The following is a 461373-nucleotide window of genomic DNA, read 5'->3' as shown; positions in this document are numbered from 1 at the left end:
CGGCCGCATCTACGACCACGAGGAGCAGCTCGCCTCCAACCGCAAGCTCTCCTACGAGACGCTCGCCAGCGTGAGCGGCACCTCCGGGGACACCCGCTACTACGCCTCGGCCATGGTGAAGGATGATGAGGGCATCATCACCAACACCGGCTACGAGAAGCAGAGCTTCCGCCTCAACCTGGGGCAGAAGTTCGGCAGCGACGTGGAGGTGAACACCGCCACCACCTTCATCCACTCGCTGGGTGCGCGCGGCCTCACCAACAACGACAACAACAACGTGTCGTACCACATGGTGCTGCCCTCCACGCCCAACTTCGTGGACCTGCAGGCCAGCCGCGACGGCACCTACCCCGTCAACCCCTTCCTGCCCAACGGCTCCAACCCGCTGCAGACCGCGGCCCTCATGCGCAACAACGAGGACGTGTGGCGTCTGATGGGCGCGGCCGACGCGACGTGGAACGCCTACAAGAGCGACACCCAGAACCTCAAGTTCAAGGCCAACCTGGGCGTGGACCGCTTCCAGCAGAAGAACGAGCTGCTCTTCCCCAACGAGCTCCACTTCGAGCCGGTGGATGATGGCAAGGCGGGCACCTCGCTCTTCGCCACCAGCGAGGTCCTCAACCTCAACACCAGCGTCAACGTCATCCACTCCTACAAGCCTGCTTCCGGGGCGCTGAGCGCCAACACCTCGGCCGGCTTCCAGTTCGAGCAGCGCAGCCTGGACTCCACGTACATCACCAGCCGGGATCTCACGGCCGGCCAGCCCAACGTGGACTCCGGCACCCAGGTGGGCGTGCGCCAGAACCGCCAGCTCGTGCGCGACCGCAGCTTCTTCCTCCAGGAGGAGATGCTGCTGATGGACGAGCGCCTCACCCTCGTGGGCTCGGTGCTCGGCGAGCAGAGCAGCAACAACAGCAACGCGGACCAGGTCTTCTTCTACCCGAAGATCGCCACGGCCTACCGCCTGCCCAACCTGCACCCCGCCGTCAACGAGCTGAAGGTCCGCCTCGCCTACGGTGAGACGGGCAACCAGCCGCAGTACGGCATGCGCTACAACGCCTGGAGCGCCAGCAACAACATCGGCGGCAACTCCGGCATCATCGGCACGGGTGTCGCGGCCGCCGCGGACCTCCGTCCCGAGCGCCAGGGTGAAATCGAAGCCGGTGTGGACGCGCTGCTCTTCAACGGCAACGCCGTGGTGGAGCTCACCGTCTACCAGCGCACCATCAACGACATGCTGCTGCAGCGCGCGGTGGCCCCGTCCACCGGCTACACCACCGAAATCTTCAACGGTGGCGAGCTGCAGAACCGCGGCGTGGAGGCGATGCTCCAGCTCACCCCGGTGAAGACGGACAAGTGGGAGTGGGTGTCCAACACCACCTTCGCCCTCAACCGCAGCACGGTCACCAGCATGCCCGTGCCGGCCTTCACCGTCGGCGGCTTCGGCACCAGCCTGGGCGCCTTCCGCATCGAGGAGGGCGCGAGCGCCACGCAGATCATCGGCCGCGTTCCCCGCGCGGACGGCACCTGCTGCGACATCCAGAAGATTGGCGACACCGAGCCGGACTTCCGCATGGCCTTCGCCAACACGGTGAAGTACGGCAACTTCGCCCTCTCCTTCCTGCTCGACTGGCAGCAGGGCAGCGACGTCATCAACCTGACGCGCTTCCTGTACGACGCCTCCGCCAACACGCGCGACTACGAGGCCAACGGCGCCAAGCGCCAGAAGGACTGGGCGACCAACGCCGCCGTGTACGTGGAGGACGCCTCCTTCCTCAAGGTGCGTGAGGTCTCCCTCACCTACAACCTGCCCGAGAGCTACGCCACGCGTATCCCCGGGGTGAAGTCGGCCCGGCTGACCGTCAGCGGCCGCAACCTCTTCACGTTCACCAACTACTCGGGTCTGGATCCCGAGGTGAGCAACTTCGGCAACCAGGCCATCGCCCGCAACATCGACGTGGCCCCCTTCCCGCCCAGCCGTAGCTTCTGGACGTCCATCGACCTGGGGTTCTGAGGACCATGAAAATCCGCAACATGAAGAAGATGACCACGATGGCCCTGGCGCTGTGCGCCACCATGGGCCTGGGCGGCTGCGACATGACGGTCCCGGACCTCAACAATCCGGGCGTCGAGTCCATCCGCGACAACCCCACGCGCTCCAGCGTCCTGAGCGCCACCACGGGCCTGCTCATCGGGCACCGCAACGGCAAGGGCGCGCAGAACGGGCTCATCTCCCAGCTCGGCGTGCTCGGCCGCGAGAGCTACATCCTCGACACGGCGGATCCCCGCTACGTGAGCGAGCTGCTCTCCGGTGAGCACCTGGATCCGGGCAGCCCGGCCTTCGGCGGCAACTTCTGGGCCGGCCCCTACCTCAACATCCGCAACGCCCACACGGTGCTGGATGCCACGGAGAAGGTGACCGGCATCACCGAGGCCGAGAAGAACGCCATCCAGGGTTTCGCCAAGACGATCCAGGCCCTGGACTTCCTCACCCTCATCCTCACCCGGGACGTCGAGGGCGCGCCCATCGACGTGAACCGCAAGCTGGGGGACGACCTGGCCCCCATCGCGAGCAAGGCGGAGGTGTACAACCACATCGCCACGCTGCTGGATGACGCCAAGACGGACCTGCTGGGCGGCGGGGACAAGTTCCCCTTCAAGGTGAGCGCTGGCTTCACCGGCTTCGACAAGCCCGCCAGCTTCCTGAAGTTCAACCGCGCGGTGCGCGCCCGGGTGGCCGTCTACATGGAGCAGTGGGCCACGGCGCAGACCGCCCTGGACGAGTCGTTCCTCGACGAGACCGGCGATCTCGACACGGGCGTGTACCTCGTGTTCAGCGGGGCCTCGGGTGACACGGCCAACGGCCTCAACAGCGCCAACATCTACGCCAACCCGGCGCTGCTGAAGAACACGGACGGCTCCACGCGTGAGGACGCCCGTCTGGCTCGCAAGACCACCCTGGCGGACGAGGAGCGCAAGTGGCAGGGCATCACCACGAACGTGCTCTTCACCGTCTACCCGGACAACGAGGCCTCGCTGCCCCTCATCCGCAATGAGGAGCTCATCCTCCTGCGGGCCGAGGCCTACATGAAGCAGGAGAACTACACGGAGGCCACGCGCCTGCTCGACATCATCCGGACCGAGTCGGGCAACCTGCCCCCGCTTCCGGAAGTGCTGAGCGACCCGAAGCTCATGGAGGACGAGCTGCTCGAGCAGCGCCGCTTCTCCCTGCTCTTCGAGGGCCACCGGTGGATCGACATGCGCCGCTACAACCGCCTGGAGGAGCTGCGCCTGGAGGATCCCGCGGGCGTGAGCTTCAAGGTGCACCACCACTTCCCGCACCCGGTCTCCGAGACCGACGCGCGGAAGTAATCCTCCCTCTTCAGGGCAATGAGTTGAGGGAATGAGCGGGCGGGCATCCACGCGATGCCCGCCCGCTTCGTTTTATGATGGGGGCTCCAATGAGTGCCCCTACGAGTGGTCCCATCCTCGGCATCGACTTCGGCACGACCAACACGGCGGCGGCGTTCTTCGACCGGCAGGGCAAGCTGAAGCTGGTGCCCGTGTCGGACAAGAACTTCATCCTCCCGTCGGTGGCCTGGTACCACGCCGCGGACAAGGCGATTGTCGGCCCCGCCGCGCGCCGGCAGATCATCGACGACCCGCGCCACACCATCTTCGGCAGCAAGCGCTTCCTCGGGCGGCGCTACCAGTCCGAGTACGTGCAGAAGCACCGCGAGCGCTTCGCCTTCCACCTGGTGGAGGGCACGGACGGCTACTGCGCGGTGAAGGTGTACAACCGGGTGACGCCGCTCAACGAGGTGGCGTACTTCATCCTCCGGCACATCCTCACGCTGGCCAACCACGCCGCGGGAGAGCCCTTCTCCGAGTGCGTCCTGACGGTGCCGGCCCACGCGAGCATCCGCCAGCGCGAGGCGGTGCGCCACGCGGCCGAGCGCGCGGGCCTGAAGGTGCGGGCCATCATCAACGAGCCCACCGCCGCGGCGCTCTACTACGCCAACCTGCGCAGCCCGGAGCAGACGGTGATGGTGTTCGACCTGGGCGGCGGCACCTTCGACGCCACGCTCATGTCCGTGCAGAACCGGGTGGTGAAGGTGCTGGCCACCGGCGGTGATGCCTTCCTCGGCGGCGCCAACTTCGACGAGTGCATCGTCGAGCACCTGGCCGAGGAGTTCCACCGGCAGCACGGCGTGGATCTGCGCGGCAACAAGATCGTCATGCAGCGGCTCGTCTTCGCCGCCGAGTCCGTGAAGATTCAGCTCTCCCGGGCCGAGGTGGCGGAGCTGCGCGTGCCCTGCATCACCCAGGGGCCGGACGGCGGCTTCCTGGACTTCCAGTTCCGCCTCACCCGCAAGCGGCTGGAGGAGATGACGTCCCGGCTCATCGAGCGCACCGTGTCCGCCTGCGACGAAGTGCTGGAGCGCGCGGGCCTGAAGCCGCAGCAGGTGGACGAGCTGGTGCTGGTGGGCGGCCAGACGCGCATGCCCGCCATCCGCGAGCGCCTCTCGCACTTCCGCCGCTTCTCCTCGGAGAAGGACGTGCACCCGGAACTGGGCGTGGCGGTGGGCGCCGCCATCCTGGGCCGCAACCTGTCCCGGCCCGGCGGCACCGGCCTCATGGACGTGGTGCCCATGCCCGTGAGCGTCATGCTCCCCGGCGGCGCCACCCACGAGGTCATCTCCGCCAACACCCCGGTGCCCTGCCGCAAGTCCGTGTCCCTGGAGTCCCTGCCGCCCGGCCCCACGCCCCTGCCCGTGCTCGTCTTCGAGTCCCTGGACACCACCAGCGTGGACCGGGAGGTGCTCGGCACCCTCCAGGTGGGCCCCGAGTGGCGCTGCGGCGGCGCGCCCCGGCTCGAGCTGCACATGGGACAGGACTTCGTCCTCCGGGCCTACCTCGCCGCGGGCGACGGCAAGCCCGTCCCCGCGCCCATCATCGACGCGACGCCTCAAATGAGAGCGCCCCGGGCCGCGGCTTCTTGAGCCACGGCACCGGGGCGGGATTCAAACCGGGGTGAGCGGAACCCTCACCCGGGGATGGTGACGCGTCACTGCACCGCGAAGACCAGGTCGTCGTGGTCGTCGTACCCGCCCGGGCTGCACGAGGACGCGGTGCCGTTGTAGCGGAAGTTCGCACGCACCGCCTGCAGGGTGGTTCCTCCGGCGGGCAGCGTGTAGTTGGCGGTGATGGTGCGCGCCCCGCTACCGGCCGGCTTGTACGAGCCGATGAGCGTCCACACCGGGCTGCTGGCGTTCGCCGCGTAGTACAGGTCCAGCGTGTCCGCCGTGCTGGAGTAGGCCCACACCGTGGCCGTCACCGTCACCTGCTTGCCGCGCGCCATGGTCGTCCCGTCCGTCGTGGCCACCTTGAGGCGGTCGTTGGACTCGTCCGAGTGGTAGGTGCCGGAGGTGCCATCCACGCACGTGCCGCCGATGGTGTTGGGGCGGTTCACCTCGGGGCCCAGGCCGCCGCGGCCGTTGAGCAGCGTACCCGAGTCGCAGCCCGCGCCCACCGCCGCGCACTTGGGCGCCTTGAGCGTCGCGTCGAAGGTCGCCGTGTTGACGGTGCCGCCGCCACCACCGCTGTCCACCGGCGGAGGCGTGTTGCCCGTGGTCGCGCCCTTGGCCAGCTCACCCATGAAGGACACCGCCAGCCTGGCGAACTTCACCGAGTTGCTCGCGTTGCCCTGGGTCGCATTCGTCAGCGTGTCGTTCGCCGTGTGGATGTACGGGCTGGACGTGCTCATCGTCGCCTCGAAGGGCATCGACGTGGGGAATCCCCTGGCGTGCCACGAGGCGTGGTCCGAGCAGCCGTAGCCGCACGTGATGTTGGTGTACATCATCCCCGGCTGGTACGTGGAGATGAGGCTGGTGACGAAGGAGTTCTGCGCCGCGTTGGTGTTGTCCGTCACCATCGCGAAGTCGTAGGCGGAGCCCTTGTAGTTGGTCATGTCGAGCTGCAACACGCCCACCACGTTCACCGCGTTGTTCACGTGCCACGTGGCGATGTCGGCCGAGCCCCTCAGGCCGATCTCCTCGGCGGCATAGGCCATGAACTTCACCGTGCGCGCCGGCTTGTAGCCGTTGGCCACCGCCACCCGGAAGGCCTCGGTGAGCGAGGCCACGCCCGAGGCGTCGTCATCCGCGCCCGGCGCGGCGCCGGTGGAGCTGCCGCCGTTGATGGAGTCCAGGTGCCCGCCGATCACCACCACCTCGTTGGGGTGCGTGGTGCCGGTGATGGTGGCGATGACGGACGGCTGCGGCGAGGTGGTGCTCGCGTGCGTGAAGAGCGCCACCGAGATGTCGGCGCGGCCGTTCGCGATGGTGGTCCACTGGGTCTTCAGCCAGTTGGCCGCGTCGATGCCCGACTGCACGTTGTAGCGGCGCGTGGTCCAGTTGGTGGACAGCGAGTTGATGGTGTTGCGGATGTTGAGCTCCTGCACGCCGCTCATCATCGCGTTCACCGACGCGCTGTTGTTGAGGCTGTAGCTCACGAGCGACGCCAGCGGCTGCGGAGCGGTGCTGCCCTCCAGCGCCGCGCGCGCCTCCGCCTCGGTGTCATGGGAGATGAAACCCGCGCACCGGTTGAGCTTGTCGTGCATCGCCTCGGACAGCTTCTCGAGCTGCGACTCGGGCACGCGCAGCACCGCCACCCCGCCCTTCTCGAGCGCCGGAGCGGGCAGCGTCAGGCCCTTCTCCTTGAACGAAGCGCGCGCGGGCTCCAGCGCGTCCGACCCGATGGTGATCCACACCTGCTTCTCCTGCGGGGCGGCCTCCGCGAACGCGGGGGCTGCACACGCAAGCAATGCGACGATCGGTCCGAACTTCTTGATAGCCATTCACTTCTCCTGGCGCTGGTGCTTCCGCGGGGGGGGAAATTCCGCGAACCGGAAGGATCCGTTTCGCGAGAAAGGCGGACTTATCCACCAACACGAGAACTTATTGTACCCCAGGCACGTCCGGAAATAACCTGGAGTGTAGGGTCGAGAACCCACTCGGGAAGAGACGCGCGAAGCGATGTCGCCGTGCGGCAATGCTTTCAAGGTCAACGAATTCATCCCCGTGGCACAGGCGTCCAGGAGGCACGGTGGAGCCGTTCCTCGTGAGCATCGGCTGGTACAACGTCGCCGCGGGGCTCGCGCTCTTCGCCCTGCTCTCCCCTCGCATCGGCCAGAAGGTGCTCGGCGAGTGGTGCCGGCTCACGGCGGCGCCCTACTCCCTGGGAGACCATGGCGCGCTCTGGTTGTGGTGGGCCGCGCTCACCAACCTCTTCTTCGGCGCGGTGAACGTGCTGGCGGCCGGCTGGGAGCCCGCGGCGCAACGCGCGATCGCCTGGCTCGATCTGGCCGTCTACGTCCCCTTCCTCGTGCTCGCGCTGGGGGCGCTGCGCTCGCCCCGCTACGGCCGGGGAGTCTGGGTGGCCGTCCCCCTGTTCGGTGGGTGGATCGCCTGGAACCTCCACGCGCTCCTCGGCTGAGCGGGCAGGCGGGGCTGAAGTGAACGCCGGGCCCCAGGCGTTACCCATTCGTGGTACCACGCGGCCACGGCGGGGTGGGATTCGCCTTCCCCAGCGCCGTGACAAGGGTTTCAAGGATGCAGCCAGGAGAGGCACTCTTCGTCCACCCGGCCTTGAAGATCAGACCGTGCGAGTGGGGCTATGGCGTCTTCACGGACGAGGCCATCCCCGAGGGCACCATCCTCGAGGAGTGCCATTACCTCAAGGTGCCCTTCCGCTCCGTGCGCAACTCCGACCTGTCGGACTACGTCTTCAACATCGAGTGGGGCCCGCACGAGGAGGACCGGGGCGGCGAGTGGGTGGCGATCGTCATGGGGTCCGGGATGATCTTCAACCACGCGCAGGAGCCCAACGTGTCCTACTACCGGGGCTTCCAGAAGGGCCATTCGCCCAAGGACGTCTTCACCTTCTACGCCCTGCGGGACATCGAGGCCGGCGAGCAGCTCTGCATCAGCTACGGGGAGAACTGGTGGAAGACGCGCGGCCAGAACATGCCCTGAGCCGGGGAGGGCCCGGCTTGTCGCTCCCCGAGGGCCCATGACATAAACTCCGCATGCGCATTGGTCGTCTTGGACTCCTGGGTCTGGCCACGCTGGTGGCCGCGTGCGAGAAGCAGCCCCCCACTCCCCCCGCGACGTACCGGGTGGGAGGAACGATCGCCGGACTCTCCGGCGGCAACCTCACCCTCCAGCTCAACGGGCAGCAGAGCCTCACCCGGGGCGCGGATGGGCCGTTCTCGTTCGAGACCCCGCTGGCGGACCGGAGCGACTACGCGGTGACGGTGGCCGCCACGCCCCCGGAGCAGGACTGCTCCGTCGAGGGCGGGACGGGCAAGGTGGCCGGCGCGGACGTGAATTCCGTCCAGGTGCGCTGCGCGACGCGGACGTACACGCTCGGGGGCACGGTGGAGGGCCTGCGTGGAACGCTCGGGCTGAGCCTCGGAGGCGAGACGCTCCAGGTCACCACGAACGGGGCCTTCACCTTCGCGACGAAGCTGCCGCGCGGCGGCGCGTACACGGTGGGCGTGGCCACCCAGCCCGCGAACCAGCGCTGCACCGTGTCCAACGGGAGCGGGACGGTGGCCGGCAACGTGGCGGACCTCTCCGTCCGGTGCGCCGACTGGTACACGCTGGACACCTTCCAGGCCGCCACCGTCGTCCTCGGCCAGGGCGACTTCACCAGCAAGGCGCCGGACCGGGGCGGCGGCACCGGCGCCGGCACCCTGAGAAATCCCCTGGGCAACCCGGCGTTCGCCCAGGGCCGGCTCTACGTCCCGGACACGGGCTCCAACCGGGTGCTCGGCTTCAACGGCATTCCCACGGCCAACGGCGCGAGCGCGGGCTTCGTCCTCGGCCAGGCGGACCTGGGGGACTTCGAGACCGGCAGTGGAGAGCAGGGCCTCGGCGCCCCGGAGGGCCTCTCCATTGACGCGGACCGGCTGGCGGTGGCGGACACGCGCAACAGCCGCGTCCTGCTCCACGCCACGCTCCCCGCCAGCACCGGGGCCACTCCCTCGCTCGTCGTCGGACAGCAGAGCCTCGCCCCCGAGGCCCGGCTTCCCGGGTGCGGGCGGACGTCGCTCTCCTTCCCGGAGGACGTGTTCCTCGGCCGCGGCAAGTTGCTCGTGGCCGACAGCGCCAACAACCGCGTCCTGGTGTGGAACACCGTGCCCACCACGAACGCGGCGCCGGCGGACCTCGTCCTCGGCCAGGGCTCGTTCATCACCTGCGTCGAGAACGACGCGAACGGCGATGGGGTGAGGGACGCCACCTCCGGCGCCACCACGCTCTGGAACCCCACCGGGGTGTGGACGGATGGCACCCGCCTCGTGGTGGCCGACAGCTACAACAACCGCGTGCTCCTCTGGAACCAGTTCCCCACCACCGACGGGCAGCCCGCGGACGTGGTCCTGGGCCAGGCGGACTTCACCTCGCGCGCCCCGGCCCTCACCGCCTCCGGGATGAACACGCCCTACACCGTCACCTCCACCGGGCTGCAGCTCTTCGTGACCGACAGCCAGCACCACCGCGTGCTGGTGTGGAACGCCCTCCCCACCTCCAACGGGACCCCGGCGGACTCCGTCCTCGGCCAGGCCGACTTCACCCACGCCAACCTCAACGATCCCACCACGGGCACCACCCCGAGCGGGCGCACCCTCAACCAGCCTGGAGGAGTGCTCCTCACCTGGCCCCACGTGGTGGTGTCGGACTACGGCAACCACCGGCTCCTCGTGTTCCAGAGCCGCTGAGCCCCCCGCCTGCCCCGGTTTCCCGCCTGCCCGGACGCTCCCCTGACGGGGGGCCTCCGCTTCCTGAGGAACCGGTACTTCCCCGGGGTCACGGACTATCCGAATTTCATCCTCCATGTATGATTACGCACATTCATGGGGAGAGGAGGGGATGACGTCGGAAGCTCCCTGAGCCGGAGCAACTGGCGAAGTCTCCTCGGCAGCGCTCCCCGAGCCTGAGTGCTTCGGTAGGGGACGTCGCCGGATGAAGAAGAACGAAGCTGCAGCCGTGAGTTGGTCCTCCTCCCCCTCCGTGGTGGTGGAGGAGGATCTGGACGAACGGACAATGGCCGCGGACATGGAGTCGCTCTTCGCGCCCGTCCCGCCACAGCCCCATACCTGGGATGGGCCCTCGAGCTCGGGGCACTCCAGCTCGGGCCACTCCAGCTCGGGCCACTCCAGCTCGGGGCTGTCGAACTCGGGGCTCTCGGGCTCGGGCTACTCCGGCTCCAACCCCTCGGGCTCCGGCTTCACGGGCCAAGGGGAGCAGGACGGCCACGCGCTCAAGCCGGGCACGCGCATCCAGCACTACGAGCTCATCCGCGAGCTGGGCAGCGGCGGCATGGGCACCGTCTTCCTGGCGCGAGACACGCGGCTGGGGCGGCGCGTGGCCATCAAGTTCCTGCACACCCAGGACGCGGACGTCACCAAGCGCTTCATCCTCGAGGCGCGCACCACGGCGCGCTGCAGCCACGAGAACATCGTCATCATCTACGAGGTCGGCGAGTCACAGGCCGGCCCGTTCATGGTGCTGGAGTTCCTCGAGGGCCAGCCGCTGATGAAGGTGATGGGCAAGCAGCGCCTGCCGCCCGCGCGCGCGGTGGAGCTGATGGTGCCGGTGGTGCGCGCGCTGGCGTGCGCCCACGAGCAGGGCATCGTCCACCGCGACCTCAAGCCGGAGAACATCGTGGTGACGAACGGGGGCGCCATCAAGGTGCTCGACTTCGGCATCGCCAAGGTGCTCCAGGGGGACGAGCCCAACGAGGGGCTGCTGGCCCAGGGCCAGAATGGCAAGCCCCAGCTTCCCTCCGCCGCGGAGCTGGGCGAGGACGTCTCCAACCTCACCCGCCGCGGCGCCATCATGGGCACCATGGCGTACATGGCCCCGGAGCAGTGGGGCATCGGCGTCCCCATCGACCACCGCGCCGACATCTGGGCCGTGGGCATCATGCTGTTCCGGATGATCGCCGGAAAGCACCCGTTGGATCCGCTGCGCGGGCCGCAGCTCATGGTCACGGCGATGATGGACGAGCTGATGCCGCGCCTGCAGAGCGTGGTGCCGGACGTGCCGCCGGACCTCGCCGCCGTCATCGACCGGTGTCTGCTCAAGCCCAAGGACGAGCGCTTCCCGGACGCCAACGCGCTGCTCAAGGCCCTGGAGCCCTTCCTGCCGGGGCGCTACAGCCGGGAGCTGCGCATCGACGAGAGCCCCTACGCGGGCCTCAGCTCCTTCCAGGAAGCGGACGCGGACCGCTTCTTCGGCCGCACGCGGGAAATCGCCGCCCTGGTCAACCGCATCAGCGACCGGCCGCTGCTGGCCATCGTGGGCCCGTCCGGCACGGGCAAGTCCTCCTTCGTGCGCGCGGGCCTGGTGCCCGTGCTCAAGCGCTCCGGCACGGCCTGGGAGTCGCTCGTCATCCGCCCCGGCCGCAACCCGCTGGCGGCCCTGGCCAACATCGTGGCGCCGCTGGTGAGCTCCTCCACCACCGTCGAGGAGGACATCGCCGAGCAGCAGCGGCTCGTCGAGCGCCTGTACGCGGAGCCCGGTTACGTGGGCAGCCTGCTGCGCAGCCGCGCCCGCCGCGAGCGCCGCAAGATTCTCCTCTTCATCGACCAGTTCGAGGAGCTCTACACGCTGGTGCCGGACGCGCGGGAGCGCCTGGCCTTCACCGCGTGCCTGTCGGGCATCGCGGACGACGCCACCTCGCCCATCCGCGTCATCCTCTCCATCCGCTCGGACTTCCTGGACCGGGTGCCGGAGGACGAGCAATTCATGGGCGAGTTGAGCCAGGGGCTCTACTTCCTCACCGCGCCCAACCGGGACGGTCTGCGGGACGCGCTGGTGCAGCCGGCGGAGATGGCCGGCTACCAGTTCGAGACGCCGGCCATGGTGGACAACATGCTGGAGCACCTGGACGCGAGCCAGGGCGCGCTGCCGCTGCTGCAGTTCGCGGCCACCCAGCTGTGGGAGTCGCGCGACACCAAGAACAAGCTGCTCACCGAGAGCGCCTACCAGTCCATCGGCGGCATCGCGGGCGCGCTCGCCACCCACGCCGACAGCGTGCTGGCGAGCATGACCAACGCGGAGCGCACGCTGGTGCGCGCCGTCTTCCTGCGCCTCGTCACCCCGGAGCGCACGCGCGCCATCGTCTCGGTGGACGAGCTGCGCGAGCTGACGAAGGACTCGGGGGAGATGCAGCGGCTCATCGACCACCTCGTCCAGGCGCGTCTGCTGGTGGTGCAGACGGGAGGCGGGGCCACGGGCGCGACGGTGGAAATCGTCCACGAGTCGCTGCTGCATAGCTGGCCCACGCTCAAGCGCTGGCTGGACGAGGGCCAGGAGGACGCGGGCTTCCTGGAGCAGCTGCGCAACGCGGCCCGGCAGTGGCAGGCCAAGAACTTCGACAGCAACCTGCTGTGGCGCGGAGAGATGGTGGAGGAGGCGCTGCGCTTCCAGCGGCGCTTCCGCGGGGAGCTGCCGCGGTTGCACCAGGACTACCTGGAGTCCGTCTTCGCGCAGGCGAAGAAGGGCCGGCGGCTGAGGAAGGCGCTGCTCTTCGGCGGTACCGCCTTCCTGGGAATGCTGGTCATCGCCGCGGCGGTGGCGCTGGTGGTCATCAGCAACGCGCAGCGGGAGGCCGAGCGCCAGGCGGAGGTGGCCCTCAAGGCGGAGGCCTCGGCACGCATCGCCGAGCAGACGGCGCGCAGTGCCGAGACGGAGGCCAAGCAGCGTCTGGCCGAGGTGCAGGCCAAGGAGTTGGAGCGCCAGAAGGCGCAGCAGGCGGCGGAGGCGGCCAACGCCCAGGTGGCGCTCGCCAACGAGGAGCTGCTCAGCAAGAACGACGAGTTGCTGCTGGCGCTCGAGCGGGCCCAGGAGGCCCAGTTGCGCGCCAAGGGCGCCAAGCGGCGCGCCGAGTCCAGTGCGCGCGAGGCGCGCCAGGCCAAGGAAGAAGCCATCAAGGCGGCGCAGAGTCTCGCCACGCTGTTGCGCCGCGAGCAGGAGCGCGCCCAGCGCCTGCAGTCCCAGCTCGGAAGTCCGGTCATCGAGGTCCTGAAGTGAGAACGGTGATGAACAGGTCCAGGTTCGCGCTCACCCTGTCCGCGGCGCTGCTCACGGTGTGGACGGCGCCCGCGCAGGCCCAGGCGTCCCGCGGCAAGCAGAAGGCCGCCGCGGTGCGCAAGCCCGTGAAGAAGCTGCCCGGTGCCAGCAAGGCCGGCACGAAGCTGTCCGGCGCCAGGAAGCCCGGCTCCAAGAAGCCCGGCGCCAGGCAGCGGCCCGGCGCCGTGGAGCAACCCGCCGACACGTCCCTGTCCGAGCTCCCCACCGCGTCCGACGCGCCCCTGGACGAGGCGCTCCCCGCGCCGGATCTGGCGCCTCCGCCCCCCTCGACGCAGCAGGCGGGCATCTCCTCCGAGGTCCTCGCGGACCGGCCCTGGGCCAAGGGCGTGTCGCCGGAGCAGCAGCAGGCCGCGATGGCGCTCTTCCAGTCCGCCAACGCGCTGCTCAAGGAGTCCGTCTTCGTCCAGGCCGTGGAGAAGTACCGCGCGGCGCTCGAGGCCTGGAAGCACCCGGCCATCCACTACAACCTGGCGCTGGCGCTGATGAACCTGGACCAGCCCGTCGAGGTCCACGAGCAGCTCGTGGAAGCGCTGCGCTACGGCCCCGCCCCCCTGGAGAACGAGAAGTACGAGTACGCCCGCAACTACAAGACGCTCATGGAGCGGCAGTTGGCCCGGGTGGACATCTCCTGTGACACGCCCGGCGCCACCGTGACGCTGGATGGCCAGACGCTGTTCGTCGCCCCCGGAAGGTACTCGGGGCTGGTGCGTCCCGGCGCCCACAGCATCGTCGCCACCAAGCAGGGCTTCCTCCCCACCGACCAGAGCCGCACGCTGCTGCCCGGTGAGACGGCGGCCCTCCAGTTGAAGATGTTCACCTCGGACGACCTCATCGAGTACCGCCGCAAGTGGGCCGCGTGGATGCCCTGGGTGGTGGCGGGCGCGGGCGTGGCCGTGGGCGCGGGCAGTGGCTGGCTCCACCTCCAGGCCCGCGACAGCCTGCGCGTCCTCGATGCCGGCGTCACGCAGTGCGGTGGCTGCTTCCTGACCCCCACCCTCGACTCCACCCTCACCCGGGGCAACACCTACCAGGCCCTGGCCATTGGCGGGTACGCCGTCGGCGGCGCCGCGCTCCTCACCGGCGCCGTGCTCGTCTATCTCAACCAACCCCAGCCGTTCCAGGTCGACCCCAACCAGAAGAAGGTGGAGGTCGTGGGTGTCGCGCCCCTCATCGGCGGCGGCACGGGCGGCATCCTCACCACCTTCCGTTTCTGAGCATTCCCCGAGAGCCTCCCCATGAGACGAGAGCAGCCTCTCCAGATGACCGGCCGCATCGCCGCGCTCGCACTGGCGCTCCTGACCCTTCCCTTCCTCTCCTCCTGCTTCGAGCCCACCAGCGTCCAGTGCCCCTCCGGCCTGTTCTGCCCCGCCGGCCAGCAGTGCGCCGCCAGGCAGGACGTGTGCCTCAAGACGGACTGTGGCGACGGCATCGTCCAGCAGGGCGAGGCCTGTGACGACGGCAACATCGTCGACGGCGATGGCTGCAACCGGACCTGTACCTCCATCGAGATCTGCGGCAACCAGATCGTCGACGTGGCCCGCGAGGAGGTCTGCGACGACGGCAACATCCTCGACAAGGACGGCTGCAGCGCCAACTGCAAGTCCAGCGAGCTGTGCGGCAACGGCACCGTGGACCGGTCCGTGGGCGAGGTCTGCGACGACTTCAACACCCGCTCGGGTGACGGCTGCAGCGCGGACTGTCTGTCCCTGGAGCTGTGCGGCAACGGCTACACGGACACCGCCAAGAACGAGAAGTGCGACGACGGCAACAACGAGAGCGGCGACGGCTGCAGCTCCGACTGCAGGTCCCAGGAGAGCTGCGGCAACGGCTACAAGGACACCGCCAAGGGCGAGGTCTGCGACGACGGCAACAACGTCAACACCGACGGCTGCAGCTCCGACTGCAAGTCCAACGAGACGTGCGGCAACGGCATCAAGGACGTCTCCGTCGGCGAGTTCTGCGACGACGGCAACAACGTGAGCGGCGACGGCTGCAGCTCCGACTGTCTGTCCGGCGAGGGCTGTGGCAACGGCGTGCGGGACCCGGAGGAGCAGTGCGACGACGCGGGCGAGTCCGCCACCTGCAACGCCAACTGCACGCTGCGCATCTGCGGCGACGGCGTCCTCAACCGCACCTCCGGTGAGCAGTGCGACACCCGGGGCGAGTCGGCCACCTGCAACGCCAATTGCACGCTGCGCAGGTGCGGCGATGGCATCGTGAACTCCACCGCCGGGGAGCAGTGCGACAACGGCACCACCGCCAACACCGCCTCCTGCGACAACGACTGCACCATCCCCTACTGCGGTGACAGCCACGTCAACGGGGCGCTGGGAGAGATCTGCGACACGGGCGGAAACAGCCCGACGTGCAACGCCAACTGCAAGCCCCACATCTGCGGCGACAAGTACCTCAACACGGTGGCGGGCGAGCAGTGCGACGATGGCCCGAACTCCCCCTTCTGCGACAACGACTGCACGCCGCCCCAGTGCGGTGACAGGACGCTCAACACCGCGGCGGGCGAGCAGTGCGACGACGGCAACACCCTCAACGACGACGACTGCCTCGGTACGTGCCAGCCCAACGTCTGCGGCGATAGCCGGGTCAACGTCAACGGCCCCGCGCGCACCGAGGCCTGCGACGACGGCAACACCACCAACGAGACCGAGTGCGCCTACGGCATCCGCGACTGCACCTACTGCAACGCCACCTGCACGGCCCCCCTCCCCCTCACGGGCCGCTACTGCGGTGACAACTTGAAGAACGACCCGAGCGAGAAGTGCGACGACGGCAACAACGTCACCGAGGCCGAGTGCCCCTACGGCCAGGCGAGCTGCACGGCCTGTGACGCGGCATGCTCGGCGTCCCTCTCCCTCACGGGCCGCTACTGCGGCGACGGCGCGATGAACGACCCGAGCGAGGTGTGCGACGACGGCAACAAGGTCACCGAGTCCGAGTGCAAGTACGGCGAGCCGACCTGCAACGTGTGCAACAACGACTGCTCGGCCTCCCTGGCCCGCACGGGCCGCTACTGCGGTGACGGCGCGAGGAACGACGCGAGCGAGTCCTGTGACGACGGCAACACGATCAACGAGACGAGCTGCGCCTACGGACAGGAGAGCTGCACCACGTGCAACGCCACCTGCTCGGCCTCCCTCTCCCTCACCGGCCCCCACTGCGGTGACGGCACGAGGAACGGCCCCGAGACGTGCGACGACGGCAACAAGACCGACGAGACGACGTGCCCCTACGGCCAGGCGAGCTGCACCACGTGCAACTCCACCTGCACGGCTCCCCTCAACCTCACCGGCCCCGTCTGCGGTGACGGCATCCGCAACGGCCCCGAGGCCTGCGACGACAGCAACACGGTCAGCGAGACGAGCTGCGCCTACGGCCAGGAGAGCTGCACCGCGTGCAACGCCACCTGCACGGCCGTCCTCAGCCTCACCGGCCCCCACTGCGGTGACGGCATCCGCAACGGCACCGAGGTCTGCGACGACAACAACAAGACCGACGAGACGTCATGCCCCTACGGCCAGGCGAGCTGCACCACGTGCAACTCCACCTGCACGGCTCCCCTCGACCTCACCGGCCCCGTCTGCGGTGACGGCATCCGCAACGGCCCCGAGTCCTGCGACGACAACAACACGGTCAGCGAGACGGCGTGCCCCTACGGTCAGGAGAGCTGCACCACGTGCAACGCCACCTGCACGGCGCCCCTCAACCTCACCGGCCCCCACTGCGGTGACGGCATCCGCAACGGCACCGAGGTCTGCGACGACAACAACAAGACCGACGAGACGGCGTGCCCCTACGGCCAGGCGACCTGCACCACGTGCAACTCCACCTGCTCGGCCGTCCTCAGCCTCACCGGCGCCTACTGCGGTGACGGCATCAAGAACGGTACCGAGACCTGCGACGACAGGAACACCAGTAGCTGCGGCACCTGCGACAACACGTGCACGAAGTTCCAGCTCTCGAAGGCCACCGGCACCATCACCATCCGGAGCGGCTCGGGAGGCTGGGACATGCGGGATGGCGATACCTTCTCCATCAACGACGGCCTGAGCATCCCGGCGATCTTCGAGTTCGACAAGAACGGGAACACCGCGGCCTCGCGCATCCCCATCTCCATCACGGGCACGTCCTCCGCGAACCAGGTGGCCTCGGCCATCTCGACGGCCATCACCGGTGTCTCGGGGACCTCGCTCGAGATCACCACGACGGTCTCCGCGAACGTCGTGACCCTGACGCACAAGCAGGCCGGCTCGTTCGGCAACCAGCTCATCATCAAGACGTCCTCGAACAACTCCTCCACGAACAACAACCTGCTGGTGACCGGGATGTCCGGCGGCGGCGGCTTCGACTGCCCGGAGAACACCCGGTGCCTGACCAGCCAGGACTGCGACCCGAGCCTGGTGTGCGGACTCAGCAACACCTGCGTCGCGCCGTAGCCTCACCGCCGAGGTGAGAACCGCCGGCCCGGCCTGGCGCTCGTCACGAGAGCGCGCCAGGACGTGGCCGGCGGTTCCGTTTCCAGCTCACCCGCCAGGCCCGTGGAAGCAGGTTCTTTCAGGGGTGTTCCGGCCGCGCGGCGTGCCGGGTGGTCCAACAATCGGACCAGTTGCTCCCCATCGCGGCCGGAACCTCCCCCCTGACCGGACCTCCCCCTCCTGGCCTGGTCCATCGCGGGCCTTCCCGGGCACGTTTCAGGTGCTCCGGCCACCGGGGATGCCAGTCCGTGAGCAGCTCGCCTTCACCCGGCGGCCTTCGCGAAGGCCCGCACACAAAGACAGCGGGCGGCCCTCCTCGTGGAGAGCCGCCCGCCTTTCAACCCATCCTGTTCACCGGGACTACGGCTTGGTGTAGCTGATGCTCAGGTTGTAGCTGCCCGAGCTGTAGCCGCGCACCATGATGAACGCGCTGGTCTGGCCCGCGGGCACCGTCACATCGCACGTCTCGGCGGCGCCGGAGAGGTACGGACGGCAGGCGTAGCTGGAGGTGGTCGGCTGGGCGCCGAAGCGGACGTAGAGGTCCGGGTCACCCGAGCCCGTCATCACCACCTTGAACTTCGTGCCGGGCACCACGCTGTACCCACCGAAGTAGTCGTTCTCGCCCGAGACCACGGAGCCGCTGGCCGTCTCGGTCACCGGACCGCCGCCACCGCCGGTGCCCGCGGTGAACGAGCCCTTGAGGCTCATGCCCGAGGCGGCCGAGTAGCCGTTGATCTTCACGTAGTAGGTGCCCACCTGCGGAGCGGCGATGGTGCAGGTCTCCGTGTTGCCACCCGCGTACGGACGGCAGTCGTACGTGGTGCTGGTCGGCTCGGAGCCGAACCGCACGTACATGTCGCCGTCACCCGTGCCACCGCTCAGGTTGAACACCAGGTTGGAGGAGCCCGCGGGCACCGCCAGCGTGTAGGTGCAGCTCCAGGCGCCAGCGGCCGCGGAGATGCCGGTCACGGTCACGCCGTTGGAGAGCGCCACGGACGACGTGCAGGGCGGCGGCGGCGGGGGAATGTTCCCGCCCACGCCCACGGCCTCCCACGCCTGGGTGACGGAATCCTTCTCCGCGGCGCCAGTGCCGTAGAGCACCTCGGCGGCCTGCTGCGTGTACGCCTTCGCCTGGGCGAAGTTGGTGGAGGCCGTCATGTAGTCCACGTTGGCCTTGTAGAAGATGGCGCCGGCCTTCTGGATGCCGATGCCCGTCACGTTCACGGTCGTCTTGTTGCGCGGGTGCGTGCCGCCCGTGGACAGCAGCTTGAACGCCAGGTTGGCGATGCCCGAGTTCCAGTGCACGCCGCCGTTGTCGGAGCTGCCCGTGTAGCGCTCGGGGTAGTAGTCCGTGGAGGAGCCATCCTGCGTGGGGTTGCCCATGTAGCGCAGGGCGTCGCCCGGGGTGTTGGGCGTCCACACGTCGTCGCCCACCATCCAGATGGGCGCGTCCATCACCCAGTTCTTGGTCCACGACTCGCAGTAGGCGCCGAAGATGTCGCTCATGCCCTCGTTGAGCGCGCCGGACTCACCCGAGTAGGTGAGGTTGGACTCGGAGCTGGTCACCGCGTGCGTCAGCTCGTGCACCGTCACGTCCAGCGACTTGCCCAGCGGCGCGGCGTCCACGCCGTTGCTGTCGCCGTACACCATCTGGGTGCCGTTCCAGAAGGCGTTGGTGTAGCTGTTGCTGTAGTGCACCGTGCTGCGAAGCTGCGCGCCCGCGTTGTTGTACGAGTCGCGGCCGAAGTTCACGTTGTAGCAGTCGTACGTGGTGCCCAGGTGGGTGTAGTTCTCATCCACGTGGGAGTCGCCGGTGGCGGCGGCGCCCTCGGAGCGCTTGAGGGTACCGGGCAGCGAGGTGCCGTTGTTGGCCGAGTACACCGCGCGGTTCTTCGCGGAGTGGATCTCCGAGTGCGTGGCCTCGACAGCGCCGCTCAGCGCGTTGACGAACACGAGGTCGCGGATGGGCAGGTCCGCGCCCTCACCCGTCACCATCACCTCCCAGGCCAGCTTCAGGCGGCTGTCCTTCTCGGAGCGGACGTACACCAGGCGGGCGTCGCCCTCGGAGGCGAGGCGGCGGCCCACGGTGTTCTCCAGGGCGGCGATCCGGGCGGCGTCACCGGAGATGCGCGCCACGGCCGGAACGACCAGGCCGTCGCGGGCCGAGCCGTTGGCGGCGTAGACGCGGCCGTCCTGATCCACGTGCACGACGAGCTCACCGCCCACCACCGGCAGCCCGTTCTTCGTCTGGGCATAGCGGATGTGGGTGTGGCCCTGCTCGTCCACGCGGGAGCTCCTCACCAGCAGATCCGAGGCCTGCAGGCGGAAGATGGGGGCGATGCGGGTGAGCGCGTCGCTCACGCTGGCGCTCGCGTCGCGGGCCGAGAGGCCCTGCAGCGGCTGGCCGGCCGAGCCGAAGTCACCGCGCACCATGAAGGGCACCACGCCATCCTCGTGCGTGCCGAGCACCTGCGCGCCGGGGATGACGCTCAGCGCGGCCTTCACGTCCGAGGACGAGAGGGTGTCGACGTCGCCGGTGTTCTCCTTCACCGACTCGTCCGAGCCTTCCACCGCGCAAGCCGCGAGGGGCAGCGCGAGAAGTGCAGCCAGAATGCGATTTCGAACCAAGGGGGGACCTCCTGCTGGCCGATGGCGAAGATGCCACCGCAGCCGAGGCTCCTCCTCAGCACGAGTCGTGCCGTTCCCTGAAACCACGCGCTCCCCGTCTCACGCTCATTTCCCGAGAGAACGCACTGGAGCATGCATGTCCCAGCTCCCGCGCCCCGTCGTGTAACCGCCCTTGACAGGAAATGGCCCAAGGGCGCGAAATGATTGCCGTTGCAAGCATTCCACTCGCTGTCCTGATTCCGGTCACTTGCGGGGCAAGCGGGTCCTGTTGCACCCCTGCCTCCCCGGGGGACGAGGCCCGCGTGGCCGCCTCAACATCCGGCCCTCCCAGTGATTCCCGGGCCGCCCCCCGAGCAGGCGTGACACGCCCGGGTGACAGAGGGAGGCCCACGCGCCAAGGTGGCTGATTCATTTGACTTTCGAGGCGATGCGGAAGAATTGAAGCGTCGCTTCACCCCCCTCAGCCTTCACAGGTCTCCATGACGTCCTTCGTCCTCCTGGCCCAGATGGGCCACAACGAGCAGCTCGGTTGGCTCAGCCGCAAGCTGCTCGGCGTGACGCTCACCAGCGCCGAGTGGGTGCTCTGGGTGCTGGTCATCCTCTCGGTGCTGTCCATCGCGCTGATGCTGGAGCGGGCCGTGTACTTCGCCACGCACCGGCTGCCCAACTCCGAGGAGCTGGCCGTGCGGCTGGCGCGGGGTGAGCTGGACGCCGTGCGCACCGCGGTGGGCAAGCACAAGGGCATGGAGGCCGCCGTGCTGCGCGAGGCGCTGGCGTCGGTGGATCAGGGCGCGGACACGGTGGAGCAGGTCATCGCCTCCACGGTGGCCCGTGAGCGCCCCCAGTACGAGCGCTACCTGTCCTTCCTGGGCACGCTGGGCAACAACGCGCCCTTCATCGGCCTGTTCGGCACGGTGCTCGGCATCATCAAGGCCTTCAACGACCTGGGCAGCATGGGCGCCAAGGGGGCCTCCATGCAGCAGACGGTGATGGCCGGCATCTCCGAGGCGCTGGTGGCCACGGCGGTGGGCCTGGCGGTGGCCATCCCCGCGGTGGTGGCCTTCAACGTCTTCAACCGTCAGCTCAAGACGCTCACCTCGCGCACCAACGCGCTGGGCCATGCGCTGGTGGGCAGCCTGCGCGCCCAGCGCGGCGGAAGCGCCCCGCGCGCCGTGGCTTCGGAGGCTCGCTAGCCATGGCCGGCGGCGCGCAGGACAACGACGAGGAGATCACGGGCATCAACGTCACGCCGCTGGTGGACGTGGTGCTGGTGCTGCTCATCATCTTCATGGTGACGGCCAACTTCATCGTCCGCGAGACGGTGGAGGTGGACCTGCCCCGGGCCGCCAACGGTGGCGAGACGGTGCAGGGGCTCGTCAACGTGGTGCTGGACAAGCAGGGCAAGCTCTTCTTCGACGGCGCGGAGGTCAGCGAGGACGAGCTGCGGCGCAAGGTGGTCGAGTCGCTGGCGAAGGACAAGGAGACGCGCGCCATCATCAGCGCCGACCAGACCCTGCCGTACGGCCGGGTGATGCGGCTCATCGACGTGGTGAAGGGTGAGGGCATCGCGAAGTTCGCGCTCAACATCGAGAAGGACGTGGCGCCCGCGGCTGCACCCGCGGCGCCCTGAAGGGTGTCCCAAGGCCATGAGCCAGGCCGCGCTCGACACACCCGTGCCCGCCCGCCGCGACTCGTCGCGGGCGGTGCTGCTCTTCCTGCTGGTATCCCTCGGGGTGCACGGCGGAGGCTTCTTCCTGCTGTCGCGGATGCAGGAGCGCACGCTGCCTCCGGTGCAGCGCCCGGTGGAGCTGGTGATGGTGGAGGTGGCCCGGCCGCATCCGCCGCCCCCGCCCAAGGAAGAGCCCAAGGAGGAGCCCAAGCCGCCTCCGCCCAAGCCGAAGGTGGCGCCCAAGCCGCCGCCGGTGAAGGTGGCCCAGGCCGAGAAGCCTCCCCCTCCCCCGCCGCCCGACGCGGCGCCTCCGCCTCCCAACGACGCGCCTCCGCCCGAGCAGCCCTCCAAGCCGGTACCCCTGGTGGTCGGCATCTCCATGTCCTCCACCACGAGCGCGGGCGGCTTCGCCGCTGCGGTGGGAAACACCGTCTATGGCAAGACGGGGGACAAGGCCGCGGACCCCAAGGACGTGAAGGCCTACGCGGCGCCCAAGTACGTGCCGGTGTACCAGGTGGACTCGGAGCCCAGCGTGGCCTCCGAGGTGAAGATTCCCTACCCCGACGAGGCCCGGCGCGCGGGCGTCGAGGGCACGGTGACGCTGTCCATCACCATCGACCATGAGGGCCGCGTGGTGAAGGCCACCATCGTCAGGGGACTCGGCTATGGGCTGGACGAGGCGGCGCGCACCGCGCTGATGCGCTTCCGCTTCAAGCCGGCCATGAAGAACGGCGAGGCCGTCTCCACGGAGATGAAGTACTCGTACACGTTCGTGCTGGACTGACAGGCGGCCCCGGGACGAGGCGTCCACCCCTGGACGCCCCCTGGGGCCCCCCTGCCTGGACGCTCCGGCCTCCGGTGTAGAGTCGCCCCACCTACCGCCAAGGATGACGGATGACGCTCTCCGCCGAGGACCGTTTCAACATCGAGGTCATCAAACTGCTGCTCCAGGCCGCCTGGGTCGACCGGGAGATCACCAAGACCGAGCGCATGGTCGTCCTGGGCCTGGGCCGGAGCTGGAGCGTGCCCGAGGCCGAGTTGCACGCGCTGATGGACCGGCTGGACATTGGCGGCACCATGCCCGAGCCCGACCTGGAGGTGCTGCGCACCCGCCCGGATGAGGTGCTGGAGGCCGCACGGGCCCTGTGCGTCTCCGACGGCAAGCTCGCCGAGGGAGAGAAGTCCATGCTCGAGCGCATCACCGCCCGGCTGGGCGTGACGCCGTAGGCCACACCCGGAGTACGCACGGCTCAGGCCACCGCGGGCTTCTCGGCGGGGGCCAGGTGCACGTCGATGCTCTGCGTGCCCTTCACGCCCAGGAACGTCTCCACGTTGCCCTTGCCGCCCGGCTCGAAGGTGATGAGCTGCGTATTCGAGCCGAGCTTCGCCTCGATGGTCAGCTTGCTGCCGCTGGCGGTGTACGTGGCCTGCGAGGCGCGGGAGCCGTTGAGGGTGACCTTGGCCTTGCCGTCCTCGTGCAGCTTCAGCGTGAGCGAGAGGTCGCCCTTGTAGAAGACCGTGTCGATCTTCCCCTTGAAGGCCGCCTGGGAGGCCGTGAGGTCGATGAACTCGCCGCTGCCCACGTTCACGAAGAACATCACCTTCGCGAAGATGTGCAGCTTGCTGCCCGCCGCGGTGCCGCGTCCGATGAAATTGCGGAAATCGACCATGGTCTCCCTGTCCGGTGCCGACGTGTGAGGCGGAGCGGATGCCCCGGTTCCCCGCATCGTAACAGCGTGAGCCCCTTCTCCCCGCTGGGCTTTCGCATGAGCCGGACGGACAGAACGTGGACTGGCCGACAAGGGAGCGGCCACGCTGACGGCTACTGGGCCGGGACGAGGAAGTCCTTGATGACGGCCATGTGCTGCATGTTGGTGGCGCCGCTGTCCGCCGCCAGCGCGGGGGAGATGTCCGAGAGCGGCGAGTACACGCGCGTGTCCAACACGAGGCCCGCGCTGAAGGAGCTGGAGCCGATGACGGTGGCCGTCTGGTAGGCGCGCAGGTCCGCGTCCACGAGCACGTGGTCGTACGGTTTGGCTCGGCTGGCGTTGGTGTTGGTGTTGCCGTTCCTGTCCGCCGGGTACGGGCTGCCGGTGGTCACCACCTGGGAGAAGGTGCTGAAGGCGCTCTCGGTGCGGGTGCCGGTGTTGAAGTCACCGCCGATGGCCAGGTAGTCGCCCGCGGGGACGAGCGACTTGATGCGCGACACCAGGTTGGTGGCCTCGTTGTTGCGCGTGGTGGCATCCGAGGTGAGCAGGTGCACGCTCACCACCCAGAGATCCCGGGGGCCGGGGATGTCGATGCGCGCATAGGCGAAGTCGCGGTTGGAGACGTACGGGTCATCCCACTCGCCCGAGGCGACGATGGGCCAGCGGCTGATGATGCCGTTGGGGATCTGCGCTCCGGCCTCGCGGTAGTAGGAGAAGCTGGAGCCGAAGGCGGTGTTGACGAAGTTCCGGATGGCGGTGGCCGAGTTGTCGCCGTAGTTGAACTCCTGGATCATCACCACGTCCGGCTTCGTGCCCTGGAAGATGCGGGTGCCGTGGCCCGGGTCGTAGCTCTGGTAGTTGCCGCTGGAGATGTTGGCGGCCATCAACCGCACCCGCGCGGAGACGAGCAGGGAGGGGTCGGGGTCGGTCCCGGTCTCCGGCTGGGGCTCGGCCCGCGGGGCCTCCTGCTGCGGAATCTCCGGCTGGGGCTCGTCCTGGGTTCCCTCCGTGCCGGCGCCGCACGCGGAGAGCGAGAGGGTGAACAGCGACAGCAGAAGCCTGGACCCGAAACGGGCCATCTTCGAGGGGGGGAAGCTCTGGAGCATGGGTTCCATCCTGTCCGCGGGAGCGCGGCGCGATGGGAACCCCAAGCTGCCCGCCCGGCAAGCAACAGCCCGGTGACATGGGACGAGGGCCACACGGTTCCCGGGTGGTCCCTCCCCCATGCCGCGTTGCGCTACGCCTCAGTTGGACTCAGCCGGTTCGGGCTCCGGCGCCAGGGACGAGCAACTGACGCGCACCGCGTCGAGGCGCCCGTACAGGCCATGCGTCTCGGCCTCCGGGCCCGCGGTGAAGAACAACGTATCGGTGGGCTGGTTCGCCACGCCGCTGCCGAAGCTCAGGCCCCACAGGCCGTCGATCTTGATCGTCCTGCCATCGGGCCGCTCCAGCCGCCCCTCGCAGTGGCCGGTCTGGGGGTCGTAGACGTTGATGATGCCGTCACCGAAGTTGCCCACCAGGAGCTTGCTGCCGAACTTGCCGAAGCTGGCGGGAGCCAGTGCCAGGCCCCAGGGCGCGTTCAGCTTGCCGCGCGAGATGAGCCGCCGGACGAGGCGGCCATTCGCATCGAAGATGTTGACGTAGCCCAGCCCCTTGCCGGTGACCGCCTCCTCGCGGGCCGAGTCCTGCCGCGCGTAGGTGACGTAGAGATTGCCGTTGATGTTCTGGATGCCGAAGGGCGCGAAGCCCGGCGGGAGGAACGGGTCGGAGAACGACCCCGGCAGCGTCGCGGGCGCGAAGGAGCTGTCGAAGACGTCGATCTTCCCGTTGTGGAAGTCCGTCGCGTACAGGAAGAAACCCGTGCCATTGGCCGCGAGGGCGAGGCCCTTGTAGTTGGCGCCGGAGCCGGAGTTGTCCACGACGGTGAAGGAGTGGGTGAGGTCCACGGCCGGAGCCCAGGCGGTGATCGTCCCCTGCTCCGTGGCGAAGATGAAGAAGCTGGTCCCCGAGGACTCGCCCCGGGTGACGACGAACTGGCCGGAGCCGTTGAAGACGATGCCAGTCGGCCTGCCGGGGCCGGGCTCCCCCTCGGGAGGCGGAACGGTCACGACGAGGGCGTTGGGAACGCCATCCCCGTTGTAGAGCGTGGAGACGCCGGTCCCATTGTCGTTGACCCAGACGAGGCCGAAGGGGTTGAACGCGATGCCCCACGCGTTGACCAGGTTCGGGTCGACGTTCTCGGCGAACCCCGCCCTGTCGGCGACGAGGTTGCGTTGCACGTAGGCATTGGGCTGCTTGCAGGAGTTGGAGTTGTCGGCGGAACTGGCCGCGGGCACCAGGGAAGCCGCGAGCGCCAACGCCAACGCAGGGCTCCGCCAGGAGCCCGATAGGAATGAAGCCTTCATGTGTGTCCCCCCCTCGCGAGGCCACCAGGGCGGCGGCCTCGTCGGACGGGAACGTGGGGGTAGACAGGATGGGCAACAACCCACCCCGGCGGCCGTGACCGCCGAGCACTGCCCATCGCCCCCAGCGCCCCCGGGAGCCCCCCACGCCGCGCCTGACCGCACGCCTGGAGCCCGGACGGGCGAACGAAGGCCCGTGCTTGTTCCCCTGTCCCCGAGTGCACATCTCGGATTCGTTGACGGCTGCGTGGGAGCGGCGGGTCTTGGACCGCCCGCGGCCCGACAGGGGAGCGACGAGCGATGCGACGAGCAATCGTGGGCGTGGGACTGCTGTGGGGGCTGGCTGGCTGCGCGGGGGTGCAGCAGGTACCGCCCACCGAGGAGTTGGTGGACTCACAGGTCTCCATCCGCCAGGCGGAAGAAGCCGGGGCCGCGACGGTGCCGGATGCGGCGCAGCACCTGCAGTGGGCCCGGGAGCAGACGAGCGAGGCCCGCCGGCTGCTCGAGCACAACGAGCGGGACAAGGCGGCGCTCTTCCTGAGGCGCGCCGCGGCGGACGCGGAGCTGGCCCTGGCCCTGGCGCGCGAGGCGCCGGCCCGGGCGGAGGCCGATCGGATCCTCCAGCAGGTGCAGCAGCTCCAACAGGGCACGGTGCAGTGACAGCCACACGCGACGGCGCGTCGAGGAATCGATAGCCGTGAGGAGAAGGTCATGCGGGGATGGAAGCTTCTGACGTGGGGCGTGCTCGGGGCCGCCGTGTTCGCGGGGTGCGCGGCCACCACGCCGCGAGAGCTGCTGGATGCGCGGTATGCCTATCAACGGGCCTCCAGCGGGCCGGCGGCGCAGTTCAGCCCGGATGCGCTCGTCGAGGCGCGCGATGCCCTCAACGAGGCCAACCGCGCCTTTGAACGGGAGCGGGACTCGGAGAACACGCGCACGCTGGCATACGTGGCGCTGCGCAAGGCGCAGATCGCCGAGTCGCGCGCCCGGGCCATCGTGGCCGAGCAGGAACGGGCGGCGGCACAGCAGCAGCTCGCCATGGCCCAGACCTCCGATGCCATGCGGACGCGGCAGGAGCTGGACCGGGCCCGCGCCGAGCTCGCCGAGGCCCAGCGCCTGCGCGCGGAGGCGGAGCAGCGGCAGACGCAGCTCCAGCAACAGCAGCAGCAGGAGGCCCAGCGGATCGCCGAGAAGCAGAAGCTGGACCAGGCCCGGCAAGAGGAGGAGGAGCGTCAGGCCCGGCTCGCCGAGGCCCAGGCGAAGATGGATCAGCTCAACGCCCAGCTCGAGCAGGAGCGCCAGGCCCGGCTCCAGGCCGAGCAGCGCGCCGCCCAGGCCGAGGCCGAGGCACGCGCCCAGGCGCAGGTGGCCAGCGAGCTGCGCAACATCCGGCAGGTGCAGGTGAAGGAGGAGGCGCGAGGGCTGGTGCTCACGCTCTCCGGCAGCGTGCTCTTCCGCTCGGGGAGCGCGGATCTGCTGCCAGCGGCCAAACGCCGGCTGGACGAGGTGGCCGAGGCGCTGAAGAAGACGCAGAGCCCGCTCGTCATCGAGGGCCACACCGACAGCCAGGGCCCCACGGAGCTCAACCAGGAGCTCTCCTACGAGCGCGCCGGGGCGGTGCGGGACTACCTGGTGGAACGCGGCGTGGACAGCGCGCGCGTCCGCACCGAGGGACGGGGCGAGGAGCAACCCGTCGCGTCCAACAAGAACGCCGAGGGCCGCGCGAACAACCGCCGGGTGGAGATCGTCATCGAGCGCGGTATCGGCGGCGCCGGTGAGCAGCAGCAGCAGCCCCAGCGGTAGCAACTACGAGCAACACCGGCGGAAGACGGGCCTCGCGACGCCTCGCGGCCCTGCTTCCGCCGGTTCGTCCGCCGGGGCTACGGCTTGAGTTTGGCGAGCCATCCCGCGAACCACTCCACGGGCAGCCGCACCTTGCTGAAATCCAGCCGCTGGAGCTCGGCGCCCGAGTAGGTGTTGATCAGGAACAGCTCCCACTGCGCATCCACGTCATCCGCGATCCGGAGTGCCGAGGACTTGTCCCCGCTCCGCTCGAGTTCCTCCTCGTGCACCTGGCAGTACCGGGAGCACCACTCGGCGATCTCTTGATGCGTGTGGGGAGCGGAGTCGGGGTGGAGGCCCCACTGGAGGACTTCGCGCAGCGACTGGGCGGTGAAGGGCTTCTGGATCATGCGCCTCCGGGTGCCAGCCTCTTGGAGAATCCAGTGCTGGGGCCTGCAATGAAAAGGCCCCGCCGCCTGGGAGGCAACGGGGCCTGACACTTCCGGCCAGAGGCCGCGTTACTTCTTGGCCGGAGCGGCGGTCAGCTCCGAGGGGTTGGTGGGCACCTGGAGCTCGCCGGAGACGATCTTCGCGCGCAGCTCCTCGACCTTCTGGAGGGCCTCGGCCTTGCCCGGGAAGTCCACGCGCACGGGGGCGTAGGTGACGCCGCCCTCCTTGAGGCCCAGCGTCACGTCACCGCCCTCGAGCTTGCCCTGGGACAGGTCACGCACGGCCTCGTAGACGCCCAGGTCCACGCGCTTGAGCATGGAGGTCAGCACCGCCTCCGGGGCCAGGTGCGACTGGTCCGAGTCCACGCCGATGACGAACACCTGCTTGCCGGCGGCGCGCGCCTCCTTCACCGCCTGGATGACGCCCAGGCCGTCCGAGCCGGCCGCGTGGTAGACGACGTCCGCGCCCTTGTTCACCAGGTCCTGGCCCACCTGCTTGCCGGCGGCCACGTTGTCGAAGCTGCCCGTGTAGTTCACCAGCACGGTGGCCTTCGGGTTGACGGCGGCCACGCCCGCGCGGAAGCCCGCCTCGAACTTCTTGATGAGGGGCACCTCCATGCCGCCCACGAAGCCCACCTTGTTGTTCTTCGAGGCCAGGCCCGCCAGCGCGCCCACCAGGAAGCTGCCCTGCTCCTCGCGGTACATCACCGTGCGCACGTTGGGCAGCGTGTAGAGCTTGCCGTCGGCGGACACCAGCGGGCTGTCGATGAGCAGGAACTTCGCGTCCGGGTTGCGCTTCGCCACCGTCTCCACGGCGTTCTCGAGCATGAAGCCCACGCCAATGGCCAGGGACACGCCCTCGTCCACCAGCGTCTGCAGGTTGGGCTCATAGTCCTCGGGCACCTTGCTCTGCAGCACCACCGGGGTGACACCCACCACCGGGGCGATGCCGCGCGTGGCCAGGTCCTGCTGGAGCGTCTCCTTCAGCTCCCCCGGGGAGGCGTCCTTGTAGCTGCCGCCCTCCATCTTCTTGCCCGCCCCCCACAGCTCCAGGCCGCGCAGCGCCGAGTCGTTGAAGGAGTGGTCACCGCGGCCTCCCACGTCCGTCACCAGGCCGATCTTCAGCGTCTTCTGCTTCGGCTCGGCGGCGGCGTTGGCGGGAGCGGTCTCCTGCTTCGTCTCCTCCTGCTTCTTGCAGGCGGACACGAGCACCAGGGCGGACAGCAGGGACAGTCGCAGGAAGGAACGGGAAGGAGCCATGGCGCGGCCTCTAGCAGAGCCGCGCCCTCCCCTCAAGCCTGGGACCCGGGGATGTCAGGCCAGGAGGGCCGCGCCGATCAGCCCGCTGTCGTCCCCCAGCTCGGCGTCGGCGATGAGCAGCCCCTCGCGCGAGGTGGTGGAGGCGAACGCCTGCACCCCCTCCACCACGCGCCGCCGAATGCCCGGGCAGTGCGTCAGCACGCCGCCGCCCAGGATGAGCCGCGCCGGGTTGAGCACCGTCACCTGGTTGGCCACGGCCACGGCCAGCATGAGGCTGGCCCGCTCGTAGATTTCACGCGCCTCGGTGTCACCCGCCTCCGCCGCCTGCTCCAGCGTCACCGGCGTCACCCGGGCCGGGTCCCCGCCCGTCAGCTCCAGCAGCACGTGCGAGCGTCCCGTAGCCAACAACTCCCGCGTCTGCGCGATGAGGTTGTGGCCACCCGCGTAGGCCTCCAGGCAGCCCAGCTCGCCGCAGCCGCACCGGCGCCCGTTGGGCACCACCTTGATGTGGCCCAGCTCGCCGGCCACCCCACCGCCGCCGTTCACCAGCCGGCCCCCGGCGATGATGGCGCTGCCCACGCCCGAGCCCACGAACACCGTGTACATGTCCTGGGACCCGCGCCCCGCTCCGGCGTTGAGCTCGCCCCAGGCGGCGGCCGACAGGTCATTCACCACCCGGACGGAGTAGCCCAGCCGCGTGCGGAGCATCTCCCCCAGCGGCACGTTGCGCCAGCCGAGGTTGGGCGCCACCGCCAGCACACCGGAATCTCCGTGGATCTGCCCGGCCGCGCCCACGCCGCACCCCTGCACGGGCGTGCCCGCGGTGTCCACCGCGGCCTTGGCCGCATGGGCAATGGACTCCACCACCGCCGACGGGCTGCGCTCCGTGAGCGCCATCTTGGCGGAGGCGATGATGTTGCCCTTCGCATCCACCACCGCCGCACGGGCGAAGGTGCCTCCCAGGTCGATTCCCAGCGTGGGCATTCTTGGTCCTCCGGTCGGGCAATCAGCCCTTGAGCTTGGAGACGAGAGACGAGACGAGCGCCGCCACTTCCTTGCGCCGTGCCTCGTCCTTGAGGCTCCCATCCGCGTTGAAGGCCTCCATGGCGCGCGGCATGTGCACCTGGGCGGGTAGCACGTGCACGCCCATCGAGGCCATCACCTGGCGCAGGTGCGGCTGCATGCGCGAGGTGCCGAACACGCCCGGCGAGGCGCCCATCAATCCCGCCCACTTCTCCTGGAAGAGGCGCTCGGGCGGACGCGACACCCAGTCGATGGCGTTCTTCAGGCCGCCCGGGATGGAGGAGTTGTACTCGGGGCTGGCGATGAGCAGCCCGTTGGCGCGGGCCAGCCGCTCCCTCAGCTCCTTCACCAGCGGCGGCCAGCCCTTGGCCTCCACATCCAGGTCATAGATGGGAAGCTGCGCGAACACCTTGGGGTCCACGACGTCGACCTCGGCGCCCTGCGCGCGGGCCTCCGCCACGGCGAGGTCCAGCAGCTTCTTGTTGAAACCCCCCGTGCGCAGGCTGCCGCACAGGGCCAGGATGTGAGGAGTCGCCATGGGGCCCTTTCCTAGCTCAGGCGCCGACCTCGCGCTGCATCTTCTCCACCGTGCCCTCGATGAGCTGGCGGATCTCCTCCAGCCGCTCGGCGGTCTTGGCCTCGAAGCGCAGCACCAGGATGGGCTGGGTGTTGGAGGCGCGGATGAGGCCCCACCCGTCCGGGAAGGTCACCCGCACTCCGTCCACGTCCACCAGCGAGTGGCCCGCCTTGCGCAGCGTCTCGGTGGCGCGCTTGACGATCTCGAACTTCTTCTCCTCCACCGTGTCCACGCGCAGCTCGGGCGAGGCGAACGTCTTGGGCACGTCGCCGAGCAGCCCGGACAGCTTCGCCTTCTCGTGGGTGAGAATCTCGAGCAGGCGCGCCGAGGAGTAGATGGCGTCGTCGAAGCCGAAGTAGCGGTTCTTGAAGAAGATGTGGCCGCTCATCTCGCCGGCCAGCTCCGCGTGCTCCTCCTTCATCTTCGCCTTGATGAGCGAGTGGCCCGCCTTCCACATCACCGGCTTGCCGCCGTGCTTCGCGATGTCGTCGTACATGGTGTACGAGCACTTCACCTCGCCGACGATGGCGGCGCCCGGGCTCTCCTTCAGCACGTAGCGGCTGAAGAGGATCATGATCTGATCGCCCCAGAGGATGTTGCCCTGGTCATCCACCACGCCGATGCGGTCGCTGTCGCCGTCATAGGCGATGCCCACCTCGGCCTTCTCGCGCTTCACCGCGGCGATGAGGTCCTGCATGTTCTCCACCACCGTGGGGTCCGGGTGGTGGTTGGGGAAGGTGGCGTCCATGTCGCAGAAGAGCGGAACCACCTCGAAGCCCATGCTCTCGAAGAGCGGCACGGCCACGGCGCCGCCGGTGCCGTTGCCCGCGTCGATGACGATCTTCATCCCCTTGCGGCCCACCTTCACCGTCTGACGGACGAAGTGGTAGTAGGGCGTGTGGATGTCGAACGGGCTGACGGCGCCCGGGGTGGGGGCCGTCTCGAAGTCGCGCGCCTCGATGAGCTTGCGCAGGGCCTGGATCTCATGGCCGTGGAAGGTCGTCTTGCCGGCGCCAATCTTGAAGCCGTTGTACTCGGGCGGGTTGTGGCTGCCGGTGATCATCGCCAGGCCGTCCACCGGCAGGGTGTTGGCGGCAAAGTAGGTGAGCGGCGTGGGGACCACGCCCACGTCGAGCACGTTCAACCCGGTGGAGGTGAGGCCACGGCAGAGGGCGTCGCGGAAGCGCGTGGAGGACTCGCGGCAGTCGCGGCCCACCACGATGGAGCGTCCACCCTTGCGCCGCACCACGGTGCCGAGTCCCTTGCCCAGCAGTTCCACCACCTCGACGGTGAGGTCCTTGTCCACCAGGCCACGGATGTCGTACTCGCGGAAGATATGCGCGTTCATGAGGCTGTTTCCCGAAGCCCTCGAAGGGGAGGCTGGGTCGAGGGCGGCGCTCTTATACACAAGCGCGGGGCGGGGGGGTACCCACGCGGCACCGGCCGTGTAACCCCCTGAGACTCCTGGTGGGCCGGGGACACGGACCGGCCCACCCGAGCGCGGCTACGGGGTGCTCTTCGGGTCCGCCGGATTGCTCCCGGCCTCGCGCTCGTCACCGTCCAGGAAGCCATCCTCGTCCCGGTCGATGCCCATCCGCGTGCCCGAGCCCGGCGGCGTGCAGGTGTACGTCAGCTCCACCCGGCCCGAGCCCGCCATCTGCCGGAGCACCGCCTCCGGGAGCACGGGAAAGTCCTTCCGGTCGGACACGAACCGGCGCGCGCCCGTGTAGAGGAAGCCCTGCTCGTGCCGGCCCTGCTGCGTCTTGGTGATCAGCTCGCACTCCCCCGCGTCCGCCCGGGCCATGAGGAGCTCGAGCCGGGGACCCACCGCCGCGGCGTTGGCGCGGGTGAGCGTCACCTGCTGCCCGACGATGGGCGCCAGGTTGGTGTCGAACGCGAGCATGAAGCTCTCCAGCTTGCGGCGCATGGCATCGCCCTCGGCGTTGGCCGGAAGGCCCGTGACGTTGTCCGGCCCCTGCGTGAAGGCCATGACGCGGTTGAAGCGGAACATGGTGTCCACGCTGCCGTCATGGATGAAGCCAAAGCCTCGCACCTGGTCGCCCATGAACTCGTTGTCACCCGGGTTGAAGATGGGCGTGCGCGGCATGCCGAACATGCCGACCTTCTGGTACATGTTGCGCAGGTGCGGCACCTTGAGCACCTGGGCCGCGAAGGGGAACGCGCTCCGGCCGTCCGAGCCGAAGAAGCCGGGAATCACCGCGTCCGGGTTGGCGTCGGGCTCGATGACGTGGCACGTCCCGCACGAGATGTGGAAGACGATGTTGGAGGGCACGTTGAAGAAGAAGTCGTGCGCCTCCTGCTGCTCGGGCGTCAGGGAGTTGTCGAGCGCCCGGACCGGATTGGGCGGATACATCACCCGCAGCATGAAGTCCGTGAAGGCCTGCATGTCGGCCTCGGGGAGGGGCTGGTCGCGCCCGAGCAGGTCCACGAAGGCCCCGTTGAACATCTTGAACGCGGCATCCTCGTCGAAGGCGCCGCTGTCCGGCTGAGCGCTGGGCTCCTCGTTGCCCTTGGTCCGGTCGCCGCGCCAGTGCATGGGCCCGTGGTTGGCCATGCCGCGCAGACTCTGGGTGGCCATCGGCCCCTTGAGGGGATGGAAGTCCGGGTTGATGATCGGGCTGCCGATGAAGGGGCCGGGGTTGGTCTCCGTCCCGTTGTCCGGGTTGCCCAGGTCCCACGCCAGGCTGTCGAAGTCACCGAAGACGTGGCACGTCGCGCACGACGAGTCACCGTGGCTGGAGCTCAGGGACGCGTCGTACAGGAAGCGCCGCCCCTTCACGATGACCGGAGGCTCGGGGTTGTACATGGCCACGTGGCCGAGCTCCTTACGGCTACGGGTATCGACAATGGAGATGGAGTTGTCGAACCGCGTCAGCACATACAGCCGCTTCCAGCGCTCATCGAGCACCAGTCCCGTGGGCCCACCGCCGGTGAGCGGGACATGGTTGGACGCGCTGGGAACGAAGGTGTCGTTCTCGAGCTCCGCCGTGTTGAAGATGCCCACCTTGTTGGAGCCCAGCGCGGCGACATAGAGCGTCGAGCCATCCCCGCTGACGGCCATTCCCGTGGGCAGTGCCAGGCTCTTCTGGTTCTCCGCGTTGGGAAGCGGCGCGCAGCAGGCGTCGTAATCGATGTGCTTGTTCAGGTGGCGCGGCGTGACCCCGGCGCTGCTCAGCACGGTGATGCGGTTCTCGTGGAAGCGGCCCTGCACCGAGTGGCCCGAGAACTCACCGGCGCCCTCGAAGCGCTTCTCGTTGAAGGCCTCGGTGTTGGAGACGTAGACCTTCCCGCTCACCGGGTTGACGGCCATGTTGTAGAGGATGGTGCCCACCCCGGCGAAGAACCCGGACGGACCCGGGAGCTGCGCCGGAGGGTTGGCCATCGCGTCGATGACGAAGACATCCTTGTCCGGCAGCGAGAAGCGCACGGAGCTGTCCCAGATGCGCTCCAGCTCATCCACCCAGTGGGTGCCGTTGTACTTCACGATGAGCCCCACCTCGGGCTGCGGCAGTCCCTCCACGCTGGTGTTGGGCGCGGGCAGGCCGCCCTTGGCCTCTCCCCCATCCGGCACGAGGATGTGCGAGAGCGTCGTCGTCCGGTTGCCGGAGTGGAAACCCGCGGCGTAGACGCGCGAGCCGTCCGGCGTCACCGCCAGCGAGCGCGGCGTATCGCTGAAGAGGGTCAGGATGGTGCTCGGCATGCCGCTGGCCGGATTCGCGTTGAAAACCCAGACATCCGCACGGCCGATGCCGGGCGTGGTGAGCTGCGGATCGAACGGGATGTTCTGGCCCCGGTGCGCCGTCGTGATGAAGGCGCGGCTGCGTCCCGGCCCCGCGAAGACGATGTCGCGCGGCTCGTCCCCCACGAGCAGGGTGCGGGTGACGCGCCCGCCGTTTCCATTGCCGCTCAGCTCGACGACGCTCACGCTGTCCGAGAGGTGGTTCACCACCCAGACCTCGGTGTTGCTGCGCGCCGCCACGGCGACGGGCTCCAGCCCCACGGGCACCGAGGCACGGTGCGTGAGGCCACCGCCATGAACCCGGAAGATCTCCAGACGGTTGTCCGGGGTGTTGACGGCGAAGAGCAGCTTGCCGTCCGGTGACAGCTCCAGGGGGCGGACCTGCCCACTCTCGAAGAGGGCGAACGAGGACTCCGCGTGCGCGGGAGTCCCCGCGAACAGGCAGACGGCCATGGCCGCGGCGGAAAGCCAGGAGGTCACTGGGAAATACGTGTCGTGGGGTCGGTCCATGAGTCTCCGCAATATACGCAATTCCCTACCCAGACATACCCCGAGGAGGAGGCCTCTCCGCGGCCTTGGGATTGGCCCCCGCCGCAGGGAGCCTGAAGGTGGCGGTGGCGCCCCGTCCCAGCCCCTCGCTCTCCAGCGTCAGCTTGCCGCCCATGAGTTGGGCCGCGAGCGCGCTGGAGTGCAGGCCAATGCCATGGCCTTCCTTGCGGGTGGTGAAGCCCTGGGTGAAGAGCCGCCCGTGCACCTCGGGGGCGATGCCCCTGCCATTGTCCACGACCTGGAAGAGGACCCACTCCCCTTCCGCATACAGCCGGATGAGGATCCGGCGCTGCCCCGGGACCACCGCCTCCAGGGCCTGCCGGGCATTGCTGAGCAGGTTGAGGAGGATCTGCAGCAGCCGGTGCCTGTCCACCTTCATCCTGGGCAGCGGAGACAATTCCTTCGTCACCTGCACGCTCCACTGTTGCAAGGCGCCCGCCTGCAGCCGCAGGACTTCGTCCAGCACCTCGGCCAGGTCACACTCCTCCACCAGCAGCGTGGACTTCGCGTAGGCCTGCTGCATCTGGATGATGGTGCGCACCCGGTCGACGTTCTTCGACAAGTCATCCATGCCTTGCCGCAGGGAGACGCGCTCCTGCGCCAGCTCGCCCGCGAGGCTGGAAAGGTAGGTGAAGAGCTGGTGGCCGCGGGGATCATTCGTGAGGAAGCCCGCGAGATCCGAGCGGTGCTGCTCCAGGAGCTGGACCACCTGCTCGACACGGCCCATGCGCGAGGCCACCACCGTGCGGCGCAGGGCCTCGCTGTCCACCACGAGGCTCGTCAGGGCGTTGCCCACGTCATGCAGCACGCTGGAGGCGACCTCGGCCTTGCCCACCATGCGGGCCGTCTCCACCAGGCTCGCCTGGGCCTGTTTCAGCTCACGCGTGCGCTCCTCCACGCGCGACTCCAGCTCCTCGTTGGCCCGGCGCAGGGCGGCCTCGGCCTGCCGCACCTCGGAGTAGAGCCTCGCGTTCTCCATGGAGATGACGGCCTGGGAGGACAGGTGCTGCAACAGGGTGATGCGGCTGGGGTTGAAGGCCTCCGAGGTGAGGGCATTCTCCAGGTACAGCACCCCGTAGAACTCCTCCTTGCGCTTCAATGGCAGACACAGCACGGAACCGGCCCGGCTGGTGGTGCCGGCCGGACCGGAGAAGGCATGGGGCTCGGAGGTATCCGCGATGAGCACGTGCTCGCCCGTGCGCCGCACATAGGACACCAGCGCCCCCGGCGGCTCCCAGGTGGCCAGCTCCGGCGCGACCGCCCGCACCTCTTCGTCGGCGGACTCCACCCGAGCCACCACCGTCAGCGTCTCCCCTCGCAACAGCATGAGGGCGCCCCGCTGAGCCCCCGCGTTCTCCATGGCCACCCGCACGAGGATGCCCACCAGCCGCTCCAGATCCATCTCACTGGAGATGGCCTGCTGCGCCTTGACGAGGCTGAGCGCGTCCAACAGCTTGGAGGCCGTGTCGTAGCTGGTGGTGCCCTGGCCACTGAGGACCAGCCGGGAGATGTCCGGCCACTGCTCGTCCAGGTGCCGCACCTTGCCCTCGGCGCCCCACTGGAGATAGGCCTCGCGCGCCTGGCGGGCATAGGCCAGGGCGATGAGCGGTATCCCCGCCTCCTTCCAGAAGCGCGCGGCCAGCTCGCTCGCCACGGCGACGTTGTGGATGAGGCCATGCTCACGGGCGGCCTGGATGGCCTCCTCATAGCCGTGGACGGTCGCCTCGAGTCTGCCGTGCAGGCGGTGCAGCTCCGCCGCCACCATCCGCTCGGCCGCGCGGAACGTCTCCGGACTGCTCGTGGCCCACGCCTCCAACTGCCGCCGGTGCTGCTGGATGTCCTTCAGGTACTGCTCCCGCAGGGGCGCCGGGGCCTCCCGGCAGCACGCCGCCAGGGCCAGGGCCCTGTAGAGGTGGTGGTCGAGCAACTGGATGCGGCCGATCACCGCCCAGAGCATCCCCTGGGCCTTCTCCGCCGCCTGGCGCGCCTCCTCGAAGGCACCCGCCATGAAGCGGGAGCGGGTCTTGATGACGGGATACGAGCACTTCAGCGGGGCCATGCCGCTGCTCAAGAGCCCCTCGAGCTCCTCCTCGTTGAACCCCTCCCCGTTGAGCGAGCCGAACGACACGGTGAGCCCTCGCAACTGCCGCACGAAGGCCCCCAGCAGCCCGGTGATGTTTCCCGCGTCCCGGAAGCCGCTTCTGCGCGCGAACCCGGCATACGTGGCCGCCTCGCGCTCCACCTCGCCCAGCTCGGCGCCCAGGGAGAGCTGAAGCCAGGCGATGAAGATGCAGCAGTAGCCGGCGATCTGCAGATCCCCCGACAGGAGCGCCTGCTGAAAGGCCTTCTCGTAGAGCTCCCTCGCCTCCCGCAGCGGCCTCACCCAGAGGCTCACGTGCCCCTGGGTGAAGAGGACCCGGGCCCGGTAGGCGGAGATGTCATTGCGCTCGACGAACTCACACGCCAGCCGGCCAAAGGCATATCCCCGGTGGGGATCCTTGAAGAGGCAGCTCGTCACGAACCCATACCAGACATAGGCGGACGCGGACTCGTCGGTGCTGCCATGGCGGAGCGTCAGCGCCACCATGCGGCACAGGTGCAGGGCCAGGAGCGTCTCGCTGGTGAAGAAGGCCGGCGCGAACAGGGCCCCGAGCAGCCCCATGACCGTCTTCATCTCCGGGTCCGTCATGGAGGGCAGCTCGACGAGGCTCTCGATGGAACGGCCGCCCAGCAGGGACTCCACCTCCAGGTGGGCGGCGGTCACCTCGTCCCAGGTGGGCCTCGCGGGGATGCGCACCCCGAAGCGCTCCAGACACTCCAGCAGGCAGGCGGCGGCGGCCTCGGGCTGATTGGCGGTGAGGAAGATGCTGCTCTCGAGCCGGTAGGCCGCCGCCAGCTCCTGGTGCGAGAGCGGCCTCGCGCGAAGCTCCGTGACGATGCGGCGGGCCTCGGGGCCATTGCCGCTCATCAGCTCACTCTGGGCCTGTCCCAGGCGCAGCTTGAAGGCCAGCTCGGGCACCGCCTCCCACAGGTCCCCGGGCATCAGGCGCACGGCCATGGAGAAGTACCCGATGGCCGAGCGGTGGGCGGTGGAGGACTGGGCGCGAAAGCCCGCCTCGGCATTCAGCCGCGCCAGCCGGGTGCGCTCCTCCGTATCGCCCATCAACTCCACGCCCGCGTTGAGCTGCCCCACCACGTCGAAGAGGCGCTCGCGCAGCGCCTCGGGCGAGAGGCGCGTCCACAGCAACCTGCCAATCCGCAGGTGGGTGGCCTTGCGCTCCTGCTCGGACAGCATGCCGTAGGCAGCCTGCTGGATGCGGTCGTGCAGGAAGCGGTAGTGCTGAGCGCCGGCCTGCATCACCAGGTCTTCCTGAAGGGCCGGCTCGAGACCGAGCTCCACCTCGGAGGCTTCCTGTCCGGAGAGGAGGGCCAGCTTCTCCAACGGGAAGGTGTTGCCCACGCACGCGCCCAGACACAGCAGCCGCACGGCCGGAGCGGGCAGCTTGCGCAGCCGCCCGGCCATGAAGTCCACCACGTTGTCCGAGTAGCCCATGGCCCGCACGGCGTCCGCGTTCCAGAGCCACCCGCCCTGGGGCACCCGCTCCACCAGGCCGTCCTGGTAGAGCGTCTGCAGGAACTGGAGGAGGAAGAAGGGGTTGCCGCCCGTCTTGGCCTGGAGGAGCTCCGCCAGCGGCTCGAGCATCTGCCGGTCCGCGCCGGGCAGGGCATCCGCCACCAACTGCCGCGTCTGCGGGGGCGAGAGCGGCCCCAAGTGGATGTGCGCGAGCCGGGCCCCTTCCTTGCGCGCCTCCTCCAGCACCAGCGCCAGCGGATGCGAGGTGCCCACCTCATTGTCCCGGTACGCGCCAATCAGCAGCAGCGGCGGCGTGTCCGGATGGGTGATGAGGTACTTCAGCAGCTTGAGGCTCGCGAAGTCCGCCCACTGCAGGTCGTCCAGGAAGAGCACCAACGGCCGCTGGGGAGAGGCGAACACGCCCAGGAAGCGCTGGAAGAGGCGGTTGAAACGGTTCTGCGTCTCGGTGGGCGGCAACTGCGGCGCCGGGGGTTGCTTGCCCACCACCCGCTCCAACTGGGGCACCAGGTCCACCAGCACCTGCCCATTTCCCTCGAAGGCCTCTCCCAGACGCTGACGCCAGGCCGCCACCTCCTCGTCGCTGCCCGCCAGCACCTGCTGCACGAGCGCCCGGATGGACTGGGCCAGGGTGGCGTAGGGCACGTCGCGCTGCAGGGGGTTGAACTTGCCACCCAGGAAGAAGCCCCGGCGCTCCAGCACCGGCTTGTGCAGCTCCTGGATGAGGGAGGTCTTGCCAATGCCCGAGTAGCCACGCACCAGCACCCACTCGGGCCGTCCCTCCCGCGCCACCTCTTCGAAGGCCCCCAGCAGCGTCTCGACTTCCGCGTCACGGCCGTAGAGGTGTTGGGGAAGCTGGAAGCGGGCGGGGAAGTCCTGGAGGCCCGGCGTGAAGTCCTCCTGCACGCCCCGCCGCAGCGCCTCCCGGCACCGCTCCAGATCGGCCTTCAGCCCCTCGGCGCTCTGGTAGCGCTCGTCCGCGGCCTTGGCCAGCAGCTTGAGCACCACCGCCGAGAGCATGGGGGGAATCGACGGCACCACCTGGTGGGGCGGCACGGGCATCTGCGAGATGTGCGCGTGCAGCCACTCCAACGGATCCTTGCCCCGGAAGGGCAGGCGCCCCGTGAGCAACTGATAGAGCGTCACGCCCAGCGAATAGAAGTCCGTGCGGTAGTCCACCACGCGGTTGATGCGCCCGGACTGCTCCGGGGACATGTACGGCAGCGTGCCTTCCACGAGCGAGGCGGTGGCGCCCTCCACGTGCTCCACCTGCCGCAGGGAGGCCAGCCCGAAGTCGATGAGCCACACCTGCCCGCCCGGCGAGAGGAGGATGTTGGCGGGTTTGATGTCCTTGTGGATGACGCCCCGGCGGTGCACCTCCGCCAGCGTGGCGGCCAGGGGAATCGCGAGGGAGAGGACGTCGGAGAGCGCGAGGGGCTGGCCCAACTGCTCCGAGAGGGCATCGCCGCCCACGTCCTCCAACAGCAGCACGGGCCGCTCCTTGAGCACCTCACAGCCTCGGGTGGCGAGCACCCCGGGCGTGCCTCGCAGGCGCTGCAACACGCTGTACTCCCGCTGGTAGCGCGCGCGCTCGCGTGGACCGAGATGGTCGTTGCGCGGAGTCTTGACGATGACGGGCAGCTCGTCGGCCTCACGCAGCGCCTGGAACAGCAGGCTGCTGCTCGTCATCTGAAAGAGCCCGAGGAGCTTGTACCCAGGGATGTCCATCATGTTGGTACGGCAAGTTCTTAACACTTCGCCCTTGCTGCCCCAACGATGGACAAACCCTCACGCCTCTCGCGAAACCGCGTGGCCTACTCGGGGTGAGAGTCCTTCCCGCGCACCGTGTGGCCCGCTACGGGAAAACCTCTAGCGGGCGCGCTCCCGGGCCTCCTGCTCGCGATCGAAGTCCACGAGGGCCTGGAGGATGCGCTCGCGCGAGTCGGTGAGCAGCAGGTAGCGCGCGTAGTCCTGGCCCCGCGCGAGGTGCTCCAGCAGCGGGTAGACGGGCCGCGTCCGCGTCCAGAAGTCCTGGCCCAGGAAGATCATCGGGCTGACCACGCCCACGGTGTTGTAGTGGTTCTGGCAGGCGTCCTGGAAGACCTCCTGGATGGTGCCGGCGCTGCCCGGGGAGTAGATGATGCCGCCCCGGGCGATGGTGAGCAGGCCATCCTCGCGGACGCTGTTGGCGAAGTACTTGGCGATGTGCGTCGCGAAGGGATTGGGCGGCTCGTGGCCGTAGTGCCAGGTGGGGATGCCCAGGCTCTCGCCGATGATGCGGTCCGCGTCCCTCAGGGGCCAGGTGGCGCGCACCTCGAAGGCCCGCGAGAGCCACTCCCGGTCCTTGTAGCTCGGCGCCTTCGCGAGGACCTCAAGGGCGGCGGACAGTTCGGCCTCGGTGCGTCCGGCGAACCAGGCGCCCACGTGCGTGGCCTCCATGGCGCCCGGCCCGCCGCCACTCACCAGGAAGAAGCCGAGGCGCGCCAGCTCACGGGCCAGCTCCGCCACCGCGCGGTAGTCGGGCTGCCCGCGGAGCATGGAATGGCCGCCCATGATGGCCACCACCCTGCGCGGCCGGCCCTGGCTGTGCTGCGCGAGCACCTCCTCCATGGCATCGGTGACGGCATGGTCGTGGAGCCGCTGCGCCAGTGTCTCCAGCAGCGAGGGCGAGTTGGCCGCGCCCCGCGAGTTCCAGTGGGCGTAGATGCGGGCGTCGGGCGTGTCCGCGTAGCTCTCGGGGCGCGTGGGATCGAAACCCGCGTACAGCTCCTCGGGCGAGTAGAGGCCGCCCCGGTACGGGGAATAGGGCAGCCCCGAGAAGGGCGGGAAGACCATGGCCCCGTGCGCGACCACGGTCTGCAGCGCCTGCGTCTCGAGCTGGCAGCCCAGGAAGACGGTGCCCGAGAGGTCCGCGCTCAGCAGCACCCGCGTCTGCCCCGTCAGATCCAACCCCTGGAGGATGACGTTGGCGAGGCTCTTGCCCCCCGCCAGGTGCTGCTCGAATGCCACGAGGGTTTCAATCTCGACCAAGAGGACCTCCAGAAGGCGAAGAGCCTCCGAAGGTAGCAGGAGGCCCTCGCCGCCGGGATGATTCCTCGACTGCTCACGGCCCGGACTGGGGGCCGAAGGACTCGGCGCCACGCGGCTGCCGTCCGTAGGCCTCGCCCGGCTTCAGCGGCGCCAGCCACAGCAGGTCCATGGCCGTCTTCCCGTCCGCCGCGAAGAGGGACACCTCGGGCCGCTCCGGGTCGAGCGTCGCGCCCAGGTGCGCCGTCCCCACCGCCCCCTGCCGGAAGGTGACGGTCTGTCCGGGCTCGACGGTGAGGGCGGGCAGCGTCCACTGCCCGGGCACCCGGGTGAAGCCCGAGAGGTGCAGGCCGCCCACGGACACCGGCACGGAGCCCCGGTTGTAGAGCTGCACCCAGAAGGCGCCCGAGGCCTCCCGGCCCACCCGGTCGATGACGAGCGCCCCGTTGCCGTGCGCCTCGACGTCCTGGATGTGCTCGAGCAGCCACTTGCGGCGCTCGCGCACGAAGCGCTTCAGGTGCTCCGTGCTGCGCGCGACGTGAGGGGGGCTGACGTATGGATCCACCGTCTTGCCGTCAGGGCCCGGCACGATGAACGGGGCGAGCAACTTGTGCATGGCCTCCACGCGCGGGGCGATGTTCTCCTCGGTGAACCACGTGTCGAGCAGCTTGCGCAGCCGCTCCACGTACCGGGCGCGCAGGCCCGGGTCGTCGTAGATGCGCGTGGAGAGCGTGCTCCAGGCGGGCTTCATGTCCTGCATGTCCGGGAAGGTCCGGCGGAAATCGGCCAGCTCGTACGCGCCCGGGTCGTACGCCGTGAAGCTGAAGAGCGGATGCTTCTCCTTCACGCCCTGGATGACCGGGTTGGTGCGGTTGTAGAGCGACAGCGCGTTGTTCAGGTCCCACGGCACGTACGACCACTTCCCCGTCTCGCGGTCGTAGATGAGATAGCTGCGCGAGTCGCCCTGCAGGTCGTTGTTGATGAACGTCTCCAACGCCAGCCAGGTGAGGTAGTCCTCCAGCTCCAGCCGCTCCTGGACGAAGGCCGGGAAGCGGTGCGGCGGCGTGCGGTTGACGCCCTCGACGAAGCTCCACAGCCGGTCCCAGGGCTCCTTCTCGTTCGTCTTCTTGTCCCAACGCTCCTGGTACGCCTCCTGGGGCGGCTGGCGCATCTCGCAGTCGTGCATGCCGCAGCGGTAGAGATCCCCGTCCTCATCGAAGTCGTGGGCCTCGAGGAAGTCCTTGTTGACGGACTCCAGCTCGGTGAAGACGCCCTCGTACTTCGTGATGACGCTGCCGTCGTCCTGGACGAGGTGGAGCTTCACGTGGACATAGCGGGCGTTGGGCACGCGCAGGCCCACGCTCGCCGCCAGGTCGTACCAGAGCTTCTCGGTGAGGTAGCCGCTGTCCTTCCACGTCGCCAGCAGCTCGATGTTCTTCTTCCCCTCGAAGCGCCCCTCCTTCTTGTCGAAGCGCACATCCCAGGACTTCTTCACGACGCGCGGGTCCGTCTTGGTGGAGCGCCCGCGGAAGCTCAGCAGCGCCGGGTACGAGCGGCCCCCGGTGGTGAAGCGGCCCTCCACCTGGAACTTCTGAGAGGCGGGATCCGGGATGTGGGCCCAGAGCTGCTGGTAGTCCCGCTGCGTCAGCGTCAGCTCATAGGTGGAGATGGACGTCTGGAGCGCCGGCCACCGGGGCTTCGCGGGCGAGGGCCTCGAACCCGTCTGGTTGCCACCATCCGGCGTGCCCGCGTCCGGGGGCGTTCCGGCATCCGGAGAGCCCGCGTCCGGTGAGGTGCCCGCATCGGGGCGGCCCGCGTCTGGCGTCCCGGCGTCGGGAGCCACTCCGGCGTCGGGCTGCCCGGAGTCAGAGATGTCCGTGGGATCCCTCCGGGTGTCCGGTGGAGGCTCGCTCGAGCCACAGGCACCCAGGAGGAGGAGAAGTCCGGTGAGCAGCGCGATTCTCATGCGCTCCACCCGGGAGCAAGGGCTGCGCCAGGGCCGGAGTGTTGTCCGCGGGAGGAATCAGGGCAACCCGCGGGTGGTACATGAGAAGCGGGCTACCCAGGGCGGGTGGAACGCGGGCCCTGGAGAGCACTCAGTGCGTCGCCGAGGGGCGCGCCGGTTCCCTGGCCTCCACACGCATCCGCTGGATGAGCGACTGGTAGTAGCGGTGCAACGAGATGTTGAGCGGATCCACGCTGAGCGCCTCGGCGTAGCGCGCCAGTGCACCATCGAGCACGTTCTGGGCCTCCAGGAGGATGCCCTCGTCGAAGATCGCACGCGCGCGGGACTCGGCGTCCGGACGGGCGGCGAGGAAGGCCTGGCGCAGGCGCTCCACGGCGTTGAGCTGCACCCCGGCGGCGAGGCAGCGGGCCACGCCGCGGAAGTTGCCCCGCGAGGCATCGAAGCGCGCACGGGCCAGGGGCTCCGCGAGGGTCTTCCGGGCGGTGTCCACCTTCTCCCGGAGGGCCGCGAGGGCCTGACGCTGCGCGGCCGGCAGGGGCCGCTGCCAGAAGGGCTCCAGCCGGCGCTCGGCCTGGACCACGCGCCGCATCACCTCCGCGAAGTCCGCGTGCGGGTGGACGGCCAGCAGGGTGTACGGATCCTGGCTGCACGCGGCGGCGCGCGACAGGAGCTGGGCGAAGCTCCGTGTCCGGCAGGGGCTCCGCGGGGGGCGGGGCCAGCGCCTGGGCGATCAGCCGGCGCACGTCGTCGGAGGGCTCGGAGAAGTGGAGGATGTAGCCCTGACGGCCGCCCCAGGTGCGCGCCTCCTCCGCCGGCAGCAGGCGCACCACGTCGCAGGTGCAGGCGAGACTCCAGCCGTTGAGCGAGAGCTCCACCTCGATGCGGGCCCCGAGCCTCGGCAGCGTCCCGTCACAGGCGATGCGCAGCCCCTCCTGGCTCACGTCGTTGACGAACACCGGCTGCAGCCCCTTGCCCTCCGGGTCCTCGACGCGGACGTGGAAGGCCGGGGGCGCCAGGCAGCCGAAGGCGGGCCGCCGCATGGCCTCGTGCAGGGCCGAGCGGAAGGCGCGGGCGGTGGCGAAGCGCTCATCCGGACGCAGGGACATGGCCTGCATCAACACCGCGGACAGGGCCTGCGGCACGCGCGACTCGAGGATGTGCGGCGGCAGCGGCTTCGTGGGCTTGTGCACGAGGAGCATCTCGCCCATGCGCCCGCCGCCGCCGAAGGGCAGCCGCCCGGTGAGGAGCCGGTAGCCCAGCACCGCGAGCGCGTACAGGTCCGCGCGGCCATCCGGCTCGGCACGCACCCACAGCTCGGGCGCGAGATAGCCCGGACTGCCCACCACCATGCCCGCGGCGAGTTCCTCCTCGGAGAAGCCCGCGGCCAGGGTGGCGGACATGCCGAAGTCGAGCAGCTTCACGCGCCGCTCGCCATCGCGGCCGGTGGTGAGGATGAGGTTCTCCGGCTTGATGTCGCGGTGGACGGCGCCGCACGCGTGCGCGGCCTCCAGGCCCTCGAGCACCTGCGAGAGGAGGAAGACGACTTCCGCGGAGGGCAGCGGCAACGGCAGATGAGACAGGGCCGTGCCGTTGACGTACTCCATGAGGAGGCAGTGGTGCCCGCTGGGCGCCTGGCGCACGTCGAGCACCCGGGCGACGCTCGGGTGGATGATGTGCTGGGCGGCGCGGGCCTCCGCGTAGAAGCGGCCGAGCACCGCCGGATTGCTGGCCAGGTGCGGGTGGAGCACCTTCACCGCGAAGTGCGCACCGCTGGACGGGTGCTCGGCGAGGTACACGCTCCCGAGCGCCCCCGCGCCCAGCTTGCGCACGAGGACCAGCGGCCCATGGCCCATTCCGGACAGCGCCTCGCTGTCACACGGAGGACTCTCGGGCCGGATGCAAGGAACCGTGGTTGGATGATCATTGAAGCAGTGGTTGCAACCCATCGCCGCCCCCCAGCAGCGCTTGCCTGGAAGGCAGCGCAACCGTGGAGCTTTGCAACCTGCATGCACCCTTGCTTCGTTACGAAACCAACGCGGCAAGCGCCGGAAGTGCCGTTGCGCGCCGTTGGAAAGACGGAGTCGTCCGGTAATTCCTGCAAACACAGCCCTGAAAGAACGGATGTCCCTCTCTTCTCTTGAGAGAGAAGAATGGGGTGCGGATGCCCACCGCACAACGTCTCAATGGAGGACTTTGGAGAGGTCCGCGAGGGACGGAAGGCGGGTGGGCGGGGTGTGGTGAGCGTGGTCGTAGAAACACCCGGGCCCGAGCTGCTCGATGAGCGCGTGCTCCCGCACATCTCCCTGCTCAGTGCCAGCATCGGTGGGCAGCTCGTAGGGCTGGACGAGGACGATCTCCTCACCGAGCGGCCTACGGCAATCCTCGGGCAGTGAAGTGAGACGTTCGCCGAACATGCGTACGAACGGAGGACCGAAGAAGTTACGCCAGAAGAGGCCGGAGAGACCCGCGCTGTAGTTGCGCAGGGTGAAGGTCTCGATCGAACCGAGGCCGTCCTCGGCGGGGACCAGACGCCGGGTCTTGCGCTCGACGTCCTCGCCCAGGGCGGACTGCGCCAGCGGGGAGCTCACGAGGCGCATGATTTCGGCCACTTGCTCGGCATGCGCGGCACACCATGCGGGGTTGGACGCTAATTTGGCGGAGGCCCTCCACGCGATGTCTCCGTTGTAGCAATAGGGCCGGGAATCATAGCGGGCGGGAGAGATACAGATGAAATCACTGTCCGTCCGCGCCGCGATGCAGAGGGACTGATGTTCCTCGTAGGTGGCGATGAGCGCACCGTAGTCGATGGGGCCAGGAGCGAGCTGTTTTTCAAACGAAGGGCCGTGCTCATATCGTCTGGGCACGAACCACCGGTACTTCTCGAAAACGAGCCGAAGAAGCTCCCGAACCACGGCACTGGACGGTCTGCCCGGCGGAAGAGCGATGTCCGACTTGAGATAGCGAAAGCGCGGCATGAGCGGGGCTCAAGGTGAATACCTCACGCTCGCCTTCCCGTCATTCTCCAGCTTCTTGAGGGCATAAAGTAGTGGCTCGGTCAGATGTGTCTTCCCCAAGGGGTGTTTCGCGGAACGAACCCACAGCTCGATATGCCCGCCGTATTTCGCCACGTAATCGAGCATGGCCTGGAGATTCCCCGTGTGAGCCAACTCCTGGCGGCCCTTCGCCTCGATGAATCGATAGGGCTCACCCCACACCAGTTCGCTGGGGTTGCCGCGCACGGAGTCCGGGATGAACCCCATGCCTCCCCTGCCCGGCGGGGGCATCATCACCGCCGTGTTCTTCGCGTAGCCACCGGTCTTGAGAATGCCGTCCTCGAAGACGTTACCCGCCTGCCTGTTGGCGAGGATGGAGCGGTAGAGCCGCTCCCACTCCGGATCCACGGCGGAGGAGAAGCTCCGGTACTTGCGCGGGTGGCGGAACTGGTAGTCCACCCAGCACTGGGCCATGTGCTGGGGAGTCCCGGGGAAGAGTCGCGTCCCGTCGGGCAGCGTGCGCATCCCCAGCACGGGCAGCACCTGCCCATGACCCAGGGCATTGGCGGCCAGGCGCAGCGGCTGCTCCAGCGTCCCGGCCATCCGCTGGAGGAAGGCCAGTTCCGCGTCGGTCAGCGTTCCGCCCCTGTCCGCGGCCCGCTGGAGGATGCGCTCAATCTCCTTCACGTCGTCGGGGTTCAGGTGGGAGGCGACACGGGAGAGCACCCGCACCTCGTCCAGGCTCCTGCCGGTGACGAGCGCCATCCGCTGGAGTGCTGCCTCCCCGCCCTGCTTCAGCAGCTTGCCGTTGACGAACGGCAGCAACGCGCCAAGCAGATGGATGAAGCGCTCGGGATTGCTCAGCGAATGCCCGGTGAAGCTGTAGCCGGACATGGCCGCCGTCAGGTCCGTCGCCTCTCCAATGAGGGGCGTGAGGCCGAAAAGCAGCTCCACCACCAGCTCTTCCGCCGTGTACTCGTCCCCAGGTTGCGGCGTGTAGTCGAGGTGAGGCGGAGCCTTCTTTCCCAGCTCGACGGCGGTGGCCAGGGCCGAGCGGCTGGCCAGCAGGTAGAGCGCGACTTCGGAGGGACTGCGCCGCAAGAAGTCCGGATCCTGGGTATGTCCGTAGGCCCAGGCGAGCGTTGCGCGAACGAGCGCATCCAGGGACTTCTCGCGCAGTGGGTGCTCGGTGAGGAGGTGGCCGGGAGCGATGCGCCGCAGGTGCGCGGCATGTGTCTCCATCAGACGCATGCCCCACTGCAGGTACTCCTCCAGCTTCTCCTCCACCGCCTTCCAGCGGGCTTCCTCCTCCTCGGGGCTCGGAAAGCCAGGGGAGGAGGCTCGCGGCACGGGCAACGGCTCCGGGTGTCCCCAATCACCGCCAGCGGTGTACCCAGCACCAGAGGACAGGGCCCACGCACGGGCGCGCGGGGCCCGCCCGGACTCCGGCCCCGCGCAGGCCAGCAGCAGGAGCAGCAGGACGCTTCCGATTCTCCACCCGGGTGGGCCCTGCCTCCCGCGCATGGCGTCCTACAGGTACTTCTCGCGCTTACGGGCCTTGAGGGCCTCCACCACCTTGCGCACGTCCTGGCTCTTGTCCTTGGGCACCACCAGCACCGCGTCGCCCGAGTCCACCACCACCATGTCGGTGAGGCCCACCACCGTCAGCGGACGCTTCTCGGCCAGCACCACGCAGCCCTTGCAGTCCACCACCACCGCCTCGGCCCCCGAGATGACGTTGCCGTGCTCGTCCGCGGGGCGCACCTCGGGGATGGCGGCGAAGGAGCCCACGTCGCTCCAGCCGAAGTCTCCCGGCAGCACCGCGATGTTGCTCGCCTTCTCCATCACGCCGTAGTCGATGGAGATGGAGGGCAGCTTCGGGAACACGCGCTTGAGCACCGACGCGAAGGTGCGCTTGCCGGCCGCCTTGCGCAGCGCGTCCAGCCCCTTCTGCATCTCCGGCATGTGCTTCGCGAAGGCCTCCAGGATGACGTCCGCCCGGAAGACGAAGATGCCCGCGTTCCACAGGTACTCGCCCGACTCCACGTAGCGCCGCGCCGTCTCCGTGTCCGGCTTCTCGCGGAAGGCCTTCACCCGCCGGGCCCCGCCCTCCAGGCCGTCACCCACCTGGATGTAGCCGTAGCCCGTCTCCGGACGGTGCGGCTTGATGCCCAGCGTCACCAGGTGGCCCTTGGCCGCCACCTGCGCCGCCTCGGCGATGGTCTTCTTGAAGCCCGCCACGTCCGCCACGTGGTGGTCCGAGGGCAGCACCACCAGGATGCCCTCCGGATCCTTCGCCGCCACCTGCACCGCGGCCAGCGCGATGGCCGGCGCGGTGTTGCGCGCCACCGGCTCCACCAGGAGGTTCTTCCTGGGCAGGCCCTTCACCAGCTTCGCCGCCTGCTTCGCGTGCAGGGGACCGCAGACGATGAGGGTGTCCTTCACCGAGGCCAGGCCCTTGAGCCGGATGGCGGTGTCGGTGATGAGCGGGTTCTTCGAGGCCAGCGGGAGGAACTGCTTGGGACGCGCCTTGCGCGACAGGGGCCAGAAGCGCGTGCCAGAGCCGCCGGCCATGATGACGGGATGGAGGGTCATGGGCGGCGCACCATAGCGCCTTGCCCGCCGCCCGCCAGGGGCTCGCTCGCCCGGTTACCCCACGAACGTCGGCAGGAGTTTTGACCCCGCCCCCAAAAGCCAGTCTCATGCCGGGCGCGTTGGAGTCCAAGCACACATCGGCAGGTTTGACGCTCGCCCTCACCCTCGCGCTCGCGGTGGGGTTGTCGCTCGCCCCTCTCCCCGAGGCCTGGCGGCCCATCCCCAGCCTCGCCCAGGGGCCGGTGGGGCCGCGGCTCCTCGCGCTCGTCACCACCTCCAGCGCCGCCGCCAAGCGCAAGGCCATCGGCGTCGAGCCCGACACGGGGCACGCCCCCGAGGTGCCCGTCCTCCCCGAGGAGGAAGAGGAGCCCGAGCTCGTCGAGGCCGACACCTCCTCCGACGCTGGCACCGCGCCGCCGCCTCCCGCCGTCGCCGGCTCCTCCGACACGCTGGGGCTGGCGAACCTCGGCCCCGCCACGCTCACCAAGGCCCTGCGCATGGAGACGCTGCGCGAGAAGATGGGCTCCAAGCACGTGGACCTCGAGCCGGGCTGCCGCCGCATGGGCGCCTCCGGGTGCGAGGAGGGCGGGTTGGAGCCCTTCTTCAAGGCCCTGCGGGCACTGCGCAACGGCGGCCGCACCCTCCCCGTGCGCGTGGAGCACCTGGGCGACTCGCTCATCGCCTCGGACCACATCAACGACGTGGTGCGCGACCGGCTGCAGGAGCGTCACGGCTCGGGCGGCAAGGGCTTCCTCTACATCGATCGCCCCACCCGCTCCGGCCGCGGCGTGCGCGCCGGCCAGGCCTCCGAGGGCTGGGAGTTCATCCGCATCATCGATCGCTCCCCGCCGAGGGACCGGCTCCCCTTCACCGGCGTGGCCTTCACCGCGAACGCCAAGGCCTCCCAGGACGTGCGCTTCGACATCGGGGATGCGCGCACGGCGGAGATCTTCTTCCTCGCCCAGCCGGGTGGCGGCTCCGTGCAGGTGCTCGTCGACGGCAAGCAGTTGCAGCGCGTGCAGACGCGGTGGACGCCGGCCGAGGTGGCCAACGCCCGGGTGAAGCTGCCCGAGGGCGCGAAGACGCTGATGCTCAAGACGCGCGGCAAGGTGGAGCTGCACGGCGTCTCGCTGGAGAACGGCAACCCGGGCGTGGTGTACGACACCCTCGGCCTGCCGGGCGCCTACGCGGGCGTGTTCCTGCGCACCCACCAGCCCTACTTCCGCGCGCAGATGCGCCAGCGCAAGCCCTCGCTGGTGGTGCTCATGTTCGGCGGCAACGAGGCCTTCCGCCTCTCGCGCGACTGGACGAAGCCGGAGGAGATCAAACAGGAGGCCGAGCAGCTCGTGAAGCTCGTGCGCGAGTCCGTACCGGACGCCGCGTGCCTCGTCTGGTCTCCCATCGACGCGGCCGTGCGCACCATGGGCGGCGACCTGGTGCCGCGCCGGAGCTCGCGCATGGTGGCCGACATCTTCCGCGACGCGGCCAGGGAAGGCGGCTGCGCCTACTGGGATGCGCTCGAGGCCATGGGCGGTGAGGGCTCGGCCATCCGCTGGCTGTCCGCGGGCCTGCTCAACGAGGACCTCATCCACCCGCGCGCCCGGGGCTCGGACCTGCTGGGCCACCTCTTCGACCTGGCCATCCAGCGCGCCTATGCCGCGAGCAGCCCGCCCCGCGTGGCCGCGGAGCCCTCGGGCCTCCAGAACACCGAGAAGTCCCTCACCGCCACCTTCAAGCGTCTGAGCAAGCTGGAGAAGGGCGAGGACGCGCGGCTGGGCATCCTCCAGATTGGCGCCTCGCACACGGCCGCGCACTCCTTCACGGACGCGATGCGCAACGCGCTGGCGACGCGCTTCGGCGATGCCGGGCGCGGCTTCATCTCCGCGGGCAAGCCGTCGGACCGGCTCAAGCCCGCGGGCGTCTCGCGCGAGCTGACGGGTGAGTGGACGGTGGAGGACGCGCTCCAGGCCACCACGCCCGGACAGGCCTGGGGCCTCGGCGGCACCCGTGCCGTGGGTGCCCCGGGCGCCTCGCTGCGCATCCGCTTCTGCGAGGGCTGCACCGCCGCCACCACGCCGCCCGCGCGGCTCTCCCTGTACTGGCTGGACGGTCCCGGCAGCGGGCGCATGGAGGTGAAGGTGGATGGCAGCGCCATGCCTCCCGAGCCCGCGCCGCCCGAGCCCTTCACCACGCCCACGGTGCGCATCCGCTCCTTCCCCGTCACCGGGCCCGCCCACGACATCGAAGTGCTCAACCAGGGCGGAGGTCCCCTCACCGTGCTCGGCGCGGCGTTGGACCTGGAGCAGAAGGGCATCGCCTATGACGCCGTGGGCCTGCCGGGCTCCACCGCCTCCACGCTGGCCAGCGTGGACCCGCAGGCGCTCTCCGCGCAGCTCTCCTCGCGCAAGCCCCAGTTGCTCGTCTTCTGGTACGGCACCAACGAGAGCGGCCAGCCGGACCTGGACGCGGAGAAGCTCCGCACCGAGTACGGCGCCCTCATCTCCCGGCTGCGCAAGGACGCGGGCGGCGCCGAGTGTCTCGTCATCGGCACCACCGACCGGCTGCAGAAGAGCGCGGACGGTGGCTGGGAGGACGCACCGGCTCTGGCCCGCGTGGTGACGGCGCTGCCCGAGATGGCGCGCGCGCAGGGCTGCGCGTACTGGTCCCCCCGGGCGGCCATGGGTGGGGACCTGAGCATGCTGCGCTGGCAGCGCGACGGCCTGGGCCATGCCGACGGCATCCACCTGACTCCCGAGGGCTACGAGAAGCTCGCGGGCTCGTTCCTCTCCGACCTGCTCGCGGCCTACGAGGTCTTCAAGACCCAGCCGCCAGCGCTCGCCGCGGAGGGCGGCTGACGTGTATTTCCACAGCCTCCAGTTCGTCTTCTTCCTCACCGTCACCTTCACGCTCTACTGGGCGCTGCGCCACCACAAGTGGCCGCGCCTGGCCGTGCTCATGGTGGCGAGCGTCTTCTTCTATTCGATGTGGACGCCGTGGCCCCTGGTGCTCTTCCTCGGGGCCACCGCCATCAACCACCTGTGCATCAAGGGCTTCCGGCGCTCGCAGTCGCCCGGCGTGCGCAAGGCCCTGCTGACGGTGTCCATCGTCAGCACCCTCGGCGTGCTGTGCACCTTCAAGTACGCGGACCTGTTCCGCGACACGGCGGTGGCGCTGCTCGGCCCGCTGGGCATCCACGTGCGCACCGAGCCCTACGGACTGCTGCTGCCCGTGGGCCTCTCCTTCTTCACCTTCCAGGCCATCAGCTACGTGGTGGACCAGTACCGGGGTGAAATCCAGAAGGAGCACTCGTTCTTCGAGCACCTGCTCTACCTGCTCTTCTTCCCGCACCTGGTGGCGGGCCCCATCGTGCGCGCCTCGCACCTCATCGAGCGCTTCGATGACACGCCGTCGCTGACGGCCGACGAGGGCGGCCGCGGCCTGTACCGCATCGCGGTGGGCCTGGCCAAGAAGCTCATCATCGCGGACGTGCTGGGCAGCGGCCTGGTGGACCCCGTCTTCGCCTCGCCCGAGGCCTACACCTCGGCCGAGTGCTTCGTCGCGGCGGTGGCCTACAGCTTCGAGCTCTACTTCGACTTCTCGGCGTATTCGGACATCGCCATCGGCACGGCGGCGCTCTTCGGCTTCAAGTTCGCGGAGAACTTCAACCGCCCCTACCTGGCGACGAACCTCTTCGACTTCTGGGGCCGCTGGCACATCAGCCTCTCCAACTGGCTGCGCGACTACCTCTACCGGCCCCTGGGCGGCAACCGCGTCTCCAAGCCGCGCGCGCTGCTCAACCTGATGATCACCATGGGCCTGGGCGGCCTGTGGCACGGCGCGGACTGGCGCTTCGCCATCTGGGGCCTGGCGCACGGCGCCATGGAGTGCGTCATCCGCGTGTGGTGGTGGCTGACGGGCAAGCCTCCGAAGGAAGGCCGCATGGCCGTGGTGCGCGCGGGCCTCGGCTGGGTGGCCACCTTCACCGTGGTGGTGCTCACGCGCATCGTCTTCCGCTCGCCCAACCTGACGCACGCGGGCGAGATGTACCTGCGCCTCTTCGAAGGCAGCATGGGCCTGGCCAACGTGAGCACGCTCGTGTGGACGATGCTGGCGGTGGCCGCGGTGAGCCACGTGACGCCGCTGAGCTTCTTCCACAAGGCCGGAGACCTGTTCGTGCGGATGCCGGTGCCCGTGCGCGCGGTGGTCCTGGTCCTCGTGGGCCTGGGCGTGCGCCACCTGACGTCCGTCGAGACGCGCCCCTACGTCTACTTCCAGTTCTGAGCTACGCCGCCCAGCGGCGCACGATGCGGTCCGTGGCCTCGGCCTGGGCCGCATCCGCCAGCAGCTCCATGCCGACACCCCGGGCTCCCAGCCGGACACGTCCACGCTCCGCGGCCGGGCCCGAGCGCAGCTCATCCGCGTGCCACAGCTCGCCCCCGCTGGCGAGCACGGCCTGCCGCATGCGCACGTCGAACTCCGGCTCGGACAGCAGCCGCATGTGCTCCACGAGCAGCTCCACCGTCACGTCCGCCTCGGGCTTGCGGGCCCCCGGGCCGGTGAGGCCCCGGAAGACCTCGGCATAGCGCTCGGCCGGAAGGAAGGCGGCATAACCGGGCCGGAGTACCGCCACCCCGGGCTCCGCGGGCGGCGCGGACCGCGAGGACTCCGGAGCGCGCCAGGCCGGGAGCACCGACACCTCGTGCACCCGCGGCGTGCCATCCACCGCACCGGCGAAGGGCGACTGGCGGTGCAAATCCACCAGCGAGGCGAGCAGGCCCGCGTGGCACGCGTGGCGCACGGTGAGACTGCGATCGCCCTCGACGCGCACCTCGCCCCAGGCCGGCAGCGCGGAGATGCCACGGGCGCCGATGGACGCCAGCGACACCTGCACCGGCTCGCCGAAGCGCGGCTGCCACATCAACCGCTTCGAGGTGAGCCAGAACCGGCCCGTGCACCGCAGGTAGTAATAGAGGACGAGTGCACCGCCCGCGAAGAGCATGGGCGCGGGCCTGCCGAACCGCTCCAGTCCGTAGCGGTTGGTGATGGCCAGCAGCGCGAAGACCCACGTGCCGGGCCAGGAGAGCACGTGGCGCAACCCCTGCCGGCCCTCGAGCAGCACGGGCTCGTCACCGCCGGGCGGCTGGGGCCGGGGCTCGCTCAGCACGGACTCCAGGCGGCCGAGCACCTCGTCCAGTGACGCCCCACCCCGCCGGGTGAAGTGGGCGAGCCGCTTGCGCGCGAGCACCTCCAGCCGCTGGCGCTGCCGCAGCAGCCCCGGGGAGCCGCCCTCGCCATGGGCCAGCCGCTCACGCAAGGGCGCCTCGAGCAGCCGGGCCTCCCGCAGCGGCTCCGTGTTCGCGCGCAGCAGCCGCTTCCAACGCGGCGAGCGCATCATCCGCAGCAGTCCGGTGTAGCAGGTGGCGGACTGGGCCACGACATCCAGGGCCTGGCGTACGCCTGCCTCGGGACCGTTCTCGGAGGAAGAGCCGGTACCGGAGTGGGGGGCGACGCGGGGAGAAACCTGGAGCATGCCGTGAGTCCTCTCGACAGTTCCCCCACCAAACTGCCTGGACCTGGGGTTTCAATCCAGGTCATGCGCCACTGACACCGGTGCGATGACGCCTGGGGGGCGAACGGCCAAGCATAACGTCCCTTCCTGACTCTTCGCCAACCCCGAGCGGAGCGCCTCCGGAGCGGCGCGCCCCAGCCGCCTGACGCATCGCGGCAACCGCGCTCAGACCTTGCGCCGCCGCATGCCTCCGTCCGTGGACGGCTCGTACTGGAGGAGCGGCGGCACCAGGGGCAGGCGGAGCTTGAAACAGGTGCCCTTGCCCTCCTCGCTCTCCACCTCGATGCGGCCCCCGTGCGACTTCACGATGCCGTGCACCACGGAGAGCCCCAGCCCCGTGCCCTCGCCGGAGGGCTTGGTGGTGAAGAACGGCTCGAAGAGGTGGCGCTTCGTCTCCTCGGACATCCCCGTGCCGGTGTCGCGCACCTCCACGAGGATGTGATGGGCGTCGCGGCGCGTGCTGATGCGCACCAGCCCCCCGGACGCCGTGGCCTGCCCGGCGTTCACCAGCAGGTTCACCAGCACCTGCACCAACTGCCGCGGGCGGCCCACGGATCTGCCCACCCCACCCAGTTCCTTCTCCACCCGCACATGGCTCAACTGGCCTTGCGCGATGCGCAGCGCCGTCTCCACCTCGGCGTCCAGGTCGTACGAGGTGTGGGCCTCCGGGTCCCCCCGCGCGAAGCGGCGCAGGTCCCCCACGATGGTGTTCACCCGCTTGATGCCGTCCAGCGTCGCCGGGAGCACGTCGTCCACGTACTCCTTCATCAGCTCGGACAGGTTCGGCTCGTCGCGCAGGTCCCGGAGCATCGAGTTGACGTTGCTCGTCACGAAGCTCATCGGGTTGTTGATTTCATGCGCCACGCCCGCCGCCAGCATGCCCAGGCTGGAGAGCCGCTCCTGCTCGAGCGCCCGCTGGTGCATCTGCGTCAGCTCCTGGTGCGCGGCCTCCAGCTCGCCGTGGGTGTGCTCCAGCGCCCGGTGGGCCTTTTCCAACTCCCGGTGGGCCTTCTCCAGCTCCTCGCGCTGGCTCAGCACCTGCCCCAGCACCCCGCGCAGCGCCGTGATCCGCTTCTCCGACACCAGGAAGCCGAAGACACCGAGCAGCAGGAACGCCAGGGCCATGCCCGCCTCGGCTCCCGACAGCATCGCCGCCAGGGCCACCAGCCCCAGGTACACGGCCGTGCGGTAGCGGACCCACCGGTCCATCCCGGAAAACAAGAGCAGGCTGTAGGGCACGAACACCCACGCCAACGGATGCCAGTGGGTCGCCATCCCCCCCACCACGCTCCCCACCAGATTGGCGAGCATCCGCACCGTCTCCGCCATGGCGCGGCCACCGCGACGGGTCACCCACTCGACGAGCAGCACGTTGACGAAGGCGAGCGCCACCCACACGCCCGCCAGCGCGAACAGCACGGACCACTGGCCCCAGAACCAGATGAACAACGCCGTGTTGAACACGACCGGGCCCAGGCCCGCGACGAGCTGGAAGCCCCGGTGGAACTGCTCCGGATCCGCCTCCAGCACGGCCTGCTTCGCTTGGGCTTCCATGGCCGCGGCGGACCGCTCAGGGTCCCGAGGTGACCGGGCCCTGACCGCCCAGGAGGGCACGCACGTCGGCCACCAGGCGGTCATCGTCCCAGGGCTTGCTGATGAAGTGGGAGATGACTCCGGACTGGGAGCCGCCCGACAGGTCCGCGTGGCCGGAGATGAGGATGCGCGCGGCCCGGGGGGCGACTTGCAGCACCTGCCCGAGCAACTCCAGGCCGTTCATCCCCCGCATGCGGAAGTCGGAAATGACGACGTCCGCCTCGAAGGTGGCCAGCTTCTCGAGGGCCTCCTGGCCGTTGAGCGCCACCTCGATGGAGAAGCCCTCGCGCCGCAGCAGGCGGCGCAGGGCTCCAACGACATGTACTTCATCATCGACGATGAGAATCCTGGCCATGGGGGCTCCGAGCCACACCGGCACGCGCATCTACCCTACACCAGATGAGGGAACTGCTCGCGCCGGGACACTGCGTGGACAGGACGGCGGACGCTCGAGCGGCGTGCGGCCACACGAGCGGCCGAGCGGGCGAATTCACGAGGACACCAGGCACTGCATGGGTGGGGGAAGGGGCGGGCATGGGAACAGCGGTCATGAAGACAGGGAAACCCTGACGTCAGCAATTCCTCCGGGTCCCATTGATTCCTGGCCCGGCCATGAAATTCGGAGACTCCGGAAAGAATAACAGAGACCGCCCCGTGCGGCGCCAGATCAGAGTGATTTGGGCGCCGGGGGAGCGGACAGGTGGGAGGCCATGCGCAGGACGTCCCGGAGGATGCGGCCGGTGGCGCCCCAGATGACGTGGGTGCCGTAGGTATAGAAGTCCACGTCGTACTCCACGCCACGTACATGGCGGCGCTCGGTGCGGCGGATGGCCGGGTCCAACAGGGCCTCCAGGGGCACCTCGAGGATGAACTCCACCTCGTCCGGGTTGGGCCGGTACTCCAGGCCGTGGGGGATGACGCCGACGAAGGGCTGGATGCGGAACTCGGTGAGGGTGGGCACCTCGTCCAGGGCGCCGAGCACGCGCACGCCGGACACGTCGATGCCCAGCTCCTCGCGCGTCTCGCGCAGCGCGGTGTGCAGGGGGGTGGCGTCCTCGGGGTCCCTGGAGCCGCCGGGGAAGGAGTACTGGCCGGCGTGGTGGCGCAGCGTGGTGGGCCGCTTGGTGAAGAGGACGTGGGGAGCACCGTCGCGCACGAGGAGGGGCACCAGCACCGCGGCCTCGCGCAGCACGAAGCCGGGCAGGTGGACGGCCCGGGGCCGCCGGGTGGCCAGATGATTTTCCAGGGCGTCGAAGAGTGCGTCCACGGCTAGTCCGTTCCCTGCCTCTCCACGGGCACCGTCAGAGGCTTGTTGGCGGCATCCACGTTCTCCACCCCGGACATGGGGCGGAGGATGCCCAGGTTGAGCAGCACCAGCAGCACCACGCCGAGCACCACCCGGTAGACGATGAAGATGAGGGTGGAGCGCTTGCGCAGGTAGCTCAACAGCCAGGAGATGGCGGCCCATCCCGAGGCGAAGGCCACCACGGTGCCCGTCACCAGGGCCATCGTCGAGGGCCGCTCGGTGGCCTCCAGCAGGTGCTTGAGCTCGAAGATGCCGGCCAGCGAGGTGGCGGGAATGGAGAGCAGGAAGGAGTAACGCGCCGCGTCCTCGCGCCGCAGGCCCAGCGACAGGGCCCCGGTGATGGTGGTGCCCGAGCGCGAGGCGCCGGGGATGAGGGCCAGCGCCTGCCACAGCCCGACGATGAGGCCGTCGCGCCAGCGCATGTCGTCCAGGGTGCGCTTGTGCGAGGCCATGCGCTCCACGACGAAGAGGATGAGGGCCAGGACGATGAGGCTGCCGGAGATGACGTAGAGCGAGCGGAGGGAGCCCTCGATGGTCTTCTTGAAGGCGAGCCCGCAGATGCCGATGGGCAGGGTGCCGATGAGGACGAACCAGGCCAGCCGGGAGTCGGTGGTGGCGAAGGGCTGGCGCCGCGCGAGGCCCTGGAAGAAGGCCTTGGTGAGGGTGACGAGGTCCTTGCGGAAGTAGATGAGGACGGCGGCCACCGTGCCGAGCTGGATGACGGCGGAGTAGGCGGCGCCCGGATCGGGCCAGCCGAGCAGCTCCGGGACGATGCGCAGGTGCGCGGTGGAGCTGATGGGGAGGAACTCGGTCAGACCCTGAACGAGCCCGAGGACGATGGCTTGAAGAAGACTCATACGTGTGGGGAAGTGGATGTATGCGCTACCCTGCGGGGCAGCAAGGGCCTTTGCATCGCCCTGTCGTCCGGGAACGTCCATGCCCCCTGCCCCACCCTGTCCCTGCACCTCCGGCCTGCGCTACCGCGAGTGTTGTGCCCGCTACCATCGAGGCGAAGCGGAAGCGCCGGACGCCGAGGCGCTGATGCGCTCGCGGTACAGCGCCTTCGCGCTGCGCGAGGTGGAGTACCTGTGGCGCACGCTGCACCCGGAGCACCCGGACCGGGCGAGGCCGAAGGAGGAGCTGCTGCGCGAGCTGCGGGCGGTGTGCAGCGCACACAAGTACCCGCGGTTGCACGTGCTGGACCGGCAGCCGCCGGACGAGACGGGCAAGGCGGTGGTGCTCTTCTACGCGCGCATCTTCGAGAAGGGGAAGGACCGCTCGTTCGTGGAGCGCTCGGAGTTCCGTCACGATGGAACGGGCTGGCGCTACCTGTCGGGAGACGGATTCCCCGCGAGCGAGAGCCCCCGTCCGCCCGAGACCCTCACCCTGGCCCATTTCCCCTCGCCCTCCGGGAGAGGGACGGGGTGAGGGTGCCACGCGCCCCGGGTTGCTCCCGGGTCAACTCCCTCTCCCTCTGGGAGAGGGTTGGGGTGAGGGTCATCACTCCGCGGGAATCGTGAGCGCACGCAGCAGACGATTCTCCCCCACCTGGATGCGCAGGAGCAGCACGGCGCCGGGCTTCTGAGCGCGGACGACCTGGGCGAACTCGCGTGGGTTGCGCACCTGCTTGCCGCCAGCCTCGACGACGACCATTCCGGGCTGCAGACCCGCGCGGTCGGCGGGAGAGCCGGGGTCCACGGCGACGATCATCGCGCCCTGCCGGACGCCCGGGGCCATGCGCGGGTCCACGTCCTGGAGGCGCAGACCCAGCTTGCGGCCGGTGTCCTCCTCGCGGCCCTCCTCGGTGCCGGCGGCGATGCCCTCGAGGTCGGGACGCTCGCCGAGCTTCACCTGCACCTCCTGCTGCTTGCCGTTGCGGAAGACGGTGAGCTTCACGGTCTCGTCGGGGGGGCGGAAGCCGATGTCGCGGGTGAGGCCGCGCGAGGACTCGACGGGCGTGCCGTTGATGGCGGTGATGACGTCATCCTGCTTGAGCCCGGCCCGGGCGGAGGGAGTGTCCTCCTGCACGCCGGTGACGATGGCGCCCTTGCGCGCCGACACGTTGAGCGCCTGGGCGAGCTCCGGCGTCAGATCCTGCACCGACACGCCCAGCCAGCCGCGGCGGATCTTCCCCTTCTGCAACTGCGGCAGGAGCGCCTTGGCCATGTTGGAGGGCACGGCGAAGCCGATGCCCGTGCCGCCGCCGACGATGGCGGTGTTGATGCCGATGACCTCGCCCCGCATGTTGAAGAGGGGGCCGCCCGAGTTGCCCGGGTTGATGGCGGCATCCGTCTGCAGGAAGTTGTCGTAGGGGCCGGCCTGGATGTCGCGCGCCCGGGCCGAGAGGATGCCGGCGCTGACGCTGGAGGTGAGACCGAACGGGTTGCCGATGGCCACCACGCCGTCTCCCACGCGGATGTCGTCCGAGTTGCCGAGCCGGGCCACCGGCAGGTCGCGGACGTTGCCCTGGAGCTTGAGGAGGGCGAGGTCGGTGAGCGGATCCCTCCCGAGCACCTTGGCATCGAACTCGCGGCCATCGTTGAGGCGGATGCGGATGTCGACGGCGTTCTCCACCACGTGGTTGTTGGTGAGGATGAGCCCGCTGGGGTCGATGATGAAGCCGGAGCCCTCGCCCTGCTGGATGCGCTCCTCGGGAACGCCACCGGGGGGCATGCCGGGCCCCCCAGGACCGCCGGGTCCGCCAGGACCTCCGAAGAAGCGCTCGAAGAGATCGCCCGGCATGCCCTCCATGGAGGGGGCGCGCGCCTGCACCTGCACGTTGACGACCGTGTCGTTCACGGCCTCGACGAGGTCCGCGATGGACTGCGTGGGACCCGAACCGCCCACGGCGGCCTGCGGCTGTGGGGCCGGCGGGGGCTGTTGCGCCTGCTGTGCCTGGCCGGTGCCTTCCTTGCCCGGTGCGGCGTCCTCGGAAGGAGCGGCGGGAGCGCGGGCCTCGGGTTGCTGTGGGGCGGGCCGCGCGGGCGCGGGCTCCCGGGTGCGGGCCTCACACCCGGTGGCGGCTACCAGCATGAGGGCATTGAACAGGATGAACTGCGGCCAGAAAGCCGAGCGGGCGTGCTTCATCGAGGGACATCCTCCCTTCGAGGGAAGATGAGGACCCCCCGCCGACTGACAACCACACCTCCCCCAGGAGCGGACGGGACGGAGAACCCTCGCCCGCCTCCTCCCCCTGCAGCGAGACCCGAGGCCCTACAGCCCCTGCATGTCGTAGCTGGAGGGCACGTCCACGTGGAAGGAGAGGTCCACGGCGCGCTGCTCGGCGGGGGCGAGCGTCAGCCGCCAGGTGACGATGCCATCCATGGCCTCCACGGCATGGCCGGGGGTCGTCTTCTTGGCGTCCAGCTCCACCGTCACGTCGTCGAGCTCGGAGACGGGGATGTGCTCGGCCAGCTCCACCACCTCGGGGCGCTGGCGGTAGTTGGCGAGGTGGAAGCGGTAGGCATAGTGGAAGCGGCGCCGGCCGCCGAAGAGGCCCTCGTCGCGGGCGATCTCCTGCACCACCACGCGCTCCACGCGCAGCGACTCCTCGACGCCGAAGGTGAGCTGGAAGGCGCCGCCCTGGGGCACGGGCTCCAGCGCCTGGCGGCCGATGAAGCCCGAGGCGCGGAACAAGTCCACGGGGCCCGGCAGCAGCGGGAAGGGCGCGCCATTGACGAGACGGGCCACGCGGAACACCACTGGGTGCAGCTTGGGCACGGCGCGCCAGACGAAGGAGGACTTCAGCTTCGTGCGCGCCACGCGCAGCCGCACCGCCGAGCCCTCCCCGGGCACCTGGGCCAGCTCGGGCACCAGGAGCTGCACGGAGAGGCCCTGCGAGGCCGTCCGCAGCGAGCCCTCCGTCTCTCCCGGCGTCTGCCCTCCGGCCTGAACGTGCTGCTGCACCTCGTCGCGGCGGACGAGCACCTTGCGCTCGGCCCGGCGCTCCCAGGCCTTCAGCAGCAGGGGCTTCTGCTCCGGCGGCGTCGCGTTGTCGCGGGGCCGGGCGGTGGAGAGCGCCAGCCGCACCCCGCTCCAGTCCTCGCCGGTGGATTGGCGCACGGTGGCGAAGGCGGAGAGCTCCACCTGGCCGCCGCTCTCGTCGGCGCGCGCCTCATAAGAGGGAGTCCAGCCCGCGCCCCCCACCACGTACTGCAGCTCCACGCGGGCACGGCCCTCGGAGGGGCAGGCCAACCGCACCTCCACCCGGCGCTCCATGCGCTGGGCCGAGGCGGCGAGGAACAACTCCCGGGCGCGCAGCGAGTCCAGCTCCCGCTGCACCTCGCGCACGCGGGCGGCCCGGGCCAACACCTCGGAGGCGGCGCGCAGCCGGGCGTCCAGCGCGGCGTCGAAGGCCTGCGTCCACGCGCGGGTGTCCGGCTTGGGCTCGGAGAGCTCGCGCGTCACCCGCTCCACCGTCACCCCGGTGAGGCTCTCCCCGAGCTGAGCCAGCGCCTGGCCACGCGCGCGGGCATCCTCCAGTTCCGCCAGCTCGCGCTCCAGCGTCTCGCGCTTCTTGCGCAGCGTTTCGAGCCTCCGGGCTGAACTCCTCCTGGCGCGTGCGTTCCTCGGCCACGAGGCTCTCCACGGTGGCGTCCTCGGAGCGGGCCCGGAAGCTGGAGGGGTCGGCGGCGGGTGGCACGGACTCGAAGACGGCGAGCGGGCGGCCGGTGCAGGCCACCGTCTCCACCCGCGTCACCAGGGCGCGGTCCGGGTAGACGACGACGGAGGACACCTTCGCGGGGGCGGCGAGCGCCAGCATCATCAAGGGCAGGGTGTGCATGGCGGCTCCTCGTTACTGCGACTGCTCCAGGCGCCAGCCCTTCGGGTGGCGGACGGTATAAAGGAAGGACACCCCCTTCTTCTCCGAGGGCGGCACCGACAGGCGCCACACCAGCGTCCCCTTGGCCGGGTCCTGCTCGGCATAGGGCTCGGTGCGCATCAGCTTCACCTCCACGTCCTCGCTGCGCGACAGCGGCCACTGGTCGTGGATGCGCACCGGGAGGGCGAAGGGGTACGGGTTGGCCACCTCGATGGTGACGAGGTACTCGGTGACGTCGTGCTTGCCGATGAGGCCCTTCTCGCTCGTCATGAGCTTCACGTTGCGCACCGGGCGCACCGCGGAGTCGATGCCGAGCGGCAGGGTGAAGGGCTCCTCCGGCGACACCAGCGAGAGCCGGGCCTCGCCCGCGGGGTCGGCCCCGACGAAGAGCTGCGCCTCGCCACCGGGCATCACCTGCTTGGACGGGCTGCGCAGCTCGGCCACGAGGAAGGCATGGGGGGTGAGGGCGGGGTACAGCTTGCGCTCCACCTGCACGGGCCACGTCTCGGTGAAGAGGGGCACGCGCCGCTCGCCCTTGCCGCTGCGCACCGTCTCGCGGCGCTGCGAGGGGAAGGCCAGGGCGTAGCCGCCCGCGAGCGAGGCCGGCAGGCGCGGATCCACCACCGGCCGCTGCCAGCTTTGCGGCGGCGCGAGGCCCACGGGGACATCCTCCACCGGCGAGGCGCCAGGAGCCACCTCGGCGAGGCTCTCGAAGGATCGCGACGCACCGCCCCTGGCTCCGGGCCGGTTCACCTCGACGCGCTTGATGTAGTCCTGGTCCACGTTGACGCCCGCGCTGGTGGAGCCCACGTCGACGGAGGGAGGCGTGGGGGCGAACTCGCGCATTTCGAAGCCCTCGGGCATCAGCTCGATGTTCACCCGGATGGTGCGGTCCAGCCGCAACTGGATCTCCGAGCGGGCGAGCGTCCTGAAGCCCTCGCGCTCGAACTGCAGGGTGTAGACGCCCGGCGGGAGCTGGGGGATGCGGTACTGGCCCTGGGCGTCCGTCACCACGGCCTGCTCGCCCTGGAGGTTGGGCGAGACGGCCGTGATGACCACGTCCGACACGGGCTTCTTCGTATCCGCGGCGACGACGGTGCCGATGATGACGCTGTTGCTCATGCCCGCGGGCGTCTGGACCTGATCGCGCTTCCGGGCGTCCGCGGTGGGCGATGGGGCCGGGGCGGGAGCCGTGCCGGGCTGGCCGGTGAGCGAGAGGAGGCGGGTGCGCATCCGCAGGTTCTCGTCGGGCGGCGCGGGCGGCTTGGGGGGCGCGGGCGGCGGAGCACGCCAGGAGTCGGTGACGGGGGCGGGCGTGGGGATGAAGCGCTCGCGCTGGCCGATCTTCCAGGTGGCGAGCTCCGGCGCGGTGGTGGCGGTGGCGGGGATGGCGGTGCTGAGCGTGAGCGCCGCGTCCTCCCAGTCCTCGCCGGTCTGCTGGCTGACGCGCCCGGAGAAGGCCACCTGCACGCGGTTGGCCTCGGGCTCGAGCCGCAGCTCATAGGCGGGGAACCAGCGCGCCCCGGTGGTGACATAGGTGAGCGTGACCGTCGCGGAGCCCTGGCCCGAGAGGGTGGGGGCGACCTCCAGGCCCTGGCGCCGGGGCGCACCGCCGAGCTGCCGGGCCTCGGTGACGCGCCGCGAGAGCTTCGCGCTCGAGCGCCTCCTCGCGCTGGGCCACCTCGCGCAGCTTCGCCTGGAGGCGGGCGGTGTTCTCCACCACGAAGTCCGTGGCGGCGCGCCAGCCGGAGGCATCCAGCCGGGAGGAGCCCTGCCGCGCGCCCTTCGTGGAGAGAGGAGGCTCGGTGGACAGCTCCTCGTCCGTGACAGAGGGCCGCACCTTGCCGAGCGCGTTGAGCTGGGCGGAGTAGGCCTCGCGCTCGGCGCGCACCTGGGAGAGCTGGTCATCGAGCCGCTCCAGCTCGGTGACGAGCCTGCGGGCCTCGGTGGCGGGAAGGGCCTCGGGCTCGACGGTGCGGAGGTCCACCCGGGTGACGTCGGCCCCCTGGGCCTCCACGCGGATGCTGGCGGGATCCACCGCGCCATACAGCAGGGGCAGCTCCACGCGCTGCGTGCCGGAGAGGCCCACCCGGGCCGTGCGGACCACCCGGGCCCGGTCGCTATAGACGGTGACGGAGGTGACGGGAGCATCCACCGCCGTGAGCCACAGCGCGCTCAGGGCGGAAAGTCCGAAGACGGGCATTCACCCGTTGTAGCGCTCCCGCCTCGGTGCCGTCACCTGCCCGCGGCCCTGCTCACTGGGAGTGCGAGCCGTCCCCGGCTAGAAGGCGGCGGTGGACGGGGCCACGGCCGGCATGCGCTCCACGGACTCGGCCGGCTCGAGCACCCGCCCCGGCTCCACGAGCACGCCGCTCTGGGCCACGCGGCGGAAGTAGTGGCAGGCCGGAGTGGGCCGCCGCTCGAGGGTCTCGAAGTCCACCGAGTAGAGGCCGAAGCGGGGCCCCCAGCCCTCGAGCCACTCGAAGTTGTCCATGAGGGACCAGTAGAGGTAGCCGCGCACGTCGGCGCCCTGGCGGACGGCGCTGAGCATCTGGCTCCAGTGGTTGTAGAGGTACTGGGGCCGCCGGTCGCCCTGGCGGTCGTCGATGCCGTTCTCGGTGACCCAGATGGGCTTGCCGTACTTGTGGTGCAGCTCGACGAGGAGGTGGGAGAAGCCCTCGGAGTAGTCCTCCCAGCCGATGTCGGTCAGGCCGCGGTTGTGGATGTCGCGGTACTGGAACTGGAGGAAGGGCGGCTTGGGAATGAAGCGCAGGTGGGCACGCGTGTAGTAGTTGATGCCCATGAAGTCCACGCTGTCGCGGCCACCCTCGATGCGCTGGCGCGTGGAGGCCAGGCCCGGCATCTGGATGCGCAGCTCGCCATCGGTGAGGGCGCGGTGGAAGGCGTGGTTGTAGTTGTCGAAGGCGAGCCGGGTGAGGGCACGGTCCAGCGGGTGCCACCAGCGGTCCGGCCGGAAGGCGAGCATGTTCTGCGAGATGCCGATCTCACACCGGCCGCACTCGCGCAGAATCTCCTCGCGGGCGGCGACGTGCGAGCGCGCGATGTTGCCGAGCGCGAGCATGGCCTTGGAGCCATCCGCGATGCCGGGGGGAATGACGCCCTGGAGGTAGCCGCCGAGCAGCAGCACCATGGGCTCATTGAAGGTGATGACGAGCGCATCGAGGCCCTTGAGGATGCTCGCGCAGATGCGGGCATAGCGGCGGAACTCGACGACGGAGGAGGGCTCGTGCCAGGGGGTTTCCCGGTGGAACCACTGGGGATGGGTGAAGTGGTGGAGGGTGACGACGGGCCGGATGCCGGCGGCCTTCATGCGGAGCAGGCGCTGGCGGTACTGATCGACGGCGGACTCATCCACCTGACCACGGACGGGCTCGATGCGGGCCCATTCGAGCGAGATGCGGAACGCCCCGCTGCCCACCTCCTTGGCGAGCTGGACGTCATGGTCGAAGAGGTTCCAGTGGTCCACGCCGCGGCCGCAGCGGTGGTTGGGGTCCTTGCACTTCCCCTGGCGCTCCCACTCGGACCAGTCGTTCTCGATGTGCCCTTCGACCTGATAGGCGGCGGTGGCCACCCCGAAGGTGAACCCGCGCGGAAATTCATTGGTGCCCATGAAACACAAACTAGGGGCCCGTCTGACGAGCGGGAAGTGAGGGCCCCGCCGAGGATTCACAACAAGCCGCGGGTCCGGACGGTTATCCAACAATTCCAGCCCCTGAGAGGCCGCGCGGGCGGAGAACCACGGATCCGAGGCCACGAAGCCGCGCCCCCCGAACCCCACCCGCGCTTCTCCCCGCTGTGCCCCGAAGAGCGACCCTGGCCCACACCTTGCTCCAGGGCGGCGCACCCCCTTTCACACTGGAGCCCTCATGACCCGAGCCCTGCTGACCGCCCTCCTCCTCCTGGCCACCCCTGCCCTGGCCCAACCACCCGCGCCCGCGAAGAAACACCCGGGCTGCTTCGTGCTGCTGGACCTGAAGACCGGACAGCTGAAGCGAAATGACGCGAAGCGCTGCGAGAAGCGGATGCCCCCGGTGTCGACCTTCAAGGTGCCGCACGCGCTCATCGCCCTGGAGACGGGAGTGGTGAAGGACCCGGCGGCGGAGCGCAAGTGGGACGGCCAGAAGCGCTCCATCGCGGTCTGGAACCGGGACCACTCATTGGAGTCGGCCATCCGCTACTCGGCGGTGTGGTTCTTCCAGGGGACGGCGAAGGAGATCGGCCGTGAGCGGATGAAGGACTGGCTGCACCGCTTCAACTACGGCAACGAGGACATTTCCGGCGAGCTCACGACCTTCTGGCTGGGCAGCCCGCTGCGCATCTCGCCGGAGGAGCAGGTGCGCTTCCTGGCGCGGCTGTACCGGAACGAGCTGCCGGTGAGCGAGCGGACGCGGGAAGCAGTGAAACGGATGCTGCTGTACACGCCGGAGACGGTGACGGAGAGGACGAAGCGGCTGGCGGGGCCATGGAGCGCGGGGGCGGTGGTGAGTGGGAAGACGGGCACGACGAACACGAAGGAGGACGGGGAGGTGAGCTGGCTGGTGGGGCACGTGCGCTCGGCGAAGGGGGAGTACGTCTTCGCGAGCCTGGTGACGGGCGAGCGCCGCGAGGGCCCGGTGGCGCTGCACGCGGCGGTGGACGAGCTTCCAGTCACTCGGAGTGCTCGACTGAAGGACCGGGCGGCGAACACCACCCATTCAGGGCCCTTCCTCCCTACCGGACGGCTCGCGTAGCGTCCGGCCATGGCGCATTACGACCTCGTGGTGATCGGCTCCGGCCCCGCTGGCGAAAAGGGCGCGGTGCACGCGGCACTGCACGGCAAGCGGGTGGCGGTGGTGGAGCGGGAGCCGGTGCCCGGCGGCACGGCGGCCAACACGGGCACCATTCCCTCCAAGACGCTGCGCGAGACGTCGCTGTACCTCTCGGGCTTCCGGCAGCGGGGCCTGTACGGGGTGGAGGCCAGACTGTCCCACGAGACCACCGTCTCGGACTTCCTCTACCGGGAGCGGCGGGTGAAGGGCAGTGAGCGCGAGCGCATCCTCGAGGACCTGAAGCGCCACGGGGTGGAGCTGGTGTACGGCCGGGGCACGCTGGCGGACGCGCACACGGTGGTGGTGAGCCGCGAGGGCCAGCCGGAGCGGAAGCTGACGGCGGACGTCATCCTGGTGGCCACGGGCTCCTCGCCCTACCGCCCGCCGCTCTACCCCTTTGGCGACCCACGGGTGCACGACTCGGACGAGCTGCTCGACATCCAGCAGTTGCCGCGTGCGCTGGTGGTGGTGGGCGCGGGCGTCATCGGCTCCGAGTACGCGTGCATGTTCGCCGCGCTGGGGATTCCGGTGACGCTGGTGGACCCCAAGCCCGAGCTGCTGCCCTTCCTGGACGATGAGCTTCTCCGCGCTGCTGAAGCGGCGGATGGAGGCGCTCGGAGTCCGGATGCGGCTGGGGCAGACGGTGGAGGCGGTGGAGGTGCCGTCGGACCGCAATGCCCCCATCCGGCTGACGCTGAAGGATGGCGAGCGGCTGGAGGTGGACCAGGTGCTGGTGGCCTCGGGGCGCTCGGCGAACACGGCGGGGCTGGGGCTGGAGGCGGCGGGGGTGAAGCTGGGCGCGCGAGGCCAGGTGGAGGTGGGGCCCGAGTACCAGACGGCGGTGCCCGGCATCTACGCGGTGGGGGATGTCATCGGCTTCCCGGCGCTGGCGTCCACGTCCATGGAGCAGGCGCGCATCGCGGTGATGCACGCATTCGGGCTGGAGGCGAACAAGATGGCGCCGGTGCTGCCCTACGGCATCTACACCATCCCCGAGGTGTCCATGGCGGGCGAGACGGAGGAGTCGCTCGCGTCCAAGGACATCCCGTACGTGGTGGGCCGGGCCCACTTCTCCACCAACGCGCGCGGGCAGATCATCGGCGAGAGCTACGGCCTGTTGAAGCTGCTCTTCCGCCGCGAGGACTTGAGGCTGCTGGGCGTGCACGTGCTGGGCGAGCAGGCCTCGGAGCTGGTGCACGTGGGGCTGCTGGCGCTGATGACGGGCGCCAGCGCCCGGCTCTTCGTGGAGACGTGCTTCAACTACCCCACGCTCTCCGAGGCCTACAAGACGGCCACCTACGACGCGCTGGAGAAGGTCAGGTCCCTTCCTGCCAGGACCCCAGGTACTTGAGCTGCCCGGGGGTGAGCTTGTCGATCTTCACCCCCATGGCGCGCAGCTTCAGCCGGGCGATCTCCTGGTCCAGGTGCTCCGGCACCGCGTAGACCTTCTTCTCCAGCTTGCGGTGGTTCTTCACCATGAACTCGCTGGAGAGCGCCTGGTTGGCGAAGGACATGTCCATCACGCTGGAGGGGTGGCCCTCGGCGGAGGCGAGGTTGATGAGGCGGCCCTCGCCCAGGATGATGATGCGCTTGCCGCTCTTGAGGGTGAACTCCTCCACGAACTCGCGGAGCACGGCGCGGCCCTTGGACAGCTTGTGCAGCGTCTTCAGGTCGATCTCCACGTTGAAGTGGCCCGAGTTGGAGACGATGGCGCCGTCCTTCATCTTCTCGAAGTGCTCCTGGCGGATGACGTCGATGTTGCCCGTCACCGTGCAGAAGAAGTCGCCAATGCGGCACGCCTCGCTCATGGGCATGACGCGGAAGCCGTCCATGACCGCCTCGAGCGCGGTGGTGGGGTCCACCTCGGTGACGACCACGTCGGCGCCCATGCCGCGGGCGCGCATCGCGAGGCCCCGGCCGCACCAGCCGTAGCCGGCCACCACGAAGACGCTGCCGGCCAGCAGCCGGTTGGTGGCGCGGATGATGCCGTCGATGGTGGACTGGCCCGTGCCGTAGCGGTTGTCGAAGAGGTGCTTCGTCTTCGCGTCGTTGACGGCGATGATGGGGTACTTGAGCACGCCCTCCTTCGCCATGGCGCGCAGGCGCACCACGCCCGTGGTGGTCTCCTCGGTGCCGCCGATGACGTGCTCCAGCAGCTCCGTGCGCTCGTTGTGCAGCACGCCCACCACGTCCGCCCCGTCATCCATGGTGAGCTGGGGCCGGGTGTTCAGCGCCTCGTGGATGTGGCGGTAGTAGGTGTCGTTGTCCTCGCCTTTGATGGCGAAGACGGAGATGGCGTGGTCCACCACCAGCGCGGCCGCCACGTCGTCCTGGGTGGACAGCGGGTTGGAGGCGCACAGGGCCACTTCCGCGCCGCCCTCCTTCAGGGCAATCACCAGGTTGGCCGTCTCCGCCGTCACGTGCAGGCACGCCGCCAGCCGCACGCCCTTCAGCGGCTTCTGCCGGGCGAAGCGCTCGCGAATCTGGTTCAGCACCGGCATCGTGCGGCCCGCCCACTCGATGCGGCCGCGGCCCTTCTCGGCCTGGAGGGGATCCTTGATGTCCGCGTGCACCGGCGCGAAATTGACCTTCGCTCGCTTCTTGAGGCTCACGACCTTCGCCATGGGGGGCATCCTTCGAGAGAGTGGAGAAAAAGAAAACGCGCGTGAGCCTTACCGGGGCTCACGCGCGTTTCAACAATCCGGGCGGATCAGCGTTGACGGTCCGCCAAGGGACTTCAGACGGCCTTCAGCCGGGAGGTGCCGGCGGGGCCCGCGACGGCCTCGCGCAGGGCGTCCTTCTTGTCGGTGCGCTCCCAGGAGAACTCCTTCTCGGAGCGGCCGAAGTGACCGTACGCGGCGGTCTTCTGGTAGATGGGCCGCAGCAGATCCAGGTACTCGGTGATCTCACGCGGCTTGAGGCCGAACGTGCGCTTGATGGCCTGCTGGATCTTCTCCTCGGGCACGGTGGCCGTGCCGAAGGTCTCCACCAGCACGCTCACGGGGTCGGCCACGCCGATGGCGTAGGAGACCTGCACCTCGCAGCGGCTCGCGAGGCCCGCGGCCACCACCGTCTTGGCGATGTGACGGCCCATGTAGGCCGCCGAGCGGTCCACCTTGGACGGGTCCTTGCCCGAGAAGGCGCCGCCACCGTGACGGCCCATGCCGCCGTAGGTGTCCACGATGATCTTCCGGCCCGTCACGCCGGAGTCGCCCATGGGGCCGCCGATGACGAAGCGGCCGGTGGGGTTGATGTAGATCTTCGTCTTGGCGTCGATGAGCTTCTTGGGCAGCGCCTTGGCGATGACGTCCTCGCGGATGGCCTCGTGGATGCGCTTGTTGGAGACGTCATCCGAGTGCTGCGTGGAGACCACCACCGCGTCGATGCGGGCCGGGCGGCCGTTGCGGTACTCGACGGTGACCTGGCTCTTGCCGTCCGGGCGCAGCCAGTCGTGCGTCTTGCGGCGCACGTCGGACAGGCGGCGGGTGAGCGCGTGGGCGTAGTGGATGGGGGCCGGCATCAGCTCCGGCGTCTCGTCGCAGGCGAAGCCGAACATCATGCCCTGGTCGCCGGCGCCCTGCTCCTTCTTGTTGTCCACGCCCCGGGCGATGTCCTGGCTCTGGCCCTCGATGGCCACCATGACGCCGCAGGTGTTGCCGTCGTAGCCCATGGAGCTGTCGGTGTAGCCGATCTTGCAGATCGTGCTGCGGACGATCTTCGGGATGTCGACGTAACAGTTGGTGGTCACCTCGCCGGCGACGATGGCCAGGCCCGTCTTCACCAGGGTCTCCACGGCCACGCGGCCCTGGGGATCCTTGGAGAGGATGGCATCCAGCACGCCGTCGGAGATCTGGTCGGCGATCTTGTCCGGGTGCCCTTCAGTGACGGATTCGGAGGTGAACAGGTAGTCGGTCGGCATGTCGTCTTCGGCTTCGGAGGGAATACTGCTCACGTCAACGGCGTGAAGAGCGGGGACACTAAACGTTGGGCTCCAGGGGAGTCAAACACGGAGGCAGGTAGAAAATTCGCCGGCGAGTCGTGAGGCGGGCCCACCTGGCAGGCAGCCCACCCCCCGGGCCCCGCGCCGGATGGCGCGTGAATTTCGCGCGCCCCCAGCCGTTCCATTGCGCTACAGAGACAGCCCTCTGAAGGAAGGACTTGAATGAACGCCCGTCTCCGCTCCCTGACCCTGCTGGCCACCCTCGCCTTTGCCCTCCCGGCGCTCGCCGCGCCCAATGAGCCCGTGGCCAAGCCGGTGAAGACCGTCGTGCAGTCCGTGCGCTACAACAAGGACGACATCGCCCTCAAGCAGCTCGCCAACGAGGAGCAGGGCCGCTTCCTGCTCGGCGAGGACTGGGACAAGGGCACCGAGGCCCAGCGCAAGGAGTTCACCAGGCTCTTCAACAGCCTCTTCGCGAAGATCGCCTTCCCCAAGGTGCGCGAGAACTTCAAGAACCTCGCGTCCATCACCTACGACGACCCGGCGGTGGAGGGCGACAAGGCGCAGGTGAAGTCCACCGTCGTCATCGAGCACCCGCTGAAGAAGCAGGAGATGAAGCTCCAGTACTCCGTGGTGAAGAGCCAGGGCGGCTGGAAGGTGCTGGACGTGGCGGTGCTCGGCGACTCGATGCTCACCGGCATCCGCGACGACCAGGTTCGCCCCATCATGAAGCAGGGCGGCTGGGAGCACCTGCTGCAGCTCATGCGCACGAAGGAAGCCGAGCTGACCAAGAAGTAGCCGTGCCTTCCGCTCCAGGAGCCGGGTAACCGGGCGCCCGGAGGAGAAGCAGGTTGTACGCGGGGACAGGTGAAGTAGAGAGGAGGGGCCGATGTCCCGTCCCCTCCTCCAGCCCGACCCCGTGCGCGAAGGGCGCTCCTCCCGCGAGGTGGACGCCTTCTGCGTGCAGTTCGCCCCGCGAGCCCCGGGGCACCCCGCGGTGAGGGACCTCCAGCACCTGCTGGCCGAAGTCCCCTCGGAGGGCCTGGAAGCCCGCCTGGAGTGGGTGGAGCGCTTCGTCGCCTGGCTGCGGGATCCCACGCCCGCCCTCGGCTTGATGGAGCCCGTGGAACCCGAGGCCCCCGCGGCGGTGACACGCCTGGCCCTGCTGGTGCGTGTGCTGGAGACGCGGGCCTCGGCCCGTGAGCCCGTGGCCGTCCTGGTGCGCGAGGTGATGGCCGCGACGAGCGGACTGAAGCTCTTCTCCCAGGTGGGCCTGCCCGCCGGGCTGGGCTTCTTCGGCGAGGTGTCGGACCGGCTCGCACGCCGCCTGCTGCCCTCGCCGCCCGAGAACCACCAGCTCTCGGAGTTGCTGCTGCGGCTCTTCCCGGTGCCCGAGGACGCGGCCTGGTTGGAGGGCCTGCCCCCGGAGCTGCTGGCGCGGCTCTCCGCCCTGTTGCAGGGGGGGACCCAGCCTCCGGTGAGGGGGCCCGCGCAGGTGGTGCGGGCCTCGCTGGTGGATGCCCTGTGCCTGCTCGCCGTGCAGGCGGCGGCCCTGGGGCTGACCGAGGACGTGAGGGACCGCTGTCCGGAGGTGTCCTTCCGCGCCTCGCCCTTCCTGAAGCTGCGCCGGGTGTGCGAGGGCGTGCAGGCCCGTGACGCCGCGCCGGACTCGCTGCGGGAGCTGGGCGATGTGGTGGAGGAGTGCCGGCAGGTGGTGGCCATCGTCACCAGCCACCTCGAGCAGTACGGGGTGAGCGTGGACCTGGTGTACCGGCTGGAGCGCATCCGCCGGAGCCTGGAGCGGATGGAGGCCATTGCCCGGGTGCTGGGCGCGGCGCCGGGCGAGGCCCACTGGCGCGAGGGGCTCGTGCTGGTGGCGGACCTGCTGCGCCGGGCCCACACGGACCGCTCGGTGCGCGCGGTGGTGGCGGGCAACGCGCGGCTGCTGGCCCGCAAGGTCATCGAGCGCGCGGGCCACTCGGGCGAGCACTACATCACCACCACGCGGGCCGAGTACCACCACATGGTGCACTCGGCGGCGGGAGGCGGGCTCATCACCGCCGTCACCGCCATCCTCAAGCTGTACGCGGCCACGCTCGCGCTGGCGCCCTTCTTCTACGGGCTGACGTTGGCGGGCACCTACGTGGGCAGCTTCCTGATGATGCAGGTGACGGGCTCCACGCTGGCCACCAAGCAGCCGTCCATGACGGCGGCCACGTTGGGGAGCGCCATCGGCCAGGGCGGCACGGGCGGGCGGCTGTCGCACCTGATGGAGCTCATCCCCCGCATCACCCGCTCGCAGATCGCCACGGCGCTGGGGAACATGGGCACCGTGCTGCCGGCGGCGGTGGGCCTGTCCATGGCCTTCGCGTGGTGGAAGGGGCACCCGCTGCTCAACGCGGCCCAGGCCCACTACGTGGTGGACGCGCTCCACCCCTGGCGCAGCGGCACCATCTTCTACGCGGCGTTGACGGGCGTGCTGCTGTGGCTGTCCAGCCTCGTGGCCGGCTGGCTGGAGAACTGGGCGGTGTACCGGCGCATCCCCGAGGCCCTCGCGCACCACCGGGTGCTGCGGCGGGCGCTGGGCGAGGCGGGAGCGAAGAAGCTGGCGGGCCTCTTCTCGCGCAACATCGCCGGGCTGGGGGGCAACGTGAGCATCGGCGTGCTGCTGGCGCTGCCACCGGTGGTGGGCCACTTCTTCGGGCTGCCGCTGGACGTGCGGCACGTGACGCTGTCCTTCGGGCAGTTGTGCCTGGCCGGGTACGCCCTGGGGGCCACGGCGGTGCTTCAGCCCGGCTTCCTCGCGGCGTTGGGAGGCATCGGGATCACCCTGGCCATCAACTTCGGGGTGTCCTTCTCGCTCGCCCTGGCCGTGGCCCTGCGGGCGCGGGACGTGCCGGTGCGGGACATGCTGCGGCTGGTGCGGCTGATGAGCGCGCGCTTCCTGAGAGATCCCCGGGCCTTCCTGTTGCCGCCTCGGGCCTGAGGTAGGGGTCTTCCAAGTCCACCCTGGTTGTAATCCCAGGCTCGGAGACCGCGGGAATATTCTTCCCCGTCATCCAAGCCCCTCTGAGAGGGAGAAAGCAGGCAGCGGCCGGGCAGCCGAGGCATCTCGCCGTGCTTCTGAAGAGGGCGGTTCTCCGGTAGGGTCCGCGCCGCATGAGTGACTCGACCCACAAGACGCCCCGCTTTGCTCTCGCCTACGCCAAGTTGATGGTGCGCAGGCCCGGGCTCGTCATCCTCGCGATCCTCGCCCTCACCGGCGCGTCATTGTGGGGAACCTCGAAGCTGACCATCAACTCCAACCAGCTCGACCTCATCTCGCAGGATCTGCCCGAGGTTCAGGACGTCAAGCGCGTCATCGACATGGTCGGTGGCAGCGGCTACCTGATGCTGGCGCTGCGCGGCGAGGACGAGCCCACGCTCAAGAAGGCCGCCGACGACATCGCGGCCGGACTGCTGGCGGACAAGGAGAACGTCCGCTTCATCACCTACAAGGTGCCCGTCGAGTTCGTGCAGCAGCAGATGGGCCTCTTCATCAAGACGGAGGACCTGGCCGAGGGCAAGCGCCGCATCATGGCGTACCTCAAGGATCAGCTTCGCCGGAACAACCCCTTCTTCATCGAGATCCAGAAGACCGAGCCGGTGAAGCTCGAGATGCAGGACCTCGTCGACAAGTACAGCAGCGTCGGCAAGAAGAGCATCCGGGATGACTACTACATCTCCAAGGACCGGAAGATGTTGCTCATCCTCATCAAGCCGATGTGGGACTCCAACCAGCTCGCCAAGACGAAGGTCTACGTCGAGAAGCTGCGCAAGGACATCGCGGCCTACTCCAAGAGCGCGAAGGCCAACGGCGTGGAGGTCGTCGAGGACTACGGCAAGATGGGCGACAAGTCGCTGGTCGCCTACGGCTTCACCGGCTCCTACAAGACGGCGGTGGACGACTCGTACGCCATCGAGGAGTCGCTCGAGCCGGTGTCGCTGCTGGCGTTCGCGGCCATCTTCCTCATCACCATCCTGGCCTTCCGCAAGTTCGTGCCCACCCTCATCGTGTCCATCGGCACGGTGATCGGCACCGTCATCACCATGGGCTTCACCTACATCACCGTGGGCGAGCTCAACATGATCACCAGCATCCTCGGCGCGCTGCTGCTGGGGTTCGGCATCGACTACGGCATCCACTTCATCTTCCGCACGCGGCTGGAGCTGGGCCAGGGCAAGCCCTATGACCAGGCCATCCAGGACGCGGTGGTGAACGCGGGCCGGCCGGCGCTGGTGTCCGCGGTGGTGACGGCGGGCTCGTTCTTCGTGCTGATGGTCAGCGAGTTCCGCGGCTTCAGCCAGTTCGGCTTCCTGGCCGGCTGCGGCACCTTCATCATCGGCGTGCTGCTGTTCGCCTGGAGCCCGGCGCTGCTGGCGCTGGCGGGCCGCATCAACCCCGAGCTGCCCAAGAAGCTCATCGGCGAGATGAAGCCGCCGGCCACGCAGAACGCCAGCACGGGCAAGGAGCTGCGCGTTCCCAAGCCCGGCCTGATGCTCGCCATCAGCACCGTCGTCGTGGCCATCCTGTGCGCCATCGCCATCCCCTGGAGCGATGTGGACGTGCCCACGGACAAGCCCGCCTCCTTCATGGACCGCGTCAAGGCCGGCATCCGCTTCAACTACAACAGCCGCGCCCTCATCCCCGAGGGTCAGACGTCGGTGCGCCTGCAGGATGAGATCAGCGAGCGCTTCGACATGTCCGCCGATCCCATCGCCGTCTACACCCGGACGCTGGAGGAGGCGAAGGCCGTCTACGACGAGCTCGAGGATCCGGAGAAGCGCAAGACGAAGTACTCCGCCATCGATCAGGTGGTGAGCATCTACACCTTCGTGCCTCCCCCGGAGACGGCCGCGGCCAACGCGAAGATCCTCCAGGAGTGGCAGGAGGAGCTCAAGGACATCGACGTGGAGTCGCTGCCCCCGGACGTGCAGGAGATGGCGGCCCTCGGCAAGAAGATGCTGGAGGCGCGGCCCTACGACGTGAACGGGGTGCCGGAGATCTACGCCTCGCAGTTCCGCCACCTGCCGGAGACGAAGCCGGAGAACCACGGCTACCTCACGTTCATCTACCCGAGCGTGGACCTGTGGGACGGCAAGAAGATGCTCACGTTCGTGGACCAGACGAACAACATCCCCACCCCCGAGGTGAAGGATGCGCAGGGCAACGTCATCGCCGAGGCCCAGGTGCGCCGGGCGGCCGGCGCGGCCCAGCTCTTCGCGCGGCTGGCGCGCATCGTGCTCGGCGACGGCCAGCTCACCGTGCTCCTGGTGACGCTGTGGATCCTGGTGATGCACTTCCTGGACTTCCGCAACGTGAAGCTGGCGCTGGCCTCCGTCATCCCGCTCACGGTGGGTCTGGCGATGATGCTGGGCTTGATGACGGCGTTCGACCTGCACCTGAACTTCATGAACATCATCATCCTGCCCATCCTCCTGGGCTTCGGGGTGAGCCACGGCCTGTACCTGCTGCACCGCTTCCTGGAGGGCACCTCGCCCGTGGTGGCGCTGCGCAGCGTGGGTGCCGCGGTGGCCTCGTCCACGCTGACGACGGCCGCGGGCTTCGCCGCCCTGATGGCGGCCAGCCACAACGGCCTGAAGTCCATGGGCATCGTCGCGTGCATCGGCCTCATCACCACGCTGGTGGTGTCCTTCACGGTGCTCGCCGCCGTGATGCAGGTGATGTGGGACCGGCTGCCGCGCAAGGTGCAGGACGGCGTGGCGCACACGCCCCCCGCGTCGCCCTCCAGCAAGGACAAGTCCGAGGCGGCCTGACGCACTCCCGCTGAGACAGCGGCCAGGTCTCGCCGGATGAGAAAGAGCCCGGGCCGTGGAAGGTGACACGAATAGTCACTTCCCGGCCCGGGCTCGTTACATTACCGGGGTGCCCACTTCCGGTAACCCTTCCATCCTGGCCATCGACCTCGGGACCTCGGCCGTGAAGCTGGCGGCCGTCACCCTCCGGGGCACCATCCTCGGCGGTGAGGTGGAGCCGCAAGAGCTCCACCTGCTGCCCGACGGCGGCGCCGAGCAGGACCCCGAGGCCTGGTGGTCCGCCATCATCCGCGGCACCCGGCGCCTGCTGGACAAGGGTGTCGTCTCCGCGGACGACATCGTCGGCATCAACATCAGCTCCCAGTGGTCCGGCACCGTCGCCGTCGACGAGCGCGGCAAGCCCCTGCGTCCCGCCATCATCTGGATGGACTCGCGCGGCGAGACCCACGTGCGGCGTGTCGCCCACGGCTTCATGCCCGTGGAGGGCTTCGGCATCGCCCGCCTGCTCACCTGGGTGCGGAGGACCGGTGGCGCGCCTACCCTCTCGGGGAAGGACCCGCTCGGCCACATCCTCTACCTGAAGCACGAGCACCCCGCGCTCTACCGCGACACCTACAAGTTCCTGGAGCCCAAGGACTGGCTCAACCTGCGGCTGAGCGGCCGCTTCGCGTCCTCCTACGACACCATCACCCTGCACTGGGTCACCGACAACCGCGACCTCCAGCGCATCCGCTACGACGAGGGCCTGCTCAAGATGACGGGCCTGCCGCGCGAGAAGCTGCCCGACCTGGTGCCGGCCGCCAGCGTGCTCGGCCCGCTCCAGCCCGAGGCCGCCCGTGCCCTGGGCCTCAGTGAGAAGGTCCAGGTCATTACCGGAGCTCCGGACATCCTCGCCGCCGCCGTGGGCTCGGGCGCGGTGCGCGACCACGAGGCCCACCTGTGCATCGGCACGTCCTCCTGGCTCAGTTGCCACCTGCCCTACAAGAAGACGGACGTCTTCCACCAGATGGGCACCCTGCCCTCCGCGCTGCCGGGCCGCTACCTCCTCACCAACGAGCAGGAGTCCGCCGGCATCTGCCTGTCCTTCCTCAAGGACAACATCCTCTTCGGCCACGAGGAGCTCGCCCGCGACGGCAACACCGATGACCAGGGCCAGGCCTCGGCCAACCTCTACAAGGTCCTCGAGAAGGAGGCCGAGCGCATCCCCGCGGGCAGCGACAAGCTCATCTTCATGCCCTGGCTCAACGGCGAGCGCAGCCCCGTGGACGACCAGCGCCTGCGCGGCGGCTTCTTCAACCAGTCCCTCAAGACGACCCGCGGGCACATGGTGCGCGCCGTGCTCGAGGGCGTGGCCTACAACTCGCGCTGGCTCTTCACCTACGTGGAGAAGTTCGTCGGCCGCAGGCTGGACTCCATCCGCATCATCGGCGGCGGGGCCCGCTCCAAGCTGTGGTGTCAGATCATCGCGGACGTGTTGGACCGGCGCATCCAACAGGTGGACGAGCCCGTGCTCGCCAACGCCCGCGGCGCGGCCTTCCAGGCGGCCCTGGCGCTCGGGCACCTCACCGTGGACGAGATTCCCTCGCTCGTCCCCGTGGCCCACACCTTCGAACCCAACCCCCAGAACCGCGGGCTCTATGACGAGCTCTTCCGCGAATTCGTGAACCTCTACAAGTCCAACAAGGCCATCTTCGCGCGGCTCAATCGGGTGCGGAGCGCCTGAGACGGCCACGGGAGCACAGGAACACCATGGATCTGCCCGAGCTCGGAACGAACCTCCTCAACCGCATGCCGCCCCGGTTGCTGTCGGCGGCGGAGCGCTACCTCAAGAACGTCCCCCTGCTGCGAGACCGGCTGTCGAAGGAGACGGACTCGATGCTGGCCGGGCTGGAGGGCGGACTGAAGCCCTACCGCGGCCAGACGCCCACCTTCAGCACGCTCCCCGCCAAGGGCCTCTCGCACGAGGAGGTGCTGAAGCAGATGGAGGACATGCGCGAGAAGGAGGAGGACCGCTGGAAGGAGGGCTACGTGTCGGGCGCCGTGTACCACGGTGACTCCGGGCACATCGACTTCCTCAACCGCGTGTACGCCCTCAACTCGCAGAGCAACCCGCTGCACGCGGACCTCTGGCCGAGCGCCACCAAGTTCGAGGCCGAGGTGGTGGCCATGACGGCCCACATGCTCGGCGCCACCGAGGCCAACGCGGGCAGGGCCCCGGAGGAGCACATCTGCGGCGCGCTCTCCTCGGGCGGCACCGAGAGCATCATGCTCGCGATGAAGACGTACCGGGATTGGGCGCACGAGACGAAGGGCATCACCCGCCCGGAGATGGTGGCCCCCTCCAGCGCGCACCCGGCCTTCGACAAGGCCGCGCACTACTTCGGCATCAAGATGGTCCGCGTGCCCGTGGGGCCGGACTACCGCGCGGACGTGAAGGCCACGCGCAAGGCCATCAACCGCAACACCATCGTGCTCATCGGCTCGGCGCCGGGCTTCCCGCACGGAGTCATCGATCCCATCGAGGAGCTGTCGGAGCTGGCGCGCAAGCGGGGCATCGGCTTCCACACCGACGCGTGCCTGGGCGGCTTCGTGCTGCCCTGGGCGAAGAAGCTGGGCTACCCGGTGCCGGCCTTCGACTTCCGGCTGCCCGGCGTCACGTCCATGTCCGCGGACACACACAAGTTCGGCTACGCGGCCAAGGGCACGTCCGTGGTGCTGTACCGAGGCACCGCGCTGCGCTCGTACCAGTACTTCACCGCCACCGAGTGGCCCGGCGGCATCTACTTCTCCCCCACCTTCTCCGGCAGCCGCCCCGGCGCCCTCATCGCGGCGGCCTGGGCCTCGCTCGTGGCCACCGGCGAGGCGGGCTACCTGGACGCCACCCGCCGCATCCTGGAGACGGCGGACACCCTCAAGCGCGGCATCCGCTCCATCCCCGGCCTGCACGTGCTCGGCGAGCCGCTCTTCGTCATCGCGTTTGGCTCGGACAATGTGGACATCTACAAGGTGATGGAGCACATGGGCGAGAAGGGCTGGAGCCTCAACGGGCTGCACAAGCCGGCCGCGGTGCACCTGTGCGTCACCCAGCGGCACACGCAGCCCGGCGTGGCCGAGCGTTTCCTCGAGGACCTGAAGGCCGCCGTCGAGCACGTGCGCGCCCACCCGGAGGAGAAGGGCACCATGGCGCCCGTCTACGGCATGGCGGGCACGGTGCCCTTCCGGGGGCTCTTGAGCGACCTGCTCAAGAAGTACATGGACCTCATCTACAAAGTCTGAGGGTAACGTCCATCGGAGGGGGAGCGCATGCGCAACCAAGGTGTGTCCGTCGTGGGCCCGTGGCTGTTGAGTCTGCTCCTCCTCGGGCTCGCGAGCCCCGCCTTCGCGGCCTCCCCTCCTCCCAGTGATGCCGGGCTGCGCGGGCTCCTCCGGAAGTTTGGGAAGCTGGAGGAGCCCCCGGATTTCGAGGCGGAGTGGCGCTTCAAGCGCCTGGACCTGGAGGACCCCTACCGGGTCATCGTGCAGGCCGCGCTCGAGCGCCCCGAGCCCGCCCACGCCATCGCGAAGCTGAGGGAGCGGTACGCGTTGAACGCGGCCGCGGCGCGAGCGCTGCTCCTCGGCCAGCTCGTGGCCTTACCGCCGGGCGACCCCTTCGCGACGCTCACTCCCGAGCAGGTCCGGCGCGCGCTGGACTCCTACGTGGAAGCCGCGCGCGAGGCCCCTGGCAGTCTCGCCGTGCTCACGGCCATCCTCACCCTGCCCCAGAGCTACCTGTTGCCGGCACAGGAGTATGAGGCGCGCTTCCTCGAGGCCCTGAACGCCGCACCCGCTCCCGTCGAGTCCGCCCTCCAACTCTCCCGCCTGGGCGAAGGGCTCGGCGGATGGAACGTCTCACTCGCCGCCCTCGCGGTCAGCCGTCAGCCCGAGGCGCTGCCGCGCGCGCTCGAGGCGCTCGGACTGGGAGAGAGCAGCGGGGAGTCCACCCTCTTCTACTTCGCCGCCTTCCAGACCCTGCGCGCCCGTCAAGACGGGGACTTCCCCACCGCACTGGCCGAGCGGCTCCTCCGCAATCTCCTGATGAGAGAGCAGCCCGCGCTCGCGGTGGAGCTGGCCCGGCAACTCCCGGCCACGGCGCGGGAGGGGCTTCTCGCGGGGAGATGGAGCGTCCAGGACGCCCGTTACCGCTACAGCTCCAATCGAGGTGAGCGCGTGGAGGAGCAAACCCCGGGAGACCTCCGCCCCGGCCTCGCCGCGGCCCTGCTCCACGGTGGTGACACCCGGGCGGCGGCGGACTGGTTCGCCCACGCGGCTCCGGCCCCCTCGGGGCTCCGGAAACGGGGAGAGGACTGCTCGCCCGAGGTCCATCACGCCCTCCTCTCCGTCCTCTTGAAGCCAGAGCCCGAAAAGCCGGAGCCCGGGGCCGACCCGTTTCCGCTCCTCGTCGCGGATGCGCGCTGCAGCCGGGTCCTCACGTACCCGTGGAACGTCCTGCTCGCTCAGGCCCTCCAGTCCCGCTACCCCGAGGAGGTGCGCTCGCACCTGAGCGACGCGGTGGAGGCCGAGCGGGAGGACCCTGACCCCGTGCCGCTGCGGACCCACCTCTCCTTCCTCGACGGCGCGCGGGCCACCTTCGAGGCCGCCGGCAAGGCCCGGCTCGCGCGGCTCGAGTCCGCCCTCGCGGCCCTTCCGAAGCAGCCCGGGGACAGTACGCCCGCCGCGGAGCCCGACCCGCTCGCCGCCCGCATCCGCGAGCTGCTCGCCGCACCGTCCGCCTCGCCCTTCACCGAGCATCCCCTGGCCAAGGCGCCCAGAAACAAGGCGGCTTTGCGCTGGAGGCCCATCCAGAGCGGATTCCAGCCGCCCCTGGGCTTCCGTCCCCTGCGCGCCGAGCGCTCCGGCGAGCGCATCCTGCTCCTCGCCCTCTCGCAGCGGCTCGACCCGGCGGGCGAGGTCTCCGGCGGCGGCTACTGGCTCCTCGACTCCCGGGATGGGGGCAAGACGTGGGGCTCGATCCTCTACACGGGCCTGCGGCAATACAGGCCCTACGAGCTCGCGAAGAAGTCCTCGCTCCCCATGCTCGACGGAGACACGCTCCGGCTCGAGGCCTCCGTGCGCGAGCTGGAGGAGAAGAGCATCACCTTCCCGCCCCTCGGCCTGAAGACGAAGCGGGAGAAGAAGAACCTCTTCCTCCAGGCCAGCCTCCCCGAGCTTCCAGAAGGACTCCGACGCGGATGGGCTGCCGGACCTCGTCGAGGAGCGCTTCCTCACCGACCCGGCCGCCGCGGACACCGATGCCGATGGCGTCTCCGACGGGGAGGATCCCCTCCCGCACGTGCCCGCCGTCCAACGCGGCGCGGAGAGCCCCGGGGCCCGGCTGCTGCCGGCCTTCCTCGCCAGAGTGAAGGGCGGGGAGGACGTCCCGAAGGCCCTGCTGGTGGGCCTGCCCGACGAGGAGGGCGCCCCGGAGCCCTTGCGGCTGCCGAAGGGCACCACGCCGGAGTCCCGCTACGACGCGACCTTCCTTGAGATGGACCGTGGCGGCCTGCGCGGCGTGCAGATGACCTCGCGCACCCTCGTGCTCACGTCCGAGGAGGCTGCACGAAGGCCCAGGAGCGCTTCGGCCGCTTCTTCGGCCTGAGCGTCGAGCTCCTCTTCAACGCGGCGGGAGACCAGGCCCTCATCACCTGGGACGAGCGCTGGCGCGGGGGGAGATACCTGGCGCGGCTGGAGAACGGCCAGTGGGTGTTCGAGTCGCTCGGCCAGTGGATTACCTGAGCGGCGAGTGCGGCTCCGGCCCACGTGTCACGAAAGTGTCACGAGGGCCGGGAGGGGACGGCCCTACAGTCCGCGCATGCCGCACATCCTGATCGTCGATGACGAGCCGGACCTGGCGGGGCTGTTGGCGTACAACCTGGGGCGGGCGGGATTCACGACCACCCAGGCGCATACAGGAGCGGAGGCCCTGGAGCGGGTGCGCGAGGCCCTGCCGGACCTCGTCTTGCTGGACCTGATGCTGCCCGACATGGACGGGGCGGAGTTGTACCGCCAGTTGCGAGCGGACCCGGCCACGAGCCCACTGCGCGTCCTGGTGATCTCCGCCCGTCCGGACGCCCACTCCCGGGTGCAAGGGGTTGAGGTGATTCTCAAGCCTTTCAAGGTTCAGGAGGTGGTGGCGCGGGTGACCGCGCTGCTGGGGACCCCTTGAAATACCCACGCATCTTTCATGCTGGTACTTATCCACAGGTGTTGTAGTCACCCCCTCGCAACGGATGGGTGACGGGACGCATCGCGTCCGGCCCAGGAGAAGCGCGATGCTCGAGAAGTTGATGCCCAAGTCGGACGAGTTCTTCGACGACTTCGATGCCCAGTGTGCTGTCACGGTGGAAGGCGCCCGCATGCTGCATGCGCTGCTGAGCGACTTCCAGGACGTGGCCACCAAGGTGCAGGCCCTGAAGGACATAGAGCACAAGGGCGATGAAGTGACGCACACCGCCTTCAACCGGCTGCACAAGCAGTTCATCACCCCGTTCGACCGGGGGCAGATCCACACCCTGCTGTCGCGCATCGACGACGTGCTGGATCTGGCCAACGCCGCGGCGTCGCGGATCCACTACTACGAGATTCAATCGAGCCTGCCGGACGCCACCGAGCTGGCGCGGCTGCTGGTGCTCAGCGCCGAGAAGGTGAAGGAGGTGGTGGCGGCGCTGCGGCTCATCAAGAAGCCCGAGCAGATCCTCGCCGGCTGCAAGGAGATCAAGCGGCTGGAGACGCAGGCGGACGAGGCGCTGCGCGCGGGGCTGGGCCGGCTCTTCAAGAGCGGGGCGGACACGCTGACGATCATCAAGTGGAAGGAGATCTACGACCTCATCGAGACCGCCACGGACAAGTGTCAGGGTGTGGCGAACGTCATCGAAGGCGTGGTCCTGGAGCACTCGTAATATGCTGCTCACCGCCGTCATCCTCATCGTCGCGGTCGCGCTCATCTTCGATTTCATCAACGGCTTCCACGACGCGGCCAACTCCATCGCCACGGTGGTGTCCACGCGCGTGTTGTCGCCGAACCTGGCCGTCGCATGGGCCGCCTTCTTCAACTTCATCGCCGCCTTCGGCGGTGGGGTGAAGGTGGCCAACACCATGGGCAAGGGCATCATCAACTTCGAGATGCTGCGCGCCGCGGGCTCTCAAGCGGTGCTGCTGGTCATCTTCTCCGCGCTGATGGGCGCCATCGCGTGGAACCTGCTGACCTGGTGGTGGGGCCTGCCGTCCTCGTCCTCGCACGCGCTGGCGGGCGGGATGATTGGCGCCACGCTGCCGGTGCTGGGCTTCCAGGGCCTGGTGGGCGCGGGCATCGCGAAGATCGCCCTCTTCATCGTGCTCTCGCCGCTCATCGGCATGGTGCTCGGCACGGCGCTGATGGTGGTGAGCACGTGGACGGTGCACAAGCAGACGCCGTTGAAGGTGGACTCGTGGTTCCGGCGCCTGCAGCTCGTGTCCTCGGCCATCTTCTCCTACAGCCACGGCACCAATGACGCGCAGAAGGTGATGGGCATCATCGCGGTGGTGCTCTTCGGCACCATCTGGAAGGACCGGCCCTTCCAGATCGACTGGTGGGTGATCATCTCGTGCCACGCGGCCATCGCGCTGGGCACCTTCTTCGGCGGCTGGCGCATCGTGAAGACGATGGGTCACAGCCTCACGAAGCTGGCGCCCATCGGCGGCTTCGCCGCGGAGACGGGCGGAGGCGTCACCATCATCGCGCTGGCGAAGCTGGGCATCCCCGTGTCCACCACGCACACCATCACCGGTGCCATCACCGGCGTGGGCTCCACCAAGGGCTGGCGCGCGGTGAAGTGGGGCGTGGCCGGCCGCATCATCTGGGCCTGGGTGTTCACCATCCCCGCCTCGGCGCTCATGGCAGTGCTGGTCTATGGACTGTCCAAGCTCGTCGTCATGGCCGTGGGGTGAGAGTGGTGTAGAAACGGGCGCCCCTCTCCCGCGCCGGGAGCAGGGCCGGGAGAGGAAACCGACGATGAACCGACTCGCGCTCGTGCTGGGACTCGTGCTGCTCGCCGGCTGTGCCACCGTGAGGAGCAGCCGCGTCCGCCCCGACTACGAGGCCGTGGACAAGACGCAGGTGAAGCGGCTGGCCGTGGTCACCCAGCCGCTCCCCGAGGGCAAGCAGGAGGTGGGCGAGCTGTGGAGCCTCATCGCCCGCCGCTACGTCAACCAGAACCGCGACTTCATCGCCAAGGCCAACCTCGCCATCGCCGGCAACCCCGAGGACACCTCCCACAAGGGCCTGTGCGTCGAGGGCATCGAGGGCATCCTCTGGCTCTCCCCCGACGTGAAGCGCTCCGGCAAGGGCGTCGAGGCCGCCGTGAAGGCCCAGTTGCTGCGCTGCCGCGATGGCCAGGAAGTCTGGGCCGCCGAGGCCGCCGGAAGCTGGCCCTCCGAGGATGAGCGCTACAAGGAGCTCACCGTCCAGTACACCCGCGAGCTCGGCGACGGCGTCGCCCCCTACGTGGGCCCCACCTTCCGCCTCCTCAGCGCCACCCTCGACACCCTCCCGCGCCCCCAGCTGAATGACGCGGACGTCGAGGAGAAGATCGAGCCTCGGGGAGTAGCCGCCCATGGTGGACCAGAGCACCGCCCTCATCCGGCTCGGCATCTCCTTCGGACTCGGCTTCGCGCTCGGCTTCGAGCGAGAGGTCCGCGGGCAGAGCGCTGGTCTGCGCACCCATATCCTCGTCTGCCTCGGCTCCTGCCTCTTCACCCTCACCAGCCTCTTCGCCGAGCAGCCCCTGGATGCCGACACGCACCACGAGGTCCGCGCCGACATCACCCGCATCGCCAGCCAGGTCGTCGTCGGCATCGGCTTCCTCGGCGGCGGCGCCATCCTCCGCCACGGCGCCAGCATCCGCGGCCTCACCACCGCCGCCAACCTCTGGCTCACCGCCTCCGTCGGCCTCGCCGTGGGCATGGGCGTCCCCGTGCTCGCCCTCGCCACCGTGGGGCTCGCCCTCTTCGCCCTCGCCGGCCTGCGCTTCCTCGAGCGTGCCATCCGCCGCTTCCGCAAGAAGCACGGGCTCATCGCGGACCGGGATTTGTCTTCACGGGAGCCCGTGAACAATGACGAGGGCACGGTGAAACCGCGGGAGTAGGCAGACCCCCACCCCGGGGGGCTTGCCCCCCTTTGAACGACGGGGGGCTCCTCTCCCGAGGGAGAGGGGGCGCTCACCGTTTTACGGCTGCTCTCCCATGCGCCGGTCCATCTCCGTGCGGATGAAGCGCTCGATCTCCTCCGCCGTCGTCAGGTCCATCGCCGTCTCGAGCAGTTGCTGCGCATCCGCCCGGCTCGCCTCCCGGATGATGCCCTTCACCGTCGGAATCTGCCCCGCCGTCATCGACAGCTCGTCGAAGCCCATGGCCAGCAGCACCAGCGCGTAGAGGGGGTCGCCCGCCATCTCCCCGCACATCGCCACCGGGATTCCCGCCCCCTTGGCCGCCGTCACGATGTTCTGCAGCGAGCGCAGCACCGACAGGTGCAACGGCTTGTAGAGGTACGCCACGTCCCGGTTCTGCCGGTCGATCGCCAGCGAGTACTGGATGAGATCGTTCGTCCCCACCGAGAAGAAGTCCGCCTCCTGCGCCAGCCGGTCGGCAATCAGGGCCGCGCTCGGCGTCTCCACCATGATGCCCACCTGGAAGCGCTTGCCGATCGGAACGCCCGCGCGCCCCAGCTCCGTGCGGCAGGCCTCCAGCTCGCTCCGGGCCTCGCGCAGCTCGCTCATGCCGCAGATGAGCGGGAACATCATCCGCATGTGCCCGTGCACGCTCGCGCGCAGCAGCGCCCTCAGTTGCACCCGGAAGAGCTCCCGGTTCGCCAGGCAATAGCGGATGGCCCGCAGCCCCATCGCCGGATTGGGCTCCTTCTCGTGCTTGCCCTTGCCGGGCACCTTGTCTCCACCGAGGTCCAGCGTGCGGATGGTCACGGGCCTGCCGCCCATCGCCTCCAGCACCTGCCGGTAGGCCCGGTACTGCTCCTCCTCCGTCGGAGGGCTCTTGCGGTCCAGGAACATGAACTCGGTGCGGTACAGGCCGATGCCCTCCGCGCCGTGCTCCAGCAAGGACTGGATCTCCTCCGGGAACTCGATGTTTCCCACCAGCCTCATGCGGAAGCCGTCCGTGCTCTGCGCCGGAAGGTCCTTGGCTTCCAGCGCCCGGGCCTCGATCTCCTGGTGGCGGCGCATCGTCTCGTGGAAGTGCTTGAGCTGATCCTCCGTGGGGTTGACCAAGACGAGGCCCCGCGTGCCATCCAGCGCCACCAGGTCTCCCGGCGAAATCTGCTCACTGGCCCGGCCCGCGCCCACCACCGCGGGCGTCGAGCGGGCGCGCGCGACAATGGCCGTGTGGCTCGTCTGACCGCCCAGGTCCGTGACGAAGCCCGCCACCCGCCCGCTGCGCGCCATCATCGCCGTGTCGGCGGGAGACAGGTCGTGCGCCACCACCACCGCGTGGTCCGGCAGCGTCACCTCCTCGTCCACCACCTGCCCCATCAGGTTGCGCACCACCCGGTCCGCCACGTACTCCACGTCCGAGCGCCGCTCCCGGAAGTACTCGTCCGGGATGTTGTCGAAGAGGTGCTTGAGCTTGCGCGCCACCCGCCGCACCGCCCACTCCGCGTTGATGCGGTCCTCCACGATCAGCCGGTTCACCTCGTCCACGAACATCGGGTCGTGGAGCATCAACCGGTGCGCCTCGATGATGAGGCCGTGCTCGGGCCCTTCCGAGCGGGTGATCTGTTCCTTGAGCCTCGGAGAGCTGGCGGTCGGACAGGTCCAACGCCGTCTTCATCCGCATCCGCTCGGGGTCGACCTCGGCCTCGGCCAGCCGCAGCTTGGGCGTGCGCACCCGCTTGCGGTCTAGGATGTAGGCGTGGCCCACCGCCACGCCTGGCGAGGCGCCGATGCCCTTGAGACTCAACGTGGGGGTGGCCTGGCTGCTCACGGTCCCTTCTTCGTCTGCGGCGGCTCGCCGCGTAACTGGCTTCACTTCGACTCGCCGAACCTGTTGGCGATGAGCTTCTGGATGTCCTGGAGACACGCCTCGGCGTCGTCCCCCTTGCACGTCACGGTTACTTCCATGCCCTGGGCCGCCGCCAGCATCAGCACACCCATGATGGACTTGGCATTGGCTTTCTGGCCCTCGCACAGGAGCGTCACTTCGCTCTTGTAGCGGTTGGCCACCTGGACCAGCTGCGCCGCCGCCCGGGCATGCAGCCCCAGCGCGTTGATGATCTCGAATGTCCCTTCGGCCACGCTCGACATTGCCAGTCCCTGTTCTCCACTCTTTCTACAAGAAGGCCCCCGCCACACAGGCCAGTCCCGCGGCGAGATAGAGCACCACGTAGTTCGGAACCCGACGGGCGACCAGGAGGTAGGACACCACCCCCAGGGCCAGGCAGCCCGCGGACAACAGGGGCGCGAACCGGCCGCCCGCGTTGGCCCCGAAGGCGACCGCCAGCCAGGTGGCCAGCCCGCCCGCGCACGCCGCCGCCACCGCCCGCAGCTTCGCTCCCCGGGTGGGAAGGTTGGCCCGGGCCACCGCTTCCACCAGCCTGTCCCCCAACGCCAATCCCAGCAAGTACAACCGGGCCCGGAGCGTCAGGTGGACGAGGTTGTAGAGGAAGAGGAAGAGCACCGCCGCCCACGCCGCCAGCAGCGGCACCAGCGCCGCGCACACCGCCCCGGTGGCCGGCTTGAGCGACAGCCAGAAGAAGCCGTCGCCCAGCGCCGCCAGGGGGCCCATGAGGGCCGCCTTGAAGGCCACCACCCGGTCCGGCGGCTCCTCGCCCCGGGCAATCCGCTGCTCGTGGTACAGCACGCCGCCCACGATGGCCGCCGCCACGTAGGGGTGGGTGTTGAAGAAGACGAGGTGCCGGCGCACCGCCGCCTCGAGCGCCTGCTTCTCCGGGTAGAGCCGCTCCAGCGCGGGGTAGATGGCGTAGGCCAGCCCCAGGTTCTGCATGCCCTGCGGGTTCCACGAGGCCTGCAGGAAGAGCGAGCGCAGGAAGACGCGCAGCAGCACTCCGCGGGAGAGGGGCGGGTTGGCCACGCTCACAGGCCCTCCCGGAGCAGGACGAGCAGCACGGCCAGGGCGACGACCCCGGCCCCGAGGCCCGCGAAGAGGGGGGCTCGCCGGGCATGGCTGCCGCGCGCGGCGATGGCGGCCGCCACCGAGGCCATGGCCGGGTAGGCCCACGCCAGGCCCCGCAGCACCGGCAGCGGCAGCCGCTCCAGCAGCGGCCCGAGGAAGAAGCCCGACAGCGCGCACGCGGAGGTGATGGCCCCGAAGAGGACGAAGTGCGGCCACATGCCCCAGAGATTCTGCTGCATGGCCCGGGTGAGCTGGCCCGCCTCGGCCGAGGCCATGGCCTTGCGCGCCAGGCGCGACGAGTAGCGCTCCAGCACCCGGTCCACCTGCAGGCCCAGCCGCGCCAGCCCGATGAAGAGGAGGATGGCGATGGACCAGAGGGCCGGGGTGGAGCCCGCGCCGGTGGCCGCCGCCATGGTGGCCGCCGCCGCCGAGGTGCCCGTGGCCGACAGCGTGTCGTTGTCCGGCAGCGAGGCACCCAGGTTGGCCGTGCCCAGGTGGAAGAGCTTCCAGCAACATGCCGATGAAGAGGCCCGAGGGCACGTCGTTGAGCAGCAGGCCCATGGCGGTGGCCGCCACCAGCGGCCGGGAGAACATGGCCTGCAGGAAGGCCTTTCGCTCCACCGCGACGAGGCCCCCCCAGATGCCGGCGAGCGCCACCTGGGTCCAGCCCACGCTCACGGGCTCATCCCGCCTTCCCCCACCGCTCTTGCAGGTCCGCCAGCTCCACCGGCTTCTCCGCCGGCACCGCCCGCGCCTCCACCTTCACGCCCTCCTCCGCCAGCCGCTGCAGCGCCTGCAGCTCCGACTCGGCCAGGAAGACGGACGGCGACACCTGCCGCCGGCCCGTGCCGAAGTGCACGTTGCCCAGGTTGAGCTGCTCCACCTTCAGCCCGTGTGCCTGGGCGAAGGGCACCGCCGCCACGTCCCGCAGCAGCACCAGCGTCTTGATGGAGTCCTGGGAGATGCCGGCGAAGTCCACCTGCGCCAGCGGGAAGATTTGAACCTCGATGGCGCTCTGCACCGCCAGGGCCATGGCGGCGCGCACCAGCGGGCTGCTCGCCGCCTCGTCGTCAGCGACGACGACGCGCGAGACCTTCAAATGCGGGAGCCAGGCCTCGACGACCTGTCCATGAATGAGGCGGTTGTCGACGCGGACCAGGGAGATCACAGCAGTCTCGAATCGCCCACCCTCGGGGGGCCGTCAAGTTCGCGGCACGGCCGGCTGCGGCTGCTGACGCTGCTGGGCCTCGCGCAACAGGGCTGAAGCACAGGTGATGTTCCGCTGTCCATAGGACGCGAGCTGGCTGGCCATCTCGGAGAGCGGCAGATCCTCGGAGCGCAGCGAGTTGGCCTTCAGGAGCATGGGGAGGTTCACACCCGCGAGCACCTCCAGCTTGCCCGACTGACAGCGCTCCGAGCACATCATCAGCGACTCCTTGCAGGGAGTGCCGCCGAAGAGGTCGGCCATGACGATGACGCCATCGCCCTGGTCCAGATCGGCCACCGCCTGCCGCATCTTCGCCCGGAGGTCCTCGACGGAGGTTCCAGGCTCGATGTTGCAGGTCGCCACCGAGGGCAGCTTGCCCACGATCTGCTCAGCGGTCGCTACCAGCTCGTCCGCCAGACGTCCGTGCGATGCCACTACGAGGCCGACCATGATCACCTCTCACCAGCCCCCCCAGGGCTGTGCCTGACTACGCCTGAATGGTGCGATGCGCAACCCCCACCGAAAGTTTCCGTTGGCACCCAATCCACCACCCCACCCGAACCCACCTTGCCTTCCTGACGGAAGGTAAGTCAGGTTCCGGCCCCACGCCCGCAATTTCACCGTCCGTCGGACGATGCGCTGTCGGCTGCCAGACGAGGAGGCAGGGACAGGCGGGAGAGGAGCACCACCACTTCCGCATCTTGCCACTCATTTGGATGAGGCGCGCGGGAGGGCGGTGTGAGGGCGCAGGGGCTCCCCCCGCACCCGGCCCTCTCCTGGCCGGAGAGCGAGGAGTCAGCCAGCGGGAAACCACCAGCTCAGCTTGAGGGCGAAGGTGTGCCCACCGGGGGAAGTGAGCGCATCCCCGAGGAAACGGGGCGCCAGGGGGTTGCCCCGGGCCGAGGGGGTGGAGCGGTCCTGCTGCCACACCAGGAAGAGCGTGCTGCCCGGCCGCCACTCCCAGCGCAGCACCACGTTGCTGCGGAAGGAGCGCAGGTTGAAGTCCGGGTCGTCCAGGCGGAGCGTGGAGCCGCCGTCCACCAGCTCCAGGCTTCCATCGGCCGAGCGCGAGAAGGAGCCGTAGCGGCGCAGGGTGCGGCCCCCGGCCCGCTCCAGCTCGCCGAAGCCGCTGAAGGAGCCGCTGGAGGCGAAGGGCTCGGCGTAGGCCTCGAGGCTCAGGTCCGGGGAGAGGAAGAGGTTGGCGCGCAGCCGCAGGGCCACCTCGCGGCGCTGCACGGCGCCGAAGACGTAGCGCTTGCCGAACGTCTCCGCGCGGCCGCCCTCCAGCGTGTCCACGTACTGCACGCCCTCGGTGTAGAGCGAGACGGAGGGCTCGAGTCCCAGGCGCAGGCGCCGGTGGGGCTGCAGGGTGAGCGCGGCCGACGCGTAGCCGCCGCGGGTGCCCAGCTCGTACGCCCAGGCGCCGCCGCCCACGGCCCAACGCGTGGTGTCATTGAAGCTGTTCTCGAGGAGGATCTCCCCGTCCACCCCCTGCCCCGTCTGCATGAGCGGCCCGCCCCGGGTGAGGGAGTCGGAGAGGGCGCGCGGCAGGTACGTCACGCGGAAGTTGCCCGCCCAGAAATTGGGGAAGGTGGCCGAGCCCGTCAGCGCGAGGCTGCTGGCCTGGCGTGTGAGCCCGTAATTCCAACTGGAGTCGGCGGCCAGGCCCAGCTCCCAGTTGCGCAGCAGGCGGCCCGGGTTCGTCTCGCGGTACGTCAGGCCCACGGCGGCGCCGAGGTCGTCCGCGGTGTTGAGCCGGCCCACGTCGTTGAGCTCGAAGCCGGGGGACACCACGTTGGCGCTGGCGTTCCACAGCCAGTGCTCGCCACTCACCCGCTCCACCCTGGCGCCCAGCGTGTAGCCGGACAGCGCGGTGGCCTCGGGGTCCACGCGCACGTACGCCTGGTCCGGCCGCTGGAAGTAGCGGGCGCTGGACTCCTGGAGGCGGGTGATGGCCTCGGGGGCTCCGCGCACGAGGCTGCCGCCCGCGTAGCCGGAGACGAAGTAGTCGCTGCCCAGGCGCAGCCGGAAGTCCGCGCCGCCCGAGTACGCCTCGCGGGTGAGCTGCCGTGTGAGGCCCTCGCCGCCGCCGATGTGCCGGTACATCGAGGTGAAGGTGGCGCCCACCACCGAGCCGCCAGGGCCGAGCTCCTGCTGCGCGCGCAGCACGCCAAAGCCGGTGCGCGAGTCCAGCTTCACCCGGTCCTGCGTCCGGGAGGCGAAGTCGTAGGTGTCCGCGAAGGCGTCACCGGTGAAGGCGCCCAGCGCGCCCAGCGACAGGCCCGAGGACAGGCGCCCGGTGAGCTTCGCCGCGCCCCAGATGGTGCTGGCCCGGGGAGACTCGACGAAGTCCGCGGACGCGGAGAGCCGGGGCGCGCCTCCGACGCGGCGCGAGTAGAAGTAGGCGGGCCCGTAGCCGCTGCTGTTGTTGAGGAGCTGGCTGCCCTCGGTGAAGAAGGGGCGGCGCTCATCGAGGAAGTTCTCGAAGGCGGTGAGGTTCACCTGGGCCGGATCCGCGTCGACCTGCCCGAAGTCCGGGTTCACCGTGGCGTCCAGGGTGAGGTTGGGCCCCAGGCCAATCTTCGCATCCAGGCCCGCGCGGCCCGAGTACGGGCGCCGGCTCTCGAAGGGCGTGCCCGCGCGCGGGTTGGCGCCCGAGGCGGCCCGGAGGTCGCCCGCGAGGTAGGGCACCACCTCGATGCGGTGCGAGGGCGCCACGCCGCGGATGCCGGTGAGCTCGCCGAAGTGGGAGGACCAGCCGGTGACGTCGCGCGGCACCACCACCCAGAAGGCGTCCTCGTTGCGGCGGGGGATGTAGCGGTTGATGTTGAGGCCCCACACCTGCTCCTCGGCGGCGTTGAAGCGGAGCTGCGAGAAGGGGATGCGCAGCTCGGCCACCCACCCCTCGGACGTCTGCGTGGTGCGGGCCTCCCAGACGGGGCTGTAGGAGGAGTCGCGGACGTACTCGTGGTCCTGCGGGTGGTACCAGTCCACGCGCACGCCCGCGGCGGTGACGGCGAAGCTGTAGGCGGTGCGCCGGTCCCGGTACGTGTCCAGCGAGATGATGAGGCGCTCGGCCGAGCCGCTCTCATCGCGCCGGGTCATCACCGTCTCGATGTCCTCGGGCTTGTCGCTGGCCATGCGCGCGCCCACGTAGAGGGCCTCGGCGTCGTAGACGAAGGCCACCTCGGTGCGCAGCGAGGAGGGTTTGCCCTGCTCGGGCTCCTTCTGCAGGAAGTCACTGGTGAAGGGGATGCGGCGCCAGATGCCGTCATCGAGCACACCGTCCACGCGCGGGCCCTGCTCCACGCGCACGGCCTCCAGGCGCCGCTCCCCCACGGCAAGGGAGGATTGGGCACGGGCGGAGAAGCTCCCAAGGAGCAGGACGAAGAGTGCGGCGAGCGCGAGGACGGAGCGCGACATGGCGGGGCGAAGAACCACATCCCAGCCCCGGAGGCGAGCCAGAACGAGAGTGCCCGCCTGGGGGGCGCGCCTCGCCGGTTCGCGGAGCGAGCCGCCTCAGAACCCGCGGAATAGAAGGTAGAGGAGCGCGGAGAGGGCGAGGGAGACGAGGACGGAGCCCAGACACCCGAGCTTGTTGGAGAAGAAGACGAACATCCCGCCAAGGTGAGCGGCACCCTGGAGGAATGCAGGCCCGAGGAAGCGGGCGGGCCCACGCCTGCCTCCTCCCCTGCCCGCTATTCCTTCTCGACGTCGCGGTCCCAGAGCTGCACGCGCTGGTGGTCCCCGACGAGACGCTTGCGCAGCTCCTCGGCGATGGCCACCGAGCGGTGCTTGCCGCCGGTGCACCCCAGCGCCACCGTCAGGTAGGCCTTGCCCTCCTTCTGGTAGCGCGGGAAGAGGAACTGGCAGAGGTCCACCACCTTCTCCACGAACTGCTGCGTCTCCTCGCGGTCCAGCACGTACGAGGCCACCCGCGGATCCTTGCCCGTGAGCCCCTTGAGCCTCCGGGACGAAGTACGGGTTGGGCAGGAAGCGCACGTCGAACACCAGGTCCGCCTGCGGCGGCACCCCGTGCCGGAAGCCGAAGGACATGACGGACAGCGACGGCCCGCTCGCCGGCTCCGGGTTGAAGCGCGCCTGCACCATGCGCTTCAGGTCGTGCACGTTGAGCACGGAGGAGTCGATGACCTGGTCGGCCAGCTCCCGCAGGTCCCTGAGCGCCTCGCGCTCGGCTTGAATCCCCTCGGACACGCTGCCGGTGGGCGCCAGCGGGTGGCGGCGGCGCGTCTCGCTGAAGCGGCGGATGAGGCTCTCGTCGCTCGCATCCAGGAAGAGCACCTCCACCTGGTGCCCCGCCCGGCGCACCTCGTCCAGCACGCGCGGCGCGTCGTGCAGGAAGATGCCCTCGCGGGCGTCCACCACCAGCGCCAGGTGCGAGAACTGGCCGCCGCCGGCCAGCTCCGTCAGCTTGGGCAGCAGCAGCACCGGCAGGTTGTCGATGCAGAAGAAGCCGACATCCTCCAGCGCGCGGATGGCGGTGGACTTGCCCGAGCCGGACATGCCCGTGATGATGACGACGTGCTTGGCGGGGGCCGTTTTCACTCGACTTCCTCACCCATGGAGCGGCGCATCGCCCCTTGGGCGATGGCGCGGTTGAGCTGCTCGGCGAACTCCCTCGCCGAGTGGTGACCCTGCTGCTTGAGCAACTGGTTGCGGGCGGCCACCTCGATGATGGTGGTCATGTTCCGGCCGGGGCGCACGGGCACCACCGACAGCGGGATGTCCACGCCCACGATGTTCATGAACCGGTCCTCCACGCCCAGCCGGTCATACTCCTGTTGTGGATCCCACTCGTGCAACTCGATCACGAGCTCGATCTTCTTGCGCTCGCGCACCGAGGCCACGCCGAACAGATCCTTGATGTTGATGATGCCCAGGCCGCGGATCTCCATGTGGTGGCGGATGACGGGGTTGCCCGCGCCATACACCACGCCGGGCCGGCGCCGCGTCACGTCCACGATGTCGTCCGCCACCAGCCGGTGGCCGCGCATCACCAGGTCCAGGGCGATCTCACTCTTGCCGATGCCGCTCTTGCCCAGCAGCAGGATGCCCACGCCGAACACGTCCATCAATACGCCGTGCAGGCTGCTGGCCTCGGTGAGGGCCTCCTCCAGGAAGGCCTGCACCTGCTGGATGAACTGGCTGGAGAGCAGCGGGGTGCGCATCAGCGTCAACCCGGCCCGCTCACAGGCCTCCAGCAGGGCGGGGGGCGGCTCGATGTCCTTCGTCACCACCACGCAGGCCAGCTCTTCCTGGAAGAGCGAATCCAGCACCTCGCGCTGCCGCTCCTCGGGGAGCGTGCGCAGGTAGGAGACCTCGGTATTGCCGAACACCTGGACCCGGTGCGGGTGGAGGTGCTCGGTGAAGCCCGTGAGGGCCAGCCCCGGCTTCTGGATGCGCGAGGAGTTGACGCGGCGCTGCAGCCCGCGCTCGCCCGCCACCAGGGTAAGCCGGAGGTCGTACTCGCGATCCTCGAGGAGCTGTGAGACCCGGATTGAGTTCATCGGCAAGGGTGGAATATCACCCGCCGGAGTTTTTGCGTGGTGAACCCTCATGTCCGCCTCCCCCCCCACCGCCGAAGCACCCGCCGAGTGGCTCCTCGCCCGAGCCGTCCTCGTCCTGATCCTCGGATGGGGAGCCGCACTCCGAGTGTGGCTGGCGCTCACGGACGACGGACTGTCCTGGCCGGATGAAATCTACCAGAGCCTGGAGCCGGCCCACCGGCTCGTCTTCGGCTATGGAATGCAGTCCTGGGAGTTCCTCGAGGGGGCGCGCAACTGGACGCTGCCGGGACTGGTGGCGGCCCTGTTCAAGCTGTCCAGCCTGATGGGGCTGGAGGAGCCCCGGGGGTACCTGGGCGTGACGCGGAGCGTCTTCGGACTGCTGGGGGCCGCGACGGCCTGGGGGAGCTGGAGGCTGGCGCGGGCGTACGGGGCCTCGCCGCTGGCCGCGGGGGCGGGGGCGTCGCTCTTCGCGCTCGCGGCGGTGCCGCTCTACTTCGCACCCCGGGCCATGAGCGAGAACGCCTCGGCGCTGCCGGTGGTGCTGGGACTGGCGCTGGCGCTGGCGCCGGGGGCCTCGCGCCGCGCGGGGGTGGCCGGGGCCTCGCTGCTGGGGCTCGCCGTGCTGCTGCGCCTGCAGAATGGCGTCTTCTGCGTGGGCCTGCTCGCGGTGCTGGCGGCACGGCGCGACTGGCGGGCCGCGCGTGACGCGCTGGCCGTGCTCGCCGGGTGGGCCTTCCTCTTCGGACTGCTCGACAAGCTCACCTGGGGCCGCTGGTTCCACTCGGCCCTGGTGTACCTGGACTTCAACCTGGTGAAGAACGGGGCCGCCACCACCTTCGGCACCGAGCCCTTCGGCTACTACAACCGCGTCCTCTTCCAGGCCATGGGGGGCGTCACCCTGGTGACGGCGGTGCTGACGCTGTTCGCGGCGCGGCGGGCCCCGGGCCTGCTCGGGGTGGCGGCCGCCTTCTACCTCCTCCACGCGCTGCAGCCCCACAAGGAGCTGCGCTTCCTCTTGCCCTCCCTGCCCCTGTTCGCCGCGCTCGCCGGCGTGGGGTTGGACACGCTGCTGCGCCACCTGCCGCCCTCCCCCCTCCGGCTCGCCCTGCCGCTGGTGGTGGTGGCGGTGGCGGGCTTCTCCGGCCTGCGCATGGGGGGGCTCACCTTCGGGGACCTCGGGCAGTACCCGGGGGCGAAGTCCCTCCAGAATGCCTGGGACGACTTCGGCCCCGCCAACCGCCTGCTCATCACCGCGGGCCGGCTCCCGGACGTGTGCGGCCTGAAGGTGGAGGCAATCCATCTGGCCTGGACGGGCGGCTACAGCTACTTCCACCGCGACGTGCCCCTCTACGCGCACCACGGTCCCGGGCGCGAGTCCGGCCTCTACAACCACGTGCTCACCCTGTCGGGCGCCGTGGCCAACGGCGAGGTGGTGGCCTCCGAGGGCCCCTTCGTCCTGGTGCGCCTGCCGCACGGCCGCTGCACTCCGGATCCGGCCTGGTCCTCGCGCCTTCCGTGAGCCAACGTTTTCCCACGCGAGCCATTTCCCCCTGGGCACGGCGCTGCTAAGCCGGGCCGCCTATGTCCGATTGCATCTTCTGCAAGATTCGCGACGGCCATGTCCCCGCCCGGCTCGTCCACCGGGATGACCACTGCCTGGCCATCGAGGACATCAACCCCCAGGCCCCCACGCACCTGCTCGTCATCCCGCTCGAGCACATCCCCACGATGAACGACGTCACCGTGGGGCATCGCGAGCTGGTGGGCCACCTGCACCTCACCGCCGCGAAGCTGGCCCGCCAGCGAGGCCTCGCCGACAGCGGCTACCGGCTCGTCTTCAACACCCACCGCGATGCCGGGCAGACGGTGTTCCACATCCACCTGCACCTGCTCGGGGGACGCCCCATGGATTGGCCTCCAGGGTAGTGGCGCCCGCCCGGCCACTGCCCGGGCCTGCGGCCTGGAAGTGCCCGCGCCTCGGTTTCACGGGGTGCGGCGTGTTACACATGGACGTCCCCATCCTCTCTCCGGGGTGAGTCGCAAGCCATGTTCAGCGCAGCGACGTCGCGTCGCAGCCGCCTCGCCTACTCCACGCTCGCCCTGCTGTTGGCCGGAGCCGCTGGGATCATCAACGCCACCAGCTTCTTCGCCTTCGGCCAGCACCTCACGCACATGACGGGGCACGTCACCGCCGTGGGCGAGGCCGTCGCCCGGGGGCAGTGGGCCGGTGGCCTGCTGGCCGGCCAGGTGGTGCTCGCCTTCGTGGTGGGTGCCATCACCGCCTCGGCGCTCCTGGATGCCTCGCGCCACCGGCAGCGCGGCCGCCATGCCGGGGCGCTGCTCGTGGAGTTGATGACGCTCGGCGGGGTGGGCCTGTGGGTCCACGAGCACCCCGGCAGCAACGAGCCCACGCTCATGTGGGGACTGGCCTTCGCCATGGGCCTGCAGAACGCGCTCGTCACCCGCGTCTCCGGCGCCGTGGTGCGCACCACCCACCTCACCGGCGTGCTCACGGACATCGGCATCCAACTGGTGCGCATGGCCGTCTGGGTGCGCGACGGGGCTCGGGAGCGGGGCCTGAGGGGCTTCTGGCGCAAGGTGGGGGAGCTGCCCTCCGCCGAGCAGTTCGAGCGCACCCGGCTGCACCTGGGCCTGGTCCTCGCGTTCCTGCTGGGCAGCATCGCCGGCTCGGCGCTCTACCTGCGCTACGGCGCGCCCGCCATGGCCATGCCCTGCGTGGTGCTGCTGCTGGTGATGGCGCTCGACATCAGCCCCGCCGGAAGCCACACGCCCGCCACGAGTCTCTGAGGGACAGCGTCAGCCTCTGATGAAGGGCCGCGAGCCTCACAGGGCCGGCTCGCAGGCCCAGGCGTATTTCTCGGAGTAGCGGTGACACTTGTAATGGGGACCGCAGGCCTCGGGGACGGCCGGGTCACAGACCTTCCTGCACGCGCCTATCTCGCAGACGTAACCCTCGGGACAGGCAGAGGGGCTCGCCTCATCACAGTAGAGGATGCAAGTCCCCCAGGCTTCGCGAGGGTGGCTGAAGGGATTCCGCATAAAACACTCCTGCCCCCCCGGACAGGGCGTCCGCTGGCAGTTCTGGCCATGCACCTGCGCGCACACCGACACGCCTTCCTCGAGCCGGACGCAGTCCTGGCCCTCGGGACATGCACGGCCCTCACACGTGGGCAGGCAGGAAGGCCCATCGAGGCCATTGCGGCAGAAGAAGCCCCCCGGACAGCTCCCGGGCTCTTCCACCCGGCATGGCCGGCCGCATCGGCGGCCCTGGCACAACAGGCCACGTTCGCATGCCGCTTCACGCAATGACGACATGGCCGAGCAGGGCTCACCCTCCTTGCGCACACCCACCAGCGAGCACTGGCGGAGTTGAGGCCCTCCTCTCACCGTCTCCATCGTGCGGCACACCATGTCCTCCGCACATTGCTGATCCGTCATGCACCGGCTGTCGGTGCAGTACGTCCATCTCGACCGCGCATTGAAGAAGCACGCGAGCGGTGGCTCGCAATCCTTGCGGCCCGAGCAGGGGCGCTCGTAGGTCATCAAGCGCTGGCGCTCCCCGGGCGACAACATCGGGATGACCTTCGTTTCTGGAGCCGGACGCAACCCTCCCAGCATGACCGTATGGATGGCCCAGGCCAACGGTACGAGCAGGAGGAGACCCAGCAGAACGGCAAGAGGAGTGCGCCAACGCATCACGGGGCGGCCCTGAACCGGCACTGATGAGGACACTTGAGCTTCACCCACAGAGCAGGAACTTCACATTTCTCCTCCCACTCCTCCTTGCTCAAGAAACAGTCGTGCCGGTGCAACTCCTCTTCAATGTCCTGCGCCATCGCCCGGTCGATGGTGCCGCCTTCCCTCCAGGTCTCCGGGCACCCCGTCGCCACCACCAGCCACACCATGAACGTGAACACCCGTCGCCAGCGCATGTGTTCTTCTCCGGAGAGCAACACCCGTCCCACGCGCCGGCAGCATAGCCCTTCACTTCACCCCTACCGCGGAATCTCCGTCGCGGAGACGGCGGGCTCGGTCTGGAGCTTGCGCTGCTCCCTCCGCAGGAAGCGCTCGAGCCCCACGCGCGTCACCACCCCCACCTGCCCGTCTCCCTGCACCGGCAGCGCGTCCACGAGTTGTATGTCCATGGCCGCGAGCGCCTCGCCCACCGGAGTGTCCGTGGACACCGGAGGCACCATGTCCGCCAGCGCCGCCACCGTGGACTCACCTCCCAATTGCCGCCAGCGCTCGCCCAGCATGCTCGCGGTCACCACGCCCACCAACTGCCCCTCCGCGCCCCGCACCGGCAATGCCGCCACCGGCGCGGTGAGCAGCCGCTCGCGCAGCGCCGAAGCCGGCAGTTCCGGCCCCACCGGCTCCATCCACACCACCAGCGCCCGCACCGGCGTGCGCCGCAGCGTGTGCGGCTCCCCTCCCGCCCGGCGCTCCACCAGTGTGTGGCACAACGCCGAGGCCAGCGTGCACGTCACCATCAACGGCAGGATGATGGCGTAGTTGCCGCTCAGCTCGTACACCATCATCAGCCCCGTGAGCGGCCCTCGCGTGAGCGCCGCCACCGCCCCGCCCATCCCCACCATCGCGTAGGCCCCGCTCGGCGCCGTGATGCCCGGCATGGCCGCGTGCAGCACCTCCCCGAAGGCTCCTCCCGCCAGCGCTCCCATCACCGTCATGGGGAAGAACGTCCCTCCCGACCCGCCCGAGCCCAGCGTGAGCGCCGTGGCCACCAGCTTCAGCACGAACCCCGAGGCCAGCAGCACCAGCGGCAGCGCCCGCAGCGCCGCCTCGTTGATGGACTCGTGGCCCGTGCCCCACACCACCGGGTGCACCAGCGCCAGGCACCCCACCAGCAGTCCGCCCAGCGCGGCCCGCAGCGGCAGCGGCTGCCGTCCCAGGAAGGCGCTCAGCCTCCCCGGCTTCTTCCCCTGGAAGAACTCCTCCACCCCGTGCATCAACCGGATGAAGACGTACGCCAACACTCCCGTCACCAGCCCCAGCACCGCGTAGAAGACGATCTCCCAGCCGCTCACCATGCTGTAGGACACGCGCTGAATCATCGCCGCGTTGCCCATGACGCCCCGGCCCACCATGGTGGCCGTGACGCTCGCGAGGATGATGGGAGAGAAGACGCGCAGTTGGAACTCGCGCAGGATGATCTCCATCGCGAAGATGGCGCCGGCGATGGGTGCATTGAAGGAGGCGGCGATGCCCGCGCCCGCGCCACTCGCCAGGAGGATGGCCAGCTCGCGCCGGGTGAAGCCCAGCGTGCGCCCCACCGCCGAGCCGAACGCCGCGCCTCCGAAGACGATGGGCCCCTCGCGCCCCGCCGAGCCGCCCGTGCCAATGGTGATGGCGCTCGCCACCAGCTTCAGCACCCCGTCCCGCCCGGAGAGCCAGCCCTCGCGCTCCACCGCCTTCACCACCTCGGGCACGCCGTGGCCGTGCGTCTCGGGCCGGTTGCGCAGCACGTGCCCCACCAGCAGGCCGCCCACCATGGGCAGCAGCGGCACCAGCCAGGGCTGCAGGTGTTGGATGCTCCGCCCCATGTCGTGCATGTGGCCCAGCACTGAGTTCATCGCCGCCAGCGCCACCAGCGGGTAGTAGAGCGACAGCCCTCCCAGCACCAGCAGCCCCAGCACCTTCAACCGCCGCTTCACCTGGTCCCGAGGCCCCCCGGGCAGGATGAAGTGCGCGAGCATCAACGCGCCCACGCTCAGGGGGACGCCGACGATGAGGTACTCGAAGTGCCAGCGCGCCTCGGAGAAGGCCCGGGCCAGCGCCTCGCGCGTGCCGGACTCTGGCAACAGCGCGTCCACCACCCGGGGAAAGCCCAGGGCCAGTCCGCTGACGAGCGCGATGAGGTTGGCGAAGAGACCCGCGGCCAGCCCGCTGTAGAGCCCCACCACCGCGCCCGCCACGGGCAGCACCGAGGGCCCTGGCAACCGGAGCCGGTTGGTGGCCGCCAGCAGCCTCAGCACCAGGCGCTCCAGCCTGCCGAGTAGCGCCTTGCCCGACTGGGAAGAAGAGTCCATCTCCGCGACGCCCGCCTTCGAGTCAAAGCCGCCAGCGTCGCACGCCCCCCCGCCTCGGACACCTGCTCCGCGCGGGGCCTTCCTCCATCGGACACTGTTCAGGTGGAGGACGGGCGGCCGGGCGGGCGCTCCCGCCTGGTGTGGTCGCTCCCCTCTCCATCCCTACCTTCAAGGGACGTCAGGACCCGGATTTCGGTCAGGAGAGAGACGATGAAGCGCTGGTTGGGATGGACGATGGTTCTGGGGTTGGGCGGGGCGCTCGCCACGGGGTGCGTCTCCCGTCAGGAGGAGGGTGCGCAGCAGGTGAGCAAGCCCTACGAGCCCATCAACCAGAAGTACAAGAGCCCCGCGGCGTCGGAGGCCCAGGACAGCTCGGTGGGAACCGGCGGCGGTGGCGACCAGGGAGTCGCCATGCCCGAGGACTGGAAGAAACGCCCGGACCACTCGGCCCAGGAGGACCAGGGGCCCTACATGCTCAGCACCCCGCAGGCGATCCCCCGTGAGCGCAGGCCCGCCCCCCTGGGTGTGGGACCGGGCCCGGACAACGCCCGGAAGCTGGCCCAGGAGCAGCTCAAGACCCACTAGAGCGCGCGCGAGGGGCGAACAGGCGCGCTCCCGAGGGCGCGCTCGCCATCTCCATGGGCACGCCATAGAGGGCCTCGAGCCGCTCGCGCTGGAGCACTTCCGGCGCGGGCCCCTGGGCCAGCACGTTCCCATCGCGCAGCAGCAGCACGTGGGTGGCGAAGGCCGCCGCGAGGTTGACGTCGTGGAGCACCGCCACCGCGCCCAGGCCCTCGTCCACCCGCGCGCGCACCCGCTCCAGCGCGCCCACCTGGTGGGCCACGTCCAGGAACGCCGTGGGCTCGTCCAGCAGCAACAGCTTCGGTTGCTGCACCAGCCCGCGCGCCAGCAGCAGCATCCGGCGCTCGCCTCCCGACATGGCCTCGCAGGAGCGCTCCGCCAGGTAGGCCACCCCGAGCTCCTCCAACACCTCGCGCGCCACCGCCTCGTCGCTCGCCGAGGTGAGGCCCCACAGGCCCAGGTGCGGGCTGCGCCCCATCAACACCAGCTCCAGCCCGCTGAAGCCCTCGGCGGGCTCGAACGTCTGCGGCACCCACGCCACGTTCCGGGCGAGCTCCCGCGCCTCCCACTCCTTCCGCTCGCGCCCCAACAACCGGAGGTGGCCGCGCGTCCACGGCATGGCCCCGAGCACACTCTTCAGCAGCGTGCTCTTGCCGGTGCCGTTGGGGCCGAGCACCGCCCACAGCTCTCCGGCCCGCACCGCGCAGTCCACGCCGTGCAGCACCGGGGCCGGCCCATAACCGGCGCTCAGGCCCTGGAGCTCGAGGAGATTCAGGAGCCCTTCTTCCTCTTCTGGATGTCCCGCTGCAGCGCCCGCACCTTGCCGAGCAGCTCGGCGCTCTCGGCATCCCCCACGTCCAACACCTCGGCCTCGAGGTTCTCGTAGCGGCTGCACAGGAAGTCGAGGTTCTCACACGCGTAGATGCGGGTGAGCGCCTTGTAGGCCACGCGCGTGCGGGTCCACTCCTTCTGCAACATCGACTGGTTGCGCGAGTTCCCACGCTTGCGCGAGGCCTGACGCTTGCTCGGAGCGGACGCCGTGGCGCCAGACGGAGCCGCGAGCGGGGCGAGCAGGGTGTCCTCCCGAGACGGCTCGCCCTCGGGAGAGCCCGTGTCCCCGGAGGGAGCCGCCTCGGGCGCCGCGGCGAGCGCCTCCGCCGGAACAGCGGCTGTCTCCGAGCCGGCCGGCACGGGGATGGGGACGGGATCCGTCGGCCCGGGATTCTCCGTGTCCGCGGAGGCCATCTGCGTGGGCTCGGCCGCGGGCGCCGGAGCGGACGGCTCCGCCTGGGCCTCCTTCTTCCCCGGGAAGAGAGGACGCGCGGGTGGAGGCTCCACCGGCCCCGGTTCGGGAGGCATGAAGTAGGCGGCGGCGCCCACGCCACCGCCCACCAAGAACAGGGCGAGCGCCACGGCAACCCACTTCCACGGAAGGGGCCGTGCCGGGACGGACGTGCGGCGGGTGATCTCCTGCGGACCCCGCGGCTCCGCCTCATCCCGCCGGTGGTTCGCGGCCTCGCGCTCCTCGTTGCTCCGGGCGGTGGTGGCCGCCACCCTCGGACTGGAGGACGCCGGACGCGGGGACACCACGGGCGTGCCCGTCGACGTCACGCGGCGGCGAGGCCGTCTCGTCTTGCCACCCTGGGACACCTCCTCATCCGAGTCGCGGGCCGCCTGCTCCTCGAGCACCACGCGCGGCTGGGTGTCCTGGCGATACACATCCTGCAGGACCACGCGCGGCTGGGTGTCGTCGTGAGCCGGACGCGGCATCTGGATGCGCGGGTTCGTGTCCGCCAGCCCCACGTCCACCTCGTCCTCCTCGAGGGTCCCCTGGACCGTGGGGGCGAAGTCCGCGTCGGGGTCCTGCCCGGAGGCATCCCACCCGGGCTGGGAGTCCCACGCCTCATCGCCGGGCGCACCTGCCTCCACGGGCAACGGAGGCGCCGGGCGAGACGCCGGCGGCTCGATGGCGCTCAGGTCCTCATCCGAGCGGAGCGGCTCCGACCAGATGGGCGTGTCCTCGATGCGCACCGGCCCGAAATCCTCGGGGATCGCCTGCTCCAGCAGGGTCACGGCGGGCGGGGAGTCCGGAGCGGAGGACGCCTGCACCTCGCGCGTCGGGGCCGACGACGAGCCGGGGACCGGCACGGCCGGGGTGAGCGGGACACGCGGCGCGGGGGGAGCCATCGCACCAGGCGGCATGGACGCCCGGGGCATGGAGGCAGAGCCCGGCTCCGGGGGCAGCGGAGAAGCAGCGGGAGCACGCGGAGCCGCGGGAGCGGGAGTCCTGGGCGCCACGGGGGCCGAGAGCCCCGAGATGTCCACCGTGGGCGAGCCCCCCGGTGGCGACAACCGCTCCTTCCGGGACTCCTCGATGGCCTCCACGGCGACGGCGGGCCGCGTGGGCTCATCCATCGCCGAGGCGGGCACGGCGGGCCGCGTCTCGCCGTCATCGCGGACGGGGCCCCCCTCGCGCGTGCGCGGCGTGGGCTTGAAGGAGAGCGGCTCGAAGGAGCCCTCCTGCCGGCCCGACTTGGACCCCGGCTCCGGCGCGAGCCTCGGCACGGCGCCCTCCGGCGTGCCTTGCACCCCGGACTCCGGCTCGGGCAGGCGCCCCACCTCGCGGAGGCTCGCGAGCAGCCGCCGCTCGCCCTGGTACTCCGGGCCGAACAGCTCGCTCATGTACCGGCTGACGCTCTCCGGCCCCGAGGAAGGGTCCAACTCCAACAGGCACGCGTTCAACCTGCCGCGCAGCTCCTCCGCCGTCTGGAAGCGCTGGGACGGCTCCACCGCCAGCGCCTTCATCACCAACTGCGTCACCGCGGGCGGCACGGACGGCACCACCTCGCCCAGCGGCTGCACGTACGGCTGGGCCACCGCGGACATCAGCTCGCCCGGCGGCAGCATATCGAAGGGGTTCCGCCCGGAGATGAGCTCGTACAGACACAGGCCCACCGCGTACAGATCGCTTCGGCGGTCCACCGGCTGGTGCCGGGCCTGCTCCGGCGACATGTAGAGGAACTTGCCGAGGATGATGCTCGGGTTCGTCTTCGCCGCGCTCAGCCGGCTCTTGGCCAGGCCGAAGTCGATGACCTTCACCTCCCCCTCGTAGGAGATGAGGATGTTCTGCGGCGAGATGTCCCGGTGCACGAGGTGGAGCTCCCCCTCGTCATCGCCCTTCTTGCGGTGCGCGTAGGCGAGCGCGTCCAGCACCCGGCCCATCACGAACAGGACGAAGGTGAGCGGCAACGGCTTCTGCCTGTCCCGCGCCCGCGCCGCCACCTTGCGCAGATCCTTGCCGTCCACGTACTCGAGGGCCATGTACGCATCGCCCTCGTGCAGCCCCATGTCCAGCACCTGCGCGATGGAGCCGTGCGACAGCTTCACCAGCGTGCGCGCCTCGCCCACGAAGCGCTCGACGAACTCCGGGTCCGCCGCGAGCTGCGGCAATATCTTCTTGATGACGCACAGCTTCTCGAAGCCTTGTGCGCCCTCCAGCCGTGCGAGGAAGATCTCTCCCATGCCGCCGGTGGCGAGCTGGGTCAGCAGCGTGTAGCGGCCGAACGGCACGGGCCGGAACGGACGCAGTCGAGCGTTCGAGGACGACGGGTTCATGCCGGACGCTGGGCGCTCATGCTCGCAAGGGGGGCACCCATGCTCGCATTGTTCCGGGTCCGAGTGCGAGTCTCCGCCCTACTTTTCCACCACACCATCCCACCTCAGCGCACACCGGGATTGGTGACCTGGGGGATGTCCTCGTCCATGACCTCGAAGGCGGCGACCCTGTCGCGAGGGGCACGGATGAGGCGCTCGCCGAGGGGGACGACGTCGAAGCGGGCGCCGATCACCGCGAGCGTCTTGCCGGTGATGAGCACCTGGCCGGGCATGGCGGTGGCGGCGAGCCACGAGGCCACGTTCACGCCCTCGCCCACGGCGGAGTAGGAGGGGCGCGACTCGGGGCCCACCAGGCCGGCCAGGACGCGGGCGGTGTTGATGCCGATGCGCAGCTCGCACCGCTCCTCCGCGGGGCGGCGGGCCATGGTGCGATCCCAGTCGGCGCGCAGGGCGAGCGCGGCCCGCACGGCGCGCACGGCATCGTCCGGCTTGGAGGAGGGAGCGCCGAAGAGGGCGCGCAACGAGTCGCCGAAGAAGGCCTCCAGGGTGCCCTCGAAGCTGAAGACGAGCCCGCCCAGGTGCGCGTGGAAGTCGTTGAGCAGCGCGGTGGCGCGCGCGGCACCGAGCCGGGTGCTCAGCGCGCCAAAGTTGGCGAAGCTCGGCGTGGACGATGGTGAGGTTGCGCTCCTCCAGCCCGGGCAGCTTGCCGCCGGTGCGCTGGGCCTCGGCCGCGCCCCGCTCGGCCAGCTCGGAGCCGAGGAACCGCTCCAGGTGGTGGCGCAGGGGAGAGGCGGAGGGCCCGGACGAGGGGGCGGAGAACTTCTGCACGCCGGTGGCCACCAGGTGCGCCACGGCGGTGCAGGTATCGAGCATGACCTCCAGCTCGGTCTCGTTCTTCGCGGAGGTGTTGACGTAGAGGACGCCGGAGAAGGGGGCCTCCAGCCCGATGGGGATGCAGAGCACCCGGTCCACCCCATAGAGGATGACGCTCTCGCGGCCGGCGAAGCGGCGGTCATCGCGCACGTCGCCCACCAGGAGCGCGCGGCCCTGGCTCAGCGCCTGCTCGATGATGCCATCGGAGACGGGCACCTCGCCCTTGGCGAGCTTGCCGCGGTGGCGCACGGCGGCGGGCACCATGACGCCGGTGGGGTGGCGCAGCAGCACCACGGCGGTGGTGGCGTCGATGCGCTCGAGCACCCGGTCCATGGTGGACTCGAGGAAGGCCGTCAGGGTGCTGGCGGTGGCGAGCGCCTCCGCGGTGTGGAAGAGGAGGAGGAGCGTCTCGTAGGCGCCGCGGGGAGCCTGGGCGGCCACGGGCGCGATGGGGGCGGCGGTGGCGGGGGAGCTGTCGAAGGGGCTGGAGAAGTTGTCGAGCGCCCGCAGCAGGTCCACGTTCTTGATGTTCTTGGCGAGGATGACGGAGGGCCCCACGTCCTCGCCGTGGCCGAAGCGGCGCACGCCTCCGGCGCCCAGGTCCACCATCTCGGTGGCGGCGTTCTCCACCTGGTTGGGCTGGCGCACCGAGAGGGTGTTCTCGCCCAGGGAGATGGTGTCGCCGGGGTGCAGGGCGATGGTGCCCTGCAGGGGCGCGCCGTTGACGCGGCTGCCGTTGCGGCTGCCGAGGTCCTCGAGGCGCAGCTTGTCCCCCTCGGCCACGAGGCGGGCGTGCCGGCGTGAGACGAGATCGCCACCGAGGACGATGTCGTTCTCATCCGCGCGCCCGAGGTGCGTGACGCCCTCGGGAAGCTCGTAGGCAGTGTCGAAGTAACCCGGGCCGTTGATGATGATCTGCCACATCGCGCCGGGGAGATTACACGACCCGGCCGCTCCCATCGCATGGAGGCGGTGCATTGACACGCGGAGTCAAATCCGCCCGGGCTGTATCCACCCGTCAGCGAGGCCGGTGGATCCACACCGAGTCGTCCACCCGGGCCACCTTGAAGGACTGGAGGGGACGGGTGGCGGGACCGAGCAGCACCCGGCCATCCTCGCCGAAGCGGGAGCCGTGGCAGGGGCACTCCAGGAGCGCCTGCCCGGGCACGTGGGCGACGTGGCAGTCGCCGTGCGTGCAGATGTGCCAGACGGCGGAGAAGCAGCCCGACGCGGTGTGAATCACCACCACGTCGAGCAGGGCCTCCGGGACGCGCACCACGGCGGAGCCCCCCCGTACCCGCAGCGCCGGGTACTCGGTGAGCTTCACCTCCACCCAGCCCTCCTCGGGACGGCCGGGGGTGACGCCACAGGCCTCGGCATCGGAGAACGGGAGGACGGTGGCCTCCCGCCACTCGGGGCCGCAGCCGGCACAGAGCGCGGCGAGGGCACAGGTGCCGTGCAGCAGCGAGCCGAGCACGGCGCGCCGGCCCTGCATCACTTCCACTCGCAGATGGGCGAGCCGTTCACCACCGCGACGGCGTCCAGGTCGAAGCCGCCGGAGCTGAAGCCGTAGCCGTTCTGGCCGCTGTCCCGGATGCGGATGAAGCGCGCCCGGGCCACACCGAGAGTGGACAGGTCGAAGCCGTCCCCCCCCGCCACGGACGGGTCCGTGGGGCTGATGCCGTTCTCCGGCGTGGAGAAGACGGGCTTCACGCCCGCGCAGCCGGGGTAGCCGTGGGTCGCGTCCGCGGGGTCGCAAGGAAACTTGTGCCACGACTGGCCGTCCTCGCTCACCTCGACGAAGGCCGTCTCCGCGTAGCCGCCGAAGGCGTTCTCGAAGACGAGCAGGTCCACGCCGGGCCCGTCCACCACGCCGATGTCGGTGAGCTCGAGGACGATCTCCCCCCGCTCGCCGAGCGAGAGCACGTCCAGCGAGCCCATGCCGGAGCCGCCACCGCGGGGCGGTCCGAGCACGATGAAGGGGTAGCCGTCCTGGCCGAAGCCGGCAGAGTCGCCGGGCACGAAGGAGGCCACCTTGTCGGCGAAGGGGTTGTTCTCGCTCGCGCAGGCCACCGGGGCCGTGGGGTCCTCCTTCTCCTCGGAGGGACCCCCGCAGCCCGCGGCGAACAGGGACACGACGAGACAGGCGCTCGAGCGCGCCAGGGTGCCGTGCGTCTTCATGGCCATTAGCGCTGCTGGAGGCGAACGAGCCGGCGGCCGTTCTTGTCCGACACACTGACGAGCAGATCCGCGCCCATGGGAGTCATCCCCACCACGTGGGTGCAGGTGTTGCTGGTGGTGAGCACGGACGTGAGGTCACCCACGGTCACGGTGCTGGGGGTGATGCCGCCCACCGTCAGCTCGACGCGCGAGACGTCCGTCGTGGCCGTGAAGGTACCGCGGTGCAGCGCCACACCCGTGCCGAAGCCCGCGACGCCCTGGAGGTCGCCCTTCGCGTAGATCTCGATCGCATTGGGGTTGGTGAGCGCGAAGGTCGTCCCGCCCGAGATGGCCGGCGTGTACACGGCGGGAGCCACGGCGGTCAGGTGGTTGATGGTGTCGAACGGATCGCTGGTCGAGGTATCGGAGGCCGCGTATCCGAGCACGGCGATGTTGTCGCTCGTGACGGCCGTGTAACCACTGAAGACGCCCGCGACCGGGAAGGTCGCCAGCTTCGTGCCCTGGAAGGGCTTGGCGTCGGTCTTCAGGGCGTAGATGGCGCTGCCGCCCTCGGCCACACCCTCGATGCCCACACCGTTGATGAGGAAGGCACCGGGAACGGCGGCGGCGGAGAAGTTGCCCGCGGCGGAGACATAGGTGGTGTTGGCCGGGGTGGCCGAGTCGTAGACGAGCACCTTACCGGGGACGTTCTCGCCGAGCATGGTGTAGCCCGTCAGCAACCGGGTTCCATCGTTGGTGAGATACCCGCTGGGGAACGTGTTGGCGCCCTGATCCGCCTCGAGAACGACAGGCTGGAGGGGCGTCGTGCTGGCGGCGATGGCCGGCCAGGTGCCGAGCGCGTAGAGGCTGCTGTCGGAGCCACCCGTCAAACCGTACAGCTTGAAGTCGCTGCCACTCGGCACGGCGGACACCGCGCCGATGCCCGCGGGGAGCGCCACGGACTCGGCGGCGGCGAAGCCCGTCTGGAGCTGCAACGTACCGAGCTTCTCGTCATGCGGCAGGTCCGCGCACGTGACACCCGCATCGGTGCCGGCATCGGTCCCCGCGTCGGTGCCCGCGTCCGTCCCGGCATCCGTGCCCGGGGCGGCGATGTCCCGCACCTCGCAGCGGCTGTCCACGCACAGGTACTGCTTGCCCTCGGGGGGAGCGCCCCGCTTGTTCGCGCAGTCGATCCGATCGACGCACTCCTCTCCACAGCCCGTGACCAGCAGCCCCAGCGCCAGGGCACTCAGCGCCACCACGAAGCGGCCGAACCGCCCCGAACCCATCGTTCCCGTCTTCATTCGCGTCCTGCTCCTCGCCCCCTCGGGCGGAATGCCTTCGAGAGGAGCGGCAGCGGGATGCGAATCGGGCACGGCCTGACAGAGGACGCACACGGCGGCGCACCCGCTGCCTCCCCTCGGAGGCCTCGGTGTTGTCCGTGCCACCGGCACGGGTCCTCGGCAGGTTTTCGGACTCACGGGCCCCGTGGCCTCGCGAGGAGGCCACCTTCCCTACTGGCCGTCGCTTCCCAGTCCTCGGGAGAGGACCAGTGCATCCTGACGGTTTTCGTTCCCGTTCACCGCTGCGGGGCAGTCCCGGACTCGCACCGGGTTCCCTCGAGTCTCCACCCACAGGCGGAGAACCGAAGACGGGGCGCGGGATATGGCGGCGGGGAATCTTTGTCAACTGCGAGTACCGCGGGCGGGATTCGAACCCGCAACCTCTGCGTTCTGAGCGCAGCACCTCTACCAGGTTGGGCTACCGCGGCATGTGCTTCCACTGCTGGACTGCGAGTGCCGGAAGCGGGAGTCGAACCCGCAACCTCCAGACTCTCGATCTGGCGCCTCTACCGAGTTGGGCTACTCCGGCGATGGGACTGCTGGACTGCGAAGAGCGGCCGGCGGGATTCGAACCCGCGTACACCTGAGTGGCGCTCAGGGGCCTCGTGCCTCTCGGCCACGGCCGCATTTGGGTGGAGCGCTCCTGCAGGGAATCGAACCCTGTTCACACGGTAGACGGCCGTGCTGCGATCCAATCGCATCCAAGAGCTTGTGCTGCGAGTACCCCGTACGGGTGTCGAACCCGTCTTTCCGCATGGAGAGTGCGGTGTCCTTGCCGATAGACGAACGGGGCAGGAGATCAGGACCCGGAAAAGCAAGAGGCCGGGTCCCTTTCTGGGAGCCCGGCCTCTGAGTCCCGTGCCTCGTCTGGGACGAGGACGCGGAAGCTTCAGAGTCCGGGCGGTAGACCACCCATCAGCTCGAGGCCGAGCAGGAGGTCCAGAGCGGTATCCAGACCGGGACGCGAGAGCGCGTCGATGCCAGCTTCAGTGTCGTTGAGGTGCTTGAGGTTCATCGGGCTCTGCGTCGTCACCGTCGTCATGGTCACCGCTCCTTTCATCGAGAAAAGACGCGGCATAAATCCGTTCCTGACAACGCCCGTTCACGGGGGACCACGGCGGGAGCCGCCTGCTCCTCAGCCCGCCGTGAGCCGCCCACTGCGATACAGAAGCACCAGGAACAACGGTCCGCCGAGCAGCGCAGTGACGACGCCCACGGGAATGCCCTCGCCGAACAGCGGATAGAGCAGCCGCGCCAGCAGGTCCGAGAGCACGAGGAACACCGCTCCCCCGAGCGCCGAGAGCGGCACGAGCAGCCGCTGGTCCGGCCCGAGGATGAGCCGAAGCAGGTGGGGCACCACGAGCCCCACGAAGCCGACGAGCCCCGAGAGCGTCACGGCTCCCGCCACGCTGGCGCTCGCGGCGAGCAGCAACCATTGCCGCGTCCGGGCCACGGTCACCCCGAGCGAGCCCGCGTCCTCATCCCCCAGCGTCAGCAGGTTGAGCTGCCCCGAGAGCGCCACCATCACGCCAATGACCACGGCCTGGAGGAGCGCGGACAGGACGAGCGTACCGGGCTCCTCCGGGCCCAGATTTCCCGCGAGCCACGAGAGGATGACCTCCAGCCGCTCCCGGCCGGAGACGGTCTTGATGAGGGTGATGGCCGCCGCGGCGAAGGTGTTGAAGATGACCCCCGTGAGGAGCGCGGCATAAGGAGCACGGCTCCCGTGACCACGGCTGACGGCGAGCACGAAGAGCATGGCCGCCACGGCGCCGATGAAGGCGAACAGGGCGGGGGCGGAGATGCGCGCCAGCCCGCCGCCAAGGCCTGGAGCCACCTCGTCCACACGGGCCAGTCCCAGGGCGATGGCGAGGGTGGCTCCGAGCGCCGCGCCCCCCGAGACGCCGAGGATGAAGGGGTCCGCCAGGGGATTGCGCAGCACGCCCTGCAGTGTGGAGCCGGAAGCGGCGAGCCCCGCCCCGACGATGGACGCCAGCAGCACATGCGGCAGCCGGACCTCCCAGAAGACGCGGCTGTTCGTGGACCCGGGACGGGTGAAGGCCTCGGAGAGGGGGAGGACCCACTCTCCGAAGGTGGCGGCCAGCAGCACCGCGGCGAGCAGCAGGAGGAGGAACGCTCCGCACAGCCCGAGCACCCGGGCGGGCGTGAGCGATCGTCTTCCAAGGTCACGCGGGCTCATGCCTCGTGCTCCACGCTCAGCGGGGGGTGCCCGCATCGGGCTTCGCCGCCGGATGCAGCAGCTCGAACAGCTCTTCCAGTCCGCGCCCCAGCGAGGGCCCCGGCTGCAGCAGCGCCATGGAGGGCACCTCGACCCAGCGGGCTTCCGAGAGCACCGGAAGCGAGGCCACCTTGTCCTTGCCCACGTCCACGTCCGCGGCATCCACCACCACCTCCGGCCCCACCATCACCGCACGCTCGAGCGACCAGTTGGCATACGCCGAGCCCGCGCCGGCGGCGACGTTGATGGCTCCCGCATCGCGCAACAGCTCGTCCGCGAAGGAGCCCGGCCCGGCGACGATGAGCGGCTCGAAGCCGTAGACGAACAGGACGCGTGGCGCCCGGGAGCCCTTGGCGCGCTCGCGGATGCGGGCCCGGGTGGACTCGATGCCCTGGACGAGGGCCTCGGCCTCCTTCTGCTTGCCAAGCGCCTTGCCCACCGCACGCATCGCCTCCAGGGTATCCGCGACACGATGCAACGGCAGCAGCAGCACGGGCACCCCCAGCTCGGCCATCTTCTCCACGGCGCGCTGGTTTCCAGGCCCGGGCTGGACGAGCAGGAGGTCCGGCTCGAGCCCCACCACCCTCTCGATGGAGGGGTTCACGAAGCCCCCCACCCGGGGCAGACCGGCCACCTCCTTCGCCTCGTCGAAGCGGGAGACGCCCACGAGCGTGCTCCCCGCGCCCAGGGCGATCACCGTCTCCGTGAGCGACGGAACGAGCGTCACCACGCGCTTCACCTTCTCGGGAGGCTTGGGGCCCAGGAAGCGAGGACCTCCCTGGGGAGGAGCCGCATGCGCGGCGGTGGCGAGGCACAGCGCGGCGAGCAGGACGAACGGAGCGAGACGGGTCTTCATGGGGAGGCTCAGGGAATCGCGACGACATCACCGACGAGAGAGGGCCCACGGCTACGTGGACAGGCGAGGATGGGAGGCTCGGCACCGGGCCCCAGCCCGCGCCGCTCCACGAGCGAGTCACCCACCACCTCGAGGACGAAGACGCGGCCCGCGTTGTTGTCGCCCACATAGGCGCGGCTGCCCACCACGGAGAACCGGCCAGCCGAGGGGAGCGGGCACGAGGTTCCCTCCGGGCAGCGCAGCGCATGCGAGGCCACCACGCGACCGTCCGTGCCGAGCAACACCAGGCCCGTGCCCTGCACGTCGATGAGGTTGAAGTTGCGGTCGTAGGTCGCCGAGCCGCCACAGCTCACGAGCAGCCGCTCTCCTACGGGGACGACCCAGAAGGGATTGAGGCAGCCCGTGCCGAGCTCGAGCAACTCCACCGCGCGGGAGGCGGGGTCGAGGCGGGCCAGCAACCCGGGGCCTCCGACGGAGAAGTCCCGGGGATCCAGGTTGCCGAGCGCGGCGTACACGCGGCCCTGGAGCACGGCGATGCCCGCGGGCGTGGGCTCGGTGGTGTGGCCCGGGAAGGGCTTCAGGGCCTCGCCCGTGGGCAGCGGGAAGGTGTCCGTGACGGTGGGCGTGCTGGGGTCCGCCACCGAGACCCGGACCACCTTGCCGCCCGCGGACGCGTCCGTTTGCAGGTTGCCCAGCAACGTGACGTACACGTCCGAGCCGTCCAGCACGAAGCCATACGGATTGGTGTTCGCGCCGAAGTTCACGCTGCCCACGTCGGTGAGCGTGATGCCATCGGGGAAGCGCGGGCCGCTGCCTCCCGAGGGCTCCTCGTCGCGCCGGAGCACCTGCAGCGTGTTGCTCGTGGAGTTGAGGATGAAGACGTAGGGGTCCCGGGCGAGGAGGTGGTTGGGAACCAGGCCGGTGGTGTTCCGGGCGGGCAGCTCGCCATAGTCGGAGAGCCGGGCCTGGAGCAGCCGCATGGACGCATCCAGCACCAGCGCGACGTCCTGCATGCGCGCGACGGTCTGCGGACTGGTCCCCACCGCCACCGAGGGCCCCTTCACATCCGGCCCCGCCTGGATGCCCACCACCTGCCCGGTGTTGAAGCACGCGGCAACGAGGTCATAGGTGCAGCTCCCCCCACGGCAGCTCCGCGAATCCGCGCACACGTTGCCGCACGCGCTACAGTGGAAGGCATCCGTGTCCAGGTCCACGCACGAGCGGTCACAGCGCTCGGAGGACGCGAGGGCGCAAGCCGCCTTGCACTGCCCCTGTTCGCACACCTGGTCCGGAGCGCAGGCCGTGCCACCCTCGCCCGCGCAGCCGCCACAATGAGCCGGGTCCGACGCCGTCACGACGCACTCCCCCCCGCACAGCGTGGAGCCCGAGCGGCACTGACAACCGCCCTCGACACAGACCTCCGTGGCGGAGCAGGCCACACCACAGGCCCCACAGTGGGACGACGTGCTGGAGAGGTCCACGCACGCCTCGCCGCAGCGGGTCTGCCCCTCGGAGCAGAGAGGGCCCTCGTCCGGGCACCCCGCCAGCAGCAGGGAAAACGTCACCAGGAGCAGCACCGTGAATGCCCCCTCTCCCTTTGGGAGAGGGCTGGGGTGAGGGTCTTTCCGAATCATGGAGAATCCGTTCCGGGGAAGGCCCCCGATACCGACAGGTACACGGCGCGGCCGGGGAGCGGGTAGCCGACGAAGTCCTCGGCGCGAGCATCGAAGAGGTTCTTCACCTCGCAGGAGACCGTGAGCCTCCGGGCGAGCACCGAAGGTGCTGGCCACTCCGGCATGGACGAAGGCGCGTCCGGGCAGCGACATCGAGCCATCCCGGGTGAGCGCGTGGGCCGACTGGGCCACCACCTCCATGCGCCCCGTGAGCCACCGGGGGCCGCCCATCACCCGCGCCGCCACCTTGTGCCGGGGCCGGTAGGGCAGCTCGCGCAGGTAGAAACGCTCATCCCGCTGCAGGTCGCTCGACACGGTGAGCGTGTAGCTGAAGGCCCCGGAGAGCAGCGGATGCGGCCGCCACTCGCCCTCGGCCTCGAGTCCCAGCACCCGCGCGTTGGCGAAGTTGTACGGCCTGGCCGCGCCGGGCGGATAGGCCTCGTAGGAGATGAGATCCTCATAGAGGCTGGCGAAGCCGCCCACCGAGGCGAAGGACTCCTCCGAGCGGTGCACCACCGCCGCGTCCGCATACAGGGCGCTCTCGGGGCGCAGGTCCGGGTTGGGCAGCAGCGTGCCCTGGCGCACGTACAGCTCCAGGAAGGAGGGCGCGCGGTGGGCCCGGCCCGCGTTGGCGCGCAGCTCGAAGTCCCAGGGCAGCTCCACGGTGACGCCCACCTTCGGAGACAGCAGCGTGTACGGGCCCGCCCGCTCCACACGCAGCGAGGGCGCGACGGTGAGCTGCCCGTCCCACAGCAGCACTTCGTCCATCGCCATGACACTCGCGCGCAGCCACGACGGGTCTCCACCGGAGGCCTCGTTCGTGTCCGCGGCGGTCACGGACTCACCGCCCACGCTCACCAGCGCGGACAGCGCGTGCCACCCGCCCAGCCGCACGTTCCCTTCCAGCTCCACCCCGCCGAGCTGCTGCACCTGCGGCTCCGACTGGCTCCAGAGGCCGCCCGACAGCGCCACCCGGTCCCGGCGGAAGTACGCGCGCGCGTTCGTCCGCACGCCTCCCGGCAGCGTGCCCGTCACCCGCAGGCTCGCCGAGCCGCGTCCTCCCGACTGCCGCGCGTCCCCGCTCGGGTTCTGCGCGGTGCCCGCGAGGCCCCGCTCATCGAAGGAGAGCTCGCCCAGCAGGTCCGCGGAGAAACCCCGGCCCAGCGCGCGCCGCAGCCGCAGCAGGCCCCCTGCCCCGCGTGCATCATTATTGGTGCGCCGCTGCTCGAGGAGCGCGTCCCCGGGCAGCGTGGGGCTCGGATCGAAGAGGTACGGGAAGCGCCCGCTGGAGGTGCCTCCATGGACGAGCACCAGCGCCTCGCCGCCCGCGAGCGGCCCCGAGGCGGACAGCCACCCCTGCGCAGTGTTCCAGCTCCCATAGGAGAGCTCGCCCGCCACGCGCGCGTCCTTGCCGGGACGGCGGGTGATGATGTTGACGGCGCCGCCCAGTCCCCCGGTGCCGTAGCGTGCGCCCGCGCCGCCACGCAGCACCTCGAAGCGCTCGGCCATCGCCACGGGCACGCGCGACAGGTCCGCGATGCCTCCGGGGCCGTTGAGGGGAATGCCATCGAGCAGCACCAGCGTCGCGTTGGAGGACGCGCCCCGCACCACGAGGCTCTTGCTCTGCCCGTAGCCGCCCACGTCCTGCAGCGTGACGCCGGGAGCGGTGGACAGCATTGCCGCGGTGTCCCGGGCCGCGCCGCCGAACTCGTCCACCTGGATGACGGTGAGGGCGCCGCTCGGATCCCTCCGCGACGCCGAGTCGGGCGGCTCGGGAGTGCTGGCCTTCCCCACCACCTCCAACGTGGGGACGCGAAAGGGCTCGCCCTCGGGCGCGTCCTCGGAGGGCGGAGCCGGAGTCTCCGGGGGAGGCGACGCCGCCTGCTGCGCAAGCGCGGTACTGCTCGTGCTGAGCGCCAGGCGGAGCAACCGCCCGGCGAGGTACGACCGCCGCATGAACCCGCCTTCCGCTCTCTCCGACGAAGAGAGAAGGCAAACGCGGGCAACTCGCGCCCACACCCCTGGGCAGGTCTCCTGGCTGTCGGACTCCGGCCGAGACGCACACCGCGTCTCCCAGAAGGGCTCCTCCACCTTCCCCCGGCAACCGAGCCGGAGTGGCGACTACCGAGGACCCCTGCCCTGACCTCAGGGCTGCCCGATCACAGTGGCGGGACCGCGCCGGACTCGCACCGGCTTCCCTCTTGAAAGCCCGGTATGGGCACCCAAGGGCAGGCCCTTCCTAGGGGCTCAACCCCCGCGCGTCAAGCCACCCTCGGTGACGTGCGCTGCCCGGGGGCCGCGGGAGTGGCGATCCAGCCAGTCGAGGATGAACTGGTTGAAGGCGGAGAAGTCGACGAAGGTGGCCAGCACGTCCCCGAAGCGCAGCGAGGCCCGGTCGAACAGCGGCGTGGGCCGGCCGGGGATCAGCAGCGTGCCGTTGTGCCAGGTGCCGTTGTGGCTGCCGTCGTCGGCGACGTACCAGACGCCAGTGTGCTTCTCCTCGCTGAAGGTGGCGTGCACCCGCGAGACGGTGGGGTCCTCGACGATGATGTCGTTGTCCGGTGTACGCCCCAGGGTGATGCCGGGAACCGGCGTGGTGATGCCCTGGGGACGCTTGCGCACCTCGAGCACGAGCGGCTCGGCGAGCGTGGGCCGGCGCAGCGACAGGCCCGTCATCGTGCTTCGGGTGAAGAGGGGGCGCACTCCCATGGGAGGTGCCTCCCACACCAGCACCGGCCACCGCACCGCGTGCCGCACCGAATGAGGATCATCGAGGAACTGAGAGGCGAGGGCGGAGAACTTCAGATGCACGGGACTGCCCTCCAGCACACGAGGGGGTAACGGTCAGGGTGTGCATGGAGGGTGATCCGGGCCAGTCCCCCTCGGCGGGTGAGGGCGGGGAGGACAGCGGCGCTGGAAGTACCCAGTGGGAGCATCCATGCCCGTCCCGTGCCCCGGACACATGAGACGCCGCTGTACGCCGCACGCCCGTGCGCTCCGAGGGAAACCCCGCTGGCATGACACCTGCTCTGTGCGGTGGACAACCGCGCCATGGAGGCGCGAAGGAGAGGGACAAAGGTGGTCGAGATGCTGACGGCGGGGAAGCGGTTGGCGGTGTTCTCCATCCGCGAGGGCAAGGGCGGGAGCATCTGGGTGCGGGCGGGGAGCGCCTTCGTGAACAAGGATGGCTCGCTCAACGTGCTGCTGGATGTGCTGCCGCTGGATGGGAAGCTGCACGTGCGCGAGGCGGGGGACAAGAAGGACACGGTGCAGGCGGGTGGCGGCGGGCGCTACGGGCTGGACGGCGGGCTGGACTCGCTGCCGGTGGGAGGCCACTCGTGAGCGGACGGGTGATGGGAGTGGCCGTGGTGCTGGGGCTGCTGTGGCTCGGGCCCGGGAGCGCGCAAGCCGCCCAGGTGAAGACGCGCACGCAATACACGGGGGTGGTGAACCTGAACGAGGCGACGGTGGCGCAGTTGGATCTGCTGCCGGGCGTGGGTGAGAAGGCCGCTCAGCGCATCATCACCTGGCGGGAGAAGCGGGCCTTCAAGCGCCTCGAGGAGCTGGTGCGGGTGAAGGGCTTCGGCAAGAAGCAGTTCCTGAAGCTCAAGCCGTACCTGACGCTGCAGGGCCCGACGACGCTGAAGGCGGAGAAGGTGCCCGTGAAGCCGGACGGCGTCCGCGTCACCGTCCCGGTGGCGACGCGCTGAGTGCGCGGGAGAGCGGGTGCCCGTCCCCCGGGCATCCTCTCTCTCCGGTATGTCCCTCACTGGCCGGCGGCGCGGGTCCGCGGGACGGCGTCGGCCTGCTCGGTGAGGGCCATGTCGGGCGTGAGCTGCAGGGGTTTGACGGGCGCGGAGGTCAGCGTGGTGGCCTCGCGCAGGGCCTCGATGAGCTGCTGCCGTCCATGGGGATAGGGCGCCTCCGCACCGGTGAGCGCCAGGAGCTGGCGCTGCAGCGCCTCGGCCGAGGGCGTGCGCAGTGACAGGTCGCGCTGGAGCAGTCCCATGACGATGGCGTCCAGCGCGGGCGAGATGCCGGGCACGGAGTGGGAGGGCGGCGGCAGCGGCTGCTCGGTGGAGGCGAGCATCAGCGCCGCCTCGTTCTCGCCCCGCAGCAGGCGCTGGCCGGTGAGGGTCTCGTGGAGGGTGAGGCCGAGGGCGAAGAGGTCCGCCCGGCCATCCAGGGGCTTGCCGTAGGCCTGCTCCGGCGCCATGTAGCCCGCCTTGCCGCGCACCGTCTGCGCCTGGGTGAGGGCGAGCTGGTTGGCCGCGCGCGCGATGCCGAAGTCCGACAGCTTCACCTCGCCGATGCGCGAGAGCAGGACGTTGGGCGGGTTGAGGTCGCGGTGCACCAGGCCGAGCGGCTCGCCCTTGGGGCCCCTGCGGCCGTGCATGTAGTTCAGCGCGGCGGCGATCTCCACGCCGAGGTAGGCCACCGCCGCCGGAGACAGCCGCTTCCAGTACACGCGCCGCAGCAACGAGCTCAGCGGCATGCCGTCCACGAATTCCATGGCGAGGAAGACCGTGCCCTGGTGCCGTCCCAGGTCGAGCACCTGGACGATGTTGGGGTGGATGAGCAGCGAGCCCAGCTCCGCCTCGCGGCGGAACAGGCCGAGGAACTCCTCGTTGTCCGCGTACGCCGGGAGGATGCGTTTGATGGCCACCTGCTTCTCGAAGCCGCCTTCGGGGCTGTAGGTGGCGCGGAACACCTCGGCCATACCGCCCACGCCGAGGCGCTCGTGGAGGAAGTACTTCCCCATCACGTCCTTCTCACGGATGGCGCGCAGCGCGTCCTCGGCCTTCTTCACGATGACGCTGGCCAGCGTCGCCGCCAGCGGCCCGTAGCAGAAGAGGAACACGCAGCGCATCAGCACCATGGGGAACGTCAGGGTGCTCAGGGACTCGGGCGGGAGCCGGGGCTGGGCCACCAGCAGGTACAGGCCCATGTACTCCAGCGCCGCGAGCGCCGCCGCCGCGTACGCCAGCTTCTTGCCCGCCCGGAGCGCGCACACCACGATGAGCGCGCCCCAGGCCACCAGGGGGGGCGTGGTGAGCGCATACACCGCGCCCTGGGAGTACACGTCCATGATGAACACCGCCGCCGGGATGGACACGGTGATGGCGCTGTCCATCCACTGCATCGCGGGGTGGAAGCCGCCCCGTCGCAGCTCCCGCAGCATGAGCGTGTAGTAGATGCTCAGTCCGCCCGTCAGCCCCGCGATGGCCACCGAGAGCCGCCAGCCAATCACCCCGGCGAGCAGCAGCGCGGCCGTACAGCTCAGCAGGTTCATCCCGCGCATGAAGCGCGCGATGGACATCTCGCGCGGGACGACGTCCTGATCCAGGTAGTCCTGCAGCAGGCGGGCGGAGTGCGGCACTGGGGGGGCAGCGGCTTCCATGGAAGGCCAGTCTATCCGACTTCCTGGGCCGGCATCGACGCCCCCCCCAGGAGGGACCCCCCTCCCCTAGCCGAACGTCATGTTCATCAGCTTCACGATGGGCTCGTCCCCATAGAAGTCGATGATGTTCACCGAGGCGTACCCCTGCTCCATCCGGAACAGGTTGGCGTTCGGCATGCCCAGCGCCTCGGCCAGCAGCGTCCGGTTCACCCCGCCGTGCGATACCAGCACGAACGTTTCGCCCGCGTGCCGCGTCCGCAGCACCCGGCCCGCCGACAGCACCCGCTCGCGCATCTCCGGGTAGCTCTCCCCCTCCGGGAAACGCACCCGCGTCGGATGCGCCATCCACTCGGCGTACACCTCCGGGTAGCGCTGCTCCGCCTCCTCGTAGCTGAGCCCCTCGAAGAGACCGAAGTCGATCTCCCGGAACGCCGCCTCCGTGTCCACCGCCATCCCCTTCAACTCCGCCAGGGGAGCCGCGCTCTCCATCGCCCGCTGGCGGGGGCTCGTGTAGATGCGCAGCAGGGGCGCCTCGGCCAGGAAACGCGCGGCGCGCTCGGCCTGCAACCGGCCCGCGGAGGACAACCCCACGTCCAGCCGCCCGTAGCACCGGCCCCGCATCTCCTCCACGGGCTGCCCGTGCCGCACCAGCACCATGCGCGTCACACCCTTCGGAAGCCGCCAATCCATCACGCCTCCTCCAGTCCGAGCAGCCCCACGAACACCCACGTTTCACTGACTTCCGTGTTCGCTCCCATCGTGTCTCCCGTTCATCCCCCCATCCTTTGCATGCACCAGGCGCACCCAGCCAGCGCGCCTCTTGCCACGTTTTCAGGCGGATGGCACCAGCCCTCGGCGTCAGGGGGCTGAACCTACCCGGGCCGACACGTGCGCCCAGGCGGCATTGGCCCCCCGGACCACGGCCATCATCGCCGAGTCCACCCCCGTCCAGGGCACCAGCCGCCCCGCCACCAGCCCCAGCGCGAACGTCAGCACCAGCATCCGGCTCCCCCACCCACGCCGCCCCCTGGCCCGCGGCGCCGGGCCCTCTGCCGCCCGGGCCTGCTTCAGCGCGACGCCCTCCTCGTCCAGCACGAGCACCCGGACCTTGATGCCGCCGGAGATCAGCGCCTCCACCAGGGTCTCCAGGAAGCGCTCGTAGTGCTCCGGCGAGAGGTCCAGCTCCATGCCATGGTGGGACGCGTAGCGAAGGGCCACCGACTCGTAGCACCGCAGGTGCGCCTCCTCCTTCGCGGTGTCCACCCAGCCGCAGACGATCGAGGGCGCCGGCCCCTCCCGCGCGACGAGCGAGATGGACTGCCGCGCCAGCAGCCCTCCCGCCGTGCTGGGGCCCTCGGGCTCGTCCACCCGGAGGACCCGGTAGGGCGAGCGCCCGAAGAACCGCCGGGAGAACGTGTCCCGCAGCAGGTCCGCGATGAGGACGGCCCGCGTCGAGAACGCCGTGCGCAGGGGCTCCGGCTCCTCGTCGAGCGGTGCGATCAGCTTGCCCGTCGTGTCCTCATCGGGCACGCGCGGCGCCGTGCGCGTGGCCCCCGTCAGCTCCAGATCCGGGTAGTGCCAGGAGACGTCCCCCGTCTCCTCCAGGGCGGAGAAGTCGAGCTTCCGCTCTCGCCCGAGGTTCAGCTTCCTGTCCGCCATGCGTTGCTCCCTTCCAGGCCCTGGAGTCCGGGCGTGGCACCATAAAAGGGAAGGCGTACCTTTGGATACCCACCGGAGGTCCATCCGTTATAGCGGATACACTGCTTGACAAACGGAGGGGCCGCGGGCACTTTGTGAATCGTCCATGTCCGCCCTTCGACCCCTGCACATGAAGGTGTGTTGCCGCCGGTCCACGGGGGTGGGCGCTCGCCCGCCGGAAGCCTGAAGGCTGACGGCCGCGATCTCTTGGAGAGCCCACCACCCCGCGGGGGACGGTGGGCTTTCGAGTTTCATGGGTCGCCGCCCTCGCCTGCACCGAGGTATTTCGATGAAGTCGCCGTCCACCCGCAAGCTCACCGCCGCGCTGCTCTCGCTGCTGCTGTCCGCCGTGCCCGCGCTGGGGGGCTGCGCGAAGCCGGGGGCCGCGCAGGGCGAGCCCATCACCCTGCTCAACGTGTCGTATGACCCCACGCGCGAGCTCTACACGGAGCTCAACGCCGCCTTCGCGAAGCAGTGGGAGGCGAAGCAGGGGACGAAGGTCGTCATCAAGCAGTCCCACGGCGGCTCGGGCAAGCAGGCGCGCGCCGTCATCGACGGGCTGGACGCGGACGTGGTGACGCTGGCGCTCGCGTACGACATCGACATGCTCCACGAGAAGGGCCAGCTCATCCCCCAGGGCTGGCAGGCGCGGCTGCCGGACAACAGCTCGCCGTACACGTCCACCATCGTCTTCGTGGTGCGCAAGGGCAACCCCAAGGCCATCCGGGACTGGGAGGATCTGCTGCGCGAGGGCGTGTCCGTCATCACCCCCAACCCGAAGACGTCCGGCGGGGCGCGCTGGAACTACCTGGCCGCCTGGGGCTACGCGCTGCGCAAGGCGGGCGGTGACGAGGCGAAGGCGCGCGAGTTCATCTCCGCCCTCTTCAAGAACGTGCCGGTGCTGGACTCGGGGGCGCGCGGCGCCACCACCACCTTCGCCGAGCGCGGACTGGGTGACGTGCTCATCGCCTGGGAGAACGAGGCGTTCCTGCTCACCGAGGAGGTGGGCAAGGACAAGTTCGAGATCATCCTCCCCTCGGTGAGCATCCTCGCCGAGCCGCCGGTGGCGCTGGTGGACCGCAACGTGGACCGCAAGGGCACGCGCGCCGCGGCCGAGGCCTGGCTGCAATTCCTCTACTCGGAGGAGGGCCAGGAGCTCGCCGCGAAGCACCACTTCCGGCCCCGCTCGCGGACGGTGGCCGGGAAGCACGCCAGCCGCTTCCCCGCGGTGAGCCTCTTCACCCTCGACGAGGTGTCCGGCGGCTGGAAGCAGGCGCAGAAGAAGCACTTCGACGACGGCGGGGCCTTCGACCAGCTCTACCTCCCGCAGGCGAAGTAGGCCGGAGCCACGCACGCCATGCACAGCAGCGCACGACGCCGCGTCCTGCCGGGCTTCGGGCTGACCCTGGGGCTCAGTTGGTTCTACCTGGGCCTCATCGTCCTCCTCCCGCTGTCCGGACTCTTCCTCAAGACGTTCACCCTCTCCTGGGCGCAGTTCTTCGAGACGGTGGCCTCACCCCGCGTGCTGGCCGCGTACCGGCTCAGCTTCGGGGCGGCCTTCCTCGCCGCGCTGCTCAACGCCGTCTTCGGCCTGCTGGTGGCGTGGGTGCTGGTGCGCTACCGCTTCCCGGGCAAGGCGCTCGTGGACGCATTGGTGGACCTGCCCTTCGCCCTGCCCACCGCCGTGGCCGGGCTGACGCTCACCACGCTCTACTCGCGCAATGGCTGGTACGGGCAGCACCTGGAGGCTCTCGGCTTCCAGGTGGCCTTCACGCCCGTGGGCATCGTCATCGCGCTCACCTTCATCGGGCTGCCCTTCGTGGTGCGCACCGTGCAGCCGGTGCTGGAGGACATCGACGCCGACGTGGAGGAGGCCGCCGCCACGCTCGGCGCCACGCCCTGGCAGGTGTTCACCCGCGTCCTCTTCCCCAGCGTGCTGCCCGCCCTGCTCAGCGGCTTCACCCTCTCCTTCGCCCGCGCCATCGGCGAGTACGGCTCCGTCGTCTTCATCTCCGGCAACATGCCCATGAAGACGGAGATCGCCCCGCTGCTCATCATCACCCGGCTCGAGCAGTACGACTACGCCGGTGCCACGGCCATCGCCGGGGTGATGCTCGCGGCCTCGTTCTCGCTGCTGCTCGCCGTCAACCTGCTGCAGCGCTGGACCCACCGCCGTTTCGAGGCCCGGCCCGGATAGAGACCGCCATGCACCCCACCCCGCACGCTCCGCGCCGCGACCGGCGCACCGTTTCAGGGTCCGCGCCCGTGCGCTGGCTGCTCATCGCCGTGGCGCTCGCCTTCCTCGGCGTCTTCCTCGTCGTGCCGCTGGTGGCCGTCTTCGCCTATGCCCTGCAGAAGGGCGTGGGCGCCTACTTCGCCGCCATCCTGGAGCCCGAGGCCTGGAGCGCCATCCGCCTCACACTGCTGGCCGCCGCCATCGCCGTGCCGCTCAACCTGGTCTTCGGGCTCGCCGCCGCGTGGCTCATCGCCCGCTTCCGCTTCCCCGGCCGGGACGTGCTCCTCACGCTCATCGATCTGCCCTTCAGCGTCTCGCCCGTCATCGCGGGGCTCGTCTTCGTGCTGCTCTTCGGCAGGCAGGGGTGGCTGGGCTCATGGCTGCTGGATCACGGCATCCACATCATCTTCGCCGTGCCGGGCATCGTGCTGGCCACCGTCTTCGTGACGTTCCCCTTCGTCGTGCGCGAGGTGCTGCCCGTCATGCAGGCCCAGGGGCACGAGGAGGAGGAGGCCGCCCTGTCGCTGGGCGCGAGCGGCTGGCGCACCTTCTTTCAAATCACCCTGCCCAAGGTGAAGTGGGGCGTGCTCTACGGCGTGCTGCTGTGCAACGCGCGGGCGATGGGCGAGTTCGGCGCCGTGTCCGTCGTCTCCGGGCACGTGCGCGGAGTCACGAACACCCTGCCGCTGCACGCGGAGATTCTCTACAACGAGTACAACCTCGCCGGTGCCTTCGCCGTGGCCTCGCTGCTCACGGTGCTCGCGCTGGTGACCCTGGCCGTCAAGAAGTACGTCGAGTGGAAGGCGGAGGCCCCATGAGCGTCATCGTCGAGCAACTCACCAAACGCTTCACCGCCGGGGGTACGCCCGCCGTCTCGGACGTGTCCTTCCACGCCCCGTCCGCGGCCATCACCACCCTGCTCGGGCCCTCGGGCGCGGGCAAGTCCACCCTGCTGCGCCTCATCGCCGGGCTGGAGCTGCCGGACTCGGGCTCCGTGCGCATCGAGGGCGTGGACTGCACCCACCTGCCCGTGCAGAAGCGCGGCATCGGCGTCGTCTTCCAGAGCTACGCGCTCTTCAAGCACATGACGGTGCGCCAGAACATCGCCTTCGGGCTGGAGACGCGCCGGCTGCCCCGCTCGGACATCGAAGCGCGCGTGGACGAGATGCTGAAGCTCGTGCAGTTGGAGGAGCTGGGCAAGCGCTACCCCGGGCAGCTCTCCGGCGGACAGCGGCAGCGCGTGGCCTTCGCGCGGGCGCTCGCCATCCAACCCAAGCTGCTGCTGCTGGACGAGCCCTTCGGCGCGCTCGACAGCCGCGTGCGCATCGAGCTGCGCGAGTGGCTCCAGTCCCTGCACGAGCAGACGGGCGTCACCACCCTGCTCGTCACCCACGACCAGGAGGAGGCGCTCGAAATCTCCCAGCACGTGGTGGTGCTCTCCGATGGGCGCGTGGCCCAGGCCGGGCCGCCGGAGGAAATCTATGACCGGCCCGCCACGCCGTTCGTCGCCTCCTTCGTGGGGGGCACCAGCATCCTGCGCGGGCACGTCCACTCGGGCCGGGCCCGGGTGGGTACGCTCGTGGTGGCGGCCCCCCAGAGTGCCCGTGAGGGCGAGGCGGTCCAGGCCTTCGTCCGCCCGCATGACATCAAGCTCGCCAGGGCCGCGAACGGGGGCAACGAGCTGCACCACGAGCCGGGTCGAGCGGCTGAAGTCCGTGGGCGGTTACGTGAAGGTGCTGCTGAAGCTGCCCTCGGGAGAGACGGTCGCCGTCGAGGTCCCCCGCGCCGAGTTCGACGACCTGGGTGTCGTCGAGGGCGACCACGTCCACGCGGACGTGCGCATGGCCAAGGTGTTCCTCGGCGACTTCGCCATCTAACCCGGCCAGGCGCCGAGGACCTCCAGGGCCCGCCGGTAATAGGCATCCCGGTGGACCTTGCCGTTGTAGCCCCCGTTGATGATGCGGGTGATGTCGTCGAACCTGCCCGCGTCCGCGATCTCATTGAGACGGCGGCTCTTCCAGAACCAGCCCGCCACGCGGAAGCCCACTTCGCGGGTCGCGGCCTGCTGGGGGTTTCCCTCCAGGTCGAGGCCCAGCGCCTGCCCGGCGAGCTGGTAGTTCTTGCGGCCGGTGAGCTGGATGGGGCCCCGGCCCTTGTAGCGCACGCCATCGCCCGGCTGCGTGTTGCCCAGATCGCGGCGGCGCTCGTAGGCCTCACCGGAGGCGAGCTCCTCGAAGTAGCGGAACTCGCCGCTCTCGTGCGCCAACTGGGCCAGGAAGGCCGCCTGGCGCCGCGGGGTGTTGATCTCCACCTCGGCCATCGCCGCGTTGAGGAAGGGCAGGTACGGCTCCGCCTCCTTGACGCGCGGCATGATGGCGCGGAGCTGGGCCACCGACACCCCGCCCGTGCCCTCCGCCACCGGGGCTGGCACCGGTGGAGTGGCCTGGCCCGTGCGCCGCTCGAGTGCCTCGCGCGTGCGCGGGCCGTAGACGCCATCGGGGGACATCCTCTCGGCGGATTGGAAGGCCTTGAGGGCAGCCTCCGTCTTGGGCCCGAAGAGGCCCTCCGCCCCTTGCAGCTCCTGGGGAGACAGGTGCCCGAGCCGCACCAATATCTGCTGCAACACCGTCACCGCGGCGCTTCGTTCGCCGCGCCGCAAGCTCTCGCGCGGTACGGAGATCCGCTCCGTCGTCATCGCTCTCTGCCTTTGAATGGGGAGTTCGCGCGTGAAGACGGTGCAGCGCCGCGATTGTGAATGCGGCTCGCGGTCACTTGACCTCGGCCGACCTCAAGGGAACGTGATGCCGCGCACGGTGAGGGGGCGCGCGCCGCCCGCCTCGCCCAACTTCAGGAGGAAGGCGCCCCGCGACTGCTCCACCGTGGCCTCCGCCTCCACCACGAGCCGCGCCTGCTCTCCCGGCCCGAGGGGCCCGGACTGCCACACCCGCACCACCCGCAGCCGCACGCCGTCCGTGCTCACCAGCTCCGCCGCCTCCAGGCCCTGCGCCGTCCAGGGCAGTGCACCCTTGTTCTCCACGTCCAGCTCCACCGCCACGAGGCCCCGCATCTCGGCCCGGTAGCTGTGTGCTCCGCTTATCTGGAGCGTCCCGCCAGGGCGGTGGGTGATGTCTTTCTTGATGTCCCGCCCCAAGACGCCCATGCCCTGCCCCACCAGCCCGGCGGCGAGCACGTCCGTGAGGCCCGTGGGGCGCGGCCCCTCCGGGCGGGCGCGCGCCCGGGCCAGCTCGTCCTCGCACCGCTCGGCCCGCTCCCGCTGCTGCCCGGTCTCCTGCCAATGGGACTCGCACGAGCGCGCGTGGCGGAACACCCGCACGTGGTGCTCGGCCCGGGTGGCGTGCGGCACCAGCCGGAAGGTGACGCTGCCGGGTACCTGGGCGTCCGCGAAGCGCACCGTCAGCGTCAGCTTCCCGTCCTCGGGCAGCGCGTTGTCTGGCAGCAGTGTCACCATGCCCAGCTCCGCGTTCACCGCCACCCCCACCCGGCCTCCCTCCACCGAGACGCCCTCCGGGTGCAGGGGCGCGTCGGCGAACACCAGCGTGGTGGGCTGGCCGGGGCTGATGCGCACCGGGGGCCGCGCCCCGGCGTTCTCCGCCACCAGCTCCAGGTAGCGCGCGCCCGAGGTGTCCCAGGCCTCGGAGCGGGGCGTGGCGGGCGTGGGCGTGAGCAGCGCGAGCAGCAGGGGGGCGGTGAGCAGGGTGCACATGGGGACAACCTCCAGAGTGGCCCAGCCTGGCAGGGCCTCCGAAGTCATACCCTACCGTTTCTCCCGGCTCTCGTACCGCCAGGCCTCGCCGAAGCGCTCCACCGGGAAGATCCAGCCGCCGTTATATGTCCGGGCGGTGTCCTGGCCACTGCCCGGCTCCTTCTCCCAGCCCCAGTGCGGCCCGGACATGACCTCCAGGCACACCGGATAGGACTTGCCCTCGGGCGTGTGCGCCTGGGTGAAGCGGCCCTGCACCCGCTCGCCGAAGACCCGCTCGCCGGAGAACAGCGTGCCTCGTGGCAACTTGCCCCAGTAGTCGGCCCCCGTCAGCCGCAACGTCACCGGGCCCGGGCGTACGGTGATGATCAGGTCGGCACCTCGAATGTGCACCATGGCCCGGGAGCCGCCGTAGAGCAGGCCCAGCTCCTCCATGGCCTGCCGCGCACCGGGGGGGCACTCGGCGGGAGGAGGCAGCGGGGACGGAGGCAGCACCTGAGCGGTGGTGGCGGGGCTGGGACACCCGCTGGCCAGGGCGCAGCCGAGCACGGCCGCGCCCACCTTCTTCGAGGCCGTGGAGCCCTTCTGCTTCGGCGGGTGCGGGACAGGGGGGGCTTTGGCTGGAGTCTTCACGCGCGTCTCTTGTTGGAGCGTCGCACGGGCGACGGGCGCGGAGGTTGCCGCCGCTTCGGGCGCCGCGCCGCCGTCACCTTCTGGCCGCTTCCACGGGGAAGCCACTTCCTGGCCACCCGGCTCCAGGGTGATAGGAAAGAACTCCAGCGGTAGGCTGGCGTGGGGTGTCCGCGGCGGTGGGTTGGCGCGCACGGAGGCGTCCGGCGAGGGCCGCACGGCGAGACACACGCCAAGGCCCAGCACCAGCACGGCCCCCGCGGCTCGCGGCACCCGGCGTGGGCGTGTGGTGGGCGGCGCGGCCTCGTGCCCGGGTGGAGCCGGTGGTGTCTCCGCTGGGGCCTCGGCCTCCCGGGTTGCCTCTTCGACGGGCAGCGCGGACCGCCGTGAGGCCACCTGGGACATGCCCGCCTCGGCTGTCGTCACCTCGGGCCCCACCTCCGGCGGCTCCCACGAGACCAGGGTGGACACCTCCTCGGGCGCACGCGGCCGGCCACGCACCGGCCCCCGGGGGTAGGTGGCCAGCCGCGCATAGAGGGCCAGCAGGTCCGCCCCCTGCCACATGTCACGCTCGAGCACGGTGGTGGCGTGGTGCGGCCCCCACGCCTCGCACAGCGGCACCCGCCACGTCTCGTCCGCCTGCCGCAGTGCCTGCGTGAGGGCGGCGTCCACCGCGAGCGCGTCCGCGTACCCCTCCCCGGGCTGCTTGCGCAGCATGCGCCAGCACACCTCGCCCAACGCCCGCGGCACCCGGGGGTTGTACTCGTGCGGCACCGGCGGCTCCTGGCGCAGGATGGCGTGCACCAGCTCGCCCTCGCTGCCCAGGAAGGGCAGCCGGCCCGTGAGCACCAGGTAGAGCTCCACCCCGAGCGCCCACACGTCATCGCCCGGGCAGGCGCGCGACGCCTCCTCGCCGCGCCAGGAGCGCCACACCCGGGGGCTGAGGTAGGGCCGGGTGCCGGGGGGAAGGGCCCCCGTCACCGGTGGGGCCCCCTCGTAGGTGGCCACCCCGAAGTCCACCAGCACCAGCCGCTGCTCGCCGTACACCAGCAGGTTGGCGCCCTTCACGTCTCGGTGGACGACTCCGGCCGCGTGCACCACCGAGAGCTGGCGCGCGCCCTGGGCGAAGAGGGGCGCCACCTGGAGGGCACAGGGGTTGTTGACGCGCGTCCACACGTCCAGCGGCAGCCCGCGCACCAGGGGCATGACGAGGAAGAGGTAGAGCGGCGCGTGCTCGGGCCACACGCCCTCGTCCACCAGGGGCAGGCCGCCCGCGTGGCTGAGCTTCACCATGACGTCGCGCTCGCGCCACCCCCAGGGCGCCGAGCGCGGCAGGAAGAGGAACTTCACCGCGTACTGCTGTCCCCCGCGCGTGGCGCGGAACACCGTGCCCTGGCCCCCGGTGCCCAGCCTCGCCTCCAGCCGGTAGCCGGCCACTTCCAGCCCCGGCCCCGGCCGCCACTGCGCCAACTCGTGCGCAGGAGGCTCCACCATCTCCCCTGGCCGCCGCTGCTGCCCGCCACCGCTGTCCGTCCCGGCCTCGCTCATGCGCACCACCTCCGAGGTGGGCCAGCCTACATGACGGCGGAAGGCGTGCGAGCGCACATGCCACAGGAGAGGTCAGGCCCCCGTCCACGTCGTGGATGCGCTCCTGCCGAGTGCCTGGATCTGGCCGGCTCGGGCCAACTCCTCCCGGCATCCTCCATGACCGCCTCCACCCTGGCGTCCGGCTCCGGAATGGAAGAAGGTATGCCGTCAAACGAAGGCATGGCTCCTCCCCTGGTGGGAGCGCGCGCGCCCGAGCCCACCCAGACTCGCCGACAACGCATTTTCCGGGCCGGTAAGGCCGGCATGGACTACCTGTCCTGGATGGAGCACGCGACAGGAAGGTAGAATTTAGGGGACACTGTAGAAATGAAGCCCATTGATGAGGCCTCGGAGCCGTCCACCTCGGACAAGTCCAAAGGCCCCCCACTTGGTGAAGTGTTGGAATTCATGCGCCTGCTGTGGGCGGTGGATCACGGCCTGCAGTCCACCTCGAAGCGCATGGAGGCCACGCTCGGGCTGACCGGTCCCCAGCGGCTGGTGCTCCGGCTCGTGGGCCGCTTCCCCGGCATCACCGCGGGACGGCTCGCGCAGATCATGCACGTGCACCCCAGCACGCTGACGGGTGTGCTCAAGCGGATGGAGAAGCGCGGCCTGCTCGAGCGCAGGTCGGATCCGCTCGACGGGCGCAAGGCGCTCTTCTCCCTCACCGAGACGGGCCGCGCACTGGACGTGCCCTCCGAGGGCACCGTGGAGAACGCCGTGCAGCGCGCCATCTCCCGCATGCCCCGCCCCCGGCTGACGAGCGCCCAGGAGGTGCTGATGGCGCTCGCCCAGGAGCTGGGCGCCGGAGAGCCCCAGCCGGACAACCCCAACGGCCCCGCCGCCAGCAAGGACGACGAGCAGGTGCCGGTGGCGGAAGGTGGTGCGGCGGCGTCGAAGAGCGCCAGCCGCTGAACCTCCTCGCCTCCTGGTCAGCCGTCAAGCTTCCACCGGCGGACACCCGGGACCGGAAGCAATCCCCCTGGAAGCCGGGGGGACGCGCCGCGCGCTCGGGCCTGCTACAGAATTGGGAAATAGGCGGCCCGGCCATGGGTTGCCACGCGACCCGAGCGGACCTCACAGCGTGAACCTCGAATCCCCGCAGACCCCAGGCACGGAGCACCCGCCTCCGCCTCCCCCGCAGCCACCCGCTCTGCCGCCCGAGCCCGGAGCGGAGCCGCGCTCGCCGGGCGTGGAGCGCCTGCTCGCCGCGGTACGGGCCCGCCAGCGCCGCCAGCTCTGGTTGCAGGGCGCCTTGCTGGGCACCGCCACCCTGCTCCTCCTCGCCGTGGCGGGCGGTTTCCTGGCGCTCGCCGCCCCGGCCGCCGGCCGGTGGATGATGATGCTCTCCCCGGTGGCGGGCGCGCTCGTGGCGTGTGCCTTCGGGGTGTGGCTCTCCCTGCGCACCGTGGGCGATGACCAGCGCACCGCGCGCCTCATCGGCGAGCGCCAGCCCCAGCTCTCCCTGGACGTGCTCGCCGCGGTGGAGCTGGCGCGCGAGCGCGGCCCCCAGCCCCAGCACTCGTCGGAGCTCGCCCAGGCCTTCCTGCGGCAGATGGACCTGCGCGCCGACGAAGTGGACCCGGGCACGGTGGTGGACGCCACCCGCCTCAAGCACACGGGCCTCGCGGTGGGCGGCGTGGCGCTCGTGCTGATGGTGGTGCTGGGCCTGGCCGGCTCGTCCTGGCGCGCCGGGTTGGCCAAGGCGCTCGAGTCCGCGCGGCAGATGACGAAGCCCGAGCAGCGCGAGCCCATCACCGGCGACATCGAGCTGACGTACCGCTACCCGGCCTATACGGGACTGGCCCCGCGCACCGTGCCGGGCACCAATGGGGAGATCAGCGCACCGGCCGGCACCGAGGTGCAGCTCAAGACGCGCTCGGACCGCGAGGTGGAGCGCGCGGAGCTCGTCGTCAATGGCGAGACGCTCCCGCTCACCGTCAACGGCAAGCGCGAGCTCACCGGCACCTTCGTGACGAAGAAGAGCGGCAACTACCACTTCGTCTTCTACGCCGCGGGCCGCAAGGCCATCGCCACCGGCCCGGACATCCCGCTCAACGTGGAGGCGGACGCCCCGCCCCAGGTGAGCCTGCTCACGCCCGCGGCGGAAATCGAGATCGACCCGGGCCAGAAGGTGACGCTGAAGTACGAGGCCACGGACGACTACGGCCTCAACGGGCTGGCGCTCGTCTTCCGCACGCCGGGCGCGAAGGAGGAGACGCGCATTCCCCTGCCCCGCGAGGATGGCCGGCGCGACAAGGGCACCTATACGTGGGACCTGGGCTCGCTGAAGGTGGAGGCGGGAGACCGCATCTCCTACTACGTGGAGGCGAGGGACAACGACACGGTGGAGGGCCCCAAGCGGGGCGTGAGCCGCACGCAGGTGCTGCGCGTCTACAGCGCCGCCGAGCACCGCCGCGCCGCCCTGCAGAAGGCCGAGGCGCTCTGGGACCGCATGGTGGATCACCTGGCGGACCGGATGGAGGGCCCGGACCGGGACAAGACGAAGGACACGCAGAAGGTGACGGCGGCGCAGACGGTGGACACCAATGGCCTGACGCTGGTGGCGGACATGCGCGCGCTCGCCCAGGAGCTGAACCGCGAGCGGGACAACCCCGCCGAGCTCGTCGCCGCGCTCGTCAACGTGGCGCAGACGCTGGGCCAGAAGGTGCGCGCCACGGCGGACCTGCGGCGCATCTACCTGCGCACGCAGCACCGCCGGGTGGGCGATGACTTCGGCACCGGCGCCCGCCTGGGCGTGCTGGTGGAGGAGGAGATCGCCGAGCTGGAGAAGGACATCCTCTACCTGGAGTCGCTGCTGGACCGGCAGAAGCTGGAGGCCTTGCAGGAGCTGGCCAAACAGCTCGCCTCCGAGCGGCGCGAGCTCGCCAACCTCATCGAGCAGTACAAGCAGAACCCGGACGAGCAGGTGCGCGAGCAGGTGATGCAGCAGATTCAGGAGGTGCGCAAGCGCATCGACGAGCTGATGCAGCGCATGGCGGAGATGCGCCAGGGCATCCGGGACGAGCACCTCAACGCCGAGGCCCTTCAGGAGATGATGAAGGACCAGGACATGCAGAGCGCGCTCGACGAGGTGGAGCGGCTCATGCGCGAGGGCAAGACGGACGAGGCGCTCGCGAAGCTGCAGGAGCTGTCCATGCAGATGGACGAGATGCTCAACGGCCTGAACGAGGCGCAGGACGAGTTCGGCAACGAGCAGTACCCGGAGCTGGCGCAGAAGTTCGGCGAGTTCATGGGCGAGCTGCAGAAGACGGCGCAGGAGCAGCAGCGCGTGGCGGACGCCACCAAGGCGCTGCGCGACCAGGCGCGGCAGCAGAACAAGGACCGGCTGGCCGACAAGGGCCGGGCGATGAAGGACGAGCTGCAGCGGCAGATCGAACAGGTGCAGAAGCACTATGAGGAGCTGCGGCCCGACGAGCTCAACAGCCGGGCGTCACGTCCGCTGGAGGAGGCGCAGGCGGAGCTGGAGAACGCGAAGAACGCGCTGAAGGTGGACGACTTCGACCTGGCGGCGGAGGCGGCGCAGCGGGCCTCGGAGGCCTCGCAGCAGCTCGCCAGCTACGGCGAGCAGCAGCGCGCGCTGGACGAGCTGTACGGCAACCCGGACGAGGTGCGCCAGCAGTCGGCGGAGCTGGCCGAGCGGTTGGAGAAGGACGCGAAGTCGGTGGAGGACGTGAACCGCAAGCTGCAGTCGCTCTTCCCGCCGCCGGGCTCGCAGATGGGGCCGCAGGAGAAGCAGCAGTTGCAGCAGCTCGCGCAGGAGCAGCAGTCGCTGGAGCAGAAGGCGAGGGAGCTGCGGCAGCAGATGCAGGACATGGAGCAGATGGCGCCCATCTTCGGTCAGGAGGCGGGAGATCAGATGGATGAGATTGGCCGGCGGATGGGCGAGGCGGCGCAGCGGATGCAGGGCAAGGACGCGAACCGGGGCTACGGCGAGCAGCAGGCGGCGCTGGAGGGGCTGAAGCAATTCCAGCAGCAGATGAAGGAAAGCCAGCAGCGGGGCAAGGGCAAGGGGCGCGGGCTGCCGTTGCCGATGGGGATGGGGCGGCAGGAGGGCAACGGGAGGGATCCGCGCGAGAAGGTGGAGATTCCGGACGAGGAGGCCTACCAGGCGCCGAAGGAGTTCCGGAAGGATCTGCTGGACGCGATGAAGGAAGGGACGCCGGAGAAGTACCAGGACCAGGTGAAGCGCTACTACGAGGAGCTGGTCAAGTGATGAACCGGGTTGCGAGCACCCTCTCCCTCGTCCTGTCCCTGTTCCTCGTCACGAGCGCCCAGGCCCAGGACGCGCAGAAGGCGGAGGCGAAGGAGCGGCTGCGGAAGGTGGAAGCGGCGCTGGATGCCTGGGACGTGCCGGCGGCGCGCCGGGAGCTGCAGGCGCTGGAGGGAATCGTCCCGCAGGACGTGGAGCCGCTCAAATACTTCCAGGGCCGGGTGGCCTTCGAGGAGGGCCGCTACGACGAGGCCATCGAGCTGTTGAAGGCGGCCAACATCGAGGACAAGCCGGGCAGCTACCTGCGCCTGGCCAAGGACACGCGCGCCATCGTGAAGGACTACGCGCGCGCGGAGAGCGAGCACTTCATCTTCTACTACCCGAAGGGGAAGGACGATGTGCTGGTGCCGTACGCGCTGGAGACGCTGGAGTCCATCCACCGCGCGCTCGCCGAGGACCTGGGGCACCGGCCGCCGGGCGGCAAGATTCGCGTCGAGGTGGTGAACAACGCGCGCGAGCTGTCGAAGGTGAGCACGCTCACCTACCAGCAGATCCAGACGACGGGCACCATCGCCATCTGCAAGTTCAACAAGCTGATGGTGACGAGCCCCAAGGCGGTGGCGCGGGGCTACGACTGGCAGGACACGCTGGCGCACGAGTACATCCATCTGGTGGTGAGCCAGATGAGCCACAACACGGTGCCCATCTGGCTGCACGAGGGACTGGCGAAGTTCCTGGAGTCGCGCTGGAGGGGCAAGCCGGGGCTGGCGATGACGCCCTCGACGCAGGCGCTGCTGGGGCGGCGGGTGAAGGAGGACAAGCTCATCCCCTTCGAGAAGATGCACCCGTCCATCGCGATGCTGCCCACGGCGGAGGACGCGGCCACGGCCTTCGCCGAGGTCTACTACGCCATCGACTACGTGTACGAGACGCAGGGCAACAAGGGCCTGCGGGAGATCATCCTCGGCCTGCGCGATGGGAAGCCGGACCGCAAGGCGGTGGAGGCGGCCACGGGGATGCCCTTCGCGCTGTTCGAGAAGAACTGGCTGGCGCACATCAAGAAGCAGCCCTTCCCCAAGGAGCTGCTGCCGCCCGAGAAGGTGGTGCTGAAGGAGAACGCGAAGGACCAGGACGAGAAGAAGAAGGGGCGGGAAATCTCCTTCGGGGACTTCGCGGAGGTGACGGAGGTGCCGGCGCGCAAGTTCGCGCACCTGGGCGAGCTGATGCGCGAGCGCAACCGCATCAAGGCGGCGGCGGAGGAGTACGCCAAGGCGCACAAGCTGGTGGGCGACAAGTACGAGTCCGTGTCCAACAAGTACGCGCTGGCGCTGCTGGAGCTGCGGCGGCTGGACGAGGCGGAGAAGGTGCTGCGCGGCTCGCTGCGCGTGCACCCGGGCTCGCCGAGCACCAGCGTGCACCTGGGCCGCATCCTGCTGTTCCGCCAGGACTACCCGAAGGCCAAACAGGCCTACCTGGAGGCGCTGGCGGCGGATCCGTTCAACCCGGAGATCCACATCGCGCTCATGCGCATCCACGGGGCGCTGGGGGAGACGGCGCTCGTCACGCGGACCCGGGCGGCGAGCGTGGTGCTCACCGGCCTGAATCCCGAGGACGTGGAGGAGGTGTCCCGCGAGTTCATGCGCGAGGACAAGGAGCTCGTCGAGACCGGGGACATGGGCACACCCGCCGGCAAGGACGCCGCGCCCGCGGCTCCCGCGAAGGACGGAGGCAAATAGCCAACGGGGGGACACGAAGCCGGTTCCTCCATGCGTGCGGGTCCTCTAGTGTCCCGCCGCATGACTGTCCGGCTCCCGATCTTCGTTCTCGTTGCCGCCGTGTCCCTGCTCGCGCCCTCCGCGTGGGCCAAACCCTACCGGGCCATGGTGACCCGCACCGCGGAGACGACGCGGAGCGGGAACATGGAGCTCGGCCTGCGCTACCAGGGCTTCTTCGCCCTCGAGTCCGAGCGCTCCCTGCCCTACCAGCAGCTCTCCCCGAGCATCCGCTGGGGCATCCTCGACAACCTGGAGGCCAACGTCTATTTCGAGCTCCTCGGGCTCGGCCTGCCCGGCGACAGCGACTTCCGGCTCGCCTTCGGTGACATCCCCCTCGGCCTGCAGTGGACGTTCCTGGAGACGCGCCCCTTCGCCCTCGCGGCCTACGCGCGCGTCACCTTCCCCACCGGGCCGGACGATCAGGACGCCATTCCCCCCAACCTGTCCGACGGCACGTGGGACTACGAGGGAACGCTCGTCGGCGAGCTGCGGGTGAGCAAGGACCTGCGCTTCATGATCAACACGAGCTACCTGCACCACGGAACGCGTGACCGCGGAGCCCTCGCGGACTTCGACGTGCCGGATGCCGTGCAGGTGGGCCTCGCGGGCACGTACAACCTCGACAACTTCACCCTGGTGGGCCTGGAAGTCATCGGCCGCATCTACTTCGAGCCCGCCATCACCCCGGTGTGGACGAACAACGCCAACCAGGTGGAGATCATCCCCGTGGTGCGCCGCGAGGTGTTCCCCGGCCTGGTGCTGGAAGCGGTCGCCGGCATCGCGGTGACGCCGGACCTCTCGAACATCTACCGCTTCCGCGCCCTGGTGGGCGGCACCTACGAGTTCGACCTCGCCTCGGGCCCGCGCCTGCCCCAGGACAAGGACGACAAGCCCGCGCCGAAGAAGAAGAAGCCCTCGACCCGGAAGCGCTGATTCAGGCCTCGGCGCCCACACCCACCACCAGCGAGCCGGGCTCGGGCGAGGCCGGCTGGGGGGCCCGGGGACGGCGGGCCTCCGGGACGTGCCGGGGACGCTCGCGCCAGTCGAAGCGGTCCTTGAGCTTGAGGAACTGGCTCTCGAAGTAGCGGTGGCTCAGCGTGGCGGCCACCACGCTCACCGCCAGCGTCAGCACGAAGTAGAGCGCCACGCTCTGCCCCGGCAGCGCCTTGCGCACCACGTTGAGGGCGAGCATGTGCAGCAGGTAGACGCCGTAGCTGACCGTGCCCACGTAGCGCACCCAGGCGTGGCCCAGCACCGGCGCCAGCGGATGCGCCTCGCGGATGCAGGTGGCCACCACCAGCGCCGTCATCACCAGGGAGATGAGCCAGGTGGGCGCCTCGTGCCACACCACGACACCGGCCATCAGCACCGCCATGAGCGGCACGCTCCACGCCTGGCCCAGCACCCGGGCCACCCAGGTGAAGCCCTTGGGCGAGTGCGTCAGGTGCGCGGCCAGGCACCCCATGCAGATGGACGCCGAGATGCTGGTGAGCACGCGCCCGCCGAGCTGGTTCGCGTCCAGGTACCCCGCGGACACGGCCCAGGGCGCGCCCACCGACACCACGAGCAGCCCGCCCATGAAGAGCACCGGCACCCAGGTGCGCCGCGACAGGGCCATCACCAGGGGCCACACCAGGTAGAACTGCTCCTCGGTGGCCAGCGACCAGGCGAAGTAGAAGATGACGCGCTTGTCCGAGGCCGGCGGGACGAACCAGTTGGACGTGTAGGTGAGGAAGGCCGGCAGGTTGGAGAAGAAGTCCCCGCGCACCACCGGATCCTTCTCGGAGAGGAACACCAGCGCCGCGTACAGGCCGAGCACCGCGTAGTAGAGCGGGAAGATGCGCAGCGAGCGCCGGGCGAAGAAGCCGCGCAGCGAGATGTGCCCCGCCTTGTCGCGCTCGCGCAGCAGCAGCGTGGTGATGAGGAAGCCGCTGATCGCGAAGAAGAGCGACACGCCCAGGTAGCCCCGGCCAATCAACCCCTGGTGACTCCCCGCTACGTGGTAGGCCACCACCGCCACGATGCTCAAGCACCGCAGTCCGTCCAGTCCGGCGAAGAAGCGGGCGTTCAGGAATTGGTTGTGGGCGTTTGGCATGGAGTTCCCGGTTTGTTGGGACTCCACGTTTATCAGCGATGAAGAATTCCGGAAGAAGGAAACTTCAGTTCCAGGTGCGAAATTTTAATTACCGTACACCCGGGTCCACAAAGCCCTTGCCATGTCGGACAGCATGCGACGCCGCCCCCCATCCGTTCGTTACGGCCCCCACCCGCGCAGCGGTGCGTCTCTGCCCAAGGCGATGAAGGGTGCCCAGTAGTGCGGGTGGGGCCTGGTGGCTCGCAGCGAGAGCATGGCCTCACGCAGGGCCGTGGCCCGGCCCCGTCCGGCCAGCAAGTTGCGGTAGTAGGCCTCCATCAGCTGAGCAGTGGTGTCGTCTTTCACCTGCCACAGGCTCATCACGACGGTCTCGGCGCCTGCCACCATGAAGGCACGCCGCAGCCCGTAGACCCCCTGGCCGAGCTTGACGTCGCCTCGTCCGGTGTCGCAGGCGGAGAGGACGACCAGCTGGGTGCCCCACAGGTCGAGACCGGCCAACTCCAGGGCTGTCACCAGCGTGCTGTCGGGTGGAGGCTGGGAGGGGCTGGAGCCGGAGGACGTCAGCGCGCGCGCCCCAGCCAGGAGCAGGCCGGAGCGCAGCAGGGGCTCCGGTGGGCGCGAAGCGCGAGGATCATCGCCCAGGGCGCCGAAGTGACCGACACCGCGGGAGTGGGGTGAAGCGGGTGCGTCATCCAAGAAGAAGCCGTGGGTGGCCAGATGAAGGATGCCGGGGGTAGACAGGTGGAGCAACCGCTCCTTGTTGGCCTCGGGGCCCAGGAAGAGCTGGGCTTGGGGAAACAGGCCCTGGATGGCCTCGGCCTCCAGGCGGGTGCCAGGCAGTGGGAGGGTGGACCAGGTCCGGTGCCCCGGCTCGCGCAGAGAGGAGAAGAAGCGCTCGACGGAGGCGGAGCGCCCGGCGGGAGCTGAAGCTTCCGCGCTGTAGAGCGCGGGAGCGGGGAGCGGGGAGCTGAAGTCCGGGTCGGCCAGGACGACGACGGAGGCCGCGGGGGCACTCTCCTGGGGGCGAGGCAGCAGCTCCTTGCCGGAGGTGAGGTAGGTGAAGTCGAAGGTATCGGCGAGGAATCGCTGGCCGTCGTGGAGTGCCGCGAAGGGCACCAGGGTCAGCTGGCCGTCGGGTGAGAGAAAGAGACGGTGGGCCTTTCCCAGCAGCGGGAGCAGGGGGCGGAAGGCGAGGGTGTAGAGCGCCTGGGCGTGGGTCTGGAAGGCGGCGTCCCGGTTGGCCAGTGCGGTGCGCAGGTGCGAGGCGGCGGAGGTGATGGGCTCGGCGGGGCCCAGGTCGAGGGCGCGCGTGGTGGCATCCGGGAAGAGCACCAGCGCCAGGTAGCGCAGCTGTGCCTTGGGGGTGCCGGGTCTGGGCAGGAGCGGGCGGTCCTCATAGGTGATGAACTCGACGAGAGCGCCCCCCTTGGGAAGGGCCTGGGCGACACGGTCGACGATGTCCGCGGGAGAGGGCAGTGCGGCCAGCGCGCGCAGGGGGGCGGAGCGTCTGGCGAGGTCGGCTTCGAGGACATCCCCCTGCTCGGCGAGCTCCTGGAGCCGTTGCTGGTAGGTGGCCGGTGGGAGCGAGCCCGGGCCTTCGAGCGAGAGTTGGGCCAGCTGGGTGCGGAGTCCGCGCAAGCGCTCGAAGGTGTCGTGCTCCTGGGCACCCAGGCTTCGGTAGACAGCGCGGGAGATATCGGCGGTTTCCTCGACCGAGCGGCCCTTGAGGAGCAGGGCCGCGCTCAAGGCCAGGCGTCTGACGCGGGCGTTGTCCGGGTGGGCGCGCAGCAGCGCATAGAGGCGCTCCTCGTCGGTGCGCAGGAACTGGAGGAAGCTGGCCAGGCGCGCCTCGGAGAAGTCGAGTGCCTCCTGGCGCAGGCGCTGCTCGGACACGGAGAAGGCGCGCGTGAACAGCGGAACGGCCGCCTCGAGGCGATGCTGGGCCAGCCGGAGTGAAGCGAGGCTGTTGAGCGATTGGGCGACGGAGGGATGGTTCTTGCCGAGCGCCGCTTCCAGGATGGAGCGCGCGCGCTGGTAGAGCGGCTCGGCCCGGCCGTACAGCCCCTGCATGGCGTAGAGGCCGGCGAGGCCGTTGAGCGATTGGGCGACGTCGGGATGATTCTTGCCGACAGCCCCCTCCGAGATGGCGAGCGCGCGCTGGTAGAGCGGCTCGGCCCGGCCGTACAGCCTCTGCTTCGCGTAGAGGTCGGCGAGGTTGCTGAGGGATTGGCCGACGAGGGGATGGCTCTTGCCAAGGGCCTCTTCCCGGATGGCCAGCGCACGCTGGTAGAGCGGCTCGGCCCGGCCATACCTCCCCTGCGCCGAGGAGATGACGGCGAGGTTGTTGAGCGAGATGGCCACGCTGGGGTGGTTCTTGCCGTGGGCGGCTTCCTTGATGGCGAGGGCACGATGGTAGAGCGGCTCGGCCCGGCCATACATTCCCTGCTCATGGTAGATGTTGGCGAGGGTGGAGAGCGCGCCGGCGACGTCGGGATGATGGGCACCGAGGGCGGTTTCCCGGATGGCGAGTGCGCGCTGGGAGAGCGGCTCGGCCCGGCCGTACATCCCCTGCTCCGAGTAGAGGACGGCGAGGTTGCTGAGCGAAGTGGCCACGAGGGGATGGTTCTCGCCGAGGGCCGCTTCCCGGATGGCGAGCGCGCGCTGGGAGAGCGGCCCGGCCCGGCCGTACATCCCCTGCTGGTCGTAGAGGATGGCGAGGTTGTTGAGCGAGGTGGCGACGAGGAGATGGTCCTTGCCGAGGGCCGCTTCCCGGATGGCGAGGGCGCGCTGGTGGAGTGACTCGGCCCGGCCGTACACGCCCTGCTCCACGTAGATGTTGGCGAGGTTGTTGAGGGATTGGGCGACGTCGGGATGGTTCTTGCCGAGCGCCTCTTCCCGAACGGCGAGCCCGCGCTGAAGCAGTGGCTCGGCCCGGTCCAGGTCCCCCTGAAGCCGGTGCAACCGGCCGATCAAGTCCAGACAACTGGCGACTTCCGGATGCGAGCCCCCGAGCACCGCTTCCCGCAGCGCGAGAGCATGTTCGCCCCGCGCTACGGCCTCGGCGTACCGGCCTGCTTCGTCGAGCTTTCTTGCCTCGTCATACGCCGTCCGCGCCTCCTGCAGCCGCGCGTCCGGTTGCGGCTCACCGGCCGCCGGTCCCGCTGCACAGCATAGGGCCACCACCGCGATCCACTCGAGAATCCGCCGCATGTCACCCCCGTGAACCCGAAGCGTGCCATTTCCGGGAAACGGTGAGTGGGTAAAACCGCCGAGGAGCGTCTCTTCCAGACGGGTTGGAGGCGAAAGGGAAGCTCGCCTGTCAAGCCATGCAGGCAGGCGCACGATGCGCGCGCTGGAGTCCACCCATGGCGCCGTCATATAGGGTCCGTTGACTCATCCCCCCTGCAGCTTCCTTCTCTGGAGAGACCCATGCTGACCACCCATGCCTATGCAGCCCAGAGCGCCAAGGCCCCGCTCGCGCCCTTCTCGCTGGAGCGCCGGGAGCCCGGCCCCCAGGACGTGCTCATCGACATCCTCTACTGCGGCGTGTGCCACTCGGACATCCACCAGGCGCGTGATGAGTGGGGCGGCGCCATCTTCCCGCTCGTGCCGGGCCACGAGATCGTCGGCCGGGTGTCCAAGGCCGGCAGCGCCGTCACCCGCTTCAAGACGGGTGACGCGGTCGGCGTGGGCTGCTTCGTGGACTCCTGCCGCGACTGTGCCTCCTGCCGCAAGGGCGAGGAGCAGTACTGCGACAAGGGCATGGTGGGCACCTACAGCGACCGCGAGCGCTACAAGGACGGCGCCCCCACCTACGGCGGCTACTCCACCCGCATCACGGTGGACGAGAACTACGTGCTGCGCATCCCGGACTCGATTCCCCTGGACCGCGCCGCGCCCCTGCTGTGCGCGGGCATCACCACCTACTCGCCGCTGCGCCACTACGGAGTGAAGGCGGGCGACAAGCTCGCCGTGGTGGGCCTCGGTGGCCTCGGCCACATGGGCGTGAAGCTGGCCAAGGCCATGGGCGCGGAGGTCACCGTCCTCAGCACCTCGCCCTCCAAGCGCGAGGACGCGCTGGCCCTGGGCGCGACGCACTTCGCCGCCACGTCCGACAAGACCACCTTCAAGACCCTCGCCGGCAGGTTCGACTTCATCCTCGACACCGTCTCCGCCCCCCACGACTACAACGCCTACCTCCACCTGTTGAAGGTGGACGGCACGATGATCCTCGTCGGCGCGCCGGAGGCCCCGGCCCCGCTGGCGGCCTTCCCGCTCATCCTGCGCCGGCGCAAGCTCGGCGGCTCGCTCATCGGCGGCATCCGCGAGACGCAGGAGATGCTCGACTTCTGCGCGAAGCACAACGTGGCCTCCGACATCGAGCTCATCCCCATCCAGAAGATCAACGAGGCCTACGAGCGCATGATCAAGGGCGATGTGCGCTACCGCTTCGTGATCGACACCGCCAGCCTGCGCTAAGCGCCAGGCGCGAGCACTCGGAGGGGGCCCGGCATGCCCGCCACACCGGGCCCTCCCGACACACTTCTTGCGTACGGAGCCTGACGGTGGCGCCAGTGCGCACCAGGGACCGCTCGCGGCTCGTGTACAGTGCGCGGCCATGCGCTCCGCACCACTTCCCACCGACCTGATCGGCCTCATCGGCAACACCCCCATGGTGAGGGTGACCCAGCTCGACACCGGCCCGTGTGAGCTCTACCTCAAGCTCGAGAGCCACAACCCGGGCGGCTCCATCAAGGACCGCATCGGCCTGTCGATGATTTCGGCCGCCGAGCAGGCCGGGCAGCTCGGACCCCACCAGAAGCACCTCGTCGAGGCCACCGCCGGCAACACCGGCCTGGGCCTCGCGCTCGTCGCCGCCCAGAAGGGCTACCGGCTCACCCTGGTGATTCCGGACAAGATGAGCCAGGAGAAGGTGCTCCACCTCAAGGCGCTCGGCGCCGAGGTGGTCATGACGCGCTCGGACGTGGAGAAGGGCCACCCCGACTACTACCAGGACATGGCCGAGCGCATCGCCCGGGAGCTGGGCGGCTTCTACGTCAACCAGTTCGCCAACCCCGCCAACCCCCTGGCCCATGAGACGGGCACGGGCCCGGAGATCGCCGCCCAGCTCGGCAACCGCCTGGATGCCCTGGTGTGCGGCGTCGGCTCCGGCGGCACCCTGGCCGGCCTCTCGCGCTACTTCGCCAAGGCCATCCCCGAGTGCGAGATGGTGCTCGCCGACCCCGAGGGCTCCGTGCTCACCGAGTACGTGCGGACGGGCAAGATGGGCAAGGCCGGCTCCTGGGTCGTCGAGGGCATTGGCGAGGACTTCATCCCGCCCGTCGCGGACCTCTCCCGGGTGAAGAAGGCCTACACCATCCCCGACAAGGAGAGCCTCGAGACGGCGCGCCTGCTGCTCAAGAAGGATGGCATCCTCGCGGGCTCGTCCTCCGGCACGCTCATCGCCGCGGCGCTGCGCTACTGCCGCGAGCAGACCACGCCCAAGCGCGTGTGCACCTTCGTCTGCGACAGCGGCAACAAGTACCTGTCGAAGATGTTCAACGACTTCTGGATGGCGGACCAGGGCTTCCTGCCGCGCCAGGCCCACGGCGATCTGCGCGACGTCATCACCCGCCGCTACGCGGAGCGGGCCGTCGTCACCCTGTCGCCCAACGACACGCTGCTCGTCGCTTATGGGCGGATGAAGCTCTACGAGGTCTCCCAGCTCCCGGTGCTCGAGGGCACCCAGGTGGTGGGGATGATCGACGAGTCGGACCTGCTGCTCGCGGCCATCGACGACGAGACGCGCCTGCGCCTGCCGGTGCGCGACATCATGACCACGCGCCTGCAGACCGTGGACGTGCGCACCCCGGTGCGCGAGCTGCTCCCCCTGCTCGACAAGGGCTTCGTGCCCATCGTCATGAATGGCGAGGAGTTCATCGGCCTCATCACCCGCATCGATCTGCTCAACCACCTGCGGCGCAAGCTGCGCTGAGCGGACCGGCGCTGTTCGGGCCGTACGCGGTCCCCCATACGCGGCGTAAACCCCGCCGGGAAGAGGCCCCGCTCCTGCTGGAGCGGGTGGTCCTCCCCCAGGCGTGGATGGTATGTGCCCCTCCCTTTTCTGGAGGAGATACCCCATGCGTACCCTGAGCATCGCCCTGCTGGCCCTGGCCGTGACCGGCTGCGAGACGACGTCTGGCACGGGCCGGAAGACCGCCGCCGAGCGCGCCGCCGAGATCGAGCGTTACCGCGAGCAGAAGGCCGCCGAGGAGGCGGCTCGCAAGCAGGCCATCGCCGAGGGCCGAGACCCGGACCAGGCCGCGGCGGCGGTCACGGCCGAGACGGCGCCCGCGACCCCGGAGACCCCGGCCACGCCCGAGACCCCGGCCACTCCGGCCACGCCCGCGACCCCGGCCGCCCCCGCCGCCGTGGCTCCCGCGGCCCCCGCGCTCCCGGTGGGGCCGAGAGCGGGCCTGTTCGGCCTCCGGGCCTCGCTGCTCGGCAGCAGCCTGGGCACGGGTGAGTCCGCGGGCAGCACCTCCACCGTGGGCCTGCGGTACTTCTTCACGGAGGCGGTGGCCGTCGACGCGGACGCCGGCTTCGTCTTCGCCTCGGTGGGGGAGACGTCCATCTCCGGCCTGGCGCTGGGCCTCGGGCTGAACGCCTATGGCGGCGCCTCGGGCAAGGCGCTCCGGCCCTTCTTCAGGCTGGAGGGCGCGATGAACCAGGTGGGCGCCGCGAACGCGAGCACCACCGTGGTGAGCCTCTCGGCCGGTGGCGGCCTGGAGTACTGGGTGGCGCCGCAGCTCTCGGTGAGCACCTCCCTGCTGCTGGGGCTGGCCACGGTGCCCAACGCGGACACCCTCGCCATCGGCACCGTCCGGCCCGGACTCGGCGTGACGCTGTATACCGAGTAAGGCGTGCCATACTGGCCGTCCCGCCATGCTCTCCCGGTCGCTCGCGAATGGAACCAGGACGTGGACTTCCCCCAACGGGGAGCTGCGTCTCTGGAAGCCCGCCCCCCACGTCCTCGTGTTGAGGTTCCGGGGGGCGTTGTTCGAGGCCGAGTTCTCCCGGACCGCGGTGGCGGTCATCAACGACTTCGCCGCCAGCAACCTGGGGAAGATGGACATCTTCCACGACTGGCAGGACATGGCGCTCTACACCACCGAGGCGCGGACGGAGCTGACGGAGCTGGGCCTGCGCCTCATGGCGCGGCTCAACTCGCTCAACGTCCTGTTCAGCTCGAACGTCGTCGAGATGGGCGTGACGATGGCCAGCATCACGTTGGGGGGCATCCGCATGTTCAACCAACGCGAGGCGTTCGAGCAGGCCATCCGCCAGGCCGTGGAGGCGCGGGGAGGCACGTACACCCCGCTGCCTCCGGAGTGACCTATCCGCGGCCGATGCCGAAGTAGGTGAAGCCCTCCTCCCGCGCGCACCGCGGGTCGAACACGTTGCGGCCGTCGAAGATGACCGGGCTCTTCATCAACGACTTGAGCCGCTGCATGTCCGGGTGGCGGAACTCGTTCCACTCCGTCACCAGGAAGAGCCCGTCGGCGCCCTCCGCCGCGTCGTAGCAGGTGGGGGCGTAGAGGACGCGGTCACCGAAGAGGCGGTGCGCCACCTCCGTCGCCACCGGATCATGGCACTGCACGCGCGCGCCCTTGCCCAGCAGCCCCTCGATGAGCTCCACCGAGGGGGCCTCGCGCATGTCGTCCGTCTTCGGCTTGAAGGCCAGGCCCCACACCGCGAAGGTGCGGTTGGACACGTCGCCGTAGTGCCTCAAGGCCTTGGAGAGCAGGCAGCGCTTCTGCCGCGCGTTGGTGTTCTCCACGGCGCGCAGCAGATCGAACTCCAGCCCCACGTCCCGGGCGGTGGCCATCAACGCCTTCACGTCCTTGGGGAAGCAGCTTCCGCCATAGCCGATGCCCGGGTGGAGGAACGAGTAGCCGATGCGCTTGTCCGAGCCCATGCCCTTGCGGACCATCTCCGCGTCCGCGCCCACGCGCTCGCACAGCGCGGCGACGTCGTTCATGAAGGAGATGCGCGTGGCAAGCATCGCGTTGGCCGCGTACTTCGTCAGCTCGGCCGAGCGCGGGTCCATGAAGAGGATGGGATTGCCCGTGCGCACGAAGGGCGCGTACAGCTCGCCCATGAGCTTGCGCGCCCGCTCCGAGTTGGTGCCGATGACGACCCGGTCCGGCTTGAGGAAGTCCTCCAGCGCCGCGCCCTCCTTGAGGAACTCGGGGTTGGAGACGACGTCGAACTCGTACTGGGTGTTGCGGGCCACGGCGGCGGCCACCAGATCCGCGGTGCCCACCGGCACGGTGCTCTTGTCCACGATGACGGTGTAGTGGCGCAGCGCCTTGCCCACCTGCTCGGCGGCGGTGAGGACGTACTGGAGGTCCGCGCGTCCCGTCTCGCCCTCGGGCGTGCCCACGGCGATGAACACCACCTGCGCGGGACCCACGGCGTCCTTCAGCTCATCGGTGAAGTGCAACCGCCGCGCGGCGATGTTGCGGTGGACCAGCTCCTCCAGGCCCGGCTCGTAGATGGGAATCCGCCCGCCGCGCAGGGCCTGGACCTTCTTCAGGTCCACGTCGATGCACGTGACGTCATGCCCCGATTCAGCGAAACAGGTGCCCGCCACCAACCCCACGTACCCCGTTCCAATGACCGCGATCTTCATGGGTCCCGCCTCTCGTCCTCAACGCCCGGGCGCCGCCGCCGCGCGGCAGGCGCGCCTCTGATGACCGTCTCGAAGCCCTACGGTTTCCGTCCCGGCTCACCGCCCGGGTGTACTGCTCCAGGGTCTCCGCGCGATGGGCCGCGGTGTGCTCGGCCAGGACCCGCTCGCGCGCCTTCATTCCCATGGCCTGGCGCTCCGTCTCCGAGACCTCCCGGAGGTAGCGCAGCGTCTCCTCGCCGGAGTGGGAGATGAGGATCTCCTTCCCCGGGACGAAGAGCGTGTCGAGCCCCGCCCAGTCATCGCTGATGATGGGCACGCCGCACGCGGCTGCCTCGAAGAGCCTCACGCTCGGCGAGTAGCCTGCCCGCACCATGTCCGCTCGGGTGACGTTCAGCGTGAAGCGCTGGGAGTTGTAGAAGGCCGGGTGCTCGGGAGGCGCCAGGTGCTCCACGCGCGACACGTTGGCGGGCCACTGGATGCTGGCCGGGTACTGGGGCCCTGCGACCACGAAGCGGCCGGAGGGCATGGCGCGCGCGGCCTCGAGCATCAACCGGTCCAACACCGGCTGCCGGTCATCGCTGTACGTGCCGAGGTACCCGAGGTCCCAGAGGGGCTGGCGCTGCTGCGGGGTGTAGAGCTCGGGATCGCAGCTGCAGTAGAGCGGCCGGGCCGCGGGCGAGCCGAGCTCGTGCTCGATGAACTGGAGCGTGGGCCCGCCGGTGAAGGACAGGTAGAGCTGGTAGCCCGGAACGAGCTCGGGCGAGAGGTACTCGAAGTCCTTGCGCGCCAGCTTGGCCAGCGTCACGGGCGTGTCGATGTCGTAGAAGGCCGGGACGCCGCGGGCGGTGCGCTGCACCCAGGCGCCCACCTCCACGCCCTGGGGAACGTAGGAGCCCACCACGACCAGGTCCGCGCGGCGCACCTCGCCCGAGAAGCGGTCGCGCAGGTCCTCCAGGCTCGCATACAGCTCGGTGCGGCCGTAGGGCGGGCGCGGCAGGTCCCGGTTGGAGGCGTACCAGGGCACGTCACGCTCGAGGAACAAGACATCATGCCCACGCCGCACGAGCTCGCGGACCAGGCCCCGGTAGGTGGTGGCGTGCCCGTTTCCCCAACTGGACGTGATGGACAACCCGAGAATGACGATCCGCATCCGCTCCGTCTCCGTCTCCATGAATCAAGCCACCCGCTCGCGAGTACCGCTCTTGGTGAAGCCGAGCACTTCCTCCACCTTCGACGCCCGATGCGCGTAGGTGTGCTCGGCCAGCACGCGCTTGAGCGCCGCCTGGCCGATGCGCCGCGCCTCGGGCTCGTTCAGCCTGGCCAGGTGCCCGGCGACCTCCTCGCCCGAGTGGGCCACGAGGATTTCACTGCCCGGCTCCAGGAAGAGCTCCACGCCCTTGAAGGCGTCGGTGATGATGCAGGCGCCCGCGCCCGCGGCCTCGAACACGCGCGTGGCCGGCGAGAAGCCGAAGCGGGCCATGCTGTCGCGGTTGATGTTGAGCACCGCCCGCGCCGAGCAGTTCAGCGCGTTGTGGTCCTGCGTGTAGACGTGGCCGAGGTACTTCACGTTGTTGGGCAGCGAGCGGTCCCCCCAGCCGCTGCCTCCGAGCAGGAAGCGCGACTGCGGCAGCAGCTCCGCGGCCTTGAGGAAGAAGGCCTCCACGCGCGCCTCGCGGTCCGGCAGCCGGTTGCCCAGGAAGGCCAGGTCGCCCGCGAACCGGGCGTCCGCCGCCACCGGGTGGTGGGTGCTCGGGTCCAGCGCGTTGTAGATGGGCACGCACTCCTTCGCGCCGAGCGCCCGGTACGCGGACACCACCGGCTCGCCACCGCCGTAGGTGAGGATGTGGTCGTAGCGGGGAATGAGGGCCCGGAAAGGGTCGTTCGGGTTCTGCTCCACGCGCTCGAGCGTGGCCGGCGCATCCACGTCCCAGAACACCACCTGGGTGCCGGGACGCTGCAGCTCCAGCACGCGGGCTTCCAGCAGCTCGTCGAACACGCCGACGCCACTGGCCTTCACCACCACGTCCGAGTCACTCGCCTCCTTCAGGCAGCGATCCAGCTCTTCGGTGCCCTGCGCGGAGTAGACGACCGAGCGCGCCCAGTCCGGGTCCGGCATGTCGCGGTGCTGCTGGCGTTCGTAGGCGTCCGGCTCGTAGAAGGTGACGCGGTGCCCGCGCTCGTGCAGCGCGCGGATGATGCCCCGGTAGTAGGTGGCCGCCCCATTCCAGTAGGCCGAGACCAGGCTGGAGCCGAAGAAGGCGATGCGAAGACCCTTGCTCATGCGATGACCCTTTCCTGCCCCATCGGGCTCAGTTCCGTCGTGCCAAGACCCAACTGCCGGCAGACGCGCAGCAGCTCGTCCACCCGGTGCGCGCACGTGTGGCGCGCGAGCACCGTGCGCCGCCCGTGCTCGGCCAGCTCACGCCGCAGACCCTCGTCGGAGAGCAGCGCGCGCAGGTGGCGCTGCATCTCCTGGCCATTATTCGCGACGAGGAAGTCCTGGCCCGGGGTGAAGAGCCCCTCGGCGTCCGACCACGGCGCCGTCACCAGGGGAATGCCGCAGGCGAGCGCCTCGAAAGGACGGATGGTGGGGATGCCGGGCAGCGCCTGGGTGTAGGGCCGGCGCGGCACGTGCACCGTCAGAAGGGCCTGGGCGAAGGCCACCGGCACGCGGTGGTTGGGCAGCCACCCGGCGTACTCGATGCCGGACTCGGCGAGGGCCGCCTTCGCGGTGTCCGGGTAGCGCACGCCATGGACGCGGGCCTTCAGGCCGAGCGCCTTCACGGGATCCAACAGGAACTCGTGGAGCTCCGCGGTGCGCTCCTCGTCGCCCCAGTTGCCCACCCAGACGAGCTTCCCGCTCGGGAGCCACGTGCGGCTGCGGGCGGAACACGCGCGCGTCGGCGGCCTCGTGCCACGTCCACGCCTGACGCGTCCACCCCGCGTCGAGGTAGATGCGCCGGATGACCTCACCGAAGGCGAGCACCCCGTCATAGTGGGTGAGCTCGTAGCGGGCCATCTCCTCCCGGGCGCTCACGCTCCGGTGGTGGGTGTCATGGAAGAGCAGCCGGAAGGTGCCGCCCGCCGCGCGCCGCTCGCCCAGACGCTTCACCAGCTCCGGGGCGCTCCACTCGTGGACGATGACGAGGTGGGCGCCCTCGAGCGCGCGATCCAGGTCCAGCGTGTCGAGCGCATAGCGCTCGGGGACCACGTGCGGGTAGAGGGTCCGCACCTCCTCCAGCGCCTCGCGCCCGAGCGGCTCGGCCAGGAGGTTCTGCATGCTCCAGGCATCCGCGGGCTCGAAGACGCGCACCTCGTGGCCCCGCAGGGAGAGCTCCGTCACCACACCGCGCAGGAAGTGCGCGTTGCCGTGGTTCCAGTCGGACAGAAGGGAGTGACAGAAGAAGACGATACGCATCGGCGGTTGGACTCCGGTCGTCAGGAAGCGTGGAGCGCGGCTTGGACCCGCGGCTCCGAGGGCCGTGCTCGCAGCGCGGCGTAGAGCTCGAGATAGGCCTCCGCCATGCGGCGGGGCGTGAAGGTGAGGGCACGCGCACGGGCCCGGGCGGCGAGGCGCTCGCGCTCGGCGGGCTCCGCCATCAGCTCCGTCAGCGTCCGGGCCAGGCCGTCCCCGTCGTCCGGGTGCACGAAGCGCGCGGCGTCGCCCCACACCTCGCGCAGGCTCGGAATGTCCCCGAGCACCAGCGCGCAGCCGGCGAGCGCGGCCTCCAATACGGACAGGCCGAAAGGTTCATACCGCGCGGGCAGCGCATAGAGGGCGGCCCGGGCCATCCAACCGGCCAGCTCCTCCGGGGTGAGCCGCCCGAGCGGTTGCACCTGGTGGGCCCGCGCGTCCGAGCCTCCTCCCGGGTGCTGCGTCTCCCCCGCCACCCGGACCGGGAACGGGAGCCGCGGAGCCACCGCGTCCAGCGCGGCGAGGTTCTTGGCCTCGTCCCACAACCGGCCCGCCGCGAGCACGAAGGGCTCCTTGGGACCGGGAAGGAAGGACTCCGCCCGCCTCGCGTTGGCAATGACAGACGTCGAGCGGAAGGGGCCGTAATGCCGCTCGGCGGCGGCGAGCATCGCCTCGCTGGGTGCCACCACCCGCGCCGCGGCGCGCAGCCCCCGCGCCACCTCCTGCTGATAGCGCGCGTAGCGCCCGGGAGCGGACTCTCCCTTCACGGCCTCCCACCACGAGAGGACGCACGAGTGCGCCACCATCAGCACCGGCGCCCGCCAGGGAAGCGCGCCGTGGCAATACCCATTGAGGTGGATGATGTCGGGAGCCAGCCGCGCCTCCAGCCCGAGGAGCCACTCCCCGGAGGCGCGCACGTCCTCCCACGGCTCATCCATCCACTCGAGCTGGTAGCTGCTCTCGTGGATGGTGAGTCCCGGAACCGCCCGCGCTTCCACCCACTGCGCGGGAGACAGCGGTGCACCCAGGGTCGCCAGCTCCACCCGCACGCCATCCTCGGCGAGTGCCTGGCAGAGCCTCGAGCGCATACGTCCACACGCCGCCCACCGTGTCGGCGGTCATCAAGACCCGCCGGACGGGCGGGGGCGTGCTCATCCCTGGGCTACGCGAAGGCTTCAAGCGCCTCTCCTGCCGTGGCGGGTTTGCTCGTGCGCTCCCCGGCCAGCTCCTCCAGCCACGTGTGCAGCCGGATCACCCCCTGCTCGACGCCCACCTGCGGCGCCCAGCCGGTGGCCTCCTGGAACTTCCGGGTGTCGGACACGTAGTAGCGCTGATCTCCCGTGCGCCAGTCCTCGAAACGGACCTCGGGCGCCCGTCCGGTGCGCTGGGCGATCAGCTCGAGCAACTCCAGCAGGCTCACGGTGCGCTCCGGGCCACCGCCGATGTTGAAGGCCTGTCCCCGGAGCTTGTCGATGTTCGCCTGCGCCAGGCGGAAGGCACGCACCAGATCCTCGATGAAGAGGATGTCGCGCACCTGCTTGCCATCCCCGTAGAGGGTGATGGGCTGGCCCTGGAGCGCGCGGATGAGGAAGTGCGCCACCCAGCCCTGATCCTCGGTGCCGAACTGCCGCGGGCCGTAGATGCAGCTCATCCGGAACACCGCGGTCCTCAGCCCGAAGGAGCGCCCATAGTCGAGCACGTACTGGTCCGCCGCGCCCTTGGAGCAGCCGTAGGGGCTCTCGAAGTCGAGCGGGCAGCGCTCGCTGATGCCGTGGGCACGTGTCGTCTCGTCCCGGGGCCCGTAGCGGCGGCCGTCCTGGACGAGCTCCAGCCCTGGCAGTCCACCGTAGACCTTGTTGGTCGAGGTGAAGAGGAGCGGAGCCGGCTCGTCCATGGCCCGCAGGGCCTCCAGGACGTTGAGCGTGCCGCGCGCGTTCACCTCGAAATCGTGCACCGGGCCCTCGAGGCTGGTGGTCACCGCCACCTGGGCCGCGAAGTGGAAGACCTCCTCGGCGTTGCGCACCGCCCGCCGCACCGCCTTCTCGTCCCGGATGTCCGCCACCTCGACGCCGAGCCGCTCGCCATGGCGCGACTTGAGCCAACGCAGGTTCCGCTCCACGCCGGCGCGCGACACGTTGTCGAACACCAGCACCCGGCGGCCCTCGCTCAGGTAGTGGTCCGCCACGTTGGAGCCGATGAACCCGGCGCCACCGAAGATGACCACCCGTTTCTCGTGACCGTTCTTCTGACCCGCGCGTGTCTTGCTCATACGGTCAGCCCTCGCGCCTCGAGCTCCGCCCTCGCCTCGGCCACCCTGTCCGTGGCCACCTGCCCCTCGAGCCAATGCGCCAGCTCGGCCAGTCCGGCCTGGAACTCCACCTGGGGCTCGTAACCCAATACCTTGCGGGCCTGGGTGATGTCGGCGAAGCAGTGGCGGATGTCGCCCATCCGGTACTTGCCCGTCACCGCCGGCCGGATGTGTGGCTTGCCCATCACTTCGCCGATGGCCTTGGCCACGTCGCGCACGGTGACCGCGCGCCCGCTGCCGATGTTGAGCACGTGCCCGGCCGCGTCCGGAACCTCGAGCGCCAGCCGGCAGCCGCGGGCCACGTCATGCACGTTGACGAAGTCGCGCTGCTGCATGCCGTCCTCGAAGATGAGCGGCGCGTTCCCGTTCATCAGCCGCGAGGCGAAGATGGCGAGCACCCCTGTATAGGGATTGGAGAGCGCCTGGCGCGGGCCGTACACGTTGAAGAAGCGCAGCGCCACCGTGGGGATGTTGTAGGCGCGGCCGGTGATGAGACACAGCCGCTCCTGGTCGTACTTCGACAGAGCATAGACAGACGAGAGCGCCGGGGACTTCGTCTCGGGCGTGGGCAGCGGCGCGAGCGCCTCGCCGTGCGTGCCCCGCAGCTCCCAGTCGCCGGACTGCAACTGCTCCAGGGTACGATCCGTGCCCGGCACCAGGCGGCCATCCGGCGTACGGAAGAGTCCCTCGCCGTAGACGCTCATGCTGGAGGCCACCACGAGCCGCTCCACCGGACGCTCGATGAGTGCTTCCATCAACACGGCGGTGCCCAGGTTGTTCACCGACGTGTAGTGCGCCACCTCGTACATGCTCTGGCCCACGCCCACGGCCGCGGCGAAGTGGTACACCGCATCCACGCCATCCAACGCGCGCCGCACCGCCTCGCGGTCGCGCACGTCACCGACGACGAGCTCCACTTCCGGGTTCAGATACGCCGGACGTGAGCGGCTCTCGCCGTGGACCTGCGGGAGCAGTGCATCCAATGCCCTGACGCGATACCCGTGAGCGATGAGCTCATCGGCGAGATGCGAACCGATGAAGCCCGCGCCTCCGGTGATGAGTACCTGCTTGCGCCTCATGTGCCCTCCCCACTACCGCGCGCCCCGTGTCCGTGCGCGTCCGCAGTTCAGAGTTCCAGGAACCAACCCGATGTGTGATGGCTCCTTCGTTCGTGGGAAGAGTAAGCACCGCGGCGTCGCGCGGTACCCCGCGTCCCTCGGAACCATCGCTCTGTCGCGAAGCCTTCAGGAGGCCTGAACCGCGGACGTAGCCCCGAGGGTACAGTCCGGATCGAAGCAGACACTTCCAACGTCCGCCGTTGGCTGCTCCATCCTACTTTCCACGTCGCTGAAAAAGGATTTCGGCGCATGCAACGCGAAGGCCCCGGACAGAGCGCCGTGAGTCTCGAAAACGAGACGCCACGAGCGCCCCGAACGGGGCCTGACACACGGGAGGAAACAGCGAGCGCTATGCCACCGCGTGCTCCGGATGTTGCGGCTCGGGGAGCGAAGGCAGCTCGGGCAGCAGCCCGCGCGTCTGCCGGCGCACGAGCGATGCGTAGTAGCCGTCCAGACGCATGAGTTGGGAGTGATTGCCCTGCTCGATGATCTGCCCGCCCTTGAGGACGAGGATTCTGTCCGCATCCACCACCGTCGAGAGCCGGTGCGCGATGGCGAACGTGGTGCGGCCCTTCATCAGCTTGCCCAGGGCCTCCTGCACGAGCGCCTCGCTCTCCGCGTCGAGCGCGCTGGTGGGCTCGTCCAGGATGAGGATGGGCGGATTCTTGAGGAGCGAGCGCGCGATGGAGATGCGCTGGCGCTCGCCCGCGGAGAGCCGGTTGCCGCGCTCACCCACCAGGGTGTCGTAGCCCTGCGGCAGGCGCATGATGAAGTCGTGCGCGTGCGCGGCCCTGGCCACCGCCTCGATTTCCTCCTGAGAGGCATTGGGCCGCCCGTAGGCGATGTTGCTGCGCACGCTCTCGTTGAAGAGCAGCGAGTCCTGCAGCACCACGCCGATGTGGCGCCGCAGCGACATCTGCTTGAGCGAGCGGATGTCCTTGCCGTCGATGCGCACCACGCCCTCCTGGGGGTCGTAGAAGCGGCACAGCAGGCTCATCAGCGTCGTCTTCCCCGCGCCGCTCGGGCCCACCAGCGCAATCGTCTCGCCCTGCTTCACCTGGAGGTCGATGCCGCTGATGAGCGGCCGGTTGGGTCCCGACGAGGACGGATAGGCGAAGTGGATGTTCTCGAACGCCACCTCTCCGCGCACGCCGGTGACTTCCTCGGCGTCCGGTGCGTCACCCAGATGGTCCTGGGCATCGAGGATGGAGAAGACCTGGTTGATGGCCACCGAGGCGGTCCGCATCGTCTTGTACACGCCGCTCAGGCCCTGGACCGGTCCGAAGAGGCCGCCCACGTAGCCGAGGAACGCCACCAGCGTACCGGCGGTGATCTCCCCGCGCAGCACGAGCACGCCGCCAAAGCCGATGGAGGCCACGCGCGCGACGAGCACGGTGAGGTTCTGGCCGGCGCCCACGGTCGCGTCGAACGCCACCCCGCGCGTCACCACCTCGTTGGCCTCGCGCACGTCATGCAGGAAGCGCTGCTTCTCGCGCTCCTCCATGGCGAAGCTCTTCACCGTGACAATGCCCGAGAGCACCTCGTTGAAGCGGGCGTAGATCTTCGTCCAGCGCTCCATGAGCGTCTGCTCCCGCTGCGTCTGCACGGGCGCCGCCCTGCGGGCGATCAGCACCGGGATGGGCGCGAACGCCAACGCGAGCAGCGCCAGGCGCCAGTCGAGCCGGAACATGATGACCACGGAGATGATGAGGTAGGTGGCCGCCGGGATGACGTTGAAGGCCAGCTCGGTGATGGCGCCCACGAAGCCCTGCATGCCGCGATCGAGCTTCGTCATGATGGCGCCGACGCCCTCCTCGCGGTGGAAGCTCAGGGGCAGCCGGTGCAGGCGCGTCACGGTGGCCTCGTTGAGCGAGAAGTGCACCGCGATGCGCGTGCGCCAGGTGAGCCAGTTGGACGTGGAGCCGAGCAGCTCGCGCATCAGGCCGATGGCCACCAGCCCCCCCACCGAGAGGAGCACCGTCTTCAGGGCGCCACCCGAGCCGAGCTGATCGAAGATGTGCTTGAGCACCAGGGGCTCGAACGCGCTCAGGCCGGCGGAGGTCAGGACGAGCAGCAGGATGGTGATGACCGAGCGCTGGTGGGGGCGCAGGTAGCTCAACGCACGCCACAGCGAACCGCGGGACACGGAAGGGGTCTGCATGGACGCGACCTGAACGCCCACGGCTTTTCTTCCCTTCCAGCCACGACGCACGGCGCCAGAAAAGAAGCCGCCTGCCCGCGGGTGAGCAGGCAGGCGGCGGTGGCCCGGGTGGCCCGGAAGGCTCAGCCGTAGATGCGGTCGAGCGCGCCAGCCACCTGGATGAGCCGCTCGGACTCGGGATCGAAGCGCGCGCCATGCGCCAGACGGGTGGCCCAATCCACGGCGGCCCGGCCGCCCCACGCATCCGGCGGCTCGGCGAGGCGCTCGCGCGAGGTGCCCCAGAAGAGGTCCGCGGTGAAGTCGTAGAACGAGCCATTCACGTTGCGGAACGCCGCGCCGCCCTTCGTGCCATAGAAGGAGGCCTCGATGACGGCATCGCACCCGGCGGGCAGCTTCCAGGAGCAGGCGAGCTGCACGGCGGTGCCGGTGGCCAGCTCCAACTGCGCGGCGGCGAAGTCCTCCACCGCCTCCCCCCGCTTGCTGAGCGGGCGGCCCTGCGTGAAGAGCTGGCTCGAGACGCGCCGCACGTCGGGGAAGCCGAGCACCCAGAGCGCCAGGTCGACCAGATGGATGCCCAGGTCCATCACGCACCCGCCGCCCGCGAGCTTCGGGTCATAGAACCACGCCTTGTCCGGACCGTAGGCGTTGTGGAAGACGAGGTTCACCGCGTAGATGTCGCCCAGGGCGCCGCCGTGGATGCGCTCGCGGAGCTGGCGCATGCCGGTGGTGAAGCGGTAGCTGAGGTCCACGCCCAGGAGCCGGTCCGCCGCGCGCGCGGCATCCACCACGCGCTTCGTCTCCTCCGCCGAGCGGCCGAGCGGCTTCTGGCAGAACACCGCCACCCCGCGCTCCAGCGCCCGCACGGACTGCTCGGCGTGGAGCGAGCTGGGCGTCGCGATGACGATGCCGTCCAGCCCCATGTCGAGCAGCGCGTCGAGTGAGTCCGCCCGCTCGCAGCCCGGCGCGAGCTTGCGGGCCTCGTCGGCCGCCGCCGGCACCGGATCCGACACGGCCGATACCTCGACCGTTCCGCTCCGCGCGATGGCCTCCATGCGGTTGCGGCCAATCCAGCCCACGCCGAGGAAGCCGATCCGGGGACGGGGCGCCGCCTTCTGAAGGGTCGTGTTCATAGGGTGATGACCGCCTTGAGGAAGCCGTCGGGACGCGAGCGCATCGCCTCGAAGGCCCGGTTGAGCTCGTCCAGCCCGAAGCGGTGCGTGATGAGCGGGAAGGGGTTCAGCTTGCCGGCGGCCACCGCGTCCACCGCGAGCCGGATGCCCTCCACGTAGACCTTGGGGTCGCGCTCGTGCGCGTTGATGACGTCCAGCCCGCGCCAGTTCCACAGCCACATGTTCACCTGGCGCGGCCCATCCTGGTGGTAGCCCGCGACGATGAGCTTGCCGCGCTCGCGCGTGAGCTCGCCGGCCAGGTCCAACGGCCATTGCTCGCCGACCACCTCGATGACGCGATCGCAGAAGGTGCCATTCGTGAGCGACTTCACGCGCTCGATGATCTTGTGGTGGTCATCCATGGGGATGCACTCGGAGGCGCCGTACGCGCGGGCCAGCTCGAGCGCATAGGGCCTGCGGGTGATGGCGATGACGCGCGCCCCGGCGTTCGCCGCGAGCTGCGTCAGCAACGCGCCGAGGAAGCCGATGCCGATGATGGCCACCGTCTGTCCCGGCTGGATGTCGCTGCGGCGGAAGATGTTCATCACGCAGCCCAGCGGCTCCCCCGGGAACGGCTTCCCGGCGAGCGAGGGCGGCAGCAGCACCGTCGAGCCCGTCTCCACCACGTCGTACTCGGCATAGGCGGCCGAGGACAGGGTGGCCACGCGGTCCCCCACCTTGAAGCCGGTAACGCCGCTGCCCACCGCGTCCACCACGCCCCAGCCCTCGTGGCCGGGCGCTCCGGGCTGCAGCGGGTACTTGAACCAGTCGCGGCCCTCCCAGACGGGGAGGTTGGAGCCGCACAGCCCGCAGCCCTCGAGCTTCACCCGGACGGTCCCCGGTCCCGGGTCGGGCCGGGCCACGCGCTCGACCCGCGCGCCCTTCGGGCCCCCGATGACCGCCGCCTGCATCATCGCGCTCGACACCGCCGCGCCGCCTCCAGCACCATCCGCTCGCGCATCCATCGTTCGTCGCCTCCGCTGCTCTTGGGGATGTGTGAGGACGCGAGGTGACATGCGGCCCGCGCGGGAACAATCGTCCCGTGGGACAGCCTCCACGTGCCGTGCAAAGGAGAACGCTACCGCTGACGTCTGCCATACGCAGCCGCCCTGGCATGTCGGACAATCAACCCCCACGTCCCTGGCATGATCGGCCGCCGCTCCCTCGCGGCCACCCGCGGCCCCAGCCTCCCGCGCATGAATCGAATCCACGGGAAACGGGCCGTTGTCCTGGGCGGGGCGGGATTCCTCGGATCGCACCTGTGCGAGCGGTTGCTCGCGGATGGGGCCTCCGAGGTCATCAGTCTCGACAACTTCGTCACCGGCGATGAGCGCAACCTCGCCGGGTTGCGGATGAACAAGCGCTTCGTCTCGCTGCACCACGATGTCACCGAGCCGTTCAGTTTCGAGGGGCCGGTGCACTACGTCTTCAACATGGCCTCGCCGGCCTCGCCCATCGACTACGCGCAGTTGCCCATCGAGACGCTGCGCGTGGGCGCGCTCGGCACCGAGAACGGCCTCCGGCTGGCGCACCAGAAGGACGCGGTGTTCCTCCAGGCCTCGACATCGGAGATCTACGGGGACCCGCTGGTGCACCCGCAGCGCGAGGAGTACTGGGGCAATGTGAATCCCATCGGCCCGCGCTCCTGCTACGACGAGGCCAAGCGCTACGGGGAGGCCATCGTGGCGGCGTACCGGCGCGCGCACGGGGTGAGCACCCGCATCGTGCGCATCTTCAACACGTATGGGCCGCGCATGCGGCTCAATGATGGGCGCGTGGTGCCCGCCTTCGTGGGACAGGCGCTCCGGGGCGAGGACTTCACCGTCTTCGGAGATGGAAGCCAGACGCGCTCGTTCTGCTACGTGTCGGATCTCATCGACGGCATCGTGCGGCTGGCGATGTCGGATGTGGAGGAGCCGGTCAACATCGGCAACCCGCGCGAGATGACCATCCTCCAGTTCGCGGAGGCGGTGCGCGATGCCATGGGCGGAGGCAGCCGCATCACCTTCAAACCGCTGCCCAAGGACGATCCCAAGCAGCGCCAGCCGGACATCACCCGGGCGCGCACGCTGCTCGGCTGGGAGCCCCGCGTGAGGCTCGAGGACGGCCTCCGGGAGACGATCGCGTACTTCCGCAGCGTGGCCGAGCGTCCGGGCGCCGTGCCCTCGTCCCATTCCCTGTCGGACGCGGGGCCGGCGATCTGACGCGGAACTAGAGGGACTCCAGGACTCCCGCGACGTGCCGCTCGAAGACGGGCACCCGTAGCAGGAGTCCCTCTTGCTGCGCCGCCACCTCCTCCGTCCGGAGCTGCTCGCCCGTCACGTCGTTCCACCAGGTGACGCGGTACTTCCCGGAGGGCACCCCCATCCGCACGGTGGCGCCCTCCACCGGAGAGCCGTAGCCCTTGCGTGCGCCCATCACCCAGAGCGCCCAATAGCCGGTACGCCCGAGCACCCAGGCACGGGTGCCCTCCGGCATCGCCAACGGCGCGAGTTGCGGAGAGAGCGGAGGCGACAGCGACAGCCTCGACAGGAAGTCCGACAGCACCTTGAAGTGGCGGCCCCGCTCGGGCGTCATCAACACGTCCGAGTCCGGAGTGAACGGCGGTGCGCTGTGCGCCAGCACTCCCGCCCCCGAGAACGTCGCGCTCCAGATGCCCACGTGCGTGTGATCGAACGTCTTGGGATCATCGCCGCCGTAGCCGAACTCGCCACACAGCACGGGTTTGCCGTAGCCCCAGCTCTCGGCGATCTTCCGCGTGAACTCGGCCGCCAGCTCGTGCACCTCGTAATACTCCTTGCCGTAGAGGTGCCACTGCAGGATGTCGTTCTCCGGGTGGGCGTACCAGGGACGCTCGTCCCCATCCTCGTTCCAGTGCAGCCCCACCGAGCCCACCGTGACGGGGTGGCCGTACGGGTCCGCCGCATGCCAGACCTTCGCCATGTGCTCGACCCACGGAATCCACGTCTCCTCGCCGTTCTTGCCGTCCCACTCCGGCTCGTTGAGCAGATCCACCGCGAGCAGGTGCGGTGAGTAGCCGTACCGGTCGAGCACGTAGCGCAGCTTGCGCTCCGCCGCCTTCCGGATGTCCGGCTCCTCGAAGAACTCCGTGGGCGTCTGGGCGGGGCCGCCTCGCGCGGTGCTGTAGGGATTGTCCTCCCAGCTCTTCCACGTCTCGCCGGGCGTGAAGCCCACGGCGAAGAGCGTGAGGATGACGTAGATGCCGTGCTTCTCGGCGGACTCCAGGATGGCGTCGTACTGCGCCGCCACCTCCGGATCGAAGCGCCCCACCTGCGTCTCCAGACAGCCCGGCTGCGGCCCCGGTTGCGGCTCCTCCCGCTCGCAGTCGGTGAAGATGAAGATGCGCAGGGTGTTCATCCCGTGGCTGGCCATGTAGGCCACGTACTCGGGCCCCGAGAGCTTGTTGTAGTTCCACTCCGGGTCGTACACGTTGAAGCGGTTCTCCCCGAGCGGAAGGAAGGGCCTGCCGTCCTCCCACGCGAGCTGGTGCACGGACTCCTTGCTGCGGCGCACGAAGCCCCGCCGCTCGCCCGGCCGCACGCGGAAGCCCCCCGAGGCCACCTCGCGCATGCCGACGCCCCCATCCGCCTGGATGACGTAGCGGTACTCCCCCGTCTCGCGCGGCGTGAAGCGCACGCGGAAGCCGCCTCCGGCGACGGCGAAGCCCCCCACCGTCACGGCCTCGCCCGAGGGCGCGGTGAAGCGGGCCTCGATGGTCACATCGTCCGGATGGCGCGTGCGCTCCGGCAGCTCGAAACCCACCTCGAAACGCGCGAGGCGCTCTACCTCGGGAAGCGCCGCGGCCTGGGAAGAAGATACCGCGCGAGGCGTGGCGCAGGACGCCAGGGCCACGAGCACGAGCGGCACCAGCCAGCGGTTCGGGCGAGGGAACATGACTTCTCCCGGGGGCATGGGGTTCGGCGGCGGTCTGCGCCCATCCCTACTTCGCGTAGCGGCGTGTCATGCGCGCGCAGAAGTCGGCGAACTCCTCGACACGGTGGGGCGGGCTGGTGTGGTGGTCGTTGACGCCGCACGAGCCCGGCGTGAAGCAGTACGTCAGCGTCAAGTCGAAGTCCTCGAGCGCGCTCATCTGCCGGTCGAACCAGGCCTCGTAACCCGGCCGGTGGCTGTCCGCCCAGCTCAAGCCGGTGCGCAGCTTCTTGACGCCCAGCTTCTTGAGCCACTTCACCGCGTCATCCAGCCGGTGGTCCTCATAGTGGAACCACTGGCAGATGCCCATCTGCGGCGTGTAGTCCGCGAAGTGGCGCATCGCCTTCTTGGGCGTGCCGTCCTCCCTGAGCAGGCCCATGTAGAAGTGCCGGTAGTACGACGAGCCCTCCACCTCGCGGTGGCGCGTGGTCGCCGGCCAGGCCTTGGGCAGGTCATAGAGGCTGTACCAGTGGATGCGGTCCACCTGGCCCAGCAGCAGCTCCGCGGTGCGGCGCAGGCCGAACTCCTGCACCTCCTCGGCGCCGAAGGTGGAGACCCCCACCTCCGTCACCCACACGGGGTGGCGCGACGCGGCGCGGATCTCGGCGATGCGCTCGGGCCACTCGTGGATCTGCCAGTGGTTCCAGTCGAGCGGGAAGCCGTGCACCGCCACGACGTCCACCTCGTCCAGGGCGCCCTGGTCGCTCATGCGGCGCACGAAGGCGGGGTCGATGGGAGAGATGCCGCCGAGGACGCGGGTGAGCTTCGGGTTCTCCGCGCGCACCGCCTCACCGGCCAGCCGCACCATGCGCGAGAAGATGAGCCAGTCCTTGTCGATCCCAAAGTCCCAGTGGGACATGTTGTTGGGCTCATTCCACAGCTTCACCGCTTCGATCATTGAATCGCCTCCGGTTGCGCAATGGTGCTGATGCTCACGGTCTGACGCGGCCAGACCTGTCCCCACTTCCCCGGGCGCTTGCCGCGCCGGCAGATGTAGACCTCGTTGGAGGGACGCTCGAGGATGTCGAAGCCCGCCGAGCGCAGCATCGCCTCGGTGCAGGCCCGGTTGGGCGCCCACCAGTTGGTCCAGTCCCCCGCGTACTCGTGCTCGATGAAGTGCATCTTCGGGTAGTCCGGCTGGTCGAAGATGGCGCGCTCGGTGATGGGGTAGTCCGGGGCGAACTGGCCCACCTGCTCGCTGCCGCGCTCCAGCGTCTGGAAGATGAGCTGGTCCTTCACCACGTGCTCGTAGAGCAGGTCCAACGCCAGCAGCGGGTGGCGCAGGTGGTAGAGCACGCCCATGAACAGCACGACGTCGAACCGCTCGCGCAGCGAGCCCACGTCGTAGATGTCCATCTTGTGGAACTCCACCTCCAGGCCTGTCACCTCGGTGGCGAAGCGAGCCTGGGCCAGGTAGCGCTCGTCGCAGTCGATACCGACCACCCGCGACGCACCCCGGCGCTTCATCTCGATGCTGTAGAAGCCCCCGTTGCAACCGATGTCCAACACCGACTTGCCCTTCAGGTCAGTGGGGAAGGCGTGTTGGAAGCTCTTCCAGAAGACGGAGGGAAAGTCGCCCAGGAAATGCTCGGGCGCCGTGCGCACCCCCTTCAGGTCCAGGTTGTGAAACCACTGCCCCAACGAGCGCACGCGCTGCTCGATCTGTTCCGCCGTCATCTCGCCTGGAGACATTGGCACCTCGGAGGTTCTGGGTCCGCGCCAACGGTGTGCAGCGTGTACAGGCTTTCAAGATTGGGAGCCAGAGACCCAACCCGGCTCGCGTCGCGCGGCGGACATCGCGCTGATCGGGATATCTCCTCGCCAATACCAGGACGGATCACGTCCATCGCCATTGGCCAGAGGTCCCAGTGGTTGCACAGACTGTAAGTGCTTAAGCCTTAGACGAGCACATGAGGGTGGGGGATGCCTCCGGCCCGGAAGGGCAACCCGGGGTGTCGGCACAACAACCGAGGGACAGATGAAACGACCAGACTCAATCCGCCCGCCGGAGGGAAAGCTCGGCATCCTGCTGCCCGGCATGGGGGCGGTCTCCAGTACGTTCATCGCGGGCGTTCTCCTCGCCCGCCGGGGCCTGGGTGTGCCGGTGGGTTCACTCACGCAGCTCGGCAGCCTGCGTGTGGAGGGGAAGCAGGTCCGCATGAACGAGTTCCTCCCGCTCGCGAGGCTGGACCAGCTCGTCTTCGGCGGCTGGGACATCTTCCCGGACAGCGTCTATGAGGCGGCCGCCCACGCCAAGGTGCTCGAAACGGAGCAGCTCGAGCCCATACGCGCGGAGCTGGAGGCGATCCGCCCGATGAAGGGCGTCTTCTATCCGCAGTACGTCAAGCGCCTGCACGGCACGCACGTGAAGCAGGGCGCCACGAAGGCGGACATGGTGGAGCAGGTGCGCGAGGACATCCGCACCTTCATGCGCGACAACGGCTGCTCGCGCGCGGTGGCCGTCTGGTGCGGCTCCACCGAGACCTATGTGGCTCCCGGCAAGGTGCACGCCTCCCGCCGGGCCTTCGAGGCCGGCCTGCTCAAGAACGACCCGGCCATCACCAACTCGCAGCTCTACGCCTGGGCCTGCATCCAGGAGGGCGTGGCCTTCGCGAATGGTTCGCCCAACCTCGCGGTGGACTTCCCCGCCGCCGCCGAGCTCGCCCGCCGTCACGAGGTGGCGCTCGCCGGCAAGGACTTCAAGACGGGCCAGACGCTGGTGAAGACCGTCATCGGGCCCGCGCTCAAGGCCCGCATGCTCGGCGTCAACGGCTGGTTCTCCACCAACATCCTCGGCAACCGCGACGGCGAGGTGCTCGACGATCCCGAGTCGTTCCGCTCCAAGGAGATCACCAAGCGCAGCGTGCTCGATGACATCCTCGACGCGGAGGCCAACCCGGAACTCTACGGGGACATCTTCCACAAGGTCCGCATCGAGTACTACCCGCCCCGAGGTGATGCCAAGGAGGGCTGGGACAACATCGATCTCTTCGGCTGGATGGGCCGCCCCATGCAGATGAAGATCGACTTCCTGTGCCGCGACTCCATCCTCGCGGCCCCCATCGTGCTGGACCTGGCGCTGCTGCTCGACCTCGCCCAGCGGGGTGGCTGCATTGGCACGCAGGACTGGCTCAGCTTCTACTTCAAGTGCCCCATGACGGACCCGGGCCGCTCGCCCGAGCATGATCTCTTCGTGCAGAGCATGAAGCTCAAGAACATGCTGCGCTCGCTCATGGGATACGAGCCGAACTGCCCTCCAGGCACCGAGAGCTACGACTGAAAGGCCGGCATGGACTTCACGGCGTGGGTGGCGCTCGCGGCGCTCCTCTTCGAGGGCGCGGGCGTGGCGGTCATGGTGGTGGGCACGCTCGTGTCGATCGTGCTGGTGCTCGCCCACTACCGCCGCGGGGGCGGTGAGCACGCCTTCCGCAGCTTCCGGGAGAAGGTTGGCCGCTCCATCCTGCTCGGGCTGGAGCTGCTCGTCGCCGCCGACATCATCCGCACCGTCAGCGAGGAGCCCACGTTGCGCGGCGTCATCGTGCTCGGGCTCATCGTGCTCATCCGCACCTTCCTGAGCTTCACCCTCGCCGTGGAGCTCGAGGGGCACTGGCCCTGGCAGCGCGCGGAGCTCCGCGGGGAGGAGGGCCGGACTTCCAAGCCGCAAACTCCCCGGGAGCCCTGAAGCGCACTCCGGGAAGCTCAGGCCGCGTGGAGCCGGGAGGTAGCGGCCGAGGCGCGGGCAGCGGCCACGGCGGCGTCGAGGTCCAGCTTGCCGCCGGTGCTCACCTTCCCCTTCAGGTCGGGGTCCAGCTCCACCGTCTTCACCAGCAGGTCGCGCACCTGGGCGGCCGTCAGGTCCGGGTTCTCCGCGAACATCAGCGCCGCGGTGGCCGCCACGCGAGGGGTGGCCATGGAGGTGCCGCTCATCTCCTCCCAGCGGTTGCCGGGCATGGTGCTCAGCACGTCCTCGCCCACCGCCGCCAGCTCCACCACCTTGTCGCCATGGGACGAGAAGCCCGCGAGCTTGTCATTGCGCTTGTCCATGGACGCCACGGTGAGGACGTTCGGCAGATCCAGGTTGGCCGGGAAGTCCGCCACCTTGTTCATGTTGCTGCCATTGCCATTGGCGGTGGCCGCCACCAGCAGGATGTCCGCGTCCGCCAGCTTCTGCACCGAGGCCTTCCAGCGCGCCTGCGAGGCCGCGTCCCGGTACTCGTCGCCGAAGCTCGCGTTCACAGCGCGGATGTTGGCGCCCTTGGACTTCATGTCCACCACGTAGTCCACCGCGCGCTCGAAGTTCGTCAGCAGGTCCTTCCCGTCGTACAGGCCGCCCACCGAGAGGATTTGCGCCTTGCCCGCGGCCACGCCGGTATTGCCCTGGCCGTTGTCCTCGGCGGCGATGATGCCCGCCACGTGCGTGCCGTGGTCCGTGCCCGCGCCCTCCATCGGCTCGCCCGAGTTGAAGCCCACGTTGAAGCCGTGGAGGTCGTCCTTGATGCCGTTGCCATCGTTGTCGAGGCCGTCGCCCGCCACCTCGCCCGGGTTCGTCCACATGGCCCCGTCCAGGTCCGTGTGCCGGGTGTCCACGCCGCCGTCGAACACGGCGATGACGGGCACGCCCGTGGGCGTGGGCTTGGGGTCCACCGGACCGGTGGGCTCCGTCCTGCGCGCGGTGGAGATGGACAACGGCGCCACGGACGGGTTGGACAGCAGGCCCAGCGGCTGCGCGCCCGGGCGCAGGCCCGTGGGACGGTCCACGAACTTCGAGCGCGTGGGCGCCGGGTCGAATCCATCCACCGGACGGTGCACCTCCGCGTGCGCGGCGGCGGGAGCGGCCGGGGCCTTGGGAGACGCCACCTCGGAAGCACGCTGGGTCTTGGTCTGGAAGGACGGGCTGGAGAGCTTGGAGAGGGTCGTCATGGCGTGTGGGCCTTTCTGCTGAATTATCGGCCCAGGACGCAGATGGTTGCTTCGGACGCCTCAAGGAAAACCAGGGGGGGTTGTTTCCCAATAGTTGGGAGTTCGAAGACGGCATTCCCTGACAGAGCGCGTCCCGGGCTGATATCACCCCGGATGCGAGGCTTGTGACCGCGGCGGAAAGTGCAGGGGGGACACTTTCCGCGGCCAGGCTCGGCGCTCCACAGCATCCCCACGCATACGCCTCTCGCTCTCATCGAATCGGAGCCCGCATGGCCGACGACACCGTCGTGGACTTCAACCGCCTTCCGCGCACCACCCGCGAGCGAATCGTTGACAGCCTGGGCTCCACACCCCGGCTGGCACCGCTCTTCGCCGACCCCCAGTCCAAGACAAAGCCTCTCTTCTGGTGGTCGGTGTTGGGCCTCTACTGCCTGTACTCCTTCCTCAAATGGACCCTGTGGGATTTCGGAGAGGTCGGCCCCATGGCCAATGCGGTCCATAACCTCTGGGCCCTCCCCATCTACTTCGGCTCCGCCTTCTTCCTCACCGCCGCGGTCCTCGCCATCGCCTTCCACGTCATGCGGAGCAAGGCCCTGCCCTTCCCTCCCGGGCGCTACCTCTTTCCGCTCGACTTCATCGACGCCCGTTCCCAGAACCTGCGCATCGTCTCCTTGAGCGAGCTCGACGACTTCAAGGCGGTCCATGAGCACACGAATGGCGCCTATACGCACACCACCTTCACCTTCGACTTCGGAGGCGGTCACCGCGAGCCGTTCGTCGTCCGCAACAAGGACGAAGCCGAGAAACGGATGCGGAAGTTGCAGCGTGCACGCGCGACGTTCGGCAAGGCGCTGGAGAACAAGGACGCCAACGCCGTGCACTTCTTCGATCTCTTCCATGAAGTGCGCGTGCGGGGCGGCTTCGCGTCGTTCCAGAGCAACACCTCCCCCGTTCCCCAGGAAGGCGTGCTCGCCGGAGAGCTGCCGCGGCTGCTCGAGCGGCGCTGGCTGGCCGCGCTCGCGGTGAGCCTGGTGCTGGCCTGCGGCACCTGGCTGGTCCGCAACCTCCTCAGCGACTACGTCGCCTTCAGCAGCGCGAGGACCGCGGGGTTGGAGAGCGGTTTCCGGGACTACCTCCGGACGGGCTGGCTCCACGTGGACAAGGCGAAGGAGCTCGGCGAGAAGGCGGGCTTCAGCGAGTGCGAGCAGAAGGACACCGAGGCGTGCTGGCGGGCGTTCACGGTGAACTGGAGCGAGTCGCCCCGGCTCCAGGAGGCGCGCGTGGAGCGCATGCCGCGAGCCGCGCTCAAGCATGCGCCGGCCACCATCTCCGCGCTCCGCCGGTTCCGCGTGAAGTACCCCAACTCCGTGGTGGATGCGGAAGCCAAGGAGCGCATCCACCAGCTGTTCGTCCAGGCCCTCACCGACTTCCAGTCGCAGGCCTCCACCCAGAACCCCGGGCTCGTCCCCTTCGTGGGCAAGCTGCTGGCCCACCTCGAGGCCACTGAAAATCCCAAGGTGCTCGTGCGCTTCCGCCGGGTGGCCTCCCCCTCGCTCGAGGAGGCCGACAAGCTCCTGGTGAGGGCCGGGAGGGAAGCAGGCAGAGCCACCGCCGAGGTCTCCCCCCACTTCGCCGATGAGCGCTTCCTTCCAATCGAGAACGACATCGTCCAGGTGATGGGAAACGCCTTCAAGCAGATCTTCCCCACCGACCTGCTCGTGCTGGAGAAGGGAGCGGCGCTCGACTCGCTGCCGGGCACCGTCAAAGCGGGCGTCCCCGTGCTCGGCATCGTCTACACGGTGGGCTGGTCCGGTGCGTCCTACAGCTCGTCCAAGGACAACCGGATGTTCGTGGGCATCGCCTTCGATTTCGACGTGGACATGAGCCTCCCCAACGAGAAGCCCCTGCGCTTCAGCCTGACCGTCAAGCCGCCGGATCACTTCACGGTCGAGTACAGCCGTTACGTCGGGCGCGGGGGACTCGACCTGGACCCGTCCGGCGGCCCCACCGGCGAGACCGTCTACAGGATCATGGCCCTGCGCGCCTTCGACGAGCTGGGTGACAAGCTCCGCCACACCTTCTTCCGCTCCGACAGCAAGGCCTTCATGGCGGGCGGCACCGCCTCCAACGCCTCGCCTTGAGCGGCGGGTAGCCCAGACACATGGGGTTGGAGCCCGGGTGGCTCCAGCCCCGCTTCTCAAGCCTTGCCCACGACCTTCTTCAGGAAGCCCCAGAAGCGGCCCGCGCGCTCCTTCAAGTCCTGGCCCCGCCGCTCCTCCGCTGCTCGCGCCGCGTCCGAAGCCACGCCCAGCCGCTGCCGCAACTCCTCCGGCGTGTAGCGCGTCGCCAACGTCGCCTTCATCTCCTTGCGCGTCGAGTACTCCTGCGCGTTCACGTGCAGCACGCACTCGGAATCCAGCCGCAGCGTCACCGCCACCCGCACCGAGCCCTTCGGACCCTTCGGCAGGCCCTCCAGCCGCACCGTCCCCAGGTACTCGTTCGCCGAGATGTGCGTGTCCTCTCCCTGGAAGATGGACAGCTCCATCACCTCTTCGTTGTCCCGCGTCGTGGAGATCGCGAACGAGCGCTGCGCCGGCAACGGCGTGTTGCGCTCGATGACCCGCGTGAACGCGCCTCCGGGCATCGCCACGCCAATCGTCATCGGCAGCACGTCGATGAGCACCACGCTGCTCACCTTGTCCACCGCGTTCGAGTACAGCGCCGCTCCCAACGCCACCGCCTCGTCCGTGTTCACCCCCGCGTGCGGCGGCTTGCCGAAGACTTCCTTCAGCTTCTCGCGCACCAACGGCATGCGCGCCTGCCCGCCCACCATGAGGATGTCGTCGATCTCCCCCGGCCTCATCTTCGCGTCCAGCAGCACGTCCCGCACCACGTCCAGCGTGCGCATCACCATCGGCAGGCACGCCCGCTCCATCTCCGCCCGCGTCAGCGTGACGTGCAAGTCCCTCGGCTGCCCCGCCTCGTCCATCATCAACATCGGGATGTGGACCTCGTAGGTGTTGGACTCCGAGAGCGCCACCTTCGCCCGCTCGGCCGCGTCCGTCACCCGTGACAGCGCGATCCGGTCTCCCTGGAAGCTCACCTTCTCCTGCTGCTGGAAGCGCTCCAGCAACAGGTCCACCAGCACGTTGTCGAAGTCCATGCCGCCCAGGAAGATGTCGCCTCCCGTCGCCATCACCTCGAACACGTTCCGGTCGATGCGGAGGATGGTCGCGTCGAAGGTGCCGCCGCCCAGGTCATAGACGAGCACCTTCTTCGTCACCTCGCGGTTGAGCCCGTACGCCAGCGCCGCCGACGTGGGCTCGTTGAGAATCCGCTCCACCTTCAGCCCCCCCATCCACCCCGCCCGGCGCACCGCCTCGCGCTGCGGCTCCGAGTAGTACGCCGGCACCGTCACCACCGCGCGCTCCACCTTCTGCCCCAGGTGCTGCTCCGCCAACTCCTTGCACTCGCGCAGGATGATGCCCTGCACCTCTTCCAGCGACAGCACGTGCTCGCCCATCCGCACCGCCGCCCGGCCCCGCGCGTCGGCGAGGATCTCGTAATGGAAGCGCTCGCGCACCTGGTTCACCACCGCGCTGTCGAAGGGACGTCCCACCAGGCGCTTGGCGCCGTAGATGGTCTGCTCGGGACGCAGCAACACCTGGCTCTTCGCGCGGTGGCTCACCAGCAGCTTGCCCTGCGACGAGAGCGACACCACCGAGGGGATGGTGTTGTAGCCCTCGCGCGAGCGCAGCACCACGGGCTTGTTGTTCGTCACCACCGCCACGCACGAGTTGGAGGTGCCCAGGTCGATGCCGATGACCGGGCCCTTGCTCTCGATGTTCGCCGGGGGCGTGAGGAAGACGGTGCGCACCTGCGCCGGTGAGCTCTTCGGCTCGGGAGGCAGCGGGGCCGCCGGTTTCGCCACCGGAGCGAGCCGCGGTGCCGCTGGCTGCGCCGGAGCCCGGGCGGGAGCGGGCGCCGCCGCTGGAGCCGCGGGGCGCGCCGCGGGCGGGGGCGGCGCGGGCTTCCTCGCCGGAGGCCTGAAGGGCTGCCCCGCGACGGGCCGTGCGAACTCGAGCGGCTCATCGTCGTCGGACGACTCCAGCTCCAGCTCCACCGCGCTGCTGGCCTGGCCGGCGCGCGCGGCGGGTGGCGGAGCGGCGGGCCCCGGTGTGGCCGCCGCCGAGAGATCCGCCAGGTCGAACTCCTGCATGCTGCTGCTCTGGCGCGCGGGCGGCCTCGCGGCGGGCGGCGGGGCCTCGGCTCTCTCGGGCGGCAGCGTGGCGGCGACGAGCTCGTCGATCGGAATGTCGACGGCGGTGATGGGCGGCGGTGGAGGCGGAGCGAGCGGTTCAGCCGGACGCGCACCGGGAGCGGGCCGCGTGCCGGGGGCAACGGGCGCCACGGACGGAATCCCCTGTGCCACCCCCGGAGCCGCCGGTGGCCTCGCGGGCGCGGCGGGCGGGGCGGCCACCGGAGGAGCACTCACGGGCGCCTCGCCCTTGCGCTGCAACATCCTGTCGACGAGCGACTGGGAGGGCGAGTCCAACTCCGTGAACTGGATGCCCATGCCCGGGGGCCCGGACAGGTCCTCGGGCGGGCGCACCCAGCGCACCACCGCCGAGCCCTTCATCACCCGGAGGCCGTCCGCGATGCGCACCTCGAACTTCACCGGGGTGCCCACCGGCTGCGGCTCGCGCGAACGGATGAACATGCCCCCGGGGCTGATGTTGACGGCGAACTCCTCGACGAAGCTGCCGATGTCCGTGTGCTTGAGCTTTACCAGCAGACCCACGGCCTTGCGGTCCGCGGCGCGCCGTCCCTGATCCATAGCGTCTGACTGTCGCGGGTAAGACCGGCCCGCTCAAGTCTTTCTCTCCTCCTCCGCTCCCCTGCCTGCCTCTCTCCCACTCCGGGTGCGCCCATGGACGACCCAGGCCCACGACTCCTACCCGCACAGGACGTGCCCGGATGGTTTCCAGGAGGAAGACCCCCCAGGTTCTTTCCGCTTTCTGGGGAAATAGGGACGGGCCGGAGCGGACTCACGGAGCGAGCAGCCGCAGGAAGGCCTCCTGGTCCCACGCGTCCCCCGCTCGCGCGCCGTGGCGCTGGTAGCCCGCGAGGGTGAAGCCCTGCCCCGGGACGAAGTCCAGCGTGGTCCCCGCCACCGCGCAGTCGCCCTCGGGGCACTCGCCGGGAGGCAGCGTGCGCTGGTCCCGCTGCGCTCCCTCCGGCGCGTACGCGCTCAGCATGCCGCCACAGACGGCCACCACCTGGCCCTTCTCATCCAACGCCACTGCGGGCGCGGCCGGACGGGCATCGCAGGCGAGCGGTTGGGCCCAGCGCTCGGCACCCTCCGGGCCCGCCGCGAGGACGAAGGCCTCGGAGCCGGAGAGCCGCGTGCCGCCCCAGGACAGCGGGCCGCGCAGCTCGCCCACCAGCACCACGCCTCCGTCCCGCTCCGGCCTCAGCCCGGTGACGTGGCCGTCCACCCCGCGCAGCTCCTTCCCCCACGCGAGCCGTCCATCCCGCTCGAAGGCGAGCAGCAACAGTCCCCGTCCCCCCGCGCTGCCGAAGGTCCGGCCATCCACCGTGAGCGCGCCCACGAGGCGTCCGGCGAGCAGCATCTGGCCCGAGGGCGCGAGCGCCAGCGCGTGCAGCCGGGTCCCCTCGGCGACCCGGTCGAGCTGCCGCGTCCACACGAAAGCCCCTTGCGCGTCATGGTGGGCGAGCACCGGCACGGGGCCCTCCGGCGTCCACTCCTCGGCCGTGACGAGCACCCCGCCCTCGCCATCCGCCACCACCCCGTACACCTTCTGTCCCGCGCGCAGCTGCCAGAGGGGCTGGCCCTCGCCGGAGAACTTCACGAGGAAACCATCGGTGGCCGCGCCCAGGCCGAAGTCCAACGGGTACAGGAAGGCATTGCCGGCGAGGAAGACGTCCCCCGCGGGCGCGGCCGCCACGCGCGGCGAGGCCACGCGCATCCGCGAGAAGTCCCGGACCCAGCGCCGCGCACCATCCGGGCCGTACTTCGCCAGGGTGAGGCCCCGCCGCTGGCCGGGCACGGACTCGCGCTCCTCGTCCTCGCGCGGCGTGGAGAGCCACACCATGGAGATGTCTCCCGCCCCATCCACGGCGAGCCCCGTCCCGGTGTCGTCCTGCGGCCCGCCGAGCCGGTGGAACCAGGCCCGGGGTCCTTCGGAGGCCGCTTCGGCGCCCGCTTCCGGAGCAGGCACACCCAGTTCCGGCCGGGGCGCGACAGGAGGCTCGGAGGGCGTCGCGGCCACCGGATTGGTACCGGTCCCCTCCTCACCGGGCGGGGCCTCGTCAGGGGAGGACGTCCCCGAGGGGTCCGCTTCCGCTCCTCCGCAGCCGGTGGCCAACGCCACCAGCGCCGCGGGAACGAGCCACGTCCAAGGACGGTGGGTGTGTACTCCTGACGCTCGGTGCATGTGCTTCTCCCCCATTCCTCACAGGCCCCAGGGGCCCGGAGAGACGAACCGGGGGAAGGTAATGGGGTCATTCCCTCCGGCATCCCCCCGGCCTCGGGTCCGGCCGAACCCCCCTGGGGGGTAGGGAACCGGCCACAGGGTGTCCTGGAGCGGACGAACGTCCTGTGGCAGGAATAGGCGCCCCCTGGAACGGTTGGCATCCCACGTTCGAGCCGTGGTCTCCGTGCGAACCCCTTGGACCCCGCGCCGCCCGAGATTAAGAGAATCCTCCTCATGGAAAACGCCGCCCCCATCGCCCCGACACCGGTACCGGAAGCCACCAGCGAGGACCTTCAGGCCGTCGAGGAGCTCGCCCGGGCCAAAGCCCAGATTCTCGGGCAGATCGAAAAGCGCGTCGTGGGGCAGCGCGACGTGGTGGAGCACCTGCTCATCGCGCTCTTCGCCCGCGGCCACTGCCTCTTCGTGGGCGTGCCCGGCCTGGCCAAGACGCTGCTCATCTCCACCCTGGCCGACGTCCTCAACCTGTCCTTCAACCGCATCCAGTTCACCCCGGACCTGATGCCCTCGGACATCACCGGCACGGACATCCTGGAGGAGGACAAGGCCACCGGGCACCGCGCCTTCCGGTTCCTCAAGGGGCCGCTGTTCGCCAACATCATCCTCGCGGACGAGGTGAACCGCACCCCGCCCAAGACGCAGGCCGCCCTGCTGCAGGCCATGCAGGAGTACCGCGTCACCGCCGGCGGCCGCACCTACCCGCTGGAGCTGCCCTTCCTCGTCTTCGCCACGCAGAACCCCATCGAGCAGGAGGGCACCTACCCGCTGCCCGAGGCGCAGCTCGACCGCTTCATGTTCCTGGTGGACGTGGGCTACCCCACCGCCGAGGAGGAGGTGGAGATCGTCAAGTCCACCACCGGCGGCTCGCAGCCCAAGCTGGAGAAGATCCTCTCGCCCGAGCGGATTCTGGCGCTGCAGGACCTGGTGCGCCGGGTGCCCGTACCCGACCACGTGGTGCGGTACGCGGTGGAGCTGGTGCGCCACACGCGGCCCAAGGAGCCGGGCGTGCCCGAGTTCATCGCGAAGAACGTCTCGTGGGGCGCGGGCCCTCGCGCGAGCCAGTACCTGGTGCTGGCGGCCAAGGCGCGCGCCATTCTCAACGGACGCTTCGTGGCCTCGGTGGAGGACGTGAAGGCGGTGGCCCGCCCGGTGCTGCGCCACCGCGTGCTGCCCAACTTCACCGCCGAGAGCGAGGGCACCACCTCGGTGAAGCTGGTGGATCAGCTCGTCGCGCTGGTGAAGGGATAGCGCCGGGGCATGGTGCTCGACTCCCAGACGCTGGCCCGGCTGCAGGGCGTGAAGCTGCGCGCCCGCGCGGTGATGGAGGGGGTGCTGTCCGGCCTCCACAAGAGCCCCCACCAGGGCCAGAGCGTCGAGTTCGCCGAGCACAAGGAGTACGCGCCCGGCGATGAGCTGCGCCACCTGGACTGGAAGGCCTACGGCAAGTTCGACAAGTACTACGTCAAGCGCTACGAGCACGAGACGAACCTGCGCGCGGTGATGGTGGTGGATGCGTCCGCCTCCATGGGCTACCGCAGCGGCGCGCTCTCCAAGCTGGAGGCCGCCACCACCCTGGCCGGGGCGCTGTGCTACCTCCTGGTGCGCCAGCAGGACGCCGCGGGCCTCGCGGTGATGACCCATGGCCGCTTCCAGGACGTGCCCCCACGCGCCTCGGCCGGCCACCTCAACGTGCTGCTGGATGCGCTCGAGCACACCGCGCCCAACGGCACCACGAATCTCATCTCCGCCGCGGACCACCTCGCCGAGGTGCTCCCGCGCCGCTCCTCCGTCGTCGTGCTGTCGGACTTCCTCGACGAGAACCAGGACGCGCTCAAGCGGATATTGGCGCTGCGGCAGCGCAAGAACGACGTGTCGGTGTTCCACCTGGTGGACCCGGCCGAGCTGACCTTTCCCTTCGATGACCCCACGCTCTTCCTGGACATGGAGGGCGAGGGCCGCATCGAGGTGAATCCGCGTGAAATCAAGGAGAGCTACCTGGAGGAATTCGGAGCCTTCCTGGCGAACGTGAAGTCGGCCTGCGCGGAGGCGGACGTGGACTACGAGCTGGTGCGCACCGACGAGCGGTTGGACGAGGTGCTGTTGCGCTACCTGGGCAAGCGCGGGAGGCGCCGGTGACCTTCGCACACCCGTGGATGCTGCTGGGCGCGCTGGCGGCGTTCATCCCGCTGCTCATCCATCTCTTCGACCGGCGGCGGCCGAGGCCCCACCCCTTCGGGCCCCTGGCCTTCGTGCTGCGCAGCCAGAAGCGCACCGCGAGCCGGCTCAAGCTCAAGCGGCTGTTGCTGTACACGCTGCGCACGTTGATCCTGATCGCGCTGCCGGTGGCGCTGGCGCGGCCGGAGCTGCGGCAGGACACGGCGACGGCCACGGTGGTGAAGGGCCCGGCGGCCACGGCCATCGTGCTGGACGCCTCGCTGTCCATGCGCTGGTCGGACGGCACCCCGCTCTTCGAGCGCGGCCGGGACGAGGCACGCGACGCACTGGCGGACCTGCGGCCCGAGGAGCCGGCGACGGTGCTCGTGTGCACGGGCTCGCCCCTGCCGCCCGCGGCGCCGGGCTTCGATCGCTCGAAGCTGCGCCAGGTGATTGATGAGGCGCAGCCCACGTACGGAGCGGCGGACCTGTCACGCTGTCTGGACCTGGCGGCGCGCTCGCTGGAGGAGAACCCCATGGCGGGCAAGCGCCTGGTGGTGGTGTCGGACCTGACGGCCGGCTCCATGCGCCTGGAGGCGCCGACGCCCACGGTGAAGGGACCCACGGGCGAGGCGGTGCGGCCCGAGGTGGTGCTGCGCGACGCGGCCAACGGCCAGGATGCCCTGCCCAACCACGCGCTGGTGGACCTGAAGGTGGAGCCCGCGCTGCAGGCTGGCCCGCGTGCCTTCCTCTTCACCTTCACGGTGAAGAACTTCTCGGAGACGCCGCTGAAGGACCTGGAGGCGGCGGTGCGCGTGGGCGAGAGCACGGTGGGCAAGGGCTTCGTGGACGTGCCGGCCAACGGGACGTCGCAGAAGTCGCTGACGGTGCGCTTCCAGCAGGGAGGCACCGTGGCGGGCCAGGTGGTGCTCACGCCGGACGGGCTGGCCGAGGATGACCGGCGGGCCTTCGTGCTGGCGGTGCCGAGGCCCTTGAAGGCGCTGGTGGTGAACGGCTCGCCGCATGCGACACGCTACCGGGACGAGGCCTTCTTCATGGAGGCGGCCCTGTCGGCGCCGGGCTCGCCGGTGCAGGTGGCGGTGCGGGACGCGGCGGCCGGGTGGCGCGAGGATCTCACGGGCTATGACCTGGTGTACCTGCTGAACGTGACGGCGCCGGACGAGGCGGACGCGGCGAAGCTGCGGACCTTCGTGGAGAACGGTGGCGGCCTCTTCGTCAGCGTGGGCGACCACGTGGATCCGGAGGCGTACAACACGCGGCTGGGCACACTGCTGCCGCGCAACCTGCGGCTGGTGCGCACCAGCGTGGAGCGCGACGACCCGGACGCGGAGAGCCGGGCGGCGAAGCTGGCGCAGGTGAAGGTGGAGCATCCGCTCTTCGCGCCCTTCACGGGCCGCGCCGAGGAGGGCCTCGTGGGGGCCCGCTTCTACCGGTACATGCTGCTGGAGGCCGACGGGAGCGGGGCCACCCAGGGCGCGAGCCAGGTGCTGGCCACGTACGAGGACGGCGCTCCGGCGGTGGCGGTGGCTCGCCGGGGCAAGGGCCGGGTGGCGCTCTTCACCAGCACGGTGGACCGTGACTGGAGCGACTTCCCCATCCGCACGAGTTTCCTGCCGCTGATGCAGCGCTTCGCGGCGTACCTCGCGGGCTCGCTGGAGGAGCGCGAGGAGCAGAAGGTGCGCGTGGGCGAGACGCTCGCGCTGCGGCCCGAGGGCTCGCAGAAGGTGTCGGCGGTGAAGGCGCCGGACGGCACGGAGGTGCCGCAGAAGGCGCAGCCGGACGGCACGGTGCTGGTGGGTCCGGTGGAGCAGCCGGGCACGTTCTCGGTGCTGGGCGCGGATGGCAACGCGGTGCCCGCGCTGGCCTTCGCGGCGACGCTCGACCCGGCCGAGAGTGATTTGAGCCGGCTGCCGCAGGACGCGCTCTCGGCGCACTTCGGCGAGGAAACGGTGAAGGCGTCGAGCTCGGACGCGGAGCGCCCGCCCGTGCCGCTGTGGACGTGGCTCATCGTGGCCGCGGCACTCGCCTTCTTCTTCGAGGGAACGCTGCTGCGCAAGTAGCGTCGCTCACCACCGGTCGGTCCTTCAGTGGTGGGGGTCCGCGGAGATCTCCAGGGAGGTCTCCAGGGACGTGGGGGCGGGAAGCTGCTCCAGGTGAGCCTCGTCGATCACCTGCGCCACGGCGTCCTCGAACTCCTCCAGCGGGCTGCTCTTGGAGAGCACCATGCGGACGCCGGGGATGCGGGGAGCCCGCCGCGAACTGTGCAGGATGATGGGGATGCCCTCGAGCCCCGGCTCGTGGAGCAGGCGTCCGCAGAGCTCGACCCCATCCAAGCGGGGCATCATCCAGTCCGTCACGACCAGGTCCGGCCGCTGCTGGCGGGCCTTCTCCAGGGCTTCCACGCCATCGTGCGCCTGGACGACCTGGTAACCCATGACCTCCAACACGTCGGTGTAGAGCTCCATCAGGTCCTGCTCGTCATCGACCAGCAGAATCGTGCTCACGGTGGCATCCTCACTTTCCGGAGCGCCTGACCGGGATGGCAACCTCGCGCCCCTCACCTAGAGATGAGTCGCCTTCGTTTAAGGTGTGATGCCTGCGTGGCCGTGGTGCCATCATGAGCGGCCATGACCCTCGCCAGCCGCTTCCTCGCGCGTCTCCTGGAGCTGCCCCCCGCGGACACCTACGACGTCCTCGTGGAGCGGGACCTGGAGATCCCCTTGCCCGGTGGCATCAAGCTGCTCGCGGACCGCTACGCCCCCCGCCAGGGCGGCAAGCTTCCGACCATTCTCGTGCGCTCGCCCTATGGCAGGCGGGGCTTCTTCGGCCTCCAGTACGGGAGGCTCTTCGCCGAGCGCGGCTTCCAGGTGCTCGTCCAGAGCGTGCGCGGCACCTTCGGCTCGGGCGGTCAGTTCGATCCCTTCCGGGACGAGCGGGACGATGGGCTGGCCACCGTCGAGTGGATGAAGCGGCAGGACTGGTTCTCGGGCGAATTCGCCACCCATGGCGCCAGCTACCTGGGACTCGTGCAGTGGGCGGTGGCCCGTGAGGCGGGCCCCGGCTTGAAGGCCATGGTGGCCCACGAGACCGCGTCCGAGTTCCGTGGCCAGACCTACGCGGGCGGCGCCTACTCGCTCGACACCGCGCTGTCCTGGGTCCATCTCGTCCGCAACCAGGAGACGCCCGGGTTGGGGGGGCTGATGACCCGGCTCGGCGCGCCCCGCAAGCTCAAGCCCCTCTTCCAGCACCTGCCGTTGAACGAGGTGGACGCGCTCGCCACGGGCGCGCGGGTGCCCTTCTTCCAGGACTGGCTCGAGCACAACGCGCCGGACGACCCGTGGTGGAACCGCGCGGACTTCAGCGGCTCGCTCTCGGAGATCACCGCACCGGTCCATCTCGTCGGCGGCTGGTACGACATCCTCCTGCCCTGGCAGGTGAGGGATTACGCCGCGCTCCACCGGGCCGGACGCGCGCCCTACCTCACCATCGGGCCCTGGACCCACGTCTCCGTCGAGGGTATGGCGGTCGCCGCGCGCGAGTCACTGATCTGGCTCAAGGCCCACCTCAAGGGAGACCGCAGCCAGTTGCGCGAGGCCCCCGTCCGCGTCTTCGTCATGGGGGCCAACACCTGGCGCGACTTCTCCGAGTGGCCTCCGCCCGGCCTCCAGACGCGGCGCTGGCACCTGCAAGCGGACCGGGGACTCTCTCCCGCTACGCCCGCGGCCTCGGAGCCCGATCGCTACCGGTATGACCCCGCCCACCCCACACCCTCCCTCGGAGGCGCGCTGCTGACGCGGGAGGCGGGACCCCGGGACAACCGCGCGCTGGAGTCGAGGCCGGACGTCCTCACGTACACCAGCGCGCCCCTGGAGAAGGAGCTGGAGGTCATCGGCCCCGTCCAGGCCGAGCTCTTCGTCCGCTCCAGCCTCCCGCACACCGACTTCTTCGCCCGCCTGTGCGACGTGGAGCCCTCGGGCAAATCCGTCAACCTCTGCGACGGACTGCTGCGCCTCGTGCCCGGCCAACCCGCTCCCGAGCCTGATGGCACCCTGCGCATCACCCTCGACCTGTGGCCCACCGCCCACCGTTTCCTCGCGGGCCACCGCATCCGGCTTCAGGTCTCCAGCGGGGCGCATCCCCGGTTCGCCCGAAACCCCGGCACCGGCGAGCCGCTCGGCACCGCGAAGACACTCGCCGCCGCCGACCAGGCCGTCTTCCACGACCCGGCCCATCCCTCTGCCCTGCTGCTTCCCGTCATGGGCTAGCTCTCCCGGCTCCTCCCCGTCCCAGTGCGGCATTCCCGACGAATGGGCAGGCCGCCACGTGTGGAGGCGAGCATCCGTCATGCTCTTCCCTCCCCGTGGCATGGACGGCGTGAGAAGGTACGGCCCATGAGCAACGCTCTCTACCGGGATTGTGCCCGGCTCTTCATGGTCGGTTTCCCCGGCCCCCGCATCGACGACGACTTCGCCGCGCTGATGAAGGACGGCATCTTCGGCGCCATCCTCTTCAAGCGGAACGTGGGCACCGCGCAGGAGACGGCCGCCCTGTGCCGCGACATCAAGTCCCGCGCGGGCCGGCCCTTCATCCTCTCGGTGGACCAGGAGGGCGGACGGGTGGCGCGGCTGCGCGGCGCGCCCTTCACCGCCCTGCCCCCCATGCGCGAGCTCGGCCAGCGCGGCGACCTGGCCCTCGTGGAGCGCGTGGGCCGGCTGCTCGCGCACGAGCTGCGCGCCATCGGCTTCGACTGGGACTTCGCGCCCGTGCTGGACGTGGACACCAACCCCACCAACCCCGTCATCGGCGACCGCAGCTTCAGCCGGGACCCGGACGAGGTGGCCCGCATGGGCGTGGCGCTGGGACGCGGCCTGGAGGCCGGCGGCGTGGCCTCGTGCGGCAAGCACTTCCCCGGACATGGTGACACCACCTCGGACAGCCACCTGACGCTGCCGCGGCTGCCTCACGACATGGAGCGCCTGCGCCGCGTGGAGCTGGTGCCCTTCCGCGCCTTCGCCCAGGCCGGGCTCGCCTCGCTCATGACGGCGCACGTGCTCTTCGACGCGCTCGACCCCAAGGTGCCCGCCACCATGAGCCATCGCGTGCTCGACGGCGTGCTGCGCCAGGAGATGGGCTTCGACGGCGTGCTGGTGAGCGATGACCTGGAGATGAAAGCCATCGCGGACCACTACTCGGTGGAAGAGGCCACGGTGCAGGGCACCCTGGCCGGCGTGGATCTCTTCCTCGTCTGCCACCAGGCGGACGTGCAGCGCCGGTGCATCGAGGCGCTGGTGCGCGCGGTGGAGTCCGGCCGCGTGCCCCGCGCGCGCATCGAGGAGGCCCACCGCCGTCTGGCCCGCCTCGAGGCGCGCTTCGCTCACGGCCCCGAGGACCGGTTGGCCACGCTCGGCGACGCCGAGCACCGCACGCTCGCCGAGGGGCTCGCCAGCGGCTTCAGTGGGAAGGATCCCACCGAGGTCATGCTGGCGTCCCGGTAGTTCCCGTCCGAGGCGTCCCGCCTACTTCGTGGGGGCGCCTCCGGACTGCTCCTCGTCGCCGCCGCTGACGCCCTGGCCCGGAGTGCCCACGTCCTGGCCCTCCATGCCCGCGCCGCCCGTGCCCGCGTCCGCCGGCGTCCCCGCGTCCCGGGCCATGGTTCCGCCGCCGGTACCGGAGCCGCCGGTGCCTTCCTGGCCCTCCATGCCCGCGCCGCCCGCGCCACCGGTGCCCATCTGGTCCTGCACGTCCATGTCCGCGCCCTGGTTCGTGTCCGCACAACCCGGGAACAGCAGCGACGCCGAGGCCAGAGCCCCCACCACCACCCACTTGCGAATGCTTCCGCGCATGTACGTTCCTCCATCATCCCGCTCCTCGCGTGAAGGGCGGGGAGGGGCGCCTCATGAATGCGTGTGAACGGTGACGGCCCGCGGAGAGACGGCCTACTTGCCGCGCGCGTCGCGCCGGGCCGGAGCGCCACCCGGAGCATTGGGGTTCGTGGGACGGTCATTGCCCACGTTGCCCTGCGCGGCGGGAACCTCCCGCGTGGGCGCGATGATGCTGCCCGCCGCCCCCAGCTCGTCGTAGAGCGGGCCGCCCTCGGGCCCCGGCGCGGGCGGGGTGGAGCCACTGCCGCCCATGGCGCCGCCCTGCGCCTCGAGCAGGGCCCGCTCTCCGGGGTCCAGCAGCAGGGAGCGGCCCGGAGTGCCCTGGGCCTCGGGAGTCCGGGGATCGATGCTGCTCCGGACGTCCTGGATGGTGCCGTTGTAGCCGGTCAGCTCCGGGGGCCGCTTGAAGCCGGGTGCGACCTCGAAAGAGTTCCCCGGCTGCTGAGCGCTCTGGCACGCCGGGAACAGCAACGAGGCCGAGGCCAGCGCCCCCAACACCACCCACCGCTTGAAACCTCTGTCGTGCATGTCCGTCTCCAGGGACCACGTCTGGCGCTCTCGCTGCTCGCGGGGTGCGAGGGCGGAGCACGCCGCGCATTGAGGGATGGGCACCCGGAGGCTTCCGGGCTACCGAGCGGGTCTCTGTCGAGCGCCCGCCCGCCCGGCTGGCCTCCAGCAGGCGAACCAGGCCCGTGCTACTGGTCGTCCGCGGCCGGAGGCTGCCCGATCTGGCCCTTCGTCGACTGATCGCCTTCGCCCGCGGGAGCCGTGGGGGGCGGCGTGCCCGTCGGCTGCTCACGTGGCTCGTAGGAGCTGCCGGTGGTGCGGACCGGGGAGGCGAGACCGGAGCCAATCTCGACACCGCGGGTGCCCTGGACCCAGGCCCCGTTGGCCCCCACGCGCAGCGGCTTGCCCGTCCCGAGCTTCCCGGGCGGCATCGATCTCGGGCGGTGGGAACGGGACGCGCATGTCCTGCTGCAACCAGAGGTTCTCCTGGGCCACCTTGCTGCCCTGGATGCGCGGCATGTCGTTGTCCGCGGTCCGCCCATCCGACTCACCGGCGCCGCCCGTGCCCCGCTGCTGCTCGTCGGTCTGGTACAGCGTGGTGCTGCTGCCGATGTTGGAGCTCGCCCGAGCGGCCGGGTCCTGGTTCTGGGCCTCCTCGGAGTAGTAGTCCTCCTGGGCCGTCAACGCCCACTTGCGCCCGTAGTCATAGGGGTTGTTCCCGCATCCGGCGAGCAGCGCCGCTCCAGCGAATCCGCCGAGCAGCGCCAGCTTCATCCCCGTCTTCCGCATGACCGCCTCCCTGTCGTCGTGCCTTGCTTAGGACAGGGGTGGGCATGCAGCGGAAAGACGGGTAGGCGCGAGCGAGCGGGCGAGGGCTGCTTGCTCGCGTGCAGACGGACGGAGGCACCGGCTCGAAACAGGGAACCGAGGCACCCTCACCCCGACCCTCTCCCGGAGGGCGAGGGGAGGGATGCTCGCTCCGTGGCCAGGGGACTACCGGCGCGCGGAGGTCTTCTTCACGGCGGCCTTCTTCGTCACGGCCTTGCCCGCGGGAGCCGCCTTCTTCGCCAGGACCTTCTTCGCCACGGTCTTGACCGCCGAGGCCGCCTTCTTCACCGGCGTCTTCTTCGGGGCCGGTTCGCTCGCCTCGGTGCGGGTGTCCTGCCCCGCGGACTCGCCGCCCTCGAGCAATTGGAGGATCTCCTGCACATGGCCCTTCACCTTCACCTTGGGCCACACCCGGGCCACCTTGCCCTGGGGGTCGATGAGGAAGGTGGCGCGCGTCACGCCCAGGAACTTGCGGCCGTACAACGACTTCTCGCCCCACACGCCGTAGGCGTCACACACCTGGCGTGCGGTGTCCGCGAGCAGCGGAAAGGGCAGCGAGAACTTCGTGGCGAACTTCTGGTGGCTCTTCGTGTCGTCCGGCGACACGCCCAGCACCACCGCCCCGGCGGCCTGCAGCGCCGAGTGCTCGTCACGGAAGTCGCACGCCTCCTGCGTGCAGCCCGGGGTGTCATCCTTCGGGTAGAAGTACAGCACGACGTTCTTGCCCCGCAGCCGCGAGAGCTTCACGTCGTTGCCGTTCTGGTCCTGCAATTGGAAGTCGGGAGCCGGGTGGCCTGTCTGGGGAATGGGCATGGGCGCACGCTCATAGCCCAACTGACTTTTCCGGTCACCTTCCGGCGTCGGTCTCCCCGGGGTGGGCGTGCGGGGGGTGCCCATGCTCGTCCAGCGAGGGAGACCCGCCCTCCGGTACGCCGGGCCTCGACAGCGGCCGGCGCGGCAGCGGGGTGCTCCGCAACTCCTTGAGCCGGGTGAGCCGCCGCTGGGCCTCGGCGTAGGCCCTGGAGTCCGCCGGCACCTTCTCCAGCTCGCCGATGACGGCGTCCCAGGCCGGGTCTCTCGGAGAGACACCGCGCTCGACCAACTCGGCGTGCTTCGCCTCGGCGCGCGCGAGTTGCTCCGGGCCCGCGTCGCGCTTGCAGGCCCCCACGGTCACCAGGAGGCCCAACAGGAGTGGCACCACGGTCCGGCGGCTTCGGTAGATGAGAGACACGCACAACCCTCCTGCTGGCCTCGGACACGAAGGGCGGATAGGGTGCTCTCCGTGTCGCCCCTCTTCTTCGCATTCCTGTTCGGTCTCGGCCAGGGCCTGCTCCACGCGGTAGGTCCGGACCACTGCGCCGCCATGGCCACGCTCGGCACCCTGGGCCCCTCCCGGCGCCGTGCCACCCTCCTCGTCGCGCTGCGCTTCGCCATCGGGCATGCCGCGGTGCTCGGCGGCGTGGCCACCTTCTGCCTCCTGGCGGGCGTGGGCCTCTCCGAGACCTTCGAGCGCTGGGCGGAGATCTTCGGGGGCGCGGTGCTGGTGGCGCTCGCCGTCACCGCCTTCCTCTTCCCCAACGTGCTGCGCCACGGCCACCCCCACCTGCCCGGCCACACGCATGAGCCGCACTCCCACAGGCACGACCAGGTGAGCACCGCCGCCGGGGCCCTCATGGCCGTCAGCGGCGTGCGCTCGCTGTTGCTCGCCCTGCCTCCCCTGCTCGTGGGTGGCAGCATGCAGTCCTCGGGTTGGACGTACCTGCCCGGCTTCGCCTTCGGCATCCTCGTGGGCATGGGCGCGGTGGGCCTCCTCTTCGCCGAGGGCCTCTCCCGCGTGGGCACCACCCTCGCCGAGCGGCTCCAGCGTCTCGTCGCCGGCGCCTCCGCCGTGCTCGGCGTGTTCTGGATCGTCAGCCGCCTCTAGGCGGGCACTCGGCGACGCGACGACCCTCACCCCCCGCCCTCTCCCAGGGGGAGAGGGGGCATGCGCAACCCGGCTGTCTGCTCTCAGGTGCGCTGCTCGAGGATGCCCAGCGACATCATCGACACCAGGAAGCCGTAGACGACCTGGTCGGGGCGGTTGGCGTACGCGAGCAGCTCCCCCACGGTGCGGTTGCCGTCGATCTTCGGCAACAGCTCCGCCTCCCACCGCTCCAGTTCCACCTCGTGGAGCTGGTAGGCCGGGGCCACGGCGGGGATGAGCCGGTCCTCGGGCCGCAGCATCCGCCGCAGGCGCTCGGCCTTGTAGAGCTTCTTGATGCCGCGGACGATGAGGTTCGCCGGGTGCACGTCCAGCTTGATGGACTCGGCGGCGGCCTTCTCCTTGAAGCTCATCACGTAGGTGCCGTCCTCCCACGCGAAGAGCGAGTAGATGATCGCCTTCACCTGCTGGCCCACGTAGTACAGGCGCTCGGTGTCCTTGAGCAGGCCGCGCTCCACCAGCACGTCGCCGGTGCGCCGGTTGCTCGCGGTGGCCACCGCCGAGGCGTCATCGAGCTGCTCGGGCTTGATCTTCCCCACGCGCACGAGGAACTGGCCGAAGCGGTCCGCCAGCAGGTTGGAGAGGGCGAACACCGGGGTGCCGCGCTCGAAGTAGACGACCTTGCGCACCTTGCCGCGCTGCACGCCCAGCTCGCCCGTCTCGCGTGACAGGTAGAAGGCGGTGAGGAGCGAGGGCAGGTTGTCCTTGAGCTCGCCGCGGCGCTGGCCGGGACCTCCGGCGCCCACGGGCAGCGGATCCGGCGGACGGCCCGGCACGGGCGGGCGCACCAGGGTGGCCGCCACCTTGTGCAGCGGGGTGGCCGTGAGGTTGGCGCCGCGGATCTCCGCGGTGAGGTTGTCGCCACCCGTCACCTTGATGCGGCCCGTCAGCTCCATCGAATCCTGGGGCCCCTCCTCCTCGACGTCGATGTCGAGCTCCACATCGAAGGAGTCCTGCAGGGAGGCGGCAGTGGGGGCCTGCTTCTGGGTGGGCACCAGCTTCTGCACCGCCTCCAGCAGCTTGGCGGCCTCGAAGGGCTTCTCGAAGTAGCCGGCGGCCGCGTACTTCTGCCGGGCCTCCATGGCGTGCTTGCCGCCCTTGAAGACGCCGGTGATGAAGATGAGCGGGAGCTGGGGCTGATCCTTCCGGAGCGCGTCCGCCAGGTGGTAGCCCATCATGTCGGGCAGCAGGATATCGAGCACCGCCACCGCGGGAGGCTGGGCGCGCGAGACCTCGACCGCCTGCTTGCCCTTGGTCGCACCCACCACCTCGTAGCCCGCATCTTCGAAGAGCTGGGTGAGGAGCGTGAGGAGCTCCTGATTGTCATCGACGACGAGGATTCGGGGAGCCATCGCGGGCCACCCTAGCCAAAAGCCCGTCAGTTCGTAAGAGCTTGATGAACCGGAGGATGCATCCCGGCGGCTGGACGGATAGGTTGGAGCACCCCCTGCGCTTCGAGATTCGCCCCATGAAGTTCCCCCACCTGACCCGTTGCATCGTGTCGCGCCTCGTCTTGCCCCTGGCCCTGCTGCTCCCCCTGGCGGTGCTCGCCCAGGAGGACGCGGGCACCCGGGACGCGGGCAGTGTGTATGACGTCCCGGACGCCTCGGTGGGGAGCGGAGGCGCGGACCGGGACAACGAGGAGAACGAGGACGGCCGGCCCGGAGGCGCCTGCCGCAGCGGCAATGACTGCCCGGCGCGGTTCAGCTGCACTCAGGGTATGTGCCGTTACACCGGCATCCGCCAGGCCGACCGGGTGGGCTGCCTGTTGGGGCCGGAGGACACCCTGGCGGTGGTGGGGCTGGGACTGGCGTTGGCGGCATGGCGGCGCGGCCGGGAGGGACAATGAGGCTCGGACTCAAGGCGGACAACCTGCTGGAGCGGGTGGCGGACTGGCTCAACCTGGCCCCCCAGCCGTTGGCGCACGCCTTCTTCGGGATGATGGCCTCGCGCACGCTGATGGCCGGCGAGCGGCTGGGCGTGTTCGCGGCGCTGGCGGACGGCTCGGCCACGGTGGAGGAGCTGGCGGCGCGGCTGAAGCTGTCCCCCGAGGGCACGCGCGCGCTGATGGAGGCGCTGGAGGCGTGCGACGCGGTGGAGCGCAAGAAGGGCCGCTACCGGATGGCGGACCGGGCCCGGCGCTGGTTGGACCCGCGCTCGCCGCAGTACGTGGGCGGCTTCCTGGACTTCAACTACACCCAGTGGGAGTGGTGGAGCCACATGGAGGAGGCAGTGCGCACGGGCGAGTCGGTGGACATCCACCGCTTCGCCCCGGATGACCCGCGCTGGCGCTCCTACATCCACGCCATGCACCAGATGGCGCGGCTGTCGGCGCCCGAGGTGGTGCGCTCCATTCCGTTGCCCCGGGGAGCGAGGCACGTGTTGGACCTCGGGGGCGCGCACGGCTGGTTCGCCGCGGAGCTGTGCCGCCACAACAAGGGGCTGAAGGCCACGGTGCTGGACCTGGAGGGCAGCGTGCGGGTGGGCCGGGAGATCATCGCCCAGGCCGGCCTGTCGCACCTGGTGACGCACAAGGACGGGGACATCCTCACCTCGGAGCTGGGAGGCCCCTATGACGGGCTGCTCCTCTTCCAGGTGATGCACCACCTGTCGCCCGCGCAGAACGTGGCGCTGCTGCGCCGGGTGCGCACCTCGCTGACGCACAAGGGAACCCTGGCGGTGCTGGAGTACCTGCGCGAGGACGTGGAGAAGCCCGCGAGCGCCGCCCCGCTCATCGGCCTGCACTACTTCCTCACCTCGAAGGCGGCGGCCTACACGCCCGCGGAGATGGAGGGCTTCCTGGACGACGCGGGCTTCCGCATCGAGAGTATGAAGCCCGTGCGCCACCTGCCCTTGCAGACGCTCATCATCGCCCGGCCCGAGTGAGATGCTGCCCACCGCCTCCAACGCTCCCACGTCCCAGGACACGCCCCCGCTCGCCGTCGAGCTGGACGGGGTGCTGGCGCGCACGGACACGTTGCACGAAGGCCTGCTGAGGCTGCTCAAACGCCAGCCGTACCTGGTCCCGGCGGTGCTGGGGTGGAGCCTGCGCGGCCCGGCCTTCCTCCGGGCCGAGGTGGCGCGGCGGGCGGAGCTGGACGTGACGCGGCTGCCCTATGACGAGGTGCTGCTGTCGCGCCTCGCCGAGGAGCGGGCACGGGGCCGCCGGGTGGTGCTGAGCACGGCCGCGGACCGGCGGGTGGCGGAGGCGGTGGCCGCGCACCTGGGCCTCTTCGACGCCGTCCACGCCCGGGGCGAGGCGCTCGACGGCCCCCACGAGGAAGCGCGCCGCACCGCGCCCTCCAAGCCGCTCGTGCGCACGCTGCTCAAGGCGCTGCGGGTGCACCAGTGGGCCAAGAACATCCTCCTCTTCGTCCCGCTGATGGCCGCGCACAAGGCCCTCAACGTCCCCCTGCTGCTCCAGACGGTGCTGGCCTTCATCTCCTTCAGCCTGTGCGCCTCGAGCGTGTACGTGCTGAACGACCTGCTCGACCTGGACGCGGACCGCCAGCACCCCACCAAGCGGCGGCGGCCCTTCGCCTCGGGGGACCTGCCGGTGAGCGCGGGCCTGTGGATGGCGCCCCTGCTGCTGGGCGCTGGCGCGGCGGTGGCGCTGCTGCTGCCGGGCGCCTTCCTGGCCCTGCTGGGCACCTACTACGCGGTGACGCTCGCGTACTCGTTCTACCTCAAGCAGGTGATGATGCTGGACGTGCTGGTGCTCGCCGGGCTGTACACGGTGCGCATCTTCGGCGGCTCCCTCGCGGTGGGCGTGCCCACGTCGAGCTGGCTCTTCACCTTCTCCATGTTCCTCTTCCTCTCGCTCGCGCTCGTCAAACGGCTGAGCGAGGTGCGGCGGCTGCGGCAGGCCAACGAGTCGGCCGCCCCGGGCCGCGGGTATGTGGCCGGGGACTACGAGCAGCTCGCCATCCTCGGCGTCTCCAGCGGCTACCTGTCCGTGCTGGTGCTCGCGCTCTACATCACCAGCAAGGAAGTCACGGCGCTCTACCTGTACCCGGAGCGGCTGTGGCTGCTGTGCCCGGTGATGCTGTATTGGGTGGGCCGGGTGTGGCTGCTCGCGCACCGCGGCCAGGTGAACGAGGATCCTTTGGTCTTCGCGTTGAAGGACAAGGTGAGCTACGTGGTGGGGCTCATCGCCATGGGCGTGCTGCTGGCCGCGACATGAGGGAGTCCATGAAGAAGGTCATCGTCCTCGGCGCCACGAGCGCCATTGCGCAGTCCACGGTGCAACTGCTGTCGGCCCGGGGTGCGTCGCTGTACCTGGTGGGCCGCAACCCCGAGCGGCTGGAAGCCGTCGCCAACGAGGCGCGCGCCAAGGGCGCCGCCAGCGTCCACACCGAGGCGTTGGACCTGGACGACCTCGCCCAGCACGAGGCGCTGGTGGAGCGCGCGGCCACGGCGCTCGGGGGCCTGGATGGGGCGCTGCTCGCCCATGGGATTCTCGGCAACCAGGAGGCCGCCCAGCGCTCCTACTCGGAGGCCGAGAAGGTGCTGCGCACCAACTTCCTCAGCGCGGTGTCCCTGCTGACGCCGCTGGCCAACCTCTTCGAGGCGCAGAAGGCGGGCACGCTGGTGGTCATCTCCTCGGTGGCGGGAGACCGGGGGCGGCAGAGCAACTACGTGTACGGCGCCTCCAAGGGCGCGCTGAGCGTGTTCCTCCAGGGGCTGCGCAACCGGCTGGCGCGCTCGGGCGTGGCGGTGGTGACGGTGAAGCCGGGCTTCGTGGACACGCCGATGACGGCCGACGTGAAGAAGAACGCCCTCTTCGCCACCCCGGACAAGGTGGCCCGGGGCATCGTCCGGGCGGCGGACGCGCGCAAGGACGAGGTGTACCTGCCCGGCTTCTGGGGTCCCATCATGTTCGCCATCCGCGGCATCCCCGAGCGCGTCTTCAAGCGCATGAAGCTGTGACGCCCGGGAGGGCTTCCAGGCCCGGGTGACGGGCGGGCGGCCGGACAACCCCTCGGGGCGGGCCGGCCCCTCCTCTCCCCTCCCTCCTCCCGGGCCCTGGCGCCAGGGGGGATGAAAAAGGTGATAGCGTCCGGTCCGGGGCCCCGCCCCTCCGCTCCGCCCCGGGCCTCGAACATGGTGCTCCACAAGAAATCGTCGAGCAACACTCCCCGCTCCCTGCCCAGCCGCATCGATGCGCTCATGCGCGCCTGCGCGCTGCCCCTGGCCCCCTTCGTGGCCTACCTGCTGGGCATGGTGCTGGGACTCGAGGGCGATCAGGTCTCCCGCGCGCTCTTCTGGCTCCTGCCACCGACGCTGCTCCTGTTCGCCGTCCTCTTCCCGCTGCTCATCATCCACTCCTTCGTCGGCACCGCGCTGCGCGTCAACCCGGGGGAGCAGCCCGGGCTCCGGCTGGTGCGCATCCTCAAGCTGCCCTGGCGCCTGGCCTTCTACAACCTGGTGGGCACCTACGCCGCCGGCGCCGCCTTCTTCTCCACCGGCGTCTGCCTGTGGTTCGGCAAGGAGCTCAAGCTGGCCGTGTGGGGCGGCCTCGTCGGGCTGGCCGTCGGGCTCCTGCTCGCGTTCCCCGCGGGCATCGTCATGGAGCGGTGGATGCAGCCGCTCGCCCTCGAGGAGCAGCAGCGCCACCCCCACCTGCGCGTCATCAGCGGCGGCTTCTTCTGGGTGCGCCAGTCCTGGTTCCTCCCCTACGCCTTCGCCGTCTGCGTGCTCTCGCTCATCCTCCTGGGCGGCGTCGCCGTGGCCGTGCAGTCCAACAACGTCCAGCGCTCCTACATCGAGCAGCTCCAGGCCGCCGGCCAGCTCGACGCCGCCCGCATGATGGAGGGCATGTCCTCCTCGCTCCTCTCGGAGCTGAGCATCCCCGTGGCGGTGCTCGCCTTCCTCCTGCTCACCATCCCCACCATCACCGCGTGGATGCTCGCTCGCCGCCAGGAGCGCGGCTCGCTCTCCGTGCTCGAGGCCATCGAGGGCCTCTCCATCGGCAAGGTGCGTCCGCCCCAGTGGATCTCCACCGATGAGATCGGCGACCTGGCCTTCGGCCTCAACTCCATCGTCATCCAGTTGAGCGCCCTGCCCCGCACCCTCCAGCAGTCCGCCAACCAGCTCGTCGAGGCCGGGGCCACCCTGCGCAACGCCAACGACGCCCAGCGCAGCGCCCTCACCATCCAGGCCCAGGCCCTCGAGGACACCAACTTCACCGCCCAGGGAATCAAACACACCTCCGACCTCACCGCCCAGCGCGCCCAGGAGGTGCTCAACGTGGTGCGCCACGCCGAGGAGCTCAGCCGCGCCGGCACCATGGCCATCGAGCAGACCATCGCCGGCTTCAGTGCCATCCGCGACTCGGTGTTCGCCATCCGCGGCAAGATGGAGCGCCTGCAGTCCAGCGCCGTGCAGATCGGTGAAATCACCCAGACGGTGAAGGACCTGGCCGACCAGTCCAACATGCTCGCCCTCAACGCCGCCATCGAGGCCGTCCGCTCCGGCGAGCACGGCAAGGGCTTCAGCGTGGTGGCCCGCGAAATCCGCAACCTCGCCGACCAGTCCATCCGCTCCACCACCCGCATCAGCAACATCCTGGACGAGGTGGGCAACGCCATCGGCGACGCCGTCGCCATGACGGACGTGAGCGCCGCCCAGGTGGAGGGCGGCCTGGGCAAGGTCCAAACCTCCGGCGACAGCCTGCGCCAGCTCTCCCTCATGGTGAACGAGAGCTCCTCGGCCGTGACTCAAATCACCGCCGCCGTGAGACAGCAGAACGCCGGCTTCGAGCAGATCTTCCACGCCATCGCCGACCTGTCGCGCAGCATGGATCAGGCCATGGAGCGGCTGGAGTCCACCCAGGAGGCCGCGCAGACCCTCCAGAAGGTCTCCGCCCAGGTCACCCAGGTGGCCGGCCAGTACCACGTCGAATAGCCCCGCTCCGTCTCGTCCCCAGGACCGAGGCCTGCCGGGCTTTTCCTTTTTTCCCGTGATGGCCAGGATGGATGGCGGTTCCGGTGGGACTTGACCCTCGGGGTACGGTCATGTATTTGCCGCGCCGCGTCAACCCTACTTTACAGGTCTACGCGATAATTCTAGCTTGACCGCACGTCCCTCGTATTTGTAATATTCCACAATCGTTGCACGGGGGGGCCACGCGCTGACTCGCCCTGAGCGGGAGGTCCACATGCACCGGCAGGAGATTCTCGACAACGTCCGCAACATCATCCTGGCCATCAACAATGGCCTGTTCCCGGACGACGTGAGCGAGTTCGCCTCGATGACGTATGATCTGGGCATGGATTCCTTCCATCTCGAGTCGATGATCTCCCGGCTCAAGGACGAAGTGGCCGACATCGAGTTCACCCCCTGGTACATCAAGGCCTCGCGCCGCGGTCACGATACCGTGGGCAGCCTGGTGGACTTCATCGATGAGCGGCTGGTGCGCAGCGTCCCCGCGGAGCTGCCCGAGGGCCGGGCCACCCACCTCTCCAACGCCGAGCCGCGTGAGCTCGACGTGGAGGTTGCATGACGCAGGCAGCAGCACCCCGCCGCCCCACGCTGCTGTCCATCGCGTCGGCCACGCCCCCGCTCTCGCTCACCCAGGACGAGCTGTACGAGGGGCTGCTCAAGCACTGGTACAAGGATCTGCCCAACGCCGAGCGGATGATCAAGAACACGGGCGTGCGTCGGCGCCACTTCGCGTGGGACCCCCGCGTGGAGCTCAAGGACGGCAACAAGGGCCTGAGCGAGCGCGTGCGCGTCTTCGAGCGCGTGGGCCTGGAAGTCACCAGCCAGTCGGTGGAGAAGGCCCTGGGCACCCTGGAGCGCTCCAAGGTGGGCGCCTTCACCATGACCACCAACTCGGGCTACTCGGGCCCGGGCCTGGACTTGTTCACGGCGAAGAAGCTGGGGCTCAAGTCGGACATCCGCCGCACCTTCGTGGGCCACATGGGCTGCTTCGCGGCCTTCCCGGTGCTGCGCACGGCCATGGACAGCATCGCCGCGCGCCCGGACGAGTACGTCATCGCCAACGCCTCGGAGTACAGCTCGCTGCAGTTCCGCGCTGACGCGGACCCGGAGCAGGCCGTCATCATGGGCCTCTTCGGAGACGCGGCGTGCACGCTGGTGATGGGCAGCGCCCCGGATGGGGAGGGCGTCCAGTTCATCCGCTCCCACACCGAGCAGCTCTACGAGACGAACGAGCTGATGGGCTGGCACATGTACACCGACGGGTTCAAGATGACCCTGTCGCCCTACGTGCCCTTCGTGCTGGCCGAGCACATCGACGCCTTCCTGGAGAAGCTGCTGGGCCCGGAGAAGCTGGGCAAGGCGGACATCAAGCACTGGCTCATCCACCCGGGCGGACCGAAGATTCTCGAGGCGATTGCCCGGCAGCTCAAGCTGGACAAGTCGGCCATGCGCGCGAGCTGGCACGTGCTGAGCGAGTACGGCAACTGCGGCTGCGTCACCGCCCTGCTGGTGTTGGAAGAGGCGTTGAAGACGGACAAGCCCAAGCGCGGCGAGTACGGGGTGATGATGGGCTTTGGCCCCGGCCTCACCGTCGAGGGCATGCTGGTCCGTTTCTGAGTCCCTGCCGGTTCTTCACCGAGGTCACACAGCGATGAGCCAGGAACCGCTGCGCCGCCAGACGGCGTCCGTGCAACTGGGCCCCGGCGTGGGGCGCCACTCCAGCCGGGAGATTGCCCAGCGCGGGCCCACCCGGGCCCACGTGGCGCCCGTGCACACGCTCGCCGAGGCCGTGGCGCACTGGGCGCGCACCCGCCCCTCGCAGCCGCTCTTCTACTTCGCGGACCTGGAGGAGAAGCTCACCGTCCTCACCGCGGGAGACCTGCACCACAACGCGCTGCGCATCGCCGCCAACCTGCACGCGCGCGGCGTGCGGCAGGGCGACAAGGTGGTGCTCTCCTTCGACACCAGCCCCGAGTTCCTCGAGAGCTTCTTCGCCTGCGGCCTGGCGGGGGCCACGCCCTGTCTCATCGAGCTGCCCTCCTCCAAGGTGTCCGTGCGCGCCTGGGGCGAGCGGCTGCGGGTGAAGCTGCGCCTGCTGGACGCCCGGGCCATGCTCATCGACCCGGACTTCGTGGACCTGGCGAACGAGGCCCTGCTGGACCACGCCCCCGACGAGGCCCCCTTCGTCGCCACCGTGAAGGAGCTGTCGGGCGAGGCCGCCGCCTTCGAGCCGCCCACCGCCAACCCCGACGACATCGCCTTCATCCAGTTCACCTCGGGCACCACGGACGCGCCCAAGGGCGTGCTCATCTCCCACCGCGCGCTGTTCGCCAACTGCGCGGCCATGGGGGAGATCAGCCAGTGGGACTCGGATGACCTGATGGTGTGCTGGCTGCCCTTGTTCCACGACATGGGACTGGTGGCCTCCACCCTGGCCTCCTTCGTCCACGGGATTCCCACGGCGCTGCTGCCGCCCTTCGGCTTCCTGCTCAAGCCGGCGCGCTGGCTGTGGGCCATCCACTACTTCCGCGCCACCTCGTCCTTCGCGCCCAACTTCGCCTACCAGCTGTGCGTCAAGCGCATCAAGGACGCCGAGGTGGAGGGCCTGGACCTGAGCGCGTGGGAGCGGGCCTACAACGCCGCCGAGTTCATCCACGCCGACACCGTGCGCCACTTCACCGAGCGCTTCCAGCCCCACGGCTTCGAGCCGGACACCTGGCGGCCCGCCTACGGCATGGCGGAGATGGTGGTGGGCATCTCCATCCGCGACCGGAATGATCCCGTGCGCATGGAGACCATCTCCCGCTCGGCGCTGGCCTCGAAGCGGCAGGCCATTCCGCTGCAGGAGAGCGGCCCGGACGCGCTCACCGTGCTCAGCGTGGGCCGGGTGCTGCGCGGCATCGACCTCCGCATCGTCGACGAGGAGGGCCGCGCGCTGGGCGAGCGCCAGGAGGGCGAAATCCTCCTGCGCGGCACGTCCCTCTTCGGCGGCTACTTCAAGAACCCCGAGGCCACCGGCGCCGTGCTGCGCGACGGCTGGCTGCACACCGGGGACCTGGGCTACCTCGCAAACGGCGAGCTCTTCATCTGCGGGCGCAGCAAGGATCTCATCATCAAGGCGGGCGAGAACCACCACCCGTACACCATGGAGAGCGCCGCCGCCCAGGTGACCGGGGTGCGCGCCGGCTGCGTGGCCGCGGTGGGCGTCAACAACCTCCAGACGGGCACCGAGGACATCGTCATCGTGTGCGAGACCACCGAGACGAAGCCCGACCTGCTGCGCCAGCAGTGCAAGCACGTGGAGGAGATGGTCTACCAGGGCTCCGGCGTGCGCCCCAACCGCGTCATCCCCGTCGCCCCGCACACCGTCCCCAAGACGACCAGCGGGAAAATCAAGCGCGCCTACATCCGGCAGAACATCGAGGCCTTCGACAACCTCTCCCTGCTGGTGACGCCTCCGGCCCGCCAATCCATCGTCCACTGAGGGCCGGGCCGCGCGGGTCCGCGCCAGCTCCCCCTGAAGTCCCGACGCCGGAGCGCCTCGTGGCCTCCGGCGTTTCGCTTTTCGTGCGGCCTGCTTCACGCCGCGTCCCGCTCCTTCCCCGAATTACCCGCTCTACCCCGCTCGCGGAGCTTTCCCCACATCCATGTAACTAGAATATTTCAGGAAAGTCGCTCGCTCCCTTGCTCGCCTTGAATTCTTGGGATATAAGACTGAACAACTTTTCCCGAGGAGTTGGAAATGTCCCGTAGCGTCGTCTCGAAGGGTGGAAAGTTCGCGGTCGTCGTGGGCGCCGTCCTCGCCCTGGGTGGTTGCACCAGCGCCGAGCAGCAGCAGCCGGCCGAGGAGCAGCCGCCCACGCAGCAGGCCACCAAGAGCGGCTGCGCCACGGTGGATCTGACCGAGGCCGAGAAGGCCACGGTGGAGCAGGCCATCGCCGGCCGCGTTCAGGGCCAGGCCCGCGCCAACGGCTCGGTGAACTTCAAGGTCTACTGGCACGTCATCAACAACGGCACGGGCATCGCCAACGGGGACATCCCCCAGACGCAGATCGACAACTCGATCGCCGTGCTGAACGCCGCGTACAAGAACACCCCGTTCACCTTCACCCTGGCGGGCGTGACGCGCACCACCAACTCCACCTGGTACGGCTGCGCCGGCGGCGGCTGCGAGACCAAGATGAAGAACGCGCTGCGCGTGGGCGGCGCGGGTGACCTCAACGTCTACTCCAACAACATGGGCCGCGGTCTGCTCGGCTGGGCGACCTTCCCCTCCAGCTACGCCTCCAGCCCCAAGATGGACGGAGTGGTCATCCTCTTCAGCTCCGTGCCCGGCGGCACCGCGGCCCCGTACAACCAGGGCGACACCCTCACCCACGAGGTCGGTCACTGGGTGGGCCTGTACCACACCTTCCAGGGTGGCTGCGCCGAGCCGGGTGACTACGTGAGCGACACCCCGGCCGAGGGCTCCGCCGCCTACGGCTGCCCCACCGGCCGCGACTCCTGCGCCGCCGCCGGTCTGGATCCCGTCACCAACTTCATGGACTACACCGACGACGCGTGCATGAACACGTTCTCGGCGGGCCAGGCCAACCGCGCCGACTCGCTCGTCGCCCAGTACCGCGGCCTGTGATTCGCGCCTGAAGTCCCGAGCCGCTGAAGTCCGACGCCGGAGCGCCCCACGCGCTCCGGCGTTTTGCTTTTCGTGCGGCCCGCTTCACGGAGAGTCCCGGGGCTCCCCGGGATTACGGGGCCAGCCCGGTTCACCCGCACTTCTACGCATCCGTGTAGCTATAATTTTTCAGAAAAAGCGCTGGGCCCCTTGCTCGGCGCTTATTCTTGAGATAGAAGACGTACCAACTATTTCCGAGGAGTTGGAAATGTCCCGCAGCGTTGCTTCGAAGGGTGGAAAGTTCGCGGTTGTCCTGGGTGCCGTCCTCGCCCTGGGTGGTTGCACCAGCGCCGAGCAGAAGCCGGCCGAGGAGCAGCAGCCCACGCAGCAGGCCACCAAGACGGGCTGTGCCACGCCGACCCCGTCCGAGGTCGAGACCGAGTCCGTGCAGGCGATGCTGAGCCAGTACCGCGGCTCGATGGCGGCCATCGGCTCCATCAACATCAACACCTACGCCCACGTCATCAACAAGGGCACGGGCATCTCCAACGGCGACATCCCGGACACGATGATCGCCAATCAGATGGCGGTCCTCAACGCGGCCTACGCCAACACCCCGTTCCGCTTCACCCTGGTGGGCACGACCCGCACCACCAACAGCACCTGGTACACCGCCGGCCCGGACACCACGGCCGAGGCGCAGATGAAGAACGCGCTGCGCCAGGGCTCCGCGGACGACCTGAACATGTACTTCAGCAGCCCCGGTGGCGGCCTGCTCGGCTGGGCGACCTTCCCCAACTGGTACGCGGGCAACCCCAAGGATGACGGCGTGGTCATCCTGAACAGCTCGCTCCCCGGCGGCTCCGCGGCTCCGTACAACCTGGGCGACACGGGCACCCACGAGGTGGGTCACTGGCTGGGCCTGTACCACACGTTCCAGGGCGGCTGCCAGAAGACCAACGACTACGTGGATGACACGCCGGCGGAGAAGTCCGCCGCCTACGGCTGCCCCACGGGCCGCAACACCTGCCCCGCCACCGGTGTGGACCCCATCACCAACTTCATGGACTACACCGACGACGCCTGCATGAACACGTTCAGCGCCGGCCAGATCGCCCGCATGGACTCGTTCTGGGCGACCTACCGCGCTGGCAAGTAGTCCGCGCCTGAAGTCCTGAAGTCTTGAAGTCCCGACGCCGGAGCGCCCCAAGCGCTCCGGCGTCTTGCTTTTGTGGCGTGACGCCCGCTCCGCGCGACCGCCTGCTCCCGGGCTTCCGCTCCACACCGGGGCCCGAGCCGGGAGGGTCAGCTCCTGTCGGGGGGAGGTTCCGGCCGCGAAGGGGAGCAACTGGTCCGATGGTCGGACCACCCGGCATGCCGCGCGGTCGGAAGGCGCCCCGTGCCTTCCCGCGCGAGTTCCCCTGAAAGAACCTGGTTCCTGCGGGCCTGGCAGTCCCGGAAGCGTGCAAAGGCTCGGGGCCGGGCGGTGCCCGGTGAGCCATGCCGCACCGGAACTCCTCCGCGTCCGCCAGCGCGGGCCTGTCGCTCCGCGCCACTCCGAGGAGCCAGGGCCGAAGCCGCCAGGACGGAGCCTCCACACACGAGGCCGCTCGGACAAAGCCGCGCCGCTCGGACGAGCCGCCACGCTCGAAGCCGCCACGCTCCAGAACGGAACCTCCACACGCGAGGCCGCTCGGGCAAAGCCGCGCCGCTCGGACGGAGCCGCCACGCTCGAGGCCGCTCAGCAGGAGCCAGGAGACGCTCGCGTCCCGCCCGGGGCGCGCATGGGGGTGCCCGCAAAGACAAACAGCGGGCCCCCACACTCGTGGGAGGCCCGCTGCTCATGTCCGGGACGAAAGGTGTCTCGGAGCGGGGCGGCTTACTTGCCCGCGCGGTACGAGGTCCACATGCTGTTCATGCGGCTGTTCTGGCCGGCGCTGAACGTGTTCATGCAGGAGTCGTAGCTGTAGTCCATGAAGTTGGTGATGGGGTCCAGGCCGGCCGTGGTGCAGGTGTCGCGGCCGGTGGGGCAGCCGGAAGCCGGCGAGGCCTCGGGCGGCGTGTCGCTCACGCTGTCACCGGGGCTGGCGCAGCCGCCCTGGAACGTGTGGTACAGGCCGAGCCAGTGGCCGACCTCGTGGGTGCCCGTGTCGCCCTGGTTGTAGTTGGTGGCCGAGCCGCCGGGCAGCGACGTGTTCAGCACCACCACGCCGTCGTCCTTCGGGTTGCCCGCGTAGCTCCAGGGGAAGGTCGCGTAGCCGAGCAGGCCGCCACCGGGGCTGTTGGTGTAGAAGTTCAGGGCCGTCGCCGTGCCCTTGCGCAGCGTCTGCTTCATCTGGTTCTGGGCGGCGGTGCCGGGGCCAGCGGTGTACCAGGTGCTGTTGTTGGTGGTGTCCGTGCCCGCCAGGTAGAAGCTGAAGCCGGCCGCCGCGTACGCGTTGTTGAGGACGTTGATCTGGTTGTTGATCTGCGTGGTGGTCACGCCGCCCGTGCCCGTCGAGGTGCGGATGACGTGGAAGTACACGGGGATGGAGACGGCCATGGCGTGCACGTCGCCGCCCATCGCCTGGCGAGCCTTCAGGGCCTCGAAGCGGGCCTCGATCTGCGCGACCTGCTCCGCGTCGAACTCCTCGGCGCCGCAGTTGCGGGCGTCGGCCACCTGAGCGTCCACACCCTCAGCGACCATCTGCTCCGCCTCGTCCACGGGGCCGCAGCCCGTCATCGCCGCGATCGCACCGCAAGCCAGAACCGTCTTGAACATCCGCATGTGAATCCACCTTTCCCAATTGGGAGGGCCAACTGAAGGGGACCCGACTTTTAAACTCTTCCGAGAAAATATTCAAACCGTTCAATCTTTTTTAAGCACGTTTTCCTTGACTCCGCGCGGCAATCATTGCAGGCGCAACGACTACCTTCCGCGTCAATTCTTGCAGGCGCAACAGACTGGTCCGCACGTCAATTGTTGCAGTCGCAACCACTTTCATTCCGCCCGGAGGTCCCGGTGGAAGCGCCCCGGCGAGCCCGTGCGCGAAGGACTCTGGCGTAGCATCCGGGGCCACCGCGGGCGCCGAGGCCCGTGCGGGTGCGAGGAGACGAAGTGAAGGCGCGATGCTCATGGATGGTGATGGCCGTGCTGCTGCTGATGCCCCTGGGGGCCCAGGCGGAGCCCAAGCGGCTGGTGCTGCTCTTCACGGGAGACAACCGGGGAGAGATAGCCCCCTGTGGTTGCAAGGCGGAGCCGCAGGGCGGGCTGGCACGGAGGAAGACGGCCCTCGAGGCGGAGCGGGCCCGGGGCCTGCCCACGGTGTTGATGGACGCGGGCAACGCGCTGTTCCGCGACACCACCCGCCGGGAGGAGGCCCTGGTCCAGCAGAAGGCGGAGCTGGTGCTCGAGCAGATGGAGGCGCAGGGCACGGTGGCCATGGCGGTGGGCGAGCGCGACCTGTCGCACGGCCTGCCCTACCTCCAGAAGGCCACGCGGGCGCGCAAGAAGATGAAGCTGCTGTCCGCCAACCTGGTGGACAAGGCCGGCAAGGCGCCCTTCGCGGCGTCCATGGTGGTGGAGGCCGGAGGACTGAAGGTGGGCGTGGTGGGCGTGTCCCCCGAGGGCGCGCCGGCCGGAGAGCCCGGGTTGAAGGGCAAGCCCCCCGTGGAAACCGCGCTGGCCGAGGCCCGCAAGCTGCGCCAGACGAAGAAGGTGGACGTGGTGGTGGTGCTGGCGGCGGTGCCCTACCAGCAGGCGGTGAAGCTGGCCCTGCTGGCCGAGGACGCGGTGGACTTCGTGGTGCAGTCCCACGACGCCAAGGGCATCGGCATTGGCGAGCTGGTGGGCAGCCACACCGCCGTCTTCCCCGCGGGGGAGCTCGGGCGGCAGCTCACCCGGCTGGAGCTGAGCGTGGACGGGCCGGGGCCCTCGAAGGACCTGGGCTCGGGGACTCGGGCCCGCCAGCAGCTCCGCGTGGTGGAGGACAACATCCTGAAGGCGCAGGAGCGGTTCGCCAGCGCCAAGGACGAGCAGACGCGCGGCGAGCTCGGCCGCACCATCGTGGAGCTGGAGGGCCGCCTGCGGCAGCTCGAGACCGAGGTGGACGTGAAGCCCCCCGCGGGCGGGCGCGCGCACCAGCTCTCCTATTTCACCCTGGGTCCGGCGGTGGCGGATGACCCGGCCCTGAAGCAGCGGGTGGATCAGCTCGAGCCGGTCGGCGCGGCCAACGCGAAGAACTGAGCTACACGATGGCGTGGGCGAGAATCCGCTCGAAGACGCGCGGATTCGTGCCCAGCCAGCGCACCAGGGGCCGGCGCAGCGCCGGCCTGCGCGCCAGCATCAGCATCGCCCCCGTCAGCCACGCGTACTTGCGGAAGGCCCGCTGGAACACCCGCTCGTAGGGCAGCAGTGAATCGCGCGCCCCCCCCTTCGCCAGCGCGTCCGGCAGCAGGTGTCCCAGCGCCTCGGCGCACGTGAAGGCCAGGGACAGCCCCTCCCCCGTCACCGCGTCCACGTACCCCGCCGCGTCTCCCACCAGCGCGAAGCGGTCCGCCACCCGCGCCCGCGCCGCCCGCGCCAGCGGCCCCGCGCCCCTCGCCTTCGAGTCCGGCTCCGCTCCCCCCACCCGCTCCGCCAGCGAGGGAAAGCGCGTGAGCAGCGAATCGAAGCCGATGCGCCCCGGCAGCCCGTCCGTCCACAGGAAGGCCACGCCCACCCGCTCCTCTCCGGCCGGCGTCACGTACGCCTCCACGCCGTCGGACAGGTGCACCTCCACGAAGGGCGCCCACGGCTTCATCCGGAAGTGCCGCCGCAGCCCGAAGCGTCTCGGGCCCGCCACCTCCAGCTCCAGCCCCTCGGCGCGCCGCAGCGGCGAGGCCAGCCCGTCCGCCGCCACCAGCATCCTCGCCCGCAGCGGCCCGGCCGCCGTCTCCACCTCCCACCCGTCCACCGTGCGCCGCTGGCCCACCACCGCGCAGTGCTCGCGCAGCTCCACGCCGAGCGCCCGCGCCCTCGCGGCCATCGCCGTCACCAGCGCCACCCGCCGCACGCCCAGTCCCCCGGGCGCCGGCAACCGGCCCTCCGCGCCGCTCCCGTCCTCCTGCACGTAGCGGATGCCCACGAAGGGGGCGCAATCGCGCGGCTGCAACAGCGCGAGCGCCCCGAAGCGCTCCAGCGCCGCCACGCCCGAGGGCATCAAGCCCTCACCACACGCCTTGTCCGGGGGCACGGCGGCACGCTCCAGCACCACCGTGTTCAGGCCCCGCTTCGCCGTGGTGAGCGCCACCGCCAGCCCCGCGGGCCCTCCCCCCACCACCGCGACATCCCAGGCACTCACCCGTCGCGTCCCGAGCGGGCGAAGGCCAGGGCGCTCTTCGCCATCTCCACCACCAGCCCCACCGTCCCCACCTTCTTCGGCGCCGTCAGCTCGCCCGCCAGGTAGCGCCGCAACGCCTCGCTCCGGCGCAGCTTCCCGCTCGAGGTGCGCGGCAACGTCCCCGGCTCCAGCACCCGCACCGTGTGCGCCTTCACCCCCGTGCTCGCCAGCACCGCCTCGCGAATCCGCTCCTCCAGGCCCTCCACCCCCGCGCCCGGGGCGTGCTCGGCGAGCAGCAACAGCGCCTCGTCATTCTCCCCCTCGGGCGTGAAGCCCAGCGCCACCGCGCAGCCCGTGCGCAGGCCCTCCACCGCCTCCAGGCACTCCTCGAACTCCTGGGGCGCGTGGTTGGCGCCGCGGATGATGACCAGGTCCTTCGCGCGGCCCGTGAGGAACAGCTCGCCGTCCGCCTGGAAACCCAGGTCTCCCGTGTCCAGCCAGCCCGCGGCGTCCAGCGCGCGCGCCGTCGCCTCCGGGTGGCCCACGTACCCCGCCATCACCGAGGGCCCTCGCGCGAACACCCGCCCCACCCGCCGCTCCTCCAGCACGTGGCCCAGCTCGTCGCGCACCTCCACCTCGAAGCCCGGCACCGGACGCCCCACGGACACCACCTCGCGCGAGCCGTCCACCACGCGCCGCTCCGTGGCCAGCACCCGCGCGTCCACGTTCAGCGCGCGCGGCCCCCGTCCCGCCGGCGGGAAGGTGACGGCCAGCGAGGCCTCGCTCAACCCGTACACCGGCCGCAGGGAGCCCGCCTGGAAGCCCCACCGGGCGAAGCGCTCGGAGAAGAGGCGCAGCGTCTCCACCGACACCGGCTCCGCGCCGTTGAGCGCGTGCGTCCAGCCCGAGAGGTCCACCCCCTCCATGTCCGCGTCCTTCACCCGCTTGAGGCACAGCCCATAGGCGAAGTTGGGCGCGGGCGAGACGAAGCCCCGGTGCCGCGACAGCGCGCGCAGCCACAGCGCGGGGCGCGCGAGGAATACCTCGGGGGGAATCAGCACCATGCTGCCCGGGTAGTACACCGCCGACAGCAGACAGCCGATGAGGCCCATGTCGTGGTACAGCGGCAGCCAGGACACGCCCACCGGCGCCCGGTCCCGCGGCGGGGGCAGCTCCGCCTCCAGCGCCGCGAGCTGCGCCACCAGGTGGCTCTGCCGCAGCGCCACCGGCTTCGGGTCCACCGTCGAGCCCGAGGAGAACTGGATGAGCGCGAGCGACTCGGGCGAGGCGCGCACCGCCAGGTCTCCCTCCTCGCGGGCCACCTCCTCCACCGTGTGGCAGCCGAGCCGCGGGCGCGCCGCCGCCACGGACTCGCCCAGCAGCAGCCGCACCTTCGCGTCCGTGAGCACCACCGCCGCGGCCGACACCTCCAGCATGCGCGCGGTGGAGCGGTGGTACTCCTCCAGCCGTCCCAGCCGCACCGGCGGGTAGAGCGGCACCGGCACCGCGCCCGCCAGCAGCGCGCCGAAGAAGGCATCCATGAAGCCCGGCGAGGTGGGCAGCAGCAGCGCCACGCGCTCGCCGGGAGCCACCCCCAGGCGCTTCAGGCCCGCGGCGAAACGGCGGGCCCGCCCATACACCTGCGCCCAGGACAGCGGCGTCTCGCGCTCGCCGGCGTCCACGAAGACGAGCCCCAGCGGAGTCCTCGCCGCGGCGGCGAGCGCCTCGTTGAGGGTGGCGTGCTTCAGCGGCGGCAGCGCCGGCCCCTTCATGGAGCACCTCCCGCGGCGCATGCCACCTCGGGCGCCTCGGCGGCCCTCGCGGCCACCAGCCGCATCAGGTCCCCCACGGTGGTCACCCCCACCGAGTCCTCCATGGACAGGCGGATGCGGAAGCGGTTCTCCAGCTCCACCGCCAGCACCGTCAGCCCCAGGCTGTCGAGCTGCAGGTCCCGCATCAGGTGGTGCGCGGGCTCCACCGCGCCCTGCCAGTCCAGCTCCTGGGAGACGATGCGGCGTATCTCGTGAAGGACGGCGAGCTCGTTCTCAACCACGGGGCACCTCCGGAATGAAGCGGGGCCTGTCAGCGAAAGCCTGGGCATAGGCCGCGCCCAGCGCCTCCTCCTCGGCGCGGATGCGCACGCGGAGCAGCAGGGCATTGCCCACCGTGAAGACGAGGGCCGTCACCCAGGCCCCGTGGATGAGCGGCACCGCGGCCAGCTCCAGCACCACCGCCACATAGTTGGGGTGGCGCAGGAAGCGGTACGGCCCCCGCGTCACGGGCTCCAGGCCCGGCACCACGATGATGCGCGTGTTCCAGCGGTCTCCCAGCGAGGCGATGGCCCAGTAGCGCAGCGCCTGCGCCACGAGCGCCACGCCCAGCGCCCCGAAGCCGAGCGCCCCCGGGAAGGGCCGGGCGAGCCCCAGCACCTCGGCCCCACACGCCACGAGGAAGAGCGAGTGGAACACCACCATCACCCGGTAGTGGCCCTGTCCCGTCTCCACCCCGCCACGCGCGAAGGCCCGCGCCGCGTTGCGCTTGGAGAGAAAGAGCTCCACCAGCCGCTCGGCGGCGAGCAGCCCCAGGAAGCCGAGATACCCGCCGAGCGCGCTCACCATCTCAGCAGCACCAGTTCCGCGCAGAAGCCCGGTCCCATCGCCATCATCACGCCCCAGTCGCCGGGCTGGGCCTTGCCGGACTCCAGCATGTCCCCCAGCACGAAGAGCACCGAGGCCGAGGACAGGTTGCCCACCTCGCGCAACGAGGCCCAGGAGTCCGCCAGCGAGTCCGGCGCCAGCTCCAGCGACTCCTCGAAGGCCTGCAACACCTTGGGGCCGCCGGTGTGCGCCACCCAGTGCTTCACGTCCTTGCGCGTGAGCCCGTGCTCGGCGAGGAAGCCATCCACGTCCCGGCGGATGAACTCGCGCACGAGCTGCGGCACCTTCGCCGACAGCACCACCTTGAAGCCCGAGTCCACCACGTCCCAGCCCATGATGCGCTCGGTGTGGGGGTAGAGCACCGAGCGCGTGGCCACGACGCGAGGGCCGGCGCCCGCCCGCTCCCCGCCCTGGAGCACCACGCACGCCGCTCCGTCTCCGAAGAGCCCCGAGGCGATGATGTTGGGGATGGACAGGTCCTCGCGCTGCAGCGTCAGCGAGCACAGCTCCACGGCGACGAGCAGCGCCGTCTGCCCCTTCCACCCCCGCAGGTAGTCCGAGGCACGGGCCGTGCCCGCCGCACCCGCCACGCAGCCGAGCCCGAAGATGGGCGTGCGCTTCATGTCCGGGCGCATGCCCAGCCGGTTCATCAGCCGCGCGTCGATGCTCGGGGTGGCGATGCCCGTCACGGTGACGAAGAAGACGTGGTCCACGTCCCGGGGGGTGAGCCCCGTGCGCTCCAACGCCTTGCGCACCACCTGCTCGCCCAGGTCCGTGGCGGCCTGGATCCACGCGTCATTGCGTTGCTGGAACGTGATGAGCGAGGGGTACTGCTCGATGGGCAGCGCGAGGAAGCGCCCGTCCACCCGCACCGAGCGGTGCAGCTCCTCCAGCCGCTCGATGTTGAAATGGCGCGTGGCCCACATGTCCCGCAGGGCGCCGATGATCTGGTCCTGGGAGGCATAGTGGGATGGAAGCAGACGTTCCACCGCGCGAATGACGGGGAGAGAGTCCTGGCCTGGAGTGGAATTCATCGGCGCCGTCCCTGTAGGGGTAAGGAGCGACGGTTAATCACCCACCCATCAGGGTGCGACCGATGGAGAAAAGATAGAACACGGCGGACGGCCTTCATGTCGCGTACATGCTGGCTGGCGGACACCTCCTGTCACCACTTCACGATGAGGGGAGCGCACCTGTCGTCTGGTTCACAACACCCCGCCACCAGCGCGGAGAAGCCCGGAGGTGCCCGGGGAAGCACGGGCCGCGCCTCTTCGTGACATGCGGAGCACACGGTGGGCAGCGCGATTCACACGTGCAGGACACACGGGCGCCCCGGCCGTCACCGGGTGGACAGCCCACCCGGGAAACAGCGAAGGCACGCCGGTTGCTGAAGGGTCTCGGGCATGCACCGTGCCTTCCTGCTGTGTGCCTTGATGGGTGTCATGCTCTGGGGACCCGAAGCCGAGGCCGCTCGCCGCGCCTCCTCGAGCCCGCGCACCCGGAACACCTCCGGCACGCTCGCGCACCGCGCCGCCTCCCGAGCCTCCCTCTGGGTGGGGCTTCCCTCGCTCAGAAGGGTGAGCCACTCGGTGAACGATGACTGCTCCGGCCTGGTCAACCTCGCCTACCGCAAGCGGGGCTTGAGCCTGCTGCCCGAGCGCACCCTCCCGGGCGAGAACGGCGTGGCCGCCATCTACCGCAAGGCCAAGAGCCTCGGCTCGCTCCACGGCACCCCACGCGCGGGGGACCTCGTCTTCTTCCGCGAGACGTATGACCGCAACCGCGACGGGCGGCGCAATGACGGGCTCACACACATCGGCGTGGTCGAGCGCGTGGACCGCGACGGCACGGTGACCTTCGTGCACCGCGCGGGCGGAGGCGTGAAGCGCGCGAAGCTGCACCTGCGCCAGCCCGCCCTGCGCCGGGACGCCAAGGGCCGGGTGCTCAACGACTACCTGCGCCGCTCCGAGAAGACGGTGCGCCCGCGGCTCGCGGGGGAGCTGCTCGCGGGCTTCGCCACCGTGGACCAGCGCTGGTTCACATCGCCTTGACGAGCGCCGCGCGCTCCCGCAGCGAGTCGTCGCTGTCCAGGGAGAAGCTGTGCGCGCGGCCCACGTCATCACGCAGGAAGGCGGCGACGTCCCCGGCGAGCGCCTCGACGGCCTTGCGGCGCTTGGGCGCCAACGGGTCGAAGGTGCCGAACACCACGGCCCCCGCGTCCACGTCGTACTCCCAGAAGCCCACCAGCCTGTCCCCGTCCAGCAGCGGGCGCATGAAGAGGTAGCGCGCGTCGCCGAGCGTGCTGCCCTTCGTGTTGCCCCACACGGGCACCTGCCGCGCGTGGTGCTTCGGATCCGTGAAGAGCGCGGGGCCGCCGTGGAAGGCGAGATAGCTGTCCTCGAACGCGAGCATGGCGAGCGACGAGGGAGCGGGCACCTTCTCGCGCAGCACGGCGAGCTCCTCCTCCATCACCCACAGCTCGCCGGTGAGTCCTTCCACGGCCACCGGCACCAGCGGCAGCGTCTCCATGGCCGCGCGGGCCTCGCGCTGGGAGAGCGCCGCCCAGGTGGTGAAGCTCTCCAGGGTGGTGGGCCCGGCCTGCCGGAAGAAGATGCCGGCGATGCGCGCATGCCGCGCCACGGCCTCGGCGGGTACCTTCGCCCCGGTGAAGGGATTCTTCGCCGGCCCCCGCCAGAGGTAGCGCTCGGTGTCCAGCCGCCCGCCCTCCAGCGTGCGCTCCAGCTTGCCCTCGAACTCGAGGTGACGCAGGGCCGGGGGCAGCGTCGACGAGATGCCCACCTTCTTGCCCTTGTCCCCCAGGCTCCGCACGGTGCCCTCGGGAAGCGCCTTGCGCAGCGCGTCCGTGGACAGCGGCCCCTTGCGCAGGGCCTTCAACACGGCCTCGCCCACGTCCGCCAGCTCCGTGAGGGCGATGCCCACCTTCTCGTATTCACGCTCCGCGCGCTTGCGGTGCTGCTCCTCGGCGATGCGCAGCACGAGCGGCACCTCCGGACGCGGCACGAGGTAGATGCAGCCGCGCACGGCGGGAATCACCTGCAACCGGGACCGAGCCACGGCCTCGTCGAGCTGCTGGCGCTTCAGCCCGGGAACGCGGGCCCTCGCCGCCAGGTAGGCGTCCACGCCCCCGAGCGTCCGCAGCCAGCCCGTGGCCGCCACCACCTCTTCGATAGCCACCGGGAGGGGCTCGGCGAGTCCCTGCTTGCGGTGCCAGTGCGCGCGAACGCGCTCGAGGGTGAGGGTGAGTGCGGGGGTGATGGTACTCCGGGCCATGGTCGTCCTCCGGCGCGCACTCTATGCGAGCGGCCCCGGCATGACGACGCACGCCCCGTGGAGTCCTCGTGGGAGGCGCTCCCGGGGCGTGCGGCCCGGCATTGGAAGCTACGCCAGCGGCGCGGCCTCGTCCGTCTCGCGGGGGACCTGCATGCGCGGCTCGGTCTGGATGAGCTCGTCGAACATGGCCTCCATCTGCTCACCGATGACGGCCAGCTCCTCCTTGCGCATCAACTTCTTCACGTCCTTGAAGAGCTGCTTCTCCTCCTCCTCGACGTGGTGCTCCACCAGCTCCTGGAGCACCTTCATCTTGGCCTTGAACTGCGTGTCCATCGGGTCCATGTCGAGCAGGTCCGCGATCACCCGCTTCACCGACAGGTGCTCCTCCACGGCTTCCTGGAGCTTGTCCGCCGTGGGGCCCACGTAGACGCTGGGATAGAAGAGCTTCTCCTCGATGGTCGCGTGCGCCGCGAGGTTGTCGGCGATGCGGGCGAACAGGTCCATCATCACCTCCTGCTTGCCCTCACCGGCCTTCTCGAACTTCTCGAACAGCTCCTCGACCTCGCGGTGCTGCTGCTTCAGGAGTTCAATGGCGTCCATGGTGCCTCCAGTCCTGCGTGGGTCAACGTAGGATTCCCCTGTACCGGCCTAACTTCGGCACGCTCCCCGGTGGCGCCAACTGGAGGCTCCCTCCCCGCCGGGTCTCCCGCCCACCTGACCCGCCACGTCCCGCGCGCAACCCGACTTCTCACGTGGTGCACGCATGCACGCTCGCCCTCCTGCGTGCCGGGCCCGGGCCGCGTCCCTTGACGTCCGAGGGTGGCTTTCCATCCCCGCGCGGGGAGCCAACCTTTCTGGCGCGGCAGGGCGGGTCCGCCATCGAACGACCCGGACCGGGACGAGGAAGCTCCGTGTCACGGAACAGCGCCACGGCGGAAGAAGCCTTCACGGATGTCGACCGGTTGCGCCGGCTCCTGTTCTCCTTGGGCCGGCTGCACTCGCTCCGGGACCCGCTCGCCAGCAGTTGCGAGCGGATGGAGGCAGCTCACCGCGCCTCAAATCCACGCCCTGGTGTGGTTGGGACAGGACGGGACGCTCACCATGGGCGAGCTGGCCCGGCGGCTCGGCATCACCGAGAAGACCGTCACCGGCGTGGTGGACCGGCTCGAGCGCGAGGGCCACGTGCAACGCGAGCGCAGCCCCGAGGATCGCCGCGTCATCCGCTGCCGGCTGACGGCCTCCGGCGCGCGGCTCCACCGCAAGCTGGACCGCACCGTCCTCCAGGGGCTGGGGCGGATGCTGGAGCACCTGGACGCCACCGACCGCCGCGCCCTCTTCCGCATCCTGGAGAAGCTCATCGCCTCGGCCAGGCCCAAGGCCCGGCCGGGCGGGTGAGCCCGCCACCCGGTGCCCCGCTGGCTCCCCTGCCGGACGGAAGCACCCCAAGGCCGTGGACGGGTGCACCCGGCTGCGCTTCACTGCGGGAGATGACTCCTCACGACGCAGAGAAGGCCCTGGCGGAAGCGGAAGTGGTGCCGTGCGTGGAGGCGTCCCTCGCGGACGCCCGCAGGCTGGTGGAGGCGTGTCTGGCCGAGGGCGTGCCCGCGCTCGTCCACCGCGAGGCGTGCAGCAAGCCCTCGTGCTCGCCGAAGTTCCAGGTGCTCGTGCGCCCCGAGGACGCGCCCCGCGTCGCCGGCCTGCTCCAGCAGCGGTGGAGGGACAGCCTCCAGCGCGAGGGGCTCGTCCCCGAGGGGCAGGCGATGCCGGCGGTGCCCGAGGAGGGCGAGCTGCCCTGCCCCGCGTGTGGCACGGCCGCGCCCCTGGTGCGGGGCGCGTGCAGCGACTGCGGCCTGCAGCTCGAGTGAGGCGGCCGCCTTCGCCGGGGGTTACTGCGGGCTGCCGGCGGGAGGCGTCTGCCGCTCGCGCTCCACCACCTCGGCGGAGGGCGCCTTCATCGGCTCGAGCAGCGTGAGGTCGGCCACCACCGGGTAGTGGTCGGACGCCTTCACGCGCAGCACCTTGCTGCTCCGGGGCATGAAGCCACTGCTCGCCAGCACATAGTCGATGCGCAGGTTGGGGATGACGGGCAGCGGGTAGGTGTCCGCGCGCCCCTCTCCGCGCAGCTCGAACACATCCGCCAGCTCGCGCTTGAAGAGCCGCAGCGAGCCCGCGTCGGGCGTGTCGTTCATGTCGCCCATGAGCAGCTTGGGCCGGGGATCCGCCGCCATCAGCTTCATGATGGCCGCGCTCTGGCGCACGCGGATGCCGCCGTTGAAGGGACGCCGGGTGAGGTGGGTGACGTAGACGCTCACGTCCTGCCCGTGCACCTTCATGGCCACGCGGGCCACGGTGCGCGGCTCGGTGCCCGTCTGCACGGGCAGCGGGTGCTGCTCCACGGACTCCAGGGGGTAGCGCGAGAGGATCGCCACGCCGTAGTCCCCACCGAACAGGGAGGTGGTGCGGAAGTGGGCGTAGTAGCGCAGCCCGGTGCGCCGGGCCAGCTCGGCGGGCTGATCCAACCCGTTGGCGCGCCGCGAGCCCACATCCACTTCCTGGAGCGCGACGATGTCGGGCGAGGCGGAGCGGATGACCTCGGCCACCTTGTCCAGGCCGTGAACGGCGGACTGGATGTTGAAGGTCATCACCCGCAGGTCGCCCTCGCCCTGGACCGGAGAGGACGCGGCAACCGCCAGGGCCCCGGGGGCCGAGAGCGTCACCGGCGCCGCGTCACCGCGGAGGGAGGACGGGGAGGAGGCACACGCGAGAGAGCTCGCAAGGAACAGGCCGGCAAGGAGTCGGTCGATTCGCATTGAAGGGGGGCGATGATGGCAGCAATCCGCGCCACCGTCTTCCCACCCCTCCGAGTCAGGCCGGAGGGCAGCCGAGCGGCTCAGCCCACCCACCCGAAGGCTTCGCGCATTGCCTCCTTGCCCCCCTTCTCGAGCACCTCGCCGTGGCACGGCACCACGCGCTCGAAGTCCCACCCGAGCACGCGCTCCCTCCAGGCGCGCAGCGCCGCCTTGTCCTTCGTCATGGACTTCACCACCCAGGTGGCGCCCAGCTTCCCGTACACGCCGTTCAGCTTCAGGTAGGTGCGCGTCAGCCACGAGGGCGACTCGTGGATGTTGAAGGCCAGGTCGGTGAGCAGCAGCGTGCGGCTGGGACGGTGGAAGAAGACGAACTCCTCCAGCCTGGACAGGCCCTGCGCCAGGAGCAGCTCGATGGCCGGTGACTGGCCCACGTCCATCACGTCCGACAGCTCCACGCCGATGCGCAGGTCCGGCCGCTTCTCGCGCAGCCCCGCGGGCGCGAGCACCTTCGCCGAGGGGTACGCGGCGGCCCAGTCCCCGAGCGACAGGTGGTGCATGGTGTTGGGCGCCACCAGGAAGCGCACCGGCCCCAGCGCCTCCACGGCGCCGCGCACGGCCGCGTCCAGCTTCACGGGCGAGTGCAGCCACAGCCCGCCGTCCGGCAGGCGGATCACCGTCATGCGCCCGCCCAGTGCCATGGGTCCAATCCGGAAGGGTACATCCAGGACGAAGAGGTCATCGGACAGCGGGCGCATCATGGCGTGGCTCCTTTTCTCGACCGGCACAACCTAGACCAACCCACCAGCGCCACCCACGGCCGGAAAACGCGCCCGCCTTCCTTCCGGGGTCCACCGTGGCTCGGAAAGAAGGCATCCCCCCGGGTGTTTGACGGCATGATGCACCCCATGTCGCGACCGCCCCCCCTGCCGGGCTCCTCCCCGTCCTCCGCCCTCGGAGAGGCTCGCGCGTGCCCAGCAGCGTGCCGGCCGCTCCGCCACGGTGGGACTGGCCCTGCTCGGCGTGGTGGCACTGGCCAGCCCCCTGCTCGCCTACCGGGAGGATCTCCAGAACGCCCGCGAGGAGGTGCTCGGCAACCTCTCCAGCCAGGCCCAGGTGCAGGCCGAGGCGCTGGGCGTGCACCTGGGGCTGCTGGAGGCGGAGCTGCGCCGGCTGGCCGAGCACCCCGAGCTCATCCCCGAGGATGGCCCCTCCGCTCCCGAGGAGGCCATGCTGGACAGCGCCTTCCACCACTCGCCCCTCTTCTCCGAGGGCGTGGCCCTGCTCACCCCCACGGGGCGCCGCGTGTGGAGTGATCCACCCGACATGTCGCTGGGGGCCACGCCGCTGACGTCCCGCCCCTGGTTCCGCCGGGTGCTGGTCGAGGGCGCCTCGGACATCGCCCTGCTGGAGGGGACGGATGGGCCCTTGGTGGTGGCGGTGCCCATCCTGCATGAGAAGAGGGTGACGGGCCTGCTGGTGGGCGAGCTGCGCGCGGGGGCGCGGCCCCTTCCGGGCGTCCACACGGGGGGCGCGGACATGTCGCTGCTGATGGATGAGGCCGGCCAGTTCCTGCTCCCCGTTCCCATGGCGGGCTTCGCGTGGACGGCGGAAGTGGCCGCGCGCCTGCGCACCCTCGCCGAGGCCCCCCGCCCCTTCGTGCTGGACGGCAGGCGCATGCTGGGCGCGGCGGCCCCGGTCCGGGTCCCGGGCATCAACGGCATGCTGCTGGCCGTGCTGGAGGACGAGGAGCGGGACATCGCGCGGCTGCAACGCCGCTTCCTCGGACAGCTTCTCTTCCACGTGGCGCTGCTGGGCAGCACCCTGCTGCTCTTCACCTTCCTGCTGCGGCGCTCGTACTACTCGCTGCTGGCGGCCGAGGAGCGGCTGCGGCACCAGGAGACGATGGCCGCGCTGGGCGCCGCCAGCCAGCTCATCGCCCACGAGGTGAAGAACGCCCTCAATGGCATCCAGGCGGCCCTCTCGCTGCTGAGGCCCGCCGCCACCGCGGGAGAGGTGGCCCTGCCCGCCCTGCGGGCCCAGGTGCGGCGGCTGGGGCACCTGGCGCGCTCGCTGCTGTCCTTCGGCGCGCCGCGGGCCGCCCTGCGCCGCGCCTGCGAGCTGCGCCTGCTGGTGGAGGAGGCCCTGCAGTCGGTGCGCCTGCTGCCGGAAGCCGAGGACGTGCCCCTGGAGGTGTCGTTGGAGGAGGGCCTCACCGTGCAGGCGGACCCGGCGCTGCTGGTGTCCGCCATCGACAACCTGGTGCGCAACGCGGTGGAGGCCGGCGCGGTGGCGCGCGACACGGGCCTGCGCCCCTCGCCCTGGGTGCGGGTGAGCCTCGCGCGCGAGGACGGCGAGGCCGTCCTGCGGGTGGAGGACAACGCCGGCGGGGTGGACCCGGACCTGGAGCCGCGCCTGTGGGAGCCCTTCGCCACCGCGCGCGCCAAGGGCGTGGGCCTGGGACTGCCCATGGCCCGCACCGCCGTGGAAACCCACGGAGGACGGCTCACCTATACCCGGTTGCCCGAGGGCAGCCGCTTCACCCTGCGCCTGCCCCTGGAGAGCGTTTCCGTATGAGTACCTCCCTGCTCCTGGTGGATGACGACCGCACCTTCTCCTCGCTCGCCGCCTCCGTGCTCTCCCAGGAGGGCTTCCGCGTCCGCACCGCGCGCTCCCTGCACGAGACGCGCGCGGCCCTCGCCCGCGAGGCCCCGGACCTGGTCATCCTCGACCGCCGGTTGCCGGACGGAGACGGGCTGACCTTCCTGCCCGAGCTGCGCTCCCAGCTTCCCGGCGCCGTGGTGCTGATGGTGACGGCGCACGGGGACATCGCCAGCGCGGTGGAGGCCATCCGCGCGGGGGCGCGCGACTACCTGTCCAAGCCGGTGGAGCTGGATGACCTGGTGCTGCGCGCGCGCCGGGCCGCCGAGGACGTGCGGTTGCAGGAGCGGTTGCGCCGGGCCGAGAGCGCGCTGGAAGGCCGGCACCGAATGCTGGTGCCGCGCTCGCCCGCCATGCGCCACACCCTGCAGATGCTCGAGCGCATCGCGAAGTCGCCCCGCAGCCCCGTGCTGCTGCTGGGGGAGACGGGCGTGGGCAAGGAGGTCATCGCCCGCCACCTGCACGTGCTGCGCGAGGAGCAGGGGCCCTTCGTCCACATCAACTGCGCCGCCCTGCCGGACGCCATGGTGGAGAGCGAGCTGTTCGGCCACGAGCGCGGCGCCTTCACCGACGCGCGCACCGCCCGGCGCGGCCTGGTGGAGGTGGCCAACGGCGGCCTGCTCTTCCTCGACGAGGTGGGCGAGCTGCCCCTGGCCCTGCAGGCCAAGCTGCTCACCTTCCTGGACAAGGGCGCCTTCCGGCGGCTGGGCGGCAGCACCGAGCTGAGCAGCACCGCGCGCGTGGTGGCCGCCACCAACCGCAACCTCACCGAGGAGGTGGCCGCCGGCCGCTTCCGCGAGGACCTCTACTTCCGGCTGAGCGTCTTCAAGGTGGACATCCCCCCGCTGCGCGAGCGGCGCGAGGACGTGCTGCCGCTGGCCGAGTCGCTGGTGGCCGAGCTGTGCGCGGAGCTGGGCCGCCGCCCGGTGGGCTTCTCCGCCTCCGCGCGCGAGCGGCTCGAGCGCTACTCCTTCCCCGGCAACGTGCGCGAGCTGCGCAACCTGCTCGAGCGCGCCCTGGTGCTCGAGAGCGGCTCCACCCTGGAGCTGGAGGCGCTCGCGCCGCGCCTTGGAGACGCCTCCCAGCCCGCCGACCCCAACGCCTTCGTCCTGGCCGGCCCCCCGCTCCCCCTGGAAGAGGTGGAGCGCCGGTATGTCCGCCATGTGTTGGATCGCCTGGAGGGGCGGCGAATGGATGCCGCCCGCCTGCTCGGCATCTCCTACCCCACCTTCCTGCGCCGCCTGGGCGAGGAGTGATTCAAGGTTCTTTCATCGCTTTCCGGGGCACTTAAAGTTTTTTGAAGTCCCCCCGGTGCTCTCTCGGGGCCCTTCAGAGGGGAAACCCCTTCCACACGAATGGCACGGCGCTTGCCCTGTAGGGGCGGACATGCGCCGTGCCCCCCAGCGAGGAGGCACGCCGCCTTCTTCTGTGTGGAGGCTGAGAGAAATGAAGTCCAACGAGCAGAAAGCCGGCACCTCCGGCTCGCTCCGGGAAGTGCTGGCCAGTGACGTGCCCGCCTCCCTGGTGGTCTTCCTGGTGGCCCTGCCGCTGTGTATGGGCATTGCCCTGGCCTCGGGCGCCCCCATCATGTCCGGCCTCATCGCCGGAATCGTGGGCGGCCTGGTGGTCGGATTGTTTGGCGGGGCGCCGCTGCTGGTGAGCGGCCCGGCCGCGGGCCTGGCGGTGATGGTGTTCGGCTTCATCCAGGAGCTGGGCTTCGCGGCCACCTGCGCCGCGGTGGCCGCCGCGGGGCTCATCCAGATGGCGCTGGGCGGCCTGAAGGTGGCGCGCGCCGCGCTGGGCATTTCCCCCGCCGTCATCCACGGCATGCTCGCGGGCATCGGCATCCTCATCGTGCTGGGCCAGCTCCACATCGTGCTGGGTGGCGCGCCCCAGTCCAACGCCTGGGCGAACCTGCGGGAGCTGCCGGGGCAGATCGCCGAGCTGCACGGCCCCGCGACGATTCTCGGCCTCGCCACCATCGGCATCCTGGTGCTGTGGCAGGTGATGCCCAACAGCCGCCTCAAGAAGGTGCCCGGACCGCTGGTGGCGGTGGTGGGCGCTTCCGTGGCGGCGGCCGTCTGGGGCGGTGACGTGAAGCGGGTGGAGCTGGCCGGCAGCCTCTTCCAGAGCCTCCAGCTTCCCGCGCTGCCCGCCAACTGGGGCGCCTTCGTGGTCGCGGTGCTCTCCCTGGCCCTGGTGGCCAGCGCCGAGTCGCTGCTGAGCGCGGTGGCCACCGACAAGCTGCACACCGGCCCGCGCGCCAACCTGGACAAGGAGCTGCTCGCGCAGGGCCTGGCCAATACGCTCTCCGGCCTGGCCGGTGGCCTGCCCATCACCGGCGTCATCGTGCGCAGCGCCGCCAACATCGCCGCGGGCGGAAAGACGCGCGCCTCCGCCTTCCTGCACGGCGTGTGGATGCTGCTCTTCGTCGCGCTGCTGGGCTCGTACCTGGGACTGGTGCCCCTCACCGTGCTGGCCGGCCTGCTCGTCTACGTGGGCGCCAAGCTGGTCAACATGCACCACATCCAGGAGCTGCGGAAGCGCGGCGAGCTCGTCGTGTACGTGGTGACGGTGGCCGGCGTGGTGGGCATCAACCTGCTGGCCGGCATCGGGCTGGGCTTCGCCGTGGCCGTGGCGCGGCTGCTGTGGCGCCTGGGCCGGGTGCAGGTGAACGTGAAGCAGGAGGGTGAGATCCACCAGGTGCGCGTGGGCGGCGCCCTCACCTTCGTGGGCGTGCCCCAGCTCTCCATCGCACTCGCCGCGGTGCCCAATGGCGCCCAGGTGGAGCTGGACCTCGCGGTGGAGACGCTGGACCACTCCGGCTACGAGGCCCTGGAGAGCTGGTGCCAGAACCATCGCAAGACGGGCGGCAAGGTGTGGATGGAGCCGCTCGAGGAGGTGTGGACGCGCAAGGGCTCCACCCCGTCCAAGTCCGTTGCCCCGATTTCCGCTTCGACCACTCTTTCCTCGGAAGGTGCATGACCATGAAGAAGCTCGTGCAGGGTCTCCTCGATTTCCAGCGTCACAGCCTCCCCGCCTACCGCTCGACCTTCGCGCGGCTGGCCCATGGACAGGCTCCCGACTGTCTCTTCATCGCCTGCGCGGACAGCCGCGTGGTGCCCAACCTCTTCGCGTCCACCAACCCTGGCGATCTCTTCGTCATGCGCAACGTGGGCAACATGGTGCCGCCCTCCGACTCGGCGGGCCTGTCCCTGAGCGACCGCTCCGAGGCGGCGGCCCTGGAGTTCTCCCTGCTCACCCTGCCGGTGAAGGACATCGTGGTGTGCGGGCACTCGAGCTGCGGCGCCATGAAGGCGATCCTCTCGGGGTACAACGACCAGAAGACGCCCAACCTCAGCAGCTGGCTGGACGTGGGCCGCCCCGCCCTGGCCGCCTTCGAGCGCGGTGGCAAGGTGGGCGAGGGGCTGGCCCCGTATGACCGGCTCAGCCAGTACAGCGTGCTGCAGCAGCTCGAGAACCTGAAGACCTACCCCCTGGTGCGCGATCGTCTGGCGGCCGGCACGCTGCGGCTGCACGGCTGGTGGTTCGACATCGCCCACGCGCGGGTGCACGCCTATCGCCCGGACCTCGAGCGCTTCACCCCCATCGACGAGCTCGAGGGAGAGCGGCTGCTCAAGGATCTGGAGGCGGGCAGCGAGCAGGCGTCCAGCTCGGCCGCCTGAGCGGACCCGTCCCAGGGCGTAGACTGAAAGAAGCCGGATGCGCCGCCCACCGCGGCGCTCCGGCTTCTGCCTTTTCGCGCCCAAAAGCCGCCGCGCTCCCTAGGATGGGGGCATGGATGCCCAGCGGCTCGCCCAAGAGGACTCCTTCGAGAACGAGACGTTCACCGACCTGGACCTCCAGCGGGCGGACCTCGGCCAGAAGGAGTTCTACCGGTGCACCTTCCAGCGGTGCCAGCTCCAGGAGAGCCGCTGGAAGGGGACCAGGCTCGAGGCCTGCGTCTTCACCGACTGCGACCTGAGCCGCGCCCTCCTCCAGCACACGGCCCTGCGCGAGGTGCGCTTCGAGGGCTCGAAGCTGATGGGCATCGACTGGACGAACGTCTCGCCCAACCCCGAGGTGGCGTTCGACAACTGCGTCCTGCGCTACACGTCCTTCGTCGGCCTGAGCCTGCGGCGCACCGCCTTCCTGCGCTGCACGGCCCTGGAGGCGAACTTCTTCGATCTCGACCTGACGGAGGCGGACTTCTCCGGGACGGACCTCACGGGCAGCAACTTCCGGGGGTGCACCCTCACCAAGACGGACTTCTCCACCGCGGTGGGCGCCTTCCTGGATCCCTCCACCAACCGCATCAAGGCCACCCACGTGCCCGTCGAGACGGCCGTGCTCCTGGCCCAGTCCCTCGGGATGCGCGTCGCGGGCGTCTCCGGCGATGCGGGCGAACGCCCCAGCCGCAAGAAGTCCCGCTCCTGAGCCCGGCCGAGAAACCCATGAGCCCGACGAAGAAAGCCGCGACGAAGAAGGCGAAGACGCCCGCGAAGGCCAAGACACCCGCGAAGGCCAAGACACCCGCGAAGGCCAAGACACCCGCGGAGGAGATTCCGATCATCGCCTTCGCGAAGCCACGCGACTGGGCGGATTGGCTCGCCTCGCACCACGCGTCGTCGCGCGGCGTGTGGATGAAGCTCGCCAAGAAGGACTCCGGCATCGCGTCGGTCACCTACGCGGAGGCGCTCGAGGTGGCGCTCGCGTGGGGGTGGATCGACGGCCAGAAGGACAAATACGACGCCACGGCGTGGCTCCAGAAGTTCACGCCGCGCGGCCCCAAGAGCATCTGGTCCAAGATCAATCGCGACAAGGCGCTCGCGCTCATCGCCGCGGGCGAGATGAAGCCTTCAGGGCTCGAGCAGATCGAACGCGCGAAGCAGGACGGACGCTGGGACGCGGCCTACGACTCGCCGAGCCGAGCCACCGTGCCCGAGGACCTCTTGGCCGCCCTCGCCGCCAACCCCCGCGCCGCCGCGTTCTTCTCCACGCTCAACGCGACCAACCGCTACGCCGTGCTGTTTCGCATCCACACCGCGAAGAAGGCCGAGACCCGCGCCAGGCGCATCGCCCAGTTCGTCGAGATGCTCGGCCGGCACGAGAAGCTGTATCCCTGAATGAGACCGAGGGACGAGGGCATCGTCTTCCTGGGCTCCACGTGCGCGCGCCTCGAGCGCACCACCACGGCCGGCTCCGGGCCTTCGAAGCGGACGCCCCGGAGCCCTCGCTGTTGACAGGCCAGGGCCCGGCCCACATACCAGGGCGGCCTTACCCTTCCCCTGCCGGAGCCACCCCATGCCCCTGTCCATGTATCAGGCCTCCATCCCCGTCTTCATCCGCATGATGGGCAACCTGTCGGCGATCCTCGACAAGGCCGCCGCCTATGCCGAGGCGAAGAAGATCGACCCGTCCGTGCTCATCAACGCCCGGCTCGCGCCCGACATGCGCCCGCTGTCCTTCCAGGTGCAGACCGCCAGCGACATGGCCAAGGGCTGTGCCGCCCGTCTGGCGGGAATCGACGCCCCCAGCTTCCCGGACACGGAGAGCACCTTCCCCCAGTTGCAGGAGCGCATCGCGAAGACGATCGCCTTCCTGCGGACCGTGACCGCGGAACAGGTCGACGGCAGCGAGGAGCGCGACGTCGTCCTCAAGCTGCGCGGCCAGGAGACGCGCTTCAAGGGCCAGCCCTACCTGCTCACCTTCGTGCTGCCCAACTTCTACTTCCACCTCACCACCGCCTACGCCATCCTCCGCCACAACGGGCTGGACATCGGCAAGGCCGACTTCACCGGCGGGCGCGGGTAAGGTGTCAGACAGTTCGAACGAACCCCGGTCTGACAGGGCCACCGCTTCGCGCTCCCTGAGAAAGTCCGAAGCCCGTCAGAACCACCGCATGACCTGCTCGAGTCCGCGGGCGGTACGCCGCCCCGGCGCCGAGAGCAGGCGGGCGTGCAATGGTTACAAGGTGGGAAATTCCGTTCCAGTAGAAAGGCCAGGGTGAAGTAACTCCTCCGGTCACCCGAGGTAGCGGACTTCCCTCTCGTTCCAAGGGCTTGCACAGGGAGTCCCTGCCCTGGGGGGTGGGTGGGCCACGCTTTGCACAAGCAGCCGGGCGGAAGGAGTTCTCCGCGTGTCCGCCCGTTCCCGCTCCGCTGGTTTCACCCTCGTCGAAACACTCGTCGTCGCCGCCATCATTGGCGTCCTGGCGACACTCGCGAGTCTCGCGGTGTTCCACGGCACCACCCGCGTGCGGGTGAGCAATGCCGCCTTCGAGGTGGGGGCGCTGTACACCGCCGCACAGATGCGGGCCACCAGCATGGGCGTGCCCCACTACGTCGTCTTCCATGACGACGGCTCCGAGTTCGGCGTGTACCTGCTCGAGCGCGCGGACTCCGTCGGCGTCTTCAACTGGGCCAGCGAGGACGTGCTGAACGCCGCCGGCGTGGGCGGCGTCCGCCACGAGCAACTGCGGCTCTCCAACGAGGGCGGCCTGGGCTTCCTGAACATCGGCGCACCGCGCACGGAGCTGCGCACGCTGCCCGCTCCCTTCTCCGCCATCCCCCTCACCCCGTCCGGCCCGGACCGGCTGCTGGGCGGCTGCACCTTCTGCACCGAGGGCACGGGCGGCGCCCGGGGCGTCATCCGCTTCTCCCCCGATGGCACCGTCCGCTTGATGACCGGCGGCACGGACGCCGGGGGCGTCATCGCCTTCGCCCCCGAGTCGGGCAGCGGCCAGTCCAGTCCGCCCCGCTGGGTCGTCATCGCCGCTCCCGCCGGCGCCATCCGTGTCTACTAGGAGGAACTCGTCACCATGTCTCCGACTCCCCGCGCGAAAAGCGCACGTGGGTTCAGCCTCATCGAGGCCATGGCGGCACTCGCCATCTTCTCCATCGGCCTGCTCGGCGTGCTGCACATGAACGTGCTGGCCAGCCAGCAGAACGGGCTCGCCCGGCGCCAGTCCACCGCCAGCAAGGTGGCCCGCGACCTGGTGGATGCCTTCGAGCGGCTGCCCTATGAGCACACGCTGCTCTCCTCCGAGAGCACCATCGACCCGGCGGACCCGCGCTTCGCGAGCTTCGACGAGACCGATGGCCGGGTGAAGCTGGCGGACGCGCTGGCGCTCGTCGGCGAGCGGCCGCTGCGCGGCGCACGCCGCCGTGAGCACCGGGAGCGGCACCGGGCCCATCTACGAAGTGGCCTGGCGGGTGGCTCCCGTGAAGGGCGCGGACGGGGACACCGAGGCCCGCCGCATCCTCGTCATGGTGCGCTTCCCCACCACGGCGGGCGCCTTCAAGCAGGTCAACGTCTGGGCGGTGAAGGCCAACCCCCAGGCCATGGGCCGGGGCGCCGCGGCCATTCCGGAGATCTGACCATGCGCGCGCCTCGCCGTCCTCACGGTTTCACCCTCATCGAGCTGCTCGTCGGCACCGCCATCGGCGCCCTGGTGCTCACCGGCATCGGCCTCGTCTTCGTCTCGCAGGCCTCGCAGTACCAGGCCCATGCGAGCCGCCGCGCGGTGCAGTCCAGCGTGCGCCAGGCCATGGGCTTCGTGGAGCGGCACGTGCGCCACGCGGGCTACGGCGTGGACCCGGACCGGGCCATCCTCGCCTATGACTCCTTCGACGCGCACAGCAACACGCGGGGAGTGGGCTACCCGGACGGCATCACCGTCCACGCGCGCGACCTGTACTTCCGCCGCCGCGCCACCACGGTGGGCACGGACTTCCTGCGCTTCGACGCCGAGCTCCAGCGGCCGCTGCGCAAGGGGGAGATCCTCCTCGTCCTCTGCCCCGGTGCCGTGCGCTATGCCTACGTGACGGTGGGCGAGACGGCCCCCGCCAGGGCCACCTCCGTCCGGCTGGACACCACGCCCGCGCCGGTGGATTCGCCCGCGGGGCCTCCGGGCGCGCTCTTCCGTGAGCAGGCCACGCTGGGCGAGGCCTGCTTCCACGACTCGGAGTCTCCGGTGGTGGTGCGGGTGGAGCGCTCCAGCTTCTACGTCACGTCCTTCGACGATGACGGCGACCCGGCCACCCCCGGCGCCACGCCCTACCTCATGCTGCACCGAGGGGCGGACACCAACGGCGACGGCACCATCGACGGCGCCGATGCCACGCCCCTCGCCGTGGGCATCGAGCAGCTCCAGGTGGCCTACATCCTCAACACCCTGGGCGACACGCCGCCGCCGCTGGTGGGCGTGGACGACGACGTGCCCTGGGGCGAGACGTGGCACATCGCCACGCCCGAGCTGGAGCGGCCGCGCCTGGCGGACGCCTATTCCTCGCCCCGGCGCCTCGGCTCGCACCCGGCCAACATCCGCCAGGTGCGCCTCACCCTCGTGGCGCGCAGCACCCGGGCCGACACGCAGCGCCGGGGGGATGACGTCCTCCTGCCCGGGACCCTGGGCACCGAGGGCCCCGCCCTCCCCTCCGGCACGCCCACCTGGCGGCAGCTCGAGAACCTGGGCACCACGCCCGCCAGCGGCTTCGACCCGCGCGGCGGCGGCTTCTCCCGCGCCGTCATGCGCGGCTCCATCGCTCCCAAGAACCTGTTGATGCGCTCCCAGTTCACTCCCGTTCACCTGGGAGGAGGTTGAGCCCATGCATTCCCGTCCCACCGGCCCCCGCGGCATGGCCCTCGTGATGGCGCTCCTCGTCGTCGTCCTCGTCACCCTGCTGGTGGCGGGCGCCATCTCCTTCACCGGCACCGAGCGCAATGCCTCCGTGCTGCAGACGCGCGAGGACTCGCTCTCGGCCTGCACCCAGGCGGCGCGCAACCTCTTCCTCGCCCGCCTCCGGGTGCTCACCCCCGCCAGCACCGCCCAGGTGCGGCTCGACGACGCGCACGGCCAGGGCCTCATCCGCGCGGGCCACTTCACCGGCTCGACGCCCGCGCCCACGCTGACGCATGTGGAGCGGCTGCCCGCCAACGCCGTGGGCGCCTCGCGCGACGCGGCCCGCGACATCAGCAACACGCTCGGCGACGCCGCCGAGGGCGCCTATTGGTACTCCGTGACGGCCCTCTGCCAGGAGTACCCCGGCGGCCCCGAGCGCGAGGTCGAGTTCGTCATCCGTGTCGGCCTTCAGTAGCCCCTCCCCGAGGACTCATTCCATGAACGCCCGGAGCCATCTCCGCCGCCTGTCCGCCACCGCGCTCCTGCTCACCTCCGCGCTGGCCGCCGCCGCCACGCCGGGGGACTCCACCGGCAAGGCCGCCTGCTGCCAGCTCACCACCTCGCTCGCCGCCGAGGCCCTGCGCGGCCAGGACATCACCGGTGACGAGCGCTTCTTCATGAGCGAGGGCACGCCGCCCAACGTCCACTTCCTCATCGACACCTCGGCGTCCATGCGCGAGCTGCCCCAGGTGCAGGAGGGCAACCACGAGGCCTTCTTCGCCGCCGGGGACGGCTGCTCCAATCCGGACCTGCTCGCGATGCAGGCCGCCAACGGGTGGAACCCGGCCGTCGCCTACCCGGTGCCGGACGCGGACCACCCCGGCCTCTTCAAGGACGACAAGTTCTACGCGTACATGTTCTGGGAGGACCTCAACACGCCCACCTCCCAGTGGAACACCAAGGAAGAGGTCTGCGCCTACCAGCACCCGGCGAGCGCGGACCCCACGCGGGCGCTCTACAACGCGTGCCTCTCGTGCATGCAGACGAAGGGCTTCTACAAGCGCCCCGGGGCCACGGGCTCGCGGCCGGGCACGGATCCGCGGCGCTACACGTATGCCTTCTCGGGCCGCTTCCTCAACTTCAACCCGCCCAAGTACGTGACGGCGAAGGCGGTGCTCAAGGGCATCCTCCGGGACATGCGCCAGGTGCGCGTGGGCATCAGCTACTTCGACGCGGACAACTCGGTGCACGGCGCGCTCATGTCCATGCCGCAGGGCCCCACGTGCGAGCAGCTCAACGCGGACCCGCGCGCCTTCGACACCGTGCGCCCCAGCTACCTGGCGGCCGTGGACGCGCTGCGCTTCAAGGCCGCCACCCCGCTGGCCGAATCGCTCCTCAACGTCGGGCAGTACTTCTCCTCCAGCAACGCCGTCTACACGGACGTCTTCGGCTTCGACTCCAGCTTCCTCAAGAGCGGCTTCCAGAACGCGCTCCTCTCGGCCCCGGAGCGGAGCTGGTGCTGGGGCTGCCAGGCCACCTCCATCGTCATCGTCACGGACGGCGAGCCGAGCGCGGATGAGCACGTGCCGGCCGGTACCCTCGAGGAACTCAATGGCGGTGCGGTGGAGTGCCCCGCCTCGGAGCCCTGCCCGGAGGACGCGCTGCACAAGCTGGATGACGTGGCGAAGCTGCTGGCCACGAAGGACCTGCAGACCGGCGCCACGGTGGGGGACTTCGACACGGGCGGCCGGCAGAGCCTCACCGTTCACGCCATCGGCTTCGGCATCAACGCCAACATCCTCAAGAACGCCGCCCGCGTGGGTGGCGGCCTCTACTACCAGGCCAACGACGGCGCGGGGCTGAAGCAGGCCCTGGAGGACATCATCGCCAACGTGAACCGGCGCTCCACCTCCTTCTCCGCGGCGTCCACCTCCGGCGCGCAGCTCGGCTCGGCGAGCGGCACGCTGGTGCCCCGCCTGCGCCCCGGCCGCGACCGGGACGAGCCGTGGCGCGGCTACCTCTACCGCTACAAGCTCGCCTCGGAGCTGCTGCTCGGCTGCAAGGCGGCGCTCGCTTCCGCGGGCGGAGACCCGGCGGATCTCAACGGGGACAAGGACTGCGAGGACGTCCACCTCATCGACATGGACGGGGACGCCGTCGTGGAGAACGAGGTGGGAGACTTCGTGAAGCTGAAGGACCGGCTGGTGCCCGCCAAGCCCTTCTGGGAGGCGGGCCAGAAGCTCAAGCCCTCGGCGGTGGCCTCGCAGCGGTGGAAGACGCGTGACATCTACACCCTCGTGGACAACGGCGGCGCCTCGGGCGGGCCGGACGGGAAGCTGGACTCGCACGACACGCCGGTGGCCTTCACCGAGGCCAATGCCTCGGCGCTGCGCGAGTACCTCGGCATCGGCGCCAGCGGCTGCACCGTGGCGGGCGAGAAGCTGGGCCCGGACGACTGCGCCCGCGCCGTCATCCGCTACTACCGGGGCGCCGACGTGCTCAACACGGACAAGACGCGGCGCGACTTCGACCGGCCCTTCCTGCTGCATGACATCTTCCACTCGGCGCCGCAGACCGTGGAGCCGCCCATGCCCCGGGAGTTCTGCGGCTTCTCGCCGCAGTGCCTGCAGACGCTCTACGCCGGCCGCACGGAGCAGAAGAGCTACACGGAGGCGAGCACGGGCCGCACGCGTGACGCCTATGACGAGTACGTGGCGCGCCACGAGCAGCGAGACCGGGTGGTGCTGGTGGGCTCCAACGGCGGCATGCTGCACGCCTTCCACAACGGCGCCCGCACGGGGAAGGATCCGCTCACCGGCCTGCCGCGCCACGACGAGGGCACGGGCGAGGAGCTGTGGGCCTTCATCCCCCCGGACATGCTGCCCAAGCTGCTGCCCAAGCTGGGCCAGCACGGCTGGTTCGTGGACGGCACCCCCATGGTGCGCGAGGTGTGGCTGGACGGGGTGGGCACCGGCGGAGACGCGGTGGCCGACGGGAAGAAGCAGGCCAGCGAGTTCCGCACCGTGGCGGTGGTGGGCTCGGGCACGGGCGGGGTGCACCGCTTCGCGCTGGACGTGACGGCGCTGCTGCGCAGCCCGGGAGCGGGACAGCCGGGCCGCGCTCCCAGCCAGCAGGGGGACTTCCTGTGGATGTGGCCGCAGCCGTGTGACGCGCTCGCGCTCCAGCTCGGCGAGAGCGATGGGCACTTCGCGCCCCGGCCTCCGCCCATCGGCCCGGTGGCCATGGCGGACCCGGACGGCCCGTGGCGCGTGGCGGGCAAGCCGGCCCGCGAGGAGTGGGTCGCCTTCTTCAATGGCGGGTATGACCGCTCGCTCAGCCGGGGCCGGGGCCTCGCCATGGTGGACATGAAGACGGGCGAGACGCTGTGGAGCTTCTTCCACGGCGACGGCAGCGCCCGCTCCGAGCACCTGCGCCACCCCTTCGCGGCCAGCGTGGCGATGATGGACATCGGCGGCGAGCTCAGCTCCAAGCCGGATGGAGACCTGCTCTTCGACACCGCGACGGTGGCGGACTACGGCGGCCAGGTGTGGACGGTGCGCTTCTGGCAGCCCGGGGAGCGGCCCGCGGCCGGAGGCCCGGTGAACAACTGGTTCGCCGCCCGCGCCTTTCAGGTGAAGGCCCCCGGCCCGGACGCCGTGCGGCCCGCCTTCAGCTACATGACCTCCAACACGGTGCAGCCGGACACGGGCTACCTGCGCACCTTCGTGGGCACGGGGGACCGCTACAACCTCGCGGAGAGCGCCGGGACGACGTGCCGGCTCTCCAACCCGCTGGGGTGCGCGCAGCTCGGCTGCCGCGCGAGCCAGACCGTCACCGTGGAGCGCGGCGGCTCGACGCTCTGGAGCGCCAACACCACCTACGACAACTACACCTACACCCCGAGTACGCCCACCACCGGGGCGGCGGGGGCCACCTGTGGCTCGACGAAGGTGTCCCTGGCCTGGGATTACGACGCGGCCAACGGCTGCTCGGCGAGTACCTCGGGGCGGCTGGAGTACACCTGTGACGGCACCGGGTGCCGGGCGACGAAGGACGACTGGGTACCCGTGGCCGCGACGAAGCCGCTGCCGGCCACCAGCACGAACCGCTTCTACGGCTTCTGGAGCTACGGGGTGAAGAAGGCGCGCACCTTCGACACCGCGGCCGCGGCCGCCACGTACGAGACCGGCCTGCTCACGGAGGACTCGCTGGTGGACGTGTCCCAGTTCGAGTCCGACGGGCGGGTGAAGGCGGGGGCCCGGGAGGCCGGCTCGCTGGAGGCGGGCTGGTATGTGCGCTACAGCGCGCCCCGGGAGCAGACGGGCAGCGGCACGGCCATCGTCAACGGGTGCGTGTTGTGGAACAGCTTCGAGCCCGGGGCCGGCGGGGGCATGTGCGCCGCCTCGGGGGGCCACAGCGCGCGCGTCTACCAGGCGGGCTTCGTGGGGGGCACGGCCGACTGCGCCGAGGGCTTCGCCACCGTCGCGGGCAGCACGACGGGCAGCCGGAGCTGGAAGCGCTTCGAGCAGCGGGACGTGGTGGCGGCCCCGGCGGATCCGGTGCCCCAGCGCGGCCTGGAGACGGTGGACATCCTCCTCAACGAGCCGGGCACGGGCCCCCGCCGGGTGGGGGTGTCCCTGGAGAACGAGGCCCTCCAGTCCCTCTACCAGCTCGAGCTGGACCGTTCCGGCCATGACTGCCGGCACGAGGCCACACGCTGCGAGTAGCCCGCAACCATTGATTCCGGGCGGGGGCTGGCGTAGGCAACGGCCCTCACTCATTTTCGAAGGATTTCAAGCAGATGGCCGAGAAGCTGGCACCGCGCGAGAAGGGCTTTTCCGAGTGGTATGTGGACCTGGTCCAGAAGGCGAAGCTCGCCGACTACTCGGACGTGAAGGGCTGCATGGTCATCCGTCCCAATGGCTATGCCATCTGGGAGAACATGCAGCGGGTCCTCGACAAGATGTTCAAGGACCTGGGCCACAAGAACGCCTACTTCCCGCTGCTCATCCCCGAGAGCTACCTGAAGAAGGAGGCCGAGCACGTCGAGGGCTTCAACCCCCAGCTCGCCGTGGTGACGCACGCGGGCGGCTCCAAGCTGGACGAGCCCTACGTCATCCGCCCCACCTCCGAGACGATCATCAACCGCAGCTTCTCCAAGTGGATCCAGAGCTACCGGGACCTGCCGCTGCTCATCAACCAGTGGGCGAACGTGATGCGCTGGGAGATGCGCACGCGCCTGTTCCTGCGCACCACCGAGTTCCTCTGGCAGGAGGGCCACACCTGCCATGAGACGGAGGACGACGCGGAGAAGGAGACGCTGCAGATGCTGGAGGTGTACCGGAAGTTCGCCGAGGACTACATGGCGATGCCGGTGATGACGGGGCGCAAGACGGAGTCGGAGAAGTTCGCCGGCGCGCTGCGCACGTACAGCATCGAGGCGATGATGCAGGACAAGAAGGCGCTGCAGGCGGGCACCAGCCACAACCTGGGGCAGAACTTCGCCAAGGCCTTCGACACGATGTTCCAGGGCCGTGACGGCAAGCAGCACCACGTGTGGCAGACGTCGTGGGGCGTGTCCACGCGCCTCATCGGCGGCCTCATCATGACGCACTCGGACGACACGGGGCTCATCGTCCCGCCGCGGCTGGCGCCCACGCACGTGGTCATCATCCCCATCGCCGGCAAGGCGACGGACGCGGAGAAGACGCAGGTGATGGAGAAGTCGCACGCGCTGGCCGCGGACCTGAAGAAGGCCGGCCTGAGCGTGGTGGTGGACGACGACGACACCAAGAGCCCGGGCTGGAAGTACAGCGAGCACGAGCTGATTGGCACCTGCCTCCGGGTGGAGCTGGGTCCCAAGGATCTGGCCAAGGGCTCGTGCGTGATGGTGCGCCGCGACGTGAAGCAGAAGGAGTTCATCCCGCTGGACCAGGCGGTGGCGAAGGCCCAGGACATGCTCGAGCAGATGCAGAAGGACCTGTTCGAGAAGGCGAAGAGCTTCCGGGACTCGCACACCTTCGAGGTGAACAGCTACGAGGAGATGAAGGAGAAGGCGGACACGGGCTTCCTGCTGGCGCACTGGAACGGGGACCCGAAGGTGGAGGCGCGCATCAAGGACGAGACGGGCCTGACCACGCGCAACCGGCCGTTCGCGCTGCAGCAGGAGCCGGGCAAGTGCGTGGTGACGGGCGAGCCGTCTCCGGGCCGCATCGTCTTCTCCAAGGCCTACTGAGGCCCACGGGAGGAAGGCGCCCCCATTTCCCCTCTCCCGCCGGGAGAGGGACGGGGTGAGGGTGCCACTCCTCCCGGGTTGAACCCCGCGGGCCCCCTCTGTCTCCAGGAGGGTAACGGCTTGCCGCGGGGAGTACGTCCTCCCGTGCTCGCCGGCATGAGCCCTTCCACTCTCATCACCGGCCAGCGCGTCAGGCGGATGCTGGTGCTGTCCCTCGTCGTGGCAACCGCCTGCTCGAATCGCGGACCAGGTCTGCACCCCGGGCTCCATGCTCCACCGGTTGGCGACCACGCCATGAATTCCCGTCGAGGAGGGCGGCTTGAGATATTTCAACCTGTCGGACGACATGCGCATCCTGGATCAATGGACGCTGGACAATCCGATGGAAGGGAACGGACAGGAACTCTGGCATGGACTGATGACCGACGGGCTGCCCATCTCGGTGCAGCAGCCAGCCCGCATCGGGGTGTATGCCCCCGGGCGCGCGCTGGAGTTCTCGACCACCGCGCTCAGCATCCCCATCATCCACGGCAGACTCAAAGCGATCTTCGAGCAGCTCGGGTTGGACGGCCAGATGCAGCTGTTCCCCATCACCGTCGAAGGGCAGGCAGATCCTCATTACGTGATGAACCTGCTCCGGGTCGTTCGCTGCATCGACGATGCGCGATGTGAGGAGGTCGCGTATCGAACCGTCGAGGACGGCTACGAGGACAGGATCGGCGAGTACTGCAACGTGGTCGGCATGCGCATCGACCCGAGCAAGGTGGGGGACGCCGAAATCTTCCGTCCATGGGGCTGGCAGATCGTCATCATCGTCTCCGAGCGGGTCAAGCGGGCCATGGAGCGGTCCGGCATCACGGGGGCGCGCTTCACGGAGGTCTGAACCAGGGGCCCCCGCTACCGCTGCGCGGCCCGGGCAAGACGCTCGGACAGACGGCGAAGGTGCTCGATGAGCTCCCTCGGCTCGTGCACCTCGAATTCGAACCCCAGCCACGCGAGATAGAACGCGAGCGCCTCGAGGCTGTCGGCGCCCGCGTGGACGAGGCAGCGCTCCGCATCCAACTCCTCGATGCGTCCCGCCACTCCGGACAGCTTCTCCGAGACCACACGCGCTGGGGCATGCACCGTCACGCGCGCGCGGAACCGGTACGCGTCCGTCGAAACCGATTGTGAGACGTAGGCGGCCACGTCCTCGGACGGCAGCGGGCGGGCATTGAAGGAACGCCCGGTTCTCGGCTTCGGTCCGATGCGGTCGACACGGAAGGTCCGCCACCCCTCCCGGTCGAGGTCGTAGGCGAGCAGGTACCAACGGTAGCTGGTGTGCACGAGGCGGTAGGGCTCGACGGAACGCTCGCTCGCCGCACCCTCCCGGCTGCTGTAGTCGAACCGGAGGAGCTCGGAGTCGCGGCATGCATTGGCGATCACCGCCAGCGCCTCCGCGTCGACCCTGGGCGCCGCGTCGCCGAGCCGCACGCTCACCGCCTGGAGCGCGTTCACCCTCCGCCGGAGCCTCTTCGGTAGCACCTGCTCCAGCTTCGCGAGCGCCCGCACCGCGGCCTCCTCCAACCCCTTCACCGGCCCGCTCGCCGCCACGCGCAGCCCCACCGCGACGGCCACCGCCTCCTCGTCCTCCAACGGAAGCGGGGGCAACTCCTTCCCGGCGCCCAACTGGTATCCCCCGCCGACCCCCCCGGCCGCATGCACCGGGTACCCGAGGCTCCTCAACCGGTCCACGTCGCGGCGGACGCTGCGCTCGGTCACCCCGAGCTCGCGCGCCAGGTCCCCGCCTCCCCAGAAGCGCCGGGACTGCAACAAGGACAGGACCTTCAGCAGCCGGGCGGACGTCTGGACCACGGGAGGCCTCCTCTCATCGCGGACCGAATCTGTCCGCGACCCTTCCTACCTTCTCTTCATCAACGGGGCGAGCCGCCGAGGCCCGCCCAGAACCCTGGAGCATCCCGCCATGAGCCACTCCGCCTCCGTGCAGCCCCCCACCTCCCCTGGCCTCCGGACGTACAAGGGAAGCTGCCAGTGCGGCGCCGTGCGCTTCGAAGTGGACTTCGACCCGGGCGAGGGGACGACCCGGTGCAACTGCACCGTCTGCACCAAGACCGCCTGGTGGGGCCTCAACGTGAAGCCGGGCGCCTTCCGGCTGCTCTCCGGCCGGGAGGTGCTGGGCGACTACTCGAAGTCCGAGGCCTCCCATGCCCGGTTCTGCAAGGTGTGCGGACTCCGCGCCTTCGGTCACGGCAACATCCCGGAGCTGGGCGGGGAGTACTACGCCGTGAACGCGAACTGCCTCGATGGCGCCAACCTCTCCGGCGTCCAGGTCACGTACCTCGACGGGCTCCACGACACCTGGGCGCAGCTCGCCGCCACGCCGTATGTGGATCCGTTCTCCGCCGCGATGCGGGCCTGAGCCCCATCTCCCTCACCCCGCGGCGCGAAGCACCTTGCCGACCGGGACGAAGGTGGCCACCGGCTCCTTCTTGCCCGCCACCGGCAGCGGCGCCGCGGCTTCGAAGTGGAACTCGCCACCGCAGCGCGACAGCGTCGCCTCGGACACGAGCATGGGCACGCCGGCCTTCTTCGTCAGCCCCTCGATGCGGCTGGCCAGGTTCACCGCGTCCCCAATCACCGTGTACTCGCGCCGCTGCTCGGGGCCCACGTCCCCCACGACGACCCGGCCCGTGTGGATGCCGATGCCAATGCGCAAGGGCTCCTCGCCCCGGGCATGGCGCTCGGCGTTGAGCGCTTCCAGTGCCTCCAGCATGGCCAGCCCGCACGACACCGCCGCCTGCGGGTGCCCGGCCATCTCCAGCGGCGCACCGAAGTAGGCCAGAATCCCGTCGCCGATGAACTTGTCGAGCGTCCCCCCGTGGCGGAACACCACCTCCACCATGCACGCCAGGTACTCGTTGAGCAGCCGCACCACCTGGGGGCTCTCCATCCGCTCGGACATGGAGGTGAAGCCCCGGATGTCGGCGAACAGCAGCGTCACCTCGCGGTGCTCCCCCCAGGACTCATTGGTGCCGCGCTCGGCGATGCGCCGGGCCACCTCGGGCGAGAAATAGCGGCCCAGACGGTTGCGCCGGGTTTCCTCCCGGCTCACCTCGCGGACGAGCCCGCGCACCTGCCGGCTGGCCATGGAGGAGATGGCCGCGACGATGAGCAGCACCATCACCACCCCCGAGGCCCTGTTCACCGTGAGGAACCCCAGGCGGGACATCAACACCAGTTGCAGGACGCACGCGAGCACGGTGGCGGCGCCCACGCTCTCGTACGAGTCGCTCAGGGTCGCGACCCCCATCACCATGCAGCCGGCGACGCAGACCGTCAGTCCGACCGCGAACGCACTGTCGGGCGAGGAGTCCATCCCCAGGTACTGGATGAAGAAGAAGAGCGGCATGTCCACCAGCAGCAGGCCGAGCTCGGGCCGCCGGAGCAGCACCGGGAGGAACCCGCTCCCCAGCCAGAGGCCCACCGCCAGCAGCAGGTGGAAGGACACCGCCGCCAGGGGCACGCTCCAGTCGAACAGGAAGGCCACGAGCCACCAGGCCAGCACCGCCTGGACGCGCAGGCGGTGCGTCCAGCGCCCCACCCTGGCGTGCTGCGCATCGAACCGTTGCTGGATGAGCTCGTCGAGACTGGATGAATCCGAGGACACGCTGGGTCCAGGGTAGACCACCCGCCGCGCGCCCGCCACCCACTGGGGGCCCAACCCTCCCCCGCCCCGTCTCACCCCGCGGCGCGAAGCGGCTTGCGAGACGGGACGAAGGTGGCCACGGGCTCCTTCTTGCCCGCCACCGGCAGCGGCACCGCGGCCTCGAAGTGGAACGCGTCGCTACACCGCACGCGCGTGGCATCGGACACGAGCAGGGACACGCCGACCTTCTTCGTCAGCCCCTCGATGCGGCTGGCCAGGTTCACCGCGTCGCCGATCACCGTGTACTCGCGCCGCTGCTCGGGGCCCACGTCTCCGACGACGACGCTGCCCGTGTGGAGGCCGATACCAATGTGCAAGGGCTCCTCGCCCCGGGCGCGGCGCTCGGCGTTGAGCGCGTCCAGGGCCTCCAGCATCGCCAGCCCGCACGACACGGCCGCCTGCGGGTGCCCGGTCAGCTCCAGCGGCGCGCCGAAGTAGGCCAGAATCCCATCGCCGATGAACTTGTCGAGCGTGCCCCCATGGCGGAACACCACCTCCACCATGCGCGCCAGGTACTCGTTGAGCAGCCGCACCACCTGGGGACTCTCCATCCGCTCGGACATGGAGGTGAAGCCCCGGATGTCGGCGAACAGCAGCGTCACCTCGCGGTGCTCCCCCGAGGACTCATTGGCGCCGCGCTCGGCGATGCGCCGGGCCACCTCGGGCGAGAAGTAGCGGCCCAGGCGCGTGCGGTGCGTCTGCTCCTGGGACACCTCGAGCACCAGCTTGTACATCTGCCTGCGGGTGTACGCCGCCGCCACGGCCGCCATGACGAGCACCAGGGCCACGCCCGGGAGGTTGTCCGCCACGCTCCGGCCCGTGCGCTGCACCAGCGCCGTCTCCAGGCCGATGCCCAGCAGGGTGGCCAGGGCCAGGCTCACGCGCGAGCCGCCCAGCAGCGCCGTCATCATCACCAGGATGATGTAGATGCCCACCGAGACGCCGGCGATGACCTCGCCGTTGGAGGAGAGGGCCACCGCCGGAGCCTGGATGGCGAAGACGGCAGGCATGTCGAGCAGCGGCACGGCGAGGTGCGGCCTGTGGCGGAGCAGCGGGACGAAGCGGGCGCCCGCCCACAACGCCGCCGCGAGCAGCACGTAGGCGGCCACGCTCGTGAGGGGCACGGTCCAGTCGAAGACGTACGCACAGGCGAGCCAGCCCAGGGCACCCAGCGCGCGGAAGCGGTACACCCAGCGGCCCATCCGCACCCGCTGTGCGTCGAGCCGCTGGCGGAGGATGTCGTCGAGAACGGACTCGGTGAGCACGGACCTGGGAGGCTAGTCCAGCCTCCGCGCGTTCTCCAGATGGCGGCCGGGTGGACTATTCTTGGAGGTCCAATGGCGAGCTTCGGTCACGTAGCGGTGGGCATGGCACTCGGACGGCTGGGGGCCGGGGAGGCGTCCTCGAGGCGCCTGGGCGCCGCCATGGTGGGGATGTCCGCGCTGGCCATGCTGCCGGACGCGGACGTCATCGCCTTCGTGCTGCGGATTCCCTACGCGGCGACATGGGGACACCGGGGGGCCTCGCACTCGCTCTTCCTCGCGGCGGTGGTGGCGCTGGGAGTGGCGGCCGGGACGCGGCTGGCGCGGGGGCCGGCCCTGAAGGCGGGGCTGCTCACCCTCGTCGCCGTGGGCAGCCACGGCCTGCTGGACGCGATGACCACGGGGGGACTGGGCGCGGCGCTCCTCTGGCCACTGGACGACACCCGCTACTTCCTCCCGCTGCGGCCCATTCCCGTGGCCCCCATCGGCGCGGGCATGCTCTCCCAGCGCGGCCTGTACGTCGTCACCGTGGAGCTGCTCCTCTTCCTGCCCTTCTGGGCCTATGCACTCTGGCCGCGCCGCCGGGCCGCCCGGCCGGCCCAAGGATGACGCCATGCGCCTCTTCGTCGCCGTCACACTGGGGGAAGGCATCGAGTCCCAGGCCGCGGCCGCCCTCCCGGGCCTCAAGGCCCTGGCGCCGCATGCGCGCTGGGTGCCCACGGCCAACCTGCACCTCACCCTGAGCTTCCTCGGGCAGGTGGAGGCCGAGCGGCTGCAACCCGTGAAGGACGTCCTCACCCGCGTGGGCCCCGCGCACGCGCCGCTGGTGCTGACCGTCGAGGGCGGGGGCGGCTTCGGCTCGCCGGCCCACCCCCGGGTCCTCTGGGCGGGCGTGGGCGGGGACACGAAGGCCCTGGGAGCCCTGCAGGCGGACGTGGCGGAGGGATTGAGGCCGCTGGGCTTCGAGCCCGAGCACCGCGAGTACGCCGCGCACCTCACGCTGGCGCGGGCCAAGGTGCCCCGGGGAGACCGGCAGCTCGCCGAGTGCGTGCGCGCGCTCCAGGGGGCGAAGTGGGGCGAGGCCCGGGTGGACCGGCTCGTCCTCTTCGAGAGCCTGGGCGGCAAGTACCACCCCCGCGCCGAGGTCCCCCTGCGCCGCTGAGCCCCTGGCATCCACCGTGCACGGAGAGCCGGCGAGGCGCGGCGTTCGCGCCCGAAAGGACCGGGTTTCCATGCGTTGGCTGAAACTGTCGCTGCTGTCGCTGTCGCTCCTGGCCCACACCGCGGCCGCCGCACCACGCCCCCTGGAGGGGACGCTGCGGACGGGGGATCTCGTCTTCCACACCTCGCGCTCGCAGCAGTCGGCGGCCATCCAGGCGGCGACGGACAGCCCCCTGTCGCACGTGGGGCTGGTGGAGGTGACGCCCGCCGGAGTCTTCGTGGTGGAGGCGGTGCAGCCGGTGAAGCGGGTGCCTTTCGCGAAGTGGAAGGCCCGCGGAGTCAATGGCCGCATCCTGGTGCTGCGGCCCGAGCAGCTCCCCGAGGACAAGCGGGAGGCGGCGGTGCGGGAGGCGAAGCGGCACCTGGGCAAGCCGTACGACTGGCACTTCGGGTGGGATGACCGGGCCATGTACTGCTCGGAGCTGGCGCGCAAGGCCTACTCGGCCGCCGCGGGCGTGGACTACGGGAAGCTGGAGCGCCTGGGCACACTGAATGTGAAGAAGCTGGGGCCCGCGCTCCGGCAACGCTATGGCGGAAAGGTGCCCGTGGACCTGGAGCTCATCACCCCGGCGAGCCTCGCCGCCGACGAGCGCCTCACGGTGGTGCATACGGACTTCCCTGGAGTCCGCTGAAGGCCCAAATGGAGGCATAATGGGCGGCAATGCCCCCGCGTCTCCCGTTCCTCTTCACCCTCCTGGCCCTCCTCGTCACCGGCTGCCGCGGCAATGACGGGGCGGTGAAGCTCACCGTCTCGTACTCGGGCTTCAAACCCGGCTGCATCCGGGTGGGCGTGAAGGACGCACAAGGCCCGGGCGAGCCGCGCACCATGGAGCTCTCGGGCAAGGGCGCACCCACCGGAGGCATGGTGACGGTGGCCGCCTTCCGCGAGGCCGGCTGGGGCACCACCCTGACGGTGACGGCCGAGGCCTTCGAGACGGACTGCTCGGCCACCGCGGTGGCCGCCACCTCCGGGACGGTGACCGTCAACCCAGGCGACGTGGCCGAGAAGGAGCTGAAGCTGGAGGCCACCGACAACGACCAGGACGGGTACGTGTCCAATGCCAACCCCGGCGGCACCGACTGTGACGACAGCAACACCGGCGCCGGGCGCCACCCGGGCGCGCAGGAGGCTCTGCAACGGCCGGGACGACAACTGCGACGGCACGGCGGATGACGGGCTGGCCCTGAACACCGACTGCACGGGCGCGGGTGGCTGCGCGGGCAAGCGCGTCTGCGGCACGGATGGAGGCGTGGTGTGCAACAGCCCCACGCCCACCGTGCTGTACGCCGACAGCGACCTGGACACCTTCGGCGCGGCGGACGCGAGCGTGATGAACTGCGGGCCCACCCGCCCCGGCTACGTGGCCAACTCGACGGACTGCGACGACACCCAGGCCAAGGTCTACCCCGGTGCCCCGGAGCTCTGCGACACGCTGGACAACAACTGCAACGGCACCAGGGACGAGGGGTTCACCCTGGGCACCAGTTGCAGTCCGGGCCAGAACTGCCCGGGCATCACCGCGTGCGCGGCGGACGGCGGCACGCAGTGCACCTACGTCACCGAGCCCATCACCTACTACCCGGACGAGGATCTCGATCTGCGCGGCAAGGCGGACGCGGGGGTGCTGACCTGCACGCCGGACGCCGGCTACATCGACGCGGGCGGCGACTGCGACGACGGCAACCCCTACACGTACGCGGGCGCTCCCGAGCTGTGCGATCAGACGGACAACAACTGCGATGGCACCTCGGACGAGGGCGACGTGTGCCCGGGGAGCGGCCCGGGATGGGTGAACCAGTCGACGGGGAATTCGGACACGTGGCGCTCGGTGTCCCTGTGGGGTGATGGTGGCGTCTGGGTGGCCGGCAGCGGCAATCGCCTGCGGCTGCGTGCCCCCGGGCAGACCAGCTTCCAGGACCTCAACGGGCAATGCTCGGGTGACTGGTACGCGGCCTGGGCCCACCCGGTCTCGGGAAGCGTCACCCTCGGCGGAACCAACCGCGCCATCAGCATCCGCACCGCGGCCGGTCCGGGCTGTGCCTACAGCGGAACCGAAGCCACGGATACCGATGTGCGAGGGCTCGTTGGCATCCCCCTGCCCGATGGAGGCCTCGAACTGCACGCCGTGGGCCAGTCCCGGAGCGAGTCCTTCGACGGGAAGCTGCTCTGGTGGAATGGCGCCGCCATCACCTTCGACCCTCCCCCCGCCGTGGCGCCCATCTGGGACGTGCATGGCGTCTCGCGCGACGCGCTCTTCGCGGTCGGTGGCTATGACACCACCCTCGGTGCATCCGTAGGCGCTCGCATCTACCGCTTCAAGAGCAACAACGATTGGGAGACCGAGTCCGTCCAGAGCATCACGGACGTGGATGACAAGCTGCGCGGCATCTGGGTGGTGAACCCCACGCTCGCCTACGCCGTCGGGGAGAGCAGCTCCGTCCTCATGTGGTCGAAGGGGACCTGGAGCAAGCACCCGGCGCCTCCGGGCGAGGATCTGCTCTCGGTGGTCGCCTTCGGGAAGAGCGCCATCTACGCCACCACGGCGAGCGGGAAGGTCTACCGGTACAACGGAAGCACCTGGAGCGCGCTGCCCGGCCTGAGCACGGGCAACCCCCTCAACGACATCGCGGGCACTGGCCCCGATGACCTCTGGGTGGTGGGTAACAACGGGCAGATCTACCACTGGCCGCGGTGAGCGCGGGGCCTCAGGAGGGGCGCACGGCCACGACGAAGCGCCGGTGGAACAGGAAGGGCGTGCCGTGCGGAGCCGCCGGGTAGTCCTGGCGCAGCAGCGGCCGGAGGGTCTCGAGGAAGGCCTGGTCCTCCCCCGGGCCGAGCGCCGCGAGCACCGGCCGCAGCGTCGTGCCGAGCAGCCACTGCAGCACGGCGTCCTCGCCGGGGAGCACGTGGAGGTACGCCGTCTCCCAGGCATCCACGGAGAGGCCGAGCCCGGCGAGGTGGGACTCGTAGAAGGCGAGTGACTCCGCGTGCCCGCGGCGCACGGAGGCGAGCGCGGGGGCGAAGCGGGGCAGCGCGCGCACCTCGTCGATGCGCCGGTGCGAGGGCTCCTCGAAATTGGCGGGCACCTGGAAGGCGAGCACGCCGCCTGGAGCGAGCAGCCCCACCAGCCGCGAGAGCAGCGCGCCATGGTGCGGCAGCCAGTGCAGGGCGGCATTGGAGACGAGCACGTCGAGGGGCGCGGCGGGCTGCCAGCGCGCGAGGTCGGCGAGCTCGAAACGGACGCGCTCGGGAGCGGGGCGGCGGAGGGCCTCGGAGATCATCGGCTCGGACGAGTCGACGCCGGACAGGCGGGCCGAGGGCCAGCGCTCTGAGAGGGTGAGGGTGAGGTCCCCCGTGCCACAACCGAGGTCGGCGACGAGCCGGGGCGAGGACACCGGCACCCGGGCGAGCAGCTCGAAGAAGGGGCGCTTGCGCGCGTCGCGGAAGTGCTCGTACTGCTGAGGATCCCACATGGCGTGCCTCCGCGAGGTCCGGGAGCGGGTGGCCCGGCGGAGGACGGCATCATGCCGGGCGGCCAGGACACGCGGGCACCGAAGCCACGCGTGTCCTGGTGAGGAGGGACTACCGGCGCGGCGTGGGGGTGCCGGCGTCGGTGGCGGGGGTGCCCGTGCCGGCGTCGGTGGCGGGAGTACCCGTGCCGGCGTCGGTGGCGGGGGTGCCCGTGCCGGCGTCGGTGGCGGGGGTGCCGCCGTCCGTGGTGGCGGAGGTGGCCGGGGTGGCCGGGGTGATGGCCGGCGGCGGGTTGATCAGCGCGAGCGAGGTGAGGAACTGATCGGCCTCGGGAGCGCCGATGCTCGGGTTGTAGAGGACGAGCAGGGTGTAGAGCCGCGGCCCGACGAGGAAGTTGCGGGCGCGCACCTCACCGGCGTCGGAGGAGACGGTGAAGGCCTTGCCGGCATAGCCCTGGAGGGTGATGTCCTCCTCGGCCTTGACGGTGCCCTTGAGCTGGTTGACGAGGCCGTTCTTGCCCTCGTTGAGGAAGGCGGCGGCGGGGTTGGCGGCGACCACCTTCTCCGGGTAGTCGGCGGTGCTGATGGAGTAGAGGACGCCGCTCGGGTGGCTGACGGTCCAGGCGGCCGTCGTCACCTTGCCGCCGGGGATGGCGACCTCACCGCGCTGGGGCTCGGGAGTACCGGGGAACATCACGGTGAAGCCCTCGGGAGCCTCCAGCTTCTGGAACTGCACGGGGGGCCGGGCCTCGTCGCCGGAAGTGGCGCCACCCTCGTTGGGGACTTCCTCGACGGAGGAGGAACCACCGGCGGTGGTGGCGGCATCCTTGGTGGCGCAGGCGGCGCCAAGCAGGGAGATGGTGACAAGGGCGGCGAACAGTCGGGACAGCGATGACATATGTGCGAGTCCTGAAGGTTGGGGGTGGAAAAGGGATGGCGGCGGACCCTACGACGAGTCCACCGCCGGTCGCTACGGCGGAGTATTGGGAGTGACGGCTTTCGCGAGGTTCAATCCGTCCTCCATCAAGGGCACGACGTGATGGGCGTAGCCGGGTTGCCGGTATTGCGCGAGTCGTGCTGGTACTTGGGCCACGGGGCCGAAGTGTCCAGGCCACGGCTATCGACGACGAAGGCGTACAGCTTGCCACCCGCGGGCACGTAGAGGACGCCAAGATTCTCGGCACGCGCAACCCCCGCTCCATCGCGGGCACAGTCGAGCGCAGGCGAAATCGAAGTGGGTCCAATACCACTGGCCAGCGTCCAGTGATTGCTGAAGTCGTCCGTGGACCACTCTCCGACCAAGCCCGTTCCCTCAGTCGCAGCATAGAGCACGCCACCACGTCCAATTACAGGGGCCCCCTTGAAGCTGCCAACTCCAGCCTGAAGGGTGTTGAGCGTATTCCCACCCAACGGGACAGCAGCCAGTCCTGCCGAGCCAGGCGGATTCGGCAGGTTCTCCGAACCGAAGAAGACGACATTCGCCGATCCGACAGAAAGCTGGTTGATGAACATGTCCGTCGTAGAGGGATAGCGCCAGGGAGGTGACGCTACGCCGCCAATCTTCGGAATCGAGAACAGCTGCCCCTGATCAGAGAACGAGCCACCGTTCGCCCCAACGACATCGCTTCCGACCAGTGCCAATGCGTTGATGGGGAAATTCGTCGATACGGGCCAACCCGATCGCGCGGTTGTTGAGCCAAGCTGGTAGCTCGTCATCCGCCCCGATGCGTCAGCGAAAAAGACCGTATCTCCCTCGATCACCAGGGGCCCTACGCCACTGCTGTTCACCTGGCTGCGGGCGATGGGATCGGTCGAATTGCAGACCGTTGCAGCGCCCTCTGGCCGGATTGCAAGCAGGGCTCCTACAATCCCGGTAGGACCTCCTACGTTCACATTCACGACCCCCAGTGCGGTTTCGACCGAGGTGCCCCCAGTTGAAATCTGCGTCAGGACGAGACTGCTTGCGATCTGCCCCTTATTGACATCACAGCGGACAACCTCAGCACCAGTGCTCCCATTGAATGCAACCAACGAGGCCAAAGTACTGCTGGGATTGACACCAACGTAGACATTTTCCACGCCTGAATTCGAAGCGCCTACCGTTGGGCCACTGACGACAACCCCCGTGACTGTCTCCCACTGCTTAGGACCATCAGGATTGAGGGCAAACAACTTACCGTCCGTTCCTGTCGTCGTCCCAAAATAGATGAGTCCCTGCTGGCTGATGGCTGGCGTGGACTTGATAACTCCTGTTTGTACATCAAACGCCCACTTCCAGCGCGTGACATTGACGGTTGCGGCGCCACTACCTGCATTGCCGACCGTGTCCTCGCCCTGCACATTGACGGTCATCGTGCTGCGGAAGGCATCAAAGGGAGGCTCCCGCAGATTCAACTGAGCCACGCCGCAGAAGCCCGCGTCACAGGCTCCGCTCAAAGGAGTGACCGCAACCGCCGGTGCGCTTCCTCCGTCCGTGCCCACCAACGTGACCGTCACGGAGCCCACGTCCAAGTGCGGCTCGTTCGTCCGAATCTCCACCGGCACGACCTGATCGCGGCGCCACGCCGTAGCGAACCCCGGTTCTGGATCCGCGTACGTCGTCCCCCCATCGGCCACGCCCGCATCCGCAGGGGGCACGAACACCGCGAAGGAAGGCCCCGTCGTGTCCACCGACAGGCGCACCATGGCGCTCGGAACTCCAACCTCCGGGTATGCCGCCGTCAGGAGGAACTCGCCCTCCCCGGGCGGCCTCCACTGCGTGGTGTATACTCCCCCGCTCCCCGTCACCGTGCCCAGCGAGCCACCCGGCCCACCGTCGCTCGCCTCCACACTGAAGGTCAGCGTTTCAGGGAAGATCTCCGCGAACCCGGTGCCCACGCTCAACCGGGCCTGCACTGCCACCGGACCCGCCCCCAACACCGAGCCACCCAACGGCGTCAGCTCCAGGCCCGTGTACCGTGGCACGCAGACGTTCGATAGCGTGCACGCCTCGACCGCCGAGCAGGCGGGCTCGCACGCGCCGCCCTCCGCACTCGCCGAGAAACACAACTTCCGCTCCAGATCGCAGACGCCACCACCCGAACAATCCGCGTCCGACTCACACACGCGAAGCGGTGCGGTGCAGCCCGCGAGCGCTCCCAACAGCAGCACCGTTCCGAGGACCTTGCGAAGCATCACGGTCATCTCTCCAAACCCATTTGACGGCCCACCTGTGGTGGATAGCATGGTGCCCCTACTCGCGGAAGTTGCACTCCCCTGGCCATCTCCACCCGATGACCGTTCCGCGACCGACCTGTCCCTTCTCGAGGGGTCCACCGTGACATCTCCTTCCACCCCGCGGCCCCTCCTCCTCGCGCTCGGTCTCCTGCTCGCTCCCGCCGCCTCGGCCCAGACGGACTTCGTCGCCCTTCACCCGTGCGCCATCGTCGGGGAGAAGGACAAGAACAAGGTCCAGGACCACCAGACCACCTGCGCCACGGAGATCGCCCGCGGCGACGTCCAGCTCGTGCCGTCCGACCAGGTCCGCGCCTTCCTCGACAAGGAGCCCAAGAAGTCCTGCGCGCTGGCCAAGAAGCCCTCCGAGTGTCTCGGCAGGCTCGCCACCGCCACCCAGGCCAGCCGCGCCGTCCTCATCACCCTCGACCCCGGCCAGCTCACGCGCGTCTCCGGCCTCGTGGTGAACCCCCGCGGCGAGGTCGTCGACCAGAAGAGCATTCAAATCCGCAGCCGCGGCCAGCCCCAGTCCGAGCTCGTCCGCACCGCCATCACCCGCCTGCGGGAGCAGCTCAACCTCGTTCCCCTCAAGGTCACGCCCCTCGTCGAGCAGCCGGCGCCCCCGCCGCTCGTGGCGGCGGCGCCCCCGCCCGCCCAGGAGCCCACTCCGGGCACGCCGCGGGCCGAGGCGCCTCCCGTGACCTCCGCCCCGCCGGAAGCCCTCGGCGTGAGCCAGCGGGCCCCCAGCGGCGGGCGCACCTGGAAGACCCCCGTGGCCTATGCCTCCGCGGGCGTGGGTGTCGCGGCGCTCGGCCTCGCCGGTTTCTTCGCCATCAGCGGCAACAACGCCATGGTCGATTCCAACAGGCCCTACGCGGACAACCGGTACCCGCCCCAGAGCGAGCTGGCCAACATCAGCCGGCTGCGCGGCGAGGCCACCACCCAGCGCATCCTCGCGGGCGTGAGCACCACCGTGGGGGCCGCGCTCGTCGGCACCGGCGTCTACCTCTGGCTCAATGACCGGCCGGCCTCGCCCGCTCCGGGTGTCTCCGCCCTCTCGGTGGGTCCCGGCGGCGTGAGCATCCTCGGCGTCCTGCCCTGAAGCGAGGGCCCTCGGCTCGAAGCGGAGGACCCTCACCCCCGCCCGCTCCCAGGGGAGAGGGCGTGGCTACTCGCCCAGGTAGGCCTTGCGGATCTCCGGGCTGTCCAGCAGCGCCTTGCCCGGGCCCGCCATCACCACCTCGCCCGTCTCCAGCACATAGCCGTAGTGGGCGAAGTTCAACGCCAGGTGCGCGTTCTGCTCCACCAGCAGGATGCTCACGCCCGCGGCGTTCACGTCCTTCAGGTTGCGGAAGATGGTTTCCGTCACCTGCGGCGCCAGCCCCAGCGAGGGCTCGTCCAGCAGCAGCAGCTTGGGCCGGCTCAACAGCGCGCGGGCAATCGCCAGCATCTGCTGCTCGCCGCCCGACAGCGTCCCCGCCAACTGCTTGCGCCGCTCCTTGAGCTTCGGGAAGAGCCCGTAGCTCTTCTCCATGTCCGCCGCGATGGCGTCCGTGTCGTTGCGCAGGTAGGCGCCCAGCTCCAGGTTCTCCAGCACCGTCAGGTTGGGGAAGATGCCCCGGCCCTCGGGCGCGTGCGCCATGCCGCGCGGCACCAGGGTGTGCGCCTTGGCTCCCGTGGTGTCGTGCCCCTCGAAGGAGATGCGCCCGCCCACCGGCTTGAGCATCCCGCTCACCGCACGCAGCGTGCTCGTCTTCCCCGCTCCGTTGGCGCCGATGAGCGCCACCACCTCGCCCTTGCCCACCTTCAGCGTCACACCCTTGAGCGCCTGGATGGCCCCATAGGACACCTTCACCCCGTCCACCGTCAGCAGCGGCGCGAACTCCTGGCGCTCGCCCAGCACCTTCACCTGCGCCTCGCTCACGCCGCGCCTCCGTGCGACTCCAGGTAGCTGTCTCCCAGGTACGCCTCGATGACCTTGCGGTCGTTGCGCACCTCGGCCGGCGCGCCCCGGGCGATCGTCTCGCCATGGTCCAGCACCGTGATCTTCTCGCAGATGCCCATCACGAGCTTCATGTCGTGCTCGATGACGAGAATCCCCAGATCGAACTCGTCCCGGAGCTTGCGGATGAGCACCATCAGGTCCGCCTTCTCGCGGGTGTTCATGCCCGCCGCCGGCTCGTCCAGCAGCAGCACCTTGGGGCGCGTGCCCAGCGCCCGGGCGATCTCCAGCCGCCGCTGCTCGCCGTAGGGCAGGTTGCGCGCCTCCTCGTCGCGCCGGTGCGCCAGCCCCATCACCTCCAGCAGGTGCTCGGCCTGCCGCGTCAGCTCCCGCTCCTCGGCCTGGAAGCCCGGCGTCAGCAGCAGCGCCCGCCACCAGTCGCCGTAGTTGCGCACCGCCGCGCGGAACTTCGCGCCCGGGCCCACGCCGTCCGGGTGCAGCGCGCCCTGGCCCCGGCACGCCACCTTCACGTTGTCCAACGCCGTCAGCGCCCGGAACAGGCGGATGTTCTGGAAGGTGCGCGCCAGTCCCTGGTGGTTGATTTGATGCGGCAGCAGCCCGTTCACCCGCTGGCCGGACACGCGCACCTCGCCCTGGGTGGGCTGGTACACCCCCGTCAGCACGTTGAACGCGGTCGTCTTGCCCGCGCCGTTGGGGCCGATGAGGCCCTGCAGGTCTCCCTTGTGGATGGCGAGGTTGAAGTCCGAGAGCGCCTTGAGGCCTCCGAACTGGATGCTCACCCCCACGGCTTCGAGCAGCGGGCCGCTCATCACATCCCCTTCCGGCGGCGAGGAATCCACCGAGGCACGACCTCCCACAACTCCCTCGTGCCGAACAGGCCCTGCGGGCGCGACAGCATCAGCACCACCAGCAGCATGCCGTACACGGGCATGCGGATCTGATCCACCTGCTGCGCCAGGTTGCTCCCGGAGCCGAAGGCGGCGAAGGCCGAGCGCAGTGCCTCGGGCAGCAGCGTGAGGAACACCGCCGCCACGATGGCGCCCGTGGTCGAGCCCAGCCCGCCCAGCACCACCATGACGACGATCTCCATCGACTTCACGAAGGTGAAGGAGCCCGGGTTGATGATGGGGACGAAGTGGGCGAACAGCCCGCCGGCGATGCCCGCGAAGAAGGAGGAGACGACGAAGGCGCGCACCTTGTAGCCCGTGGTGTTCACGCCCATGGCCTCGGCGGCCACCTCGTCCTCGCGGATGGCCCAGAGGCTGCGGCCATGGCTGGAGCCCGCGATGCGCCGCGCCACCAGCACCACCAGGAACACCCAGAAGCCCACCATGGCCACCGAGGACGTCTGGGGGATGCCGCTCAACCCCAGCGCCCGCCCGAAGGCCTGGGTGTTCGTCACCGCCACGCGGATGATCTCCCCGAAGCCCAGCGTCACGATGGCCAGGTAGTCCCCGCGCAGGCGCAGGCTGGGCAGGCCCACCAGGAAGCCGGCCAGCGCCGCGGCGGTACCGCCCACCAGCAGCGCCAACACGAGGAACACCTGATCACTCACCGCCACCGGCAGGAAGGAGAGGGCCACGTCCTTGAGCGCCAGCGACGTCACGCCGGCCAGGTAGGCCCCCACCGCCATGAAGCCCGCGTGGCCGATGGAGAACTGGCCCGTCATCCCGTTCACGATGTTGAGGCTCACCGCGAGGATGACGTTCACCGCCATGATGGACAGCAGGTAGCTGGCGAACGGCGAGTTGCTCAGCAGCCACTCCAGCACGAGCAGCACCGGCAGGGCCATCAGCACGGGGAGGATGCCCCGGAGGGAGGCGGGAACCCCGGACGGGTTCCCGGAACCAGAAGAAACGGCGGATGCGGTTTGCATGCGCGGCGTCAGACCTTCTCCGCCGCGACCCGGCCGAACAGACCACCGGGCCGGACGAGCAGCACGAGGATGAGGAAGCCGAAGGCCACCGCGTCACGCCAGGTGCTGGCCGCGTAGCCCACCACGAACTCTTCCACCAGGCCCAGCAGCAGCCCGCCCACCATGGCTCCCGGCACGTTGCCGATGCCGCCGATGACCGCCGCCACGAAGGCCTTCAGGCCCACGTACAGCCCCATCAGCGGGCTCACCGAGGTGTCCTTGATGGCGTAGAGCAGGCCCGCCCCCGCCGCCAGCGCGCTGCCGATCATGAACGTCACCGAGATGACCCGGTCCGTGGGGATGCCCATCAGCGCCGCCACGCGGTGATCGAAGGACACGGCCCGCATCGCCCGCCCGAAGCGGGTGCCGTAGACGAGGTACTGCAGGCCCGCCATCAACCCCACCGCCAGCACCAGGGAGATGACCTGCCAGTTCCACAGCACCACGTCCGGGAACTCGGGGTCGCCCCAGGTGAACCACTGCGCGGGCTTGATGATCTGCGGGAAGGCGCGCGGCGCCGAGCCCGGCAGGAAGCCGATGTCCAACTGGAAGCCGTACGAGAGCGTGAACGAGATGCCGATGGCGGTGATGAGCGCGGTGAGCCGCGGCTTCTCCCGCAGCGGCCGGTAGGCGAAGCGCTCGATGAGGAAGCCCATGAGCGCGCAGCCGCCCATGGCCACCACGAACACGAGCAGCACCCCCCAGGGCGAGCTCTGCGCCTGACGGCCCAGTCCGAAGGCCGTGGCGTAGCCCATGTAGACGCCAACCATCATCACGTCGCCATGGGCGAAGTTGATGAGCTTGAGCACGCCGTACACCATCGTGTACCCCAGCGCGACGAGCGCATAGATGGTACCCGCGGCGATGCCGTTGATGAGGTGCTGGAAGAGTTCGGACATTTACGGGGAGATGGTGGTGACGAACTCGGTCTTGCCGTTGGCGATCTTCAGGATCGCCGCCGACTTCACCGCATTTCGGTTCTTGTCCAGGGTGATGTTACCCGCCACGCCCGGGAAGTCCTTGGTCTGCGCGATGGCATCACGCACGGAGGGGCCGCTCAGGTCCTTGGCGCGCTCGAGCGCGGCGATGGCGACCTTGGCCGCGTCGTAGCCGAGCGCCGCCAGCGCGTCCGGCACGGCGCCGTACGCCGCCTTGTAGTCCGCGATGAACTTCTGCACCTTCGGGTCCGGATTCTCCGGCGAGTAGTGGTTGGAGAAGAAGCTCCCGTCCAGCGCGTTGCCGGCCAGCTCGAACAGCTTCTCGGAGTCCCACCCATCGCCGCCCATCAGCGGCACCATCAGGCCCAGCTCACGCGCCTGGCGGGCGATGATGCCCACGTCGTTGTAGTAGCCCGGCACGTAGATGGCCTGCGGCTTCGTCTTCTTGATGGCGGTGAGCTGCGCGCGGAAGTCCGTGTCGCCCTGGGAGTAGCTCTCCGTGGTGACGATCTTCCCGCCCATCTCCGCGAACTTCTGCGTGAACACGTCCGTGAGGCCGATGGAGTAGGCGCTCTTGTTGTCCTGGAGGATGGCCACCTGCGTCGCCTTCAGGTTCTCGCGGGCGAACTTCGCCATCACGAAGCCCTGGAAGGGATCGATGAAGCACACGCGGAAGATGTACTCGCCCTTCTCCGTCACGGAGGGGTTGGTGGAGGACGGGGTGATCATCGGCACGCCGGCCGCCTGGGCCTTCTCGGCCATGGCCAGCGAGTTGGACGAGGCCACCTCGCCCAGGATGAGCACCACCTTGTCCTGGGTGATGAGGCGGGTGACGGCCTGGGCGGCCTCCTCGGGCTTGCCCTGGTCGTCATAGACGCGCACCGCCACCTTCTTGCCCTTCACGCCCCCGGCCGCGTTGACCTCCTTGAGGGCCAGGTCGATGCCGTTGCGGGTGGACACCCCGAAGGTGGCCTGGGCGCCGGTGAGGCTTCCCACCTCGCCGAGCAGGATGGTGTTCGTATCCGCGGGGGTGGGCGGAGGGGTCTCCACCTTGGCCGCCTGGCCGTCCTGTCCTCCCTGCGCGGGCTGGGTCTTTTTCTCGCAGCCGGCCGCGAACAGCGCGAACGCGGCGAGGAGCATCGGAGCGAAATGGCGCATGTGGGGCATCTCCTGGGTAGAGGCCACGGAAAAGTCCCGGTTTTCTATGGGGATGCGAAAGGGGGGTCAAGCTCGCAACGGCCCGCCAGGACGCCCCCCTGGGGATTTTCCACCCGGAGTCTCAGCCCGCCTCGCTCCTCCTTGAAGAGCCAACGAGCCGCCGAGGCCCCCTCCTCCCCCCTGCCGGAGGATGTCCTCTCCGTGTCCGGGTCTCCACCTTTGGGGAGGACGAACATTTCCAGGAGGCGGACATGTACCAGCGCGGAGACATCAAGGAAGGCATGACGGTCCGCAGCGTCGACGGCCACAAGCTCGGCAAGGTCTACGCCGTCGGCGACATGGAGTTCCACATCGAGAAGGGGCTCTTCTTCCCCAAGGACTACTCGGTCCGGTACGCGGAGATCAGCGACCTGCGCAACGGGGAGGTCATCCTGGCCCATGGCAAGGACAGCCTCCGGTCGTTCTCCGACGAGGTGCCCTACGGCTCGGACACCATCGCCCAGCGCGAGGGAATCGGAAACAGCCGGATCACCCACACGGAGGGGACGGACACCGCGTGGCTCAACCAGGGCGAGCGCACGGGACTGCCCTTCAACGCACGCCCCGAGGAGCTGCGCACGCAGGACCTGGGTACCCAGGAGATCGGCCCGTACAACACGGAGGGTGCCCGGGCCAGCCCCATCCTCACGGAGGAGGACCGGGCGCGGGGCATCCGCTACACCGGCACCCGCGCGGACCTCGCCTCGGAGGACCCGGGCGTGGGCATCCCCATCCACCGCGAGACGGTGGACCGGCCCGTCATGCGTGCCGCCGTCCACGAGGAGACGGTGGTGACGGCGACGCCCCTGCGCGCCGAGGAGGAGTCGGCCCGGAGCCGCGTGATGACGGACGAGGAGCTGCTGCGCGCCCACGACGAGCTCTACGGGGACGGCCACATGAGGACGCCGGTGCGCCGTGACGACACCGAGGGCCCGCGCAAGCTGGACCTCAGCGGCGAGACCGACCCGAAGAACAAGCGCGGCTTCTAACCGCCCGAGCGCCCCGGCACGGCGGGACGCAACCGCGTCTCGCCCGCCGCGGGCATGTTCCCCGAGAGGTGGACGCGCTCCAGCCGCTCGAAGCCGCGCAGACGCTCGGGGAAGTGCGTGGACATGAGCCGGCCCACGTCCGCCTCGCGCGCCGGGGCACACGCCTCCGCCAACGCCTCCGCCATCTGGAGCGCGCTGGCGAAGCGGTTGCCCGGCTGCTTCGCGAGCGCCACCTCCAGCACCTCCCACAGCGGCAGGGCCAGCCCGGACGGCCGGCTCAGCCGGTCGTCGCAGATGGCGTGCATGGACTCCAGCTCGTCCCCCTTGTCGAAGGCGCGCTTGCCGGTGAAGGCCTCGTAGAGGATGAGGCCCATGGCGAACAAGTCGCTGCGCGCATCCAGACGATCGCCCCGCGCCTGCTCCGGCGACATGTAGAGGGGCTTGCCCTTCACGATGCCCGGCAGCGTCACGGTGCGCTGGGCGCGCGCCTTGGCCACGCCGAAGTCCAGCACCTTCACCCGCCCGTCGAAGCCCACCATCAGGTTGTGCGGCGACAAGTCCCGGTGCACCAGCCGCAGCGGCGCGCCGTCCTCGCCCCGCGCCTGGTGCGCCGCGTGCAGCCCGTGCAGCGCCTGCAGCACGATGGCCACCGTCACGTCCGGCACGGGCCGCGTCGTCTTCAGCAGCCGGTCGAAGTCCACCCCGCGCAACAGCTCCATCACCAGGAAGTAGGCCCCCTGGGCTTCGCCGAAGTCGTGGAAGGTGACGAGGTTGGCGTGCGACAGCCGCAGCCCGATGCGGGCCTCGTCCAGGAATTGCTTCACGATGTCCGGGTCCGAGGCCAGGTGCGGCAGAATCCGTTTGAGCGCCACCAGGCGGCCGAGCCCCTCGGGGCCCCGCGTGCGCGCCACCAGCACCTGCGCCATGCCCCCGGTGCCCAGCGGCGTCACCAGCTCGTAGCGGCCGATGCGCCCGCGGCCCCGTCAGCGGATCCTCCTCGGGGGCCAGCTCGTCCAGCCGCTCCAGCACGCCCCGGCCGTCGGTGAGCGACAGGAAGGCCAGCACCGCGTTGTCCAACTGGTCGGCGATGGCCTCCACCAGCTTCATCACCAGCCAGCCGCCGTCGTCGAAGCGCCCCTCCACCACCAGCCCCAGGGTGCCCAGCTCCAGCCGGCCGAGCGCCAACGGAGCGCAGAACAGCATCCGCCCCTGGGACACGGGGTGGGCGCCCTTCCAGCTCGCGGCCTCGAAGACGTCCACGCCGGGCTGACCGAGCACCCGGGTGAGCACGGGGCCCGCGGTGCCCCGGAGGCAGACGAAGCCCGCCGAGGCATGCACCAGCCGCGCGCACTGGGTGAGGAAGACATCCACCGCCGCGTCGAGGCTCAGGCCCCGCTCCAGGCAGTCCTCGAGGATGTCGTCCGCCATCCGCACCACGGCGTTGAGGCCGCGAAGAAAGGCGACTTCGGCTTCGAGCGAAGGAAATTCCACGATGCTCATTGGGAAGGACCGCGAACACCGCGAGGGCGGGCCCCGGGAAGGGGCCCGCGGTGAGACTCAGGAGCCGGACTTCGACTGGTCCGCGTAGAGCGCGTCCGCGATGCGGTAGGCGCTGGTCTCCAGGCGCTGGTAGGCCTCCTTGATGGCGGCGGCATCCGTGCCCTTGAACAGCTCCTTGAGGTGCTCCACGTCGGCCTTGATTTCGTTGCGGTCCTTCTCCTGCAGGACGTTGCCGTACTCCTCCAGGCTCTTCTCGGTGGTGTAGATGAGCGAGTCGGCGTTGTTGCGCAGCTCGGCCAGCTCCTTCTTCAGCTTGTCGCTGGACTGGTTGGCCTGGGCGTCGGAGATCATCGCCTGGATCTCCGCCTCGGACAGGCCCGAGTTGCCCACCACGCGCACCTGCTGGACCTTGCCGGTGCCCAGGTCCTTGGCGCTCACGTGCACGATGCCGTTGGCGTCGATGTCGAAGGAGACTTCAATCTGCGGCACGCCGCGCGGCGCCGGGGGGATGCCCACCAGCTCGAAGCGCGCCAGCGTCTTGTTGTCCGACGCCATCTCGCGCTCACCCTGCAGCACGTGCACGGACACCAGCGGCTGGTTGTCCACCGCGGTGGAGAACACCTGGCCCTTCTTGCAGGGGATGGTGGTGTTCTTGTCGATGATCTTGGTGAAGACGCCGCCGGCCGTCTCCACGCCCAGCGACAGCGGCGTCACGTCCAGCAGGAGGACGTCCTTCACCTCGCCCTTGAGCACGCCACCCTGGATGGCCGCGCCCACGGCGACGACCTCGTCCGGGTTGATGCCCTTGTGCGGCTCCTTGCCGAAGAACTCCTTCACCTTCTGCTGCACCGCCGGCATGCGCGTCATGCCGCCCACCAGCAGCACCTGGTGCACCTGCTGCGCGCTGATGCCCGCGTCCTTGAGCGCGATGCGGCACGGCTCGATGGAGCGCTCCACGAGGTCCGCCACCAGCGCCTCGAAGGTGCTGCGCTCGACCGTCTCGGTGAGGTGCTTGGGGCCCGTGGCGTCCGCGGTGATGAAGGGAAGGTTCACCTCCGTCTCCGTCGCGCTGGACAGCTCGTGCTTGGCGCGCTCGGCCGCTTCCTTCAGGCGCTGCAGCGCCATGCGGTCCTTGCGCAAGTCCAGGCCGTTGTTCTGCTCGGCGAAGCGCTTGGCCAGGAAGTCGATGAGGCGCTGGTCGAAGTCCTCACCGCCCAGGAAGGTGTCGCCGTTGGTGCTCTTGACTTCGAAGACGCCCGAGCTGAGCTCCAGGATGGAGATATCGAACGTGCCACCGCCCAGGTCGTAGACGGCGATGCGCTCGGAGCTCGTCTCGCGCACCTTGTCCAGGCCGTAGGCGAGCGCGGCGGCCGTGGGCTCGTTGATGATGCGCAGCACGTTGAGGCCGGCGATGCGGCCCGCGTCCTTGGTGGCCTGGCGCTGGCTGTCGTTGAAGTAGGCCGGGACGGTGATGACCGCCTCGGTGACGGGCTCGCCCAGGTAGTCCTCGGCCGTCTGCTTCATCTTCATGAGCACGATGGCGCTGACTTCCGGCGGGCTGTAGCCCTTGCCGCGGATCTCCACCCACGCGTCCCCGTTGGGGCTGGGCACCACGCGGAAGGGACTCACGCTGATGGCCTTCTTGGCCTCGGGCGAGTCGAACTTGCGGCCGATGAGCCGCTTGACGGCGAACACCGTGTTCTCCGGGTTGGTGATGCCCTGCCGCTTGGCAATCTGGCCCACCAGACGCTCACCGGACTCGGTGAAGCCCACCATGGAGGGCGTGGTGCGGCTGCCCTCGCTGTTGGGGATGACCACCGGCTCGCCACCCTCCATCACGGCGACGCACGAGTTCGTCGTCCCCAGATCGATTCCAATCACCTTGCCCATGACGTCCTACTGGCTCCCCGAGGGAGTGGTTCCGGTCTGCTCGGTGGTGATCCCCCCCGTGGGCTCACCCTCCGACGTCGTTTCTGAAGAAGTCGTCTCGGCCGCGGGCGGCTGGACGGCCGGAGCGCGCGCCACCACGACCAGCGCGGGCCGCATCAGCCGCTCGTTGAGCATGTAGCCGCGCACGGCCTCGTAGAGGACATGGCCCGCGGGCACCGCGGCGCTCTCCACCTGCTGCATGGCCTCGTGCACGTGCGGATCGAACGGCTGGCCAACGGCGGAGAAGCCCTTCACGCCGTGCTTGCCGAACGCGCTGTCGAAGAGCTTGCGCGTCATCTCCACGCCGGTGCGCAGGCTCTCGAAGTCCGAGGACTTCTGGGCGGCCTCCAGGGCGCGGTCCAGGTTGTCCACCACCGGGAGGAAGTCCTTGAGGAGGCGCTCGGAGCCGAACTTCTGGACCTCCTCCTTCTCCTTCTGGGCGCGCTTCTTGTAGTTCTCCAGGTCGGCCGCGGCGCGCAGGGCCCGCTCGTGGCTGTCCTTGAGACGCTCCATCGTCTCGCGGCTCCGGGACTGACTGAACTCGAGCTGCTGGCGCGACTCCTCCAGCTCGCGGCGCGCTTCCTCGAGGCTCGCGGCGCGAGTGCACCAGCAGCTCGCGCGCCTCGTCCCGGGCGCGGCGCATCTCGCCCAGCTCGCGGTGGGCCTCGTGCAGCGCGGCCCGCCGGGCACCGTCGCCAGCGCCCTCGCCCGCGGAGACCTCGGGCTCCGCGATGCAGCCCTCTGGAATCTCCACCTCCATGGTGACCCCGCCCTCGGGGATCTCCATCTCCAAGGTGGTCACATTCTCGGGAAGATCTTCTTCCTCCTCCTCCAAGGCTGGAGGCTGGACGTGACGCTCGACGCTCTCGAGCGCCGCGTCGATGACGTCCTGCGAGATGTCTGTCTGGAAGCTGCCCTTCTCGTCTCGGTTGGAGCCGGCCACGGGCGCACTATGTCATGGGGCGGGGGTTGATCCAACGCCCGGAGCGGCCAGACGCAGGCCGCCCATGTGCCCCCCCTAGAGGATTCCAGAGCGGATGAATGCCCCTCAGGAAGCCGGACGGGCGGGTTTCTTGCGGCCGATGGACTTCTTGGAGCCCGTCTTGGCCGCCGCCTTCTTGGCGGGGGTCTTGGTGGCCGGCGTCTTCTTGCGGCCGAGGGACTTGGCGCCCGTCTTGGCCGCCGCCTTCTTCGCGGCGGGGGCCGGGGCCGCGGCCGCGGGCGTCTGGGCCGGAGCCGGGGGGGCGGCCGTCCGGGGAGGCGTGCCCGGCGTGGGGGTGGGAGCGGGCTTGTTGCCCTCGATGGCCCCTTCGATGGCGCCCTCCACCTGACGCACGGCGGTCTCGATGCGCTCGGCCACCTGCTTGCCCGCCGCCACCGCGAAGGTGCGCAGGTTCTCGATGCCCTCCTTCACCTTGGCCTGCTTGGCGGGGTCCTTCACCTCCACCATCAGCCGCTGCGCCTCGGTCTTGAGCTCCTCGCCGGAGCGCTTGAGCTCCTCACCGGTGCGCTTGAGGAAGTCCTTCAGTTGCTTGTCCCATTTCTCGGCCATCGGTCTCTCTCTCCCTCACGCACAGTGCGAGCCGCCTGGCACCCGGCCGGGCAGGCTATAGTGCGCGCCCATCCGGCGAGCGCAGGCCACCCCATCAGACTGCACCCCCGCCCGGAGCGCAAAGCAATCTTCACCCCTGGAGAGACGGATGAGAGCAGTCTTGATTGCCGTGGCGGCCCTGCTGGCGGTGCCGGCCCTGGCCCAGAACAACAAGGGCAAGGCCGAGGACACCAGCAAGGTCAGGGTGGAGGCCCCGGCCCAGGCTCAGCCCGCCGCCCAGGCCGAGTCCTTCCGGCCGTCCCCGGGCTCCTCCGGACCGAACACCCCGGGCCATCCCAGCTCGGGCACCCCGGTGGTGATGGACCGTGAGGCGCTGATGCGGCAGCTCGCCGGCATCAACGAGAAGCTCGCCCAGGCCACCGGCCGGGCGAAGAAGGACAAGCAGCTCCAGAAGCTGCTCGACGATGCGCGCGGGGAGCTCAAGGAGGTGGGCCGTCAGGTGACCCATGCCCCCCTGGCGCGCATGGAGCCGTCGCGGCCCCCTCCCCCGCCGCCGCAGCCCACGGTGCAGCCCATCACCGAGGCCATGCTGCGCTCGCTGGTGTCGGCCATCCGCAACGAGCCCTTCGCGGATGACCAGCTCGCGGTGCTGGAAGAGGCCGCGCCCACCCAGTACTTCCTGGTGGCCCAGGCCCAGCAGCTCCTCCGCACCTTCTCCTTCTCCAGGGACCGGGTGAAGGCCATGCGCCTGCTGCGCCCGCGCCTGCTGGACCTGGAGAACAGCTTCAAGCTGTACGAGTCCTTCGACCACGCCAGCGACAAGGACGAGCTCAAGCGCATCCTGGCCACGCCGACCCCGTAGGCCGTGTCACGCTTCTGTGCCGGCCCGCCGGCACGCTAGAGTCGGGCTCCCCCCCCGGGGCCACACAGGCCTCGAGCCCGGAGCCCGACCCACCATGCCGCTCGCCCGCCTGCTGGGGACGCTCGCCGTCCTCACCCTCCTCGGTGCCTGTACCGGGCCCGCGCCCACCGGGGACGAGTCCCTCCAGTTGCCCGGCCTGGAGCAGTTGGAGACCACCGAAGGCGCCCCCTTCGAGGTGAGTCTCGCCGCCACCGGGGGCACGCCGCCGCTGCGGCACTCGTTGGACAAGCTCCCACCCGGACTCTTCTTCTCCACGGGCGACGGCCTGTTGCGGGGCTCGGCCACGGTCCCGGGCCCGTACACCTTCTCGGTGCAGGTCAAGGACGCCGCGGGCGCCGTGGACACCCGGACGTACCGGCTGCTCGTCCACCCCGTGCCCGCCATCAGCACCACCTCGCTGCCCGCCGCCACGCAAGGCGAGACGTACGCCGTGCAGCTCGAGGCCACCGGAGGCCAGGGGCCCCTGCGCTGGACGCTGGTGGGCGGAACGCTGCCCGCGGGGCTCTCGCTGGGCGAGGACGGCCAGCTCACGGGCGTGCCGCGGGAGCCGGGCTCCTTTTCTCCCACCGTGCGCGCACAGGACGTCCACGGCGCCCAGGCCATGCGGATGCTCGGTCTGGCGGTCCGCCCGGGCACGAGTGACGGCGGCGACGGTGGCGGTGGTGACGGCGGAACGGACGGAGGCGCCCCGCTGACCTTCAGCGCGGCCAACTGGAACGTCGAGTGGTTCGGCTACGCGAGCGACGGCCCCACGGATGATGCCTTGCAGCTCGAGAACGTGAAGACGGTCATCCGCACGACGGGAGCGGACTTCTGGGGCCTGCAGGAGCTGGTGGACGCCACGGAGTTCGACGCGCTGAAGCAGATGCCCGGCTACGACGGCTTCATGGCCAATGATCCGCGCGTCGTGTCCGGCGCTTCCTACTACTCGGCCAACGAGCAGAAGGTGGGCATCCTCTTCCGCTCGGACGTGGTCAGCGTGCAGGACGCGAGGCTCATCCTCACCTCGAGCAACTACGACTTCGGCACGCGGCCTCCCTTGCAGGTGAAGCTGCGCATCACGCGCAACGGGGCGAGCACGGACCTGGTGGCCATCGTGCTGCACATGAAGGCGCTCAGCGACACGGACTCCTACAACCGCCGCAAGAACGCGGGGCTGGCGCTCAAGGGCTACCTGGATGCCCTCCCGACGGACACGCGCTTCATCGTGCTCGGCGACTGGAACGATGACGTGGACGTCTCCATCTCCAGGGACTCCACGAGCGGCACCTACCTGCCCACGCCGTACCAGAACTTCCTGGATGACCCGGAGGACTACACCTTCCTCACCCAGCCCCTGTCCCTCACCAACGTGCGCAGCACGGTGAGCAACACCCAGTTCATCGACCACCAGCTCGTCAGCAACGAGCTGCGCGCGGGCTACGTGAGCAACTCCGCCCAGGCCCTGCGGCCGGACACCTATATCTCCCAGTACAAGACCACCACCTCGGACCACTACCCGGTGTTCAGCCGCTTCGCGTTCAACGTGGCCCCCCCGCCCCCTCCACCCCTGCGCATCACCTCGCCCAACGGCGGCGAGCAGCTCGCGTCGGGAACCGTGCAGACGCTCACCTGGACGGCGGACGGTGTCAGCTCGGTGATGCTCGAGTTCTCGCCGGACGACGGCACGACGTGGCAGGTGCTGGCCCCGAGTGTCCCGGCGTCGAGCGGGCAGTACACCTGGACGGTCCCCCCGGTCCCCGCGACGACGGTGCGGGCCCGCGTGCGGGTGAGCGACGCCTCGGCTCCGGCGACGGCCGACCAGAGCGATACGGCCTTCACGGTCTCCTGGCCCCCGCCGGTGTTCATCAACGAGTACCTGCCGCACGAGCCTCCCGTGCCCGGTGGGACCACCCGGGACTTCGCGCAACAGTTCGTCGAGGTGGTGAATGGCTCCACGAGCACGGTGGACCTCGGCGGCTGGCTGGTGAACGACCGCAGCAGCTACACCGGCACGGCGCCCCGGCACATCTTCGCCGCGGGGACGCTGCTCGAACCGGGCAGGTCCTTCGTCGTCTACTCGGGCGCCTCCGCCATCCCCGCTGGAGCGGTGAACGCGGTGGCGGCCTCGAGCGGCGGGCTCTTCTTCAACAAGGGCACCAACCACGGCAGCAGCGGCGATGCCGTCTACCTGCAGAACGGCGCGAAGCAGGTCGTGGACAGCACCAGCTACACCGAGTCCACCGAGGCCATCTCGTACAACCGGAGCCCGGATGCGGCTCCCCTGGGAGCCTTCGAGTTGCACAACCTGCTCAACCCGGCGCTCGGCTCCTCGCCGGGCAGACGGGCGGATGGGGGCAACTTCTAACCCCTGGTCCGAGGACCGGGCTTGCAGCCAGGCGCCTCCTGAGACGCGCCGCCTCGTGTGCCTACCTTCCGAAGGGATGCACCGCACCGCCGGACAGTGGCTCCGGCGCTCCGGTGAGGGAGGGAGGAACGATGGTGAACGGGATTGGCCGGAAGGCCTCGGAGTTGAAGCACCAGGGAGACCGCCTCGGGGCGAAGGCGATGCACCACCCGTGGATGGTGCCGCTGGCCCGCCTGGGCTACCTGGCCAAGGGCGTGGTGTACGCGGTGATTGGCGTGCTCGCCATCCAGGTCGCCATCGGCTCCGGAGGGAAGACGACCGATACCAAGGGAGCGCTGTCCACGCTGGCCCAGGGCTCCTGGAGCAAGGCGCTGCTCGCGGTGGTGGCGGTGGGCCTGGTGGGCTACGTGCTCTGGCGCGTGGTGCAGGCATGGATGGATCCGGACGGGAAGGGCACCGGCGCGAAGGGACTCGCCCTGCGAGGGTTCTACCTGGTGAGTGCCGCCATCCACACGGGCCTCGCCCTGGCCGCCTTCCGGCTGGTGCTGGGAACGGGAGGCGCCGGCACGAGTGGAGACCAGAGCGCCCAGTCCTGGACGGCGAGACTGATGTCGCAGCCCTTCGGACAGGCCCTGGTCGCCGTCGTGGGCCTCGTCATCGCCGGCATGGGCGTCTGGCAGGTCCACAAGGCCTGGAAGGAGAAGTTCCGCAAGAAGCTCCGGCTGGACACGTTGCGCCCCCAGCAGGCGGAGTGGGCGGTGCGGATCTCCAAGCTGGGCATCCTCGCGCGTGGAGGGGTGTTCGTGCTGATCGGCGGGTTCCTCGTCCAGGCGGCGCTCACCGCCAACCCCCGGCGGGCCCGGGGACTCGACGGAGCCCTGGAGGCGCTCGCGTCCCAACCGTATGGAACGGTGCTCCTGGCGCTCACCGCCGCAGGCCTCGTGGCCTACGCCGTCTACATGGCCGTCGAGGCCCGGTACCGGCGCTTCCTGGGTGCCTAGCCGCCCCGCCCGCATGTATATGAGTCACCCGCGCGTCCATGGTCCGCTCCCGCCTCTACCTCCTCGCCGCCGCCGTGCTCTGGTCCACCGCCGGCGCCGCCGTGAAGCTCTCCACCCTGTCGGCGTGGCAGCTCGCCTCCGGCCGCTCGCTCGTCGCGGCCCTGGTGCTCGCGCTCGCCATCCCCGCCGGCCGCCGGCTTCCGTCCCGGCGAGGGCTCCTGGCGGCGGTGGCCTACGCCGCCACGGTGGTGTCGTTCATCATCGCCAACAAGCTCACCACCTCCGCCAACGCCATCTTCCTGCAGGACACGGCGCCGCTCTATGTGCTGCTCCTGTCCCCGCTGCTGCTGCGCGAGCGTCCTTCGCGCGGTGAGCTGGCCGCCGTGCCCGTGTTCCTGCTCGGCCTGAGCCTCTTCTTCCTGGATCAGCTCGCGCCGGGGCAGTTCTGGGGCAATGTGATTGCCCTGGGCTCGGGCCTCGCCTTCGCCCTGTGCATCCTCGGGCTGCGCGCGGTGGGCGAGGAGGGCTCGTCCGTGCTGGTGTGGGGCAACCTCATCGCGGGCTTCGGCGTCCTGCTGCCCGCGCTCGGTGGCAACACGCCCACGGCCCTGGATGTCGGGCTGCTCCTGTTCCTCGGCGTATTCCAGCTTGGGCTTGCCTACACCCTCTTCCAGCGCGGCCTGCGCGAGACGCCCGCGGTGGAGGCCTCGCTGCTCATCCTGCTCGAGCCGGTGCTCAACCCCGTGTGGACCTTCCTCTTCGCGGGGGAGCGGCCCGGCCCGTGGGCACTGGTGGGCGGCGCGATCATCCTCCTGGCCACCGCGTGGCGCACGCTGCTGGGCTCCAGAGGCGGCAACGCCTCCCCGGCGAGAGAGGCTCAGGGCTGAGGAAACACCGGGCCGGGTCCATTCCGCTGGTCACCGGTGACCAGTGAAACCCGCCGGCTCCATTCCACTCGTCAGCGCTGACGAGTGAAACCCACTGGCCCCATTCCACTTGTCACCGGTGACAAGTGAAACCCGCTGGCTCCATTCCACTCGTCAGCGCTGACGAGTGAAACCCACTGGCCCCATTCCACTTGTCACCGGTGACAAGTGAAACGCTCCGGATCGGCAGCGGCACCGCACTTTTGTGCCCCTGGCGGCGGGATGACCCTCACCCCGGCCCTCTCCCAGAGGGAGAGGGTGTTGACGCGGGCTCAGCTCGCGGCGCGCTTCTCGCCGCCCGCCCCGGGGGGACCCAGGCGCCGGGCCAGCTCCGCTTCGAGCCGCTTCGGCTCGATGGGCCTCTCGCGGTGCCCCACGTGCCCGTCCGGCCGGACCAGGTAGAAGCACTCCGCCCCGGCGCCAAAGCGGCGATGCAGCGCCCCCTCCCCGTCGGCCAGCACGAAGGGCCCCGGCGTCCCCTCCCCCGCCACCACCACGCGCGCCCTCAGCAGCGGCCCATACGCTCCCTCCAGCCGCCGCGCGAGCGTCACCAGCCCGCTCCGCCCCTTCGCCTCGGGCGTCAGGCCGGTGAACAGCAGCAGCGTGTGCTGGGGGCCTCGCAGCACCTCGTGCAGGCGCTCCACGCCTTCCCCCTTCACCGGCAGCTCCGGCACGCGCTCCCCGGGCGCGGGGCCTTCCTCCAGCCGCACCCCGCCCACCTCCTCGCCCCAGATGCGCTCGGTGGACAGCGGGCTGCGCCGGTAGTGGATGGCGAGCTGCGTGACGAAGCGCGCCAGGCGCCGCTGCGTGAAGGTGCTCCCCAGCAGGCCCTTGGCGAGCCGGGGCGCCACGTACGTCCGCAGGAGCCGGGAGAAGCTCCCGCCCCGCGTCATGAGGCCGAAGATCCTGTCCGTGCCCTCCAGCAGCATCTGCCCCACCGGGTGCCGCTCCAGCTCATAGGTGTCGAGCAGCGACTCCGGCACGCGGCCCCGGGTGACGAGCGCCAGCTTCCACGCGAGGTTGTAGGCATCCTGGATGCCCGTGTTCATCCCCTGCCCGCCCGCGGGGCTGTGGATGTGCGCGGCATCCCCGGCGAGGAACACGCGGCCCTGGCGGTAGCGCGGCACGCCCCGGCGGTGCAGCCGGTAGCGCGTCAGCCAGCGCGGCTCGCTCACCCGCACCGGCACGTTCGACATGCGCTCCAAGAGGGCCTGCATCTCCTCCAGCGTGAGGGGCGTCGTCTCGTCGCCCTCCGGGAGCATCTCCCGCGGCATGATGCAGAACAGCCGGTAGCGGTTCTCCCCCGGCATGGGGAAGGCCCCCACCACGCCGTGCAGGGACGGCATGATGACCAGCTCCCCCTGTCCGAGCGGCCACTCCGCGCGCACGTCCGCCAGCACGCACGCATCGTCATACGTCTCGCCCTCGAAGGGGATGCCGGCCCCCTTGCGCACCCGGCTGCGCGCGCCGTCACACCCCAGCAGCCAGCGCGCCGTCACGCGCTCCACCCCGCCCTCCGCCCGCCTCAACGTGGCTTCCACGCCGTCCGCGTCCTGCCGGAAGTCCTCCAGCGCCAGGCCTCGCTCCACCTGCACCCCCAACGAGCCCAGGTACTCGGTGAGCAGGGCCTCGGTGGCGTCCTGCGGCAGCATGAAGATGTAGGGGAAGCGCGTCTCCAGCCAGGAGAAGGCCTGCATGGGCACCCGCGTGCGCACGCCTCCGGCGCCCACCACGTTGAAGGCCTCGGCCTTCCGCCCGCGCGCCAGCGCCTGCTCGGCGAGGCCGAAGTCGTCGAAGACCTCGAGCGTGCGCGCCTGCACCGCCAGCGCGCGCGACAGCACCGAGGGCGCCTCGAGCTGATCCACGACACGGCACCGCAGGCCATGCCGCGCCAGCTCCGCGGCCATCGTCAGGCCCGTGGGCCCGGCTCCCACCACGAGTGCGTCCAACATGCCGTCTCCCCCTGCCGGCTCACACCGCCGGTATGAGCCAGCCTGACATAGGAGGTGGACGGCGCCCAGCGCTCAGCCCAGGTCGACGCCGTGGCCCGCCTGGACGTGGCCGACGTCCACCCGCCCGTCCCGCATGGTCAGGCCGCCGCGGAAGGAGTGCTCCCGGATGAAGAGGTGCGTGTCGAGGTCCGCGTAGTCGAAGCCGCCCAACCCGGCGGCGAAGTGCGCCGCGCTGCTCATGGCCAGGGTGCTCTCCACCATGCCGCCCATCATCAGCTCCATGCCGGAGGCGCGCGCCAGGTTCCACATGGCCAGCGACTCCACCACGCCGCTCTTCATCAGCTTGAGGTTGACGCCGTGCGCCCCGCCCTCGCGCGCCAGCCGCAGCACGTCCTTGGCCGTGCGGGCCGACTCGTCCGCGCAGATGGGCACCCGCGACGAGCGCGTCAGCTCCGCCATGCCCTCCCAGTCCTCGCGAGGCACCGGCTGCTCGAAGAGGGCCAGGGGCACGCCCTCGGACTCCAGCCCCGCGAGGAAGGCCCGCGACTGCGCCACCGTGTAGCCCCCGTTGGCGTCCGCGAACAGCCGCGCTCCGGGCGCCTCGCGGCGGATGATGACCATGCGCCGCACGTCCTCCTCCGCCGACAGCGCGCCCACCTTCACCTTGATGGTGCGGATGCCCCGCGCCACGATGGCCCGGGCCGAGGACGCCGCGTGCGCCTCGTCACCGGCCGTCACCGTCATGTCGATGTCCAGCCCCGTGCCCGCCCCGCCGAAGAAGGCGAACAGCGGCATCCGGTAGTGGCGGCCCAGCGCGTCCAGCAGCGCCAGCTCGATGCCGCAGCGCGCCGAGGGCGCTTTCGGCAGGGCCTCGCCCAGGAGCGCCGCGAGCGGACGCCAGCCCCGCGCGTCCTTCCCGAGCATCACCTGGCGCACCGAGTGGAGGGCCTCGAGCGTGCTCGCCTGCGTCTCGCCGGACACAGCCGTGAGCGGAGCGGACTCACCCAGGCCCACCGTCCCGTCCGCCAGCTTCAGGCGGATCAGCACGTTGTTGGCCATGGTGGGCGCGCCCGTGGCGATGGCGAAGGGCTCGGTGAGAGCGAGGTCCAGCGGCTCGAAAGTCAGTTCGGTGATGAGGGTCGGGAGCATGGGCCTCCAGGGGGTTCAGCGCAGCAGACGCTCGAAGGTGACCACCTTCATGGACACGAAGGTGGCGACGACGGACCCTATCGCGAACAGCACCGCGAGCAGTAGCGACGAGAGGAAAGGGCCCGGTACGGCCAGGGTGACGAAGAAGCAGACGAGGATGGTGGGGCCGATGAGCAACCCGTTGATGTTGTTGGCGGTGCGGAAGTCGCGAGCCAGCAGGCTGACGAGCAGGGCGGTGGTGGTGGAGAAGGTCAGCGACGAGAGCAGCACGGCCAGCAGGGCCAGCACGAAGCCGGGCGAGCCGATTCCCAACCCGAGGATGAGCACCGCGTCCACGGAGAAGAGCACCAGGGTGACGCTCGAGGCCAGCACGAGCAGGGCCAGCAGCTTGGCGAGCAATATCTGCCCCACGCGCACCGGCAGGGCCACCAGCAGCTCGAGCGTGCGCGACTCGCGCTCGGTGATGAGGATGTAGCTGGCCGTCACCGAGGGCACGATGAGCCCGCCGAGCGCGATGAAGGGCACCAGCATGGCCCGCATCATCGCCACGGGATCCTCCGCCATCTCCCGCAGCCCCCGGGGCAGCTCCACTCCGGGCGGGAGGTTCACCGGCTTCGTCGCCCCCATCTTCATCCCGAGCATCTGCAACCCCGGGATGACGACCAGCAGGAGGATGGGCAGCAGCAGCGCCGTCAGCATCGCGCCGCGGCTGCGCACCAACTGGCGCCACTCCTTGCGGAAGAGGATGCGCACCTCACGCTCGAGCATCGTTCGCCCCCACGACATCCAGGAAGAGGTCCTCGAGGCTCGGCATGACGACGCGGCACTCGTAGACGTCGAGCCCCGCGCCGAGCAGGTGGCGCAGCAGCCCGGGAGCCTGTGCCGCCGCGTCCGCCACGTGCACGTGCACCGCATCGGCCTCACGGGTGGGCGTGAGACCCTGGCCCGCGAGCGCCTCGGCCAACCGCTCGGGACCCTGGGTGGCGCGCAGCACGAGCACGGGCTGGATCCGCTGGCGCAGCGTGGCGATGCGCTCGTGCAGCAGCACCTTGCCCTGACGGAGGATGACCGCGCTCTCACAGAGCGCCTCGGCCTCGGCCAGGTTGTGCGTGCACAGCAGCACCGTGCGGCCGGGCATCACCTTGCGCAGGAAGGTGTGCACCTCGCGCGTGGCCACCGGATCCAACCCCACCGTGGGCTCGTCCAGCAGCAGCACTTCCGGCGAGGAGACGAGCGCGGCGGCCATGGACAACCGGCGCTGCATGCCGCCGGACAGCTCCGCCATCCGCCGCGAGCGGAAGGGCTCCAGCCCGAAGGCCTCCACCACCTCGGGGATGTTCCCGCTGCCGTACAGGTCGCGCACCAGCACGAGGAAGTCATCCACCGTGAGGTCCCGGTACATGCCCGGCGACTGGGGGACGATGCCCACACGCCGCTTGGCCAGCAGGAAGCCGGGGTCGTCGACCCCGAGCCCGAAGAGGCTCACCTGCCCCGACGAGGGCCGCAGCGCGCCGGTGAGCAGGCGGATGAGGGTCGTCTTCCCCGCGCCGTTGGGGCCGAGCAGGCAGGCCCGCTCCCCCGGTGAAATCCGGAAGCTGACCTGGTCGAGCGCCTGGACGCCGCCGGGATACACCTTGGTGACGCCGGAGACCTCCAGCGGTACATGTTCGTTGGGTGCCAGGCGGCCGTCCTCCCCTCTCGCGCGGCGGACATACCACGCGGGCCCGGCCTTGCATCCATGCACGAGCATGGGCACCAGCAGTCGAGGAGACTCCCCGCGTCATGAACCCGTCCCCCTGGCCACGACACTCCCCGGGAGCATGGCGGCTCAAGGACAGCCCCGCCGCTCCCGCCGAGGCCACGCCCGCCCGCCAGGCCGAGGAGGAGACGGAGTCCCGCGACCCGGAGGCGCCGCTGTGCTGCGCGCGCTGCGGCCACGTCATCACCCGCGAGCGTGACCGCACCACCGTCAACGGCCGCTACACACACACCCGCGTCAATCCCTCGGGGTTCGTCTTCCACTTCGGCTGCTTCGCCCGGGCCGAGGGCTGTCTCGTCATCGGCCCGCCCACCGCGAAGGATAGCTGGTTTCCGGGCTTCCTCTGGCAGTACGCCATGTGCGCCGAATGCGGGACGCACCTGGGCTGGGCCTTCCACGGCGAGAGCGGCTTCCTCGGCCTGGTGCTGGACCGCCTCACCGCGCCGGGCTGAGCGCGGCCAGCGCGGCGGCCATCACCTCCTGACTCTGCGGCTCACAAGCGTCAGGCATGGCCTGCGAGCAACTCCTTGAGTTCTCGGTTGATGAGGCTCCCCTTGAGATTCTGCGCCTCGAGCGCCAAGCGAATCCCCTCTATCGTGGAGAGGGACTCCAGAAACGGAATGGCTGATTCCCGCATGAACTCGTCGATACATGCCTCGCGCTCCTGCATGCCCATGGATTCATCTTCGAGATCTAGCGCCCGCTCCAGGGTCTTTGCTCTTGTGTCTGGCAAGCTCGTGGCGCGTTGGCGGATGTGGCACTGATACTCCTTGGGTGCCGAGGCATCCCCAAGCCGCCTCACCCAAACCGCGAGGTTGATATAGAACTGAGGACCCCATTGTGACTTCTGGAGGTTGACGACCAGGATGGTGTCTTCACACTGCTTGTGCCAGGTGTTGCTTCGAACCTTGAAGCCCGCCTCTCGAAGCGCAGGGACCATGGCCGACCTGATGGGGTTGGATGAAGAATTCAATCCTTCTCTCCAGCATCAGGCTTATAGGTTTCAACCTTGCCCGTCCAGGAGCCGCCTTCTGTCCCCTCCAATTCGCGACGATACTCCTCGACCTGCCGCTCACCTCGTTTGATGGCACGCGGGGTGTCGGGCTTGAGTTCCTTGACCTCTTGTTTGTCGAGATTGACCGCGTCGGCTCGCTTGCCGCTCGGCAATCTCACTTCCTTCCGGAAGCCTTCTCCTGGATCCCAGTCCTTGTGCGCTTGCCGGCCACGCTTCGTTGCCTCCGTCTCTCCGCTCGACTTGGAGCGTGGGAGCAAAGCAGAACTCTTCTTGCCAGCCTTTTTATTGGCGGCATGGAGCGGCTCGGTCCCCGAGGTGGCATCAAGAGGCGCCGCCAAGAGGGGCAGCGCTTCCTCCCCCCCTGCTCCGAGCCCAACCGCAGTCGTCGCGAACGCGGTGAGAAACGCCACGAGCAGCACGCCAAGCCCGACCCGCACGTGTCTCCTGTACTCCTCATTTTTTGGATTCATGGCGTCGCTCTCTCTCTGGATGTCGCAACACTCGCTCCCCGGCACATGAAGCACCACGAGTCCTTGGCGTGGTACTGGACCGCCTCACCGCCCCGAGCTGAGCGCCGCCAGCGCGGCGGCCATCACCTGCTTGAGCGGCACGCTGGCGGCCTCGGCCACCTTGCGGCAGTCCTCGAACTCGGGGTGGGCGTTGAGCACCGTGCCGTTGCGCAGGCCGCGCTTCACCCGCACACGGCCCCACGGCGTCTCCACCTCCACCCAGTCGCGCTCCAGCGCCGTCCGCTCCACCGCGTAGGAGCGCACCCCGAGCGTGGTGGACTCGCGCAGCAGCGTGTCCGTCACCGTCTCCCTCGCGCCCCCTTCCACCAGCACGCTCAGCACGTGCCCCGGCCGGGCCTTCTTCATCGTCGCGGGCACCACCCAGGTGTCCAGCGCACCCTTCGTGAGCAGGTGCTCCACGAGGTAGCCGAGCAGCTGCGGCGTGCTGTCGTCCAGGTTGGCCTCCACCACCCAGAGGCCCTCGGCCCGCGCCTCGGCCCGGCCCATGGCGGCGCGCAGCACGTTGGGCCTGTCCCGGAAGTCCTTCGTCCCCACGCCGTAGCCGATGCGCTCCACGATGAAGTCCGGCGGCGGCTGGCCGATGCGCGCCAGCACCTTCAGCAGCGCCGCGCCCGTCGGCGTCGTCAGCTCGCCCACGCCCTCGAAGCGCACCGGCACGTCCCGGAGCAGCTCCAGCGTGGCCGGCACCGGAATGGGCATGTTCCCGTGCGCCACCCGGATGGTGCCGCTGCCCAGCGGCGGAGGCGCCGAGTACACCTCCGGATCTCCGAGCAGATCCAACACCACCGCGGCCCCGCAGATGTCCACGATGGAGTCCACCGCCCCCACCTCGTGGAAGTGGATGGCGTCGATGGACACGCCGTGCACCTTCGCCTCGGCCTCACCGATGGCCCGGAACACCGCCAGCGCCCGCTCCTTGGCCCGGGGCGACAGCGTGTCCGCCGCCTCGATGAGCTGGCGGATGTCCGCGTACGCCCGGTGCGGATGGGCCTCGCGCTCGTCCAGCACCACGTCCAGGTGCGTGCCGCTGATGGCGTGCCGCACCGCCCGGCTCACCGCCAGCTTCCAGCCCGGCACCTTCAGCCCGCTCAGCCCCTGGGCAATCGCCTCCGGCGTCACGCCGAGGTCCACGCCCGCGGCCAGGAACATGTCCCCGGCGATGCCGCCCACCGGCTCCAGGTAGAGAATCTTGCGCACGGATGTTCTCCAGGTTGTTGGCTCAGCGCCGGCCCTTGGTGCGCGAGATGAGCGCCGCGTAGAAGCCGCCGCCGAAGCCGTTGTCGATGTTCATCGTCGCCACGTTGGAGGCGCACGCGTTCACCATCGTCAGCAGCGCGGACACGCCCCCGAAGTTGGCCCCGTAGCCCACCGACGTGGGCACCGCCACCACCGGAATGCCCACCAGTCCGCCCACCACGCTCGCCAGCGCGCCCTCCATGCCCGCCACCACCACGACCGCGTGCGCGTCTTGAATCTCCTCGCGCCGCCGCAGCAACCGGTGGATGCCCGCCACGCCCACGTCGTACACGCGCTTCACCGTGGCCCCCATGGCCTCCGCGGTGATGGCCGCTTCTTCCGCCACGGGAATGTCGCTCGTTCCCGCCGTCACCACCGACACCTTCCCCGCCTTCTGCTTGCCCTGCTTCAGGTGGAAGATGCGCGCCACGGCGTGGTACTCGCCCTTGGGGAAGGCGGCCAGGAGCGCCTCGGCCTTCTCCGGCTGAAGCCGCGTCACCAGCACCGGCTGCTTGCGCTCCACCAGCTTGCCCACGATGCCCAGCACCTGCTCGGCCGTCTTGGGCTCGCCGAGCACCACTTCCGGAAAGCCGAAGCGCAGGCTGCGGTGGGTGTCCACGGTGGCATAGCCGAGCTCGGCGAAGGGCAGGTCCTTCAACTGGCCCACGGCGGCATCCACCGAGACCTTGCCGCCCTTCACCTGCTCGAGCAGTCGGGTGAGCGTCTTCTCGTCCATGCCCGCCCCTCTACCCCACTGTGCGGGCCGGTGGAATCAGGAGCGTACGGAAAGCCCTCCCCCGGGCACGAGGGCCGGACTCGAGAGAGCCAGGCCCCCGTGTCCCGGGGTGGGATGATGCGGCCTACGCCTGAGCCCGGCGGCGCCGGGACAGCAGCACCCCGCCCAGCAGCATCACCAGGGCGGCGAAGGCGCCACCGTTCGAGCCGGAGCAGCCGCAGCCCTTGGGCTCCTCGGGCTCCTCGTCCTCGTCGATGGCATTCACGAACACCGCCGTCGTCCGGGCCGGCACGGTGAACACGGCCCCGGCCACGTCGAAACCGGCCTCCTTGAGGCGTGCGTCGTGCGAGCTCTGCTGCACCGTGTGGAGCCGCATCGGCTTGTCCTGGTACGAGGACAGGGTGAACGCCTGCTGCTCGTCGCTGGCGTTGAAGAGCACCACCACGTTGGAGGCGCCATCCTCGGCCTGCGCGTCGTTGATCTCCATCACGATGAGGCCCGGAATCTGCTCCGGCCCCTCGTTGTGGAAGCGCACCTTGGACTGGATGTCCTCGGCGGTGCGCTGGCGGAAGGCCGCGGTGCTCTTGCGGATCTGCAGCATCTCGTTGAAGTGCTCCACGGCCGAGACGATGTTCTCCCTGGACGGCTTGAGCGCCGGGTTGGCGAGCAGCGGGCCCATGATGGGCCAGTTGCCCTCGTTGTCGCCGGCCGGAGGCAGGCCCACGCCCCAGTTGTTCGACTCGTAGGTGAAGTCGATCCGGTTGAACCAGTCGCCCGAGTTGTAGCTGTTGCGGTCCAGCGACTTGGAGCGCAGCATCTCGTCACCGGCGTGGATGAAGGGGATGCCCTGGGCCAGCAGCACCAGGTCCAGCGCGAGGTTGTGCATGCGCACGCGCTCCTCGATGCTCGCCGTGGGAGCCGCCTTCAACTGGATGGCGTCGAACAGCGTCTCGTTGTCGTGCGCCGAGACGTAGGTGATGACCTCCTGCGGGTCCACCGTGTAGCCGGCCGGCTGCCCGTTGTAGTCCACCTGCGAGCCCTTCACCGTCGCGCCCGCCTTGTTGATGAGCGGGTAGTCGCGCAGGTTGCCGGCCAGGCCCACGCGAATCTGGTCCGCGTAGTGCAGCAGCTTCTGGCGCTGGGCGTCCGCGGAGCCCTGGTCGGTGGTGTTGGGATCATGGAGGAGGCCGCTGGCGAAGCCCTGCTCGCGCAGGCCGCTGAAGGGGCCACCGCCGCGGACGGCGTCACGCAGGCGATCGCTGAACGTGCCGATGCCCGTGCCCGCCATGTTGAGCTGCACGGCGTTCTCGCCGCGCTCGCCGTTCGCCACCTCGCCGAAGTTCCAGCCCTCGCCGTACAGGTAGATCTTCGAGCCATCCACCCCGTCCTTCTCCAGGGTGAGCGCGTCGAGGGCCTCGCGGACCTTCAGCATGTTGGCCTTCATGTGGTGGCCCATGAGGTCGAAGCGGAAGCCGTCCACCTTGTAGAACTTCGCCCACGTGACGAGCGAGTCCACCATGAGCTTCTCGAACATGGCGTGCTCGGAGGCCGTGTTCTGGCAGCAGGTGCTCGTCTCGACGTTGCCGGTGTCCTTGTTGAGGCGGTGGTAGTAGCCGGGGACGATGCGGTCGAGCACCGAGCGGGAGTCCTGGCCCGAGGAGTTGGTGTGGTTGTAGACGACGTCCATCACCACGCGCAGGCCGGTGTCGGAGAGCCCCTTCACCATCTGGCGGAACTCGAGGATGCGGGCGCTGCCGTCGGGGTTCACCGCGTAGCTGCCCTCGGGCACGGTGTAGTGGTACGGGTCATAGCCCCAGTTGAAGCCGTCCGTGTCACGCACCTCCGTCACCGCGGCCTGCTGCTCCCGGGAATCGGGAGGCAGGGAGACCAGGTCTCCGGCCGGCACGAGCTGGTCGGCACGGTTCTCGTTGATGGTGGCGATGTCGAACACCGGCAGCAGGTGCACGTGCGTCATGCCGGAGCTGGCCAGCCGCGTCAGGTGCTTCATGCCGTTGGAGTGCTTCTCGGTGAAGGCGGCGAAGGTGCCGCGCTTGTCCGCGGGCACGGTGGCGTCGTTGATGCTGAAGTCGCGCACGTGCAGCTCGTAGAGGACGATGTCCTCGGGCGCCGCCAGCGCGGGCTTGTTCAGCGCGTTCCAGCCCTCGGGCGCGAGCGCCGGGTCCGCCAGGTCGACGAGCTGGCTGCGCGTGCTGTTGAGGGCCAGGCTCAGCGAGTACGGATCCGTCACCAGGTTCTTCACCACCTTCTTCTCGGAGCGGACGTAGACCTCCACCTCGTAGAGGTAGAACTTGTTCTTCCAGCCCGCCTCGCCGGTGATGCTCCAGACGCCCGTGTTCGCGTCGTGCGTCAGGTCCGCCACGTGGCTGGCGGTGGCCGCGGCCGAGGAGTCGAACACGTGCAGCTTCACCGAGCGCGCGGTGGGGGCCCAGAGGCGCAGGGTGGGCACGCCGTTGTTCCAGGTGGCGCCCAGCGCCCCGTCGTAGGTGTACAGCGCGTCCAGCACGCCCGGCATCTGCACCGAGGTGGCATCCAGCAGATTGCCGTCCTTGTTCACCAGCGAGAGGGCAAGCTGGCCCTGGAGCAGCCCGGGCACCTTGCCCAGCTCCGCCGCGGGAATCCTCAGCGCCTTGTACGTGGCGAGGTGCGGGAACTTCGCCTTGACCGCGGCGCTGGGGCCGGCCGGGTCGACCTCGAGGGAGATGGACTGCCCGCCCTCGATGCCCGTGGACCGCAGCACCAGGGCCCCGGCGGGGTCGGAGTGCAGCTTGAGCTGGGAGTCCGCGGGAATCTCTTCCGGCGCCCACAGCAGCGTGTCCTGCGCCACCCAGTGCGCGCGGGCGAGGTGGATGTCACCGGTGGGCGCGCCCGCGACCTTGACGGTGGGGACGTTGGTGCCCGAGTTGAACCGGAAGCTCACCTCGGCCCCGTCCGTCGGCACGCTGAAGGCGACGTCGCTGCCCGGGTAGCTGGTGTCCCAACCCTCGTTGAGGGCCACCTTGAACGCATACGCGCCCGCGGGAAGCGTCGCGGTGAAGGTGTAGTTGCCATCCCCGTCCGGGTCCTGCAGCAACGAGCGCAGGCACGAGGGCTGCCAGTCACCGGGGCAGCCCAGCTCGCTCTGGAAGCTGCCCGCGACGGTGGCGATGACCGCGTTGGCCGTGCTGGACGGACGGCTGGTCGCCCAGTGGCTCCTCGCGTCGAAGTAGAACTTCACGCTCGCGGGAGCGGCGAGATTCAGGGAGATCTCTGCCCCGTTGAGCGCTGCGCCCGCGCCGTAGGTGCCACCGGCGCCCCCGTCGATGGCCACCCGGTAGGTGTAGCTGCCCGCGGGCAGGTCGAAGGACTTCTGGAACAGCTCGTCCTCGGCGTCGTACGCCAGGTCCGACGAGGTGCACGCCGCATCGCCATCGGCGCTGCAGCCGAGCTCGGATTGGAAGCTGCCCACGAGCGTGACGCGCGGGGGCTCGGCGGCCGAGGCCACCGTGCTCGACGACAGCAGGCCGAGCAGACCGAGGGACAGGGGCCGGGCCCATGACGGGAGCCGGGAAATGACTGCGAATCGCATCGACACACCTTCCTGGAAGCACGGACCGCCCCCCTCTGGAGGCAAGCCAGTCCGCACTGTCTTTCGGGTCTTGAGGAAGCTCCACACGTCCGTGACGAAGTCATCGCCCGTGGGAGCGGGGAGAGCCTAGCAGAGCCCCGGCCCCTTCACCTGCGGCGGCTGGCCCGGGTGGCACCGCGCTGCTAAGCAGGGAGCCATGTCGCACCTGCGCGCCCTCCGCTTCCTCCCCGCCCTGACGCTGCTGGCCTGCGCCCCGCAGCCCCCCTCCGTCCACCCGCCCGCGAGGCCCCCCGTGGAGCTCGCCGCGCCCGCGGGGGACGAGTGGTACCGGCACGCCGTCTTCTACGAAATCTTCGTCCGCAGCTTCCAGGACTCCAATGGCGACGGCAAAGGCGATCTGCCCGGCCTCATCTCGCGCCTGGACTACCTCAACGACGGGAACCCGGACACCACCACGGACCTGGGCGTGGACGCGCTCTGGCTGATGCCCGTGTTCGACTCGCCCAGCTACCACGGCTACGACGTGGTGGACTACGAGCGCATCCACCCGGACTACGGCACCGTGGAGGACTTCGAGCGGCTGTGCGCCGAGGCCCACCGCCGCGGCATGCGCGTCATCCTGGACCTCGTCATCAACCACAGCAGCTCGCAGCACCCGTGGTTCGTGGAGTCCGCCGCCTCGCGCACCTCGGCGAAGCGGGACTGGTACATGTGGAGCGACACCGACCTGGGCTGGCGGCCGCCCTGGGACGTCTTCGCCAAGGGCTCCACCTGGCACGAGCGCAACGGCGCGTACTACTACGGTGTCTTCTGGGGCGGCATGCCGGACCTCAACCTGAAGACGCCCGCGGTGCGCGAGGAGGTCAAACGCATCGCTTCCTTCTGGCTGGGCAAGGGCGCGGATGGCTTCCGGCTGGACGCGGCGCGCTACCTCATCGAGAACGGCCCGGGCGTCTCCGGCCAGGCGGACACGGCCGAGACGCACGCCTTCTGGAAGGAGTTCGCCGCGCACGTGCGGAGCGTGAAGCCCGACGCGGTGCTGGTGGGGGAGAACTGGACCACCACCCAGGCCATCGCCACCTACTACGGCTCCACGGCCCAGGTGCCCGGCGGGGACGAGCTGCAGCTCAACTTCAACTTCCCGCTCGCCGACGAGCTGATCAAGGCGGCCCGCTCGGGGGATGGCCATGGCGTCACGCTGAAGCTGGCGGAGATGCGCAGCCGCTACCCGGCGGGCGTGGCGGACGCGCCCTTCCTCACCAACCACGATCACGTGCGCGTGGCCACGCAGTTGAGCGGCAACGCGGGCGCGCTCGCCACCGCGGCCTCGCTGCTGCTCACGATGCAGGGCTCGGCCTTCGTCTACTACGGCGAGGAGGTGGGCATGGCCAACGGCACCACGAACAACGACGAGGCCAAGCGCACGCCCATGGCCTGGGACGCGAGCGCGGGCGCCGGCTTCACCACCGGCACGCCGTGGTTCTCCTTCTCCCCGGGCCGCGAGAGCGCCCAGGTGGCCGCGCAGTCGAATGCCCCCGGCTCCCTGCTCTCGCGCTACCGCGGCCTCATCCGGGCCCGCCACGCCTCGGAGGCCCTGGACCGGGGCAGCCTCAAGCTGCTCACCTCCACCGAGGGCCACACGCCCACGCTGGCCTTCCTGCGCACGTGGGGAGCGGAGCGCGTGCTCGTGGTGCACAACCTCTCCGACAGCCCGGAGACGGCGGGCCCCTTCGTGTTGGAGGGGGAGCCGGCCGAGGTGCTCTTCGCCGCCCCCTCCGCGGGCTCACTCGTGGGGAGTGACGGCACCTGGAGCGTCACCCTGCCCGGCCGCGCCACTGGCATCTGGCGCCTGCGGTAGCTCGGACGGCGCCGGGGGCGGTGCGGGAGGAGCCGGGACCACCGCCGGCCAGCCCGGCGCCTGGGGCCCGAGCACCTCGTCCTGCCGCACGCCCTCGGGCACCAGCAGGTCCACCACGGGGGACTGGGCCGTGCTGCCGCCCACGCGGCCGCCGCCGAAGCGCTCGTGCGACACGCCCGGCCCGATGCCGAGCACCATCAATCCCTGGGCGGCCGGCGCCGTCATGTTGCCGAGCAGCGTGGGCAGCTCCACCCGTCTGTCCAACGTGGCCCCGGTCACCGCCACCGCGTAGCCCCACGAGGGCTGGGCCTGGCCGCCGAGGAAGCTGTCCGGGACGAAGAAGGACACCGAGGGGCCGAAGACGCGGATGCGGGTGGCGAAGAAGACGCGCTCCGCCATCTGCCGCTCCACCTGCTCCTCCAGGGCCCGCACCGCCGACTCGCTCAGCGAGCTCTGGCGCTGCGCCTCCGCGAGCGCCGCGTCCCGCCACAGCTTGCGCAGCACGTCGCGCGCCTCATAGGGACGCGGGGTGAGGACGATCGCCTTCTCCCAGGCGCTGCCCGGCGCGAGCGTGAGGTTGCGGCCAGGGAGCGTGTCCGTGCGGCCCGAGCCCTCCATCCGGTCCGCGTCCACGTACACGTCCAGGTTGAAGGTGTAGAAGCCGTGGCGGGCCATGTCCGCCAGGGTGGTGCCCGCCGCGTCCACCGTCCTGCGCTGGGGCACGGGAATGGGCTGGGCGAAGGTGGCCTCGAAGCGGGTGCCCCCGCGCTCCGCGTACGCCCGGAAGGACAGCAGGTCCAACGAGCCGGGCCCCAGGTCCTGGCGCAGCGGGTAGCGCAGCGCGCCGTCTCCATGGTCGTCCCCACGCGGGTCCTCCAGGGAGAAGAGCTGCGTGTCGCCACGTGTACCGCGGCAGGCGCTGGCGCACGTGGCCAGCAACAGGAGCAGGGAGAGGCGGCAGAGAAGCACCATACGGAGGGTTCCTCGGGGGGCTGAAAAAAGAGAAGGGGCCCGGCGGGCGTCACCGCGCGCCGGGCCCCTTCCGATTGCATCGGAAACGACTAGAACTGCGCCTTCATGAACGCCTTGAGGCGCACGTGCTCGAAGGAGCGCGTGTCCAGCGGGTTCCAGCCGTTGTAGCGGTTGGTGAAGCCGAGCGAGCCCACCGCCACGCCGTGGTCACTGGCGATCTTCTCGTCGGCCTGCTGGGCCAGGTAGCCCGTGCCGTACTCAGGCGTGTAGGAACCGAAGAGGTACTGGCCCTCGAGACCGAACTCCACACCGGCCAGGATGTACTTGGCCTTCAGGGACACCAGGTTCTTGTCGTGCTTGCCCGACACCATCTGGTGCAGGTTGTACGACTGGAAGGCCGTGTTGCCGTCCTGCAGGTCGGCCATGAACTTGGTGTAGCTCAGCGAGGCGTACAGGTCGTCGGTGAGCTGGTAGCCGGCGCCGAGGTTGAAGCTGGTGTAGTTCAGCACGCGGTCGTCATCGGAGATGTCGTCGAAGGGCTTGAACTGGTAGCCGCTGACGCCATCGCGGGTGACGAGGCCCGGGTTGCCGTAGAAGTCGGCGGTGGAGAGCGGATTGCCGTTGGCGTCCGTGCCGTAGTTGCGCCGGTTGCCGGCGCAGGCCACGTCGCCGCCCGGGCAGTCCCCGTCCTGGTAGGGCAGGTACTTCTTGTCGTTCAGGCGCTTGTCGGTGTCGTGGATGTACTTCACCTTGCCGAACACGTCGATGCCGCGGCCGAAGTCCAGCACGTAGCGGGCCTTGAGGGCCAGGATCTGCGTCTGCTTCTCCTGGAAGGGCTGGTAGGCGCTGCGGAAGTTGTGCAGCACGCCCGAGTCCAGCTCCGCACCCGGGTACTGGGTGTCGGTGATGGAGCGGTTGTCGTCGCCCCACGCCTGCCAGTTGGTGTTGTAGGTGATGAACGAGTACTCACCGGCGAGGTCCAGCGCGCCGTTGCTGTACACGGGGTTGAAGGTCAGGCCCTTCCAGCCGATGGCCGTCTCGGCCATGGGCTCGTCGAAGTCCGTGAACTCGTTGTCCACGTTGAGCGTGGCCACCTGCTGGGTCTCGCTGGTCCAGCCGCCGTAGCCGATGGCGGAGGGGTTGCCGGCGAACACGCCGTACTTGGCGTTGTTGGGACCGGGGAAGGCGAACGAGGCGTCATGGCCCTCGGTGAGCAGCACGTCCGACTCGCGGCGGGCGGCCATGACGGCCACGTAGTCCGCGCCGATGCTGAACGCCTGCGCGTTGAGCGACAGGCCGATCTCCAGCGGATCGTTCAGCGTGAGGTCCACCTTCCAGGTGTTGTCCTCGTGCCTGCCCGCGGGCACCGGCGAGTAGCCGTTGATGCCGAAGCTCTTGGGCACCCAGCGCGGATCATTTCCGTCGGTGCCGAAGTAGTTGGTGTCCTCCGCGTGCATGTACGAGCGGTAGAACGAGCCGCGCACGTCCAGCACGGAGCCCATGTGGAAGCCGGCCTTCACGCCGCCCACGCCGTTGCGGAAGCGCGGGAAGAGGTTGCGGCCGTTGTCCACGTTGGTGTCGCCGGTCTCCAGCTCGTTGTCGATGGCGTACTGGAAGATGCCGCCGACGTCGAACATGTCGTTGAAGGTGTACTTGGTCTGGAAGACGTAGGAGGCGTCCGTGGTGTGGAACGCGCCCGTCTTGTAGTTGGGGCCGGCCCAGAGGCGGGGCAGGGAGATGCCGGCCACGTCGTACGTCAGCTTCCGGTCCAGCGCCGAGCCCTGGACGAGCACGCCGTAGGCGTTGTCGCGGTCGATGTAGCGGATGCGGCCGACGACGTACGGGTCGAACTGGCCGAAGTCGTTGGCGCCGATGGTCGCCGAGTCGACGAGGTAGCCCGGCGTCAGGGTGACGGCGAGGCCGCGCAGCTTGATGTACTGATTGGAGCGCGCGTCGAACTCACCGCAGTCGCCGTTGATGCAGGGGCCGCTGGGGTTGCCGCCGAAGCCGCCGAAGTTCGACCAGAAGTTCTGGCTGAAGCGGCTGTGGATGCGGCCACGCACCTCGACGGCGCTGGACAGCCGCGCGTTGAGCAGGAGCTCGAGCTCGGTGCCGATACCGTTGTCACCGGAGCCTTCACCCGGGATGGTGGTGAAGTTGTACATCGCGCCCTGCTGGCGCGTGTTGCCGTACAGCCACTTGGTGTAGGTGGTACCGCCAATCTGGAGCTTGGGAGCCTCCTGGGCGAGCGAGGCGGTTGCGGGCAGCAGGGTGGCAGCGGCGGTGAGGGCGACTGCGCCCTTCCGCAGGGACTTCGTCTTCATGGTGATACCCCTCTCTTTTGCAGCCGAACCGGGAAGCGGGGGCTTCCTGGCTGCCGGCGCGGGCGGCTCATCACCGCCCGCGCGACCATCCGGCAGGAATCTGGGAAGGACTACTTCTGCTCCTGGGCCGCGGCCGGCCTGGCGGTGCCGCCCACCATCGTCAGCACGGCCGGCTTCTTCGCGGAGCCGTCCTCGGCGCACTCGTAGCTCAGCATCTCCTGCTGGGCCTTGACCTCGGAGGCCTCGCCCTTGCCCTGGCCGGCGAGCACGTCGATGGCGTGCGGATCGCAGTCGCCGTCGTTGCCGCCGCCGAAGCGGTGCTGGCCCTCGTACTCGTTCACCTTGCGGGTGAGCATGTCATTGCCGGCGGGGAAGCCCTCGTTGGACTGCACCACCACCTGGAAGCCCCACTGCGAGGGATCACCCTCGAGGCCGGCCAGGTCCACGGTGGCCTGCACCTTGCGGCCGGAGCCCTTGGTGCGGGTGGGGATGAGGATGCTGTCCTTGAGGGCGGCGGCCTTGTTGCCCGCCTCGGCCTTCACGCGCGCGGAGTTCTGCGGCGAGATGACGATGACCTTCTCCCAACCGTTGTTGGGAGCGAACTTCACGTTGAGGCCCGGAGGAGCGTCGGTGTTGCCGCTGCCCTCCTTGCCGTCCGTGTCGATGAAGATGAAGGCCATCTGCACGGAGAAGCCCGAGCCCATCTTCCAGGGGTCCTCGAGCGTGGTGTTGAAGCCCAGGGTGATGTCGGCCTTGGTGCCCTTCTTCTCGAAGGTGAAGTCCGTCAGGTCGAACGAGCCGCGCTTGTACACGGTGTCGGTCGGGTACTTGTAGGTGCCGGGACCGTTGTCGTCACCGGTGGGGTCCTTGAAGGACACCTTGTCAGCGGCGAAGGCGGGAGCGCCCAGGAGGGCGGCGGCCAGCGACAGCACTGCGAAACGGGAGGTCTTCATTGCAATGGCTCCTGGTTGAGGGAACTGCGCTGAGGGAGCTGCGGACTACCCCTTGACGCTACCGGCGGTGAGGCCGGAGACGAGGTATTTCTGGAGGAAGAGGAAGAGGACCACCACCGGGATGGACACGATGATGGAGCCGGCGGCGAAGTAGCCCCACTGCTGGGAGAAGCCGCCCACGAAGAAGCGCAGGCCCACGGGCGCCGTGTACATCGTCTCCTGGTCCATGAAGGTGGCGGCGAGGATGAACTCGTTCCACGCCGTCATGAAGGAGAAGAGCGCCGTGACGGCCACGGCCGGCTTGGCCAGCGGCAGGATGATGGTCCAGAAGATCTTCCCCGCCGAGGCGCCCTCCATGACGGCCGCCTCCTCGAGCTCCTTCGGGATGGTGTCGAAGTAGCCCTTGAGCATCCACACGCTGAAGGGGATGGAGGTGGTGGCGTAGACGATGATGAGGCCGATGCGCGAGCTGCCCAGGCCCAGCCACTGCACCAGGATGATGTAGAGGGGGATGAGCATCAGCGTGCCCGGGAACATCTGGGACACGAGGAAGGCCATCATGCCCGCGCGCTGGCCGGTGAACTTGAAGCGGCTGAAGGCGTAGGCGGCGGTGCAGGCCAGGAAGACGCCCACCACCGTGGTGCCCAGCGCGATGATGGCGCTGTTGAGCAACCAGTGGCCGAAGGGCTGATCCGTCATCACCGAGCTGAAGTTGGAGAACGACAGCGTCTCCGGCCACGGCGTGACGGCCCGGACGCGGTCCATCATCGTCGGGGACTCGGGCAGCGTGGTGATGGCCAGGCTCTGCTTGCCCGAGAGGGCGATCGTGATGACCCAGAGGATGGGGTAGAGGGTGAAGAGGGTGAAGACCGCCAGCAGCAGGTGCAGCGGCCAGTGGGGAACCCCTTCGCGGCGCGAGAACATCAGGCGGCCTCCGTGGCGCGGGACACGCGGTTCTGCACCACGCTGTAGAGCAGCAGGATGCCGAAGATGACAGTGGAGTACGCCGCCGCGTAGCCGTAGCGGTAGCGCTGGAAGGCGTACTTGTACGCCTGGGTGATGAGGATTTCGGTCGAGTTGCTCGGCTCGCCCTCGGTCACCAGGAAGATGACGTTGAACTGGTTGAAGGTCCACACCACCGACAGGATGACGGCCGGGACGAGCGCGGGCTTGAGCGAGGGCAGCGTGATGGCCGTGAACTGCTGCCAGCGCGAGGCGCCGTCCACGCGCGCGGCCTCATAGAGCTCGGCGGGAATGGAGGTGAGCGCGCCGAGCGACACCACCATCATGAAGGGGAAGCTCAACCAGCCGTTGGTGGCCAGCACCGTGAAGAAGGAGCTGACGGGCGTGTCGTACCAGGCGAGACCCTGGCCGCCGAACATGCGGATGAGGTGGTTCACCACGCCGAACTGCTGGTGGAACATGCCCTTCCAGATGAGCGCGGTGATGTAGTTGGGCATGGCCCAGGGGAGGATGAGCAGCACGCGGTACACCGGGCGCAGCGCCAGCCCCTGCACGTTGAGGATGAGGGCCAGCACCAGGCCCACCGTCACGCCGATGGTCACGTTGGTGACCGTCCACACCACGGTGAAGAAGAGCGTGTAGTAGAAGTTGAGGTAGTTGAAGACGATGGAGCCGTCGCTCGCGCGCTTGGCGATGCTGAAGTCGCCGAGAATCTCCGCGTAGTTGCGCAGGCCCACCCAGATGTCCGTCAGCGACTGCCCCGTGTTGTAGAGGTTGGAGTCGGTGAAGGACAGGGTGATGCCGTAGAAGAACGGGAAGAAGACGAGCACCACCATGCCCACCATCGCCGGAGCGATGTAGGCGTACGCGGTGCGGTTCTCCACCACCGTCTCCACCGTGCGGGCCAGGCCGCCCATACCGATGAAGAGCAGCACGGCGAGCGACAGCGCGCCCAGGCCACCCAGGGCCTTGCCCGCGCCCGTGCGCAGCTCGGCCACGCGCGCCGTCACCGCCGCCTCGTTCACCGCCCCCGCGGGGGTGACGAGCCCGAGCGGACGGCGGAACTGATCCGCGTCCCAGTTGCCGGGCTGCAGAGCCGGCTCGGCCGCGAGCTGCTGCCCGGCCACCACCGTCTGGGCCCGCTCCGCCATGGCGCGAAGCTGCCCGGCCACGAGCGTCTGCGTCTCGCGCACCTGGGCGTCCAGCATGCCCAGCGAGTAGGAGGCATAACCGCCCACGCCCACCGCGAGCGCCACCACCGAGGCGAGGACGAGCAGGCCCTGCTTGCGCACCACGAAGGAAGCGCCCGCGCACACCGCCAACGGCATCAGCAACCACAGCAGCAGCGCGCCCGTGCTGGGGTTGAGCGGCGCCTTCAGCGGCGGCGTGGCCAGCTCCACCATGCCCACCACCGCGCCGTCCACCTCCACCGGCGCGCTCAGCAGGCGGCCACCGTTGGGCAGCGCCTCGGCCTCCACCTCCAGCTTGCGCGCGGTGCCCTCCTCGCGGTTCGTCTCGACCGCGGCGCGCAGCCGCTGGCCCCGGTCGTAGAGGGGCTTCTCCTCGCGCGACAGCCGGCGCGGCGCGGCCTTCTCCTCCCCCTGATCCTCGGGGAAGGTGGAGGCCTCGAGCTGGATGCCCGAGAAGGCAATCACGCGCACCGCGCTGCCCGCCGGAAGCTGCTGCTGCCAGGCGGACACCACGGCGCGCACGGAGTCACCCTTGCCCCCGGCGCGCTGGACCAGGTCCTCCAGCGCACGCAGGGACACGAAGGCCTGCCGGTCCGCGCGCTCGGTGGAGATGGTCTCCAGGGTCTTGGCCAACAGGCCCTGGGCGAGCACGAGGGACAGACCGAGGGCGAGGGACAGCCCCACGAGCACCCGCACGCGGTGCGGTGCACGGCCCTGGGGAGCTCCCGAGGGACTGCCCGCGCTGTGGAGGGTCTCGGCGAATTCGCCGGGCGGGGGGACGGCGGGGGGACCGCCGGGACGCTGTGGGGCCGTCTTGCTCACTCAGTGCCTCACTTCTTGCGAAGGCCGGCCACGTCCTTGGCCACTGCCTTCTGGGCCACGTCCAGCGCGGCCTTGGGGGTGGAAGCCTTCTTGAGGATGCCGTTCATCGCCGAGGTGGCCGGCGACCAGACCATCGTCATCTCCGGCACGTTGGGCATCGGCACCGCCACCTCGACCTGGTCGCGGAACGCCTTGAGCTGCGCGTCGCCGGAGACCTTGGCGTCGGAGTACACGGACTGGTTGGCGGGGCTCTGGCGGCCCTCCAGCGCGAGCACCTTGGCGGCCTCGGTGCTGGTGAGGAACTTCGCCACCTCGAAGGCGGCGTCCTTGTTCTGCGACGGAGCGGAGACGTACACGCCCTCCACCGTCATCCACGGGCGCATGGGCTTGCCACCGGCCTCGTCCAGCGTGGGCAGCGGGGCCAGGCCGTAGTCCACGCCCTTGGCGATCTCCCCGAGGAACCAGGGGCCGGAGAACACCATGCCCGCCTTGCCGTCGTTGAAGAGCGAGGTGATGAGCGCGGTGGAGGGCTCGGCGGGCATGATGCCGTCCTTCTCCGCCCACTTCATCATCAGCTCCACCGACTTCACGTTCGCCGGCGAGTTGAGGGTGGGCGTGGTGCCCGGGCCGAACACGCCGCCGCCGAAGCCGTTCATCAGCGCCGAGTGGTAGTAGAAGTCGCCGTACGAGTAGGCCAGCCCGAAGCGGCCCGCCTTCTTGTCAGTGAGCTTCTTGGCCATGGCCACCAGCTCGCCGCTCGTCTTGGGCGGGGTGGGCACGAGCTTCTTGTCGTAGATGAGCGTGACGACCTTGTAGTTGAGCGGCAGGCCGTAGACGGTGCCGCGGTAGGTCATCGCCTCCATCGTGGTGGGGATGAAGCGCTTGCGGGTGGCGTCATCCAGGTAGAAGTCGATGGGCTCCACCGTGTTGCCGGCCTCGATCCACCCGCCCAGGCGGTCCTGGGCGAAGATGAAGAGGTCGGGGCCCTTGCCGCGCGGCACCGTGGCGGAAATCTTGTCCGCGTAGGCGTCGTACGGAACGGCGAGCGTCTTCACCTGGATGCCCTTGGAGGCATGGGCGGCGTTGAACTGGCCGATCACCTTCTCCAGCGCGGCCTTCTCCTCGGCGCGGTAGCCGTGCCACAGGACGATTTCCTTGGGCTGCGCGGAGGCGGGCGTGGACAGCAGGCCGAAGGCGGACAGAGCCATGGCCGCGATCATCAATCGCAGGTTCTTCATGTCGGGAGCTCCTGAGGGGTGGGAGTCGACTAGACGGACAGACGTTGTTCGGTTTCGGCGTCGAAGAGGTGCAGCGACTCCAACTCGATGACCACCGCCATCTTCGCACCGGTCTCGGGAGTGTGCTGGGGCGGGAGCCGGAAGACCAGCGAGTTCTCGGCGAGGCGGGAGTGGACGATGATCTCGTTGCCGAGCGGCTCGACGAGCTCCACCTTCACCTCCAGCGGAGCCGTTTCACCGCGGGCGGTGGCCGAGGGGGAGATGATGTTGTCGGGGCGGATGCCGACCTTCAGCTTGCGGCCGCCCTTGCCCGCCGTCACCGGGCGCAGGCTCTGGGGAACGGGCAGCTTGAAGCCGTCCCCCTCGAGCCCCTCGCCATTGGCCGAGAGCGTGGCGGAGGTGAAGCTCATGGGCGGCGAGCCGATGAACTGGGCCACGAAGACGTTGGCCGGGCGCTCGTACACCTCCAGCGGGGTGCCGAGCTGCTGCAGCTTGCCGTCCTTCATCACCGCGATGCGGTGGCCCATCGTCATGGCCTCGATCTGATCGTGCGTCACGTAGACCGAGGTGACGCCGAGGCGCTGCTGGAGCTTCTTGATCTCCGAGCGCATCTGCACGCGCAGCTTGGCGTCGAGGTTGGAGAGCGGCTCGTCGAAGAGGAACACGGCCGGCTTGCGCACGATGGCGCGCCCGAGCGCCACGCGCTGACGCTGGCCACCGGAGAGCTGCTTGGGCTTGCGCTCCAGCAGGTGGGTGATGCCGAGAATCTCCGCGGCCTCGTTCACCAGACGGTCCATCTCCGGCTTGGGCGTCTTGCGGATTTTCAGGCCGAACTCGAGGTTCTCCCGGATGGTCATATGCGGGTAGAGCGCATAGTTCTGGAAGACCATCGCGACGTCGCGATCCTTCGGCGGCAGCTCGTTCACGACGCGCTCGCCGATGGAGAGGTTGCCGCCGGTGATCTCCTCCAGGCCGGCGATCATCCGCAACGCCGTGGACTTGCCACAGCCCGAGGGGCCCACCAGCACCATGAACTCATGGTCGCGGATATCGAGGTTCAACCCCTCGATGACGGACACGTCTCCGTACCGCTTGGCGACATTCTTGAAAACGACTCCGGCCATCTCAGGCTCTCCCCACTCGGGATTGCATCCAGTTCATCGCGCCCGTCCCAGGATGCGGACGGACAGCGGCTCGACGGTGACGTCCATCGTCGGAGCAGCCGTCAGGCGCCCCCCGTCGAGCAGATCTTCCGCGTCCGCACCGCTCCAGGCCTCGGGCCAGGGGAACGAAGCGGACGCCTTCTTCTCACCGCGATTCACCGCCACCACCACCGCGTCACCGGACTCCGCGTCGTGCCGGAGGAAGGTGTAGACGTCGCCGTCGGTGGCGAGCCCCTTGTGGGTGCCACGCGAGAGCGCGGGGTGGGCACGGCGCACGGCGATGAGCTTGCGGTAGAAGTCTCGCAGGGACTCGTCCCGAGGCAAGCCCGCGCCAGGCTGCACGGCGCGCTCGCCCCAGGGCATGTCGCTGCGGTTGGCGGGCCAGTCACCGCCGGGACGGCCCACTTCCTCGCCGTAGTAGATGACGGGGATGCCGGAGGTGGTGAGCTGCAGCGCCGCCGCGAGCCGGAAGCGCGGCTTGTCGCCCTGGAGCTGGAAGAGCAGGCCGGGCACGTCGTGCGAGGACAGGAAGTGCGACAGGTGGTAGCCCTTGCGCACCTTGTGCCGCGAGCGGAGGTAGGCGTCGAAGGCCACCGTGCGCCCGCGCCCCAGCGCCCACGCGAGCGCGTTGCCCTGGAAGCCGAAGTCGAAGCCGGCATCCATCTCGTCGTTGACGAACCAGGGGTCCAGCGACTCGCGGTCCCCGCCCCACACCTCGCCGAGCAGGAAGAAGTCCTTGCCCAGCTCCTCGCGCGTGCGGCGGCGGTGCTCCTGCCAGAAGGGATGGTCGACGTGCTTCACCGTGTCCAGGCGGAAGCCGTCCACGCCCGAGCGCTTGCCCCAGGCGATCTGCGCGTCGAGCAGGTACTTCGCCACCTCGGGCTGCTCCGTCTTGAAGTCGGGCAGGCCGGACACGCAGCTCGTCACGTCATCCTGGCCGCAGGTGCCCAGCTCCTCCGAGCGCAGCCAGCCCTTCGTCTCGGGCGCCTTGAGGTAGCGCGAGTTGTAGCCGGGGTGGTTGTAGACCACGTCCAGCAGCACGCGGATGCCCCGCTGGTGGCACGCGTCCACCAGCGCCTTGAACTCCTGCTCGGAGCCGAAGCGCGGATCCAACTGCTGGAAGTCATCGGCCCAGTAGCCGTGGTAGCCCCAGTCCGGGAAGCCGGCGCCGGTGACGAAGCCGTCGATGTTCTTCACCACCGGGGTCATCCACAGCGCCGTCACACCCAGCGAGGACAGCTCGTCGAGCTGCTCGCGCAGGCCCTTGAAGTCTCCGCCGTGGAAGGCGCCCGGGGCCTTCTTGTCCACCTTGAGGTTGTTGGCCGCATCGCCGTCGGCGAACCGGTCCAGCACCACGAAGTAGAGAACCTCGTCGGCCCAACGGCGCGCGGGAGCCTCGGGAGCGGCCACCGCGGCGGGCGCGGGAGCGGCTGCCTCGGGCGCGGCCGGAGGGGGCACACTCGTGCTTACCTCCGAGGTGGTCTCCCGGGGGGCTCGCGGCTGCGGGTGAGCGCAGCCCGCGAGCGCCAGCGGGAAGAGCAACAGGGAGGTGGCGAGCGGATGACGAATGTTCGCGCGTCTGGCCTGGGGGAGACGAGGCGACGAATCAACCATTGCGCGGGACTTTTTCACACCCGCTTTGGAAAGTGAACCTCCCCACTTGGGATGTCACCAATCTCCCGTGAATCCCCGAGGTTCACCTGTCTTTTTCACGTAAAGCGCGCCGCGCGTGCACGCGCCGTCATGCTCCGCGTGGAGGAATGACACGGCGCGCCATTTCCGGCTCAATACGGGGTGGTGTTGGTGCGGTCCGGAAGCTGGACGGGATCTGCCTTGCCCACGTCCTCCACGACGGTGATTTCGCGGGCCACCATCTCGGTGTCGTTGTTGGCGAAGGAGGCACGCACGGTGGAGCCGGGCGCGAGGAACTCGCGGCCGATCTGCTTACCTTCCTGGTAGTAGCGCGTCTGGTCCGTGATGCGCAGGTAGCGCGGCCTGCCCCACTTGTCCTCGATGACGAGCACGTCCGAGTACTCCCCGGTGACCTTGCCCTTCAAGGTGAAGCCCCGCTCGAGCGAGTAGGGATTCTTCGCGACGGGGCCCTCGCTGCCCGAGCCGCTGCGCATCGCCACCGTGCTGTCCGTCTTGCAACCCGCGAGCACCACCGCGCCCAGCAGCGCGCCCCAGACGATTTTCCTCATGCCCGCCTGCCCCCCCGGGGGCGCGTGAAGTGACGCCCCTCGGGGAAGGTGGAGAGAGCCCGGGGGGGCCGCAAGCAAAGACGGGAGGAACGGCTGCCCGGTTGCTCTACACGCCGAGGCGGGCGAGCAGGGCCTTGGAGCTCTCTCGCTCGAGCACCAGCAGCACCTGGCCCGACACCGCGGGCGCACCCACCGCGGAGAAGCGCGTCTCCAGCACCACCATGCGATCGCCGCCCTGCGCCTCGGCCACCGCGCGCGACACCACCAGGCCCGCAGTGCCCCGCACCAGCTCCGGCACGGTGGGCAGCAGCCTCCAGCCCGTCAGCGTTCCGATGGCGGACAGGCACGCGCTCGCCACGATGTTGGCCGCCTCCGACAGCGCGCTCTCGCGCTCCTCGGCCGGTGCGTCCTGGCGCCGGAGCAGCAGCGACTCCAGCGCGGCGCTGTCCTCGCGGGGCAGCACCAGCAGCAGCACCCCGCGAAGCTGTCCCTCCATGCCCAGCTTCGCCGCCACCACGGGCGCCTCACCGCCGCCCAGCAGCTCCGCCACCTCCGCGGCCGCCGCCAGCACGGCGCGCGGCACGGACAGGTTCACCGTGCGGCCACCCACCAGCCGCGCGAGCGCGTTGACGGCGTGCCCGCAGCCGATGTTGGCCACCTCGCGCAGGGCATCCAACTGAATGTCGCTCGGAGAAGGGCTCACGCGGACAGTAACCTCGGCACATCCAGGATGAAGACCGGGCGGCCACTTCCCAGGATGGTCACCCCTGAGAGGCCCGGCAGCAAGTCCAGAGGACGGGACAGCGGCTTGAGCACCGCCTCTTCCTGCCCCACCAATCTATCCACCGCGAGCGCGACCCGTCCCGCGTCCCCTTCCATCACCACGAAGGGCCGGACGCCCTTGCGCGGCGGCGCCTGGACACCCGTCAGCTCGTCCAGCCCGTACACCGGCAACAGCCCCTGCCCGTGCGGCAGCAGCGGCATCTCCCGGCTGCGGTCCAGCTTCTCGCCGTCCGCCTCCATCGCCCCCACCACCTTGGCGATGGGCAGGCCGAAGACCTCGTCCCCCACCGCCACCAGCAGCAGGTGCACCACCGCCACCGTCAGCGGCAGCCGCAGCGTGAAGCGCGTACCGCGGCCCAGCTCGCTTTCAATCTCGAGCGTCCCGCCCACGTTCTCCACCACCCGCTTCACCGCGTCCATGCCCACGCCGCGGCCGGAGATCTCCGACACGTCCTTGGCGGTGGACACGCCCGGCAGGCACGCGAGCAGGAAGGCCTCGCGGTCCGTCATCCGCGCCGCGGCCTCCGCGCTGAGGGCGCCGCGAGCCACCGCCGCCGCCTTCAGGTTCGCCGCGTTCATGCCGCGGCCGTCGTCCTCCATCTCCAGCACCACGCGGTCGCGCGCGCGCCGCACCGACACCAGCACGCGTCCGCGCGCCCCCTTGCCCGCCGCCACCCGCTCCTCCGGCGACTCCAGGCCGTGGTCGATGCAGTTGCGCAGCAGGTGCAGCAGCGGATCCGCCAGCTCGTCGAGGATGGCCCGGTCCAGCTCGATCTCCGCGCCGGTAATCACCAGGTCCACCTCGCGCTCGCGGCGCCGGGCGATGTCGCGCGCCGCGCGGGGCAGCCGGTCGGTGATGAGCGACAGCGGCGTCATGCGCGCGCTCATCACCTTGTCGTGCAGGTCCTTCACCAGCGCCTGCAGGCGGTAGACGCCCTCCTCGATGGGGGGCCGCGAGTTCTCCGGCAGCACCTTGCCCAGCTCGCGCAGGCGCGCGGTGGCCAGCAGCAGCTCGCCCACGGTGTCCAGGAAGTAGTCCAGCAGCTCCGTGCGCACGCGCACCGTGCGCGTCGTGTCCGTCCCGGAGGAAGCGCGCGGGGCCTCGGCGGGCCCGGGGCCCGGGGCCACCGGGACGGGCGCGGGCGGCGGCGCCACCACCGCGGGCTTCAGCGAGACGAGCTCCACCTCCGCCACGTTGCGCAGCGCCTTGCGGATGCCCTCCTCGCCCTCGGCCGTCTCCAGCTCCGCCTGGATGTTGCCCTCGGGAATGCGGCCGGCCTTGAGGTCCTCCAGCGGGGGCTGCAGGCCGTGCAGCGTGCCCAGGCCCGTCAACCGCTTGTGCACCAGGAAGGCGCGCACACCCGGCGTCTGACAGTTGGGGGCGACGCGCAGCCGCACCGCCCAGCGCGCCGCCGTCCTCGGAGCCGTCTCCCCTTCCGCCGGGACCACCGCGGCCACCCGGGCCTCGGGGGCCGGAGCGGGGGCGGAGACAGGGGCAGGAGGTGGCGGCGCGGCCTCGGAGGGCTCGGGCGCCACGCGCGCGGCGGCGGTCAGCGGAGCGGGCACGGGGGCAGCGGCACTGGCCGTCGCCTTGTTGATGACCCGCGTGGCGCCGGGCGTACGGCCGGTGACGACACACACCTTGTCCGCCAGCAGGCCGAGCAGCGCCGAGGCATCATCCGGCGGCTTGCTGTCCGCCACGGAGCGCACCTGGGCGAGCATCACGTCGGTGGCCGACAGCAGCAGGTCCACCAGCGAGCGCTCGAGCTTGGCCGGGTCCTGGCGGATGGCGTCCACCAGGTCTTCCACCCGGTGGGCCACCACGGCGATGGACTCGAAGCCCATCGAGGAGGCCATGCCCTTCACCGAGTGGGCGTGGCGGAACATGGAGTCCACCACGGCGGGGGCTCCCTCGCGCTCGAGCTGCACGAGATCCCTGCCCAGCCCCTCCAGGTGCTCGCTCGCCTCGGTCAGGAACAGGCCGAGGTAGCGGGACATGTCCATCGTCATGTCCGGCCTCGGTGGCGCACGGCAGCTCCCTGCACGCTCGAATCAGGACGGGGCGTCAGCCCTCGCCCAGGACCTTCTTCACGACGGCCAGCACGTCCTCGGCCCGGAACGGCTTCACGATGAAGTCCGAGGCACCCGCCTCGATGGCCTCCATCACCAGGCTCTCCTGGCCCAGCGCCGAGCACATGATGACGACCGCGTTGGCGTCATACTTGATGATCTCCCGCGTGGCCTCGATGCCGCTCTTGAACGGCATGACGATGTCCATCGTGGTGAGATCCGGCTTGAGATCCTTGTACTTCTCCACGGCCTCCAGTCCGTTGGCCGCCTCTCCGACGACCTCGAAACCGCCGGACGCGAAGATGTCCTTGATCATGTTGCGCATGAAGATGGCATCGTCGACGACCAGCACCCGCTTAGCCATGTGCAGCTCCGCCTCCGCGAAAGGCCCCGAGAGGGCCGCGGACACTACCATCCGCCCATTTCAGGCGGCTACTCACTTCTGTTGAACCGCGGTGAAGAGTCCAACCACCGCGGAATCCAGTCCCTCTGGATCCAACACCGTCACTGCCAGGCCCTTCAATCGAGCCACCCCTCGCACGGCCGGTACCGCCTTGCCCGGTGCCGCGCTCACCCGCTCCACCTCCTCGATTCCATCCACATCCGTCACCAACAGGCCGATGTCCCGCCGCCCGCGCTCCAACAACACCACCCGGCCCGGTGGGGTGGGCCCATCCGGCAGGCCCAACAACTGGCGCAGCTCCACCACCGTCACCACCCGCCCGCGCAGGTTCATCACCCCCGTCACCGCCGCCGGCGCCCGGGGCACCCGGGTAAAGCGCTCCGGGGGCACCACCACTTCCTTCACCGCGGCCAGCGGCAGCCCGTAGCGTTCCTTCTCCACCCGGATGATGACGTGCCGCACAGAGACGACTTTCTATCAGCAAGTCAGGGGTTCGGGGAAATTCGTGGAAGTGGGCACTCAGGCGTTCAGCCGGAAGCTGCGCACCACGCTCTGCAGCTCGATGGAGAGGTTGGTCAGCTCGCTGGCCAGCGAGGTCATCCGCACCATGGCGTCCGTCTGCTCCTGGATGACGGCCTGGATGGCCTCGGTGGAGGCCGCGTTGTTGCGGGCCACCAGGGAGATCTCCTCGGTGGCGTTGACCATCTCCTGGCTGCCCTTGAGCTGCTCGCGGGCGCTCTCGGAGATGAGGTGCACCTTCTCGGCCACCTTGCGCACCGTGTCGGTGATGGCGCTCATGGAGCGGACGATGCCGGTGATGTCCTCACGGCCCTCGGCCAGCTCCTCGATGCCCTCCTTCATGGCGCTCACCACGGAGGTGGACTGGCCGGAGATGTCCCGGGCCAGCCGGGAGATCTGCTCCGCCGAGCGGCCCGCGCTCTCGGCCAGCTTGCGCACCTCGTCGGCCACCACCGCGAAGCCGCGGCCATACTCGCCCGCGCGCGCCGCCTCGATGGTGGCGTTGAGCGCCAGCAGGTTCGTCTGCTGCGCCACCTGGGTGATGGCGTCGACGATCTTCGAGATCTCCTGCGTCTTCTCGCCGAAGGCGAACACCTGCTGGCTCGCCGCTTCAATCCGATTGAAGACCTTCTTCACCTTCTCGCCGGCCAGCAGCGCCGCCTTGCTGCCGTTCTCCGCCGCGCTGCTCGTCTCGGCGGCGGTGCGGGCCGCGTCCTCGGCGCTCGCCGCGGTGCGCTGGATGCTGCCGGCCATCTCGGTAATCACCTTGGACGTCTTGCCGACGAGCTGCGACTGCGTCTCGGCGCCCTGGGCGATCTTGTCCATGGACAAGCCCACCTCTTCGTTGGTCGCGTTGACGTTCTCCGCCGAGCCCTGCAGGTCCTTGGCCGTGTCCGCCACGCTCTTGGCGGTGTCCTGGATCTTGCCCACCAGCTCGCGCAGGTTCTCCTGCATGCGGCGGATGGCCATCGCCAGCTCGTCGATTTCGTCGCGGCGCAGGGCGCGCGGCGGCTCGACCACCAGCGGCTTGGACAGGTCACCCTGGGAGATTTCGAAGGCCGAGCGCGAGAGCACCCGGACGCGCGTCACGCGTGCCAGGTAGCGCGGCAGGGACAGCGACAGCGCCAACGTCAGGCCCAGCGCCATGCCGATGCGCCACCAGAAATCCAGCAGCGTCTCCGAGATGAGGAGCGCCGCCGTCAGCACGCACCCCAGCATCAGGTAGCCGGTGAGGATCTTGAGCTGCAGGGAGACCTCGTGCCCCCCCGTGCCGGGCTGCTCGACAGTACGCAGCAGCCGCTGCACGGGATCACGGCGGGGGGTGAGGCCGGGAGATGGATCGTCGCGGAGAGGGCGGCGCACGGTTTCGCTTTTTTGGGGGACAGCGACAACGATGCACGGGTTTAGCCCTACCGTCCGGAACGGTCAATCCGCCCGCCTCCTCGGAAGTGGTCGAAGCCAGCGGGCAGGCGCAGGCTTCGTCCCGATGCGTCACGGATGAGTCCCGCGTGTCCCGGCACGAGCCGGCCGATGCGCGTGACGGGCTCCTCCACTCGGAGACAGGCCCGTTCGAAGGCGGGGGTGCGCTCAGGTGGGACCGCGAGGAGCAGCTCGTAGTCCTCACCGCCCGCGAGCGCTCCCTCGGCGCCCAGTGAAGCGCGCACCGCCCGGGAGAGGGGCAGGCGCTCGAGCTCCAGCTCGGCGCTCACGCCCGAGGCGGTGCACAGGTGCCCGAGATCCTGCGCGAGGCCATCGGAGAGATCCAACCCCGCCGAGGCGAAGCGCGCGGCGAGCCGGCCCAGCCCCACCCTCGGCACCGGACGCTTCTGGCGGAGGATGGCCGCCGAGCGCCGCAGGCCCGACTGGAGCTGTTGCAGCCCCAGCCGCGCGTCCCCCAGCGTACCCGAGACGTACAGCACGTCCCCGGGTTGGCCTCCCGCGCGGGTGATGGGCGCGGTGCCCGGAAGCAGCTCTCCCGCCGCCGTGAGGGTGATGGAGACTTCGCGCGCGGAGGTGAAGTTGCCACCCACCAGGGTGATGGCGTGTTGGCGGGCGAGGGTGCTCATGCCCTTCGCGATGCCGGACAGCTCCCGGCGCGGGAAGTCCCGCGGGAGGGCCAGCGCGCACACGAACCAGCGCGGCACCGCGCCCATCGACGCCAGGTCCGACAGGTTCACCGCCAACGCCTTGTGGCCGATGTCCTCCGGTGAGAACCAGGCCCGCGTGAAGTGCACGTCCTCCACCACGGCGTCCGTCGTGATGCACTGCGCGCCCTTCGAGGGGGACAGCACGGCGCAGTCGTCTCCCGGGCCCACGGGCACTCGCGCCCTCGGGAAGTGGGAGAGGAAGAGGTCGATGAGGGTGAATTCGCCCGCGGCCTGTTTGCTCACGGGACGCAGGGTAGACCCTCACCCCCGCCCTCTCCCAGGGGGAGAGTGTGTGGCTCTAGACAGTATCGTCAGGCAGGAGCGTGCGCAGCAGCTCGTCGTCGGGGCCGAGCGGGCGCCAGCCGGGAGGCGGTGGCGTGGCGAGTAGCGCGACGCTGACCTGCCTTGCTCGGTCCTGATGAGTTACAGGGGTGTAGGCAATCCATGAACTAAGCGCCATGGCGACCTCGAAACGGTTGGCGTCATCCAGCACGCCCGGCCAGCCGTTGGGGAGACCTTCGGACAGCTCGCGCACCAACTGTCCACGCGTCAACCGCGTCAGCCGATGGCTCCGCTCCGCCTCGGCCACCAACCCGCTGAACACCTGCACGGCGTTGATGTCCTCTGCGCCAAGCTCCTCGGCCAGCGCTACCAGCGAGGTGGTAGGACGAGCCTCGGCGAAGGCGGTGAGCGAATCGTAACCCCGCTCGCGGACCCGCTCGTACAGGCGCACCTTCCAGTTGCCCTGCCAGGAACGTCCCTCGGCCATCACCCTCTCCAGGGAGAGAAGTTCATCGGGAAGCTCGTAGCGCTTCATTTGGAACGCGACTCTTTCCAGGATCTCGTTTCGCGTCAACATCCGTCCGGCCAACATCTCGGCGTCGCGCAACTGGCTCATGATCATCTGGTTCCATTCGCCGGGCCACATGCGACCCAGGCGCCAGTTGCCACCTCCATGGATGGCCTGATGGGTTGCCTGCTCCAGCCTGACGCAGAACTGATCGATGCTCAGGTCCCCGGTGAAGCCGCGCTTCTCGAACCACTCGCGGAACTCTCGCGGCAGCACGTGGTGCTGCGGCGGCTCGGCCATGCCGGCCCCGGCTTTACCCGTCACCCGCATCCCCCTCACCTCGGGCCCGTCGCCGAGCGCCTCGCGCACGCCCCTCGGCAGCTCGTCGTGGGCCTGCGCCATCATCACCTGGCCGGCCTGTATCCGCACCCAGGCGCTGACGGCGGGAAGTGAGAGGACGCCCGCCCGAACCAGCCGTTGCATCATCTCCACCCACTCGGCGGAGACGACCATGCGTGTGCCCATCATCACGCCGTTGGACCCCACCATGAAGCCCATGCCCAGCGTGACGGGAGCCGCCGCGCGCAGAGCGGGCAGCGTGAACTTCAGCACCGACAGCGTGGTGATCGCCTCGATGGACTCCTTGAGCACCAGCATCTTCTGGAGGTTCTCCGCCCCTCTGCGCACGGACTCACGGAGTGCATCGAACTCGCCGGTGAGGTGGCCCACCAGGGCGGGCATGTCTTCCACCGCGGCCTCCACCTGCCCTGGCTCCAGGGAGGAGAGCGCCGTCATGGCGGGCTCGAGCATCTTCTGGAAGCGATCCATGTCCATGTACAGCCGCTCCACGCTGTAGCGGCGCCGGGCGAGCACCTCATCGGAGAGGTGGAGTAAGTCGAACCAGACAGCCAGCAGAAGGGAGCCCATCATCGCGGCCTCCAGCCGTGGGCCGGCCAGGCGCAGCAGTGCGAGCTGCATGTCCGGCGCATCCACCTGCGAGGCGGCGGTGGCCAGCCGGGTGGCGGCGGCCAGCTCGGCGTCAATCCACCGCCGTTGCCGCTCGGCGTAGTCCAGGTAGTCGACGAAGATGCCGTTGCCCGCGCCAGCGAGGCCCTGGTAGCTCTTCCCGAGTCTGGAGAGTTCCGAGGAGATGTGGCGGGTGGAGGCGGACACCTCGCCCAGGGCACCGAGAAACGCCAGGTGCGCCGCCATGGCGCTCCACCGCGCGGGCTCCCCGCTCTCTCGGGAATGCGCATCCCTGGCCGTGCCCGCCGCGATGCCCGGGCTCGCCACCGTGACGGCCTCCTGGGCGCCGCGGCGACGGTGCAGCCGCCGTGGGGGCTCGGGCTCCAACGCACTCCCCTCCTCCGCGCCTTGCGCCCACGCGGGCGCGGCGGGCCCATCCGCCGTGTAGCGCAGGTGAGTCCCCCTGCCAGGCGGTGGCGTCAACGACGTACAGCCCGTGGACAGCACGGCCAGGGCGAGCCACAGCGCCCACTGGCGAGCCTTCATCGTTCGCGCCTCCTGGAAGCACTCCCAAGCGGGGAGGTCAACCGAACATACCTGTCCCGTCCGACACAGTGCGCGGCTCAGCTCCAGCAGTTCCGCGGAGGGTCACGGGGGTTCTGACGCGCGGTTGTTGGCGCTCAGAAGCGATCGGGATCCGTGTCGATCGGCGGCGGAATGTACGCCGGACCCTGTCCCGACAACGGCGGCTCGATCGGCATCACCACCCGGAAGCACGAGCCCTGGCCCACCTCGCTCGTCACCGACACCTGCCCGCCGTGCCCTTCCACGTAGCTCTTCACGATCGCCAGCCCCAACCCCGCTCCGCCGTACTCGCGCGTCGGGCTGTCGTCCACCTGGTAGAAGCTCTGGAAGATGCGCTCGCGCTGATCCAACGGGATGCCCACCCCCGTGTCCTCCACCTCGATGCGGTAGCCCTCCACGCCCAGATCCTTCTGCTTGCCGTGCTCCGACAGCCGCACCTCCACCTGCCCACCGCCCGGCGTGAACTTCACCGCGTTGGCCAGCAGGTTCACCACCACCTGCCTCAGCTTCTCCCGGTCCGCCACCACCCTCGGCTGCGTCACCTCCGGCCACTGCACCTTCACCGTCAGGCCCTTGCGCTGCGCCTGCGGCAGCACGCTCGTCAGCGAGCTTCTCCACCAACTCCTGCACGTCCACCCACTCGAAGGCGAGCCGCACCTTGCCCGCTTCGATCTGGCTCATGTCCAGGATGGAGGCGATGAGCTTGAGCAGCGTGTTGCCCTTCTCCATGATGGTGCGCACGAACTGCATCTGCTCCGCGTTCAGCCCGCCCACCAGCCCCTCGGCCAGCATCTCCGAGTAGCCGATGATGGACGACAGCGGCGTGCGCAGCTCGTGGCTCACCGTCCCCAGGAAGCTCGACTTGATGCGGTCCGCCTCCTTCAGCCGCTGGTTGAGCCGCAGGAGCTGCGCGTTCTGCGACTCCAGATCCCTCTGCGTCTCCAGCATCGCCTCGAGGTGAAGCTGCCCCGTCAGATAGGACTTCTGACCGGCCGCCAGCAGCGCCGCCAGCACGTGGGCCACGTGCGCCAGCATCTTCGCCACCCGGTGCTCGGACAGCCGCCCCACGTGCGCCAGCAGCTCGCGCGCCCGCTGCACGTCCAGCCCCTCCACCTCGGCCAGCGACGCGGGCACGTCCGTCAGCTCCTCCGGCGCGTATGGCCCGAAGACGACGCGCCCCAGCACGTCCCCGTCCCACTGCACCGGCATCACCAGGTAGCGCAGGCCCGTGAAGCACGGCTGCGCCAGCAACTCCCCACCCAGCGGCCCCGGCCCGGGCAGCGCCTGCGCGCCCTGCGTGGGGGTCAGCGGGCCCTCGTGCAACCGCGCCACCAGCGCCGCGCTGCGCGCCCGGCCCTGCGCCGTGGTGTTCACGAAGCCGCAGAAGTCCCCGGTGTCCCCCTTGGCGTCCGCCAGCGTCCGGCCCCGCTCGTCCAGCACGCGGATGCCCACCCGGTACAGCTCCCCGAGGCTCTCCACCACGTCCCCGAAGGTGAGCGGGTCCAACATGTCCACCAACGACGGCTTTCGCTGGAGCACCGACCCGGCGTGCTCTGGCGCGCTGCCCGCGGCGCCTGGTTTGTCGGCGCTCATCGCGGCCTCCCTGCTGAAGACGGATAGAGGGACTCGAGGGTCGTGCCCGTCAGGTCCATCTGCTGAAAGATGTGGGTGAGGAATTCCTTCTCCGTCAGGCCGATGTTGCGCGCCAGGCGCATCCGCTCGTCCAGGTTGCGCCACGCCGCCTGCAGCAGCGCGTGCAACGTCTCCATCACGCCCTCGCCCCTCAAGGCCACGGCCCCCACCACCGGCTCCCCGCCCTTCTTGCGCGCCTCTTCCAGCTCCGCGTCCGTCTGCGCATCCGGCAGGTCGCGCTTGTTGAACTGGATGACCACCGGTACCTGCGTCGCGTCCAGACCGATTTCCCTCATGTTGGAGCGGAGCTTGCGCCAGTAGGCGTTGTTCTCCGCGGAGGCGCTGCGGCGGCTGTCGGCGATGAAGGCCACCGCGTCGGCGTTCTGCAGCACCACGCGCCGGGTGGCGTCATGCACCACCTGTCCCGGCACCGTGAAGAGCTTGAGCTTCACCTTGAAGCCCGTGCTGCTGGTGAAGAACACCGGAAGCAAATCGAAGAAGAGCGTACGATCCTCGTGCGTCTCCACGCTGAGCAACCGGCCGCGAGCCTCCGGCCGGGCCCGCGCGTGGATGGCACGCAGGTTCGTCGTCTTCCCACTCAGCCCTGGGCCGTAGTAGACGATCTTCAGGGTGAGTTCGCGCTGGGCGTGGTTGAGTTGCACGTGCGGAAGCTCAGGCTGCCGAGAGGGAGGGGGAAGGGTGGGCCAACCCGCCCCAGGCGGACGGTTTTTTATAGTGAAAGGTGTTCAGCATTGAAAGCCGCCCCCCACCATACCCGTGCGAAAACCCCCGGATGAGGCGGGAGCGGGCGGCCTTGGAATGCCGGGAGCCCATGCGCAGTTTGGAAAAGTCCGGCTCTCCCCCCGTGGGGGGAAATGTGCGCCGCACCCAGAGCGTGCATGGGCACCGGTGAAGCGGTTAGGATCGTAGAGCGAATGGAGGAGCAAGGCATGACGATGAAGCGGGTGGACCCGGGCGTGGAGGTGGCGGCGATGCCAGTGCCGGACATGGCCAACCTGCCCAACGACCTGGCGCCGGCGGTGAAGTTTTCCGTCCCGACCGATGAGGACATGGCGTCCGTGGCCGCCCTGCGCTCCAGCTCGGAGCCCTGGAAGAGCCGGGGCGAGACGGTGGAGGACAGCCTCAAGTCGCTGACGACGCTGAGGCCCTACATCCACGTGGCCAAGGTGCAGAACCAGGTGGTGGGCTATGTGACGGTGGAGCGGGATGGGCCGGTGCCCGGCGCCGCCTACATGCGCAACATCGTCATCCGGCCGGAGCTGCGCCGGCGCGGCCTGGGCCAGGCGGTGCTCAACCAGGCCCTCCAGGTGGCCCGGGACATGTTCCGCAAGACGATTGCCCTGCGGGTGGACCCGGCCAATGCCCCCGCGGTGAGCTTCTACCGCAACGCGGGCTTCACCACCGTGGCCACGGTGGTGTCCAAGAAGTCCGGCAAGTTGCGCCTCCTCATGTCGCGCGAGCTGTGAGGAGCCCCTAGGACGGGAAGAGCGGCCGCGTCCTCCAGGGCCGCCTCCTCCCCCTCCTGAAAGCGCCCGGCCTGGACCCTCCCCGAGGGCCCGCGCCGGGCGCTTCCTTATATAGCAGCCCCCCTGCCCGCCCTCGGGCCCGGCGGGGAAACGGCCGTCCTCTTTCCAGAATTCGTGGCAATTCCCGGCTATGCTGCACCCGCTCTCCCGGTGGCGGCATGGCGCCGGGCTGGAAGAAGGATGAGCCGGGCATGAAGACCCTCACGGAATTGCTGCGCCACCTGGCCCGCCCGGGCGCGGTGGAGCTCGCCCTGATCTCCGGGCGCACCCCCATGGTGAAGACGGCGATCGGCGCCTTCGAGGCGGTGGACCCGGCCCTCCTCACGACGGAGGGGCTGCAGGGGATGCTGCACGCCCTGGTGGGAGAGGCCCGCGCCGCCACCGTCTCCGACAAGCCCAGCCAGTGGGCCCTGCGCCTTGAGGGCCTGGGCTCCGTCGTCGTCGGCGCCCTGCGCCGGGGAGACGTGCTCAACGTGCGCGTCATGCGGACCGAGCCCCAGGCCGGAGCCGCCGCGCCCGCCCCCCGGGCTCCCGCCCCGGCCGCGCCCGCCGCCCAGCGCCCCGCCGCTCCCGCCGCGCCTCCAGCCCCCGCCGCGCGTCCGGCGCCTCCGGCGGGCGGAATGGCCGCCAAACCGGCCAAGGGCGTGCAGATCCTCCCGTCGGAGCGGCACACGCCCGAGCCGCCTCCGCCCGCCGAGCCGCCCCCGCCCGCCGCCGAGCCCGTGGCCGAGGCGCCCCAGGGCCCCCGCCTCGTGGTGCGCCCGGAGTCCGCGCACAACCTGACGATGCTGCTGGAGGACGCGCGCACCGTGGGCGCGAGCGACCTGCACGTCATCGCCGGCCGCCCTCCCCTCTTCCGCCTCGTCGGCGAGCTGCTGCCCCACGGCGAGCCGCTGCCCCCCGAGACGGTGGAGACGATGATCCTGCCCCACGTGCCCGCGCGCCTGCGCCCGGTGCTCGACCGGGAGGGGAGCTGTGACTTCTCGTTGGACCTGGGCCCCTCCGGCCGCTTCCGCGTCAACGTCTCCCGCCAGCGCACCGGCTACAAGGGCTGCTTCCGCCTCATCCCGCGCGAGATTCCCACCCTCGAGTCGCTCGGCCTGCCGACGGACATCGCCAAGGCCACCCACCACCACCAGGGCCTCATCGTCGTCACCGGCCCCTCCGGCCACGGCAAGACGAGCACCCTGGCGGCCATCGTCAACCGCATCAACTGCGAGACGAGCCACCACGTGCTCACCGTGGAGGACCCCGTGGAGTACCTCCACCCGCGCAGGAAGGCGCTGATGAGCCAGCGCGAGGTGGGCACGCACACCAAGACGTTCGCCAGCGCCCTCAAGGGCAGCCTGCGCGAGGACCCGGACGTCATCCTGGTGGGCGAGCTGCGCGACACCGAGACGGTGCGCATGGCACTGGCCGCCAGCGAGACGGGCCACCTGCTCATCTCCACGATGAACACGCCCAGCGCGGCGAAAACGATCGACCGGCTCATCGACCTCTTCCCCCCGGCGGACCAGGCCCAGGTGCGCATGACGCTGGCCAGCAGCCTGCGCCTCATCGTCAGCCAGCGGCTGCTGCCGAGCGCGGACCGCCAGCGCATGGTGGCCGCCGCCGAGCTGCTCCCGGGCTCGGTGGCCCTGGGCAACCTCATCCGCGACAACAAGACGTACCAGATTCCCTCCCTGCAGCAGCGCGGCAAGTCGCTGGGCATCGTCCGCTTCGACGACTCGCTCGCCGACCTGGTGCGCTCCGGGAAGACGACGCTGGAGATCGCCAGGGTCTACGCCGAGAGCCCCGATGAGTTGGAGGCCATGGTGACGGGCAAGCGGCCCGGCGCGCCTCCCGAGGGCCCGCCCTCTCCGGATGGGGGCAAGCTGCTGTCCAAGATGGGCAACCTCCTCAACCGCAAGAGCGCCTGACCATGAGCTCCGCTCCGCGCATCGCCGCCCTCTTCGACAAGCTCCTGGAGAACAAGGGGAGCGACCTGCACCTGAGCATCGGCCACCCGCCCCTGGGGCGCATCCGCGGCGAGCTCACCCCCCTGCGCGAGGCCCTCCTCACCGCGCCGGAGCTGGAGGCGATGCTCTTCGAGATCCTTCCCGGCCCCGAGCAGAAGCGGCAGATCACGGAGGACCTCGATCTCGACTTCGCCTACAGCTACGGCACCAAGGCGCGCTTCCGCGCCAACTACTTCCACAAGACGACGGGCGTGGCGGCCGTCTTCCGCACCATCCCCAGCAAGGTGCTGTCGCTCACGGAGGCTCAACGCCCCCGAGGTGGTGCGCAAGCTGGCCGAGCGCCGCAGCGGACTGGTGCTCGTCACCGGCCCCACCGGCAGCGGCAAGTCCACCACGCTGGCGGGGATGATCCACCACATCAACCACACCCGCCCGGCGCACATCCTCACCATCGAGGACCCGGTCGAGTTCGTGCACGAGTCCGCCAAGTCCCAGGTGACGCACCGCGAGGTGGGCATCCACGCCTCCAACTTCGCCACCGCCATCCGCTCGGCGGGCCGCGAGGATCCCAACGTCATCCTCATCGGCGAGCTGCGCACCAACGAGACGATGAAGCTGGCCCTGCAGCTCGCCAGCTTCGGCGTGCTGGTGATGGCCACGGTGCACACCAACAGCGCACCGGCCACCATCGATCGCATCATCAACTCGTTCCCCGCCGAGGAGCAGCCCCAGGTGCGCGGCATGCTCGCCGAGGGCCTCGCCGGCATCGTCGCCCAGCAGCTCATCCGCACCGCGGACGGCAAGGGCCGCGTGGCCGCGCTGGAAATCCTTATCGGCACCAGCGCCATCGCCTCGATGATCCGCGAGGGGAAGGTGTTTCAAATCGCCAGCAAGATGCAGGCGAGCCAGAACCTGGGCATGCAGACGCTGGACATGCACCTGGAGAAGCTGGTGGCGGCCAACACCATCACCCCGGAGGCCGCCCTGGAGAAGGCCCAGGACAAGGAGGCCTTCGCCAAGATTCTCCAGCGGCTCAAGCCGGAGTTCGAGGTGCCCGAGTTCGACCTCGGGGAGGCCGGCGGCTCGCACTGAGCAGTGGGAACATGCGCCGACAACCCGGCCATTTCCCCTCTCCCCCCGGGAGAGGGACGGGGTGAGGGTATCGGGTGAACCCGGGTTGACCCCACTGTCCACACTCTGGGCCACGGGTTGGAGAACGGGCCCGGGCACCCTCACCCTGACCCTCTCCCGAGGGGAGAGGGGACATTAAAGGGGCTCAGTGATCGACGGTGTGGACCGGCAGGAAGACGCGGAAGGTGGTACCCCGTCCCGGCTCGCTCTCCACGGAGAGCTCCCCACCGTGCGCGGTGATGATGCGCCGGCACACCGAGAGCCCCAGCCCGCTCCCCACCCCCACCGGCTTGGTGGTGAAGAACGGATCGAACACGCGCTCCAGGAAGCCTCCGGCGGAATCCCGCAGCCCGTGTCGCTCACCTCCACGAGCACGCGTTGCCCCTCCACCACCCGGGCCGATACCTGGATGCGGTGGCGCTCCGGCTGCCCCGGTGAGATGGCGTGCGCCGCGTTGAGCATCAGGTTGAGGAACACCTGGCACAGGCGCGCCTCGTTGCCCCGCACCCGCGGCACCTCGTCCAGTGACTCCACCACGCCCGCCCGGTTGCGGATTTCGTGCGCCGCCAGCTTCACCGCGCTGCGCACCACCTTCCCCACCTCGACGGGGCCGCTCTCCATCTCGTCCGGACAGGACAGCAGCTTGAGGTCCTGCACGATGACGCGCACCTGCTCGGCGCCCTCGTTCGCATCCGCGAGGGCCTGCGTCACGTCTTGAGGCCGCGCCTGCCCCATCACCCGCTTCGCATGCGCCAGGTTGTTGAGCAGGAAGGACAGCGGGTTGTTGATCTCATGCACCACGCCCGCCGCGAGCTGGCCGATCGTGGCCAGCCGGTCCGCGAACAGCAACTGGCTCTGCGCCTCCTGGAGCTGCTCCAGGCTCTCGGAGAGCCGGTCGTTGGACGCCGCCACCCGCTTGCGCTGCAGGGCATTCACCAGCACGCCCCCGGAGACGGCCATCAGCCGCAGCGACTCCTCCGGCCACGCCCCGGGCGTCCCCACCGCGTCACAGCCCAGCCACCCGAGCAGCCTCCCCCCGAGGAACAGCGGCATGTGCACGTAGGAGCGGGTGCCCAGCATCTCGCAGAGCTGCTTCTCGGCCGCGGCCTCCGGTGGCAGCAGCGCGGTGTCCTTCACGAGGACGGTCCGCCCCGCCAGCAACTGGCGCATCGACCAGCGCATGGTCTCCAGCGGGACAGCGCGCGCTCCGTCGACGTCATGGGGCGCCACACCCTCCGCGCACCACTCGTACACCTCCGTCACCTGGCGCCGGTCCTCGGACAGCAGGAAGACGTAGGCGCGCTGGGACTCGAACCATTCGCCGAGCACCGCCAGCGCGGCCCTCAGCCCCGGCTCTATCTCCTCCAGCGGCAGGTTGAGCAGGCGGTGGGACAGCTCCGCTACCAGCGCCCAGCTCCCCAGCATCGATTCGAGCTGACCCCGCAACCCCTGGAGGGACTCGGCCTCCCGCCGCAGCGCCGAGACCATCGACATCAGGTCCCCCTGCCCGAGCGCCTCGGAGAGCTGGAGCAGCGTGCGCTCCGATCGTTGAAGCCGCGTCAGGAGCGGGTCCGGTTCCGCCCTCTCCCCAGCGACATCCCACTCCACCCCGCGTGCCAACATGGTCGCCTCCGCTCCCCCGGTCGAGGCACTGCACAACCTTCACCTCGCGGAGAATAGCGGGCGAGCAGCGGGCGCGAAGGGCACCCGGCCCACAATGCGCAACAGCCAACGCAGCGGTGTCCCGGCAGGGGCGCGGCGAGTGAAAACTTCCGTCAGAAGTCGACGTCGTCCTCGCGCACGACCTCGGGCGTGCCGTCGAACCAGGCGCTCAGCGCGTCGAGCCGGTCGATGCGCCGGGCCGGCGGGAGGCTCGTGAGGAAGGCGCGCCCGTAATTCTTGGTGACGATGCGCCGGTCCAGCATCGCGACGATGCCCCGGTCCGCCCGCGTGCGGATGAGCCGGCCGAAGCCCTGCCGCAGCGCCAGTGCCGCCTGCGGAAGCTGGTAGCCCCCGAAGGCCTCCTCGCCCCGGGCCTCGAGCTGGCGGATGCGCGCCGCCACCACCGGGTCCCCCGGCGAGGCGAACGGCAGCCGGTCGATGATGACCAGGCTCAGCGCGTCCCCCGGCACGTCCACGCCCTCCCAGAAGCTGTGCGCCGCGAAGAGCACGCTGGGCACCTCGCGGAAGGACTCCAGCAACTGCTGCTTGGGGCGCTCGCCCTGCAACAGCACCTGGTAGGGCAGCCGGCCGCGCGCCAGTGAATGCGCCCGCTCCATGTTGCGCAAGCTGGTGAAGAGCACGAAGGCCCGGCCTCCCGTCACCTCGCACAGCCGGATGATCTCCTCCGACGCCGCCTCGATGAAGCCGGGGGCCGCCGGGTCCGGCAGGTGCGTGGGCAGGTACAGCGCCGACTGCTGCTCGAAGTCGAACGGGCTGGGCACCGACACGGTGCGCACGCTCGCCACCGGCACGCCCTCCTCGTCGTACAGCCCCATGCGCCGCGCGAAGAAGTCGAAGCGCCCCTCGGCCGCCAACGTCGCCGAGGTGAACACCACCGTGTCCACCCCGCCGTAGAGCCGCTCCTGCAGCTCCCTGGCGATCTCAATGGGACTCGCGCGCAGGAAGACGCCCCGGCCGCGCGCCTCCGCCCAGTACACGTGGTCGTGGGACTCCACCTTCTCCAGGAAGGACAGGTCCGCCACCAGCTCCGCGCACCGCCGGGTGAGCAGCGTCAGCTCCGGCTCGTGCTCGCTGAGCGTGAAGGCCGACAGCGCCGAGAGCGACTCCTTCACCTGCTCGATGGAGTCCGACAGCAGCGCCAGCCGCTCGGGATTGAGCGCCACCGCGCCCTCGTGCTCCTTGAGCCCCAGCACCCGCGGCGCCTGCGAGAAGAGCGCCTCCGAATGCGTGCGCAGGCGCACCACCAGCGAGGACAGCATCCCGAAACGCGAGTCCGTCGGCGCCAGCGTGCCCAGCGCGTCGCGCACCAGGTCCTCCAGCCGGAAGCTGGACACCGAGTGTCCGAAGTAGCTCCCCGCCGCGTCCTCCAGCGCGTGCGCCTCGTCGAAGATGACCGCGTCGTACTGCGGCAGCACGCCCTCGCCCCGCTGGCCCCGGCCCCGCAGCGCCAGGTCCGCGAAGAAGAGGTGGTGGTTGACCACCAGCAGGTCCGCCGCCTCCGCCGCCCGCCTCACCCGCGTCACGTGGCAGTTCTCGTACACCGGGCACTTCGAGCCCAGGCACGTGTCCGACGTCGTCGACAGCCGGCTCCACGCACTGAAGGACTCGGGCAGCTCCAGCTCGCTCCGGTCCCCCGTCTCCGTCCGGCTCGCCCACGCCTGCAGGTGCTTCCAGTACCGGCCCTCTTCACGCGAGGAGAACTGCGGATCCTTGCTGAAGGCGTCGTAGCGGTGCAGGCACAGGTAGTTGCTGCGCCCCTTGAGGTACGCCGCCTCGAAGCTGAGGCCCATGCGCTCGCGCAGCAGCGGCAGGTCCTTGAAGAAGATCTGCTCCTGCAGCGTCTTCGTCGCCGTGGACACCACCACCCGCCGCCCCGACAGCAGCGCCGGCACCAGGTAGGCCAGCGTCTTGCCCGTGCCCGTGCCCGCCTCGGCCAGCAGGTAGCCCCGCTCGCTGAAGGCCTTCTCCACCGAGCGCGCCATCTGCAGCTGCTCCGGGCGGTACTCGTACGAGTCCAGCGCGGACTGGAGCGCCCCACCGGGGCCGAGCAGTGTGTCGACGGAGAGCCGGAGCGAGGAAGCAGGCAGGGACATTGCGGGGGGAAACGACGGAGGAAGGGGCACTCCAGGATAACAGTGCGCCGCTCGCTCGTCGGGTTTTGTGCAGAAGCGGCTCGGCTGCCCGCCCGGTGGGGCTGGCGCCGGGCCGTTCCGCTCCCCCGATCCCCTCCCGAGGGGGTGGGGGTTTCGTCCAGAAGTTCCCCTCTCCGCGCCCCGCTCCCGCCTCTTCTGCTGAGCACCCGACGGACAGGCGTCTCGCCGCGTTGACCGGGGGCCCCAGAAGATGCGGCGGCGCGACTCGCGGTTAAAATCCCCGCGGAAACGGAGGAAACCCGTGGGCCGGCGTCAGCTCTATACGAGCGAGCACATCGACATTCACCTGGAGCCGGATGGATGGCTCCATGCGGACTGGAAGGGCTACCAGTCCGTGGACATGGTGAAGTCCGGCTGCGAGGAGATCCTCCGGCACCTCGCGGAGCAGCGGCTGTCCAAGGTGTTGAACGACAACACGAACGTGACGGGCATCTGGGTGGGCGCCTCCTACTGGGTGGCGAGCAACTGGTTCCCCCGCCTGCGGGAGGCCGGGCTGCGCCACTTCGCGTGGGTGCAATCGCCCTCACGGCTCAGCCAGATCTCCGCGATCACCACCGTGGAGCACGCGACGCCGGGCTCGGCCGTGTTCTTCGACGACGTCTCCTCCGCGGCCAGGTGGCTCCGGGAGGCGTGCCAGCCCTGAGGGGCCGCTACTGCGCGGGCGGGTACTTCTGGAGCTTCCGTTGCAGTGAGCGCCGGTGCAGGCCCAGCCGCCTCGCCGCCTCGGAGATGTTGCCTCCACAGTCCGTCAGCACCCGCTGGATGTGCTCCCACTCCGCTCGCGCCAGCGTCGGCGGCTGGAAGTCCTCCGTCACCTGCACCGCCTCGCCCGGGCCCCTCGAGAAGGCCAGCAGCAGGTCGTCCACGTCCGCCGGTTTGGGCAGGTAGTTGAACGCTCCCAGCTTCACCGCCTCCACCGCCGTGGCGATGCTCCCGTAGCCCGTGAGCACGATGATGCGCGTGGACGCATCCAGCGCGTGCAGCGCCCGCACCAGCTCCAGCCCCCCACGTCCCGGCATCTTCAGGTCCACCACCGCCAGCTCCGGGGAGTCCTTCGTGGCCAGCGCCAGCGCCTCGTCATACGAGCCCGCCGTGCTCACCTCGAAGCCGCGCTCGCGGAAGGCCCGCGCCAGCCGCTCGCGGAACACCGCCTCGTCGTCCACGAGCAGCAGGGTCGGGGCATGTCCGGGCGTCGGGCTCGTCATGCCCCTGGCTTCACCCGGGAAGCGCCTGGAGGCAACGCGGCGGATTGTCGCAGCCCCCCCGCGGGCCACGTCAGCACCACCGTCGTCCCCCGGCCGGGCGTGGAGCGGAGCACCAGCCCCCCGCCCAACTGCTCCAGCACCGCGCGCGTGAGGAAGAGCCCCAGCCCCATCCCCTCCCCCGGCGCCTTGGTGGTGAAGAAGGGCTCTCCCGCGCGCGCGAGCACCTCCGCCGGCATCCCCTCGCCCGCGTCCTCCACCGTGAGCCGCCACTCCGCCGCCTCACGCACCAGCCCCAGCCGCACCGGTGTCCCCGGCGCCGAGGCCTGCAGCGCGTTCTTCACCACCCCCCGGATGGCCCGCGCGAAGGCATGCGCCGGAACGAGCTCCCGCTCCTCCCGTGTCCGGGCGTCCAGCTCCGTGCGCACCCGCTCCCGCTCCGGCAGCCCCTCCAGCGCCTCCTCCACCAGGGCCGCGGGCGCCAGCTCCACCATGGACTCGCCCTGGCTCGCCCCCGCGTCCGACGTCATCTGCGTCAGGATGTCCCGGCAGCGCGACACCTGCTCGCGGATGAGCTGCACGTCCTCGAGCGCCGTGGCCTCCGCGCCCGTGCGCGCCAGTTGCCGCTCCAGCTCCCGCGCCGCCACCGCGATGGTGGACAGCGGCGTGGACAGCTCGTGCGCCGCCCCCGCCGCCAGTGTGCCCAGGGCCGTCAGCTTCTCGTGGCGCGCCGCCGCCGCCCGGGCCTCCACCAGCTCCGCCTCGCGCGCCGCCAGCGCCCGCGTCACCCGCTGCACGAAATAGACGATGAAGCCCGCCGCCAGCGCGAAGGCCGCCCACATCCCCTCGAGGTGCATCCGCACGTCATGGATGTGGTGCTGCGGATGGTGCGCCGAGGACAGCTCGCTCCCCCGGCTGGGGAACCACAGGTGGTCCACGAAGAGCGCGCCGAAGCACGCGATGGCCAGCACCGTCAGCCCCCACGTCCACCCCGCGCGCAGCACCACCGCCGCCAGGGCGATGTGCACCAGGTACAGCGCGCTGAAGGGATTGAAGGGCCCGCCGCTCAGGTCCAGCAGCACCGTGAGCAGCACCACGTCCAGCGCCATCACCGCCCACAGCAACCGCTCGCGGATGGGGCGCTCGCGCCGGGCCCACAGTCCCAGGGCCGCGTTGCTCGCCGCCGCCACGGCGATGGTGGCGAACAGCGGCCCCAGCCGCTGCGTCATCCCCAGCCCGAAATGCGCGCCCAGGATGATGGCCGCCTGCCCGACGACCGCGCCCCACCGCAGGCGCAGCAGCCAGGAGAGGTTGATGGCCTGCGCGTCCCGCACCGCGCTACGGCGTCCCCGCCGTCAGCATCCGCTTCACCTGGGCGCCAATCACCACGGCCGCCACCATCAGCATCAGGAAGAGCAGGCCCAGCCCCGCCATCCGCATCTTCGTGCGCTTGTCCGGCGGAGGCGTGGACAGCAGGGTCGAGCTGGCCGCGGCCAGCCGGAGCACTTCCTCGCGCCCCCGCTTCGCCATGGCGTCCTCGGGGTTGCGGGCCAGCCGGATGCGGTACAGGCGGCCCAGCGCGGCGAGCTCCCCGCGCTCCGAGGACAGCGCCAGCACCTTGTCGTGCGCGCCCTTGCTCTCCCACAGCTCCACCACGCCCAACCACGTGGAGGCCACCGCCCCGGAGGGACGGGACTCGTCGGGCTTGAAGCGCGCGTAGTCCAGGCCGCAGAAGGGGCACACCACCGCGCCCTCCTTCCGCACGCCGATGCACTTGGGGCAGAAGCCCGCCGGCGGCATGAAGGGGTCGTCCGACGAGGACGAGGACGGCGAGGAGGACGGAGCGGGCGTCGCGGACGGGTCCTGCACCACGCGAAGCTGGGTGCTCGAGGCCCGGGCCGGCATGGGCTCCGGGGCGGCCGGCGCGGGCGTGGACTCGCCCCCACGCGACTGCACCTCCGCGAGCCGCAGCACCATGAGGTTCGCCGCCGCGGCCTCGGACATCGCCATCCGGGACGACGAGGACGAGCTCTTCGCCGCCATGGGCTCGGGGGCCTTCGCCGCCACGGGCTCGGGGGCCGGGAATCGCGTCACCACCGGCTCGGCCACCTGCGGCTTCACCACCACGGGCGCGGGCGCGGGCGTCTTCGCCGCCGGCTCGGCCACGGGCACCGGCGTCTTCGCGGGCGCGGGGCCCTTCTCCTTGCGGCGCGCCTCCCGGGCCTCGTTCTCGATGGCCGCGAGGATCTCCGCCGGCACCGCGACGCGCCGGGTCGGCTCGTTCTCGATGGGGTCCGGCTCGGCCTCGCTCTGGCCGAGCATGATGACCGGCTCGGCCGGCTTCGGCTCCGCCAGCTTCGGCTCCTTCGAGACCTTCACCGGCTTGGAGGTGGCCGCCGGGACAGGCGCTCCCGCCTGCTCGGGCACGCTGCGCATCTCCACCTTGCAGCGCGAGCATTTGACCACGAGCAGTCCGTCTTCCATCCGGAACGACGCCGGGGGAACGAGCCGCTCGCAAGCCTCGCAGAAGTACTTCACCAGATCTCCATTCGGATGGGCACGGGCATGGCACACCCCACCAGCGCGAGGAAGCATACCGCGCAGACCAGCTTCCGCCCGAGTCCCAAAGGCTCGGCTGGTTGGGTGACCGGCGGGTGACCGAATCCCACCACCTTGGTGGCCACCAGGAACCAGGGGCCCCAGGAGACCGTGTAGAACAGGGTGAGGAAAAGCAGCACCAGGGCCATGGCCTTGCCCACCCACCGGGCGTGCTTGCCCCACAGGGCGTACGCCAGGTGTCCACCATCGAACTGTCCCACCGGGACGAGGTTCAGCAGCGTCACCAGCAGGCCGAACCAGCCGGCAATCACCACCGGGTGCTCCTGGATGCCCTTGCCGGCGGGCAGCGGCCCCAGCACGAGCCACTTCAGCCCCCGCATCAGCGGCCCATCCGAGAAGAGCACGGCATAGCGGATGTCGCTGGCGCCGCCCGGGGCGGCCTCGGCCAGGGAGAGCTTCACCTGGAGCCACTCGATGAAGTCCCCGCCCAGGCTCCAGAGGGAAGAGCGGCCCGGGAAGACGTCGGACGGCTCGGGCACGTCCACCACCGGCGAGTGCGCCAGGCCCCAGACGAGGAAGGGCAGGGCCACGATCAGCCCGGCCAGCGGCCCGGCGGCGCCGATGTCCACCAGGGCGTTGCGGGTGGGGATGCGGCCGCGGATGCGGATGACGGCCCCGAGCGTGCCCACCCCGAGGTACGGCAGCGGGATGAAGTAGGGCAGCGACGCGTCCACGCCGTGCAGGCGCGCCAGCACGTAGTGCCCCATCTCGTGCGAGCCGAGGATGGTCAGCAGCGCGACACTGAAGGTGAGGGCCTCGGCGAGGCGCGCCTCCCACGGCAACGCCGCCCGGTCGAAGAGGCTGTCGAAGGTGAGCGAGGTGGTCCCGACGGTCAGCACGAAGAGCAGCAGGTGCAACCAGGGGCGGTCGACGACGCGGGCGGGAGCGCTCTCCATAGGAATGGAAGGGGGTAGGCACGCCCGGCGGGTATTTCAACGCGGCCCCGGCCCCAGTGAGCGGCGCTGGATGGTCGGAAGATCCATTGCTTGACTTGAAAGGCGCCTTTGCTACGACGGCCCGGCAGCTTGAAGACCCATCGACCTGTTGGGGGCCTGGTCAGCGGACTGCTCAGTGCTCCCAGCGATAACTTGGAGGGAAGCACACGATGAAGAAGGCCATTGTTTCGGCGTTCCTGGCGAGCAGCCTCGTGGCGTGCACCAGCGTGGAGACCGCCGTGGTCTCGGGCAATGAGGTTTCCGCCGCGGGTGGAGAGCCCATCGCCGTCATCCAGGGCACGTCCCTGGGCCTGACCGCCATCTTCCACGTGATCGACCTGGTGCAGAGCGACCTGGACACCGTGGTGAACAAGCTCCTGGTGGCCGAGGCCAAGGCCATGGGCGGCAACAAGATCCAGCTGCTGGGCGCCGGCACCACGCCGCGTCACGGCATCTTCGCCCTCACCGGCACCATCATCGGTTTCCCGATCTCCCAGGCGACCGGCGTGGCGGTGAAGTAGTCAGCCTCCGCGGTTTGCATCTAGTGTGCGAAGGCCCCCTGGCGACAGCGGGGCCTTCTGCTTTTTCAGAGCCCCATGTCCGTCCGCCACCTGCCCCTGCTCCTGCTCGTCCTCGCCGGCTGCCGCCGGGGAGAGGACACGTCCGCCCTGCTCACCGACGCCCGGCAGCGCCTGGCCGCGCGCGACGGCAAGCTCACCAGCTACGTGCTGGCGGGCACCGCGCGCGAGGCGGGCCAGCGCATGGACTTCCAGTTCGCCTACCGCGCCCCGCAGAAGATGCTGGGGAGCCTGGGCACCCCGGCCGTGCGCGCCTTCGCCTGGGACGGCGAGCACCTCTACGAGCGCGACGACGCGGCGAAGAAGTTCCGCACGTATGATGGAAGGCTCGGCGACGGAGGGCTGGGCCCGGAGGAGCGCGCGGGTGTGCTCACGGGGCTCTTCGCGCCCTTCGCCCCCGAGGGCTTCCGCATTCCGCTGCTGCCCGGCCAGGGCGTGAGCGCCCGCCGCACTCCGCACCCGCGGGGCCCCGAGGCCGTGGAGCTGACGGTGAAGCCCGCTGGCACGGACGTGGAGGTGACGTACGTGCTGCGCTGGCCGGCCATGGACTTCCTGGGCAAGCGCACCCGCAGCGGCGAGGACACCGCGGAGCTGCGCGTGGAGGAGGAGCACTGCGAGCAAGCCCTCGGCCTGTGCGTTCCCAAGCGGTTGACACAGTGGGGCGGCGGACAGCAGGTGGCCGAGACGTCCCTCACGCGGGTGGAGCTCAACCCCGCCCTGCCCGCGGAGACCTTCTCGCTCAGTGCGCCCGGGGGTTACGACGTTGAGACGAAGACGCTCGCGGCGCTCGGCGGGCGGTAGGGCGCGCAACGCGTCCGGACGGGGTTGATGACGTAGGGAGGCGTCCCCACCTTCCCCACCGGGAAGGAGCACGACGTCATGGCCCTGGTGCAGAACGTCATCTTCGATGTGGATGGCACGTTGGTGGACTCGGTGGATGAGCATGCCGAGGCCTGGAGACGTGCCTTCCTGGAGTTCGGCCGGGACGTGCCGTTCGCGCACGTGCGCAGCCAGATTGGCAAGGGCGCGGACCAGCTCATGCCCGTCTTCTTCACCGAGGACGAGTTGGAGAAGTTCGGCCAGGAGCTGAGCGACTTCCGCTCCACGCTCTTCAAGCGCGAGTTCATGCCGAAGCTGCGCCCCTTTCCGCGGGTGCGCGAGCTGTTCCAGCGGCTGCGCAAGGACGGGATGCGCATCGCGCTGGCGTCCAGCGCCAAGGGGGACGAGCTCGAGTTCTACATGCGCCTGTGCAACATCCAGGGGCTGACGGACGGCGAGACGTCCAAGGACGACGCGTCGAAGTCCAAGCCGCACCCGGACATCTTCGAGGCGGCGCTGGAGCGGCTGGGCCGGCCGGACTCGCGCGGCGTGGTGGTGATTGGGGACACGCCCTACGACGCGCTGGCGGCGAGCAAGGCGGGAGTGCCCACAGTGGGCGTGCTGTGCGGAGGCTTCCCGGAGGAGGACCTGCGCACGGCGGGCTGCCGCGCCATCTACAAGGATCCGGCGGACCTGCTGGCCCACTACGACTCCTCGCGAGACACCTGGCCGTGGGCCGCGGACGCGGTGGCCGCCGCCAAGGACGAGGAGCCGCGCTGACGGCTACGCGAAGCCGAGGCTCCGTCAGCAGGGGCTCCAGCGCCGCGCCGAGCCCGTGGCGGTTGCACACGTCACGCAGCCCGGCGAGGTCCAGGTTCTCCCGGTTGCGCTCGAGGAGCTCGAGCACGTCGTTCGTCGCCTTCCGTCCTCCCGCGTAGAGCTTCAGCGCGATGAGGTAGGGCAGGCTGACGACACGCAACGGGCTCTCCGGGCTCAGCTCCACCGTGGCTTCGCGGAGGGCTTCCCGGGCCAGTACGGTGCAATCACGCGCTCCGGGCCAGGGGTTGTAGAAGTTCACGACCTCTATCGGCTCGAAGTCATCACCCATCACGCGCAGGACGCCCCCGAGCGCATCCTCGGGGTCAGGTGCATCGAACCGCACCTCGAAGCCCTCCTTCTGAAGGGCCTCTTCCACACGGCGAAGCTTGGGGAAGGGCTCTGTATTGACCGCCAGATCGAAGTCTTCGGTGTAGCGCGGATAGAGATGAACCGCCAAAGCCACCGCGCCAATGACCGCGGTATGGACTTCGTACTGCCGCAGCACTTCAGCAACCCGCTCGGCCACTTGGATCGTGCGTTCCTGCCGATTGATGGTTTTCGAGTCACTCACTTGCGATTCACATCTCCTGTCGGCGAGCGCTCGGATGGCTCCCCCATGAAGCTCATACGCTCCTTCAACGAGAGTGCAAGAAGCACCCGTTCCCGAGGAGACATCGCCGCCAGGCGCTCGAACTCGCGCCGCCGCGCGGCGTCCGCGCTCTTGCTCGGCCTCTGACCGTAGAGTCCTCGGGTCGCCGGAACGTCACTCACGGTTCAACTCCTTCGCGTCGCCATCCGCGCGGCATCCTCGCACCCATCCGTGCCGCGAAGTGCACCACCGGCACAATCTAGTGTCATCCCCCACGGAGACCCAACAGAACGCCAAGACCGCGAAATCATGGCGGAAACGCGTGAAATAATCCCGCCCGAGACCAACGCGCGGGACCTGGGTTCATGGGCAACGAGGCGCCGGACAACCCCCCTCGGAGAAAGCCCATGAACCGCACCACGCCCTATCGCCATCTGCTCACCGGGGCCCGCTGCTTCACCCTCCCGCTGGCCACCGTGGCCTGCAACTCCACCGGCCCCTCGCTCGCTCCCCCGCCCTGGCGGGGACGAGGCGGGGAGGGACAGGCGTACACTGTCCTCCTGGCTGCCCTGATCGCTCGTGCGCACCCTTGCCGGTAATGGCCGGCGAAGCTTCTCCAGAAGACGTCATCACGGAGCCCCCCAAGCGGGACGCTCCCGACGAGGGGCCCGCGCTCCTCGTGGTGAACAGCAAGTGCCGCATGGGCAAGGAGGCCTTCCCGGCCGCACGCGCGGCGCTCGCGGAGCGGGGCATCCCCCTGGCGGGCTGCCACCGGCTCTCCCGCCCGAAGCACATGGACCGGGTGCTGCGCGAGGCCCTGGACGCCGGGGTGCGGCGCATCTTCATCGGCGGCGGCGACGGCACGTTGAACGCCGCGATCAAACTCCTGCTCGGACGCGACGTGACGCTGGGCGTGCTGCCGCTGGGCACGGGCAATGACTTCGCGCGCTCGCTCGGCATCGCCCCCACGCTCGAGGCCGCCTGTGACGTCATCGCCGCGGGCTACACGGCGCGCGTGGACGTGGGACTCGCCAACGGACGGCCCTTCCTCAACGCGGTGAGCCTCGGCCTGGCCAGCGCCATCGCCCGGCGGCTCACGCCCGAGCTCAAACGGCGCGCCGGCAAGCTGGCCTACCCCGTGGCCGCCGTCGCCGAGGCTTCTGGGAGCACCAGCCCTTCCACGTGCGCATGACGACCGACCGCGGCGAGCTGGAGCTGGACGTGCTCCAGCTCGTGGTGGGCAACGGGCGCTACCACGGCGCGGGCAACGTGGTGACGCCCGAGTCCCGCCTGGATGACCGCCGCCTGGACGCCTACACCATCACCGCCCCCTCCTCCGAGTCCGGGCGCGAGGGCACCGGACTGGGCCACATGCAGGACGTCTCCACCCTGGCGCGCATCGCCCTGTCCCTGCGCCGGGGCGAGCATGTGAGCCACCCGGCCGTCACCTCGGTGCACAGCGCGCACCTGTACGTGGATGCGCAGCCCGAGCAGGACATCAACGCGGACGGAGAAATCATCGGCCACACCCCGGTGCGCTTCGAGCTCGCGCCCGCGGCCCTCCGCGTCTACGTGCCCGCCCCGCCCACCACGCATTGAGCTAGGCTCTCCCGGGGGTGCCGTCCATCCCCGCGGAGAAGCCCGTGCGCCAACGTCCCCTCTTCCCGCTGCTGGTGGCCGCCGCCCTCTCGGTGGCGGCGCTCCTCCTGCTGTGGCTGCGCCCCGCCCCGGGCGAGGAGACTCCCGGCACGGCGACGGTGGGCGCCCGGGCCTCCACGCGCCCGGGCTCGTCCGGCAACGCCCCGGCCCGCGCCGCGCCCCGCCCCACGCCCCCGCTCGACACGCCCGCGACACTGGCCGATGGCAGCTTCGTGGTGCGGGTGAGGGCCTCGGGCGCGCCGGTGCCGGGAGCGACGGTGCGCGTCTGGCTGAAGGGGCCGGAGGACGGCGCGGGGCAGCCCTCGTGGCGCCGCGCGGGCGAGGGAACGACGGCCCAGGACGGCACGCTGCGGCTGCCCGCGGCGCCGGGCCTCTACCTCCTCAGCGCCCAGGCCGAGGGCCACGCGCCCGCGCGGCGCGAGGTGCCCCGGCCCCAGGGCGAGCCGGAAACGGTGGTGGAGCTGTCCCTGCCCGCCAGCGTCTCGCTGCGGGGGCGCACGGTGGCCGCGGGCCGCGGTGAGGCGGTGCCCCTGGCCGAGGTGACGCTGCGCCCCTACACCGAGCCGGGAAACCCCTCGGCCCAGGCGCACGCGCTGCCCGAGGAGGTGGCGGTGGCCGCGAGTGATGCCCAGGGACGCTTCGATTTCACCGGGCTCGCGCCGGGCCGTTACGAGCTGGTGGCGGAGGCGCCGGGCTTCAGCCGCCGGACGATGCGCTTCGTCCCGGTGCCCGCCCCGGGCGAGCTGGAGGTGGGACTGTGGCCGGCCTCCACGCTGGAGGGCTTCGTGGTGGGCGCGGACGGGCAACCGGTAGCGGACGCGGAGGTGCGGGTGCTGGGAGGGCCCACGGACTTCCGCACCACCACGGGCGCGGGCGGCGGCTTCGCCCTGGAGGTGTCCGGCGGGACGTACTGGGTGATGGCGCGCAAGGGCGGCCAGGTGGGACGGGCGCCGGGCTTCATCGTGGTGGGGCCCGGAGAGACGGCGCGCGACGTCACGGTGCGGCTCGGGGCCGCCGGGCACCTGTCGGGCACGGTGACGCGCGTGGCGGACGCCGGGCCCGTGGAGGGCGCGTGGCTGGTGGCCAGCCCGGCCGGTGCGGGCGGGGAGCTGGGCCGCGCGCGGACGGACGCGGCGGGCCAGTACGCGCTGGAGCTGCCGCCCGGAGACTACGACGTGAGGGTGTGGGCCATGGGCCACACGGACACCTCGCGCGAGCGGCTGGTGGTGGAGGCGGACCGCTACACCGTGGCGGACTTCCGCCTGGAGGGCACCGCGTCGGTGGAGGGCCTGGTGGCGGACCTCCAGGGGCGGCCCCTGGCCGGGGTGAGCGTGCGCGCGGGACTGCTGCGCGGCGCCTCGGGCGAGGAGCTCTACACGCGCACCGACGCGGCGGGAACCTTCGTGCTGGAAGGCCTGCCGGTGGGCACGGTGCGGGTGCGGGCGAAGCAGGACGCCTCGGCCGTGTGGACGAGCCGCACCACGCCACTGTCCACGGGCGCGCGGGGCCGGGTGGACTTCACGCTCTCGGAGACGGGCATGGTGCGGGGCCGGGTGACGCGGGCCTCGGGCGAGCCGCTGCCCGGGCCGGCCGTGGTGCGAGCGATGGCGAAGGAGGGCACGGGCGGCCTGCTGGACATGGGCCTCGCCGAGACGGACGCGGAGGGCCACTACCAGCTCGAGCTGCGCGCGGGCGTCTACCAGCTCACCGCCGTGCTGCCGGGCGCGCGCTACACCTACCACCACGTGGATGACCCGGCGGTGACGGTGGAGCCCGGCGCCTCGGTGATGATGGACCTCACGCTGCTGAACGAGCGCGGGCTGCACGGCGTGGTGCTGGAGCCCTCGGGAGCGCCGAGCCTCCAGGCCCTGGTGGTGGTGAGCCAGGCGGGGGACTTCGCCTTCACCATTCCCCTGGACGCGGACGAGGAGGGGCGCTTCAGCATCCCGCCCCACCCCCAGCCCACCACGCTGACGATGCAGGCGCACAACGCGGGCCGGCTGAGCGCGCCCCTGCCCATTCCCGAGGGCGCGGGCGAGCTGAGGCTCCAGTTGCAGCCCGCGGCCACCCTGCGGGGGCGCGTGGTGGCACGCAGCGGCGCCGCACCGGGCGGCTTCACCCTGCGGCTGCTCAACGCGGACGGCTCGGCCCCGGCCTGGGCTCGCGACACGCAGCGGACGTTCCCCGGGAGCGAGTTCCTGCTCACCGACGCCCCGGGACAGCCGCTGAAGGTGAGCGTGCGCACCACGGACGGGCGCACGGGCGAAGCCCAGGTGACGCTCTCGCCGGGACAGCGCGCGGACGTGGAGGTGCCGCTGACGGGTGGCGCGGCTTCCCTCTCGGGGCGGGTGGTGTGGAGCCCCTCGGGCGCACCGGCCCAGGCGGTGGGCCTCTACCTGGACCGTCCACCGGGCTCGGCGGCCGATGCGCACACGGGACCCGACGGACGCTTCCGACTGGAGGACGTGACGCCGGGAACACACACCGTGCAGCTCCTCGCGCCGGAGGGCAGGCCGGAGACACGCACCGTGACGGTGGCCACGAGCGAGGCGGTGGACCTCGGGGACGTGCAGGTGACGGCGCGCAAGGCGAACGCGGGAAGCGTGGGCGCGGGCTTCAGCGAGGACCGGGGCCACGTGTCCATCGCGTGGCTGACGCCGGAGGGCCCCGCGGCCCGGGCCGGCGTGCACGTGGGGGACCGGTTGGTGGCGGTGGACGGGCAGGTGGTGCGCACGCGCCCGGAGGCCGAGCGCCACACCCAGGGAGCGCCCGGCACGCCGGTACAGGTGACGGTGAGGCGCCAAGGTGGCGCGGAGCAGACGCTGCTGTTGACCCGGGCCGATTGACCCGTGGATGTCCCCTCTCCCCCTGGGAGAGGGCCAGGGAGAGGGTCTTCACCCCGCCCCCAGGAACTCCAGGGCGGTCTCCCGGAAGCGAGGGGCCAGCGGGCCGAAGATGGGCCCATGGCCGCCGTTCGGCACCACCCACAACGCCGCTCGCGGGATGGCCGAGTACATCTCCATCGCCAGGTGCACCGGATACAGCGGATCCCTGTCCCCGTGCACGATGAGCGTGCGCGCCGTAATGGTGGACAGGTACGGCGGCGTGAAGTTCATGTCGTCGTAGCTGTCCTTGAACGCCCGCATCTGCGCGTGCAGCGCGCGAATCTGCGCATCGCCGTGGACGTGCTTGCCCCGCATCAACTCCCACTCCCCCTCGCTCAAATGGTCGGCGCTGCTCTGGGCCATGAGGGCCCGGGCCTGCGGGGGAAAGTACGGAGTCGCGCTCACGAGCACCATGGCCTCGACGCGCGCGGGCTGAGCGGTCGCCACATGCAGCAGCGTCTTGGCGCCGAAGCTCAGGCCCATCGCCTTGAAGCGCTCGATGCCAAGACGATCCATGAGCGCGAGCACATCGCTCGCCACCTGGCGGAAGGTGAGCTCGCCGGACGGGTTGGTCGAGCGCCCATGGCCACGCAGGTCCGGAACGATGGTGCGGTACCCCTCGAGCGGCTCGTCGAAGACGTAGCGCCAGTCGCTGCCCGCGCCCGTGCCGCCGTGCAGCAGCACCAGTGGCTCGCCGTCACCGCGAACCTCGCAGTACAGCTCCATGCCGTTGAGCTCGAACGTCCGCGCCGTGTGCATGCGTGATGCCCCCAGACAATCACATTCCAAACACATACAACCCGCCCCACCGCCTCAAAGCATGTCAGACCTGCCCCCCAGAATCCGCAAGACATTCTCGCGGAAGCGCAACACCTACCACTCCGGCGAGAGTGCAGGGGGTACCCGTGCCGAAGGCGCATACGCTCACCGACAACTTCCATGACAATTCGATCGACACGTCCAAGTGGGGTGTCTACGGGCCCGTCCAGGAGGTGAATCAACGCCTCGAGTTCAGGCCTGAAGGGAACACCGCGAGCTACGCGGGGTGCAAATCCCTCGCCGCGTATGACCTGACCGACTCCTTCCTCCAGGTCGAGGTCAGCCAGGTGCTGCGGGCCTCGGTGCTCAGCGCCGAGACGTCGCTCTACGCCCGGGGAACCGGGACCGACAGGCTCCTCTTCATCGCCTCGAGCGGCATCCTGACCTGCCTCCAGACCGTGGGGGGGAAGGACACGAAGTTCGTGAGCGTGCCCTATGACCCGGAGCGCCACCGCTGGTGGCGCCTGCGCGAGCAGCAGGGTGTGCTCCATGGGGAGGTCTCGGCCAACGGGAAGGAGTGGAGCGCCTTGTTCAGCAGGGTGCTGGAGACCGCGGCCCGCAACGCCCTCACGTCCGTCACCATCGAGCTTCCAGGCGGGCTGCTTTCAGCGGTCCCCCTCACTCGGCATGGCCATCTTCGATTCCTTCAACAGTCCCACTCCCCGCCCATCCCGGCGTGTGGAGGAGCGGCGCCTGTCCGCGCAGGCCACCCGCGAGAGAGCCGCCCGGCTCGCCGCCGAGCGCTCGCACCCCGAGCACTTCAACAACAACGACGAGGTCAACTACCCGGACCGCCCCTTCATCGGCAGCTACTCCAAGAGCCTCCGGCACGACGCGGTCGGCGATCCCGAACCCGTCTCCTATGGCTCGCTGCTGCGGGCCATGCAGAGCCGGGACCCGGGTGACTTCGAGGAGATCCTCCAGCCCTCGGGGGCCGTGAAGCTCACCAATCCCCAGGCGGGCCTCGCCTTCGAGCTGGCGGGACCGGATCCGCAGGCCGTCACCCTGCCGCCCGCGCCCCGCTTCGACAGCAAGCTGACCGCGGCGGAGATGGGCGAGTTGTACTGGATGGCGCTCGCCCGCGACGTCCCCTTCATCAGCTACGCCTCCGAGGCGGGCACCGCCAACAGCATCATCGAGCGCGCCATCCGCTCGCTCACCACCGAGTTCCCCTCGTTCGGCGGCACCACGCCCGTCACGGCCCAGAACCTCTTCCGGGGCATCTACGCGGGCGAGCAGGTGGGGCCCTACGTCTCCCAGTTCCTCTGGAAGGGCAACAGCGACCCGCGCAAGCCCGACGGCCAGGGGCGTGACGCCGACGAGGGCTTCATCACCTACGGCGCCCAGGTCATCGACCAGAAACAGTGGACCGTGAAGGGCTTCCCCGTGCTCGGCGCCGCCGCCGACTACCTGACCCAGTTCCCGGCCTGGCTCGCCGTGCAGAACGGCCGGGATGACCGGGGCAAGGACCAGTTCGACATGACGCAGCGCCGCTTCATCCGCAACCTGCGCGACGGAGCCAACTTCGTCCACTTCGACCAGGTGGTGAACGCCTTCCTGAACGCCGCATTCCTGCTGCTCTCCGAGCCGCTGGGCAACCAGCTCGCGGGAATGGGCGCCAGCCGGCCCCAGGTGGACAAGGAGTTCCCCTGCGACCAGGGCAACCCGTACGATCCACCGGGCACCGCGGGCGACTCCCGCACCCAGTCGGGCCTCTTCACCTTCGGACCCACCCACCTGCTGCAGCTGCTCGGCGAGGTGTCCGGGCGGGCCGGGCGGGCCGTGTGGTGGCAGAAGTGGGGCGTGCACCGGCGGCTGCGCCCCGAGGAGTACGGAGGGCGCGTCGACAACCACCTCTCCGGCCGGCGCACCTACCCGCTGGACACGTCCATCCTCACCTCGCTGTCCACCGGAGTGCTCAGCCCGTACTTCTCCGAGCGCTGGGGCTCCTTCCTGCTCCCGCAGGCCTACCCCGAGGGCAGCCCCACCCACCCCGCCTACGCCTCGGGCCACGCCGTCGTCGCTGGCGCCTGCGCCACCCTCCTCAAGGCCTGGTTCGATGAGAGCACGCCCATCGAGAACCCCCTCATGTCCAACGCGGACGGCACCGCCCTGGTGGCCTACACGGGGGCCGATGCCACGCAGATGACGGTGGGGGGCGAGCTCAACAAGCTGGCTGGCAACATCGCCCTCTTCCGCAACGCCGCGGGCGTCCACTGGCGCACCGACTACTCCGAGGGCCTCCCGCTCGGAGAGCGCGTGGCGCTCGGGCTGCTGCAGGAGTTGAGCCTCACCTTCAACGAGGACGACGCCTTCTTCCAGCTCACCCGGTTCGACGGCACGCCCGTCCGCATCTTCGACGGGCAGGTGGAACCAGGCTGAGGCAGGCGCGTGGAGCGCCCCCCGTGACGGCGCGGGGGGCGCGGGGCTCACGCCATCAGTTGCAGCCCTGGTTCGTCAGCCAGGTCACGCCCCGGTTCTTCTCGCTCGTGCCGCTGGAGCCGCCGTAGTCCACGTTCGCGAAGGACAGGGCCACGTAGCTCCCCGTGGACTGGTTGCGCAGCTCCATCGTCATGTTGTTGGGGATGAGCGCGGTGGTGTTCGGGTAGTTCGTACCGATGTAGTAGCGGATCCGGCCGCTCGGCAGGCTCCCGCACTTCGCCATCTTGTTCTCGAGCGTCACCCAGTTGCCCCGGTTGAAGTTGGCATCCTGCGGCACCAGGTTCGCCCGGCCACCCCAGCCCCCGAGCTGCGAGCCGATCATGTGTCCCCCGTCGTAGTCGTTCTTGGGGTTCTCCGCGTCGCCCCACTGCCCCACGTTCAACTGGCAGGAGTCGATGCGCGCCGCGGCGCTGATCGGCGGCAGGTACTTGTACGCCCGGCTCGGCCGGCCCGAGCCGTCGATGAGGTAGTACTCGCCATCGAAGTTGTGCCAGATGTTCCGGTCACCCGACGGGAAGTACTTCGGACAGTCGCTGATCGCCTCCTCGGTGACGCGCCCGCGCACGACGTACCCGATGCCGTAGGGCCTCAGCGCCTCGCGGATCTCCTCCTCCGTGTGGCTCTGGAAGAACTCCATGAGGCCGTCCGGGCCACCGAAGTCCTGCTCCATCTGACTGGCGACGCCTTCGCCGCCCAGGTCCGTGCCAGTGACTCCGCAACCACCGACCCACAGGCCCAACACCGCCGCGACAGCGAGCTTGTTCAGAGAGCGCATTCTTCCTGGTCCTTCTTCACCGGGTTCGTTGACTTACCCGTCTTGAATACCAAGAAAGAGAGAAACGCTTTGCAACTTTTCTGCGGAATTCGCGCCGGGGCGGATTTCTGCAAAAAACACGCCGCGACGCCGGACGTCCGGTGCAGGGGGCCGTGAAAAACGAAAAGGGCCCCCGGACGACTCCGGAGGCCCAGTCAGAAGGTGAAGGGAGAGGGAGAGGGGCTCAGGCCTTCTCGAGCGCCATCGACAGCACCTGGGCGGTGAAGTTCACCAGGGGGATGATGCGCTGGTAGTTCATCCGCGTGGGTCCGATGACGCCCACCGTGCCGAGCACCTGCTCGCGGCTGCCGTAGGGGCTGGCGATGACCGTCACGTCACCGGCCGAGGAGAACTCGCTCTCGGTGCCGATGAAGATCTGCATCTCGCGCGCGCGCTGCACCCGGTCCAGCAGCGACAGCAGCTTGTGCTTCTCCCCGAGCGCCTTGAAGAGCGCGCGCATGCGCTCCACGTCGGCGAACTCGGGCTGCTCCAGGAACGAGCCCGTGCCCTCGATGAGCACGCGCTCGCCGGTCTGCAGGTCCGTGGCCGCCGCGCCCAGCTTGAGCGCCTTGGACGTCAGCGCGTTGTAGAGCGCCTGCTCCTGATCCAACTCGGTGCGGATGCGCTCGCGCGCCTCTTCCAGCGTCACCTCGTGCAGCAGCTCGGAGAGGTAGTTGCTCGCCTTGAGCAGCTCGTCCGAGGTGACGGGGAAGTCCACCATCAGCAGCTTGTTGTGCACCTGGCCGTTCTGCCCCACCAGGATGGCGAGCACCCGGTCCTCGCGCAGCCGCACGAACTCAATCCGCTGGAAGATGGCCACGTCGGGGCGCGGGGTGACGACGACTCCCGCGTGCCGGGTGAGCGAGTGCAACAGGCGCGAGGCCTCGGACAGCAGCTCCTCCATGCCCGACTCGTGCGCCAGCCCGGCGTGGATGAGCTCCCGGTCTCTCGGCGCGGGATCCTTCAGCCGCACCATCGTGTCCACGTAGAAGCGGTAACCGCGGTCCGTGGGCACGCGGCCGGCGGAGGTGTGGGGCTTCTCGAGGAAGCCGAGCTCCTCCAGGTCCGCGAGCACGTTGCGCAGCGTGGCGGAGGAGACGTCGAACTCCGCTCGACGCGCCAGGTGCTGACTGCCGACCGGGCCACCCGTCGAGATGTATTCCTGAACGACAGCGCGGAGGACTTCCTTCTCGCGATCTCCCAGCAGCTCCTCGGACATCCTTGGCTCACACTCCCCAACGAACGGCGCTCCACCCAGAGCGGGTGGAGACACCGACAATGCCCTGAAACATTAAGAAGGTGGAAGGAACGGTTCAATCCCCCGCCCGCCCGGTGGCGATGCGGCACGGCGCACGGGAAGAAGGCCGTCCAGGGAGCGAGCGGGGAAGCCCCCTCGTCCCTCATACCTGCCCACACACGGCTCAGGGCCGCCGGGCGCGGCAGGCACGATCCAACTCATGGATAAGCCCTGGCTCCAGGGCGCGCGTCGTCCGCGGGGACAGTGTCCGGAAGTGTCGGCAGCGCTCGTTGGCATCCTTCTCCTGCTGGAAGTACCGGCTCATGACGCCCGCCGCCTCGTCCACCCTGCCCTGTTTCAGGTGGATGCGGTGCAGCGCGAGGTACGGCTCCGCGGGCACGGGGTTCTCCTGAATCTGGCGCTCCAGCTCCTGGATGGCGGCACCGTCCCGCCCCTGGCGCTCCAGCTCCACGGCGCTCTCCAGACGCGGCGTGCCGGTGCAGGCGGCGCGGATACCTCGGAGTTGCCGCGCGAACCGGGCACCGATGCGCTCGTAGGGGTCGAGGTCCACGGACTTGAAGATCTGACAGCGCTCGGAGCGGGGCTCATCACCGGTGGCGTCCCAGACGGCGTCGTACACCTGCGCGGCCTCACGCACGCGCCCGGCCGCGGCGAGCCGGTCGGCGAACTGGATGTCCTCGAGGGCATCCTCGCGGCCCTCGTAGGGGCGGACCGAGAGGTGCGTGCGGTACTCGCGCACCGCCTCGTCCGTCTGGCCCTGGGTGAGCAGCAGCCCGGCGAGGTCCTTGTGGGCCTCGGGGTGCTTCGGGGCGAAGCTCCAGGGTGCGCCGCAGCAACGAGATGCGGGCCTCCGGGTCGCGCGTCAGGACGCTGAGCCCGTAGTACGGCCGCGCGTCCGGGACGCCCAGGTTCACGAGCTGCTGGTAGAGGTCGAGCGAGCGCTGGCGGAGACGCGTGCGCTCGGCACTGCCCTCGGGCTGGCGGAAGGCCTGGTTCCAGACGGCATCGGCGAGCGCGAGCTGCGCATCGAGCTGGCGGGGGTCGCCGCGCACGACGGCCTCGAGCTGACGCACGGCCTTCTCGCACGTGGCGTCGTCGAAGCCCTCGGCCTGGCAGCCCTGCGCATGGAGCCGCAGCGCCGCCTGGGCGGCCGGAGAAGGAGGGGCGGGCACGTAGCGCGTGGCGGCCAGGCGGCCCGGAGCCGCACCGGGGGGCGCGGGCTGCTGGGCCCAGACCGCGGACGACAGGAGCACGCAACAGGCGAGCAGACGGAAGGTGGGGAAAGCCATGGTCATGTTTCCTTTCCGGGTCTCAGCGCTGGACATGGACGTGGTCGGCGGCCGGGCTGTCGCACGCGAGGAAGAGGGTGGCGCCGCGCTCGGTGAAGGAGTCACGCTCGCCGACGACGGCGTCTCCGGCGGCTTCGACGATGCACATCAACTGCTGCGGCGTCTTGCCGGGGATGGCCATCCGGCGCGGGTCGATGTCCAGCGCGCTGCCGCGGGTGTGGCGGCTGTTGATGGTGGCCGAGCCGGCGGCGCGGTTGCGCTGCGGGTTGCGGAAGGCACTGCTGACGAAGTCCTCCAGCTTCAGCGTCGTCTCCCGGTTGTTGGCGCGCGTGTCGGCGATGCCGTTGGGCCCGGCGAGGATGGAACCGGCACACCGCCCGCCGACGCGCGAGCCCGAGCAGACGTCATCCCCCTGGGGGTCCGTGTCCCCGAGCGCGCCCACCGTGAGGATGGGGGCTCCGGGGGACACCACCACCGTCTTCGGCGTCAGCCCGCGCGTCCCCACCGGCTTCTCCTGCACATCGTTCCGGAGGAGCGCCTTCACCCGCGCGTCCATCTCATCCAACAGGCGCGAGAGCCCGCCCGCGTCCGCCTCGGCGATGACGCTGTAGTTGCCGGTGTTGAGGACGGGGCGGCCCGGGATGGAGATGAGCGCGCGGCCCGGTTGGAAGCGCGTGCCGAAGTCGAGGTACTCCTGCCGCAGCACATCGTCCTCCTCCTGGCGGAGGAACGTGGTGGGGGACAGACGGACCTCGAGCGTCTCCCCACCCTCCAGGGGCAGCGAGGCCACCAGCTCGTACTCCAGCGGTGGATTGGGCGCGCGGTTGCCCCGGGTGCCCACGCGCGAGCTGGCACGGAAGACGGCCTCCTGCCCCTCCTTCAAGGCCGGGTCCGCGGGCCCCGTGTGGGGCCCCACCGGCTGGAGGCTCCACTGGATGCGCGCGTCCAGCCCGTCCGCGTTGCGCACCCGGCCGCGCGCGGTGATGGACTCGCCCGTCACGAAGGAGGTCCCCGAGGCCTCCGCGCCCTCGCCGCCCACGGAGAGGTCGAGCACCTCCAGGATGATCTCCTCGCCCCCCTGCCGTGCGCTGTCCTGGCCCAGGGGCGCCGGCGCTCCGGAGCCGCCCGTGCCCTCCTGCTCCGCGCCTGGATGCTTGGAGCACGTACAACCCGCCAGCACGATGGCCATGCAGGCGAACCACGCCCGCCAGCCAGCCCGGGGTCTGCTCACGGTACTACCCTCCCCCCGCCACGCACTCGCGCGGCGAAACGCGCGCCACCGTAGGGAGCCACTGCGAACGCCTCCATCGCCCCCAAGGCACGGGTGTCGCAGAACAGACGCGCCCGGCGGCGGATGTGAGGCAAGCAGCCGAGCACTGCCCCGCAGGGTAGGCCGAGGAATTACATCGCGGGGCCCGGGGCACGGCGTTAAAAGCGCGACGCCTTGTCCTCCGCCTCTCCTTCGATTCCGGCCGCGGCGATGCCCGCGGACACCACGCCCGCGGACCAGAGCCGCGGGATGCTCGTCTTCTGCCTCTTCGCGCTCTACGTCATCTGGGGCTCGACGTACCTGGCCATCCGCTGGGCGCTGCAGGGCGGCTTCCCCCCCTTCCTCATGGCGGGGATGCGCTTCACGCTGGCGGGCCTGGTGCTCTACACGGTGCTGCGGCTGCGCGGGTACGCCCGCCCGTCGGCGCGCGAGTGGGGCGCGGGCGCCGTCATCGGCACGCTGCTGCTGGTGATGGGCAACGGCTGCGTGGTCTTCGCGCAGCAGTACGTGCCCTCGGGCGTGGCGGCGCTCGTGGTGGGCAGCATGCCCTTGTGGGCGGCGCTCTTCGGCGGACTCTTCGGCCAGTGGCCCGGACGCGCCGAGCGCTGGGGCCTGGCCATCGGCTTCTGCGGCCTCATCCTGCTCAACCTCGGCAGCGACATGAGTGGCAACGCATGGGCCGCCTTCGCGCTGCTGCTGGCGCCGGTGACGTGGGCCTTCGGCTCCGTCTGGTCGCGCCGGCTGCCCATGGCGCGGGGGCTCATGTCCACCGCCACGCAGATGCTCACCGGCGGCGCCCTCTTCCTGCTCATCAGCTTCGGGTTCGGCGAGCGCCTCACCACCCTGCCCGACCCGCGCGCCATCAGCGCCTTCTTCTATCTGGTCATCTTCGGCTCGCTGGTGGCCTTCAGCGCGTACGGGTACCTGCTGCGCAACGCCCGGCCGGCGCTCGCCACCAGCTATGCCTACGTCAACCCGATGGTGGCGGTGCTGCTGGGCACCTTCCTGGCGGGCGAGTCGCTGAGCACCTGGGGGATGGTGGCCATGGGCGCCATCCTGGGCTCGGTGGTGCTGCTCACGCGCGCGAAGCGCTGAAAGCCCCGCCCGGACGGGCCCGACGTCAAGCCCGAGTGTCGTCACCTTGACGTGATACCCCCGCGCACTGATGGGGCGCGAGCGGAGTGTCACGCGGGGCGCACGTTGCTCTTTCCTCCGAGGGGGCTCGTTCCTAGTGTCCGCGACGCACTGGGAGTACCCACCCGGCGGAAAAGGATTGTGCCCCCTATGAGCAACAAGACGGCGAAGGACGTGCTCGCGTTCGCGAAGGAGCACGGCGCACAGATGGTGAGCCTGCGCTTCATCGACTTCATCGGCCGCTGGCGCCACTTCGCGGTACCGTTGCACGAGCTGAGCGAGGGCATCTTCGAGGAGGGCCTGGGCTTCGACGGCTCGTCCATCAAGGGGTGGTTGGAGATCCACAACTCGGACATGCTGGTGATGCCGGATCCGAACACGGCGGTGATGGATCCCTTCACGCAGACGCCGACGCTGGTGCTGCTGTGCAACGTGGCGGACCCCATCACGAAGGAGCAGTACATGAGGGATCCGCGCAACATCGCCGCGCGCGCGGAGAAGTACCTCAAGAGCACGGGCCTGGCGGACACGGCGTTCTTCGGCCCGGAGGCCGAGTTCTTCATCTTCGACGGGGTGCGCTACAGCACGGAGCCGCACCACATGTTCTTCGAGGTGGACTCCATCGAGGGCGCGTGGAACTCGGGCCGCGAGGAGCCGGGCGGCAACCTGGGCTACAAGCCGGGCTTCAAGGACGGCTACAACGCGGTGATGCCCACGGACGCGCACAACGACATGCGCGACGAGATGTGCCGGATTCTGGGTGAGGTGGGAATCACGGTGGAGCGCCAGCACCACGAGGTGGCGACGGCGGGCCAGTCGGAGATCGACTTCCGCTTCGACACGCTGGTGAAGACGGCGGACAACCTGATGTGGTTCAAGTACGTGCTGAAGAACGTGGCGGCGCGGCACGGCAAGACGGTGACGTTCATGCCCAAGCCCCTGTACGGGGACAACGGCAGCGGCATGCACACGCACCAGTCCTTGTGGAAGGGCGGCAAGCCGCTGTTCGCGGGCGAGGGCTACGCGGGCATGAGCGAGATGGCGCTGCACTACATTGGCGGCGTCCTGAAGCACGCGCGGGCACTGGCGGCCATCTGCAACCCGACGAACAACTCGTACAAGCGGCTGGTGCCTGGGTACGAGGCGCCGGTGAACCTGGCGTACTCGAGCCGCAACCGCAGCGCGTCCATCCGGATTCCGATGTTCAGCGCGAGCCCGAAGGCGAAGCGGCTGGAGTTCCGCTCGCCGGATCCGAGCTGCAACCCGTACCTGGCGTTCGCCGCGCAGCTCATGGCGGGGCTGGACGGCATCGAGAACAAGATCGACCCGGGCGAGCCGCTGGACAAGGACATCTACGGGCTGTCGCCGGAGGAGCTCAAGGACGTGCCGAAGATGCCGGGCTCGCTGGAGGAGGCGCTGGACTGCCTGAAGAAGGACCACAAGTTCCTGCTGAAGGGGGACGTGTTCAGCGAGGACTCGCTCGAGAGTTGGATCGAGCAGAAGCAGAAGGAGGTGGACGCCATCCGCCTGCGTCCGCACCCGATGGAGTACCAGCTCTACTACGACATCTGAGCCTGTCTCGGGCCTCCCGGATTCCACACGGGGCGCGTCCTGGGAACACCTGGGGAGCGCCCCGTGACCCTTGTCAGAGCCGCCAGGATGATGCACGCGTGACCACCTCACGCCTCACATCTCCCTGGAGTCCCACCATGTCCCTCTCTCGCGCGTCCTTCGCGGCGCGGCTGCTGCTCGGCCTGCTGCTGAGCCTGACCTCCGTGGCCCACGCGGCCGACAAGCCCACGCCGCCTCCCGCGGGTACGGGGGCCGGCACGGTCTTCCCCGCCCCGCTGCTCCACAACGCGGACATCACCTACACCTTCGTCCTGCTCCACCCCACACCGCCGAAGGGGAACGCGGTGGCGGAGGCGCGCAAGCTGCTGGCGTCGAAGTACAAGGAGCTGGCCGGAGCCTGGAAGCCCGGGGCGCCGCAGCCCGAGGTGGAGCTCGAGGCGGTGCCTCCGGAGGAGCTGGAGCCCATCGACGAGGAGGTGCTGGAATTCTTCGGCCGGAAGCTGAACGCGGAGGAGCGCAAGCGCCTGAAGACGGCGAGGCACGCCACGGTGCTGGCCTTCCACGTGCCCTTCGCCCGGCGCAACGAGGCGCTCCTGGCTGCCACGCGCTTCGCCCACCAGCTCGCGGCCGAGCACGCGGGTTTCCTCTGGGACGCCGAGACGCGCGAGTACTACTCGCCCCGGGGCTGGAAGGAGCAGCGGCTGGACGGCTGGAGCGGCGGCGCGCCCTCCCTGCCGGCGCACATCACGATGCACGTGTACGGCGATGGCGAGAGCCTGCGCGTCATCACCCTCGGCATGGCGAAGCTCGGCCTGCCGGACCTGGTGGTGGAGCAGGTGCAGCGCTCGATGGGCAACGAGGTGGGGACGCTCGTCAACGGTGTCGCGCAGCTCCTGGCCGAGGGCCTCGAGCTGCCCGCGGATGGGACGCTGAGCGTGGACCTGACGCGCGTGAAGGACCCCAAGGTGAAGCGCCAGCTCGAGGGGAAGATGTCGGAGGGGGCGCGCCGGAATATGAAGCTGCGGGCCATCGAGGCGAAGCGTGACGAGGGGGACCCGGAGAACCACCTGCTGGAGATTGCCTTCCCGGGCAGCGGGACGCCGCACGCGCGGCAACTGGCGGCGCTCGACACCCTCTTCGGCAAGCAGCCGGATGGCATCACACCCGTCAAGCCGGGAGACCCCGAGCTGGCGGAGGTGGCGCGCAAGGCCCGCCTGCGGTTGACCGAGCTGAAGCCGCGCGTGGAGAAGGGGCTGCGGCATCCCGAGGCGCTCGTGGTCAAGGCGGGCTTCCGCACCGATGACGGCAGCTCCGAGCACATGTGGTTCCAGGTCACCGGCTGGGAGAAGGACCAACTGCGCGGCACGCTCGCCAACGAGCCTGTCGACGTGAGCGGGCTGCGCCGCGGCTCGACGGTGAACGTCCCCCTGGGGGACGTGGACGACTACCTCTACACGCGGCCGGACGGCACCGAGGAGGGCGGAGAGAGCAGCCGCATCCTCATGCGCCGCTACGAGGGACGTTGAGCCCCATGACGAAAACCGGGCCGCTCACCACACCCGATGGACGTTACATCGTGGTGGACGGGCAGCTCTGGCGGCGCTCCAACCCCGGGCTCGGGCAGAAACAGCGCGCGCTGCTGGTGGAAGCGCTGATGCACGCGCGGCGGGACGTGGGCCTCGCGCTGCGGGCCCGCGACGCCGAGGCGGAGCGGGAGGCCCGTGCGCGGGTACACCTGGCGAAGGTGGCACTCGGGGAGCGGGGGCCGCCGTGGTGGACCGACGGCACCCCGGACTTCAACCGCCGCCGCGTCGAGAACACGCCCTACGCCGCGTGGTTCCGCTCCCGGCCCGGCCCCTGAGCACCAGCGCGGGAGGACCCTCCGGGCCCGGCCGCGAGCAACTGGTCCGATTGTTGGACCAGCCGGTGAAGCACGCGGCCGGAGCGTGCTGGGCCCGGCCTCGCAAAAGGTGTCCGACTGTTGGACAGCTTTGAGAAGAGTGCGCCCGGACCGTGCGCCTCCTACTCGCCGAGGGCTCCGTAGTGCACGACGCGGAAGCGGGCGCCCTGGGCCTCGCGGATGCGGGCGGCGAGTGCCTCGTGCAGCTCGGGCGTCCAGGTGGTCCACTGGTCGAAGAAGCGCGCGGCGGCGGCCTTGTCTCCCGCGTGCTGGAGCGTGAGCACCTCCTTCAAGAGTGAGGTGACGGTCTCCGGGTAGCGCTCGTAGCGGATGGTGAGGCGCGCGGTCTTCGGGTCGGCCTCGAGCAGCCCATGCGCCAGGAACCAGTTGAACTGGATGAGCTGCATCGTCTGGTAGGGCTGGTCGCGGCGCGGCTTCGCGTTCTGCAGCGTGCGCCGGATGCCCGAGGCTCGCACGGCGCGCAGCGTGGCGTCCCCCACCGTCCCGTTCTTGTTCATGGAGTGCAGCGCGAAGAGCGAGACGAGGTCTGCCTTCATCTCCTCGAGTGCGTCCGCGTAGTCCTCCAGCGCGACATCGAGCGTGCGCCCCTTCGCGTCCCGCTCGACCCCCAGGTAGTGGCCGATCTCGTGCCACAGCGTGCGATGGGAGTTCCCCTCGGGGGCGAGGTCCCCCGCATGGGCGTCCACGGTGGCGGCCCGCCGAATGCGCTCGTCGGCGGCGAAGAGGTCCGGGTTCTTCATGATGTTGTCGCGCAGCAGGATGGTGCGGCCGTAGCGGCGCGAGAAGAGCGGGTCATTGGGGAGGATGCTCGCGGTGTTCGTGCCACGCGCCTGACCGAAGTCGGCGATGACCTCGTAGACGCCCACCGGGATGTCCTCGCGCACGCGCCGGGGGTGCACATACGGCAGGGAATCCTGGAGCGCCTGCAGTCCACCGAGGGCCCGGCGCAACGCGCCCGTCGCCTCCTCGTTCTCCAGGAGCAGGCTCATGCCGTGGAAGGCCTTCACGCCGTAGAGCGCGTCATCATACGTCTCATACGCGCCGATCTGCGCGTTGAGGCGCTGGAAGCGGCCCGTCACCCAGGAGGCATCGCCGCTCTCGTAGTCATTGGAGAGCAGGTCCCGGGCGCGGTTGCGGAGGAAACGGGCGAACTCCCCATCCCCCTTCTCCACCGAGTCCGCCGCGCGCATGAGCAGCTCGTATGCGCGCACGAAGTCGTTGGCGTACGCGACCGGGTACGGCACCGCGTAGAGCGTCTTCGCATCCGGCTTCTTCGCGAGTGCCTTCAGGTACGGGGCGAGCCGGGGGTGGAGGACGGCGAGCACGGGGTGCTTCCCGAGCGTGGCCAGGTCCTGGTCGAGCCAGGCCTTCGTGGCGCGGTGGACGACGGTCCGCTCACCGAGAATCGCCTCGCGCTGCTCCGGGAAGCGGGCCAGGAAGGCGTCGACCTCCTCGCGGGTGGCATCCGGAGGGTAGACGTTGCGCCCCGGGACTTCCGCGGTGACGGGGAGGAAGGGCTCGCGGCGGTTGTCGAGCGTCGTGGCGATGGGGCCCTGGAAGAGACGGTAGAGGGTGAGGAGGTCGGACCGCGGGGCGAGCCGGGTGAGCCGGGCGTGTGCCTCCAGGGCCTGGGGATGCCGGGACTCCTCGTAGACGCGCTGGAGGATCCGCCCCACTTCCAGGAGGTCCTTCACGGCCCGTTGCTCCTCGGGCGTGAGGCGCGAGAGGTCCGGCGCGAGGCGGATGGTCTCGGTCTTGGCGAGGAGCTCCTGGGTCCTGGACTCGGGCCAGTAGCCGGCCGGGAGGGGCTTCGGCGCGGCGGAGGCGGCGGTGGAGAGCGCGAGGGTGATGACGAGCGGCAGTTTCATGCGCGCCAGCCTACCGCGCCGAGGGGGCCTCGGGGGCGGGCGGGCCCCAGATGGAAGCGGGGTCCTCCAGCGCGTCGCCGATGTGGCGCAGGACACGCGCGACGACCTCCGCATCGAGCACGCGCGCATCGAAGGTACACGAGACCGTCATCTCCTTGCCGGGGACGAGCGAGCCGCCCTCGAGCACGGGGACCTCGCGCACGGCACCGGAGGCGAGATAGAGGGCCACGCGGGTGTAGGGCACCATGGCCAGCCAGGCCCGCTCCAGCCCGAGCGAGCCCACGTTGGAGACAGCGACGGAGCCGAAGGGGTCTCTCGGCATGCCCACCCAGGCGAGGTCCACGTTGAGGGTGAACCAGACGAAGGAGAGCAACCGGAGGACGGTGTTCATGACGAGGCCGGGGACGCGGTAGGAGCGCCGCTTGCCCCGCTCGATGACGGCGTCCCGGCGGTGGCGGACGTGGTCGACACGCGCCTGCATGGCGCTGGCGAAGTCCTGGAGCGAGAGCGCATCCGCATCGGGGATGGTGGCGGTGGTGAGGTCCACGCGGCCGAGGTGCTCGGGCTGCACGACGAGGACACAGACACTCACGCGCTTGCGCAACCAGGGCCGGTTCCAGCGCAGGATGACATTGGCCTCGGGGTAGCGGCGCAGGGCATCGGCGGCGGCCTTGGCCACCAGGTGCGTCACCGTGAGGCGCTGGCCCGAGCGCGAGCGGAAGGCCTCCACGTACGCGAGCGCGCGCTCCATGCGCACCTCGATCGCCGCATAGGCACTCGGGTCCCGGGGAGACCTGTAGGAGCCGAGGGTGAGGAGGCGGAAGTTCACGGGCGGGCGAGTCCTCTACCACCGGTCCCCCCGCGTCCACCTCCTGACGTGCCCGCCACGGTCCGGTGGCACACGGTCCGTCCACCCGTCATACATGCGGCCATGCGTACCTGCCTCGTGCTCTCCGCACTCGTGTTCCTCGCCGCCTGCTCCGGCTGCCGCAAGAGCCAGGCGAAGACGGCCCCCGACTGCATCCTCGTCGAGGATGACTTCGGCCCCAACGGCACCGTGCCCATCACCGTCGACGTCGTCGCCGAGGGGCTCGAGGTGCCCTGGGGCATCGCCTGGCTCCCGGGGGGCGATGCGCTCGTCACCGAGCGGCCCGGCCGCATCCGCCTGCTGCGCAACGGCGCGCTCCAGCCCGCTCCCGTCGCCACCGTGAAGATCTCCTCCGCCGGGGAGAGCGGCCTGCTCGGCATCGCCGCGCACCCCGGCTTCGCGAGCAACCGGCGGTTCTACATCTACGTCACCACCGACGAGGGCGGCTCGACGCAGAACCGCGTGGAGCGGTGGACCCTCTCCGAGGACCACACCACCGCCACCTTCGACCGCGTCATCTTCGGTGGCATCCCCGCGGCGAAGTACCACGACGGCGGGCGCATCCGCTTCGGCCCGGACGGCATGCTCTACGTCGGCACGGGGGACTCGCGCGAGCCGGACAACTCGCAGAACGTGGACACCCCCGCCGGCAAGCTGCTGCGGCTCACGCCCGAGGGTGAGGTGCCCTCGGACAATCCCTTCCCCGGCAAGCCCGTCTTCCTCACCGGCGTGCGCAACACCCAGGGCTTCGATTGGAAGGACCGCGACACGCTCTACTTCACCGACCACGGTCCCAGCGGCGACACGCTCCGCCGCGGCCATGACGAGGTCAGCGTGGTGCGCAAGGGGGACAATCTCGGCTGGCCCACCGTCTATCGCTGCGAGTCCGGCGAGGGCTTCGTCACCCCGTCCCTCACCTGGGAGGACGCGGCGCCCCCGGGCGGAGCGGCCATCTACACCGGCGACGCCATCCCCGAGTGGAAGGGCTCGCTGCTCATCGGCACGCTCGGCTCACGGCACCTGCACCGGGTGGTCTTCTCCCAGGAGAATCCGAGCCAGGTCGCCCAGCACGAGGTGTACCTGCGCAACGAGTGGGGCCGCCTGCGGGAGACCATCATGGGTCCGGACGGCCACCTCTACGTCACCACCAGCAACTGCGACAGCCGCGGAGACTGCACGGCGCGCAAGGACGTCATCCTGCGCATCCGCCGCTGAAAAGAAGCAGGGGCCGCGTGCCCGTCCGGGCGCACGCGGCCCCCAAGGCTCACCAGCTCACCGAGTCCACATGCACCGTGCCGGACCAGGCGGCATCGGTGAAGAGCTCGAGGCCGAGCTGGTGCAGGGGCGACGCCGCGTTCGCGGGCACCTGCACGGTGAGGGTGCTCCAGTCCCCGGCCTTCAGGGACGCGGCGCCCACCCACGTCCCCGTCCACAGCCAGCCGCCCGCGGCGCCCTGCTGCACATACGGCTGGATGCCGGTGATGCGGCTACCGGCCGGCACCCACACCCGGAAGGACACCGTCCGGCCCGCGGGCACGGCGGCGTTGAGCACGGAGACGCGGGACATCCCGGCCGCGGTGCCACCCATCGTCACCGCGAGCGAGCGGCTCCCCGCATACGCCTTCGCGGTGGACGACGTCACGCCCTTCACCAGCGTCCCCGAGAACGTCCACCCCTGCGTTCCCGGCTCGAAGCTGTACGGCGCGGAGTCCGTGCCGGGCACCGGCGTGGGAGTCGGCGTCGGCGTGGGAGTCGGCGTGGGGGTCGGCGTCGGCGTGGGAGCCGGCGTCGTGGTGGAACCCTTGGGGATGGCGAGCCCCCCGGCCTTCAGGAAGGCACCCGCGCGGCTCTTCAGGAAGAGCTGGCCGTCCGTGTAGTAGTCGTTGGTGTGCGAGGCCTGCTGGCCCTCGCCCCGGCCGAAGAGCAGCGCGATGACGCCACTGCTCGCGAACTTCTCGCGGTGCGCGGAGCCCCCGGTGCCGAAGAAGTACTCGGGGCGGTTGTCCTTGTAGCCCGCCGCGCGCGGCGCCTTGTCCGTGTTGGGCACGTTCAGGCTGTTGGAGTTGCCCTCCGGAAGCTGCCACAGCACCCAGCGCTTGCCCGAGGTGCGGTTCCACAGGCGCAGCCACTCGGCGTACCGGTTGAAGCTCTTGGAGGAGATGGAGGCCGAGTCATTCGCGTCCCACCACCGGTTCTGCCCGTACTGCGTGTAGAAGTCCGTGTCGCGGTCGAGCGGATCGCCCACCAGCACGTCATAGGTCGCCCCCGTGACGTTGCTCCCCAGGCCCAGCGGCTTGAGGAAGTTGTAGACCTTGTCCACCTCCGGCTGCAGCGGATCCGTCAGGGAGAAGTGCGCGATGTCCTTGCCCGTGGCCCACCCCGAGATGTGGATGCCCAGGATGACGTTGCTGGCGCCCACCGCCTTGCGAAGCTGGAGGAAGGAGAGCCCCCACCCGGCCACCGTGTTGGGCAGCCCGGCCAGCTCCGGCAGCCCCGTGGCCGCCACCGCCGCGTAGGCGTTGGGGTTGTTGTTCGACTGCTGCTGGAGATAGGCATAGCCATCCGCCTCCATCAGCACGAGCACCGGCTTGCCGAACTCCTTGGCCCGCTGCATCAGCACCTTGAAGTCGGAGAAGTAGCTCTTCATCGTGGTGGCGTTCTGCGCCTTGGCGAGGAACTGGGCCTCGCCGCCACCCGGCTCGGAGTTGACCTGGTAGTACTGGATGGCCGGGATGAAGCCCTGGGCGGCGGACTCCGTCATGAACTGCTTGCCCCAGACGCCGGGCTCGGGAGACCAACCCCAGTTGTTGATCCACCCCTTGGTGAAGTAGCGGTAGCGCACGTCCCAGGGCACCGCGCTGTCCTTCATCCAGGTCTGGCCGGTGTCCTCGAAGAGGCCCACCATCAGGCGCGCGGGCAGCCCCGCGGGGATGGAGCCTGCGGGCTGGGTCACGAGCGGAGCCTCCTGGGTGTCCAGCGTGTCCAGGGGCGGGTTGTCCGAGGAGAGGTCTCCGGGCAGCTCGGGACCACAAGCCGCGCACGCCAGGAGGGCAAGCGATAGGAGGATGTGTTTCATGGGGGCCCCAACCAGAGCCGGGCCCTCCTGTTTCCCGCCTCCCCGGCCCCGCCCCAGGGATGGACCCGGGGGCTCGCCTCCCTGGTGTGCAGGCAATCCGTGCAGGCGGCGCGCGCTTCTGCGAGGCTTGGCCCCGCGTGCATCTCGAAATGCCCCTCATCATCGGCCTGATGGTGGCCGCCAGTTCGCTCGCCATCGCCGCCAAGCGCGTCCGGATTCCATACAACGTCGCGCTGGTGGTGGGAGGCCTGCTCCTGTCCGTGGGAGGTGTCCTCCCGGGCATGCCTCCGCTCAACCCGGAGGTCGTCTTCCTCGTCTGCCTGCCGCTGCTGCTCTTCGAGGGCGGCATCACCGCGGACGTGGCCAACGTGCGCGCCAACCTCCTGCCCATCGCCATGCTGGCCACCCTGGGCATGGTGCTGGCCATCGCCGCCACCGGCGCGGCGCTCCACTACACCCTGGCGCTCGCCTGGGGCCCCGCGCTGCTGCTCGGGTCCATTCTCGCCGTCACCGACACCGTCTCCATCCTCTACGCCTTCCGCCGCGCCCCCGTGCCCCGGCGCCTCTCCGGCATCATGCAGGGCGAGAGTCTCTTCAACGACGGCACCGCGCTCGTGGCCTACGCGGCCATCTCCAGCATCGTGGTGGGCGGCGTGTCCTCGTTCTCGCTGCCGCTCATCAGCGCCAAGGTGCTGGGGGCCACCGTGGGAGGACTGGCCATCGGCGTCACCCTGGGCCTGGTGGCCGGCTTCATCATCCGCCGCACCGAGGATCCACTCGCCGAAATCATGGTGACCACGGCGCTGGCCTTCGCCGCCTTCGTCATCGGCGAGCAGCTCCGCCTGTCGGGCGCCATCGCCGCGGTGACGGCCGGACTGGCCACGGGCATCAACCTGCGGCGCCACGTGGCCCCGCAGAGCCAGGTGGCCATCCACACCTTCTGGGAGTACGCCGCCTTCGGGGTGAACACCTTCCTCTTCCTGTCGATGGGGCTCACCACCCGGCCCGAGACGCTGGTGCGCTACCTGCCGCAGACGTTGATCGCCGTGGCCTGTGTCTTCGCCGGCCGCGCGGTGGCCATCTACCTGCCCTTCCTGCTGCTGCGCTGGCTGCGCCCCTCCGAGGCCGTCCCCATGCGCTGGCAGCACGTCTTCATCCTCGGCAACATCAAGGGCGCGCTGTCCATCGGACTGGCGCTCGGCCTGCCGGAGAACACGCCCTCGCGCGAGCTGCTGGTGGCCATCGCCTTCGGCGTCTGCTTCCTGTCCCTGGTGGTGCAGGGGTTCATGCTCACGGACATCCTCAAGCGGCTGGGGCTCTTCCACGAGGATCCGGTGGCCTACGCGGTGGCGGATCAGCAGGCCCGCCTCATCGCCAGCCGCGCCGCGCGCCAGGAGCTGGAGGAGCTGCACGAGCAGGGGCTCATCCCCCGCGCGGCCTATGAGCACCTGCGCGGCGACTACCAGGTGGGCATCGCCAGCGCCGAGCGGGAGCTGCGCCGGCTCAGCGAGCAGCACCTGGCGCAGGGAGCGAAAATCGTCCTGGCCACGCGCCGCCGCCTCATCGACGCGGAGCGCACGGCGTTGCTGTCGGCCCGGCGCGCCGGCCTCATCCCCGAGGCCACCGCCGAAACGCAACTGGCCAGGCTGGACACACGCACACTGGAGCTGGAGCACGTGCTGTCGAGCGCCCAGGAAGACGAGGCGGGCCCTGTGAGGAAGGTGTCATGAAGATCATCATCGCGGGCGGTGGACGGGTGGGCGGGGCGCTGGCGGCGCGGCTGGTGGCGGAGCAGCACCATGTGACGGTGGTGGAGAGGGATCAGACCACCTGCAACCGGCTCTTCGAGGACATCGGCGTGGTGACGGTGTGCGGGGACGCGAACGACCCGTGGGTGCTGGAGTCGGCGGGCATCAACACCGCGGACATCGCGGCCGGGGTGCTGACGCGTGACGCGGAGAACCTGGCCTTCGCCACGCTGGTGCGCTCCGTGAGCAACGCGCGCGTCATGGTGCGCATGCTGGACAGCCGCTACCGCCAGGCCTACCGGCTGGCCGGGGTGAGCGAGCTGGTGGAGGAGGCCGAGGTGGTGGTGGCGAAGATGACCACGGCCATCGACTTCCCGCAGGTGGCGGGCTCGCTGCCGCTGGCGGCGGGGACGGCCATCCTCTTCGAGCTGGAGGTGAGCGCGAAGGCGTTGGTGGCCGGGCGCACGGTGGCCCAGGTGCGCGCGCAGCCCGAGTTCCCGCGCGAGTGCGTGTTCATCGGCATCGTGGACCCGGAGGGCCGCATCACGCTGCCGGACGGCAGCACGGTGCTGCGCGCGGGGCACACCATCATCCTCGTGGCGCGTCGCGGCGAGCTGGCCCGGGCCGTGGAGCACCTCACCGCCGAGCCCCAGCGCCAGGCCGACTCGCCGCTCGCGGGGATGCTGCGCTCGGTGGACTTCCTCACGCCGCTCAATGACGAGCAGCTCACCACGGTGGCGCGCGGTGCCGACTACCTCCGCAAGGAGACCGGGGAGACGATCTTCAAGAAGGGCGACGCGGGAGAGTCCTTCTACGTCGTCGTCTCCGGCCAGGTGAGCCTGCTGGCCGAAGGCGGGCGGCTGGTGGAGGTGGTGAAGCCCGGCGGCTTCTTCGGAGAGATTGCCCTGCTCACCGGGGAGCCGCGCGCCACGAGCGCCATGGCCGCCACGGCGTGCGAGCTGGCCGCCGTGGGCCGCGAGGACTTCCGGGGCGTGGTGATGGCCAACCCCGCCGTGGCGCTGGAGATGAGCCGCATCCTCGGGCAGCGGCTGACGAAGATGGCGCAGCAGGACCGCGCGCCCCAGAAGCGCAAGGGCCTGTTCGGCCGCTGAGCGCGGGGCTCCGGGCCCGCCCTTCAGGCGGCGAGCCGGAGCCGCTCCTGGGCCTTCGCGAGCGCGTTCGCCGCGCGCACCAGCAGCGCCAGGTCGTGGCGGACCTTCCCGGCATCCTCGACGAAGGTGGGGGTCAGGTACGTGAGGCCCACGTGGTTGTCCCGCACGTAGCTCACGCTCTCGGGATTCACCAGGTCGCGGAGCGCCTGCTGGACGTCCGGGTCCTGGATGAGCTTCAGGCCCGCCTCGTGTGAGGCGCTCTGGAAGATGTGGGCCTTGTCGAGCACGGGCTCTCCCGCCTTGAAGACGTTGATGACGCCCACCCTCACGAGCAACGACGCCCACTTGCGCGGCGCGGCGACGAAGTGACCGGGCAACTTCCCGGGCACCTCCACCCGCACCACGTACACGGTCTCGTTCTCCATCGCCTCTCCCATGCGCTCGCCATTCTCCGGGCCGATGTGCACGGGCAACCCCTCGAACTCTCCGGTGAGGGTGCCGCCCTTCTCGTACGTCAGTCCGAGCGGCCTGGCCATGTTGGCCCAGGCGGCCTGCCGTTTCTCCTCGAGCACCCTCTCCTTCTTCCGGCCCCTGGAGGCGTAGGTGAGGGAAACCACCATGAAAACGATGAAGGCGATGAGCTCGCCCGGGACCATGTTCAGGAGGTCATTCAGGAGGTCCATGACGCGCCCAGCATAGCGCATCGCGGCCTGCCCTCACCCGTTGCCTGCCCCGGAGTGGGGGCCGGAGCGATCGTCATCGGGAAGCCCGGCGTCCGCGGCAGCACGTCCTGCCGCGGAACGTCCTCAGCGCTGGAAGTCCACGCCCACGCCGAGGCCCGCGGTGAAGCCGTGCCGCAGGTTGCCCTCGGCCTGCGGGAAGTGTTCCCGGCCCGCCGTGGCGAGGCCGTAGACGGCGGGCAGGAAGCGGTGGCGCACCTCGAGGGCCGCCGAGTAGCGCGGGTTCAGGGTGAGGTCGGTGAGGATGACGCGCAGCTCGGCCACCGTCTTGCCGCCGGGCAGGTGGGCCTGGAGCATGGCATCCGCGTCCACCCGGCCGGTGCTCACGAAATACTCGCCGGACGCGCTGGCCGTCAGCTCCAGGTCCTCCGGCCCGCCCGGGCTCACCGAGGCCGCGAACTCGCCGTAACCGGAGAACGTCCCCGGCAGCAGCTCCTCGGCGAGCGGCTGCTCGCTCAGGCCCACGCCGGAGAAGCGCGCGAACTCGTAGCCCGCGCCGAAGAAGCCGAAGCGGAAGCGCCCACCCTGGCGCCGCGCCTCCAGCCGGCCGGTGAGGTCCACCGACTCCTGGGGCTGGCCACGCACCACCACACCGAAGGCCGCGCCGTAGTCCGGAACCGACTCGATGAGCGTGTCCGCCCGCGCGCCCGCCGCCGCCTGCAGCCACAGTTGCAGCGTGTCGTTCTTCAACACGCCCGCCTGGAAGCCCACGCTCGCCGCGTTGAGCTCCGGCGCCGTGCCGCCCGCCTGACCGAAGTCATGCGCCACGTCCACCGACAGCAGGAAGCGATCGTGCGCCGTGTCCTGAGCACTCAGCACGCGGCCCAGATCCAACCGCACCTCGGCGGCGAAGAGACGCGCGGCCAGCACGTCGCTGGCGAAGAGCTCCACCCGGGTGGGCCCGAGGTACGCGACGAGGTTGCCGCCCGCGGGGTGGTAGTCCGGCGAAATGCGGTTGTGGTAGCGGTTCACCAGCCAGCCCGCGCCGAGCGAGTAGTTGGAGAAGGCGCCCGCGCGGAGCTGCACCCGCCCGTCGTCCCGGCCGATGCGCAGGTTGCGCAGAATCTGTGCGAAGTCGCTGCGGTCGTCCCAGTCCTGGCGCCGCAGCCGGCCGCCATAGTCCTGCTCGAGTTGCAGCGGCTCCTGATCGAGCAACCGCACGCGCAGCGGCGCGCCCAGCTCGAATTCGAATTCATCGCCGCCCTTCACGCTCAGGCGCGGGAAGGCGACACCGAAGACGTCCATCCCGTTGACGCCCGTGCCCGAGGGGAGGGCTTGTCCACCCACCTCGAGGGCCGCCTGGAACTGGAGGCCTTCTTCTGCGGGCGCGGCGGGAGTTTCAACGAAGACCTTGGGAGCCTGATGAAGCACGGAGGCAAGTACGAGGGCACCAATCATGGCGCGCCATTCTACCCCGCTTCCCGTCACGTGCCGGTGACAGCACGTCCAACCCACGAGCGCTTCGCTTCCTCGGAAATCGAGCAGGCGAGCCGCTTGCCGTCATGAGCTGGGCCTCGGCCCGCGTCCAGAGAGGGTCTCCCCCCACCCCACGCCCGCCCCCGGTCCTCCGCTGGACGCGGGCCGCTGCCCGAACCCGCGGCTCAACCCACGAAGACGATCTGCTTGCCCGTCGCCTCGGCCATGGCCCGCGACGACACCAGCTTCGCGGCGGCCTTCGTCTCGCCCGCCACATCGAAGGCCGCGGCGATCAAATCCCCCAGCGTCACCTGCACCTTGCGCACCGGACGGCTCGCCTTGGCCTTGGCCACCGCACGCCCCGCCGTCCCCTTCACCTGACGCGCCACCTTCGCCACCTGTCCACCACGCTGGGTCTTCGTCATGGTCCGCCCTTCCCTCAAGTCTGGGTTGCCTGTCTCGTTGCCGACGCCCCACGCCGCCGCCCGACGTGAAACCCTTAGAGCAACCCGCGTGCCCACGCCTAACCCCCTGGAATCATGGGACTCCTACAAGGTGAGAGTCGCGCACGCCCCGTGCCAGGAACTGTCATTTCTACAGAAAGGGGGGTGGAAGCCCGGAACGAATGACCGATCGCCGCCCGGCGTCGTGCAGCGCACGCTCCGGCGCGGCGCACCTCGCCTCTATCGCAAAGATGACGGCCCGGCGGCGCCGGGCGCATGTGCCCCTGCCCAGCGTAGCGGGGATGGCATCTACTCGGCCCTCTCCGATTCTCATTGGATGAGGTCCACCTCGGGAGCCACCACCATGAACAACCGCGTCATTCCCTCTGATGTGCAGGTGTTGGGGCAGTCCATCATGGCGATGATCGGCGGGATGGAGCTGCTCAAGTCCAGGGCGATGAAGATCCTCGCGGACAACGGCATCCCCCAGTTGGAGGCGCAGGGGTGGTACCCCATGCGCAACGCGCTGACGGCCATCAAGAGCATCGAGGAGAAGATTGGCCCGGTGACGATGCGGGCGGTGGGCCGGAAGGTGCCGGAGCACGCGAAGTTCCCGCCGGAGATCACCACCATCGAGCAGGCGATGCTCGCGCTCAACGTGGCCTACCAGATGAACCACCGCGGGCAGCAGGCCGGCAACATCGGCGGCTACCGCTTCGACACGGCGGGGCACGGCGGGCGGATGGTCTGCGACAACCCCTACCCGTGCAACTTCGACCACGGAATCATCGAGGCGCTGTGCGAGCGCTTCCGGCCGAAGGACTCGGTGTGGGTGCGCGTGGAGCACGCGCCGCTGGGCTGCCGTCACAAGGGCGGCAGCGACTGCACCTACCTCATCAGCTGGTGAGGGTTACTTCGCGGGCGGCGAGGAGAGCACGAGGATGAGCTCGCCGCCCACGTGCTTGCCGGCGCGCTGGTAGACGGCGCCCTCGCGGCCCAGCTCCACGTCCACGGCGGACAGCTGGGGCACGTCCACGCGCAGGGTGGCGGTGTCGCCCTGCATGCGCAGCAGCTTGAGCGAGGCGTTGACGCCGTTGGGCAGCTTCACCTCGGTGGGCTCCTTGCTGCCCACCTCGAGGGACTGCTGGGACAGGCGCTTGAAGGAGGTGAAGTTGAAGTTCTGACGCTGGAAGGTCTCCTTCATCTTCTGGAGCTGGGGCGGATCCACCTCGGTGCCCTTGCGGGAGACGAGCACCACCTCCACCTCCACCTTGAGCTTCTGCTCCTGGGCGAGCGCGGCCCCCGGCAGGAGGAACAACCCCAGCAGGGCCAGCACCAGCAGGGCCCCCGGCATGCGCGTCGTCGTCCTCATAGCTCTCCTCCCTTGGGCGGATCGGCCTTGGCCGGGCCCTTCTTCAGCGGCTCGCCGTCATCCACCTCGTCCGACCTGTCACCCTGCTGCGGCTCGGCCGCCGAGGCATCGTGCGCCGGAGCCGTCTCCTGGTCCACCACCCAGATGATGGTGTTGCCATCATCGGACTCGAGCACCACGGGGGCCACCTTGGCGCCCTCGGAGGCGCGCACGGCGCGCACGCGCATCCGGTCCGCGCCGTAGCCCATGGGGGCGTCGTCCTGGTTCATCACCAGGGGCACCACCACCAGGGCGAGCACCGCGGCGGTGGCCAGCGAGGAGACCATGGCGGTGCGGTGGTAGAGGAACAGCTCCGAGAGGGAGATGCGCAGCCGCTCCAGGAGAGGAGGCCGCTCGGGCGTCACCCGGGCCATGACGCGCTGGGTGAAGTCCTTGAAGTCCACCTCGTCCACGGCCATCTCCAGGCCCACGCGCAACAGGGCGGACTCGGCCCGCAGGTCGGCGGCGCGGCTGGCGCAGTCGCGGCAGGCGCCCAGGTGGCGCTCGACGTTGACGCGGTCAGCGGGGGACAGCTCCCCATCGATGTAGGGGGACAGCAACGGGACAAAGCGCTCGCACGCGGGATTTCCGGCCATGTTCCTCACCCGGCGTAATGGGGGACGTGCGGGTTGGACGGGAGCGGGGCACCGATATTCCAGCCCCTTTCACTCACTGCCCACCCCACTCTTCGCCTCGTCCAACTCCAGGTATTCACTGAGGATTTTCTGCACCTTGGCCCGGGCGTGGAAGAGGCGGCTCATCACCGTGCCCTTGGGAATGTCCAGGGTGCGGGAGAGATCCTCGTAGGACATGCCCTCGATTTCGCGCAGCAGGAGGATGGCGCGGTGCTTCTCGGGGACGGCGGCGAGGGCCTCCTGGATTTTCTCGGCCAGCTCGCGGCGCAGGGCGCTCTTCTGGGGGTTGGTGCCCAGGCGGCTGCCCAGGGCGCCGATGCGGGCCTCGGACAGGTCGTTGGCGACGGACTCGTCGAATTCCTCTGTTTCTCCGCCCGAGGCCCCTTTGCGGCGCATCACGTCGATACAGATGTTGACGGTGATGCGGTAGAGCCAGGTGTAGAAGGAGGAGTCGCCCTTGAAGTGGTCGAGGTACTTGTAGACCTTGACGAACGCCTCCTGGGAGACGTCCATCGCCTCTTCCTTGTCCTTCAGCATGCCCAGCGCGACGGCGTACACCTTGCGTTGGTAACGCTCGACGAGGAGCTTGAAGGCGCGCTGGTCGCCATCACGGACGCGCTTGACGAGAGTGAGATCGTCGGTAGCCAAGGGTGCGCCACCCTAGCATGAGCGCTCCACCCCCCAAGCAATAGTGCACGGGGCGGCCGTTCACCGGTGGGCGGCCACGCGGACGGGCGGGCACTGCTGGCAACAGTCCGCGGCCACCGCCCGCATGAGGGGCGGAGAAGCAGGCGCGGAACGATGCACGGGCGGCCCTGCTCCTCGCACCAAACTGGACTGGACCATTCCACCACCTAGCCTGATTTGCATGAAAAGCATGAATTGGGTCTGGAGCCTGGGGATGGTGGTGTTGGGGAGTGTGCTCGCCTCGAGTTGCGCGATGGGCTCGCTCTCCCTGACGGACTGCCGGCCTGGAGAGCCCTCGACGAACTGCTGCATCAAGAAGTTCCCGTTGAGCCCGGTGGAGAGCTGCGGTGCCACCATGCCGGAAGTGGATCTCGTCCTCAAGGCAATGTCGATGGCCCTCACCGTGGAGATGGCAGCGCAGAAAGTCGACGATGACGCCGAGGAGGACGACTTCGCCAACAACAAGGACCTGCCCGAATGGAAGCAGGAGTGCATCAGGGGCTACTCGAACTGCAAAGAGTACGGCTGGACGGGCAACTGTTACGAATGCCTCCGCTTTTGCGAGGGCCAACGTGCCTGGCCCATTGCCACGTGTGGACCGGGCAAGAGCACAACGAAGAAGAGGTGAGTCGATGGAAGCCCTGGATGTGGATTGGCAGCAGATCAGAATGCTGGACGATCAGGTCCAGCGGGGTGAACCTCTGGAAGCTCACCGCTGACGTACGAGAGTTGCTGCGGCGCACGGCCCCGACGGTGGCCATCAGCAATGCCGAGGCCGAGAGGGCCCTCTCCCATACAGGAAGCGCCATCGAGCTGCTTCAGCAGATTCGGCGTCGCGCTGATGACGGCACGCGCCGGCTCATGCAAGCCCTGGATGCGATGTACCGGCTCCTGAAAAAAGGCGATATCGGGGGAGCACGCCAGCAGATGCAGGACGTGCTCGCCGTGGAGGTCGTGCCCCACCTCCGGGAGCTGGCCGAGAGCGAGCTCGAGAAGCTGGACGAGCCTTCGTAGCGGATAGAGGGAATGGGCATGACACTGACTCGTTCACCAGATGCGGTCCCATTTCTTCTCGGTGCGTACATCGTCGAAGAGCGCGTCCAGGACTGGAGCCAGTTTCCGTTCCATCTGCCGTATGTGAAGGAGCTCGACCTCACGCTCGACGGGCCCGTCACCCTGTTCGTCGGGGAGAACGGGTCCGGCAAGTCCACCCTGCTGAGCGCGCTCGCGGAGCTGGCGGGTCTGCCCGGGGGTGGGGGCAGCAGGAACGAGCTACCCGATTCCGAGCGCCGTGCGTCCTTGCTCGCCGCCGCCATCCGCCCCAAGTTCAGGGCCCGGCCACGGGATGGTTTCTTCTTCCGCGCGGAGAGTCTCCTGGACTTCGCCCGCATCCTCGACAAGCGGAAGGATGACCCGGACTTCATGGGCGATCCTTATGCGCGGTACGGAGGCAAGTCGCTCCGAGAGCGCTCGCATGGCGAAGGCGTCTCCGCCGTGTTCGGCGCGAAGAGACAGGGCGGACTCTTCTTCTTCGATGAGCCCGAGTCGGCCCTCTCCCCCATGCGGCAGTTGGAGCTCGTGAAGGCGATCGAGGAATCCGCACGGGGCGGCGGATGGCAATTCGTCATCGCCACCCATTCGCCCATCATCATGTCCATCCACCGAGCGCGCCTGCTCGACTTCGACCGCCCAGGTCTTCCGCCGATCCAGCCGGAAGAGACGAAGCACTGGGCTGCCTTCAAGCGCGTCCTCTGTCAGGAGTAAGGAGCTCGAAGCATGCGCGCCTACGTCTATCTCGCCATCGCCATCCTCGCCGAGGTCATCGCGACCTCGTCCCTCAAGGCCACCGCGGAGTTCACCAGGCCCTGGCCCAGCCTCCTCGTCATCGCGGGCTATGGCACCGCCTTCTACTGCCTGACCTTGTCGCTCCGGGTGATTCCCGTCGGCATCGCCTATGCCATCTGGTCCGGGCTCGGCATCGTCCTGGTCGCCATCGCGGGCTACCTGCTCTACCAGCAGAAGCTCGATGCCCCCGCCATCCTCGGCATGGTCATGATTCTCGGCGGCGTCCTCGTCATCAACCTGTTGTCCAAGAGCGCCGCCCACTGAGCTTCACAGGCTGGCCAGCATGGCGATCATCAGCGCCGCACCCACCAGCGTGATGATGGCCCCGAAGGCGAGCTGGCTCCACTGCTCCCGCTTCACCGCCGTGTCCTCGCCCGAGTCGCGCAAGCCGTGCAGCGCATTCCAGAGCATGTGCGGACCCAGCCGCTTGTTCGTGCCATACCGGTCACGTTTCAGCGGCTCGTCCTCCGGGTTCGGAGACCCCGCCGGATCCATCTGGGTCTTCGGGGCCGGAGGCAGCACCACCCCTTGGGGAGCGGCATTCGTCTGGAGCGCCAACGGCGCCGGCTGCTCCTTCTGGTCGAACCGCGCCTGCTCCGGCTTGGGCTGCTGCTGGATCTGCTTCTCGGCGGCGGGCTCGAACGGGCTGCCCTTCTGCGCCTGCGTCGCGGGACGCTCGTTCTCCGGAAGCGTGGACGGCGAGGCCTGCTGCTCCACGGGAATGGAGACCTCCGAGGGCAGCGTCTCCGGCCGGGGCTCGATGCGGACGTTGGCGAGCTTCTCGTTCAGCTCCTGCGGAGAGCGGGCCTTGAGCAGCTCGAGGGCCACCTCCACTCCGTCCCGGCCGGTGTTCACGTCGTACATGGCGGAGAAGCCATGCTCGGTGAGCACCTCCTGGAAACGCGCTCGCCCCGCCTCGCTCTGGCCCGCCGGATCCTTCGCGTTCGCCTGGGCGTAGGCGAGGAAGAAGGCCCACAGGCGCGCGGTCCGCTCCGAGGGCGGCAGCCGCGAGGGACGAAGCTCCGCGCCCAGGAAACGCAGCTCCTCGCCGAAGTGATGGGCGAGCGCCTCCTGTCCGATGGGCTCGGGGAACGCTGGCAGCAGGTCCTCCAGCGGCTTCGCATCCCCGGACGCCTCCGGACCGCCTGGCGTGGCCACGGGCACCGGGACGGCTTCGGCCCCCTGGCGCGGAATCTCCACCGGACGCCGCTCGGGGAGCCGGGGCCGCTCCGACGTCCTGGGCGAGGCCGGGTTGTCGAAGCGGGTACCGGGCTCGGCCCCCTCCTGGGTCCGCGTCCGCACCCGGGGCCGCTCGCCGGTAGGGAGTTTGGGCCTCTCACCCGTAGGGAGCTGGGGCCTCTCACTCGTAGGAAGCCGGGGCCGCTCGCCGGTAGGAAGCCGGGGCCGCTCGCCCGTGGCACGGGGGCGCTCCTGGCCCGGGGGTCCTTCGAAACGGGGACGAGACTCGGCGCCTTCCTGGGTCCGGGTGCGCAGCCGGGGCCGCTCGCCCGTCGTCCGCTGCGAGCCCGGGTCCTCGAAGCGGGCAGCGCTCGCGGCGCCCTCCTGCGTCCGGGTCCGCAACCGGGGCCGCTCGCCGGTGGAACGGGGCTGCTCCTGGCCCGGAGAGCCCTCGAAGCGTCCAGCGGACCTGTCCTCGCGAACCCTGTTGGAGCGGGCCTCGCCCCGGTTCTCCAGGCCGTCCTCGGCGAAATTCCAGATGCCGGTCGGCTTCGGCTCCTTCGCCTCGCGCGAGCCGCCCGGGAGGGGAATCTCCGCCTGCGTGGGCGCGCGGCCGATGCGGGTCCTCTCCTCGGGCAGCCCACCAGCGCCCCCCGGGGACCCGGCCTCCACCGGAAAGCGGCCGATGCGCGTCTTCTCCTCGCGAGCCCCACCGGCACCGGCACCCGGCCGATCCCCTTGGGCCGGAATGCCCCCCTCGGGAGAACGGCCCGGAGACGGACCGACGAAGGGCCCGGCACCACCCTTGATGTTTCCGGCGTGGCTCATCCCCTGGATTGTCGTCCGGGCAGCGGACAAGTTGCCAGGGGCCCCCCTGATTACTCCGTCTCCCGCTCCACCTTCACCGGAGAGGTCATCCCGTTGGCGTCCAGGGTGACGCTGAAGACGGACACCTGGCCATCCCCATCCAGGTCCCCTCGCGCGTAGCAGGTGACCTCCGCCTCCCCCAGGGGTGTCTCCTGCACCACCACCTGGTACTGGTAGTGGACGTGCTCGCCGGGGTTGAAGCCGATCCGCTTCAGGTTCTCGTCCGGCTCGAAGTGCTGGGCCTCGCCGCCGCGCGGCACCTCCCGGGGCACGGGCCCTCCCGCCAGGAAGACGCCGTGCTCGTCCCGGAAGGACTGCACATCCCCACAGAGGCGGAGCACGTTGACGCGCGCCTCGTTGGCGAGGCTCGGGTCCCCCACGCCCCCACCCCGGAGGAAGAAGAAGGAGGCGCCCCCCGCCACCGCCAGGAGGCACAGCACCACCGCCACCAGCCCCCGCTTCTTCCGGGGTGCCCGGCTCGGCTCTTCGGGAACGGAGTTGTCCACGATGAACCCTCCCTACCGGGCCCCTGCCCAGTCACGCGGGTTGCGGAGCACCTCCACCAGCCGCGCCTCCTCGGAGCCGGGCGCCGGGTGGTGGTCGTAGCGCCAGCGCACCTGCGGGGGCAGCGACATGAGGATGGACTCGGTGCGCCCCTTCGTCTCCAGGCCGAAGGTGGTGCCCCGGTCCCACACGAGGTTGAACTCCACGTAGCGCCCGCGCCGCACCTCCTGCCAGAAGCGCTGCGCTTCCGTGAAGGGCATCTCCTTGCGCCGCTCGGCGATGGGCAGGTACGCGGGGAGGAAGGCCCGGCCGGCGTCACGCACCAGGGCGAACTCGCGCTCCAGATCCCCGCCGAGGTTCTCGAAGAAGATGCCGCCCACGCCCCGCGACTCCTCGCGGTGGCGCAGGTGGAAGTACTTGTCGCACGTCTCCTTGAAGCGCGGGTAGTACGCCGGGTCGTGCCGGTCGCACGCCTCCTTGTGCACGCGGTGGAAGTGCGCCGCGTCCTCCTCATAGAGGTAGTACGGCGTCAGGTCCGCCCCGCCGCCGAACCACGCCTTCCCCCCCTGGTGGATGAAGCGGTAGTTGGCGTGCACGGTGGGCACATGCGGGTTGCGCGGGTGGAGCACCAGCGAGATGCCTCCGGCCCAGAAGGTGCGGCCCTCGCCCTGCAGCTTCCTGGCGAAGGCCTCCTCCAGCTCGCCGAACACCACCGAGGTGCTCACCCCACCCTTCTCCAGCACCGCCCCGTCCTCCAGCACGCGGCTGCGCCCGCCTCCCCCGCCCGGCCGCTGCCAGGGGTCCTCGCGGAACCGGGCCTTCCCATCGAGCTGCTCCAGCGCGCCGCAGATGTCGTCCTGCAGCCCGTGGATGAACTCCACCATCCGCTCCTTCAACTGCTCCACGTCCACCGTCATGGGTTCTCCTGGGTCGCCACGGGCGCCTCGAACTGCATGTTGGGCACCGCGGGCGCGGTATTACCCGCCGCGTCGAAGACCTCCAACTTCGCGCGATAGCTCTTCCCATCCTCCAGGGCGAAGGCCCCGCCGCAGGCCTGGTGTCCCACCAGGGCCACGCCAGCGTGCAACGGGGTGAAGTAGTGCTGGGGCGCCATGTCCTGGCCGCGGCGCCAGAGCGTCACCACCACATAGGCGGGACTGTCCTCGCGCAGGGACATGCGCAGCTTGACGAAGCGCTCCGTGCCCTCGCGGGTGCGGCGGAAGAGGCCCTCGCTGACGGCGGGGCGCTCGAGCCAGCGCGGGCGCGCCACGTCATGGCCCCGGCCGCTGTGCCACTCGGGCAGCGTGGAGCCGCCCCCGTTGAGCACCTTCGCACCGGGCAGCACGTCATCCAGGCGCATCGTGTAGACGCGGCCCGGCTTGAGCGGACCCGAGGGCCGCAGCACGACGGTGGAGCGCCCCAGGGAGCTGGTCCAGCCGCGCTGGATGCGCAGCTCCACCTCGTGGCCGTCCGTCTGCAGCCGCAGCACGCGGCCCGGCAGTTCGGCCACCCGGGAGCTGAAGGCCCCGAGGCCCTCCAGCAGGAAGCGGGTATTGGTGGGGACGACCGCGCCGGGCATGGGGAACACCTGCACGCCATCCGACGGACAGTCGGCATGTGCGGCCGGGGCGGACAGCATCAGGACGAGGAGCAGGACGGCGGAGCGCACGAGACCCCCGAGTCTGCGCTGACCCGGCGCCGGAGGCCAGCATCCCGACGAGGCTCCGGACGACTCCGTCCGCCAGGACACCCGGGCCATGACGCAACCCGCCGTGTGAAGAGGAGGGCCTCAGTGCCGGCCCTCCTCAGAGAGGACGATGGGGCCGAAGCGCTCCTCGTGCTTGGAGACGCCCTCCTGGATGACGGCCAGCAGGCGCTTGAGGTGCTTGGGGTTGAGGATGACGCGCGAGCGCACCTTGGCGCGGGGCTGGTGCGGCTGGACGTAGATGAAGTCCAGGGTGAACTCCGTCTCCGTGTGGTTGAGGAGGGCCATGTTCACGTACTGACCATTGGCCACATCGTCATCGATTTGAATCTGCAAGGAGACATCGGGGGGCTTGGGCGTATCCGACATGGGAGGGGGCATACCGCCAGAAGCGCGCGGTGACTAGACTGAGTCATGGTGCGAGCACAGCGGATGGACCCGGAGAAAACGGCGCCGTTCGAGCTGGGTCGGGGAGAAGATGCCTGCCTGCTGCTGCACGGCTTCACGGGGAGCCCCTGGGACGTGCGCCCGCTGGGCGAGGCCCTGGCGGCACGAGGCCTGTACGTGCGGGCCCCTCAGCTCCCGGGCCATGGCTCCACCCCCGAGGCCCTGCTGAGCGTGAACCATCGGGACTGGGAGCGGGCAGCGGCCCAGGCGCTGCTGGGCCTGCGCGGCTTCCGGCGCATCTTCGTCGCGGGTTTGTCCATGGGAGCGCTGCTGTCCCTGCGGCTCGCGGCGGACTTCCCGGAGCGGGTGCACGGGCTGGCGCTCGTCGCTCCGGCGTTGCACTTCAAGGGCCCGCACATGTGGCTGCTCAAGCGGCTGCGGCGCCACGGGCTGCTGGAGCGGGTGAAGCCGTGGGTCTACAAGACGGGCACGGACGTCTCGGACCCGGCGGTGCTGGCCGAGGCGCCCATCCTCCCCGCCTTCCCCTCGGCGCGGCTGCAGGACCTGTGGGAGCTGCAGGACGTGGCGATGCGCGTCCTGTCCCGCGTGCGCTGCCCCGCGCTGGTGGCGGTGGCCGAGCAGGACCACGTGGTGGACCCCGCGTGCGGCCCGGTGCTGGTGCGCGGCCTCACCGCCTCGCCCCAGGTGCGCTTCATCTCGCTGCGGGCCGGCTTCCACATCATCCCCCGGGACAAGGGCGGACCGCTGCTCGCCTCGGAGGTGGGAAGCTTCTTCGACCGGCACCGGGGAGCGGACACCGCGCCCGAGAGCCAGGAGCCTTCCGCTCCGGCGTGCTCCGGCTGAAGGCATCCCAGTCCGCCCGAGACAAGGAGGGGACGCATCCCCGCCTGCCCACCGTGCCCATCTCCCCTCGCCCTCCGGGAGAGGGACGGGGTGAGGGTATCGGGCATCCCGGGTTGAATCCTCATACGGAACGTGCGCCCACCTCGCGCATCCGTTAGGGACTCCTTCCGCATGCCCCCCGCCCAGCCCGTGGTCGAAATCCTCGACGTCTCCAAGTCCTACGCCGAGGGCGATGCCGTCCGCGAGGTGCTCTCCAACGTGCGCCTCACGCTGCACGCCGGCGAGTTCGTCGTGCTGCTCGGCCGCAGCGGCTCGGGTAAATCCACGCTTCTCAACCTCATCAGCGGCATCGATCTGCCTTCACAGGGCACGGTGCGCGTCGATGGCCGCGAGCTCGTCACCCTGAGCGAGCACGAGCGCACCCTGCTGCGCCGCGAGCGCATCGGCTTCATCTTCCAGGCCTTCAACCTGCTGCCCACCCTCACGGTGGAGGAGAACATCCTCCTGCCGCTGGAGCTCACCGGGCGCGAGGGCCCCGAGTCCCGCGACCGCGTGCGCGAGCTGCTCGACACCGTGGGGCTCGGCAACCGGGCCGCGAGCTTCCCCGACAGACTCTCCGGCGGCGAGCAGCAGCGCGTGGCCGTGGCCCGTGCGCTCGCCCATACCCCGCCCCTGCTCCTGGCCGACGAGCCCACCGGCAACCTCGACGAGCAGACGGGACGCAAGGTGTTGGACCTGCTCGTGGGCCTCACCCGCCGCGAGAAGGCCTGCGCGCTCATCGTCACCCACGACCCGGGCCTCGTCTCGCGCGCGGACCGGGTGCTGTCGCTGGAAACGGGCCGGCTCGTCGAGCGCGAGGCCCGCGCGTGAAACAGCGCCTCCTGATCCGCTCCAGCCTGCGCCACCTGGGCAGCCACCCGTGGCTCACCGCCCTGTCCCTGCTGGGCATCGCGCTCGGCGTGGCGGTGGTGGTGTCCATCGACCTCGCCAACGCGAGCGCCATGCGCGCCTTCGAGCGCTCCACGGACACGGTGGCGGGCCGCGCCACCCACCAGCTCGTCGGTGGGCCCGCGGGGCTGCCCGAGTCCGTGTACCGCGACCTGCGCCTCCAGCCCGGCGCGCCCGTCTCCGCCCCCGTCGTCGAGGGCCACGTGCGCGCGAGGAGCGGCGATCACCGTACCCTCACCGTCCTGGGGGTGGACCCCTTCGCCGAGGCCCCCTTCCGCTCCTTCGTCCCCCGGGGCGGCGGCAAGGTGGACCTGGGCACCTTCCTCACCGAGCCCGGAGCCGCCCTCCTGACGCAGCGCACGGCGCAGGCGCTGAACGTGAAGGCCGGAGACCCGCTCGTGGTGGGCATGGAGGGCGTGACGAAGCGGCTGCGCGTGGTGGCGTTGCTCCAGCCCCCCAACGAGGGCAGTGCCCAGGCGATGGAGGGCCTGGTGCTCACCGACCTCTCCACGGCGCAGGAGGTGCTCGGCCAGGTGGGGCGCCTCTCGCGCATCGACCTGAAGCTGCCCGGCGGCGAGGCCGGTGAGGCCCGGCTGGCGAGCCTGCGCCCGCTGCTGCCCGAGGGCGCGGAGGTGGTGCGGCCCCAGGCACGCGGCAACGCGGTGGAGCAGATGACGCGGGCGTTCCGCACCAACCTCACCGCGCTGTCGCTGCTGGCGCTCGTGGTGGGGACGTTCCTCATCTACAACACGATGACCTTCTCGGTGGTGCAGCGGCGCGAGCAGCTCGGACGGCTGCGCGCGGTGGGCATCACCCGGCGCGAGCTCTTCGCCCTGGTGCTCGGCGAGGCGGCGGTGCTGGGCGTGGTGGGCACGGTGGCGGGACTGCTGCTGGGCATCGTGCTCGGGCGCGGGTTGATGGAGCTCGTCACCCGGACGCTCAATGACCTGTACCTCGTGGTGAGCGTGCGGAGCCTCTCGCTGGAGTCCTTCACGCTGATGAAGGGCGTGCTGCTGGGCCTGGGCGCGACGCTGGCCGCCGCGATGCTGCCCGCGTGGGAGGCCGCGCGCTCGGCGCCCGCGGTGACGCTGCGCCGCTCCAGCCTGGAGGACGTGTCGCGCAACCGGGCCCCCAAGCTCGCGCTGCTGGGGCTGGCCGTCCTCGCGCTGGGCGTGGGGCTGCTGGCCCTGCCCACGCCCGAGCTGCTGCCGGCCTACGCGGGCCTCTTCTCGGTGTTGCTCGGTGCGTCGCTGCTGGTGCCCTGGTTGACGGCGAAGCTGGCGGGCCTCGCGGCGGGTCCCCTGGGGCGGCCCTTCGGCCTGCTCGGGCGCATGGCGGCCCGAGGCGTGACGGCGAACCTCAGCCGCACCGCCGTGGCCCTGGCGGCGCTGATGGTGGCGGTGGCCACCACGGTGGGCGTGGGCCTCATGGTGACGAGCTTCCGCGGCACGGTGGCGGACTGGCTGGAGTCCTCGCTGGAGGCGGACATCTACGTCTCCCCGCCCTCGCTCGTCACCCGGCGGGGCGGAGCCACCTTCGCGCCGGGGCTCGCCGAGCAGGTGCGCACCACGCCCGGAGTGGCCAGCAGCAGCACCCTCCGCACGGTGCAGGTACGCGTGGACGGCGTGCCCACGGACGTGCGCGCGGTGGACTTCGGCAACACCCCGGTGCGCCCCTACCGCTTCAAGCAGGGGAACGCGGAGCGCGTGTGGAAGGAGCTGGAGGCGCCGGATGCCGTCCTCGTCTCCGAGCCCTTCGCCTTCCACCGCCGCCTGGGCGTGGGCGGCACGGTGGAGCTGGCCACGGACAAGGGCCCGCGCCGCTTCCGCGTGGTGGGCGTGTACTTCGACTATGGCTCGGACACGGGCACGGTGCTGATGCAGCGGAGCACGTACCTGCACCACTTCGACGATGCGCGCGTGAGTGGCGTGGCCCTCTACGCCGAGCCCGGGCAGGACGTGGACGCGCTCATGGCCCGGGTGCGCGAGCGCGCCGGCACCGTGCAGGCGCTCGGCATCCAGTCCAACCGCGCGCTGCGCCAGCTCTCCCTGGAGGTGTTCGACCGCACCTTCACCATCACCCACGTGCTGCGGCTGCTCGCGGTGGGCGTGGCCTTCATCGGCGTGCTGAGCGCGCTCATGGCGCTGCAACTGGAGCGGGCGCGCGAGCTGGCCGTGCTGCGCGCCACCGGCCTCACGCCGCGCCAGCTCTGGGGCCTCGTGTCCCTCCAGACGGGGCTGCTCGGCCTGCTCGCGGGGCTCTTCTCGCTGCCGCTCGGCGTGGCGCTCGCGTACGTGCTCGTCCACGTCATCAACCAGCGCTCCTTCGGGTGGACGCTGCAACTGCTCGTCTCCGGGGACGTGCTCACCCAGGCGATGGTGCTGGCGCTGTCGGCGGCGGCGCTCGCGGGCCTGTACCCGTCCTGGAAGATGTCGCGCGCCAACCCCGCGCTGGCGCTGAGGGAGGAGTGAGACGATGCGCGGACGCGGACTCGTCATCGGCGTGACGGTGGTACTGGTGGGGCTCGCGGCGGGCGCGGCCTATGTCACGCGGGACACGTCGCCGCCCCTGGAGAACGCCCCGGCGCTGAAGGTGTCGGAAGCGCTCGGCGGCGGGGCCCGCAGCGCGGAGGGCTACGCGCGGGCCCTCGAGCCCCGGGAGTTCCACTTCCCCGAGGACCACGGCCCCCACGCCGGCTTCCGCACCGAGTGGTGGTACTGGACGGGCAACCTCTCCACGGCGGACGGGCACGACTTCGGCTACCAGTTCACGCTCTTCCGCAGCGCCCTGGCCCCCGGGGACGGGGAGCGCGCGTCCGCGTGGGGCACGCGGCACCTCTACATGGGGCACCTGGCGCTCGCGGACATCGGCGGCGGGCGCTTCCACGCCACCGAGCGCTTCAGCCGCGAGGCGCTGGGCCTGTCGGGCGCGCGGGCCGAGCCCTTCCGCGTCTGGCTGGAGGACTGGAGCGCGGAGGCCACCGGGGACGGCGCCCTGCCGCTGCGGCTCACCGCCCGGGGCGAGGACGTGTCGCTGTCGCTGGTGCTCGAGGCCGGCAAGCCGCCGGTGCTCCAGGGAGACCGGGGCCTCAGCCAGAAGGGGCCCGAGCAGGGCAACGCCTCCTATTACTACTCGCTCACCCGCATGCCCACGCGCGGGCAGGTGACGGTGGACGGCCGCGCGTACGAGGTGACGGGCCAGAGCTGGATGGACCGCGAGTGGAGCACCAGCGCGCTCAGCGCGGAGCAGGTCGGCTGGGACTGGTTCTCCCTCCAGCTCTCGGATGGGAGCGAGCTCATGTACTACCAGTTGCGCCGTCACGACGGCACGGCGGACACGTTCAGCGCGGGCACGCTCGTCCCCGCCCAGGGAGCGCCGGTGCGCCTGTCGCGCGAGGACGTGCGGCTGGAAGTGGCGGACACCTGGAAGAGCCCGCGCGGCGGCACGGTGTACCCGGCCCGCTGGAAGCTCGCGGTGCCCTCGCAAGGTCTGTCACTGGACATCACCCCTGCCCTCGCGGACCAGGAACTGCCGGTGAGTGTGCGCTACTGGGAGGGCTCGGTGCGCTTCTCGGGCGCGCACGCTGGCCAACCGGTCCAGGGCCGTGGCTACGTGGAGCTGACGGGCTACGGCGACACTCCCCTGCGAGGACGCTGAGGGAGCGCCGGAGGTGTCGCATCGCGCCCGTCGGGGGGCCGCAACATGCCGCTGCCACGCGAGTGGAGCTTCGGGACGCACCGGGCCTGGTTCGAAGCCCCGGACGTGCTGTGGATGAAGATTCGCGGCGAGACGTCCCTCGAGGACGCCGTCGCCATTCTCGAGGCCTCTACCGCGAGGTGGGCCGCCAGCGGCGCTTCTTCCTGGTGACGGACCTCTCGGAGGCCACCTCCATCGACCTGAAGGCCCGGGACCACGTCTCCTGGAACTTCCAGACGGAGTGGTTCCACGGCGCCATCTACATCGGCGCGGGGCTGATGCAGCGGGCCGTAGCCACCAGCATGAGTTTCTTCCATTCGCTGATGGGCCAGGCGACGCGGCCCCAGCATTTCGTTTCGACAGAGAACGAAGCGCGCGCGCTCATCGACGAGGAACGCTCCCTGATGGACAGATGACGCGGTTCCTCGCGTGGCACCGCTCGCCCTTGCCCCCCTGACGGGTAGGATGCCGCGCAACCGTCATCGGGGGATACATGACCATCCACCGCGAGTGGAAGTTCGGAACGCATACCGCCCATTTCGAGCAGCCTGACATCCTCTGGGTGAGGATCCACGGAGAGACCACCCTGCAGGACGCCATCTCCTTGTCGGAGCTCTACTCGGAGCTGGGGAGCAAGAATCCCTTCTTCGTGGTGACGGACCTCACGGACGCCACCTCCGTCGAGACGGAGGCCCGCGAGCACGTCTCCAAGAACATCAACCCCTCCTGGTTCCTCGGCTCCGTCTACATCGGAGCGGGCTTCGTGCAGAAGGCCGTGGCCAAGAGCCTGGCCTTCGTGCACGCCATGACGGGCAAGCTCACCTTCGACATGCACTTCGTCGCCACCGAGCAGGAAGCCCGCGAGCTCATCGCCCGCGAGCGGGCCCAGCGCAGCACGCGCGTGGCTTAAATCATCGCCATCTGCTCGGCGGGCTCGTCACGCGCCTCCAGCGGGCGCGTGTTGTAGGCGAGCGCTTCCTCCAGGCGCGCGGGCTTCTCGGCCCGCGGAGACGTCATCAACCGGATGAAGGCCTCGTGGTCCAACCGCAGCCGCGGGTTGGTGCGGCGCTCGTGGCTGATGGTGCTGAACGTCCGCCCGCCATAATCGTGCGCGGGGAAGACGAGCGTGTCGCCGGGCAGGGACAGCAGCCGCTGGAGGCTGAGGTACTCGGCCTCGGCATCGCCCGTGGGCAGGTCCGTCCGGCCCGTGGCGCCGATGAGCAGCGTGTCCCCGGTGAAGACCCGGTCCTCCATCACCAGCACCATCGCGTCCGCGGTGTGCCCGGGACTGGCCCAGACGGTGAGGCTCACATCCCCCACCGTGAGCACCTCGCCGTCATGCAGCAGCCGCTGCACGGAGCCCTCGGGAGCGCCCGCGTGCACCGCGCCCGTCATCCGGGCCAGATCCCGGCCTCCGGACAGATGGTCCGCGTGCGTATGGGTGTCCACCACCATCACCAGCCGGAGCCGGTCCTTCGCCAGCCGCTGCATGTAGCCGGGCACCAGCTCCAGCACCGGGTCCACGATGAGCGCCTGACGCGTTCGCGGGCTGACGATGAGGTACGTGCGGCAGCTCGCCCCGCCGTTCAGCTCCTCGAAGATGAAGCCCTTCATCCACTCCCTCCCTCACCCGGGTGCACCGCCGCCACCGGGACGCTCGCAAGGTAGGCACTGCCCGCCCACCGCACGCCCCGGCGAAGCCCCGAAGGCCCCCGGACGCCACGCAGTGGACGGTCCGGCGGAGGACAGGACGGGGGCTACAACCCGCTACGAAGAGGGAGCAGGTTGTCGTCCGGAGGGCGAGCAGGCGGCCTGGCCCCGGCTCGCGCGCAGGCTGACCCGGGCCGCCTCCACCCCCAGCTTGAGAGCGCACACGCGCCGCGGGAATGAACCCGCGGGCGGCACCACATGGGAGCGACACCATGGCTTTCGCCAAGAAGGCACTCGGCGCTTTGATTCTCTCGAAGTTCTTCCAGCGGCCCCGCAGCCCCTGGTACCGGCGCAACACCATGGCCCGGCGCCCCGGCGCCAGCTTCCTCCTGGGCCTCACGCCGCTGGGCCGCTTCAGCGCGGGAGGCCTCGCGCTCCTCGCCGCGCGCCGCTTCATGGCCCGCCGGCAGATTCCCGCCTGACGAAGCCCTCCCCCGCCCTCTCTCGCAGGAGAGAGGGCGTGGGGCTCAGCGGGCGACGGGGGCGGCCATGGCCAGGTGCGCGTGGAGCGTATCGGTGAGCACGTAGAGGAACTGCGCGTCGCCGAAGGACAGGCCATCCCCGTCCACCAGTTGCTGCTCCTGCTCACCCAGGGCGATGGCGTTGACGAAGGTGCCGTTCATCGAGCCCGCGTCGCGCACGTAACAGCTCCGGTCCGCCGCGCTCCAGCGCACGAGCGCGTGGAACTTGGAGACGGACGGGTCGTGGATGACCAACGAACTCGTCTCCAGCCGGCCCACGGCGAACACCTCGTCATCCGTCTTCGGCTTGAGGAAGAGGACCTGCAGGTGCTCGAAGCCCTGCAGCATCGCCATCAGCCGGTCCGCCAGGCGCGAGCGGTGGGCCATGAACACCGTGCGCGCCCCGCCCATCTGCTGGGCCACCCGCTGGAAGACGGGGGCGGGAGGCTGTTGGATGAGCGCCACCGGGCCGTGCTCGGACTGGAAGGTCCTCACATCCACCTGGGGCAGCGCCCGTAATTCCTTCACCGAAGGCATGGCGCGCAGGCTAGGCGGCCACGCCGCGCGTGCCAAGGGCCCTGGCTCGGGTATGTTGCGCCCGCACACCACCCAGGCAGCCTCAGGAGGCTTCATCCATGGCGAAGGCGAAGTACGTGCTGGCAGTGGACCAGGGCACCACCGGGACGCACGTCTCCATCCTCGACGACAAGCTCCGGGTGGTGGGGAGCTCTACCGGGAGTTCACCCAGTACTTCCCCAAGCCCTCCTGGGTGGAGCACGACCTGGAGGAGATCTGGTCCAGCGTCGAACACTGCGTCCGCCGGGCGCTGAAGGACGCGGAGCCTCGAGGGCAAGGACATCGCCGCGGTGGGCATCACCAACCAGCGCGAGACGGCCGGCCTGTGGATGCGCGAGAGCGGCAAGCCCCTGAGCCACGCGATTGTCTGGCAGGACCGGCGCACCTCGGAGCACTGCGCGAGGCTGCGCGAGCAGGGCGAGGAGGCCCGGGTGCGGCAGACGACGGGCCTGGTGTTGGACCCGTACTTCTCCGGCACGAAGCTGTCCTGGATGCTGGAGCACGTGAAGGGGGCCCGGAAGCGCGCCGAGAAGGGCGATGTGTGCTTCGGCACGGTGGACACGTGGCTCGTCTACAAGATGACGGGAGGCCAGGCGCACGTCACGGACGTGTCCAACGCCAGCCGCACGCTGCTGATGAACGTGACGCTGCTGAAGTGGGACGAGGGCATGCGCACCCTCTTCGGCGCACCGGCGGCCTGCCTGCCGGAGATTCGCGGCTCGGCGGAGAGCTACGGCACCACCCGGGGCATGAAGAGCCTGCCGGACGGCATCCCCATCAGCGGCATGGCGGGAGACCAGCAGGCGGCGCTCTTCGGGCAGGCGTGCTTCAGCCCGGGCGAGTCCAAGTGCACCTACGGCACGGGGGCCTTCCTGCTGATGAACACGGGCGAGACGCCGGTGTACTCGAAGGCGGGGCTGCTCACCACGGTGGCGTGGAAGGTGGATGGCAAGACGGCGTACGCGCTGGAGGGCAGCTCCTTCATCGCCGGGGCCGCGGTGCAGTGGCTGCGCGACGGGCTGAAGGTCATCAAGAAGTCGGGGGACGTGGAGCCGCTGGCGGCCAGCGTGAAGGAGAGCGGGGACGTGGTGTTCGTCCCGGCGCTGGCGGGCCTGGGAGCGCCGCACTGGCGTCCGGAGGCACGTGGCCTCTTCGCGGGCATCGATCGCTCCACCACGGTGGCGCACCTGGCGCGCGCGGCGCTCGAGGGCGTGGCCATGCAGATTCACGACCTGGCCGAGGCCATGCGGCGCGACAGCGGGCGGGAGATTCCGTCCTTCAAGGTGGACGGAGGCGCGTCGGCCAACAACCTGATGATGCAGTTCCAGGCGGACGTGCTGGGCACCGAGGTGGTGCGGCCGCAGAACCTGCAGACCACGAGCCTGGGGGCGGCCTTCCTGGCGGGCCTGGGAGCGGGTGTGTGGAGCAACACGGACGCCATCCGCAAGGCCTGGAAGGTGGGCAAGGTCTTCAAGCCGAAGATGAAGGCCGAGGTGCGTGAGAAGTATCTGACCAAGTGGCGGCGCGCGGTGGAGCGCGCCTGAGACAGCGGCCCCCGGTTCGAGATAGAGGACACCTCCGATGGCCTACGACCGCACGCAGTTGACCCCCGAGGCGCTGAAGCAGTTCCTCACCGAGCACTCCGAGTGGAAGCACGAGGGCGGGATGATCCGCCGCACGTACGAGGCGCCGAGCTTCCTGGCGGGCATCGAGTTCGTGAGCCGGGTGGCGAAGGCGGCCGAGGCCGCGGACCACCACCCGGACATCGACATCCGCTGGCGGAAGGTGACGCTGGCGCTGGTGACGCATGACGCGGGCGGACTGACGTGGCGTGACACGAAGCTGGCGGCCGAGGCGGACACGCTGTTCGCCCAGGTGGTGAAGCAGGGCTGATGCGGGCAGCACTCTTCGTGGCAGGGGTGCTGCTGGCGGCACGGGTGGCACGGGCGCAGGACGAGGTGCCCGAGGCCACCCGGCCGGAGCGGCTGTATCTCAACTCGGGCGTGCTGATGGGCTCGTCGCGGGTGGTGGGACTGGGCGGGGCCTACGTGGGCATCGCCGAGGGCGTGGCCGGCTTCACCCACAACCAGGCGGCGCTGGCGCACCGCTCGCCGAGGCTGGACCGGGACTGGGACGTGGGCGTCACGCTGTCCTGGATGAACCTGCCGTTGGCCAAGGCGAAGGGCAAGGACCTGGACAACGACGGCCTGGCCGACGACGCGCCGGAGACGTTGCAGCTCCAGGGCGCGGTGATGATGCAGTACCGCAACTTCGGCCTGGGCTTCTCGCTGCGCAACTACCAGGTGGCCTACTGCAACACGGTGCACTGCGACCCGAGCGATCGCATCCGCGTGTCCCTGGTGCAGTCGTCACTGGCGGGAGCGGTGGCGCTGGGGCGGGACGACTTCATCCTCGGCTTCGGCATCTACAGCGCGCAGGCGGTCTTCAGCCACAGGCCGGAGGGTGACTGGCGCTACGGAGACACGGGGCTGGCGCTGGACATGCTGTACCGCCCCCACGGGCGCGCCTACCGGGTGGGCGTGTCGGTGAGACCGGAGGTGGTGGGCGCATGGAGGCGGGGGGAGGGACAGGTGCCCTTCCTGGCGGGACGGCAGCTCTACTCGGCGGTGGTGTCGCCGGCGGTGATGTCCCTGGGGGCGAGCTGGCGGCTGGGCAAAGGCTCCGAGCGCTACAACCAGCTCTCGCCCGCGGCGCGCCGGCAGATGCTGGAGGGAGACCACTTCGCGGAAGTACCGGCCGAGGAAGGGGCGGAGGGGCCCGCGGGCCGGTGGCTCATCAGCGCACAGGCGGACTTCATCTCGCCGGTGGAGAACGCGGTGCCGGTGCGTTCCTTCACGTCCCTGACGGCGCCGGAGAAGGTGGGCGTGACGGGCATGCTCCAACCCCGGGTCGGAGTGGAGCACGAGACCTGGCCGGGACGTCTTCGCACTCGACTGGGAGCGTTCATCGAACCCTCGCCCTTCACGAACCACCTGCCGAGAGCACACCTGACAGGAGGCTTCGAGCTCTTCCTGTTCCGGTATCTGGACGACTGGGCGCTCACCGCATCGTTCGACGTCTCCAGACGCTACTCCGACTTCGGCATTTCCGTGGGGCTGTGGAGGTGAATTCCCCTCCCCCGGGAGAGGGACGGGGTGAGGGTGCCGGCCACCCCGTGTGGAAGACGGGAATCCTCACGCTCCTGGCGCTGATCGGCTTCGCGGCCAATTCCCTCCTGTGCCGCGCTGCCCTGGAGAACGGAGCCTGGCGAATCGACGCGGCGAGCTTCACGAGCATCCGCCTCGCCTCAGGAGCCGGAGTCCTGTGGCTGCTGCTGCGGATGCGCGAAAACACGAGCGGAGCACGACAAGGCGCCTGGGGCTCGGCGTTGGCCCTGTTCGCCTACGCGGCGGGCTTCTCACTCGCGTACGTGCGAATCCCGGCGGGAGTGGGCGCGCTCATCCTCTTCGGCTGCGTGCAGGCGACGATGCTGGGGGTGGGCCTCTTCCGGGGCGAGCGTCCGCGGGCACTCGAGTGGCTGGGGCTGGCGATGGCGCTCGGAGGGCTCCTCGTGCTGCGCCTGCCGGGAGCCACGGCGCCGGACGCACTCGGAGCCACGTTGATGGCGGGGGCGGGAGTGGCGTGGGGCGTGTACTCGCTGCGAGGGCGAGGCACCGCGGACCCGCTGGCGGCGACGGCGGACAACTTCCTGCGAAGCGTGCCCATGACGCTGGGGCTCTCCCTGCTGGCCCCCGTGGCCCTGGGAGAACCGAGAGCCACGGTGGAGGGCGTGGGGCTCGCGGTGGCGTCGGGGGCGCTGGCGTCGGGGGTGGGCTACAGCCTGTGGTACGCGGCGCTGCCCCACCTGACGGCGATGCGGGCGGCGGTGGTGCAGCTCGCGGTGCCGGTGGTGGCGGCGCTGGGCGGAGTCCTGCTGCTCGGCGAGACGCTGACGGCGCGGCTGGTGGGGGCGGGCTCGGCGCTGTTGTGTGGCGTGTTCCTCGCGCTGCTCGCGCGCCAGCGAAAGGCCCCCGCGCCCTCGCGGTAGGAGCGTCACCCCGGGACTCAGCCGCGGCGGATCGTGCGCCGCCTGGCCGCCTGCCGCACGCCGGGCAGGGGCCGGGGCGGAGAGTCCAGGTGCGCGGCGCGGGGCGTTCTCGCCGCGGGAGCATCCAACTCGCTCCCGTCCTCGGGAAGCGGGCGATCCTCCTCGCGCCGCTGCGCTGGCGCGCCGAGCAGGCGGGAGTCCGGCTGCCAGTCGAAGAGCAGGATGGAGATCAGCACCATCATCACCACCGTGCGCCGGAATGAGGGCGAGTCCTGTAGCAAGGTCTGCATCCGTGGTTCCACCCCGTGGAAACAGCCCGGCCCGCGTTTTCATGCGGCCCCGCCCTCATTTTCAGCCCGCTGTGTCAGGGGGTCGCGCAGCTGATGGTATCGAGCATCGTCACGTTCGCATTGCCCGTCACACTCCAGTTGCCCACGCCGCCGGTGCCGTTGATGAAGGAATAGGCCGTCGAGCGGGTGCTGGAGGTGTAGCTCTGCGCATGGGCGTAGTTGTTGTCCTGGCAGAAGCGGCGGGCGGTGTCCGCCGCGCTGGAACCCGTCGCGGGATAGAGGGTCCCCACGTAGTAGCCGTTGACCATCGGGCTCGCGAAGGTGACGCGGGTGCCGAAGCAGGTAATCGAATCGAGCATCGTGACGTTCGCATTGCCCGTCACGCTCCAGTTGCCCACGCCGCCCGTGCCATTGATGAAGGAATAGGCCGTCGAGCGGATGCTGCTGGTGTAACTCTGCGCGCCCGAGTGACCTCGGTCCTGGCAGAAGCGCCGGGCGGTGTCCGCCGCGCTGGAGCCCGTCGCGGGGTAGAGGGTGCCCACCTCATACCCGTTCACCGCCGGGTTCGGATAATAGGTGGTGGCCGCGTCACCACAGGTAATCGAGTCGAGCATCGTGACGTTCGCATTGCCCGTCACACTCCAGTTGCCCACGCCGCCCGTGCCGTTGATGAAGGAATAGGCCGTCGAACGGATGCTGGAGGTGTAGCTCTGCGCGTAGGCGTAGTTGTTGTCCTGGCAGAAGCGGCGGGCGGTGTCCGCCGCGCTGGAACCCGTCGCGGGATGGATGGTCCCCACGTAGTAGCCGTTGACCATCGGGCTCGAAAAGGTGACGGACGCCGCATGGGCCGGCATCGAAAAGCCAACCGTCGCGAACAAGAACGCCAGACCCGCGGAAAGACTCACACCCTGCTTGTTCATTCCACTCCTCCACAAAACCGAGAGGGTGGGAATGTATAGAATTCGAGAAAGAACCGTAAGCAGATAGACAGGGGCACTTCAACGATACGGGTTCAACCCGGGGTCCGTGGCACCCTCACCCCGTCCCTCTCCCGGGGGGCGAGGGGAGATGGGCGCAGTGTGATTCTTGGGGTCAGCGGGCCTGCTTCAGGAAGGACGCCAGCTTCTCGTAGGCCACCGCCAGCGCGGGAATCGGTGCGCTCTCGTTCGCCTGGTGGGCCTGCGCCGTCTCGCCCGGCCCGAAGTTCACCGCGTCCACCCCGAACTCGGAGAACCGTGCCACGTCCGTCCACGCCTGCTTCGATGCCGCCGGCAGCCCCGTCAGCTTCATGAGCTGCTGGAACAGCGGGTTGTCCGCGCACACCCGGCCGCTCGGCGCCAGGTCCGTGAACTCCACCTCCGCCGCGTCTCCCACCAGCTCCCGCACGTCCTGCTGCGCCCGCTCCACCGTCTTCCCCGGCGCGAAGCGGTAGTTCAGGTTCAGCTCGAACGCCTCCGGTATCACGTTGCGCGCCCGCCCTCCCGAGGCCTTCGTGATGTTCATCACCTCGTAGAAGGCGAACTCGCCGTACATCACCTCGCGCCTCGGCAGCTCCAGCAGCCGCGCCAGCAGCGGCCCCGCCTTGTGGATGGCGTTCTCCCCCTGCCACGGCCTCGCCGAGTGCGCGCTGCGTCCCTTGAACCGCAGCGTCACGTGCAGACTCCCCACGCACCCCACCTGCACCACCCCGTCCGTCGGCTCCATCGCGATGCCGAACTTCACCCGCTTCAGCTCCGGGCGCGTGTCGAACAGTGGCCCCAGCCCGCTCTCCAGGTAGGGGCCCTCCTCCCGCTCGTAGAGCACCACCACCAGGTTCACCGGCAACTCGGCGCGCGGCAGGTCCTCCGCCAGCGCCATCATCACCGCCAGCCCTCCCTTCATGTCCGAGGAGCCCAGACCGAAGATGCGCTCGCCCTCGATTCTCGGCTCCCGGTCGTTCGGGTGCGCGGGCACCGTGTCCAGGTGCCCCACCAGCGCCACCGTGGGCCGTGGGTCCAGGAGACTCCCCAACACCAGCGAGTGCCCCAGCCGGAACACCTCGCGCTGCGGGAAGTGCGCGTGGGCCCAGCGCTCCACGTGGTCGGCGAGCGCCCGTTCCTCCCCGATGGGGCTGGGGATGCGGCACAGGGCCAGGGTGGATTGCGCGAGGCGGGTGGCGAGCTCACTCATGACGTTGCTTTCGAGACCGGCACGAGCCCGTAGAGGGTGGTGACCTCGCGGGAACGCGCCGCATGAAGCGGGTCCGACTTGTCCTTGGCCTTCGAGTGGCGTGCCGGAGCCGACTGCTTCCACTTCACGGCGAGCCCGCACCGCGCCAGCTCCTGGTCGAGCCACCCGGCGTCCCGCAGCCCGAGCAGCACCGCGAGGTCGGAGAGCACCAGCAGCCCCTCGCCCCCCGGGTTGAGGTGCCCGGCCAGTCCTTCCAGGAAGCCGCTCAGGAAACGGTTGTCCTCGTCGAACACCGCGCGATCCACCCGGTTCTTCGGCGGCTCGGGAATCCACGGCGGATTGCTCACGATGAGGTCCGCCTTGCCGGGAGGATAGAGGTCGCCTTCCATGACCTCGAAGCGCTTGGACAGGCCGAGCCGCTCGGCGTTCTCCCGCGCACAGGCCACCGCGCGTGAATCAATATCCGTCGCCGTCACCGAGGCCGCGCCCCGCTGCAGCAGCAGGAACGAGACCACGCCGGTGCCCGTGCCCACGTCGAACACCTTCTTGCCGCGCACGTCGGTGACGGACAGGAGCAGCTCGACGTAGTCGGTGCGCGTGGGCAGGTAGACGCCGTAGTGGGGATGGAGCTTGCCCTGAAGGCCCGGCACCTCCAGGCCCTTGCGCCGCCACTCCGCGGCGCCGAGCATGCCGAGCAGCGTCTTCAGGGAGACCACCGTCTTGTCGGCGTCGGGCTCGCCCCACACCTGGCGGCAGGCCTCGGCGACGTCGGGGGCCCGCTTCAGCTCCAACCGGTAGGAACGGTCGAGCGCCACCACGATGCGCGAGAGCGTCTCGTGCTCCAACTGGCGCGCGCGGCGCTCGGCCCGGAAGGCCTCCAGGGGCGAGCGCGCCCCCCGAGGCTCCGGGAGGCGGCGGCCCATGGCGCCCAGGAGCTGCTTCGCGTTGTGGAAGTCTCCCGTATAGAGGAGGTGCTCGCCCCGCCGGACCCGCTTCAGGGCGGCGTCCGCGGTGAGGCGGTCATCAACAGGGGAGAGCCGCGACGGTGCGGGCTCGCCGCTCTCCGAACGCCAGGTGAATGGGTCCATGCGCGGTGTCTACACCGACACGGCGAAGTCGCGCAGCGCCGCGTTGAGGCTCGTCTTCTTGTCGGTGCTCTCCTTGCGCTGCCCGATGATGAGCGCGCACGGCGTCATGTAGCGCCCGGCCGGGAACTGCTTCTCCTTCATGCCCGGAATCACCACGCTGCGCGCCGGCACCCGGCCCTTGTAGACCTTCTCCTCCGGGCCGGTGACGTCGATGATGGGCGTGGAGGCCGTCAGCACCACGTTGGCGCCCAGCACCGCCTCCTCCTCCACCACCACGCCCTCCACCACGATGCAGCGGCTGCCGATGAAGGCCCGGTCCTCGATGATGACCGGCGAGGCCGTGGGCGGCTCGAGCACCCCGCCCAGTCCCACGCCCCCCGACAGGTGCACGTCGCGGCCCACCTGCGCGCAGCTCCCCACCGTGGCCCACGTGTCCACCATCGTCCCCGCCCCCACCCGCGCCCCGATGTTCACGTAGCCGGGCATCACCACCGCCCCGCGCTCCACGAAGGCCCCGTAGCGCACCGCGCCCGGCGGCACCACCCGCACCCCGGCCGCCTCCAGCCCCTTCTTCAACGGAATCTTGTCGAAGAACTCGAAGGGCCCCACCTCCATCACCTTCATCTCCGAGATGCCGAAGAACAGGAGGATGGCCTCCTTCACCCAGGCATTCACCTTCCAGCCCTCGGGCCCCTTCTCCGCCACCCGCACCTCCCCCGCGTCCAGCAGCGCCAGCGTCTCGCGCACCGCCGCGACGTACTCCGCTTCCTTCAGCTTCGCCCTGTCCGCGAAGGCCGCGGACACCCGCTGCGACAGGTTCTCTGTGGAGGACATGGCCGCTCCTTCAAGCATGAAACGCCACCGGGCGCATCATCCTCATGCGTGCGCGTGCAGCGCCGCTTCCAGCTTCGTGTTCGGGGGCTCCGCCAACGGGTAGGTGGCCGTGACGAGCTCCAGGCGCTTCCGGCCCGCCTCGGGCTCCAGCACCTCGCGCGCCCGCCCCGCCAGGTGCACGCCCTTGCCCGTCACCCGCTCCACCCGCGCCAGGGGCACCGCCCACAGCTTGCGCGAGAAGCGTCGGCGCACGAACAGCACCGTCTCCCCCACGCAGTCCACCCGCCCCAGCACCTTCCCGTCCAGGTCCACCACCTTCATCCAGTGCTGGATGGACTTCCGCTTGAAAGGGGACTCCAACCACGCCACGGCCATGGCCTCACCTCCACTCGCTCAAGGTGAGGCCCGGCCACCGGGGAGCACGGCGCCGGGTGTCGAGCCCCCGGCCGCCTGCCTGAGAGTCATGGGCTCGCTGGAGAGGGCCCGCCCACCACCTTGGAGACCGCCTCGACGATCTGCTGCTCGGTGGGGAAGGCGAACGACTCCTTCTTCACCACGGGGGTTCCATCCACTTCCACGATGAAGCTGCCGGAGGGGCCCACCTTCAACTCCGCGTCCAGGTTCAGCTCCTTCTTCAGCGCGGCCGCCGCACGGGCGGCCCGAGGCCTGTAGCCTCAAGCATTACAGAACGTGATGGTGATGCGGGACGCCATGGCGGGCCTCCTGGGCCTGGGGCGCGAGAGCCGCGCCTCCCTGGGGTGTAGCCATTGAAATAACGGGCCACGAGGAGCGTGCAAGCAGGACACCCGCCCTCCTGTCCGCTCCCCACCGGATGTGATTGACGCCGCGGTGGGCGGGCGGCATGCAGCCGTGCATGGCTCCCCACCGCCCGAACCTCGCCGCCGCCTATGACCCCGAGCACTTCCGCCGCCTCGGGCACCAACTGGTGGACCAGCTCGCCGACCACCTCGCCCGCACCACCCGCCGCGAGGGCCCCGTGCTGCCCTGGGCCCCGCCCGCCACCCACGTCGAGCGTTTCCCCGCGGACTTCCCCGAGGAGCCCACGGGTGACGCCTCCGCCCTGCTCGCCCGCGTCATCGACGGCTCGCACCACCTGCACCACCCGCATTACGTGGGCCATCAGGTGTCCGCGCCCCTGCCGCTGGCCGCCCTGTGCGACCTCGTCTCCTCGCTCCTCAACAACGGCATGGCCGTCTACGAGATGGGGCCCATCTCCACCGCCATGGAGCACAACGTGGTGCGCTGGCTGGCCGGGGTGCTCGGCCTGCCCGAGGGCGCCGGTGGCGTGCTCACCTCGGGCGGCTCCGCCGGCAACCTCACCGCGCTGCTCGCCGCGCGCCAGGCCAAGGCCGGTTACGACGCGTGGAACGGGGGCCCCACCGCCGGGCCTCCCCTCACGGTGCTCGTCCCCGAGTCCACCCACTACTGTGTCGCCCGCTCCGTGCGGATGATGGGCTGGGGCGCCGAGGGCATCACCCCCGTCCCCGTGGACGCCCGCTACCGGCTGCGCCCCGAGGCCCTCGAGGAGACCCTCGCCGCCGCGCGGCGGGCCGGCCGCCGTCCCATCGCCGTGGTGGCCAGCGCCGGCTCCACCGCCACCGGCGCCTTCGACCCGCTCGAGGCCGTGGCCGACTTCTGCGCGAAGCACGGCCTCTGGTTCCACGTGGATGGGGCCCATGGCGCCTCGGCCGCGCTCAGCCCCCGCTACCGCCACCAGGTGAAGGGGATTGAGCGCGCCGACTCGGTGGTGTGGGACGCGCACAAGATGATGATGATGCCGGCGCTCATCACCGCCGTGCTCTTCCGCGAGGGTCACCGCTCCTTCGAGGCCTTCGCCCAGGAGGCCTCCTACCTCTTCACCGGCCAGGACACGCGGCGCTGGAGCGACGTGGCGCTGCGCACCCTCGAGTGCACCAAGGAGATGATGGCCCTCAAGCTGTACGCCTGCCTGAGCACCCTGGGCACCAGGCTCTTCGCGGACTCCGTCACCGACACCTTCGACCTGTCCCGCCGCTTCGCCGAGCGCCTCCAGTCCTCCGGCGACTTCGAGCTGGCCGTCCCTCCCGACTGCAACATCGTCTGCTTCCGCCACACCCCCCGGGGCCTCCCCGCCTCGGAGGCTCGACGCGCTCCAGGTGCGCCTGCGCGAGTCGCTCGTCACCCGCGGCGACTTCTACCTGGTGCAGACGACGCTCGGCGGCCGCGTGTGGCTGCGCACCACCGTCATCAATCCGCTCACCACCGACGCGGACCTCGACGCCCTCCTGGAGGCCCTGCGCCGGGCCGTTTGAAGCCCGGGTCACGAATCGGCGAAACCCGTGAAACAGGATTTTTCCACTGGAACTGACTTCCCGGAAGATAGTAGGAGTCTCGACGAAGTCCCCCCATGGCCGCCCCCCGGCCTTCTTCGCGAGGCATCCCCCCATGAAGTCCAGCTCCTCTCTCAAGTCCCTCCTCGGTGGCCTGGTGCTGCTGGCCGCTCCGGCCGCCCTGGCGGGCAGCGCCGAGAACATCGCCCTCTTCGATTCGAGGATGGCGACCGCGCGCACCAGCACCAGCCCCAGCGGCGCGACGGTCACCCGCGCGGAGATGGTGGGGGCGCTCGACGCCTTCGACCGGGACTCCTGGGTGGACGCCACGGAGCGCGCCCATCTGTCCACCAAGGTGGGCAGCAGCACCTTCCTGACGGGCCTGGCGGCTGACGCGAAGCTGTACCTCACCCTCTTCCACGAGCTGAACGACGCGGCGACCTACGCGGCACCGCTGGGGATGAACGCGGTGTCGGGCACGCCGGCCCAGCTGTATGGCGCGAGCGGAGCGCTCGCCAACGCCTCGCGCATCAAGGAGGGTTACATCCCCTACAACCAGGGCGTGGCCAATCAGGTGACGCTGACGGATACGTACGGGTGGACCTTCGGCAGCTCTTACGACTACGGGTACTTCTTCGAGCCCATCACCCAGGCCGAGCTCATCACCAAGCTGAGTGCGCGCACGGCCTACGGCACGCCGAGCACGGCCGAGGTGAATGGCGCGGCGGCGTACATCAACCAGATTTCGGGCAACAGCCAGCGGCTCTACGTCTCGAGCTGGCGCTCCATGGGCCGGGGTGGCCCGGGCGAATCGGCCGGCTTCGTGGTGGCCGCCGTCAGCTCGGACCGGCGCTTCGTGCGCATGGTGGAAGTGCTCACCTGGGCGGAGTGACACGCCTCAGAGGTTGCGCAGGACACGCGCGCTCTTGAAGTCCGACGTCGCCGGATGCCCCTGCCCTGGAAAAGGGTGGGGCACTCCGAGCCCGTGGGCGATGTCCTCGAACAGCGAGCGGGCGAGACGGACACGCTCGCTGTGCGCGAAGACACGGGACCAGTCCAGCCCGCGCAGGGCCTCGGCACCGCCCTTTGTCTCGACGTAACGGTCCGTGTAGGGGTTCGCCGGGTCGCAGAGGAAGCGCAGGTAGTGCTTCGGGTGCCGGGACCGCTCGGGCAGGGGAATGGCCCAGGACTTCTGCTTCGGACTCTGCTTGTGCGGAACGAGCGGATGACCCAGGTACTCGGAGTCGTCCGTGGCGAACGCCTCCAGGTCGATTGCCGCCGCGTCGACACGGGAAGGCCGGCTCGCCCCCGCGCGCACGAGCGCCCCTGGCTCGGCGAAGAAGTAGGCCTCGACCATCGGCGCGAGCAGGTGGAACGAACACCGCTCCCGGACGCGCCGGGTGACCTTCTCGCGTGTGGCCTCCGACGTCCACGCGTGCCGGGCGAGATGTGCGTGAACCGCGTCGCGCACCCTCCCCGCCACCTGCTCGGGATGAGGTGCGTTGACCAGCTCGAGGTCATCGAGCGCCACCACGAGGTCGGGCGGCTCCTCCTCGACCGCGGCCACGAGACTCGCCGCGAACTTGTCGAGCGTCGTACCCGGAACGGCTGCCTCGGGAAGCTCCCGGACATCGGCACTCGTGAACGATTCGACCCGATCGAGCAGTTCGAACCGGGCCTCGGGGAAGACACGCGTGAGCGAGTCACACAGGCCCTTCTGCTCGCACTTCCCCGTGACGATGAGCCCGACGTGCGCGCTCACGCCTCATCCGCTCCCGCAGGAGCGCCGTACTTGAGGTGCTCGTAGAGGTCTCCCAGCGAGAAGTGAGCCAGCCAGCTCCGCTTCCTGATTTGGTCAAGTGGCACGGGCAGCACCTCTCTTGCTGGCTCCATCACGAACACCTTCTCCGGCAACTCCTTGAACGTGTCGAGGATGACAGGCGAGTGCGTGGCCAGAAGCATCGTTACGTCATGCGTATCCGACCACTCGCGGAAGGCATCCATCAAGCAGCGGATGGAGTAGGGGTGCAGCGCATTCTCGGGCTCGTCGATGGCGAGCACACCTCCGCGCGTCGACGACGCGACGGCACAGAGGTGGATCAACGCGACGAGGAACCCGTCTGGCAGCAGGGCGGGAGTCAGCTTGTGGCCATTCGGCATGTGGACTTCACACGACACGATGTTGGCCGCGATCGGGAAAGAGAAATCCTCAAACAGCTCCGGGTAGCAATCGCGCAGGGTGTCGGACACGAAAGCCCAGCGCTCCCGATGGTCACGCCGGTTGCGCCAGTTCATCAAGACCGCGAAGAGATTCCGTCCGTCATCGCTCAGCCCGAGATCCCCACCGAGGAGCGAGCCCTCCCGGCGGAGGTTCGCGAGGGCGTAGTGATGGTGATGGCGGTAGGAAGAGAGGATCTCCACAAGCCGCCGAACCGGCTCGGAGACCGCATCCTCTGAGTCCGCATTAAGACCCGCATAGTAGATCAGATCGCGTAAGCCGACCTGTTCAACAATAGCCGCATCGGCCTCAGCCCCTCCGTATTCATAAGCGATCGCATCCCCATCAATGACGCGCTCGTAAAGGGGAAGGCGCGCGCCACCTGGACCCAGGGAAAGCTCAGGACTGAACTCCCAACTGGCACCCTCGACACTGAGTTTGAATGAGATCGGCTCGTCCTTCTGAGCCCCGAAGTGACGCAGGCCATATGCCCCGCCATGCCCGGCAATCGCCTTCGTAAAGCCATTTTTGGAGGTGTCCTGTAGCAGTTGAAGCACGTCGATCAGCGTCGTCTTCCCGCTCCCGTTCGGCCCCACGAGGGCGCAGACCCCCGAAGGGCTCCAATCCACACGGCGGAGGCCGCGGTAGTTACGCACGCTTAGTGTGAACCCCATGTCCCACCTCTCGCGGAAAGCCCGGCTGACCTCCCACCATCATGGCCATCCGGCCGGACGGGAGCCATGGCGCGAATACCCCAGGCCGGGGACCTGGCGCCGCCCCCCTACCGAAGAGTCGCGCGAGGGGCGGAAATCGGATAGAGCCCGCTCTGCCATGCTCGTCTCGGTCGTCATCCCTGTCTACAACGAGATCTCTACCCTCGCCGAAATCCTCCGCCGCGTGACCGCGGTGGACTTCCCCAAGGAGCTCGTCATCGTGGACGACTGCTCCCGCGACGGAAGCCGCGAGCTGCTCCAGCGTCTGGCCACCGAGGGGCTGTCCGCCGTCGGCGGCAACCCGAAGAACCGCAACGAGCTGCGTGTCCTCTTCCAGGAGAGGAACCAGGGCAAGGGCGCCGCCCTGCGCCGCGGCTTCTCCGAGTCCACCGGGGACATCGTCATCGTCCAGGACGCGGATCTCGAGTACGACCCGCGTGAAATCCCCCGCGTCATCCAGCCCATCATCGACGGCGACGCGGACGTCGTCTTCGGCAGCCGCTTCACCGGCACGCCCCGCCGCGTCCTCTACTACTGGCACTCGGTGATGAACCAGCTGCTCACCATGCTCTCCAACATGACGAGCAACCTGAACCTCACCGACATGGAGACCTGCTACAAGGCCTTCCGGGCCGAGGTCATCCGCTCGGTGAACATCGAGGAGGACCGTTTCGGCATCGAGCCCGAGATCACCGCCAAGGTGGCCCGCGGCGGCTGGCGCGTCTTCGAGGTCCCCATCAGCTACCACGGGCGCACCTACGAGGAAGGCAAGAAGATCGGCTGGAAGGATGGCGTCCGCGCGCTCTACGCCATCGGCAAGTACTCCCTCAAGCGCTGACGCCCCCCGGGCTGTCCGGCGGCCGACACCCGCCGTCCCTCCCCCCGGGGTCCCCCCAACCCTCCGCCGGGCGCTTCCCCGCTCCCCTGCTTCCCAGGTGCCCTTCGGGAGGCCGGTTCCTAGCTTCGGGGCGTGCTACCGCGATTCCTCCTGTATGGGTGTGCTGGTTGGGTGATGGAAGTGTGCTTCACCGGCATGAGCGCGGCGGTGGTGGAGCGGGACACACACGGGACGGCGAAGACGTACCTGTGGATGCACCCCATCTACGGAGCCACCGCGCTGGGGATGGAGTTCCTCCATGACCGGCTGCGCTTCCTGCCGCGACCCGTGCGCGCCCTGGCCTACACCGCCGTCATCTTCGGCGCCGAGTTCACCACGGGCTGGCTGCTGCGCAAGGCGCTCGGCCGCTGCCCCTGGGACTACGAGAACAAGGGCTGGAGCGTGAAGGGGCTCATCCGCCTGGACTACGCCCCCTTCTGGTACGCCGCCGCCCTGCTCTTCGAGCCCGTGCGCGAGGCCTTCCTGAAGGTCACCAGCGAGGCCCTGCGCCAGACGCCCGAATACCGCCACGCCGTGGAGAACGGCAGCGTGGCCGAGCCCCGGCACCTGGCCCCTGTCTCCACCGAGCAGGAAGCCGGGGAAGCGGCGGACACCTACCTCCTGGCCGGGGAGAGCGAGCTTCACCCGGTCCATTGAAGGGAGAGCCGGAACCTGCCCGCTCGTGGGGAAAACCCCTCATCCCGGACCATCTCTCAGAGGGAGGAATGGGGGATGGGGGGAAGAACAGGGGGCCCCGTGGGCCGGACGCTCTCCGGCCGGGCCCTGCACTTGACAGTTGGCTTTTCTTCCTGCGGGTGGCCCTGCGTAGTAGGTTGCCGCGCACTCACTGTCGGTGTTGGGAAATGACGCCGCACCTTTGAAAGTTTCCGCCCCCGTATGTTCGACTGGCTCCACACTCTCTTCTCGCGTGACCTCGCCATCGACCTGGGCACGGCCAACACGCTCATCTACATCCGCGGACAGGGCATCGTCTCCAACGAGCCCTCCGTGGTGGCCGTCCAACAGGACGCGCGCGGCGGCAAGAAGGTGCTCGCCGTGGGCAAGGAGGCCAAGGAGATGCTCGGCCGCACGCCGGGCAACATCGTGGCCATCCGCCCCATGAAGGACGGCGTCATCGCCGACTTCGAGATCACCGCGGCGATGCTCCGCTACTTCATCCAGACGGCGCACAACCGCAAGTCGCTCGTCAGCCCGCGCATCGTCATCGGCATCCCCTCGGGCATCACCGAGGTGGAGCGCCGCGCGGTGCGCGAGGCCGCCGCCAACGCCGGTGCCCGGGAGGTCTACCTCATCGAGCAGCCCATGGCCGCGGCCATCGGCGCCGGCCTGCCCGTCACCGAGCCCAGCGGCAACATGATTGTCGACATTGGAGGTGGTACCTCCGACGTCGCGGTCATCAGCCTCGCCGGCATCGTGTTCGCCAAGAGCGTGCGCATCGGCGGCGACAAGCTGGACGAGGCGATCATCCAGTACGTCAAGCGCAAGTACAACCTGCTCATCGGCGAGCGCACGGCCGAGCTCATCAAGATGGGCATCGGCACGGCGTACCCCACCGAGGAGGTCATGACCATGGAGATCAAGGGTCGCGACCTGGTGGCCGGTGTGCCGCGCACGCTCACGGTGAGCAGCGACGAGGTGCGTGACGCGCTGAGCGAGCCGGTCAACGGCATCGTCGAGGCGGTGAAGCTGACGCTGGAGCGCACGCCGCCGGAGCTGGCCGGTGACATCGCCGACCGCGGCATCGTGCTGGCCGGTGGTGGCGCGCTGCTGAAGAACCTCGACACGCTGCTGCGCGAGGAGACGGGCCTGCCGGTGTTCCTCGCCGAGGATCCGCTGTCCGCCGTCGTGATGGGCGCGGGCAAGGCGCTCGAGTCGCTCGACATCCTCCGCCAGGTCTGCCAGCCGGGCTGAGCGGGTCCCCCATATCCCCTCTCCCTCCGGGAGAGGGACGGGGTGAGGGTATCTCGGGCCCCGGGTTGGGTCGCGGGATGCCCTCGTCACACGGGTTGCGAGCTCGCCCCCCAGCCCGGGCCGGAATGACGGGGGGAATGTCATTCCGTGATATTCCGCCTGGAATCATGAACCTATCGGACTCCTTTCACCCGGGGACGCCCTGCGTCCTGCGAGGGACTCCCATGCGTTCCACGAGCCCTTGGTCCGCCAGAGTGGCGATGGGTCTCATGGCCTTCTCCCTCCTCCTCCCGTGGGTGGCACGCGCCCAGAACTCCGCGGAGGTGAGGACCTATCTCTCCTCCATCAGCCGCCTCTACGAGAGCCTCGATTACGAGCGAGCGCTGGAGCAGATCGCCAGCGCCAAACGCCTGACACGTGGCATCGAGGACGACGTCGCTCTCGCCCTCTACGAGGGAATCGTCCTCGCGGAAATGGGCAAGAACGACAAGGCCCGCGCCGCATTCAAGGCGGCCCTCTACCTGAAGCCCGATGCGAAGCTGCCCGTGCAGGTGGCCCCCAAAGTGGAGCAGTTGCTCGAGACCGTGCGCGAGCAGGTGAACCCGAAGCCGGCACCGCCCCCCGCCGCGAAGCAGGAACCCGAGCCGCAACAGCCTGCCGCGAGCGAGAAGGAAGTCCTGCGCGCACCGGAGATCGTGAAGGCCACCCGGCCGGAGCCCTCCAGCCCGCGCCAGGGAATCCAGACCCTGCGCATCGAGGCGCGGGATGCACACGACAGGGCGCTTCGCTTTTCCTGGGAAGCCAACACCGGCACGTTGGAGACGCCGGCGAGTACCGCGACCACGAGCGAGGTCAGATGGAAGGCTCGCAGCTGTGTTCCCGAGGGGCTCACGCCGGCCGTGAAGGCGACGGTGAGCAACTCGCAGGGACTCTCCACCTCGATGAACTTCGCTGTCTTCGCCCCCTCCTGCATCATCCACGAGGCGGGTGACCAGCACTCCCTGAGCGTGCGGCCCGACGGAACGGTGTGGGCCTGGGGGAGCAATACCTACGGACAACTGGGAGATGGGTCGACCATCCAAAGTTCCGCGCCCGTGCAGGTGAGCGCCTTGCGCGGCATGACCGCGGTCTCGGCGGGTGGTGGGCACTCGCTGGCGGTGCGAAATGACGGCACGGTGTGGGCCTGGGGAAGCAACAGGGCCAAGCAACTGGGGAATGGGTCGAGCACCAACCGTTCCTCGCCCGTGCAGGTGAGCACCCTGAGCGACGTGGGCGCGGTCTCGGCCGGCTACTACCACTCCCTGGCGGTGCGAAATGACGGCACGGTGTGGGCCTGGGGATACAACCGGTCCGGGCAACTGGGAGAGGGGACGACCACCGAGCGCTCCATGCCCGTGCAGGTGAGTGGGTTGAGCGGCGTGGTCGCAATCTCGGCCGGCATGCACCACTCGCTGGCGCTGCGAGACGATGGCACGGTGTGGGCCTGGGGGAACAACGATTCCGGGCAACTGGGGGATGGGACGACCACCAACCGCTCCACGCCCGTGCAGGTGAGTGGGCTGAGTGGCGTGGCCTCGGTCTCGGCCGGCTACTTCCATTCATTGGCAGTGCTAGATGATGGCGCGGTGTGGGCCTGGGGAAACAACGGCTCCGGGCAACTGGGCGACGGGACCACCACCCAGCGCACCACCCCCGTGCAGGTAGGTGGGTTGAGTGGCGTGGCCTCGGTCTCGGCCGGCCACTTCCATTCATTGGCGGCGCGAAATGACGGCACGGCATGGGCCTGGGGAAGCAACAAGTCCGGGCAACTGGGCGACGGGACCACCACCCAGCGCACCACCCCCGTGCTTCTGAGCGGATTGAGCAGTGTGGCCGCTCTCTCGGCCGGCATGCACCACTCACTGGCGTTACTAAAGGATGGCACGGTGTGGTCCTGGGGGAGCAACCGGTCCGGGCAACGGGGGGATACGACAAACATCGATCTCTTCACGCCCGTGCCGGTGAGCCGTGGCCCCGCCCGGTCACGCTCTCAAGGCGTCGAGAATCGACAGCCGTGAGGCGCGCAGGGCGGGCAGCAGTCCGCCCAGGGTCCCCATCAGCGTCCCGAAGACGATCGCCGCCACCACGATGCCCGGCGTCGGGGTGAAGCCGAAGCGCACCTCGGCGAACGTCTGGAAGTTGAGCGTCCGGATCTCCATCCACCGCGTGGCCAGCGCCCCCAGTGCCCCCAGTACGCCTCCGGCCGCCCCCAGCACCGCGGACTCGATGAGGATGCTCGCCAGCACGCTCCGGCGCCGGTAGCCCACCGCCCTCAGCATCCCCAGCTCGCCGATGCGCGCCGCCACCTGCGCGTACATGGTGATCATCGCCCCCAGCACCGCCCCCACGCTGAAGATGAAGGACACGAACAGCCCGAGCACCCGGATGAAGGTGGCCAGCCACGTCGCCTGCTCCGCCCAGTACTCGGGCTCCGACTTCGCCTCGAGCGTGAAGCGTGGATCCCCCTCCACTCCTTGGATGAACGCATCGCGCGCCTGCTCCGAGCCCGTGCGCACCACCACGGCGCTCAGCCCCGGCCTGTCGAACGCCGCCCCCAGCCGGTTGACGTCCACCCACAGCTCGGACTCGTAGGCCCCGCCCTCGGCGGTGAACACGCCCACCACCGGCCAGCGCTCCTCGGCGAACGCCAGCTCCCCGCCCAGGTGCGCCCCCGGAGAGCGGCCCACCAGCGCCTCGCCCAGCGCGATCTCGTTGGTGCCCGTCCGGGGCTCCCGTCCGGCGATGAGCCGCACCGTGGGCCGGATGGCGAAGCTCTCCGGACCGATGCCCCGCGCGTTGATGTTCGACTCCTGGCCATCCCCTCGCGGCAGCAGCACCGGCACCACCAGCTCGCCGGCCACCAGCGGGTTGCCCTCGGCCGAGGAGGCCACCTGCGGGGCGCTGCCCAGGGCGCGCAGGGCGTCGCGCTCCACGTTGCTCATCAGCTCGCTGGTGGCGCCCTTGGCCAGAAGGATGACGTTGCGCGGGTCTCCCCCCGAGGAGAGCGCGGATTCAATCCCGTTGGCCAGCATCAGCACCGCGGAGAAGACGAAGACGACGAGCCCCAGGCCCAGCACGGTGAGCCCCGTGGACAGCCGCCGGGCCCAGAGGCTGCGCGTGTTGTAGTAGAGGGGAATCATCGCTCAGGCCACCTTCCTCAGCCCCTCGGCCACGGGAATCCGCACCGCGCGCACCGCGGGGATGGCTCCGGCCAGCAGCGCCACCCCCAACGCCGCCAGCGCCCCGAGCACCAGCGTGCTCTCCCGCATGAAGTCCGCCGGCACGCCGAGCTGCGAGCCCACCACCGCGATGAAGCTCCGGATGAGCACCGGCGCGATGAGCACCCCCAGCCCCCCCGAGGCCAGGCCAATCGCCAGGGACTCGAAGAGCACGAGCATCACCACCCGCCCGCTCTTGAAGCCCATGGCCCGCAGCGTGGACAAGTCCCTCGTGCGCTCGCGCACGCTCATGGCCAGCGTGTTGCCGATGACGAGCAGGATGATGAGCAGGATGACGGTGGCCACCACCTGCACCGCGGTGATGATGGCCGACAGCATGGAGATGAAGCCCAGCGTCGCCGCGCGCTCGCTCTCCGTGCGCGTCGGGTAGGGGCTGTTGGCGAACATGGCGTCCACCGCCGAGGCCACCGCCGCCGAGCGTGACGGGTCCTCCACGCGAATCATGAAGGCCCCCACCCGGTCCTTGCGGTCGTCCGGCAGCTTCTCGTTGAGGCAGCGGAAGGGAAAGAAGAGCGAGGCCGTGTCCAGCGAGCCCGTCCGCACGTCGTAGATGCCCCGCACGTTGAAGGTCCACTCGCCCGGGTAGATGGTGCCCTTGAGCGTCACCCGGTCCCCCGCCTTCCACCCGTAGCGCTTCGCCAGGTCCTTGCCGATGAGCGCCCCACAGGGGTCCGCTTGGAAGGCCGCCACCTGCCGCGGCGGCACCACCAGCTCGTCGAAGACGCTCATGAAGGACGGCGGATCCACGAAGGCCGAGCCGAAGAAGTCTCGCTGGGACTCGCCGTACCGCCCGCCGAAGAAGCCGTAGAAGGTGATGTCGTCCACCCCCGGCACCGTGGAGATGCGCGGCAGGTAGGACAGCGGCAGGTCCGCCGTGATGGAGGCCTTGGCGCGCGTGAAGAGCCGGTCCGCCTGAGCCGACTCCGCGCTCATGTAGAAGAGGTCCACCACCGTGCGCAGGAAGATGAAGGCCATCACCCCCACCGCCCCCGCCAGCACCGTGAGCGCCAGCCGCAGCGGGTTGCGCAACAGGTCCTTCCACACGAGCCGCCCGAACGTCATTGCAGCAGCCCCTTCTCCAGGTGCCGCACCAGGTCCGCGCGCTCGGCGGCGTGCGGATCATGCGTCACCATCACGAGCGTCTTGTGGAGCTGGTGGTGCAGCACCTCGAAGAGGTCCAACACCTGCTCGGCCGACTTGCGGTCCAGGTCTCCCGTGGGCTCGTCCGCGATGAGCAGGTCCGGATCCGTGACGATGGCCCGCGCAATCGCCACCCGCTGCTGCTCGCCTCCGGACATCTGCGGCGGCCGGTGGCCCATGCGGTGCCCCAGGCCCACCACCTCCAGCGCGGCTGCCACGTGCTCGCGGCGCTCGGAGCGGGACAGCGGCGTGAGCAGCAGCGGCAGCTCCACGTTCTCCGCCGCCGTGAGCACCGGCAGCAGGTTGTAGAGCTGGAAGACGAAGCCCACGTGCCCCGCGCGCCAGTCGGACAGCGCCTTGTCGCTCATGCGCGCCAGGTCCTGCCCGCCCACCTCCACCACCCCCGTGGTGGGCCGGTCCAGCCCCGAGATGAGGTTGAGCAGCGTGGACTTGCCCGAGCCCGAGGGGCCCATGAAGGCCTCGAAGGCCCCCGCCTCGATGTCCAGGTCCACGTTCTCCAGCACGGGTACGACGATGTCGCCGCGCTGGTACGCCTTGGAGACCCCCCGCAGCCGGATGAGGGGGGACTTCGCCTCTTGCACGGGCCCGGTGCTCATCCGCCCTCCGTCCGCACCTTCACCTTGCGTCCCGGGCGCAGCGAGCCATTCGGCGACACCACCACCTGCGTCCCCGGCTCCGGCCCCTGTGCCAGCGCCACCTCGTCCCCCACCTTCTCCGCCACCTGCACCGGCTGGCGCCGCACCTTCCCGTCCTGCACCACCCACACCACGCTCTGCCCCCCGTTCCGCACCACCGCCGAGGCCGGCACCCGCAGTGCCGCGTCCTTCTTCGTGAGCGCCTCCTCCGGCACCTCCTCCTTCAGGAAGGCCACCCGCGCCCCCATGTCCGGCAGCACGCCCGGGGGAATCTCCTCGAACTCCACGTTCACGTCCGCCGTCGCCTTGGAGCGGTCGATGGCCGGACGCACCGAGCGCACCTTCGCGACGAAGGCCTGCTCCGGGTACGCGTCGAGGAAGACGAGCGCCGGCTGCCCCAGCTCGATGCGCGGGAGCTGCTCCTCGCTCACCTCCGCCTCCACCTCGAGCGCCCCCAGGTCCACCAGCTCGACGATGCCGCCGACGTTCTCCTGCTCGAGCGCGGCGGGCGCGAGCACCGCTCCCTCGTCCGCCAGCTTGCGCACCACCGTGCCCGCGAAGGGCGCCCGCACCACGGTGTGCGACAGTTGCAGCTCCGCCGCCCGCGCCGCCTCCTGGGCCGCCACGAGCTGGGCACTCGCCGCCTGCTCCTCGGCGGACGAGGCACTCGCGAGCGCCTGCGCCTCCTCCAGGCTCGCCCGGGTGATGACGTCGGCTCCCGCCAGCCGCTCCGCACGCCCCAGATCGCTTCGCGCCCGCGTCGCCGTGGCCCTCGCGGCGATGAGCCGTTGGCGGGCCGCCTGGAAGCTCCGCACGCACCCGGGCGGCCGCTACCCTCGCATCCCGGTCATCCAGGCGGGCGAGCACCTGCCCCTTCTCCACCGCATCGCCCTCCTCCACCGCCACCTCCACCAACCGCCCCGGCACCTGCGGCGCGATGATGGAGCGGCGGCGCGAGGACACGTAGCCGGCCGCGGACAGCTCGGTCTGCTGCTCTCCGGGACGGGCCTCGCGGACCTCGGCCACGCGCACGCTGGGAGCCCGGCCCACCACCGCCAGCCCCACCACCAGGGCGAGCACCACCGCCAGCCCCACCCAGAGGGGCCACCGGCGCAGCAGCTTCCGCCGGGGTTGGGCCGTGCGGTCAATCTTGAGTGAAGCCAACCTCTGGGCCTGGGCCTCCGCCATGCGCGTCTCCCCCGTGCGTCATGAGCCCTCGGAGGAGAAGGTAGGGGAGGCCCCTGGGGCGTGGCCCGGCACGCTGGCCGCCCGTGCCCTCCCCTTGCGGGAACGTGAGCGCCTCCCCCTCCCCGCGGGAGGAAGCGAGTCCCGCTGGCCAAGGCCGCCCGGAGTGTTCATCTCAAGGGCCCCACGGGCACATGAGGACAGAGGACCAAGATGATTGACCCCGGCGACATCCACGAGGGCATGACGGTGAAGGACAGGGACGGGCGGAAACTCGGGACGGTGTCGAACGTCGGGGACACCCACTTCGAGCTGGGGCAGGGCTCGCCCGCTCGCCGGGACTACATGGTGCACTTCCACCGCGTGGAGCGCGTCCAGGGCCGGGAGGTGTTCCTCGCCGCCGCGCCCACGGCCGTGCCTCCCGAGGACTGACGCCGCCCCTCCGCGCGGGACACCCGCTCAGGAGGGCTCGAGCGCCGGGTGCCGGCGTGCCCAGAAGAGCAGCACCGCCGCCATGGCCGGGGCGAGCACGGCCACCCCCATGACGAGCCAATCGCCGGGCCCTCGCGCGCGCGGGAGGTTGTAGAGGAGCGCCTCCAGGAGGGTGAGGCAGGCGTCGCCGGTGATGAGCGAGGCCAGCAGCGTGGCGAGCCCGGAGCGCCAGCGGCGCGCGAGGGAGAAGAGCCCCGCCGTCAGCCCCACGTCGAAGAGCACCCACCCCCACTGCACGAGCGGCGAGGGGAAGCGGTGGGCATTGGCCGGCAACGCGAGCAGCACCGTCCAGGGCACCAGCAAGACGGCGAGCAGCCACACGAGCGTCCGGGGCTGGCGCAGGAGCGTGGCCACGCCGAAGCGCGCGAGGCTCCCCCGGGCGAAGGCCGTCAGCACGTCGTACAGCGGCAGTTGCACCCCGGGCCGCTCGGGCCAGGCCAGGTGGATGCGGTCCCACGCGTGCGGGCGCAGCCGGGCCTTGAAAGCCCGCAGCCCCTCGAAGTCATAGAGGGGCATGCCCACCACCCGCGCCGCGCGCAGCCACCCGGCCACCTCCCCCGCCAGCGGCGCGAGCCCCAGCGTCAGGTAGCTCTGCCCCTCGGCCGCCGCCGCCCGCATCACCGCGTCCACCAGCAGCTCCGCGGTGCCGTTGGGCGCCTTCCCGCCGCGCAACAGGTGTTGCACCAGCCAGCCATTGCGCGCGTACACCGGCACCGCCGACAGGAAGGCCACCACCTCCCCGTCCCGCTCTGCCACGAAGGAGCGCCGCTCCTCGGCCCAGGCGTACGGGGAGAGCTGCACCAGGAAGCCCATGGGCGCCATCCGCCGCGACAGCAACCAGCGCTCCATCAGCCGGTCCACCCCCGCCCGCACCGGGCTCGCCTCCTCCTTCAGCTCGGAGGCAGCCACCTCGCGCACCCGCACGCCCTTGGCCCTCGCCCGGCGCAACTGCTCGCGCAGGCTCCGGCTCTCCCCCACCCCTTGCTCCCAACGCCTCGGGTCCCACACCGGCTGCTCGCCGATGGCCAGTCCCTTCAGCGGGGCCGCGTCCAGCATGCGCTGCTCGGTGGCGAAGAAGCACAGGCGCCGGCCCGAGCGGGCCGCGTGCGCCTCGAAACGCCCGGCCACCTCGGCCAGCCGCTCGTGCGGGGCGATGGGGGCACCAGCCACCACCCACGCCCCGCCCGTGTCCACGTACGCCACGCACGCGTCGTCGCCGTCGAACCAGTACGAGTACCCCGGCTCCAGCACCTGGAAGGACGTGGCGTTCCACCCATGGCGCTTGAGCAGCTCCAGTACCCGCGCGTGCTCCGTGTCGTGGCAGCTCATCCCTCTTCCGCATACGCCCCCGCCGAGCCCCTTCGCAAGGATTCGTCGGGCCCGGGCCGCCTGCCTCCCCGGCGAGAGCCACCGGGTGCGCGACACTACACCCCGGGTGTGTGACAGGAAGGGCGCGGGCGAGGTACACCAGCGCCCTCCCCTTCTCTCCAGGAGCGAGTGGGTTGATATCTCGATACACCTTTCCCCGTCTGGGCCGCACCGTCGCGGCCGGGCTCGTCCTCGGGGCACTCGGCACCCTTCTCGGGTCCGCCGAGGCCCATGCCTTCAACCACGCCGGCAACGCGCGGCTCCTCGCCTCCGATGAGGCCGCCGCCATCAAGAAGCCCGTCATCGGTCTGCAGCGCGCCGCACTGCCGCTGGCGTTCGGCTTCGCGCTGGACACCTCCGTCCTCGCCGACGCGGCGCTCGCCCCCAATCTGGGCCTGCGCTGGGCGCTGGAGGCCGGTCCCCACCGCTTCGTCGTCGGCGCGCGCTACACCAAGTTCCTCGGCAACCAGGTGCTCTCGGACTTCGTCGCCACGCAGCAGCCGGCGGTGAAGAAGTTCGAAATCAACTTCGAGGGGCCCAGCGCCTACGCGCTCTATGGCCTGCAGCTCGGCCCGGTGCTGGTGCAGGGCGAGGTGCGCCACTGGCGCTACCAGACGGCCATCACCACGGCCACCGGCGCCCTGGTGTACAACTTCGCGGGCAACTGGTCCGTGGTGGGTGAGCCTCGGCGTCAGCTTCCAGGAGGGCACCACCCCCCTGCGCGGCGCCGCCGGCCTCCGCTACGCCGGAGACAACTTCGGCTTCTCCCTCGGGGCCGCCTACGTGGACGTGACCGAGCCCCTGCTGCCCGTCAACGAGGGCCGCCTCCCCATCCTCCCCGCCTTCGATCTGTCCTGGACCTTCCGATGAGACGCTCCCTCCTCTCCCTGCTCTGCCCGTTGCTGCTCACCGCGTGCTCCGCCGAGCTGGCCGTGGACACGCCGCCCCAGACGGTCGCCATCCCCGTCACCTCGGCGCTCCGCCCCGTCTACGTCGAGGTCGCCGTGGACATGCCCGAGGAGACGCAGAACCTCGCCGTCGAGGTGAAGGAGATCACCGCCGACCTCACCGTGTTCAACCCCTCCAAGGCGTTCACGCTGAAGTCCTCCGCGCGCCTGTCCCTCGTGGGCACCGCCACGCCGGACAAGCCCATCATCTACGGCGACAACAACCCGCCCCCCTACTACGCCACCGCCGAGGAGCTGCTGCCCCAGAAGGACTTCCCGCCCAGCACCCGCACGCCGGTGAACGTCAACTCGCCCACGCTGCGCAACGCCATCGGCAAGCCGCGCATCTGGATCATCGTCAGCAACACGGTGACGGAGGCGGGCATCGGCAACCCGTTGGAGCTGCCGCTGGAGCTGCGGCTGGAGGACATGGTCCTGCACGCCATCGTCTCCAAGCCCTTCGAGGGGCTGGAGGGCGCGCTGGGGCCCAGCGGTCTTTGAGAGAAAGACGGAGACAAAGTGCGAGAGCCGGGCCCAAGACCCGCCCGGACCCGGCTCTCCGCGGTGACGACGCCTGCTTTCCTAACCCACCGGTCTGACAAGTCCCGGCGGCCCGGGTAGGCTCGGGGACGGTGCTCTCGCTCACATTTCCCGTCCTCGCCGCCGCCTCGTCCCTCGTCCTCGCCCAGGCCCCCGGAGCGGCCCAGGCCGACCTCGCCCGCGCCCGCGAGCTCGCCGGCGCCCTGCGCTACGAAGAGGCCGTCGTCGAGTACCAGCGCTACCTCGGCCACCCGGACCGGCCCTCGGCCGAGCGGGCCCAGGCCCTGCTGGAGCTCGGCTTCATCCACCTGCTGCTGGAAGACCCGGTGAACGCCGAGCAGCGCACCACCGAGGCCCTGGAGCTGGACGCCTGGGTGAGGCCGCCCCCCGACGCGCCCCAGAAGCAGAAGGACCTGCTGGAGCGGGTGCGGGCGATGCTCGCCGCCCGGCCGAAGCTGGAGGTGCTGCCGCGCGAGGACGCGGGGCGGCCACAGTTGGTGCGCGCCAGCCTGAAGGACCCGAGGGCGCGGGCCAGCGAGGTGCTCCTGCGCCACGCCCCCGTGCCCGGGGGCCCCTACCGCGCCACGCCCATGGTGTGCCAGGGCGACACGTGCGAGGGCGAGCTGCCCGTGCCCCCGCGCGCGGCCTCCTTCACCGCCTGGTACTTCCTCGAGGCGCTCGACAGCCAGGGCAACACGGTGGCGCGGGCGGCTAACCCGCTCGCGCCGCTGCAGCTCTCGGTCATCCAGCGGAAGGCCTGGTACGAGAGCCCGTGGGTCTACGCGGGCGGCGCGGCGCTGGTGGTGGGCGCGGCGACGGTCTTCTTCATCGCCTCGGACCCGAGGAAGTAGGCCGCCGGGGCGCGGGGAGCGCGAGGGAGCGGTACACCTTCGACTCGGAGAAGGTGGGGATGTCGGTGGGGCGCCGGCTCCACCAGTTCATCACCAGCGTCACCCGCAGGCGCGAGGTGCCCGGCAGCTTCCCGGTGGGAATCTGGTTGTCGGCATCCAGCACGCCGTGGGTGAGGTCCCCCCGGAAGTAGACGAAGCGGTTGGGCCGGGGCGCGGCGAGGTCGAACGCATCCGTGTCGGGGGCGAGGGAAGGATTGTCCTCGCAGGGCAGGGCCTTGGTGACCGCGAGCGCGCCACCACGGACACTGTTCATGAAGAGCAGGGAGGTGAAGCGGGGGTGCACGAGCGGGCCGCCGCGCAGGGCGAGCTTCTCATCGCGGTCCTGGTGGAAGTCCACCTGCACGTCGGTGGTGCGCATGCGCGAGAGCCACCACTCGACCCCCGCGAGGCCCCGGCGCAGGGGCACGCGCGGACGCAGCGAGAGGATGACCTGCTCGATGACGTTGGTGGGCTCGCCAAGCTCGAACCAGAAGGTGGTCTGGTAGGTCTGACGAAGGCGCTCGGTGCCCAGGGCGCGGACCTTGCGCCACAGGCGGGAGAAGTCCGCGTCGGGCAGGGCGTGGTCGTGGATGTGGACGAGAGGGGCGCGGGGCGGCATGGCGGGGCGACTCTACGCCAACCCGGGCCGCCCCTCGCCGTGTCAGCGCAATTCGAGCGCCTTGTCAGTAGGCCCAGAGGCCAATCACGAAACCGTGCGTCACCCGGTGGTTGAGCCACAGGGTGAGGAGGGCCACGGACCAGCGCAGCCAGGCCGGGCGTGCGGCGATCCAATCGCCCAGCCGGAACAGCATGGGGAAGAGCACCGCGCCGAAGCGGAACGCGTTGTGGAAGTCTCCCTGCGGGAGCATCACGGCCAGCGACAGCACCCCGTAGGCGAAGAGCGGCCGGCTCTGGCGGAACAACGCCACCGAGGCCACGAACAGCAGGGCGACGAAGACGCCTCGCAGGAGCGACCACCCGCGGAGCACCTGCCCGGGGTTGCCGTACCAGAGGGTGCGCAGCGCGCCCCACGCGGAGTCGGCGTGGCCCCATTGTGACTGGGCATGAATGTGCGCGAGCGGGTCCCCGGACGCGAGCCACTCGAAGGCAATCAATCCTCCGTACGCCGCGAGCGACAGGGCGCCCAGGCCCGCGAAGCGGATGAACTTCCGCCCCGCGTCCGCGCGCTCGGCCAGCAGGAGCGCCGCCGCCACCGCCACGAACACGCCCTGGTTGCGCGTCCACACGCACAGCCCGGCGAACAGCGCCGTCCACCAGAACCGGCCCGACCAGGCCGAGGCGAACGCGCCGAAGGACAGCAGCAGGAACAGCGCCTCCGTGTGGTGCGAGTGCAGGGCGAAGCTGGCCGGGCTGAAGAGGAAGAAGAACCAGCCCCACACCGTGCGGGGCGCGAGCGGAGTGGCCGTGCCGCGCGACGCCTCCCAGCGCCGCACCCCGAAGACGAAGGCCAGCAGGAAGGCCGTGGACAGCGCGCAGCCCAGCACCTGCGGCGGCACCGTGCCCCCCAGGAGCGTGTGCACGAGCCCCACCGTCAGGGGGTAGAGCGGCAGGAACGCCCACAGCGGCGAGACATAACCCTGCGTCACCAGGGTGGTGTAGTGGGCCGAGTCCCAGCGCTCCAGGCCCTGGAGCAGCGGAAAGCCCCGGTGGAAGGCGGTCCACGCCCACAGGCCGAAGTGGTGCACCAGCATGAGCACCGGGAGCCACGAAGCGGCCCGAAACTCCGGACGCGCCGCGAGCCCGGCCACGCCTGGCGATGTGCCCGTACTCTCCCCGGCCGCTGCTGGCATCGTCGCCACCCTACCAGCGCCCGTGAGCGGGCTCATGAAGTCGTGCTGGCGGCCTCGGGCCCGGCGTTCCCGGGCAGGGGCTGACGGGCCGCCTCCTCCAGATGGTCCACCTGCCGCAGCTCGGGGAAGGCCCAGGCCCAGAGCCCCACCACCACCAGCGTCCCCACCGCGCCCGCCACCACCGCGGGCACCACACCCACGTGCTCGGCGAAGGCACCGGCGCGGAACTCACCCAGCTCGTTGGAGGCCCCCACGCACATCATGTTCACCGCGCCCACGCGGCCCCGCATCTCATCCGGCGTGGCCACCAGCTCCAGCGTGCTGCGCACCACCACGCTCACCATGTCGGCGGCCCCCGCCACCGCCAGCGCCAGCACGGACAGCGGCAGCGAGCGGCTCACCCCGAAGACGAGCGTGGCCGCGCCGAAGATGGCCACCGAGACGAACATCTTCCACCCGGCCCGGCCTCCCAGGGGACGCACGGCGAGGATGACGGCCACGAGCGCCGCGCCCGCCGCCGGTGCACTGCGCAGCACCCCCAGGCCCCACGGTCCGGTGTGCAGCACGTCGCGCGCGTAGATGGGCAACAGCGCCACCGCTCCGCCCAGCAGCACCGCGAACAGGTCCAGGGTGATGCTGCCCAGCAGCATCCGCTGACGGCGCACGAACCGGAACCCCGCCAGGAGCGTGGAGACGGAGAACGCCTCGCTGGAGGCGCGGCCCGTCCTCACCTTCAAGGTGAGGATCCACACCACGGTGAGCGCGCACAGGACGGCCGAGCCGAGATAGGAGCCGGTGGCGCCCGCCCATGCATAGAGGGCTCCACCCACGGCGGGACCGGCGATGGTGGCCACCTGCCAGGTGGTGGAGTTGACGGCGATGGCGCGCGAGATCTCCTCGGGGGGCACCAGGTGGGGCGTGATGGCGGAGCCCGCGGGCGCGTAGAAGGCACGCGCGGTGCCGAAGAGCACCAGCACCCCGTAGACGAACCGCACGTCCTGGATGTGGCCCAGGGAGAAGGTGAGCAGCAACAGGCTGCACAGCAGCATGACGCCCTGGCACACCGCGAGAATGACGCGCCGGTCGACGCGGTCGGCCACCTGGCCGCCAATGATGCTGAAGGCGAGGAAGGGCAGGAACTGCGCCAGCCCCGTGTAGCCGAGGGCCAGGGCACTGCCGGTCATCTCGTATACCTGCCATCCGATGGCCACCGACTCGATCTGCACGGCGAGCACCGCGCACAGGCGCGCCAGTTGGTAGAGGCGGAAGTCACGGTGACGGAAGACGGAAGGAGCGGAGGCGGCCGGAGAAGACATGCTGGAGGGCGGCTCTAACGCACGCTCCGCCCTCTCGCCAGCCACACCGTGAGCAGGCGAGCTGGAGAGCGACAGGTCCGCTCATGGAGCGGGCGAGCGCAGGTGGATGGCCGCCACGACGGTCCCCTGGTCGCTCTTGAGAGACAGGGACTCGGGGGCTTCCAGCCAGAGCGTCTCCGCCCTGGCCAGCGCTGTCCCGGCCACCGACACCTCGCCCTCCAGGACATGGAGCAACACGGTCCTCGCGCCCGCGAGCGGACGTGTTTCCCCCGGGGCCAGCAGAACCACCGCCAGCGAGCCCTGCGCCAGGGCCCGGTCCACCATGAGGTTGAAGTCCCGCACCGGACCGCCGAGCAACCGGCATTGGATCTCTGCCTCACCCGGAAACGCGAACGGCTGCCAGCGCCGGTCGAGCACCACCTCCCGCTCGCCACCGAGGGTCAACGCCACCCCCGCGCCGTCCAGGATCATCAGGGTGCGGTCTACGCCCGGGAACACGGAGAAGGGCCCGGACGCTCCGACGGTGGCGACGGACAGGCGCGCCAGGAAGCGGCCCGGGTCGGACGGATGGGGAAGCTTCAACAGCTCGCGAGTGACCCCACCCCCGTTCTTCCAGGGCATGTCGCGGTAGTCGGCGGGTCCGAGTCGTCTCATCATCCCTTCGTGTCTCCCAAGGGCCAGTCACGGCATGCGCAGGCAGGCCGCAGAGTGCCAGGGATGCTCATCCCAGTGGGAGTGTCCGGCAGATTCTTGGACATCGTCACGAAGCGACGCGAGGGACAGCTTCCGGGCACGAACTCGAGCAACTGGTCCGATTGTTGGACCAGTTGGAGCACCGCGCAGCCGGAAGGTCACCCCGGTCGAGCTGCCAGGCATCTCTGCGGGGCATCGCGGATGAGGCCCCGCCATGACGCGGGGACACCGCTGCGGGGAGGGAGACCGCAAGAGGACATTCGCGCCGGGCGGACTACTCCTGGATGGATTGCGGCGGACGCGGGGACCGCTCCCCCACCACCGCGTAGCATTTGCCCTTGTACTCGACGGTGTCCTCACAAGGCGGACGCTTCGTCAGTTCCACCCAGCAGCCGCCGTTGATCTCCACCTCTCCCCTTCGGGGCTTGCACGGCGGCTTCGCCTGGTTGGAGTAGGGCTTGTCGGGCATGGGGAAGGCAATAGCGTCCGGGAGGGTATCGCTGCCGTTGACCAGACTCATATCGGGAGGCGTGGTGTGGGCCACGGCATCCCCGGCGAGGGCCATCCGTTCATCGCCCTCGGGGGCCGGAGGACGCCACCAGAAGGCCGCGGCCACCGCCACGATGGCGACTCCTGCGGCGGCCAGCGTCCACCGGGAGCGTAGCAGCCGGCGCGCGCGCCCGGTCCACCTGCGCCACGGCCCGATCGGTCCGCGCGTCAGATGGGTGCGCACCTCGTCCCTCTTTTCCAAACGCTCCACCGCGGAGGTCAGCAGGTCGAGCATGGCCGACAACTCCGGCACCTTGCCCGTGGAGGGCGCGTGCTCCACCGCCAGTGCGACATGGGGAGGCGCCACGTGGGAGGAAACGCGAACCTGCCAGGCCTCGGTGGGCTCCCAGTCAGCGCCCTGGCCCGGCATCACCACCACGACGGGCTCGCCCGTGTGAACGTCGTGGGCCTCGTAGACACGGCCCAGATCCGCCCCCATGTCCTTGTACCGCCTGCCGAGGTGGAATGCCCCCAGCCGTCCACCCTTCCAGGTTGCCTTGTCCGCCATGCGCGGTCACCTCCTGCCCCTCCCTCTACCACTTCTCAAGGCGGCAGGCAGCACAGGATTCATCGAGTCACTTCTGGGAGGTACGGCAGGTTGTGAAATGCACTGACACCTACTCCGAATCGGGAGGACTCATTCGATCCAACTCTTCCGGAAGAGGGGTGGGACGGAACCTCAACCCCTTCGCATCCCGCGTTGGAATCACGCGGAAGCCCTCGCCAGCGATCTTGACGAGGTCACCCTCGTTGGCCTTTCCACTGGCGAGCCACTCGTCCGCCTCCTCACTCGTCGCGAATACGTGAGAAGGAACGATGTAGTCAGCTGCAGGCGTATAGAACTTCCGGAAGAATTCGCGATAGTCGTCCAGCCTCTGGCTCTCACGGACATAGAGCAGCGCCACCGCGGCGACTCGGATTGCCTCATCCTCTGGCGATCCCTCTTTGTATTTTTCGTTCACGGTCCGCAAGCGTTCGAGGACCGAGTCAACATCGAAGTCTTTATTGTATATCACTTCCGCATCCTAATCAGAGAACAAGAGGAGCCAGAACCAGAGCACCAGAACCGCCCGTCGCGAGAACGAAGGTAACACCAGCCACGATGACGACAGTTCCAATCGCCACCTCGGCCTTGTGTCCCCTGATCCAGTCAATCGCCTCGTCCATGCGCGAGAATTTCAATTTCTTCTGTTTCTCCGCCTCCTCTTTCTGCTTCTCGTCCTCGCACTCATTGAATGCCCTGTTGCAATCCTGCTCACAGCGCTCGTGATACCAGCCGCTCTGTGGCTTGTTGTGTGGCCACGGATAGCGCTTGTCCCAGCACCTCTTCATGCATTGTTTGAATTCGTCGTTGCAATCATGGCCTCCGGCACCGCCACTTCCGAGTGCGGAGCCAACTCCATCCGTGCTCTCGGAAACGACATAGATCCGGGACTCTGGCCGTTGCGAGTGAGCGCACCCCACGAAGGCCATTGCCAAAGCGGTCATCACAAAAATCCATCTCATTTCCCTGACCATCTCCTTGCCGCCTTGCATGGAGCTGCTCCCACATACGCAGCTTTGATGGTACGAGCCCCAGTTTTCGGGCCCACACGGAAACGCATGCTCTCCCCATGACACGGCAGCAGTTGTCAGTTTTGGGACATCAATGCATTGCCCCTGGTGTGATTTCGCCGCCCAGAACGAAGGCACAGCAATCCCAGCACCCCCAGGCTCACGAGCGACACCGTCAGCCCCGTGCGGAAGGAACCCGGGCGGTAGCGCAGCTCCACCCGCCGCTCGTCCCCTCGCAACGCGACGGCTCGCAGCCCCTCGGCCTCGAGCACTGGCACCGGCCGCCCGTCCGCCTCCGCCTCCCATCCGGGGAACCACGCATCCCGCACCGTGAGCCGCTCGCCGCCCCGGGGCAGCACGAAGGCCAGCCGCGAAGGCGTGTCCACCTCGGGCTCCAATTCCAGCCGCTCCCCGCCCGACTCCAGCAGCGCCCGCCCTGGCCGCCCCAACCTCACCGCCAGGTAGCTCTCATTCTGGAACAGCACCTCTCCCGGGTACGCCGCGCGCTTCGCCTCGTCGTCGATGACCACCACCGCCGCGCCGAGCAGCGCCGCCGCCCGCTCCGGCTCCTCGCGCACCAGCCGCTTCACGTACGCGGGCGCGGGCACCACGAAACCCTCGAGCGCGGCGAAGCCTCCCGCCATGTTCGCGTTGGGCACGCCCACCTCGCACGCCTCCGCCCGGTGCGCGACGTCCACCCGTCCCCAGTCGATGTCATAGGCCACGCGGCCCTCGGGCCGGAAATCAGGAGACGGACGGCACGGCGCGCCTCCACTCCGGTTCGCCAGCGTCCCCACGCCCTGCTGGAACACCGCGCACTCGAGGACGATGACGGCCGCCACCGCCCACCCGCGCGGGGCCGGAGCCAGCCGCCGCGAGGCCAACAGCGCGCCGCCCATCAGCCCCACCCACGCCAGACTCACCGCCCAGCCCGCTCCCGCGCCCGCCACCGCCAGGGCACACGCGCCCAGCAGGCCCACCATGGCGAACACCGCCCCCGGCCGCCGCGTGGTGGCCGGCCTCCCCCGCTCCCACGCGGAGAAGCCCGAGGCCAGCGCCAGCGCCAGCAGCACCGGCAGCGGCGAGAGGAACTTGATGGGAAAGCGGAACAGGCCCGCGCCCGGCACCCACCGGTGGAACGCCGTGAAGAGCCCTCCCGCGTCCCCGAGCGCCAGCAGCACGAGCACCCCGCACACCACCGCGAGCCGCTTGCGCCGCCACAGCCCGAAGGCCGCCAGGAGCAGGATGCTCGCGCCCACGAAGAGCACCGATTGGAAGCTCTGCGCGCCCGAGCGGTCCGCGCCGAAGCGGACGAAGGGCAGCGCCAGGTCCAACACCTCGGCCGGTGACAGCGCGAAGCTCGTGGCCTCGCCCACGCCGATGCCCGTGCCCCGGTCCGAGCGCACGAGCAACTCCAGGAACGGAATCCACGTGGCGGCGGACAGCCCGGCCCCGAGCCCCACCGCGCCCAACGTCCACCGCGTGCGCTTCCAGAGGCACCCCGCGAGCCCGGCCAGCGCGAGCAGCGTCAGCTCGGGGGAACCCGCGAGCACACTGCACGCCACCAGCACCCCGAGCAGCACCATGCCGCGCCGGGTGGGACGGCGCGCCAGGAGCCGCCCCGAGCCCCACACCCATGGCACCCAGCTCAGCCCGCAGAGCATGTTCGGGTGGGCGTAGTGCTCGACGGCCAGCGGACTGAGGCCCGCGGCGAGCCCGGCCAGCACGGCCGCGCGGCGGCTCGCCCCCGAGTACCGCGCCAGCCGCCACGTCCCCAGCCCCAGCCACACCAGGTGCGCGAAGAGGAAGGGGCCCAGGACGCGCTCGGGCGGCGCGAGAAGGAAGAGCAGGCTCGGTGGGTAGAGCACCTGCGTCTGCAGCTCGGCCAGGAACGGGTGGCCCGCGAGCAGCAGCGGGTTCCACAGCGGCAGCGCGCCCTGGAGCAACTGCTCGCGCAGGAAGGAGGCGTTGGGCAGGAAGAGGAAGAGGATGTCCGGCGACACCGGCTGCCGCGCGAGCATCGTCCCGTGGCTGATCAGCAGGGCCAGCACCACGGAGGCGCAGGCCAGCGGCACGGCGCGGGCTCGGTCCGATGGGTTCTTGGACTGGGACATTCGAACCGGTGGGGGGAAGACCCTCACCCTACCCCTCTCCCAGAGGGAGAGGGAACCTCCCAGCCGTCACGGGGCCGACGAATCCCGGAAAAGCCCCCGGGGCCGAGCCGTCACCCGGTGGACGCCAGACGCATGACGCCTCCACTCATTGACGAGCGCCCGCTTGCACTCCCGCTAGAGTCGGCTCCCTATGGCGCACGTAACCGACGACAAGAACTTCCGGCTTCCCCTCACCATCCGTCCCCGGCGGTACGCGGCGACGGTGACGCTCGACATGGAGGCCAAGAGCTTCACGGGCCAGCAGACCATCGAGCTGGAAGCTCGAGAAGCCCTCCAACGAAATCATCCTCCACGCCATCGCGCTGCAGCTCGGCGAGGTGACCTTCCGGGGTGGCGACGGCAAGCGCCTTGAGCCCCGGGAAATCCAGCCCGTGCAGGTCAGCGAGACGGTGGTGCTGCGCTTCGCCGAGCCACTGCCCGCGGGCGCGGCGACGCTGGACGTGGCGTGGACGGGCCGCTTCACCGAGGGCCTGCGCGGCCTGTACGCGGCGGGCAAGGTGGCGGCGACGCAGTTCGAGGCGGCGGACGCGCGGCGGCTCTTCCCGTGCTTCGACGAGCCGGCCTTCAAGGCGCGCTGGGCGCTCACTGTGCGGGTGCCTCCGGGGCTGACGACGCTGGCCAACGGCGCGCTGCTCAAGGACGAGGAGGACGGCAAGCTGCGCAAGCTGACCTTCGCGGAGACGGAGGTGCTCAGCTCGTACCTGGTGGCGCTGGTGTGCGGCCCGCTGGTGGGCACGCCCGAGGAGAAGGTGGAGGGGATTCCGGTGCGCACGTGGGCGCTGCCGGAGAAGGCGCACCTGACGCGCTTCGGGCAGGACGCGGCGCTGGCGGCGCTGCCCCGGCTGCAGGACTACTTCGGGCTGCCCTACGCCTTCGGCAAGGTGGACCAGGTGGGCATCCCCGACTTCGAGGCCGGCGCCATGGAGAACGCGGGCCTCATCACCTACCGGGAGATCGCCCTGCTGTTGGACCCCGCCACCGCGCCGCTCTCCGTGCAGAAGCGCGTGGCCGAGGTGGTGACGCACGAGCTGGCGCACCAGTGGTTCGGCAACTGGGTGACGATGGTGTGGTGGGACGACCTCTGGCTCAACGAGGCCTTCGCCACGTGGATGGCGTACAAGATCGTCGATAGCTGGAAGCCGGACTGGCGCGTGTGGCTGGACTTCGACGCGGGCAAGGCGGCGGCGCTGCACCTGGACGCACTGCGCTCCACGCACCCGGTGCGCGGCGAGGTGCGCAACGCCAACGAGGCCGGTGAGAGCTTCGACCTCATCACCTACGAGAAGGGCGGCGCGGTGCTGCGGATGCTCGAAGGCTTCCTCGGCGAGGAGCCCTTCCGCGAGGGCATGCGCCAGTACATGCGCAAGCACGCGCGCTCCAACGCGGTGGCGGATGACTTGTGGCGGGCGCTGGCGAACGCCTCGTCGCAGCCGGTGCTGGAGCTGGCCAACGCCTGGATTGGCCAGAGCGGCTACCCGCTGGTGTCGGTGTCGCTGGAGGGGCGGACGGTGACGCTCTCGCAGCAGCGCTACTACTCGGAGCCGGGGGTGAAGAGCGGCGAGCGCTGGCCGGTGCCGATGGTGCTGCGCTTCTCGGACGCGGGCGGGGTGCGCGAGCAGCGGGTGCTGCTGCGCGAGGCGCAGACGAAGGTGACGCTGGAGGGCTCGGGCGAGGTGAAGTGGCTGTGCGCCAACGCGGGCTCCACGGGCTTCTACCGGGTGCAGTACGACGCTCCGGCGCTGGAGCGGATTTCGGCGAGCGTCACGGCGCTGGCGCCCTCGGAGCGCATCTCGCTGCTGGCGGACCAGTGGGCGCTGGTGCGCAGCGGGCAGGCGCCGGTGGCGGCCTTCCTGGACCTGGCGGGCCGCTTCGGCAACGAGGAGGACGACGCCGTCCTGGACGAGCTGGTGGGCCGGCTGGCGTACGTGGAGGGCCGGCTGGTGGAGGGCGAGGACCGGAAGCGCTTCCAGCAGTGGGTGGAGAAGCTGCTGGGGGCGGGGCTGAAGAAGCTCGGCTGGAACGCGGCGCCGGGGGAGTCGGACCGGGTGAAGCTGCGGCGCGCGGCGCTGGTGAGGGCGGTGGGAGGCGTGGCGCGCAGCGCGGAGGCGCTGGGCGAGGCACGGCCCCGGGTGATGCGGATGCTGGACGGGGACAAGGGCGTGTTGGAGCCCAACCTGCTGGACGTGGCGGTGGCCATGGTGGCGCGCTCGGGAGACCGGGCGCTCTACGAGAAGCTGCTGGAGAAGATGCCGGGGGAGCCGGATCCGGCGACGCAGCGGCGCTACCTCATGGCGCTGACGTCCTTCGAGGACCCGGCGCTGGCGGACGAGGCGCAGAAGCTCTTCTTCACGGACAAGGTGAAGATGCAGGACGTGTCGAGCTTCGTGACGGGGCTGATGGCCAACCGGACGGGCCGGGACGCGTGGTGGGCGGAGATGCGGAAGCGCTGGCAGGACGTGCTCGGCAGGACGGGCCGGGCGCCGATGCTGCTGCGGCGGGTGGTGGAGTCGATGGGAGCGCTGCGCGAGCGCAAGCAGCTCGACGAGGCGAGCAGGCTGCTGACGTCGAGCCCGGTGGAGGAGGCGAAGCAGGCCACGGATCAGACGCTGGAGAAGCTGGCGCAGGACGTGGCCCTGCGCGAGCGCGCCATGCCCGAGGTGAGCGCCTGGCTGAAGCGTCAGCCGTAGCGTCGAAGCCTCGCTGAACCACGACCCATGAATCCCTCACCCCACTGAGTCACCACCCCTCTCCCCTCGGGAGAGGGACAGGGTGAGGGTGCCACGCCCCCCGGGTTCCTACCCCTGGGGATCCACGTCCGGAACCGGCTCCTGCTGCTCCGGGTTCTCGCCCGTGCGCTCCCCGCCGCCGCGCGGCAGCGTGAGGTGGCGCACGATGGCGGCATCGACGGCGAGCAGGCCCGGGAGGAAGAACCAGGGCCCCACGGAGTAGGCGCTCATATTCAGCACGAACCACATCGTGAGCCAGATGGCGGCGAGGACGAGCAGGAGGGGGTGGAAGGCGGACAGGCCGCGGTGGCGCACGGCGGAGCACGCGAGCAGCAGCAGCGTGAACAGGGTGTACGTCGAGAGGGGCAGATCTCCGCCGGACAGCCCCGAGACATGCAGGGTGCCACGCGTCCACGGGAGCAGGAGCGCGAAGGTACAGAGGACGACGCCCGCGACCACCCAGCGGTGCAGCCGTGGACCGGAGCCGCCATCCACGCCGTCCGTGTCCTCGTCCCTGTCCGCGAAGTAGCGCCAGCCCTGGTCGTAGCCGAGCACCGTGCCGGCCAGCATCCACACCAGCGAGATGGGCCCGAGGCCCAGCATCAGCACGGCGCACGTGCAGATGAGCAGGGCGAAGGTCTGCGCGATGCCCGGGTGGCGTGTGTCCCTCGGAAGGGTCGCGAGCGCCGACGGCAGGGGGCGGACGGGCGGGATGCCCGGCTCCTGGGCCTCGGGCTGGCTGAGGAGGCGCCACTCGTTCACGGCGACGAGCGCGCCCCACGGCAGCACCACCACCGCGCCGAGGAACCCGATGCCCGGCACGGCCGGAATCAGCGAGAGCACGAGGGCCAGGCCCACGAGCCCCAGCCCGAGCAGCGTCAGCGAGCCGCCCGGCAGGTGCGAGCGCAGGCGCGGGTCATCCAACACGCTGCGGAAGGCGGCGCCCACCTGTCCGGCCACGGCGAGCACGGGCACGGACACCTTGGTGAGCAGCTCCTCCAGCCGCTCGAGGGGCGAGGGACGCGGTGGCTCCTGCCACGCGGGGTCATCCGGGTTGTAGTCCTGGTTGTAATCGTAGTCCCCCGCGCCGTAGTCCTGGGCACCGCCGTTGGGCGGGTTGTTCGGGATTTCCTGGCCACACTCGGGACAGAAGTACGGCACTTCATTGCCAAAGGGGTGGCCACAGCTCGAGCAGGAGTTCATGGGGGGGAATCCGAAGCGGGGCCCCCAGTCTAGGCCAGGGAAGCCCCGCGGCGGTACAGCCCCCTACTCGTAGGCGGCGGCGTAGACGAGGTTGCTGGAGAAGCCCCCGCCATTGTCCCGGTACCACACCGTCATCGCCGCGCCCGTACCGTTCGCTCGGACCCTCGGCCGCTTGGAGGTGCCGCCGTGGTACGGCTCCATCTCCACGAGCGAGTTGATGGCGGTGGCGCCCTCGGGGTAGCGGGCCGCGAATACCTGGTCGATTCCATACGTGTTCTCCACCCAGACGAGGTGGAAGTTGCCCTGCCCGTCCGACGCCACCGCGGGCTGGCTGGCCATCCGGGTCCCCAGCGGGATGGACCGCCACCCTTCCTCCGGGACGAAGCGCGAGACGGAGAGGACCCAGCTGTCGAAGGTGGAGCTCGGCCGGGTCCAGACGGCCATCGCCCGCCCCCACCGGTCCAGGGCGAGGGCCGGGTCATCCCCTCCCGGTGGAGCATCCCCCAGCCGGGTGGGCGCCGTGCTCCAGCCCTCACCGGGGACGAAGCGGGTGGAGAGGAGGGAGGCGCTCGGGCCGGCCTCCGAGGAGCCCCGGAACAGGAGGAACGCCGAGCCATTCGCGCTCAGGGCGGCGGACACCGAGGTGCCTTCACCCGAGGCGGCGGCCTGCTCCGGCGGCGTCCACCCCGAGCCGGGGACGTAGCGGCTGGCGCGTACGCGCACGGTGCCTCCGGTGTCCGGCTGCAGCCACGCCGCCACCGCGCGCCCGGAGCCCTCCAGCGCCAGGGCCGGCACCGTGGTGGCGCCCGCGTCCGGCTCCAGCAGCAGGGGCGCGCCCCAACCGCCGCCCTTCACCAGGCGCGCGGCCCAGAGGCTCTCGGCGGTCCCGTCCGACTGCCGCCACACGACGAGCGCGTTGCCCTCCGCGTCCACGCCCACCCGCGGCGTGCTCACCGGCTCGGCGCGTGTGTCCAGCAGGCGCGGCTCGCCCCAGCCCGTGCCGGGGGTGTACTCGGCCGCGTAGAGGTCCACGCGCGCGCCGTGCAGCTCCCACACGGCCACGCCGAAACCGGCCTCGTTCACCGCCACCGCCGGGCGCTCCACATCCCCCGGGTGGACGGTGTCGAGCTCCCGCGCCGGCTCCCAACCCCCGTAGGGCGTGGAGCGGCTGGCGAAGGGACGGTAGGCCCCGCTGGCGGTGCCCTGCACCCAGACGGCCAGCGACTGGCCCTGCCCGTCCACCGCCACGTCCGGGAAGAGCCCGGGCCGCATCGAGCGCACCTCGCGCGGCGCCTGCCACACGCGGCCCCGGGTGGTGAAGGTGAGGCTCACGGGCGATGTCATCACCCGCCCGGCCGTGTCCTTCACCGTGGCTGACAGCGTCGCGCGCACCGTCTCGCGGTAGGGCAACGGGCTGACGGGGGTGAAGGCACAGCTCGTCACCGAAGCGGTACAGGCCACCGTCGTCTCCACGGGCGCGCCATTCACCTCCAGCGTGAGGCTGCCGGGCGTGAGGCTGGAGGCGTCCACCGGCTCGTTGAAGGTGAAACGCACGGGCGCGAGGATGTCCACCTCCGACGAGCCCGTCGCGGGCGTGGTGCCCGACACGGCGGGCGGCGACAGGTCCACCCGGAAGCCATCGGACGACACATGGGGGCTCCAGTTCCCCGCCCCGTCCTTCGCGCGGACACAGTGGAAGTAGCTCTTGTTGTCGGAGAGCGAGAGTCCGGTGAGCCGCGCGGTGGTCTGCGTCGTGGTGCGAGGCGAGGGCAGGCCGGACGGAGCAGCGCCGGAGCAGATGGCGGACGCGGAGAGGTAGTGCTCGTACTGGACGATGCCGTGCAAATCAGTGAAGCCCTCCCAGCGGGCCTCGGCGACGTTGGCCACGAGCTGGTGGCGCAGGTCCTCGCCCGGGCCGTCCGACACCTTCACGCCCTCGAGCCTCCGGCGGCACGTCGTCATGCACATAGGTGATGGGCCCCACGCACGGGGAGCGGTTGCCCGCCGCGTCCTGGGTGAGCAGGTGGAAGGCCGTGGCCCTGTTCTCGGGGACGGAGGTGGTCACGCTGAAGTAGGAGCCGACGGAGCCGGTGGCGGCCGGAGTTCCCGTACAGCCGCCGCTGGTGAAGAGGAGCACCCGCATGCCCGTCTGCCCGTCTCCCATCACGGAGACGGAGGTGACCGAATTGGGCGAGGTATGCGAGAGCGCCAGCCCCGTGGGTGCCGTGGGCGGGGTGCTGTCCTCATCGTAGGAGCCCGCGCTCTCGCAGTCGCCGGTGTTGCCAGCCGCGTCGATGGCCCGAGCGCCGAAGTAGGAAGTGCTGTCGTCCTTCACGGAGAAGGGGACTTCGAAGTGCCCTTCGGCATCCACCGGAACGGTGAGGAGCGCGGGGTTGTAGCAGTAGGAGCTTGAGAAGAGCTCGACCCGGGTGCCCGGCTCGGACGTCCCCGAGAGCACGGGGGTGTTGTGGTTGGCGGGGGATTTCGGGGTGAAGGCCAGGAGCCTCACGTCGGAAGGCGGCTTGCCGTCATGCTCCAGGGTGAAGACGTCCGAGCATCCCGAGGGGTTGCCCGCCGCGTCCCGAACGCGCAGGAAGAGCAGATTCGTGGCGTTGGCCGTCACCGGCACCTTGAGGGAGGCGGCGCCCGAGGCATCCACGATGGCGGTGGCCAGCTCCAGCCCCGAGCAGTCCGCGCTGGCGTGGGCGGCCACCCGTCCGCCGGGCTCCGCCAAGGCCCGCAGGGTGGGTGAGGAGGCGTTGGTCAGCACGGGGTTGTCCGCGGCCCAGGAGGGCACCTCGGGTGCGCGGCTGTCCTCGGTGTAGACGAAGGGCTTGGAGCAGCCGGAGGAACGCCCGTCCTCGGCCCGCACGGACCGGAGGCTCAGGGTGGTGGTGGAGTCGTCCTCGACGGAGAAGCTCGAACTCCACGAGTCCTTCGTCGTTCGTGCCGGTCTGCAGGAGCGGCGTCCCCTTGCAGTCCGCTTGGGTGAAGACCTGGACGGTGGCTTTCTGCCAGGTGCGAGCCCGCAGGCGCGGGAGGTTGTCGTTGGCCACCGCCGGGTTCTCCTTCTCCCAGGACGGAGTGCTCGGCGTCCCGCGCCCACACCCCACCCCCAGCAGTGCCACGCACAGCCCCAGGGCCCATCGAGACATCGTCAGTCGCATGCGTCTTTCCCACGGGACCGGCGGGACCTCGTCCGCCACGTCCACCTGTCTTCGCCGGAGGTATTGCGCCGGACCGTGCCGGGTGGATCCCCACTCAGCCTCAGTAGCTCACCGAGCAGCCCTTGCCGTCGAAGTGGACGAACGCGCGGCGCTCGGGGAGCACCTTCACCTCGCAGCTCGACGTCTTCCCGGAGGAGAGGAACTGCAGCGAGTAGCGGCCCGCGCTCCAGCGCCGCCGATCGACCGGGAGCTCCTCGAACTCGCCCCCGGGCAGCTTCACCTGCACCTTCCCCTGGAAGCCGGGGGCCGGGCCGATGCGCAGCGCGCCCACGCCCGACAGCACCTCCTCGGCGGGTGCCGGAGCGGAGGCCGCCACCGCGTGGGCCTGCTCCCGCGACCGCTTGGGCTCACGCTTCGGACGAGACACGGCGGCCACCGGAGCGCTCGGCGGCTCCGGCCGGACTTCCGGGGCGGGCTCCGCCGCGGGGGGCTCGGAAGGTGCGGAGGGCTCGGGGACTGGAGCGGGCGCTAGCGCCTCGGCCACGGCCGTGGGCGGCGCGGGCACGGGGGCGGGCGTGGCCACCGGAGTCACGGGCACGGGCGGCGCCACGGGCGCGGGCTGCTGGCGCGAGAGGATGAAGGCGCCTCCCGCGAACGACAGCGCCAGCCCCACCACCACGCCCGCCACGGGCGCCCACACCTTGCGGCCTCCCGGGAGGCCGCGGGCCGCCGGAGCGTGTGAGGCCGTCACGACCGCGGGCGCCGCGGCCGCACTTCCCCGGGCCGCCCGGCGCGGGCTCGTTTTCGAGACGAAGACGGACTCCCCCTCCGCCCGCACGTAGCCCGTGAGCGAGCCGGGGCCCACGGGCAGACCGGCCGCGAAGGCCACCGACTCCAGCTCCTCGCGCATGGTGCGTGCGTCGGCGTAGCGCTCCTCGAGCTTCACGCGCATGGCGCGATCCACCACGGAGACGAGGCCGCGCGGCAGCTCCGGGCACACGCGCGAGAGCGGCTCCCAGTCACCCCGCACCAGCGCGGTGTTGCGCGAGATGAGGGTGGGGTACGCATCCAGCGGGCCCACGCCCGCGGCGAGCTGGTACAGGGTGACGCCCAGCGAGAAGAGATCGCTCCGCCCGTCGAGCAGCTTGCCCTTGGCCTGCTCCGGCGAGAAGTAGCCCGCCTTGCCCTTGGTGGAGCCGGCGCGGGTGAGGTTGCGGTTGGTGGCCGCCTTGGCGATGCCGAAGTCGATGAGCTTGAGCGTGCCGCCGGCCGAGAGCATCAGGTTCTGCGGCGACACGTCCCGGTGCACCAGGTTGGGCCGCTCGTGCACCGCTTCCAGCGCCGCGCAGGTGGCGATGCCCACCGCCAGCAGCGCCTCGTCGGTGAAACGCTCGCCCCGTTGACGCAGTGCGCGCTCCACTTCCGTGAGCGACACGCCGGTCACCAGCTCCATGGCCATGTAGAGCAGCCCGTCCGCATCGCCCACCTCGTAGATGTGGACGATGTTGGGGTGGCTGAGGGTGCAGGCGGTGCGCGCCTCGTCGAGGAACATCTCGCGGAAGTCCTCGGACTCCGAGTACTCCGGCCGGATGACCTTCAGCGCGACGGGGCGGACGATGCCCCCGGTGAGGGACTGCTCGGCGAGATAGACCTCGGCCATGCCGCCCTGCGCGAGAAGGCGGATGACGCGGTAACGGCCAACGGTGGTCCCAGGCTCGATGGAGGACAAGGCCCCCCGAGCCTATCACCACAGCATGTCTTGATCCTCGGTGACGCCGGGAACCCCGGACAACCGGTGCGTCTGGCCCTCCACCCGCACCGTGCCCTCGAAGAGGCCGAGCGGCTGGGCGAAGTGGCTCACCACCACCTTGAAGTCGTGGTCCTCCCGGTGGACATAGAGGGGCTGGAAGCGCAGATCCACCGCGCCGTCCTCCGTCCGGATGCGCCAGGGGCTCATCAGCTCGTTCCGGTCGTACTCGAAGTGCGCCCGGCCCAGCGAGAAGAGCCGGGAGCCCAGCCAGAGGGCGTTCTCGTTGATGCCGGTGCTCTCGTTGAAGCCCTCGACGAGGTTGATGCCGACCGGCGTACCGTCCGCCAGCCTGCCCGCCAGGAAGGCCCACCGCCAGGCGGTATGCCGCGCCAGGTAACCCTGGGTGTAGTCCGTGCCGCCCACACCGCCGTCCATCCGGAAGCGCTTGCCGCCCGCCTCGAGGCTGCCGAAGGACAGCATGCCGCAGCGCTTCTGGGTGACGTTGACGAAGCCATCTCCCTCCACGGGGGCAATCACCGTCAGCGCCGGAGGGCCACCGGCCACGAGCAGATCTCCATTCCACTGGAAGGACTGGAGGCTGCCGGTGCGCAGCCGGCTCACATCCACCTGGAGGTGGTAGCGCTCATCGTCCTCGCCGCGGCGCGCCGTGAGCCGCCCGCCGAGGGTGCGGAACGAAGCCGTCAGCCCCGCGCCGGGCTTGTCGCCCACCTCGGCCAGCGGGCCGGGGGCACCCAGGAAGCTCACGTCACAGAGGGGACGCTGCTCCTTGAGATCCAACGCCACGGCGAAGGCGTTGGCCGAGTAGCCCACATCCACCACCGCGAAGAGGGCGAGCACCTCGGGCGTGGCCGCCAGGGTGTAGTGCCAGCGCTTGCGTTTGAGCAGGCGGGCGGGAGCCGCGGCGGGAGCCCACCGGCCCTTGAGCCGGGAGAGATCCACCTCGGGCAGCTCGCCCTGGTAGGTGCCGAATCGCGGTTCACCGGACGCCGTGGCCACGGAGGCCGGCGCCGGAAGGAGATCCATTTCTCGCTCCGGTGTCATTTCATGCCCAGGGTGGGCCTTCTCCTTCCCATCTGCCACCCGGCCCCCCGGTACGACGGATCACTCGCGCACAGAACGCCGCCTGGAGTGTGCGGGGGTGGACCCTTATGGGAACCACGGCAGGTGCCCGGCCGCACGGCTCCCCTCCCTCCCACCGGGCCCGGCCCCTCCGTAGCCCTTTTCTCCCGCCGCCCCGGCAGGTATGCACCGGTGCGATGAAGAACGCCGAGCAAGCCCAACTGCCCCCCTCCAGGGAGCCCCGATCCACCTTGTCGCTGGAAGAGGTGCACCAGGTCACGCGCCTCCTGGAGGCGATGGCCGAGCACCGCATCCTGCTCAACGGCGTCCCCGAGGAGGATCGGAAGGCCTTGCTGGCCGCCGCCGGCCGCCTGGTGCACCCGAATCGCGACGAGAAGTCTCGGCTCCAGAAGGCCCTGAGGCGCGAGCGCAAGGAGACGAAGCGCGAGCACGACCGCGTCATCCGCGCGACGACGGAGATCCGCTCGCTGCGCCGCTCCCCCGTCTTCACGGTGCCGCAGCTTCCTCCGCCGCCGCCCTCGGAGCAGGGCCCGGAGCGCATCCTCGAGGTCCCGCGCCGCTGCTACGTCTGCAAGACGGAGTACCGCAAGCTGCACTTCTTCTACGACACGCTGTGCGTCGAGTGCGGGGACTTCAACTACGCGAAGCGGACCCAGCGGGCGCCGCTGTCCGGGAAGGTCGCGCTCATCACCGGCGCGCGCGTGAAGATCGGCTATCAGGCGTCGCTGATGCTGCTGCGCTCGGGCGCGCGCGTCATCGCCACCACGCGCTTCCCCCTGGACTCGGCAGAGCGCTACGCGCGCGAGCCCGACTTCGCGGACTGGTCGCACCGGCTGCACATCCACGGGCTGGACCTGCGGCACGCGCCCAGCGTCGAGCTCTTCGCGCGGCACATCGAGCAGGCGCACCACCGGCTGGACATCCTCATCAACAACGCGGCGCAGACCGTGCGCCGTCCGCCCGGCTTCTACGCGCACCTGCTGGCGGGCGAGCAGCGCCGCATCGATGAGCTCCGCCCGGAGCTGCGCCCGCTGCTCGCCGGACACGTGGAGTGCGTCGCGTCGGTGCAGCCCACCCTCGGACCGGGCGAGGACGCCTCGTCGCTCATGCCCACGTGGCGCAGCAGTGATCCGGCCATCGGCATCCACTCGTCCGCCGCGCTGTCGCTGCTCCCGTATGCCCTCGAGCAGGAGGGTGACACGAGCGCCCTCTTCCCCCAGGGCCGGCTGGACGCGGACCTGCAGCAGGTGGACCTGCGGGAGATGAACTCCTGGCGGATGAAGCTCGCGGACGTGTCGACGGCCGAGATGCTGGAGGTGCACCTGGTGAACGCGGTGGCGCCCTTCATCCTCTGCGGCAAGCTCAAGCCGCTGATGCTGCGCGACCGCTCCTCGCCCGGCCACATCGTGAACGTCTCGGCGATGGAGGGCAGCTTCTCGCGCGGGACGAAGACGGACAAACATCCCCACACGAACATGGCCAAGGCCGCGCTGAACATGATGACGCTGACCTCCGCGCCGGATTACGCGAAGGACAACATCTTCATGAACGCGGCGGACACCGGCTGGGTCACGGACGAGGATCCGGCGCAGCACTCCGAGCGCAAGCAGAACGAGCTCGACTTCCATCCGCCGCTGGACATCGTCGACGGCGCGGCCCGCGTGGTGGACCCCGTGATGACCTCGGAGAACACCGGCCAGTTCGTGTGGGGCAACTTCTTCAAGGACTACCGCCACACCCCGTGGTGACGGCCCTCAACAGGGGGTGACGAACGTGCAGCCCAGGGCGCTGGGACAGGCGTCGATCGCACTGCACGGGTAGTCGGTGAATTGCTGGTGGGGATTGCCGCGGGGAGGGCAACGGCGCGCGCCCCCCACCGCGTCCGACAGCTCGTCCTCGCCGAGCTCGGTCACCGGCTTGCCGGACGGGAGTTCGGGGAGCGCCGCCCGCTCCTCCGGGGAGAGGCTCGCGCGGAACGCCGGATCCTTCCACGCACGGATGATGGTCTCTGCTCGCATGCAGTCCTCCTGGCTGGTCCTCTCCGGGTGGAGAGGACACGTCCAGGTGGATGGAGTTGCCTCGCGACGTATGTGACACGGCCGTCCGAATTCCTCAGGGATGCGCGATGACGATGAGCGTGGACGCCCGGGCCTCCACACACGCCATCACCTTGCGCATCGTCACGGGATCCAACGCACCGAACGCCTCGTCGAGCACCACGACCCGGGCCCGCTGAAGCAGCGCCCGCGCCACGAAGACCCGGCTCTGCTCCCCATGCGAGAGCTGCCAGCCGCGCTCCCCGACGAGCTGCATCAAGCCCGAGGGCATCCGCGCCAGCAGCTCCCCCAGCCCGAGCTCCTCACAGAGCACCCTCGCGTTGTTCAGGTCCTCGGGGGTGGGCGGCCACGACCGGCCCAGCAACAGGTTCATCGCCAGCGTGCCGGAGACCACATGGTTCTCGTGGAACTGGGGAGCACCGGCGATCTGCGCGCCCCACCCGTCCCGCGTCCACGTGGCCATATCCAGGCCGCCCAGCAGCAACAGCCCCGACCCGTGGCCTCGCAGCCCCGTCAGGATGGAAGCGAACGTGGACTTGCCCGAGCCTGACGGTCCCTCGAGCAGCACGCGCTCTCCGGCGCGCACGGCCAGCGAGGCCCGCTCGAGCACCGCCCGGGGAGCCCCCGCGTGCTTGAAGACCAGGTCGCGCACCTCGAGCAGGGCCTGGGTCTTCGGGGGCTCCGCCTCGGGCGCGGCGGGAGCAGCCGCCCCGCCCGTGGCGTTGGAGCTGGCGCGCCGGGCGGCCTCCAGGATGGGACGGACATTGCGGAACAGCACGCGCGCCCCGGAGAGCGCCAGGGCCCCCACGGACAATGCCCCCACGGCTCGCGCCGCCATCAGCGCGGCCCCCACGCCCACGGCGATCCTCGCGGTCGAGGCCCCCGCGAGCACGGCGGGGAGTGTCGCGATGATGACCACCGGGAGGAGTCCCCGCCGGGCGAGCGCCGACAACCGCGCCGTGGCCCCATCCAACTGCTCGGAGACCTCGGCATAGTGGGCCAGCTCCTGGTCCTCCGCTTCGTGCCACCGCTCCGGCCGCTCCTGCGCGAGCCGCGTCCGGTGGCCGAGCATGCGCTCGATGAGGGCATGCGTCATGGCGACCCGTGCCTCCGTCCACTGGCGGAAGCGCACCGACTGGCGCGCGACGAGCACCGCCAGCACGCCGCAGAAGCCTCCCAGGGCCACCAGTCCGTACCCACCCGCGGGGCCCGTCGCCATCACACTCGCCGCCAGCACCACGTCCACCACCGCCAGCAGACTGGCGAAGCCTCCCGTCAACGTGAGCTGCTCCAGCCCCGCGCTCTCGAAGGTCCTCCCGACGAATTCGCCCATTCCCCCACGCCGGGCCTCGTCCACGGGCAGCGCGAGCGCCCCCGCCAGCAACTGCCTGCGCAACAGCTCGGAGAGCTCCAGCGCCAGGGTTCCCTGCGCCCAGGCCAGCACCGCCTGGAGCGGCACCATCGTCAACCCCATGAGGGCCCAGGCCCAGAGCCATCCCGGGTCCAACCTCCCCTCGAACGCGCCGCGTCCCATCAACCACCAGCCGGAGAGCACACACACCTGGATGACGGCCGCCAGCAGGAGGAGCAGGAGCAGCCGCCGTCCGGCCTTCAGCGCCCGCAGGTGCTGGAGCATACGGGCTCCCGGTGGCAACCGGAGCGTGCGCGCGGCGAAGAGGTACACATGGGAGAGCTGCGCCCCCAGCAACGCCCGCCGGGCCAGGAGCCGCTGGGGCCCGTTCAGTCCGGTCCGCTCCAGGACGCGATCGGCCACGGGCCCCTGGAAACGCTCCACACGGGCCTGTGCGGCGGCAGTCAGCGAGGAGAGGGGAACCTCGTGCACCGACTCATCCGGGGCGAGGACCCGCGCGGTCCGTTCCGAGGAAGACAGGCGGAGCAGCGCGACCACCGAGGCCCCCCGGGCGCTCGTCATCTCCACGAGGGCCGGAGCCGCGCGGCACAGGGCACGCTCGACCTCATTGTGGCGCGTGTAGTGCGGCTGCAGCTCGAGCCCCAGCGTCTGGGCCATCGCGTCCAGCCACTCGCCCACGCGGCCCGGTTCCGCGGGCACCGCGCGCGGGAGCGCCGGGCGCGCAGGGGGCAGCGGCAACCGCGCCGCTCGCGCCAACGCCTCCATGGCCTCGCCCGCGCGCTCCAGCGGCCAGGCCACCGACTCCAGCTCTCCCACCCCGCGCATCACCCTTCCTCCCCACGCCGCTCGGTGAGCACGCCCTGATCCAGGACGAGCCGCCTCCACCCCTCCCGCCCGGACAGCGCCCGCTGCATTCCTTCCTCCTCCTCCAGCAAGGCGCGGTAGTGGGAGCCCTCGTGCGCCGCGAGCGTCCGGGGCGCGCCGTCCTCGACCAGCCTCCCTCCCTCGATGACCAGGACCCGGTCGAACGAGCGCGTCTCGGAGATGTCATGCGTGATGCAGAGCAGCGTGGCCCCCTCGAAGCTCCGCCGGGCCCGCTCCAGCAGCTCCGTGCGGCGGTCCCGCTCGAGCCCCCGGAAGGGCTCATCGAAGATGACCAGCCGCACCCCGGGCCGGAGCAACGCCCGCCCCAGGCGAACCCGCTGCCCCTCACCGCCCGACAGCAGGCCGCCCCCCTCGCCCAACCGGGTCTGGAGTCCGTCGGGCAGCTTGTCGAGCAGCTCGACGAGGTCGGCCTGGTGCAGCGCCTGCCCCACCCGTGGCAGCACCTCGGCCGCGTCGGCGCCATAGGTGAGATTGTCCACCAGCGGCTTGTTCCAGAGCGACACCTCCGGCTCCACCCACGCCGTCTCCCGCCTCAGCCGCCACAGGGCCTCTCCCTCCAGCGGCTCGCCATCCACCTCGACCCGCCCCGCGGCCGCCCGGTGCCAGCCCAGGAGGAGCCCCACCAGCGACGATTTTCCCGCTCCCGAGGCCCCCACGATGGCGATGTGCTCACCGGGCCGGACGGAGAGCTCGACTCCCCTCAACAGGGTGTGGCCCGCGGCCTTCACGTCCACCTGCCGCAGCGACAGGGCCACACCCCGGGCCAGCTCCGCCGGCCGCTCCGGGCGCGGCTGCGTGGCCAGCGCGACGGACGTGTCCACCTCGTCGGGAGCGAGCAGCGGCTCCATCATGCGGCCCGTGAGTGACGACGCGGCGGGGTACTGGCGCAACCCCTCGGAGATCTGCCGGCCCAGCGTCACCAGGGCGAGCGCCCAGTAGACGAGCAGCAGGACGGCGCCGGGCGGGAGCCCTCGCGAGAGCGCGTGCATGACGATGGCCACCGAGCCCCCGGTGGCCGCGAACGAGGCGAGCGTTCCGGCGGTGATGCCACGGCGCAGCAGGGTGCGGGCCGCGGAGGTGAACTCGTGCAGCGGTTCCTCGTGGGCCCGGCAGAGCGTGGGCCCGGCCCGGTGCGCCCGCAGCGCCACGGCCCCGCGCAAGGCATCGAGGTAGAAGCCCGAGAGCACCCCGTCGAAGTCCCGCATCCGGCGATCGGCGTCGAGCAGCGAGCGCTGGGCGAGCAGGGGAATGGCGAGCGGCAGCCCACCCGCCAGGACGATGAAGAACGCGCTTCCCGGGGCCAACCACAGCAACCCCACGAGCGTCACGAGCAGCTCGGCGGAAGCACGCAGCAGCGAGACCGCGAGGGTCGGCACGGTGCGCACCTGGTGGATGCCATGGCAGCGCTGCGCCATGTCCGAGACGAGCCGGCTGCGGAAGTAGCGGTCCCCCAGGCGGGGAATCTTGTCGAGGAACGCGAGCCGGAGGCGGAGCTCCAACCGCCGTCCCAGGTGGAGCGTCCCGAGCGAGAGGGGCAGCTCGAGCATGAGCAGCACCCCCAGCAAGCCGAGCAGCGTCACGACCCCGGCGAGCCGCTGCCCCGAGGTCGTGAGATAGCGCCCCGCGTCGATGACTCCGCGCAGGAGCAGGGCCTCCAGGAAGCCGCCCACGGCCGCGGTCATCCCCACGGCGGCGAGCACCGCGGGCGTGAGCACGCCATCCCGGCGCAACAAGCCCACCAGCTCACGCAGGGGGCGGGTGGGAGCCTCGCGCAAGGCGGCCTCGAGCTTCCGGCGACAACGGGGGCTCATCCTCCCCGCGCTCTCCGCGCAGCCCCCGGGCCTTGACGCACACGGCGCCACGCAAGATGAGCTGCCCGGCATCCGGCTTTCCCACCGCCGTCCAATAGGAGGAAGGGATGACCTCCTCGGCACGCCCCTCCTCCAGGGCCGAGCGCACCTCGCGCAGGAGCTGCTCGAGGAACCCCGCCACCGTGTCTCCCCGCCGGAGGCCGTCGCCATCCACGAGCGTCCGGACCAGCCGCGCCGCCGCATCCAGGCAGGCCAGGCTCTTCCAGGAGGAGTCCCCGAGGGCCTCGGAGACCAGCCGCTCCGAGACGGGCCCGCCCACGAGCGAGGACACCCTGCTGCGCAGGCCCGCGAGAAACTCCTCCGTCCCGGCCCACTCGCGGAAGGCCTCGGCGGACACGGGCATCGCGTGCACGAAGAGCTGGTCGAGCAGCTCGTTCACGGACACCCACCGCCGCCCCAGCGCCGGGTCCATGACTTGAACCAGGTGGCCCCACCGCTTCCAGAGCACCACGAAGTGCAGGTTGCCGTTGCCGAGGCTCACCACCACGAGGGCCGGCAGGGCCTGGGTTTCCTCGAGGAGGAGCTGATCCCTCGGGAGCATGGACTGCTCGGCGTCCAGCCCGAGCGTGACGGCCAGCTCCTCGAGCGTATCGATGGAGGTGCCATCAACGTCGGTCTGGCAGGACTCGCGGAGCCGTCCGTAGCTGACGGGCACGCCGAAGCCGCCGAGCAGGGACTTGAGGGCCGCCGGGCCGCAGTCCATGGCCGAGGTCTGGATGACCTCCGGGATGAAGAGACGTGGTGTACCCGCCATGGGCTAGCTCCCGCCCTTCGGTTGCGGCACCTGGGCCGGGCCCTCGAGCCCCTGCCCCATGGTGCGGAGCACGAGCCGCATCGGCGTGGCCCGCCCCACCACGATGTCGAGGGTGCCCGGCAGCCCGTGCTCGAGCGGAATGCCCGGCGGCAGCGCATCCACCGAGAGCTCGACCCGCACCAGGCCCTCGCGGACCTCACTCGCCACCGCGACCACCGTGGCCTCGAGCATGCCGAACTCCGTCCAGGAGAAGCCCTCCAACCGCATGCGTGCCGGCTGGCCCGCGCGGATCCGCCCCAGGGCCTCCGGGGTGAACTGCGCGACGACGCGCACCGGCCCACCCGCCACCACCGTCGCGATGGGAGCTCCCGCCGCGAGCCGCGCGCCCACCCGCACGGAGCTCGTCTCACCGAGGACTCCTTCCGCGGGTGCTCGCACGACCCGGCGCTCCAGCTCCTCGCGCAGACGCTCCAGGGTGGCGCGTGCGACACGCTCCTCCGACTCGAGCCGCGCAATCTCCCCCCGCAGCGCGGCGAGGCGGGTGCGCCGGTCCGTGGACTGCATCGTTCCCTCGGATCTCACCCGGGACAGGGAGGCACGCGCGGCCTGCTCGGCGGCCACGGAGCGCTCCAGCTCCGTGCGCACCCGGCTCCACTCCATCTCGCTCACCACCCCGCGCTTCCAGAGCTGCTCGAAGCTGGCCGCCTCCTTCCTGGCGCGGCGTGCCACCGCCTCGGCATCGGTGAGCCGGGCCCGCGCCTCCTCCACGCCCGCGGCCCCCTGCCCCTTCTGCTCCACCAGCGCGAGCTGCTCGGCCTCGAGCTCCGCGCGCGCCGCGTCCAATTGCGGCCCCAACCCCTGGAGCACGGCCTCCGCCTCCGCCACGTGCCGCGCCTCCTGGTCACGCTCCAGCTCGACGAGGACATCCCCCGCGCGCACGGACCGGTGGAGCTCCACCCGCGTCCCCACCACCCGGCCATCCACGGGGGCATCCACCGCGTACACCTCGCGATGGACCTCCAGCCGCGCCTGCACGCTGCGCTCGTAGACGGTGACCCGCGCCTGGAGGAACCAGATGGCCCAGACGCCGATCAGCCCCACGGGCAGCAACCAGAGCACCGGCCGTCCCCGCCGGCGCCGCAGCGCGCGCCACGTGCGCGGGAACAAGCCTTCAACCTTCATGGAGGACCCCAGGGAGGACCCTCATGCGCTCCCCCTCGTGCTGGATGGAGGTGCCCGGCGAGACCGGCACCGCGGGGATGGAGCCCGCCCGCCGGTTTCGTGAGGCACGCCCACGCACGGAAGAGACAGCCCGCCCGTTCTCCAGGCAGGCGCGGCGGGAGGAGCTCGAATCACCAGGGCCCTGGCGCCGTGCTCACTCCCGCCCTACACCCTCCCCGCGCCCCTTAGAGCGGGGTGAAACGCAGCGGCAGCGAGGTGGGCGCGCGGAAGAACAGCGAGTGCATCCACTGAATCTTGTCGGTCGCGAGCTCGAACCGGCTGAACGAGGCCAGGATGGTATCCAGCGCCACACGGGCCTCCATGCGGGCCAGGGGCGCGCCCAGACAGAAGTGGATGCCATGGCCGAAGGCGAGGTTGGCCTGGACGCCGCGCTCCGGATTGAACTGCTCCGCGTCCGGGTAATGGGCCTCGTCGCGCAGGCCCGAGGCGAGCGAGAGCAGCACGGGCGAACCCGCGGGCAGCTTGACGCCCCTCACCTCCGTGTCCTGCATGACCAGCCGCATCGCGAAGTGGTTGGGCGGCTCGTAGCGCAGCACCTCCTCGATGAACGGGTTGATGAGCACGTCATTGGTGCGCAGGCGGTCGAACCACTCCGGGTTCTTGGCGAGGATCAACGCGATGTGGGTCAGCAGGAACGTCGTCGTCTCCAGGCCCGCCACCAGCAGCAGCGACAGGAACGACAGCAGCTCCTCTTCCGTCAGGCGCTCGCCATCCACCTGGATCTGGAGCAGATCGCTCACCAGGTCATCCGTGGGCTTCTGACGGCGCCGCTCCAGCACCTCGCGGAGGTAGACATCCATCTCCTGGAGGGTGGTGCGCACCTGCTCCTGCCGCACGACATCATCGAGCGCCACGGCCGGCGCGCCGCTGATGTCATCCGCCCAGCCCTTGAAACGCTTCTGCAGCGCGGGATCCACCCCCAGCAGCAGGGCCATGAGGTTGGCGGGCATCGCCAGGGCGAACTGGGGGATGAAGTCCACCGTCTCCGACTGGAAGAGCATGTCGGTGAGGCGCATGACGACATCGCGCGCATACGCCTCCATGCGGCCCACCATGACGTTGGTGAAGGCGCGGCTGATGAGGTTGCGCAACCGGCCATGCCGCTGCGGCTCCGCGGCGATCATCGAGTCGACGAGCGGGTTGCTGCGGCCCAGCCAGGGGGGCGCCCCCGCCATCCGCAGCGCCGAGGACGAGTAGAGCTCCGGATTCTTGAAGGCCGCGACGATGTCCTCATGCCGCGTCAGCATCCAGAAGCCATTCGGATCTACCTGGCACACGGGCGAATCACGCCGAAGTCTCGCGTAGTGCGGGTAGGGGTTCTCGCGAAAGTCAGGATCGAACAGGTTCAGCCGCTGGCTCATGAATTTTCTTCCCGAGGTGTAGAGCGGTAGGGCGAGGGGGGGCTCTTGGACAAGACATAGCTGAAAGCCCCTCCCACTGGGGAGTGGGAGGGGAATGACTCAGGAGCGGCCGAAGACGATCTTCTCGTCGCTCAGCAGCCGGGAGATGGCCGCCAGGCAGACGGCCGCCAGCGCCACGCAGCCCACCGTGCTCAGCACGAAGGGCAGCAGCCCCAGCGGCTCGCCGCGCATCAGCTCCGAGACCAGCAGCTCCTGGCCCAGCACCGGAACCACGTACATCCACATCTGGCTCTGGATGGGAGAGAGGGCCAGCATCATGCCCGGAATCATCGGCAGCATCATCAGGAGCTGCAGGTACGTCTGGGCCTCCTTGAAGGAGCGCGCGAAGGTGGCCACCAGCATCTGCATGGCCGACGCCAGCAGCGCCAGCGGCAGCACCGCGCCCATCATGCCCACCGCCGCCGCCGCATCCAGGCTCACCTTCACGCCCAGGTCCTGCAGCGGCACGCGCTTGGCCACCAGCACGAAGGCCACCGCCACCACCACCACCATGGTGCAGGAGAACACCGTGGTGGCCAGCCACTTGCCCACCACCAGCGTCCCGCGCTGCACCGGGTTGAGCAGCAGGGGCTCCAGCGAGCCGCGCTCCCGCTCGCCCGCCATGGTGTCGATGGCCACGTTCAACCCGCCCATGAAGCAGGCGATGACCAGGAAGAGCGGAATCATGTTGAGGATGCTCGCCGCCAGCCGCTCCGGCGTGGCCAGGTCCACCTCCTCCACCCGCACCGGCGAGGCCAGCTCCGGCGCCACCCCGCGCGCCATCAACCGCTGCGTGCCCAGCACGCCCGCGTACTGGCCCAGGAGCTGCTGCGCCCGGCGGATGGTGAAGCGCGCCTTGTTGCGCGAGTTGTCCATCACGAGCTGCACCTTCGCCGAGCGTCCCGCCGAGAAGTCCTTCCCGTAGTCCTCGGGGACGATGAGCACCGCGTCCAGCGTGCCGGCCTGGATGCGCGCCTCGTAGTCGGACGGAGCATCGGAGAGCTGCACCCCGTAGCGCTCCAGGAAGGCCATCAGGCTGGGGGCGTGGGCCCGCCCCACCACGGGCAGCTCCAGCGGCTTGTCCTGCCGGTTCCACGAGGCCACCATCGTGAACATCGCCGCGAAGATGATGGGCCCCAGCAGCGAGCCGCCCAGCACGCTCATCACCGAGCGCCGGTCGCGCAGATGGTCCCTCATCTCCTTGCGGAATACCGCCGTCAGGAGCGCCCTCACTGCATCAACCCCTGGTCACTGCCGATGACCGTCACGAAAGCCTCCTCCAGGCTGTCCTTGCCCGTGCGCGCGCGCAGCTCGTCCGGGGTGCCCTCCGCCACCACCCTGCCCCGCGCCACCACCACGATGCGGTCGCACAGCGCCGCCACTTCCTGCATCACGTGGCTGGAGAACACCACGCAGTGCCCCTGCTCGCGCAGCCGGCGGATGAGCGTGCGCACCGCGCGCGTGCTCATCACGTCCAGCCCGTTGGTGGGCTCGTCCAGCAGCACGTTGCGCGGCCCGTGCACCAGCGCCCTCGCCAGCGCCACCTTCATGCGCTCGCCCTGGCTGAAACCCTCGGTGCGCCGGTGCTCTATCTCCTTCATCTCCAGCAGCTCCACCAGCTCGCCGATGCGCTTGTCCAGCGTGGTGCCCGACAGGCCGTGCAGCTCGCCGGCGTAGTGGATGTGCTCGCGGGCCGTCAGGCGCGGGTAGAGGCCGCGCGCGTCCGGCAGCACGCCGATGGAGCGGCGCACCTCCAGCGGCTGCTCGGCCACCTCCAGCCCGTCCACCTTCGCGCTGCCCTTGTCCGGGCGGATGAGCGTGTAGAGCATCCGCAGCGTGGTCGTCTTGCCCGCACCGTTGGGCCCGAGCAGTCCTGTCACCACCCCGTCCTCGGCGCGGAAGCTCACGTCCTCCACCGCCGTCACCGCGCCGAAGCGCTTGTGCAGGTTCGTCACTTCGATCATGTCAGGGCACCGGGCCGGCGAAGGAGGTGAAGAAGGGGGGACGATTGAGGCCCTCGCCGCACTTCGACGCGAGCCCCTCCACGCTGGCGCGGTTGACGAAGTCCGCCATCAGCGCGCGCGCGCACCCGATGGAGCTCGTCCCGTGCCCCACTCCGGGCAGCGTCACGTGCAGGCTGCGCGTCAGCGTCTTCTTCGCGTCGTCACCCCACGAGGGCGGCGTCACGGGGTCCAACTCTCCGGAGAGCAGCAGCACCGGCACGTCCGACTTCACCGGCTCGCGGTAGTCCTTGGGCAGCTCGCCGCGCGGCCAGAAGGCGCAGGGCAGCAGCATGTTGCTCACCCCCGCCTCGCCCAGCCACGTGCCCTTCGCCTCGCGGGAAATGGCCTCGGGCGGAATGTGGGGGGCGTCCTCCGCGCACACCACCGAGAGGAACATGCCCTGGCTCAGGTTGCCCCTCACGCCGCTGCTCATGCTGTGGTGGATGGCGACGAGCGGCCGCCAGTCGCCCTGGGTGGCCCGGTCCAGCACCAGCGGCACCAGCGACGCCGCCTCGGGCATGTAGAGCAGCCCGCGCAGCACCCCGGTGAAGGCATCCCGGGAGAGGACGAGTTCCTCGGGCACGCCGGTGAGCGGGTGCTCCACCTTCGTGCGCACGGGCGCCTGCTGCAACTGCGCCAGCAGCGCGTCGAAGCGGCCGCGCAGCTCCGGGTAGCGCTTCGCGCACTGCGCGTCCTGCTCGCAGTGGGTGAAGAGCAGCTCCAGGGCGCGCTGGCTGTCGCGTGCGACGTAGAGGGGCAGCAGCAGCGACATGGGCGCCACGCCCTCGAGGATGACGGAGCGCACGTGCTCCGGGTGCTGGCGCAGGTACACCAGCGCGGCGCGCGTGCCGTAGGAGACGCCGTACAGGTTGAGCTTCTGGTAGCCGAGCGCCTCGCGCACCTCGTCCAGGTCGTCCATGGCGATGGGCGTGGTGTACAGGCGCACGTCCGCGTCGTAGCCCGCCAGGCACTTGCGGAACTCCTCCTCGTAGAAGGTGGCGTCGAACTGTTTGGCCAGCGGCGCGTCGGGCGGCACCGGGTCGCACTCGAGCGGCTTCGAGTCCCCGGTTCCGCGCTGGTCCACGAAGACGAGGTCCCGCGTGCGCTGGATGCGCTCCAGCACGGGCACCATCTGTCCGGCCAGCTTCGCGGCGCCCTGTCCGGGGCCACCGGCCAGCAGCACCAACGGGTCCGGCTCCGGCGAGGCCGCGAGCGCCGGCACCACCACCACCTTCAGCGGCACCTTGCGGCCCTTCTTCGCCGCGCGGTCCTCCCACACCTCGTGGGTGCCACACAGGGCCTGCCGCCCCACCCCTTCCAGCCGGCAGGGCTCGAGCGCCATCCTGCGCGCGGGCTCCGCACCCGCACTCCGGGTACAGGCGGGCAGCGCCAGCAGGGCACACAGGACGGCGGGCAGGAGCCGGGAAAATCGGTCGTGCTTTCTCACGGGAGCAGACTTACCACCCCTGCCGGGCCCCATGCATTCCCCCCTCGGGTGGCGGCCCGCTCCACGAGCCGGTTTGAATTGCTCGGCTCCCCGCGCGTCCGCTGACAAGCTCATGACCATGACCCTGAAGAACCGTCCCCTCCTCCTCCTCGCGACCCTCGGCCTCGTCCTGCTCGCTGGCTGCGCCTCGATGCAGAAGATGCTGAAGAACGCCTTCCAGAAGCCGCGCCTCACCTTCAAGACGGCGCGCCTGACCAACGCCTCGCTCTCCGACGCCACCGTCGATCTCGTCTACCAGCTCGACAACCCCAACCCCCTGGGGCTCTCCCTGGCCTCCATCGACTACGCCTTCTTCGTCGAGGACAAGCAGGTGGTGGCCGGCACCCCTCCCAAGGGCCTGAACATCGCCGCCAAGGGCAAGTCCGAGCTCGTCTTCCCCGCCAACGTGAAGTTCGCGGACATCGCCCCCGTGGTGACGACGTTCCTCACCAAGGACAGCGCCCGCTACAAGGCCCAGGGCAGCATCGGCATCAAGACGCCCATTGGCGTGCTGAAGTTTCCCCTGGCGCACGAGGGCGTCTTCGAGGTCCCCAAGATTCCCCAGGTGCAGTTCGAGGCCCCCCGCATCGCCAACGTCACCCTGCAGGGCGCCACGGTGGAGTTCCCCATCACCGTGAAGAACCGCAACAGCTTCCCGCTCCCGGTGGGCGGAATCAGCGGCGCCCTCAAGGTGGCCGGCTCCAGTGTGGGCAACCTCAACACCGGTGACCTGGGCCTGCTGGAGCCCGGAGGCACCAGGCAGCTCACCCTGCCCCTCACCATCAACTTCCTGAGCGCCGCCAGCGCCGCCAACGCCCTGCGCTCGGGCGGCAATGCGCAGGTGAAGTGGGACGGCAAGCTGCTGTCGGGCGGCCAGAACGTGCCCCTGGACGTCTCCCAACTCCTGAATTTCCGGCGTTAGCAGGGAGGGCAAGGGGCCGGACGGGCGGACGAGCCATTGAAGGTTGTCCCCCGTCGCGTCAGCCGTTACGGTTGCGCGGCATTCTTCCGGGCCCCCCTCATGCGCCGAATCCTCTTCAAGTCGAAAATCCACCGCGCGACCGTCACCCAGGCCGACCTGGATTATGAGGGCTCGGTCACCATCGACAGCCAGTTGCTGCGCGCCGCCGACATCCTCCCCTTCGAGAAGGTGGCGGTGTGGAACGTGACGCAGGGCACCCGGCTGGAGACGTACGCCCTGGAGGGCGAGCCGGGCAGCGGCGTCATCTGCATCAACGGCGCCGCGGCGCACCTCAACAAGCCGGGGGACCTGGTCATCCTGGCCACCTTCGCCGAGGTGGAGGAGCACGAGGCGCTCAACTGGAAGCCCACGGTCGTCTTCGTGGACGAGAAGAACCGCATCGTGCCCGGGCGGACGGAAGAGATTCCGGGCCCGGCGCGCCGCATCGCCTGAGCAGCGCAGAACGCTCGCCGCTTCCCACCGCTTTACGCTCCGGCGCGGGCTTGCCATGCTCGTGCGTCCATCCTTTTGGAGCAACGGGCGGTGTGCCGCCCCGGAGGCGAGGACGCGATGAAGTGGACCTGGGCATGCGGAGGCCTGCTGCTGGTGCTGGCGGGCTGTACCACCGACCGGGAAGCCTTCCGGCCCAACCCCAATGACGAGGATCCGTTCGTGGGGGCGGTCCCCCTGGTGCGCTCGCCGCTGAAGGACCGGTGCGAGCAGCACGGCCGCTCGTCGGTGCGGGGCAACTGTGACGAGGCGAAGTACCTGGCCACCGAGTACACGCGCCGGCTGTCGGTGGGTGACGAGGTGTGCCTGGAGGGTGGCTTTGGTGACGAGCCGGGCTCGGGCTGCAAGGCGCGGGCGGCGGTCATCGACACGGCGCCCAACCGGGTGAAGCTCGAGGTGCGGACGGCGAAGCCGGACTCGCGCTGGTTCGACGCGGAGATGCGTCACGCCTGGTACGAAGAGGGCGCGTTGGTGGACCTTTACCTCGCCGAGCGGGGTTACTGAGGGGAGGAGAGACAGATGGCCTTCTATGACCCCATCGCGGACAAGGTGAAGCAGCTCACGCCGGCGGAGCTGAAGAAGCTGGCGGACACGAAGCTGGCGGACCTGGTGCAGCAGGAGGTGCCCCGGGCGCGCAAGCGGGTGTTGGAGCTGGAGCAGCGCTATCCGTCGGCGGGCGTGCGCGAGCGGGCGCAGCGCATCATCGACGAGAAGAAGCACGTGGCGAGCATGACGGGCGGGGTGTTCGGGGCGTTTGGCCTGCTGGGCTTGCCGGCGGACCTGACGGTGATGGCCTGGCTGCAGCTCACGCTGCTGGTGGACGTGGCCACGCTGTACAAGGTGAACCTGAAGAGCGAGCGGGCGCGCAACGAGCTGTTGGACCTGTACGGGTACACGACGGGAGTGGGTCCGATCCAGCGCACGGGGCCCCGGGTGCTGGGGAAGGTGGCCGAGGTGCTGTTGAAGAAGGGAGGCCTCCAGACGTTGGGGCGGGCGATGCCTTTCGTGGCGGCGCCGGTGACGGCCTACCTGAACAACCAGCACATCCAGAAGGTGGGAGACCACGCGGTGCGCTTCTACGAGGGCTTCGACAAGGCGCACGCGAAGACGAAGGCGGCCTCGCGCAAGACGGGCTGAACCCCGTCCCATCCGCCCATGACCCAACACGCCCCCCACGTCTGTCCCCTGACGGGGGCGTACCTGCGCCCCTACTTCGAATCCTTGCTGGCGAAGGGGGTCTCGGACGCGACCCTGGCGCGGATGCCCCTGACGGTGCTCTGGGTGGACGTGGACGAGACCCAGGAGGGCAACGATGCGCACGGGCGCGAGGTGATGGACGCCGCGCTGAGTGAGCTGGTGGACGAGCTCGCGGAGGAGCTGGACGGGCGCGGGCCCATTGGCCGGATGGAAGGGGATGCCTTCGCGGCGAGCCTCTACGCGGTGACGCCGGACATGGGCGTGAGGCTGGCGGAGGGACTGCGGCGCCGGCTCACGGAGAAGCGCTTCCGCTCGGAGACAGGCGGCTTCCACCTGACGGCGTCGGTGGGGGTCGCGGGGTTGAAGCCCGGAGAGCCCTACGGCAACCTGCTGGACGCGGCGGAGACTGCATGTGTCCAGGCGAAGCAGGCGGGGCGCGACCGGGTGGTGGTGCGCTAAAGAGGCTCGGAAAAATAAATGTTCCAATTGAATCGGAGCCCAACTCGGAGTGGCGATTACTTTCGGAATACTCTTTCTTCCGAGCCTCCTAAGCCCCCAGTGGGGATGTGACGGATGCTCCCTCTCCCCTCGGGAGAGGGCGGGGGTGAGGGTGCCCGAGCCTGTTCTTCAACCCGTGGCACGCAGTGTGGGCAGGGGGTTCAACCCGGGTTCACTTCGACCTTACCCATTTTCCGGAGGGGTCGTAGGCGCAGAAGCTGACCGTATTCGGTGTCCAAACGCGGGGTGCTGTGGCTACCTGTAGCGTCATGCTTCTTGCGGCCCCCCGCAAGACCTGGGAGGTTCCCATCTATGACGAACCCCCTGTTCGTTCCGGATTCCGAATTCTCCTGGATAGATGATGTTCTGGCGCATCCGCGCCGCTATCCGTCCTGGATGTATAAGAATGCGCTGATTACAAGGGCCGCATCATCCAGACGACGGGCATCGTCCGTGACGTGAAGCGGGACATTGTCGACAGCCTCTACGTGACGCTGGGCACTGGCCAGCAGCTTGAGATTCCCGTGGTGCAGTGCCTCTTCGACGACGTCCACGTCAAGAAGGCGGCCTCTATCTCCCCGGGCGCGCGCGTCACCATCCGCGGTCGCGTGAGCGGGCTGCTGATGAACGTCGTCGTTCGGGAGTGCGAGTTCGTCGGCCTGTAGTTGGTTGGCCGGATGGATGGCCGCCTCATCGCTCATCCGAGGCGGCTCCCAGGGGCCCCTCAGGGCCAGCGCCAGACGGCGCTCACCGGCACCTCGCGGTTCAGCACTGCGGCTCCCTCCTTGGAGCCCTCCCGCTTGGGCACGCGCCCGTCCGGGTTGCCCAGCACGATGCACACGGGGAGCTTCCGCCCATCGGGCAGCACGGCCAGGGTGTAGTGCCCCATGACGGCGGCGCGCTCCACGTTCGTCTCGAGGTCGTAAATCCCGGGCCCCGTCCAGAGACGACCGTGCAGCAGCGTCCCCTCGGGCATGTTGCCGTCTCCCACCGTGAGGCGTCCGATGACAGGACCATCCGTGTAGACGCCCTCCTCGCTCATATCGCCGGGCTGATTGATGTCCACGACGGCCTGAAGGCGGCTGGCCGTCCGGATCTTCAGCTCCTGGAACATCGCCTCGGTTGCCTCCTTGGGGCAGTCCGCAGGCGCGGGAGGCTTCACCTGGGCGGCGGGGCAGCCGATGCCGGCGACGGCGCACAACCAGGCGGCGAGGAGACTCGAGGGGGTGGAGGGAGGGGTGGACACGGGTGGGATTCCTTTCTCGGGGCCAGACCCAGGCAGCAGCGCCTCGGGTGAGGGCGCGAGTGTGGAGTGCACCAGCCACAAGGCAAGGCCGAGCACGGTCAGGCTCGCGAGCAGGACCAGAGGCCACCTCGCGCGGCGCGGGCGGACAGAGGCAGCGGACGCCTCCTGACGCACCTCCTCCTGGCTCTCTTCCTCCTTGGGCGGCTGAGCCTCTTCCGGAGCCTCGCGTACCGGTTCCGGCGGCTGGGCCAGCTGCACCTCCATCTCCTGGGGTGATGGCTCCACCGGACTGCCCTCAACGGTGAAGAGCGGCACCTTCCAGGCCGGGGACTGCCTCACCTTCTCGACGGCCGCCTCCAGAGCCAGGAGCAGAGCGTCGGTATCCGGGTACCGGTCCTCGGACCGTTTCTCCAGCAGCTTCAGGGTGATGTCACTGAGGGCGCGCGGTGCCAGGGGGTTGAGGACGTGGGGGGCGGTTGGGGGCACCGAAGCGATGGCAGCCAGCAGTTCCTTGTCGGGCAGCTCCGGGTTGAAAGGGTGGAGGTCGGTGAGCCCCTGGTAGAGCAACACCCCCAGTGCGTACAGATCCGCGGGCACGCCTCCCTGGAAGGGTTCACCCCGCTTCCACGCCTCGGTGCGCGTGTAGGCCAGGAAGCTCGGGCGGCACCAGGTGCAGGACTCCTTCGGGCAGTCCCAGCGTCTGGGTGAGGGCACCCGGCAGGCGCACGGTGCCGAAATCGATGAGGAAGGGCCTGCCATCCTGCCGGCGGATGAGGATGTTCTCCGCCTTCAAGTCCCGGTGGTACACGCCGCGTGCGTGCAGGACGCCCACGGTGCGCACCACACTGGAGAAGGTGTCCGCCAGCTCAACGGCGTGAAGGGGCTTCCTCCACCGCCACCGGTGCCAGTTGTCCCCATCCACGAAGTCGGTGACGAGGAATGGGTAGCCCTGGGTGGGGTTGGGCCAGAAGTCCACCGCGTACACGCGCAGCAGGTTGGGGTGGGAGGCGTAGGTGAAGAGGGCTGCGGCCTCGCGCGCCAGGCGTCGGTAGGCGCTCGTCTCCTCCACGTACTGCTCTTCCGTGAGCTCCTCCGTGGATTGGTTGAGGGGGAGCAGCGCCATCTTCATGGAGTACGGGTGGCCGTCGCGCTCCACCTTGAAGACGCGGGAGGAACCTCCCCTGCCCAGCACCTGGACGATGAGCCAGGGCCCTATCCTATGGCCGGGTTGGAGGTGGTCCGGGTGCAGGGCTTCCATCGTCATGGGGCCTGCCTCCTAGAGAGCCACGTCGAGGATGGGGAGTCGCCGGACGCCGCTCTTGTCCAGCAGTTCGAGGCGGAAAACCTCACCCACCTTCCAGTAGGGGGACTCTGGCTCCACCGCGACGAGGCCCTCCTCACCCGGCGCGAGCTGCGCCTTGTTCATGTCCACGGAGAGCACCTTCACCGGCGCGCCGTCCGCGCGGGTGAGCCGCGCCTTACCTGGCACCCAGGGCTTCTGTCCCGGAAGGTTGTGCACGCGGACAACGGCGAGCGCCCAGGGGCCGGCGCGATATCCCTCCCCGCCCGCCACCTTCAACCCACCCTGGATACCGGTGGGTACATCCTCGGTGCGCCGGACTACCACTCCATTCCAGTCGATTCGGCCCGAGAACACGAGCCCGGCAGGGCCGCCCACTCCGTACTGGGCCTTCAGTGCCGCGAGCTCCGCCTCCTTCTCCGCCAGCGCCGCTTCCAGAGTCTCAAGGGTACGCGGGCGGCGCACCACCTCTACCTCCTTGTCCACCAGCGTGGGGTGGGAGACGAGCACGAGTGTGGCCACCGCCGGGGAGGCGCCGTCCTTGTAGCGCACCCGCACCACCAGCCTCTCTTCGGGACCCAGCTCCAAGGCGGGCTCAAGGGTGATGGTGCGCTCCCCCGGGTCCACCACCCGGAAGCGCGTTGCCCGCCCCTCTACCTCCACCGAAGCCCTGTCGATGGGGGCGTCGAAGCGGAGGTAGGTGGCGACGCCGGCCGCCACCCGCGTCTCCGGTGCTGGCTCACTGGGGTTGCTGGGGAGGACAACCTGCCGCTCCTGGCGCTCACGGGCCGGGGGCTGGGTCTGGGCTGCAGAGGGCAACCCAAGGGACAGAGGCAGAAGGACGAGGAGCGGAAGGGGCGGTGGTAGTGCCAGGGTGGTGAACCTCTCCGGTTCACCGTAGCAGATGCCGCACCCAGGACAGCCCTCACCAGAAACGCCTATGGCTCTACGGAGAGGTGGCGAAGCTCCTGGCCTCTGCTCACCGAGCACCTACATCCGCTGAATGGAACTGGAGAGAAAGTCAAGCCCAGTGACGATTGGACTGGACAACTGCAGCGGGCGTGCTAACGTGCGCATCCCCCAAAAGGAGAGGGGGCACAATGCAACGAAAACCAGCTGCAAGGCTGGCTTCCGCAGCGCTGCAACGCCGCGAAAGCCTGATGAACGTGACGCAGCACCAGGAAACGGACATGTCCCAGGCCGATTTCGAATTTATATATACATTGCTTTGGGGGACCGTCAAGCACTCTGACGCAGTTTGCGTCACTCTGCGTCACTCTGCGTCACTCTGCGTCACTCTGCGTCGCTCTAGGGTGCTGGCTCCTTTCGCGGGTACGAAAGGAGGGCCCCTGAATGTCACCGAAGAAGAACCCCGCCGATAAGCGCCTGATGCAGGCGCGGGCGCGTGCCTTCATCGCCAGCATGGAGGCCCAAGGCTACGCCCCCATCCCCTACCGCCGTTGGACCAGGCGCTTCAGGGCGGAGGGCGTCGACGTCGTGCATGGGCCCGTGTCCACCACCCGCACGGGGAACTGGGCGCCCAAGTCGTTCGTCGAGACGCTCAGGGAGAACCGGCGCAGCCCGGATTTCTGCGCCCTGCGCTTCCACCGCCAAGTGGAGGAAGTGGTGTGGGAGGTGCTGATGCGGGGGGTGCTGATGGACGACAACAGCTCCCATCCGCAACAGGCTCCCTGACCTGCCCACCGGCGACATCCACCGTGGCGTCGCCGGTCCCGTAGTCCAGGGGCGTTGGTGTCAGGTCCGCGTTGTCGATGCACACCCACCGCTGATTCCGGTGCGGGTGCTCCACGCATCACCCCGGCCCGCCTTCACCACGAAGGCGGGCCGGGTCTCCCATCGCAACACCCACAAACCTTTTGGCCCCCGCACGTGGGGCAGGAGTTACGCCGTGAAGAACCAGTACAAGTCGTACCCGTCCATTCCGCCCGGGAAGAAGCTCATCTTCCGCTGGTCGTTCATCGACCCGCAGACGGGCGCGAAGATCGTCGCCCGCAACCGGCCGTTCCCCATGCTCGTGGATGACGTGCCCGAGCAGCGAGCCCGGCCCAGGTCCGCGAAGGGCCGCATGGCCAAGCCCGTGCAGCGGCCTCGTCCCGTGGCGGTCCTCACCTCCAAGCCGGTGCAGTGGCCCCAGGCGGCGCTCACCGTCCAGCATCCCCGCCCTGTGCAGCCTCCGCACATGTCGGCGGTGACGGTGGTTCCTGCCCCCACGCAGCCCTCCAAGCCGCACCCGGGGACGCACGGCGATGCACTCAACGTCATCGGCGCGTTCGCCGGTGGAACTCGGGCCGCTCGCCAAGCGCCTACGGGGCAGTCCGAGGGTAGCACCTTCCTCGAGGTGCTGGGTGGTGCTCTCGGCGGTGCCGGCGCCACCTACGTGTCGGCCGGCATCGGCCAGGCCATGCCCAAGGAGCACAACACCATCACGGACGACCTCGCGGAGAAGGCGGAGGCGCACGGGGCCGAGTTCGCGCAGCAGCTGCGGAAGCTGGCCGACGAGCTCGACGAGTGCGCGGCGGCGGAAGCGGGTCCCAACGGCAACGGCCTCGCCCAGGTCGGCTTCCTCCTGCTCGAGGGGCTGATGCGCATCGGCGCTGGGATGGTGAACGGCGCTCCGGCTGGAGCACGGGCCCACCTCACGCTGGTGAACCCCACCGACAAGAACGTCCAGAAGCTCGTCAGCAACATCTAACCCCACCCGTCCCTTTTCGCCCCACGGCTCCACCGCGGGGCGCTTTCCCCAAATCTGGAGATGTCTCAAATGTTCAACCTTCCCGAAGCCTACAGCGTGCCGTTCAACAAGGAGGCGCACCACGACGCCGTCCAGAAGTTGGTCCGCCCCAACGAGGTGGCCCACCTCTTTCCGTATGTCTCTCCGGCGCAGGCGCTCTTCCTGCCGCCTCTCGCCGAGCGGGTGGCCGGGTGGCTCAAGCAGAAGTTCATCACCGGGGAGTTCAGGTACCAGCTCGATCCTCCTGCTTTCGACTACTGGTATTCGCCCGCCGTCACCCTGCGGCGGCGCGCGGGGGATTGCGAGGACTTCACCCTCCTCGTGGTCTCGATGCTCGTGTCGCAGGGCGTCTCCGCAGATGTCGCCATCGGCTCCGTCTGGAGCGGCGGCTCCTTCGGTGGTCACGCGTGGGTGGAGGGTGCAGATGCCATCAGCGGCTTCCTCATCGAGGGCACTTCGGGCGACCTCTACCGGCACACTCGCCCCGACGAGTACAGGCTGATGTGGAAGATCACCCCCAACACCGTTCGCCGTGCGGCCTGAGCCACCACGCCAACCTCGCGAAGGAGTCCATGATGATCGCCAAGTGTCCCTGCTGTAAGTACAAGGTCGACGTCGGCACCCGCGTCGGCGGCAAGCTCGGGCTCGCCACGGCGGGCGCCATGTTGGGCGCAGGCGCCCTCAAGAAGAACCCGCTCCTCGCGCTGGCGCTCGTCGCCGGCGGCGCGGTGCTCGGCAACTGGGTGGACAACAACGTCCTCCCCAACTGCCCGAGCTGCCGCGTGGCCCTGCAACTGGTGAGCACCGCCATCTAGTTCAACACGTCGGCCTCGCGCTCAGTTCGAGGAGCGCGAGGCCATCTCCAAAAGGAGCCGCACTCGTGACGAGGACGCAAGATGAACTCCTGTACTACGAACTCTGCATCAAGCTGAACCTCCCCGATGTCACACCTGCTGCAACCCAGAATGACCCGAATACGGAGGCAGTCATGTCGAAGAAGGGCAGCGGCAACGTCCACACCGTCCCGAACGGCTCTGGTTGGTCCAACAAGGTGAACGGCGAGGTCGTGAGCAACCACCGCACGAAGGAGAACGCCGTCGAGCGCGGCCGCTCCATCGCGCGGGGCAACGAGTCTGAGCACGCCATCCACAACCGGAATGGGCAGATTGGACAGAAGAACAGCTACGGAACCGACCCGCACCCGCCGAAGGACAAGCGGTAGGCGCCGACCCCGCATCGGTGAGGTGAGCTCCACGTCACCTAGCGGGAAGGCGGCATGCAGCCCAGGCCGAATCCACGTTCGGCTCCGCGCTCACGTGCTGGGCGCGGAGCCTCATTCAGAAAGGACAATACCCATGGCACAACAGCAACAAGGACAGGAGGTCTACGACGTCTATGTCATGGCCTTCGGCAAGATCATGTCGGGAGTGCAGATGGCCTCCTTAGACTTCAGGGACCCAGTCACCGTCGGGTACACCCCCACCTACAAAGGGAAGCAGTTGGTTGCCGCCGCCTTGGGCGCCATGCATGCAAAGCGCACGACCCCGGTATTAATGACCAAGAGTGAGTTGGAGGCAGCGGTCGACAAGTGCATGGAGTGAGTGGCCACGGCCGCTCCGCTTCACCTTGCGGCGCTCGTCTCCAATCATGGGCGAGCGCCGTTTTCTTTGTGGGTTGCTGCGCGCCCCCGCGCCGCCGGCCTGTCCTGATAGGCTCGCCATCACCAAACCCAATGGGTGTTGAGACTGACGGAGCCCAAGTCCGCCCGCGCACTTCCGGTGTTGAGGACTGCTCTCGCCGTGAATGCCCGTCCTTCTCACTCACCGCCCGGATCTGCTCCCTCGGGCCCCAGAAAAAATGGGTAAGGTCGAAGGGTTCACCCGACACCCTCACCCCGTCCCTCTCCCGGAGGGCGAGGGGAAATTGTCGCAGTTGTCAGCGGATGTTCCCAAGGACCGCGCCCACGTCCCTCACTCGATACCGAACGCCTTCATCCGGGCCTTGAGCGTATTGACCGCGATGCCCAGCTCCTGCGCCGCACGGGTCTTGTTGCCCTCGTGCTTCGCCAGTGCGCCGCGAAGGTCTTCCTCGGACAGATCCGCGGGCCGCTTGCGCACGACCGTGGGCACCTCCACGGTCATCCGGGGCGCGGGGGCGGAACCCTGTCCCTCGAACCCCGCCTGCCGCTGGAGCAGATAGGCCTTCACCGCCTCCAGCGTGATGACGGTCCGCCGGTGCTCGATGCCCTCGATCGACTGGAGCGCCACTTCGCGGGCCACCACCGTCCGTACCGTCGACTCCAGCTCGCGGATCTGCCCCGGCCAGCTCGCCTTCTGCAGGTAGGCGATGGCATCGCTGGTGCAGCTCGGCGTCGTACTGCTGCTCCACCTTGAGCCGGTGCAGGAAGGTCTCCACCAGATTCGGGATGTCCTGGCACCGCTCCTCCAACGTGGGGAGGATGATGACGTCCCCCGTCGCGAGCCGCTGCGTGAGGTCCGGCCGCAGCCCCGTCTGCTGGAGCGCCACCTTGGAGGCGGAGATGAGCCGGAAGCGGGGCGGCGGCTCGCGGAAGTCCGCGGGGGCACCCAGCGGCGCGAAGCTGCCCGTGCCCTCCAGCACGTCCACCAGGAAGTCCTGCGCGAGGCGCGGCAGGAACTCCACCTCGTCGAGGAAGAGCGTGCCCCCGTTGGCGCTGTAGAGCTTGCCCACCCGCGCATAGGACGCATCCGTGAACGCGCCCTTCACATGCCCGAGCAGCTCGCTGGTGAGTGCGTTGATGTCCTGGGGCAACCGGCCACAGTTGAGGATGACGAAGTTTCCCTCGAGCCGGCTCCGGCTGTGGATCTCCCGCGCGATGAATGTTTTTCCCGTGCCCGATTTCCCCAGCAGGAACACCGGGAGCTGGTGCCGCGCACAGACGTTGATGGCGCGCTCGAGCCGGGCCGTCTCGGGCGACTTCGCCTGATGGGAGCGCGCGCCCGCCACCAGTCCGTGCGGCACCTCCTCCAGCACGGTGATGCGGCTGCGGCTGTTGCCCAGCAGGATGACGTCCCCGGCCTCCAGCACCTGGTCCCTCGAGGCCCTGATCTCCTGGAAGTGCCTGCGCTCGTCTCCCTCCACCTCCACCTCGCTGCGGCCCAGGAAGCTGTGGTTGCGCGAGTTGAGATCCCGGTACACCCAGCGGTGATCCTCGCGGAACGACAGCCGCCCGTGCTGCCGCGACACCGCGTCATGCGGGAAGACGACCGTGGACTCCGGCGCCCGCCCGAAGACGTACGAGCGGTCCGGATACAGGGGGACGATCAGATCCTCGATGCCCTCGCGCTGCACCCGCAGCGCCCGGGGCTCGCGGTACGGCGCCTCCTCCACCTCCTGCCCGGCTTCCGGCTCCCCCAACGTCCTCAGCCGTCCATCGCTGGTGGCGGACAGGTCGGGCGTCCAGCGGGGCTCCGGCGACTCCGTGAGCGCACGGATGGAGATGCTCGTCTTCTCCATCGAGGGGCCATTCAGCGTTCCGCCCTGCGCCTCCTCCTGCGCCTCCCCGCCCTTCCCTTCGCCAGACCGCTCCCGGGTCGTCATGCGGCTCCCCCTTCACGCGGACCGCCATCAGACTTGATGGCAGCTTTGACGAGTCGATACTGACAGGTCCCCCTGTCACACGCAGCGGCCCGGCGTAAGTGCCTGGAACGACTCGGAATCGGCCCTACGTGGCTCCCGGCATGGGCCGTGCTCTGTGCTGGGGAGACAGCCCACCCTCTCCATCGGGAGCACACATGTTCGTCATCACTGTCGGGCGTATCGGAAAGAGTGGCAAGCAGACGGGGACCCTGGCCTCGCGCGAGGTCAGCATCGGCCGCGCGGAGGAGAATGATCTCGTGCTCGAGGACGGGCTCGTCTCCCGCCTGCACTGTCGGCTGGTGTCCGTCGAAGGCGGAGCCGTGGTGATGGACGAGGGCTCGAGCAACGGCACCTGGCTCAACGGGGAGCCCCTGGCCCATCCCACCTTCATCACCTTCAACGACGAGCTGGTCATCGGCCCCTACGTGCTGCGGGTGCAGTCACTCGTCGGACGCTGCACCACCGGGAGGACGCACCTCCACACGGAACCGCTCGCGCTGGCCGGGGACGAGCGCCAGGGGCCCTACCTGGACCGGGCCCACCTCGAGCGGGTGCCCGTGCGGCTCCCCCGCTTCGTCACTCAATCCCGAGCGCCTTCATCCGCGCCTTGAGGGTGTTGAGCGCGACCCTCAGCTCCACGGAGGCCCGCGTCTTGTTGCCCTCGTGCTTCTCCAGGGCGCGCCGGATGTCCTCGCCCGTCAGGTCACCGGGGCGCTTGCGCACGGGCGCGAGCGCTTCCACCGAGGGCCGCGTCCCCCGCTGCGCCGGCTCGGAGACCGGGCCGCCGAAGCCCCGCTCCCGCTGCTCCAGGTAGGTTCTCACCGACTCCAGCGTGACGAGCGTCCGGTGGCGTGCGAGTCCCTCCAGCTCCTGCTGCGCCGCCTCGCGGGCCACCACCGTCCGCACCGTCGACTCCAGCTCGCGGATCTGCCCCGGCCAGCTCGCCTTCTGCAGGAAGGTGATGGCCTCCCGGGTGAGCTCGGCGTCGTACTGCTGCTCCACCTTGAGGCGGTGCAGGAAGACTTCCACCAGGTGGGGGATGTCCTCGTGCCGCTCCTCCAGCGTGGGGAGGATGATGAAGTCGCCCGTGGCGAGCCGCTGCGTGAGGTCCGGCCGCAGCGCCGTCTGCCGCAGCGGCACCTTGGAGGCGGAGATGAGCCGGAAGCGGGGCGGCGGCTCGCGGAAGTCCGGGGGCGCGCCCAGCGGCGCGAGGCTGCCCGTGCCCTCCAGCACGTCCACCAGGAAGTCCTGCGCGAGGCTGGAGAGGAACTCCACCTCGTCCAGGAAGAGCGTGCCCCCGTTGGCGCTGTAGAGCTTGCCCACGCGCGAGAGGGACGCACCGGTGTACGCGCCCTTCACGTGTCCGAGCAGCTCGCTGGTGAGCGCGGCGGTGTCCTGGGGCAGCCGGCCGCAGTTGAGGATGACGAAGTTGCCCTCCACCCCGCTGCGGGTGTGGATGTCCCGCGCGATGAACGTCTTCCCCGTGCCCGACTTCCCGAGCAGGAACACCGGCAGGTGATGGCGGGCGCAGCGCTCGATGGATCGCTCCAGTTGCGCCGTGACGGAGGAGACCTCCTTCCTCACGAGGGGGGCGGCCACCGCGCCGGGCGGCACCTCCGCCAGCAGGGTGATGCGGCTCTTGCCGTTGCCCAGCAGCACCACGTCCCCGGCCTCGAGCACCTGGTCGCGCGAGGGGCCTACCCGCTGGAAGTGCAGGCGGGCGTCCACCGGGCCCTGCTCGTCCGTGCGCCCGAGGAAGCTCCCGTTCTTCGAGTTGAGCTCCCGGTACACCCAGCGCTGGTCCTCGCGGAAGGACAGCCGCCCGTGCTGCCGCGACACCGCGTCATGCGGGAAGACGACGGTGGACTCCGGCGCCCGCCCGAAGACATACGAGCGGTCCGGGTACAGCGGCACCGTCAGGTCCTCGATGCCCTCGCGCTGCACGAGCAGGGCCTTGGGCTCCCGGTACGGCGCCTCCCAGCCCCGAGGCTCCTCCGGAGGGGCTTCCCCGGGCCGGGGCTCGCGCATCAACCGCTCGTTGTGCGTGTCCAGGTCGGCATCCGGGGCGAACGGGCTCGTCGAGGGCACGGCCTGGTAGGTCCTGCTGCGCGAGGGCCGGCTCGGGGTGGAAGGCGACTCGTCGTCACCGGTCGTCATGGGCGCTCCCGTGGGCGGCTTGCGCGACTGCACTGTCACGATTGATAGCAGTTTTGACAGGCATTTGCCGTCGGACTCGGGATATAGGGGCGCCCCCGGGGCCCGAAATGCCCGGATGTACGGGGTAGCCCGTAAAAAGCCCGAGTTGGCACGCGGTGTGCTTGGAGTTTCGGCGGCTGCCGGGAGATGGACCGGCCCTCCCACCCAGAGGAGCACGCGTGTTCAACATCACTGTCGGGCTCATCGGAGAGAGCAACATGACGACGGGCACCCTGGCATCACGTGAAATCGCCATCGGGAGGGATCCGACGAACGATCTCGTGCTCGACAGCGGGAGCGTCTCTCGCACCCACTGCAGACTGGTCGCTATCGAGGGGGCAGCCATCGTGCTGGATGAAGGCTCGAAGAACGGAACCTGGCTCAACGGCAGGCCGGTGGCGCACCCGTGCGTGCTGAAGTCCGAGGACGAGCTCGTCATCGGCCCGTACATCCTGCGGGTGCAATCGCTCGTCGGCCGGGGCCTGGCCGCGGTGCAGGAGCTGGGGGTCAGGCTATACCCGGGGCCTTCGCAGGAATTGGGCGAGTCCCGCGAGAACACGGTGGTGTCCCGGGGCCTGTCCACGCTCGAGGAGCGGCGGCAGGCGCTGCGCTGGCTGATGCTGGAGCAGGGCCCCAACCCCCGCTTCGACGACGTGCTGCGCGCGGCCCTGAAGGACGCGGATCTGGAAGTGCGCATGACGGCGGTGCTGGCGGCCGCGCGGCTGCGGGCGCGCGACGTGCTCCCCGCCCTCCAGTCCTCGGACCTGCCTGGCCTGCTGCAGGAGGTGGACGAGCCGCGCGAGCGCCGTTTCCTCGAGGCGCTCTGGCAGGGGGTCATCCGGTACCTCCAGGAGCGCAGGCACCCAGGGGACAGCGTGCCGGGGAGGGATCCGCTCCGCCCCCTGTGGCGGCTGCTGGCCGGGGAGCTGGAGGTGACGGACTCCGCCTCGCTGCTGCTGCACTCGCTCACCACGGCCCTGTCCATGGGCAAGATGCCCCGGCAGCTCCCGCCGGGCGTGGTGCAGCAGGACGGCCGCTTCTTCCTGGAGCGCTCCGGGCTGCCGCTGCGGTGGATTGCCCCCGTGGAGCACCTGCTGGGCGCCAACCCCGTGCGCCGCGTCACCTCCCCGGGCTTCTTCGTGGCCCAGGTCCCTGTGGACAGGCCTCTGGCGAGGTGGGTGGGTAACCCACAACCCACCCGTGTCGCGCTTGACCACGAGCAGGTGTGGCTTGGCTCCTTCAAGGAGGCCGAGCGGCTGTGCGAGGAGCTTCTCCCGCATCGAGAATGCACACATCCGCCTCCCAAGTGCGGATGAGTGGGAGATGGCGGCCCGTGGAACCGACGGACGTCGCTACCCGTGGGGAAACCTCCCACAAGAGGATTGGGAAGAGTGTGCCTCACCGTGGGGAGTGGAGTACCTCGTGGGGGACGTGCCGGAGTGGACATTGGAGCACGAGACGGGCACGCAGCTCCTGCGCGGCGGGGTGGAGGCGCGCACGTGGGTGCGGCACCCCGTGTACCCGGGCGAGGAGGAGTTCGCCGCGGCGCTGCGCCCCATCATCCCGGGCGTCTGAGCGTCACAGCTCGCGTCCACCCGGACACAAGCCGCGTTCGCGGGCCCGCTGCTGTGCTTCGGGGCCCGCGGTGAGCCACTCGCGCACGGCGTCCACGCGGGCCCGGAGCGCGGGGCTGCCCGCCGCGTGCTCCAGCCTGGCCACGTCGAGATCCGTCAGCGCCCAGCTCAGCGGGGCCGTCTCGCCGAGGCTCGAAGATGGCGGTGGTGAAGAAGCACGGCTCTGCCCCGTTCAGCTCGTCCTGCACCATGCTCAGCAACTCGTCGTTGCGGAAGGACATGCTGGACTCGCGCGCCCGGAGCACCGCCTCCAGGGGTGAGGTGAGCCCGCCCATCAGCCCGTCCGCGCCGTCCGCCTGCAGCTTCGTGCGCCGGCCGTTGCCCAGGTGGTCGCGAATCTGGATGAGCACCACGCCCGAGGTGCACTCGCGCACCCAGTCGCGATGGGCGTGCAGCCACTGCACCGCCAGGTCCACGCCGTAGTTGTCGTAATAGCCCGCGTCCACCACGCGCACGCGCGGAGAGGTGGGCAGCGAGCTCGCCGGGCTGACGTAGGGGAAGGACGCGCTCATGCGCGCCGCGGCCGCCACCGGGAAGGCCCGCTGCTTGAGGGGGAAGAGCTGGAAGAGCTGCACCCCTGAGAGCGACAGCCGGGACAGCGCCTGCTCGCGGGGCCCATCGCCGTTGCGCTCCACCACCAGCGAGCTCGCCTCCGAGGACGTCAGCGGCGACAGGTCCAGGTTGCTCACCAGCAGCCGCCGCCCGTCCTCCACCAGCATGGGCGAGTACACCAGCGAGGGAAGCCAGCCCTCCGCCTCGCCCTGGCGCAGGTCCCCGAAGGTGCGCCCCAGGAGGCCGCCGGTGTGCCGGATCCACGCGTTCTCCAGGGCGCGGCCGCGGCTCTCACCGAAGGGCAGCAGCAGCGCGATGGCCGCCGACGACAGGCTGTCCTGCTGCATCATCGCGGGCAGCACGCCCGGCTCGCCCAGGCCTCCGGGGTGGAGCCCGGCCACCCAGGTGCCCGCCCCCACCATGCCGCCCGAGGCTCCGGTGACGAGGCGCACGTAACGGTGGAAGCCCGGCACGCCCTCGGGGCCCTGCAGCCTGGCGAGCACATGCGCCGTCCACGCCGCGGCGCGGATGCCACCTCCACTCGTCGCCACCAACGCCAGCCGAGGCCTCGGCCCCGGCTCGCAGCGCGGCACCGCCTGCCCCGAGGCGAGCTGTACCTCGCCCTGCGTGGGCCACACCGCGCCGGGAGGAGGCTCCGCCCGCATCCGCGCCAACCACGCGTCCAGCACGGCGCCGTCCCCCAGCAGCCCCGCGTCCTGGGGAGAGGCGAGGCTCGCTCCCGCGTACGCGGGCGGCTGGGGCAGGGACAGCTCGTCGTAAGAGGAGACGTCCGCACACCCGCGCCCGGTGAACACCACCAGGAAGCCCGAGAGGAGGAGCGCGCCCATGTGCCGCTCGGGGAAGAAGAAGCGGATGGCCCCGTAGACGGCGCCGCACAGGCCGATCGCCACGCAGATGACCACGGCCGGCGACACCCACCCGTGGTTGCCCGTGAAGGCCACGTGCGCGGCCGCCAACAGGTAGCCCAGCAGGAAGACGGCGAGCAGCCCCCCCTGCAGCACGTGCAGCACCACGATGAGCGTCGAGCGCCTGCGGAAGAACGTCGCCTCAATCCACCGCAGCCAGGGGTGGCGCTGCCGGTCCGACTCGTACCAGCCCTGCAGCCACTCGGCGCCGCGCGTGAGCAGCAGCATGACGCCCAGCGCGGCCAGCACGCCGAAGAGGAAGGCGAAGTGCCGGTCGATGAGGCACGGAATGCTGAGCACCACCAGCCAGGCGGGATAGGTGCCGGTGCGGAAGAGGTACCAGCGGATGGTGGGCGGCACCCCACCCGGCTTGCCGCGCCGGGGCGCCAGGGCCCACTTCTCGTCCGCGTCCAGCAGGTAGCCGATGAAGCAGAGCTGCCCCAACAACATCGCCGCCATGAAGGCCGCGACGAACGTCACCCGGGGCACGTCATGGAAGAAGAGGCTCGGCAACCCCAGCGACTCGAAACCGCCCCAGACGATGCAGACGGGCAGCACCTGGAGCACCAGCAGCAGCGGGCAGCGGCCCAGCCACTCCACCAGGGGACGCAGGGGCTGTGCCGTCTCGCCCCGCCACCAGGACCGGACCCGTTCCAACGCCATGGGCCCAAGCCTGCCCCAGAACGGCACCCGCTTGAAACGCGGGGCCCCCCGACTGTTCACCGCCCGGCCGCTCCCTCGGGGAGCCAGAGCAGCTCCAAGCCGAATAGGCTCGTCCCCCGGGGAGGGGTTGGCCATTCAACGGCCCGCCCCGGCAACGTTCCGCACGCGACCCTGGCCACCCAAGGCGCTGTCCGAGCCCCGCGAGGTTTTCTACCGTCGGGGGCCGCTCATGCGCTTCGACCTCGTCCGCCGTCCGGCCCTCGTGACCTGTGCGCTGTTCCTCGGCACGGGCTGCTTCCACCTCACCGCGGGAGACAAGACCCGGGAGGAGTTCAAACCGCCCCGGCGCCTCGACCCGGCCGCCATCGCGGTGCCCGAGGGCTACCGCATCGAACCCATCGCCACCGGGCTCACCTACCCCACCTCGGTCACCTTCGACGACCAGGGCACGCCCTACGTCATCGAGGCGGGCTACTCCTACGGCGAGGACTTCACCGAGCCGCGCCTGCTGCGCATCAACCCGGATGGCAGCCACACCGTGGTGGCCACGGGCGCGCACCCGCCCTGGACGGGCGTCGTCTTCCACCAGGGAGCCTTCTACGTCGCCGAGGGCGGCACGCAGGGAGGCGGCCGCATCGTCCGCATCACCCCGGACGGAACGCTCACCCCGCTCGTCTCCGGCCTGCCCAGCCTGGGAGACCATCACACCAACGGCCCGGCCATCGGCCCGGATGGGGCGCTCTACTTCTCCGTGGGCACCGCGACGAACTCGGGCGTGGTGGGGCCGGACAGCGCGAACGCGGAGAGCATCAACTGGATGTCGCGCGCCGCCGAGTTCCACGACATCCCCTGCCGTGACGTCATCCTGCGCGGCCTCAACTTCAGCAGCCCCGACCCGCGCACGCCCGACCCGGACGACCAGGCCACCACCGGCGCCTTCGTCCCCTTCGGCACGGAGACGAAGCCGGACCAGGTCATCCGCGGCCGGGTGCCGTGCTCCGGCGCCGTCTTCCGGCTCGCTCCGGGCTCCTCCGCGCCGGAACTGCTGGCGTGGGGCTTCCGCAACCCGTACGGCCTCGCCTTCTCTCCGGAGGGCCAGCTCTACGTGACGGAGAACGGCCACGACGAGCGCGGCAGCCGTCCCATCTTCGGTGCCGGGGACTACCTCTGGGCGGTGGAGCCCGGGCGCTGGTACGGCTTCCCCGACTTCGCCGGAGGCCGCCCCGTCAACCAGGAGTGGTTCAAACCCTCCGGCAAGGACCAGCCGCCCCAGTTCCTCCTGGCCGAGCACCCCGCTCCGCCGCCGCGGCCGGTGGCCTTCTTCGGCGTGCACTCGTCCTCCAACGGGGTGGACTTCTCGCGCGGCGGCGCCTTCGGCCACCGGGGGCTGGCCTTCGTCGCGCAGTTCGGTGACCAGGCGCCCGACACGGGCAAGGTGATGTCGCCGGTGGGCTACAAGGTGGTGCGGGTGGACGTCACCAACGGCGTCATCCAGGACTTCGCCGCCAACAAGGACAAGGGCAGCGGCGGCCCGGCCTCGCACCTGGGCACCGGCGGGCTCGAGCGCCCCATCGCCGTGCGCTTCGACCCGGACAACGGCGCGCTCTACGTCGTCGACTTCGGAGTGATGACCGTCATTGGCAAGGACATCACTCCCTACAAGGCGACGGGCGTGCTCTGGCGCATCACTCCCACCGGGAAGAAGGAGGGCCCATGAAGGCCACTGGCTGTCTGCTCGCGCTCACCACCCTGGCGGCCCTGGCTTCCAGCGGCTGCGGCCCCGCGCGCCGGGGAGTGCCCTTCGGCCCCCCGCTGAACCTCACCGAGCGCCAGAAACAGGGGCAGGTGCTCTTCATGCGCGAGTGCAACGGCTGCCACCCGGGAGGAGCGGGCGGCCTGGGCCCGGGCATCAACAACAAGCCGCTGCCCGGTTTCGCCATGCGCACGCAGATTCGCAAGGGCGTGGGCGCCATGCCCGCCTTCACCGAGCAGATGCTCGGCGACGCGGAGGTGGACGCCATCGTCGACTACCTCAACGCGCTCCAGGAGACGCCGGGCCCCCTGTGAGGGGCAGTCGGACTGCCCCGGAAGCGCCGTCCATGTCGAACAGGACCGCGCTCAGGGACATCTCAGGCCTTCGGCTCCTGGGAGCGCTCGTGCTCCTCGATCTTCTTGCGCACGTCGTCCATGTCCAGCGCGCGCACCTGGCCGAGGAGCTGCTCCAGCGCCGCCTCCGGCAGGGCTCCGGGCCGGTTGAAGAGCTGGATGCCGTCGCGGAAGATCATCAGCGTGGGGATGGAGCGGATGCCAAACGCGCCGGACAGCTCCGGCTGCGCGTCCGTGTCGATCTTCCCGAAGGTGATGTCCGGGTGCTTCTCGGAGGCCTTCTCGAAGATGGGAGCGAAGGCGCGGCAGGGACCGCACCACGCCGCCCACCAGTCGAGCAGCACGATGCCCTGCTTGGACACCGTGGCCTCGAAGTTCTCCTTGCCGATCTCCAACGTGGCCATGAGGGCCTCCTAGCGGACGTCCAGCAGTTCCACTTCGAAAACGAGCGTCGAGTTGGGCGGAATGACGGGCGGGAAGCCGCCGGCGCCGTAGCCCATCTCGGGGGGGATGGTGAGCTTGCGCACGCCGCCGACCTTCATGCCGGCCACGCCCTTGTCCCAGCCCTGGATGACCTGGCCCGCGCCGAGCCGGAAGGTGAAGCCCTGGCCGCGATCCCGGCTGCTGTCGAACTTCGAGCCATTCGTGAGGGTGCCCACGTAATGCACCGTCACCGTCTTGCCCGGAGTCGCCTCGGTCCCCGTCCCCACCTTCACATCATCCATCTGCAAGCTCATGCACTGTCTCCCGTGAAAGCCGCCACCTTAACGCGCTGGTTGCACGGGCGCTGCCCTCTTGAAAGGAAAAACGCGGCGCGGTGCCCACTCGTCGAGGCACCGCGCCGCTGGACTGTCAGGCCGCCATCACACCGTCAGCCTAGAAGGTGCCGCCGAGGTTGAGGGTGCCCTGGTAGCTACCGGTGCCGAACTGGCCGTCGTCCACGTTGCCCGGGGCGAAGTCCTCGTTGAGGAGGACGTTGTAGTTGACGCGCGCGTCGGCGGTGAAGTCACCGATGTGCGTGCGCAGACCGATGCCCACGGGGATGCGCGAGCTGGTGTCATCCGAGAAGCCGAGCGCCTCGCCGTTGCGGATGTTGTACCAGTTCATGCCGAAGCCACCGAGCAGGTAGGGCTGCACGGGAGCCGCGGACAGGCCGAGGGTGAGGTTGGCCACGGCGCCGTTGCGCACGATGTCCGGGCCGCTGCCGCCCACGTCCGCATCCAGGTTGTTCACCGCGCCGCTGTAGCCGAGCTCGAGGCCGAGCACCTTGCTGGGCTTGATGGCCGCCAGCACGCCCACGGTCGCGCCGGGGTTGATCTCCGGAGCGAGGCCACCGGTGTAGCCTTCCACGCCGGCACCGACCATCACGGACAGGCCGCGCATGTCGCCCTTCTTCTGGCCCTCGTCCTCGTCCTTCATGTCGTAGCCGGAGCCGCCGAAGGCATCCTCGTTGAAGTCGTCGACCTCACCGACCTGCACGTCGTAGTCCCGCTGCAGCGAGGACTGCTCGTCGCCCTGCAGCACGCCGCTGCCGCCAGTGGCCTGGCCCTGCACCGGGGTGCAGTAGAGCGTCACGCCGCCCTGCTGCATGGGGATGCCCGCCTTGGGCTGCACGTGCTGCTGCCCGGTCTGGCCCGAGCCGCCCACGCCCTCGCCCTGCAGACCGGTGTCGGGCACCGGAGCGACATCCTCCTGGTCGAGGATGATGAGCTCATCCTGCGTGGTGTCATCCAGCCCCGAACCACCGATGTTGTCCGGGGACTCCTGTCCCTGGGTGTTCGTATCGTTCACGTCCTGGGCCATCGCAGCGTTGCCGTAGATGAGCGCGGTCACGAGCCCAGCAAGAATCTTCAGTTTCATCCGAACCTCCGTCCGTCGGGTGGCTGACGGGAAGTTCGTTACCGGGAACATTCGCGGCAAGGCGCGATACCTGTCACGGACGTGACCGTGACCCCGGCCGAGGAGTACCCAGCCAGGCATGCGGGAGACAGTCGCGCGGGGGTTGACGCGCTACCCCTTCGTCCAGTCGCTGCTGGTGACGACGGGCAGTTGCAGCGCGCGCTCGCGGTCCAGGTCCAGGTTGCCGATGTGCAGCGACAGCGGCGCCTGCACCCACTTGTAGATGGACTGGAGGAAGAGCCGGATGAACTTCTCCACGTAGCCGCGCAGCCGCGCGCCGTCCACCTCGGGGAACATGGCCTCCAGCGCGGCCTGCATCTCCGAGGGCACCAACTTCTCCCCGGCGAAGAGGTAGAAGCAGGCATCGAGGATGGGGAAGGGCATCAACTCCTCCTCGCCCACCTGGTTGTGCGCCAGCTCCGGCCCGGCCGGCTTGGCCAGCACCTTGCGGATGCCCTCGGAGCCCGTCTGCTCCAGCAGGTAGTCCAGCAGGTACATGACGACCGTCTTGGGCACGTTGGCGATGACGGCCAGGGCGCCCATGAGATCTCCCCCCGTGGTGGTGTAGCCCACGGCGCGCTCGCTCATGTTGCCCGTCTGCAGGAAGAGGCCGCCGCTGGAGTTGGACCAGTTCCACATGCGCTGGGCGCGCAGCCGGGCCTGGATGTTCTGCTCGGTGATGGGCGTCACCTCGGCGCCGGCGAGCATGGTGCGGGCGATGGCCAGCTCGCGCTCGAAGGCCTCCTCGATGGGGACCACCTGGAAGGACACACCCAGCTCGCGGGCGATGGTCTCCGCGGCCTCGCGGGTGGCGTCGCTGGAGTAGCGGCTGGGCATGTAGAAGGCGCGCAGCAGGCTGCCCGGGTCGTCCGGCCGCACGCGCTTCGCGTAGCGGTGGGCGATGAGCAGGGTGAGCAGCGAGTCCCGGCCGCCGGAGAGCGCGATGCCGATGACCTTGAAGGCGCGCGTCTTCTCGAAGTAGTCGCCGATGCCCAGGGAGAGCGCGTCGAGGATGTCCTCGCACAGGGCCGAGCGGGGATCGCGTCGCGTGTCGGGAGCGGGGAGGAAGAAGCTGCGGTGCGCGGGCACCGGGTAGCGCAGCGTCTCGCGCCGGCTGGTGAAGGCCGCGGTGCAGTCGATGGTGGGCACCAGCTTGCCGCCCTCGCGCAGCCACGCCTCGCGGTCACTGCGCCAGGTGGTGTTCTCCGCGCGCAGGCGCAGGGTGCGGTCCAGGTCCACCACGGCCGCGGCGAAGCCCTCCTGGAAACGCGGCTCCTCCAGCACGGGCTTGCCGTTCTGGTTGATGAAGCCACCGCCGTCGAAAATGATGCCGTCGTTGCTGCCCAGCGCGTTGGAGTAGGCGATGGTGCACTGGTGGTCCGATGCGCGGGTGGCGAGCATCTCGCGCCGTGTGTCCCCATGGCCCACGCGGAAGGGCGAGGCGGACACGTTCACCACCAGATCCGCACCCGAGTAGGTGCGCCGCCGCATGGGCGCCTCGGGGCTCCAGATGTCCTCGCACACCTCGGGGGCGAGCAGGCCGAAGTCGAAGCGGAAGAGGTAGTCGCCGAAGGGGACGCCGTGGAACTCCTCGCGCATGCCGGGGTAGCCGCGGGAGAAGGTGCGCCCCTCGTAGAAGATGTTGTAGGTGGGCAGCTTCTCCTTGGGCACCAGGCCGAGAATCTTCCCACCGGCCACGAGCGCGGCGCAGTTGTAGCGCAGGCCCTGGTGGATGACGGCCACGCCCACGAGGAACACGGTGGGCAGCGAGCCCGTCTCACGGGCGAAGCGCTCGAGCTGCGGCCACTGGTGATCGACGAAGCCCTGCCACTGCACCAGGTCCTCGGGCGGGTAGCCGCCGATGAGCTGCTCCTGGAAGACGCCCACGGTGACGTCATCGGCGGCCATCCGGCGCGCCACGTCGAGCGCCTTGTCCACGTTGCGCCCGAAGGCACCCACGGTGGTGTTGACGCTGGCGAGCCCAATCTTCACGAGCCGCATGGAACGTGCTCCTCCCTACGAATTGGTGGAGCGCTAGCAGACGCCCGGGAGGGGCGGTACGCAAGGGTTCAGTTCAACGGCCCCACGGGCTTCACCGGACTGAGGCGGGCGATGAGCTCGCCGACATCATCCAGCACGGCCTCCAGCCGGGTGCGCACGTCCAGCTCGCACAGCAGCTCCTGGCGCCGCTCCGGCTCCGGGACGACGGCGGCTGCCACCACGTCCGCCAGGGCGCCTCCCTGGGTACGCGCCGCCACGGGCAGCAGGTTCTCCGCGAAGGAGGCCGGCACCCGCCCCGCCAGCTCGAAGACGGCCTGACGGAGCTGCTCCTCCTCGGGCCCCTGGTACTCGCCGTCCGGCAGCAACTGCACCCGCACCTCGCGGTACGGGTTCTGGCTCGGCAGCTCCTCGAGCAGGCGGGCACGGGCTACCCCTTGCAGGAGGATGTTGTAGCGCCCGTCCGGCAGCTCCTCGTGCCAGATGATGAGTCCCGCACACATCATGGGCTGCATGGGAGGCCGCTCGCCGTACTGGCTCTCCCAGCCGGGCTGGAGCTGGGCGAGCGCCATCACCTTGTCCCCGGCGAGCGCGTCCTTCACCAGGGCGCGGTAGCGCGGCTCGAAGATATGGAGGGGCAGGGCCGCGTGCGGAAAGAGGACCGCGGAAGGCAGGGGGAAGACCTTCAGCGCGTGGGTGGTGAGCGCGATACGTTCGAGGGCCGTCGTCATGGCAGGGACACCGTACCCCGGTCATAGCGGCCGGGTGAATGCGGTGCATCCCCAGCCGCCAGGCAGGCGTCAGCCCTGGGACGGAAGGCTGGTAAAGTGCCTCCATTCCGATAGGGTGCGCGGCCGCGATGTCCGATTCGACCCCCGTGGCCGCCACCGCTCCCGAGAAGCTCTCCTGGTACCGCCGTCTCTACCTGCGGGTGGAGGCGCTGTCCTCCACGAAGTACGCCCTGGCCGCCATGCTGCTGGTGTCCGTGGTGGACGGCTCTGTGTTCCCCATTCCGCCCTTCGCGCTGCTGGTGCCCATGGTGCTCGCCCAGCCGAAGAAGTGGGTCCAGTACGCGGTGATGGGCACGGTGGCCAGCCTCTTCGGCGGCTTCATCGGCTACTACCTGGGAGACCTGCTGCGCCAGGGCGCCATCAGCTTCCTGGACATCAACCTGGACGTGCGCATCACGCGCTTCGGCATCAACGCGACGCTGGGCGAGTTGCTGGGGCGGAACTTCTGGGCGCTCGCGCTGCTGTGCTCGGTGCTGCCCACGCCCTTCAAGGTGGTGGCCATCGGCAGCGGCATGGTGGGCGTGCCGCTGGACCGCTTCTTCCTGGCGGCGGTGCTGGGCCGCTCGGTGCGCTTCTTCCTGGTGTCCGGCGTGATGCGCTTCTTCGGGCCCACCGCCCGCAGGTGGCTGCGCGTCTGACGCGTCAGGCCGCCGTCGTGGTGGCCAGCGCCTCGTCGATGGTGGCCAGCAGCTCGTCGGGGCGCACCGGCTTCTCCAGTATCCGGTTGCGCACCGAGCGCACGAAGTCGCGCGTGGCCTGCGTATAGGCGCCTCCGGAGATGAAGACGAGCCGCTCGGCCAGCTCCGGCACGTGCGCGCTCAGGTGGGCATAGACGTCCATGCCCGTCGTCCCCGGCATCTGCAAATCACACAGCACCAGGTCGAAGCGCTGGCCCTCGTTCACCCACGCGAGGGCCTCGGCGCCGCGCGTGGTGACGAACACGTCGTGCGTGGGCTCGATGAGCATGCGCATGGACTGGGCCAGGCGCGGCTCGTCGTCGATGATGAGGATGCGCCGGCGCGGCGGGAGCATGGGCACGGGCGTGACGGCCCGAGGCGCGGGCGTCTTCGCGGGCCGGCTCTCGGCGGAGGGCAGCAGGACGGTGAAGCTGGAGCCCTTGCCCTCCTCGCTGCTCACGCGCAGCTCGCCGCCGTGGGCCTGGATGATCTGCTGACAGATGGCGAGTCCCAATCCGGTACCCTCCCCCCATGACTTGGTGGTGAAAAACGGGTCGAAGATGCGAGCCAGCACGGGCGGGGCCATGCCACAGCCCGTGTCGGACACCTCCACCAGGGCGCGGCCCGTGTCGTCGCGGCCGGTGCGCACCCGCACCTCGTGGTGCTCGGGGTTGCCCTCGGGGATGGCCTGCAGCGCGTTGACGAGCAGGTTGAGCATCACCTGCCCGAGCCGCGCCTCGCTGCCCAGGACCTTGGGAGGCTGGCCGAAGTCCTCCACCAGCCGCGCCCGGGGCCGCACGGCGTGGGCCGCCATGCGCAGCGCGGGCACCACCACCTCGTTGACGTCCAGCATCGCCCGCTCCTCCCCCTGCTGCCGGCTGAACACCTTCAAATCACGCACGATGACGCGGATGCGCTCGGCACCCTCGCGGGCACTGTCCAGGCCGGCCCGGGCCTCGGCGAGCCCCTCGGGCCCCCGGGCCAGACTTTGCGACACACCCTCCAGGCTCAGCATCAGGTAGGCGAGGGGATTGTTGATCTCATGACCCACCCCGGCGGCCAGCGTGCCCACCGCGGCGATGCGCTCGGCGGACACCAGCTTCGCCTGGAGCTGCTTCTGCGTGGTGACGTCGCGGTGGGTGGCCACGAGGTAGCTCACCTGGCCGTCCACGCCGCGCACGGGGGAGAGCTGCATCTCGCTGGACACCCGCGAGCCGTCCTGGTGCGCCAGCACCACCTCACCGCGGAACAAGCCGCTCTCGCGCAGCGCCGCCTCCAGCCGCTGCTGCTCCCCGGGCTCCGCGCAGCCCTCCCACAGCTCCCCCAGCGGGCGGCCCCCCAGCTCCTCCTGGGACCAACCCACCATGGCGCGGAAGGACTCGTTGGCGTACACCAGCCGGGGCTCCGCGCCCGGGCGCACCTCGCAGATGAGCACGCCCTCGCGCACGCTGCGCACGGCGGTGGCCAGCAACTCGAGCTGGTCCCGGGCCACCTTGCGCTCGGCGCGGGCCGCCGCCAGCACCAGCCCGGTGAAGGCGATGATGGCCAGGAAGAGCTGCAGCTCCAACAGGTCCACCGTCCGCCCGGCATCCCTCGAGAAGAACGGCCCATGGCCCGCGGCGGTGCCCCAGATGGACGCCACCGCGATGGCGAGCGTGGACAGCGCCGCTCCAGGCGGCCCGAAGCTCAGCGCCGCCCACACGCACAGGGGGAAGAGGAGGAACACCTGGGCATGGGCCAGCGGGGAACCACGCTCGCCCCCACTGCTGAAGACCCACAGGAGCACCCCGAGGGTGAGCCCCGCCAGCAGCAGCGCCTCGCGCCAGCGCGGCGCCAGGTGCGGCCGGGAGAGCAGCAGCAGCACCGGCGTCACCACCAGGGCGCCCATGGCGTTGCCCAGCCACCACACCCATGCCGTGAGGGCGAAACCGCTCCAGGCCACCTTGCCCGTCAACGCCAGACCCAGCGCCCCCACCCCGGCGCTGGCCAGCGTGCACGTGGCCGCCGCGGTGGTGAGCGCCAGCACGTCCTGCGTCCGGGAGAGCGAGGGAGAGAAACCCAGACGCCTGAGCAGCAGGACGCCCAGCACCGCCTCCAGCGTGTTGCCCACGCTCATGGCCAGCGTCGCGGGGGAAGGCTCGGGGCCAAACCACAGGATGGAGGCGCAGGCGCCCACGAAGACGCCGGGCCAGCGGGACACGCCGAGCAGGAGCAGGCCCGCCAGCGACACCCCCGTCGCGGGCCACACGGGGCTCGCCGCGTTGCCGATGGTCGTCTGCGTGAGCCCCAGCCAGCAGGAGGCGAAATACACGGCCCCCAGCGCGAGCATCTCCGCGATACCCCGCATGCCATATGGCGACGAGCCGTCGAGGCGCTGTGAATGCAGCTGAATGGCGGTGCCCCCCATACACGCGCTGGCCCGCCAGCCGTGTGGACGCAGCATGCTACTCCGCTTGGGGCGAGCGGAAAACGCCCTCCGGGCTCGCCCCCTTGCCCACCCGACAGATGAGCAGCCGGGACTCACCCCCGTCCTGGGGATGCAATGGGCCCGGGCGGCCTTCGTAGGGGAGGACAAGGAGGAAACGAAAAACATGTCCCGCCCTGGTATCGCCGCCGTCCTGTCGTTCTTCATCCCCGGACTGGGTCAGCTCTACAACGGGGACATCTTCCGGGGTCTCTTCTGGCTCATCATCACCCCGGGCTTCTGGCTGGGCACCGGCGGATTGCTCGGCTGGGTGTGCCACTTCATCGCCGCGGCCACCGCGTACAACCGGGCCGAGGACAAGGAGCGCGCCGAGCGGGCCGGTAGCTTCCCCCGCCGCGTCAAGGTCGTGTAGCGGCGCGGGGCGCGCTCGCGAGGGCCTGGAGCAGCTCGTCCGAGGAGTGGGCGAGCGCCCGGGCCCCATGGGCCTGGAGCTCCTCCACGTCGCGGAAGCCCCAGGTCACCCCCACGCTGTACATGCCGGCGGCGCGCGCGGTGTCCATGTCCACCGCCGTGTCGCCGATGAAGGCGCAGTCCCCGGGCCCCACGCCCAGCTCGGCCGCGATCCCGAGCGCCGCCGTGGGGTCCGGCTTTCGCGGCACCCCCGCCCGCTCGCCGTAGATGGCGCCAAAACGCACGTCCGGCAGCAGGGCCTCCACCAACTGGCGGGTGGCCGCGTCGGGCTTGTTGCTCAACACCGCCAGCTTCACGCCCTCGCCCTGCAGACGGGCGAGCACGTCACGCACGCCGGGATAGGGCCGGGTGTGGTCGAGCATGTGCTCGGCGTAGAAGGCCTTGTAGGTGGCCAGCACCGCCTCGTGCAGGTCTTCCCGCCCCTGGGGGACGGCGCGGGCCACGAACACCCGGACGCCCTCGCCCACGAAGCGGCGGTGGCTGGCCACCGGGTGGACGGGCAGACCATGGGTGGCCAGGGCGTGGTTCATCGCCACGGCGAGATCTTCCAGCGAGTCCAGCAGGGTGCCATCCAGGTCGAAGAGCGCGGCGCGCAGGTGCATGGGCATGTCCCCTGGAAACACCAACGCCCCGGCCCGGACAAGTCCGGAGCGCGGGGCGCGGGCTCTTCGGGCCAGAGGGCCCGAAGGGTGAGACGGATTACGGGGTGGCGGCGGCCGTGGGCGGCTCGGCGCCGACCTCGCCCTTCTGCAGGGTGGCGAAGTTGATGTTGTTGTAGCCGGCGCTGGCGCAGCTGAACATCACCCGCTTGATGATGGCGAACTCCACGTCCTTGTCGGCCTGGATGTTCACGTCACCCTTGAAGGCGTTGGTGTTGCCCTCGGCCATGGCGTGGAGGTCCTCGAACTGCTTCTTCATGTCCCGCAGCTTCTCCTCGAGCGCGGGAATGTTGAGGTACTCCTCCTTGACCAGGTCCTGCACCTGGCCCACGACGGTGCCGGAGATGGTGACCTGGGTGCCGGAGACCATCACCACCGGGTGCATCTCCATTTCCTTGACGTTGACACCCTCGGGCAGCTGGATGTCCTTGGTCATCATCAGCACCTCGCCCGTCGCCGAGAAGTTGGCGATGAGGAAGAGCACGATGATCACGAACATGTCGACGAGCGGCGTAATCAGCACGTCCGAGTTGCCGCCGCCCTTGGCGTGGTGGGCGCCGTGGCCGAACACCTTGGAGTGTTGCAGCCGCTTGCCGTAGCGCTTGCCGGGAACCTTAATGGCCATGGTGGATGCTTTCCCTAACCCATGATGGCGGACACCGAGACCTGGGGCAGGCCGGCGCCGACACATTGATCGATGATGCGCACCAGGTCCTCGTAACGGACCTTGTCCTCGGTCTGCAGCGTGATGGCCGACTGATCCGGGAACTGCGCCTTGAGTTCCTTGAAGCGGGCAATCAGCGGCGCCAGGTCCAGCTTGCCGTTGGCACCGCGCTTGGCCTCGATGGCCGGGAACTCGCTCTGGTCCGCCGCCAGCCGCAGCTCGGTGGGCGTGACGAACAGCGTCAACTGGACCGTCTTGGTCTGCTCTTCCTGCTTCTGCTCTTCCTCGGTGGCCGGACCGCCGGCCTGAGCCACCTGGAGCCGGCCAATCTGGGTCCAGACGGCCGTCATGATGAGGAAGCTGATGGTCACCGCCATCAGGTCGATGAAGGGGGTGAGGTTGATGGCAACGTCGAGTGACTTCTTGCCTTTACCTCCCCCGAGATCCATTCCACCGGCCATGGCACTCTCCTTCCGCCCGCGCTCGCTACGACGTTCAACGAAGAAGGGCGCGCGTCACACCCACCGACAACGCGCCCGGATTCCAGGTTCCCTGCAGGAGTGAACTTCTACACTCCTGACTACTCTTCAGAGTCCCGGGCGGAGGCGGACACCGTGGCGTTCTTGAACTTGTCGCGGTTGTTCACGATCAGGTTCAGCACGGAAACGCTGGTCTCGTTGATGTCGTTGACGATGGCGCTGGCGCGGCCCGACAGGATGGAGAAGGCCACGACGGCGGGGATGGCCGTGAGCAGACCGAAGCCGGTGCAGTTCATGGCTTCGGAAATACCGTGGGCGAGAATGGTCGCCTTGTCGGCCGGGTTCACGTTGGCCACGGCCTCGAAGCAGGAGATCAGACCGGACACCGTCCCGAGAAGCCCGGCGAGCATCGCCGCGTTGCCGAGCATGGCGAGGTAACCGGTGCGGGCCTCGATCTTCGGGGTCTCGCGCAGGCTGGCCTCGTCGAGGGCGGCCTGGACCTCCTCCTCGCCCTTGGGAACGTTCATCAGGCCGGCCTTGATGACCTGGGTGAGCGGCGTCTGCTTCTGGCCGGCCACGTAGTTGATGGCCTTGTCCAGGTCACCGGCGTAGATGTGCTTCTTGAGCCCGCGCAGGAAGGCGTCCTTGTTGATGGAGGCCTTGCCGAACAACACGATGCCGCGCTCGATCATGATCGCCAGCGCGAACACCAGGCAGACGGCGATGGGGTACATACCCCACTGACCCGCCTCCCAGCGCATGGCGACCTCCTGGAAGAACGTGCGCTGGGCGCCGGAATCAGCGCTGGCGAGGATGGTCAGATTCGTCAAATACCCCAGGTTCATCGCTTATGGCCTCCAGAGAGGGGCTGCCCGACATGGCGGGCCTAGCCAGCCGGTTGGTTCCCGTACGGACACCCACACGGGTCCCTTGCCGGGAATGGCATGAATTGGAGCCGGACTTTAGGAACGCACCTCCAACAGTGTCAAGGTACGCCCAGTGCTCTTAGTTGCTGAAATCCCACGGGAATTTTGCGATCGGACACCGACAGGACGGCTGGTCTGGTGGCGGACGGACGGTGTTCGTCGCGCTGCGTCGCCTGCTTGACGGACCCCGGGCCTGGGGCTAAGGGCCGCCGATCATGGCCCGAAAGCGGATCGGCGAGCTGCTCCTGGAGAGGGGGGCGATCACCGCGGCCCAATTGGAAGCGGCACTCCAGGCACAGCAGCGGACCCATCAGCGGTTGGGGGCCGCGCTCGTGTCGCTGGGCGCCATCACCGAGAAGACCCTGGCCCACGCGCTGAGCGAGGCCCTCGGCGTGCCCGTCATCGACCTGGGCGCCCGGTCTCCGGACTGGGGCGCCATCCACCTGCTGCGCTCGCGCTTCTGCGAGCAGCATGACCTGTTCCCCGTGGCCCTGGAGACCGTGGGCGGGCGCCGGCTGCTGGTGGTGGCCATGGCCGACCCGCTCGACACCGCGGGCCTGCAAGAAATGGAGTTCACCACCGGCCTGAAGGTGAGCCCCCGCGTGGCGCCGCTGTCCGCCGTGCGCGCCGCCATCCAGCGCTACTACCACCGGCCCGCTCCGGGCACGGCCCCTGCATCCACCCCGGCCCCGGCGGAGCCCATCCCCGACGCCCTGGAAGACGATATCGAGGAGATCATCGTCGGCGAGGAGCTCCCCCCGGGGAGACGACGCGCCGCGTCTCGCTCGAGCAGCTCATCCAGGAGCGCGAACAGGAGCGGCGGCGCAAGCGAGGCCAGGCCCGGCCCGCCGGCGCCAGGCCCTCCACCGGGGACGTCAGCGCCGAGCTGGACTCGCTCTTCGGCGATACGGCCGCCGCCGAGCCGGTGGACCGCGTGGAGGAGCTGGAACGCAAGTTCTGGGCCCTCATGCGCATCATGGCCCGCAAGGGACTCCTGACGAACGAGGAGTTCACCCGCGAGCTCGATGACGAGTCCGAGAGCTGAGGATCAGTCCGCGAGCGGCAGGCGCACGGTGAAGGTGGTGCCCTGGCCCACCGCGCTCTCCACGCTCAGCCGGCCCCCGTGCTTCTCCACGATTCGCTGCACGATGGAGAGCCCCAGCCCCGTCCCGGTCCCCTCCGTCTTCGTCGTGAAGAACGGCTCGAAGATGCGTGACAGGTGCGTCGGCTCGATGCCGCTGCCCGAGTCCTTCACCCACACCACCGCCTCGCGCCCCTCGCGCCTCGTCCGCAGCCACACCTGACCGCCCGGCTTCATCGCGTGGCACGCGTTGGTGATGAGGTTCACGAACACCTGCTCCAGGTTCGCCGGCACCGCGGGCAGCGGCGGCAGCTCCCCGTAGTCGCGCTCCACCTTCACCTTCGACTGCGTCAGCACGTGCTCGCAGTAGCCCACCGCCTTGTCCAACAGGGCGTTGAGCTGCACCCGCTCCACCTTGTCCTTCGCCGGCCTCGCGTACGACGTCAGGTCCCTCGTGAAGCGCAGAATCCGCTGCCCGCTCTCCAATATCTTCCGCAGCTTCTCCGAGTCCGCCGCCCCCGCGTTCCCCATCATCATCGCCCGCTGCAGCAGCGACTCCGAGTACGCCACCACCGCCGTCATCGGGTTGTTGATTTCATGCGCCACGCTCGCGGCCAGCTTCCCCATGGACGCCAGCTTCTCCGCGTGGATGACCCGCTGCTCCAACTGCGCCACCACCGTCACGTCCTGACCGATGGCCATCACGCCCTCCACCTCGCCCTGCGAGGTGAGCGCCGACGACGTCGCGAACGAGACCCGCGCCTCCCCCGAGCGCGTGCGCAACCGCAGCTCGAAGTTGGGCACCGCCTCGCCCCTCATCGCCGCCGCCAGCACCGAGGCCAGCCGCAGGTGCTCGTCCTCCGGCACCAGCGAGAAGACGTCCTGCCCCAGCACCTCCTCCTTGCTGAAGCCCGTGAGGCGGCTGATGGCCTGGTTGAAGACGACCACCTTCTTGTCCCGGTTGGCCACCAGGATGAGCGCGTTGGCCTTCTCCAGCAGCTCCTCCAGGTACTTGCGCACGAACGTCAGCTCGTCGATGAGCTTCGCGTTCTTCACCGCCACCGCCACCTGGTTGGCGAGCTGCACCAGCACCCGCTCGTCCTGCAGCGGGTCCGGCTCGTCGCGCAACGAGGCCGGGTACTCCAGGTTGATGACCCCGTAGAGCTGCCCGCTGGCCACCAGCGGCGCGCTCACCCCGCCCGTGCTGCCCTCGAAGAGCAGCGGCACCAGGGCGGCCACCACCACCTTGCCCACCGGAATCGACGCCGCCGTCAGGTGCATCTTCTCCACCGCGGTGCGCTTGAGCACCAGCGGCTCGCGGGAGCCCTCCTTCAACCGCCCCTCGGCGTACAGGCTCGTCAGCCCGCCCGTGCGCGCGTCGATGATGCGGATGCAGAAGGCGCGTCCGGGAAACAGCTCCTTCACCCCGCGCGCCACCGCCGCGACCAGTTCCTCCTCGCTGCCCGCCTCGGCCACGCTGCGCCCCAGGTCCAGCAGCACCCCCTCGGTGCGCGCCTGCTCCAGCAGCGCCTGCTCCACCACCACCAACTGGCCGCGCATCAGCTCCGACTCGCGCCGCCCCACCACCGAAATGGACTCGCCCCGCCGCGCCAGCTCCATCACCACCACGCCCCCCTGCGGCAGCGGCACCTCCACCACGCACCCCGCCCCGTCCTCGGGCACCCGCGCCTCCGCCAGCCCCTCCATCATCTGCTCCACCGTCAGCCCATGGTCGAAGCAGAAGCGCGCGAAGGCGTTGTTGCCCAACAGCAGGTGGAGCTGCGGGTCGCAGAGCGCCGCCGGCAGCTCCACCGTCTCGAAGAAGGAACGAAAGGCCTCGGCGGAGGGGACGTCCGGCACGGGCAGGCGACGCGACTCAGTCGTCATGGGAGCTGGCCTTGTCGAGGTCCAATATCTGCTGGGACCCCATGTAGGCTTTCGTCTCGTAACGCGTGATGCGGCCGATCTTCCGGACGATCTCCGCCATGCGCTCGGCCTCGCGGTAGATGATGTCCACCGGCTTGTAGGACGTGTCCTCCTCCTTCAGCCTGCGCTTGAGCAGCTCCGCGTAACCCATCACCGAGGTGAGCGGCTGGTTGAGCTCGTGGGCGGCGGTGCCGGCCAGCGCGACGATGACCGCGTTCTTCTCGCTCGCCTCCAGGCGCGTCTCCACGTCCGACAGCTTGCGCTCCAGCTCCATGCGGTCGCGCAGGTCCGTGAAGATGCCCACGCTGGCCACCTCGCGGCCGCCCTCGTAGACGATGGAGGCCGTCATGTTCACCGGCACCAGGTGCCCCGTGCGGTTGACGACGTCCTGGCGGCACACCGACAGCCGCCCACGCCCGCCGAGCTCCGGGCTGCGCAGCTGCTTCATGATGCGCTGGGCCACCCCGTTGGGGTAGAGCTGGTTGACGTGCATGCCGCTCAGCGCCTGCGGAGCACCGTAGCCGAAGAGGGCCTCGGCCCCCTTGTTGAAGAGGATGATGCGGCCCTGCATGTCCGCGGCGACGATGGCGTCCACCGAGGAGTCGATGAGCCGCTCCAGGAAGTCCTTGGTGTGGCGCAGCTCGTCGGCGAGCTGGCGCGCCTGCGTCACGTCCCGGAAGGAGAGGATGATGGCCCGGCGGCCGTCCTCCAGCGGAGCCGCCGAGAAGCTCAACGTGAGGCGCCGGCCATTGGGCGCCCGCACCATCAGGTCCACGTCCGAGCGCGACTCGCCCCGCCGGGCCGCTGTCACCAGCTCCATCAACACCGACTCGTCCAGCGGCTGCGTCACGTCCACCAGGTGGCGGCCGTACGCGCTCTCGGAGGGCGTCGCCAGGATGGCCTCGCCCGCCGGGTTGAGGCTGAGCACGCACGCCTTGTCATCGAGGATCGTCACCCCCTCGCGCACGTTGGCGAAGAAGAGGTGGTACGTCTCGAGCGAGGCGGCCTTGGCCTCGGCGGCGATGCGCGCCGACATCTCGCGCTCGGTCTGCCCGCGCACCGTCTGCAGCAGCGAGGCGTTGCGCAGCGCCACCGCCGTGGCGTGCGCCACCGTGTTGAGGAAGTCGATTTCATCCGGCGCGAAGGTGCGCCGGTCCCCGCCCGAGGCCCGCAGCAGCAACACCCCGCGCACCTCGCCCCGGATGTGCAGCGGCAGCGCCGCGAGCGCCTGGATGCCTCGCGCGGCCACCTCGTTCTGCACGCCCTCCAGCAGCGGGTGGTGGGACGCATCCTCCACGATGACGGGCTTGCCCGTGCGCGCCGCCTCCCGCACCTCCGGGTAGCGGTCCAGGTCGATGCGCAGGTCCTCCAGGTTGGGAGCGTCGCTGGCGGCCACCACGCGCGCGCCCTCCCCGTTCCTGTCCAGCATCACCAGCGCCGCCCGGCTGACCCCGAGCCGCTCGGCGAGCCGCCGGGTCACGTCATGGAGCAGCGCCTCCACGTCGAAACTCTCGGCGTAGTCCGCGGTGAGCTCGACCAGCAGCGACAAATCCTGCTGCCGCCGCATGAGCTCCTGGCGCTCGCGGTGGCGCTCGGCGACACGCCGCAGCCTCCAGGCGAGCTCGTAGGGCTGGCCCCCGGCCGTCATCACCTCGGCGGGCTTGAGCGACTCCAGGAAGGTGAAGGACTCCTCCCCCGGATGCACCAGGGCCACCAGCGAGAGCCGGGCCCCCGCGGGCGTGGTGAGCAGCGTGGAGACGGCGGAGGACCCCTCCGGCGTGGTGAGGTCCACCAGAGCGATGGTGGCCTGCTCCGGCGTCTCCACCACCCGCAGGCCGGCCTGGCCCGCGGCGCGAGCGAGCGGCTCGCGCGCGGCCGAGGCCGCGGGCACCAGGACGACGCCGAGGAATGGCTCAGGAGAGGACACCCCCCGACTCTAACCCGGCTCCTGCCCCAGGGGCAGTCCGCGACTCGGGACTGCCTGTCGGATGCCGAACCGCGGGCCCGCCACGTCCTCGAAACCCGGTGCCTTTTCCACCCAGCGTACGTCCTCCGGTGCACGGCCCGGAGCGCACCAACACGAACGCCCCGGCCACAAGGGCCGAGGCGTCCGGAACAGCCAGGGGTTTCAGTGCGGAGCGCGTCCTGCTCAGCCGCGGCCGTAGGAGCCACGGCGCGCGGGGACCCAGACCCACTCCCGCACCGGCTGGTAGTAGCCCTCCACCCAGCGCTTCTCGTAGTGGCCGCCCTCGCACTTCGTCACGTTGCGGCGCGGGCGGTACCTGCAGTCCCGCTCGACCCAGACCTGCTCGTAGTGGCCCGGCACGAACTTCTGGACTGTTTGGAGCTCATAGCGGCCCGAGTGACGCGGCCGGTTCGAGTGCGGAGGCTGGGCCGGAGGAGGCGGCGGCGCCGGGTGGTAGCAGCCCCCGGTGTGGATGTGCTGCCCGCCGTGGGACTGCTGGCCCACCGACGAGGCGTCGTGCCGGCCCCACGAATCATCGGCCCGAGCGGACACCGGAGCCAGGAACAGCGCGGAGAGAGCCAGGGTGAAGAGTCCGTTCCGGAGCATCATGGTCTTATCCTCCCAATCGTTCTTGCTCCTTCAGACGGGGCCCCCTCGGATTGATTCAATCCCTCGGAGCGAGTCGCCCTACTTCTCGTGGCCCGGGATGCTACGGAGGGCAGGAGGCCACGGCCGGCGGGCTGATGATGGCGCCCGCCGGGATGGAGGTGCAGCTCGTCACGCCGCGCAGGAGGATGCGGCCGGCGGCACCACCGCCACCGCCTCCGGCGCCATGCGAGCCGCCGCTCGAGGGGTTCGCCGCGAGACCGTCGCCGGGACCGGTGCTCCCCGCCGCGCCCGCGCCTCCCCCGCCTCCGTTGGCCGCGGTGCCATCACCGCCCGCCACCGGGATGTCGTTCTGCGTGCTCCCATCCGCTCCGGGAGTTCCCGGGGATCGCGACGGGCCCTGGGAGTCAGAGCCTTCCCCACCCGAGCCGCCGTTCGCGGTGACCCGGGCGGTGGACTCGACCACGAGCGTGTCGGCTTCGAGCACCAGCATGCCTCCGCTTCCACCGCCTCCACCTCCCGCCGCGTTGTTGACGGTGGACCCTCCTCCCCCACCTCCGGCGCCACTCACCGACACCGCGCGCCCCAGCGTCAGTGTGCCCGCCACCGAGAGTTGCAGCGCTCCACCGCCAGGGCCTCCCACGCCTGGAGTCGTGCCCGTGATGCCGCCACCCGCCCCACCCTGGCAGCCTCCCATCAACGGAGAGAAGCCGCTCGTCGCCAGCTCGCCTCCCTTCGGGCCTCTGGTCGCGGTGTTGTCGTCGTTGGCGCCGCCGAGACCCCCCTCCGTCGCGAGGCCACCGCCCCCACCACCACTCCCATCATCACCGCCGACGCCACCCGCCCCACCCGTCCGTCCCGAGCAATTCACCCCGCTCCCAGCTCCCTGCTTGGACGCCTCACGCACCGAGTGGGCCAGGATGTCGTCGTTCAGCGTGGCATCGCCATACACCGCCAGGATGACCGGCCTCGAGCCCACCACCCGCAGGGGGGCATTCACCACCAGGTGGCGGACCGCGATCACCACGGAACCATCACCGGTCACCACGTGGGTGGGGGTGGGCGGCGTGACGCTGCAGTCCGGAGCGAACGTCCACGACGGCGTGCCCGAGGAATCGAAGGTGGCCGCACACGTGAGGTTCAGGTCGCCGATGCGGTTGGCCGCGATCGCCACCGGATCGAAGTTGCCCGTGACGGCGTAATCGAACCCGAGCGGCTGGCACACCCCCGCCGCGTCACACGTTCCCGCGTTCCCGCCCTGGCTGCAGACCTTGCCCTCCTGCGCGGGGTCCGCCGTGAACTGGCACTTGCCCTCGGCGGTACAGACCTCGAGGGCCTTCTGGCATTCAGTCGGCGGAGAGCAGGTGACCGTGCCGTTACAGGCCCCATCGCCATCACACCTGTCCGACGTGGTGCAGTCCTTGCCGTCATCACAGGCCGCCAAGGGGGGCTTGGGAGCGTAGCTGCACGAGCCCGACGCGGGGTCGCAGGTGCCAATGTCCGCGTGGCACTGGTCCGGCGGCCCGTCACACGTCTTCTCCGTGCCCTTGCACGTCCCGCTGCCATCGCACTTGTCATCGAGGGTGCACTGGCTCCCATCATCGCAGGCCGAGGAGGGGGGCCGGAGGGCGTACTCGCACGTGCCCGTCGGCTCCTTGCAGGTGCCCCTTTCCTCGCGACACGTGTTCGGCGGCCCGTTGCACGTCTTCACCGTGCCCGCGCACCCGCCGCTGCCGTTGCACCGGTCATCCAGGGTGCACTGGAGCCCATCGTCGCAGGCCGCCGTGGTGGGCAGGGGGGCGTACTCGCAATCTCCCGTCGAGGCGTTGCAGGTGCCCGCCTCCGCGTAGCACTGGCCCGGCCCCGGGCCGCACGTCTTCGCCGTGCCCGCGCACGTCCCGTCGGCACCGCACGTGTCGCCGCTGGTGCACTGGCTCCCGTCATCACAGGCCACGCCGGTGGTGACCGGATAGACGCAGGTGCCCGTGCCACACGTCCCCGCGCCCCGGCACTGCGACGACGGCTCATCGCACGCGCTGTCGCAGCAGATGCCCGCCACGCAGAAGCCCGAGCCGCACATCGCATCGATCGTGCAGCCGCCGCCGTTGCAGTCCAGCGTGCCGTCGCAGTCGAAGTCGGTCTCGAGGTTGTCCCGCCCGTCGCACACCGCCGTGGCGCCGGGGTGCACCGTGCCCTTGTCATCGTCGCAGTCCGTCCCCTGGATGGCGCTGTCACCCGGGGCGCGCGCGGCGTGGCCGTCCTTGTCGACGTCCCGGGCCAGCAGCTCGAGCGCCGCCGGCACGGAGCCCTTGGCGGGCAGCGTCACCGCCGAGGCCAGTTGCCGTGTCTCGATGGCGGTGCCCGTGCAGTCCGGCGTGGCGTAGGAGGCCACCTCGACCCGCAGCTCCTGGCTCCAGCTCTTCTCGCGGTACACGGCGAGGATGAGCGTCCGGTCATCGTCCGTGGCCAGCTTGGACTGGGTGATGAGCTCATCGCTCCTGCGCTCCGAGGCCGCCGCATCCACGGCGGTCACTCGAAGGCAGAGCGGGGTATAGCCCGGGTACGTGACCGTGAGGGCCACCGCGCTGTCCGTTGCCTTGTTCGAACAGGCGGAGAGGAACAGCAGGCATCCGACAATCCATGCATGACGCATGGACGCGGAGCCTAGCTCATTCCTGGGGCTGCTGCGGTGCCGCTTCGCCCGCAGGCTGGGACGCGGGCTCCGCCGGCTCCGTCCAGAACGAGTAGCCGCGCAGCCCCGGAGGCAGCACCACCTCCACCAGGGGATTCTCCGCGAGCAGCTCCGGCGTCACCGGCAACTGGAAGAGGCCGTTCGCGTCGCTCGCCGCCACGACGCGGCCGCGGTTCAGGCTCAGGATGACCCGGGCCCCCGCGATGGGCCTGTCCGTCCCCGGCTCCACCATGCGCATCGTCACCGGCCCCTGGCCCTGGGCCGCCTGGGGCTTCATCCCGGCCAGGTCGGGCGGCAGCACCTGCCGGTAGTACGGGCGCAGCGCGCAGGCCGACAGCAGGCCGAGGGACAGCAGGGCAACGCACATCAGGGAACGCATCGGACGCATGGGGACTCCATCCAGCCAGACAGGGGCACGAGGGAGGCGCAGCATACCGGCAGGCCCCCAGCCGCCAAGCCCTGTCACGCTCGCCTGGACGCCTGCTCTTCCGCGGGGTTGTCGCACCTGTCGCCCGCACCGGGATGTCGCATCTTCAACGGCATCAACATCCACGGCGGAGCCTTCCGCCCCCACCCACCGGGAGAGCACGCATGTCCGAATTCATCGATCCCCAGAACCCCAAGCCGAAGACCCGCCGCGAGGTCCTCGAGGACGGCCAGTGCGATCGAGGCCTCCTGGGAGGCCGGGAGATCCACACCACCGCCTCCGAGCCCCTGCCCGACATCCAGCACAGCGGCTACCACGAAGTGCTGGTGCGCGAGACGCCCACCGACGGCATCCCCATCAAGAACCGGGGCCTGGTCATCGGCGCCTTCACCATGACGTTCGTGGGCCTCATCACCTTCTGGATGCCCTTCCTCAACGGCCTGCTGGGCGGCGTCTTCGGAGGCTTCTTCGCCAAGCGCTGGAAGCGCGCCTTCGCGGCGGCGGCCATCGCCTCGGTGGCGGTGCCGGCGGCCATCGCCTTCCTCTACGGCTTCGACACGCCGGACCTCCTCTATTTCATGTATGGCCTTGGCTTCTGGCGGTGGACGGCCCTGCACGTCCTCGGCACGTTCCTCGGCACGGCGGCCGGTGTGTACTCGCGGCCCCTGGCGGAGCGGCGGAGCCTGCGGCGTCACATCACCGTGGGGTAGCCGGGCGAGCCGCGTGACCCGGCCCGGGTCTCCTCCATGCGGGAAATCCCTTAGCCGCACCCACCAGGAGTATTGGTTTCATGCGTCCTGACAGGTGTTCCTTGGATTCTCGGCCAATTCACCTATAGTCCGAAATAGCTTGGAACCATTGAATTCGCAGGATCAGCAATTGGTGGGGGACCTGCGCTCCCGGCTCGATACGGTCGAGCCGGGGGTGGACGTATTGCCAGCCCTGGTGGACGCGCTGCGGGAAGCCCTGCACGCGGAGCGGGGCCTTGCCTACGGCGTGGACATCGGGCCGGAACGGTTCCAGGTGAGCTACCTCCATATCGCCGGCTTCCCCATGACGCCGGAGGCCGCCCACGCGTACCTGGACGGCTTCGTCAGCACCCGGCGCGACTGCTGGGGCTACTTCAATCCCGCCTGTCCCCAGCCCTCCCAGCGCAACCGGGAGCTCCAGTTCCAGGCGCCCGGGACGGACGCCGAGCCCCTGCTCCCGCCCCACGACGAGCGGATCACGGTGTGGAAGACGCTCGGAATCCCCGCCGAGGAGCGGGCGCGGCTCCAGGCCCAGGTGCGCTCGGCCATCGGCGACTTCCTCCAGGGGTGTGGACTGGATCGGATGATGTTCCTGCGCGTGCTCGTCTGCGACGGCCCGGCCCTGCTGGGGTGGGTGGGCGCGATGCGCTCGGAGCCCTTCGAGGCGAGGGATCTGCACCTGATGCGGGAGCTCATCCCCTCGCTGCAGCGCAGGCTGGCGCTGGACTCGCGCCTGCGCGAGGCGGGGATGCTCCACGCGGCCCTCGAGGCGGCACTGGAGTCGCTCGGCCAGGCGGCCTACGTGGTGACGTCCACCGGCCGTGTGGCCCATACCAACAGCCTGGGGAAGGCCCGGCTCGAGCAGGACGCCGGACTCGTGGCGGAAGCCCTGAAGAAGCACCAGCGCGGCGAGCCGCCAGGCGGGGAGATCTCCTTCACCCCGCTGCGCCTCACCGGCACGCCCACGCACTACCTGGCCGTCATCCAGGGCGAGCCCCCGCAGGCCCTCGCCCGCGTGCACACGCTCAGCTCCGGCTGGGGGCTCACCGCCCGGGAGATGGAGGTGCTCGGACGGCTCGTGCGCGGTGAGTCGAACAAGGCCATCGCCCTGCACCTGGGCTGCGCGGAGCGCACCGTGGAGGTGCACGTCACCCGCATCCTGGCCAAGGCCCAGGTGGAGAGCCGCTCGGCGCTCATCGCCAAGTGCTTCCTGGCCTCCTGAACGGGGCGGGCAACCGGGCACCGGCTCGCGGGCGGGACTAGGATGGGGCCGTGAGCACTCCCCTCGTCCAGTCCGCCCTGGCCCGCGCCGCCGAGGCCGTCCGCCGTGGCCCCCACTCCATGCCACCCGATGGCCGGCGCCGCACCCGGCGCCTCGTCATTGGAGATCCCCAGGCGGACTTCACCCGCTTCCTCGCCATCCTCGACCGCCATGGCCTGCTCGGCCCGGACGGGTGGCTGCGGCCCGAGGTCCAGCTCATCTCGGTGGGGGACCACTTCGACTGGGGCAAGCCCGCCGAGCGCGAGGAGGCGGCCACGAGCGCGCTGAGGCTGGTGGCGTGGATGGCCGCGCACCCGGCGGACCAGGCGGTGCTGCTGCTGGGCAACCACGACCTGGGCCGCGTGGGCGAGCTCGCCACCTTCACCGATGCGCGCTTCGCCGCCGCCCAGGTGGAGGCGGACGGCATCTACCGGGGAGACGACACCGACGAGGCCCGGGAGCGCGACTTCCTCACCCGCTACCCGGAGGTGCCCAACGTGGAGTTGGTGGCGCGCGACTTCGGCAACTTCCGCGAGGAGCAGCGCGACTGGGTGGCGTACCTGCTGCGCGCCGGGCGCTTCCGGGTGGCTCACGCCGCGGCCGAGCATCTGCTCGTGCTGCACGCGGGCGTCACGCGCGAGGACCTGCGCGTGGTGGGGCTGCCCGAGGCGCAGTGGTCCCACGCGCCCACGGTGGCGGACGCGCTGCAGCGGACGCTCGCCACGGCGGTGGCGCAGTGGAAGGAGGGCCCCTTCTCCCTCGCCGGGCTGCACCAACCCGGCAGCGCCGCGTACGGCGAGGGCCGCGGCATCTTCTACCATCGCCCCAGCCTGCGCCCCGAGGACGCCGCCCACCGCGCCGCCACGCCCCGGCGCCGCTTCGACCCGCACCGGCTTCCCCCCGGCCTCACCCAGGTGGTGGGCCACACGCGTGACAAACGCAGCCGCGAGCTGCTCTCGCTGCCTCGTGAAGGCGCCCGGGACGGCGTGCTGCGCCACCTCGTCACCGACGGCACCAGCCTCCATTACAGCCTTGGCACCCCGCCCCCCACCGGCCCCGGCGAGGCGGTGCTCGTCTTCACCGATGGCGGCATGCGCGAGTCGCCGGTGGAAGCGTACGAGCTCTACGAGATCCAGGGAGGACAGGAATGAGGAAGACGACGCGGAGACTCGTGGGGCTGGCGCTCGTGGGGACCCTGGGCCTGGGAGGGTGTGCGGCCCCTCTTCGCGCGTCCACCCGGGAAGCGCGAGCGGCCGAAGCCCAGTGGGCGGAGCACGCCGAGGGGCAGGAGCAAGCGTCGCCCGAGCAGGAGCAGGCGGAGCGGGACGCCTTCGCGCGGCGGGCGATGGAAGCCCTGCGCGCCTCCGGTGAGACGCGCCCCATCCACTACGAGGCCGACGGCTTCCTGCTGCGGCTCGGAGACAAGGACGCGAGCACCGTCTTCCTGGCCAACTTCTTCGACGAGTACCTCTCCGGACCGCCGGAGCAACGGGACGCGGTCTTCGCCCGGCTCGCCCGCGTGAGGGAGCTGCCGGACATGCCGGAGACGCTCGCCGAGGCCCGGCCGAACCTGCTGCCCGTGGTGCGCAGCCGCACCTTCTTCGAGCAACTGCCCCTGGTGATGAAGAGCGAACCGGGCAAACCGGCCCCCATCGCCTGGAAGCCCCTGGGAGGCTTCCTCGGCGTGGGACTGGCCTTCGACGGGCCGGACACCCTGCGCTACCTCGGGCCGGTCGAGCTGGCACGCTGGGGCCTCTCCTTCGAGCAGGCGCTCGGCATCGCCATGGAGAACCTGCGCCCGCGCAGCACCGAGCCCCTGGAGCAGCTCGCTCCCGGCACTTGCAAGGCTCCGTGGGGGGACAGCTACGCGGCCTCCCGCCTGCTGCTCGACGAGGTGGTGCGCCGCTGCGCGGTGAAGGGGACACCGGTGGTGCTCGTGCCCCATCGCGACCTGCTCCTCATCACGGGCTCCGAGGACGAGGACGGGCTGAACCGGGTGGCCACCCAGGCGCTGCCAGCCATGATGGCCCCGCGCGCGGTGGACGGGCGTGCCATGCGCCTGACGCCCCAGGGCTGGGTGCCCTTCATGCCCGAGCGGCTCAACAACGCCTGGCCGGACTTCCGCAAGCTGGAGCTCTTCACCCGGGCGCGCGACTACGACGAGCAGACGCAGCAGTTGGAGAAGCTCTACGAGGAGAAGGGCGTGGACCTCTTCGTGGCCGCCTTCACCCCTTATGAGGACGAGCGCGGACGCAGCCTGAGCTACGCCGTCTGGCTCAAGGGCGTGGACGCCGTGCTTCCGCGCGCCGAGGTCATCTTCTTCATGGACCCGGCGCTCGGCCCGGAGGCCCCGCCGGTGGGCATCGCCCGGTGGGAAGACGTGTCTCGGGCGGCCGGACAACTGCTCGCGCCGGTGGAGGGCCTGTACCCCGAGCGCTACCGGGTGAAGGGCTTCCCCACCGCGGAGCAGCTCGCCCGGTGGCAGAACACCGACCCGGGCGACCTGTTCAACGAGGACGGGCCCTGAGCACGGGCCCGTCCCCTCACTTCGCCTTCGTGTCCGCCAGCTTCTTCTCCAGGGCGGCCACCATGCGCGGCGAGGCCTGGGCCCCGGAGAGCGTCTTCGCGTAGGCGATCGCCTCCTCCAGCGTGCGCACGGCCTCGTCCTTCTCTCCCCGGGCGACGTGGATGTCCGCCCGCTCCGAGAGGACGCGCAACCGCCGGCTGCCCTGCACCTTCGAGAGGGCCCGGGTGCTCGCGGCGAGCGCCTCGTCCAGCCGTCCCAGCCGCCGGTAGAGGTTGGCCAGACGCGCGGGCGGGTTGTAGTCGTCCGGCAGGTCCTTCTCGCTCTGCTCGATGGCCGGCACCACCCGCATCGGGTCGCCCAGCAGCAGCGCGGCGCCGATGCGATGCGAGTCGAACACCGTGCGCTGCTCGGGCGTCGGGGCCTTGGCCGCCTCCGCCTCGAGGAAGGTGAGCCACTGCGCGGCGAGCGCCTTCGCCCCGGCCTCGTCCTTCGCCGCCGCACGGGCCTGCACCAGGACATCGTACACGCCCGAGCGGTCATCTCCGGGCATGACGATGTCCGGCGAGAGCGCCTCGCGGGCCTTGGCCTCCAGCGACTCCCTCAGCGCCTGGGCATCCGCGGTGCCCTGCGGCACCTGCAGCGCACAGGAGAGCCCGAGCGCCGCCGCGTTCGCCCACGAGGCCGAGTGCGGCACCTTGGGAAGCTCCGCCAGCGCCGTGCGGGCACACGCCTCGTGCCGCTTCGCCCCGTACTGGGCGATGAGGGTGGACTCCAAGGCGCGGCCACGGCGGGACCAGTCCGCCGGAGCCTCGGCGAGCGCCTGGGCGAGCACGTCCGCCGCCTCGGCCGCCTTGCCCTCCCCATACAGGGCATCGCCGCGGGCCAGCAGCGCCTCGGGCCCCTGGGCGACCCCACGGTACGCACGCTCTCCGTCCTCGAAGAGCTTCTCGAGTTGCTGGACGGTGGCGCTGCCCGCGAAGCGCACGAGGGCCTTTTCCTCCCTCGGGTCGATGATGAAGAGGGTGGGCCAGTTTTCTACCGGGTACTTCTCCTGGAACTGGGCGTTACCGGGAACATCCGTGTTGATCTCGAGCCAGACGAACCGTCCGGCGTGCCGCGCGAGCGCTTCATCCGTGAAGACGAAGGCACGCATCGAGCGGCACGTGTGTCACCACGGGGCCCAGGTATCAACGAAGAGGGGCAATCCCCTCGACTTCGCCTCCGACAGGGCACGCGAGTAGTCATCCTCGATGAACGGCAGGGGGGCCCGGGCATGCGCAGCCGCGGGCTCGGACACGGCCGAGGTGCGCGCGGCAGAGCAGGCCAGCAGGCCCACCACGAGCAGGCTGGAGAGGTGCGTTCTCATGAGCCCGGTACCCTACTCCGGGGGCTGGCAGGGGAGAAAGCAAGCCGCCTCGGCTCTGTCGGGAGTGGGATATGGTGCCCGGATGAGCGGCCGAGTCCTTCTCGTCGACGATGACCCGAGCATGCTGGAGATGCTCCAGAACCGCCTCACCCGGCGCGGCTTCACCGTCACCACGCTGAACGATCCCAACGCCGCCCTGCCGCTGCTGATGGAGCAGCCCTTCGACGTGGTCCTCACGGACCTGAACATGCAGGGGCTGAGCGGCACGGAGCTGTGCGAGCGCGTGGTGGCCAACCTGCCGGAGCTGCCGGTGGTGGTGGTGACGGCCTTCGGCAGCATGGAGACGGCCGTGGCCGCCATCCGCGCCGGCGCCTACGACTTCATCACCAAGCCGGTGGACATGGAGGCGCTGGCGCTGACGCTCGCCCGCGCCGTGCAGCACCACCACCTCAAGGGCGAGGTGGTGCGCCTGAAGAAGGTCGTCACCGAGTCCCAGCGCCTGGGCGGTCTGCTCGGCTCCAGCCCGCCGATGCGCAAGGTGTATGACCTGCTCGGCCGCGTGGCGGACTCGGACGCCACGGTGCTCGTCAGCGGCGAGAGCGGCACGGGCAAGGAGCTGGTGGCCCGGGCGCTCCACGAGAAGAGCCGGCGCGCCTCGGGGCCCTTCGTGGCCGTCAACTGCGCGGCCATGCCCGAGGCCCTGCTGGAGAGCGAGCTGTTCGGCCACGCGAAGGGGGCCTTCACCGACGCCAAGGCGGCGCGCTCGGGGCTCTTCGTGCAGGCCCATGGCGGCACGCTCTTCCTCGATGAAGTGGGGGAGATGCCCCTGGGCCTGCAGCCCAAGCTGCTGCGCGCCCTGCAGGAGCGCGTGATGCGCCCGGTGGGAGGAGACCGCGAGGTGTCCTTCGACGTGCGCCTGGTGGCCGCCACCAACCGCGACCTGGAAGGCATGGTGGAGGAGAACCGCTTCCGCGAGGACCTCTACTACCGCCTCAACGTGGTGCAGATGGAACTGCCGCCGCTGCGCGCGCGCGGTGGGGACATCCTGCTGCTGGCCCAGCACTTCATCGAGCACTTCGCCGCCCGCGCGGACAAGCGGGTGACGGGCCTCCAGGAGGCCGTGGCCGAGCGGTTGATGAGCTATAGCTGGCCCGGCAACGTGCGCGAGCTGCGCAACTGCATCGAGCGCGCGGTGGCCGTCACCGTCACCGAGCGCCTCACGGTGGAGGATCTGCCGGAGAAGATTCGCGCCTACCGGGCCTCGCACGTGGTGGTGGCCAGCGGAGACCCCTCGGAGCTCACCACGCTGGAGGAAGTCGAGCGCCGCTACATCCTCCGCGTCATGGAGGAGGTGAAGGGCAACAAGTCGCTCGCCGCGCAGATTCTGGGGCTGGACCGCAAGACGCTCTACCGCAAGCTGGACCGCATCAAGGGCTCGGGGGAGTAGCCCATGGCGGGGACGGGGGACGCCTGGCTCGGGCGGGTGGTGGCCGGGCGCTACCAGGTGACGGGGACGCTCGGCAGCGGCGGCATGGGCACGGTGTACGAGGCCGAGCAACTGGGCCTCGAGCGCTACGTGGCCCTCAAGGTGCTGCACCCGCACGTGGCGAAGACGCCCGGCGCCATCGCCCGCTTCCAGCGCGAGGCCCAGCTCATGGCCCGGCTGAAGCACCCGGGCGCGGTGCACCTCTTCGACCACGGCACCGACGGGGAGGTGCTCTACCTCGCCATGGAGCGGGTATTCGGCATCCCGCTGGACGAGGTGCTGGAGACCTACGGCCTGCTGGAGGTGAAGGCCGCGGTGGAGCTCGCCGCGCAGGTGCTGGAGGTATTGGACGCCGCGCACGGCCTGGGCATGGTGCACAGGGATCTCAAGCCCTCCAACCTGATGCTGGTGGGCGAGCTTCCGCCCCCACGGTGAAGGTGCTCGACTTCGGGCTGGCCGCGCTCGTGCAGCCGGAGGAGCAGGCGCGGCTGACCGGGAGCGGCCAGGTGCTCGGCACGCCCGCGTACATGTCTCCCGAGCACTGCCGTGGGGAGCTGCCCGATGGGCGCGCGGACCTGTACTCCGTGGGATGTCTGCTGCACGAGCTGCTCGTGGGCCAACCTCCCTTCGGGGACTCGCCCGCCGTGGAGGTG

At 70.0% G+C, this 461373-nt stretch carries 384 protein-coding genes, 4 tRNA genes, 20 pseudogenes and 2 riboswitches (2 of these 410 only partly in view); of the genes and pseudogenes, 177 read left to right on the top strand and 231 right to left on the bottom strand.

Translation table 11 applies throughout. The annotated features are described in order from the left end of the window. From ACN28I_RS36615 to ACN28I_RS36605, 3 genes are all read left to right on the top strand, one after another. Positions 1-2014, top strand: partial view of a SusC/RagA family TonB-linked outer membrane protein gene (locus ACN28I_RS36615; protein WP_420946534.1) — the 3' portion only. It extends 1007 nt beyond the left edge of the window; 2014 of the gene's 3021 nt are visible here — the last part of the coding sequence; the start codon falls outside the window, past its left edge; its stop codon occupies positions 2012-2014. A gap of 5 nt (positions 2015-2019) precedes the next feature. After that, positions 2020-3372: a RagB/SusD family nutrient uptake outer membrane protein gene (locus ACN28I_RS36610; protein ID WP_420946533.1), complete on the top strand. Its 1353-nt coding sequence runs from the start codon at positions 2020-2022 to the stop codon at positions 3370-3372. 89 nt (positions 3373-3461) lie between these two features. After that, entirely contained in the window at positions 3462-5003 is a 1542-nt protein-coding gene (locus tag ACN28I_RS36605) for an Hsp70 family protein (protein WP_420946532.1), read from the top strand. A 65-nt stretch (positions 5004-5068) separates the two neighbouring features. Here ACN28I_RS36605 and ACN28I_RS36600 read toward each other — a convergent pair whose 3' ends face one another. After that, positions 5069-6859, bottom strand: a complete 1791-nt coding sequence (locus ACN28I_RS36600) for a M20/M25/M40 family metallo-hydrolase (RefSeq protein WP_420946531.1) — start codon at positions 6857-6859, stop codon at positions 5069-5071. Between the two features lie 248 nt (positions 6860-7107). Here ACN28I_RS36600 and ACN28I_RS36595 point away from each other — a divergent pair, with 248 nt between their 5' ends. The 6 genes from ACN28I_RS36595 (at position 7108) to ACN28I_RS36570 (ending at position 17614) form a co-directional block, all read left to right on the top strand. Then, positions 7108-7497, top strand: a complete 390-nt coding sequence (locus ACN28I_RS36595; protein WP_420946530.1) for a hypothetical protein — start codon at positions 7108-7110, stop codon at positions 7495-7497. Between the two features lie 116 nt (positions 7498-7613). Next, positions 7614-8036: an SET domain-containing protein-lysine N-methyltransferase gene (locus ACN28I_RS36590; protein WP_420946529.1), complete on the top strand. Its 423-nt coding sequence runs from the start codon at positions 7614-7616 to the stop codon at positions 8034-8036. Between the two features lie 53 nt (positions 8037-8089). After that, positions 8090-9784: an NHL repeat-containing protein gene (locus tag ACN28I_RS36585; protein ID WP_420946528.1), complete on the top strand. Its 1695-nt coding sequence runs from the start codon at positions 8090-8092 to the stop codon at positions 9782-9784. Positions 9785-10028: 244 nt separating this feature from the next. Next, complete coding sequence (locus ACN28I_RS36580) at positions 10029-13103, top strand: protein kinase domain-containing protein (RefSeq protein ID WP_420946527.1); 3075 nt, start codon at positions 10029-10031, stop codon at positions 13101-13103. 8 nt (positions 13104-13111) lie between these two features. Then, positions 13112-14377, top strand: coding sequence for a hypothetical protein (locus ACN28I_RS36575; protein ID WP_420946526.1), 1266 nt, complete (start codon positions 13112-13114; stop codon positions 14375-14377). A gap of 21 nt (positions 14378-14398) precedes the next feature. Then, the gene (locus ACN28I_RS36570) at positions 14399-17614 is read left to right on the top strand and encodes a DUF4215 domain-containing protein (RefSeq protein ID WP_420946525.1); all 3216 of its coding nucleotides are present in this window, start codon (positions 14399-14401) and stop codon (positions 17612-17614) included. Positions 17615-18013: 399 nt separating this feature from the next. Here ACN28I_RS36570 and ACN28I_RS36565 read toward each other — a convergent pair whose 3' ends face one another. Next, on the bottom strand, positions 18014-20281 hold the full coding sequence (locus tag ACN28I_RS36565; RefSeq protein ID WP_420946524.1) for a M4 family metallopeptidase: 2268 nt from the start codon (positions 20279-20281) through the stop codon (positions 18014-18016). A gap of 479 nt (positions 20282-20760) precedes the next feature. On the opposite strand from ACN28I_RS36565, the gene ACN28I_RS36560 reads away from it, so the two are divergent. The 4 genes from ACN28I_RS36560 (at position 20761) to ACN28I_RS36545 (ending at position 23177) form a co-directional block, all read left to right on the top strand. Next, positions 20761-21474, top strand: a complete 714-nt coding sequence (locus ACN28I_RS36560; protein WP_420946523.1) for a MotA/TolQ/ExbB proton channel family protein — start codon at positions 20761-20763, stop codon at positions 21472-21474. 2 nt (positions 21475-21476) lie between these two features. Further along, on the top strand, positions 21477-21911 hold the full coding sequence (locus tag ACN28I_RS36555; RefSeq protein ID WP_420946522.1) for an ExbD/TolR family protein: 435 nt from the start codon (positions 21477-21479) through the stop codon (positions 21909-21911). A 16-nt stretch (positions 21912-21927) separates the two neighbouring features. Continuing rightward, entirely contained in the window at positions 21928-22734 is an 807-nt protein-coding gene (locus ACN28I_RS36550) for an energy transducer TonB (RefSeq protein ID WP_420946521.1), read from the top strand. Between the two features lie 110 nt (positions 22735-22844). Beyond that, a complete protein-coding gene (locus ACN28I_RS36545) occupies positions 22845-23177 on the top strand; it encodes a TerB family tellurite resistance protein (protein WP_420946520.1) in 333 nt (110 codons plus the stop codon). Between the two features lie 23 nt (positions 23178-23200). On the opposite strand, the gene ACN28I_RS36540 is transcribed toward ACN28I_RS36545, so the two are convergent. The 3 genes and pseudogenes from ACN28I_RS36540 to ACN28I_RS36530 all read right to left on the bottom strand — a co-directional run bounded on the left by ACN28I_RS36540 (position 23201) and on the right by ACN28I_RS36530 (position 26064). Then, complete coding sequence (locus ACN28I_RS36540) at positions 23201-23620, bottom strand: hypothetical protein (RefSeq protein WP_420946519.1); 420 nt, start codon at positions 23618-23620, stop codon at positions 23201-23203. 161 nt (positions 23621-23781) lie between these two features. Continuing rightward, a pseudogene (locus ACN28I_RS36535) lies at positions 23782-24682 on the bottom strand (endonuclease/exonuclease/phosphatase family protein); the annotation flags it as partial. A 221-nt stretch (positions 24683-24903) separates the two neighbouring features. Continuing rightward, positions 24904-26064, bottom strand: coding sequence for a TIGR03118 family protein (locus ACN28I_RS36530; protein WP_420946518.1), 1161 nt, complete (start codon positions 26062-26064; stop codon positions 24904-24906). Positions 26065-26361: 297 nt separating this feature from the next. On the opposite strand from ACN28I_RS36530, the gene ACN28I_RS36525 reads away from it, so the two are divergent. Together ACN28I_RS36525 and ACN28I_RS36520 are read left to right on the top strand one after the other, a co-directional pair. Continuing rightward, positions 26362-26721, top strand: a complete 360-nt coding sequence (locus ACN28I_RS36525) for a DUF4398 domain-containing protein (protein ID WP_420946517.1) — start codon at positions 26362-26364, stop codon at positions 26719-26721. A gap of 51 nt (positions 26722-26772) precedes the next feature. Next, a complete protein-coding gene (locus tag ACN28I_RS36520; RefSeq protein WP_420946516.1) occupies positions 26773-27864 on the top strand; it encodes an OmpA family protein in 1092 nt (363 codons plus the stop codon). 77 nt (positions 27865-27941) lie between these two features. Here the strand turns inward: ACN28I_RS36520 and ACN28I_RS36515 are convergent, their stop codons facing one another. The 13 genes from ACN28I_RS36515 to ACN28I_RS36455 all read right to left on the bottom strand — a co-directional run bounded on the left by ACN28I_RS36515 (position 27942) and on the right by ACN28I_RS36455 (position 49634). Further along, the gene (locus ACN28I_RS36515) at positions 27942-28253 is read right to left on the bottom strand and encodes a hypothetical protein (RefSeq protein WP_420946515.1); all 312 of its coding nucleotides are present in this window, start codon (positions 28251-28253) and stop codon (positions 27942-27944) included. Between the two features lie 108 nt (positions 28254-28361). After that, positions 28362-29552 carry a BMP family lipoprotein gene (locus tag ACN28I_RS36510; RefSeq protein WP_420946514.1) on the bottom strand — a complete coding sequence of 397 codons (1191 nt, stop codon included), beginning with the start codon at positions 29550-29552 and terminating at the stop codon, positions 28362-28364. Between the two features lie 54 nt (positions 29553-29606). Beyond that, positions 29607-30536 (bottom strand): ROK family protein, encoded by a 930-nt coding sequence (locus tag ACN28I_RS36505; RefSeq protein WP_420946513.1) that lies wholly within the window; start codon positions 30534-30536, stop codon positions 29607-29609. 22 nt (positions 30537-30558) lie between these two features. After that, entirely contained in the window at positions 30559-31113 is a 555-nt protein-coding gene (locus ACN28I_RS36500; protein ID WP_420946512.1) for an NADPH-dependent FMN reductase, read from the bottom strand. A 16-nt stretch (positions 31114-31129) separates the two neighbouring features. Continuing rightward, positions 31130-32500 (bottom strand): phosphomannomutase/phosphoglucomutase, encoded by a 1371-nt coding sequence (locus tag ACN28I_RS36495; protein ID WP_420946511.1) that lies wholly within the window; start codon positions 32498-32500, stop codon positions 31130-31132. A 156-nt stretch (positions 32501-32656) separates the two neighbouring features. Next, positions 32657-35422 (bottom strand): hypothetical protein, encoded by a 2766-nt coding sequence (locus tag ACN28I_RS36490; protein ID WP_420946510.1) that lies wholly within the window; start codon positions 35420-35422, stop codon positions 32657-32659. Positions 35423-35447: 25 nt separating this feature from the next. Continuing rightward, a complete protein-coding gene (locus ACN28I_RS36485) occupies positions 35448-40784 on the bottom strand; it encodes a trifunctional serine/threonine-protein kinase/ATP-binding protein/sensor histidine kinase (protein ID WP_420946509.1) in 5337 nt (1778 codons plus the stop codon). A gap of 138 nt (positions 40785-40922) precedes the next feature. Continuing rightward, positions 40923-42083: an LOG family protein gene (locus ACN28I_RS36480; protein WP_420946508.1), complete on the bottom strand. Its 1161-nt coding sequence runs from the start codon at positions 42081-42083 to the stop codon at positions 40923-40925. Positions 42084-42156: 73 nt separating this feature from the next. Beyond that, positions 42157-44046, bottom strand: coding sequence for a CotH kinase family protein (locus ACN28I_RS36475; protein WP_420946507.1), 1890 nt, complete (start codon positions 44044-44046; stop codon positions 42157-42159). A gap of 92 nt (positions 44047-44138) precedes the next feature. Further along, positions 44139-45899 (bottom strand): serine/threonine-protein kinase, encoded by a 1761-nt coding sequence (locus ACN28I_RS36470; RefSeq protein ID WP_420946506.1) that lies wholly within the window; start codon positions 45897-45899, stop codon positions 44139-44141. 327 nt (positions 45900-46226) lie between these two features. After that, a complete protein-coding gene (locus ACN28I_RS36465; RefSeq protein WP_420946505.1) occupies positions 46227-47021 on the bottom strand; it encodes a hypothetical protein in 795 nt (264 codons plus the stop codon). Between the two features lie 9 nt (positions 47022-47030). Continuing rightward, the gene (locus ACN28I_RS36460; RefSeq protein ID WP_420946504.1) at positions 47031-48389 is read right to left on the bottom strand and encodes a pre-toxin TG domain-containing protein; all 1359 of its coding nucleotides are present in this window, start codon (positions 48387-48389) and stop codon (positions 47031-47033) included. A 180-nt stretch (positions 48390-48569) separates the two neighbouring features. Further along, positions 48570-49634: a mannose-1-phosphate guanylyltransferase gene (locus ACN28I_RS36455; protein WP_420946503.1), complete on the bottom strand. Its 1065-nt coding sequence runs from the start codon at positions 49632-49634 to the stop codon at positions 48570-48572. Positions 49635-49780: 146 nt separating this feature from the next. Between ACN28I_RS36455 and ACN28I_RS36450 the strand changes: the two genes are divergently transcribed. After that, positions 49781-52489 carry a GDSL-type esterase/lipase family protein gene (locus tag ACN28I_RS36450; protein ID WP_420946502.1) on the top strand — a complete coding sequence of 903 codons (2709 nt, stop codon included), beginning with the start codon at positions 49781-49783 and terminating at the stop codon, positions 52487-52489. A 1-nt stretch (position 52490) separates the two neighbouring features. Next, on the top strand, positions 52491-53915 hold the full coding sequence (locus ACN28I_RS36445; protein WP_420946501.1) for an MBOAT family O-acyltransferase: 1425 nt from the start codon (positions 52491-52493) through the stop codon (positions 53913-53915). Between the two features lies 1 nt (position 53916). On the opposite strand, the gene ACN28I_RS36440 is transcribed toward ACN28I_RS36445, so the two are convergent. The 5 genes from ACN28I_RS36440 to ACN28I_RS36420 form a co-directional block, all read right to left on the bottom strand. Beyond that, positions 53917-55164, bottom strand: a complete 1248-nt coding sequence (locus ACN28I_RS36440; RefSeq protein WP_420946500.1) for a hypothetical protein — start codon at positions 55162-55164, stop codon at positions 53917-53919. Between the two features lie 204 nt (positions 55165-55368). Next, positions 55369-56757: an ATP-binding protein gene (locus ACN28I_RS36435; protein WP_420946499.1), complete on the bottom strand. Its 1389-nt coding sequence runs from the start codon at positions 56755-56757 to the stop codon at positions 55369-55371. Between the two features lie 16 nt (positions 56758-56773). Beyond that, the gene (locus ACN28I_RS36430) at positions 56774-57151 is read right to left on the bottom strand and encodes a response regulator (protein ID WP_420946498.1); all 378 of its coding nucleotides are present in this window, start codon (positions 57149-57151) and stop codon (positions 56774-56776) included. A gap of 312 nt (positions 57152-57463) precedes the next feature. Next, complete coding sequence (locus tag ACN28I_RS36425; RefSeq protein ID WP_420946497.1) at positions 57464-58063, bottom strand: CoA pyrophosphatase; 600 nt, start codon at positions 58061-58063, stop codon at positions 57464-57466. Positions 58064-58065: 2 nt separating this feature from the next. Further along, positions 58066-58959, bottom strand: coding sequence for an undecaprenyl-diphosphate phosphatase (locus ACN28I_RS36420; protein WP_420946496.1), 894 nt, complete (start codon positions 58957-58959; stop codon positions 58066-58068). 79 nt (positions 58960-59038) lie between these two features. Here ACN28I_RS36420 and ACN28I_RS36415 point away from each other — a divergent pair, with 79 nt between their 5' ends. Then, positions 59039-59530, top strand: coding sequence for a YchJ family protein (locus ACN28I_RS36415; RefSeq protein ID WP_420946495.1), 492 nt, complete (start codon positions 59039-59041; stop codon positions 59528-59530). A gap of 72 nt (positions 59531-59602) precedes the next feature. Here ACN28I_RS36415 and ACN28I_RS36410 read toward each other — a convergent pair whose 3' ends face one another. The 6 genes and pseudogenes from ACN28I_RS36410 to ACN28I_RS36385 all read right to left on the bottom strand — a co-directional run bounded on the left by ACN28I_RS36410 (position 59603) and on the right by ACN28I_RS36385 (position 66555). Then, complete coding sequence (locus tag ACN28I_RS36410; protein ID WP_420946494.1) at positions 59603-61189, bottom strand: Do family serine endopeptidase; 1587 nt, start codon at positions 61187-61189, stop codon at positions 59603-59605. A gap of 126 nt (positions 61190-61315) precedes the next feature. Next, positions 61316-62605 carry a mucoidy inhibitor MuiA family protein gene (locus ACN28I_RS36405; RefSeq protein WP_420948786.1) on the bottom strand — a complete coding sequence of 430 codons (1290 nt, stop codon included), beginning with the start codon at positions 62603-62605 and terminating at the stop codon, positions 61316-61318. Positions 62606-62669: 64 nt separating this feature from the next. Beyond that, positions 62670-62864: pseudogene (locus ACN28I_RS36400) on the bottom strand (DUF4140 domain-containing protein); the annotation flags it as partial. A gap of 33 nt (positions 62865-62897) precedes the next feature. Then, the gene (locus tag ACN28I_RS36395) at positions 62898-64421 is read right to left on the bottom strand and encodes a mucoidy inhibitor MuiA family protein (RefSeq protein ID WP_420948785.1); all 1524 of its coding nucleotides are present in this window, start codon (positions 64419-64421) and stop codon (positions 62898-62900) included. 1 nt (position 64422) lies between these two features. After that, entirely contained in the window at positions 64423-65127 is a 705-nt protein-coding gene (locus ACN28I_RS36390; RefSeq protein WP_420946493.1) for a DUF4140 domain-containing protein, read from the bottom strand. Positions 65128-65205: 78 nt separating this feature from the next. Beyond that, on the bottom strand, positions 65206-66555 hold the full coding sequence (locus tag ACN28I_RS36385) for a glycoside hydrolase family 1 protein (RefSeq protein ID WP_420946492.1): 1350 nt from the start codon (positions 66553-66555) through the stop codon (positions 65206-65208). 256 nt (positions 66556-66811) lie between these two features. Between ACN28I_RS36385 and ACN28I_RS36380 the strand changes: the two genes are divergently transcribed. From ACN28I_RS36380 to ACN28I_RS36370, 3 genes and pseudogenes are all read left to right on the top strand, one after another. Continuing rightward, entirely contained in the window at positions 66812-67675 is an 864-nt protein-coding gene (locus tag ACN28I_RS36380; protein WP_420946491.1) for a penicillin-binding transpeptidase domain-containing protein, read from the top strand. Between the two features lie 9 nt (positions 67676-67684). After that, positions 67685-68290 (top strand): annotated as a pseudogene (locus ACN28I_RS36375) (FAD-dependent oxidoreductase); the annotation flags it as partial. Between the two features lie 37 nt (positions 68291-68327). Beyond that, entirely contained in the window at positions 68328-69104 is a 777-nt protein-coding gene (locus ACN28I_RS36370) for an FAD-dependent oxidoreductase (protein WP_420946490.1), read from the top strand. On the opposite strand, the gene ahcY is transcribed toward ACN28I_RS36370, so the two are convergent. Together ahcY and metK are read right to left on the bottom strand one after the other, a co-directional pair. Next, on the bottom strand, positions 69070-70377 hold the full coding sequence (gene ahcY, locus ACN28I_RS36365; RefSeq protein ID WP_420946489.1) for an adenosylhomocysteinase: 1308 nt from the start codon (positions 70375-70377) through the stop codon (positions 69070-69072). The two genes, ACN28I_RS36370 and ahcY, sit on opposite strands and share 35 nt — an antisense overlap. Positions 70378-70490: 113 nt before the next feature. Then, on the bottom strand, positions 70491-71672 hold the full coding sequence (gene metK, locus ACN28I_RS36360; RefSeq protein WP_420946488.1) for a methionine adenosyltransferase: 1182 nt from the start codon (positions 71670-71672) through the stop codon (positions 70491-70493). Positions 71673-71915: 243 nt separating this feature from the next. On the opposite strand from metK, the gene ACN28I_RS36355 reads away from it, so the two are divergent. The 11 genes and pseudogenes from ACN28I_RS36355 to ACN28I_RS36305 all read left to right on the top strand — a co-directional run bounded on the left by ACN28I_RS36355 (position 71916) and on the right by ACN28I_RS36305 (position 86668). Further along, positions 71916-72491, top strand: coding sequence for an ABC transporter substrate-binding protein (locus tag ACN28I_RS36355; protein WP_420946487.1), 576 nt, complete (start codon positions 71916-71918; stop codon positions 72489-72491). 91 nt (positions 72492-72582) lie between these two features. Beyond that, positions 72583-74679, top strand: coding sequence for a site-specific recombinase (locus ACN28I_RS36350; RefSeq protein ID WP_420946486.1), 2097 nt, complete (start codon positions 72583-72585; stop codon positions 74677-74679). A 173-nt stretch (positions 74680-74852) separates the two neighbouring features. Next, the gene (locus ACN28I_RS36345) at positions 74853-77510 is read left to right on the top strand and encodes an efflux RND transporter permease subunit (protein ID WP_420946485.1); all 2658 of its coding nucleotides are present in this window, start codon (positions 74853-74855) and stop codon (positions 77508-77510) included. A gap of 109 nt (positions 77511-77619) precedes the next feature. Continuing rightward, positions 77620-79233, top strand: a complete 1614-nt coding sequence (locus tag ACN28I_RS36340; RefSeq protein WP_420946484.1) for a xylulokinase — start codon at positions 77620-77622, stop codon at positions 79231-79233. 26 nt (positions 79234-79259) lie between these two features. Continuing rightward, positions 79260-80786: a pyridoxal phosphate-dependent decarboxylase family protein gene (locus ACN28I_RS36335; protein ID WP_420946483.1), complete on the top strand. Its 1527-nt coding sequence runs from the start codon at positions 79260-79262 to the stop codon at positions 80784-80786. 27 nt (positions 80787-80813) lie between these two features. Next, positions 80814-83033, top strand: a complete 2220-nt coding sequence (locus ACN28I_RS36330) for a hypothetical protein (RefSeq protein ID WP_420946482.1) — start codon at positions 80814-80816, stop codon at positions 83031-83033. Positions 83034-83358: 325 nt separating this feature from the next. Further along, positions 83359-83712: a response regulator transcription factor gene (locus tag ACN28I_RS36325; RefSeq protein ID WP_420946481.1), complete on the top strand. Its 354-nt coding sequence runs from the start codon at positions 83359-83361 to the stop codon at positions 83710-83712. 106 nt (positions 83713-83818) lie between these two features. Beyond that, positions 83819-84445, top strand: coding sequence for a DUF47 domain-containing protein (locus ACN28I_RS36320; protein WP_420946480.1), 627 nt, complete (start codon positions 83819-83821; stop codon positions 84443-84445). A 1-nt stretch (position 84446) separates the two neighbouring features. Next, positions 84447-85472 (top strand): inorganic phosphate transporter, encoded by a 1026-nt coding sequence (locus tag ACN28I_RS36315; RefSeq protein ID WP_420946479.1) that lies wholly within the window; start codon positions 84447-84449, stop codon positions 85470-85472. Beyond that, positions 85435-86058 (top strand): annotated as a pseudogene (locus ACN28I_RS36310) (MXAN_6521/LA_1396 family lipoprotein); the annotation flags it as partial. The gene ACN28I_RS36315 and the pseudogene ACN28I_RS36310, both read left to right, overlap by 38 nt. Positions 86059-86137: 79 nt before the next feature. Then, positions 86138-86668, top strand: coding sequence for an MgtC/SapB family protein (locus tag ACN28I_RS36305; protein ID WP_420946478.1), 531 nt, complete (start codon positions 86138-86140; stop codon positions 86666-86668). An 81-nt stretch (positions 86669-86749) separates the two neighbouring features. Here ACN28I_RS36305 and ptsP read toward each other — a convergent pair. From ptsP to hprK, 9 genes and pseudogenes are all read right to left on the bottom strand, one after another. Beyond that, positions 86750-88514, bottom strand: a pseudogene (gene ptsP, locus ACN28I_RS36300) (phosphoenolpyruvate--protein phosphotransferase). A 41-nt stretch (positions 88515-88555) separates the two neighbouring features. Continuing rightward, on the bottom strand, positions 88556-88834 hold the full coding sequence (locus tag ACN28I_RS36295; protein ID WP_375768097.1) for an HPr family phosphocarrier protein: 279 nt from the start codon (positions 88832-88834) through the stop codon (positions 88556-88558). Between the two features lie 25 nt (positions 88835-88859). Further along, positions 88860-89621: a PTS system mannose/fructose/sorbose family transporter subunit IID gene (locus ACN28I_RS36290; RefSeq protein ID WP_420946477.1), complete on the bottom strand. Its 762-nt coding sequence runs from the start codon at positions 89619-89621 to the stop codon at positions 88860-88862. Between the two features lie 2 nt (positions 89622-89623). After that, positions 89624-90341 (bottom strand): annotated as a pseudogene (locus ACN28I_RS36285) (PTS sugar transporter subunit IIC). Positions 90342-90345: 4 nt separating this feature from the next. Further along, positions 90346-90831: a PTS sugar transporter subunit IIB gene (locus ACN28I_RS36280; protein WP_420946476.1), complete on the bottom strand. Its 486-nt coding sequence runs from the start codon at positions 90829-90831 to the stop codon at positions 90346-90348. A gap of 33 nt (positions 90832-90864) precedes the next feature. Then, positions 90865-91320: a PTS sugar transporter subunit IIA gene (locus tag ACN28I_RS36275; RefSeq protein ID WP_420946475.1), complete on the bottom strand. Its 456-nt coding sequence runs from the start codon at positions 91318-91320 to the stop codon at positions 90865-90867. A 345-nt stretch (positions 91321-91665) separates the two neighbouring features. Further along, positions 91666-94293: a DUF5916 domain-containing protein gene (locus tag ACN28I_RS36270; RefSeq protein ID WP_420946474.1), complete on the bottom strand. Its 2628-nt coding sequence runs from the start codon at positions 94291-94293 to the stop codon at positions 91666-91668. A gap of 275 nt (positions 94294-94568) precedes the next feature. Beyond that, a pseudogene (gene rapZ, locus ACN28I_RS36265) lies at positions 94569-95394 on the bottom strand (RNase adapter RapZ). A gap of 38 nt (positions 95395-95432) precedes the next feature. Then, positions 95433-96398, bottom strand: a complete 966-nt coding sequence (gene hprK / locus ACN28I_RS36260; protein WP_420946473.1) for an HPr(Ser) kinase/phosphatase — start codon at positions 96396-96398, stop codon at positions 95433-95435. A gap of 49 nt (positions 96399-96447) precedes the next feature. Here hprK and ACN28I_RS36255 point away from each other — a divergent pair, with 49 nt between their 5' ends. The 3 genes from ACN28I_RS36255 to ACN28I_RS36245 all read left to right on the top strand — a co-directional run bounded on the left by ACN28I_RS36255 (position 96448) and on the right by ACN28I_RS36245 (position 99206). Then, on the top strand, positions 96448-97917 hold the full coding sequence (locus ACN28I_RS36255) for a hypothetical protein (RefSeq protein ID WP_420946472.1): 1470 nt from the start codon (positions 96448-96450) through the stop codon (positions 97915-97917). Positions 97918-97979: 62 nt separating this feature from the next. Next, the gene (locus ACN28I_RS36250; protein WP_420946471.1) at positions 97980-98324 is read left to right on the top strand and encodes a histidine triad nucleotide-binding protein; all 345 of its coding nucleotides are present in this window, start codon (positions 97980-97982) and stop codon (positions 98322-98324) included. A 120-nt stretch (positions 98325-98444) separates the two neighbouring features. Continuing rightward, positions 98445-99206, top strand: coding sequence for a YoaK family protein (locus tag ACN28I_RS36245; protein WP_420946470.1), 762 nt, complete (start codon positions 98445-98447; stop codon positions 99204-99206). Positions 99207-100114: 908 nt separating this feature from the next. Here the strand turns inward: ACN28I_RS36245 and ACN28I_RS36240 are convergent. Both ACN28I_RS36240 and ACN28I_RS36235 read right to left on the bottom strand, forming a co-directional pair. Then, positions 100115-100351, bottom strand: coding sequence for a hypothetical protein (locus ACN28I_RS36240; RefSeq protein ID WP_420946469.1), 237 nt, complete (start codon positions 100349-100351; stop codon positions 100115-100117). Between the two features lie 63 nt (positions 100352-100414). Beyond that, positions 100415-102466, bottom strand: a complete 2052-nt coding sequence (locus tag ACN28I_RS36235; RefSeq protein WP_420946468.1) for a chloride channel protein — start codon at positions 102464-102466, stop codon at positions 100415-100417. A 210-nt stretch (positions 102467-102676) separates the two neighbouring features. Between ACN28I_RS36235 and ACN28I_RS36230 the strand changes: the two genes are divergently transcribed. Beyond that, positions 102677-103051, top strand: coding sequence for a hypothetical protein (locus ACN28I_RS36230; RefSeq protein ID WP_420946467.1), 375 nt, complete (start codon positions 102677-102679; stop codon positions 103049-103051). Here the strand turns inward: ACN28I_RS36230 and ACN28I_RS36225 are convergent. The 15 genes and pseudogenes from ACN28I_RS36225 to ACN28I_RS36155 form a co-directional block, all read right to left on the bottom strand. Beyond that, complete coding sequence (locus ACN28I_RS36225) at positions 103038-103772, bottom strand: ABC transporter ATP-binding protein (protein WP_420946466.1); 735 nt, start codon at positions 103770-103772, stop codon at positions 103038-103040. The genes ACN28I_RS36230 and ACN28I_RS36225 overlap by 14 nt on opposite strands. A 47-nt stretch (positions 103773-103819) precedes the next feature. Continuing rightward, positions 103820-106663 carry a protein kinase domain-containing protein gene (locus tag ACN28I_RS36220; protein WP_420946465.1) on the bottom strand — a complete coding sequence of 948 codons (2844 nt, stop codon included), beginning with the start codon at positions 106661-106663 and terminating at the stop codon, positions 103820-103822. Positions 106664-106767: 104 nt separating this feature from the next. Then, positions 106768-108460, bottom strand: a pseudogene (locus tag ACN28I_RS36215) (adenylate/guanylate cyclase domain-containing protein). A gap of 94 nt (positions 108461-108554) precedes the next feature. After that, positions 108555-109031: a ubiquinol-cytochrome c reductase iron-sulfur subunit gene (locus ACN28I_RS36210; RefSeq protein ID WP_420946464.1), complete on the bottom strand. Its 477-nt coding sequence runs from the start codon at positions 109029-109031 to the stop codon at positions 108555-108557. Beyond that, entirely contained in the window at positions 109031-109717 is a 687-nt protein-coding gene (locus tag ACN28I_RS36205) for a cell surface protein (RefSeq protein WP_420946463.1), read from the bottom strand. Before ACN28I_RS36205 ends, ACN28I_RS36210 begins: the two co-directional genes overlap by 1 nt. Before the next feature lie 5 nt (positions 109718-109722). Then, the gene (locus tag ACN28I_RS36200; RefSeq protein ID WP_420946462.1) at positions 109723-111000 is read right to left on the bottom strand and encodes a hypothetical protein; all 1278 of its coding nucleotides are present in this window, start codon (positions 110998-111000) and stop codon (positions 109723-109725) included. A 140-nt stretch (positions 111001-111140) separates the two neighbouring features. Then, a riboswitch (cobalamin riboswitch) is annotated at positions 111141-111361 on the bottom strand. Between the two features lie 31 nt (positions 111362-111392). Then, positions 111393-111467, bottom strand: a tRNA-Leu gene (locus ACN28I_RS36195). A gap of 26 nt (positions 111468-111493) precedes the next feature. Further along, positions 111494-111568 (bottom strand) — tRNA-Leu (locus ACN28I_RS36190). 23 nt (positions 111569-111591) lie between these two features. After that, positions 111592-111665, bottom strand: a tRNA-Gly gene (locus ACN28I_RS36185). Between the two features lie 95 nt (positions 111666-111760). Then, positions 111761-111832, bottom strand: a tRNA-Glu gene (locus ACN28I_RS36180). Positions 111833-111928: 96 nt separating this feature from the next. After that, positions 111929-112081, bottom strand: a complete 153-nt coding sequence (locus tag ACN28I_RS36175; RefSeq protein WP_420946461.1) for a hypothetical protein — start codon at positions 112079-112081, stop codon at positions 111929-111931. Between the two features lie 93 nt (positions 112082-112174). Then, positions 112175-113239: a FecCD family ABC transporter permease gene (locus ACN28I_RS36170; RefSeq protein ID WP_420946460.1), complete on the bottom strand. Its 1065-nt coding sequence runs from the start codon at positions 113237-113239 to the stop codon at positions 112175-112177. A 16-nt stretch (positions 113240-113255) separates the two neighbouring features. Then, positions 113256-114134: an ABC transporter substrate-binding protein gene (locus ACN28I_RS36165; protein WP_420946459.1), complete on the bottom strand. Its 879-nt coding sequence runs from the start codon at positions 114132-114134 to the stop codon at positions 113256-113258. Positions 114135-114142: 8 nt separating this feature from the next. After that, a complete protein-coding gene (locus tag ACN28I_RS36160; protein WP_420946458.1) occupies positions 114143-117763 on the bottom strand; it encodes an MXAN_6577-like cysteine-rich protein in 3621 nt (1206 codons plus the stop codon). Between the two features lie 50 nt (positions 117764-117813). Further along, a riboswitch (cobalamin riboswitch) is annotated at positions 117814-118048 on the bottom strand. Positions 118049-118054: 6 nt separating this feature from the next. Next, complete coding sequence (locus tag ACN28I_RS36155) at positions 118055-118618, bottom strand: FHA domain-containing protein (RefSeq protein ID WP_420946457.1); 564 nt, start codon at positions 118616-118618, stop codon at positions 118055-118057. Positions 118619-118894: 276 nt separating this feature from the next. Here ACN28I_RS36155 and ACN28I_RS36150 point away from each other — a divergent pair, with 276 nt between their 5' ends. Then, positions 118895-119149, top strand: coding sequence for a hypothetical protein (locus ACN28I_RS36150; protein ID WP_047863136.1), 255 nt, complete (start codon positions 118895-118897; stop codon positions 119147-119149). After that, positions 119146-119517, top strand: a complete 372-nt coding sequence (locus ACN28I_RS36145; protein ID WP_420946456.1) for a ComEA family DNA-binding protein — start codon at positions 119146-119148, stop codon at positions 119515-119517. Before ACN28I_RS36150 ends, ACN28I_RS36145 begins: the two co-directional genes overlap by 4 nt. Positions 119518-119573: 56 nt before the next feature. On the opposite strand, the gene ACN28I_RS36140 is transcribed toward ACN28I_RS36145, so the two are convergent. From ACN28I_RS36140 to ACN28I_RS36130, 3 genes are all read right to left on the bottom strand, one after another. Continuing rightward, positions 119574-121187 (bottom strand): serine/threonine-protein kinase, encoded by a 1614-nt coding sequence (locus tag ACN28I_RS36140; protein ID WP_420946455.1) that lies wholly within the window; start codon positions 121185-121187, stop codon positions 119574-119576. An 87-nt stretch (positions 121188-121274) separates the two neighbouring features. Beyond that, the gene (locus ACN28I_RS36135) at positions 121275-121898 is read right to left on the bottom strand and encodes a histidine phosphatase family protein (RefSeq protein WP_420946454.1); all 624 of its coding nucleotides are present in this window, start codon (positions 121896-121898) and stop codon (positions 121275-121277) included. Positions 121899-122066: 168 nt separating this feature from the next. After that, entirely contained in the window at positions 122067-122867 is an 801-nt protein-coding gene (locus tag ACN28I_RS36130; RefSeq protein WP_420946453.1) for a hypothetical protein, read from the bottom strand. A gap of 328 nt (positions 122868-123195) precedes the next feature. Here ACN28I_RS36130 and ACN28I_RS36125 point away from each other — a divergent pair, with 328 nt between their 5' ends. The 4 genes and pseudogenes from ACN28I_RS36125 to ACN28I_RS36110 all read left to right on the top strand — a co-directional run bounded on the left by ACN28I_RS36125 (position 123196) and on the right by ACN28I_RS36110 (position 127019). Beyond that, positions 123196-124245 carry a sulfate ABC transporter substrate-binding protein gene (locus tag ACN28I_RS36125; protein WP_420946452.1) on the top strand — a complete coding sequence of 350 codons (1050 nt, stop codon included), beginning with the start codon at positions 123196-123198 and terminating at the stop codon, positions 124243-124245. An 18-nt stretch (positions 124246-124263) separates the two neighbouring features. Beyond that, complete coding sequence (cysT, locus tag ACN28I_RS36120) at positions 124264-125103, top strand: sulfate ABC transporter permease subunit CysT (protein ID WP_420946451.1); 840 nt, start codon at positions 124264-124266, stop codon at positions 125101-125103. Positions 125104-125111: 8 nt separating this feature from the next. Further along, positions 125112-125960: a sulfate ABC transporter permease subunit CysW gene (gene cysW, locus ACN28I_RS36115; protein WP_420946450.1), complete on the top strand. Its 849-nt coding sequence runs from the start codon at positions 125112-125114 to the stop codon at positions 125958-125960. Further along, positions 125957-127019, top strand: a pseudogene (locus ACN28I_RS36110) (sulfate/molybdate ABC transporter ATP-binding protein). Before cysW ends, ACN28I_RS36110 begins: the two are co-directional and overlap by 4 nt. On the opposite strand, the gene ACN28I_RS36105 reads toward ACN28I_RS36110, so the two are convergent. The 3 genes from ACN28I_RS36105 to ACN28I_RS36095 all read right to left on the bottom strand — a co-directional run bounded on the left by ACN28I_RS36105 (position 127016) and on the right by ACN28I_RS36095 (position 131041). Then, positions 127016-127837: a peptidoglycan-binding protein gene (locus tag ACN28I_RS36105; protein ID WP_420946449.1), complete on the bottom strand. Its 822-nt coding sequence runs from the start codon at positions 127835-127837 to the stop codon at positions 127016-127018. The pseudogene ACN28I_RS36110 and the gene ACN28I_RS36105 sit on opposite strands and share 4 nt — an antisense overlap. 93 nt (positions 127838-127930) lie before the next feature. After that, entirely contained in the window at positions 127931-128866 is a 936-nt protein-coding gene (locus ACN28I_RS36100) for a DUF2381 family protein (protein ID WP_420946448.1), read from the bottom strand. Between the two features lie 51 nt (positions 128867-128917). Continuing rightward, positions 128918-131041: a serine/threonine protein kinase gene (locus ACN28I_RS36095; RefSeq protein WP_420946447.1), complete on the bottom strand. Its 2124-nt coding sequence runs from the start codon at positions 131039-131041 to the stop codon at positions 128918-128920. A gap of 366 nt (positions 131042-131407) precedes the next feature. Here ACN28I_RS36095 and ACN28I_RS36090 point away from each other — a divergent pair, with 366 nt between their 5' ends. From ACN28I_RS36090 to ACN28I_RS36075, 4 genes are all read left to right on the top strand, one after another. After that, positions 131408-131995 carry a MarR family winged helix-turn-helix transcriptional regulator gene (locus ACN28I_RS36090; RefSeq protein WP_420946446.1) on the top strand — a complete coding sequence of 196 codons (588 nt, stop codon included), beginning with the start codon at positions 131408-131410 and terminating at the stop codon, positions 131993-131995. A gap of 169 nt (positions 131996-132164) precedes the next feature. After that, the gene (locus ACN28I_RS36085; RefSeq protein WP_420946445.1) at positions 132165-135317 is read left to right on the top strand and encodes a DUF4175 family protein; all 3153 of its coding nucleotides are present in this window, start codon (positions 132165-132167) and stop codon (positions 135315-135317) included. Continuing rightward, positions 135317-137050, top strand: coding sequence for a peptidase MA family metallohydrolase (locus tag ACN28I_RS36080; protein ID WP_420946444.1), 1734 nt, complete (start codon positions 135317-135319; stop codon positions 137048-137050). The genes ACN28I_RS36085 and ACN28I_RS36080 overlap by 1 nt, the downstream gene beginning before the upstream one ends. Before the next feature lie 60 nt (positions 137051-137110). Continuing rightward, positions 137111-138022 carry a transporter gene (locus tag ACN28I_RS36075; protein ID WP_420946443.1) on the top strand — a complete coding sequence of 304 codons (912 nt, stop codon included), beginning with the start codon at positions 137111-137113 and terminating at the stop codon, positions 138020-138022. Position 138023: 1 nt separating this feature from the next. Here ACN28I_RS36075 and ACN28I_RS36070 read toward each other — a convergent pair whose 3' ends face one another. Both ACN28I_RS36070 and ACN28I_RS36065 read right to left on the bottom strand, forming a co-directional pair. Further along, positions 138024-139184 carry an acyltransferase family protein gene (locus ACN28I_RS36070; RefSeq protein WP_420946442.1) on the bottom strand — a complete coding sequence of 387 codons (1161 nt, stop codon included), beginning with the start codon at positions 139182-139184 and terminating at the stop codon, positions 138024-138026. Between the two features lie 159 nt (positions 139185-139343). Further along, complete coding sequence (locus ACN28I_RS36065) at positions 139344-142394, bottom strand: tetratricopeptide repeat protein (RefSeq protein ID WP_420946441.1); 3051 nt, start codon at positions 142392-142394, stop codon at positions 139344-139346. A 219-nt stretch (positions 142395-142613) separates the two neighbouring features. Here ACN28I_RS36065 and ACN28I_RS36060 point away from each other — a divergent pair, with 219 nt between their 5' ends. The 4 genes from ACN28I_RS36060 to ACN28I_RS36045 all read left to right on the top strand — a co-directional run bounded on the left by ACN28I_RS36060 (position 142614) and on the right by ACN28I_RS36045 (position 146579). Beyond that, entirely contained in the window at positions 142614-143663 is a 1050-nt protein-coding gene (locus ACN28I_RS36060; protein ID WP_420946440.1) for an NAD(P)-dependent alcohol dehydrogenase, read from the top strand. Positions 143664-143802: 139 nt separating this feature from the next. Continuing rightward, positions 143803-145179 (top strand): pyridoxal-phosphate dependent enzyme, encoded by a 1377-nt coding sequence (locus tag ACN28I_RS36055; protein ID WP_420946439.1) that lies wholly within the window; start codon positions 143803-143805, stop codon positions 145177-145179. Between the two features lie 145 nt (positions 145180-145324). Beyond that, positions 145325-146104, top strand: coding sequence for a hypothetical protein (locus ACN28I_RS36050; protein WP_420946438.1), 780 nt, complete (start codon positions 145325-145327; stop codon positions 146102-146104). Positions 146105-146240: 136 nt separating this feature from the next. Continuing rightward, positions 146241-146579 carry a hypothetical protein gene (locus ACN28I_RS36045; protein WP_420946437.1) on the top strand — a complete coding sequence of 113 codons (339 nt, stop codon included), beginning with the start codon at positions 146241-146243 and terminating at the stop codon, positions 146577-146579. Position 146580: 1 nt separating this feature from the next. Here the strand turns inward: ACN28I_RS36045 and ACN28I_RS36040 are convergent, their stop codons facing one another. The 10 genes from ACN28I_RS36040 to ACN28I_RS35995 form a co-directional block, all read right to left on the bottom strand. After that, positions 146581-147879 carry a UDP-glucose dehydrogenase family protein gene (locus ACN28I_RS36040; RefSeq protein WP_420946436.1) on the bottom strand — a complete coding sequence of 433 codons (1299 nt, stop codon included), beginning with the start codon at positions 147877-147879 and terminating at the stop codon, positions 146581-146583. After that, positions 147818-149050 carry a CgeB family protein gene (locus tag ACN28I_RS36035; RefSeq protein ID WP_420946435.1) on the bottom strand — a complete coding sequence of 411 codons (1233 nt, stop codon included), beginning with the start codon at positions 149048-149050 and terminating at the stop codon, positions 147818-147820. The genes ACN28I_RS36040 and ACN28I_RS36035 overlap by 62 nt, the downstream gene beginning before the upstream one ends. 3 nt (positions 149051-149053) lie before the next feature. After that, positions 149054-150160 carry a CgeB family protein gene (locus ACN28I_RS36030; protein ID WP_420946434.1) on the bottom strand — a complete coding sequence of 369 codons (1107 nt, stop codon included), beginning with the start codon at positions 150158-150160 and terminating at the stop codon, positions 149054-149056. Continuing rightward, positions 150157-150723 carry a CgeB family protein gene (locus tag ACN28I_RS36025; RefSeq protein WP_420946433.1) on the bottom strand — a complete coding sequence of 189 codons (567 nt, stop codon included), beginning with the start codon at positions 150721-150723 and terminating at the stop codon, positions 150157-150159. Before ACN28I_RS36025 ends, ACN28I_RS36030 begins: the two co-directional genes overlap by 4 nt. A 594-nt stretch (positions 150724-151317) precedes the next feature. Then, complete coding sequence (locus tag ACN28I_RS36020) at positions 151318-152382, bottom strand: glycosyltransferase family 4 protein (RefSeq protein WP_420946432.1); 1065 nt, start codon at positions 152380-152382, stop codon at positions 151318-151320. 74 nt (positions 152383-152456) lie between these two features. Continuing rightward, entirely contained in the window at positions 152457-153563 is a 1107-nt protein-coding gene (locus ACN28I_RS36015) for an NAD-dependent epimerase/dehydratase family protein (protein ID WP_420946431.1), read from the bottom strand. Further along, positions 153560-154681, bottom strand: coding sequence for an NAD-dependent epimerase/dehydratase family protein (locus ACN28I_RS36010; protein ID WP_420946430.1), 1122 nt, complete (start codon positions 154679-154681; stop codon positions 153560-153562). The genes ACN28I_RS36015 and ACN28I_RS36010 overlap by 4 nt, the downstream gene beginning before the upstream one ends. Positions 154682-155069: 388 nt before the next feature. After that, on the bottom strand, positions 155070-156881 hold the full coding sequence (locus tag ACN28I_RS36005) for an ABC transporter ATP-binding protein (RefSeq protein ID WP_420946429.1): 1812 nt from the start codon (positions 156879-156881) through the stop codon (positions 155070-155072). Between the two features lie 122 nt (positions 156882-157003). Further along, the gene (locus ACN28I_RS36000; protein ID WP_420946428.1) at positions 157004-158011 is read right to left on the bottom strand and encodes a Gfo/Idh/MocA family protein; all 1008 of its coding nucleotides are present in this window, start codon (positions 158009-158011) and stop codon (positions 157004-157006) included. Then, a complete protein-coding gene (locus tag ACN28I_RS35995) occupies positions 158008-159015 on the bottom strand; it encodes an MDR/zinc-dependent alcohol dehydrogenase-like family protein (protein WP_420946427.1) in 1008 nt (335 codons plus the stop codon). The genes ACN28I_RS36000 and ACN28I_RS35995 overlap by 4 nt, the downstream gene beginning before the upstream one ends. A gap of 231 nt (positions 159016-159246) precedes the next feature. Between ACN28I_RS35995 and ACN28I_RS35990 the strand changes: the two genes are divergently transcribed. Beyond that, entirely contained in the window at positions 159247-160254 is a 1008-nt protein-coding gene (locus ACN28I_RS35990) for a UDP-glucuronic acid decarboxylase family protein (protein WP_420946426.1), read from the top strand. Between the two features lie 7 nt (positions 160255-160261). On the opposite strand, the gene ACN28I_RS35985 is transcribed toward ACN28I_RS35990, so the two are convergent. Genes ACN28I_RS35985 through ACN28I_RS35975 form a run of 3 tightly spaced genes read right to left on the bottom strand, consistent with a single transcriptional unit; the run spans position 160262 to position 163678 of the window. Next, positions 160262-161965, bottom strand: a complete 1704-nt coding sequence (locus ACN28I_RS35985) for a cellulase family glycosylhydrolase (RefSeq protein ID WP_420946425.1) — start codon at positions 161963-161965, stop codon at positions 160262-160264. Positions 161966-162011: 46 nt separating this feature from the next. Next, a complete protein-coding gene (locus ACN28I_RS35980) occupies positions 162012-162899 on the bottom strand; it encodes a beta-xylosidase (RefSeq protein WP_420946424.1) in 888 nt (295 codons plus the stop codon). Next, positions 162896-163678, bottom strand: coding sequence for a TIGR04290 family methyltransferase (locus ACN28I_RS35975; protein WP_420946423.1), 783 nt, complete (start codon positions 163676-163678; stop codon positions 162896-162898). Before ACN28I_RS35975 ends, ACN28I_RS35980 begins: the two co-directional genes overlap by 4 nt. A 301-nt stretch (positions 163679-163979) precedes the next feature. On the opposite strand from ACN28I_RS35975, the gene ACN28I_RS35970 reads away from it, so the two are divergent. Then, positions 163980-165281: an inositol-3-phosphate synthase gene (locus tag ACN28I_RS35970; RefSeq protein ID WP_420946422.1), complete on the top strand. Its 1302-nt coding sequence runs from the start codon at positions 163980-163982 to the stop codon at positions 165279-165281. Positions 165282-165290: 9 nt separating this feature from the next. Further along, positions 165291-165683, top strand: a complete 393-nt coding sequence (locus ACN28I_RS35965) for a DUF1622 domain-containing protein (protein ID WP_420946421.1) — start codon at positions 165291-165293, stop codon at positions 165681-165683. Positions 165684-165700: 17 nt separating this feature from the next. On the opposite strand, the gene ACN28I_RS35960 is transcribed toward ACN28I_RS35965, so the two are convergent. Beyond that, positions 165701-166921, bottom strand: coding sequence for a S8 family peptidase (locus tag ACN28I_RS35960; protein WP_420946420.1), 1221 nt, complete (start codon positions 166919-166921; stop codon positions 165701-165703). 269 nt (positions 166922-167190) lie between these two features. Here ACN28I_RS35960 and ACN28I_RS35955 point away from each other — a divergent pair, with 269 nt between their 5' ends. Then, positions 167191-169062 (top strand): hypothetical protein, encoded by a 1872-nt coding sequence (locus ACN28I_RS35955; protein WP_420946419.1) that lies wholly within the window; start codon positions 167191-167193, stop codon positions 169060-169062. A 56-nt stretch (positions 169063-169118) separates the two neighbouring features. On the opposite strand, the gene ACN28I_RS35950 is transcribed toward ACN28I_RS35955, so the two are convergent. Further along, on the bottom strand, positions 169119-171758 hold the full coding sequence (locus ACN28I_RS35950) for a TIGR02266 family protein (protein ID WP_420946418.1): 2640 nt from the start codon (positions 171756-171758) through the stop codon (positions 169119-169121). Between the two features lie 211 nt (positions 171759-171969). Then, positions 171970-173379: a hypothetical protein gene (locus tag ACN28I_RS35945; RefSeq protein WP_420946417.1), complete on the bottom strand. Its 1410-nt coding sequence runs from the start codon at positions 173377-173379 to the stop codon at positions 171970-171972. A gap of 273 nt (positions 173380-173652) precedes the next feature. Between ACN28I_RS35945 and ACN28I_RS35940 the strand changes: the two genes are divergently transcribed. The 3 genes from ACN28I_RS35940 to ACN28I_RS35930 are packed head-to-tail and all read left to right on the top strand — an operon-like array spanning position 173653 to position 177671. Further along, positions 173653-174684, top strand: coding sequence for an AAA family ATPase (locus ACN28I_RS35940; protein WP_420946416.1), 1032 nt, complete (start codon positions 173653-173655; stop codon positions 174682-174684). 9 nt (positions 174685-174693) lie between these two features. Next, a complete protein-coding gene (locus tag ACN28I_RS35935) occupies positions 174694-175572 on the top strand; it encodes a DUF58 domain-containing protein (protein ID WP_420946415.1) in 879 nt (292 codons plus the stop codon). Then, positions 175569-177671: a BatA domain-containing protein gene (locus ACN28I_RS35930; RefSeq protein WP_420946414.1), complete on the top strand. Its 2103-nt coding sequence runs from the start codon at positions 175569-175571 to the stop codon at positions 177669-177671. The genes ACN28I_RS35935 and ACN28I_RS35930 overlap by 4 nt, the downstream gene beginning before the upstream one ends. A 24-nt stretch (positions 177672-177695) precedes the next feature. Here ACN28I_RS35930 and ACN28I_RS35925 read toward each other — a convergent pair whose 3' ends face one another. Continuing rightward, on the bottom strand, positions 177696-178115 hold the full coding sequence (locus tag ACN28I_RS35925) for a response regulator (RefSeq protein ID WP_420946413.1): 420 nt from the start codon (positions 178113-178115) through the stop codon (positions 177696-177698). A 123-nt stretch (positions 178116-178238) separates the two neighbouring features. Between ACN28I_RS35925 and ACN28I_RS35920 the strand changes: the two genes are divergently transcribed. After that, positions 178239-179876 (top strand): CocE/NonD family hydrolase, encoded by a 1638-nt coding sequence (locus ACN28I_RS35920; protein WP_420946412.1) that lies wholly within the window; start codon positions 178239-178241, stop codon positions 179874-179876. Between the two features lie 126 nt (positions 179877-180002). Then, on the top strand, positions 180003-181106 hold the full coding sequence (gene nagZ, locus ACN28I_RS35915) for a beta-N-acetylhexosaminidase (RefSeq protein WP_420946411.1): 1104 nt from the start codon (positions 180003-180005) through the stop codon (positions 181104-181106). Between the two features lie 21 nt (positions 181107-181127). Here the strand turns inward: nagZ and ACN28I_RS35910 are convergent, their stop codons facing one another. The 5 genes from ACN28I_RS35910 to ACN28I_RS35890 form a co-directional block, all read right to left on the bottom strand. Beyond that, positions 181128-181454 carry a hypothetical protein gene (locus tag ACN28I_RS35910; RefSeq protein ID WP_420946410.1) on the bottom strand — a complete coding sequence of 109 codons (327 nt, stop codon included), beginning with the start codon at positions 181452-181454 and terminating at the stop codon, positions 181128-181130. A 93-nt stretch (positions 181455-181547) separates the two neighbouring features. Then, on the bottom strand, positions 181548-182021 hold the full coding sequence (locus tag ACN28I_RS35905) for a hypothetical protein (protein ID WP_420946409.1): 474 nt from the start codon (positions 182019-182021) through the stop codon (positions 181548-181550). Between the two features lie 267 nt (positions 182022-182288). Next, positions 182289-182789: a hypothetical protein gene (locus tag ACN28I_RS35900; protein WP_420946408.1), complete on the bottom strand. Its 501-nt coding sequence runs from the start codon at positions 182787-182789 to the stop codon at positions 182289-182291. 204 nt (positions 182790-182993) lie between these two features. Next, complete coding sequence (gene bcp / locus ACN28I_RS35895) at positions 182994-183641, bottom strand: thioredoxin-dependent thiol peroxidase (protein ID WP_420946407.1); 648 nt, start codon at positions 183639-183641, stop codon at positions 182994-182996. Between the two features lie 34 nt (positions 183642-183675). After that, positions 183676-184059, bottom strand: a complete 384-nt coding sequence (locus tag ACN28I_RS35890; protein WP_420946406.1) for a hypothetical protein — start codon at positions 184057-184059, stop codon at positions 183676-183678. 51 nt (positions 184060-184110) lie between these two features. On the opposite strand from ACN28I_RS35890, the gene ACN28I_RS35885 reads away from it, so the two are divergent. Further along, the gene (locus ACN28I_RS35885) at positions 184111-184752 is read left to right on the top strand and encodes a hypothetical protein (protein WP_420946405.1); all 642 of its coding nucleotides are present in this window, start codon (positions 184111-184113) and stop codon (positions 184750-184752) included. Between the two features lie 83 nt (positions 184753-184835). Here the strand turns inward: ACN28I_RS35885 and ACN28I_RS35880 are convergent, their stop codons facing one another. Next, positions 184836-186161 carry a response regulator gene (locus tag ACN28I_RS35880; protein ID WP_420946404.1) on the bottom strand — a complete coding sequence of 442 codons (1326 nt, stop codon included), beginning with the start codon at positions 186159-186161 and terminating at the stop codon, positions 184836-184838. Positions 186162-186205: 44 nt separating this feature from the next. Here ACN28I_RS35880 and ACN28I_RS35875 point away from each other — a divergent pair, with 44 nt between their 5' ends. The 10 genes from ACN28I_RS35875 to ACN28I_RS35830 all read left to right on the top strand — a co-directional run bounded on the left by ACN28I_RS35875 (position 186206) and on the right by ACN28I_RS35830 (position 197525). After that, on the top strand, positions 186206-186658 hold the full coding sequence (locus tag ACN28I_RS35875) for an MXAN_6627.5 family MYXO-CTERM protein (RefSeq protein ID WP_420946403.1): 453 nt from the start codon (positions 186206-186208) through the stop codon (positions 186656-186658). Then, on the top strand, positions 186655-187695 hold the full coding sequence (locus tag ACN28I_RS35870) for a methyltransferase (RefSeq protein ID WP_420946402.1): 1041 nt from the start codon (positions 186655-186657) through the stop codon (positions 187693-187695). The genes ACN28I_RS35875 and ACN28I_RS35870 overlap by 4 nt, the downstream gene beginning before the upstream one ends. Before the next feature lies 1 nt (position 187696). Then, the gene (locus ACN28I_RS35865) at positions 187697-188992 is read left to right on the top strand and encodes a UbiA family prenyltransferase (protein ID WP_420946401.1); all 1296 of its coding nucleotides are present in this window, start codon (positions 187697-187699) and stop codon (positions 188990-188992) included. Between the two features lie 8 nt (positions 188993-189000). Continuing rightward, a complete protein-coding gene (locus tag ACN28I_RS35860; protein WP_420946400.1) occupies positions 189001-189738 on the top strand; it encodes an SDR family oxidoreductase in 738 nt (245 codons plus the stop codon). A 174-nt stretch (positions 189739-189912) separates the two neighbouring features. Next, positions 189913-191715: a methyl-accepting chemotaxis protein gene (locus ACN28I_RS35855; protein WP_420946399.1), complete on the top strand. Its 1803-nt coding sequence runs from the start codon at positions 189913-189915 to the stop codon at positions 191713-191715. Positions 191716-191968: 253 nt separating this feature from the next. After that, positions 191969-192313: an acyl carrier protein gene (locus ACN28I_RS35850; protein WP_420946398.1), complete on the top strand. Its 345-nt coding sequence runs from the start codon at positions 191969-191971 to the stop codon at positions 192311-192313. Beyond that, complete coding sequence (locus ACN28I_RS35845; RefSeq protein WP_420946397.1) at positions 192310-193371, top strand: type III polyketide synthase; 1062 nt, start codon at positions 192310-192312, stop codon at positions 193369-193371. Before ACN28I_RS35850 ends, ACN28I_RS35845 begins: the two co-directional genes overlap by 4 nt. Positions 193372-193405: 34 nt before the next feature. Further along, positions 193406-195238, top strand: coding sequence for a fatty acyl-AMP ligase (locus tag ACN28I_RS35840; protein ID WP_420946396.1), 1833 nt, complete (start codon positions 193406-193408; stop codon positions 195236-195238). A gap of 258 nt (positions 195239-195496) precedes the next feature. After that, positions 195497-196387 (top strand): zinc metalloprotease, encoded by an 891-nt coding sequence (locus tag ACN28I_RS35835; protein ID WP_420946395.1) that lies wholly within the window; start codon positions 195497-195499, stop codon positions 196385-196387. Positions 196388-196634: 247 nt separating this feature from the next. Continuing rightward, a complete protein-coding gene (locus tag ACN28I_RS35830; RefSeq protein WP_420946394.1) occupies positions 196635-197525 on the top strand; it encodes a zinc metalloprotease in 891 nt (296 codons plus the stop codon). Between the two features lie 720 nt (positions 197526-198245). Here the strand turns inward: ACN28I_RS35830 and ACN28I_RS35825 are convergent. Next, positions 198246-199127, bottom strand: coding sequence for a zinc metalloprotease (locus ACN28I_RS35825; protein WP_420946393.1), 882 nt, complete (start codon positions 199125-199127; stop codon positions 198246-198248). Positions 199128-199463: 336 nt separating this feature from the next. Between ACN28I_RS35825 and ACN28I_RS35820 the strand changes: the two genes are divergently transcribed. Further along, positions 199464-200591 carry a 5'-nucleotidase gene (locus tag ACN28I_RS35820; protein ID WP_420946392.1) on the top strand — a complete coding sequence of 376 codons (1128 nt, stop codon included), beginning with the start codon at positions 199464-199466 and terminating at the stop codon, positions 200589-200591. Between the two features lies 1 nt (position 200592). Here the strand turns inward: ACN28I_RS35820 and ACN28I_RS35815 are convergent, their stop codons facing one another. From ACN28I_RS35815 to ACN28I_RS35795, 5 genes are read right to left on the bottom strand one after another with little or no spacing between them, the layout of a single operon-like run. Then, the gene (locus ACN28I_RS35815; protein ID WP_420946391.1) at positions 200593-201687 is read right to left on the bottom strand and encodes an NAD(P)/FAD-dependent oxidoreductase; all 1095 of its coding nucleotides are present in this window, start codon (positions 201685-201687) and stop codon (positions 200593-200595) included. After that, positions 201684-203438 (bottom strand): fatty acyl-AMP ligase, encoded by a 1755-nt coding sequence (locus ACN28I_RS35810; protein ID WP_420946390.1) that lies wholly within the window; start codon positions 203436-203438, stop codon positions 201684-201686. The genes ACN28I_RS35815 and ACN28I_RS35810 overlap by 4 nt, the downstream gene beginning before the upstream one ends. Then, on the bottom strand, positions 203435-203719 hold the full coding sequence (locus ACN28I_RS35805) for an acyl carrier protein (protein ID WP_420946389.1): 285 nt from the start codon (positions 203717-203719) through the stop codon (positions 203435-203437). The genes ACN28I_RS35810 and ACN28I_RS35805 overlap by 4 nt, the downstream gene beginning before the upstream one ends. Next, positions 203712-204284, bottom strand: a complete 573-nt coding sequence (locus tag ACN28I_RS35800) for an isoprenylcysteine carboxyl methyltransferase family protein (protein WP_420946388.1) — start codon at positions 204282-204284, stop codon at positions 203712-203714. Before ACN28I_RS35800 ends, ACN28I_RS35805 begins: the two co-directional genes overlap by 8 nt. Continuing rightward, positions 204278-205357, bottom strand: a complete 1080-nt coding sequence (locus ACN28I_RS35795; protein WP_420946387.1) for a type III polyketide synthase — start codon at positions 205355-205357, stop codon at positions 204278-204280. The genes ACN28I_RS35800 and ACN28I_RS35795 overlap by 7 nt, the downstream gene beginning before the upstream one ends. Before the next feature lie 369 nt (positions 205358-205726). On the opposite strand from ACN28I_RS35795, the gene ACN28I_RS35790 reads away from it, so the two are divergent. Further along, positions 205727-206374 (top strand): CHAP domain-containing protein, encoded by a 648-nt coding sequence (locus ACN28I_RS35790; RefSeq protein WP_420946386.1) that lies wholly within the window; start codon positions 205727-205729, stop codon positions 206372-206374. On the opposite strand, the gene ACN28I_RS35785 is transcribed toward ACN28I_RS35790, so the two are convergent. Together ACN28I_RS35785 and ACN28I_RS35780 are read right to left on the bottom strand one after the other, a co-directional pair. Continuing rightward, positions 206361-207614 carry a DNA glycosylase AlkZ-like family protein gene (locus ACN28I_RS35785; protein ID WP_420946385.1) on the bottom strand — a complete coding sequence of 418 codons (1254 nt, stop codon included), beginning with the start codon at positions 207612-207614 and terminating at the stop codon, positions 206361-206363. The two genes, ACN28I_RS35790 and ACN28I_RS35785, sit on opposite strands and share 14 nt — an antisense overlap. 108 nt (positions 207615-207722) lie before the next feature. Continuing rightward, the gene (locus ACN28I_RS35780) at positions 207723-208214 is read right to left on the bottom strand and encodes a hemerythrin domain-containing protein (protein ID WP_420946384.1); all 492 of its coding nucleotides are present in this window, start codon (positions 208212-208214) and stop codon (positions 207723-207725) included. A 501-nt stretch (positions 208215-208715) separates the two neighbouring features. Here ACN28I_RS35780 and ACN28I_RS35775 point away from each other — a divergent pair. Together ACN28I_RS35775 and ACN28I_RS35770 are read left to right on the top strand one after the other, a co-directional pair. Then, entirely contained in the window at positions 208716-209009 is a 294-nt protein-coding gene (locus ACN28I_RS35775) for a MarR family winged helix-turn-helix transcriptional regulator (RefSeq protein WP_420946383.1), read from the top strand. A gap of 92 nt (positions 209010-209101) precedes the next feature. After that, a complete protein-coding gene (locus ACN28I_RS35770; protein ID WP_420946382.1) occupies positions 209102-209479 on the top strand; it encodes a hypothetical protein in 378 nt (125 codons plus the stop codon). A gap of 21 nt (positions 209480-209500) precedes the next feature. Here the strand turns inward: ACN28I_RS35770 and ACN28I_RS35765 are convergent, their stop codons facing one another. Both ACN28I_RS35765 and ACN28I_RS35760 read right to left on the bottom strand, forming a co-directional pair. Continuing rightward, positions 209501-210331 (bottom strand): endonuclease/exonuclease/phosphatase family protein, encoded by an 831-nt coding sequence (locus ACN28I_RS35765; RefSeq protein ID WP_420946381.1) that lies wholly within the window; start codon positions 210329-210331, stop codon positions 209501-209503. 173 nt (positions 210332-210504) lie between these two features. Beyond that, positions 210505-211182, bottom strand: coding sequence for a DUF4336 domain-containing protein (locus ACN28I_RS35760; protein WP_420946380.1), 678 nt, complete (start codon positions 211180-211182; stop codon positions 210505-210507). Positions 211183-211423: 241 nt separating this feature from the next. Between ACN28I_RS35760 and ACN28I_RS35755 the strand changes: the two genes are divergently transcribed. The 13 genes from ACN28I_RS35755 to ACN28I_RS35695 all read left to right on the top strand — a co-directional run bounded on the left by ACN28I_RS35755 (position 211424) and on the right by ACN28I_RS35695 (position 228823). Continuing rightward, complete coding sequence (locus ACN28I_RS35755; protein WP_420946379.1) at positions 211424-212998, top strand: sensor histidine kinase; 1575 nt, start codon at positions 211424-211426, stop codon at positions 212996-212998. Then, on the top strand, positions 212995-214338 hold the full coding sequence (locus tag ACN28I_RS35750; RefSeq protein ID WP_420946378.1) for a sigma-54-dependent transcriptional regulator: 1344 nt from the start codon (positions 212995-212997) through the stop codon (positions 214336-214338). Before ACN28I_RS35755 ends, ACN28I_RS35750 begins: the two co-directional genes overlap by 4 nt. A 190-nt stretch (positions 214339-214528) precedes the next feature. Continuing rightward, a complete protein-coding gene (locus ACN28I_RS35745; RefSeq protein ID WP_420946377.1) occupies positions 214529-216067 on the top strand; it encodes a SulP family inorganic anion transporter in 1539 nt (512 codons plus the stop codon). A gap of 2 nt (positions 216068-216069) precedes the next feature. Then, on the top strand, positions 216070-216768 hold the full coding sequence (locus tag ACN28I_RS35740; RefSeq protein WP_420946376.1) for a carbonic anhydrase: 699 nt from the start codon (positions 216070-216072) through the stop codon (positions 216766-216768). A gap of 112 nt (positions 216769-216880) precedes the next feature. Further along, positions 216881-217519, top strand: coding sequence for a pentapeptide repeat-containing protein (locus ACN28I_RS35735; protein ID WP_420946375.1), 639 nt, complete (start codon positions 216881-216883; stop codon positions 217517-217519). A 17-nt stretch (positions 217520-217536) separates the two neighbouring features. Beyond that, on the top strand, positions 217537-218208 hold the full coding sequence (locus ACN28I_RS35730; RefSeq protein ID WP_420946374.1) for a YdeI/OmpD-associated family protein: 672 nt from the start codon (positions 217537-217539) through the stop codon (positions 218206-218208). A 178-nt stretch (positions 218209-218386) separates the two neighbouring features. Next, on the top strand, positions 218387-218896 hold the full coding sequence (locus ACN28I_RS35725; RefSeq protein WP_420946373.1) for a DUF1993 domain-containing protein: 510 nt from the start codon (positions 218387-218389) through the stop codon (positions 218894-218896). A gap of 325 nt (positions 218897-219221) precedes the next feature. Next, the gene (locus ACN28I_RS35720; protein WP_420946372.1) at positions 219222-219887 is read left to right on the top strand and encodes a pilus assembly FimT family protein; all 666 of its coding nucleotides are present in this window, start codon (positions 219222-219224) and stop codon (positions 219885-219887) included. A gap of 15 nt (positions 219888-219902) precedes the next feature. Continuing rightward, positions 219903-221687 (top strand): prepilin-type N-terminal cleavage/methylation domain-containing protein, encoded by a 1785-nt coding sequence (locus tag ACN28I_RS35715; RefSeq protein ID WP_420946371.1) that lies wholly within the window; start codon positions 219903-219905, stop codon positions 221685-221687. 4 nt (positions 221688-221691) lie between these two features. Beyond that, positions 221692-222180 carry a hypothetical protein gene (locus ACN28I_RS35710; RefSeq protein WP_420946370.1) on the top strand — a complete coding sequence of 163 codons (489 nt, stop codon included), beginning with the start codon at positions 221692-221694 and terminating at the stop codon, positions 222178-222180. Positions 222181-222202: 22 nt separating this feature from the next. After that, entirely contained in the window at positions 222203-226432 is a 4230-nt protein-coding gene (locus tag ACN28I_RS35705; protein ID WP_420946369.1) for a pilus assembly protein PilY, read from the top strand. A gap of 74 nt (positions 226433-226506) precedes the next feature. Beyond that, positions 226507-227940, top strand: coding sequence for a proline--tRNA ligase (proS, locus tag ACN28I_RS35700; RefSeq protein ID WP_420946368.1), 1434 nt, complete (start codon positions 226507-226509; stop codon positions 227938-227940). A gap of 319 nt (positions 227941-228259) precedes the next feature. Continuing rightward, complete coding sequence (locus ACN28I_RS35695) at positions 228260-228823, top strand: imm11 family protein (RefSeq protein WP_420946367.1); 564 nt, start codon at positions 228260-228262, stop codon at positions 228821-228823. 14 nt (positions 228824-228837) lie between these two features. Here ACN28I_RS35695 and ACN28I_RS35690 read toward each other — a convergent pair whose 3' ends face one another. Next, positions 228838-229794: a helix-turn-helix transcriptional regulator gene (locus ACN28I_RS35690; RefSeq protein WP_420946366.1), complete on the bottom strand. Its 957-nt coding sequence runs from the start codon at positions 229792-229794 to the stop codon at positions 228838-228840. Between the two features lie 109 nt (positions 229795-229903). Here ACN28I_RS35690 and ACN28I_RS35685 point away from each other — a divergent pair, with 109 nt between their 5' ends. Further along, a complete protein-coding gene (locus ACN28I_RS35685) occupies positions 229904-230359 on the top strand; it encodes a GFA family protein (protein WP_420946365.1) in 456 nt (151 codons plus the stop codon). A gap of 12 nt (positions 230360-230371) precedes the next feature. On the opposite strand, the gene ACN28I_RS35680 is transcribed toward ACN28I_RS35685, so the two are convergent. Next, entirely contained in the window at positions 230372-231607 is a 1236-nt protein-coding gene (locus tag ACN28I_RS35680) for an adenylate/guanylate cyclase domain-containing protein (RefSeq protein WP_420946364.1), read from the bottom strand. 71 nt (positions 231608-231678) lie between these two features. Next, on the bottom strand, positions 231679-232911 hold the full coding sequence (locus ACN28I_RS35675; RefSeq protein WP_420946363.1) for an adenylate/guanylate cyclase domain-containing protein: 1233 nt from the start codon (positions 232909-232911) through the stop codon (positions 231679-231681). Positions 232912-232983: 72 nt separating this feature from the next. Between ACN28I_RS35675 and ACN28I_RS35670 the strand changes: the two genes are divergently transcribed. The 5 genes from ACN28I_RS35670 to ACN28I_RS35650 all read left to right on the top strand — a co-directional run bounded on the left by ACN28I_RS35670 (position 232984) and on the right by ACN28I_RS35650 (position 236825). Beyond that, positions 232984-233517, top strand: coding sequence for a metal-dependent hydrolase (locus ACN28I_RS35670; protein ID WP_420946362.1), 534 nt, complete (start codon positions 232984-232986; stop codon positions 233515-233517). A 4-nt stretch (positions 233518-233521) separates the two neighbouring features. Next, entirely contained in the window at positions 233522-234070 is a 549-nt protein-coding gene (gene thpR / locus ACN28I_RS35665; protein ID WP_420946361.1) for an RNA 2',3'-cyclic phosphodiesterase, read from the top strand. Between the two features lie 70 nt (positions 234071-234140). After that, a complete protein-coding gene (locus tag ACN28I_RS35660) occupies positions 234141-234761 on the top strand; it encodes a YiiX/YebB-like N1pC/P60 family cysteine hydrolase (RefSeq protein ID WP_420946360.1) in 621 nt (206 codons plus the stop codon). 29 nt (positions 234762-234790) lie between these two features. Further along, on the top strand, positions 234791-235303 hold the full coding sequence (locus ACN28I_RS35655) for a hypothetical protein (RefSeq protein ID WP_420946359.1): 513 nt from the start codon (positions 234791-234793) through the stop codon (positions 235301-235303). Then, positions 235212-236825, top strand: a complete 1614-nt coding sequence (locus ACN28I_RS35650) for a MopE-related protein (RefSeq protein ID WP_420946358.1) — start codon at positions 235212-235214, stop codon at positions 236823-236825. Before ACN28I_RS35655 ends, ACN28I_RS35650 begins: the two co-directional genes overlap by 92 nt. 10 nt (positions 236826-236835) lie before the next feature. On the opposite strand, the gene ACN28I_RS35645 is transcribed toward ACN28I_RS35650, so the two are convergent. From ACN28I_RS35645 to ACN28I_RS35635, 3 genes are all read right to left on the bottom strand, one after another. Beyond that, the gene (locus tag ACN28I_RS35645; protein ID WP_420946357.1) at positions 236836-237603 is read right to left on the bottom strand and encodes a methyltransferase domain-containing protein; all 768 of its coding nucleotides are present in this window, start codon (positions 237601-237603) and stop codon (positions 236836-236838) included. Positions 237604-237712: 109 nt separating this feature from the next. After that, positions 237713-238498 (bottom strand): hypothetical protein, encoded by a 786-nt coding sequence (locus tag ACN28I_RS35640; protein ID WP_420946356.1) that lies wholly within the window; start codon positions 238496-238498, stop codon positions 237713-237715. 125 nt (positions 238499-238623) lie between these two features. Next, the gene (locus ACN28I_RS35635; protein ID WP_420948784.1) at positions 238624-240774 is read right to left on the bottom strand and encodes a PQQ-binding-like beta-propeller repeat protein; all 2151 of its coding nucleotides are present in this window, start codon (positions 240772-240774) and stop codon (positions 238624-238626) included. Positions 240775-240916: 142 nt separating this feature from the next. On the opposite strand from ACN28I_RS35635, the gene ACN28I_RS35630 reads away from it, so the two are divergent. Next, positions 240917-241915 carry a hypothetical protein gene (locus tag ACN28I_RS35630; RefSeq protein ID WP_420946355.1) on the top strand — a complete coding sequence of 333 codons (999 nt, stop codon included), beginning with the start codon at positions 240917-240919 and terminating at the stop codon, positions 241913-241915. A gap of 66 nt (positions 241916-241981) precedes the next feature. On the opposite strand, the gene ACN28I_RS35625 is transcribed toward ACN28I_RS35630, so the two are convergent. The 5 genes from ACN28I_RS35625 to ACN28I_RS35605 are packed head-to-tail and all read right to left on the bottom strand — an operon-like array spanning position 241982 to position 246787. Beyond that, positions 241982-242737 (bottom strand): ABC transporter ATP-binding protein, encoded by a 756-nt coding sequence (locus tag ACN28I_RS35625; protein WP_420946354.1) that lies wholly within the window; start codon positions 242735-242737, stop codon positions 241982-241984. Beyond that, entirely contained in the window at positions 242734-243585 is an 852-nt protein-coding gene (locus tag ACN28I_RS35620) for an ABC transporter ATP-binding protein (RefSeq protein ID WP_420946353.1), read from the bottom strand. Before ACN28I_RS35620 ends, ACN28I_RS35625 begins: the two co-directional genes overlap by 4 nt. Further along, positions 243585-244652 carry a branched-chain amino acid ABC transporter permease gene (locus tag ACN28I_RS35615; RefSeq protein ID WP_420946352.1) on the bottom strand — a complete coding sequence of 356 codons (1068 nt, stop codon included), beginning with the start codon at positions 244650-244652 and terminating at the stop codon, positions 243585-243587. The genes ACN28I_RS35620 and ACN28I_RS35615 overlap by 1 nt, the downstream gene beginning before the upstream one ends. An 8-nt stretch (positions 244653-244660) precedes the next feature. Next, entirely contained in the window at positions 244661-245590 is a 930-nt protein-coding gene (locus tag ACN28I_RS35610) for a branched-chain amino acid ABC transporter permease (protein WP_420946351.1), read from the bottom strand. Beyond that, entirely contained in the window at positions 245591-246787 is a 1197-nt protein-coding gene (locus ACN28I_RS35605; protein ID WP_420946350.1) for an ABC transporter substrate-binding protein, read from the bottom strand. A gap of 251 nt (positions 246788-247038) precedes the next feature. Between ACN28I_RS35605 and ACN28I_RS35600 the strand changes: the two genes are divergently transcribed. Further along, positions 247039-247815: a hypothetical protein gene (locus tag ACN28I_RS35600; RefSeq protein WP_420946349.1), complete on the top strand. Its 777-nt coding sequence runs from the start codon at positions 247039-247041 to the stop codon at positions 247813-247815. Here ACN28I_RS35600 and ACN28I_RS35595 read toward each other — a convergent pair. Further along, entirely contained in the window at positions 247812-248765 is a 954-nt protein-coding gene (locus ACN28I_RS35595) for a serine/threonine-protein kinase (RefSeq protein WP_420946348.1), read from the bottom strand. The two genes, ACN28I_RS35600 and ACN28I_RS35595, sit on opposite strands and share 4 nt — an antisense overlap. Positions 248766-248857: 92 nt before the next feature. On the opposite strand from ACN28I_RS35595, the gene ACN28I_RS35590 reads away from it, so the two are divergent. Next, positions 248858-249085, top strand: a complete 228-nt coding sequence (locus tag ACN28I_RS35590; RefSeq protein WP_420946347.1) for a hypothetical protein — start codon at positions 248858-248860, stop codon at positions 249083-249085. Positions 249086-249372: 287 nt separating this feature from the next. Here the strand turns inward: ACN28I_RS35590 and dnaK are convergent, their stop codons facing one another. Together dnaK and grpE are read right to left on the bottom strand one after the other, a co-directional pair. Continuing rightward, on the bottom strand, positions 249373-251205 hold the full coding sequence (gene dnaK, locus ACN28I_RS35585) for a molecular chaperone DnaK (protein WP_420946346.1): 1833 nt from the start codon (positions 251203-251205) through the stop codon (positions 249373-249375). 6 nt (positions 251206-251211) lie between these two features. After that, positions 251212-251811, bottom strand: coding sequence for a nucleotide exchange factor GrpE (grpE, locus tag ACN28I_RS35580; RefSeq protein WP_420948783.1), 600 nt, complete (start codon positions 251809-251811; stop codon positions 251212-251214). A 34-nt stretch (positions 251812-251845) separates the two neighbouring features. Here grpE and ACN28I_RS35575 point away from each other — a divergent pair, with 34 nt between their 5' ends. Continuing rightward, positions 251846-252217 carry a hypothetical protein gene (locus tag ACN28I_RS35575; protein ID WP_420948911.1) on the top strand — a complete coding sequence of 124 codons (372 nt, stop codon included), beginning with the start codon at positions 251846-251848 and terminating at the stop codon, positions 252215-252217. Between the two features lie 75 nt (positions 252218-252292). Here ACN28I_RS35575 and ACN28I_RS35570 read toward each other — a convergent pair whose 3' ends face one another. Continuing rightward, complete coding sequence (locus ACN28I_RS35570) at positions 252293-252796, bottom strand: transcriptional regulator (RefSeq protein WP_420946345.1); 504 nt, start codon at positions 252794-252796, stop codon at positions 252293-252295. Positions 252797-252944: 148 nt separating this feature from the next. On the opposite strand from ACN28I_RS35570, the gene ACN28I_RS35565 reads away from it, so the two are divergent. From ACN28I_RS35565 to ACN28I_RS35550, 4 genes are all read left to right on the top strand, one after another. After that, positions 252945-253658 (top strand): DUF4476 domain-containing protein, encoded by a 714-nt coding sequence (locus ACN28I_RS35565; RefSeq protein WP_420946344.1) that lies wholly within the window; start codon positions 252945-252947, stop codon positions 253656-253658. Between the two features lie 94 nt (positions 253659-253752). Further along, positions 253753-256065, top strand: coding sequence for a putative Ig domain-containing protein (locus ACN28I_RS35560; protein WP_420946343.1), 2313 nt, complete (start codon positions 253753-253755; stop codon positions 256063-256065). Between the two features lie 131 nt (positions 256066-256196). Beyond that, entirely contained in the window at positions 256197-257066 is an 870-nt protein-coding gene (locus ACN28I_RS35555) for a DUF1206 domain-containing protein (RefSeq protein ID WP_420946342.1), read from the top strand. 38 nt (positions 257067-257104) lie between these two features. Beyond that, the gene (locus tag ACN28I_RS35550) at positions 257105-257953 is read left to right on the top strand and encodes a DMT family transporter (RefSeq protein WP_420946341.1); all 849 of its coding nucleotides are present in this window, start codon (positions 257105-257107) and stop codon (positions 257951-257953) included. A gap of 311 nt (positions 257954-258264) precedes the next feature. Here the strand turns inward: ACN28I_RS35550 and ACN28I_RS35545 are convergent, their stop codons facing one another. From ACN28I_RS35545 to ACN28I_RS35530, 4 genes are all read right to left on the bottom strand, one after another. Continuing rightward, entirely contained in the window at positions 258265-259944 is a 1680-nt protein-coding gene (locus ACN28I_RS35545; protein ID WP_420946340.1) for an FAD-dependent monooxygenase, read from the bottom strand. Between the two features lie 72 nt (positions 259945-260016). After that, positions 260017-261093 (bottom strand): dipeptide epimerase, encoded by a 1077-nt coding sequence (locus ACN28I_RS35540; RefSeq protein ID WP_420946339.1) that lies wholly within the window; start codon positions 261091-261093, stop codon positions 260017-260019. A 15-nt stretch (positions 261094-261108) separates the two neighbouring features. Next, positions 261109-261861 carry an ABC transporter permease subunit gene (locus tag ACN28I_RS35535; RefSeq protein WP_420946338.1) on the bottom strand — a complete coding sequence of 251 codons (753 nt, stop codon included), beginning with the start codon at positions 261859-261861 and terminating at the stop codon, positions 261109-261111. Beyond that, the gene (locus tag ACN28I_RS35530) at positions 261848-262843 is read right to left on the bottom strand and encodes an ATP-binding cassette domain-containing protein (RefSeq protein ID WP_420946337.1); all 996 of its coding nucleotides are present in this window, start codon (positions 262841-262843) and stop codon (positions 261848-261850) included. The genes ACN28I_RS35535 and ACN28I_RS35530 overlap by 14 nt, the downstream gene beginning before the upstream one ends. Before the next feature lie 32 nt (positions 262844-262875). Between ACN28I_RS35530 and ACN28I_RS35525 the strand changes: the two genes are divergently transcribed. Then, positions 262876-263304: a cereblon family protein gene (locus ACN28I_RS35525; protein WP_420946336.1), complete on the top strand. Its 429-nt coding sequence runs from the start codon at positions 262876-262878 to the stop codon at positions 263302-263304. A 50-nt stretch (positions 263305-263354) separates the two neighbouring features. Here the strand turns inward: ACN28I_RS35525 and ACN28I_RS35520 are convergent, their stop codons facing one another. From ACN28I_RS35520 to pulA, 5 genes are all read right to left on the bottom strand, one after another. After that, positions 263355-263825, bottom strand: coding sequence for a DUF4304 domain-containing protein (locus tag ACN28I_RS35520; protein ID WP_420946335.1), 471 nt, complete (start codon positions 263823-263825; stop codon positions 263355-263357). Further along, entirely contained in the window at positions 263822-264337 is a 516-nt protein-coding gene (locus tag ACN28I_RS35515; RefSeq protein WP_420946334.1) for a hypothetical protein, read from the bottom strand. The genes ACN28I_RS35520 and ACN28I_RS35515 overlap by 4 nt, the downstream gene beginning before the upstream one ends. 84 nt (positions 264338-264421) lie before the next feature. Further along, on the bottom strand, positions 264422-265594 hold the full coding sequence (gene larC / locus ACN28I_RS35510) for a nickel pincer cofactor biosynthesis protein LarC (RefSeq protein ID WP_420946333.1): 1173 nt from the start codon (positions 265592-265594) through the stop codon (positions 264422-264424). Positions 265595-265616: 22 nt separating this feature from the next. Beyond that, complete coding sequence (gene larB / locus ACN28I_RS35505; protein WP_420946332.1) at positions 265617-266369, bottom strand: nickel pincer cofactor biosynthesis protein LarB; 753 nt, start codon at positions 266367-266369, stop codon at positions 265617-265619. A gap of 124 nt (positions 266370-266493) precedes the next feature. Beyond that, on the bottom strand, positions 266494-269955 hold the full coding sequence (gene pulA, locus ACN28I_RS35500) for a pullulanase-type alpha-1,6-glucosidase (RefSeq protein WP_420946331.1): 3462 nt from the start codon (positions 269953-269955) through the stop codon (positions 266494-266496). A 196-nt stretch (positions 269956-270151) separates the two neighbouring features. Between pulA and ACN28I_RS35495 the strand changes: the two genes are divergently transcribed. Beyond that, positions 270152-271813: an alpha-amylase family glycosyl hydrolase gene (locus ACN28I_RS35495; RefSeq protein ID WP_420946330.1), complete on the top strand. Its 1662-nt coding sequence runs from the start codon at positions 270152-270154 to the stop codon at positions 271811-271813. Here the strand turns inward: ACN28I_RS35495 and ACN28I_RS35490 are convergent. The 19 genes and pseudogenes from ACN28I_RS35490 to ACN28I_RS35400 form a co-directional block, all read right to left on the bottom strand. Beyond that, positions 271739-272785: a glucodextranase DOMON-like domain-containing protein gene (locus tag ACN28I_RS35490; protein ID WP_420946329.1), complete on the bottom strand. Its 1047-nt coding sequence runs from the start codon at positions 272783-272785 to the stop codon at positions 271739-271741. The genes ACN28I_RS35495 and ACN28I_RS35490 overlap by 75 nt on opposite strands. Before the next feature lie 89 nt (positions 272786-272874). After that, positions 272875-275109 (bottom strand): hypothetical protein, encoded by a 2235-nt coding sequence (locus ACN28I_RS35485; RefSeq protein WP_420946328.1) that lies wholly within the window; start codon positions 275107-275109, stop codon positions 272875-272877. 110 nt (positions 275110-275219) lie between these two features. Next, positions 275220-276062, bottom strand: coding sequence for a glucodextranase DOMON-like domain-containing protein (locus tag ACN28I_RS35480; RefSeq protein ID WP_420946327.1), 843 nt, complete (start codon positions 276060-276062; stop codon positions 275220-275222). Between the two features lie 45 nt (positions 276063-276107). After that, complete coding sequence (locus ACN28I_RS35475; protein WP_420946326.1) at positions 276108-276986, bottom strand: sugar ABC transporter permease; 879 nt, start codon at positions 276984-276986, stop codon at positions 276108-276110. Next, entirely contained in the window at positions 276986-279037 is a 2052-nt protein-coding gene (locus tag ACN28I_RS35470; RefSeq protein ID WP_420946325.1) for a carbohydrate ABC transporter permease, read from the bottom strand. Before ACN28I_RS35470 ends, ACN28I_RS35475 begins: the two co-directional genes overlap by 1 nt. 8 nt (positions 279038-279045) lie before the next feature. Then, positions 279046-280275 carry an extracellular solute-binding protein gene (locus tag ACN28I_RS35465; protein WP_420946324.1) on the bottom strand — a complete coding sequence of 410 codons (1230 nt, stop codon included), beginning with the start codon at positions 280273-280275 and terminating at the stop codon, positions 279046-279048. 29 nt (positions 280276-280304) lie between these two features. Continuing rightward, entirely contained in the window at positions 280305-281399 is a 1095-nt protein-coding gene (locus tag ACN28I_RS35460; RefSeq protein ID WP_420946323.1) for an ABC transporter ATP-binding protein, read from the bottom strand. Positions 281400-281432: 33 nt separating this feature from the next. Beyond that, complete coding sequence (locus ACN28I_RS35455; protein WP_420946322.1) at positions 281433-282896, bottom strand: alpha-amylase family glycosyl hydrolase; 1464 nt, start codon at positions 282894-282896, stop codon at positions 281433-281435. Positions 282897-283222: 326 nt separating this feature from the next. Then, positions 283223-283639 (bottom strand): hypothetical protein, encoded by a 417-nt coding sequence (locus ACN28I_RS35450; protein ID WP_420946321.1) that lies wholly within the window; start codon positions 283637-283639, stop codon positions 283223-283225. Between the two features lie 106 nt (positions 283640-283745). Next, positions 283746-284342, bottom strand: a complete 597-nt coding sequence (locus tag ACN28I_RS35445) for a chemotaxis protein CheC (RefSeq protein ID WP_420946320.1) — start codon at positions 284340-284342, stop codon at positions 283746-283748. Next, entirely contained in the window at positions 284339-286432 is a 2094-nt protein-coding gene (locus tag ACN28I_RS35440; RefSeq protein ID WP_420946319.1) for a chemotaxis protein CheA, read from the bottom strand. The genes ACN28I_RS35445 and ACN28I_RS35440 overlap by 4 nt, the downstream gene beginning before the upstream one ends. Before the next feature lie 55 nt (positions 286433-286487). After that, positions 286488-286856, bottom strand: a complete 369-nt coding sequence (locus ACN28I_RS35435) for a response regulator (protein ID WP_043412942.1) — start codon at positions 286854-286856, stop codon at positions 286488-286490. Between the two features lie 72 nt (positions 286857-286928). Further along, a complete protein-coding gene (locus ACN28I_RS35430; protein ID WP_420946318.1) occupies positions 286929-287357 on the bottom strand; it encodes a chemotaxis protein CheW in 429 nt (142 codons plus the stop codon). 57 nt (positions 287358-287414) lie between these two features. After that, positions 287415-288776, bottom strand: coding sequence for a methyl-accepting chemotaxis protein (locus ACN28I_RS35425; RefSeq protein ID WP_420946317.1), 1362 nt, complete (start codon positions 288774-288776; stop codon positions 287415-287417). 47 nt (positions 288777-288823) lie between these two features. Next, the gene (gene thiL, locus ACN28I_RS35420) at positions 288824-289804 is read right to left on the bottom strand and encodes a thiamine-phosphate kinase (protein WP_420946316.1); all 981 of its coding nucleotides are present in this window, start codon (positions 289802-289804) and stop codon (positions 288824-288826) included. A gap of 55 nt (positions 289805-289859) precedes the next feature. After that, positions 289860-290330: an NUDIX hydrolase gene (locus tag ACN28I_RS35415; protein WP_420948782.1), complete on the bottom strand. Its 471-nt coding sequence runs from the start codon at positions 290328-290330 to the stop codon at positions 289860-289862. A 1667-nt stretch (positions 290331-291997) separates the two neighbouring features. After that, positions 291998-292372, bottom strand: coding sequence for a sensor histidine kinase (locus ACN28I_RS35410; RefSeq protein ID WP_420948781.1), 375 nt, complete (start codon positions 292370-292372; stop codon positions 291998-292000). 250 nt (positions 292373-292622) lie between these two features. Beyond that, positions 292623-293411, bottom strand: a pseudogene (locus ACN28I_RS35405) (PocR ligand-binding domain-containing protein); the annotation flags it as partial. Positions 293412-293491: 80 nt separating this feature from the next. Then, a complete protein-coding gene (locus ACN28I_RS35400) occupies positions 293492-294196 on the bottom strand; it encodes a GTP-binding protein (RefSeq protein ID WP_420946315.1) in 705 nt (234 codons plus the stop codon). Positions 294197-294484: 288 nt separating this feature from the next. On the opposite strand from ACN28I_RS35400, the gene ACN28I_RS35395 reads away from it, so the two are divergent. The 3 genes and pseudogenes from ACN28I_RS35395 (at position 294485) to ACN28I_RS35385 (ending at position 298131) form a co-directional block, all read left to right on the top strand. After that, positions 294485-295021, top strand: a complete 537-nt coding sequence (locus ACN28I_RS35395; protein WP_420946314.1) for a GNAT family N-acetyltransferase — start codon at positions 294485-294487, stop codon at positions 295019-295021. 251 nt (positions 295022-295272) lie between these two features. Continuing rightward, positions 295273-297000 carry a type IV pilus twitching motility protein PilT gene (locus tag ACN28I_RS35390; protein ID WP_420946313.1) on the top strand — a complete coding sequence of 576 codons (1728 nt, stop codon included), beginning with the start codon at positions 295273-295275 and terminating at the stop codon, positions 296998-297000. A 2-nt stretch (positions 297001-297002) separates the two neighbouring features. After that, positions 297003-298131: pseudogene (locus ACN28I_RS35385) on the top strand (type IV pilus twitching motility protein PilT). A 184-nt stretch (positions 298132-298315) separates the two neighbouring features. On the opposite strand, the gene ACN28I_RS35380 reads toward ACN28I_RS35385, so the two are convergent. The 3 genes and pseudogenes from ACN28I_RS35380 to ACN28I_RS35370 form a co-directional block, all read right to left on the bottom strand. Further along, positions 298316-298450: an ATP-binding protein gene (locus ACN28I_RS35380; protein ID WP_420948780.1), complete on the bottom strand. Its 135-nt coding sequence runs from the start codon at positions 298448-298450 to the stop codon at positions 298316-298318. Between the two features lie 62 nt (positions 298451-298512). After that, a pseudogene (locus ACN28I_RS35375) lies at positions 298513-299595 on the bottom strand (sensor histidine kinase); the annotation flags it as partial. 350 nt (positions 299596-299945) lie between these two features. Next, on the bottom strand, positions 299946-301946 hold the full coding sequence (locus ACN28I_RS35370) for an ATP-dependent DNA helicase (protein WP_420946312.1): 2001 nt from the start codon (positions 301944-301946) through the stop codon (positions 299946-299948). A gap of 301 nt (positions 301947-302247) precedes the next feature. Between ACN28I_RS35370 and ACN28I_RS35365 the strand changes: the two genes are divergently transcribed. Next, a complete protein-coding gene (locus ACN28I_RS35365) occupies positions 302248-302649 on the top strand; it encodes a hypothetical protein (RefSeq protein ID WP_420946311.1) in 402 nt (133 codons plus the stop codon). 7 nt (positions 302650-302656) lie between these two features. Here ACN28I_RS35365 and ACN28I_RS35360 read toward each other — a convergent pair whose 3' ends face one another. Genes ACN28I_RS35360 through ACN28I_RS35345 form a run of 4 tightly spaced genes read right to left on the bottom strand, consistent with a single transcriptional unit; the run spans position 302657 to position 306723 of the window. Continuing rightward, positions 302657-303211 (bottom strand): response regulator transcription factor, encoded by a 555-nt coding sequence (locus tag ACN28I_RS35360; protein ID WP_420946310.1) that lies wholly within the window; start codon positions 303209-303211, stop codon positions 302657-302659. Next, complete coding sequence (locus ACN28I_RS35355; protein ID WP_420946309.1) at positions 303208-304542, bottom strand: ATP-binding protein; 1335 nt, start codon at positions 304540-304542, stop codon at positions 303208-303210. The genes ACN28I_RS35360 and ACN28I_RS35355 overlap by 4 nt, the downstream gene beginning before the upstream one ends. A gap of 4 nt (positions 304543-304546) precedes the next feature. Then, complete coding sequence (locus ACN28I_RS35350; RefSeq protein WP_420946308.1) at positions 304547-305746, bottom strand: hypothetical protein; 1200 nt, start codon at positions 305744-305746, stop codon at positions 304547-304549. Then, entirely contained in the window at positions 305743-306723 is a 981-nt protein-coding gene (locus ACN28I_RS35345; RefSeq protein WP_420946307.1) for a site-2 protease family protein, read from the bottom strand. Before ACN28I_RS35345 ends, ACN28I_RS35350 begins: the two co-directional genes overlap by 4 nt. 209 nt (positions 306724-306932) lie before the next feature. Between ACN28I_RS35345 and ACN28I_RS35340 the strand changes: the two genes are divergently transcribed. The 7 genes from ACN28I_RS35340 to ACN28I_RS35310 all read left to right on the top strand — a co-directional run bounded on the left by ACN28I_RS35340 (position 306933) and on the right by ACN28I_RS35310 (position 314072). Next, positions 306933-307283 carry a hypothetical protein gene (locus ACN28I_RS35340; RefSeq protein ID WP_420946306.1) on the top strand — a complete coding sequence of 117 codons (351 nt, stop codon included), beginning with the start codon at positions 306933-306935 and terminating at the stop codon, positions 307281-307283. 75 nt (positions 307284-307358) lie between these two features. Continuing rightward, the gene (locus ACN28I_RS35335; protein WP_420946305.1) at positions 307359-308141 is read left to right on the top strand and encodes a hypothetical protein; all 783 of its coding nucleotides are present in this window, start codon (positions 307359-307361) and stop codon (positions 308139-308141) included. An 84-nt stretch (positions 308142-308225) separates the two neighbouring features. After that, complete coding sequence (locus ACN28I_RS35330; protein WP_420948779.1) at positions 308226-308939, top strand: HAD family hydrolase; 714 nt, start codon at positions 308226-308228, stop codon at positions 308937-308939. Between the two features lie 55 nt (positions 308940-308994). Further along, on the top strand, positions 308995-309714 hold the full coding sequence (locus ACN28I_RS35325; protein WP_420946304.1) for a hypothetical protein: 720 nt from the start codon (positions 308995-308997) through the stop codon (positions 309712-309714). Positions 309715-310246: 532 nt separating this feature from the next. After that, positions 310247-310759 (top strand): diacylglycerol kinase family protein, encoded by a 513-nt coding sequence (locus tag ACN28I_RS35320; protein ID WP_420946303.1) that lies wholly within the window; start codon positions 310247-310249, stop codon positions 310757-310759. Further along, complete coding sequence (locus ACN28I_RS35315; protein ID WP_420946302.1) at positions 310756-311166, top strand: hypothetical protein; 411 nt, start codon at positions 310756-310758, stop codon at positions 311164-311166. The genes ACN28I_RS35320 and ACN28I_RS35315 overlap by 4 nt, the downstream gene beginning before the upstream one ends. Positions 311167-311210: 44 nt before the next feature. Continuing rightward, positions 311211-314072 carry a carboxypeptidase regulatory-like domain-containing protein gene (locus tag ACN28I_RS35310; RefSeq protein ID WP_420946301.1) on the top strand — a complete coding sequence of 954 codons (2862 nt, stop codon included), beginning with the start codon at positions 311211-311213 and terminating at the stop codon, positions 314070-314072. A gap of 48 nt (positions 314073-314120) precedes the next feature. On the opposite strand, the gene ACN28I_RS35305 is transcribed toward ACN28I_RS35310, so the two are convergent. Beyond that, complete coding sequence (locus ACN28I_RS35305; RefSeq protein ID WP_420946300.1) at positions 314121-314870, bottom strand: alpha/beta fold hydrolase; 750 nt, start codon at positions 314868-314870, stop codon at positions 314121-314123. A 687-nt stretch (positions 314871-315557) separates the two neighbouring features. Here ACN28I_RS35305 and ACN28I_RS35300 point away from each other — a divergent pair. Next, positions 315558-317312 (top strand): vanadium-dependent haloperoxidase, encoded by a 1755-nt coding sequence (locus ACN28I_RS35300; RefSeq protein WP_420946299.1) that lies wholly within the window; start codon positions 315558-315560, stop codon positions 317310-317312. A 55-nt stretch (positions 317313-317367) separates the two neighbouring features. Here the strand turns inward: ACN28I_RS35300 and ACN28I_RS35295 are convergent, their stop codons facing one another. The 5 genes from ACN28I_RS35295 to ACN28I_RS35275 form a co-directional block, all read right to left on the bottom strand. After that, positions 317368-318147 carry a DNA/RNA non-specific endonuclease gene (locus tag ACN28I_RS35295; protein WP_420946298.1) on the bottom strand — a complete coding sequence of 260 codons (780 nt, stop codon included), beginning with the start codon at positions 318145-318147 and terminating at the stop codon, positions 317368-317370. A gap of 223 nt (positions 318148-318370) precedes the next feature. Continuing rightward, positions 318371-319405, bottom strand: coding sequence for a heat-inducible transcriptional repressor HrcA (hrcA, locus tag ACN28I_RS35290; protein WP_420946297.1), 1035 nt, complete (start codon positions 319403-319405; stop codon positions 318371-318373). Positions 319406-319607: 202 nt separating this feature from the next. Next, positions 319608-320081, bottom strand: coding sequence for a tetratricopeptide repeat protein (locus ACN28I_RS35285; RefSeq protein ID WP_420946296.1), 474 nt, complete (start codon positions 320079-320081; stop codon positions 319608-319610). Then, entirely contained in the window at positions 320074-320733 is a 660-nt protein-coding gene (locus tag ACN28I_RS35280; protein WP_420946295.1) for a hypothetical protein, read from the bottom strand. Before ACN28I_RS35280 ends, ACN28I_RS35285 begins: the two co-directional genes overlap by 8 nt. A gap of 22 nt (positions 320734-320755) precedes the next feature. Next, a complete protein-coding gene (locus tag ACN28I_RS35275; protein ID WP_420946294.1) occupies positions 320756-321964 on the bottom strand; it encodes a hypothetical protein in 1209 nt (402 codons plus the stop codon). A 213-nt stretch (positions 321965-322177) separates the two neighbouring features. On the opposite strand from ACN28I_RS35275, the gene yedA reads away from it, so the two are divergent. The 4 genes from yedA (at position 322178) to ACN28I_RS35255 (ending at position 326570) form a co-directional block, all read left to right on the top strand. Next, a complete protein-coding gene (gene yedA / locus ACN28I_RS35270; RefSeq protein WP_420946293.1) occupies positions 322178-323098 on the top strand; it encodes a drug/metabolite exporter YedA in 921 nt (306 codons plus the stop codon). A gap of 189 nt (positions 323099-323287) precedes the next feature. Further along, complete coding sequence (glnA, locus tag ACN28I_RS35265; RefSeq protein WP_420946292.1) at positions 323288-324709, top strand: type I glutamate--ammonia ligase; 1422 nt, start codon at positions 323288-323290, stop codon at positions 324707-324709. Positions 324710-324846: 137 nt separating this feature from the next. After that, positions 324847-326235, top strand: a complete 1389-nt coding sequence (locus ACN28I_RS35260) for a DUF2314 domain-containing protein (RefSeq protein WP_420946291.1) — start codon at positions 324847-324849, stop codon at positions 326233-326235. A gap of 5 nt (positions 326236-326240) precedes the next feature. Then, positions 326241-326570 carry a hypothetical protein gene (locus tag ACN28I_RS35255; RefSeq protein ID WP_420946290.1) on the top strand — a complete coding sequence of 110 codons (330 nt, stop codon included), beginning with the start codon at positions 326241-326243 and terminating at the stop codon, positions 326568-326570. 161 nt (positions 326571-326731) lie between these two features. Here ACN28I_RS35255 and ACN28I_RS35250 read toward each other — a convergent pair whose 3' ends face one another. Beyond that, positions 326732-328498: an NUDIX hydrolase gene (locus ACN28I_RS35250; RefSeq protein ID WP_420946289.1), complete on the bottom strand. Its 1767-nt coding sequence runs from the start codon at positions 328496-328498 to the stop codon at positions 326732-326734. A gap of 10 nt (positions 328499-328508) precedes the next feature. Beyond that, positions 328509-329327 (bottom strand): 2-oxo acid dehydrogenase subunit E2, encoded by an 819-nt coding sequence (locus tag ACN28I_RS35245; RefSeq protein ID WP_420946288.1) that lies wholly within the window; start codon positions 329325-329327, stop codon positions 328509-328511. 102 nt (positions 329328-329429) lie between these two features. On the opposite strand from ACN28I_RS35245, the gene ACN28I_RS35240 reads away from it, so the two are divergent. Continuing rightward, a complete protein-coding gene (locus tag ACN28I_RS35240) occupies positions 329430-330581 on the top strand; it encodes a PQQ-dependent sugar dehydrogenase (RefSeq protein WP_420946287.1) in 1152 nt (383 codons plus the stop codon). 49 nt (positions 330582-330630) lie between these two features. On the opposite strand, the gene ACN28I_RS35235 is transcribed toward ACN28I_RS35240, so the two are convergent. Next, the gene (locus ACN28I_RS35235) at positions 330631-332442 is read right to left on the bottom strand and encodes a hypothetical protein (RefSeq protein WP_420946286.1); all 1812 of its coding nucleotides are present in this window, start codon (positions 332440-332442) and stop codon (positions 330631-330633) included. Positions 332443-332579: 137 nt separating this feature from the next. On the opposite strand from ACN28I_RS35235, the gene ACN28I_RS35230 reads away from it, so the two are divergent. Further along, the gene (locus ACN28I_RS35230) at positions 332580-334172 is read left to right on the top strand and encodes a cation:proton antiporter (RefSeq protein WP_420946285.1); all 1593 of its coding nucleotides are present in this window, start codon (positions 332580-332582) and stop codon (positions 334170-334172) included. Then, a complete protein-coding gene (locus ACN28I_RS35225; RefSeq protein WP_420946284.1) occupies positions 334169-335302 on the top strand; it encodes a cyclic nucleotide-binding domain-containing protein in 1134 nt (377 codons plus the stop codon). Before ACN28I_RS35230 ends, ACN28I_RS35225 begins: the two co-directional genes overlap by 4 nt. A gap of 23 nt (positions 335303-335325) precedes the next feature. Here the strand turns inward: ACN28I_RS35225 and ACN28I_RS35220 are convergent, their stop codons facing one another. The 3 genes from ACN28I_RS35220 to ACN28I_RS35210 form a co-directional block, all read right to left on the bottom strand. Then, positions 335326-335985, bottom strand: a complete 660-nt coding sequence (locus ACN28I_RS35220) for a hypothetical protein (protein ID WP_420946283.1) — start codon at positions 335983-335985, stop codon at positions 335326-335328. A 123-nt stretch (positions 335986-336108) separates the two neighbouring features. After that, positions 336109-337440 (bottom strand): hypothetical protein, encoded by a 1332-nt coding sequence (locus tag ACN28I_RS35215; RefSeq protein ID WP_420946282.1) that lies wholly within the window; start codon positions 337438-337440, stop codon positions 336109-336111. Between the two features lie 203 nt (positions 337441-337643). Next, positions 337644-337883, bottom strand: coding sequence for a chaperonin (locus ACN28I_RS35210; protein ID WP_420946281.1), 240 nt, complete (start codon positions 337881-337883; stop codon positions 337644-337646). 382 nt (positions 337884-338265) lie between these two features. Between ACN28I_RS35210 and ACN28I_RS35205 the strand changes: the two genes are divergently transcribed. Further along, positions 338266-338808, top strand: coding sequence for a hypothetical protein (locus tag ACN28I_RS35205; RefSeq protein ID WP_420946280.1), 543 nt, complete (start codon positions 338266-338268; stop codon positions 338806-338808). A gap of 3 nt (positions 338809-338811) precedes the next feature. Here ACN28I_RS35205 and ACN28I_RS35200 read toward each other — a convergent pair whose 3' ends face one another. From ACN28I_RS35200 to ACN28I_RS35190, 3 genes are all read right to left on the bottom strand, one after another. Then, positions 338812-339273 carry a hypothetical protein gene (locus tag ACN28I_RS35200; RefSeq protein WP_420946279.1) on the bottom strand — a complete coding sequence of 154 codons (462 nt, stop codon included), beginning with the start codon at positions 339271-339273 and terminating at the stop codon, positions 338812-338814. Next, on the bottom strand, positions 339270-339908 hold the full coding sequence (locus ACN28I_RS35195; RefSeq protein WP_420946278.1) for an anti-sigma factor family protein: 639 nt from the start codon (positions 339906-339908) through the stop codon (positions 339270-339272). The genes ACN28I_RS35200 and ACN28I_RS35195 overlap by 4 nt, the downstream gene beginning before the upstream one ends. Positions 339909-339977: 69 nt before the next feature. After that, a complete protein-coding gene (locus ACN28I_RS35190; RefSeq protein ID WP_420946277.1) occupies positions 339978-340595 on the bottom strand; it encodes an RNA polymerase sigma factor in 618 nt (205 codons plus the stop codon). Positions 340596-340824: 229 nt separating this feature from the next. Between ACN28I_RS35190 and ACN28I_RS35185 the strand changes: the two genes are divergently transcribed. The 4 genes from ACN28I_RS35185 (at position 340825) to ACN28I_RS35170 (ending at position 342743) form a co-directional block, all read left to right on the top strand. After that, positions 340825-341262: a hypothetical protein gene (locus tag ACN28I_RS35185; protein ID WP_420946276.1), complete on the top strand. Its 438-nt coding sequence runs from the start codon at positions 340825-340827 to the stop codon at positions 341260-341262. Positions 341263-341327: 65 nt separating this feature from the next. Then, on the top strand, positions 341328-341648 hold the full coding sequence (locus ACN28I_RS35180) for a DUSAM domain-containing protein (RefSeq protein ID WP_420946275.1): 321 nt from the start codon (positions 341328-341330) through the stop codon (positions 341646-341648). Between the two features lie 18 nt (positions 341649-341666). After that, on the top strand, positions 341667-342398 hold the full coding sequence (locus ACN28I_RS35175; protein ID WP_420946274.1) for an AAA family ATPase: 732 nt from the start codon (positions 341667-341669) through the stop codon (positions 342396-342398). Between the two features lie 12 nt (positions 342399-342410). Beyond that, on the top strand, positions 342411-342743 hold the full coding sequence (locus ACN28I_RS35170) for a DMT family transporter (RefSeq protein WP_420946273.1): 333 nt from the start codon (positions 342411-342413) through the stop codon (positions 342741-342743). Positions 342744-342746: 3 nt separating this feature from the next. Here ACN28I_RS35170 and ACN28I_RS35165 read toward each other — a convergent pair whose 3' ends face one another. The 5 genes from ACN28I_RS35165 to ACN28I_RS35145 all read right to left on the bottom strand — a co-directional run bounded on the left by ACN28I_RS35165 (position 342747) and on the right by ACN28I_RS35145 (position 347103). Then, positions 342747-344486: a hypothetical protein gene (locus tag ACN28I_RS35165; RefSeq protein WP_420946272.1), complete on the bottom strand. Its 1740-nt coding sequence runs from the start codon at positions 344484-344486 to the stop codon at positions 342747-342749. Positions 344487-344536: 50 nt separating this feature from the next. After that, on the bottom strand, positions 344537-345031 hold the full coding sequence (locus tag ACN28I_RS35160; protein ID WP_420946271.1) for a hypothetical protein: 495 nt from the start codon (positions 345029-345031) through the stop codon (positions 344537-344539). Between the two features lie 12 nt (positions 345032-345043). Then, positions 345044-345946: an oxygen-dependent coproporphyrinogen oxidase gene (gene hemF, locus ACN28I_RS35155; protein ID WP_420946270.1), complete on the bottom strand. Its 903-nt coding sequence runs from the start codon at positions 345944-345946 to the stop codon at positions 345044-345046. Then, positions 345943-346698, bottom strand: coding sequence for a hypothetical protein (locus ACN28I_RS35150; protein ID WP_420946269.1), 756 nt, complete (start codon positions 346696-346698; stop codon positions 345943-345945). The genes hemF and ACN28I_RS35150 overlap by 4 nt, the downstream gene beginning before the upstream one ends. A gap of 120 nt (positions 346699-346818) precedes the next feature. Next, positions 346819-347103: a DUF3467 domain-containing protein gene (locus ACN28I_RS35145; RefSeq protein WP_420946268.1), complete on the bottom strand. Its 285-nt coding sequence runs from the start codon at positions 347101-347103 to the stop codon at positions 346819-346821. A gap of 63 nt (positions 347104-347166) precedes the next feature. Between ACN28I_RS35145 and ACN28I_RS35140 the strand changes: the two genes are divergently transcribed. From ACN28I_RS35140 to ACN28I_RS35110, 7 genes are all read left to right on the top strand, one after another. Beyond that, positions 347167-347985 carry an alpha/beta hydrolase gene (locus ACN28I_RS35140; protein WP_420948778.1) on the top strand — a complete coding sequence of 273 codons (819 nt, stop codon included), beginning with the start codon at positions 347167-347169 and terminating at the stop codon, positions 347983-347985. 171 nt (positions 347986-348156) lie between these two features. Beyond that, positions 348157-348855, top strand: coding sequence for an ABC transporter ATP-binding protein (locus tag ACN28I_RS35135; RefSeq protein WP_420946267.1), 699 nt, complete (start codon positions 348157-348159; stop codon positions 348853-348855). Further along, on the top strand, positions 348852-351404 hold the full coding sequence (locus ACN28I_RS35130) for an FtsX-like permease family protein (RefSeq protein ID WP_420946266.1): 2553 nt from the start codon (positions 348852-348854) through the stop codon (positions 351402-351404). Before ACN28I_RS35135 ends, ACN28I_RS35130 begins: the two co-directional genes overlap by 4 nt. A gap of 4 nt (positions 351405-351408) precedes the next feature. Further along, positions 351409-352590, top strand: coding sequence for a lipocalin-like domain-containing protein (locus ACN28I_RS35125; RefSeq protein ID WP_420946265.1), 1182 nt, complete (start codon positions 351409-351411; stop codon positions 352588-352590). A 45-nt stretch (positions 352591-352635) separates the two neighbouring features. Continuing rightward, positions 352636-352800 (top strand): hypothetical protein, encoded by a 165-nt coding sequence (locus ACN28I_RS35120; RefSeq protein WP_420946264.1) that lies wholly within the window; start codon positions 352636-352638, stop codon positions 352798-352800. Further along, positions 352770-353045, top strand: a complete 276-nt coding sequence (locus ACN28I_RS35115; protein WP_420946263.1) for a hypothetical protein — start codon at positions 352770-352772, stop codon at positions 353043-353045. The genes ACN28I_RS35120 and ACN28I_RS35115 overlap by 31 nt, the downstream gene beginning before the upstream one ends. 77 nt (positions 353046-353122) lie before the next feature. Next, positions 353123-353539 carry a hypothetical protein gene (locus ACN28I_RS35110; RefSeq protein WP_420946262.1) on the top strand — a complete coding sequence of 139 codons (417 nt, stop codon included), beginning with the start codon at positions 353123-353125 and terminating at the stop codon, positions 353537-353539. Here the strand turns inward: ACN28I_RS35110 and ACN28I_RS35105 are convergent. Then, positions 353536-354243 (bottom strand): MBL fold metallo-hydrolase, encoded by a 708-nt coding sequence (locus ACN28I_RS35105; RefSeq protein WP_420946261.1) that lies wholly within the window; start codon positions 354241-354243, stop codon positions 353536-353538. The two genes, ACN28I_RS35110 and ACN28I_RS35105, sit on opposite strands and share 4 nt — an antisense overlap. Before the next feature lie 308 nt (positions 354244-354551). Between ACN28I_RS35105 and ACN28I_RS35100 the strand changes: the two genes are divergently transcribed. Further along, on the top strand, positions 354552-354761 hold the full coding sequence (locus ACN28I_RS35100) for a hypothetical protein (protein WP_420946260.1): 210 nt from the start codon (positions 354552-354554) through the stop codon (positions 354759-354761). Positions 354762-354806: 45 nt separating this feature from the next. Here ACN28I_RS35100 and ACN28I_RS35095 read toward each other — a convergent pair whose 3' ends face one another. Then, entirely contained in the window at positions 354807-355337 is a 531-nt protein-coding gene (locus ACN28I_RS35095; protein WP_420946259.1) for an FHA domain-containing protein, read from the bottom strand. Positions 355338-355435: 98 nt separating this feature from the next. Between ACN28I_RS35095 and glpK the strand changes: the two are divergent. The 4 genes and pseudogenes from glpK to ACN28I_RS35075 all read left to right on the top strand — a co-directional run bounded on the left by glpK (position 355436) and on the right by ACN28I_RS35075 (position 359424). Continuing rightward, a pseudogene (gene glpK / locus ACN28I_RS35090) lies at positions 355436-356920 on the top strand (glycerol kinase GlpK). A 37-nt stretch (positions 356921-356957) separates the two neighbouring features. After that, a complete protein-coding gene (locus tag ACN28I_RS35085; RefSeq protein WP_420946258.1) occupies positions 356958-357269 on the top strand; it encodes a 4a-hydroxytetrahydrobiopterin dehydratase in 312 nt (103 codons plus the stop codon). Continuing rightward, complete coding sequence (locus ACN28I_RS35080; RefSeq protein ID WP_420946257.1) at positions 357269-358504, top strand: hypothetical protein; 1236 nt, start codon at positions 357269-357271, stop codon at positions 358502-358504. The genes ACN28I_RS35085 and ACN28I_RS35080 overlap by 1 nt, the downstream gene beginning before the upstream one ends. 47 nt (positions 358505-358551) lie before the next feature. Next, positions 358552-359424, top strand: coding sequence for a DMT family transporter (locus ACN28I_RS35075; RefSeq protein WP_420946256.1), 873 nt, complete (start codon positions 358552-358554; stop codon positions 359422-359424). A gap of 17 nt (positions 359425-359441) precedes the next feature. On the opposite strand, the gene ACN28I_RS35070 is transcribed toward ACN28I_RS35075, so the two are convergent. From ACN28I_RS35070 to ACN28I_RS35040, 7 genes and pseudogenes are all read right to left on the bottom strand, one after another. Next, the gene (locus tag ACN28I_RS35070; RefSeq protein ID WP_420946255.1) at positions 359442-359714 is read right to left on the bottom strand and encodes a hypothetical protein; all 273 of its coding nucleotides are present in this window, start codon (positions 359712-359714) and stop codon (positions 359442-359444) included. A 74-nt stretch (positions 359715-359788) separates the two neighbouring features. Further along, positions 359789-360634, bottom strand: a complete 846-nt coding sequence (locus ACN28I_RS35065; RefSeq protein WP_420946254.1) for a hypothetical protein — start codon at positions 360632-360634, stop codon at positions 359789-359791. Positions 360635-360806: 172 nt separating this feature from the next. Further along, the gene (gene dapE / locus ACN28I_RS35060) at positions 360807-361883 is read right to left on the bottom strand and encodes a succinyl-diaminopimelate desuccinylase (protein WP_420946253.1); all 1077 of its coding nucleotides are present in this window, start codon (positions 361881-361883) and stop codon (positions 360807-360809) included. Then, positions 361880-362971 (bottom strand): methyltransferase, encoded by a 1092-nt coding sequence (locus tag ACN28I_RS35055; RefSeq protein WP_420946252.1) that lies wholly within the window; start codon positions 362969-362971, stop codon positions 361880-361882. The genes dapE and ACN28I_RS35055 overlap by 4 nt, the downstream gene beginning before the upstream one ends. A gap of 9 nt (positions 362972-362980) precedes the next feature. Continuing rightward, a complete protein-coding gene (locus ACN28I_RS35050) occupies positions 362981-363805 on the bottom strand; it encodes a 2,3,4,5-tetrahydropyridine-2,6-dicarboxylate N-succinyltransferase (RefSeq protein WP_420946251.1) in 825 nt (274 codons plus the stop codon). A 42-nt stretch (positions 363806-363847) separates the two neighbouring features. Beyond that, entirely contained in the window at positions 363848-364180 is a 333-nt protein-coding gene (locus tag ACN28I_RS35045) for a DUF2171 domain-containing protein (RefSeq protein WP_420946250.1), read from the bottom strand. A gap of 86 nt (positions 364181-364266) precedes the next feature. Continuing rightward, positions 364267-364467 (bottom strand): annotated as a pseudogene (locus ACN28I_RS35040) (selenocysteine-containing); the annotation flags it as partial. Positions 364468-364679: 212 nt separating this feature from the next. Here ACN28I_RS35040 and ACN28I_RS35035 point away from each other — a divergent pair. Beyond that, a pseudogene (locus tag ACN28I_RS35035) lies at positions 364680-366117 on the top strand (pyridoxal phosphate-dependent decarboxylase family protein). A gap of 133 nt (positions 366118-366250) precedes the next feature. Next, complete coding sequence (locus ACN28I_RS35030; RefSeq protein ID WP_420946249.1) at positions 366251-367027, top strand: hypothetical protein; 777 nt, start codon at positions 366251-366253, stop codon at positions 367025-367027. Positions 367028-367033: 6 nt separating this feature from the next. Here ACN28I_RS35030 and ACN28I_RS35025 read toward each other — a convergent pair whose 3' ends face one another. Together ACN28I_RS35025 and ACN28I_RS35020 are read right to left on the bottom strand one after the other, a co-directional pair. Beyond that, positions 367034-367897, bottom strand: a complete 864-nt coding sequence (locus tag ACN28I_RS35025; RefSeq protein WP_420946248.1) for a hypothetical protein — start codon at positions 367895-367897, stop codon at positions 367034-367036. Further along, positions 367894-369009, bottom strand: coding sequence for an AAA family ATPase (locus ACN28I_RS35020; protein ID WP_420946247.1), 1116 nt, complete (start codon positions 369007-369009; stop codon positions 367894-367896). Before ACN28I_RS35020 ends, ACN28I_RS35025 begins: the two co-directional genes overlap by 4 nt. Positions 369010-369184: 175 nt before the next feature. On the opposite strand from ACN28I_RS35020, the gene ACN28I_RS35015 reads away from it, so the two are divergent. The 4 genes from ACN28I_RS35015 (at position 369185) to ACN28I_RS35000 (ending at position 373932) form a co-directional block, all read left to right on the top strand. After that, a complete protein-coding gene (locus tag ACN28I_RS35015) occupies positions 369185-369904 on the top strand; it encodes a glycosyltransferase family 2 protein (protein WP_420946246.1) in 720 nt (239 codons plus the stop codon). 132 nt (positions 369905-370036) lie between these two features. Then, on the top strand, positions 370037-370600 hold the full coding sequence (locus ACN28I_RS35010) for a putative ABC transporter permease (protein ID WP_420946245.1): 564 nt from the start codon (positions 370037-370039) through the stop codon (positions 370598-370600). Positions 370601-370840: 240 nt separating this feature from the next. Further along, positions 370841-371875, top strand: coding sequence for a rod shape-determining protein (locus ACN28I_RS35005; RefSeq protein WP_043412497.1), 1035 nt, complete (start codon positions 370841-370843; stop codon positions 371873-371875). Between the two features lie 269 nt (positions 371876-372144). Next, positions 372145-373932 (top strand): hypothetical protein, encoded by a 1788-nt coding sequence (locus tag ACN28I_RS35000; RefSeq protein WP_420946244.1) that lies wholly within the window; start codon positions 372145-372147, stop codon positions 373930-373932. Here ACN28I_RS35000 and ACN28I_RS34995 read toward each other — a convergent pair. The 5 genes and pseudogenes from ACN28I_RS34995 to ACN28I_RS34975 all read right to left on the bottom strand — a co-directional run. Then, positions 373897-375054, bottom strand: a complete 1158-nt coding sequence (locus ACN28I_RS34995; RefSeq protein ID WP_420946243.1) for an ABC transporter permease — start codon at positions 375052-375054, stop codon at positions 373897-373899. The two genes, ACN28I_RS35000 and ACN28I_RS34995, sit on opposite strands and share 36 nt — an antisense overlap. Positions 375055-375057: 3 nt before the next feature. Further along, positions 375058-376215: an ABC transporter permease gene (locus ACN28I_RS34990; protein ID WP_420946242.1), complete on the bottom strand. Its 1158-nt coding sequence runs from the start codon at positions 376213-376215 to the stop codon at positions 375058-375060. Further along, a complete protein-coding gene (locus ACN28I_RS34985) occupies positions 376212-376910 on the bottom strand; it encodes an ABC transporter ATP-binding protein (RefSeq protein WP_420948777.1) in 699 nt (232 codons plus the stop codon). The genes ACN28I_RS34990 and ACN28I_RS34985 overlap by 4 nt, the downstream gene beginning before the upstream one ends. Continuing rightward, the gene (locus tag ACN28I_RS34980) at positions 376907-377764 is read right to left on the bottom strand and encodes an efflux RND transporter periplasmic adaptor subunit (protein ID WP_420946241.1); all 858 of its coding nucleotides are present in this window, start codon (positions 377762-377764) and stop codon (positions 376907-376909) included. The genes ACN28I_RS34985 and ACN28I_RS34980 overlap by 4 nt, the downstream gene beginning before the upstream one ends. Positions 377765-377813: 49 nt before the next feature. Next, positions 377814-378137, bottom strand: a pseudogene (locus tag ACN28I_RS34975) (biotin/lipoyl-binding protein); the annotation flags it as partial. Between the two features lie 210 nt (positions 378138-378347). Here ACN28I_RS34975 and ACN28I_RS34970 point away from each other — a divergent pair. Then, on the top strand, positions 378348-378566 hold the full coding sequence (locus ACN28I_RS34970; RefSeq protein ID WP_420946240.1) for a DUF2171 domain-containing protein: 219 nt from the start codon (positions 378348-378350) through the stop codon (positions 378564-378566). Positions 378567-378593: 27 nt separating this feature from the next. Here ACN28I_RS34970 and ACN28I_RS34965 read toward each other — a convergent pair whose 3' ends face one another. Then, positions 378594-379955, bottom strand: a complete 1362-nt coding sequence (locus ACN28I_RS34965; protein ID WP_420946239.1) for a phosphatidylglycerol lysyltransferase domain-containing protein — start codon at positions 379953-379955, stop codon at positions 378594-378596. Between the two features lie 173 nt (positions 379956-380128). Here ACN28I_RS34965 and ACN28I_RS34960 point away from each other — a divergent pair, with 173 nt between their 5' ends. Continuing rightward, entirely contained in the window at positions 380129-381442 is a 1314-nt protein-coding gene (locus tag ACN28I_RS34960) for a hypothetical protein (RefSeq protein WP_420946238.1), read from the top strand. A gap of 131 nt (positions 381443-381573) precedes the next feature. Continuing rightward, positions 381574-382332 carry a hypothetical protein gene (locus ACN28I_RS34955; protein ID WP_420946237.1) on the top strand — a complete coding sequence of 253 codons (759 nt, stop codon included), beginning with the start codon at positions 381574-381576 and terminating at the stop codon, positions 382330-382332. Here the strand turns inward: ACN28I_RS34955 and ACN28I_RS34950 are convergent. The 8 genes from ACN28I_RS34950 to ACN28I_RS34915 all read right to left on the bottom strand — a co-directional run bounded on the left by ACN28I_RS34950 (position 382307) and on the right by ACN28I_RS34915 (position 390408). After that, positions 382307-382990, bottom strand: a complete 684-nt coding sequence (locus tag ACN28I_RS34950; protein ID WP_420946236.1) for a hypothetical protein — start codon at positions 382988-382990, stop codon at positions 382307-382309. The genes ACN28I_RS34955 and ACN28I_RS34950 overlap by 26 nt on opposite strands. Before the next feature lie 64 nt (positions 382991-383054). Beyond that, the gene (locus ACN28I_RS34945) at positions 383055-384083 is read right to left on the bottom strand and encodes a mannosyltransferase family protein (RefSeq protein WP_420948776.1); all 1029 of its coding nucleotides are present in this window, start codon (positions 384081-384083) and stop codon (positions 383055-383057) included. A gap of 131 nt (positions 384084-384214) precedes the next feature. Then, positions 384215-385498, bottom strand: a complete 1284-nt coding sequence (locus ACN28I_RS34940; RefSeq protein ID WP_420946235.1) for an MFS transporter — start codon at positions 385496-385498, stop codon at positions 384215-384217. A gap of 81 nt (positions 385499-385579) precedes the next feature. After that, positions 385580-386155 carry a HutD family protein gene (locus ACN28I_RS34935; RefSeq protein WP_420946234.1) on the bottom strand — a complete coding sequence of 192 codons (576 nt, stop codon included), beginning with the start codon at positions 386153-386155 and terminating at the stop codon, positions 385580-385582. 310 nt (positions 386156-386465) lie between these two features. Next, complete coding sequence (locus tag ACN28I_RS34930) at positions 386466-387248, bottom strand: hypothetical protein (protein ID WP_420946233.1); 783 nt, start codon at positions 387246-387248, stop codon at positions 386466-386468. A gap of 109 nt (positions 387249-387357) precedes the next feature. Further along, positions 387358-387756 carry a hypothetical protein gene (locus ACN28I_RS34925; RefSeq protein WP_420946232.1) on the bottom strand — a complete coding sequence of 133 codons (399 nt, stop codon included), beginning with the start codon at positions 387754-387756 and terminating at the stop codon, positions 387358-387360. A 13-nt stretch (positions 387757-387769) separates the two neighbouring features. Then, positions 387770-388276 (bottom strand): hypothetical protein, encoded by a 507-nt coding sequence (locus tag ACN28I_RS34920; RefSeq protein WP_420946231.1) that lies wholly within the window; start codon positions 388274-388276, stop codon positions 387770-387772. 95 nt (positions 388277-388371) lie between these two features. Next, a complete protein-coding gene (locus ACN28I_RS34915) occupies positions 388372-390408 on the bottom strand; it encodes a hypothetical protein (RefSeq protein ID WP_420946230.1) in 2037 nt (678 codons plus the stop codon). A 190-nt stretch (positions 390409-390598) separates the two neighbouring features. On the opposite strand from ACN28I_RS34915, the pseudogene ACN28I_RS34910 reads away from it, so the two are divergent. Continuing rightward, positions 390599-393155, top strand: a pseudogene (locus tag ACN28I_RS34910) (M1 family metallopeptidase). A 108-nt stretch (positions 393156-393263) separates the two neighbouring features. Here ACN28I_RS34910 and ACN28I_RS34905 read toward each other — a convergent pair. The 5 genes from ACN28I_RS34905 to ACN28I_RS34885 all read right to left on the bottom strand — a co-directional run bounded on the left by ACN28I_RS34905 (position 393264) and on the right by ACN28I_RS34885 (position 400376). Next, positions 393264-394397 carry a hypothetical protein gene (locus tag ACN28I_RS34905; protein WP_420946229.1) on the bottom strand — a complete coding sequence of 378 codons (1134 nt, stop codon included), beginning with the start codon at positions 394395-394397 and terminating at the stop codon, positions 393264-393266. A gap of 63 nt (positions 394398-394460) precedes the next feature. Further along, a complete protein-coding gene (locus ACN28I_RS34900; RefSeq protein WP_420946228.1) occupies positions 394461-396329 on the bottom strand; it encodes an Ig-like domain-containing protein in 1869 nt (622 codons plus the stop codon). Beyond that, a complete protein-coding gene (locus tag ACN28I_RS34895) occupies positions 396244-397269 on the bottom strand; it encodes a hypothetical protein (RefSeq protein ID WP_420946227.1) in 1026 nt (341 codons plus the stop codon). Before ACN28I_RS34895 ends, ACN28I_RS34900 begins: the two co-directional genes overlap by 86 nt. 395 nt (positions 397270-397664) lie before the next feature. Then, positions 397665-399293, bottom strand: coding sequence for a serine/threonine-protein kinase (locus tag ACN28I_RS34890; RefSeq protein ID WP_420946226.1), 1629 nt, complete (start codon positions 399291-399293; stop codon positions 397665-397667). A gap of 15 nt (positions 399294-399308) precedes the next feature. Next, positions 399309-400376 (bottom strand): DUF2804 domain-containing protein, encoded by a 1068-nt coding sequence (locus ACN28I_RS34885; RefSeq protein ID WP_420946225.1) that lies wholly within the window; start codon positions 400374-400376, stop codon positions 399309-399311. A 215-nt stretch (positions 400377-400591) separates the two neighbouring features. Here ACN28I_RS34885 and ACN28I_RS34880 point away from each other — a divergent pair, with 215 nt between their 5' ends. Continuing rightward, complete coding sequence (locus ACN28I_RS34880) at positions 400592-402163, top strand: SDR family NAD(P)-dependent oxidoreductase (RefSeq protein WP_420946224.1); 1572 nt, start codon at positions 400592-400594, stop codon at positions 402161-402163. A gap of 6 nt (positions 402164-402169) precedes the next feature. On the opposite strand, the gene ACN28I_RS34875 is transcribed toward ACN28I_RS34880, so the two are convergent. The 9 genes from ACN28I_RS34875 to ACN28I_RS34835 all read right to left on the bottom strand — a co-directional run bounded on the left by ACN28I_RS34875 (position 402170) and on the right by ACN28I_RS34835 (position 413479). Continuing rightward, positions 402170-402433 (bottom strand): mersacidin/lichenicidin family type 2 lantibiotic, encoded by a 264-nt coding sequence (locus ACN28I_RS34875; protein ID WP_420946223.1) that lies wholly within the window; start codon positions 402431-402433, stop codon positions 402170-402172. Positions 402434-402527: 94 nt separating this feature from the next. Next, positions 402528-404669 carry an ATP-binding cassette domain-containing protein gene (locus ACN28I_RS34870; protein ID WP_420946222.1) on the bottom strand — a complete coding sequence of 714 codons (2142 nt, stop codon included), beginning with the start codon at positions 404667-404669 and terminating at the stop codon, positions 402528-402530. Beyond that, the gene (locus ACN28I_RS34865; protein ID WP_420946221.1) at positions 404669-406540 is read right to left on the bottom strand and encodes an ATP-binding cassette domain-containing protein; all 1872 of its coding nucleotides are present in this window, start codon (positions 406538-406540) and stop codon (positions 404669-404671) included. Before ACN28I_RS34865 ends, ACN28I_RS34870 begins: the two co-directional genes overlap by 1 nt. Further along, positions 406473-407354, bottom strand: a complete 882-nt coding sequence (locus tag ACN28I_RS34860; RefSeq protein ID WP_420946220.1) for a cysteine peptidase family C39 domain-containing protein — start codon at positions 407352-407354, stop codon at positions 406473-406475. The genes ACN28I_RS34865 and ACN28I_RS34860 overlap by 68 nt, the downstream gene beginning before the upstream one ends. Positions 407355-407357: 3 nt before the next feature. Beyond that, positions 407358-408536, bottom strand: coding sequence for an HlyD family secretion protein (locus tag ACN28I_RS34855; RefSeq protein WP_420946219.1), 1179 nt, complete (start codon positions 408534-408536; stop codon positions 407358-407360). 224 nt (positions 408537-408760) lie between these two features. Continuing rightward, on the bottom strand, positions 408761-409957 hold the full coding sequence (locus tag ACN28I_RS34850; RefSeq protein ID WP_420946218.1) for a cytochrome P450: 1197 nt from the start codon (positions 409955-409957) through the stop codon (positions 408761-408763). 99 nt (positions 409958-410056) lie between these two features. Continuing rightward, entirely contained in the window at positions 410057-411229 is a 1173-nt protein-coding gene (locus ACN28I_RS34845; protein ID WP_420946217.1) for an ABC transporter permease, read from the bottom strand. Further along, complete coding sequence (locus ACN28I_RS34840) at positions 411226-411960, bottom strand: ATP-binding cassette domain-containing protein (RefSeq protein WP_420946216.1); 735 nt, start codon at positions 411958-411960, stop codon at positions 411226-411228. Before ACN28I_RS34840 ends, ACN28I_RS34845 begins: the two co-directional genes overlap by 4 nt. Before the next feature lies 1 nt (position 411961). After that, positions 411962-413479, bottom strand: a complete 1518-nt coding sequence (locus ACN28I_RS34835; protein ID WP_420946215.1) for an alpha/beta hydrolase — start codon at positions 413477-413479, stop codon at positions 411962-411964. Positions 413480-413564: 85 nt separating this feature from the next. Between ACN28I_RS34835 and ACN28I_RS34830 the strand changes: the two genes are divergently transcribed. From ACN28I_RS34830 to ACN28I_RS34805, 6 genes and pseudogenes are all read left to right on the top strand, one after another. Beyond that, complete coding sequence (locus tag ACN28I_RS34830; RefSeq protein ID WP_420946214.1) at positions 413565-414407, top strand: LEA type 2 family protein; 843 nt, start codon at positions 413565-413567, stop codon at positions 414405-414407. A 99-nt stretch (positions 414408-414506) separates the two neighbouring features. Further along, positions 414507-414899: an aspartate 1-decarboxylase gene (gene panD, locus ACN28I_RS34825; protein WP_420946213.1), complete on the top strand. Its 393-nt coding sequence runs from the start codon at positions 414507-414509 to the stop codon at positions 414897-414899. A gap of 117 nt (positions 414900-415016) precedes the next feature. Then, positions 415017-415460, top strand: coding sequence for a hypothetical protein (locus tag ACN28I_RS34820; RefSeq protein WP_420946212.1), 444 nt, complete (start codon positions 415017-415019; stop codon positions 415458-415460). A 15-nt stretch (positions 415461-415475) separates the two neighbouring features. After that, a complete protein-coding gene (locus tag ACN28I_RS34815) occupies positions 415476-416093 on the top strand; it encodes an EcsC family protein (RefSeq protein WP_420946211.1) in 618 nt (205 codons plus the stop codon). 18 nt (positions 416094-416111) lie between these two features. Next, on the top strand, positions 416112-416612 hold the full coding sequence (locus ACN28I_RS34810) for a GGDEF domain-containing protein (RefSeq protein ID WP_420946210.1): 501 nt from the start codon (positions 416112-416114) through the stop codon (positions 416610-416612). A gap of 464 nt (positions 416613-417076) precedes the next feature. Then, positions 417077-417316, top strand: a pseudogene (locus tag ACN28I_RS34805) (OB-fold protein); the annotation flags it as partial. A gap of 59 nt (positions 417317-417375) precedes the next feature. Here ACN28I_RS34805 and ACN28I_RS34800 read toward each other — a convergent pair. From ACN28I_RS34800 to ACN28I_RS34790, 3 genes are read right to left on the bottom strand one after another with little or no spacing between them, the layout of a single operon-like run. Then, positions 417376-418494 (bottom strand): hypothetical protein, encoded by a 1119-nt coding sequence (locus ACN28I_RS34800; protein WP_420946209.1) that lies wholly within the window; start codon positions 418492-418494, stop codon positions 417376-417378. Positions 418495-418510: 16 nt separating this feature from the next. Beyond that, positions 418511-419161, bottom strand: coding sequence for a serine/threonine protein kinase (locus ACN28I_RS34795; protein ID WP_420946208.1), 651 nt, complete (start codon positions 419159-419161; stop codon positions 418511-418513). Positions 419162-419173: 12 nt separating this feature from the next. Continuing rightward, positions 419174-420028, bottom strand: coding sequence for a DUF2381 family protein (locus ACN28I_RS34790; RefSeq protein WP_420948775.1), 855 nt, complete (start codon positions 420026-420028; stop codon positions 419174-419176). Between the two features lie 522 nt (positions 420029-420550). Here ACN28I_RS34790 and ACN28I_RS34785 point away from each other — a divergent pair. From ACN28I_RS34785 to ACN28I_RS34760, 6 genes are all read left to right on the top strand, one after another. Continuing rightward, entirely contained in the window at positions 420551-420892 is a 342-nt protein-coding gene (locus tag ACN28I_RS34785; protein ID WP_420946207.1) for a hypothetical protein, read from the top strand. 214 nt (positions 420893-421106) lie between these two features. After that, the gene (locus ACN28I_RS34780) at positions 421107-421910 is read left to right on the top strand and encodes a hypothetical protein (protein ID WP_420946206.1); all 804 of its coding nucleotides are present in this window, start codon (positions 421107-421109) and stop codon (positions 421908-421910) included. Positions 421911-421979: 69 nt separating this feature from the next. After that, entirely contained in the window at positions 421980-422492 is a 513-nt protein-coding gene (locus tag ACN28I_RS34775; RefSeq protein ID WP_420946205.1) for a transglutaminase domain-containing protein, read from the top strand. A 29-nt stretch (positions 422493-422521) separates the two neighbouring features. Further along, entirely contained in the window at positions 422522-422764 is a 243-nt protein-coding gene (locus tag ACN28I_RS34770) for a hypothetical protein (protein ID WP_420946204.1), read from the top strand. Positions 422765-422829: 65 nt separating this feature from the next. Beyond that, positions 422830-423171 (top strand): DUF2188 domain-containing protein, encoded by a 342-nt coding sequence (locus ACN28I_RS34765; RefSeq protein WP_420946203.1) that lies wholly within the window; start codon positions 422830-422832, stop codon positions 423169-423171. A gap of 133 nt (positions 423172-423304) precedes the next feature. Continuing rightward, positions 423305-423550, top strand: a complete 246-nt coding sequence (locus ACN28I_RS34760) for a hypothetical protein (protein WP_420946202.1) — start codon at positions 423305-423307, stop codon at positions 423548-423550. A gap of 369 nt (positions 423551-423919) precedes the next feature. Here the strand turns inward: ACN28I_RS34760 and ACN28I_RS34755 are convergent, their stop codons facing one another. Further along, a complete protein-coding gene (locus ACN28I_RS34755; protein WP_420948774.1) occupies positions 423920-424090 on the bottom strand; it encodes a helix-turn-helix domain-containing protein in 171 nt (56 codons plus the stop codon). 394 nt (positions 424091-424484) lie between these two features. Beyond that, positions 424485-425444: pseudogene (locus tag ACN28I_RS34750) on the bottom strand (sigma 54-interacting transcriptional regulator); the annotation flags it as partial. Between the two features lie 278 nt (positions 425445-425722). On the opposite strand from ACN28I_RS34750, the gene ACN28I_RS34745 reads away from it, so the two are divergent. Further along, positions 425723-426178 carry an FHA domain-containing protein gene (locus tag ACN28I_RS34745; RefSeq protein ID WP_420946201.1) on the top strand — a complete coding sequence of 152 codons (456 nt, stop codon included), beginning with the start codon at positions 425723-425725 and terminating at the stop codon, positions 426176-426178. Here the strand turns inward: ACN28I_RS34745 and ACN28I_RS34740 are convergent. Next, positions 426144-427724, bottom strand: coding sequence for a sigma-54-dependent Fis family transcriptional regulator (locus ACN28I_RS34740; RefSeq protein ID WP_420946200.1), 1581 nt, complete (start codon positions 427722-427724; stop codon positions 426144-426146). The genes ACN28I_RS34745 and ACN28I_RS34740 overlap by 35 nt on opposite strands. Positions 427725-427942: 218 nt before the next feature. Between ACN28I_RS34740 and ACN28I_RS34735 the strand changes: the two genes are divergently transcribed. Continuing rightward, complete coding sequence (locus tag ACN28I_RS34735) at positions 427943-429079, top strand: FHA domain-containing protein (RefSeq protein ID WP_420946199.1); 1137 nt, start codon at positions 427943-427945, stop codon at positions 429077-429079. Beyond that, the gene (locus ACN28I_RS34730; RefSeq protein WP_420946198.1) at positions 428964-429338 is read left to right on the top strand and encodes an SUMF1/EgtB/PvdO family nonheme iron enzyme; all 375 of its coding nucleotides are present in this window, start codon (positions 428964-428966) and stop codon (positions 429336-429338) included. Before ACN28I_RS34735 ends, ACN28I_RS34730 begins: the two co-directional genes overlap by 116 nt. Here ACN28I_RS34730 and ACN28I_RS34725 read toward each other — a convergent pair. Continuing rightward, on the bottom strand, positions 429322-431538 hold the full coding sequence (locus ACN28I_RS34725; protein WP_420946197.1) for a hypothetical protein: 2217 nt from the start codon (positions 431536-431538) through the stop codon (positions 429322-429324). The genes ACN28I_RS34730 and ACN28I_RS34725 overlap by 17 nt on opposite strands. A 229-nt stretch (positions 431539-431767) precedes the next feature. Here ACN28I_RS34725 and ACN28I_RS34720 point away from each other — a divergent pair, with 229 nt between their 5' ends. Then, entirely contained in the window at positions 431768-433255 is a 1488-nt protein-coding gene (locus tag ACN28I_RS34720; protein ID WP_420946196.1) for a PQQ-dependent sugar dehydrogenase, read from the top strand. After that, the gene (locus ACN28I_RS34715) at positions 433252-433605 is read left to right on the top strand and encodes a c-type cytochrome (protein WP_420946195.1); all 354 of its coding nucleotides are present in this window, start codon (positions 433252-433254) and stop codon (positions 433603-433605) included. Before ACN28I_RS34720 ends, ACN28I_RS34715 begins: the two co-directional genes overlap by 4 nt. Before the next feature lie 62 nt (positions 433606-433667). Here the strand turns inward: ACN28I_RS34715 and trxA are convergent, their stop codons facing one another. The 5 genes from trxA to ACN28I_RS34690 form a co-directional block, all read right to left on the bottom strand. Next, positions 433668-434048, bottom strand: coding sequence for a thioredoxin (trxA, locus tag ACN28I_RS34710; RefSeq protein ID WP_420946194.1), 381 nt, complete (start codon positions 434046-434048; stop codon positions 433668-433670). A gap of 9 nt (positions 434049-434057) precedes the next feature. Next, a complete protein-coding gene (locus tag ACN28I_RS34705; RefSeq protein ID WP_420946193.1) occupies positions 434058-434381 on the bottom strand; it encodes an FKBP-type peptidyl-prolyl cis-trans isomerase in 324 nt (107 codons plus the stop codon). A gap of 139 nt (positions 434382-434520) precedes the next feature. Continuing rightward, positions 434521-435504, bottom strand: coding sequence for a hypothetical protein (locus ACN28I_RS34700; RefSeq protein ID WP_420946192.1), 984 nt, complete (start codon positions 435502-435504; stop codon positions 434521-434523). A 150-nt stretch (positions 435505-435654) separates the two neighbouring features. Next, positions 435655-437544, bottom strand: a complete 1890-nt coding sequence (gene nadE / locus ACN28I_RS34695; protein ID WP_420946191.1) for an NAD(+) synthase — start codon at positions 437542-437544, stop codon at positions 435655-435657. 68 nt (positions 437545-437612) lie between these two features. Next, on the bottom strand, positions 437613-438272 hold the full coding sequence (locus ACN28I_RS34690) for an LON peptidase substrate-binding domain-containing protein (RefSeq protein ID WP_420946190.1): 660 nt from the start codon (positions 438270-438272) through the stop codon (positions 437613-437615). Positions 438273-438400: 128 nt separating this feature from the next. Between ACN28I_RS34690 and ACN28I_RS34685 the strand changes: the two genes are divergently transcribed. After that, positions 438401-438970 (top strand): YqaA family protein, encoded by a 570-nt coding sequence (locus tag ACN28I_RS34685; protein WP_420946189.1) that lies wholly within the window; start codon positions 438401-438403, stop codon positions 438968-438970. Between the two features lie 4 nt (positions 438971-438974). On the opposite strand, the gene ACN28I_RS34680 is transcribed toward ACN28I_RS34685, so the two are convergent. After that, positions 438975-441356: an MASE1 domain-containing protein gene (locus ACN28I_RS34680; RefSeq protein ID WP_420946188.1), complete on the bottom strand. Its 2382-nt coding sequence runs from the start codon at positions 441354-441356 to the stop codon at positions 438975-438977. A gap of 244 nt (positions 441357-441600) precedes the next feature. Here ACN28I_RS34680 and ACN28I_RS34675 point away from each other — a divergent pair, with 244 nt between their 5' ends. Then, the gene (locus ACN28I_RS34675) at positions 441601-441846 is read left to right on the top strand and encodes a hypothetical protein (RefSeq protein ID WP_420946187.1); all 246 of its coding nucleotides are present in this window, start codon (positions 441601-441603) and stop codon (positions 441844-441846) included. Here the strand turns inward: ACN28I_RS34675 and ACN28I_RS34670 are convergent. The 4 genes from ACN28I_RS34670 to ACN28I_RS34655 all read right to left on the bottom strand — a co-directional run bounded on the left by ACN28I_RS34670 (position 441833) and on the right by ACN28I_RS34655 (position 444552). Next, on the bottom strand, positions 441833-442513 hold the full coding sequence (locus ACN28I_RS34670; RefSeq protein ID WP_420946186.1) for an HAD family hydrolase: 681 nt from the start codon (positions 442511-442513) through the stop codon (positions 441833-441835). The genes ACN28I_RS34675 and ACN28I_RS34670 overlap by 14 nt on opposite strands. 91 nt (positions 442514-442604) lie before the next feature. After that, a complete protein-coding gene (locus tag ACN28I_RS34665; RefSeq protein WP_420946185.1) occupies positions 442605-443189 on the bottom strand; it encodes an ExbD/TolR family protein in 585 nt (194 codons plus the stop codon). Positions 443190-443203: 14 nt separating this feature from the next. Further along, the gene (locus ACN28I_RS34660) at positions 443204-443689 is read right to left on the bottom strand and encodes an ExbD/TolR family protein (protein ID WP_420946184.1); all 486 of its coding nucleotides are present in this window, start codon (positions 443687-443689) and stop codon (positions 443204-443206) included. 119 nt (positions 443690-443808) lie between these two features. Continuing rightward, complete coding sequence (locus tag ACN28I_RS34655) at positions 443809-444552, bottom strand: MotA/TolQ/ExbB proton channel family protein (protein WP_420946183.1); 744 nt, start codon at positions 444550-444552, stop codon at positions 443809-443811. A 296-nt stretch (positions 444553-444848) separates the two neighbouring features. On the opposite strand from ACN28I_RS34655, the pseudogene ACN28I_RS34650 reads away from it, so the two are divergent. Further along, positions 444849-445678: pseudogene (locus tag ACN28I_RS34650) on the top strand (hypothetical protein). A gap of 3 nt (positions 445679-445681) precedes the next feature. Here the strand turns inward: ACN28I_RS34650 and ACN28I_RS34645 are convergent. The 5 genes from ACN28I_RS34645 to ACN28I_RS34625 form a co-directional block, all read right to left on the bottom strand. Beyond that, complete coding sequence (locus ACN28I_RS34645; protein ID WP_420946182.1) at positions 445682-447601, bottom strand: ATP-binding protein; 1920 nt, start codon at positions 447599-447601, stop codon at positions 445682-445684. Further along, positions 447591-449567 (bottom strand): PAS domain S-box protein, encoded by a 1977-nt coding sequence (locus ACN28I_RS34640; RefSeq protein WP_420946181.1) that lies wholly within the window; start codon positions 449565-449567, stop codon positions 447591-447593. Before ACN28I_RS34640 ends, ACN28I_RS34645 begins: the two co-directional genes overlap by 11 nt. 222 nt (positions 449568-449789) lie before the next feature. Further along, complete coding sequence (locus ACN28I_RS34635; RefSeq protein ID WP_420946180.1) at positions 449790-450215, bottom strand: hypothetical protein; 426 nt, start codon at positions 450213-450215, stop codon at positions 449790-449792. Between the two features lie 100 nt (positions 450216-450315). Further along, on the bottom strand, positions 450316-452865 hold the full coding sequence (locus ACN28I_RS34630) for a putative metal-binding motif-containing protein (RefSeq protein WP_420946179.1): 2550 nt from the start codon (positions 452863-452865) through the stop codon (positions 450316-450318). Positions 452866-452881: 16 nt separating this feature from the next. Then, positions 452882-453292, bottom strand: coding sequence for a hypothetical protein (locus tag ACN28I_RS34625; protein WP_420946178.1), 411 nt, complete (start codon positions 453290-453292; stop codon positions 452882-452884). Between the two features lie 203 nt (positions 453293-453495). Between ACN28I_RS34625 and ACN28I_RS34620 the strand changes: the two genes are divergently transcribed. The 4 genes from ACN28I_RS34620 to ACN28I_RS34605 all read left to right on the top strand — a co-directional run bounded on the left by ACN28I_RS34620 (position 453496) and on the right by ACN28I_RS34605 (position 457868). Next, on the top strand, positions 453496-454041 hold the full coding sequence (locus ACN28I_RS34620) for a hypothetical protein (protein WP_420946177.1): 546 nt from the start codon (positions 453496-453498) through the stop codon (positions 454039-454041). A gap of 148 nt (positions 454042-454189) precedes the next feature. Beyond that, complete coding sequence (locus tag ACN28I_RS34615) at positions 454190-455302, top strand: helix-turn-helix transcriptional regulator (RefSeq protein ID WP_420946176.1); 1113 nt, start codon at positions 454190-454192, stop codon at positions 455300-455302. 50 nt (positions 455303-455352) lie between these two features. Continuing rightward, positions 455353-456492: a metallophosphoesterase gene (locus ACN28I_RS34610; protein WP_420946175.1), complete on the top strand. Its 1140-nt coding sequence runs from the start codon at positions 455353-455355 to the stop codon at positions 456490-456492. Next, on the top strand, positions 456489-457868 hold the full coding sequence (locus ACN28I_RS34605) for a hypothetical protein (protein WP_420946174.1): 1380 nt from the start codon (positions 456489-456491) through the stop codon (positions 457866-457868). Before ACN28I_RS34610 ends, ACN28I_RS34605 begins: the two co-directional genes overlap by 4 nt. Before the next feature lie 16 nt (positions 457869-457884). On the opposite strand, the gene ACN28I_RS34600 is transcribed toward ACN28I_RS34605, so the two are convergent. Then, on the bottom strand, positions 457885-459021 hold the full coding sequence (locus tag ACN28I_RS34600) for a tetratricopeptide repeat protein (protein ID WP_420946173.1): 1137 nt from the start codon (positions 459019-459021) through the stop codon (positions 457885-457887). A 15-nt stretch (positions 459022-459036) separates the two neighbouring features. Further along, complete coding sequence (locus ACN28I_RS34595; protein ID WP_420946172.1) at positions 459037-459234, bottom strand: hypothetical protein; 198 nt, start codon at positions 459232-459234, stop codon at positions 459037-459039. Positions 459235-459316: 82 nt separating this feature from the next. Between ACN28I_RS34595 and ACN28I_RS34590 the strand changes: the two genes are divergently transcribed. The 3 genes in view from ACN28I_RS34590 to ACN28I_RS34580 are tightly spaced (at most 3 nt apart) and all read left to right on the top strand, a layout consistent with a single transcriptional unit that may run on beyond the window. Continuing rightward, positions 459317-460681 (top strand): sigma-54-dependent transcriptional regulator, encoded by a 1365-nt coding sequence (locus ACN28I_RS34590; RefSeq protein ID WP_420946171.1) that lies wholly within the window; start codon positions 459317-459319, stop codon positions 460679-460681. Between the two features lie 3 nt (positions 460682-460684). Next, a complete protein-coding gene (locus tag ACN28I_RS34585) occupies positions 460685-461155 on the top strand; it encodes a serine/threonine-protein kinase (RefSeq protein ID WP_420946170.1) in 471 nt (156 codons plus the stop codon). Further along, a protein-coding gene (locus ACN28I_RS34580) for a protein kinase domain-containing protein (RefSeq protein ID WP_420946169.1) crosses the window boundary here: on the top strand, positions 461152-461373 show its 5' portion. 408 nt of this gene lie beyond the right edge of the window; 222 of the gene's 630 nt are visible here — the first part of the coding sequence; the start codon lies at positions 461152-461154; its stop codon lies beyond the right edge, outside the window. The genes ACN28I_RS34585 and ACN28I_RS34580 overlap by 4 nt, the downstream gene beginning before the upstream one ends.

The organism is Archangium gephyra (assembly GCF_049060025.1).
GTDB classification, from domain to species: domain Bacteria; phylum Myxococcota; class Myxococcia; order Myxococcales; family Myxococcaceae; genus Archangium; species Archangium gephyra_A.
Note: the sequence above shows the minus strand (reverse complement) of the source record. Positions and strands in the feature narration are given on the sequence as shown.

Bases quoted from the DNA above. Each gene is read 5' to 3' on its own strand.
- ACN28I_RS36100 (WP_420946448.1), bottom strand. From the start codon at position 128,866: ATGTGCACCCTGCTCACCGCCCCCCTGCTGCTCGCGCTGCTCACGCCC.
- ACN28I_RS35345 (WP_420946307.1), bottom strand. From the start codon at position 306,723: ATGGAGAGCGCTCCCGCCCGCGTCGTCGACCGCCCCTGGTTGCACCTG.
- ACN28I_RS36165 (WP_420946459.1), bottom strand. From the start codon at position 114,134: ATGAAGACCCGTCTCGCTCCGTTCGTCCTGCTCGCCGCGCTGTGCCTC.
- ACN28I_RS36000 (WP_420946428.1), bottom strand. From the start codon at position 158,011: ATGAACACGACCCTTCAGAAGGCGGCGCCCCGTCCCCGGATCGGCTTC.
- ACN28I_RS34670 (WP_420946186.1), bottom strand. From the start codon at position 442,513: ATGCCCATGCACCTGCGCGCCGCGCTCTTCGACCTGGATGGCACCCTG.
- ACN28I_RS34785 (WP_420946207.1), top strand. From the start codon at position 420,551: ATGTCACCGAAGAAGAACCCCGCCGATAAGCGCCTGATGCAGGCGCGG.
- ACN28I_RS36520 (WP_420946516.1), top strand. From the start codon at position 26,773: ATGCGGGGATGGAAGCTTCTGACGTGGGGCGTGCTCGGGGCCGCCGTG.
- ACN28I_RS35620 (WP_420946353.1), bottom strand. From the start codon at position 243,585: ATGAGCGGCCCGCTGCTCGAAGCCGTGGGGGTGAGCATCCAGTTCGGA.
- ACN28I_RS34685 (WP_420946189.1), top strand. From the start codon at position 438,401: ATGTCCGATTCGACCCCCGTGGCCGCCACCGCTCCCGAGAAGCTCTCC.
- ACN28I_RS34630 (WP_420946179.1), bottom strand. From the start codon at position 452,865: ATGCGTCATGCATGGATTGTCGGATGCCTGCTGTTCCTCTCCGCCTGT.
- nadE (WP_420946191.1), bottom strand. From the start codon at position 437,544: ATGCGGCTCGTGAAGATTGGGCTCGCCAGCGTCAACACCACCGTGGGT.
- ACN28I_RS35570 (WP_420946345.1), bottom strand. From the start codon at position 252,796: ATGGCCGAGAAATGGGACAAGCAACTGAAGGACTTCCTCAAGCGCACC.
- ACN28I_RS36175 (WP_420946461.1), bottom strand. From the start codon at position 112,081: ATGACGACGGTGACGACGCAGAGCCCGATGAACCTCAAGCACCTCAAC.
- ACN28I_RS35210 (WP_420946281.1), bottom strand. From the start codon at position 337,883: ATGACGAAGACCCAGCGTGGTGGACAGGTGGCGAAGGTGGCGCGTCAG.
- ACN28I_RS36270 (WP_420946474.1), bottom strand. From the start codon at position 94,293: ATGTCGCGCTCCGTCCTCGCGCTCGCCGCACTCTTCGTCCTGCTCCTT.
- larB (WP_420946332.1), bottom strand. From the start codon at position 266,369: ATGGACGAGAAGACGCTCACCCGACTGCTCGAGCAGGTGAAGGGCGGC.
- ACN28I_RS36335 (WP_420946483.1), top strand. From the start codon at position 79,260: ATGGATCTGCCCGAGCTCGGAACGAACCTCCTCAACCGCATGCCGCCC.
- ACN28I_RS35240 (WP_420946287.1), top strand. From the start codon at position 329,430: ATGCGTACCTGCCTCGTGCTCTCCGCACTCGTGTTCCTCGCCGCCTGC.
- ACN28I_RS34775 (WP_420946205.1), top strand. From the start codon at position 421,980: ATGTTCAACCTTCCCGAAGCCTACAGCGTGCCGTTCAACAAGGAGGCG.
- ACN28I_RS34655 (WP_420946183.1), bottom strand. From the start codon at position 444,552: ATGAACCTGGGGTATTTGACGAATCTGACCATCCTCGCCAGCGCTGAT.
- ACN28I_RS36325 (WP_420946481.1), top strand. From the start codon at position 83,359: ATGCCGCACATCCTGATCGTCGATGACGAGCCGGACCTGGCGGGGCTG.
- ACN28I_RS35315 (WP_420946302.1), top strand. From the start codon at position 310,756: ATGACGACCGACCGCGGCGAGCTGGAGCTGGACGTGCTCCAGCTCGTG.
- ACN28I_RS35205 (WP_420946280.1), top strand. From the start codon at position 338,266: ATGAACAACCGCGTCATTCCCTCTGATGTGCAGGTGTTGGGGCAGTCC.
- ACN28I_RS36515 (WP_420946515.1), bottom strand. From the start codon at position 28,253: ATGATCCAGAAGCCCTTCACCGCCCAGTCGCTGCGCGAAGTCCTCCAG.
- ACN28I_RS35615 (WP_420946352.1), bottom strand. From the start codon at position 244,652: ATGCAAACCGCATCCGCCGTTTCTTCTGGTTCCGGGAACCCGTCCGGG.
- ACN28I_RS36130 (WP_420946453.1), bottom strand. From the start codon at position 122,867: ATGGCGGACAGGAAGCTGAACCTCGGGCGAGAGCGGAAGCTCGACTTC.
- ACN28I_RS36435 (WP_420946499.1), bottom strand. From the start codon at position 56,757: ATGGAAGCCCAAGCGAAGCAGGCCGTGCTGGAGGCGGATCCGGAGCAG.
- ACN28I_RS35975 (WP_420946423.1), bottom strand. From the start codon at position 163,678: ATGACGGCGGAACAGATCGAGCAGCGCGTGCGCTCGTTGGGGCAGTGG.
- ACN28I_RS35850 (WP_420946398.1), top strand. From the start codon at position 191,969: ATGCACCGGCAGGAGATTCTCGACAACGTCCGCAACATCATCCTGGCC.
- ACN28I_RS35300 (WP_420946299.1), top strand. From the start codon at position 315,558: ATGGCCATCTTCGATTCCTTCAACAGTCCCACTCCCCGCCCATCCCGG.
- ACN28I_RS36530 (WP_420946518.1), bottom strand. From the start codon at position 26,064: ATGAAGGCTTCATTCCTATCGGGCTCCTGGCGGAGCCCTGCGTTGGCG.
- ACN28I_RS35955 (WP_420946419.1), top strand. From the start codon at position 167,191: ATGGCCGACGACACCGTCGTGGACTTCAACCGCCTTCCGCGCACCACC.
- ACN28I_RS35920 (WP_420946412.1), top strand. From the start codon at position 178,239: ATGACCCTCGCCAGCCGCTTCCTCGCGCGTCTCCTGGAGCTGCCCCCC.
- ACN28I_RS35750 (WP_420946378.1), top strand. From the start codon at position 212,995: ATGAGTACCTCCCTGCTCCTGGTGGATGACGACCGCACCTTCTCCTCG.
- ACN28I_RS36255 (WP_420946472.1), top strand. From the start codon at position 96,448: ATGTCCGCCTCCCCCCCCACCGCCGAAGCACCCGCCGAGTGGCTCCTC.
- hemF (WP_420946270.1), bottom strand. From the start codon at position 345,946: ATGACGGTGGACGTGGAGCAGTTGAAGGAGCGGATGGTGGAGTTCATC.
- ACN28I_RS36495 (WP_420946511.1), bottom strand. From the start codon at position 32,500: ATGAACGCGCATATCTTCCGCGAGTACGACATCCGTGGCCTGGTGGAC.
- ACN28I_RS36410 (WP_420946494.1), bottom strand. From the start codon at position 61,189: ATGAAGCACGCCCGCTCGGCTTTCTGGCCGCAGTTCATCCTGTTCAAT.
- ACN28I_RS35095 (WP_420946259.1), bottom strand. From the start codon at position 355,337: ATGCCTTCGGTGAAGGAATTACGGGCGCTGCCCCAGGTGGATGTGAGG.
- ACN28I_RS35435 (WP_043412942.1), bottom strand. From the start codon at position 286,856: ATGGCTAAGCGGGTGCTGGTCGTCGACGATGCCATCTTCATGCGCAAC.
- ACN28I_RS34605 (WP_420946174.1), top strand. From the start codon at position 456,489: ATGAGGAAGACGACGCGGAGACTCGTGGGGCTGGCGCTCGTGGGGACC.
- ACN28I_RS35535 (WP_420946338.1), bottom strand. From the start codon at position 261,861: ATGCTCGAGCGTGAGGTGCGCATCCTCTTCCGCAAGGAGTGGCGCCAG.
- ACN28I_RS35395 (WP_420946314.1), top strand. From the start codon at position 294,485: ATGACGATGAAGCGGGTGGACCCGGGCGTGGAGGTGGCGGCGATGCCA.
- ACN28I_RS34930 (WP_420946233.1), bottom strand. From the start codon at position 387,248: ATGGCGGACAAGGCAACCTGGAAGGGTGGACGGCTGGGGGCATTCCAC.
- ACN28I_RS36060 (WP_420946440.1), top strand. From the start codon at position 142,614: ATGCTGACCACCCATGCCTATGCAGCCCAGAGCGCCAAGGCCCCGCTC.
- ACN28I_RS36125 (WP_420946452.1), top strand. From the start codon at position 123,196: ATGAAGTCGCCGTCCACCCGCAAGCTCACCGCCGCGCTGCTCTCGCTG.
- ACN28I_RS36430 (WP_420946498.1), bottom strand. From the start codon at position 57,151: ATGGCCAGGATTCTCATCGTCGATGATGAAGTACATGTCGTTGGAGCC.
- ACN28I_RS35485 (WP_420946328.1), bottom strand. From the start codon at position 275,109: ATGAAGACGAAGTCCCTGCGGAAGGGCGCAGTCGCCCTCACCGCCGCT.
- ACN28I_RS36230 (WP_420946467.1), top strand. From the start codon at position 102,677: ATGAAGCGCTGGTTGGGATGGACGATGGTTCTGGGGTTGGGCGGGGCG.
- ACN28I_RS35055 (WP_420946252.1), bottom strand. From the start codon at position 362,971: ATGGACCCATTCACCTGGCGTTCGGAGAGCGGCGAGCCCGCACCGTCG.
- ACN28I_RS34665 (WP_420946185.1), bottom strand. From the start codon at position 443,189: ATGGCCATTAAGGTTCCCGGCAAGCGCTACGGCAAGCGGCTGCAACAC.
- ACN28I_RS36210 (WP_420946464.1), bottom strand. From the start codon at position 109,031: ATGCAGGGCCGGCGCGCCGTGCTCGGCTCGCTGCTGCACGGCACCTGT.
- ACN28I_RS35450 (WP_420946321.1), bottom strand. From the start codon at position 283,639: ATGAGGAAAATCGTCTGGGGCGCGCTGCTGGGCGCGGTGGTGCTCGCG.
- ACN28I_RS35045 (WP_420946250.1), bottom strand. From the start codon at position 364,180: ATGGCCGTGGCGTGGTTGGAGTCCCCTTTCAAGCGGAAGTCCATCCAG.
- ACN28I_RS36570 (WP_420946525.1), top strand. From the start codon at position 14,399: ATGAGACGAGAGCAGCCTCTCCAGATGACCGGCCGCATCGCCGCGCTC.
- ACN28I_RS35440 (WP_420946319.1), bottom strand. From the start codon at position 286,432: ATGACGATGGACATGTCCCGCTACCTCGGCCTGTTCCTGACCGAGGCG.
- ACN28I_RS36160 (WP_420946458.1), bottom strand. From the start codon at position 117,763: ATGCGGCGGTCGTACCTCGCCGGGCGGTTGCTCCGCCTGGCGCTCAGC.
- ACN28I_RS34795 (WP_420946208.1), bottom strand. From the start codon at position 419,161: ATGACGATGGAAGCCCTGCACCCGGACCACCTCCAACCCGGCCATAGG.
- ACN28I_RS34915 (WP_420946230.1), bottom strand. From the start codon at position 390,408: ATGTCCCAGTCCAAGAACCCATCGGACCGAGCCCGCGCCGTGCCGCTG.
- ACN28I_RS36485 (WP_420946509.1), bottom strand. From the start codon at position 40,784: ATGATGGACATCCCTGGGTACAAGCTCCTCGGGCTCTTTCAGATGACG.
- ACN28I_RS34760 (WP_420946202.1), top strand. From the start codon at position 423,305: ATGGCACAACAGCAACAAGGACAGGAGGTCTACGACGTCTATGTCATG.
- ACN28I_RS34740 (WP_420946200.1), bottom strand. From the start codon at position 427,724: ATGACGACCGGTGACGACGAGTCGCCTTCCACCCCGAGCCGGCCCTCG.
- ACN28I_RS36440 (WP_420946500.1), bottom strand. From the start codon at position 55,164: ATGCTCCAGGTTTCTCCCCGCGTCGCCCCCCACTCCGGTACCGGCTCT.
- ACN28I_RS35170 (WP_420946273.1), top strand. From the start codon at position 342,411: ATGCGCGCCTACGTCTATCTCGCCATCGCCATCCTCGCCGAGGTCATC.
- ACN28I_RS35390 (WP_420946313.1), top strand. From the start codon at position 295,273: ATGAAGACCCTCACGGAATTGCTGCGCCACCTGGCCCGCCCGGGCGCG.
- ACN28I_RS36390 (WP_420946493.1), bottom strand. From the start codon at position 65,127: ATGCCCGTCTTCGGACTTTCCGCCCTGAGCGCGCTGTGGCTCACGGCG.
- ACN28I_RS35110 (WP_420946262.1), top strand. From the start codon at position 353,123: ATGACCATCCACCGCGAGTGGAAGTTCGGAACGCATACCGCCCATTTC.
- dnaK (WP_420946346.1), bottom strand. From the start codon at position 251,205: ATGGGCAAGGTGATTGGAATCGATCTGGGGACGACGAACTCGTGCGTC.
- ACN28I_RS36050 (WP_420946438.1), top strand. From the start codon at position 145,325: ATGCGTACCCTGAGCATCGCCCTGCTGGCCCTGGCCGTGACCGGCTGC.
- ACN28I_RS35175 (WP_420946274.1), top strand. From the start codon at position 341,667: ATGACACTGACTCGTTCACCAGATGCGGTCCCATTTCTTCTCGGTGCG.
- ACN28I_RS34690 (WP_420946190.1), bottom strand. From the start codon at position 438,272: ATGACGACGGCCCTCGAACGTATCGCGCTCACCACCCACGCGCTGAAG.
- ACN28I_RS36420 (WP_420946496.1), bottom strand. From the start codon at position 58,959: ATGAGTCTTCTTCAAGCCATCGTCCTCGGGCTCGTTCAGGGTCTGACC.
- ACN28I_RS36075 (WP_420946443.1), top strand. From the start codon at position 137,111: ATGACTGTCCGGCTCCCGATCTTCGTTCTCGTTGCCGCCGTGTCCCTG.
- ACN28I_RS34820 (WP_420946212.1), top strand. From the start codon at position 415,017: ATGAAGTGGACCTGGGCATGCGGAGGCCTGCTGCTGGTGCTGGCGGGC.
- ACN28I_RS36070 (WP_420946442.1), bottom strand. From the start codon at position 139,184: ATGCCAAACGCCCACAACCAATTCCTGAACGCCCGCTTCTTCGCCGGA.
- ACN28I_RS35125 (WP_420946265.1), top strand. From the start codon at position 351,409: ATGCGCGGACGCGGACTCGTCATCGGCGTGACGGTGGTACTGGTGGGG.
- cysW (WP_420946450.1), top strand. From the start codon at position 125,112: ATGCACCCCACCCCGCACGCTCCGCGCCGCGACCGGCGCACCGTTTCA.
- ACN28I_RS35565 (WP_420946344.1), top strand. From the start codon at position 252,945: ATGAGAGCAGTCTTGATTGCCGTGGCGGCCCTGCTGGCGGTGCCGGCC.
- ACN28I_RS36385 (WP_420946492.1), bottom strand. From the start codon at position 66,555: ATGGGCACCAATGAATTTCCGCGCGGGTTCACCTTCGGGGTGGCCACC.
- ACN28I_RS35770 (WP_420946382.1), top strand. From the start codon at position 209,102: ATGACTCCTCACGACGCAGAGAAGGCCCTGGCGGAAGCGGAAGTGGTG.
- ACN28I_RS34595 (WP_420946172.1), bottom strand. From the start codon at position 459,234: ATGAGAACGCACCTCTCCAGCCTGCTCGTGGTGGGCCTGCTGGCCTGC.
- ACN28I_RS34835 (WP_420946215.1), bottom strand. From the start codon at position 413,479: ATGGGGCCCGGCAGGGGTGGTAAGTCTGCTCCCGTGAGAAAGCACGAC.
- ACN28I_RS35495 (WP_420946330.1), top strand. From the start codon at position 270,152: ATGTCGCACCTGCGCGCCCTCCGCTTCCTCCCCGCCCTGACGCTGCTG.
- ACN28I_RS36610 (WP_420946533.1), top strand. From the start codon at position 2,020: ATGAAAATCCGCAACATGAAGAAGATGACCACGATGGCCCTGGCGCTG.
- ACN28I_RS35900 (WP_420946408.1), bottom strand. From the start codon at position 182,789: ATGCGGAAGACGGGGATGAAGCTGGCGCTGCTCGGCGGATTCGCTGGA.
- ACN28I_RS36005 (WP_420946429.1), bottom strand. From the start codon at position 156,881: ATGCAGACCCCTTCCGTGTCCCGCGGTTCGCTGTGGCGTGCGTTGAGC.
- nagZ (WP_420946411.1), top strand. From the start codon at position 180,003: ATGAGCAACGCTCTCTACCGGGATTGTGCCCGGCTCTTCATGGTCGGT.
- ACN28I_RS35745 (WP_420946377.1), top strand. From the start codon at position 214,529: ATGAAGTCCAACGAGCAGAAAGCCGGCACCTCCGGCTCGCTCCGGGAA.
- ACN28I_RS34870 (WP_420946222.1), bottom strand. From the start codon at position 404,669: ATGCGCGGGGTGGGAGAGCTGGAGTCGGTGGCCTGGCCGCTGGAGCGC.
- ACN28I_RS35845 (WP_420946397.1), top strand. From the start codon at position 192,310: ATGACGCAGGCAGCAGCACCCCGCCGCCCCACGCTGCTGTCCATCGCG.
- ACN28I_RS35200 (WP_420946279.1), bottom strand. From the start codon at position 339,273: ATGAGGACGACGACGCGCATGCCGGGGGCCCTGCTGGTGCTGGCCCTG.
- ACN28I_RS35905 (WP_420946409.1), bottom strand. From the start codon at position 182,021: ATGCACGACAGAGGTTTCAAGCGGTGGGTGGTGTTGGGGGCGCTGGCC.
- ACN28I_RS35000 (WP_420946244.1), top strand. From the start codon at position 372,145: ATGGCCTTCTCCCTCCTCCTCCCGTGGGTGGCACGCGCCCAGAACTCC.
- dapE (WP_420946253.1), bottom strand. From the start codon at position 361,883: ATGAGTGAGCTCGCCACCCGCCTCGCGCAATCCACCCTGGCCCTGTGC.
- ACN28I_RS36510 (WP_420946514.1), bottom strand. From the start codon at position 29,552: ATGGCTCCTTCCCGTTCCTTCCTGCGACTGTCCCTGCTGTCCGCCCTG.
- ACN28I_RS35985 (WP_420946425.1), bottom strand. From the start codon at position 161,965: ATGTTCCCTCGCCCGAACCGCTGGCTGGTGCCGCTCGTGCTCGTGGCC.
- ACN28I_RS36465 (WP_420946505.1), bottom strand. From the start codon at position 47,021: ATGCCGCGCTTTCGCTATCTCAAGTCGGACATCGCTCTTCCGCCGGGC.
- ACN28I_RS35305 (WP_420946300.1), bottom strand. From the start codon at position 314,870: ATGCACACGGCGCGGACGTTCGAGCTCAACGGCATGGAGCTGTACTGC.
- ACN28I_RS35775 (WP_420946383.1), top strand. From the start codon at position 208,716: ATGGGCGAGCTGGCCCGGCGGCTCGGCATCACCGAGAAGACCGTCACC.
- ACN28I_RS35220 (WP_420946283.1), bottom strand. From the start codon at position 335,985: ATGGACCTCCTGAATGACCTCCTGAACATGGTCCCGGGCGAGCTCATC.
- ACN28I_RS36585 (WP_420946528.1), top strand. From the start codon at position 8,090: ATGCGCATTGGTCGTCTTGGACTCCTGGGTCTGGCCACGCTGGTGGCC.
- ACN28I_RS35965 (WP_420946421.1), top strand. From the start codon at position 165,291: ATGGACTTCACGGCGTGGGTGGCGCTCGCGGCGCTCCTCTTCGAGGGC.
- ACN28I_RS35960 (WP_420946420.1), bottom strand. From the start codon at position 166,921: ATGACGACCCTCTCCAAGCTCTCCAGCCCGTCCTTCCAGACCAAGACC.
- ACN28I_RS35260 (WP_420946291.1), top strand. From the start codon at position 324,847: ATGTCCCTCTCTCGCGCGTCCTTCGCGGCGCGGCTGCTGCTCGGCCTG.
- ACN28I_RS34880 (WP_420946224.1), top strand. From the start codon at position 400,592: ATGAAGAACGCCGAGCAAGCCCAACTGCCCCCCTCCAGGGAGCCCCGA.
- ACN28I_RS36220 (WP_420946465.1), bottom strand. From the start codon at position 106,663: ATGAACCCGTCGTCCTCGAACGCTCGACTGCGTCCGTTCCGGCCCGTG.
- ACN28I_RS34625 (WP_420946178.1), bottom strand. From the start codon at position 453,292: ATGCGTCCGATGCGTTCCCTGATGTGCGTTGCCCTGCTGTCCCTCGGC.
- ACN28I_RS35865 (WP_420946401.1), top strand. From the start codon at position 187,697: ATGCTGCCCACCGCCTCCAACGCTCCCACGTCCCAGGACACGCCCCCG.
- ACN28I_RS35735 (WP_420946375.1), top strand. From the start codon at position 216,881: ATGGATGCCCAGCGGCTCGCCCAAGAGGACTCCTTCGAGAACGAGACG.
- ACN28I_RS34585 (WP_420946170.1), top strand. From the start codon at position 460,685: ATGGCGGGGACGGGGGACGCCTGGCTCGGGCGGGTGGTGGCCGGGCGC.
- ACN28I_RS36590 (WP_420946529.1), top strand. From the start codon at position 7,614: ATGCAGCCAGGAGAGGCACTCTTCGTCCACCCGGCCTTGAAGATCAGA.
- ACN28I_RS36065 (WP_420946441.1), bottom strand. From the start codon at position 142,394: ATGCGGCGGATTCTCGAGTGGATCGCGGTGGTGGCCCTATGCTGTGCA.
- ACN28I_RS36370 (WP_420946490.1), top strand. From the start codon at position 68,328: ATGAGCTTCTCCGCGCTGCTGAAGCGGCGGATGGAGGCGCTCGGAGTC.
- ACN28I_RS35490 (WP_420946329.1), bottom strand. From the start codon at position 272,785: ATGGTGCTTCTCTGCCGCCTCTCCCTGCTCCTGTTGCTGGCCACGTGC.
- ACN28I_RS36020 (WP_420946432.1), bottom strand. From the start codon at position 152,382: ATGCGCTCGAGGCTCTGCCAGGCACTCGCCGAGGATGGCGTGCGGGTG.
- ACN28I_RS34660 (WP_420946184.1), bottom strand. From the start codon at position 443,689: ATGGCCGGTGGAATGGATCTCGGGGGAGGTAAAGGCAAGAAGTCACTC.
- ACN28I_RS35950 (WP_420946418.1), bottom strand. From the start codon at position 171,758: ATGGATCAGGGACGGCGCGCCGCGGACCGCAAGGCCGTGGGTCTGCTG.
- ACN28I_RS36245 (WP_420946470.1), top strand. From the start codon at position 98,445: ATGTTCAGCGCAGCGACGTCGCGTCGCAGCCGCCTCGCCTACTCCACG.
- ACN28I_RS34850 (WP_420946218.1), bottom strand. From the start codon at position 409,957: ATGAGCCAGCGGCTGAACCTGTTCGATCCTGACTTTCGCGAGAACCCC.
- ACN28I_RS35730 (WP_420946374.1), top strand. From the start codon at position 217,537: ATGAGCCCGACGAAGAAAGCCGCGACGAAGAAGGCGAAGACGCCCGCG.
- ACN28I_RS35645 (WP_420946357.1), bottom strand. From the start codon at position 237,603: ATGTGGGATCCTCAGCAGTACGAGCACTTCCGCGACGCGCGCAAGCGC.
- ACN28I_RS35740 (WP_420946376.1), top strand. From the start codon at position 216,070: ATGAAGAAGCTCGTGCAGGGTCTCCTCGATTTCCAGCGTCACAGCCTC.
- ACN28I_RS35250 (WP_420946289.1), bottom strand. From the start codon at position 328,498: ATGAAACTGCCGCTCGTCATCACCCTCGCGCTCTCCACCGCCGCCTCC.
- ACN28I_RS35120 (WP_420946264.1), top strand. From the start codon at position 352,636: ATGCCGCTGCCACGCGAGTGGAGCTTCGGGACGCACCGGGCCTGGTTC.
- ACN28I_RS35050 (WP_420946251.1), bottom strand. From the start codon at position 363,805: ATGTCCTCCACAGAGAACCTGTCGCAGCGGGTGTCCGCGGCCTTCGCG.
- ACN28I_RS35990 (WP_420946426.1), top strand. From the start codon at position 159,247: ATGAATCGAATCCACGGGAAACGGGCCGTTGTCCTGGGCGGGGCGGGA.
- ACN28I_RS34950 (WP_420946236.1), bottom strand. From the start codon at position 382,990: ATGCCGCCCCGCGCCCCTCTCGTCCACATCCACGACCACGCCCTGCCC.
- ACN28I_RS34590 (WP_420946171.1), top strand. From the start codon at position 459,317: ATGAGCGGCCGAGTCCTTCTCGTCGACGATGACCCGAGCATGCTGGAG.
- ACN28I_RS35525 (WP_420946336.1), top strand. From the start codon at position 262,876: ATGAACCCGTCCCCCTGGCCACGACACTCCCCGGGAGCATGGCGGCTC.
- ACN28I_RS36320 (WP_420946480.1), top strand. From the start codon at position 83,819: ATGCTCGAGAAGTTGATGCCCAAGTCGGACGAGTTCTTCGACGACTTC.
- ACN28I_RS34855 (WP_420946219.1), bottom strand. From the start codon at position 408,536: ATGAAGGTTGAAGGCTTGTTCCCGCGCACGTGGCGCGCGCTGCGGCGC.
- ACN28I_RS36555 (WP_420946522.1), top strand. From the start codon at position 21,477: ATGGCCGGCGGCGCGCAGGACAACGACGAGGAGATCACGGGCATCAAC.
- proS (WP_420946368.1), top strand. From the start codon at position 226,507: ATGGCCGAGAAGCTGGCACCGCGCGAGAAGGGCTTTTCCGAGTGGTAT.
- ACN28I_RS34635 (WP_420946180.1), bottom strand. From the start codon at position 450,215: ATGATGCTCCGGAACGGACTCTTCACCCTGGCTCTCTCCGCGCTGTTC.
- ACN28I_RS35635 (WP_420948784.1), bottom strand. From the start codon at position 240,774: ATGCTTCGCAAGGTCCTCGGAACGGTGCTGCTGTTGGGAGCGCTCGCG.
- ACN28I_RS35705 (WP_420946369.1), top strand. From the start codon at position 222,203: ATGAACGCCCGGAGCCATCTCCGCCGCCTGTCCGCCACCGCGCTCCTG.
- ACN28I_RS34965 (WP_420946239.1), bottom strand. From the start codon at position 379,955: ATGAGCTGCCACGACACGGAGCACGCGCGGGTACTGGAGCTGCTCAAG.
- ACN28I_RS35480 (WP_420946327.1), bottom strand. From the start codon at position 276,062: ATGAAGACCTCCCGTTTCGCAGTGCTGTCGCTGGCCGCCGCCCTCCTG.
- ACN28I_RS35670 (WP_420946362.1), top strand. From the start codon at position 232,984: ATGGCGAGCTTCGGTCACGTAGCGGTGGGCATGGCACTCGGACGGCTG.
- ACN28I_RS36500 (WP_420946512.1), bottom strand. From the start codon at position 31,113: ATGGCGACTCCTCACATCCTGGCCCTGTGCGGCAGCCTGCGCACGGGG.
- ACN28I_RS35610 (WP_420946351.1), bottom strand. From the start codon at position 245,590: ATGTCCGAACTCTTCCAGCACCTCATCAACGGCATCGCCGCGGGTACC.
- ACN28I_RS35830 (WP_420946394.1), top strand. From the start codon at position 196,635: ATGTCCCGCAGCGTTGCTTCGAAGGGTGGAAAGTTCGCGGTTGTCCTG.
- ACN28I_RS36545 (WP_420946520.1), top strand. From the start codon at position 22,845: ATGACGCTCTCCGCCGAGGACCGTTTCAACATCGAGGTCATCAAACTG.
- pulA (WP_420946331.1), bottom strand. From the start codon at position 269,955: ATGCGATTCGCAGTCATTTCCCGGCTCCCGTCATGGGCCCGGCCCCTG.
- ACN28I_RS36600 (WP_420946531.1), bottom strand. From the start codon at position 6,859: ATGGCTATCAAGAAGTTCGGACCGATCGTCGCATTGCTTGCGTGTGCA.
- ACN28I_RS34885 (WP_420946225.1), bottom strand. From the start codon at position 400,376: ATGACACCGGAGCGAGAAATGGATCTCCTTCCGGCGCCGGCCTCCGTG.
- ACN28I_RS35370 (WP_420946312.1), bottom strand. From the start codon at position 301,946: ATGTCCCTGCCTGCTTCCTCGCTCCGGCTCTCCGTCGACACACTGCTC.
- ACN28I_RS34860 (WP_420946220.1), bottom strand. From the start codon at position 407,354: ATGGCGGGTACACCACGTCTCTTCATCCCGGAGGTCATCCAGACCTCG.
- ACN28I_RS34865 (WP_420946221.1), bottom strand. From the start codon at position 406,540: ATGAGCCCCCGTTGTCGCCGGAAGCTCGAGGCCGCCTTGCGCGAGGCT.
- ACN28I_RS35465 (WP_420946324.1), bottom strand. From the start codon at position 280,275: ATGAAGAACCTGCGATTGATGATCGCGGCCATGGCTCTGTCCGCCTTC.
- ACN28I_RS35810 (WP_420946390.1), bottom strand. From the start codon at position 203,438: ATGAAGGGGCCGGCGCTGCCGCCGCTGAAGCACGCCACCCTCAACGAG.
- ACN28I_RS36135 (WP_420946454.1), bottom strand. From the start codon at position 121,898: ATGGATTGGCGGCTTCCGAAGGGTGTGACGCGCATGGTGCTGGTGCGG.
- ACN28I_RS35015 (WP_420946246.1), top strand. From the start codon at position 369,185: ATGCTCGTCTCGGTCGTCATCCCTGTCTACAACGAGATCTCTACCCTC.
- panD (WP_420946213.1), top strand. From the start codon at position 414,507: ATGCGCCGAATCCTCTTCAAGTCGAAAATCCACCGCGCGACCGTCACC.
- ACN28I_RS35515 (WP_420946334.1), bottom strand. From the start codon at position 264,337: ATGAATCCAAAAAATGAGGAGTACAGGAGACACGTGCGGGTCGGGCTT.
- ACN28I_RS36475 (WP_420946507.1), bottom strand. From the start codon at position 44,046: ATGAGAATCGCGCTGCTCACCGGACTTCTCCTCCTCCTGGGTGCCTGT.
- hrcA (WP_420946297.1), bottom strand. From the start codon at position 319,405: ATGTCCGAGGAGCTGCTGGGAGATCGCGAGAAGGAAGTCCTCCGCGCT.
- ACN28I_RS35760 (WP_420946380.1), bottom strand. From the start codon at position 211,182: ATGATGCGCCCGCTGTCCGATGACCTCTTCGTCCTGGATGTACCCTTC.
- ACN28I_RS36235 (WP_420946468.1), bottom strand. From the start codon at position 102,466: ATGGACTCTTCTTCCCAGTCGGGCAAGGCGCTACTCGGCAGGCTGGAG.
- ACN28I_RS35195 (WP_420946278.1), bottom strand. From the start codon at position 339,908: ATGGCCGGAAATCCCGCGTGCGAGCGCTTTGTCCCGTTGCTGTCCCCC.
- ACN28I_RS35870 (WP_420946402.1), top strand. From the start codon at position 186,655: ATGAGGCTCGGACTCAAGGCGGACAACCTGCTGGAGCGGGTGGCGGAC.
- ACN28I_RS36380 (WP_420946491.1), top strand. From the start codon at position 66,812: ATGACCCGAGCCCTGCTGACCGCCCTCCTCCTCCTGGCCACCCCTGCC.
- ACN28I_RS36040 (WP_420946436.1), bottom strand. From the start codon at position 147,879: ATGAAGATCGCGGTCATTGGAACGGGGTACGTGGGGTTGGTGGCGGGC.
- ACN28I_RS35910 (WP_420946410.1), bottom strand. From the start codon at position 181,454: ATGCGCGGAAGCATTCGCAAGTGGGTGGTGGTGGGGGCTCTGGCCTCG.
- ACN28I_RS35660 (WP_420946360.1), top strand. From the start codon at position 234,141: ATGCGTTGGCTGAAACTGTCGCTGCTGTCGCTGTCGCTCCTGGCCCAC.
- bcp (WP_420946407.1), bottom strand. From the start codon at position 183,641: ATGCCCATTCCCCAGACAGGCCACCCGGCTCCCGACTTCCAATTGCAG.
- ACN28I_RS35600 (WP_420946349.1), top strand. From the start codon at position 247,039: ATGTACCAGCGCGGAGACATCAAGGAAGGCATGACGGTCCGCAGCGTC.
- ACN28I_RS34920 (WP_420946231.1), bottom strand. From the start codon at position 388,276: ATGCAAGGCGGCAAGGAGATGGTCAGGGAAATGAGATGGATTTTTGTG.
- ACN28I_RS36200 (WP_420946462.1), bottom strand. From the start codon at position 111,000: ATGAAGACGGGAACGATGGGTTCGGGGCGGTTCGGCCGCTTCGTGGTG.
- ACN28I_RS34675 (WP_420946187.1), top strand. From the start codon at position 441,601: ATGTCCCGCCCTGGTATCGCCGCCGTCCTGTCGTTCTTCATCCCCGGA.
- ACN28I_RS34645 (WP_420946182.1), bottom strand. From the start codon at position 447,601: ATGACGACTGAGTCGCGTCGCCTGCCCGTGCCGGACGTCCCCTCCGCC.
- ACN28I_RS34705 (WP_420946193.1), bottom strand. From the start codon at position 434,381: ATGAGCTTGCAGATGGATGATGTGAAGGTGGGGACGGGGACCGAGGCG.
- ACN28I_RS35785 (WP_420946385.1), bottom strand. From the start codon at position 207,614: ATGGCCCGGAGTACCATCACCCCCGCACTCACCCTCACCCTCGAGCGC.
- ACN28I_RS36575 (WP_420946526.1), top strand. From the start codon at position 13,112: ATGAACAGGTCCAGGTTCGCGCTCACCCTGTCCGCGGCGCTGCTCACG.
- ACN28I_RS35540 (WP_420946339.1), bottom strand. From the start codon at position 261,093: ATGCTCCCGACCCTCATCACCGAACTGACTTTCGAGCCGCTGGACCTC.
- ACN28I_RS35005 (WP_043412497.1), top strand. From the start codon at position 370,841: ATGTTCGACTGGCTCCACACTCTCTTCTCGCGTGACCTCGCCATCGAC.
- ACN28I_RS34970 (WP_420946240.1), top strand. From the start codon at position 378,348: ATGATTGACCCCGGCGACATCCACGAGGGCATGACGGTGAAGGACAGG.
- cysT (WP_420946451.1), top strand. From the start codon at position 124,264: ATGCACAGCAGCGCACGACGCCGCGTCCTGCCGGGCTTCGGGCTGACC.
- ACN28I_RS35790 (WP_420946386.1), top strand. From the start codon at position 205,727: ATGCACCGTGCCTTCCTGCTGTGTGCCTTGATGGGTGTCATGCTCTGG.
- ACN28I_RS35685 (WP_420946365.1), top strand. From the start codon at position 229,904: ATGAGCCACTCCGCCTCCGTGCAGCCCCCCACCTCCCCTGGCCTCCGG.
- ACN28I_RS35145 (WP_420946268.1), bottom strand. From the start codon at position 347,103: ATGTCGGATACGCCCAAGCCCCCCGATGTCTCCTTGCAGATTCAAATC.
- ACN28I_RS35970 (WP_420946422.1), top strand. From the start codon at position 163,980: ATGAAACGACCAGACTCAATCCGCCCGCCGGAGGGAAAGCTCGGCATC.
- ACN28I_RS35165 (WP_420946272.1), bottom strand. From the start codon at position 344,486: ATGAGCCACGCCGGAAACATCAAGGGTGGTGCCGGGCCCTTCGTCGGT.
- ACN28I_RS36150 (WP_047863136.1), top strand. From the start codon at position 118,895: ATGCTGACGGCGGGGAAGCGGTTGGCGGTGTTCTCCATCCGCGAGGGC.
- ACN28I_RS36345 (WP_420946485.1), top strand. From the start codon at position 74,853: ATGAGTGACTCGACCCACAAGACGCCCCGCTTTGCTCTCGCCTACGCC.
- ACN28I_RS34985 (WP_420948777.1), bottom strand. From the start codon at position 376,910: ATGAGCACCGGGCCCGTGCAAGAGGCGAAGTCCCCCCTCATCCGGCTG.
- ACN28I_RS35940 (WP_420946416.1), top strand. From the start codon at position 173,653: ATGGAAAACGCCGCCCCCATCGCCCCGACACCGGTACCGGAAGCCACC.
- ACN28I_RS35710 (WP_420946370.1), top strand. From the start codon at position 221,692: ATGCATTCCCGTCCCACCGGCCCCCGCGGCATGGCCCTCGTGATGGCG.
- ACN28I_RS36315 (WP_420946479.1), top strand. From the start codon at position 84,447: ATGCTGCTCACCGCCGTCATCCTCATCGTCGCGGTCGCGCTCATCTTC.
- ACN28I_RS36560 (WP_420946523.1), top strand. From the start codon at position 20,761: ATGACGTCCTTCGTCCTCCTGGCCCAGATGGGCCACAACGAGCAGCTC.
- ACN28I_RS35135 (WP_420946267.1), top strand. From the start codon at position 348,157: ATGCCCCCCGCCCAGCCCGTGGTCGAAATCCTCGACGTCTCCAAGTCC.
- ACN28I_RS35560 (WP_420946343.1), top strand. From the start codon at position 253,753: ATGCCGCTCGCCCGCCTGCTGGGGACGCTCGCCGTCCTCACCCTCCTC.
- ACN28I_RS36540 (WP_420946519.1), bottom strand. From the start codon at position 23,620: ATGGTCGATTTCCGCAATTTCATCGGACGCGGCACCGCGGCGGGCAGC.
- ACN28I_RS35840 (WP_420946396.1), top strand. From the start codon at position 193,406: ATGAGCCAGGAACCGCTGCGCCGCCAGACGGCGTCCGTGCAACTGGGC.
- ACN28I_RS35185 (WP_420946276.1), top strand. From the start codon at position 340,825: ATGAATTGGGTCTGGAGCCTGGGGATGGTGGTGTTGGGGAGTGTGCTC.
- ACN28I_RS35335 (WP_420946305.1), top strand. From the start codon at position 307,359: ATGTCCGTCCGCCACCTGCCCCTGCTCCTGCTCGTCCTCGCCGGCTGC.
- ACN28I_RS35655 (WP_420946359.1), top strand. From the start codon at position 234,791: ATGCCCCCGCGTCTCCCGTTCCTCTTCACCCTCCTGGCCCTCCTCGTC.
- ACN28I_RS36490 (WP_420946510.1), bottom strand. From the start codon at position 35,422: ATGGACCGACCCCACGACACGTATTTCCCAGTGACCTCCTGGCTTTCC.
- ACN28I_RS34935 (WP_420946234.1), bottom strand. From the start codon at position 386,155: ATGATGAGACGACTCGGACCCGCCGACTACCGCGACATGCCCTGGAAG.
- ACN28I_RS34995 (WP_420946243.1), bottom strand. From the start codon at position 375,054: ATGATTCCCCTCTACTACAACACGCGCAGCCTCTGGGCCCGGCGGCTG.
- ACN28I_RS36415 (WP_420946495.1), top strand. From the start codon at position 59,039: ATGCCCCCTGCCCCACCCTGTCCCTGCACCTCCGGCCTGCGCTACCGC.
- ACN28I_RS35945 (WP_420946417.1), bottom strand. From the start codon at position 173,379: ATGCACCGAGCGTCAGGAGTACACACCCACCGTCCTTGGACGTGGCTC.
- ACN28I_RS36080 (WP_420946444.1), top strand. From the start codon at position 135,317: ATGAACCGGGTTGCGAGCACCCTCTCCCTCGTCCTGTCCCTGTTCCTC.
- ACN28I_RS35030 (WP_420946249.1), top strand. From the start codon at position 366,251: ATGAAGTCCAGCTCCTCTCTCAAGTCCCTCCTCGGTGGCCTGGTGCTG.
- ACN28I_RS36205 (WP_420946463.1), bottom strand. From the start codon at position 109,717: ATGAAGACGCACGGCACCCTGGCGCGCTCGAGCGCCTGTCTCGTCGTG.
- ACN28I_RS36330 (WP_420946482.1), top strand. From the start codon at position 80,814: ATGCGCAACCAAGGTGTGTCCGTCGTGGGCCCGTGGCTGTTGAGTCTG.
- ACN28I_RS35340 (WP_420946306.1), top strand. From the start codon at position 306,933: ATGAAGAAGGCCATTGTTTCGGCGTTCCTGGCGAGCAGCCTCGTGGCG.
- ACN28I_RS35825 (WP_420946393.1), bottom strand. From the start codon at position 199,127: ATGTTCAAGACGGTTCTGGCTTGCGGTGCGATCGCGGCGATGACGGGC.
- ACN28I_RS34620 (WP_420946177.1), top strand. From the start codon at position 453,496: ATGTCCGAATTCATCGATCCCCAGAACCCCAAGCCGAAGACCCGCCGC.
- ACN28I_RS34905 (WP_420946229.1), bottom strand. From the start codon at position 394,397: ATGAACTCCTGCTCGAGCTGTGGCCACCCCTTTGGCAATGAAGTGCCG.
- ACN28I_RS35725 (WP_420946373.1), top strand. From the start codon at position 218,387: ATGCCCCTGTCCATGTATCAGGCCTCCATCCCCGTCTTCATCCGCATG.
- ACN28I_RS36550 (WP_420946521.1), top strand. From the start codon at position 21,928: ATGAGCCAGGCCGCGCTCGACACACCCGTGCCCGCCCGCCGCGACTCG.
- ACN28I_RS35780 (WP_420946384.1), bottom strand. From the start codon at position 208,214: ATGGACGCCATTGAACTCCTGAAGCAGCAGCACCGCGAGGTCGAGGAG.
- ACN28I_RS35545 (WP_420946340.1), bottom strand. From the start codon at position 259,944: ATGTTGGACGCACTCGTGGTGGGAGCCGGGCCCACGGGCCTGACGATG.
- ACN28I_RS35555 (WP_420946342.1), top strand. From the start codon at position 256,197: ATGGTGAACGGGATTGGCCGGAAGGCCTCGGAGTTGAAGCACCAGGGA.
- ACN28I_RS35255 (WP_420946290.1), top strand. From the start codon at position 326,241: ATGACGAAAACCGGGCCGCTCACCACACCCGATGGACGTTACATCGTG.
- ACN28I_RS35475 (WP_420946326.1), bottom strand. From the start codon at position 276,986: ATGTTCTCGCGCCGCGAAGGGGTTCCCCACTGGCCGCTGCACCTGCTG.
- ACN28I_RS35980 (WP_420946424.1), bottom strand. From the start codon at position 162,899: ATGATCGAAGCGGTGAAGCTGTGGAATGAGCCCAACAACATGTCCCAC.
- ACN28I_RS35140 (WP_420948778.1), top strand. From the start codon at position 347,167: ATGGACCCGGAGAAAACGGCGCCGTTCGAGCTGGGTCGGGGAGAAGAT.
- ACN28I_RS36275 (WP_420946475.1), bottom strand. From the start codon at position 91,320: ATGGTCGGCCTCGTAGTGGCATCGCACGGACGTCTGGCGGACGAGCTG.
- ACN28I_RS36350 (WP_420946486.1), top strand. From the start codon at position 72,583: ATGTCCCGTCCCCTCCTCCAGCCCGACCCCGTGCGCGAAGGGCGCTCC.
- ACN28I_RS35530 (WP_420946337.1), bottom strand. From the start codon at position 262,843: ATGCTCGTGCATGGATGCAAGGCCGGGCCCGCGTGGTATGTCCGCCGC.
- ACN28I_RS36095 (WP_420946447.1), bottom strand. From the start codon at position 131,041: ATGAGCGAGGCCGGGACGGACAGCGGTGGCGGGCAGCAGCGGCGGCCA.
- ACN28I_RS36455 (WP_420946503.1), bottom strand. From the start codon at position 49,634: ATGACCCTCCATCCCGTCATCATGGCCGGCGGCTCTGGCACGCGCTTC.
- ACN28I_RS35640 (WP_420946356.1), bottom strand. From the start codon at position 238,498: ATGTCATCGCTGTCCCGACTGTTCGCCGCCCTTGTCACCATCTCCCTG.
- ACN28I_RS34940 (WP_420946235.1), bottom strand. From the start codon at position 385,498: ATGTCTTCTCCGGCCGCCTCCGCTCCTTCCGTCTTCCGTCACCGTGAC.
- ACN28I_RS34810 (WP_420946210.1), top strand. From the start codon at position 416,112: ATGACCCAACACGCCCCCCACGTCTGTCCCCTGACGGGGGCGTACCTG.
- ACN28I_RS34945 (WP_420948776.1), bottom strand. From the start codon at position 384,083: ATGCTGGTGCACCACTTCGGCCTGTGGGCGTGGACCGCCTTCCACCGG.
- ACN28I_RS35295 (WP_420946298.1), bottom strand. From the start codon at position 318,147: ATGCGCTCTCTGAACAAGCTCGCTGTCGCGGCGGTGTTGGGCCTGTGG.
- ACN28I_RS36240 (WP_420946469.1), bottom strand. From the start codon at position 100,351: ATGCGCTGGCGACGGGTGTTCACGTTCATGGTGTGGCTGGTGGTGGCG.
- ACN28I_RS36250 (WP_420946471.1), top strand. From the start codon at position 97,980: ATGTCCGATTGCATCTTCTGCAAGATTCGCGACGGCCATGTCCCCGCC.
- ACN28I_RS35215 (WP_420946282.1), bottom strand. From the start codon at position 337,440: ATGATTGGTGCCCTCGTACTTGCCTCCGTGCTTCATCAGGCTCCCAAG.
- ACN28I_RS35605 (WP_420946350.1), bottom strand. From the start codon at position 246,787: ATGCGCCATTTCGCTCCGATGCTCCTCGCCGCGTTCGCGCTGTTCGCG.
- ACN28I_RS36295 (WP_375768097.1), bottom strand. From the start codon at position 88,834: ATGTCGAGCGTGGCCGAAGGGACATTCGAGATCATCAACGCGCTGGGG.
- thpR (WP_420946361.1), top strand. From the start codon at position 233,522: ATGCGCCTCTTCGTCGCCGTCACACTGGGGGAAGGCATCGAGTCCCAG.
- ACN28I_RS34815 (WP_420946211.1), top strand. From the start codon at position 415,476: ATGGCCTTCTATGACCCCATCGCGGACAAGGTGAAGCAGCTCACGCCG.
- glnA (WP_420946292.1), top strand. From the start codon at position 323,288: ATGAGCAACAAGACGGCGAAGGACGTGCTCGCGTTCGCGAAGGAGCAC.
- ACN28I_RS36055 (WP_420946439.1), top strand. From the start codon at position 143,803: ATGCGCTCCGCACCACTTCCCACCGACCTGATCGGCCTCATCGGCAAC.
- ACN28I_RS34875 (WP_420946223.1), bottom strand. From the start codon at position 402,433: ATGCGAGCAGAGACCATCATCCGTGCGTGGAAGGATCCGGCGTTCCGC.
- ACN28I_RS34745 (WP_420946201.1), top strand. From the start codon at position 425,723: ATGTTCGTCATCACTGTCGGGCGTATCGGAAAGAGTGGCAAGCAGACG.
- ACN28I_RS36605 (WP_420946532.1), top strand. From the start codon at position 3,462: ATGAGTGCCCCTACGAGTGGTCCCATCCTCGGCATCGACTTCGGCACG.
- ACN28I_RS35795 (WP_420946387.1), bottom strand. From the start codon at position 205,357: ATGAATTCCACTCCAGGCCAGGACTCTCTCCCCGTCATTCGCGCGGTG.
- ACN28I_RS35855 (WP_420946399.1), top strand. From the start codon at position 189,913: ATGGTGCTCCACAAGAAATCGTCGAGCAACACTCCCCGCTCCCTGCCC.
- ACN28I_RS35360 (WP_420946310.1), bottom strand. From the start codon at position 303,211: ATGACGAGCCCGACGCCCGGACATGCCCCGACCCTGCTGCTCGTGGAC.
- ACN28I_RS34600 (WP_420946173.1), bottom strand. From the start codon at position 459,021: ATGCGTGCCTTCGTCTTCACGGATGAAGCGCTCGCGCGGCACGCCGGA.
- ACN28I_RS35880 (WP_420946404.1), bottom strand. From the start codon at position 186,161: ATGGCTCCCCGAATCCTCGTCGTCGATGACAATCAGGAGCTCCTCACG.
- ACN28I_RS35835 (WP_420946395.1), top strand. From the start codon at position 195,497: ATGTCCCGTAGCGTCGTCTCGAAGGGTGGAAAGTTCGCGGTCGTCGTG.
- ACN28I_RS35875 (WP_420946403.1), top strand. From the start codon at position 186,206: ATGAACCGGAGGATGCATCCCGGCGGCTGGACGGATAGGTTGGAGCAC.
- ACN28I_RS36525 (WP_420946517.1), top strand. From the start codon at position 26,362: ATGCGACGAGCAATCGTGGGCGTGGGACTGCTGTGGGGGCTGGCTGGC.
- ACN28I_RS36035 (WP_420946435.1), bottom strand. From the start codon at position 149,050: ATGGAGACGGAGACGGAGCGGATGCGGATCGTCATTCTCGGGTTGTCC.
- ACN28I_RS36090 (WP_420946446.1), top strand. From the start codon at position 131,408: ATGAAGCCCATTGATGAGGCCTCGGAGCCGTCCACCTCGGACAAGTCC.
- ACN28I_RS36170 (WP_420946460.1), bottom strand. From the start codon at position 113,239: ATGAGCCCGCGTGACCTTGGAAGACGATCGCTCACGCCCGCCCGGGTG.
- trxA (WP_420946194.1), bottom strand. From the start codon at position 434,048: ATGGCCACGTTGGAGATCGGCAAGGAGAACTTCGAGGCCACGGTGTCC.
- ACN28I_RS34680 (WP_420946188.1), bottom strand. From the start codon at position 441,356: ATGCGGGGTATCGCGGAGATGCTCGCGCTGGGGGCCGTGTATTTCGCC.
- ACN28I_RS35080 (WP_420946257.1), top strand. From the start codon at position 357,269: ATGCGGGCAGCACTCTTCGTGGCAGGGGTGCTGCTGGCGGCACGGGTG.
- ACN28I_RS36505 (WP_420946513.1), bottom strand. From the start codon at position 30,536: ATGCCCACGCTGGGAATCGACCTGGGAGGCACCTTCGCCCGTGCGGCG.
- ACN28I_RS35105 (WP_420946261.1), bottom strand. From the start codon at position 354,243: ATGAAGGGCTTCATCTTCGAGGAGCTGAACGGCGGGGCGAGCTGCCGC.
- ACN28I_RS35995 (WP_420946427.1), bottom strand. From the start codon at position 159,015: ATGGATGCGCGAGCGGATGGTGCTGGAGGCGGCGCGGCGGTGTCGAGC.
- ACN28I_RS35935 (WP_420946415.1), top strand. From the start codon at position 174,694: ATGGTGCTCGACTCCCAGACGCTGGCCCGGCTGCAGGGCGTGAAGCTG.
- ACN28I_RS36470 (WP_420946506.1), bottom strand. From the start codon at position 45,899: ATGGGCCATGGGCCGCTGGTCCTCGTGCGCAAGCTGGGCGCGGGGGCG.
- ACN28I_RS34700 (WP_420946192.1), bottom strand. From the start codon at position 435,504: ATGAAACTGAAGATTCTTGCTGGGCTCGTGACCGCGCTCATCTACGGC.
- ACN28I_RS36355 (WP_420946487.1), top strand. From the start codon at position 71,916: ATGAACGCCCGTCTCCGCTCCCTGACCCTGCTGGCCACCCTCGCCTTT.
- ACN28I_RS35280 (WP_420946295.1), bottom strand. From the start codon at position 320,733: ATGGCTTTCCCCACCTTCCGTCTGCTCGCCTGTTGCGTGCTCCTGTCG.
- ahcY (WP_420946489.1), bottom strand. From the start codon at position 70,377: ATGGCGAAGGTCGTGAGCCTCAAGAAGCGAGCGAAGGTCAATTTCGCG.
- ACN28I_RS35860 (WP_420946400.1), top strand. From the start codon at position 189,001: ATGAAGAAGGTCATCGTCCTCGGCGCCACGAGCGCCATTGCGCAGTCC.
- ACN28I_RS34725 (WP_420946197.1), bottom strand. From the start codon at position 431,538: ATGGCGTTGGAACGGGTCCGGTCCTGGTGGCGGGGCGAGACGGCACAG.
- ACN28I_RS35070 (WP_420946255.1), bottom strand. From the start codon at position 359,714: ATGCAGACCTTGCTACAGGACTCGCCCTCATTCCGGCGCACGGTGGTG.
- ACN28I_RS34990 (WP_420946242.1), bottom strand. From the start codon at position 376,215: ATGACGTTCGGGCGGCTCGTGTGGAAGGACCTGTTGCGCAACCCGCTG.
- ACN28I_RS35460 (WP_420946323.1), bottom strand. From the start codon at position 281,399: ATGGCCGGAGTCGTTTTCAAGAATGTCGCCAAGCGGTACGGAGACGTG.
- ACN28I_RS35715 (WP_420946371.1), top strand. From the start codon at position 219,903: ATGTCTCCGACTCCCCGCGCGAAAAGCGCACGTGGGTTCAGCCTCATC.
- ACN28I_RS34755 (WP_420948774.1), bottom strand. From the start codon at position 424,090: ATGACCGTGGAGGTGCCCACGGTCGTGCGCAAGCGGCCCGCGGATCTG.
- ACN28I_RS35550 (WP_420946341.1), top strand. From the start codon at position 257,105: ATGGTCCGCTCCCGCCTCTACCTCCTCGCCGCCGCCGTGCTCTGGTCC.
- ACN28I_RS36015 (WP_420946431.1), bottom strand. From the start codon at position 153,563: ATGAGCAAGACACGCGCGGGTCAGAAGAACGGTCACGAGAAACGGGTG.
- ACN28I_RS35800 (WP_420946388.1), bottom strand. From the start codon at position 204,284: ATGGTGAGCGCGCTCGGCGGGTATCTCGGCTTCCTGGGGCTGCTCGCC.
- ACN28I_RS34715 (WP_420946195.1), top strand. From the start codon at position 433,252: ATGAAGGCCACTGGCTGTCTGCTCGCGCTCACCACCCTGGCGGCCCTG.
- ACN28I_RS34840 (WP_420946216.1), bottom strand. From the start codon at position 411,960: ATGATCGAAGTGACGAACCTGCACAAGCGCTTCGGCGCGGTGACGGCG.
- ACN28I_RS36030 (WP_420946434.1), bottom strand. From the start codon at position 150,160: ATGAGCAAGGGTCTTCGCATCGCCTTCTTCGGCTCCAGCCTGGTCTCG.
- ACN28I_RS36580 (WP_420946527.1), top strand. From the start codon at position 10,029: ATGAAGAAGAACGAAGCTGCAGCCGTGAGTTGGTCCTCCTCCCCCTCC.
- metK (WP_420946488.1), bottom strand. From the start codon at position 71,672: ATGCCGACCGACTACCTGTTCACCTCCGAATCCGTCACTGAAGGGCAC.
- ACN28I_RS36010 (WP_420946430.1), bottom strand. From the start codon at position 154,681: ATGAGGCGCAAGCAGGTACTCATCACCGGAGGCGCGGGCTTCATCGGT.
- ACN28I_RS35415 (WP_420948782.1), bottom strand. From the start codon at position 290,330: ATGGCCGAGGGACGTTCCTGGCAGGGCAACTGGAAGGTGCGCCTGTAC.
- ACN28I_RS36105 (WP_420946449.1), bottom strand. From the start codon at position 127,837: ATGACGACGGAGCGGATCTCCGTACCGCGCGAGAGCTTGCGGCGCGGC.
- ACN28I_RS34770 (WP_420946204.1), top strand. From the start codon at position 422,522: ATGATGATCGCCAAGTGTCCCTGCTGTAAGTACAAGGTCGACGTCGGC.
- ACN28I_RS34830 (WP_420946214.1), top strand. From the start codon at position 413,565: ATGACCCTGAAGAACCGTCCCCTCCTCCTCCTCGCGACCCTCGGCCTC.
- ACN28I_RS36305 (WP_420946478.1), top strand. From the start codon at position 86,138: ATGGTGGACCAGAGCACCGCCCTCATCCGGCTCGGCATCTCCTTCGGA.
- hprK (WP_420946473.1), bottom strand. From the start codon at position 96,398: ATGAACTCAATCCGGGTCTCACAGCTCCTCGAGGATCGCGAGTACGAC.
- ACN28I_RS35225 (WP_420946284.1), top strand. From the start codon at position 334,169: ATGAAGATCATCATCGCGGGCGGTGGACGGGTGGGCGGGGCGCTGGCG.
- ACN28I_RS35085 (WP_420946258.1), top strand. From the start codon at position 356,958: ATGGCCTACGACCGCACGCAGTTGACCCCCGAGGCGCTGAAGCAGTTC.
- ACN28I_RS34720 (WP_420946196.1), top strand. From the start codon at position 431,768: ATGCGCTTCGACCTCGTCCGCCGTCCGGCCCTCGTGACCTGTGCGCTG.
- ACN28I_RS35235 (WP_420946286.1), bottom strand. From the start codon at position 332,442: ATGAAACACATCCTCCTATCGCTTGCCCTCCTGGCGTGCGCGGCTTGT.
- ACN28I_RS35100 (WP_420946260.1), top strand. From the start codon at position 354,552: ATGGCTTTCGCCAAGAAGGCACTCGGCGCTTTGATTCTCTCGAAGTTC.
- ACN28I_RS35065 (WP_420946254.1), bottom strand. From the start codon at position 360,634: ATGAACAAGCAGGGTGTGAGTCTTTCCGCGGGTCTGGCGTTCTTGTTC.